This is a genomic window from Candidatus Poriferisodalis sp. (genome assembly GCF_965204125.1).
Lineage (GTDB): Bacteria > Actinomycetota > Acidimicrobiia > Acidimicrobiales > Poriferisodalaceae > Poriferisodalis.
In genome coordinates this window covers 2610001-3071373 of the sequence record NZ_OZ241968.1, presented here as the reverse complement: position 1 = coordinate 3071373, position 461373 = coordinate 2610001, and the positions used below count along the sequence as shown (strand labels likewise).

The 461373-nt window shown below is 67.7% G+C and carries 398 protein-coding genes, 5 tRNA genes, 2 rRNA genes and 3 pseudogenes (2 of these 408 cut by a window edge); 185 read left to right on the top strand and 223 right to left on the bottom strand.

Going from position 1 to position 461373, the window contains the following annotated elements; all coding sequences use genetic code 11:
• The 10 genes from ACOGXD_RS14165 to ACOGXD_RS14120 form a co-directional block, all read left to right on the top strand.
• A protein-coding gene (locus ACOGXD_RS14165; protein ID WP_419915661.1) for a UDP-N-acetylglucosamine--N-acetylmuramyl-(pentapeptide) pyrophosphoryl-undecaprenol N-acetylglucosamine transferase crosses the window boundary here: on the top strand, positions 1–1047 show its 3' portion. Its footprint begins 144 nt before the window's first position; the window shows 1047 of its 1191 coding nt (coding positions 145–1191); its start codon lies off the left edge, out of view; the stop codon is at positions 1045–1047.
• A gap of 89 nt (positions 1048–1136) precedes the next feature.
• On the top strand, positions 1137–2468 hold the full coding sequence (gene murC, locus ACOGXD_RS14160; protein WP_419915660.1) for a UDP-N-acetylmuramate--L-alanine ligase: 1332 nt from the start codon (positions 1137–1139) through the stop codon (positions 2466–2468).
• The gene (murB, locus tag ACOGXD_RS14155) at positions 2458–3414 is read left to right on the top strand and encodes a UDP-N-acetylmuramate dehydrogenase (protein WP_419915659.1); all 957 of its coding nucleotides are present in this window, start codon (positions 2458–2460) and stop codon (positions 3412–3414) included. Before murC ends, murB begins: the two co-directional genes overlap by 11 nt.
• 162 nt (positions 3415–3576) lie before the next feature.
• Entirely contained in the window at positions 3577–4167 is a 591-nt protein-coding gene (locus tag ACOGXD_RS14150) for a cell division protein FtsQ/DivIB (RefSeq protein WP_419915658.1), read from the top strand.
• Positions 4168–4298: 131 nt separating this feature from the next.
• The gene (gene ftsZ / locus ACOGXD_RS14145) at positions 4299–5375 is read left to right on the top strand and encodes a cell division protein FtsZ (protein ID WP_419915657.1); all 1077 of its coding nucleotides are present in this window, start codon (positions 4299–4301) and stop codon (positions 5373–5375) included.
• Between the two features lie 106 nt (positions 5376–5481).
• Positions 5482–6165 (top strand): polyphenol oxidase family protein, encoded by a 684-nt coding sequence (locus ACOGXD_RS14140; protein ID WP_419915656.1) that lies wholly within the window; start codon positions 5482–5484, stop codon positions 6163–6165.
• Positions 6162–6845, top strand: a complete 684-nt coding sequence (locus ACOGXD_RS14135; RefSeq protein ID WP_419915655.1) for a YggS family pyridoxal phosphate-dependent enzyme — start codon at positions 6162–6164, stop codon at positions 6843–6845. Before ACOGXD_RS14140 ends, ACOGXD_RS14135 begins: the two co-directional genes overlap by 4 nt.
• A gap of 75 nt (positions 6846–6920) precedes the next feature.
• A complete protein-coding gene (locus tag ACOGXD_RS14130) occupies positions 6921–7433 on the top strand; it encodes a cell division protein SepF (RefSeq protein ID WP_419915654.1) in 513 nt (170 codons plus the stop codon).
• A 36-nt stretch (positions 7434–7469) separates the two neighbouring features.
• Positions 7470–7724 (top strand): YggT family protein, encoded by a 255-nt coding sequence (locus ACOGXD_RS14125; RefSeq protein ID WP_323673199.1) that lies wholly within the window; start codon positions 7470–7472, stop codon positions 7722–7724.
• Positions 7725–7745: 21 nt separating this feature from the next.
• On the top strand, positions 7746–8450 hold the full coding sequence (locus tag ACOGXD_RS14120; RefSeq protein WP_419915653.1) for a hypothetical protein: 705 nt from the start codon (positions 7746–7748) through the stop codon (positions 8448–8450).
• On the opposite strand, the gene ileS is transcribed toward ACOGXD_RS14120, so the two are convergent.
• Positions 8447–11641 carry an isoleucine--tRNA ligase gene (ileS, locus tag ACOGXD_RS14115; RefSeq protein WP_419917414.1) on the bottom strand — a complete coding sequence of 1065 codons (3195 nt, stop codon included), beginning with the start codon at positions 11639–11641 and terminating at the stop codon, positions 8447–8449. The two genes, ACOGXD_RS14120 and ileS, sit on opposite strands and share 4 nt — an antisense overlap.
• 139 nt (positions 11642–11780) lie before the next feature.
• Here ileS and ACOGXD_RS14110 point away from each other — a divergent pair, with 139 nt between their 5' ends.
• From ACOGXD_RS14110 to ACOGXD_RS14100, 3 genes are read left to right on the top strand one after another with little or no spacing between them, the layout of a single operon-like run.
• The gene (locus ACOGXD_RS14110; protein ID WP_419915652.1) at positions 11781–12392 is read left to right on the top strand and encodes a TraR/DksA family transcriptional regulator; all 612 of its coding nucleotides are present in this window, start codon (positions 11781–11783) and stop codon (positions 12390–12392) included.
• 49 nt (positions 12393–12441) lie between these two features.
• Positions 12442–12927: a signal peptidase II gene (lspA, locus tag ACOGXD_RS14105; protein WP_419915651.1), complete on the top strand. Its 486-nt coding sequence runs from the start codon at positions 12442–12444 to the stop codon at positions 12925–12927.
• On the top strand, positions 12924–13874 hold the full coding sequence (locus tag ACOGXD_RS14100; RefSeq protein ID WP_419915650.1) for an RluA family pseudouridine synthase: 951 nt from the start codon (positions 12924–12926) through the stop codon (positions 13872–13874). The genes lspA and ACOGXD_RS14100 overlap by 4 nt, the downstream gene beginning before the upstream one ends.
• 4 nt (positions 13875–13878) lie before the next feature.
• Here ACOGXD_RS14100 and ACOGXD_RS14095 read toward each other — a convergent pair whose 3' ends face one another.
• Positions 13879–14292 (bottom strand): RrF2 family transcriptional regulator, encoded by a 414-nt coding sequence (locus ACOGXD_RS14095; protein WP_419915649.1) that lies wholly within the window; start codon positions 14290–14292, stop codon positions 13879–13881.
• Between the two features lie 87 nt (positions 14293–14379).
• Between ACOGXD_RS14095 and ACOGXD_RS14090 the strand changes: the two genes are divergently transcribed.
• From ACOGXD_RS14090 to ACOGXD_RS14065, 6 genes are all read left to right on the top strand, one after another.
• Positions 14380–15516 carry an alkaline phosphatase family protein gene (locus tag ACOGXD_RS14090; protein ID WP_419915648.1) on the top strand — a complete coding sequence of 379 codons (1137 nt, stop codon included), beginning with the start codon at positions 14380–14382 and terminating at the stop codon, positions 15514–15516.
• Positions 15517–15590: 74 nt separating this feature from the next.
• Positions 15591–16115: a proteasome activator gene (locus ACOGXD_RS14085; protein WP_419915647.1), complete on the top strand. Its 525-nt coding sequence runs from the start codon at positions 15591–15593 to the stop codon at positions 16113–16115.
• Positions 16116–16200: 85 nt separating this feature from the next.
• Entirely contained in the window at positions 16201–16866 is a 666-nt protein-coding gene (locus ACOGXD_RS14080) for a hypothetical protein (RefSeq protein WP_419915646.1), read from the top strand.
• Positions 16867–16912: 46 nt separating this feature from the next.
• Positions 16913–17578, top strand: a complete 666-nt coding sequence (locus tag ACOGXD_RS14075; protein WP_419915645.1) for a nitroreductase family protein — start codon at positions 16913–16915, stop codon at positions 17576–17578.
• A 174-nt stretch (positions 17579–17752) separates the two neighbouring features.
• The gene (locus tag ACOGXD_RS14070) at positions 17753–18142 is read left to right on the top strand and encodes a Zn-ribbon domain-containing OB-fold protein (protein WP_419917413.1); all 390 of its coding nucleotides are present in this window, start codon (positions 17753–17755) and stop codon (positions 18140–18142) included.
• An 83-nt stretch (positions 18143–18225) separates the two neighbouring features.
• Positions 18226–19437 carry a thiolase family protein gene (locus ACOGXD_RS14065; protein ID WP_419915644.1) on the top strand — a complete coding sequence of 404 codons (1212 nt, stop codon included), beginning with the start codon at positions 18226–18228 and terminating at the stop codon, positions 19435–19437.
• Between the two features lie 2 nt (positions 19438–19439).
• On the opposite strand, the gene ACOGXD_RS14060 is transcribed toward ACOGXD_RS14065, so the two are convergent.
• The 4 genes from ACOGXD_RS14060 to ACOGXD_RS14045 are packed head-to-tail and all read right to left on the bottom strand — an operon-like array spanning position 19440 to position 23803.
• Complete coding sequence (locus ACOGXD_RS14060; RefSeq protein WP_419915643.1) at positions 19440–20327, bottom strand: TIGR03619 family F420-dependent LLM class oxidoreductase; 888 nt, start codon at positions 20325–20327, stop codon at positions 19440–19442.
• 54 nt (positions 20328–20381) lie between these two features.
• Positions 20382–21125, bottom strand: coding sequence for an SDR family oxidoreductase (locus ACOGXD_RS14055; protein ID WP_419915642.1), 744 nt, complete (start codon positions 21123–21125; stop codon positions 20382–20384).
• On the bottom strand, positions 21122–22897 hold the full coding sequence (locus ACOGXD_RS14050) for a glutamine--tRNA ligase/YqeY domain fusion protein (protein ID WP_419915641.1): 1776 nt from the start codon (positions 22895–22897) through the stop codon (positions 21122–21124). Before ACOGXD_RS14050 ends, ACOGXD_RS14055 begins: the two co-directional genes overlap by 4 nt.
• Positions 22898–22903: 6 nt before the next feature.
• Positions 22904–23803: an SCO6745 family protein gene (locus ACOGXD_RS14045; protein WP_419915640.1), complete on the bottom strand. Its 900-nt coding sequence runs from the start codon at positions 23801–23803 to the stop codon at positions 22904–22906.
• Positions 23804–23968: 165 nt separating this feature from the next.
• Here ACOGXD_RS14045 and ACOGXD_RS14040 point away from each other — a divergent pair, with 165 nt between their 5' ends.
• Together ACOGXD_RS14040 and ACOGXD_RS14035 are read left to right on the top strand one after the other, a co-directional pair.
• Positions 23969–24439 (top strand): SRPBCC family protein, encoded by a 471-nt coding sequence (locus ACOGXD_RS14040; protein WP_419915639.1) that lies wholly within the window; start codon positions 23969–23971, stop codon positions 24437–24439.
• Positions 24440–24466: 27 nt separating this feature from the next.
• Positions 24467–24892, top strand: coding sequence for a DUF1761 domain-containing protein (locus ACOGXD_RS14035; protein WP_419915638.1), 426 nt, complete (start codon positions 24467–24469; stop codon positions 24890–24892).
• 22 nt (positions 24893–24914) lie between these two features.
• Here ACOGXD_RS14035 and ACOGXD_RS14030 read toward each other — a convergent pair whose 3' ends face one another.
• Entirely contained in the window at positions 24915–26486 is a 1572-nt protein-coding gene (locus tag ACOGXD_RS14030) for a phosphotransferase family protein (protein ID WP_419915637.1), read from the bottom strand.
• Between the two features lie 36 nt (positions 26487–26522).
• A complete protein-coding gene (locus ACOGXD_RS14025; protein WP_419915636.1) occupies positions 26523–27428 on the bottom strand; it encodes a phytanoyl-CoA dioxygenase family protein in 906 nt (301 codons plus the stop codon).
• Between the two features lie 101 nt (positions 27429–27529).
• Here ACOGXD_RS14025 and ACOGXD_RS14020 point away from each other — a divergent pair, with 101 nt between their 5' ends.
• Positions 27530–28831 (top strand): dihydroorotase, encoded by a 1302-nt coding sequence (locus ACOGXD_RS14020; protein WP_419915635.1) that lies wholly within the window; start codon positions 27530–27532, stop codon positions 28829–28831.
• 50 nt (positions 28832–28881) lie between these two features.
• On the opposite strand, the gene ACOGXD_RS14015 is transcribed toward ACOGXD_RS14020, so the two are convergent.
• On the bottom strand, positions 28882–30072 hold the full coding sequence (locus ACOGXD_RS14015) for a CaiB/BaiF CoA transferase family protein (RefSeq protein ID WP_419915634.1): 1191 nt from the start codon (positions 30070–30072) through the stop codon (positions 28882–28884).
• A 139-nt stretch (positions 30073–30211) separates the two neighbouring features.
• Here ACOGXD_RS14015 and ACOGXD_RS14010 point away from each other — a divergent pair, with 139 nt between their 5' ends.
• The 4 genes from ACOGXD_RS14010 to ACOGXD_RS13995 all read left to right on the top strand — a co-directional run bounded on the left by ACOGXD_RS14010 (position 30212) and on the right by ACOGXD_RS13995 (position 34228).
• Positions 30212–30535: a hypothetical protein gene (locus tag ACOGXD_RS14010; protein WP_419853483.1), complete on the top strand. Its 324-nt coding sequence runs from the start codon at positions 30212–30214 to the stop codon at positions 30533–30535.
• A 60-nt stretch (positions 30536–30595) separates the two neighbouring features.
• A complete protein-coding gene (denD, locus tag ACOGXD_RS14005) occupies positions 30596–31555 on the top strand; it encodes a D-erythronate dehydrogenase (RefSeq protein ID WP_419915633.1) in 960 nt (319 codons plus the stop codon).
• Between the two features lie 177 nt (positions 31556–31732).
• Positions 31733–32947, top strand: coding sequence for an NAD(P)-dependent oxidoreductase (locus ACOGXD_RS14000; protein WP_419915632.1), 1215 nt, complete (start codon positions 31733–31735; stop codon positions 32945–32947).
• Positions 32948–32980: 33 nt separating this feature from the next.
• Entirely contained in the window at positions 32981–34228 is a 1248-nt protein-coding gene (locus ACOGXD_RS13995; RefSeq protein WP_419915631.1) for an MFS transporter, read from the top strand.
• Here the strand turns inward: ACOGXD_RS13995 and ACOGXD_RS13990 are convergent.
• Genes ACOGXD_RS13990 through ACOGXD_RS13980 form a run of 3 tightly spaced genes read right to left on the bottom strand, consistent with a single transcriptional unit; the run spans position 34217 to position 37488 of the window.
• Positions 34217–34909 carry a hypothetical protein gene (locus ACOGXD_RS13990; protein ID WP_419915630.1) on the bottom strand — a complete coding sequence of 231 codons (693 nt, stop codon included), beginning with the start codon at positions 34907–34909 and terminating at the stop codon, positions 34217–34219. The genes ACOGXD_RS13995 and ACOGXD_RS13990 overlap by 12 nt on opposite strands.
• Complete coding sequence (locus ACOGXD_RS13985) at positions 34906–35763, bottom strand: methylenetetrahydrofolate reductase (RefSeq protein WP_419915629.1); 858 nt, start codon at positions 35761–35763, stop codon at positions 34906–34908. The genes ACOGXD_RS13990 and ACOGXD_RS13985 overlap by 4 nt, the downstream gene beginning before the upstream one ends.
• A 15-nt stretch (positions 35764–35778) precedes the next feature.
• On the bottom strand, positions 35779–37488 hold the full coding sequence (locus ACOGXD_RS13980; RefSeq protein ID WP_419915628.1) for a formate--tetrahydrofolate ligase: 1710 nt from the start codon (positions 37486–37488) through the stop codon (positions 35779–35781).
• A gap of 233 nt (positions 37489–37721) precedes the next feature.
• On the opposite strand from ACOGXD_RS13980, the gene ACOGXD_RS13975 reads away from it, so the two are divergent.
• Genes ACOGXD_RS13975 through ACOGXD_RS13965 form a run of 3 tightly spaced genes read left to right on the top strand, consistent with a single transcriptional unit; the run spans position 37722 to position 42083 of the window.
• Positions 37722–40244, top strand: a complete 2523-nt coding sequence (locus ACOGXD_RS13975; RefSeq protein WP_419915627.1) for an FAD-dependent oxidoreductase — start codon at positions 37722–37724, stop codon at positions 40242–40244.
• 28 nt (positions 40245–40272) lie between these two features.
• Positions 40273–41037, top strand: coding sequence for an electron transfer flavoprotein subunit beta/FixA family protein (locus ACOGXD_RS13970; protein WP_419915626.1), 765 nt, complete (start codon positions 40273–40275; stop codon positions 41035–41037).
• Positions 41034–42083, top strand: a complete 1050-nt coding sequence (locus ACOGXD_RS13965) for an electron transfer flavoprotein subunit alpha/FixB family protein (protein ID WP_419915625.1) — start codon at positions 41034–41036, stop codon at positions 42081–42083. Before ACOGXD_RS13970 ends, ACOGXD_RS13965 begins: the two co-directional genes overlap by 4 nt.
• A 5-nt stretch (positions 42084–42088) precedes the next feature.
• Here the strand turns inward: ACOGXD_RS13965 and ACOGXD_RS13960 are convergent, their stop codons facing one another.
• Positions 42089–42844 (bottom strand): IclR family transcriptional regulator, encoded by a 756-nt coding sequence (locus tag ACOGXD_RS13960; RefSeq protein ID WP_419915624.1) that lies wholly within the window; start codon positions 42842–42844, stop codon positions 42089–42091.
• A gap of 211 nt (positions 42845–43055) precedes the next feature.
• On the opposite strand from ACOGXD_RS13960, the gene ACOGXD_RS13955 reads away from it, so the two are divergent.
• From ACOGXD_RS13955 to ACOGXD_RS13935, 5 genes are all read left to right on the top strand, one after another.
• Positions 43056–45071 carry a molybdopterin oxidoreductase family protein gene (locus ACOGXD_RS13955; RefSeq protein WP_419915623.1) on the top strand — a complete coding sequence of 672 codons (2016 nt, stop codon included), beginning with the start codon at positions 43056–43058 and terminating at the stop codon, positions 45069–45071.
• A complete protein-coding gene (locus ACOGXD_RS13950) occupies positions 45064–46848 on the top strand; it encodes an NADH-ubiquinone oxidoreductase-F iron-sulfur binding region domain-containing protein (protein ID WP_419915622.1) in 1785 nt (594 codons plus the stop codon). Before ACOGXD_RS13955 ends, ACOGXD_RS13950 begins: the two co-directional genes overlap by 8 nt.
• A complete protein-coding gene (locus ACOGXD_RS13945) occupies positions 46845–47813 on the top strand; it encodes a 2Fe-2S iron-sulfur cluster-binding protein (RefSeq protein ID WP_419915621.1) in 969 nt (322 codons plus the stop codon). The genes ACOGXD_RS13950 and ACOGXD_RS13945 overlap by 4 nt, the downstream gene beginning before the upstream one ends.
• A 93-nt stretch (positions 47814–47906) precedes the next feature.
• Complete coding sequence (locus ACOGXD_RS13940) at positions 47907–49223, top strand: MFS transporter (protein ID WP_419915620.1); 1317 nt, start codon at positions 47907–47909, stop codon at positions 49221–49223.
• Positions 49224–49251: 28 nt separating this feature from the next.
• Positions 49252–50076: an EamA family transporter gene (locus ACOGXD_RS13935; protein ID WP_419915619.1), complete on the top strand. Its 825-nt coding sequence runs from the start codon at positions 49252–49254 to the stop codon at positions 50074–50076.
• 12 nt (positions 50077–50088) lie between these two features.
• Here the strand turns inward: ACOGXD_RS13935 and ACOGXD_RS13930 are convergent, their stop codons facing one another.
• From ACOGXD_RS13930 to ACOGXD_RS13905, 6 genes are all read right to left on the bottom strand, one after another.
• On the bottom strand, positions 50089–51621 hold the full coding sequence (locus ACOGXD_RS13930) for a trimethylamine methyltransferase family protein (RefSeq protein WP_419915618.1): 1533 nt from the start codon (positions 51619–51621) through the stop codon (positions 50089–50091).
• Complete coding sequence (locus tag ACOGXD_RS13925; protein WP_419915617.1) at positions 51618–53759, bottom strand: ASKHA domain-containing protein; 2142 nt, start codon at positions 53757–53759, stop codon at positions 51618–51620. The genes ACOGXD_RS13930 and ACOGXD_RS13925 overlap by 4 nt, the downstream gene beginning before the upstream one ends.
• A gap of 10 nt (positions 53760–53769) precedes the next feature.
• On the bottom strand, positions 53770–54699 hold the full coding sequence (locus ACOGXD_RS13920; protein WP_419915616.1) for a dihydropteroate synthase: 930 nt from the start codon (positions 54697–54699) through the stop codon (positions 53770–53772).
• On the bottom strand, positions 54696–55394 hold the full coding sequence (locus tag ACOGXD_RS13915; RefSeq protein ID WP_419915615.1) for a DUF1638 domain-containing protein: 699 nt from the start codon (positions 55392–55394) through the stop codon (positions 54696–54698). The genes ACOGXD_RS13920 and ACOGXD_RS13915 overlap by 4 nt, the downstream gene beginning before the upstream one ends.
• 148 nt (positions 55395–55542) lie before the next feature.
• The gene (locus tag ACOGXD_RS13910; RefSeq protein ID WP_419853464.1) at positions 55543–56265 is read right to left on the bottom strand and encodes a corrinoid protein; all 723 of its coding nucleotides are present in this window, start codon (positions 56263–56265) and stop codon (positions 55543–55545) included.
• A gap of 240 nt (positions 56266–56505) precedes the next feature.
• Positions 56506–58218: a proline--tRNA ligase gene (locus ACOGXD_RS13905; protein WP_419915614.1), complete on the bottom strand. Its 1713-nt coding sequence runs from the start codon at positions 58216–58218 to the stop codon at positions 56506–56508.
• A 247-nt stretch (positions 58219–58465) separates the two neighbouring features.
• Between ACOGXD_RS13905 and ACOGXD_RS13900 the strand changes: the two genes are divergently transcribed.
• Both ACOGXD_RS13900 and ACOGXD_RS13895 read left to right on the top strand, forming a co-directional pair.
• The gene (locus ACOGXD_RS13900; RefSeq protein ID WP_419915613.1) at positions 58466–62044 is read left to right on the top strand and encodes a DEAD/DEAH box helicase; all 3579 of its coding nucleotides are present in this window, start codon (positions 58466–58468) and stop codon (positions 62042–62044) included.
• Complete coding sequence (locus ACOGXD_RS13895) at positions 62041–62442, top strand: hypothetical protein (RefSeq protein WP_419915612.1); 402 nt, start codon at positions 62041–62043, stop codon at positions 62440–62442. The genes ACOGXD_RS13900 and ACOGXD_RS13895 overlap by 4 nt, the downstream gene beginning before the upstream one ends.
• Before the next feature lie 55 nt (positions 62443–62497).
• Here ACOGXD_RS13895 and ACOGXD_RS13890 read toward each other — a convergent pair whose 3' ends face one another.
• Genes ACOGXD_RS13890 through ACOGXD_RS13880 form a run of 3 tightly spaced genes read right to left on the bottom strand, consistent with a single transcriptional unit; the run spans position 62498 to position 66607 of the window.
• Positions 62498–64111, bottom strand: a complete 1614-nt coding sequence (locus ACOGXD_RS13890; protein WP_419915611.1) for a flavin-containing monooxygenase — start codon at positions 64109–64111, stop codon at positions 62498–62500.
• Positions 64112–64114: 3 nt separating this feature from the next.
• A complete protein-coding gene (locus ACOGXD_RS13885) occupies positions 64115–64828 on the bottom strand; it encodes a DsbA family protein (protein WP_419915610.1) in 714 nt (237 codons plus the stop codon).
• A 42-nt stretch (positions 64829–64870) separates the two neighbouring features.
• The gene (locus ACOGXD_RS13880; protein WP_419915609.1) at positions 64871–66607 is read right to left on the bottom strand and encodes an N-acyl-D-amino-acid deacylase family protein; all 1737 of its coding nucleotides are present in this window, start codon (positions 66605–66607) and stop codon (positions 64871–64873) included.
• A 176-nt stretch (positions 66608–66783) separates the two neighbouring features.
• Here ACOGXD_RS13880 and ACOGXD_RS13875 point away from each other — a divergent pair, with 176 nt between their 5' ends.
• A complete protein-coding gene (locus ACOGXD_RS13875; RefSeq protein ID WP_419915608.1) occupies positions 66784–67638 on the top strand; it encodes a hypothetical protein in 855 nt (284 codons plus the stop codon).
• 153 nt (positions 67639–67791) lie between these two features.
• Here the strand turns inward: ACOGXD_RS13875 and ACOGXD_RS13870 are convergent, their stop codons facing one another.
• Positions 67792–69876 carry a DNA gyrase/topoisomerase IV subunit B gene (locus tag ACOGXD_RS13870; RefSeq protein WP_419915607.1) on the bottom strand — a complete coding sequence of 695 codons (2085 nt, stop codon included), beginning with the start codon at positions 69874–69876 and terminating at the stop codon, positions 67792–67794.
• The gene (locus ACOGXD_RS13865; protein ID WP_419915606.1) at positions 69876–72323 is read right to left on the bottom strand and encodes a DNA gyrase/topoisomerase IV subunit A; all 2448 of its coding nucleotides are present in this window, start codon (positions 72321–72323) and stop codon (positions 69876–69878) included. The genes ACOGXD_RS13870 and ACOGXD_RS13865 overlap by 1 nt, the downstream gene beginning before the upstream one ends.
• A gap of 257 nt (positions 72324–72580) precedes the next feature.
• On the opposite strand from ACOGXD_RS13865, the gene ACOGXD_RS13860 reads away from it, so the two are divergent.
• Entirely contained in the window at positions 72581–74029 is a 1449-nt protein-coding gene (locus ACOGXD_RS13860; RefSeq protein ID WP_419915605.1) for a hypothetical protein, read from the top strand.
• Here the strand turns inward: ACOGXD_RS13860 and ACOGXD_RS13855 are convergent.
• The 8 genes from ACOGXD_RS13855 to ACOGXD_RS13820 form a co-directional block, all read right to left on the bottom strand.
• Complete coding sequence (locus ACOGXD_RS13855) at positions 73982–74347, bottom strand: NUDIX hydrolase (protein WP_419915604.1); 366 nt, start codon at positions 74345–74347, stop codon at positions 73982–73984. The two genes, ACOGXD_RS13860 and ACOGXD_RS13855, sit on opposite strands and share 48 nt — an antisense overlap.
• Before the next feature lie 38 nt (positions 74348–74385).
• The gene (locus ACOGXD_RS13850; protein ID WP_419915603.1) at positions 74386–74898 is read right to left on the bottom strand and encodes an N-acetyltransferase family protein; all 513 of its coding nucleotides are present in this window, start codon (positions 74896–74898) and stop codon (positions 74386–74388) included.
• A 40-nt stretch (positions 74899–74938) separates the two neighbouring features.
• Positions 74939–76621: an FAD-dependent thymidylate synthase gene (locus tag ACOGXD_RS13845; protein ID WP_419915602.1), complete on the bottom strand. Its 1683-nt coding sequence runs from the start codon at positions 76619–76621 to the stop codon at positions 74939–74941.
• Positions 76622–76680: 59 nt separating this feature from the next.
• Positions 76681–77310, bottom strand: coding sequence for a hypothetical protein (locus tag ACOGXD_RS13840; protein ID WP_419915601.1), 630 nt, complete (start codon positions 77308–77310; stop codon positions 76681–76683).
• Positions 77307–79703 carry a DEAD/DEAH box helicase gene (locus tag ACOGXD_RS13835; RefSeq protein ID WP_419915600.1) on the bottom strand — a complete coding sequence of 799 codons (2397 nt, stop codon included), beginning with the start codon at positions 79701–79703 and terminating at the stop codon, positions 77307–77309. The genes ACOGXD_RS13840 and ACOGXD_RS13835 overlap by 4 nt, the downstream gene beginning before the upstream one ends.
• Positions 79700–80560, bottom strand: a complete 861-nt coding sequence (gene tatC, locus ACOGXD_RS13830; RefSeq protein WP_419915599.1) for a twin-arginine translocase subunit TatC — start codon at positions 80558–80560, stop codon at positions 79700–79702. Before tatC ends, ACOGXD_RS13835 begins: the two co-directional genes overlap by 4 nt.
• Complete coding sequence (locus ACOGXD_RS13825) at positions 80557–80868, bottom strand: twin-arginine translocase TatA/TatE family subunit (protein ID WP_323670997.1); 312 nt, start codon at positions 80866–80868, stop codon at positions 80557–80559. Before ACOGXD_RS13825 ends, tatC begins: the two co-directional genes overlap by 4 nt.
• A gap of 85 nt (positions 80869–80953) precedes the next feature.
• Positions 80954–81223: a hypothetical protein gene (locus ACOGXD_RS13820; RefSeq protein WP_419915598.1), complete on the bottom strand. Its 270-nt coding sequence runs from the start codon at positions 81221–81223 to the stop codon at positions 80954–80956.
• An 18-nt stretch (positions 81224–81241) separates the two neighbouring features.
• Here ACOGXD_RS13820 and ACOGXD_RS13815 point away from each other — a divergent pair, with 18 nt between their 5' ends.
• Positions 81242–82003, top strand: a complete 762-nt coding sequence (locus tag ACOGXD_RS13815; protein ID WP_419915597.1) for a glycerophosphodiester phosphodiesterase — start codon at positions 81242–81244, stop codon at positions 82001–82003.
• A gap of 32 nt (positions 82004–82035) precedes the next feature.
• Here ACOGXD_RS13815 and lepB read toward each other — a convergent pair whose 3' ends face one another.
• The 8 genes from lepB to arc all read right to left on the bottom strand — a co-directional run bounded on the left by lepB (position 82036) and on the right by arc (position 90346).
• Positions 82036–82563 (bottom strand): signal peptidase I, encoded by a 528-nt coding sequence (lepB, locus tag ACOGXD_RS13810; RefSeq protein ID WP_419915596.1) that lies wholly within the window; start codon positions 82561–82563, stop codon positions 82036–82038.
• Positions 82564–82622: 59 nt separating this feature from the next.
• Complete coding sequence (locus ACOGXD_RS13805; protein ID WP_419915595.1) at positions 82623–83681, bottom strand: DUF3866 family protein; 1059 nt, start codon at positions 83679–83681, stop codon at positions 82623–82625.
• Positions 83682–83731: 50 nt separating this feature from the next.
• Positions 83732–85090, bottom strand: a complete 1359-nt coding sequence (gene pafA, locus ACOGXD_RS13800; protein WP_419915594.1) for a Pup--protein ligase — start codon at positions 85088–85090, stop codon at positions 83732–83734.
• Positions 85091–85111: 21 nt separating this feature from the next.
• Positions 85112–85834 carry a proteasome subunit alpha gene (gene prcA / locus ACOGXD_RS13795; protein ID WP_419915593.1) on the bottom strand — a complete coding sequence of 241 codons (723 nt, stop codon included), beginning with the start codon at positions 85832–85834 and terminating at the stop codon, positions 85112–85114.
• A complete protein-coding gene (gene prcB / locus ACOGXD_RS13790; RefSeq protein ID WP_419917412.1) occupies positions 85831–86709 on the bottom strand; it encodes a proteasome subunit beta in 879 nt (292 codons plus the stop codon). Before prcB ends, prcA begins: the two co-directional genes overlap by 4 nt.
• 5 nt (positions 86710–86714) lie before the next feature.
• On the bottom strand, positions 86715–86906 hold the full coding sequence (locus ACOGXD_RS13785; RefSeq protein WP_419853425.1) for a ubiquitin-like protein Pup: 192 nt from the start codon (positions 86904–86906) through the stop codon (positions 86715–86717).
• Positions 86907–86992: 86 nt separating this feature from the next.
• Positions 86993–88501, bottom strand: a complete 1509-nt coding sequence (gene dop, locus ACOGXD_RS13780) for a depupylase/deamidase Dop (protein ID WP_419915592.1) — start codon at positions 88499–88501, stop codon at positions 86993–86995.
• An 81-nt stretch (positions 88502–88582) separates the two neighbouring features.
• Complete coding sequence (gene arc / locus ACOGXD_RS13775) at positions 88583–90346, bottom strand: proteasome ATPase (protein ID WP_419915591.1); 1764 nt, start codon at positions 90344–90346, stop codon at positions 88583–88585.
• Between the two features lie 174 nt (positions 90347–90520).
• Between arc and ACOGXD_RS13770 the strand changes: the two genes are divergently transcribed.
• Positions 90521–90754 carry a ferredoxin gene (locus ACOGXD_RS13770; protein WP_419853422.1) on the top strand — a complete coding sequence of 78 codons (234 nt, stop codon included), beginning with the start codon at positions 90521–90523 and terminating at the stop codon, positions 90752–90754.
• A 51-nt stretch (positions 90755–90805) separates the two neighbouring features.
• Here the strand turns inward: ACOGXD_RS13770 and ACOGXD_RS13765 are convergent, their stop codons facing one another.
• From ACOGXD_RS13765 to thrH, 10 genes are all read right to left on the bottom strand, one after another.
• On the bottom strand, positions 90806–91618 hold the full coding sequence (locus ACOGXD_RS13765; protein ID WP_419915590.1) for a trypsin-like peptidase domain-containing protein: 813 nt from the start codon (positions 91616–91618) through the stop codon (positions 90806–90808).
• On the bottom strand, positions 91615–92475 hold the full coding sequence (locus ACOGXD_RS13760) for a tRNA (adenine-N1)-methyltransferase (RefSeq protein WP_419915589.1): 861 nt from the start codon (positions 92473–92475) through the stop codon (positions 91615–91617). The genes ACOGXD_RS13765 and ACOGXD_RS13760 overlap by 4 nt, the downstream gene beginning before the upstream one ends.
• Positions 92472–92717, bottom strand: coding sequence for a hypothetical protein (locus tag ACOGXD_RS13755; protein ID WP_419915588.1), 246 nt, complete (start codon positions 92715–92717; stop codon positions 92472–92474). Before ACOGXD_RS13755 ends, ACOGXD_RS13760 begins: the two co-directional genes overlap by 4 nt.
• A gap of 13 nt (positions 92718–92730) precedes the next feature.
• Complete coding sequence (locus ACOGXD_RS13750) at positions 92731–92976, bottom strand: hypothetical protein (protein ID WP_419915587.1); 246 nt, start codon at positions 92974–92976, stop codon at positions 92731–92733.
• A complete protein-coding gene (locus tag ACOGXD_RS13745) occupies positions 92969–93262 on the bottom strand; it encodes a hypothetical protein (RefSeq protein ID WP_419915586.1) in 294 nt (97 codons plus the stop codon). Before ACOGXD_RS13745 ends, ACOGXD_RS13750 begins: the two co-directional genes overlap by 8 nt.
• A 94-nt stretch (positions 93263–93356) precedes the next feature.
• A complete protein-coding gene (locus tag ACOGXD_RS13740) occupies positions 93357–93980 on the bottom strand; it encodes an LON peptidase substrate-binding domain-containing protein (RefSeq protein ID WP_419915585.1) in 624 nt (207 codons plus the stop codon).
• A gap of 10 nt (positions 93981–93990) precedes the next feature.
• Positions 93991–95463, bottom strand: a complete 1473-nt coding sequence (gene dacB, locus ACOGXD_RS13735; protein WP_419915584.1) for a D-alanyl-D-alanine carboxypeptidase/D-alanyl-D-alanine-endopeptidase — start codon at positions 95461–95463, stop codon at positions 93991–93993.
• Positions 95460–96497 (bottom strand): ROK family protein, encoded by a 1038-nt coding sequence (locus ACOGXD_RS13730; protein ID WP_419915583.1) that lies wholly within the window; start codon positions 96495–96497, stop codon positions 95460–95462. The genes dacB and ACOGXD_RS13730 overlap by 4 nt, the downstream gene beginning before the upstream one ends.
• Before the next feature lie 28 nt (positions 96498–96525).
• The gene (locus tag ACOGXD_RS13725; RefSeq protein ID WP_419915582.1) at positions 96526–97008 is read right to left on the bottom strand and encodes a peroxiredoxin; all 483 of its coding nucleotides are present in this window, start codon (positions 97006–97008) and stop codon (positions 96526–96528) included.
• A 74-nt stretch (positions 97009–97082) separates the two neighbouring features.
• A complete protein-coding gene (gene thrH, locus ACOGXD_RS13720) occupies positions 97083–97697 on the bottom strand; it encodes a bifunctional phosphoserine phosphatase/homoserine phosphotransferase ThrH (protein WP_419915581.1) in 615 nt (204 codons plus the stop codon).
• 136 nt (positions 97698–97833) lie between these two features.
• On the opposite strand from thrH, the gene ACOGXD_RS13715 reads away from it, so the two are divergent.
• From ACOGXD_RS13715 to ACOGXD_RS13705, 3 genes are all read left to right on the top strand, one after another.
• Complete coding sequence (locus ACOGXD_RS13715; protein WP_419915580.1) at positions 97834–99699, top strand: flavin-containing monooxygenase; 1866 nt, start codon at positions 97834–97836, stop codon at positions 99697–99699.
• Between the two features lie 127 nt (positions 99700–99826).
• Positions 99827–100384 carry a VOC family protein gene (locus tag ACOGXD_RS13710; protein WP_419915579.1) on the top strand — a complete coding sequence of 186 codons (558 nt, stop codon included), beginning with the start codon at positions 99827–99829 and terminating at the stop codon, positions 100382–100384.
• Positions 100385–100408: 24 nt separating this feature from the next.
• Positions 100409–101572: an acyl-CoA dehydrogenase family protein gene (locus ACOGXD_RS13705; protein WP_419915578.1), complete on the top strand. Its 1164-nt coding sequence runs from the start codon at positions 100409–100411 to the stop codon at positions 101570–101572.
• Here the strand turns inward: ACOGXD_RS13705 and ACOGXD_RS13700 are convergent.
• From ACOGXD_RS13700 to ACOGXD_RS13685, 4 genes are read right to left on the bottom strand one after another with little or no spacing between them, the layout of a single operon-like run.
• Positions 101569–103029, bottom strand: coding sequence for a 2-oxo acid dehydrogenase subunit E2 (locus ACOGXD_RS13700; protein WP_419915577.1), 1461 nt, complete (start codon positions 103027–103029; stop codon positions 101569–101571). The genes ACOGXD_RS13705 and ACOGXD_RS13700 overlap by 4 nt on opposite strands.
• A 14-nt stretch (positions 103030–103043) precedes the next feature.
• On the bottom strand, positions 103044–104084 hold the full coding sequence (locus tag ACOGXD_RS13695) for an NAD(+)/NADH kinase (RefSeq protein WP_419915576.1): 1041 nt from the start codon (positions 104082–104084) through the stop codon (positions 103044–103046).
• Positions 104081–105082 (bottom strand): alpha-ketoacid dehydrogenase subunit beta, encoded by a 1002-nt coding sequence (locus tag ACOGXD_RS13690; RefSeq protein ID WP_419915575.1) that lies wholly within the window; start codon positions 105080–105082, stop codon positions 104081–104083. Before ACOGXD_RS13690 ends, ACOGXD_RS13695 begins: the two co-directional genes overlap by 4 nt.
• Complete coding sequence (locus tag ACOGXD_RS13685) at positions 105079–106071, bottom strand: thiamine pyrophosphate-dependent dehydrogenase E1 component subunit alpha (protein WP_419915574.1); 993 nt, start codon at positions 106069–106071, stop codon at positions 105079–105081. Before ACOGXD_RS13685 ends, ACOGXD_RS13690 begins: the two co-directional genes overlap by 4 nt.
• A 215-nt stretch (positions 106072–106286) precedes the next feature.
• Here ACOGXD_RS13685 and ACOGXD_RS13680 point away from each other — a divergent pair, with 215 nt between their 5' ends.
• Entirely contained in the window at positions 106287–108077 is a 1791-nt protein-coding gene (locus tag ACOGXD_RS13680; protein WP_419917411.1) for an IlvD/Edd family dehydratase, read from the top strand.
• Between the two features lie 42 nt (positions 108078–108119).
• Positions 108120–109073: a calcium/sodium antiporter gene (locus ACOGXD_RS13675; protein ID WP_419915573.1), complete on the top strand. Its 954-nt coding sequence runs from the start codon at positions 108120–108122 to the stop codon at positions 109071–109073.
• Between the two features lie 49 nt (positions 109074–109122).
• On the opposite strand, the gene ACOGXD_RS13670 is transcribed toward ACOGXD_RS13675, so the two are convergent.
• From ACOGXD_RS13670 to ACOGXD_RS13660, 3 genes are all read right to left on the bottom strand, one after another.
• Positions 109123–109569 carry a cache domain-containing protein gene (locus ACOGXD_RS13670; protein WP_419915572.1) on the bottom strand — a complete coding sequence of 149 codons (447 nt, stop codon included), beginning with the start codon at positions 109567–109569 and terminating at the stop codon, positions 109123–109125.
• Positions 109570–109737: 168 nt separating this feature from the next.
• On the bottom strand, positions 109738–110229 hold the full coding sequence (locus ACOGXD_RS13665) for a cache domain-containing protein (protein ID WP_419915571.1): 492 nt from the start codon (positions 110227–110229) through the stop codon (positions 109738–109740).
• Between the two features lie 31 nt (positions 110230–110260).
• A complete protein-coding gene (locus ACOGXD_RS13660; RefSeq protein WP_419917410.1) occupies positions 110261–111820 on the bottom strand; it encodes an MFS transporter in 1560 nt (519 codons plus the stop codon).
• Between ACOGXD_RS13660 and ACOGXD_RS13655 the strand changes: the two genes are divergently transcribed.
• From ACOGXD_RS13655 to ACOGXD_RS13645, 3 genes are all read left to right on the top strand, one after another.
• On the top strand, positions 111782–113881 hold the full coding sequence (locus ACOGXD_RS13655) for a molybdopterin-containing oxidoreductase family protein (protein WP_419915570.1): 2100 nt from the start codon (positions 111782–111784) through the stop codon (positions 113879–113881). The genes ACOGXD_RS13660 and ACOGXD_RS13655 overlap by 39 nt on opposite strands.
• Positions 113882–113893: 12 nt before the next feature.
• On the top strand, positions 113894–115396 hold the full coding sequence (locus ACOGXD_RS13650; RefSeq protein ID WP_419915569.1) for a class I adenylate-forming enzyme family protein: 1503 nt from the start codon (positions 113894–113896) through the stop codon (positions 115394–115396).
• A 71-nt stretch (positions 115397–115467) separates the two neighbouring features.
• On the top strand, positions 115468–116370 hold the full coding sequence (locus tag ACOGXD_RS13645; RefSeq protein ID WP_419915568.1) for a YihY/virulence factor BrkB family protein: 903 nt from the start codon (positions 115468–115470) through the stop codon (positions 116368–116370).
• Here the strand turns inward: ACOGXD_RS13645 and ACOGXD_RS13640 are convergent.
• Together ACOGXD_RS13640 and ACOGXD_RS13635 are read right to left on the bottom strand one after the other, a co-directional pair.
• On the bottom strand, positions 116359–117681 hold the full coding sequence (locus ACOGXD_RS13640) for an McrC family protein (RefSeq protein ID WP_419915567.1): 1323 nt from the start codon (positions 117679–117681) through the stop codon (positions 116359–116361). The genes ACOGXD_RS13645 and ACOGXD_RS13640 overlap by 12 nt on opposite strands.
• The gene (locus tag ACOGXD_RS13635) at positions 117682–119913 is read right to left on the bottom strand and encodes an AAA family ATPase (RefSeq protein ID WP_419915566.1); all 2232 of its coding nucleotides are present in this window, start codon (positions 119911–119913) and stop codon (positions 117682–117684) included. It lies immediately after the preceding gene.
• Positions 119914–120292: 379 nt separating this feature from the next.
• Between ACOGXD_RS13635 and ACOGXD_RS13630 the strand changes: the two genes are divergently transcribed.
• The 5 genes from ACOGXD_RS13630 to ACOGXD_RS13610 all read left to right on the top strand — a co-directional run bounded on the left by ACOGXD_RS13630 (position 120293) and on the right by ACOGXD_RS13610 (position 124809).
• On the top strand, positions 120293–120469 hold the full coding sequence (locus tag ACOGXD_RS13630; protein WP_419915565.1) for a hypothetical protein: 177 nt from the start codon (positions 120293–120295) through the stop codon (positions 120467–120469).
• A gap of 276 nt (positions 120470–120745) precedes the next feature.
• Positions 120746–122188, top strand: coding sequence for an HNH endonuclease (locus ACOGXD_RS13625; protein ID WP_419915564.1), 1443 nt, complete (start codon positions 120746–120748; stop codon positions 122186–122188).
• Between the two features lie 219 nt (positions 122189–122407).
• Entirely contained in the window at positions 122408–123193 is a 786-nt protein-coding gene (locus ACOGXD_RS13620) for a hypothetical protein (RefSeq protein WP_419915563.1), read from the top strand.
• 141 nt (positions 123194–123334) lie between these two features.
• Complete coding sequence (locus ACOGXD_RS13615) at positions 123335–123886, top strand: TIGR03086 family metal-binding protein (protein ID WP_419915562.1); 552 nt, start codon at positions 123335–123337, stop codon at positions 123884–123886.
• Positions 123883–124809, top strand: a complete 927-nt coding sequence (locus ACOGXD_RS13610) for an MBL fold metallo-hydrolase (protein ID WP_419915561.1) — start codon at positions 123883–123885, stop codon at positions 124807–124809. The genes ACOGXD_RS13615 and ACOGXD_RS13610 overlap by 4 nt, the downstream gene beginning before the upstream one ends.
• A 34-nt stretch (positions 124810–124843) precedes the next feature.
• On the opposite strand, the gene ACOGXD_RS13605 is transcribed toward ACOGXD_RS13610, so the two are convergent.
• Positions 124844–126295 (bottom strand): NAD(P)/FAD-dependent oxidoreductase, encoded by a 1452-nt coding sequence (locus ACOGXD_RS13605; protein WP_419915560.1) that lies wholly within the window; start codon positions 126293–126295, stop codon positions 124844–124846.
• A gap of 97 nt (positions 126296–126392) precedes the next feature.
• Between ACOGXD_RS13605 and ACOGXD_RS13600 the strand changes: the two genes are divergently transcribed.
• The 6 genes from ACOGXD_RS13600 to ACOGXD_RS13575 all read left to right on the top strand — a co-directional run bounded on the left by ACOGXD_RS13600 (position 126393) and on the right by ACOGXD_RS13575 (position 132283).
• The gene (locus tag ACOGXD_RS13600; protein ID WP_419915559.1) at positions 126393–127061 is read left to right on the top strand and encodes a GNAT family N-acetyltransferase; all 669 of its coding nucleotides are present in this window, start codon (positions 126393–126395) and stop codon (positions 127059–127061) included.
• Positions 127058–128083 carry an agmatinase gene (gene speB / locus ACOGXD_RS13595; RefSeq protein WP_419915558.1) on the top strand — a complete coding sequence of 342 codons (1026 nt, stop codon included), beginning with the start codon at positions 127058–127060 and terminating at the stop codon, positions 128081–128083. The genes ACOGXD_RS13600 and speB overlap by 4 nt, the downstream gene beginning before the upstream one ends.
• Positions 128084–128094: 11 nt before the next feature.
• Positions 128095–129222, top strand: coding sequence for an ABC transporter ATP-binding protein (locus tag ACOGXD_RS13590; RefSeq protein ID WP_419915557.1), 1128 nt, complete (start codon positions 128095–128097; stop codon positions 129220–129222).
• A 71-nt stretch (positions 129223–129293) separates the two neighbouring features.
• Positions 129294–130175: an ABC transporter permease gene (locus ACOGXD_RS13585; protein WP_419915556.1), complete on the top strand. Its 882-nt coding sequence runs from the start codon at positions 129294–129296 to the stop codon at positions 130173–130175.
• A 13-nt stretch (positions 130176–130188) separates the two neighbouring features.
• The gene (locus ACOGXD_RS13580; protein WP_419915555.1) at positions 130189–131025 is read left to right on the top strand and encodes an ABC transporter permease; all 837 of its coding nucleotides are present in this window, start codon (positions 130189–130191) and stop codon (positions 131023–131025) included.
• A gap of 118 nt (positions 131026–131143) precedes the next feature.
• Positions 131144–132283, top strand: a complete 1140-nt coding sequence (locus ACOGXD_RS13575) for a polyamine ABC transporter substrate-binding protein (protein ID WP_419915554.1) — start codon at positions 131144–131146, stop codon at positions 132281–132283.
• A 27-nt stretch (positions 132284–132310) separates the two neighbouring features.
• On the opposite strand, the gene ACOGXD_RS13570 is transcribed toward ACOGXD_RS13575, so the two are convergent.
• The 4 genes from ACOGXD_RS13570 to ACOGXD_RS13555 form a co-directional block, all read right to left on the bottom strand.
• Positions 132311–133549, bottom strand: a complete 1239-nt coding sequence (locus tag ACOGXD_RS13570; RefSeq protein ID WP_419915553.1) for an acyl-CoA dehydrogenase family protein — start codon at positions 133547–133549, stop codon at positions 132311–132313.
• A gap of 34 nt (positions 133550–133583) precedes the next feature.
• Entirely contained in the window at positions 133584–134429 is an 846-nt protein-coding gene (locus tag ACOGXD_RS13565) for an enoyl-CoA hydratase/isomerase family protein (RefSeq protein WP_419915552.1), read from the bottom strand.
• 5 nt (positions 134430–134434) lie between these two features.
• Entirely contained in the window at positions 134435–134659 is a 225-nt protein-coding gene (gene infA / locus ACOGXD_RS13560; RefSeq protein WP_323672860.1) for a translation initiation factor IF-1, read from the bottom strand.
• Positions 134660–134807: 148 nt separating this feature from the next.
• Positions 134808–135335, bottom strand: a complete 528-nt coding sequence (locus tag ACOGXD_RS13555) for a flavin reductase family protein (RefSeq protein ID WP_419915551.1) — start codon at positions 135333–135335, stop codon at positions 134808–134810.
• A 150-nt stretch (positions 135336–135485) separates the two neighbouring features.
• Here ACOGXD_RS13555 and ACOGXD_RS13550 point away from each other — a divergent pair, with 150 nt between their 5' ends.
• Positions 135486–137159: an N-acyl-D-amino-acid deacylase family protein gene (locus ACOGXD_RS13550; protein ID WP_419915550.1), complete on the top strand. Its 1674-nt coding sequence runs from the start codon at positions 135486–135488 to the stop codon at positions 137157–137159.
• A gap of 85 nt (positions 137160–137244) precedes the next feature.
• On the top strand, positions 137245–138249 hold the full coding sequence (ltaE, locus tag ACOGXD_RS13545) for a low-specificity L-threonine aldolase (protein ID WP_419915549.1): 1005 nt from the start codon (positions 137245–137247) through the stop codon (positions 138247–138249).
• A 159-nt stretch (positions 138250–138408) separates the two neighbouring features.
• Here ltaE and ACOGXD_RS13540 read toward each other — a convergent pair whose 3' ends face one another.
• Complete coding sequence (locus ACOGXD_RS13540) at positions 138409–140538, bottom strand: flavin-containing monooxygenase (RefSeq protein ID WP_419915548.1); 2130 nt, start codon at positions 140536–140538, stop codon at positions 138409–138411.
• A 112-nt stretch (positions 140539–140650) separates the two neighbouring features.
• A complete protein-coding gene (locus ACOGXD_RS13535) occupies positions 140651–141151 on the bottom strand; it encodes an FABP family protein (RefSeq protein ID WP_419915547.1) in 501 nt (166 codons plus the stop codon).
• Between the two features lie 64 nt (positions 141152–141215).
• Here ACOGXD_RS13535 and ACOGXD_RS13530 point away from each other — a divergent pair, with 64 nt between their 5' ends.
• Positions 141216–141566, top strand: coding sequence for a thioesterase family protein (locus tag ACOGXD_RS13530; RefSeq protein ID WP_419915546.1), 351 nt, complete (start codon positions 141216–141218; stop codon positions 141564–141566).
• A gap of 60 nt (positions 141567–141626) precedes the next feature.
• Here the strand turns inward: ACOGXD_RS13530 and ACOGXD_RS13525 are convergent, their stop codons facing one another.
• Together ACOGXD_RS13525 and ACOGXD_RS13520 are read right to left on the bottom strand one after the other, a co-directional pair.
• Positions 141627–141968, bottom strand: a complete 342-nt coding sequence (locus tag ACOGXD_RS13525) for a peroxiredoxin (protein WP_419915545.1) — start codon at positions 141966–141968, stop codon at positions 141627–141629.
• An 18-nt stretch (positions 141969–141986) separates the two neighbouring features.
• Positions 141987–142115 carry a hypothetical protein gene (locus ACOGXD_RS13520; RefSeq protein WP_419909079.1) on the bottom strand — a complete coding sequence of 43 codons (129 nt, stop codon included), beginning with the start codon at positions 142113–142115 and terminating at the stop codon, positions 141987–141989.
• A 129-nt stretch (positions 142116–142244) separates the two neighbouring features.
• Between ACOGXD_RS13520 and ACOGXD_RS13515 the strand changes: the two genes are divergently transcribed.
• Complete coding sequence (locus tag ACOGXD_RS13515; RefSeq protein ID WP_419915544.1) at positions 142245–143378, top strand: DUF1295 domain-containing protein; 1134 nt, start codon at positions 142245–142247, stop codon at positions 143376–143378.
• Between the two features lie 39 nt (positions 143379–143417).
• Positions 143418–144554 carry a DUF1295 domain-containing protein gene (locus ACOGXD_RS13510; RefSeq protein WP_419915543.1) on the top strand — a complete coding sequence of 379 codons (1137 nt, stop codon included), beginning with the start codon at positions 143418–143420 and terminating at the stop codon, positions 144552–144554.
• A gap of 107 nt (positions 144555–144661) precedes the next feature.
• Here ACOGXD_RS13510 and ACOGXD_RS13505 read toward each other — a convergent pair whose 3' ends face one another.
• The 3 genes from ACOGXD_RS13505 to ACOGXD_RS13495 form a co-directional block, all read right to left on the bottom strand.
• A complete protein-coding gene (locus ACOGXD_RS13505) occupies positions 144662–145786 on the bottom strand; it encodes an ATP-binding protein (RefSeq protein WP_419917409.1) in 1125 nt (374 codons plus the stop codon).
• 108 nt (positions 145787–145894) lie between these two features.
• A tRNA-Val gene (locus ACOGXD_RS13500) sits at positions 145895–145968 on the bottom strand.
• Between the two features lie 69 nt (positions 145969–146037).
• On the bottom strand, positions 146038–146811 hold the full coding sequence (locus ACOGXD_RS13495) for an inositol monophosphatase family protein (protein WP_419915542.1): 774 nt from the start codon (positions 146809–146811) through the stop codon (positions 146038–146040).
• 69 nt (positions 146812–146880) lie between these two features.
• On the opposite strand from ACOGXD_RS13495, the gene ACOGXD_RS13490 reads away from it, so the two are divergent.
• A complete protein-coding gene (locus ACOGXD_RS13490) occupies positions 146881–147450 on the top strand; it encodes a hypothetical protein (RefSeq protein ID WP_419915541.1) in 570 nt (189 codons plus the stop codon).
• Between the two features lie 11 nt (positions 147451–147461).
• On the opposite strand, the gene ACOGXD_RS13485 is transcribed toward ACOGXD_RS13490, so the two are convergent.
• The 7 genes and pseudogenes from ACOGXD_RS13485 to ACOGXD_RS13455 all read right to left on the bottom strand — a co-directional run bounded on the left by ACOGXD_RS13485 (position 147462) and on the right by ACOGXD_RS13455 (position 156499).
• Entirely contained in the window at positions 147462–148616 is a 1155-nt protein-coding gene (locus ACOGXD_RS13485) for an ABC transporter ATP-binding protein (RefSeq protein WP_419915540.1), read from the bottom strand.
• Positions 148613–149266, bottom strand: a pseudogene (locus tag ACOGXD_RS13480) (oligopeptide/dipeptide ABC transporter ATP-binding protein); the annotation flags it as partial. The gene ACOGXD_RS13485 and the pseudogene ACOGXD_RS13480, both read right to left, overlap by 4 nt.
• A 684-nt stretch (positions 149267–149950) precedes the next feature.
• Positions 149951–150325: pseudogene (locus ACOGXD_RS13475) on the bottom strand (ATP-binding cassette domain-containing protein); the annotation flags it as partial.
• A gap of 55 nt (positions 150326–150380) precedes the next feature.
• Positions 150381–151211 (bottom strand): ABC transporter permease, encoded by an 831-nt coding sequence (locus ACOGXD_RS13470; RefSeq protein WP_419915539.1) that lies wholly within the window; start codon positions 151209–151211, stop codon positions 150381–150383.
• Positions 151204–152376, bottom strand: a complete 1173-nt coding sequence (locus ACOGXD_RS13465) for an ABC transporter permease (protein WP_419915538.1) — start codon at positions 152374–152376, stop codon at positions 151204–151206. The genes ACOGXD_RS13470 and ACOGXD_RS13465 overlap by 8 nt, the downstream gene beginning before the upstream one ends.
• Positions 152377–152463: 87 nt before the next feature.
• Positions 152464–154419: an ABC transporter substrate-binding protein gene (locus ACOGXD_RS13460; RefSeq protein ID WP_419915537.1), complete on the bottom strand. Its 1956-nt coding sequence runs from the start codon at positions 154417–154419 to the stop codon at positions 152464–152466.
• A 31-nt stretch (positions 154420–154450) separates the two neighbouring features.
• Positions 154451–156499: an ABC transporter substrate-binding protein gene (locus tag ACOGXD_RS13455; protein WP_419915536.1), complete on the bottom strand. Its 2049-nt coding sequence runs from the start codon at positions 156497–156499 to the stop codon at positions 154451–154453.
• Positions 156500–156648: 149 nt separating this feature from the next.
• On the opposite strand from ACOGXD_RS13455, the gene ACOGXD_RS13450 reads away from it, so the two are divergent.
• Positions 156649–156721 (top strand) — tRNA-Ile (locus ACOGXD_RS13450).
• A 122-nt stretch (positions 156722–156843) separates the two neighbouring features.
• Positions 156844–156916: transfer RNA gene (locus ACOGXD_RS13445), tRNA-Asn, on the top strand.
• Positions 156917–156942: 26 nt separating this feature from the next.
• Here the strand turns inward: ACOGXD_RS13445 and dnaG are convergent.
• The 3 genes from dnaG to ACOGXD_RS13430 form a co-directional block, all read right to left on the bottom strand.
• Positions 156943–158916 carry a DNA primase gene (gene dnaG, locus ACOGXD_RS13440; protein ID WP_419915535.1) on the bottom strand — a complete coding sequence of 658 codons (1974 nt, stop codon included), beginning with the start codon at positions 158914–158916 and terminating at the stop codon, positions 156943–156945.
• A 62-nt stretch (positions 158917–158978) separates the two neighbouring features.
• Positions 158979–160511 carry a putative PEP-binding protein gene (locus tag ACOGXD_RS13435; protein WP_419915534.1) on the bottom strand — a complete coding sequence of 511 codons (1533 nt, stop codon included), beginning with the start codon at positions 160509–160511 and terminating at the stop codon, positions 158979–158981.
• Positions 160512–160516: 5 nt separating this feature from the next.
• On the bottom strand, positions 160517–161866 hold the full coding sequence (locus ACOGXD_RS13430; RefSeq protein ID WP_419915533.1) for a glycine--tRNA ligase: 1350 nt from the start codon (positions 161864–161866) through the stop codon (positions 160517–160519).
• Between the two features lie 95 nt (positions 161867–161961).
• Here ACOGXD_RS13430 and ACOGXD_RS13425 point away from each other — a divergent pair, with 95 nt between their 5' ends.
• On the top strand, positions 161962–162396 hold the full coding sequence (locus ACOGXD_RS13425; RefSeq protein WP_419853341.1) for a hypothetical protein: 435 nt from the start codon (positions 161962–161964) through the stop codon (positions 162394–162396).
• Positions 162397–162402: 6 nt separating this feature from the next.
• On the opposite strand, the gene recO is transcribed toward ACOGXD_RS13425, so the two are convergent.
• Positions 162403–163119, bottom strand: a complete 717-nt coding sequence (recO, locus tag ACOGXD_RS13420; RefSeq protein WP_419853340.1) for a DNA repair protein RecO — start codon at positions 163117–163119, stop codon at positions 162403–162405.
• Positions 163120–163171: 52 nt separating this feature from the next.
• The gene (gene uppS / locus ACOGXD_RS13415) at positions 163172–163894 is read right to left on the bottom strand and encodes a polyprenyl diphosphate synthase (RefSeq protein ID WP_419915532.1); all 723 of its coding nucleotides are present in this window, start codon (positions 163892–163894) and stop codon (positions 163172–163174) included.
• Between the two features lie 63 nt (positions 163895–163957).
• On the opposite strand from uppS, the gene ACOGXD_RS13410 reads away from it, so the two are divergent.
• Positions 163958–165901, top strand: coding sequence for an ATP-dependent DNA helicase (locus ACOGXD_RS13410; RefSeq protein ID WP_419915531.1), 1944 nt, complete (start codon positions 163958–163960; stop codon positions 165899–165901).
• Between the two features lie 21 nt (positions 165902–165922).
• Here the strand turns inward: ACOGXD_RS13410 and era are convergent, their stop codons facing one another.
• The 5 genes from era to ACOGXD_RS13385 all read right to left on the bottom strand — a co-directional run bounded on the left by era (position 165923) and on the right by ACOGXD_RS13385 (position 170044).
• Positions 165923–166804, bottom strand: coding sequence for a GTPase Era (gene era / locus ACOGXD_RS13405; RefSeq protein WP_419915530.1), 882 nt, complete (start codon positions 166802–166804; stop codon positions 165923–165925).
• A gap of 14 nt (positions 166805–166818) precedes the next feature.
• Complete coding sequence (locus ACOGXD_RS13400; protein WP_419915529.1) at positions 166819–168153, bottom strand: hemolysin family protein; 1335 nt, start codon at positions 168151–168153, stop codon at positions 166819–166821.
• Positions 168150–168650 carry an rRNA maturation RNase YbeY gene (gene ybeY / locus ACOGXD_RS13395; RefSeq protein WP_419915528.1) on the bottom strand — a complete coding sequence of 167 codons (501 nt, stop codon included), beginning with the start codon at positions 168648–168650 and terminating at the stop codon, positions 168150–168152. The genes ACOGXD_RS13400 and ybeY overlap by 4 nt, the downstream gene beginning before the upstream one ends.
• Positions 168651–168654: 4 nt before the next feature.
• Positions 168655–169617, bottom strand: coding sequence for a PhoH family protein (locus tag ACOGXD_RS13390; RefSeq protein WP_419853334.1), 963 nt, complete (start codon positions 169615–169617; stop codon positions 168655–168657).
• A gap of 145 nt (positions 169618–169762) precedes the next feature.
• Entirely contained in the window at positions 169763–170044 is a 282-nt protein-coding gene (locus ACOGXD_RS13385; RefSeq protein ID WP_419853333.1) for a DUF3039 domain-containing protein, read from the bottom strand.
• Positions 170045–170170: 126 nt separating this feature from the next.
• Here ACOGXD_RS13385 and hemH point away from each other — a divergent pair, with 126 nt between their 5' ends.
• Entirely contained in the window at positions 170171–172474 is a 2304-nt protein-coding gene (hemH, locus tag ACOGXD_RS13380) for a ferrochelatase (protein WP_419915527.1), read from the top strand.
• Positions 172475–172494: 20 nt separating this feature from the next.
• On the opposite strand, the gene ACOGXD_RS13375 is transcribed toward hemH, so the two are convergent.
• Positions 172495–175332, bottom strand: a complete 2838-nt coding sequence (locus ACOGXD_RS13375) for a vitamin B12-dependent ribonucleotide reductase (RefSeq protein WP_419917408.1) — start codon at positions 175330–175332, stop codon at positions 172495–172497.
• A gap of 237 nt (positions 175333–175569) precedes the next feature.
• Here ACOGXD_RS13375 and ACOGXD_RS13370 point away from each other — a divergent pair, with 237 nt between their 5' ends.
• The 3 genes from ACOGXD_RS13370 (at position 175570) to nudC (ending at position 178068) form a co-directional block, all read left to right on the top strand.
• Positions 175570–176298: a dihydrofolate reductase family protein gene (locus tag ACOGXD_RS13370; RefSeq protein WP_419915526.1), complete on the top strand. Its 729-nt coding sequence runs from the start codon at positions 175570–175572 to the stop codon at positions 176296–176298.
• A gap of 141 nt (positions 176299–176439) precedes the next feature.
• Positions 176440–177096, top strand: coding sequence for a transcriptional repressor LexA (gene lexA / locus ACOGXD_RS13365; protein WP_419915525.1), 657 nt, complete (start codon positions 176440–176442; stop codon positions 177094–177096).
• 150 nt (positions 177097–177246) lie between these two features.
• Positions 177247–178068 (top strand): NAD(+) diphosphatase, encoded by an 822-nt coding sequence (nudC, locus tag ACOGXD_RS13360; protein WP_419915524.1) that lies wholly within the window; start codon positions 177247–177249, stop codon positions 178066–178068.
• Here the strand turns inward: nudC and cysS are convergent, their stop codons facing one another.
• From cysS to ACOGXD_RS13340, 4 genes are all read right to left on the bottom strand, one after another.
• Positions 178069–179508 carry a cysteine--tRNA ligase gene (gene cysS, locus ACOGXD_RS13355; protein ID WP_419915523.1) on the bottom strand — a complete coding sequence of 480 codons (1440 nt, stop codon included), beginning with the start codon at positions 179506–179508 and terminating at the stop codon, positions 178069–178071.
• Positions 179509–179628: 120 nt separating this feature from the next.
• Positions 179629–180420: a hypothetical protein gene (locus ACOGXD_RS13350; protein WP_419915522.1), complete on the bottom strand. Its 792-nt coding sequence runs from the start codon at positions 180418–180420 to the stop codon at positions 179629–179631.
• An 11-nt stretch (positions 180421–180431) separates the two neighbouring features.
• Positions 180432–180746: a helix-turn-helix domain-containing protein gene (locus tag ACOGXD_RS13345; protein WP_419915521.1), complete on the bottom strand. Its 315-nt coding sequence runs from the start codon at positions 180744–180746 to the stop codon at positions 180432–180434.
• Positions 180747–180891: 145 nt separating this feature from the next.
• A complete protein-coding gene (locus ACOGXD_RS13340; RefSeq protein WP_419915520.1) occupies positions 180892–181062 on the bottom strand; it encodes a hypothetical protein in 171 nt (56 codons plus the stop codon).
• Positions 181063–181082: 20 nt separating this feature from the next.
• Between ACOGXD_RS13340 and ACOGXD_RS13335 the strand changes: the two genes are divergently transcribed.
• From ACOGXD_RS13335 to ACOGXD_RS13300, 8 genes are read left to right on the top strand one after another with little or no spacing between them, the layout of a single operon-like run.
• Positions 181083–181691 (top strand): SAF domain-containing protein, encoded by a 609-nt coding sequence (locus ACOGXD_RS13335; protein WP_419915519.1) that lies wholly within the window; start codon positions 181083–181085, stop codon positions 181689–181691.
• Positions 181688–182980 carry a CpaF family protein gene (locus ACOGXD_RS13330; protein WP_419915518.1) on the top strand — a complete coding sequence of 431 codons (1293 nt, stop codon included), beginning with the start codon at positions 181688–181690 and terminating at the stop codon, positions 182978–182980. Before ACOGXD_RS13335 ends, ACOGXD_RS13330 begins: the two co-directional genes overlap by 4 nt.
• The gene (locus ACOGXD_RS13325; protein ID WP_419915517.1) at positions 182977–183834 is read left to right on the top strand and encodes a type II secretion system F family protein; all 858 of its coding nucleotides are present in this window, start codon (positions 182977–182979) and stop codon (positions 183832–183834) included. The genes ACOGXD_RS13330 and ACOGXD_RS13325 overlap by 4 nt, the downstream gene beginning before the upstream one ends.
• Positions 183831–184556 (top strand): type II secretion system F family protein, encoded by a 726-nt coding sequence (locus ACOGXD_RS13320; RefSeq protein WP_419915516.1) that lies wholly within the window; start codon positions 183831–183833, stop codon positions 184554–184556. The genes ACOGXD_RS13325 and ACOGXD_RS13320 overlap by 4 nt, the downstream gene beginning before the upstream one ends.
• 36 nt (positions 184557–184592) lie before the next feature.
• Positions 184593–184844, top strand: a complete 252-nt coding sequence (locus tag ACOGXD_RS13315) for a hypothetical protein (protein WP_419915515.1) — start codon at positions 184593–184595, stop codon at positions 184842–184844.
• On the top strand, positions 184841–185254 hold the full coding sequence (locus tag ACOGXD_RS13310) for a hypothetical protein (RefSeq protein WP_419915514.1): 414 nt from the start codon (positions 184841–184843) through the stop codon (positions 185252–185254). The genes ACOGXD_RS13315 and ACOGXD_RS13310 overlap by 4 nt, the downstream gene beginning before the upstream one ends.
• Before the next feature lie 26 nt (positions 185255–185280).
• A complete protein-coding gene (locus tag ACOGXD_RS13305; protein WP_419915513.1) occupies positions 185281–185730 on the top strand; it encodes a hypothetical protein in 450 nt (149 codons plus the stop codon).
• Entirely contained in the window at positions 185720–186163 is a 444-nt protein-coding gene (locus ACOGXD_RS13300; protein ID WP_419915512.1) for a hypothetical protein, read from the top strand. The genes ACOGXD_RS13305 and ACOGXD_RS13300 overlap by 11 nt, the downstream gene beginning before the upstream one ends.
• A 5-nt stretch (positions 186164–186168) precedes the next feature.
• Here the strand turns inward: ACOGXD_RS13300 and hemW are convergent, their stop codons facing one another.
• The 5 genes from hemW to lepA all read right to left on the bottom strand — a co-directional run bounded on the left by hemW (position 186169) and on the right by lepA (position 191744).
• Positions 186169–187260 (bottom strand): radical SAM family heme chaperone HemW, encoded by a 1092-nt coding sequence (hemW, locus tag ACOGXD_RS13295; protein WP_419915511.1) that lies wholly within the window; start codon positions 187258–187260, stop codon positions 186169–186171.
• A 6-nt stretch (positions 187261–187266) separates the two neighbouring features.
• Positions 187267–187557 carry a helix-turn-helix domain-containing protein gene (locus ACOGXD_RS13290; protein WP_419915510.1) on the bottom strand — a complete coding sequence of 97 codons (291 nt, stop codon included), beginning with the start codon at positions 187555–187557 and terminating at the stop codon, positions 187267–187269.
• A 1-nt stretch (position 187558) separates the two neighbouring features.
• The gene (dnaJ, locus tag ACOGXD_RS13285) at positions 187559–188764 is read right to left on the bottom strand and encodes a molecular chaperone DnaJ (RefSeq protein ID WP_419915509.1); all 1206 of its coding nucleotides are present in this window, start codon (positions 188762–188764) and stop codon (positions 187559–187561) included.
• An 11-nt stretch (positions 188765–188775) separates the two neighbouring features.
• Positions 188776–189858 carry a heat-inducible transcriptional repressor HrcA gene (gene hrcA, locus ACOGXD_RS13280; RefSeq protein ID WP_419915508.1) on the bottom strand — a complete coding sequence of 361 codons (1083 nt, stop codon included), beginning with the start codon at positions 189856–189858 and terminating at the stop codon, positions 188776–188778.
• A 71-nt stretch (positions 189859–189929) separates the two neighbouring features.
• Positions 189930–191744: a translation elongation factor 4 gene (gene lepA / locus ACOGXD_RS13275; protein ID WP_419915507.1), complete on the bottom strand. Its 1815-nt coding sequence runs from the start codon at positions 191742–191744 to the stop codon at positions 189930–189932.
• 54 nt (positions 191745–191798) lie between these two features.
• On the opposite strand from lepA, the gene rpsT reads away from it, so the two are divergent.
• A complete protein-coding gene (gene rpsT / locus ACOGXD_RS13270; protein ID WP_419915506.1) occupies positions 191799–192062 on the top strand; it encodes a 30S ribosomal protein S20 in 264 nt (87 codons plus the stop codon).
• Positions 192063–192070: 8 nt separating this feature from the next.
• On the opposite strand, the gene holA is transcribed toward rpsT, so the two are convergent.
• From holA to ACOGXD_RS13250, 4 genes are all read right to left on the bottom strand, one after another.
• A complete protein-coding gene (holA, locus tag ACOGXD_RS13265) occupies positions 192071–193042 on the bottom strand; it encodes a DNA polymerase III subunit delta (RefSeq protein WP_419915505.1) in 972 nt (323 codons plus the stop codon).
• Positions 193043–193088: 46 nt separating this feature from the next.
• Positions 193089–194942, bottom strand: coding sequence for a ComEC/Rec2 family competence protein (locus ACOGXD_RS13260; RefSeq protein WP_419915504.1), 1854 nt, complete (start codon positions 194940–194942; stop codon positions 193089–193091).
• Positions 194943–195051: 109 nt separating this feature from the next.
• Positions 195052–195711, bottom strand: a complete 660-nt coding sequence (locus ACOGXD_RS13255; protein ID WP_419915503.1) for a helix-hairpin-helix domain-containing protein — start codon at positions 195709–195711, stop codon at positions 195052–195054.
• Between the two features lie 10 nt (positions 195712–195721).
• Positions 195722–196879 carry an MFS transporter gene (locus tag ACOGXD_RS13250; RefSeq protein ID WP_419915502.1) on the bottom strand — a complete coding sequence of 386 codons (1158 nt, stop codon included), beginning with the start codon at positions 196877–196879 and terminating at the stop codon, positions 195722–195724.
• Between the two features lie 142 nt (positions 196880–197021).
• On the opposite strand from ACOGXD_RS13250, the gene ACOGXD_RS13245 reads away from it, so the two are divergent.
• On the top strand, positions 197022–198071 hold the full coding sequence (locus tag ACOGXD_RS13245) for a phosphotransferase family protein (RefSeq protein WP_419915501.1): 1050 nt from the start codon (positions 197022–197024) through the stop codon (positions 198069–198071).
• 17 nt (positions 198072–198088) lie between these two features.
• Positions 198089–199102 carry an LLM class F420-dependent oxidoreductase gene (locus tag ACOGXD_RS13240; protein ID WP_419915500.1) on the top strand — a complete coding sequence of 338 codons (1014 nt, stop codon included), beginning with the start codon at positions 198089–198091 and terminating at the stop codon, positions 199100–199102.
• Between the two features lie 71 nt (positions 199103–199173).
• On the opposite strand, the gene ACOGXD_RS13235 is transcribed toward ACOGXD_RS13240, so the two are convergent.
• Positions 199174–199560 (bottom strand): pyridoxamine 5'-phosphate oxidase family protein, encoded by a 387-nt coding sequence (locus ACOGXD_RS13235; RefSeq protein ID WP_419915499.1) that lies wholly within the window; start codon positions 199558–199560, stop codon positions 199174–199176.
• A gap of 100 nt (positions 199561–199660) precedes the next feature.
• Between ACOGXD_RS13235 and ACOGXD_RS13230 the strand changes: the two genes are divergently transcribed.
• Positions 199661–199733: transfer RNA gene (locus ACOGXD_RS13230), tRNA-Ala, on the top strand.
• On the opposite strand, the gene ACOGXD_RS13225 is transcribed toward ACOGXD_RS13230, so the two are convergent.
• On the bottom strand, positions 199715–200446 hold the full coding sequence (locus ACOGXD_RS13225) for a protein phosphatase 2C domain-containing protein (protein ID WP_419915498.1): 732 nt from the start codon (positions 200444–200446) through the stop codon (positions 199715–199717). The genes ACOGXD_RS13230 and ACOGXD_RS13225 overlap by 19 nt on opposite strands.
• 207 nt (positions 200447–200653) lie before the next feature.
• On the opposite strand from ACOGXD_RS13225, the gene ACOGXD_RS13220 reads away from it, so the two are divergent.
• Both ACOGXD_RS13220 and ACOGXD_RS13215 read left to right on the top strand, forming a co-directional pair.
• On the top strand, positions 200654–201415 hold the full coding sequence (locus tag ACOGXD_RS13220; protein ID WP_419915497.1) for an enoyl-CoA hydratase/isomerase family protein: 762 nt from the start codon (positions 200654–200656) through the stop codon (positions 201413–201415).
• The gene (locus ACOGXD_RS13215; protein ID WP_419915496.1) at positions 201412–202635 is read left to right on the top strand and encodes a CaiB/BaiF CoA transferase family protein; all 1224 of its coding nucleotides are present in this window, start codon (positions 201412–201414) and stop codon (positions 202633–202635) included. Before ACOGXD_RS13220 ends, ACOGXD_RS13215 begins: the two co-directional genes overlap by 4 nt.
• A 35-nt stretch (positions 202636–202670) precedes the next feature.
• Here the strand turns inward: ACOGXD_RS13215 and ACOGXD_RS13210 are convergent, their stop codons facing one another.
• Together ACOGXD_RS13210 and ACOGXD_RS13205 are read right to left on the bottom strand one after the other, a co-directional pair.
• Positions 202671–203144 carry a nuclear transport factor 2 family protein gene (locus ACOGXD_RS13210; RefSeq protein WP_419915495.1) on the bottom strand — a complete coding sequence of 158 codons (474 nt, stop codon included), beginning with the start codon at positions 203142–203144 and terminating at the stop codon, positions 202671–202673.
• A gap of 9 nt (positions 203145–203153) precedes the next feature.
• Complete coding sequence (locus tag ACOGXD_RS13205) at positions 203154–204359, bottom strand: acyl-CoA dehydrogenase family protein (protein ID WP_419915494.1); 1206 nt, start codon at positions 204357–204359, stop codon at positions 203154–203156.
• 46 nt (positions 204360–204405) lie between these two features.
• On the opposite strand from ACOGXD_RS13205, the gene ACOGXD_RS13200 reads away from it, so the two are divergent.
• The 4 genes from ACOGXD_RS13200 to ACOGXD_RS13185 all read left to right on the top strand — a co-directional run bounded on the left by ACOGXD_RS13200 (position 204406) and on the right by ACOGXD_RS13185 (position 210780).
• Positions 204406–205857, top strand: a complete 1452-nt coding sequence (locus ACOGXD_RS13200; RefSeq protein ID WP_419915493.1) for a flavin-containing monooxygenase — start codon at positions 204406–204408, stop codon at positions 205855–205857.
• Positions 205858–205947: 90 nt separating this feature from the next.
• Positions 205948–207714 (top strand): cation:proton antiporter, encoded by a 1767-nt coding sequence (locus ACOGXD_RS13195; protein WP_419915492.1) that lies wholly within the window; start codon positions 205948–205950, stop codon positions 207712–207714.
• Positions 207711–210110, top strand: a complete 2400-nt coding sequence (locus tag ACOGXD_RS13190) for a CaiB/BaiF CoA transferase family protein (protein ID WP_419915491.1) — start codon at positions 207711–207713, stop codon at positions 210108–210110. The genes ACOGXD_RS13195 and ACOGXD_RS13190 overlap by 4 nt, the downstream gene beginning before the upstream one ends.
• 46 nt (positions 210111–210156) lie before the next feature.
• A complete protein-coding gene (locus ACOGXD_RS13185) occupies positions 210157–210780 on the top strand; it encodes a VOC family protein (protein WP_419915490.1) in 624 nt (207 codons plus the stop codon).
• Positions 210781–210853: 73 nt separating this feature from the next.
• On the opposite strand, the gene ACOGXD_RS13180 is transcribed toward ACOGXD_RS13185, so the two are convergent.
• From ACOGXD_RS13180 to ACOGXD_RS13165, 4 genes are all read right to left on the bottom strand, one after another.
• On the bottom strand, positions 210854–212578 hold the full coding sequence (locus tag ACOGXD_RS13180; RefSeq protein WP_419915489.1) for a uracil-xanthine permease family protein: 1725 nt from the start codon (positions 212576–212578) through the stop codon (positions 210854–210856).
• A gap of 46 nt (positions 212579–212624) precedes the next feature.
• Positions 212625–212915, bottom strand: coding sequence for a DUF1330 domain-containing protein (locus ACOGXD_RS13175; protein ID WP_419915488.1), 291 nt, complete (start codon positions 212913–212915; stop codon positions 212625–212627).
• Positions 212916–213049: 134 nt separating this feature from the next.
• Positions 213050–213715 (bottom strand): uracil-DNA glycosylase, encoded by a 666-nt coding sequence (ung, locus tag ACOGXD_RS13170; RefSeq protein WP_419915487.1) that lies wholly within the window; start codon positions 213713–213715, stop codon positions 213050–213052.
• A 6-nt stretch (positions 213716–213721) separates the two neighbouring features.
• Positions 213722–214792 carry a phosphotransferase family protein gene (locus ACOGXD_RS13165; RefSeq protein WP_419915486.1) on the bottom strand — a complete coding sequence of 357 codons (1071 nt, stop codon included), beginning with the start codon at positions 214790–214792 and terminating at the stop codon, positions 213722–213724.
• 86 nt (positions 214793–214878) lie between these two features.
• On the opposite strand from ACOGXD_RS13165, the gene ACOGXD_RS13160 reads away from it, so the two are divergent.
• A complete protein-coding gene (locus ACOGXD_RS13160) occupies positions 214879–216351 on the top strand; it encodes a pyridoxal-dependent decarboxylase (protein WP_419915485.1) in 1473 nt (490 codons plus the stop codon).
• Positions 216352–216377: 26 nt separating this feature from the next.
• Here ACOGXD_RS13160 and hisC read toward each other — a convergent pair whose 3' ends face one another.
• Both hisC and ACOGXD_RS13150 read right to left on the bottom strand, forming a co-directional pair.
• Positions 216378–217469, bottom strand: coding sequence for a histidinol-phosphate transaminase (hisC, locus tag ACOGXD_RS13155; protein ID WP_419915484.1), 1092 nt, complete (start codon positions 217467–217469; stop codon positions 216378–216380).
• 154 nt (positions 217470–217623) lie between these two features.
• Positions 217624–218511 carry a polysaccharide deacetylase family protein gene (locus ACOGXD_RS13150; RefSeq protein WP_419856322.1) on the bottom strand — a complete coding sequence of 296 codons (888 nt, stop codon included), beginning with the start codon at positions 218509–218511 and terminating at the stop codon, positions 217624–217626.
• Positions 218512–218612: 101 nt separating this feature from the next.
• On the opposite strand from ACOGXD_RS13150, the gene ACOGXD_RS13145 reads away from it, so the two are divergent.
• The 4 genes from ACOGXD_RS13145 (at position 218613) to ACOGXD_RS13130 (ending at position 224266) form a co-directional block, all read left to right on the top strand.
• Positions 218613–220988 carry a CoA transferase gene (locus tag ACOGXD_RS13145; protein WP_419915483.1) on the top strand — a complete coding sequence of 792 codons (2376 nt, stop codon included), beginning with the start codon at positions 218613–218615 and terminating at the stop codon, positions 220986–220988.
• Positions 220989–221049: 61 nt separating this feature from the next.
• Complete coding sequence (locus ACOGXD_RS13140; protein WP_419915482.1) at positions 221050–222180, top strand: epoxide hydrolase family protein; 1131 nt, start codon at positions 221050–221052, stop codon at positions 222178–222180.
• A 37-nt stretch (positions 222181–222217) separates the two neighbouring features.
• A complete protein-coding gene (locus ACOGXD_RS13135; protein WP_419915481.1) occupies positions 222218–223891 on the top strand; it encodes a long-chain-fatty-acid--CoA ligase in 1674 nt (557 codons plus the stop codon).
• Positions 223892–223963: 72 nt separating this feature from the next.
• On the top strand, positions 223964–224266 hold the full coding sequence (locus ACOGXD_RS13130; protein ID WP_323672729.1) for a hypothetical protein: 303 nt from the start codon (positions 223964–223966) through the stop codon (positions 224264–224266).
• Between the two features lie 3 nt (positions 224267–224269).
• Here ACOGXD_RS13130 and ACOGXD_RS13125 read toward each other — a convergent pair whose 3' ends face one another.
• Together ACOGXD_RS13125 and ACOGXD_RS13120 are read right to left on the bottom strand one after the other, a co-directional pair.
• Complete coding sequence (locus ACOGXD_RS13125; protein WP_419917407.1) at positions 224270–224884, bottom strand: class I SAM-dependent methyltransferase; 615 nt, start codon at positions 224882–224884, stop codon at positions 224270–224272.
• On the bottom strand, positions 224881–225663 hold the full coding sequence (locus tag ACOGXD_RS13120) for a crotonase/enoyl-CoA hydratase family protein (protein ID WP_419915480.1): 783 nt from the start codon (positions 225661–225663) through the stop codon (positions 224881–224883). Before ACOGXD_RS13120 ends, ACOGXD_RS13125 begins: the two co-directional genes overlap by 4 nt.
• A 144-nt stretch (positions 225664–225807) precedes the next feature.
• Here ACOGXD_RS13120 and ACOGXD_RS13115 point away from each other — a divergent pair, with 144 nt between their 5' ends.
• Entirely contained in the window at positions 225808–227367 is a 1560-nt protein-coding gene (locus tag ACOGXD_RS13115) for an alpha/beta hydrolase (protein ID WP_419915479.1), read from the top strand.
• 41 nt (positions 227368–227408) lie between these two features.
• Here the strand turns inward: ACOGXD_RS13115 and ACOGXD_RS13110 are convergent, their stop codons facing one another.
• Positions 227409–228905: a benzoate-CoA ligase family protein gene (locus tag ACOGXD_RS13110; protein WP_419915478.1), complete on the bottom strand. Its 1497-nt coding sequence runs from the start codon at positions 228903–228905 to the stop codon at positions 227409–227411.
• A 76-nt stretch (positions 228906–228981) separates the two neighbouring features.
• On the opposite strand from ACOGXD_RS13110, the gene ACOGXD_RS13105 reads away from it, so the two are divergent.
• The 3 genes from ACOGXD_RS13105 to ACOGXD_RS13095 are packed head-to-tail and all read left to right on the top strand — an operon-like array spanning position 228982 to position 233054.
• On the top strand, positions 228982–230760 hold the full coding sequence (locus tag ACOGXD_RS13105; RefSeq protein WP_419915477.1) for an enoyl-CoA hydratase-related protein: 1779 nt from the start codon (positions 228982–228984) through the stop codon (positions 230758–230760).
• Positions 230761–230793: 33 nt separating this feature from the next.
• On the top strand, positions 230794–232209 hold the full coding sequence (boxB, locus tag ACOGXD_RS13100) for a benzoyl-CoA 2,3-epoxidase subunit BoxB (RefSeq protein ID WP_419915476.1): 1416 nt from the start codon (positions 230794–230796) through the stop codon (positions 232207–232209).
• 5 nt (positions 232210–232214) lie between these two features.
• The gene (locus ACOGXD_RS13095) at positions 232215–233054 is read left to right on the top strand and encodes an alpha/beta fold hydrolase (RefSeq protein WP_419915475.1); all 840 of its coding nucleotides are present in this window, start codon (positions 232215–232217) and stop codon (positions 233052–233054) included.
• Here the strand turns inward: ACOGXD_RS13095 and ACOGXD_RS13090 are convergent.
• A complete protein-coding gene (locus tag ACOGXD_RS13090; RefSeq protein ID WP_419915474.1) occupies positions 233009–233908 on the bottom strand; it encodes an alpha/beta fold hydrolase in 900 nt (299 codons plus the stop codon). The two genes, ACOGXD_RS13095 and ACOGXD_RS13090, sit on opposite strands and share 46 nt — an antisense overlap.
• Positions 233909–233940: 32 nt before the next feature.
• Between ACOGXD_RS13090 and ACOGXD_RS13085 the strand changes: the two genes are divergently transcribed.
• The gene (locus ACOGXD_RS13085; RefSeq protein WP_419856311.1) at positions 233941–234693 is read left to right on the top strand and encodes a hypothetical protein; all 753 of its coding nucleotides are present in this window, start codon (positions 233941–233943) and stop codon (positions 234691–234693) included.
• A gap of 8 nt (positions 234694–234701) precedes the next feature.
• Here the strand turns inward: ACOGXD_RS13085 and ACOGXD_RS13080 are convergent, their stop codons facing one another.
• Positions 234702–237590 (bottom strand): molybdopterin-dependent oxidoreductase, encoded by a 2889-nt coding sequence (locus ACOGXD_RS13080; RefSeq protein ID WP_419915473.1) that lies wholly within the window; start codon positions 237588–237590, stop codon positions 234702–234704.
• Positions 237587–238903: a 4Fe-4S dicluster domain-containing protein gene (locus ACOGXD_RS13075; RefSeq protein ID WP_419915472.1), complete on the bottom strand. Its 1317-nt coding sequence runs from the start codon at positions 238901–238903 to the stop codon at positions 237587–237589. The genes ACOGXD_RS13080 and ACOGXD_RS13075 overlap by 4 nt, the downstream gene beginning before the upstream one ends.
• A gap of 145 nt (positions 238904–239048) precedes the next feature.
• On the opposite strand from ACOGXD_RS13075, the gene ACOGXD_RS13070 reads away from it, so the two are divergent.
• The 3 genes from ACOGXD_RS13070 to ACOGXD_RS13060 all read left to right on the top strand — a co-directional run bounded on the left by ACOGXD_RS13070 (position 239049) and on the right by ACOGXD_RS13060 (position 244341).
• Positions 239049–240293: a quaternary amine ABC transporter ATP-binding protein gene (locus ACOGXD_RS13070; RefSeq protein WP_419915471.1), complete on the top strand. Its 1245-nt coding sequence runs from the start codon at positions 239049–239051 to the stop codon at positions 240291–240293.
• A complete protein-coding gene (locus ACOGXD_RS13065; protein ID WP_419915470.1) occupies positions 240290–242941 on the top strand; it encodes an ABC transporter permease in 2652 nt (883 codons plus the stop codon). The genes ACOGXD_RS13070 and ACOGXD_RS13065 overlap by 4 nt, the downstream gene beginning before the upstream one ends.
• 191 nt (positions 242942–243132) lie before the next feature.
• A complete protein-coding gene (locus ACOGXD_RS13060) occupies positions 243133–244341 on the top strand; it encodes a glycine betaine ABC transporter substrate-binding protein (protein WP_419915469.1) in 1209 nt (402 codons plus the stop codon).
• A 100-nt stretch (positions 244342–244441) separates the two neighbouring features.
• Here the strand turns inward: ACOGXD_RS13060 and ACOGXD_RS13055 are convergent, their stop codons facing one another.
• Complete coding sequence (locus ACOGXD_RS13055; RefSeq protein ID WP_419915468.1) at positions 244442–245269, bottom strand: SDR family NAD(P)-dependent oxidoreductase; 828 nt, start codon at positions 245267–245269, stop codon at positions 244442–244444.
• Positions 245270–245696: 427 nt separating this feature from the next.
• Positions 245697–246419, bottom strand: a complete 723-nt coding sequence (locus tag ACOGXD_RS13050) for an alpha/beta fold hydrolase (protein ID WP_419915467.1) — start codon at positions 246417–246419, stop codon at positions 245697–245699.
• 30 nt (positions 246420–246449) lie between these two features.
• Here ACOGXD_RS13050 and ACOGXD_RS13045 point away from each other — a divergent pair, with 30 nt between their 5' ends.
• Positions 246450–247301 (top strand): alpha/beta fold hydrolase, encoded by an 852-nt coding sequence (locus ACOGXD_RS13045; protein WP_419915466.1) that lies wholly within the window; start codon positions 246450–246452, stop codon positions 247299–247301.
• Positions 247302–247347: 46 nt separating this feature from the next.
• Here ACOGXD_RS13045 and ACOGXD_RS13040 read toward each other — a convergent pair whose 3' ends face one another.
• Entirely contained in the window at positions 247348–248490 is a 1143-nt protein-coding gene (locus ACOGXD_RS13040) for an amidohydrolase family protein (protein WP_419915465.1), read from the bottom strand.
• 155 nt (positions 248491–248645) lie between these two features.
• Here ACOGXD_RS13040 and ACOGXD_RS13035 point away from each other — a divergent pair, with 155 nt between their 5' ends.
• Positions 248646–249635 (top strand): NADPH:quinone oxidoreductase family protein, encoded by a 990-nt coding sequence (locus tag ACOGXD_RS13035; RefSeq protein WP_419915464.1) that lies wholly within the window; start codon positions 248646–248648, stop codon positions 249633–249635.
• On the opposite strand, the gene ribH is transcribed toward ACOGXD_RS13035, so the two are convergent.
• Positions 249632–250117 (bottom strand): 6,7-dimethyl-8-ribityllumazine synthase, encoded by a 486-nt coding sequence (gene ribH, locus ACOGXD_RS13030; RefSeq protein ID WP_419915463.1) that lies wholly within the window; start codon positions 250115–250117, stop codon positions 249632–249634. The genes ACOGXD_RS13035 and ribH overlap by 4 nt on opposite strands.
• A 51-nt stretch (positions 250118–250168) precedes the next feature.
• Here ribH and ACOGXD_RS13025 point away from each other — a divergent pair, with 51 nt between their 5' ends.
• From ACOGXD_RS13025 to ACOGXD_RS13010, 4 genes are all read left to right on the top strand, one after another.
• On the top strand, positions 250169–254008 hold the full coding sequence (locus ACOGXD_RS13025; RefSeq protein ID WP_419915462.1) for a hydantoinase B/oxoprolinase family protein: 3840 nt from the start codon (positions 250169–250171) through the stop codon (positions 254006–254008).
• 63 nt (positions 254009–254071) lie between these two features.
• Positions 254072–254674, top strand: coding sequence for an MOSC domain-containing protein (locus ACOGXD_RS13020; RefSeq protein ID WP_419915461.1), 603 nt, complete (start codon positions 254072–254074; stop codon positions 254672–254674).
• Positions 254675–254805: 131 nt separating this feature from the next.
• On the top strand, positions 254806–255045 hold the full coding sequence (locus ACOGXD_RS13015) for a type II toxin-antitoxin system Phd/YefM family antitoxin (RefSeq protein WP_419915460.1): 240 nt from the start codon (positions 254806–254808) through the stop codon (positions 255043–255045).
• Positions 255042–255431: a type II toxin-antitoxin system VapC family toxin gene (locus ACOGXD_RS13010; RefSeq protein ID WP_419915459.1), complete on the top strand. Its 390-nt coding sequence runs from the start codon at positions 255042–255044 to the stop codon at positions 255429–255431. The genes ACOGXD_RS13015 and ACOGXD_RS13010 overlap by 4 nt, the downstream gene beginning before the upstream one ends.
• A 35-nt stretch (positions 255432–255466) precedes the next feature.
• Here ACOGXD_RS13010 and ACOGXD_RS13005 read toward each other — a convergent pair whose 3' ends face one another.
• Positions 255467–256060 carry an HD domain-containing protein gene (locus ACOGXD_RS13005; RefSeq protein WP_419915458.1) on the bottom strand — a complete coding sequence of 198 codons (594 nt, stop codon included), beginning with the start codon at positions 256058–256060 and terminating at the stop codon, positions 255467–255469.
• 14 nt (positions 256061–256074) lie between these two features.
• Positions 256075–257100: a branched-chain amino acid aminotransferase gene (locus ACOGXD_RS13000; RefSeq protein ID WP_419915457.1), complete on the bottom strand. Its 1026-nt coding sequence runs from the start codon at positions 257098–257100 to the stop codon at positions 256075–256077.
• 157 nt (positions 257101–257257) lie between these two features.
• Between ACOGXD_RS13000 and ACOGXD_RS12995 the strand changes: the two genes are divergently transcribed.
• Together ACOGXD_RS12995 and ACOGXD_RS12990 are read left to right on the top strand one after the other, a co-directional pair.
• Entirely contained in the window at positions 257258–259372 is a 2115-nt protein-coding gene (locus tag ACOGXD_RS12995; RefSeq protein WP_419915456.1) for a 3-hydroxyacyl-CoA dehydrogenase NAD-binding domain-containing protein, read from the top strand.
• Between the two features lie 51 nt (positions 259373–259423).
• Positions 259424–260281 (top strand): TauD/TfdA dioxygenase family protein, encoded by an 858-nt coding sequence (locus ACOGXD_RS12990; RefSeq protein WP_419915455.1) that lies wholly within the window; start codon positions 259424–259426, stop codon positions 260279–260281.
• 141 nt (positions 260282–260422) lie between these two features.
• Here ACOGXD_RS12990 and ACOGXD_RS12985 read toward each other — a convergent pair whose 3' ends face one another.
• On the bottom strand, positions 260423–261562 hold the full coding sequence (locus ACOGXD_RS12985; protein ID WP_419915454.1) for an Ldh family oxidoreductase: 1140 nt from the start codon (positions 261560–261562) through the stop codon (positions 260423–260425).
• Positions 261563–261753: 191 nt separating this feature from the next.
• Here ACOGXD_RS12985 and tcuA point away from each other — a divergent pair, with 191 nt between their 5' ends.
• Together tcuA and ACOGXD_RS12975 are read left to right on the top strand one after the other, a co-directional pair.
• On the top strand, positions 261754–263193 hold the full coding sequence (gene tcuA, locus ACOGXD_RS12980; RefSeq protein ID WP_419917406.1) for an FAD-dependent tricarballylate dehydrogenase TcuA: 1440 nt from the start codon (positions 261754–261756) through the stop codon (positions 263191–263193).
• A gap of 55 nt (positions 263194–263248) precedes the next feature.
• Positions 263249–265513 (top strand): NADP-dependent isocitrate dehydrogenase, encoded by a 2265-nt coding sequence (locus tag ACOGXD_RS12975; protein WP_419915453.1) that lies wholly within the window; start codon positions 263249–263251, stop codon positions 265511–265513.
• Between the two features lie 24 nt (positions 265514–265537).
• On the opposite strand, the gene argG is transcribed toward ACOGXD_RS12975, so the two are convergent.
• Entirely contained in the window at positions 265538–266905 is a 1368-nt protein-coding gene (argG, locus tag ACOGXD_RS12970; RefSeq protein ID WP_419915452.1) for an argininosuccinate synthase, read from the bottom strand.
• Between the two features lie 119 nt (positions 266906–267024).
• On the opposite strand from argG, the gene ACOGXD_RS12965 reads away from it, so the two are divergent.
• Positions 267025–268209, top strand: coding sequence for a M20 family metallopeptidase (locus ACOGXD_RS12965; protein ID WP_419915451.1), 1185 nt, complete (start codon positions 267025–267027; stop codon positions 268207–268209).
• Positions 268210–268231: 22 nt separating this feature from the next.
• On the opposite strand, the gene ACOGXD_RS12960 is transcribed toward ACOGXD_RS12965, so the two are convergent.
• The gene (locus tag ACOGXD_RS12960) at positions 268232–268687 is read right to left on the bottom strand and encodes a nitroreductase family deazaflavin-dependent oxidoreductase (protein ID WP_419915450.1); all 456 of its coding nucleotides are present in this window, start codon (positions 268685–268687) and stop codon (positions 268232–268234) included.
• Between the two features lie 87 nt (positions 268688–268774).
• On the opposite strand from ACOGXD_RS12960, the gene ACOGXD_RS12955 reads away from it, so the two are divergent.
• From ACOGXD_RS12955 to ACOGXD_RS12920, 8 genes are all read left to right on the top strand, one after another.
• Positions 268775–269230 carry a hypothetical protein gene (locus ACOGXD_RS12955; RefSeq protein WP_419915449.1) on the top strand — a complete coding sequence of 152 codons (456 nt, stop codon included), beginning with the start codon at positions 268775–268777 and terminating at the stop codon, positions 269228–269230.
• A 15-nt stretch (positions 269231–269245) separates the two neighbouring features.
• The gene (locus tag ACOGXD_RS12950; protein ID WP_419915448.1) at positions 269246–270418 is read left to right on the top strand and encodes an FIST signal transduction protein; all 1173 of its coding nucleotides are present in this window, start codon (positions 269246–269248) and stop codon (positions 270416–270418) included.
• Positions 270408–272381 (top strand): transketolase, encoded by a 1974-nt coding sequence (gene tkt / locus ACOGXD_RS12945; protein ID WP_419915447.1) that lies wholly within the window; start codon positions 270408–270410, stop codon positions 272379–272381. Before ACOGXD_RS12950 ends, tkt begins: the two co-directional genes overlap by 11 nt.
• A 114-nt stretch (positions 272382–272495) precedes the next feature.
• Positions 272496–273629, top strand: a complete 1134-nt coding sequence (tal, locus tag ACOGXD_RS12940) for a transaldolase (RefSeq protein WP_419915446.1) — start codon at positions 272496–272498, stop codon at positions 273627–273629.
• An 89-nt stretch (positions 273630–273718) separates the two neighbouring features.
• Positions 273719–274267: a winged helix-turn-helix transcriptional regulator gene (locus ACOGXD_RS12935; protein WP_419915445.1), complete on the top strand. Its 549-nt coding sequence runs from the start codon at positions 273719–273721 to the stop codon at positions 274265–274267.
• Positions 274264–276786: a 5-amino-6-(D-ribitylamino)uracil--L-tyrosine 4-hydroxyphenyl transferase CofH gene (cofH, locus tag ACOGXD_RS12930; protein WP_419915444.1), complete on the top strand. Its 2523-nt coding sequence runs from the start codon at positions 274264–274266 to the stop codon at positions 276784–276786. The genes ACOGXD_RS12935 and cofH overlap by 4 nt, the downstream gene beginning before the upstream one ends.
• Before the next feature lie 131 nt (positions 276787–276917).
• Entirely contained in the window at positions 276918–277643 is a 726-nt protein-coding gene (locus ACOGXD_RS12925; protein ID WP_419915443.1) for a redoxin domain-containing protein, read from the top strand.
• Between the two features lie 17 nt (positions 277644–277660).
• Entirely contained in the window at positions 277661–278272 is a 612-nt protein-coding gene (locus ACOGXD_RS12920; RefSeq protein WP_419915442.1) for a hypothetical protein, read from the top strand.
• 42 nt (positions 278273–278314) lie between these two features.
• Here ACOGXD_RS12920 and ACOGXD_RS12915 read toward each other — a convergent pair whose 3' ends face one another.
• The 4 genes from ACOGXD_RS12915 to ACOGXD_RS12900 are packed head-to-tail and all read right to left on the bottom strand — an operon-like array spanning position 278315 to position 282223.
• Positions 278315–278536, bottom strand: a complete 222-nt coding sequence (locus tag ACOGXD_RS12915) for a hypothetical protein (RefSeq protein WP_419915441.1) — start codon at positions 278534–278536, stop codon at positions 278315–278317.
• The gene (locus ACOGXD_RS12910) at positions 278533–279792 is read right to left on the bottom strand and encodes a (Fe-S)-binding protein (protein ID WP_419915440.1); all 1260 of its coding nucleotides are present in this window, start codon (positions 279790–279792) and stop codon (positions 278533–278535) included. The genes ACOGXD_RS12915 and ACOGXD_RS12910 overlap by 4 nt, the downstream gene beginning before the upstream one ends.
• The gene (locus ACOGXD_RS12905; protein WP_419915439.1) at positions 279789–280781 is read right to left on the bottom strand and encodes an FAD-binding protein; all 993 of its coding nucleotides are present in this window, start codon (positions 280779–280781) and stop codon (positions 279789–279791) included. The genes ACOGXD_RS12910 and ACOGXD_RS12905 overlap by 4 nt, the downstream gene beginning before the upstream one ends.
• Entirely contained in the window at positions 280778–282223 is a 1446-nt protein-coding gene (locus ACOGXD_RS12900; RefSeq protein ID WP_419915438.1) for an FAD-binding oxidoreductase, read from the bottom strand. The genes ACOGXD_RS12905 and ACOGXD_RS12900 overlap by 4 nt, the downstream gene beginning before the upstream one ends.
• A 137-nt stretch (positions 282224–282360) precedes the next feature.
• Here ACOGXD_RS12900 and ACOGXD_RS12895 point away from each other — a divergent pair, with 137 nt between their 5' ends.
• Positions 282361–283125, top strand: a complete 765-nt coding sequence (locus ACOGXD_RS12895; RefSeq protein WP_419915437.1) for a hypothetical protein — start codon at positions 282361–282363, stop codon at positions 283123–283125.
• Here ACOGXD_RS12895 and ACOGXD_RS12890 read toward each other — a convergent pair whose 3' ends face one another.
• From ACOGXD_RS12890 to ACOGXD_RS12875, 4 genes are all read right to left on the bottom strand, one after another.
• Positions 283126–283398, bottom strand: coding sequence for a hypothetical protein (locus ACOGXD_RS12890; RefSeq protein ID WP_419915436.1), 273 nt, complete (start codon positions 283396–283398; stop codon positions 283126–283128).
• A 133-nt stretch (positions 283399–283531) separates the two neighbouring features.
• Positions 283532–284695 (bottom strand): ribonuclease D, encoded by a 1164-nt coding sequence (locus tag ACOGXD_RS12885; RefSeq protein WP_419915435.1) that lies wholly within the window; start codon positions 284693–284695, stop codon positions 283532–283534.
• A 131-nt stretch (positions 284696–284826) separates the two neighbouring features.
• Positions 284827–285405, bottom strand: coding sequence for a molybdenum cofactor guanylyltransferase (gene mobA / locus ACOGXD_RS12880; RefSeq protein WP_419915434.1), 579 nt, complete (start codon positions 285403–285405; stop codon positions 284827–284829).
• Entirely contained in the window at positions 285402–285866 is a 465-nt protein-coding gene (locus ACOGXD_RS12875; protein WP_419915433.1) for a DUF3151 family protein, read from the bottom strand. Before ACOGXD_RS12875 ends, mobA begins: the two co-directional genes overlap by 4 nt.
• A gap of 160 nt (positions 285867–286026) precedes the next feature.
• On the opposite strand from ACOGXD_RS12875, the gene ACOGXD_RS12870 reads away from it, so the two are divergent.
• On the top strand, positions 286027–286338 hold the full coding sequence (locus ACOGXD_RS12870) for a hypothetical protein (RefSeq protein WP_419915432.1): 312 nt from the start codon (positions 286027–286029) through the stop codon (positions 286336–286338).
• Positions 286339–286350: 12 nt separating this feature from the next.
• Here the strand turns inward: ACOGXD_RS12870 and pyk are convergent, their stop codons facing one another.
• Positions 286351–287784: a pyruvate kinase gene (pyk, locus tag ACOGXD_RS12865; protein WP_419915431.1), complete on the bottom strand. Its 1434-nt coding sequence runs from the start codon at positions 287782–287784 to the stop codon at positions 286351–286353.
• Positions 287785–287851: 67 nt separating this feature from the next.
• Between pyk and ACOGXD_RS12860 the strand changes: the two genes are divergently transcribed.
• Entirely contained in the window at positions 287852–288469 is a 618-nt protein-coding gene (locus ACOGXD_RS12860; RefSeq protein WP_419915430.1) for a histidine phosphatase family protein, read from the top strand.
• A gap of 39 nt (positions 288470–288508) precedes the next feature.
• On the opposite strand, the gene ACOGXD_RS12855 is transcribed toward ACOGXD_RS12860, so the two are convergent.
• Complete coding sequence (locus tag ACOGXD_RS12855; RefSeq protein WP_419915429.1) at positions 288509–289327, bottom strand: SirB1 family protein; 819 nt, start codon at positions 289325–289327, stop codon at positions 288509–288511.
• Positions 289328–289422: 95 nt separating this feature from the next.
• Between ACOGXD_RS12855 and ACOGXD_RS12850 the strand changes: the two genes are divergently transcribed.
• The 3 genes from ACOGXD_RS12850 to ACOGXD_RS12840 are packed head-to-tail and all read left to right on the top strand — an operon-like array spanning position 289423 to position 293306.
• The gene (locus ACOGXD_RS12850; RefSeq protein WP_419915428.1) at positions 289423–290253 is read left to right on the top strand and encodes a glycerophosphodiester phosphodiesterase; all 831 of its coding nucleotides are present in this window, start codon (positions 289423–289425) and stop codon (positions 290251–290253) included.
• Positions 290250–291674 carry an FAD-binding oxidoreductase gene (locus ACOGXD_RS12845; RefSeq protein WP_419915427.1) on the top strand — a complete coding sequence of 475 codons (1425 nt, stop codon included), beginning with the start codon at positions 290250–290252 and terminating at the stop codon, positions 291672–291674. The genes ACOGXD_RS12850 and ACOGXD_RS12845 overlap by 4 nt, the downstream gene beginning before the upstream one ends.
• Before the next feature lie 33 nt (positions 291675–291707).
• On the top strand, positions 291708–293306 hold the full coding sequence (locus ACOGXD_RS12840) for a gamma-glutamyltransferase (RefSeq protein ID WP_419915426.1): 1599 nt from the start codon (positions 291708–291710) through the stop codon (positions 293304–293306).
• 20 nt (positions 293307–293326) lie between these two features.
• Here the strand turns inward: ACOGXD_RS12840 and ACOGXD_RS12835 are convergent, their stop codons facing one another.
• On the bottom strand, positions 293327–293848 hold the full coding sequence (locus ACOGXD_RS12835; RefSeq protein ID WP_419915425.1) for a GGDEF domain-containing protein: 522 nt from the start codon (positions 293846–293848) through the stop codon (positions 293327–293329).
• 135 nt (positions 293849–293983) lie between these two features.
• On the opposite strand from ACOGXD_RS12835, the gene ACOGXD_RS12830 reads away from it, so the two are divergent.
• A complete protein-coding gene (locus ACOGXD_RS12830; RefSeq protein ID WP_419915424.1) occupies positions 293984–294829 on the top strand; it encodes a fumarylacetoacetate hydrolase family protein in 846 nt (281 codons plus the stop codon).
• A gap of 23 nt (positions 294830–294852) precedes the next feature.
• Positions 294853–295809 (top strand): DNA-3-methyladenine glycosylase family protein, encoded by a 957-nt coding sequence (locus ACOGXD_RS12825; RefSeq protein WP_419915423.1) that lies wholly within the window; start codon positions 294853–294855, stop codon positions 295807–295809.
• A 13-nt stretch (positions 295810–295822) separates the two neighbouring features.
• Here ACOGXD_RS12825 and ACOGXD_RS12820 read toward each other — a convergent pair whose 3' ends face one another.
• Positions 295823–297613 carry an acyclic terpene utilization AtuA family protein gene (locus tag ACOGXD_RS12820; RefSeq protein ID WP_419915422.1) on the bottom strand — a complete coding sequence of 597 codons (1791 nt, stop codon included), beginning with the start codon at positions 297611–297613 and terminating at the stop codon, positions 295823–295825.
• 67 nt (positions 297614–297680) lie between these two features.
• Here ACOGXD_RS12820 and ACOGXD_RS12815 point away from each other — a divergent pair, with 67 nt between their 5' ends.
• A complete protein-coding gene (locus ACOGXD_RS12815) occupies positions 297681–298370 on the top strand; it encodes an alpha/beta fold hydrolase (RefSeq protein ID WP_419915421.1) in 690 nt (229 codons plus the stop codon).
• Here the strand turns inward: ACOGXD_RS12815 and ACOGXD_RS12810 are convergent.
• Entirely contained in the window at positions 298333–298608 is a 276-nt protein-coding gene (locus ACOGXD_RS12810; RefSeq protein WP_419915420.1) for a DUF4031 domain-containing protein, read from the bottom strand. The genes ACOGXD_RS12815 and ACOGXD_RS12810 overlap by 38 nt on opposite strands.
• Positions 298609–298823: 215 nt before the next feature.
• Here ACOGXD_RS12810 and ACOGXD_RS12805 point away from each other — a divergent pair, with 215 nt between their 5' ends.
• Positions 298824–299420: a M23 family metallopeptidase gene (locus tag ACOGXD_RS12805; RefSeq protein ID WP_419915419.1), complete on the top strand. Its 597-nt coding sequence runs from the start codon at positions 298824–298826 to the stop codon at positions 299418–299420.
• Here ACOGXD_RS12805 and ACOGXD_RS12800 read toward each other — a convergent pair.
• The 6 genes from ACOGXD_RS12800 to ACOGXD_RS12775 form a co-directional block, all read right to left on the bottom strand.
• Positions 299411–300577: an AI-2E family transporter gene (locus ACOGXD_RS12800; protein WP_419915418.1), complete on the bottom strand. Its 1167-nt coding sequence runs from the start codon at positions 300575–300577 to the stop codon at positions 299411–299413. The two genes, ACOGXD_RS12805 and ACOGXD_RS12800, sit on opposite strands and share 10 nt — an antisense overlap.
• On the bottom strand, positions 300567–301373 hold the full coding sequence (locus tag ACOGXD_RS12795; protein WP_419915417.1) for an inositol monophosphatase family protein: 807 nt from the start codon (positions 301371–301373) through the stop codon (positions 300567–300569). The genes ACOGXD_RS12800 and ACOGXD_RS12795 overlap by 11 nt, the downstream gene beginning before the upstream one ends.
• Entirely contained in the window at positions 301370–303010 is a 1641-nt protein-coding gene (locus ACOGXD_RS12790; RefSeq protein ID WP_419915416.1) for a cation:proton antiporter, read from the bottom strand. The genes ACOGXD_RS12795 and ACOGXD_RS12790 overlap by 4 nt, the downstream gene beginning before the upstream one ends.
• Before the next feature lie 78 nt (positions 303011–303088).
• On the bottom strand, positions 303089–303895 hold the full coding sequence (locus tag ACOGXD_RS12785) for an enoyl-CoA hydratase (protein ID WP_419915415.1): 807 nt from the start codon (positions 303893–303895) through the stop codon (positions 303089–303091).
• 42 nt (positions 303896–303937) lie between these two features.
• A complete protein-coding gene (locus ACOGXD_RS12780; RefSeq protein WP_419915414.1) occupies positions 303938–304414 on the bottom strand; it encodes a peptidylprolyl isomerase in 477 nt (158 codons plus the stop codon).
• A gap of 93 nt (positions 304415–304507) precedes the next feature.
• Complete coding sequence (locus tag ACOGXD_RS12775; protein ID WP_419915413.1) at positions 304508–306226, bottom strand: N-acyl-D-amino-acid deacylase family protein; 1719 nt, start codon at positions 306224–306226, stop codon at positions 304508–304510.
• Between the two features lie 149 nt (positions 306227–306375).
• Here ACOGXD_RS12775 and ACOGXD_RS12770 point away from each other — a divergent pair, with 149 nt between their 5' ends.
• Complete coding sequence (locus ACOGXD_RS12770; RefSeq protein WP_419915412.1) at positions 306376–307086, top strand: hypothetical protein; 711 nt, start codon at positions 306376–306378, stop codon at positions 307084–307086.
• A gap of 5 nt (positions 307087–307091) precedes the next feature.
• Here the strand turns inward: ACOGXD_RS12770 and ACOGXD_RS12765 are convergent, their stop codons facing one another.
• On the bottom strand, positions 307092–308456 hold the full coding sequence (locus ACOGXD_RS12765) for a M20/M25/M40 family metallo-hydrolase (protein WP_419915411.1): 1365 nt from the start codon (positions 308454–308456) through the stop codon (positions 307092–307094).
• 87 nt (positions 308457–308543) lie between these two features.
• On the opposite strand from ACOGXD_RS12765, the gene ACOGXD_RS12760 reads away from it, so the two are divergent.
• The 4 genes from ACOGXD_RS12760 (at position 308544) to ACOGXD_RS12745 (ending at position 313277) form a co-directional block, all read left to right on the top strand.
• Positions 308544–309692: an acyl-CoA dehydrogenase family protein gene (locus ACOGXD_RS12760; RefSeq protein ID WP_419915410.1), complete on the top strand. Its 1149-nt coding sequence runs from the start codon at positions 308544–308546 to the stop codon at positions 309690–309692.
• A 74-nt stretch (positions 309693–309766) separates the two neighbouring features.
• Entirely contained in the window at positions 309767–311089 is a 1323-nt protein-coding gene (locus ACOGXD_RS12755) for a cytochrome P450 (protein WP_419915409.1), read from the top strand.
• A 47-nt stretch (positions 311090–311136) separates the two neighbouring features.
• Complete coding sequence (locus ACOGXD_RS12750) at positions 311137–312420, top strand: LLM class flavin-dependent oxidoreductase (protein ID WP_419915408.1); 1284 nt, start codon at positions 311137–311139, stop codon at positions 312418–312420.
• On the top strand, positions 312417–313277 hold the full coding sequence (locus tag ACOGXD_RS12745) for an alpha/beta fold hydrolase (protein WP_419915407.1): 861 nt from the start codon (positions 312417–312419) through the stop codon (positions 313275–313277). Before ACOGXD_RS12750 ends, ACOGXD_RS12745 begins: the two co-directional genes overlap by 4 nt.
• On the opposite strand, the gene ACOGXD_RS12740 is transcribed toward ACOGXD_RS12745, so the two are convergent.
• The 3 genes from ACOGXD_RS12740 to ACOGXD_RS12730 are packed head-to-tail and all read right to left on the bottom strand — an operon-like array spanning position 313255 to position 317469.
• Positions 313255–314166: an alpha/beta hydrolase gene (locus ACOGXD_RS12740; RefSeq protein WP_419915406.1), complete on the bottom strand. Its 912-nt coding sequence runs from the start codon at positions 314164–314166 to the stop codon at positions 313255–313257. The two genes, ACOGXD_RS12745 and ACOGXD_RS12740, sit on opposite strands and share 23 nt — an antisense overlap.
• A gap of 54 nt (positions 314167–314220) precedes the next feature.
• Positions 314221–316494: a penicillin acylase family protein gene (locus ACOGXD_RS12735; RefSeq protein ID WP_419915405.1), complete on the bottom strand. Its 2274-nt coding sequence runs from the start codon at positions 316492–316494 to the stop codon at positions 314221–314223.
• A 51-nt stretch (positions 316495–316545) separates the two neighbouring features.
• Positions 316546–317469, bottom strand: a complete 924-nt coding sequence (locus ACOGXD_RS12730; protein WP_419915404.1) for a TIGR01777 family oxidoreductase — start codon at positions 317467–317469, stop codon at positions 316546–316548.
• Between the two features lie 58 nt (positions 317470–317527).
• Between ACOGXD_RS12730 and ACOGXD_RS12725 the strand changes: the two genes are divergently transcribed.
• Complete coding sequence (locus tag ACOGXD_RS12725) at positions 317528–319750, top strand: beta-propeller domain-containing protein (RefSeq protein ID WP_419915403.1); 2223 nt, start codon at positions 317528–317530, stop codon at positions 319748–319750.
• Between the two features lie 94 nt (positions 319751–319844).
• Here ACOGXD_RS12725 and ACOGXD_RS12720 read toward each other — a convergent pair whose 3' ends face one another.
• A complete protein-coding gene (locus tag ACOGXD_RS12720; protein WP_419915402.1) occupies positions 319845–320627 on the bottom strand; it encodes an enoyl-CoA hydratase/isomerase family protein in 783 nt (260 codons plus the stop codon).
• A gap of 197 nt (positions 320628–320824) precedes the next feature.
• On the opposite strand from ACOGXD_RS12720, the gene ACOGXD_RS12715 reads away from it, so the two are divergent.
• From ACOGXD_RS12715 to ACOGXD_RS12705, 3 genes are all read left to right on the top strand, one after another.
• Positions 320825–321592, top strand: coding sequence for a DUF169 domain-containing protein (locus tag ACOGXD_RS12715; protein WP_419907707.1), 768 nt, complete (start codon positions 320825–320827; stop codon positions 321590–321592).
• A gap of 80 nt (positions 321593–321672) precedes the next feature.
• Positions 321673–322083, top strand: a complete 411-nt coding sequence (locus ACOGXD_RS12710; RefSeq protein WP_419915401.1) for a VOC family protein — start codon at positions 321673–321675, stop codon at positions 322081–322083.
• Between the two features lie 97 nt (positions 322084–322180).
• Complete coding sequence (locus ACOGXD_RS12705) at positions 322181–322624, top strand: rhodanese-like domain-containing protein (protein WP_419915400.1); 444 nt, start codon at positions 322181–322183, stop codon at positions 322622–322624.
• A 110-nt stretch (positions 322625–322734) separates the two neighbouring features.
• Here ACOGXD_RS12705 and ACOGXD_RS12700 read toward each other — a convergent pair whose 3' ends face one another.
• Positions 322735–323235: a DsbA family oxidoreductase gene (locus ACOGXD_RS12700; protein WP_419917405.1), complete on the bottom strand. Its 501-nt coding sequence runs from the start codon at positions 323233–323235 to the stop codon at positions 322735–322737.
• A gap of 194 nt (positions 323236–323429) precedes the next feature.
• Here ACOGXD_RS12700 and ACOGXD_RS12695 point away from each other — a divergent pair, with 194 nt between their 5' ends.
• From ACOGXD_RS12695 to ACOGXD_RS12685, 3 genes are all read left to right on the top strand, one after another.
• A complete protein-coding gene (locus ACOGXD_RS12695; protein ID WP_419915399.1) occupies positions 323430–324686 on the top strand; it encodes an acyl-CoA dehydrogenase family protein in 1257 nt (418 codons plus the stop codon).
• A 196-nt stretch (positions 324687–324882) separates the two neighbouring features.
• Positions 324883–326157 (top strand): ATP-binding protein, encoded by a 1275-nt coding sequence (locus ACOGXD_RS12690; RefSeq protein WP_419915398.1) that lies wholly within the window; start codon positions 324883–324885, stop codon positions 326155–326157.
• Positions 326158–326519: 362 nt separating this feature from the next.
• Positions 326520–334838 carry a cell wall-binding repeat-containing protein gene (locus ACOGXD_RS12685; protein WP_419915397.1) on the top strand — a complete coding sequence of 2773 codons (8319 nt, stop codon included), beginning with the start codon at positions 326520–326522 and terminating at the stop codon, positions 334836–334838.
• Between the two features lie 94 nt (positions 334839–334932).
• Here the strand turns inward: ACOGXD_RS12685 and ACOGXD_RS12680 are convergent, their stop codons facing one another.
• From ACOGXD_RS12680 to ACOGXD_RS12645, 8 genes are all read right to left on the bottom strand, one after another.
• Positions 334933–335325 carry a type II toxin-antitoxin system VapC family toxin gene (locus ACOGXD_RS12680; protein WP_419915396.1) on the bottom strand — a complete coding sequence of 131 codons (393 nt, stop codon included), beginning with the start codon at positions 335323–335325 and terminating at the stop codon, positions 334933–334935.
• A 15-nt stretch (positions 335326–335340) separates the two neighbouring features.
• A complete protein-coding gene (locus tag ACOGXD_RS12675) occupies positions 335341–335625 on the bottom strand; it encodes a type II toxin-antitoxin system Phd/YefM family antitoxin (protein ID WP_419915395.1) in 285 nt (94 codons plus the stop codon).
• 76 nt (positions 335626–335701) lie between these two features.
• The gene (locus ACOGXD_RS12670; RefSeq protein WP_419856211.1) at positions 335702–336124 is read right to left on the bottom strand and encodes a MaoC/PaaZ C-terminal domain-containing protein; all 423 of its coding nucleotides are present in this window, start codon (positions 336122–336124) and stop codon (positions 335702–335704) included.
• Positions 336125–336177: 53 nt separating this feature from the next.
• Positions 336178–336717, bottom strand: a complete 540-nt coding sequence (locus ACOGXD_RS12665) for an FAS1-like dehydratase domain-containing protein (RefSeq protein WP_419915394.1) — start codon at positions 336715–336717, stop codon at positions 336178–336180.
• 109 nt (positions 336718–336826) lie between these two features.
• On the bottom strand, positions 336827–337657 hold the full coding sequence (locus ACOGXD_RS12660; protein WP_419915393.1) for an alpha/beta fold hydrolase: 831 nt from the start codon (positions 337655–337657) through the stop codon (positions 336827–336829).
• A 4-nt stretch (positions 337658–337661) separates the two neighbouring features.
• A complete protein-coding gene (locus ACOGXD_RS12655; RefSeq protein ID WP_419915392.1) occupies positions 337662–338957 on the bottom strand; it encodes an O-acetylhomoserine aminocarboxypropyltransferase in 1296 nt (431 codons plus the stop codon).
• A 43-nt stretch (positions 338958–339000) separates the two neighbouring features.
• Positions 339001–341349: a xanthine dehydrogenase family protein molybdopterin-binding subunit gene (locus ACOGXD_RS12650; RefSeq protein ID WP_419915391.1), complete on the bottom strand. Its 2349-nt coding sequence runs from the start codon at positions 341347–341349 to the stop codon at positions 339001–339003.
• Positions 341350–341399: 50 nt separating this feature from the next.
• The gene (locus ACOGXD_RS12645; protein ID WP_419915390.1) at positions 341400–343691 is read right to left on the bottom strand and encodes a CoA transferase; all 2292 of its coding nucleotides are present in this window, start codon (positions 343689–343691) and stop codon (positions 341400–341402) included.
• Between the two features lie 135 nt (positions 343692–343826).
• On the opposite strand from ACOGXD_RS12645, the gene ACOGXD_RS12640 reads away from it, so the two are divergent.
• Positions 343827–344621 (top strand): class II aldolase/adducin family protein, encoded by a 795-nt coding sequence (locus ACOGXD_RS12640; RefSeq protein WP_419915389.1) that lies wholly within the window; start codon positions 343827–343829, stop codon positions 344619–344621.
• A gap of 36 nt (positions 344622–344657) precedes the next feature.
• On the opposite strand, the gene ACOGXD_RS12635 is transcribed toward ACOGXD_RS12640, so the two are convergent.
• The 4 genes from ACOGXD_RS12635 to ACOGXD_RS12620 form a co-directional block, all read right to left on the bottom strand.
• Positions 344658–346085 carry an NAD-dependent succinate-semialdehyde dehydrogenase gene (locus ACOGXD_RS12635; protein WP_419915388.1) on the bottom strand — a complete coding sequence of 476 codons (1428 nt, stop codon included), beginning with the start codon at positions 346083–346085 and terminating at the stop codon, positions 344658–344660.
• A 156-nt stretch (positions 346086–346241) separates the two neighbouring features.
• A complete protein-coding gene (locus ACOGXD_RS12630; RefSeq protein WP_419915387.1) occupies positions 346242–347231 on the bottom strand; it encodes a hypothetical protein in 990 nt (329 codons plus the stop codon).
• Positions 347231–347716, bottom strand: a complete 486-nt coding sequence (locus ACOGXD_RS12625) for an HIT family protein (RefSeq protein WP_419915386.1) — start codon at positions 347714–347716, stop codon at positions 347231–347233. The genes ACOGXD_RS12630 and ACOGXD_RS12625 overlap by 1 nt, the downstream gene beginning before the upstream one ends.
• Positions 347717–347815: 99 nt before the next feature.
• Positions 347816–348241: a hypothetical protein gene (locus tag ACOGXD_RS12620; RefSeq protein ID WP_419915385.1), complete on the bottom strand. Its 426-nt coding sequence runs from the start codon at positions 348239–348241 to the stop codon at positions 347816–347818.
• A gap of 101 nt (positions 348242–348342) precedes the next feature.
• On the opposite strand from ACOGXD_RS12620, the gene ACOGXD_RS12615 reads away from it, so the two are divergent.
• Positions 348343–348942 carry an HhH-GPD-type base excision DNA repair protein gene (locus tag ACOGXD_RS12615; RefSeq protein WP_419915384.1) on the top strand — a complete coding sequence of 200 codons (600 nt, stop codon included), beginning with the start codon at positions 348343–348345 and terminating at the stop codon, positions 348940–348942.
• Between the two features lie 293 nt (positions 348943–349235).
• Positions 349236–351050 carry a YfbK domain-containing protein gene (locus ACOGXD_RS12610; RefSeq protein ID WP_419915383.1) on the top strand — a complete coding sequence of 605 codons (1815 nt, stop codon included), beginning with the start codon at positions 349236–349238 and terminating at the stop codon, positions 351048–351050.
• Between the two features lie 114 nt (positions 351051–351164).
• Here the strand turns inward: ACOGXD_RS12610 and ACOGXD_RS12605 are convergent, their stop codons facing one another.
• Complete coding sequence (locus ACOGXD_RS12605) at positions 351165–352775, bottom strand: AMP-binding protein (protein ID WP_419915382.1); 1611 nt, start codon at positions 352773–352775, stop codon at positions 351165–351167.
• A gap of 101 nt (positions 352776–352876) precedes the next feature.
• Here ACOGXD_RS12605 and ACOGXD_RS12600 point away from each other — a divergent pair, with 101 nt between their 5' ends.
• Positions 352877–353827: a carbohydrate kinase family protein gene (locus ACOGXD_RS12600; protein WP_419915381.1), complete on the top strand. Its 951-nt coding sequence runs from the start codon at positions 352877–352879 to the stop codon at positions 353825–353827.
• On the opposite strand, the gene ACOGXD_RS12595 is transcribed toward ACOGXD_RS12600, so the two are convergent.
• Positions 353820–354686 carry a methyltransferase domain-containing protein gene (locus tag ACOGXD_RS12595; RefSeq protein ID WP_419915380.1) on the bottom strand — a complete coding sequence of 289 codons (867 nt, stop codon included), beginning with the start codon at positions 354684–354686 and terminating at the stop codon, positions 353820–353822. The two genes, ACOGXD_RS12600 and ACOGXD_RS12595, sit on opposite strands and share 8 nt — an antisense overlap.
• Here ACOGXD_RS12595 and ACOGXD_RS12590 point away from each other — a divergent pair.
• Both ACOGXD_RS12590 and ACOGXD_RS12585 read left to right on the top strand, forming a co-directional pair.
• Complete coding sequence (locus ACOGXD_RS12590; RefSeq protein WP_419915379.1) at positions 354685–357123, top strand: xanthine dehydrogenase family protein molybdopterin-binding subunit; 2439 nt, start codon at positions 354685–354687, stop codon at positions 357121–357123. The genes ACOGXD_RS12595 and ACOGXD_RS12590 overlap by 2 nt on opposite strands.
• Before the next feature lie 39 nt (positions 357124–357162).
• Positions 357163–358050, top strand: coding sequence for a 3-keto-5-aminohexanoate cleavage protein (locus ACOGXD_RS12585; protein WP_419915378.1), 888 nt, complete (start codon positions 357163–357165; stop codon positions 358048–358050).
• A gap of 36 nt (positions 358051–358086) precedes the next feature.
• On the opposite strand, the gene ACOGXD_RS12580 is transcribed toward ACOGXD_RS12585, so the two are convergent.
• Complete coding sequence (locus ACOGXD_RS12580; RefSeq protein ID WP_323672500.1) at positions 358087–358281, bottom strand: ferredoxin; 195 nt, start codon at positions 358279–358281, stop codon at positions 358087–358089.
• Positions 358282–358465: 184 nt separating this feature from the next.
• Between ACOGXD_RS12580 and ACOGXD_RS12575 the strand changes: the two genes are divergently transcribed.
• The gene (locus ACOGXD_RS12575) at positions 358466–360811 is read left to right on the top strand and encodes a molybdopterin-dependent oxidoreductase (protein ID WP_419915377.1); all 2346 of its coding nucleotides are present in this window, start codon (positions 358466–358468) and stop codon (positions 360809–360811) included.
• 71 nt (positions 360812–360882) lie between these two features.
• Here the strand turns inward: ACOGXD_RS12575 and ACOGXD_RS12570 are convergent, their stop codons facing one another.
• The gene (locus ACOGXD_RS12570) at positions 360883–362088 is read right to left on the bottom strand and encodes a hypothetical protein (protein WP_419915376.1); all 1206 of its coding nucleotides are present in this window, start codon (positions 362086–362088) and stop codon (positions 360883–360885) included.
• Between the two features lie 103 nt (positions 362089–362191).
• Positions 362192–362866 (bottom strand): hypothetical protein, encoded by a 675-nt coding sequence (locus ACOGXD_RS12565; RefSeq protein WP_419915375.1) that lies wholly within the window; start codon positions 362864–362866, stop codon positions 362192–362194.
• A gap of 159 nt (positions 362867–363025) precedes the next feature.
• On the opposite strand from ACOGXD_RS12565, the gene ACOGXD_RS12560 reads away from it, so the two are divergent.
• A complete protein-coding gene (locus ACOGXD_RS12560; protein WP_419915374.1) occupies positions 363026–363196 on the top strand; it encodes a hypothetical protein in 171 nt (56 codons plus the stop codon).
• 60 nt (positions 363197–363256) lie between these two features.
• On the opposite strand, the gene ACOGXD_RS12555 is transcribed toward ACOGXD_RS12560, so the two are convergent.
• The gene (locus ACOGXD_RS12555; protein WP_419915373.1) at positions 363257–364423 is read right to left on the bottom strand and encodes a hypothetical protein; all 1167 of its coding nucleotides are present in this window, start codon (positions 364421–364423) and stop codon (positions 363257–363259) included.
• Between the two features lie 154 nt (positions 364424–364577).
• Entirely contained in the window at positions 364578–365696 is a 1119-nt protein-coding gene (locus tag ACOGXD_RS12550; protein WP_419915372.1) for a hypothetical protein, read from the bottom strand.
• A 136-nt stretch (positions 365697–365832) separates the two neighbouring features.
• Between ACOGXD_RS12550 and ACOGXD_RS12545 the strand changes: the two genes are divergently transcribed.
• Positions 365833–367344, top strand: coding sequence for an HNH endonuclease (locus tag ACOGXD_RS12545; RefSeq protein WP_419915371.1), 1512 nt, complete (start codon positions 365833–365835; stop codon positions 367342–367344).
• Between the two features lie 241 nt (positions 367345–367585).
• Here ACOGXD_RS12545 and ACOGXD_RS12540 read toward each other — a convergent pair whose 3' ends face one another.
• The 4 genes from ACOGXD_RS12540 to ilvD form a co-directional block, all read right to left on the bottom strand.
• Complete coding sequence (locus tag ACOGXD_RS12540) at positions 367586–368338, bottom strand: dihydropteroate synthase (protein WP_419907427.1); 753 nt, start codon at positions 368336–368338, stop codon at positions 367586–367588.
• A 132-nt stretch (positions 368339–368470) separates the two neighbouring features.
• Entirely contained in the window at positions 368471–369019 is a 549-nt protein-coding gene (locus tag ACOGXD_RS12535) for a thioesterase family protein (RefSeq protein WP_419915370.1), read from the bottom strand.
• Complete coding sequence (locus tag ACOGXD_RS12530) at positions 369016–370617, bottom strand: MFS transporter (RefSeq protein ID WP_419915369.1); 1602 nt, start codon at positions 370615–370617, stop codon at positions 369016–369018. The genes ACOGXD_RS12535 and ACOGXD_RS12530 overlap by 4 nt, the downstream gene beginning before the upstream one ends.
• Positions 370618–370768: 151 nt before the next feature.
• The gene (ilvD, locus tag ACOGXD_RS12525) at positions 370769–372604 is read right to left on the bottom strand and encodes a dihydroxy-acid dehydratase (protein ID WP_419915368.1); all 1836 of its coding nucleotides are present in this window, start codon (positions 372602–372604) and stop codon (positions 370769–370771) included.
• Between the two features lie 65 nt (positions 372605–372669).
• On the opposite strand from ilvD, the gene serB reads away from it, so the two are divergent.
• From serB to ACOGXD_RS12480, 9 genes are all read left to right on the top strand, one after another.
• The gene (gene serB / locus ACOGXD_RS12520) at positions 372670–373941 is read left to right on the top strand and encodes a phosphoserine phosphatase SerB (protein ID WP_419915367.1); all 1272 of its coding nucleotides are present in this window, start codon (positions 372670–372672) and stop codon (positions 373939–373941) included.
• A gap of 182 nt (positions 373942–374123) precedes the next feature.
• On the top strand, positions 374124–374405 hold the full coding sequence (locus ACOGXD_RS12515; RefSeq protein ID WP_419915366.1) for an ArsC/Spx/MgsR family protein: 282 nt from the start codon (positions 374124–374126) through the stop codon (positions 374403–374405).
• 119 nt (positions 374406–374524) lie between these two features.
• A complete protein-coding gene (locus ACOGXD_RS12510; protein ID WP_419917404.1) occupies positions 374525–375670 on the top strand; it encodes a glycine cleavage T C-terminal barrel domain-containing protein in 1146 nt (381 codons plus the stop codon).
• 57 nt (positions 375671–375727) lie between these two features.
• Positions 375728–378640, top strand: a complete 2913-nt coding sequence (gene gcvP, locus ACOGXD_RS12505; protein WP_419915365.1) for an aminomethyl-transferring glycine dehydrogenase — start codon at positions 375728–375730, stop codon at positions 378638–378640.
• A gap of 23 nt (positions 378641–378663) precedes the next feature.
• Positions 378664–379380, top strand: a complete 717-nt coding sequence (locus ACOGXD_RS12500; protein WP_419915364.1) for a hypothetical protein — start codon at positions 378664–378666, stop codon at positions 379378–379380.
• Entirely contained in the window at positions 379377–380300 is a 924-nt protein-coding gene (locus ACOGXD_RS12495; RefSeq protein ID WP_419915363.1) for a nucleoside hydrolase, read from the top strand. Before ACOGXD_RS12500 ends, ACOGXD_RS12495 begins: the two co-directional genes overlap by 4 nt.
• Before the next feature lie 58 nt (positions 380301–380358).
• Positions 380359–381492, top strand: a complete 1134-nt coding sequence (gene selD, locus ACOGXD_RS12490) for a selenide, water dikinase SelD (RefSeq protein WP_419915362.1) — start codon at positions 380359–380361, stop codon at positions 381490–381492.
• Positions 381493–381496: 4 nt separating this feature from the next.
• A complete protein-coding gene (locus ACOGXD_RS12485; RefSeq protein ID WP_419915361.1) occupies positions 381497–382084 on the top strand; it encodes a hypothetical protein in 588 nt (195 codons plus the stop codon).
• A gap of 8 nt (positions 382085–382092) precedes the next feature.
• Complete coding sequence (locus ACOGXD_RS12480) at positions 382093–383070, top strand: isopenicillin N synthase family dioxygenase (RefSeq protein WP_419915360.1); 978 nt, start codon at positions 382093–382095, stop codon at positions 383068–383070.
• Between the two features lie 44 nt (positions 383071–383114).
• Here ACOGXD_RS12480 and ACOGXD_RS12475 read toward each other — a convergent pair whose 3' ends face one another.
• The 4 genes from ACOGXD_RS12475 to ACOGXD_RS12460 all read right to left on the bottom strand — a co-directional run bounded on the left by ACOGXD_RS12475 (position 383115) and on the right by ACOGXD_RS12460 (position 386593).
• Positions 383115–384581 carry a mycothione reductase gene (locus ACOGXD_RS12475; RefSeq protein ID WP_419915359.1) on the bottom strand — a complete coding sequence of 489 codons (1467 nt, stop codon included), beginning with the start codon at positions 384579–384581 and terminating at the stop codon, positions 383115–383117.
• Positions 384581–385885 carry a serine hydrolase domain-containing protein gene (locus ACOGXD_RS12470; protein ID WP_419915358.1) on the bottom strand — a complete coding sequence of 435 codons (1305 nt, stop codon included), beginning with the start codon at positions 385883–385885 and terminating at the stop codon, positions 384581–384583. Before ACOGXD_RS12470 ends, ACOGXD_RS12475 begins: the two co-directional genes overlap by 1 nt.
• Before the next feature lie 67 nt (positions 385886–385952).
• Entirely contained in the window at positions 385953–386126 is a 174-nt protein-coding gene (locus ACOGXD_RS12465) for a hypothetical protein (RefSeq protein WP_419915357.1), read from the bottom strand.
• Between the two features lie 17 nt (positions 386127–386143).
• Positions 386144–386593: a hypothetical protein gene (locus tag ACOGXD_RS12460; RefSeq protein ID WP_419915356.1), complete on the bottom strand. Its 450-nt coding sequence runs from the start codon at positions 386591–386593 to the stop codon at positions 386144–386146.
• 289 nt (positions 386594–386882) lie between these two features.
• On the opposite strand from ACOGXD_RS12460, the gene ACOGXD_RS12455 reads away from it, so the two are divergent.
• The 6 genes from ACOGXD_RS12455 to ACOGXD_RS12430 all read left to right on the top strand — a co-directional run bounded on the left by ACOGXD_RS12455 (position 386883) and on the right by ACOGXD_RS12430 (position 392654).
• The gene (locus ACOGXD_RS12455) at positions 386883–387269 is read left to right on the top strand and encodes a hypothetical protein (protein ID WP_419915355.1); all 387 of its coding nucleotides are present in this window, start codon (positions 386883–386885) and stop codon (positions 387267–387269) included.
• Positions 387262–387942 (top strand): histidine phosphatase family protein, encoded by a 681-nt coding sequence (locus tag ACOGXD_RS12450; protein WP_419915354.1) that lies wholly within the window; start codon positions 387262–387264, stop codon positions 387940–387942. Before ACOGXD_RS12455 ends, ACOGXD_RS12450 begins: the two co-directional genes overlap by 8 nt.
• A gap of 77 nt (positions 387943–388019) precedes the next feature.
• Positions 388020–389066 carry a peptidase M29 gene (locus ACOGXD_RS12445; protein WP_419915353.1) on the top strand — a complete coding sequence of 349 codons (1047 nt, stop codon included), beginning with the start codon at positions 388020–388022 and terminating at the stop codon, positions 389064–389066.
• 45 nt (positions 389067–389111) lie between these two features.
• Positions 389112–390635, top strand: coding sequence for a class I adenylate-forming enzyme family protein (locus ACOGXD_RS12440; RefSeq protein WP_419915352.1), 1524 nt, complete (start codon positions 389112–389114; stop codon positions 390633–390635).
• Positions 390613–391506, top strand: coding sequence for an NAD(P)-dependent oxidoreductase (locus tag ACOGXD_RS12435; RefSeq protein ID WP_419915351.1), 894 nt, complete (start codon positions 390613–390615; stop codon positions 391504–391506). Before ACOGXD_RS12440 ends, ACOGXD_RS12435 begins: the two co-directional genes overlap by 23 nt.
• Before the next feature lie 65 nt (positions 391507–391571).
• Complete coding sequence (locus ACOGXD_RS12430; RefSeq protein ID WP_419915350.1) at positions 391572–392654, top strand: pyridoxal-phosphate-dependent aminotransferase family protein; 1083 nt, start codon at positions 391572–391574, stop codon at positions 392652–392654.
• Between the two features lies 1 nt (position 392655).
• On the opposite strand, the gene ACOGXD_RS12425 is transcribed toward ACOGXD_RS12430, so the two are convergent.
• Both ACOGXD_RS12425 and ACOGXD_RS12420 read right to left on the bottom strand, forming a co-directional pair.
• Positions 392656–393834 (bottom strand): aromatic ring-hydroxylating oxygenase subunit alpha, encoded by a 1179-nt coding sequence (locus ACOGXD_RS12425; protein WP_419915349.1) that lies wholly within the window; start codon positions 393832–393834, stop codon positions 392656–392658.
• 40 nt (positions 393835–393874) lie between these two features.
• Positions 393875–394735 carry an enoyl-CoA hydratase/isomerase family protein gene (locus ACOGXD_RS12420; protein ID WP_419915348.1) on the bottom strand — a complete coding sequence of 287 codons (861 nt, stop codon included), beginning with the start codon at positions 394733–394735 and terminating at the stop codon, positions 393875–393877.
• 91 nt (positions 394736–394826) lie between these two features.
• On the opposite strand from ACOGXD_RS12420, the gene ACOGXD_RS12415 reads away from it, so the two are divergent.
• Genes ACOGXD_RS12415 through msrB form a run of 3 tightly spaced genes read left to right on the top strand, consistent with a single transcriptional unit; the run spans position 394827 to position 396777 of the window.
• Positions 394827–395222 (top strand): hypothetical protein, encoded by a 396-nt coding sequence (locus tag ACOGXD_RS12415; RefSeq protein ID WP_419915347.1) that lies wholly within the window; start codon positions 394827–394829, stop codon positions 395220–395222.
• A 29-nt stretch (positions 395223–395251) separates the two neighbouring features.
• Positions 395252–396319 (top strand): LLM class flavin-dependent oxidoreductase, encoded by a 1068-nt coding sequence (locus ACOGXD_RS12410; protein WP_419915346.1) that lies wholly within the window; start codon positions 395252–395254, stop codon positions 396317–396319.
• 32 nt (positions 396320–396351) lie between these two features.
• Positions 396352–396777 (top strand): peptide-methionine (R)-S-oxide reductase MsrB, encoded by a 426-nt coding sequence (gene msrB, locus ACOGXD_RS12405; protein WP_419915345.1) that lies wholly within the window; start codon positions 396352–396354, stop codon positions 396775–396777.
• A 5-nt stretch (positions 396778–396782) separates the two neighbouring features.
• Here msrB and ACOGXD_RS12400 read toward each other — a convergent pair whose 3' ends face one another.
• The 6 genes from ACOGXD_RS12400 to ACOGXD_RS12375 form a co-directional block, all read right to left on the bottom strand.
• Positions 396783–397370 (bottom strand): MerR family transcriptional regulator, encoded by a 588-nt coding sequence (locus ACOGXD_RS12400; protein WP_419856147.1) that lies wholly within the window; start codon positions 397368–397370, stop codon positions 396783–396785.
• Between the two features lie 174 nt (positions 397371–397544).
• Positions 397545–398069: a bifunctional nuclease family protein gene (locus ACOGXD_RS12395; RefSeq protein WP_323673568.1), complete on the bottom strand. Its 525-nt coding sequence runs from the start codon at positions 398067–398069 to the stop codon at positions 397545–397547.
• Between the two features lie 53 nt (positions 398070–398122).
• The gene (locus ACOGXD_RS12390; protein ID WP_419915344.1) at positions 398123–399148 is read right to left on the bottom strand and encodes a MerR family transcriptional regulator; all 1026 of its coding nucleotides are present in this window, start codon (positions 399146–399148) and stop codon (positions 398123–398125) included.
• Positions 399145–399597, bottom strand: a complete 453-nt coding sequence (locus tag ACOGXD_RS12385) for an FHA domain-containing protein (RefSeq protein WP_419915343.1) — start codon at positions 399595–399597, stop codon at positions 399145–399147. Before ACOGXD_RS12385 ends, ACOGXD_RS12390 begins: the two co-directional genes overlap by 4 nt.
• Positions 399598–399602: 5 nt before the next feature.
• On the bottom strand, positions 399603–400004 hold the full coding sequence (gene gcvH, locus ACOGXD_RS12380; protein WP_419915342.1) for a glycine cleavage system protein GcvH: 402 nt from the start codon (positions 400002–400004) through the stop codon (positions 399603–399605).
• A 37-nt stretch (positions 400005–400041) separates the two neighbouring features.
• Positions 400042–400656, bottom strand: a complete 615-nt coding sequence (locus ACOGXD_RS12375; RefSeq protein WP_419915341.1) for a CDP-alcohol phosphatidyltransferase family protein — start codon at positions 400654–400656, stop codon at positions 400042–400044.
• A gap of 51 nt (positions 400657–400707) precedes the next feature.
• Here ACOGXD_RS12375 and ACOGXD_RS12370 point away from each other — a divergent pair, with 51 nt between their 5' ends.
• Positions 400708–401106, top strand: a complete 399-nt coding sequence (locus ACOGXD_RS12370; RefSeq protein WP_419915340.1) for an HIT family protein — start codon at positions 400708–400710, stop codon at positions 401104–401106.
• 23 nt (positions 401107–401129) lie between these two features.
• Here ACOGXD_RS12370 and ACOGXD_RS12365 read toward each other — a convergent pair whose 3' ends face one another.
• From ACOGXD_RS12365 to leuS, 3 genes are all read right to left on the bottom strand, one after another.
• Positions 401130–401879 (bottom strand): SOS response-associated peptidase, encoded by a 750-nt coding sequence (locus ACOGXD_RS12365; protein ID WP_419915339.1) that lies wholly within the window; start codon positions 401877–401879, stop codon positions 401130–401132.
• Positions 401880–401970: 91 nt separating this feature from the next.
• Positions 401971–403677 carry a thiamine pyrophosphate-binding protein gene (locus tag ACOGXD_RS12360; protein ID WP_419915338.1) on the bottom strand — a complete coding sequence of 569 codons (1707 nt, stop codon included), beginning with the start codon at positions 403675–403677 and terminating at the stop codon, positions 401971–401973.
• Positions 403678–403695: 18 nt separating this feature from the next.
• Positions 403696–406551 (bottom strand): leucine--tRNA ligase, encoded by a 2856-nt coding sequence (gene leuS / locus ACOGXD_RS12355; RefSeq protein WP_419915337.1) that lies wholly within the window; start codon positions 406549–406551, stop codon positions 403696–403698.
• Positions 406552–406635: 84 nt separating this feature from the next.
• On the opposite strand from leuS, the gene ACOGXD_RS12350 reads away from it, so the two are divergent.
• Together ACOGXD_RS12350 and scpA are read left to right on the top strand one after the other, a co-directional pair.
• Positions 406636–408183 (top strand): methylmalonyl-CoA mutase family protein, encoded by a 1548-nt coding sequence (locus ACOGXD_RS12350; protein ID WP_419915336.1) that lies wholly within the window; start codon positions 406636–406638, stop codon positions 408181–408183.
• Entirely contained in the window at positions 408180–410462 is a 2283-nt protein-coding gene (gene scpA, locus ACOGXD_RS12345; protein ID WP_419915335.1) for a methylmalonyl-CoA mutase, read from the top strand. The genes ACOGXD_RS12350 and scpA overlap by 4 nt, the downstream gene beginning before the upstream one ends.
• A 21-nt stretch (positions 410463–410483) precedes the next feature.
• On the opposite strand, the gene ACOGXD_RS12340 is transcribed toward scpA, so the two are convergent.
• Positions 410484–411038: a hypothetical protein gene (locus ACOGXD_RS12340; protein WP_419915334.1), complete on the bottom strand. Its 555-nt coding sequence runs from the start codon at positions 411036–411038 to the stop codon at positions 410484–410486.
• Positions 411039–411134: 96 nt separating this feature from the next.
• On the opposite strand from ACOGXD_RS12340, the gene meaB reads away from it, so the two are divergent.
• On the top strand, positions 411135–412163 hold the full coding sequence (gene meaB / locus ACOGXD_RS12335; RefSeq protein ID WP_419917403.1) for a methylmalonyl Co-A mutase-associated GTPase MeaB: 1029 nt from the start codon (positions 411135–411137) through the stop codon (positions 412161–412163).
• Between the two features lies 1 nt (position 412164).
• Here meaB and ACOGXD_RS12330 read toward each other — a convergent pair whose 3' ends face one another.
• Both ACOGXD_RS12330 and ACOGXD_RS12325 read right to left on the bottom strand, forming a co-directional pair.
• Positions 412165–413124 carry a ribonucleotide-diphosphate reductase subunit beta gene (locus ACOGXD_RS12330; protein ID WP_419917402.1) on the bottom strand — a complete coding sequence of 320 codons (960 nt, stop codon included), beginning with the start codon at positions 413122–413124 and terminating at the stop codon, positions 412165–412167.
• A 203-nt stretch (positions 413125–413327) separates the two neighbouring features.
• Positions 413328–415721, bottom strand: a complete 2394-nt coding sequence (locus tag ACOGXD_RS12325; RefSeq protein ID WP_419917401.1) for a ribonucleoside-diphosphate reductase subunit alpha — start codon at positions 415719–415721, stop codon at positions 413328–413330.
• Positions 415722–416109: 388 nt separating this feature from the next.
• Between ACOGXD_RS12325 and ACOGXD_RS12320 the strand changes: the two genes are divergently transcribed.
• Complete coding sequence (locus tag ACOGXD_RS12320; RefSeq protein WP_419915333.1) at positions 416110–417369, top strand: NAD(P)/FAD-dependent oxidoreductase; 1260 nt, start codon at positions 416110–416112, stop codon at positions 417367–417369.
• 13 nt (positions 417370–417382) lie between these two features.
• Here ACOGXD_RS12320 and ACOGXD_RS12315 read toward each other — a convergent pair.
• The 6 genes and pseudogenes from ACOGXD_RS12315 to ACOGXD_RS12290 all read right to left on the bottom strand — a co-directional run bounded on the left by ACOGXD_RS12315 (position 417383) and on the right by ACOGXD_RS12290 (position 421752).
• Positions 417383–417754 (bottom strand): annotated as a pseudogene (locus ACOGXD_RS12315) (DUF427 domain-containing protein).
• A 90-nt stretch (positions 417755–417844) separates the two neighbouring features.
• A complete protein-coding gene (locus tag ACOGXD_RS12310; protein WP_419856128.1) occupies positions 417845–418453 on the bottom strand; it encodes a DUF6642 family protein in 609 nt (202 codons plus the stop codon).
• 14 nt (positions 418454–418467) lie between these two features.
• A tRNA-Pro gene (locus ACOGXD_RS12305) sits at positions 418468–418545 on the bottom strand.
• A gap of 38 nt (positions 418546–418583) precedes the next feature.
• On the bottom strand, positions 418584–418829 hold the full coding sequence (locus ACOGXD_RS12300; protein ID WP_419915332.1) for a hypothetical protein: 246 nt from the start codon (positions 418827–418829) through the stop codon (positions 418584–418586).
• Entirely contained in the window at positions 418826–420232 is a 1407-nt protein-coding gene (gene der / locus ACOGXD_RS12295) for a ribosome biogenesis GTPase Der (RefSeq protein ID WP_419915331.1), read from the bottom strand. Before der ends, ACOGXD_RS12300 begins: the two co-directional genes overlap by 4 nt.
• Positions 420229–421752 carry a DUF512 domain-containing protein gene (locus ACOGXD_RS12290; protein ID WP_419915330.1) on the bottom strand — a complete coding sequence of 508 codons (1524 nt, stop codon included), beginning with the start codon at positions 421750–421752 and terminating at the stop codon, positions 420229–420231. Before ACOGXD_RS12290 ends, der begins: the two co-directional genes overlap by 4 nt.
• A gap of 45 nt (positions 421753–421797) precedes the next feature.
• Between ACOGXD_RS12290 and ispH the strand changes: the two genes are divergently transcribed.
• The 3 genes from ispH (at position 421798) to ACOGXD_RS12275 (ending at position 423418) form a co-directional block, all read left to right on the top strand.
• Positions 421798–422841: a 4-hydroxy-3-methylbut-2-enyl diphosphate reductase gene (ispH, locus tag ACOGXD_RS12285; protein WP_419915329.1), complete on the top strand. Its 1044-nt coding sequence runs from the start codon at positions 421798–421800 to the stop codon at positions 422839–422841.
• 43 nt (positions 422842–422884) lie between these two features.
• On the top strand, positions 422885–423157 hold the full coding sequence (locus tag ACOGXD_RS12280; RefSeq protein WP_419915328.1) for a type II toxin-antitoxin system Phd/YefM family antitoxin: 273 nt from the start codon (positions 422885–422887) through the stop codon (positions 423155–423157).
• 87 nt (positions 423158–423244) lie between these two features.
• Entirely contained in the window at positions 423245–423418 is a 174-nt protein-coding gene (locus tag ACOGXD_RS12275) for a type II toxin-antitoxin system RelE family toxin (protein ID WP_419915327.1), read from the top strand.
• A gap of 32 nt (positions 423419–423450) precedes the next feature.
• Here the strand turns inward: ACOGXD_RS12275 and ACOGXD_RS12270 are convergent, their stop codons facing one another.
• On the bottom strand, positions 423451–424032 hold the full coding sequence (locus tag ACOGXD_RS12270; protein ID WP_419915326.1) for a hypothetical protein: 582 nt from the start codon (positions 424030–424032) through the stop codon (positions 423451–423453).
• On the bottom strand, positions 424022–427843 hold the full coding sequence (locus ACOGXD_RS12265; protein WP_419915325.1) for a RecQ family ATP-dependent DNA helicase: 3822 nt from the start codon (positions 427841–427843) through the stop codon (positions 424022–424024). Before ACOGXD_RS12265 ends, ACOGXD_RS12270 begins: the two co-directional genes overlap by 11 nt.
• 91 nt (positions 427844–427934) lie before the next feature.
• On the opposite strand from ACOGXD_RS12265, the gene ACOGXD_RS12260 reads away from it, so the two are divergent.
• Both ACOGXD_RS12260 and ACOGXD_RS12255 read left to right on the top strand, forming a co-directional pair.
• Entirely contained in the window at positions 427935–428201 is a 267-nt protein-coding gene (locus ACOGXD_RS12260; RefSeq protein ID WP_419915324.1) for a hypothetical protein, read from the top strand.
• Positions 428198–428554, top strand: a complete 357-nt coding sequence (locus tag ACOGXD_RS12255; RefSeq protein ID WP_419915323.1) for a hypothetical protein — start codon at positions 428198–428200, stop codon at positions 428552–428554. The genes ACOGXD_RS12260 and ACOGXD_RS12255 overlap by 4 nt, the downstream gene beginning before the upstream one ends.
• Before the next feature lie 81 nt (positions 428555–428635).
• Here ACOGXD_RS12255 and ACOGXD_RS12250 read toward each other — a convergent pair whose 3' ends face one another.
• The 7 genes from ACOGXD_RS12250 to ACOGXD_RS12220 all read right to left on the bottom strand — a co-directional run bounded on the left by ACOGXD_RS12250 (position 428636) and on the right by ACOGXD_RS12220 (position 438856).
• Entirely contained in the window at positions 428636–429331 is a 696-nt protein-coding gene (locus ACOGXD_RS12250; protein ID WP_419915322.1) for a lysophospholipid acyltransferase family protein, read from the bottom strand.
• Positions 429328–431418: a 3-phosphoshikimate 1-carboxyvinyltransferase gene (gene aroA / locus ACOGXD_RS12245; RefSeq protein WP_419915321.1), complete on the bottom strand. Its 2091-nt coding sequence runs from the start codon at positions 431416–431418 to the stop codon at positions 429328–429330. The genes ACOGXD_RS12250 and aroA overlap by 4 nt, the downstream gene beginning before the upstream one ends.
• Positions 431415–432557, bottom strand: coding sequence for a prephenate dehydrogenase/arogenate dehydrogenase family protein (locus tag ACOGXD_RS12240; RefSeq protein ID WP_419856119.1), 1143 nt, complete (start codon positions 432555–432557; stop codon positions 431415–431417). Before ACOGXD_RS12240 ends, aroA begins: the two co-directional genes overlap by 4 nt.
• A 72-nt stretch (positions 432558–432629) precedes the next feature.
• Positions 432630–436259 carry an indolepyruvate ferredoxin oxidoreductase family protein gene (locus ACOGXD_RS12235; RefSeq protein WP_419915320.1) on the bottom strand — a complete coding sequence of 1210 codons (3630 nt, stop codon included), beginning with the start codon at positions 436257–436259 and terminating at the stop codon, positions 432630–432632.
• Positions 436260–436467: 208 nt separating this feature from the next.
• Positions 436468–437238 carry a pseudouridine synthase gene (locus ACOGXD_RS12230; RefSeq protein WP_419915319.1) on the bottom strand — a complete coding sequence of 257 codons (771 nt, stop codon included), beginning with the start codon at positions 437236–437238 and terminating at the stop codon, positions 436468–436470.
• A gap of 5 nt (positions 437239–437243) precedes the next feature.
• Positions 437244–437924 (bottom strand): SMC-Scp complex subunit ScpB, encoded by a 681-nt coding sequence (gene scpB, locus ACOGXD_RS12225; RefSeq protein WP_419915318.1) that lies wholly within the window; start codon positions 437922–437924, stop codon positions 437244–437246.
• 125 nt (positions 437925–438049) lie between these two features.
• Entirely contained in the window at positions 438050–438856 is an 807-nt protein-coding gene (locus ACOGXD_RS12220) for a segregation and condensation protein A (protein WP_419915317.1), read from the bottom strand.
• Between the two features lie 86 nt (positions 438857–438942).
• On the opposite strand from ACOGXD_RS12220, the gene trpS reads away from it, so the two are divergent.
• Both trpS and ACOGXD_RS12210 read left to right on the top strand, forming a co-directional pair.
• Complete coding sequence (gene trpS / locus ACOGXD_RS12215; RefSeq protein ID WP_419915316.1) at positions 438943–439944, top strand: tryptophan--tRNA ligase; 1002 nt, start codon at positions 438943–438945, stop codon at positions 439942–439944.
• A 148-nt stretch (positions 439945–440092) separates the two neighbouring features.
• Complete coding sequence (locus ACOGXD_RS12210) at positions 440093–441490, top strand: HNH endonuclease (RefSeq protein WP_419915315.1); 1398 nt, start codon at positions 440093–440095, stop codon at positions 441488–441490.
• Between the two features lie 75 nt (positions 441491–441565).
• Here the strand turns inward: ACOGXD_RS12210 and ACOGXD_RS12205 are convergent, their stop codons facing one another.
• Entirely contained in the window at positions 441566–442492 is a 927-nt protein-coding gene (locus tag ACOGXD_RS12205; RefSeq protein WP_419915314.1) for a tyrosine recombinase, read from the bottom strand.
• Positions 442493–442556: 64 nt separating this feature from the next.
• Positions 442557–444221: a CTP synthase gene (locus tag ACOGXD_RS12200; RefSeq protein ID WP_419915313.1), complete on the bottom strand. Its 1665-nt coding sequence runs from the start codon at positions 444219–444221 to the stop codon at positions 442557–442559.
• Positions 444222–444369: 148 nt separating this feature from the next.
• On the opposite strand from ACOGXD_RS12200, the gene ACOGXD_RS12195 reads away from it, so the two are divergent.
• Positions 444370–445875, top strand: coding sequence for an amidohydrolase family protein (locus tag ACOGXD_RS12195; protein WP_419915312.1), 1506 nt, complete (start codon positions 444370–444372; stop codon positions 445873–445875).
• A gap of 43 nt (positions 445876–445918) precedes the next feature.
• Here the strand turns inward: ACOGXD_RS12195 and ACOGXD_RS12190 are convergent, their stop codons facing one another.
• The 13 genes from ACOGXD_RS12190 to ACOGXD_RS12130 all read right to left on the bottom strand — a co-directional run.
• A complete protein-coding gene (locus ACOGXD_RS12190) occupies positions 445919–447034 on the bottom strand; it encodes a hypothetical protein (RefSeq protein ID WP_419915311.1) in 1116 nt (371 codons plus the stop codon).
• Positions 447031–447903, bottom strand: a complete 873-nt coding sequence (locus ACOGXD_RS12185) for a glycosyltransferase (RefSeq protein ID WP_419915310.1) — start codon at positions 447901–447903, stop codon at positions 447031–447033. Before ACOGXD_RS12185 ends, ACOGXD_RS12190 begins: the two co-directional genes overlap by 4 nt.
• On the bottom strand, positions 447900–448961 hold the full coding sequence (locus ACOGXD_RS12180; RefSeq protein ID WP_419915309.1) for a copper transporter: 1062 nt from the start codon (positions 448959–448961) through the stop codon (positions 447900–447902). Before ACOGXD_RS12180 ends, ACOGXD_RS12185 begins: the two co-directional genes overlap by 4 nt.
• Positions 448962–448974: 13 nt before the next feature.
• Positions 448975–450090: a putative cytokinetic ring protein SteA gene (gene steA, locus ACOGXD_RS12175; RefSeq protein WP_419915308.1), complete on the bottom strand. Its 1116-nt coding sequence runs from the start codon at positions 450088–450090 to the stop codon at positions 448975–448977.
• A 65-nt stretch (positions 450091–450155) separates the two neighbouring features.
• Positions 450156–451757, bottom strand: coding sequence for a DNA repair protein RecN (gene recN, locus ACOGXD_RS12170; protein ID WP_419915307.1), 1602 nt, complete (start codon positions 451755–451757; stop codon positions 450156–450158).
• Complete coding sequence (locus tag ACOGXD_RS12165; protein WP_419915306.1) at positions 451757–452626, bottom strand: NAD(+)/NADH kinase; 870 nt, start codon at positions 452624–452626, stop codon at positions 451757–451759. Before ACOGXD_RS12165 ends, recN begins: the two co-directional genes overlap by 1 nt.
• Entirely contained in the window at positions 452623–453459 is an 837-nt protein-coding gene (locus tag ACOGXD_RS12160) for a TlyA family RNA methyltransferase (RefSeq protein ID WP_419915305.1), read from the bottom strand. The genes ACOGXD_RS12165 and ACOGXD_RS12160 overlap by 4 nt, the downstream gene beginning before the upstream one ends.
• A gap of 64 nt (positions 453460–453523) precedes the next feature.
• Positions 453524–454543 (bottom strand): 2-oxoacid:ferredoxin oxidoreductase subunit beta, encoded by a 1020-nt coding sequence (locus ACOGXD_RS12155; RefSeq protein WP_419915304.1) that lies wholly within the window; start codon positions 454541–454543, stop codon positions 453524–453526.
• A gap of 64 nt (positions 454544–454607) precedes the next feature.
• Positions 454608–456488 (bottom strand): 2-oxoacid:acceptor oxidoreductase subunit alpha, encoded by a 1881-nt coding sequence (locus ACOGXD_RS12150; protein ID WP_419915303.1) that lies wholly within the window; start codon positions 456486–456488, stop codon positions 454608–454610.
• A gap of 127 nt (positions 456489–456615) precedes the next feature.
• Positions 456616–457701: a class I fructose-bisphosphate aldolase gene (locus tag ACOGXD_RS12145; protein WP_419915302.1), complete on the bottom strand. Its 1086-nt coding sequence runs from the start codon at positions 457699–457701 to the stop codon at positions 456616–456618.
• A gap of 131 nt (positions 457702–457832) precedes the next feature.
• Complete coding sequence (locus ACOGXD_RS12140; RefSeq protein WP_419915301.1) at positions 457833–458684, bottom strand: hypothetical protein; 852 nt, start codon at positions 458682–458684, stop codon at positions 457833–457835.
• Positions 458685–458959: 275 nt separating this feature from the next.
• Positions 458960–459076, bottom strand: a 5S ribosomal RNA gene (rrf, locus tag ACOGXD_RS12135).
• Positions 459077–459154: 78 nt separating this feature from the next.
• Positions 459155–461373: ribosomal RNA gene (locus ACOGXD_RS12130) — 23S ribosomal RNA — on the bottom strand; it runs 864 nt beyond the window's last position.

Here is a 461373-nt window from a genome sequence, read left to right as displayed (position 1 = left end):
AGCGCACGGGGAATCGACGCAAAGATCGTGCCGGATGCTGGCTTCCGCGTGACCTTGCTCGGAGGCCGGGGTCTCACTGCACGCAGAGTGAACCTGACCAACGCGCGCGCTGCAGCGAGCTTGGCGTGGGCCACCTTGCGCGGCATCGCGCTCGTCGGGCGACGGCGTCCAGCTGCGGTGCTGTCGCTAGGTGGCTACGCCGCGCTTCCCGCAACGGTGGGAGCGGTGATCTGGCGCGTGCCGTTGGTGATCGCCGAGCAGAACGCAGTCGCATCGGCAACGAACCGCCTGCTGGGCCGATTCGCACGCGCCGCGGCCGTGCCCGTCCGCGGGACGGGGTTGCACAGGGAAGTCGTGACCGGGAATCCCGTGCGTCCGGCAGTCGTCGAGGCCGCAGCTCGAGCAGGCGACACCCGTGCCGAGCTCGGTTGGCCCGCAGATGCAACCGTTGTAGTGGTGTTCGGCGGTTCGCTGGGCTCGCTCCGGATCAACACAGCCATCTGGGCGACGTTGCCGTCACTGCGGGATCGCGACGGCTTGTTCATCCATCACGTGGTGGGCGAACGCGACTGGGCTGAGCGACCGCCTCCACCGCCACTGCGACCCGATGATTCGCGGATACGTGACTGGTACCGCGCGGTGCCGTTCGATGAACAGTTGCCTGCCGCCTTGGCTGCGGCTGACGTCGCGATCTGCCGTGCTGGGGCATCGACGGTGGCAGAGCTGTCGGTCATCGGCACGCCTGCTGTCCTCGTGCCCTTGCCGATAGCGACCAACGACCACCAACGTCGCAACGCCGAGGAGCTGGCCGCCACCGGCGCGGCACGCGTGGTTGCCGATGCCGAATTCGACGGGCAACGGATGCTCGCAGAGCTCGAACAGATTCTGGAATTGCGAAACCAGGTCCCCCCGGAGCGTCCCCGCGAGGGGACCTTCGGTCGTCGAGACGCTGCACAACGGGTGGCGCAGCTCGTGATTCAGCACAGCTCAGCAGTTCCTGGCTCCCTGGTACACGAGGATCGTTTGCCGAGAGAGCACACAGCGTGAACACCTCGCCGTCCATCGAACCGGCGCTCCTTACCCGGGAGCCGTCGGGGCGGTCTCCTGATCTTGGAGAGCCTCGCAGCATCCATTTGGTGGGAGCCGGTGGCGCCGGCATGAACGCCATCGGGTTGGTGCTCGCCGAGATGGGCCATGCCGTCAGCGGCAGCGACCTACGAGCAGGCCCTGGCATGACGCGGCTCGCAGCGCACGGTGCCCGGGTCGTCATCGGGCATGAGGCCGCCAACATCGGCTCGGCGGACATCGTGGCGCACTCGAGTGCGGTGCCCCAAGCCAATGTGGAGCTGGTCGAGGCCCGCCGCCAGGGCATTCCGGTGCTCAGCCGGGCTGAGTTGCTCTCAGGAATCTGCCAGGGCAAGCAGACACTGGCGGTCGGCGGTACCCACGGCAAGACGACTACCTCGTCGATGCTGGCGTTGTGCCTGGTAGCAGCCGGTGAACACCCCTCCTTCCTCGTGGGCGGCGAGGTGAACGAGATTGGCTCCGGTGCCGTTTGGGACACGGCGGGGGAGTGGTTCGTCGTCGAAGCAGACGAGTCTGACGGGACGTTTCTGGAGTTGGGCGCCGATGCGGTGGTCGTGACGAACATCGAGCCTGACCATCTCGACCACTACGGCAGCTTCGACGAGCTCGCGGCTGCATTCGAGGCTTTTGCCGGCGGTGCTGGAGGGCCACGCATCGTGTGTGCCGATGATCAGGGGGCAGCCGCGATGGCCGAGCGCATCGGCGGATGCGTGACGTACGGCAGGGCCTCCCACGCCGACTACCGGATCACCGACGCGCACAGCTCTCGTACCGGTGCGGGCTTCGAGCTGGTCACCGGCGCGACGTCGATCGGCCGTTGTGAGCTGCCGTTGCCTGGACTGCACAACGTGACGAATGCGGCTGGTGCTCTCGCTGCGGCACTTGAGCTCGGCGCCGCCGCGTCACCGATGATTGACGCCCTCGGTCGATTTGCCGGCGTCGCTAGGCGATTCGAACGACGCGGCGAGCGCGACGGGGTGTCGTTCATCGACGACTATGCCCACCTGCCGACCGAAGTAACCGCTGCAATCGCCGCAGCCCGCAGCGGAGGCTGGAAGCGGATTGTCGCCGTCTTCCAGCCGCATCGCTACTCGCGGACCGCGGCCCTCTGGCAGGATTTCGCGGACTCCTTCGCTGATGCGGACCAAGTGGTTCTCACCGACATCTACTCCGCAGGCGAAGTGCCTCGGCCCGGTGTGTCCGCCGAACTGCTGCTCGGCGCCGTGCTCGATGCCCATCCGTATGCATCGGTGGCGTATCTCCCGGGCCGGACCGAGCTGCGGTCTTACCTGCGAACCAATCTGCGCTCTGGCGACCTGTGTCTCACATTGGGCGCCGGTGACCTGACGACGCTCGCAGACGAGCTGCTGCATGTCTCCTGAGCGCTGGTCAGACCCAGATGCAATTCGCCGTGCCGCCACCGTGCTCGGCGGTGAGGCTCGCGTCAACGCCCCTCTGGGTGCGTTGACCACTTCGAGAGTCGGTGGTCCCGCGGCGGTGGCGTTTGTGGCAAACGGCCCGTCCGACCTGCAACGCGCCGCAGAGGCCGCAGCGGCTTCTGGGTTGGAGATTCTTGTGGTCGGGCGAGGATCAAATCTGCTGGTCGCAGACCAGGGCTTCGAGGGCATCGCACTCTTCCTCGGCGACGCCTACGGCGAGATCGAACTCGATCATGCGAACGCAACGATCACCGCAGGCGCATCTGTGGCACTGCCCGTGCTTGCGCGCCAGTGTGCCTCGGCGGGCATCGGCGGCCTGGAATGGGCCGTCGGTGTTCCGGGTTCCGTGGGAGGCGCCGTGCGGATGAACGCTGGAGGACACGGCAGCGATATGGCGTCGTGCTTGATCGACGCTGACATCGTCGATCTGCAGGCTGAGCCCAGAGATGTAGCCGAGGCCCGTGACGTCGATGCCATGGACTTGGGTTATCGCAGCAGTGGCCTCCGAGACTGTCACGTGGTGGTTCGCGCGCGGTTGAGCGGTCGGCCATCGTCACCGTCGACGGCGATGGATCAGATCGCGGATATCGTCCGCTGGCGCCGGGAGCATCAGCCCGGCGGGCAGAACTCCGGTTCCGTCTTCGTGAACCCACCTGCTGAGTCCGCGGGGGCTCGTATCGACCAGACAGGCCTTCGCGGCTTGCGCATCGGTACAGCCGAGGTATCGCGTGTGCACGCGAATTTCATCGTTTCGGATCCCGGCGGCACCGCAGCAGATGTCGTCGCGCTCATGGCTGAAATCCGGCGCCGTGTGACTGAGTCGTCCGGGATCGTGTTGCAGCCCGAGATCCGCATGGTGGGCTTCGAATCGGCACCGACGCCATCTTGAGCGATGGCCCCGGTTGAAAGGAAGCCTCCGGCACGGGCAGGGCGTCGCCGGCGATGGCTGACCGTAGCGGCGCTCGGCGTCATCGCGACATCAGTCGCCACGATTCTTCTTGCAGCAGGCACATTCGAAATAGACCACATCCACTTCAACGGTCTGCATCGCGTGAGTTTTGACGAGGCAAACAATGCTGCGGACATCCGCACTGGGGACTTCATGGGAACTCTCGACACCGGCGAAGCTGAACGGTCGCTCGAGGAACTGCCCTGGGTCGCTGACGCTCGAGTCCGGCGGCGATGGCCTGCAAGCGTGGAAGTGGACATCGCCGAGCGCACCGGCGCGGCGATTGCATTGGCCGCTCCCGACAGCTGGGTTCTCATTGACATCGAAGGTCGTGTCCTCACTTCGCCGCTCGCTGTCTTGCCCGAGCATCCGCGCTTGTCGGGTATTGCTGCGGCGCCGGGACCGGGTGGCTTCCTCGCGAGCGATGCGGATGCGCTGCTCGCCGCGTTGAGCGCAGCTCGCGGGCAACCGGAGTATGTCGTTGCTTCGCTGTGGCGGGACAGACGCGGCGACATACGCGCTCGCGTGCGCCAACAGCCCGGCGACCTCATGCTGGAGGTGACGCTGGGGGACGAGTCGGCGATCGGGGCCAAGACGGCGGCAATTGCTGCAGTCATCGGGGAGATGACGACATCTCATGCCACCTTGGATGTGTCGGTTCCGCACCTGCCGGTGCTCCGCCCGTCGGGCTAAGCAGTTGAGCGCTGGGTCTTGCTGATCGGCAGAGGCGTCAGTACTGTCGTCAATTGCGCTATTTTCCCCTAGAAGGTGCCCGTCGCCGGCGCGTTTAGCGTCGCGGTCGGCCAGTGAACGCAAGGAGCCCTGTGGCCTCACCACAGAACTACGTGGCAGTCATCAAGGTGGTGGGCGTCGGGGGCGGCGGCTCGAATGCCGTCAACCGGATGATCGATTTCGGTTTGGGCGGAGTCGAGTTCATCGCCGTCAATACCGACGCTCAAGCCCTGCTGTTGAGCGACGCCGATGTCAAGCTGGACATCGGCCGCCAGCTCACTCGCGGGCTCGGCGCCGGCAGCGATCCCGAAATCGGCACCCGGGCCGCAGAAGAGCACCGTGATGAGATCGCCGAAGCACTGCAGGGTGCGGACATGGTGTTCATCACCGCCGGCGAAGGCGGCGGCACCGGCACTGGGGGCGCTCCCGTGGTGGCAGAGGTCTCCAAGGAGGTAGGAGCGCTGACCATCGGAGTCGTGACACGCCCGTTTGCCTTCGAGGGCAAACGCAGGCAGATCCAAGCCGAACAGGGCATCGAGCGGCTGAAGGAGCGTGTCGACACGCTGATAGTGATCCCGAATGATCGGCTGCTGACCGTGGCGAGCGAGCACACGTCGATCATCGATGCGTTCCGCATGGCGGACGACGTGCTGCGCGAGGGCGTGTCCGGCATCTCGGGCCTGATCACCACGCCGGGCCTCATCAATACCGACTTCGCTGATGTCAAGGCGATCATGTCGAGCGCCGGTACCGCCCTGATGGGAATCGGTCGCGCCCATGGCGAGAACCGCTCTAAGAATGCGTCTCGACAGGCAGTCTCGTCGTCGCTGCTCGAGGAATCCATCGACGGTGCCCGCGGCATCTTGCTCAACATTGCCGCGGGGCCAGAACTCGGGCTGTTCGAGGTCAACGAAGCGGCGGAAGTCATCCGCGAAGTGGCGCACGCCGAGGCCAACATCATCTTCGGCACAGTGATCGACGATTCACTCGGAGAGGAGATCCGCGTAACGGTCATCGCTGCAGGGTTCGATCGTTACGGACCGGGCCGCTCCGGGAGTGCCGCGCTGGGCGACTACGCCGCCTCGGAGGAAACAGGCGATGTAGCCGACCCGTTCGGCGACCTCGACGAAGACGACGAGTCGTTCGACGTGCCCAGCTTCCTGCGGTGACGCCTGGGCCACATCACAGCTACCCCAAACTGCCGCACATCGACGTAAATCGCGACCCCGCGGCGAGGCTGTGCGGCTCAGCACGCCACACTGGCAGGCGCTTCGGATGCTGACGCTTCGCCGCCGCTGCGGGAACAGCCTGGTGTGCATCTCGGTCAGTGAACGCTCCGACGGCGACTGCGCTCCGACGGACGGCACTGCCCCCGGCAACGTGACCGTCCTGCGGCAGGTCCACGGCACGCGAGTTGTCGAGGTCGGACAACCAGGAGAGCACCAGGGTGTGAGCGCAGACGCGGCGTGGACGTGGACGCCACGAGCCACACTGGCCGTGCGAACTGCCGACTGCGTGCCAATAGCGCTGTACGGGACCGATGCAGCCGGTCGAGGGGCGGTCGCGGCGGTGCACGCGGGGTGGCGTGGCCTGCTCGATGGCGTCGTTGCTGCGACCTGCGCCGAGCTCGGCCGCCATGGAATTCGTGGCCTACGCGCCGTCGTCGGACCTCATATCTGCCCCCAGCACTACGAATTCGGTGCCGATCAGCTGGACGCAGCCAGCGAGGCACTCGGTCCATCGGTGTCGAGCACAACGAAATGGGGCAGTCCGGCGCTCGATCTGGGCGAGGCCGCACGGCTGCTACTGCGACGGAACGGGGCCGTCATCGACAGCGAGGTCGGCCGCTGCACTGCCGCCGATGAGCGCTATTTTTCGCACCGAGCTCGTGGCGAGCAGGGCCGGACGGCGCTGCTGGTGTGCCTCGAGGCTCAGCAGGAAGGCCTTCACGATCGATGATCGACGCCGATGACGTCCGCCGACGCACGGAGCGCGTCCAGCATCGGATAGCTGACGCCGGCGGCGACATCGCTCGCATCGGCATCGTGGCAGTGACCAAGGGATTCGACAGTTCGGCCATCGAGGCTGCCGCTCGTGCTGGTTTGTCCATGATCGGCGAGAACTACGCCCAGGAGCTGCACGGGAAATGGAACGAACTTGGCACTGCGACCAAGACCGCCGTCGAGATCCACTTCATTGGGCGTCTGCAGTCAAACAAGGTCCGGCAACTCGCTGGAGTGGTCGACGTGTGGCAGAGCGTGGACCGGATGCGGTTGGTTTCCGAGATAGCGCGCCACGATCCCGGAGCTTCCATCTTCGTGCAGCTCGACGTGAGTGGCAGCGCCACGCAGGGTGGCTGCCGGCCGGATGAGGCTTCGCCTTTGGTCGCTGCCGCCCGTCGAGAGGGACTTGATGTGGCGGGTTGCATGGCCATCGGCCCGCAGAGTTCGCCGCCTGAAATCGAAAAGGCATTCGGCGAATTGGCCCGATTCGCCGACCGCCACCAACTCGAGCATCGCTGCATGGGCATGAGCACAGATCTCGAGGCGGCGGTAAGAGCGGGTTCGACCATGGTGCGAATTGGCACTGCGCTCTTCGGCAATCGCCCGCCCCGAAGTGCCTCAGCTCAGGGTGCCTGACCGCAACTTGACAAGTCGGTACCCTGTGCGATCGAGGCAGCCCTTGACCGAGGCTGTCGTTTATCGAGGTTCTGCATGGCATCGTTCATGAAGCAGGCAATGAGCTATCTGGGCTTGGGTCCGGATGACAGCTATGCGCCGCCACCAGAACGCGCCATGCCTGGCGAGATACCCACGGCAGAGGCATTTGCCGATCAGACCGGCCAGAGCGGCGTCACCGTCGTTGAGCGACCGACGGCAGCAACACCCCAGGCCGCACCCGCTGCGCCGACTTCAGCCGTGCGCCGTGTCGCCACATCCACAGCGCAGCCGTTCGTGCTGATGCCCCGGATGTTCGATGATGCGCAGCAGATCGGAGACCGCTTCAAGCGCGATCAACCGATCATCTTGAATCTGCAGGGGCTCGATCGCGATACCGCTCGCCGGCTCCTCGACTTCGCCAGCGGCCTGTGCTACGCCCGTGATGGAGAGATGCGCAAGGTCGCGAACGCCGTATACATGCTTGTGCCCGCGAATGTCGTGGTGAGCGATGCCGAGCATCATGCAGTTGCTGCGCAGGACGCCTCCGCGCAGGACGTCGGCCGCTGAAACGCTCCAGCGCGGACCCCCAAGCGGAGCGATGAGATGCTGTGCACGCTGATATCGCTCTACGTGTTCGCCATCTTTGCGCGTGTGCTGTTCAGCTGGATCCCGCTTGCCCCGGAGAGTCCGGTCATGGTTGTGCGGACTTGGCTGGTACGCATCACCGAACCGGTCATGGGTCCGTTGCGGCGAGCACTGCCCGCGGTCCGACTGGGCCGCGTGGCACTCGACCTGTCACCGATAGTGCTGATCATCGGACTGCAAGTCTTTGTGGCGGGCATGCTGCTGGGATGCTGAGACGCTGGTACATTCCGCGCCATGGCGAGCCCTGATTCTCCTTCCGTCGAGCCTTCCGATACCGAGGGCGAGGGCTTGCTCGAGACCATCGGCGCGCAGCTTGCGACGCTCGCGGCGCAAGTGTCCGAGATCGACCAGCGCATGAGCAGCGTGGAATCGGGAGCGCCATCACAACCGGTAGAAGTACGGCTGTCGCCCGAGACGGTGGCGCAGATTGCCGATGCACTCGCTGCCCTGCAGGCGGCAGGCACTCAGGCACTGGACGAAGCGTTCAAGACGGCGAGCGACGACCTCACCGAGGCGCTGTCGGGTCTCGTACGGTCTGAGATATCGAGGACGCTGACCGACGCCGGTTACACCGTTGAGGTCACTGAGGTCGCTGAATCGGATATCGACGACGAGCCGTTCGAGGACAGCACAGTCGCCGATACTGCCGCCGAGAGCGACGTGGGCGAGCTGTCTGAGCCAGAGCCGATCGCGGCCTCCGTTCGCTCTGGTCCAGATGCCGGCGCCATGCCGTCGATCGTCGCTCCGCTGGCCGCGGCCGAGCGGGTCGACGCTGCGTACGAATCGATCAGTTCCGGGCCGGAGAGCGACACGGGCGACGAGGAAACCGATGACGTCGACGGCGATGTCATCGACACGGACCGGGCCCCGCTCCGGATCGACGAGCTTGATGATCCCTTCCTGGAGGCGCTGATCCGCAAGGAACCTCTGTCTGCTTAGACAGCCGCCCGCGAGCAGACCGCCAGATCGACGTCGGGTTCGTCGCTGCCGTCGAGCCAGCGGATCTCCTCCGCCAACACAGCTGCTCCCACCAACGGCTCATGCTGACGGATCGCATCCAGGTTCGGCGGGCTCCAGCGGATCGTCAGGTTGATGCGGTCGGTGACCTCGAGACCGTGCTCCTTGCGCGTTTGCTGGATGTGGCGGATCAGATCGCGAGCTGCACCCTCCGCTTCCAACTCAGGCGTGACCGTGGCGTCCAGCGTCACGACCAGTTGCTGATCTTCCAACACCGATGTTGTGGCCGGGTCCGCTGGTTGCAGGGTGAGCTGGTACTCGCCCTCACGCAGCTGGTGGCCTCCAGCAATCACCGCACCCTCGGCTGTGACGCGCCAATCGCCCGTTCGGGCAGCCACGAAGACTTCCTGAACATCTGCGCCCAACCGCGGTCCCAGCACCGAGCCCTCCGGGCGCAGCACATGGGTTGCGAGGTCGTCAAGCTCATCGCGGAGCTTCACCTCCCGGACGTTGATCTCCTCGGCCAGAAGCAGGGCGAACGGTTCGAGCTGCTCAGCACCGGTGCCGGCCACGGTCACGCTGCGCAGCGGCAGCCGGACGCGCAAGCCGGCGTCTTCGCGCACTCGCAGAGCTGCGGAGGCCGCAGCGCGCACCGCATCCATCCGCTCGACAAGGTCAGGATCCAGCGGGAGCATCTCGGGGTCGGGCCAGTGGCTCAGGTGCACGCTGTCACCGCCGGTCAGCCCGCTGTAGATCTCTTCGGTGATCATCGGCAGCAGCGGGGCCGCCATGGCAGCAAAGATCCTCAGCACCGTGTACAGCGTGTCGAAGGCGTCAGGCTCGCCCGTGTTCCCGCCTTCAGCGGACAGGACGCGGGTGAACTCGCCCCAGAAGCGCGTCCGGCTGCGGCGGATGTACCAGTTGTTCAACGCGTCGATGAATGCCTGCAGCTCCGCAGCGGCCCCCGGCAAGTCGTACGCGTCGAAACTCGCCGTGACTGATTCCAGCGTGGCCCTGGTCTTGGCCAGCAAGTAGCGATCGAGCACATGAGGAGAGTCGGCTCGTACCTTGGCTTCGTAGCCATCGGCATTCGCGTACAGCGTGAAGAACGCATATGAGTTCCAGATCGGGATCAGCACCTGCCGGGCGACCTCGTCGATGCCGCTGTCGGAAATGCGCGTATCGCCGCCCCGCACGATGTTCGTCGCCATCAGGTACCACCGCAGTGCATCGGACCCCTGATTGGCGAAGATGTCGGTGGGCTCGGTGTAGTTCCGCAGCCGCTTGGACAGCTTGTTGCCGTCGGCGGCGAGCAGCACGCCATGGCAGATCACATTCTGGAACGCTGGCTTGGAGAACAGCGCGCCCGCCAGAACGTGCAGCGTGTAGAACCAGCCACGGGTCTGGTTGATGTACTCCACGATGAAATCGGCGGGGAAGTTCTTCTCGAACCACTCCGAATTCTCGAACGGGTAGTGCACCTGCGCGAAAGGCATCGAACCCGACTCGAACCAGCAGTCGAGCACCTCCGGCACACGTCGCATGGTCGAGCGGCCCGTGGGGTCGTCGGGGTTCGGGCGTGTCAGCTCGTCGATGAACGGCCGGTGCAGATCCGTCGGGCGCACGCCGAAGTCGGCTTCGAGCTCGTCGAGACTGCCGTACACATCGATGCGGGGGTAGTCAGGGTCATCGCTCATCCAGATCGGGATCGGCGAACCCCAGAACCGGTTGCGACTGATGGACCAGTCACGGGCACCTGCCAGCCATTGGCCGAATCGGCCGTCGCGCACGTGGCCGGGCACCCAGTTGATCTGCTGGTTGGTCTCGGCTAGGAGTTCGGAGATCTCGGTGACCTTCACGTACCACGAGCTGATGGCCTTGTAGATGATCGGCGTGTCCGTGCGCCAGCAGTGCGGGTAGTTGTGCTCGTAACTGTCGTGGCGCAGCACCCTGTCGCGTCGTTTCAGCTCGGCGATGATCTGCGGGTTTGCCTCGAAGACGTTGAGATCAGCCCACGGCGTCACCGGTTCGGTGAAACAACCCCGATCATCCACCGGCACGGCATCGCCGATGTCAATGCCGTGGACTTCGCAGAGTGACTGATCCTCCTCGCCGAAGCCAGGCGCCAGGTGAACTACGCCGGTGCCTTCCGATGTGTCCACGAAGTCGCCGACGAGCACCCGGAACGCCTCAGTGCGATGGGCGAAGAAGTCGAACATCGGCGAGTAGCGGCGGCCTGCGAGATCCGTGCCGCTCATCGTGCCCACGACGGTGTACGGCTCGAGGTGGGCCGCGTACTGCTCGAGACAGTCTGACGCGAGGACGTAATGGCCACCGCCGAGCGCCTCCGACTGCACCACGGCATAGGAGATCTCCTCGCCGACGGCGACTGCGAGATTGGACGGCAGGGTCCACGGTGTGGTCGTCCATGCGAGCAGTCGCAACGGACCGTCTGTGATGGCTGTGCCGGCCATGCTGCTTTCGCCGGCTGGCTCATCGGCTTCATCGAGTTGGAACCAGACCGTGATAGCAGGATCCTGGCGAGGTCTCGTGGCGTCGTCGAGCCTGATCTCGAAATTGGACAGCGGGGTTTCTGCGCCCCACGAATAGGGCATGACCCGGAATGCCTGGTAGACGAGACCGCGGTCCCAGAGCTGCTTGAACGCCCACATGACCGATTCCATGTAGGGCAGGTCCATCGTCTTGTAGTCGTCGTCGAAGTCGACCCATCGTGCCTGGCGGGTGACGGTCTTGCGCCACTCCGCCGTGTACCGCAGCACCGAGTCACGGCACTGGGCGTTGAAGCGCTCGATGCCGAAGTCCGTGATCGCAGCGCGCCCGCTCACGCCGAGCTCGCGTTCGGTCTCCATCTCTGCAGGCAGGCCATGGCAGTCCCAGCCGAAACGTCGGTTGACGCGGCGACCGCGCATCGTCTGGTATCGAGGAACCACATCCTTGACGTAGCCAGTCAGCAGGTGGCCGTGGTGCGGCAACCCGTTGGCAAAGGGCGGACCGTCATAGAAGACGAACTCGTCGTCCGCGGACCTGTTGGCAATCGACGTCTCAAACGTCCCCTGCTCGTGCCAACGCGCGAGTATCCGTTCCTCGATCTGCGGGAAGTCCGCCTGCGCAGGTACACGTGGGTACACGGTGTCGGTCGGCTCTCGCTTCACCAGCGCCTCCTGGACTTCGCCTGAGCCCACGAGACAGCGAGGGTACCCCTGAGGCAGGGAAATCAACGGGGTTGCGAACTGCCAAACGCAGTCGAAATCGGCGACCTAGACTGCCGCGTCGCTTCTGTGGGGAGGAGCCATGGCCACTGCGAAGAAGGCTTCCGCCCGTAAGGCTGCCGCGAAGAAGGCTCCGGCACGGAAGCAGGCAGCGAATTCCTCGAAGACCAAGACCGCCGCGAGAAAGGCAGGCGCAGCCAAGAAGGCAACCGCAAAAAAGGCTGTTTCGAAGAAGACTCCCGCGAAGAAGGCAGGCCCCGCCAAGAAGGCAACCGCCAAGAAGGCCGCACCCCGCCGCAACGCTCCAAAACCCCGCTTCGGTGAGGTATTTCTCGAGAAACAGCGACAGGCGCTGCTGGCTGAACGCCGTCGCTACACGGAACACGCCGAACGGTACGAGGCCGAGGCCGAACAGCTCGTCAGCGAGCGCGAACCGGGTGATGTCCAGTTCGATGAGGAGTCGGGTGAGGGAGACTCCATCGCTGTGGAGCGCGATCGGGCGCTGCAGATCTCAGCTCGCGAACGCGAGGAGATCGCCGAGATCGATGCGGCCTTGGCGCGCATCAAAGACGGCACCTACGGCATCTGTGTCGTCTCGGGCAAACCGATCCCCAAGGAGCGCCTGGAAGCGATCCCGCACGCTTCCATGCGCGTGGAGGTCAAGAGCAGCGGTCCGGCGTGGCGTCGGCCGTAGTGGCTGAGCCGAGGTGTTCGCAAACGTTCCATCAGCCCCCCAAGCCCGCGTGACGCGCAGCATCGCCATCACCGTCACCTCGGGTGTCGTCCTCTGCCTGGATCAGACCACCAAGGCGTGGGCCGTGGCTTCTCTGGACGACCGCGTCATCGACCTCGTGTGGACGCTGCGCCTGCGGCTTGTGCACAACACCGGTTTTGCCTTCTCGGCGGGCCAGCGCCTCGGCCCGGTGCTGGCGCTCGTGGCCATCGTGATCGTCGGAGTGCTCTGGCTGTCGCGGCGTCGCGTCCAAGGCCAATGGGCCTCCATCGGTCTCGGTGGGATCATCGGGGGAGCGCTGGGCAACCTCGCCGACCGCGTCTTTCGCGGCGCAGCCTGGGGGCGCGGCGCGGTCGTGGACTTCATCGACCTGCAGTGGTGGCCGATCTTCAACGTGGCTGATGCGTGTATCACCGTCGGGCTCGTCATCGTGTTGGTCCACCTGTATCGCAGTGAGCGGCGCCGGACCGGGGCCTCCCGAGAGGCGCCTGGGTGAGCAACCGGCCGACACGCTTCGAGATACCGGAGTCGCTGTCCGGCGAACGCATCGACCGTGCGCTGTCGCTGTTGACCGGGCGGTCCCGATCAGACACGGCGAAGATGGTTGCCGAGAGGTGCGTTCTGGTCGACGGCCAGATCGCTCGGGCCGGCTCGGTACGGGTTGCTGCTGGCTCGACCGTAGAAGTCACGGACATGCAGCTTTCCAGAGCATTCCGGGAGCAGCGCCGTGAGATTGCCCCCATCGATGTGCTGTATGCCGATGGCGACGTCGTGGTCGTCGACAAGCCGTCCGGAGTCGTCACCCATCCGGGAAGCGGGCACCCTGCGGGCACGCTTGCGGACGCATTGGTCGAGCGGTATCCAGATATGGCCGGTGTCGGTGAGCCCGGCAGACCCGGCATAGTGCACCGGCTCGACCGGGGGACCAGCGGCGTATTGGTGTGCGCACGCAGTTCGCGGGCATATGACGCGCTTGTCGAGCAACTCTCGAAGCGACAGGTTCACAGAACTTATGCAGCCCTCGTACGGGGGCACCCCTCTTCGCCGACGGGCACGATCGATGCGCCGATCGGCCGGGATCGCGAGCATCGCACGCTCATGGCCGTCAGCTCCGAGGGTCGCGAGGCCAGGACGCACTACAGCGTCGTCGAGTCCTATGTGCATCCTGCGGAAGCCTCGCTGCTCCGCTGCCGGCTCGAGACTGGGCGGACACACCAGATCCGCGTGCATCTAGCCAGCATCGGGCTGCCGTTGCTCGGCGACCTGACCTACGGCGTGCCGGATCCATTCGGCATCGGGCGCCCGCTGCTGCACGCGATCCGGTTGGCCTTCGAGCACCCTGCCACAGGCGTGGAGATGAGCTTTGAGGCGGAGATGCCAGGCGACTTCATGGAGGCGCTGAGACGCCTCGGTACCGAGCCGTCGGTTTTCCCGACGGACTAGACCGCTACGGCGATTCGACGGCAGGCCTGGGCCATGGCGCGCGTCCCTGTGCGATCTCGGCCACAGCAGCGAGGCTGTAGGAATCCAATTCGGCACGCATGCGATGGCCGACCGAGTCCCAGATGGCGAGCAACACGCACTGACCTTCGTGGTCGCAGGCACCATCTTGATGAGGCTGGCCGAAATCGCCGAGAGCGATCGGGCCGTCGACTGCTCGAATGATCATCCCGATCGTGATCTCGGCTGGGTCGCGAGCCATGACGTACCCGCCGCCGACGCCGCGCTTGGATCGCACCAACCCGGCCCCTTTGAGCGCAAGCAGGATCTGCTCGAGATAGGGCTGGGGCAGACCTGTGCGCTCTGCGATGTCGCGCACCGAGGTCGGCCGGCCGTTGTCGTTGAGGACCAGGGACAGCAACGCGCGGCTTGCGTAGTCTCCCCGCGTCGAGACCGCCACGGTGGCAGCGTAGCCCCGCTGCCGGCTCAGCCTCCTAGGGTCAGCATCGTGGAGGACGACGCCGTCGAACACAGCGGGAGCAGCGAGCCGCTGGCGCTCGACCGCACACTGCCGACGTATGACGACCGGTGCGTCACTGCTGTGGCTCCGGCTCTGTGCGCCGGCGTGGAAGCTGATCTCGTCAGCGATGCTGCTGCAGCAGCACGCACGGTGGTGCTGCTGGTCGTGGATGGCCTCGGCTGGCACCAGTTGCGCCGCCATCGATCGCTCGCACCGTCGCTTGCTGCGGCGAGCGACGCGACGCCGCCGATCACCACGGTTGCTCCCAGTACCACCGCGACGGCAATGACGTCGCTGACCACCGGGGCAGCGCCGGGTGAGCATGGACTGGTCGGTTACCGCATTGCGACTCCTCTCGGGCTGCTCAATGCGCTTCGCTGGCGGGCCGGCGGTCGGGATGTGCGAGCTGCGCTGCCGCCTGACGAACTGCAGCCCGTCGCACCCTTCTGCGGCCAGCCCACCGCTGTCGTGACGCGTGCCGAATTCCGCCACAGTGGCTTCACCGGTGCCCACCTGCGAGGGGGAACGTTCTGGGGGTGGCACGACCTGCCTGGCTTCGTCTCCGCGGTGCGAGCAGCGGTCAACAAGGGATTTCGGTTCGTCTTCGCCTACTACGACGCTGTCGACAAGATCGCTCACGAGTTCGGACTCGGCGAGCACTACCGCGCTGCCCTCGCAGAGACCGAGCGTCTGGCTGTTGCTCTGCGCAGTGATCTGCCCACCGAAACGTCGCTCATCGTCACTGCCGATCACGGCGTCGTCGAGGTTCGCGAACCGCCGGTGATGGTCGATCCCGAGGTTGTCGCCCTGACGGACGGCTGGTCGGGCGAGGCCAGGCTGCTGTGGCTGCACGCCCGCGCCGGCACCGAGCCCGAGCTTCTGGCCGCCTGCGAGCGCTACGCCGGTTTTGCAGAGATCGCGCCTGTCGAGCAGGTACTCGACGAACAGTGGCTGGGTCGTCATGTCACCGAGACCGCCAGGGGCCGGCTCGGTGATGTGGCGCTGGTGCCCAGGGGCCTACGCGCCTTCACCATGCCCGATGAGGACCAGCCCCACCACGCACTCATCGGCCGTCACGGGGGCCTCACCGCAGAGGAAATGCTGGTGCCGTTCGCGCAGCTCTGAACGATCTGGGCGGTAAGGCTGGGTCAGCGTGTACCCAGTGTTTATGCGGCCGGGAGCACTGCGGCCCGGCGGGGATGGAATTCTCGCCAGATAGCATTTTGCTGGTGGTCGGCGATCCAGTTCCAGACCCAGAGCAGGGCGAGTTGCTGGAGGGCGGACCACTCACAGAAGACGACATCGACGGCGAGGCCTTCGTTCCCGAACCGGCGAAGCTCATGCGCATCGGCGGCATGATTCGCAAGCTGCTCGAAGAAGTCCGCCACGCGGAACTCGACGAAGCAGGTCGCGATCGCATGCGCGACGTGTATCACCTATCGGTTGACGAACTGGCAACAGCTCTGTCCGAACCGCTCGCTGACGAGCTGAACCGGATTGCGCAGCCGTTCGACGAGGACATCCCGTCAGGACCTGAGCTGCGGATCGCCCAGGCTCAGCTGGTGGGATGGCTCGAAGGGCTCTTCCACGGCATCCAAGCTGCGGTATCAGCGCAGCAGATGATGGCAGAGCGCCAGTTGCGCACGATGCGTGGCAACGCACTCGAAGCCGGCGGGCAGCCCCAAAGCTCGCCAGCGGCGGGGCGGGGCGGTGTCTACCTGTGAGCAATCACTGAAGGCAATCACCAATGGAATCAGCTGGCCGGCACCGGGGGATCGGCCAGCGAGCATCGCAGGGAGCGAGAATCACATGGCGCTCGAGGTTGAGACAAAGGACTGCACGGCACTCAGCGATGCTGAGATCTCCGAGATGGCCGAGCTGGTCACCGGCGAGAACGTCCACTTCGACGTCGGCCACCTGTCCAAGCAACGCGATGCGTGGGTGCTCATCACCCATGTCCGAGACGGTGCCAAGCTCGCTGCGTACGGATTCTGCACGCTTGAGCGGGTCGGCGGCGACCCGACCGTGCTGATGGGCGCCGGCGCCACACGGCGTTCGGCTCGCCGCGACAGCGCCCTTCGGGCGATGATGACCGATCAGCTGCGGCGCGCCGTGCTGGCCTTCCCCGACGAGGACGTGCTGGTGGCCTGCCAGATGGCAGACGCAGCTGCGTTTACGGCATTCAAGCCGCTTGACCGGGTGGTGCCCCGTCCCGGCTACGAGCCGAATGGCGAGGACCGCGCATGGGGACGGCGACTGGCCAAGCGCTTCGACGTGCAGGGCGAGTACAAGGCACGAGAGTTCAAGGTGTATGGGGACGGCGGGCCGTCATTTGTGCTGAATCACACGGCACCACGGCCTGAGAAGCTGGATCCGGCGATGATCGGGCTGTTCGACGGCTTCGATACGGCCAACGGCGATGCATTGATCGCGTTCGGCTGGGCCAGCCGGGAAGATCTGGCGAAGCTGCTGTAGCGCTCGCCACCCCTCGGCTCAGCCTCTGCGGGAAGCGCATGTGCTGGTGACCTCATCATTCAGCAAACTCGCCCGTCGCCGCAGGATGACACGGCATTTCCTGCCGGATCGGATCGATGACAGCCTGCTTGAGCGAATCCTCGACACCGCCCGCCGTGTCCCGTCGGCTGGCAACGCGCAGGGCTTCGATTTCGTTGTGCTCCGTGGCCCCAGCGAGACGGCCCGTTACTGGGATACCACCCTGCCCCCAGATCGCCGCGAGAGCTTTCGCTGGGACGGGTTGCTGGTTTGCCCAGTCCTTGTCACGCTGTGGGCCGATCCGCAGGCATACATCGATCGTTACGGCGAGACCGACAAGGAACGCTCCGGACTGGGCTCGGGCACGGAGGCCTGGTCGACGCCGTACTGGACCGTGGATGCGGCGTTCGCGGCGCTTGCGCTGCAGTACGCGGCGCTCGACGAGGGCCTCGGGGTGCTGTTCTTCGGCATGTTCGAACACGCTGCAGCCCTAGCAGCTGCTCTCGGTGTGCCGTCAGCGCACCAGCCGGTCGGCGTCGTGGCACTGGGCTGGCCCGATCGAGCTGCCGAGGCGTCCAGCGGTCCCGCGGCGAGCCAGGACAGGCCCCGCCGCCCGCTGTTCGTCGACGAGCCGGGCGAGGCGGCAGCTGCCGACCGCCCGTTGGTGCACTGGGGTCGCTGGACCGGTGGCTGAGTGCCGCTGTTTCGCCTCGCCGCTCAACCTCAGGAACAGGCGCCTGCCGGTGAGCCGCTGGTAAGTTGCTGCGGGAGCGGTCGCCGAACATTATTCGGCCCGCGCCCATCCCGACCCGGGAGGAACGCTGACGTGGCCGATGAGACTGCGCCAGATGAGTGTGGGCCGAAGCAGATGGCGATGGTGGAATATCTCAAGCTCGGCGACGATCCGCACTTGGTTGCGTATGTCTGCGATGCATGCGGGGCCAGTTACTTCGACCGACGAAATGCCTGCGCCGCCTGCGGGGCACGCGAGTTTTCGACTGTCCGGCTCGCCAACACCGGCGCAGTGCGGACCTTCACCATCGTGCATCGTGCTGCCCGGGGCGTGCCGGCGCCCTATGTCTCCGCTGTCGTCGATCTGGACGGGGGCGGCCGAGTCAAGAGCAACATCATCAACATCGAACCCACGCCGTCCAGCGTGAGTCTCGGCATGCGTGTGCGCCTTGCCACCTATGTCACCGCCACCGACGACGACGGCAACGAGGCCGTCGCCTTCGGCTACGAGCCCGAGGCGGCCTGAGCCTGCACACCACACCCGCCCGACCCTGCCAACCGACAAGCAACTGCATCGGCGACAGACCGCCTAGTGAATAGGGAGCACCCATGAGCAACCAAGACCCAGTGTGGATTCTCGGCACCTCCATGACCAAGTTCGGCCGCTACGCCGACAAAGACCTCATCGACCTGGCCGCAGAGGCCTCGCACGGAGCGCTCGATGACGGCGGAGTATCCATGGCAGAGATGGACGTGCTCGCCGCCGGTTGCCTGTACGAGGCCAACGGCGGTGTCGGTCAGCGTCTCCAGAAGCAGCTCGGCCAGACGGGCATTCCCGTCTACAACGTGGCCAATGCCTGTGCAACGGGGGCGACTGCAGTCCGCACGGTGATGATGGCGATCAAGGCCGGCGAGGCGCAGATGGGCCTCGCGGTCGGCGTCGAGCAGATGGGCAAGATGGGCATGCTCGGTGCCGATCGCGCTGCCCGCTCCGACAAGCAGGTCTTCGAGCGCAAGGGACGCTTCGGCTCCGTCGTCGGTGTCGAGGGGCGTCTCGGCACCAACATGATGCCCGGTGTGTTTGCCCAGGCTGGCATGGAGTACGCCTACGAGAACGACGGCGTGGGTTTCGAGCAGTTCGCCAAGGTGGCGCAGAAGAACCACGAGCACTCCACGCTGAACCCGCTGGCGCAATATCGCAAGGCGTTCACGCTCGACGAGGTCATGAGCTCCGAGGTGATCGCCTACCCGAACACCCTGCTGATGTGCTGCCCGACCGGCGATGGATCGGCGGCTGTGGTGCTGGTCTCCGACGAGAAGCTGAAGACGCTGCCGCGTGAACAGCAACGGCGCGCGGTCAAGGTCTCGGCTTCCGTGCTGACCTCAGACCCCTGGACCGAGGGCTGCCAGGTGCAGCCCGACGTCAACACGCTCACTCGCAACGCCGCTGACGCGGCATACGAGGATTCGGGCGTGGATCCTGCCGATCTCGACCTGGTGGAGCTGCACGACTGCTTCGCAACCGCCGAGCTGCGGCACTACGACAACCTGCGGCTGTGCGAACCCGGCGGCGCCGGCGAGTGGATCGACAAGGGCGGCCCGTGGCGCGACGGGGAGATCCCGGTGAACGTGTCGGGCGGCCTGCTGTCGAAGGGGCACCCCATCGGCGCAACCGGCGTGGCCAACCTGTTCGAGGTTGCCACCCACGTCCGCGGCGAGGCCGGCGACCGCCAGGTGCCCGACGCCAAGGTCGGCCTCGCCCACGTGATCGGCCTCGGCTCCAGCTGCGGCGTGCACATCCTGGAGCGTTCCGGCCTCTAGCCCTAGTCTTCGAATGCTGCGAGGGTGGGGGCGAGCTCGTCGAGGTACTGCAGGGTTTCGTCGGCTGAGGGCAGGTCGAAGTTGACGGGCGTGAGAATGAACTGGCTGACGCCGGCTTCGGCGTAGGACTCCAGCCGGTCCATGCGGGGTCGGCCCCAGATGTAGAGCGTGATCGGGATGTCGTCGGCGTTCTCGCGCCCCGCTTCGGCAGCGAGGCGGCGGAATCGTTCGATGCCGCCGAGCACGTCCGGTTTGCCGGTGGTGTTCATGACGCCCACGTCGATCGGTGCCCATTCGTCGGCGTACTCCGCCGCATGCTGGATGCCCAACGGTCCGGCGTTGCCGAGAGCGATGGGCACGGTGCCCTTGATGGGTTTTGGGTAGATCCACGACTCGCTGTAGCTGTCCCACTCGCCCTCGAAGGCGGGCACGGGATCGTCTGCCCAGACAGAGCGCATCGCCGCGATGCGCTCGCGCATGGCGCCGTAGCGGCGGCTGAAGGGCATGTCGGGGCGATGGTCGGCTAGTTCCTCCTTGTTCCAGCCGACGCCGACGCCCAGCACCACACGGCCGCTGGCCAGCACATCGGCGCTGGCGACGGTGCGGGCGAGGTCGATGAGGTCGTGCTGGAGGATGAGGCAGATGCCAGTGCCGAGCGTGATCTGGCTGGTCCGTGCAGCGGCGACGCCGATGGAGACGAACGGGTCCATCATGTGGAAGTAGGTGCCGGGGAGCTGGCCGCCGTTCGGATAGGGGCTCTCGCGGGACGTCGGGATGTGGGTGTGCTCGGGGTACCACACCGATGCGAAGCCGCGTTCTTCGAGTTCTTGCGCGAGGTCGCCTGGGTCGATGCCGCCGTGGTGATTGCCTGTCAGGTATCCGAACTTCATGCCGCGCAGCCTAGGAAAAAGGACCGAGCCGCGGCTGTGCTTGATGCGCCGCGGTCAACCGCGGCCGACGAGGGGCATGCCGTTGGCCATCACGGTCATGGTGAGCACGTTGGTGTCGGCGGGCAGTTCTGCCATGTACAGCACGGCACGGGCTACGTCGTCGACGTCCATCAGCGGCTCGGCACGGATGCGGCCGTCGGCCTGGGGGACACCCGTGGCCATCGGGGCTGTGAGGGGCGACTCGGCGTTGCCGATGTCGATCTGGCCGACGGTGATGCCGTGATCCCGCCCCTCCAGCGACAGGGCCTTGGTGAGCCCGGTGATGGCATGTTTCGTGGCCGTATACGGGGACGAGTGCGGCCGGGGAGTCTGTGCCGACACTGATCCGTTGTTGATGATCCGCCCGCCAGAGGGCTGCTGGCGCTTCATCTGCGCGAACGCGGCGCGGGCGCACAGCCACGAACCGGTCAGGTTCACCCCGACCGTGGCCATCCAGTCGGCGATTGGCAACTCGTCCACCGGCACCGGGCGGGTACCCATGCCGGCGTTGTTGAACAGCAGGTCCACACGACTGAACTGTTCGACGGCGGCGGCGAACAAGGCGTCCACGTCAGAAGGATCAGACACATCTGAGGTCACGGCAAGGGCGTCGGCAGCGCACTGATCCACCACCTCGTCAAGCAGCTCTCGGCGGCGGCCGCAGACAACGGTCTTCCAGCCGGCTTCCGAGAGTGCGAGCGCACACGCCCGGCCGATGCCGGTGCCGCCGCCGGTGATGATCGCTACGCCCTTGCTCATCGTCGTATTCCTTGCTGTTGCTGGCGTTTCTGGATGTTGGTCCACTCGTCGCGCAGGCCGACGGTGCGGTGGAAGAGCGGTGCGCCGGGACTGTCCGGCCCTGAGCTGTCGGCACAGAAGTAGCCGAGGCGTTCGAACTGCACCACGTGGCCGGGCGTGATGTCGCCGATCGCGGGTTCGGCGACCCCGGCACAGAGTTCGCGTGAGTTCGGGTGCAGATCGTCGAGCGGATCACCGGTGCGCTCGCCCGGCAGCTCGGTGTGGAAGAGCCGTTCGTACAGTGCCGCTTCGATGGGCACGGCGTGGTCGGCACTGACCCAGTGGATCGTCGCCTTGACCTTGCGACCGTCTGGAGCCTGCCCACCAGAGGTCTTGGGGTCGTAGGTGCAGCGCACCTCGGTGACATTCCCGTCAGCGTCGGTCACCGCGTCGGTACAGCGAACGAAATAGCCGGCGCGCAGTCGCACCTCGCGCCCAGGCGTCAGCCGGAAGTACTTGGGCGGTGCCTCCAAACGGAAGTCGTCCTGCTCGATCCACAACGTCCCGCTGAAGGGCACCTGCCGGGTGCCCGCCGATGGATCCTCGGGATTGTTGACCGCTTCCCGGTACTCGACGAGGGGCTCCCCGTCATCGTCGGTCGGCCAGTTGGTGATCACCAGCTTCAGCGGGCGCAGCACGGCCATCCGTCGAGGCGCGGTGGCGTTCAGCTCGGTGCGCACGAATGATTCGAGTAGCTCGGGTGCGTGCCGGCTGTTGGTACGCGCCACGCCGATGAAGCCGCAGAAGTCTCGAATGGCCGAGGGGGGATAGCCGCGCCTGCGCAGGGCCCGCAGCGTCGGCAGCCGGGGATCGTCCCAGCCGTCCACGTGACTGTCTTCCACGAGACGGCGAAGGATTCGCTTGGAGGTGATCGTGTGAGTCAACTCGAGGCGGGCGAATTCGGTCTGATGCGGGCGGTCGCCCCGATGACCCAGCTCGGCGAGGGGCAGGTGCTCCAAGTACCAGTCGTACAGCGCCCGGTTGTCCCTGAATTCCAGCGTGCACAGCGAATGTGTGACGCCTTCGATGGCATCGCTCTGGCCGTGTGCCCAGTCGTAGGTGGGATAGATGCACCAGCGGTCGCCGCTGCGGTAGTGATGCTCGTGGCGGATGCGGTACATCACCGGGTCGCGCATCTGCATGTTCTCGTGCTGCATGTCGACACGGGCACGCAGCACCCTGCTGCCTTCGGGATGCTGACCGGCAGCCATCTCACGGAACAGGCGCAGGTTCTCGGGGGCTTCCCGATCCCGGTAGGGGCTCTCGATGCCTGGCTGTCCGAAGCCCCCGCGCCCAGCCGAGATGGTCTCCGCGTCCTGGTCGTCGACGTAGGCCAGCCCCCGTTCGATGAGGTATTCAGCCCATGCGTAGAGCTGTTCGAAGTAATCAGAGGCGAACCGGATCTCATCGGGCTCGAAGCCCAGCCACCTCACATCGTCGACGATGGCATCGACATACTCGGGGCTCTCGGTTGCGGGGTTCGTGTCGTCAAAACGCAGAACGCAGCGGCCTCCGAACTCGGAGGCCACCGTGAAGTCCAGGCAGATCGCCTTGGCGTGACCAACGTGGAGATACCCATTCGGTTCCGGCGGAAAGCGGGTCTGAACCCTGCCTGCGAAACGCTCCGACCCCAAGTCCGCCTCGACTTGATCTCGAATGAAGTCGCGACTGCCGCCGTTCGCGGACTCGCTGGTAGGGGCGGCTGAGCTGGAGGGCCCGAGGGGGTCAGGCACAGGTCCTCAGGCGTCGACGGTGACGTGCGGAGGCGGCCAGACGCCCGCCACGATGTCAGTCTCGACCAGGTAGCCCATGATGCGCTCAAGCTGTCCCAGCAGGACCTCGAGATCATTTGGAGGCAAGGCATCGGCCGCGGCCAATGACAGCCGGTCCGTGTCATGCTCGACCGCCCGGCGAGCAGCGTTGCCTTCGGGAGTTTGCTCGCCGTCAGCCGTGGTCCAGCCGCGATCGATAAGTCGTTGGCAGGCAGCATCCCATTCGTCGGCGTCCCAGCCCCGGATCTTCTGGATCGTGGCCCCGTTGCCATGCCCGCCGGTGGTCATCATCACGTGGCATTCAACGGGATCCAGATCGCCGGCGGCGAGCGCAATGTTGTGGCCGTCGAAACGGAACTCTCGCAGCAGCGTGCAGCCGTGCCAGAGGTCCATGACATCACCGCCGCCAGTGCTGTCGCCCGGCCACGGCTCCGATGCCCACCCTGCATACAGCGGTCGAGCCCCGGTCGGCAGATCTCCTGCGAAGCTGCGCAGCGCAGACGCGGCTGCGGCAATCTCGCCCTGATCCGGGTACTCGCCCAAGGCCCGTTGCATCGCCGCCGTCGTGAGCTCGAGCTGGCGTGCACGGACAGCGTCGGGCTCCATGATGTCCCAGCAGCTCGGCACAGCCCGTTCCACCATGCGTGGGGCGAAGTTGTAGAACACCGACGTCACGGTCGCAGCGCTCACCCTGCCCATGGGGGCCGAGCGGTACGCGAAGTACGCATGCCACCAGCCCTTGAACCCGTCGTCGTTGAAGCCGTAGATCTCAGGCGAGTAGTACGCCACGGTGTGAATCGGCTCAACCGTTCGCCCGAGCCGCCGGATCGGGCTGCGACGGTCCTCGGTTCGCGGGATCTCGCCCATCTGTGCTCCTCGTTCCCGTAGCTCTCGGCATCGGCGGCAGCGGGTGGCAACACGGTCGCCGCGGTCGCCGCAATGGTATGGCGCGGCGGGCTGCATTGCGGTGCCTTGTCGGGGCCGTAGCCGACTCCTGCGCCCATACAGGCGGATGAAACTACGGTTTCGCCCATGACCGTTCATGGAATGCAGCACGAAGCAAGCGTCGACATCGCGGCCACACCCGATGCTGTCTATGCCTTGGTGTCCGACGTACCCCGGATGGGGGAGTGGAGCCCGGAGAATGCCGGCGCGGACTGGACGAGCGACACACCCGGTGCAGAAGGCTCGACGTTCGAAGGGCACAACCGAATCGGCGACCGCACCTGGAGCGTGCCCTGCACGGTCACCGTGGCCCAGCCGTCGGAGTGCTTCGAGTGGGTGACCCGTCCACAGGATCCTGATGGCCCCTACGTGCGCTGGACCTACCGCATGGCACCCAATAGCGCGGGCGGCACGTCGCTGACTGAAATCTGGGATGTCCTCAGCCTGCCGCCTACGCTTCAGCCGCTGAGTGCCGAACAGTTGGCGGCGAGGGCAGACGTCGTGCGCGCGGGCATGGTCGAAACGCTCGCGGCCATCAAGGCAACCGCCGAGTCATAGCTCGTTTGGGAATTCAGGAGGACGCAGATGGACGCCATGGACCTGGGAAGCCTGAACTGGTGGGCGATCATCGTGGCGATCGTGTTCAACCAGGTGCTTGGGGCGGCGTGGTACAGCACGCTGGCCAAGCCGTGGATGGCCGAAGTCGGGCTGACCGACGAGGACATGGAGGCGATGAAGGGCACCCCGCGCCAGTGGTATCCCTACGTGCTGGCCATCGTCCTGGCATTCATCTTCACGCTGGTGCTGGCACTGCTGGGCCAGGGGCTCGGTGTCGACAGCTTTGGTGAAGGTCTCGGCCTCGGCTTGTTGGCAGGGGTGGGCTTCGTGCTCACCTCGCACGGTGTGAACTACGCCTTCGAGGGCCGCAGCCTGCGGCTCTGGGCGATCAATTCCGGCTACCCGCTGATCTCCTACTGCGTCATCGGTGTGCTGCTGGCTCTCTGGCGCTGAGCGCTGGCGTCGCTTTCTGCCGTCACAGGCTGGCGATGTGGCGGAACGCTGAGTACTTGGGCTGATCGATTGCCACTTGGTGTGCGACTGAGGTGCGCAGGTAGTCGGCAAGCCCATGCGCATCAAGCGGCATCGTGCCGTCTCGCAGTGCATGCACGAGACGCCACCGCAGCTCCGTGACCTGCTCGGCGACCTCCGCGTCGCCTGCCGAGCGGCCGCCGGCCGACGCCATGCCATCACCGACCAGCGCAGTGAGGCGCTCCAGCTCGTAGCGGTGCAGTTGGGGTCCGATCAGACGTTCGCGCAACGCGATGTCGATGGAATTGCCCGCCACGAGCGCCAGGAAGTTCGTGCGACCCTCGGTGGCTTGACGGACCTCGCCATGGAGGAAGTCGCGCACGCTCTCGAGCAGCTCGTCCACGCGGGGCATGTCGCCGACGGCCGCATGCGCCTGAGCACTGGTGTGACTGCCCCCAAGCGGCGACGGCTCGCTCGGCCTCCGGCCAAAATCAGGTTCAAGCAGGCCCAGTTCGCGCACGGCGGGTTGGAATTCCACAGACCCCGGGATGATCAGGTTGACGCAGTCGAGCTGGCATTCCGAGCTGCGGCGACCGATACCTGGCCGCTCCACGGTGGCGTCGGAGCCCATCCGGTAGCGATCAGCCATGCCCAGGCAGCCCACCGCCCACCAGAACGAGCCGAACACCTCCCAGTACTGCACACGATCCCGATCCACGGGGCGGCCGGCCACGCTCTCATAGCCGGCGAACAGGTCCTCGTAGTGGCCGAAGCCGCCGACCGGCAGGTGCCGCTGACCGAAGCGCCACGAGTTGGTGCACATCCAGCCCAGGTCGCGCATGGGGTCGCCGATGTGCGCCGTCTCCCAGTCGAGCACAGCAATCAGGCCGGCATCGGCGTCCACCATGATGTTGCCGTTGCGGAAGTCGTTGTGCACCAGGGTCAGGTCGACCGATCCGCGCCCTGAGAGCTGCTCGGACAGCCAGCGGGCCGCGTAGTCGATCATCGGCTGCGGCGTGGGCATCTCCTTGCAGCGATCCCATGTCTCAGCCAGGTAGTCGGCCGGATCGAAACGGCGGAGCACCGGGGCGAGTCCCGCCGCGTCCACGTCGACATGGTGAATGCGCGCCATCTCCTGACCGCACTGGAACGCCAGCTTCGAGCGGGCGTTCTCCAATTCGGGCAGCCGGGCGATGCGCGCTCCGAGCGTCACGCCGTCCAGCCACTCCATGAGAAATCCCGCGCCGACACCGTCGTCGGGCGTCAGTACGTACAGCACCTCGGGCTCAGGAACCCCGGCAGCGCGGGCTGCGGTCATGCACTGCGCTTCGGCCACTACACCGGTGACGTTGTCGCCCTCGCGGTCTTCGCCGTCAGGACCCCGGCGCAGGCAGATGACGAAGCGGGCATCGGTGTCGGACGCTCGCCGGCACACCAAGCGGTACGTCTCCATGCTGGCCCCGCCGCTGAGCCGCTCGGCGTGCTCCAATCCGGCGCAGTCAGCCATCTCCCGACGTACTACGACATCAAGTGCGTCGAAGAAATCGGGCACGGGGTGATGATGTTCGGCGGTCACCCCAAACTCCAGATCGTGCCTAGCGCAGTTCGCAATTCAGCTGTCGAGAGCGTCTTTCTGCTGGGAGCCGAAGATCGTCGGTGGGCCCTTGCGCGACCAGTCGGGGGCACCGTGCATCTGGCGGCCGTCGATCGTGAGCATCTGGGACGCCTCGCCGCCGCAGATGCGGCCGCCGCTCGAACCGAGGACGCCGTTCGCGCCGATGTGGCTGATCGGGTAGGAGTCGACGGCGGAGTAGGTCTGCAGCAGCAGGGGGCGGGGCCGCGGCGAGTTGTTGGGCAGCGAGCCGTGGATCGTGCAGCAGTTGTGAACGGTGACTGAACCTGCCGACCCGCCCAGGTACACCATCTGGTCCAGATCCAGAGTTGCCACATCGGCATCGGCCATCGATCCCGCCCAGCTCCCGTCGGGCGCGTACTGGTCGAACAGCGGACCCCGGTGACTGCCGGGCAGCACGCCCATCGGCGACATCTCAGGGTCGACATCTTCGAGATAGACGCCGATCGTGAGCGGGGTGAAGTCGGTGTGAGGCCAGAACTGGATGTCCTGGTGCCACTTCACCTCCTCGCCGCCGCCGGACCATTTGAAATTGAGCTTGGAGTGGTGGTAGCGCACCGGGCCGCCGAGCAGGGCCGAGGCAAGCTGTGCAGGCGGACCCTCGAAGGTGAACCTTGCGTAGGTCGGGTGCTGGTCGACGGGGGAGATGAGCCGCCGCAGCCGGGGCGCATCGGCAGTGTGCGTGGGTTCGAGATCGAACACCTTGCCCGAGGCAATCTCGGCACGGCTGGCATCGATGAACTCCGCCGTCACAGCACGGAGCTCGTCGAGCCATTCCGGCCCGACAAAGCCCGGCAGGCACAGATAGCCGTTGGCTTCGTAGCTGGCACGCTGGTCGTCCGAGACGGCATCGCTGGCAGGCGGGGCAACATCGGCAAGTGTCATACCCAAACGGTACCGGGCGATCTGCTCTCCATTCTGTGTGCAGTGTCGGACGTGTGATGGTGCAACGCCCGCCATGACGCCTCGTTGCTTAGGGTGAGGCGATGGCTGCAGATCTGGCGATCTTGGGGGGTCGATTGGCAGTACCGGCTGAAGCCGCTGAACCCGTCGATGTCGTCATCGAGGGCGGGCACATCGCGGCAGTGGTGCCCGCTGGGGAGGCCCCGTCGGTGCAGCGAACGCTGGACGCCTCGGATGCATGGGTCATGCCCGGATTTATCGACATCCAGGTCCATTTCCGCACACCGGGCGCCACCGACAGCGAGGACATGGCTTCGGGCGCCGCGGGTGCGGCGATGGGCGGCGTGACGGCCTGCGTGATCATGCCCAACACCGACCCGCCGATCGACACTCCCGACATGGTCAACGAGGTGCTCGCCCTGGCCGCCGGTGTGCCGTGCGATGTCCGGACATCGGCGGCTATCACTGCAGGACGAGCGGGGGAACGGCTCGCTGATCTGGCAGCGTTGTATGAGGCAGGCGTGCGCGTGTTCACCGATGACGGCGACTGCGTGGCTGACGGAGCGCTGATGGAAGCCGCTCTCGCGGCAACCGTGCGGCTGCCCGGCGCAGTGATCAGCCAGCATGCGGAAGACCCCGCGATGGTCGCCGGGGGAGTCATCAACGCCGGCGCTGTGGCCAACCGACTCGGACTACGTGGGCGGCCTGCCGAGGCAGAGGTCTCAGTGGTCCACCGGGACATCGAGCTCGCCCGGCGGACAGGAGGTCGCTACCACGTGTTGCATCTCTCGGTTGCCGCGGCCATGGATCTGGTTGCCCGGGCCAAACGAGACGGAGTGGCGGTCACGGCGGAGGTCACCCCCCAACACTTGGTGCTCACCGAGGACGACGTCGAGCGGCTCGGCACGACAGGCAAGATGAACCCGCCACTGCGGTTGGCCGATGACGTGGCGGCGCTCCGCCAGGGCATTATCGACGGCTCGCTGGATGCCGTCGCGACCGACCACGCCCCCCACCATCCTTCGCTGAAGGATCGGCCGCTGGCCGATGCCCCGCCAGGAATGATCGGCGTGGAGACGATGGCGCCAGTGGTGTGGTCGGAGTTCGTCGCTACCGGTCAGATGTCACCCGCGCGTTTCGTGCAAGTGGTCTCAACGACACCCGCCCGCATCGCAGGCATTACTGACCACGGCCAGCCGATCCGCCCCGGCAGCCTCGCCAACGTCACCGTGTTCGACCCAACCGAGATCTGGACAGTGCGCGCCGCCGAACTGCAATCACGCAGCCTGAACTCGCCCTGGGCCGGCCGCACGCTGACCGGCCGCGTGCGTCACACAGTGCTGGCAGGCAATCCCGTTGTGGCCAACAACGAACTGGACGGGTGAACAGCAACGCACAGAGGCCCTAGCTGCGGAGGCAGCGGGAGGCTCTGCAGCTACCAGGCGCCGGCCTCGCGCCACGCTTCGAGCTGTTCCCACTCGGCGCCGGCCTCGAGCAGCGCCTCTTCGGTGTGCTGGCCCAGCTCGGCCACATCGATGCCAGGCCGCGTGGGCGTGTCCGACATGGTGATGGGGCATCCCACCCAGGTCTGCGTGCCCCACTCGTCATGGTCGGCCTTGACCAGATAGCCGTTGACGTACGGCTGCTCGTTGGCCACCACTTCCGAATGGCTGCGCACGGCGCAGAAGCGCTGTTCTTCGGCTTCGAGCCGCTTCGACCATTCCTCGGTGGAACGGGTGGCGAACACCTCTGCGAAGAACGCCCGCAGCTCCAGTGCTACTTCCCGAGGCACGAAGTAGGCATTCCACTGCGGATGGTCTTCGAGGTCGGGCCGTTCGATGGCCCGGCACATGCCCGGCCACAGATGCTCGGGGCAGCCCGCCATGGCGATGGCGCCGTCGGAGGTGGGGAACACGCCGTACAACGCGTGCACCAACGGATGCCCGCCATTGGACCGGCCTGCTTCCTCACCGGTCAGCAGCAAGTGGGTGTACTCCACGGCTTGCAGCCAGATCTGTCCGCCGAGGAGGCTCACGTCGACCCGCTGCCCCCGGCCCGTGCGTTCGCGGGCGTACAGCGCAGCAAGAATCCCCGTTTGCAGGTTCTGCGCGCCGCAATGGTCGGCGACGAGCGCTCCATAGGTCGACAGCGGTCCGCCGTCAAAGCCGCTCGAGGCGATGACGCCGCCGGAGGCCTGCCCCGCGATGTCGGCGCCCTCACGATCCGCCTCCGGACCGTAGGGACCCAAGAAGCTGCCCGCCGCCCAGATGATGCCCGGATTCACGGCTGCGAGATCGTCATAGCCCAGACCCCACTCGTCGAGCGTGCCCGGCTTGAAGTTCGAGAGCACCACGTCGGAGGTCTCGACCAGCTTCAGAAAGGCCTCCTTGCCGGCGTCGACACGCAAGTCGAGCGTCACCGAGCGCTTGCCACGGTTGCACGCGATGTAGACCGACGAGTGGCCATAGTCCTCGAGGACGTCGACGTGGCGGCCCACGTCGCCGACCTGGGGCAGTTCGATCTTGATCACCTCGGCGCCGAGACCGTGCAGCATGGCTGCTGCTTGCGGTCCCTGCACCAGCGTGGACAGATCCAGAACTCGTACTCCATCGAGTGCGCCGGCCATGGTTTCCCCTTGGTCACAGTGGTCTCACAGCAATTGGTGACGATGGTACTGAGCACTTGCCGATGCCCCCGCACGACGACAGATCGGCCAGCTCTTCGCAGTGCACCATCGCAGCTCGCTGCTGCGAGAATGGACCACCGTGACAGATACCGCTGCTGCAGCTTCGGAGCTCGAAGAAGCATCCGCCCGCACGCTGCGGTTCTCCATCCTGATCTCGGCCATTCGCTGCACGCTGGCGTACGTGATCCTGCCGTTCGTGGCGCCATTCATCGGGCTGGCGCCGGGTGTCGGGCCCGCGGTGGGCATACCCATTTCGCTGATTGCACTGTGGGCGAACATCGCGAGCATCAAGCGGCACTGGCACTCCGATCACCGCTGGAAATGGCCGGTCAGCGTGCTCAACGTCGGGATCATCGTGCTGCTGGTGATCCTGCTCGTTCTCGACTTCGGGCAGCTGCTGTAGCACGCCACGGTTCGGCACCGGCGGAAGCGTCTGAGACATGTCCGAAGTGAGGTTCGCCGGATGCACGTGCTGATCACCGGGGCCGCGGGAATGCTCGGCCGCAAGCTGACCAAGCGATTGGTGAATGTGGGCACATTACGGGGAGGCTCGATCGACCGGATCGATCTCGTTGACGTCGTCGAGACAGCCGCCGAGGACGGCATCTGTAGCGCGAACGTCGCCGATATCTGCGAGCCCGGCGTCGCCACTGAGTTGCTGCGACCAATGCCGGATGTGATCTTCCATCTTGCCGGTGTCGTCTCCGGTGAAGCAGAAGCCGATTTTGACAAGGGCATGGCGGTCAACGTCGACGGCACCCGGGCGCTGTTCGATGCGCTGCGCCTCGCCGAGGGGATGCCACGGGTCGTACTCACGTCATCCATTGCGGTGTTCGGTGCACCGTTTCCCGATCCGATCCCCGATGACTTCCACCTGACGCCGCTTACCTCCTATGGCATGGAGAAAATGGTGGCCGAGGCGCTGCTCGCCGACTACACCCGCCGCGGCTTCTTCGATGGCATCGGCATCCGGCTTCCCACCATCAGCGTTCGTCCGGGTTTGCCCAATGCCGCCGCATCCGGATTCTTCAGCGGCATCATCCGCGAGCCGCTGGCTGGCACCCCGACGATGCTGCCCGTTTCGAGGGAAGTGCGCCATAGCCATGCCAGCCCCCGAGCCGCAGTCGGGTACATGCTCCACGCCGCGGAACTCGACAGTGAGGCGTTGGGAGCACGGCGCAACCTCACCATGCCCGGTGTGTCGGTGACCGTCGGCGAGCAGATCGAAGCACTCACCCGTATCGCTGGCGCCGAAGCGGCGGCGCTGATCGTTGAGTCGCCTGATCCGACGATCGCTGACATCGTCTCTGGATGGCCGGAGCGATTCGATACCCGGAGAGCTCTGGATCTGGGCTTCACGCCCGATGAGAGCTACGACGCCATCATCCGCGCCTATCTCGAAGACGACGTCGCCTCCGGCTGAGCCAGGGCCCGAGCGGCCCGTGAGCCCCATCACATGAGAATGGGGAACAGGAGCGGGAGAAACAGTGGCACCGCGCAGGGTCGCGCGTTTGGCACACTGGCTGAACATGCGGGTATATGTCCCGGCGGCTGCTGCGGCGGCGCTGTGACCGCACACCCTGTCCTAGCGGTGACGCCGATGCGCATTCTGTTTGCCGACAAGATCGACACCGGACGTTTGGGCCGGCTCGAGGCGGCGGGCCATGAGTGCGTCGTCAAGCCCGAGCTGACGGCGGACGATCTTGCCGACCACATCGAGGGCATCGAGGTTCTTGTGGTGCGCAGCACCGAAGTGAAGCGCAAGGTGTTCAAGGCCGCCGACCGGCTCAGCATGGTGCTACGAGCCGGTGCCGGCACCGACACAATCGACTGTGACGGGGCCAGCAAGTACGGCATATACATCTGCAACGTGCCGGGCCGAAACGCCGTGGCTGTCGCCGAGCTGACCATGGGCTTGCTGCTGGCGGTGGACCGGCAGATCCCCGATGCCACGTCAGACCTGCATGAGGGCCGTTGGAACAAGTCCCAGTACATGGGAGCTACAGGTCTGAAGGGCCGCCGGATGGCGATCGTAGGCATGGGCGCCATTGGCATCGAGGTCGCCCATCGCGCTGCGGCATTCGGCATCGAGCTCTCGGCGCTGTACCGCTCGGATCGCTCCGCGAGCCTGCTGGCTGAAATGAAGCAACTCGAGATCGAGATCCATCCCGACTGGGACAGCCTGTTGGCAGGCGCCGACATCGTCTCGGTACATCTGCCCGCCACGCCCGAGACGTGCGGACTTGTCGATGCCGACTTCCTGGCGAAGATGCCGGACGAGGCGATCCTGCTCAACACCTCCCGTGGCGAGATCGTGGACGAGGAGGCGTTGCTGCGCGCCCTGGACGAGCGAGGGATGCGGGCAGGACTCGATGTGTTCCGCGGGGAACCGCCCGGCGCCGACCCAGACTGGCATTCGCTGCTGGCGTCCCACCCGCGGGTCACCGGCACGCATCACGTCGGCGCGTCCACGGTGCAGGCGTCCGAAGACATTGCCGACGGCGTCGTCGAGGTACTCGAGGCATTCACTGCAGGCGATGTGGTCAACTGCGTCAACCGCGCAGAGCGGCCATTGGGTCGCAGCACCATCGTCGTCCGTCACCGCGATCAGGTGGGCGTGCTGGCGGGGATCCTCATGGCCTTGCGCGCCAGCGGCATCAACGTGCTGCAGATGCGCAATGAGATCTTGGCCGGTCCCAAGCACCACGCCGCGGTAGCCACCATCCGGGTGTCTCGCCGGCCGTCACGCAAGGTGCTGAGCGAGCTGGGCGAGATGGAAGCGGTGTACGGCGTCCGACAGATCAACTCCCGCTGAGCAAGCATCGGACCCCAGCCATACCCTGATCCGGTGCGCCCCGGGACCGGCAAGACCTCGATCGCGCCGATCCTGATCACTGGGAGCATCATCACAGCGCTGACGCTGGGTGTGCGGGCCACCATGGGTCTGTTCCCCGACGCCATCGATCGAGCACTCGACGTGGGCATCGGCACGGTCGGGCTGACCGTTGCGCTGCAGAACCTCGTGTGGGGCCTGGGTCAGCCGCTTGCGGGCACCATCGCCGATCGATACGGCGCAGCGCGCACGCTGCTTGTGGGCGCCATCGCCTATGCGGGGGGCCTGCTGGTGATGGGAGCAGCCAACGGGCCCGCTGGGTTGCATCTCGGCGGCGGTGTGATCGTCGGCCTCGGCATGTCTGCAGCGTCGTTCGCGGTCGTGCTCTCTTCGATGAGCCGGTTGGTGGACCCCCACCGTCGCTCGATGGCGCTGGGCGTGGCCACCGCCTGCGGCTCGCTCGGGCACTTCGTGCTCGTGCCGCTGACCGGCGCGGTCATCAGCGCCTTCGGCTGGCGGAGTGCACTGACCGTCTTGGCCGTCGTGACGGTGTCCATCGGGTTGTTCGTCGGGCCGTTGCGCACCCGATCTGGCCCTTCCGAATCCGTCGAAATGCCACCACAGGACGACGAGTCACTCCTGACAACGCTGGCGAGGGCGGCCCGCCATCGCGACTACCTGCTGGTCAACTGCACGTTCTTCGTCTGCGGCTTTCACGTCACGTTCATCGGCGTGCACCTGCCCAAGACGCTCACCGACGCCGGCCTCGATACCGCCGTCGCCAACATGTCGTGGTCGCTTGTCGGCCTGTTCAACATCGTGGGAGCGTTTGCTGCTGGTGCGCTGGGCATGCGATTCGCGAAGAGCCGGCTGCTGAGCATCATGTACAGCACCCGGGCGCTGGCCTTCGCCGGCTTGGTGCTGCTGCCGGTGACTCCCGTCGTGGCCCTCGGGTTCGGCGTGGTGATCGGGATTGTGTGGCTCGCCAGCGTGCCCTTGACCTCGGGCATCGTGCTGGGCCAATTCGGCGTGCGCAGGGCCGGAACGCTGTTCGGCTTCGTCTTCCTGTCCCATCAGATCGGCGCATTCCTCGGCTCCTGGGGAGGTGGCGAGATCCGCGAGCTCACTGGCTCATACGACCTGTGGTGGTGGCTGGCGGCCGCACTCGGTGTCGCGGCCGCGGCAGTCCACTTCAGCATCTCCGAAGAGCCCGCACCTGCCCTGCCGGAGCACCGGCGCAGAGCGTCGCCTTCAACCGCCTAAGGCGCTGTAGCTGCCGTCGACGACGAGGCGGATGGAGACGTACAGCCCCAGCAGCGGCACCACGATCCAAGGCGCGTTGAAGCTCAGGATCATGCTGTACAGGTCGCCCCTGCTGATGTCTCGGTGGCGCTTCGCAATGAAGAAGCTCACCAAGTAGATGGACGTCGCATACGTCCACTGCCAGAAGAACATGATCCCGAGGATTCCTGCCGCAAGCGGCGACAGGAATTCCGTCGTGAACGCTGCGTACAAGATCAGCGTGGGCATGGCCGTGATGAAGCCATTGCCCACGTCCACGTTGAATCCGTAGGTACGGCGATCGGCATACGAACCGTCGTACACCGAATAGGCGGCCCACACGTCGGCCCAGACAGTCGGGGAGAACGCTGACCGCAGCGGAACCTTGGACGTGAGGAACGCCAGTGCCGGGCTCCTGCCGGTGTGCAGCCGTTGCTGTTGCCAGTAGGCAGACCGCGACTCGATGTAGTCGCGCCGGAAGAAGAGGCAGATCTCCCAGAAGCAGATCACGAGATTGGTCGACAGGAACATGGCGAAGACCACGTAGGTGATCCCGACATCACCCTGCCAGTACACGCGATGCGCGATGCCCAATGCTGCGAGCAGTGCTATCTCGAACCCGGCGAGCAGCCCCGCCGGCAGCGTCAGACGGCTCGTGCTCACCTCCGGCGTGAGGAGGTCTCGGCGAGCGCTGTCTCGCGCCAAGCGACGGTGTCGGCGATCGCGTTGAAGGTGAAGACGTGCAGGCCGGCTATGTCGAGCCGCTCCGCGTGGGGGGCGATCCGGTCGACCAGCCCGCTCGGGTCATAGCCCCCGGGGCGCAGCATGCGAGCCACAGCCCCGGTGTTCTTGCGCAGGTAGCGCAGGGACGCGCCGACTCCCAGCCGAGTGCCGATCCGCAGCAGCCGTGCCGGATCGACCGCTCCGGGAATGCCGAGATGCACGGGAAGGTTGAATCCGCTGTCGCGCTCGGCGGCCAGCCATTCCAGGATGGCCTTGGGGTGGAAACACATCTGGGTAGCTGCGTGGCCCTCGATACCCGCCTCGGCGAGCAGCACCTGCTTGACGTGCAGCGCTTCATGCAGCACCGCGTCGGTGATGAGCGCATGCCCTTCGGGGTAGGACGTGACGCCGATGTGAACGAGCGAGTGACTGACTTCGCGCAGCGCTTCGAGCAGCCCGACGGCACTGTCGAATGGGCCGGCAGGCGAGGTGACGTCGCCGCCGACCAGGAATATCTCGCTGAGGCCCATCGCTTCGATGCGACCCAGCAGTTCCTCCAGGTGATCACGGCTGGCGACCATGCGAGCTGCGACATGGGGCACCGGGTGGTGGCCCAGTGCACACAGCTCGGCAGTGAGGTCCAGTGTGTCCTCGAGCGTCTTGGACGCCGACGCCGTCACCGATACCGGTGACTGGGGAGGCAGGTGCGGCAGCTGCTCCGCCAGATTGCGCAACGGGATGAGCTCCCACTGAGCGTGCTGCAGCAGCCGACGGCGACCAGAAGCATCTTTCAACAACAACGGCTCCGATCAGCTCAGGCCGACGATGTCGCCATCGGCATCGAGGTCGATGTGGCGCGCCGCCGGGTCACGTCCGAGCCCGGGCATCGTGCGCATGTCGCCGCAGATCGGGTACACAAACCCGGCACCAACCGACGCCCGCACTTCACGCACCGGCAGAGTCCAGCCGGTCGGGGCGCCCTTGAGCGAGGCATCCGACGAGATGGACAGGTGGGTCTTGGCGATGCACACCGGCAGGTTCCCGAAGCCGTTGCGCTCATAGCCGTCGATCTCGCGGTTCGCCCGGGCGGTGTAGCTCACATCGTCTGCGCCGTACACGTTGGTCGCGACAGCGCGGATCTTGTCGCGCAGCGACATGTCGTCGGGGTACAGCACCGAGAAGTCCGTCGGCTCCTCGGCAGCCTCGGCCACGGCTTCGGCAAGGCCGGCCGCGCCGGAGCCGCCGTCGGCGAAGTGAGTGCAGCGGGCCGAGCGGGCGCCGTACTCGGCGGCGATGTCGGCGATGGCGGCAAGGTCGGCCTCATGGTCGCCGGGGAACTGGTTGATCGCCACCACCGGCGAGACACCGTGCATCCGCACGTTCTCGAGCTGTTTGCGGAGGTTGTCGCCGCCGGCGTGCACCTCGTCAGGATTGGCTTCGAGCAGGGCCGGCGGCAACGGTCGCCCGGCCACGATCCGGTGCTTGCCCGAATGAGCCTTGAGGCCACGCACGGTCGCCACGATCACTGCGGCGTCGGGCGAGACACCCGAGTACCGGCACTTGATGTTGAAGAACCGCTCCGCACCCATGTCGGCACCGAAGCCCGCCTCGGTGAGCAGGAAGTCGGACGTGCCGATGCCGATCTGGTCGGCAACGATCGAGGAATTGCCGGTCGCGATGTTGCCGAAGGGACCCGTGTGCACGAGTGCCGGGGATCCTTCCAAGGTCTGCATGAGATTGGGTTTGATGGCTTCGCGCAGTAGCACCGCCATCGACCCGGCGGCGCCGATGTCCTCGGCGGTCACCGGCTCGCCGCCTTTGGTGTAGCCCAGCACGATGCGACCGAGCCGGGCACGCAGATCTGACATGGAGGTGCACAGCGCGAGCGTCGCCATCACCTCCGAGGCAGCGGTGATGTCGAAGCCCGACTCGCGGGGGATGCCGTCGAGGCGGCCGCCCAATCCAATGGTGATGTTCCGCAAGGCCCGGTCGTTGACATCCAGCACCCGGCGCCAAGTGATGTTGTGAATATCGAAGCCGGCCTCATTGCCGTGGTAGAGGTGCGCATCGAGCATGGCGGCGCAGAGATTGTGCGCTGCAGTGACGGCGTGCATGTCGCCGGTGAGATGCAGGTTGAACAGGTCCATCGGCACCACCTGGCTGTAGCCGCCGCCGGCCGCTCCGCCCTTGATGCCGAAGGTGGGACCCATCGACGGCTGCCGGATGGCGATGGTGGCGGTTCGCCCAATGTGTCCGAACGCCTGCCCGAGCCCAACCGTGGTGGTCGTCTTGCCCTCGCCGAGCGGCGTCGGGGTGATGGCCGTCACCACCACGTAGCGCCCGCGGGGCCGGTCAGCCATCGCTTCGACGGCCTCCAGCTTGACCTTGGCCACGCCGGTGCCATACAGCTCCAGGTAGTCCAGCGGGATGCCCGCCTCGTCCGCGATCTCGGTCAGCGGCCGGATCTGTGCAGCCGATGCAATCTCGAGATCACTTGGAAATCCGCCTGTTGTCGCCATGCCGTGCACCCCCACACGAATTGAGCCCTCTACACCCTGCCAGAACCTCGCGGCCTCGCTGCGCCACCGGTTCGATGTCGTCAATTGCCGGGTCGTTCGGCTACTGTTCCCCTAGTTGCTGTTCCGCTGAGCGGAACTGTTCCATCATACAGAACAGCATCGATCCATAGCAGCGATATGCGGCAGCGGTGCTGCGGCATGCTGTTGACCAGCAATGGCGGGGGATGAGAGCTATGAGTGACTTTCCGGCGCGGGCAGATTGTGTCGTCATTGGTGCAGGCATCGTCGGCAACTGCCTGGTCGGCCATCTCAGCGATCTCGGCTGGACCGACATCGTGCTCCTCGACAAGGGCCCGCTCCCCAATCCGGGCGGATCCACCGGCCACGCGTCGAACTTCATCTTCCCCGTCGATCACTCCAAGGAGATCGTCGATCTGACGGTCGACAGCCAGCACCAGTACGAGGCACTGGGTCTGCAGAACACGTGCGGCGGCATCGAAGTGGCACGCAGCCCCGAGCGCATGGAGGAGTTCCGTCGCCGCATGACCTCGGCGACGTGCTGGGGCATCGAGTCGAAGCTGCTCACGGTCGACGAGGTCGTCGAGATGGTGCCGTTCATCGACGCCGATGTCATCTTGGGCGGCTTTTACACCCCCAGTGTCTCGGCAGTGGACTCGCTGGAGACGGGTACACAGATGCGCCGCCGAGCCACCGAGGCCGGCCACCTGCAGACCTTCGCCAACACCGAGGTGCTCGACATCGAGACCGTGGCCGGACCGAACCGCCCCCGCATCTCCGCAGTAGTGACCGACCGCGGCCGTATCGAGTGCGACACGGTGGCGATCGCCTGCGGTGTGTGGAGCCCCAAACTCGCGCAGTTGGCCGGGGCCACCATCCCGCTCACGCCTGCGGTCCACCAGATGGTCGATGTCGGCCCGTTCGACGTGCTCGTTGAGACAAATCAGGAGCTGGCCTACCCGATCGTGCGTGACATGGACACCTTCTGCTATGAGCGCCAGTCGGCCGGCTCCATGGAGGTGGGCAGCTACGCCCACCGGCCGATCCTGCACCGTGTGGAGGACATCCCTTCCAACGAGGAAGCAGCCCTCAGCCCCACCGAGATGCCGTTCACACCCGATGACTTCGACGAACAGCTCGAGCAGGCCATCGAGCTGATGGAGTTCCTGGGTGACGGCGAGATCAAGTACGCCATCAACGGCCTGCTGTCGCTGACGCCCGATGCCTCGCCGGTCTTGGGCCCGACACCAGAGGTCGAGAACCTGTGGTCGGTGGCGGCGGTGTGGGTCAAAGAAGGACCCGGTGTGGGGCGCTTGATGGCCGAGTGGATGACCTACGGCTATCCCCGTATGACTGACCCCCACGGCTCGGACGTCACGCGCTTCTACCCACAGGACCGCAACGTCATCCACATCGAGACCAGGGCCGACGAGCACTTCAACAAGACCTATGGCATCGTGCATCCTCGCGAGCAGTGGGCGACGCGCCGCAACCTGACCTGTGGGCCGGCCAAGGCCCGCACCGATGACCTCGGTGCCTACTACTTCGAGGCCGGCGGCTGGGAGCGGCCGCACTGGTACGAATCGAATGCCGACCTCGTCGAGCACTACGGCATCGAGGGCCGTACCCACGAGTGGGATGCTCGCTGGTGGAGTCCCATCACCGATGCCGAGCACTTGCACCTGCGGGAGCACTGCGGGCTGGTGGACATCTCGCCGTTCCAGGTATTCGAGGTGTCAGGCCCAGGCGTCGTGCCCTACATCGAGAAGATGGTGGTCAACAAGTGCGACCTGCCAGTCGGACGCTCGATCTACACCCCGGTGCTCACCGCCGACGGCGGCTTCCGTTCCGACCTCACGATCGTGCGCCTGTCCGAGGACCGCTTCCGCATTGCCACGGGCGCATTCGACGGCGGTCGTGACGAGTACTGGTTCCGCCACAATCTCCCCGCCGATGGCGTTCACTTCGAGAATCGCACTGAGGCTCTGGCCACCTACGGCGTATGGGGCCCCAATGCGATCGCACTGCTGCAGACGCTGACCGAGACCAGCCTGTCTCAGGAGGCTTTCGGCTACGGCCAAGTGCGCGATGCACTGCTCTCGGGGATCCCGGTGCAGATGTTCCGCATCTCCTATGTCGGCGATGCGGGCTTCGAGATCTACTGCCCGACGAGCGCTGGGCTGGCCCTGTGGGACGTCATTGCACAGGCCGGGCGCGAATTCAACCTGCGGCCCGTCGGTGCCGGGGTGTACGGCACCACCGGGCGGCTTGAGAAGGGTTACCGGCTCATGGGTGCCGAGCTCGAAAGCGATTACAACCCGGTCGAAGCGGGCCTGGCCCGGCCGCGGGTGAAAGCTGTTGATTTCGTCGGCAAGGAGGCCTACTTGGCGGCCCGGGAGGCGCCGCCGGCAGCCCAGCTCTCCATGTTGCGCTTCGAGAGCCTGCGCTGTGCCGAGGGCTACGACCGCTTCCCGATGGGGGCCGGCAACGAGCCTGTGCTGACAGCGGCGGGGGAGCGGATCGTCGACTCGCACGGCAGGGTCAGCCGCGTCACCACCGCGGGCAACGCACCATCGCTCGGCGCCTACCTGGCAATGGCCTACCTGCCGCCGGAGCTGGCCACCGTGGGCACGGAGCTGTCTGTCATGTATCAACATGAGCAGTACCCGGTAACGGTGGCGGCGACGGGTGCGAATCTGGCGCTGTTCGATCCCGACGACAGCCGCATGAAGGCCTGAGGGCGCGCCGGTGCGCATCCTGGTGTGCGTGAAGCGAGTGCCCGCTGTGGGCTCGCGTATCAACGTGACCGAAGACGGCCAGCAGGTCGATACTGCCCACTTGGGCTTTACCACCAGCCCGCATGAGGAATGCGCGGTGGAGGAGGCCGCGCAGATCGTCGAGCGGCTCGACGGCGACGACCATGCCGTCGTGGTGCTCACGCTGGGTCCCGAGGCGTCGACCGAGCAGCTGCGCTATTCGGCCAGCGTCGGCGGCAGCGAGTTCGCACTGGTGATCGCGGACGGCGGCCTCGACTGGGACCCTCAACGAACGGCCGTCGCGATCACCTCCGCTGTGCGGGAGCTCGAGGCCGCCGGTGGGCAGTTCGACCTCATCCTGTTCGGCAACGAATCTGCCGACGGGGGCAACTTCCAAGTCGGCATCCGGGTGGCGCACGCGCTCGGGCGCCCGATCGTGAACGGCATCAAGGGCATCGACCCCCACGAGCGAGGCTTCACCGCTCGCCGCGAGACCGATGCGGGCTACGAGGTGTACGAGCTCGAGGCCCCCTGCGCACTCGGGGTCAAGGAAGGCATCAACCTGCCTCGTTATCCGACCATGAAAGGGCGTCTCGCCTCGCGCAAGGCCCAGATCCAGGTGCTCGACTGCGCCGCCGATGCTGACGCGGGCGGGCAGTCACGGGTTCGGCTGCACCGGCCGCCCGAGCGTGCCAGCACCACCGTGCAACTCGGCGACAGTGCCGCTGCAGCACCCGCTGTGGTGGACCTGCTGGACGAGTTGGGGGTGCTGTGAGCGCCGTCGCTGTCCTGATCGACCACGACCGTGGTGTCCCCTCAGGCGGTGCCCTGGAAGCCCTGACTGCGGCCCGCTCGCTCGCCTCGGACCTGAACACGGATCTCGTAGCCGTCATCCTGGGCGACGGCGACCTGTTCGATGCGCACGGCGCCGATCTCGTTGCCGCCTGCGCCGACTATGGCGCCGCTGTGGTGCACTGCGGACGCCATTCGTTCCTGGCCGACTACGGACCCGATGCCTGGGGCGCTGGGCTCGCGATGTTCGTCGAGGCTGCGGGGCCTGTGGCCGTCGTGGCGGCGGGAACCGATCGTGGTGCCGAGGCCATGGCCCAGCTCGCCGCCCGCACCGACCTGCCGCTCGTGGCCAACTGCGTGAACGTGTCGCCAGCAGGCTCGCTGGCCGATGCGCCGTCCGGCCCCCCCGGCGGCGATGCGTGGCACATCACTCGCATCCAGTGGGGCGGCTCGCTGCTCGAGGACGTGACCCTCACCTCGACCTTGCCGCTGCTGACTATTGCGCAGCACTCCATCGAGGCCGAGCCGTGCGAAGGCGGTCCCGTCCCAGCGGCTGTTGCCGATTTCGAGCCCGACCTTGGGCCTGAAGTGCAGCAGACCCTGGTCCGCGATCGGGTGACGCTGGCCGAGGGCGTCACGCTGTCCACCGCGCCGGTCGTGGTGTCGGGCGGCCGAGGCGTCGGCTCAGCAGACGGGTTCGCAGCGCTCGAAGAGCTTGCGGAACTGCTCGGCGGCCGCGTCGGTTGCTCGCGAGCGGTGACCAACAACGGCTGGCGCTCGCACGCTGACCAAGTCGGCCAGACCGGCACCCGCATCGCCCCGGAGATCTATATCGCCTGCGGCATCTCGGGTGCCATCCAGCATTGGGTCGGCGCCATGGGTTCGAAGAACATCCTGGCGATCAACATCGACCCGGAAGCCAACATGGTCACCAAAGCGGGCTACGCCGTCATTGCAGACCTGCACGAGGTCGTGCCCGCGATCTGCGACGAGATCCGCCGCCGCCGCGACCGCCCCAGCTCAAGCTGAGTCGGCTACACCGGCAGCGGCGCTCGTCCGGCCAGGTGCTCGGCCAAGTTCGACGCAGCCTCGATGAGCACAAGGCCAATGTCGTGGGTGCTGTTCGGATCGGGGAAACGGTACGCGGGGCCGTGAACATGCAGGGCCGCCACCACCGCCCCCTCTTCGTTCAACACCGGAGCAGCCACCGAGTTGATCCCGATGGCGAACTCCTCGTACACCCAGACATATCCGGCACTGGCGACTTGGCTCAGCCGAGTCTTCAACGCCTCGGCATCGACCATGCTGTTCGCGGTCGTTGCCTCGAGGCCGGCGCGCACGTACTCGTCGAGTGCTCCCGGGCTGAGATGGGCCAAGAACACGAGCCCCGAAGGCACCAAGTGCATCGGGCAGTACTCGCCCGTCCACGACCGCACCTGCACCTCGGATTCGGGCTCGACCTGGTCGAGGTAGTACACCGTCCGATCTGCACGAACGCTCACGCCGGCCGTCTCGCCGACCTGGTTGACCAGGCTGTGCAGGTGCGGTCGTGCCGCGGCCAGCAGGCTCCGATCTGCACCGGCAGCCCCGATGATGTCGATGAGTCCCTGTCCGAGCCGGTAGTCGCCGCCTGCGTCGTCCTGGACGACGGCGTCGACTGCTTCGAGCGATGTCAGCAGCCGGGCCACCGTGCTCTTCGGCAGCCCGACGTGATCGGCTACGTCGGTGACACCCTGCGGACCCACGGCCAATGCCCGCAAGACAGCGAACGCGCGAGAGATCGACTGCACCGGCTCCACGGTAGCCCGCGGGCAGCATGGACCTGTCGGTTGACGGTATTTTTGTGCCGTATTGTGGAACTGTTCTGCTCTACGGAACGCCACACTGCCGATACGGGGCAGCAAATCTGTAGTCAGGGTGAAACTGTTGTAGTCACGGTAAAGAGTCCGGGGACAGCATAGAATTCTGGATCACGGCACTCAGGCGTATCGAGGAGGGGCGATGCCTCGGGGGAACAGTGCACGATCAGGGGGGCGCCAGGCACCTCTCGCGCGACTCGACACGCCCCTCGTGCGCGACGGCGGCGTCCTGCGCCCTGCGAGCTGGGACGATGCGCTCGACCGTGCCGCATCGGGGCTGCGGGCGGCCACCCAGCAGCACGGCGCCGGCGGTGTCGGCATGTTCTCGTGCTCCAAGAGCACGAACGAGATGAACTACGCAGCCCAGAAGTTCATGCGGACGGTGCTGAAGTCCAACAACATCGATTCCTGTAACCGCACCTGACACGCTCCGTCGGTCGTCGGTCTGGCGACAGTGTTCGGACTCGGGGGCGGAACGTGCTCCTACCAGGAAATCACCGAGACCGATGTGATCCTGCTGTGGGGATCGAATGCCCGCGAGGCCCATCCGATCTTCTTCCATCACCTGCTGCGCGGCCTCGACAACGGCGCTGCCATGTACGCAGTGGATCCCCGCCGAACCTCCTCGGCCGAATTTGCCGACGTGTGGCTCGGCCTCGACGTGGGCACAGACATCGCGCTGTCCAACACCGTGGCTCGCGAGATCATCGCCCGCGGAATGCACAACCAGTCCTTCATCGATCACGCGACGACGGGGTTCGATGCCTACGCAGCATCGGTGGAGCCATTCACGCTCGACGAGGGCGAGCGGCTGACCGGCGTGCCAGCAGAGGCCATCGCGGAGATGGCCCACCGTTATGCCACGGCCGACCGAGCGCAGATCCTGTGGACGCTGGGCATCACCGAGCACCACACGGCGGTCGAGAACGTGCTCTCGCTGTGCAACCTGGCGCTGCTGACCGGCCATGTCGGCCGGCGCGGCTCGGGCCTGGTGCCCCTGCGAGGCCAGAACAACGTGCAGGGCGGCGGCGACATGGGTGCCCTGCCCGATCGACTGCCCGGGTTCCAGCTCCTCACTGACCCCCAGGTCCGGGCTCGCTACGAGAGCACCTGGGGCTGTGAGCTGAATCCCGTCCCGGGAAAGCACCTCACCGCGATGTTCGAAGCCATGGAAGACGGCGAGCTGCGGGCCCTCTATGTCATCGGGGAGAACCCGGCCGATTCCGAAGCCAACGTGGCTCACGCCCGCAAGCTGCTCGAAGGGCTGGACCTGCTGGTCGTGCAGGACATCTCGCTGACGCGTACCGCACGGATGGCTGACGTAGTGCTGCCTGCGGCTGCGGGCTGGTCCTCCAGCGAGGGAACGGTCACCTCCTCCGAACGCCGTGTCCAGCGGGTGCGTGCTGCGGTGCCTCCCCAGGGTGACGCACGCGACGATGTGCACATCATCAGCGAGTTGGCACAGCACATGGGCGCGCGGTGGACGGCCACGTCCGCGCAGGAGTTGTGGGACGAGATGCGATCGCTGTCGCCGTTGCATGGCGGCATGAGCTGGGAGCGTCTCGAGGCGAGCGGCGGCCTGCAGTGGCCCTGTCCCGACGACGACCATCCCGGCACCGAGTTCCTGCACGGCTGGCTCTGGGAACCCGACCTCGACGGCCATGCGCCGGCACCATTTTCGACCGTCACGCATCTTCCTCCCGCAGAGGCACTGAGCGAGCAGTTCCCACTGCGCCTGACGACTGGCCGGGTGCTCGATTCCTACAACACGGGCGCGCAGTCTGCGGGCTATTCCTCGCCCATCCGCTCCGGTGATGCCATCGAGATCAGCCCTGCCGACGCGTCGGACATCGGGATCGTCGAAGGCGACACGGTGCGTGTGAGCTCACCCCGGGGCTCGGTGGACATGGACGTGCATGTCACCGATCGCCTGCCCACAGGCCTGGTCTTCACGACGTTCCATTTCCCGGAGCTGGTGGATGCGAACCTGCTCACGAACGACGCTTGGGATGCCCGCAGCGGCACGGCGGAGTTCAAGGCCGCCGCCGTTCGCATCGACCCGCTGCCGCCTCTCACTGCCGCCGCTGGCGGTACATCCGACCCAGCCGTCGCCGACCGCGCATCTGGCACCGCAGCGGCAGGTGGCGCTGGTGGCTGACCTGCACTTCTCCGATGCGGAGCCCACCGCATCGGAGCGACGAGCGGTGCTGGCTGCACTCAGCGTCGACGAGGCGAGCGACGGCGCCGTTGTCGTCTCCCATCCGCGTGTTGTGCGCGCAGGGATGCAACGGCGAAAGCAGATGCGGCACCAGTTGCTGCCTGCGCTGCATGCTCTCCAGCGCGAGGCCGGGTGGATCTCGCCGGGCGGCCTCAACTTCGTCGGCCGGACGCTGGGCGTGCCACCGGCGGAGGCCTACGGCGTGGCCACGTTCTACGAGATGTTCCGCACCGAAGCCCCCGCCCACGAGCTCAGCGTTCGCCATGTCTGCGTCGATCCCATCTGCGCGCTGGCAGGTGCCGCACCCCTGGCGGAACACCTGCGCTCACAGGGTCATGCCGTGCACGAAGGTCCCTGCCTCGGGCAGTGCGAACGGGCGCCGGCGGTGTTCATTCAGGGTCGCCGCGAGCCCGACCGCGTCCCCGCAGACGGCAGCGGTCCTGATTCGCTGCTCGTGAGCGTCACGGCGCCGGCTCCCGAAGCCCCCAGCCTGCTGCGGCACATGATCGGACGGGACCACGGCGGCAGCGAGAGCATGTCGATGGAGGCGTACCGGGAGCGAGGTGGGGGAGCAGCTCTCGACGCAGCGCTGGGCCTCGGAACCGACGAAGTCATCTCCCAGGTGACCGCAGTCGGGCTGTCGGGGCGCGGCGGGGCCGCCTTTCCCACCGGCATCAAGTGGCGAGCGGTGGCCGACGGCGAAGGTCCCAAGCATGTCGTCGCCAACATCGACGAGTCCGAACCCGGAACATTCAAAGACCGGCTGCTCTGCGAGCTGGAGCCCTTGGCCATCATCGAGTCCATCGCTGTGGCCGGCCTGACCGTGGGCGCCGAGCACGGCTGGATCTACATACGCGGTGAATACCCGCTGGCCACCCAACGCCTCCGGCATGCCATCGCACAGGCCCACAGCGCCGGCTGGCTCGGCGATGACGCAGCCGGGTCCGGGCAACCGTTCGACATCGAGTTGCGCAGGGGTGCGGGCGCCTATATCTGCGGCGAGGAGACGGCCCTATTCAACTCGCTCGAGGGATTCCGGGGAGAGCCGCGCAACAAGCCGCCATTCCCCACGACCCATGGGTTGTTCGGCCGCCCCACGGTGGTGAACAACCCTGAGACGCTGCTCAACGTGAATGAAATCCTGCGCATCGGTCCTGAGGCGTACCGCAGCGTGGGAACTGAGGGCTCACCGGGCACGAAGCTGTTCTGCCTGTCCGGCCACGTCGGTCGGCCCGGACTGTACGAGGCTCCTTTCGGGATGCCGCTGGGCGAGCTGCTGGAGTTGGCCGGGGGTGTGCAGGGAACGTTGGCCGCTGTGCTGCTGGGCGGTGCTGCCGGCAGCTTCGTCGGATCTGACGCCGGGGAGATGCCGCTCTCCCTGGAGGACACCCGGGCTGCAGGCACGACACTCGGCTCGGGCCCGGTGATGGTCTTCAACGACAGTGCCGATATGAGCGCCGTGGTCGAGCGTCTGGCCAAGTTCTTCCGCGACGAGTCGTGCGGCCAGTGCGTTCCCTGCCGCGTGGGCACGGTCCGCCAGCACGAGCTGGTGACACAGATCCGTCGCACAGGACGGTCCACGGAGCCTCAGCGTGAGCTGCTCGGAGATATCGCGGACGCAATGGGCGACGCGTCCATCTGCGGGCTCGGCCATACGGCGGCCTCGGCGGTGCTCTCCGCCATGCGGCTGGGTCTGCTAGGAGACACTGCGTCATGACTCGTTCCGGCGAGAGCCCCCGTCCCGAAGCCGAGCCAGCACGGGTGACGCTGAGCATCGACGGGCACGAGGTGACGGTGCCCGAGGGGGCGACGATCCTGGCGGCCTGCACGGCAGCCGATGTCGAGACGCCGACCATCTGCTGGGCGCCCAACCTCACACCAGTGAACGTCTGCCGTGTCTGTGTGGTGGAGCTCGAAGGGTCTCGCACGCTCGTGCCGGCGTGCTCACGACCAGCTGAGGCGGGCATGCAGATCAGCACCGACTCCGAGCGGGTGCGTCACAGCAGGCGCATGGTGCTGGAATTCCTCGGTTCGGCGAACGACCTCTCACAGGCGTCGGAGATTGCCGACTGGTCACGAACCTACGGCGCCGATCCCGACCGCTACGGCGGCTCAGGCAGCGACGGCGGCGCCGATGTCTCTGTGCCCGGCGGCGGGGATCCGCTTGAAGAGTCCGGACCGGAACGGGTCGATGAGCCCGTGCGCATCCAGGACGACTTGTACATCCGTGCGTACGACCGCTGCGTGCTCTGCTACAAGTGCGTCGAAGCCTGCGGCGACGATGCCCAGCACACCTTCGCCATCGCAGTGGCTGGACGTGGTTTCGATGCCCGCATCCGCACCGAATACGACGCCGAGCTCCCCGACAGCGCCTGCGTGTACTGCGGCAACTGCGTGGCGGTGTGCCCCACTGGGGCATTGCAGTTCCGCACCGAGTTCGACTTGCGCGCCGTGGGGGAGTGGCGCCCCGACGATCAAGCCGTCACCCGCACGGTGTGCTCCTACTGCGGTGTGGGATGCAATCTCGAGCTGCATGTCCAGGACGAACGCATCGTGAAAGTCACGTCGCCTGCCGATCACTCGGTGACCAGCGGCCATCTGTGCATCAAGGGCCGGTTCGGCTGGCAATACGTGCACGCACCAGCGTTCGAGCCCCCCACAACATCGGCAGCGGAGCACTAGTCGCAGGTGTCGGCGCAGACGCCAGCACCTGAACCGACCCCGACCTCCGAGGACGGAGCAGCGAGCACTGCACGCCAGACGCGGCGAGCACGGGTGCGGCGGCGTGCACGCACACTGGCCGCCGAGCAGCAGCAACAGCAGCAGTCGAGCGACGTCGATCAGGCCGCGCCGGTCGTCGGCGGTCCGGCGCTCGCCGGCCGGTTCAGCCGGAGCGCCGCGCTGTTCGGCGGCATCACCCTGCTCATGGCCGGGCACGGGCTCCAGAACACACTGCTGGGCGTGCGGGCCGAAAGCGAAGGCTTCAGCTCGACAGTGGCTGGGCTGGTCATGGCCATGAACTTTGCCGGCTTCCTGGTGGGCGCAGCGCTGGCGCCGCGGCTGCTGCGTCAAGTGGGTCATGTGCGTGTCTTCGCCGCACTCGCCTCGCTGGGCAGCAGCGTCACGCTGGTGCAGGCCGTATTCGTGACCCCGTTGGTCTGGGGCGCATGCCGGCTGGTGTGGGGCATGTGCCTCGCGGCGCTGGTGGTGGTAGCCGAGACATGGCTGAACGAGCTGGCCACCAACCGCAACCGCGGTCAGATGATCGCTACTTACATGGTCGTCACCATGGGCTCGATCGCGACCGGCCAGTTCCTGGTCACCACAGCCGACGTGAACGGTTTCACCTTGTTCGCCATGTCCTCGGTGCTGGTATCGCTGGCACTGGTTCCGATGTCGCTGTCGGCTTCGGCCAACCCGCCAGTGGTCGTGCCCGAGCCGCTCAGCCTGAGGGCAATGCTGCAAACAGCGCCGACCGGGGTGATCGTGGCATTCCTGGTCGGCGGAGCGCTGGGCTCCATCTCGGGTCTCGGAGCGGTGTACGCCGCCAACCGGGGGCTCACGCCCTTCGAGGTCGCACTGTTCGTGGGTGCGCCGATGATCGGCAGCCTGTTCGGGCAGATCCCGCTTGGCCGCCTGTCCGACAGCGTGCCTCGGCGCCTGGTGATCCTGCTGGCTGCGCTTGCGGCGGCATCGGGCTGCCTGGCGATGCTCGCACTCGACGAGCGCACAGTTGCAGGCCTCGCCGTGATGGCTCTGATGGGAGCATTCGCCTACCCCATCTACTCCATGGCCGTGGCGCAGACCAACGACTGGCTGCGAGATGAGCAGCGCGCCAGCGCCAGCGCCGTGCTCGTGCGCATGAACGGCGTCGGTGCCCTGATCGGGCCGACGGTGGCCGCGCTCGCGATGTCGGTGACGCTGAATGCGTTCTACCTCGTGATGGCCGCAGCGCATGTGCTGATCGCGCTGCTCGTGACGGCACGCATCGTGCTGGTGGCTGGACCGAGCGTCGATGCTCAAGGCAACTTCTTGCCCATTCCTGCTCGAGCCTCAGCGGCCGTGGCGACCCTGCTGAGACTCCGCCGGTGAAACCTCGTTTGCGCGCAGAGGCCTGCTGATGGGAGCGCTGTTCGGCCTGCTCACGTCGTTGAGCATCGGCACGAGCGACCTGTTCGGGCGCCGGGTGGTGACCCGTTGTCACGTGCTGTCGGCGATGATCGTGTTCCAGGGCGCTGCTGCGCTGATGGCGATCGCAGTCCTGCCTTTCATTCCGGGCTCATTCGCCGGGGACGACTTCGTACGAGGATTGGCGTCGGGCTTCGGGCTCGGTGCCGGCCTGGCGCTGTATTACACGTCGCTCGACCGGGCCGGCTCTGCGATCGCTGCACCCATCGTGGCGACGCTGTCGGCCGTCATCCCGTTCGCCTACACAGCGCTGCGAGGCCACGATCCGCCGCTCATCGGCATCATCGGTGCCGCCGTCGCCTTCGGAGGGCTCGGCCTGGTGACAGCAGGAGGCACTCGGGGCAAGCACGTCGGGGCCGGAACGGTCTGGGCAACGCTGTCCGGCCTCGGGTACGGCGTGGGGCTCAGCGTGCTGGTCGATCTGTCCGAGAGCTCGGGGGCTTGGCCTGGGTTCGGCCAGCGGCTGACCTCAGTGGGACTCATGGCCGCTGTGGTCGCGCTGCGGGGTCTCCCGGCACTGCCCCCGCCCGACGTGATGGGCTTCGCGTTGCTGACGGGTGTGGCCAGTGCCGCGGCGACGATCTTCTACATCGTCGGCATCTGGTTCGACCCGCCTACGACCGTGGTTGGGGCATCGATGTTCCCGGTGATGAGCGTCATCGTCGGCAGGGTCGCCTACCAAGATTCCCTCAATGCGCGCCAGTCCATCGGAATCGTGGCCGCCGTCGCCGGCGTCACCGCCGTCGTCGCCACCTGAGACCGTGTGCAGCTACACGATGGCGTCGGGCTCTTCGGCCTTGCGTCGGGCGATGTAGTCGCACAGCTCGGCGTCAATCGCGTCGTCGATGGGCGGCGCCTCGTAGTCGGCGAGCATCTGCTTCATCAGCCGGTTGGCTCGCTGGGCCGCATCGAGCGAGCCCTCATCGGACCACTGCTCAAAGCTGTTGTTGTCGGCGATGGACGATTGGTAGAAGGCAGTCTCGAAATTGGCCAGGGTGTGCGGATGGCCCAGGAAGTGGTCGCCGTGGGGGTTCGTTGTGAACGCCTCGACCGCCTGGCCGTTATCGGACATGTCAACGCCCCGGGCGTACACCTCCATCATCCCGAGCTGGTCGGCGTCCATCAGCAGCTTCTCGTAGCTCAACGTCAAGCCGCCTTCGAGCCAGCCCGCTGCGTGCAGCACGAAGTTCACCCCCGCGGCGATCGTCGGCAGCAGCGTGGATGCCGATTCGTAGGCCGCTTGGGCATCGGGTGCCTTGGACGACGTGAACTGCCCACCCGAGCGGAACGGCACCCCAACACGCCGTGCCAGCTCGGCCATGACGTAGATCGCCAGACCTGCCTCGGGCGTGCCGAACGTAGGCGCACCGGTGGCCATCGACATCGAGGATGCGAACGTGCCGAAGATCACCGGGGCCCCTGGCCGCACGAGCTGGCAGAACGCTATGCCCGACAGCGCCTCTGCCAGCGCCTGGGCGGCCAACGCCGCCACGGTGACCGGCGACATGGCGCCGGCCAGGATGAAGGGCGAGATCACGCATGCCTGGTTGTGCTGCGCGTACACCTCGGCTGCGCCGAGCATGGTGGCGTCCCAGCGCAGCGGTGACGAGGCGTTGATGAGGCTCGTCAGTACGGTGCGATCGCTCAGATCGCCGCCGAAGGCGATGCGGCAGAGTTCCACCGAATCGGCTGCGCGCTGGGCTGCCGTCACCGAGCCCATCAGTGGCTTGTCGCTGTAGCGCAGGTGCGCGTACACCATGTCGAGGTGGCGTTTGTTGACCGGGACGTCCACCGGCTCGCAGACCGTGCCGCCGCTGTGGTGAAGGTGGGGGAGCATCCAGGTCAGCTTCACCACCTTCTCGAAGTCGCCGAGGGTGGCATACCGGCGTCCGGCATCGAGGTCAGTGACGAACGGCGAGCCGTAGTTGGGGGCGAACACGGTGGCGTCACCGCCGATCGGCACCGACCGAGCCGGGTTACGGGCGTGCTGGACATAGGTGGCCGGCGCGGTGGCCTGAATGATCTCGCGGCACATGCCGCGCGGGAACCGGACCATCTCGCCGTCGACCTCTGCGCCGGCGTCACGCCAGAGCTCAAGCGCCCGGGGGAAGTCCTGGAAGGCGACCCCCACCTCGGACAGGATCGTCTCGGCGTTCTCCTCGATCTGGGCCAGGCCCTCGGTGTCGAGCACGTTCACCGGCGGCAGCCTCCGCTGTACGTGGGTGTTGAATGCCACGTCGGCTGCCGTTCGCTGGGCCTGGCGGGCCGCTCGACCGCCTCCTCGCCGTCGTCGCTCGCTCATGCTTCCTCGCTCATCGGGACCGCCCGGCGTCGTCTCGTGCGGTGGTGGGGACTCGCAGTTCTACGGGGTGAGCTGGGCAGGTCCACCACTGCAGCCAGCAGCGGGTTGCGGGCCGTGGCATGGGGGAGTGCCATGGCAGCCACGAAGAGCTCCTGGAAGCGGGGCTCGGTGGCGGTCTCGATCTTGCGGATGCTGCGGACCACCCGTTCCATCTCGGTCCGCTGGCTTCCCGACAGCAGCGCACGCACAGCTCCGGTGCCAGCTGCGTTGCCGACCGACCGCACCTCATCCGGGTCGCAGTCGCCGATGAGCCCGAGCACCATCGCCCGTACCGGATCGATGTGCGCCCCGAAGGCTCCAGCGAGCAGCACACGGTCGGGGGCCTCGATCGCGGCGTGCTCGCACAGCAGGTCGATGCCGGCGCGCAGCGCCGCCTTTGCCAGCTGGATGGCCCGCACATCGTTCTGGGTGATGGTGATGGTGGGCCCGTCGGCACCTTCGGGGGGCTCGTACAGCACGAACGACGACGTCCTGCCATCGGAGGTCACACGGGACGCCCGCTCGCCCTCGCCCGGCGGCGCTGCAATGACCCCATCGGGCGACAGCACCCCGGCGAGGTACATCTCGGCGATGACCTCGATGATTCCGGAGCCGCAGATTCCCGTGACGCCTGCTGCCGCGCTGCGAGCGCCTACGGCGACTCGCCGTTCGACTGCTTCCGCGAAGCCGGGCTCATCGGACCACAGGTCGCAGCCGATGACGCGCACCCGAGGAGCCCAGGTTGCCGGATCGATGCGCACGCGCTCGATCGCTCCCGGCGTTGCGCGCTGACCGCAGCTGATCTGCGCGCCCTCGAATGCGGGCCCGGTCGGGCTGGACGCTGCCCACAGGCCATCCGAGTTGCCCAGCACGATCTCGGCATTAGTGCCCACGTCCACCAGGAGGGTGATGGCTTGGTCACGATACGGCCCTCCAGCGAGCACTGCCGCCGCAGTGTCGGCGCCCACATGACCCGCAATCGCGGGCGCGACGTAGAGGCGAGCCGATGGGCACGGCAGGTCCATCTCCGGCCCGTCAACCTCGACGGCCGCGTCGGTCGCCAAGGTGAACGGTGCCTGCCCGAGCGGGGTCGGGTCGATGCCGAGGGCGATGTGGATCATGATCGGGTTGCCGACCAGCACCACCTCCAGCACAGCGTCAGGCTCAGCACCGGCATCAGCGCACAGCTCGGTGATCAGCGCCGCGAGCGAGTCTCGGACGAGCGCAGTGAGTTCCTGGGCGCCGCCGGGGTTCATCATCACGTACGACACCCGGCTCATCAGGTCCTCGCCGAGGCGGATCTGCGGGTTCATACGGCCGGCGGAAGCCAGTACGTCACCGCTGTGCAGGTCGACCAGGTGGCCCGCAATGGTCGTCGAGCCGATGTCGATCGCAACGCCGAGCGCCGCTGTAGCTATTCCAGGCCATACCGCGGTCACCATGCCGGTGCGCTCGCTCCGCTCTGGTCCGCTCCAGCGAACCGCAACCGTCACCAGCCGGCCGCCGGCGTCGTCGGGGGAGCCGGCAGCGACCGATGCGTGGAGCCCCGCGAGTGCGCCCGGCAGGATGCCGGCCAGGTGAACGCCCCATTCGTCGGCCACGCAGTCGATCACGACCTGGGCGAGCCCGCGACGCTCGTCGAGCGTCGGCGGCGGCACGGTGACGGCATGCAGCGTCGCCAGCGGGTCGAGCGCTATGTCGCCGACATCGACGGTCTTGCGCACCACCGGACCGTGCAGTTGGCTCTCCGGCGGCACGTCCACCACGACATCGGCCTGCACCCGCGCCTGGCAGCCCAGCCGTGCGGATGGACCCAGCGGGCGCCGGCCCGCATACGCGGTCTCGGTGCCACCCGGCGAGCTGAGCGCTTCGGGGCCGGCGGTGATGGCCCACTTGGGAAACGAGCCCACCGACGGCTCAACCTGGCAGCGGCCGCAGATGCCGCGCCCGCCGCACACGCTGTCGAGATCGACACCGAACTCCCGTGCGGCATCCAGCACAGTGGTACCGGCCTTCACTGCGCCCGCCCGCCCGCTGGGGGTGAACACCACCCTGACCGGCTCCGGGTCATCGGCGGACGTGAGCGAGCCCGTCGGCATCGGGGCTCCCCTAACCAGTGCGCGCGCGACGTCCGCCCCGTCGGCGGGGACGTTCGCCGGACCCTGCGCTGGCAGCACTGTCGGCCCCCATTGCGCTGCGGTCGCGGTGCTCGGAGATCCACGCCGCACAGTTCTCGTCGTTGCCTGCCAAGACGTCGCCGGCCATGACTGCTGCCTTCACATCGGCATGGAGCGGGTTCATGATGGCCGAGGTCATCCCAGCACCGATCGCCATGGCCAAGAAGGTGCCGGTGATGACGTGCCGGTTCGGCAGGCCGAAGCTCACATTGGAGGCGCCGCAAGTGGTGTTGACGCCCAGCTCGTCACGCAGCCGGCGCACAAGATGGAATACCTGCCGTCCTGCTGTGGCCATCGCACCGATGGGCATCACCAGCGGGTCCACAACCACGTCTGCTGTGGGAATGCCATAGTCGGCTGCTGCGCTCACAATCCGCTTCGCTACGTCGAAGCGGACGTCAGGGTCCTCGCTGATGCCGGTCTCGTCGTTGGAGATGGCGACCACTGCCGCCCCGGCCCGCGCCACCAGCGGGAGCACCCGCTCCATCACCTCCGGCTCTCCGGTCACGGAGTTGATGAGGGGCTTGCCCACGTAGGCGTCCACGCCGGCTTCGAGCGCCTCGATGATCGACGAGTCGATGCTGAGCGGAACATCGGTGACCGACTGCACCAGCTTCACCGCCGCTGCGAGCAGTGCAGGCTCGTCGGCGAGCGGCACGCCGGCATTGACATCGAGCATGTGGGCGCCGGCCGTCACTTGTGCCAGTGCGTCAGCTTCGACCCGGCTGAAGTCACCCTCCTTCATCTCCTCCGCAAGCAGCTTGCGACCGGTGGGATTGATGCGCTCACCGATCATCACGAACGGTCTGCCGAAGCCGATCACCACTTCACGCGTGGCAGAGCTGATGACGGTGTCGGTCACGCGGGCACCTGGTGCTCGTCGCTGCGCTTCGGCGCAGCGAGCTCAGAAGGCACGGTGCTGCGTCTTGGCGCAGGGACGCTGGTCAGCGTGGTCTCGAGATCGCCGTAGCCGGTCTCGACGATCTCTAGTGGCAGGCCGAGACGTTCGGCCCCGGCGCGAGCGCAAGCCTCAATGCGAGCGCGCTGAGCGCCATCCGGCGTTTGGGTCAGCAGCACCACCCGGCGGTAGTTGCCGAAGTAGAGCTCTGCCAGCTCGGGATGGTCGGCAATGCCGAGGCCCTGCCAGACCAGCAGGTCGAAGTGACGGGCCAGATAGTCGGTCAGGTAGAAGGTCGCCGGTTCGGCTTCGGACATTTCGTCGAATCGCGGGGCCGTGGCGAAGAACTCGTAACAATGCGCGCCGGGCACTCGGGTCATCGAGGGCCCGTCGCCTGCCGCATGAGCTCGCTCGAACTCGGCGCACAGGTCGTCGATGGCTCCAGCGCTGCCGCAATCGCCATAGCCGAGGAGTATCTGTTCGTAGGTTCGACCCTGCTGTGCGAGCCGGTCCAGCCGTGCGCGCACTTCCGGCGCAATGAGCGCAGGACGGTTATGCAGCTTCGCTGGCAGGCACTCCACATCGATGTGTTCGAGGCCTCCGCTGCCGACAATCGCCTGGAGCTCGTTGGCGAGTGCACCGCAGCCGAGTACCAGCACGCGGCGTGATCGGCTCTCTGCTGAGGCGGCAACCCGTCGCGGTGCGCGCCGCGCGGCCGCCGGTTTCGCTGCAGCCTCGGTTACCCGGCGCGCACGCGAGCGCCGTCGCCGGCGAGCGGTGGATTCCGGAGACGAGGTGGCTGTCATCTCACGCAGCGGCAGCGCGCCGGGCCCTGATGAGGTCTGTGGCGGTCTCCGCCGCGACCGCAGCATCGCGGCAGTAGGCATCGGCTCCCACGGCTTCGCCGAACTCCTGGTTCAGCGGGGCACCGCCGACGATGACGAGGTAGTCGTCGCGCAAGCCCTGCTCGATCAGCGTGTCGACGACCACCTTCATGTACGGCATGGTGGTGGTCAGCAGCGCTGACATGCCCAAGATGTCGGGGCGATGCTCAGCGAGGGCGCCGAGGAACTCGTCGACGTCGGTGTTGATCCCCAGGTCCACCACCTCGAAGCCCGCACCCTCGAGCATCATCCCCACCAGGTTCTTGCCGATGTCATGGATGTCGCCCTTGACGGTGCCGATGACGATCTTGCCGATCGGTTCTGCGCCGGTCTCGGCGAGCAATGGCCGGAGCACCTCCATGCCGGCCTTCATGGCATTGGCGGCGAGCAGCACTTCGGGAACAAACAGGATCCCGTCGCGAAAGTCGATGCCGACGATGCGCATGGCCTCGACCAGCGCCTCATTGAGGACTTTGTCGGCCCCCCAGCCGCGCCCGAGCAACAGCTCAGTACCTTCGACGATCTCGGGGCCGAGCCCGTCATAGAGATCGTCATGCATCTGTGCGATGAGATCGTCGTCGTCGAGGGCTGAGAGGTCGATGTCCTCATCAGCATCGGCGCTGTCGACGGTTGCCGCATCGGCCATGCCTTGCCCCCTCGCCATGGTCATGACGTGTGCCGGGCACCCCCGTCCCGGTCAACTGTCCAAGATTCAGCATGGGTCCTGCGGCCGAGTCGTCCCGCTGTGCTGTTCAGCAGATTGCTGTTCCGCATAGTGGAACTGTGCCGCAGAACGGTACAGCAGTACGGTACCACGAACCCCGCCAGAACAGCGACATTGGCGCGCACAAATGTCCGGCAAATCGCCCGCGTCTGCCCGCGTGTTTCAACGGCGATGAGCGGCGATCTCTCCGGCCGTCAAGGCCGCCGCCTCGGCCACCGCGAGCAGGCGCGTCTCGCGGGCCGAGCGTTCGGTCAGCTCCACGTTGCCCTCCGCGAGGCTGCGTGCACCGACCGTGAGCCGGTAGGGCACGCCGACGAGCTCCGCGTCGGCCAGCTTCACACCCGGCCGCAGCGGTCGGTCGTCATACAGGCAGTCGACCCCGAGCGCCGCCAGTTCGCGCTGGAGCCCCTCGCCGGCTGCCGACTGGGCTTCATCGGCAGGATCGAGCACGGTGATGACTGCCTCGAACGGCGCTACAGCGACAGGCCAGATCAGGCCGCGCTCGTCGTGATGGGTCTCGGCCACCGCGGCCATCGCCCGCCCGATGCCGATGCCGTAGCTGCCCATAATCGGGGTGCGGGCCTCGCCGTTCGTATCGAGCACCGACACGCCCATCGCCTCGCAGTACTTGCGGCCCAGCTTGAAGATGTGACCGGCCTCGATGCAGCGCACGATCTCCAGCGGCTCGCCGCACACGACGCACGCCTCGCCTGCTGCGACTTCGCGTAGATCAGCCCAGCGAGGATCGATGATGTCACGCGCCACATCCACTTCACGCAGGTGCCAGTCGTCTTCATTGGCCCCGGTGGTCATCGAGGTTCGGCCCCGCAGCGCCTCATCGACATAGATCGGCAGATCTTCGACACCGACCGCTCCCAGGCTTCCGGGACTGGCGCCGAGCTGCGCCACCGTCTCGGATTCGGTGGCAGGACGCACATCGGTCACGCCGCTGCAGTCAGCCAGCTTCTGCAGGTTGAGCTGATGGTCGCCTCGCAAGACCACCAGCGTGAGCTGATCGTCGAGGACCATGACCATGGTCTTGAGCTGCCGATCGGCGGGCGCGCCGCCCTCGAACGACGCAAGCGCGTCGATGGTGCGGACGCCCGGTGTCGCGAATCGCTCAGGCGGCCCGGTGGGGGGCGGATCAGCGATCGGCGGCACCGCCGCACGAGCCCGCTCGATGTTCGCCCGGTACCCGCAGTTCGGACACCGCGCCACGTCGTCCTCGCCTGCGGGCGACTCCACCATGAACTCGACGCTGGCATCGCCGCCCATGGATCCCGAGGAAGCTTGTACGGCCATCACGTCGAGATCGAGTCGCCCGAAGATCCGCAGGTAAGCCTCGCGGTGCGCCTCGAATGACACGTCGAGGCCTGGCTCGTCCATGTCGAAGCTGTATGAGTCCTTCATCATGAACTCGCGCACCCGCAGCAGGCCGCTGCGCGGGCGCGGTTCGTCACGGAACTTGGTCTGGATCTGGTACCAGGTCTGGGGCAGCTCCCGGTACGAGCTCATTTCCGCCGCCAGCGTTGCGAAGACCTCTTCGTGCGTCATGCCCAGCACGACATCGGCATCGTTGCGATCGCGCAGGCGGAACATCTCCGAGCCCATGACGCTCCACCGACCACTCCGGCGCCACAGATCGGCCGGGTGCATCGCTGGCAGCAGGAACTCCTGCGCGCCGATGGCATCCATTTCCGCTCTGACGACATCGGCGACCTTGTTATGCACGCGCAGTCCGAGCGGCAGCAAGCTGTAGTGCCCCGAGTGCAGCTGGCGGATGAAGCCAGCCCGCACGAGCAGCTGATGACTCGCGGCGGTGGCGTCGCCGGGCGCATCGCGCAGCGTCGGGATGAACGAATCAGACCATCGCATTAGACGCAGGGTAAGCGAGCAACCGCGTTGCGATGCAATGCGTGTCCGGTACCCTCAGTCGGCGTAGCCGGCGACTGCACACCGGCGACCGTGCATCGGTCGTGCGGTCTCGGCAGCGGACCAGGGCCACAGTGCCGACCACGGTGACTGTGTCCGCAGCAGGTCCTGCATCGACGGTTCGGGCCATGCCCCCAGCGCAGTCCGGACAGGCGTTGCAGCCCACCTGCCCGTGCCCATGCATGACGCGATGAGCGACGAAGACTCACCGACCCATACCCCGAACCGGGGCGCGCCGACGCTTCAGCAGCTCGCGCCTGCCGATGGCGTCACTCGCAACGGCGACACCTCAGGTGCTGCCGCAGTGCCCGAGGGCACAGGGCGCAATGGCGCGGCGCCGTCTGTTCTCGCGTCCATGCGCTGGTCCCAGATTGCGCGTCTCGTCTGGGCCGAGGCGCAGGGCACTGCCGGGAGGGACGACCTCACCGCGCTCGAAACCGACCGGATGCGCTGGGAACGAGTTCTGCTGGATCTGCTCGACCAGACGGAATCCTCGCTGTCAGGAGCCCGCCGGCTGCCCCGGCCGATCCGCCGGCAAGTCGTGCGAGACTTCGAAACCGACTTCTCCGAGCTTGCCGCCGCCTACGAGCGCCTGACGGGCCTCGATGCCACCGAGTCGCCCGATGACGCAGCCTCGGATCCTGGCACCGGCGATGCCGCAGCAGGTCCGCTGCCCGAACCGGCCGCACTGCAGCTGTCGTGGCAGCCCGGCCGGATCGTTGCGTGGGCTGCAGGCGCCGGCACCGAGCCCGACCCCACAGATCGGATCATGGATCGCCTGGTGGCCACCGGAGCCCCAGACAGTGTCTGGCGCCCCCATCCGAACATCAAGCTGCCGGGCGGGATGAGCGCCGAGGCACTGGTGGCTGACGTCGGCGACGTCCTGGGCTGGCTGGTCGGTCTCCAAGGTCCGGCGGCCGGCAGCTCGGCCGGCTCGTCGTCGATATCCGGAAGCTCTCCCGGCGTCGCAGCCGACAGCGATTCAACCAGCGACGACGAGTCCCTGCACGGCAACGAGCAGCCCGACACTGCCGAGAGCGGACCGAACGGCGACCTCTTGCTGGGTGCCAGCGCACTCTGGCTGCGAACCGCGGCCAGGACGGCGGTGGAACTGGTGGCAGGTGGGCGAACAGTGCCGCGGCTCCACCGAGTCCGCAAGCGTCGCAACCGCAAGCGGCCCGACACGGCGGAATTCTCGGTGCAGTGGCAGCCCGCCTCGCCGCCGGCAGATCAGCTGACAGCGCTCATCGACTGCCTGCCAGGTGCAGTGGCCGCACCCGAACCCAAATCTGAGGCGCGAACCACGGTGCAATCGGCCCTGTCCGGCATGGTCGACGCCATCGTGACGAGTGCCGCAAGACGGCTCGATGTGCCTGCCGCTTCGCCCGAGCCTCGGAGCCGGGCGGAGATGGCAGAGGCCTTCCTGGCATACCTCGACGGCACCCGCTTTGTCGGCTCGGCAACGCAGGGCTCCGATCTGGCCCGACGCATCGAGCTGTGGGCCAGGCCGGTGACTGCCGCCGCCCGGCAGTCGCTGGTCGTTCGGCTGGACGAGCCCGACGACGCCGGGGCGTGGCACATGGAGGTGCTCGCCACCAGCCCCGAAGGCGCGACCGAGCCCGTCGAGGTTGCGATGGTGAGCGGCGTCAGCTCCCATCGCACCGAAGTGCGCGATCAGCTCACTCGCCTCGAACGGCTGTTGCCAGTGCTGATGCGCCCCGGAGGCAAGCGACGGGGCGAAGTGATTCTCAGCCAAGACGAAGCATGGGAGCTCATGTCGGTGACGGGACCGGCACTGCAGTCCGCGGGATTCACGGTCGAGGTCCCGAACCTCTCCCGGGAGCGCCCGGCGCCCTCGCTCCGGCTCACCGCTACCGAGGACGCCGACAGCGCCCTAGGAGCGCAGCAGCTCACGGCCGTGAGCTGGACAGCGGTCTTCGGCGACGTGGAGCTGACCGCAGATCAGATTCATGAGCTGGCCTCCCAAGCACGGCCGCTGGTACGCGACCGGGGCCAGTGGATTGCGCTGGATCACGCCGACCTGGCCGAGGCGGCCGCCGCACTTGCCGAGCGCGAGGACGTCACCGCGCTCACCGGTTCGCAGATGCTGCGCCAGGTACTGGGCCTCGAAGGCCCGTCGGTACGCGGCGGCATCACCATCTCCGGCAGCGGCTGGGCGGCCGACCTGCTGCGCTCTGCGTCGGAGATCTCGTCCGCGCCACGGCGCAGCCCCGAGGGTTTCGTGGGCGAGCTTCGCAACTACCAAGCCGAAGCGGTGGCCTGGCTGGAATTCCTCGACGGGGCCGGCCTCGGTGGCTGCCTCGCCCTGGACATGGGTCTGGGCAAGACCCCCACGGTGCTCGCTCGCATTGCTGCAGACCGGCGCCAAGGCCCCGCCCTGGTCATCGCTCCGCCAGCCGTCGTCAGCAACTGGGCAGCCGAAGCGGCGCGCTTCACACCGGGGCTGTCGACGATCATTCATCACGGCCCCGCCCGGCGCGAACCCGCAGAGCTGGTCGAGGCCCTGCGCGACGGCGCCGGCTCGGTCGAGAACGGGCAGATCGATGTGGTGATCACCACCTATGGCACTGCTGTTCGCGACATCGACGCCCTCGAAGATGTGGCCTGGGACCGGATCGTGGTTGATGAGGCGCAGGTCATCAAGAACCACACCAGCGAGACCGCCAAACAACTGCGCAGGCTCTCAGCCCGGATCCGCCTTGCCTTGACCGGCACCCCGATCGAGAACGGCCTCGGCGACCTCTGGGCGATCATGGACTTCTGCAATCCAGGCCTGGTCGGGTCCAGGACACCGTTCATCGCACAGTTGCAGCGTCCCGGCGACGCACGCGGCGCCGCCGAGTCGGCCCTGCATGCGCTCAATGGAGTGCTGGTGTTCCGTCGTACCAAGGCAGAGCCGCAAATCGCGGCCGAGCTGCCCGACCGCATCGACGAGCTCGCGCATTGCGCAATGACGCCAGAGCAGATCGGCCTGTATCAGGCGGTGCTCGACCAGCTGATCGTCGACACGGCCGAGAGCGAGCAAGCGGGCGAGAAGCGCAAGGGAGCCGTGCTGGCGGCGATCACCGCCCTCAAGCAGATCTGCAACCATCCGCTCAACTACCGGCCCGACGACATCGACGAGCAGATCGAGGGGCGCAGCGGCAAGCTCGACCGACTGCACGAGATTCTCGAAGCAGTCTTCGCGGCGGGGGAGCGGGCGCTGGTGTTCACGCACTTCGCCACCTGGGGCGAGCGGCTGGCCGCTCATCTGACACGGCGGACCGGTCTGCAGATCGACTGCTACCACGGCGGGCTGGGTCGCGCTGCCCGCGATCGCATGGTGCGCCACTTCCAGTCCGAGGACGGGCCCGGGGCGATGGTGCTCTCGCTCAAGGCAGGCGGCACGGGCTTGAACCTGACCGCAGCGAGCCATGTGGTGCTCTACGACCGCTGGTGGAACCCCGCAGTCGAGGACCAGGCCCGCGACCGGGCCTGGCGCATCGGTCAGACCCGTACAGTCATCTGCCATCGCCTGGTCTGTCCGGGCACAGTGGATGAACGGGTGGAGGAGGTCGTGGCCGGCAAACGGCGCATCGCCGACATGGTGCTGCCGAAGTCCAGTTCCATCGGCGATCTCGACGCCGAGCAGCTCCGGCACGCCTTGGGCATCGATCCTGACGCGCTCCTCGCCGACGATTCCAACGGGATCGACACCAGCACGCCCCCGGTGGCAGACCTGGTGCCTGCAGGCGCGGGTGGGTCATGAGCAATCGCCGTCGCCGCAAGACGTCGCGTACCCGCCGTATCGACGGGGCTGAGGTCCAGCAGCGGCAAGCCGCCGCGGCGAGCGCAGCGTTCTGGCATGGCGCGGCGGGGGCGACGCCAGAACAGCCTGATACAGCCGCCGATGGAACTGCAGACGCATCGGGCTATGCCGGACCGGTGCAGCAACCCGACATGCTCACTGAGACGCGCCGTGTCTCGGTCACGACGGATCCGACATCGACCGTGCGCTCGCTCGGCAAACCGCCGCTGGCGGGACGCGAGGCAGCCGCGGAGCACTACTTCGAAGCGGTCTATCAGCGCGCCGTTGCGATGGCCGGGGCACTGGCGGCAGCGGGCGGCCTGCTCGCTTCAGACGACGAGGAGTTCACGGCGTCCTGAGCGCTGTCGAGACGGCCGGTCCGCTGCACCTCGATGTGCACGGACCCGGTCGGCGTCACCCGAGCTGGATGCCCTCGTAGCCGTCAGCGGCGATCGCGTCGACCTTGGCCCGGTAGCGCGGCGCTCCGCCGAAATAGGCTTGATAGCGGACGCTGCCCTCTTGGTGGCCGGCGACGTTGGAGTTGTAGCCGGTGAACCAGCCCTTGCTGCGACGGAACAGCATCCGCTCATGGGCACGGATTACCTCGTTCACCCATTCCAGCTCGGCCCCGAGCTCGGCCTCGACCCTGCTGTGGCCGTTCTCGAATGCATAGGCCACCAAATCGGTAATCCAATCCACTCCCGTCTCGATCGCCCGGGGGAAGTTCGTCGACCCTGACACGCTCTGAGGTCCGGCCACCATGAACAGGTTGGGGAACCCGTGCGACAGCACGCCCAAGTACGTGCTCGGTCCGTCCCGCCAGCGCTCGGCCAGCGAGGTGCCGTCGACGCCGAGAATCTCCACGCGGTCATACGCTCCGGTGATGGCATCGAACCCGGTGGCATAGACGATCAGATCGAGGTCGTAGTGGGCGCCGCTGGTCTGAATGCCCGTCGAAGTAAAGTGCTCGATCGGCGTTTCTCGCAGATCCACCAACTCCACGTTGGGTCGGTTGTAGGCCTCGAAATAGCGGGTTTCCAGCGGCAGGCGCTGGAGCCCGAAGCCGTGGTCTGTCGGGATCAGCTTCTCGGCCACGGCGGGGTCGTCGACCCGGCCGCGAATGCGGTCTGCGATGTAGTCGGACAATTCCCGGTTCGCCGTCTCGTCGAAGAAGATCTCCGCGAAATTCGCGGCCAGGATGGCGAAGCCGGACTGCGAATAGAGCTCATCCCAAAAGGCGCGGCGCTCGGCCGCCGTCATGTCCCAAAACCCCCACCGTGGCACATGCTCGAAGCCGCCAGGAGAGGCTGCGCAGTTGGCGAAGATCTCGTCGTAGCGCCCCCGGATCTCGTCCATCTCGGCGTCGGAGATGGGGGAGTTGTTGAGCGGAGTGCTCCAGTTGGGCCGGCGCTGGAACACCTTGAGCTCCGCAGCCTTGTCAGCGATCTCGGCGATCACCTGGATGCCCGTCGCCCCGGTGCCGATGACGCCGACCCGTCGCCCCTCCAGCGCAACCGGCTCGGTAGGCCAGAAGAAGGTGTGAAACGCCTCGCCCTCGAATGCGTCCATGCCGTCATAGCTCGGCAATGTCGGTGCCGATAGGGGGCCGAGGCTGGTGATGACAAAGCGCGCCGTATGCGAACCGCCGTCGCTGAGCCGCAGATGCCACTGCCGTGCACTGTCGTCCCACGCCATCCGCTCGACTCTGGAACCGAAGCGCATATGGCGACGGAGGTCGAACTTGTCGACCACGAAGTTCAGGTAGCGCAAATTCTCCGGCTGGGACGAGAAGCGCTCCTTCCAGTGCCACTCGTCGAGCACCTCCTTCGAGAAGGAGTACCCGTACGTGTAACTCTCCGAGTCGAACCGGCAACCCGGGTAGCGATTGCGGTACCACGTGCCGCCGAGATCATCGTCGCCCTCGAGGACGACAGCATCGATGCCGAGGTCGACGAGCCGCTTGATCTGGTAGATGCCCGACACCCCGGCGCCCAGCACCACGACATCGCTGTGCCGTGCAGGGTCCATTAATCAGTCCGCTGCCGCAGGCTCGAAGCCGACTTCCTTGCCGCGGTTGATGCTCACCCAGTCGCGTGCCTCGAGGTACGGCCTGAAGGTGTCGAAGATCTTCTTCTCGTCGCGCGGCATGTGCTGGATCTCGTACAGGTGCGGGAACTCCAGCCAGCCCAGCACCAGGTCCCACATGCGCAGCGCTGCGTCGCCAGTGGGCGGGTCGAGCAGCACCGGTCCGAAGATCGCCGTGTCGCCGAAGTACAGCGTGGGCACGCCGAAGCCGCCTGAGTCGATGACCCGCTGGTGCTCGGCCTTGATCTCGTCATGGGTGCTCTGGTCGTCGATCGAGAGGTCGACAATGCCGGGATCGGCGCCGATCTGTTCGAGCAGATGACGGGCCACGTCGGGATTGTGGGGACGGTTGCCGTCGACATGGAGCGCCTCGCCCGACACCGCATACCACTGGTCGAGCAGATCCATCGACTCTCGCCGCAGGATCGCCCCAATGCGCATCATCGACCAGCCGTAACTCCAGTCGCGCTCCCAGGGATGCTTCTTGCCCTCGCGCAGGTTCACCTCTTCGAGGCTGAAGAACTTCCAGTTCACCGTCAGCCCCAACTGGTCGCGGACGTCGCGCATCCAGATGGACGTCTGGTATGCCCAGGGGCACATCACGTCGAAGTGGAAGTCGACCTCGGTGGGGCCGTCGTAGGTCTCAGGAGTGATGGTCATGCGGGTGTCTCCAATTCAGCCGTGCTGTGTCTTGCGGGCCGCTCAGCCGCGGCCGTGACGCAGCAGCCGGCCGGGGGTTGCGCCGGTGCATTCGCCGGACTCGAAGGTGACCTCGCCGTTGACGATGATCTGGTCGTAGCCCTTGGCCCGCTGGACCCGGCGCCACTCGCCGCCTGGAAGGTCGTGCTCGACGTTGCCGATCCACGGCGGGTCGATCTCGAGCTCTTCCATGTCGTAGACCACAACGTCGGCGGCGGCGCCCTCGCGCAGCGTGCCCCGGTCCTTGAAGCCGGCAGCATGGGCGGCCAGCGCCGAGAGCCTGTAGTGCGCTTCCTCCAGAGTCACGGTGCCTTCGTCGCGCACCAGCCACGTCAGGAAGTCGGTGGTGTAGGAGCCGCCGCTGAAGAACTTGGTGTGCGCGCCGCCGTCGGAGACACCGGGGATGGCGTACGGCGACTGCATCATCTCGCCCATGAACTCGGCGTTCGAGCCCTTGTCGGGGCCCAAGAACTCCACGTTGAGATCGCCCTGCAGCGACAGATCCAGCATGACCTCGACGGGGTGCTTGCCTTGTTCTTCGGCCAGATCACCGACCGAACGGCCGACGTACTGCTGCATGTCGGCCTGGCGGTTGACGCCCTGGACGACCAGGCCCTTGGGGTTGCCGCCCACGCCTGCTTGGATGACCTGCAGCCGGCGGTCGGCTTCCTCGGCTTCGTCCACGAGCGCCTTGCGCAGCTCCGGATCGGACATCTTTTCGATCTTCTCCTCCTTCGAGCCCGTGGTGACCGCACGCCAGGCGGGGGAGGCGTCGTAGAGGTTCCAGTGCTCGAGCGTGAAGGCGAAGCCAGCGCGGCCGGTGCCGCACTGTGCGTAGATCGGCAGCTCCTGGTTCCAGCACTTGTCGATCCAGCGCAGCGGCCGGCGATGCACTTCGGGATCCTTGCGTGCGGGCGCAACCACGTTGTGCAGGATTGGCCTGCGAGCGGTGCCGGCCAGCACTTCGAGGAACTTGATGTCGGCCCGGATGTCGCCGGTGCCTTGGGTGATCTGGATGAAGCCCTCGTCCCGCTCAGCCAGCACACGGGCCAAGTTGAGAATGTCCTCGTCGCACATGATGTCGGTCACCATGGGGGAGCCGTCGAAGTCGGCCTGCACGCTGTCAGGGCCGAGGCGTTGGATGGAGAATCCGCAGAGACCCGCGTCCATGCCTTCGTGCAGGAGGCGGGCCATCTCCTTGCGCTCAGCTTCGGATGCCGGTTCGCCCGCCTTGGCCTTGTCGAGGCCCATGACGTAGGTCATGAGCGACGCCGTGGGCATGTACTGGATGACGTTGACGCCCTTGGGGGCACGTTCCAGCGAGTCGAGATATTCGGGGATGGTCTCCCAGTCCCAGTCCATGCCCAGCCGCATCGACTCATACGGGATCGCCTCAGTACGGGTCATGGTGAGCATGGAACGGTCGCGGAACTCGGGCTTGACGGGGGCGAAGCCGAACCCGCAGTTGCCGAGCACCACCGAGGTCACCCCGTGGTAGCCCGAGATGGTGCACCACGGATCCCAGCGAATCTGGGCGTCGTAGTGGGTGTGCAGGTCAACAAAGCCGGGCGCCACGATCTTGCCGGTGGCGTCGATCTCGCGTTCGGCCGTGCCCTGCGGGCGGCCGCCGAGCTGGGCGACCTTGCCATCGCGTATCCAGACATCGCCCTTGTAGCGAGGCACCCGTGTGCCGTCGACGACCGTTCCGCCCTTGATGTGAATGTCGAACTCAGCGCTCATGGCATGCCCCCGTACTGCTCGGCGTGATCTGATCGCGCCGGTTGCACCCGGGCCAGGCGCCCGAGCAACCGTCTCATCACGCTACCCGTCCCGCTCCAGGCCTGCCGGGACGCTGACAGCTCTCAGCGAGTGTCAAGCCATAGGCTCCCGCCTCGTTTGCCGACCCCCCCAAGGCAATGTCCCCTCTCTCACAACATCTCAAACGCATCGCCGCGGCCACGGTCTGTGTGTCGGCCGTCGCCACCGGTGCATTGATCTTGGCTGCCGCCAGCTCACCGGAGATGGGCACCACGTCGCCCCCGGCGAGCCCATCCGCGCAACGCTCGACGCTGTCATCAGCAGATTCGGTCTCGACGGCCCTACGCAGCCCGCTGACAGCACCGCCGGTCATCATCGAAACCAGTTCCGAGCTGGCATCGCCACGCAGGGAGGGAGTGGAAGACAACGCAGTCGTCGAGCATCCGAATCTGCCCGCCTCGCCCATCGCGACCGCATATGAACTCGTCGAACCGAGCCAGCACTTCCGCCGCACGGTTGCGCCAGGAGTGTCGTTGGCATGTGACCGCTACCGATCTCAGGTTCAAGAAATGGGGGATTGGGACCCCGACGTAGTCCTCGCGTTGATGTGGCGAGAATCGCGCTGCACCGAACGCCTGGTGTCTGTGACCAACGACTGGGGCCTCCTCCAGCTCAACGCCACCTGCTGGGCCGGCAAAGGCATCGATCGACTTCCCGAGGTTGCCCGTCTGCCCGACGACATCAATGCGCCGGAACTGCGCTGCGACGGCATCACCACGGCTACACCCGCCGCGCAGTGGTGCTTCCATGCCAAGGAGGAAGGGCGACGTACAGGTCGTCGACCGTCTTCTCCATGCGATCCATGGCTGCAACCGGAGATCAACCTCCAGGTTGCGTACGACATGTGGGCTATCCGGGGATGGCAACCCTGGTGCTTTGACGACAGCAGCCGGGCCTCACCAGCCTGCGAAGCCGCCGCAGACGCACCGGGTCCGTCGCCGACCACGGGCTAGCAGCCTGCATCCCGGCAACGGAACCGGAGCCCAGCCTCTCCGTGCGGGCATGGCCAAGTTGCATAACTTGACATAATGTCTATTATCGGCGTTCCGAAACCGGTCCGATAGCCCCAGAAATGGACCCGGCCTCGGCGCTCGTGACAGGGCGTTTCAGATGTCGAGTGCCTGGCCGTAGTCGCTGCTGTGCTTCACGATGAACTCGCGGCGCGGCTCGACAGCGGCGCCCATCATCACCGAGAACGCCCTTTTGGCCTGTTCCTGGGATGCGCGGGCTTCGCCGAGGGTGATCTTGCGCAGCACTCGTGTCTCGGGGTTGAGCGTGGTCTCGAACAGCTCGTCGTCGTCCATCTCGCCGAGGCCCTTGAATCGTGTCAGCCGGTAACGCCGGCCCGCGGTGTCCAACTCGGCCATCAGTGCATCCCGTTCCGCTTCTGAGTACACGAACCGTTTCTCCTGCCCGATCGTGAAGGCGTGAGTGGGCGGCTGGGCCGCGTACACGCGTCCCGCTTCCAGCAGCGGGCGCATGTAGTGGTACATGAGGGTGAGCACCAGACAGCGAATGTGGCTGCCGTCGACGTCGGCGTCGGCCAGCAGCACCACGCGCTCGTAGCGGCAGCCGTCGGCGTCGAAGTCCGGCCCCGAGCCGGCCCCCAGCGCGGTGAATAGCGCTGTCGCCTCCGCGTTGTCGAGCACAGCACGCAGCGTGCCCTTGCCAGCATTCACCACCTTGCCCCGCAGCGGCAGCACCGCCTGCCAGGCGCTGTCACGGGCACGCTTCGCCGGTCCCGCCGCGGAGTCTCCCTCGACGATCAGCAGTTCCCCGTCGGGATGCAGCCGGCAGTCGGCCAGTTTGTCGGGCATGCCGTTGCTGCCCAGTGCGGCTGCCTTGCGTCGCTGGTCGAGCGCCCGCCGCGACTCCACCCGGTTCAGCACGGCGTCTGCCAGCTTGTCGATCAGCGCTCGCACGTGCACCTTGCGCGAACCGGGTGCGCTGCCGTCGAACCAGGCGCGCAGGCCCTCCCGCACCACGTTGGCCACGATCCGCTGCACCTGCGGGGTGCCGAGTTCCCGTTTGGTCTGGCCACGGAACTGCGGCTCGGCAAAGGTTGCCCGCACTACCGCGATCAAGCCCTCCTGGGCATCTTCTCGCTGCGCCCGGGCATCGTCCTTGAGACGCCGCAGCTTGCGGGGATCGGCCTCGCTCAGCGCGGTGTTCACCGAGGCGGTGAGCGCCCGTTCGAATCCGGCGATGTGCGTGCCGCCCTCCGGCGTCGGGATCGTGTTCACGAAGCCGACGATGCGAGTGTCGTACGAGCGAGTCCAGCGCATGGCGATCTCGACGTCGCACTGACGTTCGACGTCGGTGAGCTTGCCGTCCACCGGAACCCGCTCGGTGAAGGACTCCGAGCCGGTCAGGCGGATCAGCCCGGTCACCGGTTCGTTGTCACCTGAGAGCTTGTCGACGAAATCGCCCAGACCCCCGCTGGACACAATCTGTTCGACGACGGCTGGGTCTCGGCGGCGATCGGCGATGCTGATCTTGACCTTGGGCACAAGGAAGCAGACCTGTTCGATGCGCTCGCGTACCTCGTCGAAGTCCACCGTGGCGGCGGGGTCGAAGATCCCCGCGTCGGGCCAGAACCGCACCCGCGTTCCCGTGCGCCCAGCCGACACCCGGCCGACCCGCTTGAGCTTATGGCTCGCTCGGAAGCGGCCGGCGCTGTCGGTGTGGCCAGCGATGCGGTCTTTGAACTCCAGGCGGTGCGTAGCGCCCTTGCGGTTCACATCCACCTCCATGCGGCTGGACAGCGCGTTCACCACCGAGGCGCCCACGCCGTGCAGCCCGCCGGAGGCTCCGTAGGCCCCGTTGCCGAACTTGCCGCCGGCGTGCAGCTCGGTGAACACCACCTCGACAGCGGTGATGTTGTCGTGCTTGATGTCGATCGGGATGCCGCGGCCGCGGTCGATGACCTCGTAGGAACCATCGTCATGCAGCGTGATCTCGATCAGCTTGCCGTGGCCTGCAGCGGCCTCGTCGACGGCGTTGTCGATCATTTCCCACAGCAGGTGTGTCAACCCGCCCGAGCCGGTGCCGCCGATGTACATGCCGGGGCGCTTGCGGACCGCTTCGAGTCCTTCGAGGACTTCAATAGCACTCGCGTCGTAGTCGGGCATCTTCTCGGACATCTTCGGTGTGCGGGCCCTGCTGGTGATCGACGGTGATGATGGTGCCATCAGAACCGGTACTCCCCCAGCGCAAGGATGCGCTCGGCGATGTGCTTGGCCTGCCCGTTGCGCCGGGTCGGAGCGAGTTCGGGCCGCTGCGGTATCGGGTCTGGTGACCCGATGTCGTCGTGGGGTGCCACGATCGCGGCGATCTGCCGGTTGAGACCCACCCATCCGTAGGCAACCTGCGTCTCGAAGCCAGCCAGCTTCACTGTCGGCGAACCGGCGGTTCCCCGTCCTCGTGAGGGAATGTCGGAGATCTCGGTGACCTTCATCGCGCCTTCGTCGGTCACCAGCACCACCACGGCCCCGAAGGAAACTGATCCAGCTGCCACGACGGTGCTGCCAGCTCGCAGCTTGATGCCAGCGACACCGGCTGCGCCGTGACCTCGCACGGTGAGCGCCTCTGCCCCGAACCGAAGCACGTGACCCGTCGTGGACACCAGCGCCACCTCCGAACCGTCGGAAGCTTCGAAGGCAGCAACGACCCGATCGCCGTCGCCGAGCGAGATGACGGTGTTCCCGCTGCGCACTGAGATGAGCGACCCAGCATCGAGACGCTTCGCGATGCCGGCGCGCGTCACCAGAGCGATCGGTGCGCCAGCGTGGCCGAAGAGCGCCACCGGCTGCTCGCCACGCGCCAGCGAGAACATCTCGCGCACGGGTGCGCCACGACTCCCCCGCAGCATTTCGGGAACCGACCGCACTTCGGTGCGCAGCACCCTGCCTCGGTCGGTCACCAGGTGCACCACGTCGAAGTCCGAGGAGGTCGCCGTCGCCAGGAGAACGTCGTGGCGACCTGGCTTGGCGCTCAGGGGATCCTCCTCGTGCCGGCGGCCCAGCAGGCCCGACGTGGACAGCGTCACGAGACTGGTCCGCTCGTCACCGACGATGTCGCGTTCGAGATCGAGGGTTCCTTCCGCGCTCCCCTCCCCCACCGCTGGCGCAGCGCTCACCATCTCGTCGCGATGGCTGATCTGGGTGCGGCGCGGCACCGCGAACTGCTCCACTAGCTCGTCCAGCTCACGCTCCACGATCGTCCTGCGCCGTGCGTCCGACGCCAGGATCTTGCGGTAGCCGTCTATGGCCTCGCGGACCTCGGCGAGTTCGTCGCGCAGGCGTTGCGTCTCGAGGGCGGTCAGCCGCCGCAGCTGCATGTCCAAGATGTGGTTGGCCTGGATCTCGGTGAGGTCCAGGCGCGCCATGAGCTCAGTCCGTGCGGCCGCCACGTCGGCTGCTCCCCGGATGATCGCGATGACCTCATCGATGTCGTCGAGCGCAACCAGCAGGCCCGCCAGGATGTGCTCCCGCTCGGTCGCCCGGTCCAGCCGGTACTGGGTGCGCCGGACGATCACGTCGAGCCGGTGAGCGATGTAGTGCTCACACAGCGCCAGCAGGCCGAGCTGGCGGGGCACCCCGTCCACCAAGGCCACGTTGTTGATGCCGAATGTGTCCTCGAGCGGCGTCAGGCTCCACAGGCTCTCCAGCACGGCGTGGGCATTCACGCCCGGCTTGCACTCGATCACCAGCCGCAACCCGTGGTTGCGATCCGAGAGATCGTTCACCGCGGCCACGCCGTCGAGGCGCCCGCTGGCCACCAGCTCACGAATCTTGGCTTGCACCCGTTCGGGACCGACCATGTGGGGCAACTCGGTCACCACGATGCCGTCGCGGCGGGCAGTCAGCGGCTCGATGTGGGCCTTCGCCCGGATGCGAATGGTGCCGCGGCCGGTCTCGTAGGCCTCTGCGAGCGCATCATCGACGATGACGACCCCGCCGGCAGGAAAGTCGGGTCCGGGCACGTGGGCCATGAGCTCGGCGATCGTGGGCTTGGGACGGCGCTGGCGCAGCACCAGCCTCAGGGCGGCGCAGATCTCGGACAGGTTGTGCGGCGCCATGTTGGTGGCCATGCCCACTGCGATGCCGCTCGCTCCGTTGACCAGCAGGTTCGGCAGCAACGCCGGCAGGCACGCCGGCTCGGTCCGTTCGCCGTCGAAGTTCGGCACCAGATCGACGGTGTTCTCGTCGATACCAGTCACCATCGTCATCGCGGCCGGACTCAGCCGAGCCTCGGTGTAGCGGTAGGCGGCCGGTGGGTCGTCAAGGCTGCCGAAGTTGCCCTTCGGCTCGACCAGCGGCACCGACATAGCGAAGTCCTGGCCCATGCGCACCATCGCCTCGTAGATGGCGCCGTCGCCATGGGGGTGGTATTTGCCCATCACCTCGCCCACGACCCCAGCCGACTTGCGGAACGGCGTGCCGGGCCGCAGGCCCAGGTCGTCCATCACATAGAGAATCCGCCGTTGCACCGGCTTGAGGCCGTCACGAACGTCGGGAATCGCCCGGGCCGTCGTGACCGACAGCGCGTAGGGCATGAACGAATCACGCATCTCATCAGCGACGTCGACCTCGTGGATCTCGCGTGCGATCGTCGTCGGTGCGGTCGGTCCGGCCATCGTCGGAGGCCCTTTCAGGGACTGGTGGTGTCGTAGAGCTATAGGCGTGCGTGAGCGCGCCACCAATGCCTAGGTGAATCGCTGTAACGCGGGACACCCGGTGGCTGCTTTCGAGGGTACGACGATTACCGTCCCCCTCCGAGGAATTTTCTCGCAGGCCTCCGATCGGGCTCAAGAGCACCTGCGGCGCTGCGTGATCCAGTGCCGCCAAACCGGAGGCACGCCACTAACCTCCCGCGAGTGTTGGTGAAGGCGCCGTGAGCCGTCGCCTCGAAGTCGAGTTGACGAGCCGGCGTGACGACGGCTCGTGGACGTGGCGCGCTGCAGGCGCGAAGCAGCCCAAAGGCGTGCTGGACGGTGAATTGCTGCCGAAGGGCGCTGCTGCGGGCGATGTCCTGCGCGTCGACGCTGAGTTCGAGGTCGACGGCATCTTCGTCACCGAGGTGCTCCCGCCCAAGGCCCGCAGCGGCAAGCCCCCCGCGGAACGCATCGAGATGATCGGCCCCCCTGACCGTGGTGCAGGGACCACCACCGCCCGCGTGAGCCGCAGTCGTGACAGCCGTAAGCGCACCGGCGAAGGCGAGCGAGGACGTCGCCGAAGCGGCGAACGAGACTCACGAGGTTCCCAGCGCAAGCGCCACGGAGATCGTCGGAGCCGCGACGGCGCCGCCGACTCGAGCGGTGACAAGCCCCAGCAGCGCAAGCGACGCGAGGGCGACGGTCGTCGCAGACGTGACGGCGGCGGCAAGCGGCAAGCGCGAGACGCCGAGGCCCAGAAAAAGCCCGATACCCCCGAACGCCCCCCGCGCCCCAAGGCGCGCAAGCTCCGCCCTAGTCGCAAGCACCGCGATGCGCTCATCGCCTCGCTGCCGGCTGAGCAGCAAGTCGTGGCGGAACAGGTGGTACGCGGCGGCCTGGCTGCAGTGCGTGCCGGGATCACCGAGCAGAACCGCAAGGCGGCTGCCGAGGGTGCGCCCGAAGTGCCGGCTGAGGGTGTGCTGCAGCTCGCGGAGTCGCTGATCGGTCCAGTGCAGATCGCCGAGTGGCGCGACCGCGCCGATGCCGCCATCGCCGGCATCGAACGAGTCGACCTGCGCGACCTTCGCTCTGTCCTCGTGGCCGCCGAAGACCATGCCCGCGACGCAGAGGCCCGGGAGCTGGCCGAGAAGATCCGGGAGGGGCTCAACGAACGTGTCGAGCGCAGTCAGCGTGAGTGGCACGACGAGCTGCGGACCACGCTGACCGAAGGACGCGTCGTGCGAGCGCTGCGCCTGAGCTCCCGCCCGCCCAAGGCGGGAGCACCGCTTCCGCCCGAGATCGCTCAGGAACTGACGTCCCAGGCCAACGCCGCGCTGGGCACCGGAGCTTCCCAGCACCGGATCGCCGTCGTGCTCGAAGCAGTGGCGTACTCGCCGGTGCGGCCCTATGTGGTGCTGCCTGCTATCCCGGAGCAGCCGACAGAGGAGCTCCTCGAAGCCGTGCGCAAGGTGGCGTCTCGCCTGCCCGAGGTGGCAACCGCTCTCGGTATCGACCCGACCGAGGCAAGCCAGCGCAAACAGCCGCGGCGCGGCCGCTCTCGCAGATCCAAGACCGGGCAAGCTGCGCCATCCGAGGACAGCAGCGATACCGAAGCCCCCACCGAAGACGCTGTCGAAGATTCAGTCGCCGAAGACGTGGCGGTCGAGGAAGTCACGCATCCCGCGTGAGAGCGGGAGCGCACCCGCCCTGATCTCGTCGAATTCCACGAAACGGGCATCGGCCGCGTCGTCGCCGGCGACCGGTGTCGCATCGGCTGGGCACTCCACGGCGTAATCCAGGATCACGAAATGCAACTGCTCGCTGATGTGCTCGGTCACGCCGACGAGTTCGCCGCACCGCACCACGAGCCCGGTTTCTTCGGCCAGTTCGCGCTCGACGGCGTCGCTCAGACACTCCCCGGGCTCGACACGCCCCCCTGGGAACGCCCACAGTCCCTCAGCCGGCGGGCGGCCACGGCGCACCAGCAGCACGGAGCGGCCACGCACCGCAACTCCGCCGACGCAAACTTCAGGAACCGGCTCGCTCACGGCGATTCGGGAGTCGGCTCGCTTGGAGACTCAGCGCCAGGCGCCAGCTTGCGGTGCAGCACCAGCAGACGTGCAGTGAATCCGAACGTCTCGAAGAAGTTCTTGGTGGCACGGTTGCCCGGCAGCGCCAGCGAGTCGACGCCCACGCAGCCCCGCTCAGTGCACCACTGCAGCACCTCTCCGATCAGCGCCTCCCCGACGCTGACCTCGCGGGCACCGGGAGCGACATACAGGTCGGCCACGCGCCCCAGCATCTCTCCGGTCTGCAACGGCTCGACGGCGGCAACGGCGTAGCCGACCGGCGTGCCGTCGATCTCTCCGATCCACACGGCGCTGTCAGGGTGCTCGAGGGCCTCGGCGAAGCTCTCCTCGAACGGCCTCGTTCGCACCTCCCGGCGCGACCAGACCCAACCGCCGCGCGCATCAACCTGCTCGGCCACGGCGTCGGCCGCCATCTGCGCGAGCACTCCCACGTGCTCACGGTCGGCAGGGCGGGCCACTACGTCCATGCGGAGCATTCCATCAGGCGAGATCCCCGGGGCTCGACCGTCAGGCAGGTTCGGCAGATTGCCGTCGTGCCGTGGCTTCCTCTGCGCCCAAGCGCCCCAGGATGCCCTCGGACAGATCTACGTGCGTCAGCATCGCAGCCACCGCCCGGTGCCCTGCGGTCTCGGCAATCTGGCGATACATCTCGGTTACGACCCGCCGGTAGTCCTCATGCCCTTGCGGCTGCGATCGCAGCTCGATCATGTGCATGGCCTCACGGGCGTTGAACTGCATGCTGTAGCGCACGCGGTAGGCCATCGACACGGCGTAGGACGCCTCGAGAGTTCCGACCGCTTCTGCGAGCGTGTCGTACAGCTCGGCTGACAGCTCCATCACCTCGTCGTAGGCCTCTCCCCCGCCGGCCGCATCCACGAGCGCCGGCACGGAGTACCCATGCTGTGGGCTCAGCGGCTGCCATTCGATGGTGAGCAGGCGGTGCCGCTGCAGGTCGCGGAAGCTGCCGTAGTCGGCGAGCACATCGAACCGGTAGTCGAGGCGTTCGAGCGCCCGGCCTGGTCGGTGGCGCCGGTTCGTCCGCTCGCCGCAGTATCGCTGCACCAGCTCCATGCGCTCGGCTTCGGTCATCTGGGCCACACGGGCAGCGATCTGCGGTTCTCCCAGCGACGTGTAGGGGTACAGCATGGCCGCCAGCATCTTGTCCTCGCCGGAGGGATCCCAGTCGGTCAGCTGGACCTCGGGCACCGGCTCCGGTTCGTCCTCGGCGAAGAGGTCCGCGGCAAATTCGGACATCGCGACTCGGTTGGCCTCGAGGTAGTCCGACCACACGATGCCCCGGTCGGGCTGATCAACACGCCGCAGGAACGACGGGATGACCTTGCGCAGCTCGGTCAGCATCATCTGGACGTAGCTGCGTGCCTCGGGCAGCGGGTGCGACCGCATCCGCAGCAGGAGCGCTTCGTAGGCCTGCCCGCTGCCGAAGATGCCGACGTTGGACAGGCTGGCCGCCGGCAACAGCCCCCGGGCTGTGTCGAACGCCTGGGCCCGGATCGCCCGACGGCGGGCCAGGTCACCGGCCTTGGCGGTGACAGTTGACGAGGTGCTGCCCTTGGCGGCACCGGCCGCCGCATCGGGATGCTCGGTCAGCCAGGCCGTCATGCGGCGGACCAGGTCGCCGTAGGAGTCGAACATGCGGTCCACGTCGCCGACGAATCGTGTCCCCGCACGCGAGCCCATCACCTCGGGCGGCCGGTGGTACCGGTACCGCCCTTGGACTCGCTCGTCGTAAGCGAGGTAGCGGGTGGACTGTTCGAGGTACGACATCAGCCGCCCTCGTTCGAGGATCTTGGTGAGCAGGTTGGAGGCCTGCTCGCATGCAAGGTGCACGGCTCCGAGCTGCGCCACCGAGTCGTCGCCGTATTCCACGAACACGCGCTGGTACAGCTGCTCGGCGCGGGCGACGCCCACCGTGGCGTCGATGGTCTCATCGCCGGAGATATCCAGATCGTCCACGAATTCGTCCAGCAGCAGCCGTCGCAGGCTCTTGTGCGTCCTGGAGTAGCGGGCGAACAGTGCCCCCTTGACCACTTCAGGCAGGTTCACGAGTGCAAAGACCGGCTGTCGCAGGTTCGTCACATACCGCCGCAGGATGTCCTGCTCGGCGGGCGTGAACGTCTCGGCGGTGTAGTGGACTACCGGATCACCGGTGGATCGGGTCGGCGGAGACACTGCGCCGATGGTATGGCCCGCACGACCGCATCCTGCGGACCGGCAGGCACTGCCTGGGCTCAGAACACGATCACTGCGGCATCAGGTCGGATTGCGAGAGCAAGTTCACGGCATCTGCCGACCATCTCGCCGTCGAGCCACAGTCCGAGCGGCCGATCGAACCGATGCTCCCAGCTCTGCACACGCCGCACGGCGATGGCCGGGTGCGGTACGTGAGCTCCCGACCTCAGCCGCCGTCGGGCCAGTAGTCGTTGGGTTGCGCTGAGCGTGGGTTGATCCAAACCGGTGCTGAGCACGTGCAGCCGTCCGTCGTTGGGATGGGCTGCGGGTGCCAGTCGCCACGGCCCGAGCGATTCGGCACTCATGGCAACCACGACGGGGCCTCGCCACCACGAGTTGCGCGCGATGGCCCCGACGCAGGCCCAGTGCGTCTCGCCGTCCGCAGTTACCTCGATGAGGTCGATGGCCGCTGTTCGCGCGTGTCCGGAATGCAGGCGATCCGCACCGCCTGCCGGTGCGCCCACCACGCGCCACAGGTCGCCGCCGACCACGCCGACCGGCGCCGCTGGTGCGTCACCGGTGCGCTGGCAGGTGGTCAACCGGCGCAATTCGGCATTGCTGCTGGCGATCGGCGCCCCATCGGGCAGCATCGCTGCGATTCCCCACGGCTCGTTGCGCCGGACGGTCACGTGAGCCTGCGCGTGCGTGTCACCACCGGCAACGACACGAAGCCGTCTCCCGACGCCGCGGTGACAGATTCCCCCACCCGGCCATCGGAGACTCGGGCAGCTGCAGCGACGACACCGTGGTCGAGTGCCGAGCAGGCATCGGCTGCGGCGCGCCGTGTGCGCTGCTGGAAGGCAACGCCTGCGATCCGGTCGACGAGATCGATGAGCTGCCGCATCTGGCGAACGAAATCGCCGCCAGAGGGCACTTGGTCGCCCCCCGCATCGCCGTGCCACAGATCGGTGTATGCCGTCCCGCCAGCCCAGGCATGGGCAATGGCGAAGAACGCTGCGTCGGGCGCGCGCGACGGCGCCACGCTGTGCTGTCGCTCAGCGCTGTTGATCTGTGACGCCAGCTCGAACATGTGCGCTGCCCTCTCGCGGGAGTCGTTGTCGGGATAGCGGGGCGGCGGCGGCGGCTGGCTGCTGCGATGTTCGTAGGTCAGCACCGACACCAGGCCGGCGAGTTGAGCGGGCGCCACACCGTCGAAAACGCCGTCGCGCAAGCACAGCACCGTCAGCAGATCGCACTCGTGGAAGACAGACTTCAAGCAGTCACCGGTGGCGGTCAGCGACCAGGCATCCGCACAGCCGAAGATGTTCAGCACCTCGTTGGTGGCGTCGAGCTGGCGGGCCAGCCCTCCCTTGGCGAGTTTGATCCGATCCTTCAGACGGCTCACCCGTGCTCCCACGCGCTCGGCGTGACGCTCCGCATCGACGAGTGCCCGGTCGGTGCGGCGGTCGGCAGGCCTGCCGCGCCGGTGCCGACCCGAGCCCGACGACCTCCCGCGTGCCGATGCGTGCGACTGCGAACGGCCACGACCGCCCCCCATCGACCGCAGTCGTGCCCGAGCCTCGCGCAGCGCTTTGCGTTCCACCTCGAGTTCCGCGGTCCACTGGCCGACCCGGCGATCAGCCCGCCACTGGGCGAACGACCGCTGTAGGAGCTCGACTGCCTCGTCGTGGCTGCGGCTGGCGATGAGGTTGGCAACCATGTTGTAGGTCGGCCGGAACGAGGACTCCAGTTCGAAGTCACCGCTTGCGGCCAGGCGGGCCGTCTCCTCGAACGCCGTCTGCGGATGCCACAGCGTGTATGCGAAGCCCGTCTCATCGATACCGCGGCGACCCGCCCGCCCGGTGAGTTGGGTGTACTCGCCCGGTGTCAGCAGTGCAAAGCCCTCGCCCCGGAAGCGGCTGAGCTGCTCGATCACCACCGAGCGAGCAGGCATATTCACGCCCACCGCCAGCGTCTCCGTTGCGAACACCACTGCCAACAGTCCGGCCGAGAAGCACTCTTCGATGGCCTCCTTGAAGGCCGGTATCAGGCCCGCGTGATGAGCCGCAACGCCGGCTGTGAGCTGCTCCAGCCACTCGTGGTAGCCGAGCGCGTCGAGATCTCCCCCGTCGAGATCCGCCGTGTGCGCCGCCGCGATCTGCCGTACGCGATGCTGCTGAGCGGCATCCAGAAACGCCGCCCCCTCAGCGACCAGCGTCCGGGCGGCGTCGTCGCAACCCTGGCGGGAGAACACGAACACGATTGCGGGCAGCCTGGCGCCGGCCGCCAGATGCTCGACGATCTCCGAGCGGCGCGGCCGGGCCGGTCGCGCACCTGCCCGGCGATGCCGGCGCTGGCCGCCGGATCGGGAACGTGCCCCCTCGGCCATCCGCTCGATCTCGGGATTCGGGCGGCCGTCCCGCAGCGTCGGCAGGTCCACCAAGCGGCGGCTGTGCCGTTCGTAGAGCAGGAAACGGTCCTCGAGAGGCACCGGCCGCTGCGAGCACACCACCGCCGTGCACCCGCCTGCGGTGGCTTCGACCCATGAAGCGAGCTCGTGCGCATTGCTGACCGTGGCCGACAGGCACACCAGTCGCATGTGCGGCGGCGTGCTGATGATGACCTCTTCCCAGACCGCTCCCCGGTACGGATCCTGCAGATAGTGGACCTCATCCAGCACGGCCACGCCGAACTGGGCGATGTGCGGCGAGCCGGCGTACATCATGTTGCGCAGCACTTCGGTGGTCATGACCACCACGTCGGCATCCGGGCTGATGACGTTGTCGCCGGTGAGCAGGCCGACCCGCTCGGAGCCCAGCCACGAGCGCAGCTCGCGCAGCTTCTGGTTCGACAGCGCCTTGGTCGGTGCGGTGTAAGCGGCGCGCTTGCCTGCTTCCAGGGTTGCCGCGATCCCGTACTCCGCAACGAGGGTCTTGCCCGACGAGGTCGGCGCAGCGACCAGCACCGAGTCGCCCCGGTCGAGCGCGGCGAACGCCTCGGTCTGAAAGCCGTCTGGCGAGATGCCCCGCGCATTCAGGAGTTCCGCGAACAGCGGTGGCCCTGCCGGCCGGTTCGAGGTCACGGCGTCAGCCCGCCGCCTACGGCGCCCTGTTCGCTCTCTTTCGGCAGCCGGCGGAATCGGCGCCGCAGCGGGGGTTCACCGCTGCGGCGGCGGAGTATCAGGTAACCGACCAGGATCGACAGCTCGTAGAACACATACAGCGGCACCGACAGTGCCGCCAGCGTGATCGGGTCCCCAGACGGCGTGATGATCGCCGCGCCGGCGACGATGCCGACGATGGCATAGCGGCGGGCTCTATTGAGCTGCCGCGGGGTCACAATCCCAGCGAGCTGTGCGAACACCAACAGGATCGGGAACTCGAAGCCGATGCCGAATGCCAGCATCATGAACGTCACCAAGCCCAAGTAGGCACCTGGCCCCAGCAGCGGATCCACGACATCACCGCTGACGGAGATCAGAAAATCCAGCGCCCGCTCGAAAGTGAAGTAGGCGAGCAGCACACCGGACGCGAACAGCAGGAACCCGACGATCACGAACGGCACCGCCCATCGCTTCTCCCGGCGGTCCAGAGCCGGAGTGATGAAGCGCCACAGGTGCCACAACAGCACCGGCATCGCCAGCACTACGCCCAGGTACGCCGAGACCTTTATTCGGGTGCGGAATCCTTCCAGCGGCGAGGTGATGATCAGGCTGCAGGAGTCCCCCAGCACGCTCGCCGGAGCGTCACGCGCTTCAAGGACTCGGCAATACGGGGGCAGGAAGACCGCCTCCAAGAGCCAGTCGTACACGATGAGCCCGACAACCATGCCGAGCCCGATGGCCACGATGCTCCAGATGAGCCGGTTCCGCAGCTCGGCGACGTGATCCCAGAAACCCATCACCTCCGGCCGTGGCCGGCGGCGCCATCGAAGTCTCACGCAGCGCCGTCTCTGGTCACGTCATCGCCGGCCGGTCCCGCAGCATCAGGCTGCTCGTTGTCGGCCTGGTCACCCTCCGGCTCTGCCTCTGGGTCTTCTGACGCGGGGGGACGTGCGGGCGGCGATGCGGGCTCGACTATCGGCGGCGAGATCGTGGCATCCATTTCCTGGCGAACAGTGGTCGAGAAGTCGCGTACCTGCCGGAAGGCGCGGCCGATGCCCCGGATTGCGCCCGGCAGCCGCTTGGGGCCGAGCACGATCAGCGCCACGAGCACGATGATCAGCACCTCGTTGGGCTGCAGGCTCACGGCTCGATGGTAGAACCCCGGCCCCGCGCGGCGGTTCTGTGCCGCGCACGCGCAGGCGGACCCGTGTGCAACGACTGCTGACCCATCAGAAGGGCAGTACCCGGCGAGCAGCCCACCGCACCGCCATGCCGAGCGCTCGTTCGGCAGTGGCTTGGCGCAGCGACGGCACGTCCAGGCTGTCGATTGCGGCGCGCGCTCGCATGACGTCGGCACGCACCGTTGCCGCCGCGTCTGCGATGGACGCCAGGCTCTGTGCCGTCGCCCGCAGCTCCATCGCCAGCCGTCGGATCATGACGATGCTGAGGGCGGCGAGCACGCCGAAGGCAACGATGGGCAACAGCCATATCGCCGGCACAAGTGGCACGATAGAGGCGTGCCCCCTCAGCCGCTGCCGTCACTGCGCACGCCTCCGATCGCGTTCGCGCACCGTGGCGGACGAGCGCACGGCCCCGACAATGCCCTGGACACGTTCGTCCTGGCCCTGGACATGGGAGCAACCGGCCTCGAGACCGATGTCTGGCTGAGCCAGGACGGTCATCCCATGCTGGACCATGACGGCGTCGATTGGCACCGCGGTGTTCGCCGTGCATTCAGCTCGTTGCAGCGCGATCGAATCGGTGCCGAGATTCCCACGCTTGCGGACATGTACCAGGCGTGCGGCACCGACTTCGAGCTGTCAGTCGATCTCAAAGACCCTGCGGCGGCGGACGCCGTGATCTCCGCTGCCCGTTCCGCCGGTGCGGAGGACCGTCTCTGGCTGTGCCACGGCGACTGGGATCTCCTGGTCGACCTGCGCCGGCGCACTTCGGCCCACATCGTCGATTCGACTCGGGTGCGGCGCATGAAGGAGGGCCCAGAGCGTCGGGCTGCCGCGATGGCCAATGCCCGCATCGATGCGGTCAACCTTCCCGCCAAGGACTGGACGGGCGGCCTCGCGGCTCTCTTCCACCGATTCGAGCGCCTCTGCTTCGGCTGGGACGTGCAGCACACCCGCCTGGCGACCGCACTGCGGAACATGGGCCTCGATGGCCTGTACGGCGATCACGTCGACCGCCTGCTCGCTGGCCTCGAGTCATCGAAGACTTCGGAGGAATCAACCCCTGCAGGCGACATCTGCGAGACGCAGCCCGCCTGACCGCGTTCGGCACCGATCACCGCGCCGCAGATCTACAAGCCGCCGAGCCGCGTGGGCGGCCAGAAGCGAGCAAATGCCCTGCCGACGATCTCGCTCTCCGGGATGGCGCCGAAGACACGGCTGTCCTGGCTCGAGCGACGGTTGTCGCCCATGACGAACACGTATCCGGCAGGCACCAGCACTGGACCGAAGTCGCGCGTGTACACGTCGGCGGACAGGTACTGCTCATCCACCGGCGATCCGTCAATGACGAGTCGGCCGTTCACTGCTTCGACCTGCTGGCCGCCGACGGCAACAACTCGCTTGATGAGCTCTGCGGTCTGCGCCGGCTGCATCGAGGGCGGGGTCCGGAACACAACAACATCGCCGGGTTCGGGATCTCCGATGCGGTAGCTGAGCTTGGAGACCAGCAGTCGATCCCCGATCTCGAGCACCGGTTCCATCGACTCGGACGGGATGTAGAACGCGGCGATGAGAAACGTCCGCATCAGCAGCGCGAGCATCACCGCCGCCAGCAGCACCCATGTCCACGACAGCAGGCTGCGCGTGCGTCGGCTCATAGCCCGCCGAACGCGCGGCTGCCGAGGCGGCGGCAGATCCTCGGGTTCGTCGGGAATGGTCATGCCGGTGCCGCCAGCCAGGCCGCTGCGGCTCCCAGCCATGCGCATGCACGCCGGTCATCTGTCAGTGGTCGGCCCATGGAGGTGACATTCAGGCCGCAGCGGGCAAGGGCATCGGCGACGGCAACCGGCTCCACGCCGACCGCGCGCTCCCCCAACGCCTCGATCCACGCTGCTTCCCCGGCTGCCTTGCCAGCCGCTGGTCCTGCCGGGACTGGCACAGCTGTCCGGGCGGGAGCCAGCGCTGCCATCGCGCGAGTGTGATGGCTCACGCCACGGTGCCGTGAGCGCTCATCAACAGACGAAGCACGCGCCGCCAGTGCTGTCACCGCCCCGAGTGCGTCCAGCACGGCCGCGTGGCCGACGAGATCCAGGGCCGAGAAACCCAGAGGGCTCGCGGTCCCGAGGTGCCCTGGCCCTGGTGCGATGACCACGCGCTCGACGCCTCGCTGCGCCAGTGCAGCCACGCCGGAGGCAACAGTGACCGCCTCGAGAGGAGCCCCGAAGGCCTGCCCGGCGCTGACCGCCGTCGCTATCACCCCTCGTTCCAAGCACGCCGCTGCGAGATCGCTGAGCACGAACGGCAAGGCTCCGCCATCGGTCATGACGTAACCCGGCGCCGTACCGGTGGCATCGCGGACTGTTGCAGCCAGCGCCAGCGCGTGGCTGTGCAGCACGCACAGCACCACCCGCACGCGCGCCAGCGACGGCAGCGTCTCCACGTCGACATCGTCGGGCGCATCGCCCGTCGCTTCCTCATACGCGTCGACGGGCAGCTGCTCTGCGAGATAACGGGCCTTCATGATCCGGCCCGGAGGCGCTGGATCTCCAGCGCCGCGGTAGGGCGCACTGAGGTTGGTGTGAACCACATGGGCTCCGCCGCTGCCCAGATGCAGGTCCAGCGCGGCCGTGTTCACGAGCAGCTCGTCGCCGGCTTTGACCGGGCCGCACAGATCCGTCAGCGCGTACGCCTCGCTGCCGTCCGACAGGGTCATCCGCGCCAGCCCGGGCCGCACGTCACGGACCTCGGCGGCTCGCAGGCGCGCAAAGCGCGGCATCTGCTGCCTTCAGCCAGCGGAGCGCCGAAGCGGGCAGACCGCGGTGCGCATCACAGCGACTCGATCAACTTGTCGACACGCTCGTCGTGGGAACGGAACGGGTCCTTGCACAAGACCGTTCGCTGAGCCTGGTCGTTGAGCTTCAGATGCACCCAGTCCACGGTGTAGTCGCGGCGCCGCGCCTTGGCCTCGCGAACGAACGCACCGCGCAGTCGGGCTCTCGTCGTCTGGGGCGCTTCCTCGGTCGCCCGACGCACATCGGCGTCATCCAGGACCCGCTCGACCAGGCCGCGCCGCTGCATTACATAGAAAACGCCTCGCGTCGAATGAACATGGTGGTACTGCAGATCCAGCAGAGCAATGTGTGGGTCGTCGAAGCCCACCCCAGCACGATCGGCATAGCTCGTGAGCAGTTTGTGCTTGATGACCCAGTCCACCTCACGATCCAGCTGCAGCGGATCGTCGCCGATCGCCGTCATGGCGTGCTCCCACATCTGCAGGGCACGTGATTCCTCCTCCGTGAGGTCGTTGGTCTCGGCAAAGCGCAGGGCTCGTTCCAGGTACTCCGACTGGATATCGAATGCGCTCACTTCGCGCCCATTGGCCAGGCGCACCTTGCGTCTGCAGGTGATGTCGTGGCTGATCTCGCGGATCGCCCGGATGGGGTTCTCCAGCGTCATGTCCCGCAGCACCACGGAGGGATCCTCAAGCATGCGCAGCATGAGTGCCGCCGCGCCGATCTTGAGGAACGATGTGTACTCACTCATGTTCGAGTCGCCGACGATGACGTGCAAGCGTCGGAAGCGCTCCGCATCGGCGTGCGGTTCGTCGCGGGTGTTGATGATCGGACGGCTGCGGGTGGTAGCGCTCGACACGCTCTCCCAGATGTGCTCCGCTCGCTGGGTGATGCAATACCGGGCACCCTTGGCCGTATTGAGCACCTTGCCCGCGCCGGCGTAGATCTGCCTGGTCACCAGGAACGGGATCAGCACCTCGGCGTAGTTCGAGAAGTCATCGGCGCGGCTGGTCAGGTAGTTCTCATGGCACCCGTAGCTGTTGCCGGCCGAGTCGGTGTTGTTCTTGAAGAGGAAGATCGTGCCGTTGAACGCCTCCTCTGCCAGTCGCTCGGTGGCGCTGGCGACGAGCTGTTCGAGGATCCGCTCGCCCGCACGGTCGTGGCACACCACGTCATAGACGGAATCGCATTCCGGCGTGGCGTACTCGGGATGGCTGCCGACGTCGAGATACAGGCGCGCCCCGTTTGCCAAGAACACATTGCTGGATCGGCCCCACGACACCACCCGGCGGAACAGGTAGCGCGCTACCTCATCGGGGCTGAGGCGCCGCTGCCCCCGCAGCGTGCACGTGACGCCGTACTCGTTCTCGACACCCATGATGCGCCGCTGCACGGCGCTCACCGTACTTCCGATCTAGGAATCTTCCTGATCGGAGTCGTCGTCGCCGAGGGCGGCCGCCACCTCGTCGTCCTCGAGACGCCGGAAGCACCGGCGGCGGTGTGTTGCGTCTTCGAGGTTCGACTCGAGCAAGGCCACCTCGAGATCCGGTGCAGCGATCTCACGCTCGGGCCCAGCGAGCGCCGCACGAGCCAGCCGGATGGCAGCGTCGGCATCGAGCTCAGGGTCGTAGCCCTCGGCCACCCGCTCGCGCACCGCGTCGGCATCGCCTCCGATGCAGCAGTACGCCTCCTCGTCCATGACGGTCCCGTCGTACTGGATCCTGTAGAGCTGGTTGGCCTCGTCGCCGATCCCCACCTCCACCACCACGATCTCGACCTCGAGCGGCTTGAGCTCATGGGTGAAGAACTGCCCCAGCATCTGCGCGTACTGGTTGGCGAGGCTGCGAGCTTCCACGTCTGAACGCGAGTACTGGTATCCCTTCAGCTCAGCGTGGCGGACACCCGCGATGCGCAGCTGGTCGAACTCGATGTAGCGGCCCACGCCGCCGAAGGCGATCCGGTCGTAAATCTCCGACACCTTGCGCAGCGTTGCGCTGGCGTTCTCTGCCACCAGGGCGATGCCGTGGCCGTATTCCAGCGTCACCAGCGAGCGTCCCCGGGCGATTCCCTTGCGGGCGTAGTCGGCCCGGTCTTGCATGAGCTGCTCGGGACTGACGTACATCCCCGGCATGCTCATCGCGGCACCTCGCTGCGGCTGCCTCCGGCGGAACTGGGATCGGCGCCGGCTGAACCGGACCGGGCCGCTCCCCCGCTGCCGCCGGAGAGCTCGGCCTGCAGATCAGCGAATACTGCTCCTGACTCGGCGTCGCTGAGCTGGCGGAATCCCACGCTCCCGATCGCCGCCAGCACCGGGTAGATGCCGCGCACAGGATCGGGACCGCCGGTGGCGCTGTCCTCATCGGCGGCATGCCACAACGCCTGCACGCTGAGCGTCAGTGCCTCCGGCTCGCTCAAGTCGTCACGGAAGCCGAGCTTCAGGACTGTCCCGGCGTGCAGGCTGCCCGAGCCGGCCGTGGCGTAGTCCTGCTCCTCATAGCGGCCGCCGGTCACGTCGTATTGGAAGAGCCTGCCCCTCCCGTCGACAGGGTCGAATCCGGCGAAGATGGGCACCACCGGGAGACCACGCATCGCCTGCGGCAAGTGTGCCCGCAGCATTTCGGCCAGCTGGTTCGCCTTGCCCTCCAGGCTCAGCGGCTTGCCTTCGATTTTCTCGTAGTACTCGAGCTGCAGTTGGAAGAGACGAACCATCTGCACGGCAGGGCCTGCTGCGCCGGCAATGGCGACCGCCGAATAGGAATCGGCTGGGAAGACCTTGCGCATGTCGCGATGGCTGATGAGGTTGCCGCTGGTGGCCCGCCGGTCTCCGGCCACCACCACCCCGTCGGAGCTGCGCACGGCCAGCACGGTGGTGGCGTGGGAGCCCTCGAGGGCGCCGAAACCCCCTTCAGCGCCGGGAACCTGCGCGAGCCCGGCGAATGGCTCGCTGCCCGTGCGCCGCAGCAATTCGAGGAAGCTCGCCCCGGGATCGTCGCCTGGGGCGAAGAAGGGCATGGGGGTCACTCGCCGCCCTTCTGCACGTAATTCTTCACGAACTCCTCGGCATTGGTCTCGAGCACATCGTCGATCTCGTCGAGCAGGTCGTCGAGCTCCGCCTTCAGTTCGGTCGCTCCTTCAGACGAGGTGTCCTGCGGTGCGGGACTCTCGGTCTCCCTCGGAGCCGACCGTCGCATCTGCTCGCGTTCTGCCATCTCGGGCCTCCTCCGGTGTCGATTGCTTGGGTCTCGAATGCGTGAGAGTTCCGATTGCCGCCTGCGTTCGAGGCTGAACCCAGCGGCTAATTTCCCAGCCGGCGCAGCAGCTCGGCTGCGTCCCGGCACTCGTCCAACAAGCTACCCACGTGCGCTTGGGTTCCTCGCAGCGGTTCGAGCATCGGCACGCGCCGCAGCGGGTCGGTACCGATGTCGAACACCATCGAGTCCCAGTTGGCAGCCACGATCTCGTCCCCGAACTTGTCGAGGCAACGGCCCCGAAAGTACGCGCGCGTCGTCGGCGGCGGTGCAGAGACCGCCTCGTCCACTTCGTCGTCGGTGGTGACCCGTTCAAGACCGACGCGTCGGGCCAGCGACTTGGACGGCCGCAGGTCGTGATACTGCAAGTCCAGGGCGGCGAGCTTCGGATCATCCCAGTCGAGGTCGTGCCGCTCGGCGAAGGCCTCGTACAAGCGCAGCTTGGCAACCCAGTCCAATTGCGTCGCAAGGCTCATCGGATCCGATTCCAGCCCGGTGAGCACCGCTTCCCAGCGATCCAGGATGTCATTGCCGATGTCGTCGCCGCCGACGGGATCCAAGCCATGGCTCTGCGCATACTTCCGCGCCAGCTCCAAGTACTCCCATTGAACCTCGATGGCTCGCATGCGACGGCCGTCGACCAGTTCGATCAGCCCCGACAGGGCAGTGTCGAAGCTCACCTGGCGCAGCGCCGCGACCGGCACGAGCGGCGTCAGGGGCTCGGGCACGAAGTCGTCGTCGATCATCGCCAGCACCAGCGAGGTGGTGCCCAGCTTGAGATACGTCTGGAGCTCGCTCATGTTGGCGTCGCCGATGATGACGTGCAGGCGCCGGTACTTGCGCGTGTCGGCGTGCGGCTCGTCCCGGGTGTTGACAATGGGCCGCTTGAGCGTGGTCTCGAGTCCGACTTCCTCCTCGAAGAAGTCGGCGCGCTGGCTGATCTGGAACGGCCGGTCTCCGAACGGTGCCGGAGAGCGGTCATCCATCGGGACCTCGATGCCCAGCTTGCCTGCACCGCAGAAAATCTGGCGGGTCACGAAGAAGGGCAGGATGTGCGTCACCACCCGGCCGAACGGCACATCGCGGTCCAGCAGGTAGTTCTCGTGGCAGCCGTAGCTGTTGCCCTTGCCGTCGCTGTTGTTCTTGTGGATGACCAGTTCTTCGTCGTCTGGCAGGAGATTGTTTGCCGCCTGCATGGACCGGATCAGGATCTCCTCCGCTGCCCGGTCGTACACGACGCATTGGCGCGCGTCCGAACACTCGGGAGTCGACAGCTCAGGGTGCGCGTGGTCGACGTAGTAGCGGGCGCCGTTGGTCAGCACGGCGTTGACCAGGTGCGTTTCGATCTCGGGCGCTAGCGCGTCGAACTCGTTGAATCCCCTCGCGTCAGCCCCGGGTTGCTCGTCTTCGAAGTCCCAGCTGACGCGCTGGCACAGGAAGCCGTTGACGTAGGCGTTGATGATCATCGACGACGCCGCCACGGGATTGGAGTCGCCGTTGCAGCGATGGATGATGCCGAACTCAGTCTCGATGCCAACGACCTTGTGAACCGCCACCGCGCGAGACCCTAGAGGATGCGCGGAGAGACGCGCCTTCCCGACGCGACCTCTGTTGCTGCCTGTTGAACGTGCAGTGCTCTACAGGTACTGGCTGGTCTGCACTCGCTCGATGGCTCGGCCGCCGAGCGCATCGCTCTCGTCGGGATCGACGAGCGTCCGGATGAACACGATCCGTTCACCCTTCTTGCCGGAGATCTTCGCCCAGTCGTCGGGATTGGTCGTGTTGGGCAGGTCTTCGTGTTCACGAAACTCCTGGCGGATCGAGCCCATGAGGTCGTCCAGCCGGATGCCGTTGCTGCCGGTGGCAAGCGACCGCTTGATGGCGTTCTTCTTGGCCCGGCGCACGATGTTCTCGATCATCGCCCCCGACGCGAAGTCCTTGAAATACATGACTTCCTTGTCGCCGTTCTGGTAGGTGACCTCGAGGAAGCGGTTGAGATCGTCGGGGCGGTACATCTCGTCGACAGTCCGCTCGATCATGATCCGCACGGCTTTGTGCGGATCGCCGCCACCCAGGTCGGCCACTTCCATCGGGTCGATCGGCAGCGTCGGCGTGAGGTACGTGCTGAAAATCGACAGCGCCGCCTGCTCGTCTGGCCGGTTGATCTTGATCTTCACGTCGAGGCGGCCAGGACGCAGGATCGCCGGGTCGATGAGGTCTTCGCGGTTCGAGGCGCCGATCACGATCACGTTGCGCAGACCCTCGACGCCGTCGATCTCCGCAAGCAGCTGCGGCACGACCGTCGACTCCATGTCGGAGCTGATGCCGCTGCCGCGCGTGCGGAACAGCGACTCCATCTCGTCGAAGAAGACGATCACCGGCCAACCCTCGGAAGCCTTCTCCCTGGCCCGCTCGAAAATGCGCCGGATCTGGCGCTCAGTCTCGCCCACGTACTTGTTGAGCAGCTCGGGACCCTTGATGTTGATGAAGAAGCTGCGTGCGCCCTGCTGGCCGGAGACCTCCCCCACCTTGGCTGCCAGCGAGTTGGCGACCGCCTTCGCGATCAGCGTCTTGCCACAGCCGGGCGGGCCGTAGAGCAGGATGCCCTTCGGGGCCGGAAGGTCGTAGGTGCGGAACAGGTCTTGATGCAGGTACGGCAGCTCCACGGCATCGGTGATGAGCTCGATCTGGGTATCCAGCCCGCCGATGTCCTCGTAGGTGACGTCCGGCACTTCTTCGAGCAGCAGATCGTCCACTTCGGGTCGTGGCAGACGCTCAAGCACGATGTTCGAGCGCACATCGAGCAGCAGGTTGTCACCCGACCGCAGCGGCTCGTCGCGCAGGTCGCCCGCGAGCTCCACGATGCGTTCCTCGTCGGCGCGGCCCGTGACCAGCGCACGGAAGCCGTCGGCGAGCACCTCGTTCAGCGTCACTACCTCGCCGGATGTCTCGGGCCCACGCGCCAGCACGATGTTGTACGACTCGTTCAGCACCACCTCGCTGCCCTCGACTAGCTCGGTCTCCGCCAAGTCGGGGTGCAGGGCGACGCGCATCTTGCGCCCGCTGGCGTGCACATCCGCCGTGCCGTCGTCATTGCGGGACAGGAACGTGCCGTAGGCCGACGGCGGCTGGGTCAGCTTGTCGACCTCTTCGCGCAGGGCTGCGATGTGCTCACGCGCCTCGCGCAGGGTGTAGGTCAGCTTCTCGTTCTGCGAGACCGCTGCCGACAGCTGACCCTTCGCCTCAAGCAGACGTTCTTCAAGCGTGCTGACCCGCGCCGGCGTGTCGGCCAGCTTGCGCCGAAGCAGTGCGACCTCTTCCTCGAGCGTGCGCATGCGGCTGCGGAGCACGCCCGCATCCGCTGCGCTGCTGCGCTGGGTGTCGTCGTCGCCCTGCTCCATGCGCGGCCGACACTACCCTGACACTGCTGGCAAGACGCGACGCCCGCCCGCTTGCCAGTCCGGCCGCTAGGCCGGGGGCGATCAGTGCCGTGCAGGACGCGCGCCGACTCGGTAGATTTCATAGGTGGCTCGGTTCCCCCCTTCGGGCCGCCCCACAGGAAGGGTCGTTACACGATGAAGGTCTGGATCGATCAGGATCTGTGCACCGGTGACGGGCTCTGCGAAGAGATCGCACCCGATGTCTTCACGCTGCTCGACGACGGGCTTGCCTACGTGAAGGAAGGCGACAAGATCTTCTCCGAACCGGGCGGTGTCGAGGGGCTCGCAGAGTTTCCCGACTCGCAGCTCGACGCCGTGATCGAGTCCGCCGAAGAGTGCCCCGGGGAGTGCATCTTTATTGAAGCGTGAGCTTCAATAAAGCGACAAGCACAGATCGAGGCGTGAGCTTCTGGGCACTCGTCATCTGAGGCGGCAGTCGCCGCTGGAAGCCACGCTGAGACTCGCTGGCTGAGTATGGATCACCGCATCGCCACGGTAGTCAAATCCCACATCGACTCCCGATGAGGCCAGGAAGCCCAGCAGTTCGCCCCGGCTGAGCGCATACCCGACATCGTCGGGTCCAGTCGCACTGGCGAATGCCACCCCGACAACGCCACCCCGGTCGACCAACGGCCCGCCGGACTGGCCCTTCTGGACGTCGGCAGCAAGGAAGTACACGTTTCGCCCGATTCCGTCACCCCAGAGCCCCGACGCCCGCACCAGATGCTCGATGCGCGCCGGCGACACTTCAAGCTGCTCACCGTGCAGGTAGCCGAGCACTGCTCCGGTGCTGCCGAAGCGCACGCGTTCGATTCGCAACGGCGGCACAGCAGCATCGGAACGCAGCAAAGCGAGGTCTCGTGCCGGGTCGAACCCGACGATGTCCGCCGAAGCGGTGACGAGCTCGTCGCCGCCTGCGTTCCATGCAACCTCGACGCTCGATGCTCCGGCAACAACATGGGCCGAGCCGACCAGCAGTCCCGACGCGACAGCGAACCCCGAGCCATGAGACACCGGTCCGCAGCCAAACGCACGCACTGCGACGACCGCGGCTAGCACGCCGTCATCAACTGTCACAGATGCGGGCGGTGCACCCAACCAGACGGGACCGTCGGCACTCGGGATCGAGGCGACGCTGGCGACCGGCAACCTGGCCCGGCCGGAGTCGTCGGGATCGGCTCCGCAGGCAATCATCGTGCCGACCAGCAGCACAGCACCCAGCGCTCGTGTCACGCCTCGATCAATCGGGCGTGCGTCAGGAAGCCGGTGTGGGCGACCATACGGTGATCCGGCCGCACCGAAGCTCCCTTGACGTGCCAGCTCCGGTGCATGACCTCGATGGTCTCGATGAGTGCCCACGGCCCTTCGTCCAGCGTGCGGCGCAGTTGCTGCACCTGGGTCACCGACGGGTTGTACGCCACCAGGATCCCCCCGCGCCGCAAGCGTTCTGGCAAGTGCACTGCGACACGCCAAGGCTCGGGAATGTCGAGCACGGCCCGGTCGTACCGGCACTCGGAAGAACTCGCCTCTCCGGCAGCCGCCGTCCCGGTCTTGCTCTGTGGCGGACTGCTGCGGGGCGGATCGACCGATTCGTAGGCATCGCGGAGCTGTACGTCATAGCGATCCAGCGCCTCGGCACCGGCGATGCTCTCGACGTTCTGGACAGCTCGCTCAGCAAAGTCCTCCCGCAGCTCGTAGCCGGTGACAAAAGCGCCGCAGCGGAGCAGCGTCGCCGACAAGGCGCCTGAACCCACACCGGTTTCGAAGACTGTCATGCCGGCTCGAACGTCGGCCAGCATCCAGATCGCACCGAGATCCTTGGGATAGATCACTTGTGCGCCTCGCGGCATCTTCAGAACCTGATCAGCGAGCGTCGGGCGCACCGCCACGAAGCGGGCACCCGAACCGCTGCGGAACTCCGAGCCTTCGGGCGAGCCGATGATCTGATCGTGCTGCACGACTCCGGCGTGAGTGTGAAACTCGCCGCCAGTTCGCAGCACCACGAGGTACCGACGCTGACGACTGTCGACCATCAGCACTGTTTCGCCGGATTGCAGCTCGCCGTCTTCCAGCTCGTCAGGTTGCTTCACGCCCCCTCCGCCGCCGAACTGCCGCCGGCGTCATCCGGTGGCACGTGACGGATCGTGAGTTGTTCGCCCGCTGCCAATTCGCCGCGGTAGACCACCTCGCGCTCGCGCTTCGACCACCGAACAAGCAGCCGCAGCCCGCTCGCCATGATTGCAGCGGCCAGCCATACCCCATTGCCGGTCCGCGCCCGTCGCCATAGCGCATCGGTGGCTCGGGCTGGCATTCGCCTCAGCCACTTCGCCATGGGGCTCAGCCTCTTATACCCGAACGATTTCGACGAGCGTGCTCCGTCGGCGGCCCCTGCGACGGCCGAACAGGAATGCGGCCAACACGAGGCCGGTTCCGACAGCGGCAGCCACCGCCACTACTGCGCTCGACACCTGCTCGGCCGCGTCACCCGCTCCGCCGACGAGCTGTCGCACGCGATCGGCGATATCCGACGGCGTGATGCGCTCGTCATCTGTGCTCGATCCCGCCCCGGTGCCCCTATTGCCGTCAGCCATCGTCATCCTCTGCTGCATTGTCGTCGGCACGCTGCGCGGCCGGATCCGGCGCAGCGAATTCGGTGCGTTTCGGCCGGATGGCGCGAATCAGCAACGCAATCGCCAGCAAGAGAACGACGGCCCCGGCCATATGGGGGACGAATGACCAGTTCGCATTGAAGAGGTCCGTTTCCGCCTGCAGCACGCGCACCACACCCAGCGCCCCGAAGACCACTCCCAGGCTCACCCCGATGGCGCCGATGAGGCCGAACAGCACATACCGGCCCAGCCCGCGCAGCGGGCCCACCGTCTCTTGGACGATGTATGACCGAAGCATGCCGACCAATTCGGAAATCTCAGCTCGCAGGCCGGAGTCTCGTCGAGGCACAGTCATGGCGACGCTACCGTTCGCCCAGCAGTTCTTCTACGCCGTCGAGAATCTCTGCGATGACATCCACCCGGCTGGCGGGGTCGGGGGCGCACAGCAGGCTGTGGCGGTCGAACGGGCCAGCGGGCACGAGCGACGCGAGCTGGAACGACCACGCTGATGCGTCAGCCGGGGCCTCGGCGAGCTGCGCTAGCTGGTCGTCGATGGCGGCCGACTCGGCCGCGGTGACTCCGAGCGCTCCGATCTCAGACGCCCGTGCGCGCAGGCGGCGTAGTCGGGCCACGATCGCCTTGCGCTCCTCGGCGGGCACATCTGCAGGATCGTCGGGCCAATCTGACACCAGCGCCCGGGGATAGGGATCATCAGCCAGCCACTCGACGATCCTGATCCGCCAATCGCCGGTGGCCAGCATCACCCAGCGTCCGTCAGGCAATTCCTGGTGCTGGGCAATGGAGGCCAGGCAACCCACGTCGGCGCGCACATCTCCGCCGCCGACTTCGCTGCCGCGCTCGATCATCACGACGCCGAATGGCTCATCGTTGCTGGTGCACCGCTGGGCGAGCGCCCGGTACCGGGGCTCGAAGATGTGCAGCGGCAGCACAGCGCCTGGCAGCAGCGGCGACCCGAGAGGGAACATGGGTCGAATCTCAGGCGGGGCCACGGGTCAATCCTCGCAGGGCAACGGCGTCTCCCACCGGGTAGCGCAGGAGCTGTCCGGCCAATGACTCCTGCAGTTCCAAGCCGAGGCGGCCCTCAGGCGGCACGCCGTTCAGCATCTGCGCGAACGTCACCGTCCCGCTGTCGGTCTCGATGAACCCGGCGAGAGCGTTCACACCGGTGAGCAGACCGGTCTTGGCATGAAGCCGACCCGCTGCGGGATGCTCGGCGAACCGGTGCGAGAGCGTTCCCGTGCGTGCCGCTACCGGCAACCCCGCCGCGAAAGCACCATCGGTGCCGAAGTGATCCAGGAGTGCCGCGAAGAAGCTGCACGTGACCATGTTCTGGCGATCCAGCCCCGAACCGTCCACTACGGCCGGCCGGGACTGATCGGGCACCAGATCCGACACGATCCGCTCGGCAGCCGCGGCGCCAGCCGGCGTGGAGCCCTCGCCTGCACTTCGCAGACCGATCTCGCGCAGCATCATCTCCGCGGTGGTGTTGTCGCTCTCGCGCAGCATCTGCTGGATGATCTCCACCAGCGGGGGCGATGTGAGGCGAGCAATCTCGCTCATGCCGCTCGGCGCTGCGGACACGTCGATCTCGACGTCCACCGCAACGCCTCGGACCCGCAGCAGGTCCGCCAACGTAGACACGAACCAGCGGGCCGGATGCTCGGCCGCAGACAGTGTTGTCGTGAAGCCAGTGATGCCGTCGTTGAGGTTCAGGGCCGACAGTGGGCCGCTGTTCAGCTGCGTGATGTACCGCTGCGGCCATGTCTCGGGAAATCGCGTTGTGTCGTAGCGAGACTCGTCGGCAATGAGATTGCCCCGCAGCGTCTCGAGGCCGAGCCCGACGAGATCATCAGCGAGGCGTTCCATCGGGGTGCGCAGCTGCGGTTGGCGCCGGTGGGAATCTGCGTAGGACAAGGTCATGATCAGCGGATCACCGCCGCCGACAACCCAGACGGTGCCGTCGAGGACGCCGTCGACGATCTCCGCATCGGTCAGCACCTGAGTGACCAACCGCTCATCGGGATCCACGACGGACAGAGCCGCGGCAGCAGTGATGAGCTTCTGCACCGATGCGGGGATCACCGGATCGGGATTGCTGGAGAACATTTCGACGCCGTCGATCCAGATCGCAAGGCAGTGCGGCTCGGGCCAATCGGAGCTGAAGGCGGTCATCTCGTTGCCGATGTGATGCTGCTGTGCCGCTCGCCACAACGCTTCGGGTGCGCGCTCAGCCCGCAGCAGCGGCAGAGCGGACGTCGCTGCTCCGGTCCCGCCTGCGTCGTCCGGTACAGGCTCATCCAGCGTGGAGGCCAATACGGGAGTACGCAGCGAGGCTGCATGCGTTGCCGCTTCGTCGGCTGACGAGTTCATGCGCACGGCCGCCACCGTGGGCAGCAGGCCAGCCGCTGCCGTCAACAACACCAGCACGGCCGTGCGCAGCGGTTTCACGTCACTCGACTAACAGCGCCGCCCAAGGCGGCACTGTGACCCTGCGCGCCGCCCAAGGCAGCACCGTGACCCTGCGCGCCGCCCAAGGCAGCACCGTGACACTGCGCGCCGCCCAAGGCGGCGCCAAGCGCCGCAGAGAGCTCGCCTGCTTCGGAGGGCACGATCCTGGGGCGCGATTCGGCTGATCGGCCGATGAGCAACGCCGCCACATGTTGGTCGGTGGACGGCGCCAGCAGATCCCAATCCTCGCTGAGCCCGCCGCCGATCACCACCATTTCGGGGTCGGTCAGGATGCACAGATTCGAGATGCCCAGCGCCAGCCAGTAGGCAAACTCATCCAGCACTTCGAGCGCGGCAGCATCACCTTGGCGTGCTGCGGCAGTCACCTCTGGCCCGCGGCATGCGTCGCCGAGTCGCTCGACAGCCATCCGGTCCAGCGCGGAACCGGATGCGTACATCTCCCAGCATCCCCGTCGCCCGCAGGCGCACAGGCGGCCACCTGCCTCGACGATCATGTGCCCAGGCTCGCCCGCCAGCCCACCGGAACCTCGCAGCACCTCGCCGTTCAGCATGAACGCTCCCCCGATGCCCGTGCCGAGCGACACCATGACCCCATTGCGAATGCCGCGCGCTGCACCGGCAGACATCTCCCACCGGGCGGCACAGTTCACCTCGTTGTCAAGGAACACCGGCATGTCCAGCAGGTCGCTGAGTCCTGACCCGATGTCCGCGCCGTCGACATCGGTGAGGTTGGGCGAGACCGTCACGCGACCGTCGAGCGTGATCAAACCGGCCATCCCGACACCAACGGAAACCGGGCGCGATCCGGTGCCGAGCCGTGCCGTCATGTCCGCCAGGGCAGTCATGAGCGGCGCCGCGCCGTCGGGCGTCGGCTCGCGCAGAGTCCGCTGCACGGCACCGTCGTTGTCGGTCACCGCGCCGAAGATCTTCGTGCCGCCGACATCGAAGCCGATGTGCACAGCCGATGCCGCTTCACCGACCACGTCGGCAATCTCCGGCGTGCTGATTGTCATGAGCGCCGGGACGCCCGCCGGGCTCGGATCAGAGCTTGCCCAGAATCGAGGCGCAGCTCGACACGTCGACGGCGCCTGCCGGCTCGACCTCGAGCGCGGTCACCGTCCCGTCCTCGATGACCGCCGCATAGCGCCGCGAGCGAGAACCCAGGCCGAAGCCCGAGCCATCCATGACCAAGCCCATGGCCTCGGCGAAGTCGCCGTTGCCGTCCGCGGCCATCTCGATGCCTTCCGCGCCTTGGGCCTGTGCCCAGGCATTCATGGTCCACGCGTCGTTCACCGAGACACAGACGATCTTGTCGACACCCTTGCCCGCAAGCTCGGACGCACCCTCGATGTATCCCGGGAGATGGACGTTGCTGCAGCCCGGGGTGAATGCGCCCGGCACTGCAAACAGCACCACCTTGCCGCTGCCCAGCATCTCACCGGACTGCACGGGCGCAGGCATGCCGCCCTCGTCCAGTACTCGCAGTGTCACATCGGGAATCTGGTCGCCGACCTCAATCGCCATTGCTTCGCTCCGTCCCTGCTCGTTGTGTGGGGAACATGTGGCTCGCAGCGTATCCGCCGTCCGAGCCCCAGGGCTCAGCGGGTGGCCGGCACCTGCACGCACTCGATCCAGCGCAGCAGGTCGCCGTAGCTGGACACCGACGGCAGGTCCGGATTGGCTTCGGCTACCGCCTCGGGACATCGGAACAGGCTTGCCGCGTCGGCCGCTCTCAGCATCGTGAGATCGTTGTAGGAGTCGCCGATGGCGGTCACGTGGTAATTCAGCGCGCGGTACGCCTCGACGGCACGCCGCTTGGCATCGTCCACCCGACGTCTCCACCCCGCCAAGCGCCCGTCGGCCACGTCAAGACGGTGGCAGAGCAGGTGGGGGTAGCCCATCAATTCCAGGAAGTGATCGTCGAACTGCTCGAACGTGTCCGACAGCAGCACCACGACCCAGCGCTGCCGGAGCTCGTCGAGAAACTCCCGCGCCCCCTCCAGCAGGGGCAGCCCAGCGATCACATCGCGGATCTGCTCGAGCGACACGCCGTGCGTGTTGAGGACGTCGATCCGGTACCGCATGAGCGCGTCGTAGTCCGGCTCGTCACGGGTCGTGCGTCTCAGCTCGTCAATCCCGGTGCGTTGGGCCACCGCGATCCAGATCTCGGGCGTCAAGACGCCCTCCATGTCCAACGCGATGACCCTCTGCACGAGCGCCGATTCTGTCACGCACACAGCAGGCACACGTCTCCGAACGACGCCCAGTTCTTTCTAAGATTGATTAGATATTGCCGCTCGCCCCGGCGGCGCACGACACAGGAGCGAGGCTCGAATGAGCAGCAGCACCATGAGCCCAACCCCAGTGACTGCGATCGCCGAGGCAAGCGAACCGGCAACGCTGGAAGAGGCCTTCCTGCCCGATATCGACTTCGATCCCGACGAGCTGCGCGATCGTTACCGGGCCGAACGCGACAAGCGGCTGCGTGACGACGGCAACGAGCAGTACGTCGAAGTGGTCGGGGATTTCTCCAACTATGTCGACGACCCATACACCGAACGTGTCGAACGCGAGCCGCTCTTCGACGAGGTGGAAGTCGCCATTATCGGCGGCGGCTTCGGCGGTCTGCTGATGGGCGCCGAGTTGCGCAAGGCGGGCTGCGAGAGCATCCGGGTCATCGAGAAGGCAGGCGACTTCGGGGGCACTTGGTACTGGAATCGCTACCCGGGAGCTATGTGCGACGTCGAGTCGTACTGCTACTTGCCGTTGCTCGAAGAGCTGGCATACATGCCGAAGCACAAGTACTCGTTCGCTCCCGAGATCTTCGAGCACTCCAAGGCCATCGCCCGCCACTTCGGGCTATATGACAACGCATGCCTGCAGACCTCGGTGGCCGAGATGCGCTGGGATGACGATCAGGCCCAGTGGATCATCTCCACCGACCGCGGCGACCGGATGCGGGCCCGCTTCGTGGCCATGGCCAACGGGCCGCTCAACCGGCCCAAGCTGCCCGGGATCGCGGGCATCGACTCCTATGAGGGGCACACGTTCCACACCAGCCGGTGGGACTACGACTACACGGGAGGCAACTCCGAGGGCGGTCTCACCAAGCTCGCCGACAAGCGAGTGGGCATCATCGGCACCGGCGCCACCGCGGTGCAGTGCATCCCCCACCTCGGCGAGTCGGCCAAGGAGCTGTTCGTGTTCCAGCGCACGCCGTCATCGATCGATGTGCGCGCCAACCGCGAGACAGACCCCGAATGGGCCGCGTCGCTGGAGCCCGGCTGGCAGCGCCGCCGCATGGAGAACTTCAACATCCTCGTGAGTGGTGGGGACCAGGACGTGGACTTGGTCTCCGACGGCTGGACCGACATCTTCCGCAACCTCACCGGCATTGCGGCCAAGACAGCCGCTCGGCGGCTCGGGCGCCGCCTCACCGGGTCAGAGAAAGGCCGCCTCATGGAGCTGGCCGACTTCCAGAAGATGAACACGGTGCGCTCGCGTGCCGCCGAGGTGGTGGAAGACACCGAGACCGCGGAGGCACTGCAGCCCTGGTACCGGCAGTTCTGCAAGCGGCCCTGCTTCCACGACGAGTACCTGCCGACGTTCAACCTGCCCAGCGTGCATCTGGTCGACACCGACGGCCGTGGCGTGGAGCGCATCACCTCACGGGGCGTCGTGGTCGGCGGCACGGAATACGAGGTTGACTGCATCGTCTTCGCGACCGGTTTCGAGGTGGGCACGACCTACACCCGGCGCGCCGGCTACGACATCATCGGACGGGGCGGCCAGACGCTGTCGGACAAGTGGTCCGACGGGGTCAAGACCTTCCACGGCCTGACTAGCCACGGTTTCCCGAACTGCTTCTTCCTCGGCTTCACCCAGAGCGCTGTGACCGTCAACGTCCCGCATGCGCTAGGCGAGCAGGCCGCACACGTCGTGTACATGCTCAATGAGGCTGCTGATCGAGGATGCACCCGCATCGAGCCCACGATCGAGGCCGAACAGTGGTGGCAGGACGAGATGGCCGACAAGGCTCGTCTCGGTGTGCAGTTTTATGAGGCGTGCACCCCCGGCTACTACAACAACGAGGGCAAGCTCGGGAACCCCAACGGATTCTTCTCCGCGATGTACGGCGCCGGCCCGATCAAGTTCTTCCGCATGCTGGACGAGTGGCGCTCCACCGGCCGGCTGGAAGGCATCGACCTGAGCTGAGCACGTCGAGAGCTCACCGCCCGGAGCAGATCTCCGAACGCCCGATACTGTTGAGGCCCGGCGGCCGCCATCGCCGCTGACGGTCGTACCGGAGAGGTTGTCCGGAAGGGTTACCCGAGGAGTTGTCATGGCGTCGCAAGCCAACGTTCCCCAAGTCCGCCTGCCGACCAAGATGGCTCATTGCGTGTTCCGCACTGACGACATCGCAGCAGTGCGCGATTGGTGGTGCACCGTGCTGGGGGCGCAGGTGGTCCACGAGAACGAGTTCATCTGCTTCATCTCCTATGACGATGAGCATCACCGCATGGCCTTCGTCAACCGGGGCCAGCCGGGTCGCTACGAGTCGCGCAAGGGCACCCTCGAGCACATCGCTTACACCATGGGCACGTTCGGCGACCTCATGGACCACTACGAGCGTCTGCGTGCGGAGGGCATCCTGCCGGTGCGCACCATCAATCACGGGCCGACCACCTCCATGTACTACGCCGATCCCGATGGCAACGGGGTGGAGTTCCAGGTCGAGAACTTCGCGACGATGGCCGAGTGCATCGAGTTCATGAACGGACCGGTCTTCGCGGAGAACCCCATCGGAGTGCTCTTCGACGCCGACGTGCTGCTTGAGCGGTTCCGCCGCGGCGACCCGCTCGCCGAATTGGTTCAGCAAGGCTCAGCTCCGGCTGCGTAACCCCCCCCCGCCCGGAGGCAACCAGTGAGCAACACCGTCCACCGCAACGTCTACATGACCGACGAGCTGCAGGCGATCTATGACCAGACGGTCGCTTTCGTCGCCAATGAGGTCACACCAGTCGGCGATGCCTGGGAGGAAGACGGCCAGGTGCCCCGCGAGATCTACAAGCGCATGGGCGAACTGGAGATGTTCTCGCTGCGGGTGCCCGAGCGGTGGGGCGGGCTCGGCCTCGGCCCTCTTGCCTCAGCGACGTTCGCCGAAGCGCTTGGCACCTCCACCTACGCAGGCTTTGAGGCGAACATCCTGGTGCACACCGACATGGCGTTGCCACACCTGCTCAATGCAGGCACTGATGAACAGCTTGAGCGCTGGCTGCCGTCGATCCAGTCCGGGGACACCATGATGTGCATCGGCGTCACCGAGCCTGACGCAGGATCCGATGTGGCGGGATTGCGCACAACCGCGGTGCCCGACGGCGATGGGTGGCGTCTCAACGGCACCAAGACGTTCATCACCGGTGCCGTGTACGGCGACATCGTCGCACTGGCGGCGCGCACGAACCCCGATGACCGCTACGGGATCTCCATGTTCCTGGTGCCGACCAACGCGGACGGGTTCGAGGTGGCCAACAAGCTCGACAAGCACGGCTGGCGCTGCTCGGACACTGCCGAGCTCGTGCTGCACGATGTGTGGCTGGGGAGCGATCACCTGCTCGGCGAGGTGCACCGGGGCTTCTACGCCGCCATGCAGAATTTCCAGAATGAGCGGATGGTCATCGTGGGGATGGGCATCGGCGCGGCGCAGGTCGCTATCGATCTGACCAACGCGTACACCCAGCAACGCAAGGCGTTCGGCGGTTCGCTCTACGACTTGGGGGCCATCCGCCAGCGCATGGCGATGAATCAGGCCAAGGTCGACGCAGCGCGCGCCTCGATGTACCACGCCGCATGGCTCAAGGAGCAGGGCATCGATGCCACCAAGGAGATGTCCGGCGTCAAGGCATTCGGCGCCGAAGTCGTGAATCAGGTGATGTACGACTGCATGCAATTCCACGGCGGCATCGGCTACATGCGCGAGTCGACCATCGAGCGGATGTGCCGCGACGCACGCATCCTGCCGATCGGCGGCGGTGCCACCGAGGTCATGCTCGAAGAGGTCGCGAAGCGCAGCTACATCGACGGCTAGCGGGATTCGAGCAAGTCTCGTACCGAGCCGGCGAACCGTGCTGCCGGGGCGCCGTCGAAGGCTCGATGGTCCCAGGTCAGTGAGAGGGTCAGGACGGGCCGAGGCTCAGGCGCGGCACCTGCCCACACGGTTTCGTTGCGGATGCGACCCACGCCCAGGATCGCCGTGTTGGGCGAGTTGATGATCGGCGTGAATGCATCGACGCCGAACATGCCCAGGGCAGTCACGGTGAACGTGGCGCCTTGGTAGTCGTCGTATCCGAGTGTGCCGTCGCGAGCCCCAGTGGCGAGGCGCGTGGTCTCCGAAGCGATCTCATCGAGACTGAGCCGGTCGGCGTGGCGGACAACCGGCACGAGCAACCCATCGTCAAGCGCGACAGCAAGCCCGACGTGAATGTCGCCCAAGAGCGCCACCGCATCGTCGGTGACCTGAGAATTCACCCGAGGGTGCCTACCGAGCGCAGCCGCCGCCGCAGCGATCACATAATCCGTGTAGCCCGGCACCACCGCTACGACAGCATCTGCGTCCCCGTCACGCTCGTTGGCGTCATCGCCACGAGCAGCTTCGACGAGGTCAGCCCGCTCTGCTACCACGGCGCTCATGTCGACATCCATCGTGAGCGTCAGCTGGGCCATCGAGCGGAGCGAAGCGCTCATGCGCTCGGCGATCACGCCCCGCATCCCCCGCAGGGGAATCTGTTCGGTCGGGGCCTGCGACAGGGGCGGCGCAGCTGAACCTTCATCGGCGGATCGTGAGCTGAGATCAGCCAGCAAGGTGCGGACATGCGCGGCCACATCGGCACGCGAGATGCGCCCGTCTCCAGCACTGGCGGGCACGCGGCGCAGATCGACGCCGAGCAGATCGGCAAGTTGGCGAGCTGCGAACGTCGCCGGCGGCTGCGCCGGCGCGCCTGGCTCAGGTGCCGCGGATCCCGCGATGCCGGCCGGCCCGGCCGCGGGCGCTGTGGCCAGAGCCTCGTTTGCCGCTCGCACATCGCGCTCGGTGATGCGGCCCTTGGGTCCGCTTCCGGCAACCGTTGCGATCTCAACGCCTAGCTCTCGGGCCAGCCGCTTGGCCGCCGGCGACGCCAGGATCCGCTCGCCCGGCGCACGCACCGGCGCTGTGGGGACAGCTTGCGGGGAGGGCTGAGATGCGGGAACGGCCGCCGCTTGCACGTGCGCAGCGGCCGGCGCTGCATCGGCCGGTGCCGGCAGTTCCTCGCCGGCTTCCAAGAACCAACCGATCTGCACGCCGCAGGGGTACTCCACGCCGATCTCGCCGGTCTGAGCGAGGACACCACTGCCCGAGGCCTCGATCTCGGTCTCGACCTTGTCAGTCTCGACCAGCAGCACTGCCTGCCCTGCGGCGACCTCGGCACCGTCAGGGACGAGCCAGCGCAGGATCGTCCCCGACTCCATCGTCAGGCCCAGCTTCGGCATTGCAAACTCGATGGCCATCGGCGTCCCTTTGCTCAGCCGCCCGCAACCGCAGGTTCGAAGGGGTAGCGCCGTCGCTGTGCCGCCGCAACTGCAGCGCCCACGTCGATCACCTGCGGGCCATCCGGATTGACGCTGACATCCGCCATCTTGCCCCGGCCCAGCACGATCTCGCGTTCTCCGTCCAGGGTCAGCACGCCGGGACCCGACAGCGTGACCGGCTGGCCGAAGCGCAGCTGCTCGCAGTGCGCGATGCCGATGTCTGAATAGCTGCCGGGCATTACGGCCGCCCGGATGAGTCTGTCGCTCTGCGCGCCTCGCGCATTCCGGGATGTGCACCCCAAGCGGACATGCACCCCGCCGACTTCGTTTCTTCTCACGGGTGCGGCGGCCGCAGCGATGGCCGAGAGTCCGACCGAATCCGGCTCGGCAATGGCAGCCACGATCTCGCTCACCGATCCCAAGTCCCAAATGGCGCGTGCTCCCACGAACGCTCCCCGCACCAAGCAAACGTCCACGAGCGCCACCTCCGCGCGCTGGCCTCCCTCTGCCATGACATCGATGATCTTCGCTTGCGAGGTCACCTCGGCAGCGTCGGCGTGACCGCTCGCTACCGCACCCGCGGCGAAACCAGCGACGGTGGCCTCGATCTGGAATGGGAAGACATTGTTGGTGCCGACGGCCAGCGGCACGAGCGGTACCGCACGCCAGCCCGTTGCGACATCTCGCTGGGTGCCGTCGCCGCCGAGCGCAACGATCGCCCCAACGCCCATGTCACGAAACTGTGCAGCTGCCAACTGGGAGTCGCGCCCGGTGTGCCAGCCATGGGGTTCGGCAACCTCCACCGACCCCGGCACCTCCAGGCCCGCCAGAGCACGTTCCCCCAGCCGTGCTCGGTCCCCGCTGATCAGTACACGTTCGGCGCCGCCTTCGACCGCACCAACCACGGCGCGCCGTATTGCACCGATCTTGACGGCGTCTGAGACCGGGGTCGCCCCCGAGGTCAATCGCCTGACGTCTTTGCCGGCCAGCGGGTTCGCGACGATTCCGACTGCTGGGCCGGCAGCCTCGCTCACGCGGCCGCGAGTGCTCGGATTCGCTCGCCGATCATCTCAGCGTTGGGAACCCATTCCTTCTCGAGCACAGGGCTGAACGGCACCGGGCTGAACGGAGCTCCGATGCGCTCGATCGGAGCGTCCAGGTAATCGAAGGCCTCTTCGGCGATCTGCGAAGCGATCTCGCCGCCGAGGCCGCCGAATCGGACGGCCTCGTGCACCACGGCAACCCGGCTGGTCCGCTGTGCCGACTGGACCACGGTGTCCATGTCCAGCGGCTGCAGGGTGCGCAGATCGATCACGTCGCACTCGATGCCTTCCGACGCCAGCGCGTTGGCAGCCGATGTCGCCTCGTGCACCATCCGGCCGTACGTCACCACGGTGATGTCGTCACCTGGTCGCACCACTTCCGCCGCTCCCAAGGGAATCTCGTACAGACCTTCGGGAACCTCGCCTTTCAGTCCCAGCAGGCGCTTGTGCTTCACGAACACCGTCGGGTTGTCGTCGCGGATGCACGAGATGAGCAGGCCCTTGGCGTCATGCGGGTTCGACGGCATGACCACCTTGAGCCCCGGGATGTGGCACAGCATTGCCTCGAGGCTCTGGCTGTGCTGGGCCGCCGCCGACAGCCCGGCGCCGGCGCTCGTGGTGATCGTCATCGGCAGCGTGGCCTTGCCGCCGAACATGTACTTCAGCTTCGCCGCCTGGTTCACGATCTGGTCCATGGCCACGAGCATGAAGTCCATGAACATCACGTCGACGACGGGGCGCAGGCCGCTCACTGCCGCGCCGGTGCCCAGACCCACGATCGCCTGCTCGCTGATCGGCGTGTCCACGACTCTCATGTCGCCGAAGCGCTCGTTCAGCCCGCGGAACGAGCCGAACACTCCCCCAGCCCGGCCCACATCCTCGCCTGCCACGAACACGTTCGAATCGGCGTCCATCATCTGCGCCAACCCTTCGGTGAAAGCTGCTCCGTAGGCGATGCGGCGCTCCTGGGTGTCGGTCGGGGGTGTCATACGGTGGCTCCTGGGTGCGCGGTCTGCGTATAGACGTCAACTAACAGGCTGTCGGGATCCGGCAGCGGGCTCTCCTCGGCGAAGGCGATCGCAGCTTCGATGTCTGCCTCAGCTGCGGCGTGAACAGCTTGGGCGCCGTCGGCGTCGAGCACGCCGGCGGTTGCCAGCCGATCCTCGAACAGCTCGATCGGGTCTCGCTGCTTCCACTGTTCGAGCTCGTCGTCGGATCGGTACTTCATGCCGAGGGTCTGCACGCCATGATGGTTGTAGAAGCGGTAGGTCTTGGCCTCGATGAACGAGGGTCCTTCGCCCCGACGAGCGCGGCTGACGGCCTCGTTGGCCGCTTCCCACACGGCCACCACGTCCATGCCGTCGACGATCGCCCCCGGCATCCCGTAGCCGGCGGCGCGGTCCACCACATCGGTGATGGCCATCGTGCGGTCACGGGGCGTGAACTCGCCGTACTCGTTGTTCTCGCACACGAACAGCACTGGCAGCGACAGCGCAGCCGCCATGTTCGCGGCCTCATGGAATGCGCCGATGTTCGAGGCGCCGTCGCCGAAGAACACCACCGAGACCCGGTCGCTGCCCCGGTACTTGTTCGCGAACCCGGCGCCCACGGCGATCGGCACGCCGCCGCCCACGATGCCGTTCGCACCGAGCATTCCCAGATCGAGATCGCAGATGTGCATGGAGCCGCCCTTGCCCCCGCAGTAGCCGGTGGCCTTGCCCATCAGCTCAGCCATCATCCCGCCGTAGTCGCCTCCCTTGGCCACCAGGTGCCCGTGCCCTCGGTGGGTCGAGCTGATCTGGTCGTCATCGTCGAGGTTGGCGCACACCCCGGCGGCCACGGCCTCCTCCCCCACGTACAGGTGCAGGAACCCGGGCAGCCGGTTCTGCTCCGCGAGCCGGCCGGCGGCTTCCTCGAAGTGGCGGATCCGCACCATGCGCCGGTGCAGATCCAGCAGTGTCTCTGGACTCGGATCCATGCGAACCCCCTCGTGGCACGGCTCCAGCGCGCCTCACCATAGTTCTGGGCCTGTGCGGCGATCACGGCCACACTTGGCGGATCGTTCGCTGGGGCGAGATCTGCGATTCCGTCGCCATCACGGGCGACGCGTAGTGTGGCCCGGTGGCTCCCGAACCAGATGTATCTCCGAATTCCGAACCTCGTTCGATTCATCCCAGCGGGCCCGATCCCGGCATCGGACGCGGCGGCCTGCGCTCCGCAGCCTGGTTCGACATCGAGGGCGATCCGCTCATGTCGGCGTTGTACCTCGAGCGCTACGCCAACTATGGATTGACACGCGAAGAACTCCAGTCGGGCAAGCCGATCATCGGCATCGCCCAAACCGGCTCAGACCTGTCGCCGTGCAACCGGCACCACCTCGAGCTGGCCAAGCGGGTGCGCGAGGGCATCCGCGAGGCGGGCGGCATCGCTTTCGAGTTCGGCGTGCACCCCATCCAGGAGACCGGTAAACGGCCCACGGCGTCGCTCGATCGCAACCTGGCGTACCTGGGCCTCGTCGAGGTGCTGCAGGGGTACCCGCTTGACGGCGTGGTGCTCACGATCGGCTGCGACAAGACCACCCCGGCCTGCCTGATGGCAGCCGCAACCGTGAACCTGCCGGCTATCGCACTGTCGGTCGGGCCGATGCTGAACGGCTGGCACGAGGGGCGCCGCACCGGTTCGGGCACGGTCGTGTGGAAGGCGCGGGAGCTCTACGCGGCCGGCGAGATCGACGACGCCGGGTTCATCGACCTGGTGGCGTCCTCGGCGCCGTCGGTCGGCTACTGCTCCACGATGGGCACCGCCACCACCATGAACTCGCTCGCCGAGACGCTGGGCATGCAGCTGCCGGGCTCCGCGGCGATCCCTGCCCCGTACCGCGAGCGGGCGCAGATGGCGTACCGGACTGGTCTGCGCATCGTCGAGATGGTGCGCGAAGACCTTCGACCGGCGGACATCATGACCCGCGAGGCCTTCGAGAACGCCATCGTGGTCAACTCTGCGATCGGCGGGTCGACCAACGCCCCGATCCACCTCAACGCGATCGCAGCGCATCTCGGCGTGCCGCTCGACAACGACGACTGGCAGAAACACGGCTTCGCAGTGCCGCTGCTGGTGAATCTCATGCCTGCCGGGGAGTACCTCGGCGAGGACTACCACCACGCCGGCGGTGTGCCCGCGGTGGTCGGCGAACTGATGCGTGCCGGGCTGCTGCCGCACCCCGAAGCGCTGACCGCCAACGGCTGCAGCATCGGCGAGAACTGCGCGGACGCCGAGATCATGGACACCGATGTGATCCGCGCTGCCAGTGAGCCGCTCCTGGCCGACGCGGGCTTCATCAACCTGTCGGGCAATCTGTTCGACAGCGCCATCATGAAGACCAGCGTCATCTCCGACGAGTTCCGCCAGCGCTACCTGTCTAATCCCGACGATCCCGACGCCTTCGAGGGCCGCGCCATCGTCTTCGACGGGCCGGAGGACTACCGGGCCAACATCGACAATCCCGAGCTCGGCATCGACGAGCACTGCATGCTGTTCGTGCGCGGGACCGGCCCGGTCGGCTACCCGGGCGGCGCTGAGGTCGTCAACATGCAGCCGCCTGCGGCACTGCTGGTGCGCGGCGTCCACTCGCTGCCGTGCATCGGCGACGGTCGCCAGTCCGGTACGTCAGGCTCGCCGTCGATCCTGAACGCCGCGCCCGAAGCCGCCGTCGGCGGCGGTCTGGCGCTGCTGCGCACTGGCGACCGCGTCCGGATCGACTTGCGGCGCGGCAGTGCCGACATGCTGGTGGATGACGACGAGCTGGCCCGGCGCCGCGCCGAGTTGGACGACGCCGGCGGTTACCCGGTGCCGCCGTCGCACACCCCGTGGCAGGAGATCCAACGAGGGATCGTCAGCCAGTTCGACGAAGGCATGGTGCTGCGCCCAGCAGTGAAGTACCGGGACACCTCGCGCACGCACGGCACACCGCGCCACAACCACTAGCGGCCGGATGACGACACCCGGCGTGCCAGGACGGTCTCAGCGATGATCTGGGCACTGTTGGCGCTGCTGGCGGGACTGGTCCTGCTGGTGGTTGCCGGAGATCACTTCGTAGCGGGTGCGTCGCGCCTGGCGACGGCGCTGCGCATGCGGCCGGCCGTGATTGGCGCAGTGGTCCTGGGATTCGGGACCTCGGCCCCCGAGATGGTCGTGTCGGCGCTGGCCTCGATCAACGACAACCCGGCGCTGGGCGTGGGCAACATCGTGGGCTCGAACGTGGCAAACCTGAGCCTCGGCCTCGGTGTGGCGGCATTGCTGATGCCCATCCCGTTCTCGCGAACGGCGCTGCGCCGGGATGTGCCGTGGTCGGTGGCTACGGCAGCCATCTTCGCCGTGCTCGTAATGGACGACTACCTCAGCCGGCTGGAAGGCGGGTTGCTGGCCATTCTCATGGCAATCACGCTGGTCTGGCTCATCCGCACCTCACGTGATGACGAGCGGCTGCCCGATGCAGGTGGCGCTGCCGGCACCACGGCACGCGACGCCGGGGCAGCGTGGCGCAATCTGGTACGAGCAGTCCTGGGCCTGTGTGGCGTGATCGTGGGTGCCCAGCTCGCCGTGGAAGGTGCCATCGCCCTTGCCAAGCACTGGAATCTGAGCGGCGGATTCATCGGCTTCTCGATAGTCGCACTCGGCACTTCGCTGCCCGAGCTGGCGACCGTCGTGGCGGCGGCTCGCAAGGGCCATACCGAGCTGATCGTGGGCAACCTGTTCGGCTCGAACGTCTTCAACAGCCTCGCCGTGGGCGGGGCGATGGGTCTCGTGGGCGCCGGCGCCATCGACGACCCCTCGCTCACCGGCCTGGGCATCGGGGCGATGATGGCCGTGGTCGTGCTGGCCTACCTGGGTGCCCTGGTGGGCAAGCGCGCCGGACGCATCGACGGCGTCGTACTGCTGGGCATCTACGTCGCCACCATGATCCTGCTCGGCACCGGCTAGCGGGCAGCGACCGGACGACCGCCTGCGTCGCCGACGAGGCAGAACGCGGCTATTCGTACCAGCCGGTGCCCACGAGCAGATCACCTCGTCGGACAACCCAGGAGCGCTTGGGCGCGTCGTCGCCCGTGAGAGGATGGGTGAACAGATAGCTCACCCATGCACCGCCGCCATCCTCGGTGATCCGCGTGAAAGCCTCCCCATAGTCAAAGCCGTTCGCGTCGACAAACTCACCAGTGGTGCCTGCCAAGTCGGGACGTGTCGGCGTCGCCTCGGCATAGAGGGCCCCGTTTCGCTCCTCCATGATGAACACATACCAGGCGCCGTCCACGCTGGCAGGATCGTTGTAACGCTCGACGGCACTGTCTCGGCCGTTCTCGTCGAGATACTCGACAGCCTCGCTGATCAACGTCTGGGCGTATTCGTCGAGTTCGCGTGCCTGAGCCTCGCCCATCACAGGAGCAGACGAACCGCAACCCATGGCCATCAATGCCGTCACGGCTACCACGCTGATCGCTCGGGCCCGGTGCTGCCTCGACCGGCCCATTCCGCCCCGGTCGAACCTGCTAGCCCTGCACACGGCATGAGGTCTTGCGTTCGGGTATCGAGTAGTCGCCATCGAGGGCGGAACCCTAGACGATGCAGTCCCGCCTGGATCGAATGGTGGCTATTCGTACCAGCCGGCGCCGAACAGCACGTCGCCGCGGCGCACCACCCACGAGTGCTTCGGTGCGTCTGCACCGGTCACCGGATGGGTGAACACGTAGCTCACCCAAGCGCCACCGCTGCCCTCGGTCACCGCAGCGAATGCCTCGCCGTAGTCGTAGCCAGTGGGGTCGATGCGGTCACGGGTAGTGCCCACGAATTCGGGCCGTGCCGGATTGGCGACCGTGTACAGAGCACCGTCACGGTCCTCAAGAACGAAGACATACCACGGTCCGTCGGCGCGGCCGGGGTCGTCGTAGTGCTCGATCGTGGCGTCGAGACCGTGCTCGTCGAAGTGGTCGACTGCGTCGCTGACCAACTGCTGTGCGTAGTCCTGAAGCTCTCGCTGCGGTGCCTCGCCCATGGTCGGCGCCGACCCGGAGCACCCGGCAATCGAGACAACGGCAATCGCGCACAGCAATCCCGACCAGCGCCTCACGCCTCGCATCGACATCACCCTCCTTGAAGGACTCGGCAGCGTACTGCTACGGGCCGGCCCGAGAAATGCCCCGCTGCCAGATCCACAGCAGCACGATGCCAATGGCCGACATGGTCGCCGATGCGTAGAAGGCACCGACGGTGGCACCGACGACCCAAGCCGTGACGCCCAGGATCGGCCCACCGATCCCGGCCGAGAGCTCGAAAAACATTGTGAAGGTGCTGACTGCCTGGGCGCGTTCGTTCGGCGGCACGCCATCCACGGCAGCGACCATGAGCGCCGGGTAGAGCAGTGATCCACCCAGAGCCAAGATGACGGTGCCGACATAGAAGCCAACTTGCGACACGAATGTGCCCATCACTGCCATGCCCACCGTTGCGCCGACGAGTGCCAGCGTCGCTGTGCGCTTGGTGCCGAGCTGGTCGGGCAGCTTCCTGCCGATGACCCGCAGGACGAGCACCAAGATGCCGTAGATGAAAAAGATCGATCCGATGAAGTCGGAACTCCAACCCTGCTGCTCGGCAATCTTGGGAAGGAAGCCCCACAGCGCTGGGAAGATGATGATGCCCATCGCGAGGACGATCCCAGGCCACAAGGCCGGTTTGTAGAAGATGCGTCCGGCGTGCTGAGAGGCCGCCGGCGCTCTCGACTTCCCGGGCTCCAAGAGCGAGGGACTGCTGCCTTGTCGGCCGACCAATTCGAACACCATCGGGCGAGCCGCTGCGGCAAGACGCGTCCGATGCGCGGGTGCCCCTGCAACGCCGTTCACAGGTTGTTCCGCATCGCTCAAGTTGCGATGCGGCGCTGAACCAGGTGAGTCGTTGGGCAGCAATCGGGCCACCAAGGCCCCTATCAGCATGAGTCCTCCGGCGACGAGGAACGCCGTGTCGAAGCCACCGATCGGCGACCACGTCTCTGCCCAGTCATTGACGGCAACCCCGAACCACGGTCCCAGAGACATGCCGAGGTAGATCGACACCGAGAACCAGCTCAGGGCCTCGCCCCGACGATGCTCAGGCGCCAGATCGCTGACCAATGCTGCACTGCCGACAAAAAAGGCGCCTTGGAATCCCCCCGTTAGCAAGCGCATGACGAGCAGGACGGCGTACGTATCAGCCCAGACATGAGCGGCGAAGGTCAACGCGGTGGCAAGACTTCCCACCACAATCAGGTACCTGCGTCCACGGGAGTCGCCCAAGCGGCCGATCGTCGGCCGGGCGGCGATCGCAGTCACGGCGAAAACGCCGATGACGAATCCGATAGCCACATCCCCGCCGCCGAGCTGAACCGAGACCAGCAGTGTCGTCACCGGCAGCATCGCGGAAAACGACACTGCCGAGAAGAGCGCGCTGATGTTCAGAATGAGGAACGGAGCGCTGAACAGGCGCGGCGAGTCGTCAAGCGGCGGCGCGGCGGCCGTGGCCCCCGTGAACGTCGTCTGTGACATGGGCAGATTGCCTCGTGCACGCTCCGCCCAGGATTCATCGACGGCGCGCTGGTCTGGTTCAGCCATGCTAGGGGCGATGCTTGAATCGCTGCGGGGAATTTCCAGTCGATGAATGCTGCGATGAACGCTGCGACGTCTGTCGTGCGCGGGGCGTGCCATCACGACTGTCCCGATACCTGCGCTTGGGAAGTCACGGTGCGCGACGGCGTGGCCGTGAACCTGCGCGGCGATCCCCGCCAGCCGTTCACTGACGGCCAGCTCTGCCCCAAGGTGAACCCGTTCCTCGATCGGGTGTATCACCCGGACCGGCTGCTGCGGCCCCTACGACGCGTCGGGCCCAAGGGCGAGGGCCGGTTCGAGCCGGTCGACTGGGATGCCGCGATCACCGAGATCGCCGACCGGATCGGCACCGCCGTCGCGCAACATGGTGGCGAGACGGTGCTGCCGTACTCGCTCGACGGCACCCAAGGGCTCGTGCAGAAGGGCGTGCTGGCCGATCGGTTCTTCGCAGCGCTCGGGGCCACGCAGCTGAACCGGCACATCTGCGGCGTGACCGCCTGGCACGGGGCTGCCGAGGTGCTCGGCGTGCCGCTCGGCGCAGATCCCACCGAGATCGCGAGCGCCCGCACCATCGTGCTGTGGGGCACCAACACGCTGCTCACCAACCGCCACCTGTGGCCGTATGTGGAGCAGGCTCATGGCAACGGCGCCAGCGTCATCGTCGTCGACCCGGTCTCCACGATGACCGCTCAACGCTCCGACTGGCACGTCCAGCCGCGCCCCGGCACCGATGTGGCGCTCGTGCTGGGCATCATCGGCGTGCTGGACCGGGACGGTCTCATCGACGAGGAGCGTGTGAGCGCCGCCGCTTCGGGCTGGGCCGAATTGCGTGCCGAGGCCAGGGCGCTGGGCCTTGAGAGCGCTGCCTCGATCACCGGGCTCGCCGAAGCCGACATCATCTCGTTGGCTCATCGCATTGCGCACCAGCAACCTGCTGTGCTGCGTGCGCTCATCGGCATGGAACATCGTGAGCACGGCCAGGACATTCACCGCGCGGTGGTCGCCCTAGCCGTCGTGTCGGGCTCGGTGTACATGCGCTCCACGCAGGTGTACTTCGACACGGCATTTGCCGATCTCGTGCCGCCGCCGGGACCACAGCGGACCGTCAACATGTCAGCTCTCGGCGCAACACTCACCGATGCCAGCCTGCGACCGCCGGTCACGGTGCTGCTGAACTACGGCTGCAACCCTGCTGCCATCACACCCGACCAGAACCGGGTGCTGGCGGGCCTTGAGCGCGACGACCTGTTCACGGTGGTCATCGAGCAGTTCATGACCGATACCGCCCGCTATGCCGACATCGTGCTGCCCACCACCACCCAGATCGAGCATCTCGACTTGATGAACGCGTGGGGTCATCTCTACGTGTCGCTGAACCTGCCGGCCATCGAGCCGCTCGGCGAGTGCCTGCCGAACACAGAGATCTTCCGGCGACTGGCCAGCGCGCTGGCCCTCGACGCATCCGGCCTCGCCGACAGCGACGAACAGATGGCGCGGGACCTGCTCGCGAGCGGCCACCCCTGGCTCGACGGCATCACCTACGAACGGCTCCAGCGCGACGGCTGGGCGCGGCTCGCAGTGCCAGCGGGCTGGTCTGCGCTGGCCGACCGGGAGGTTCCTCTCCCGCCGTCCGGGGCAGATGCCGACGGCGATGTCGTGGCGCGATCCCGTTCGCTTGGCCCGCTCCGGCTCGGCCCGATCCGCTACCGGCCTGCTGCTGAGTCAGCGGACGGAGATGCCCATCTCGCCGAGCGCTATCCCCTAGCGCTGATGTCGCTCAAACAGCACCAGCGCTTCCTCAACAGCCATTACGGCGGGTTCGAGCACCACCTGCCCGACCCGCCCCGGCCGCGCCTCGACATCAGCGCCGCCGATGCCGAGGCGCGTGGCATCGCCGAGGGCGAGCGAGTGCGTGTCTACAACGGCCGCGGCGAGCTGTTCACCACTGCTGCCATCTCCGACCGCCTGCAGCCCGGTCTGGTGACGATGCCCTTCGGCTGGTGGGCTGGCGAAGCCCATGCGCGCACGGTCAACGTGCTCACCAATGCAGCAATTGGCGGCGACGATCCCGACGTCGGCTCGGCCGCGTTCCATGACACCCTCGTCGAAGTGGAACCTGCCCCCGATGCGCAGCAGACGGTCAACGGCTCATCGTCGTAGCCTGCGATGGCGATGAACGTCGCTCAACTGCTCGAGCGTTTCCCGCACGACGACGCCGTCGTGCTGATCGACCGCTCAGCCACACCGCCCGAGCGGGTCACCGCGTCTGCGCTGCGAGAACGAGCTCTGCGCTGCGGGGCGGGCCTCGCTGCCCGCGGCCTGGCGCCGTTCACCCGCGTCGGTCTGCTCGCTGCCAACTGCGGCCAGTACTACGACGTGATGTTCGGGGCGCCCGCTGCGGGGCTGGTCTTCGTGCCGCTCAACACCCGGCTTCCCGCGGAGACGCAGGCATACATCCTCGACGACGCCGACGTGCGACTGGTCATCTCCGATGCCGAGCACGCACCGCTCGTACCACCCGACATGCCCCACATCATCATCGGCACACCCGAATGGGGCGCCCTTGTCGCCGCCGATCCCCTCACCGCGGTCGCCGATGTGGACGACGACGACGTCGCCGTGCAGATCTACACCTCAGGCTCTACCGGGCGGCCCAAGGGCGTCCTGCTGACGCACCGCAACATCACCTTCACGGTGCTGGAGTACGGCGCCGCGATGCCGGGCGAGGTGATGCTGGTCTCAGCCCCGCTGTACCACAAGAACGCTTCGATGTCCTCCAAGCTGGCGTTCGCAAATGGCGGCACGGTGGTGCTCCTTCCGGGCTTCACGGCTTCGGGCTACATCGAGGCCATCGAGTCCCACCGGGTCACCATGTGCTCGGGCGTGCCGACGATGTTCGCCCTCGTCACCGCCGAGATCGCCTCTCGTGTCGCAGCTGGTCAGGAGATGCCGGACTTGTCGTCAGTACAGAGGGCTTTCATCGGCTCGGCGCCCCTGACTGAGGCCCTGTACGACGACGTGCAGCGTTTGCTCCCACAGGCGGTTGTCTCCAACGGGTACGGCACCACCGAGGCGGTGCTCGAGTTCGGTCCCCACCCCGAAGGCAAGCCCAGGCCCAAGATCTCCGTCGGCCACCAGCACCCCAAGGTGGAGTTGCGGCTGGTCGACCCCAACACGGGCGAGGACGCTGACGCCGGCGAGCTGTGGGTGCGCTCACCCGGTGTCATGACCGGCTACCACAACCTGCCCGATGTCACCGCCGAGCGTCTCACCGACGGCTGGTACCACACGGGCGACCTCATGACTCGCGACGAGGACGGCTGGTACTACTTCGTGGGCCGCGTAGACGACATGTTCGTTTGTGCCGGCGAGAACATCTACCCCGATGCCGTGGAGCAGATGCTCGAAAAGCACGCCGCGGTGCACCAGGCCGTCGTGGTCCCGGTGCCCGACGAGCTAAAGGGCCAGCTGCCAGCAGCGTTCGTGCGTGCCGAGCCCGGCCACACGCTCACGGTGGACGATGTCAAGCAGTACGCGCTCGCGAACGGCCCCGCGTACGCCCATCCCCGCCACGTGTGGATCGTTGACGAGATCCCGCTGGCCTCGACCGCCAAGATCGACCGCAACGGCTTGGTCGCCCGGGCCGCCGATCTGGTGAAGGCTGACTCCCCCTGAACAGCGAGCACGCCGATTCGAATAGCACGGCCGACGCTGCAGCGCGGCCTCACTCGCCGGAGAATCCCCCCGTGCCAGCGAGCCCTACATCGAGGCTCCGCAAGCTGAGTCGCAGCGCCCTGAATATCGCCAACGAGGTCCGCCAGGACTGGGCTCAGCACCGCATCGCCGGGCTCTCCGCCGAGATTGCGTTCTTCGCCCTCCTGGGGCTCTTCCCCGCCGTCATCGTGTTCGCAGCGCTGCTGGGATCGCTCGACGTGCTGATCGGCCAGAGCGCGGCATCCGGCACCGAGGATTGGCTGCTGCAACGGATCAGCGACACCTTCGGAGACCAGAATACGCTCGACGCCACGGTCGCCGATCTCTTCGATCGCTCCGACGCACGGGTCGTGACCGTCGGCATCGTCGTGGCTGCCTATGCGTCGTCGCGCGGCTTCATCGCCGTGGTGCGTGCCTTGAACGTGACCCGCGGCCACCACGGCGCTCGCAGCTGGCTGTCGACCCGCTTCGTGGGCTTCGCCCTGACATTTCTGACGTTGGTGGTCGCCGTCGTGGTGGCGACGATGGTGGTCGTGGGGCCGCTGTTCGGCGGCGGCTCCGAGCTGGCTGGCCGACTGGGCGCTGGAAGCTCGTTCAGCACGGCGTGGGACTGGCTCCGGTGGCCCGTCGTCTTCCTGGCAGTCGTGGCGTGGGCGGCAACGGTGTACCGGATCGCCCCGCGCCACAAGCTCACCTGGCGACGAGAAGTCCCGGGAGCCCTGCTGGCGACGGTGTGGTGGCTGGCCGTATCCGGCGGGTTCGGTGCCTACTTGCAGCTCGCCTCGAACGGCGTCAACGCCGTCTTTGGCCTGCTCGGCGGCGCCCTCAGCCTGCTGCTGTGGCTCTACCTGCTCGCCATGGGCCTCCTCGCCGGCGCCCAGCTCAACAGCCTCCTCGACCGACATCGCCCGTCCGGCGCGTCCTCAACTGACTGACGTGCCCGACGTCTCGACGAGATGTTCGGCGAGTGCGGCGATCTGGCCATCAATGTCGCTGGGGCTGCCTGACAGGTTGATGGCGACGGCGTGAAGTCTCGTACCCGCGTGTCGAATCGTGATCGTTGACGTGGCCAACGATTCGTTTGGGAACTGCTGCTCGACGGATGCGTCTTCGTTCGCGTCGGCGCAGTAGATGAGGGTGCCTTCTGTCAGCTTGAGCGCCGTCGTGTAGGCCAGCAGTTGGTAGTAATCGCCGTGCCGGGCGAGAGGTCCGCCGGTGTCCGCCGCACTCGAGTCGCCGTCCGTGAGCTTGTACTTGAGATCGGCCACTCCAATGGTCTCGCCATGATGGAGAAAGGTGAGATCCGGTCTGATCTCGACGCGCTTCTCGACGTCGAGGTGAGGTCGGCTCTGGGCCTTGACTTCGAGCTGCCCGCGCAATGCGCGCTGCAAGCGAGCGGTGATGAAGTCTTCGAAGAGCTGATTCATGTCCAACATGAACGCCGACGCCGCAGTGTCGCCGTGTTGGTCTTGCAGGGTGCAGTTAGCCAGGATCAGCCGGGCCAGCCGCAATGCGGGCCGATAGTGCTCGTTGAGCCGGGTGTATTGGATGCGGTCGAGACGATCCAGCGCCACCGTCGCTGTCGGTTCCGCCACGCCGTCGAGCGCTGCGAGCAGCCGGCGAAGCCGCCGCCGATCGTCGTGTGGTACGTCGGGCACACGCAGCGCCAACCGAATTGCCGCAGTCAGGCAGCGGTTCTCGTCGACATCGGCGGTGAAGTCATCCCAAGAGCAGGCCATCGGCACCAGTACCCCGCCCCGCCGGAACTGTCGCACGAAGTCGATGCGTCCCCGCAGCGCAAGCAAGTCGTCCTCCTCGTGCCGGTAGTGATGGAACAGCCCACGTGCCAGCGTGGTTTCGGCGGTGCGTGCGAAGAACGAAACCAGCGCCGGCAGCAGCTCGTCGTTGGTTGCGTAGTCGATCGCTTCGGCCCGCCAAGCCTCAGACGGCAACCCCACTTCCAGCAGTAAGAACAAGTTCTCGGGCTTGATCTTCGGACGAACGATGACCCGCAGATCACCCAGCGAGAACCCACCTACCCACTGCCGGGTTGAAACCTTCCACCACCCAGGCTCTTGGTCAGTCGCCACCGAAACCCACGGCGTCTCCCCGAGGCAACGCGCCATCCCGTCATCGAGTTGCCAACGTTCGGTGCTCCACTCGTGGAGCACGATCTGCTGTTCCCCGCCCAACTCGGGAACCATCTCGGAGACATCCGGCCTCACCGAACTATCGACGACCGACATCTACGAGTCGCCGTGGCTTTCAGGGCTCTCATCGTGGTTGGATGCGGGCTCAGCTTCCTCACCGGATCCGTCGGACGTTCCCATATCCGAGGCCGGCACGGCCGCACCGGGGCCATCGCGCCTCCAGACCTCGCCGAACCGATAGCTGTCGATCACCACCTGCCGACCGAAGAACTGGTCCTCGATGAGCGGTTCAATGTTGTATTCCCAGATTCGCCGCAAGCCGTTCTCGTCCAGGTCTTGCTTCATGAAGTGGCTCGGCCCGATCAGCATGTAGTCGCCTCCAAGATCGGCCCGGAGCCGTTCGTTGACCGCATCGAGCAGGTCAGCCACCCAATCCTGTTCGAGCTCCTTGTCCTCGTACCACCTCCGCAGCAGCCCCGCCGTCGGCTCACGATCTGGGAAGAACGGCACAAAGTGGAACCGCCGCCGCATAGCAGCGTCAATCAGCGCGATCGAGCGGTCTGCCGTGTTCATCGTGCCGATGAACCACAGGTTCTCAGGCAGCGAGAAGTCCTCCTCCGGTCGGTACTGGGTCTGGATCGGCTCTGTGCGGTACTCCAGTAGGTACAGCAGTTCGCCTAGCACTCTGGGCAGATTCGCCCGGTTGATCTCGTCGATGACCATGACGTGCAACTCGTCTGAATGTTCTTCCGCGCGCTCGGCGAGCCGAACCAACGGCCCCGGCGTGAGCTTGTAGGTCATCCGTCCGTCCTCATCGACTTGAGGTCGGAACCCCTCGAAGAAGTCCTCGTAGGAGTACGCCGGGTGAAACTGCACCAACGAGTACCCCTCGTGGACCTCGTCGTCGCCGTATTCCGTCAGTTTCCAGGCGAGCTCTCCCGCGAAGTGGGTCTTGCCCGTCCCGGGCGGTCCATAGAGAATCACCTGCCCCTTGTCCTCCAAGAGCGCCACGATGTCCTTGAGGAATCCCACGTCGCACAGCAGGTCGTCGGCCAGAACCGCTAGGTCGACTTCGTCGATCCATGGTTCGTCCGGCTCGTCGTCGTTCGGGTGCCGCTCCATTACCCAGTAGAGGAACTTGGACATTCCCCATGTGTCGACATCGACGTTGTCAGAAAAGTGCGGACGCAGCGTGTCCAGCAGCAGGTCGTTGGCCCGCATCACCACTGCCCCCGAGTTCAGGCCCGCCGTTGGAAGCGAGAGCAGTTCGTGAACCCCCTGCTGATCGTCCTCGCCAATGAGACCCAATCGGTCAAGGACCTCGATCATGTCGATCACGCCCGGGTACTTGCGGCTCTTGCGCAATAGGTAGATCGGGATGATGTCGCGCGGCTGACAGATTGCAAGCAAACGCGTCCCAGTCACGTACCGCACGCCACTCAGGACTCCGGACGCTGCGGCTCGATCAAGTCGCGTGGCCTCGTCATCGCTGCCGAAGCACACTTCGGCTAACTCGCTACGAATCAGAGGCCAATCTTGCGCGGATGCCTTGTTGACGAGCTTGTTGGCGCCCGCGCCTGCATACCCCACGCTGCCGTAGTCGAACTCAGCAGGGTTCCACACCGCCTTGACCGCCTCGCGTTCGTCATGAGCGGTTTCTGGTAGCGACCTCAGAATCTGCTCGAACTCGGCTCGCGCTAGCTCGTGCTGGTGATCATCATCGCTGGGATAGCCGGTGGCGCGAAACTCAGCCACCAACTGCGCAAGCCGCACCGACTGGTCCTGGTCGGCCGGCGCCTCCGCATCTTGAGGGCCGGGATCGACACCGTGTTCTGCGATATAGCGGACTCGGTACGCCGCATCACGCGTGCGAAGGCCGAAGACAGTCCCCGAACTGTCCATCGAGTACAGGAGATCCTGCCTGATGACATCGCGCTCAATTCCGGTTCTCAGCCAAGTGACCCTTCGGCGCTTCTGCAAATGATCCGGTTGGCTGCGGTCGTATTCGAATGAGCCGTCGACCCGGCCGACAGCGATCGGGTTACCGTCCGTCCCCTTCATTGGCATCACGACGAGGTCGCCTGCCTTGATTCTGCCGCCGAACGCCCATATCTGCGTGAGGGCGCTCTGCCGGTCATTCTCGGACAGATCCCCAAACCGCTCGTCGATGAAGTCCCTGAGCGCATCACGGGATTCGCAACCCTCGACGCCGCTCCAATCGCCCCACCCGGCCCAGGCGATAGTGACGACGTCGTTACGGAGGTTGTGCTCGACAGCCTCGCCCTCGCGCCCTGCCCGTACGACCCAGCAGTTGGGCAACTCTGTCACCGCTGAACTGCCCTCACACCATCTCCACCACCGTCGGACGCGTGACCGATAATCCCCCTGAGGTTTGATTTGGAGATCGAGCACCCTCGTCACCCACTCCGTCAAGAGCGGTTCGTTTCGTTCATCAGGACGGGCCTGCTGGCCGAGTGCATACGGGATCCAACGGTTCACAACACTTCGAAGGTTCCCGATGAGCCCGGCCGGGTCCGTTGCATTGGCAGTGTCCTGCACATGGTCAAGAAATGCACCTAGGCGTTGCATCCAAACCTGCTCGTCGTTCATGGCGGCGAAGCTACTGCGAGGGTGCGACACGCTGTCAGGGTCCGCTCTGCGAGTGCGGTCGGCCTTCCGCCGTTGTCGGCGTGGCAGCAATTGGTCCGTGGATGACGAGACCGATGACACCCAACCGCCCACGCCGGCTGTCGTGATGTCGGCGCGTGAGGCGGCGTTGTTGCGCAATCCTGAGCTGGTGGCACAGATCGAGGCCGATCAGGCGGACCCATCGCGGGCTGTCCGCTCCGAAGCCAGGCGGCCCCGCCAAGACTCAGGGAAGTAGCCACCCCCCCCGGAGTCGACGGCGACACCGTCACATTGCTGCTTGATCTGGGCTGCGGGAATGCGCTCAGGCCGCCCGTGTTGCAAGCGGCCATGCAACCGGACGGTTGGTCGTGCACGTTCCATTTGTGACCAGGTGCGCAGGTGGGTTGTTCCCTGATTCAGTAGGCCCGCAGCTGCTCAGCGGTACTCCGACCCGATTGCCGACATCGAAACGAGGAGATTCGGATGCGCGCGAATGTTTGTTTGTACGAACATTTGTGTGTATACTCGTCTCATGTTCACCGAGTTGCGCTTCGAGCACCGTGCCGGCAGCCGTGTTGCCGTGCCTGAAGTGCATCCGGTCGGTCGATCTGACGATCCCGCAGAGTCGGGAGGTGACGAGCCGGACTGGGCCGAACTCAACCGTGAGGCTGCCGAGGTCCGGGCCGGTGCTCGGGGCGCCGAGCGCGGCCCGTTCATTGAGGCGCAGTGTGCGGCGAGGTTGGGGCTGGAGTCGCTGACCGACAGCGATCTGTTGGACCGTGTCGTCAAGCTGACGGCGGAGCGGTCCCGCATCGAGGCGGAGTATCTGGCGGCGGTCGGCGAGCTGGTGTCCCGAGACGGAGCGCAGTCTGCTGCGTGGCAGCTGCGCGAGTACACGCGCATGAATGGCGCGCAAGCTCGCAGCGAAGCCCGGCTCGCCGAATCGCTCGCCGAGCACTCCTTGGGAGACACGCTCGATGCGCTGGCGGCCGGCGAGATCCACATGTCCCATGCCAAAGTGATCGCCCGGGAGACTCCCAAGACCCACCGCCGCGGCGAGTCCGACTTCTTGGGGCTGTGCCGTGCCTATCCGTCAGATGTGGTGGCCCGCCACTCCCTGGCCTATGAGAGCGAGCAGGTCTACGCCGACCTTGCTGCGGAAGCCGCTGCGGCAACCCCAGGGGGAACCGTTGAGCCCGCTGACGCCGAGCTTGCCCTCCAACGGCACCAGCGGCGCTGCTCGATGCGGCTGGGCGACGACGGCATGTGGCACCTGAACGCCGATCTCGACTACCTCGTCGGCCGCCAAATCAGCATGCAGCTCGCTGCGGCCGAGCGCGCCGTGCGCCAGCGCGACGACTCGGCCGAGGACACGTTCCCTCAGCGCAACGCCGACGCCCTGTGCGATCTGATCCTGGGTCGCCAACGTCCCGGCGCCAGCTTGGTGATTGCCGCCGACTATGACAGCGTCTCCGGGCAGCTCGCCAACCCTCGGCTCGATGACGGCACGCCTATCTCGGCGAATCAGCTTGCCGAGCTCGCCGCCGACGCCAAGATCCTTCCGGCCATCTTCAACAGCGACTGGAGCCAACTCGCCTTGGGCCGAGTCCGCAGCGCGTCCGAGGCGCAACGGATCATCCTGGCCATCCGCGACGGCGGCTGCATCGCGTGCGCCACCCACTCCGAGCAATGCCACGCCCACCACATCGACTACTTCGAAGATGGCGGGAACACCGACATTCCGAACCTCGCCAACCTGTGCGAACCCTGCCACCTTGACCATCACCAACGCCACTGGCCCATCGAAACACCACCCGGCGGCCGACCACGACGAGCACCCCCCGGCGGCCAACCCAGCCCGCCTGCACCTACCGAACCATCCGGTCGAGACCCCACGGCATCACCCAGCCGAGATCACGTCCGGCTACCTGACCCGGCCATCACCACAGACTCCGATCCAGCAGCCGCAGCCTGACCGACCAACCGCAACGGTCCGCTCAGCCAGCGCCGGACCCATGGATTCCCGAAGCTGGGCGACGATCGGCACAGAGCCATGTGCGAGGTAATTGCTGATGTTCGAGGGCTGCTGCCTCGGCATCTGCCTGCCACCCGGGTCGGCGGCCCAGCTGCGGGATGTATGTGGAGTCCTGCGGCGAGCGGGCACCGTGCAGGCCGCTCTCCTAGGGTGGCGGGCATGTGGATTCGTCTTCGTCAGATTGCTGTTACTACTGCCGACTTGGCCCAGACCTCGGCGGACATCCAGAGCGTTCTCGGCGTTGAGCCGTGCTTCACCGATCCCGGTGTCGGCATCTTCGGCCTCAAGAATGTGCTGTGGCCGGTGGGCACCCAGTTCCTCGAGTGCGTCACGCCGATCCAAGAAGACACTGCTGCCGGCCGGTACCAGCAGCGGCGCGGCGGCGACACCGGGTACATGGTCATCACCCAGGTCAGCGACGTTGCTGCGCGCCGTGCCCACGTCGACGAGTTGGGCATCCGGATCGCATTCGAGATGAACTTCCCAGAAGAGGGCCATGTCGGCATGCAGCTGCACCCGGCCGACACCGGCGGTGCCTTCTTCGAGATGGACCAGATGACCGGACCCACCGGCGACGACGTCGGAGGCGCTTGGACGCCTGCCGGCTCCTACTGGGAGCCCTACGTCTGCACCGACAGGGTGAGCAACATCGCCGCCGCCGAGCTCCAGAGCCCCGACCCGCAGCGCTTGGCCGAGCGTTGGAGCCAGATCGCGCAGATCGACCTCGACACCGATGCCGACGGCCACCCCACGATCCAGCTCGACAACGCCACCCTCAGATTTGTGCCGGAAGCCGACGGGCGCGGCGAAGGCCTCGGTGCCATCGATGTCACGACTGTCGACCGCGCAGCGGTGCTCGCAGCAGCCCGCACGCGGGACTGCTACGTGAACGACAGCCAGGTCGCGCTCGCTGGCCTGCGCGTCAACCTCGTCGACGCCGACTGAACGGGCTTGCCGGCACTTGCCGGACCGCGCGTCAATCTCGTCGACGCCGACTGACACGGGCTTGCGGGCGCTCGTCGGCCTACCATCGGCATCCGCCGCAGGTCGCCGCTCGGTTGCGACCACACAGGGAGGTTCTTGCCGATGAGCGAGATCGTTGACCAATTCAAGCGCTCCGTCGAGCTCTTCGACTCGGTGGTGGCCAGCGTGCCCGACGATGCCTGGGCCAACGACACGCCGTGCGCCGACTGGAATGCGACCGAGCTGCTGCGTCACCAGTGCGGCGTGCTCGACGCGCTCGCCGGCATCGCCCGCACCGGCGAGGTGGGCATGCCCCAGATGGCCGACGACGCCGGCGATCCGCCGGCCCAATGGCAGACCACCCGCGACGGCGTGCTCGCCGCAATCGACGGCGCCGACCTCTCCGCCGAGGACAAGTACTGGTTCGGGCCGATGAGCTTCGAGAACTTCGTGGGCATGGTGCAGTGGGATCCGCTGACCCACGCATGGGACCTGGCCCAGGCCAGCGGCAACCCCATCGACCTGCCCGACGACCTGTGCGAGGCCACCCTCGCTCGGGTGCAAGCCTTGGGCGACATTCCCCGCAAGTGGAGGCTGATCACCGATGCGGTCGATGTGCCCGACGACGCGCCGATGTCGCACCGCTACCTGGGCTACGTCGGGCGCCAGCCGTGAACGCCGCCGCTGAGAGCGAGGCCGACCAGACAGACGCCGGCAGCGAGCGTGCCGAGCCGCAGCACTGGCAGATCGGCGAGGTGTCCATCACATCCGTCTCGGAGGCCGCCACGCCAACCTCGCCTCGCTTCCTCTACGACGGCGTCAGCAAGGGCGGCGTGCTGGCCCGAGCGGAAGCCGCACCGTGGCTGCGCCCGCATTTCGTCAGCGACGACGGCTACCTGCTGCAGCGCATCCATACCTGCGTGATCTCGGCAGGCGAACACCGCATCGCGGTGGACACCTGCGTCGGCAACGACAAGGAACGCACCAACCCGCTGTGGCACCGCCAGCAAGGTCCGTTCCTCGACGATATGGCCGCAGCGGGCTTCCCGCCCGAGTCGATCACCCATGTGGTGTGCACCCACCTGCACGTGGACCATGTGGGCTGGAACACCTGCCTGAATGCCGACGGCGAATGGGTGCCCACATTCCCCAACGCGGAGTACCTGTTCTGCGCGCCCGAGTACGACTACTGGGCCAATCACGAAGACCTCTTCGGGGATGCCGTGTTCGAGGACTCGGTGGCTCCCATCGCCGCCGCGGACCGCGCCAACATGGTCGAAGCGGTCGACAGCATCTGCTCAGAGGTGTCGTTCCAGTCCACGCCGGGCCACACGCCGGGGCACCTCTCGGTGGTGATCTCCAGCGGCGGTAAGCGAGCGATCATCACCGGCGACATGGCGCACACCCCGATGCAGCTGGCCGACCCCGACCTCAGCTCGATGTTCGACACCGACCCAGACGAGGCCCGCCGCACCCGCCACGTGGCGTTCGGCGACTGGGCCGACGGCGAGACCCTGGTGATCGGCACCCACTTCGGGGGACCCACCGCCGGCGTCATGGTCCCCCACCAGGGCGCTTACCGCCTCGACTGCGACTGAGGCGTCGCCCAATCTGCGCCGCCTCGCAACGGGACTAGTGGCCGCCGCGGAGAAACTTCGCAATCCCTGACATCAGGCGATCCGGACGGTCCGAGCGCAGTTCGCGCTCATCGGCAATTCCGAGCAGAGCGCGGCTGGCCCGCACACCGAGCCAGCGCAGCGGCTCCGGCTCCCACCGACGCGAGCTCACCCCCACCCAGGGCAGGCTCGTGCGCTCGGTATCGCGCTCGGCGATCATCTCGGCCATGGTGCGGCCAGCCAAGTTGGACGCTGCCACGCCCTCGCCCACGTAGCCGCCCAGCACGCCTTCGCCGTTGCGCGGGTCGAAACGCACGCCGGGCAGCCAGTTGCGCGGGATGCCCAGCACCCCGCCCCAGCGGTGGGTGACACGCGCCTCGGCCACCTGCGGCAGCATCTCGGAAAGCACCCGCCAGATCCGCCGGTGCATACCCAGATGCGTCTCGGCAGCGGGCACAATCCGGGAGCCGAAGCTGTACGGCTCCCCGGTGGCGCCGAAAGCGATCCGGTTGTCGGCAGTGCGCTGTCCGTAGGTGACCATGCGGCGATCGTCGGCGAAGCTCGGCCGGTTGGCGAGGCCGATGTCGTCGAAGACTGCATCAGGCAGCGGCTCGGTGGCGATCATCCGCGAATAGACGGGCAAGATGTCCCGCCGCAAGCCCTGCAGATCTCTCGTGTACGCCTCGGTGGCGCGAACGATCACCGGGGCCCGAACTTCGCGGCGGCCGCGGCTCATCGGCGAGCCACGAGCGCCCTCTGCGGCAATCTGCACCGCACCGCCGTCGAAACCGGCTACACGAGTCTGCTCGTAGATCTCCACCCCCGCCGCTTCGGCGGCGCAGGCCAGCCCCAGCGCCAGCTTGGCGGGATCCACTACCGCAGAAGGGCCGAGCAGGACACCGCTGCGCACATCGGTGGCGTTGAGCTGCTCGCGTGCTTCGTCAGCATCGAGCAGGCGGATCTCGTCTTCGGTCAGCCCGAAGCTGCGAGCTTCGGCTATCTCGGCGACCTGCCGCTCCGCTTGGGGACCCGTGCGCGCCACCCTGATGGTGCCGCCTTTGGCGTAGTCGCAGTCGATGCCCTCAGCGGATGCCACACGCCCGATCTCGTCGACGGCGTCGAACACGGCTCGCAGCAGGCGCCGAGATTCGGTCGGGCTGGAACGCCGCGCGTAATCGGCAACCGAGCCGGCCAGCTCCCCCACCGCCCAACCCCCGTTGCGCCCCGACGCACCGAAGCCGCAGTGGTGCCGCTCCAGCACAACCACACGCATCGCAGGCTCCAGCCGCTTGAGGTAGTAGGCGGTCCACAGGCCGCTGAAGCCGCCGCCCACGATGGCGACGTCGACGTCGAGATCACCCTCGACAGCGGGACGGGGCGCGACAGGCGGCTCGAGCCGGTCGATCCACAGCGGCGTCGTCGATGCCGTCTCCAGCGACCAAGGATCCGAGTCCAGTGCAGCGGCCATCCCCTTCGAAAACTACTGCCGCTGCCAGCCGCTTCCCGGCGCAGGGATAATCTCTCAGCCGGCGGCTGAGTGCGGCAGGCGCCGCGGGGGTGCTGCGATGCGTGAGATCGAAGCCGTGTCAGTCGGCGAGCGCTCGGGCCTGCGATACGCCCGGATCCTCCCGGAGTGGGCTGCCGAACTGGAGGCCCTGGAGCTGGCCTCCCACCCGACCGCAGACCGCGCCGACCTCTATGACGCCCAAGGCTTTAGCCAGCTGGCGCAGGACTTCCCCGAGGGCTGCTTCGCAGGATTCGACGGCGACGAGCTCGTGGCCATGGGGGTCGGCATCTGCTGCGACTTCGACTGGGAGAACCCGATTCACACGATCGCCGATCTGGTCCCCGAAGACCACAGCGCCAGCGGGCACGATCCCGACGGGCGCTGGTACTACGGCACCAGCATCGCCACCCGGCTTTCCCACCGGCGCAAGGGCATCGGCGCTGAACTCTACGTGCTGCGCAAGCAGGTCTGCATCGATCTCGGCCTGGACGGCATCGTGGCAGGCGGCGTCATCCCCGGCTACGCCGAGCACAAGGAAAACATGAGCGCCGACGAGTACATCGCCGAGGTGCGGGAAGGCCGGCTGTACGACAGGACGCTGAGCTTCCAGATCGAGAACGGGTTCGAGGCAGTGTGCGGCCTGCCGAACTACATCGCCGATCCGGCAACTGACAGCTGGGCTGCCTTGATCGTGTGGCGCAACCCACAACTACAGAGCGGCGCGTGAGCGACAGCACCGATCCCGCGGCGGGCGGAGGAGGCTTGATCGCCGGCTCCGACGCCGAGACGCTCGGCGACCAGGCATTCCGCTCAGACGACCTTCACGGCCGCAAACCCGAGATGACCTATGGCGGCGCGCTGTCGTTCCTGCGACGCCGCTACACCCGCGACATCGCCGACGCCGACATCGTCGTGTCGGGCATCCCGTTCGACATGGCGACGTCGAACCGGCCGGGTGCTCGGCTCGGTCCGCGCGCCATCCGGGCAGCGTCAACAGGACTCGCCGAGCTCGACGCCTACCCCTTCGGATTCGATCCGTTTGCCTTTCTCGCCGTGGTCGATTACGGCGACTGCTTCATCGACTACGGCCACCCCACCGAGGCCGTCGAGCGAATCGAGGCCCACTGCACGGAGATCCTGGCTCACGGCGCGCAGATGGTGACGTTCGGCGGCGACCACTTCGTCACCTATCCGATCCTGCGGGCCCATGCGGCCAAGCACGGGCCGCTATCGCTCATCCATTTCGACGCGCATCCCGACACTTGGCCCGACGACGAGGGCCGCCTCGATCACGGCTCGATGTTCCTGCGAGCGCTGCAAGAAGGCATCATCGACCCGTCTGCGTCGGTCCAGATCGGCATCCGCACCCACAACGACGACGACTACGGGTTCACCGTGCTCGGTGCGCCCTGGGTGCACCGCAACGGACCCGCTGCTGTGCTCGAGGTCGTGCGGGAGAAGGTCGCCGACCGCCGGGCCTACGTGACCTTCGACATCGACTGCATCGATCCGGCATTTGCCCCGGGCACCGGCACGCCGGTGTCAGGAGGGCTCACCACCGCGCAATCGCTGGAGATCGTGCGGGGCCTCGCCCCCTTTGACATCGTGGGGATGGACGTGGTCGAGGTCGCCCCCGCGTACGACATATCAGAGATCACCGCCTTGGCGGCTGCAACGCTCGCTCACGACTTCATCTGCACGCAGGCCGTTCGTGCCGGGGCGCCTGCACAGCCGCTGGGGCTGACATGAGCAGCGAGGACATGTTGTCCGCGCCACCGCCCGATGCTGGTTCCGGCGTGCCCGCCGTGGAAATGCACGGCATCTCCAAGCGATTCGGTGATGTCGTGGCAGTCGACGGCGTTGACCTGCAGATCGGCGACGGCGAATTCTTCGCATTGCTCGGGCCGTCAGGATGCGGCAAGACCACCACGCTGCGGATGATCGCCGGCCTCGACATCCCCAGCGAGGGACGCCTGGCGATCTTCGGCGAGGAAGTCGCATCGTGGCCTCCCGACCGGCGACCGGTCAACACCGTGTTCCAGGCCTACGCCCTCTTCCCCCACATGACGGTGGCGCAGAACATCGCATTCGGACTGCAGATGCGGGGCATCCGCGGCCCCGATGCCGACCGCCAGGTCGCTGAGGCCACCGCCCTGGTGCAACTCGAAGGCATGGAGCATCGCCGGCCTTCGCAGCTCTCAGGCGGCCAGCAGCAGCGCGTCGCTCTCGCACGAGCCCTGGTGAATCACCCCAAGGTGCTGCTGCTCGACGAGCCGCTCGGAGCGCTCGACCTGAAGCTGCGCCAGGAGATGCAGGTGGAGCTGAAGGCCCTGCAGCGCGAGGTGGGCATCACGTTCGTCTTCGTCACGCACGATCAAGAGGAAGCCCTGGCCATGAGCGACCGCGTGGGCGTCATGTCAGAGGGCCGGCTGCTGCAGGTCGGCACGCCAGCAGAGGTGTACGAGCATCCCGCGAACCGCTTCGTAGCCGACTTCATCGGGCGCACCAACCTGCTCGAAGGCGTCACCGAGAGCCCCTCTGTGGTGCGGCTGGATGCCGGCGCAGTGGTAGCCGCCGCGAACGAACTGGCTGTCGGCTCCCCGGCAGCGCTGAGCGTGCGCCCTGAGCAGGTGCGGCTGCATCGCCGCAGCGAGGCGCCAGCGGGCGCCCCTTGCCTCGACGGCGTCATCACCGACGCCACCTATCTCGGGCACGCGTTCGTGTACACGGTCGCGATCGGCCCCACCGCCGGTGCCAGCGGGACGCACGCAGGCGAACGAGCGGCCACCATCACCGCACGCTCGGAAACCGGCTCAGCGGCGCTTACCGCCGGTGAACCCGTCTCGGTCAGCTGGTCGCCCGAGGCGACGACGGTGGTCGCAGACTGATGCCATCGCTGCGTCGCGCCAAGCCTGCAGCGGCGCAGCCGACAGATGCTGGACCCGATACGCCACCATTGTTGACCCCTGCAGAACTGGCCGCACAGCGCAGGAAGCGGCGCACCGGCACGCTCATCGCCACGCCCGGAGCGCTGTACCTGCTGATCTTCTTCGTGGTCCCGCTGGGCCTCATCACCGTGTACTCGTTCGCGACCCGCACGTCCACGGGCCGCACCTCGCTGAGCGGCTGGAACCTCAACTCCTACGAGCGCATCGCCGACGACGTGATCCTCGGCATCATCGCCCGCTCCGCCTGGCTGGCATTCCTCACCACCGTGCTGTGTCTCGTGGTCGCCTACCCCTTCGCCTACTACCTGGCCACCCGTCCTCCCCGGCTGCGCGCCCGGCTGCTCGTGCTGGTGATGATCCCGTTCTGGACCAACGGTCTGGTGCGCATCTTTGCAATCCGTTTCCTGCTCGGGTCGAACGGCCCCGCCTCGGCGCTCAGCGAGGCGATGGGTTTCGGCACGTTCCGGATCCTGTTCACCCCCACTGCGGTGGTGCTGGGCATGGTGTACGGCTTCCTCACCTTCATGGTGCTGCCGCTGTACGTGGCGCTGGAGCGCATGGACTGGCGCCTGGTGGAGGCCGCCCGCGACCTCTACGCGAGCGGCGCGAAGGCCTTCTGGCGCGTCACCGTGCCGCTCACCCGCTCGGGCATCGTGGCGGGCTGCGTGCTGGTGTTCGTGCCCAGCTTCGGCTCCTATGTTGTGCCGGAGATCCTGGGCGGCGCCAAGACACTGCTCATCGGCTCGTACGTGGCACGCCAGTTCCAGGCCGCTCGCAACTGGCCGCTGGGCGCGGCGCTGAGCGTGCTGGTGATCGTGGCGATGCTCGTCGCGGTGGCCATCAACCAGCGGAATTCCGCCAATGCCGAGCGAACCCAGGGCGTCACGCGATGAGGAGTCACAGGTCATGAGCACCCTGGGCACCGCCGGCACCAAGCGCTCGGCCAGACACCTGCTGAAGGCCAATGCCTGGTTCGTCTTCGCGTTCCTGTATGTGCCGATCGTGGTGCTGGTGGTCTTCTCGTTCAACGACTCCGAGCGGGTCAACGTCTGGCAAGGCCTTTCGGCGCGCTGGTACGGCGAGGCGCTGGGCAATACGCAGGTGATCAGCGCCCTGCGTGTGTCGCTCATCGTGGCGATCAGCTCGACCGTCGTGTCCACGGTGCTGGGCACCGCTGTGGCGCTGGCGCTCGACCGCTACCGCTTCAAGGGCCGGAGAGCGCTGGACGGCACCGTCTACCTGCCCATCGTCATCCCCGACATCACCATGGCCGTCATGCTGCTGGTGTTCTTCGCCGAGGTTTTCAAGCTCATCGACACGATCGGCCCGAGGTTCACGCTGGGCGTCACGACCATCGCGCTCAGCCATATTGCGTTCAACATCTCATTCGTGGCTGTGGTGGTACGCGCCCGTCTCGATCAGTTCGACCGCACCCTGGAGGAGGCAGCGCGTGATCTGTACGCCACGCCGTGGCGTACGTTCAGGAGGGTGACGCTGCCGCTGATTGCGCCAGGCATCGCCGCGGGCGCCCTGCTGGCGCTGACGCTCTCGCTCGATGACGTCGTCATCTCGGCGTTCACGGCAGGGCCTGGCGCCACGACGCTGCCGGTGTACGTGTTCAGCACCATCCGTCAGGGCGTCACGCCGGAGCTGAACGCCATCTCGACGCTCATGCTGGCCACGTCGATCACGCTGGTGGTGGCATCGCTGGCCCTCCAGCGTCCGAGGAGCACGACGCCATGAGCCCGACTGCGCCGCCCAGGCGCACAACCCACCGCGCCGCCAGGCGCACAACCGACACAGTCCCGACAACGCAAGCGAGACAGCGACGCTCGACAGGAGCGTCGACAAGGGAGGAACCATGAACAGCCTTGCGAAGTGCGCATCCCCGACACGCTGGGCACGGTGGCTAGCACTCGCCGCAGCCGCGGCGCTGCTCGTCAGTGCATGCGGCGGCGGAGGCAGCGACAATGCCGCCGACGACTGCGAGCCCGGCGAGACCGACGGCGACCTCGCCTTCTACAACTGGGCCGACTACATCGACGAGGAGCTGCTGCTGGCCTTCGAGGAGGAAACCGGTGTCAGCATCGATTACACGGTCTACGAGTCGAATGAGCAGATGCTCAGCCAGGTCGAATCCGAAGCGGCCATCTACGACCTGGTTGTGCCGTCGGACTACATGGTTGCGCTGATGATCGAAGAAGAGCTGCTGCTGCCGCTCAACTACGACGCGCTCCCGAACTTCTCCAACATTGACGATGCGTGGGACAACCCGCCGTTCGATCCGGAGCACCGCTATCACGTGGCGTACCAGTGGGGCACCACCGGCATCGGCATGACCTACGACGCGCTCGACGCGATCGGCGGCGAGTCGTCATGGGCGGTCATCTTCGATGCCGACACCGCAGCGCAGGTTCCCGGGGGCATCTCGATGCTCGACGACGCGCCCGAGGCCGTGTCGGCGGCGCTCAAGTACTTGGGCTACAGCATCACCGAGACCATCGAGTCAGGCAACGAGGACGCCATCCGCGAGGCGGGTGCGCTGCTCAAGGCCACCAACGACCGGCTGGTCAAGTACGACTCGGTGACCTACGGCGACGACTTGGTCAACGGCGAGGTCGACGTCGCGCACGGCTGGAGCGGCGGGTTCGCCCAGGCGTTCTTCGAGACCGACGCCTATGAGACCCACGTGTACACGATCCCCGTCGAGGGCGGCGTGCGCTGGGTGGACACCATGGCCATCCCGCACAACGCAGACAACGTGTGCTCGGCCCACGCCATGATCAACTACCTGCTCGACGCGGAGAACGGTGCTGCGCTCACCAACTACACGTACTACGGCAGCCCGAACGAGGCGGCGACGCCGTTCATCCTCGACGAAATCCTTGAGGATCCGGGCATCTACCCGCCGCCGGACGTCTACGAGCGGCTGGAGCTGATCCCCCAGATGGGTGACCTGGGCCTGATCGTGCAGGACATGCTCACCGAGGCCAAGAGCTGATCATGTGACCCGCTGGGTGGGCGTGTCTCAGTTGCGGGGCACGTCCACCCAGGGCACATCCTTGTCGATGCGGGGCTCGCCCGGCAGGCCGAGCACCTGCTCGCCCAGGATGTTCCGCATGATCTCCGAGGTGCCGCCCTCGATCGAGTTGGCGCGCACCCGCAGGAACCCGTGCTGGACGCCGCCGTCGGAACCGTCGACCGACAGATCCCCCGGGCGGCGGAACGTGTAGTCGTACCCGACGAGCCCGTCGGAGCCCATCATGTCGACCGCGCAGGTCATGAGGGCCTGGTTGAGCTCGGCGAACGCCAGCTTGGCGATCGACATCTCCGGCCCGGGGTTGCCCTTGCGCCGATTGGCACCCGCACGCATATTGGTCAGCCGCAGCACTTCGGCACGGGTCCACAGCTTTGTCAGCCGATCACGGGTGACGTCGTCGCGCTCGGCATCGTCACGCTGGTTCCACAGCTTCACCAGCACCGAGATGGGCCCGGAGCCTCGCTTGGGAGGGCCGGCACCGCCCGCACCGATCGCGTTGCGCTCGTTCATCAGCGTGGTCAGCGACACCCGCCAGCCGTCGCCCACGTCGCCGATGCGGCTCGCATCGGGCACGCGCACATCGGTCATGTAGACCTCGTTGAACTCGGCCTCGCCGGTGATCTGGCGCAGCGGGCGCACCTCCACGCCCGGCGACTTCATGTCGAGCGCGAAGTAGGTCAGGCCCCGGTGCTTGGGCACTTCGGGATTGGTGCGGGTCACCAGCATCCCGTAGTCGCCGAGATGAGCCAAGGTGTTCCAGACCTTCTGGCCGTTCACCACCCACTCTTCGCCGTCGGCAACCGCCCGGGTTGCCAGCCCGGCGAAGTCGCTGCCCGCACCCGGCTCGCTGAAGAGCTGGCACCACACTTCCTCGCCGGTGAACATCGGCCGCAGGAAGCGCTGCTTGACGTCGTCGCTGCCGTGGGTGTGAATGGTCGGCCCGGCCAGATGCGCGAAGAAGGTCACCGGCTTCATGGGCCGGGCGCCGGCCGCCCGCAGCCGCTCTTCCACCCCGCGCTGCAGCTTGGGGCTTACGCCCAGGCCCCCGTGGCCCTCATCGAAGTGCACCCACGCCAGGCCGGCGTCGAACTGTGCACCGCGAAACTCGGCATAGCTGAGCTGCTTGGGGTCGTGCGAGGCGAGCAGTTCGTCGATGGCTGCGTCAACCCGTGCAGCAGCGGGGTCGACGGCCGCGTCGGCAGCCGGGGCGTCAAGCGTGTCGGTCATGGCGCCAGTCTGCCAGCAGCCGGCGTACTTGGGGTCAGTAGCGGTCGCCGGAGAAAGACGGGTCGCTCTTGGCCAGGAATGCCGCTGCCCCGTCGGCCATGTTGCGCGGGATCAGCACCGCTTGGTGTCCCATCTCCACGTCGAGTTGGTCGGTCAGATCACGCTGCGTGGCGCCGTCCACGGATTCCCGGATGCGGCTCATGGCGGCGGGCGAGCTGCGCCGCAGCACGTCGGTCACCTGCCCCACGGCTACGTCCAGTTCCTCGTCATCCACCGTCTTCCACACCAAGCCCCAGTCTTCGGCCTGATCGGCAGTCACCCGCTCACCAAGCAGCGCCATGCCGAGCGCACGGGCACGGCCCACCCGCATCGGAAGCTGCCAAGTGGTTCCCAAGTCAGGAACGATGCCCAACCGGGGTCCGAACGTCGCTACAAAGAACGCCGAGCGCGCCGCGATCGCCACGTCACACGACAGCGCCAAACCGATGCCGCCGCCTGCGGTGACGCCGTTGATGCGAGCCACCGTCGGCACCGGGCACTCGGCCACTGCCCGGATGGCCGGGTGAAACACGTTGTCCATCGAGTCGGTCGTGGCCTCGCCCGCTGCATCAGCGTCGAATCCTTCGGCGTCGCCAGCGGCCGCATTGCGCAGATCGGCGCCTGAGCAGAAGCCGCGGCCTTCGCCGGTGAGGACCACCGCTCGGATGCCGTCGTCGGCAGCAACCATGCCGAAGGCCTCGGTGATGTCGTTCATGAACTCGTCGTTCATGGAATTCAGCGTCTCGGGACGGTTCAGCGTGACCGTGGCGACGTCGCCCGCCGCATCCCGCTCAACGCTGTACATAACGGTGCCGTTGGACGGCTGGGTGGTGGCGCTCATGACGGCTACTTGTAGCGATACGTGATGCGACCGCGACTGAGGTCGTATGCCGAGACTTCGACTTGCACCCGATCTCCGGGAAGGATCCGGATGTGGTGCTTGCGCATCTTGCCGCTCAGGTGCCCCAGCACCTCGTGGCCGTTGTCGAGCTCAATGCGGAAGTGCCCGCCCTTGAGCGCTTCGACGGTCTTTCCTTCTAGCAAGATGGCGTCGTCTTTGACTTTCGGCACGTGGTTTCCCTGGTCGGCGGGCAGAAAATGCGTGCCCACCGCGGTGAACACGCAGGCCCCGAGAGGGGCGACACATCATGGTAGCCGAGCAGGTCTGAAACCGCCCACGGACCCTGTCTCCTGCAGGAATCCAGACCTGGCGACGCCGTCAGTGGCGCTTGACGCCGCCGTATTTCATGCGTGTGTCCGACATCGAGGCGAGCCGCACTTCGTCGTCGTTGATGCCCGCCGCCACGAGTTCGCCCATGAACAACGTGTGCGTGCCCAGATTCACGCTGTGGCGCACCTCGCAGTCCATCCATGCGGCAGCATCGACAAACACCGGTGCCCCGGTTGCAGCTTCGTACACCGACCAGCCGTTGAGCGTTCCTGTGCTTGTGCCGTCAGCAACGGCTTCGTATGCGGCGGGTTTGGAGAATTTTACGAACGGCCGGGTGTTCTCGGCGTCCCAGAGATTCACCGTGAAGGAGCCGCCGTCAGTGATCAACCGGTGAGTCACGGCCGTGTTCTCCACACCGATGCCGATGATCACCGGCTCCATCGACAGCTGGGTGATCCAGCTCGTCGTCATCGCATTGCGCTCGTCACCGGACCTCGATCCCACGAGCGCCAGCGCATTGGGAATCTTCCACGTCACCCGGTTGACCAACTCGTCGGGCAGCTCCGCAGCAGTCATGGCTGCACACTAGGCAGCGGAGTGTCACCGGCCCGCACCACTGCTCCTCAGGGACCGGCGAAGAGCGCGCGGCTAGCGTAAGCGGCACGGCCTCGGGCTGACCGGCTCGAGGGCAGTGAGCGCGTACGCGGCGAGCACGGGGACGGCGACATGGCATATGACCTGAAGATCACGGGCGGCACGATCATCGACGGGACCGGAGCGCCCCGCTACCTCGGCGATGTGGGCATCTCCGACGGCAAGGTGGTGGCGCTCGGCTCGGCCCCGGCAGAGGCCGCCGAGACCATCGATGCCACCGGGCGCATCGTGTGCCCCGGCTTCGTCGACATCCACACCCACTACGACGCGCAGATCATGTGGGACCGCCTCGTGAGCTGCTCGCCGTGGCACGGCGTCACCACCATCGTGATGGGCAACTGCGGCTTCTCGGTGGCGCCCACCCGGCCCGAGCACCGCGACCTCATCATGCGCACGCTCGAGAACGTCGAGGGCATGAGCGTCGATGCGCTGCGTGCTGGCCTCGGCGACTGGGGCTTCGAGACGTTCCCGCAGTACCTCGATGCGCTCGAAGCCAATGGCGCTGCGGTGAACATGGCGGCACTCATCGGCCACACCGCCGCCCGCATGTACGTCATGGGCGAAGAAGCAACCGAGCGTGAAGGCACGCCCGAAGAGATCGCCGCCCAGCGCGACCTGGTGGCAGAGGCGCTGCGGGCCGGTGCACTCGGCTTTGCCACGTCCAAGGCATCGACCCACGTCGGCTACGAAGGGCGACCGGTACCGAGCCGCGCTGCCACAACTGACGAGATCGTCGAGATCGCCCAGGCGCTCGGCGATGTCGGCGGCGTGATGCAGGCAACGGTGGGACGGGGGCTCAACCACGACGAGTTCGCTCGGATTGCCGAGACCACGGGAGCACATGTGAGCTGGACGGCGCTGCTGGGCTCAGCTCGGGGCCCGGGCAGCCATCGCGCTGATCTGGAGCGTGCCCGCGAGATCGCCGACCGGGGTCTGCCGGTCTTCCCGCAGGTTGCGGTGCAGCCGATCCAGTTCGAGATGAGCTGGAAGGCGCCGTTCATCTATGAAGCGCTGCGCTGCTTCAACCCGGTGTCCCAGAGTGATCTCGAAGGCCGCAAGCGCTACTACGCCGACGCCGATTGGCGGGCCGAGTTCAAGGAGAAGGCCGGCAATGGCGGCAAGATCGGTGACCGCTGGGCGCGCACCGAGATCAGCTACCTGCCGCACAACCCCGCACTCGAGGGCCGCAACATCCAGGAGATGGCCGACGAGGTGGGTCAGGACCCGGTGGATTGGGTGCTCGACGTGGCCCTCGAAGCCGACCTGGAGATGCGCATCGTCCAGGACGTGATCAATCACGATCCTGACGACATCGACGAGCTGCTGCACGATCCCACGACGGTGATCGGGCTGTCCGACGCCGGAGCGCACGCCAGCCAGCTCTGCGACGCCAAGTACTCCACGGAGTTCCTGCAGACCTTCGTGCGAGGCCGCCAGAGCTTCGATCTCGAGACCGCCATCCACATGCTGACCCAGCGTCCTGCTGAGGTGTTCGGCATCACCGACCGGGGCACGCTCACCGACGGCAAGCCCGCCGACGTGGTGGTGTTCGACGCCGACGAGGTCGGCCACCTGGGCAAGCGGCGGGTGTACGACCTGCCCGCCGGCGCAGACCGGCTGATCTCCGATGCGAAGGGCATCGATGCGGTCGTGGTGAACGGCACGATCATCCGCCGCGACGGCGCCGATGCGGTCGATCCGCACGGCCCGCTGCCGGGCAAGCTGCTGCGCAACGGCAAGGGCTGAGCAACTGAGCTGAACGGGTCCATCTGATCGGTCTTGCCCGGGCCTACTCGTTGCACGGCGTAAGCCGCATGGCAGGCTTGCTGCCGTGATCGACCTGCGCTCCGACACTGTTTCCAAGCCGACGCCCGAAATGCGGGCGGCCATGGCAGCCGCTGATGTCGGCGACGACGTGTGGGGCGACGATCCCACGGTGAACGAGCTCGAGCGCTACACCGCCGAATTGCTCGGCAAGGCGGCGGCACTGTACGTGCCGAGCGGCACCCAGTCGAACCTGTGCGGGCTGCTGGCGCATTGCGAGCGGGGCGACGAGTACATAGTGGGCCACCACGCCCACACCTACATGTACGAAGGCGGCGGCGCAGCGGTGCTGGGCAGCATCCAGCCACAAACGGTGCCGACCGACGAGACGGGAATGCTGGATCTCGAAGCGGCCGAAGCAGCCGTGAAGCCCGACAACAGCCATTTCGCCCGCACCAATCTGCTCTGCCTGGAGAACACAATCGACGGCATGGTGCTCACGCCGGCCCAGCATCAGGAGGCCCGCGACTTCGCCGACCGTCACGGTCTCGGGCTGCACCTCGACGGTGCCCGCCTGTGGAACGCAGCGGTGTCGCTGAGCTGCTCCCCCGCCGAGGTGGCCGACCCGTTCGACACCGTGTCGGTGTGCCTGTCCAAGGGCCTGGGCGCTCCCGTCGGCTCAGTGCTGTGCGGCACCGATGAACTGGTCGGCCGGGCCCGTCGCTGGCGCAAGGTGCTGGGCGGCGGGATGCGTCAGGCCGGCATCATCGCTGCCGGCGGGCTGCATGCCCTGCAGCACCACATCGACCGGCTGGCCGACGATCACGCCAATGCGCAGCGGCTTGCAGCCGGGCTCGCAGCCATCGACGGCATCACCGTCACCGGCTGCAACACCAACATGGTGTTCTCACAGCTCGATCAGAACGACCCGACGCTCGGCAAGCGTGTCGAGGGCCGCGGCGTGCTGGCCGACTGGCGTTTCGGCCGCTCGCGTATGGTGCTGCATCTCGACATCAGCGAAGCCGACGTCGACACTGCCTTGGAGGCCATCGCCGCTGAACTGGCCACCTGAATTCCGGCGGGCACTGCTGCAACCGCTGCTACGATTCGCAACTAGAGGGCAGGGCCGCCGGGCAGAGTGGACGATTTTCTGTGCAACGGCGGCCCCGCCCGACTGCTGAACATAGCCACGGGCTCAGGCGCAACGCCGTTGAATTTCAGTTGATATCGATCAGTCGGCGACGAGTTCCCGGTCGGCTGCTCGGGGCTCGCAGACGTAGTCGTCGAGATCGGCCTCTTTGGTCATGTCGAAGTAGTCGACGTTGCGCCATGGCGAGTTGACCACGATGCGGCCGGCCTCGTTGCGGTAGTAGCTGGTCATGCCGGGATGCATCCACACCATGTTCTCGTGGGCATCGTCAACGCGGTCGCGATACTCGTCGTGGACATCTCGCCGCACTTCCACCGAGCCGAGCCCTTCGGCGCACATCTTGGCGATCATGTCCATCACGTAGCGCACCTGCATCTCCACCACGAAGATCAGGCTGCCGCCGTGGCCGGGCTGCAGGTTCGGCCCGTACAGCGTGAAGAAGTTGGGGAAGTCGGGCGTGACCGTTCCCAGGTAGGCGCTGGCGTCGTCGTCGCCCCACGATTCGCGCAGGCTGCGGCCCGAGCGGCCGGTTGCCTCGTAGGTGGTGATGAACCGCAGCACGTCGAAGCCGGTGGCCAGCACCAGCACGTCGGCATCGCGCTCGGTGCCATCCGCGGTGCGGATGGTCTGGCCGGAGATCTCGGCAATCGAATCGTCGACAAGCTCCACCTTGGGGTTGCGCAGCATCCGGTACCAACCGTTGTCCATCAGCATGCGCTTGCCGAAGGGCGGGTACGTAGGCAGCACCTTGTCCAGCAGCTCGTCGGCCCGGTCGCCCAGCTCGTCGATCACGTAGCGGGTGAAGTAGGCCCGGTGGGCGTCGTTCTGGGCGTTGAGCGACCGCTCGGGGTGCTCCCAGTCGGGGTCCTTCTGCAAGGCGGTGTGGATGCGGTCGTTGAACGTCCAGCCCAGCCGCACCCGGTACCAGGCCCGGTACAGCGGCACCGCCTCGAACAGGGTTCGCATGGCGTCGGGAACCGGCTTGCGGAACTGATCGAACGGCGCAGCCCAGTGGTTCGACCGCTGGTAGATCGCCAGCGATTCCACGTCGTGCTGGATCTCGGGCGCTGTCTGCATGCAGCTCGCCCCGTTGCCCACGATCGCCACGCGCTTGCCGGTCACATCGGCATCGGCAGGCCAACGTGCGGTGTGCCACGTTTCGCCGCTCCAAGTCTCGAGGCCATCGATGTTGGGGCGGATCGGCGGGTTGAAGATGCCCGCGGCGCTGATGATGACGTTGGCCTCGATGATCTCGGTGGGACCGTCGACGCCTTGAGCATGTCCGTTTGCGCCGGGTGCCGTTGCTGCGCCGTTGTCGCGGCGCCGCAATCCGGTCTCGTCGGGCGTGGCGCTGAGGCCGAGCCGCCCGGTCTCCCACCGGCCTTCGTTGTCGGCCACGTGGCGCACCTCGGCCTGCCAGACCTGTCGCTCGGCGTCGTAGCTGACGCGCTCCACCGAGGTGTTGAAGCGGATGCTGCCGCGCACGTCGAAATCGTCGGCCACCTTCTCGAGGTAGCCGTGCAGCTCGTCGCGCAGGCAGAAGTACATCTTCCAGTCGTGCGGCGCGAACGAGTACGAGTACAGGTGGTTCGGCGTGTCGACACCGGCTCCCGGGTAGCGGTTCTCCCACCACACGCCGCCGACGGTTCCGTTGCGCTCGACCACCTCGTAGGGCACGCCGGCCTGCTGCAGGTTGATGGCAGCGCACAGCCCAGAGGCACCAGCGCCGATCACCAGCACCTTGAAGCCAGGTGGCACGTTGATCGGGTCGTGGTCGAGGAACTTGGCCAGGCCGAGCTGGGCGGCAGTGAAGGCGCCGTACTCGTCGGGCACGTGCTCGCCCATCGCCGTGCTGAGCATGCGCACGATCAACGCGTCGTCAGGCTCGCCGATCGCCATCGGGCGGCCGTCCCGCCATGCGGCGATGGCTTCGAGCGCAGCCTCCCGAACCTCTTGCTGATGCTCGGGAGCCAGGCCGCCCGTGTCGTTGTCGCCGAGTCCGGGCTGGCGCTTGGGCCGGTAGGGATCGTCGAGCCAATGCAGCTCGCCCGTCATCTGCACCAGCACCATCAGCAGCGTCGGGATGTTCGCTACCGCTACCGCAGCCGCCAGCGTCTCGTCGTCCACATCGGGGCGGCCCGCTGCCGTCGGGGCGCCGTAGTCGGCCGCATGGGCTCCGTTTGCTGCACTGGTTCCGGACATCTCTGACATCGCTCCCCCTCTGACCCAAGGGCCAGCGTAGGACGTTGCGCCGGAGCGGACCCGGTGTGCCGCAGCCGCGGCGTCGCAGCGATCTTTGTCAGTGCTCGCTGATCCGGCTGTGTCAGGCCAGTTTGGCCAGCTCGCCGCGTAGGTGGTGCAGGAGTTCGGGGTGCCCCACGGCGGCCATCCAGAGCTCGGAGATCAGCGAGGCGTCGTCGGTCCCCAGCCCGACAATGCTCAGCTCCCGCCGCACCGAGGTCACCTCTTTCGCGCTGGGCGTGAGGCCGACCTGCGAGCTGCGGAGTTCGATCGTCAATCCGTCGGATGTGGTGCGGACCGTGCCGAGGCAGATCTCGACAACGCCGGACGGCTGTGCCAGCGCGAGTTCCAAATCGCCCCCGGGCAGGACCCGCAGGTAGCCCGCCTCCGAGTGCAACGGCTCACCGGTCTCGCGGTTGCGCGTGCGCTGGATCATCGACACAAACGGCTTGCCGACGTGGCCGAACGTCAACTCTTCGGTGTAGGCGAAGTCGTCGATGGTCGGGTACTGACCGGTGCCGCCACCCTGCCAGGTGCCCAGCAGCGGGGCGAGCGGTTCGCACTGCGGATGCAGCTCAGGCATTCCCGCAACCTACTGGGGCGGCGCCTGACACTTCGCCAGAGCGCGTCTTCTACAGTTTGCCGCCATGAGCGGAGCCATCGAAGTCGGATTCACCACAAGCGAGACCCACCGGGTCACCGACGAGATGTCCCCGCCGCACCTGCCCAACAAGGTGCTGTCCACCCCTGACATGGTCCGTCTCATCGAAGGCACCTGCCTGTTCGGCGTTCAGCCGCACCTCGACGAGAACCAGACGACCGTAGGCATACACATCTGCGTCAGCCACCAAGCCGCTGTGTCCTCGGGCGAGGACGTCGTGGTGTCGGGCGAGATCAGCGAAGTCGACCGCCGCCGTCTCGTCTTCGACATCCGGGTCACCCACGGTGACACGCTCATCTCTGAGGGCACGCACCAGCGGTTCATCGTGGGCGGGTAACCGCCCAGCAATCAGCACAGGGCGGCTAGCCGCCGAGCAGTCAACACGTGGCGGTTAGCCCTAGCCCTGGCGCTGCCTCATCTGCTGCACGAAGCGGATGATCCGCATCGTGTCGAGCGCGGTGAACCGTCCGATCGGCCCCGTCGAATAGCACGCTTGAGCCACCTTGCCGCCCGGGGACAGGATGAACCCGGTGGCGTGCAGGATGCCCCGCCCCTCTTCGGTGTAGGCGCCGGTCAGCGACGACACTTCAGCCATGTCTGCGCTGTGCAGCATCTTCACCGTGCGCAGCTGCAAGCCGTCGGAGAGGCCCTGCGTGGTCTCCTTGTCGTCCACGGAGAGCGCCACGACGCTGGCGCCGAGCGACTTGAGCAGCGAGCCGGCGCCGTCGAAGTCAACCAACTGTTGACGGCAGTACGGTCACCAGTGACCCCGGTACACCAGCACCACACCCCAGCCATCGCCGAAGACGCCGGGGATCGTGACCTGCTGATCCTCGAGGTCGGCCAGTGTGAGTTCGGGGAATCGATCCCCGCTGTCGAGTTTCATCGGTTCACGCACCTTCCTACAGTTGCTGCCGGACGCTACTGCCGAATGCGCCGAGGAGTCCCTCAGCGGCAGGCCGTTGACGGCAATACTGGCGGTCTGCGCATAGATGCGTGAGAAGGGGTGCAGATCATGATCGGCTGGCTCGGCATCGACCATCTGTTCGAATTGACCGCCGGTGAGGCGGTGCTGGGGTTCCTCACACCGCTGTTCGTCTGCGCCTTCGCCTTCGTGGCGCACATGATCCTGCCCGCCCGGCGCGTGACCGGCTACGCCACCAACCGCGACACCGGCGAGCCCCGCAGCTACCGACTCAACGGCATCTTGGTGTTCGCGCTGGCGCACATCGTGTGGGCGTTCGAGCTCTTCGGGCTGCCGCGCGACTGGTTCTACCGCTCGACCATGTACGCGATAGCAGGCGGCGTGATCATCGCCGCCATCGCGACGGCCATCGTGGTGTTCAGCCAGCCCGTGGGCGAGCAGAAGAACCCGTTGATTGCGTTCTATCTCGGACGTGCGCAGGAATTGCAGTTCTTCAACAACCGCTTCGACCTCAAGATGTACTTCTACATCGTCGGCGGAACGATGCTCTCGCTCAACGCTTGGTCCGCGCTGGCCTGGCACGTCGATGAGGTCAACGACGTCAACCCCGGCCTCGTCCTCTACGTCATCATCAACTCCTTCTACGTCTTCGACTACTTCGTGTGGGAGCGAGTGCAGCTCTACACCTACGACCTCATCCACGAGAACGTCGGGTTCAAGCTGGTCTGGGGCGGGCCCTTCGTGTGGGGCTGGATGTTCGTGCTGCCGCTGTGGGGCTTGGCGAAACACCCCGATCCGGGTTTCTCAGGCGGCCCGATGTACCTCTGGCTGATCGGCAGCGCAGTGCTGTTCGTGGCCGGCTGGGTGATCTCCCGCGGCTCCAACATGCAGAAATACACGTTCAAGCGCTGGCCCGAACGCTCCTTCCTCGGCATCAAGCCGGAGGTGATCGTGGCGGGCGACCGCAAGATCCTCTGCAGCGGGTTCTGGGGGAAGGCCAGGCACTTCGGCTACTTCGGCGAGGCCCTGTACGGGCTGTCCAATGCGCTCGCGTTCGGGCACTTCACCAACCTGTGGGCCTGGAGCTACTTGATCATGATCGTGACCTTCTTCGTTCCCCGCCAGTTCGAGGACGACAAGGTCTGCGCCGAGAAGTACGGCGCGGAGAAGTGGGCCGAGTACCAGGCCCGGGTTCCATACCGGATCCTTCCCGGCATCTTCTAGCGACAACCGGCTGCGCCGGTACCGGAAAGGAGGCCACCCATGTTCGAGCGACTCGGCATCGGGCACCTGACAGAGCTGACTGCGGGCGAAGCGGTGTTGGGCTTTCTCACACCGCTGTTCGTGATGGCCGCGTTCTTCGTGCTGCAGATGGTCATTCCCGGAAAGCGCGTCCCCGGTTATGTCACCGACACCGAGACCGGCCAGCCCCGCAGCTACCGCCTCAACGGCCTGGCGGTGTTCGTGGTGGCCCAGGCGCTGTGGTGGTTCGAGCTCACCGGCATGCCGCGCGACTGGTTCTACCGCTCATCGCTGTACGCCGTAGCCGGCGGAACGGTACTGGCCGTGATCATGACCCTGATTGCCGTGTTCAGCCAGCCCGAAGGCGACGTCAAGAACAAGTTCCTGGCATGTTGGTTCGGCCGCGCCCAAGAGATGCAGTTCTTCAACGACCGCATCGATCTCAAGATGTACTTCTACGTCGTCGGCGGCACGATGCTGTCGCTCAACGCCTTCTCCGGCGCGGTCTGGCACTACGACAAGTTCGGTGACGACGCGAATCCAGGCGCGTACCTCTTCGCGGCGTTCTTCACCCTCTACGTCTTCGACTACTTCGTCTTCGAGCGAGTGCAGCTCTACACGTTCGACATCATCTACGAGCGCCTCGGGTTCAAGATGTTCTGGGGCGGCCTGTTCGTCTACGGCTGGATGTTCATCATCCCGATGTGGGGCATGGCAGCGCATTCCGATCCGGGCCACTCAGGGGGCTGGCGGGCGCTCTGGCTGATCGGCGCACCGGCGCTGTACCTGGCGGGCTGGTGCGTCAGCCGTGGCGCCAACATGCAGAAGTACACGTTCAAGCGCTGGCCCGAGCGCAGCTTCCTGGGCATCAAGCCGCAGATCATCGAAGCCGGCGAGCGCAAGATTCTGTGCAGCGGTTTCTGGGGCGCATCCCGCCATCCCAACTACATGGGCGAAGTGTTCTACGGGCTGGGCCTCGCCGTGGCGTGGGGTCACTTCGGCAACCTGTGGGCGTGGCTCTATCTGATCTACGTGTTTGCGCTGTTCAGCTACCGGCAGATGGACGACGACAAGCGCTGCGCGCAGAAGTACGGCCCCGAGAAATGGGCCGAATACCGCGAACGGGTCCCCTACCGCATCGTTCCCGGCATCTACTGAGCCAGCCGCCGACCGGCAATGCAATCGGTCGTGGGGCACGACGCAGATCGGCGAGCTGAGGCGCGCCGATGTGCGAGCCTGTTACTGCGAGACGGCTCTCGAAACGATTATGCCGCGCCAATCCAGCCCCGATGATGTAGCGCTGCGGTCAAGAGTTCTGCTGCGCCGATGGCGGTGATGCGGTCGGCGAGCGGGAAACGGTGGGGGCCGGCGTACACGATGAAGAGGTGGTCGAGTCCGAGGTCGGCTAGGGCGACGTGCATCGACTTGGTGACTGCGGGCTGAGCCGTGCGCTTGATTTCGAATCCGAGGACTCGTCCGTCGATCTCCAAGCGCAGGTCGAGCTCCGCTCCCCCATGGGTCGACCAGTAGGACCCTTCGGCCGGGGCGAACCTGGTCAAGATCTGCTCGATGACCATGCCCTCCCAGCTCGCGCCCAGCATCGGGGATCGCTCGAGGTCGTACATCGTGGAGATGCCGAGCAGGCGGTGCAGCAGGCCCGAGTCGCGGATGTAGACCCGGGGCGATTTGACCTGGCGCTTGGAGATGTTGGCGAACCACGGCGGCAGTTGGCGGACCACCAAGGCGTCGCTCAGCGCGTCGACATAGCGCCTCACGGTCGACTCCGAGACATCAATCGACCGGGCGATACGGGCCCCGTTCCAAGTCTGCCCGTGATAGTGGGCGAGCATCGTCCAGAAGCGCCGCATCGTCGTGGCCGGGAACCCGAAGCCCAGCGCAGCCAGGTCGCGCTCCAAGAAGGTCGAGATGTAGTCGTCGCGCCACCGGTTGGACGCCTCATCGGTGGCTGCCACGAAGGGCTCTGGCAGGCCTCCTCGCAGCCACAGGTCCTCGAGACGCTCGGGGCCGACATCGGCAAGCCGAAAACCGCCGAGCTCCACGAACGTCACCCGGCCGGCCAACGACTCCGAGCCGAGGCCGACAAGATCAGGAGACGCGCTGCCCAGCACCACGAACCGGCCCGGCCTGCGGTTCTCATCCACCAACACCCGAAGCGTGGGAAACAACTCCGGCATCCGCTGGGCCTCGTCGATGACCATCGTCTCGCCGGTGTCGCGCAGCGCCAGCGTCGGCTCGGCAAGACGGGCAAGGTCACGATGGTCCTCGAGATCGAAGAACGCTGCCGGCGACGAGCCGACGGTCTGGCCCGCCAGCGTGGACTTCCCCGCCTGACGAGGACCGGTGAGCAACGTCACCGGCGCATGCGACATCGCCTCGCGCAGCCTCTGAGCATCAACAGTCCGGGCAATCAGTGGCACCCAGCCAGTTTATCCTTGAAATTCCGCTGCGCAATAATGGATTTTCAAGGAACTGGCCTGTGGGCGCTGCAGGACTCGAACCTGCGACCCCCTCCTTGTAAGGGAGGTGCTCTCGCCAGCTGAGCTAAGCGCCCCCGGTCGGCCGGGTTTCGCAGGCTACCGGCCGCCGCCTGAGCCGGACCCCGGCTGCCGAGCGTGTCGGCTCAGCCTCTCAGCAGGGCCGCCAGTTCGGGCGTGCTGGCAGCGATGGGGCCCCGGCGCTCGCTGTGGCTGAGGTGGAACAGCTCCCTGCCGCCGGCCTCGCCGTACCATGCGCCCGCTTCGCTGCAGATCAGGATTCCTGCGGCGTAATCCCAGACGCCATGGTTCGAGTTGAGGTCCAGATACGCGTCGAGTCGGCCGCAGGCGACTGCACAGAGGTCCAGCGCCGCAGAACCAAGCACCCGCACCTGCCAGACCGGCAGCTCGGAGCTGGGCCTTCCCGATACGCCGATCACTGCACGCGCACCATGCTCGCACCCGCTCGGAGTGATCGGACGACCGTCGAGATGCGCTCCCTCGCCGGCAACGGCGGTGAATTCCTCACCCGACACGAGGTGGCGGACAAGCCCGGCCACAGGCGTTACGACCGTGGCACCGGTCCGGGCCGTGGCAGCACCAGCGTTGCCGCTGTCCACGACGCAGAGGCTGATGCAGTAGTGCGGGATGCCCCGTGACGCATTGGTGGAGCCGTCCACCGGGTCCACGATGACGGTCTCGCTGCCCGACCCAGCGCGCAGCCCGGACTCCTCGCTCAGCACGCCGACGCCGGCTGCAGCGAGCACGCCGAGCGCTGCCGCGTCGGCCACCTGATCGAGCGCGTACTGATCGGGTCGCTCCCCGCCGTCCTGCCAACGGTCGAAGCCAGCCAGCGCCGCCTCAACCGCATCGGCAGTGCGCCGCAGCAGCTCCAGCCAACCGTCGTTCTCTGAATTCACTCGTCGAATGCTGCCACCCGGCGCTATAACCTCCGCGCATCACCTCAGCGCCGCATGGGGAGCATCCCGATGGCAGCGATCGACATCTCTGGCTACATGGCGAGCCTGAAAGACCATGCGCATGCGCACGGCTTTCACATTCACGACGAGCGGCAGTTCATCGAGACCTACAGCCTGCGCCAGACCTGGGAGGTCGACCTGCACCCCGCTGAGGCCTGCGGCGGCCCGCTCGACCTTCACCTCACGCTGGAAGCCGATCCGCGCACGATGCTGTCATTCGAGGAGGTGCTGTGGGCGACGCCAGAAGACGAGCTGCCGCCCGATGAATTCTGGTTGCCCCTGATGTTCACTTGGGCGCTCCCGCCGCTGGATCGCAGCCCCGACATGCTCGTGCTGGCGACCGACCTGGCCGGCCTCGGCGGCACAGCCCTGCCGGTCGAGGTGTCCGCCATCGATTCGCTCACATCTGTGACCGACGCAGCGAAACGGACGCTGATGATCGTGGCACGCAAGGAATTGTCGCTACAGGCGCTGCTGCAAGGCGAGGACGACATGTGCGAGCCCTTCGACCTGTGCACCAAGATCTGCGACTACCTGCTGCACCACGCACACGACTGGTACGAAGAAATCCCCTCGTAGCGTCGCTCTCGCTAGGTGGGGTTGATCACGACCCCGGCTTCGCTGACCCGGCCCGATGCGATGTTGCGCTCGAACGCCTCGGCCGCCTCGGGCGTACCGACCGGGTAGAAGCAGCGGTACAGGTGCACGCCTGCCGCGGGGCCGGGCTCGTCGTCGTCATCGCTGCCGGTGATGCTTGATCGAGCGGGTGCCGCCTTGGGCACCTCGATGAGCGCCGGTTCCTCGGCGAAGCACAGATCCTGCGCGTACTTGCAGCGGGGAGCGAACTTGCAGCCGGTTGGCAGATCGGTCATCTGGGGCGGCTGGCCGCCGATGATCTCCAAGCGCGCATGGCTGTCGTCGGTGACCTTGGGGATCGACCGGAACAGCGCCTCGGTATAGGGCATCCTCATGTCGCTGAACAGCGTTGCGGTGGGTGCGCGCTCCACGATTCGCCCTGCGTACATCACGATGATCTCGTCGGTGCGGCCAGCCACGATTCCCAGGTCGTGGGTGATGAGCACCAGCGACATGTTGCGCTCGGCCCGCTGAGCTTCGAGCAAGTCCAGGATCTGGGCTTGCACAGTGACATCCAGCGCCGTGGTCGGCTCATCCGCGATGAGCAGGCGAGGGCTGCACGCCAGGGCGATGGCGATCACGATGCGCTGGCGCATCCCGCCCGAGAGCTGGTGGGGATACTCGTCGATGCGCCGGTGCGGCTCGGGAATGCCCACCTCTTCGAGCAGATCGAGCGCAGCGCTGCGTGCGGCACGCGCCGACAGGTCGCGATGCACCCGAAGACCCTCGCCAACCTGCTTGCCGATCTTCATGACCGGGTTCAGCGAGCCCAGCGGATCCTGGAAGACCATCGCGAGCTGGGGTCCCCACATCTCGAGCAACTCACGACGGCCCAGCGACATCATGTCGATGCCGTCGAAGCTGACGTTGCCGGTCGAGGTCACCCGGGATTTGGGCAGCAGCCGCATGATGGATCGGGACATGACCGACTTGCCCGAGCCGGACTCCCCCACCACGCCCAACCGAGCGCCCCGGCGCAGCGACCATTCGACTCCGTCGACCGCGACCAACGGGCCCACCGGGGTGTGGAAGGTGGTGTGCAGCTCAGCGACGTCGAGCAGCGGCCTCCCGTCAGACCCCGACAGATCCGGCACCGAGGCGTCGCTCACGACTCCCCCCGCGAGGCTGACGCCATCTCGACGCGCACCGGCGCCGTTTCGCCGACGAGCGGCGTGTGGCAGGCCACATACCGCCCGGGGGCGATCTCTCGCATCTCGGGCTCTTCGTCGATGCAACGCTGCGCCGCATGCGGGCAGCGGGTACGGAACCGGCAGCCCGACGGAGGATCCATCGGCGAGGGCAGCTCGCCGCCGATGCGCCCCGACCCCAGCTCAGCCTCCGGATCAGGCTGCGGAATCGCCGCCAGCAGTAACTCCGTGTACGGATGGGCGGGCTCATCGAACATGGCATCGGGCTCGCTGACCTCGCAGAGCTTGCCCAAGTACATGACCGCCACCCGGTCGCTCACGTTCTTGACCACCGCCAGGTCGTGCGCGATGAACACCAGCGTCAGGCCCATGAGGTTCTTGAGGTCTTCGAGCAGGTTGAGAATCTGCGCCTGCACCGAGACGTCCAGCGACGACACCGGCTCATCGCAGATGATCACCTGCGGCACGCTCACCAGCGCACGGGCGATCGAGAGCCGCTGCGCCTGACCGCCGGAGAACTCCCACGGCCGGCGGTCCATGGCGTCGTCGGGGTTGATGCCGACGTATTCGAGCACCTCGCGGACGCGCGGCTCAGCCTGCTCGCGCTCGGCGTCGCGGTTCACCCGGTAACACCGCAGCACCCACCGGAACAGGAGGGCGTCGACGACCGCCGAGGCCACCAGCACGGCCAGCTTGATGCCTCCGTCGAGACCGGCGACGTAGAAGACCTGAAGAACCACCATGGCGCTCAGCGTCGTCGCGACCCCACTGGCACCCGCCCGCTCGGGCTTCGCAACCGACAGCACGAGCCATACGGCCAGTACGGCGGTGAGCAGGATCAGCCCGCCGGAGTTCAGCCATTTCGCCCAGCCCCCGAAACTCGACCAGGTGCGCCACAGCATGAAGGCGCTCGCGCCCGTGGTGACGACCACACCCGCGAGCCCGACAGCACTGGACACCTCACCGAACTGGCGCGACATCAAGCCAAAGGGCAGCATCACTGCGAGCAGCACCCAGGTCAGGCCGAGCAACAGGGCAATCGCGCCGGCCAGCAGCAACAACGCGAGCGTCGGGAAGCCGATGATCGCTGCAGGCACCTGCGTCCAGCCCAGCCACGGTTCGGCGGCGCGCTCCTCGACGGTCTCGGAGAGGATCCACAGCACGAACGCCACCGAGGCCAGCCGGCCCACGATGCGCAGCGGGACTGCAGCCCGCCGCAGCAGGTTTTGCAGCAGCTCGCCGATGCGGTCCTGCCACACCGCCATGGCGGTCCGCCTCGACACGTTCTCCAAGGCGATGAACAGCGGCTCGGCCACGATGTCGCGCACGCGGCGCCGTGGGTTCAGCGACGAGATCGGATCTTGGTAGATCATCTGCAGCCGCGGCCGCACCTCGCGTATGGCGTCCTCGTCGAGTTCGGTCAGCTCTTGGCCGGCGAGCTGCACGGTGCCCGAGGTGGGCCGTGGCAGCTGCAGGATCGCCCGCCCAGTCGTGCTCTTGCCGCAGCCCGACTCGCCGACCAGCCCGAGGGTCTCGCCCTCGGCCAAGTCGAGCGACACACCCGAGACCGCGTACACCGTCCGGCCGCCGGCCGCCGGGAACTCGACCACCAGATCCCGCGCGCTCAGGAGCGCATCCGGGCGCAGATGGGCGTTTCCGCTGCCTGCCATCAGAGACCAGCTCTCACAACCGGGCCCTCGCAGCCCTGCCTTGGCAGCGAGGCCCTCACAAGACCGATTCCCTCGGCTCGAAGTACTGCTGCAGCTTGTCGCCCACGAAGTTGAGCGCCAGCACCGTCACAAACATGACGATTGCGGGCATCAGGCTGATGTGCGCGGCCACATCGAGGTTTGTGCGCCCCTTGTTGATCATGTCCCCCCAGGTGGGCGTCGGCGGCGGGACGCTCAGGCCCAGGAACGCCACCGAGCCCTCCACCACGATCAGGCCCGCCATGATGATCAGCGAGTAGCTGACGAATGAGGGCGCCACATTCGGCAAGATCTCACGGAACAGCACCCTGCCGTCTCGGGCCCCGAGAGTGCGGGCCGCGAGCACGAAATCCTGCCCGGCCCAGCTCAAGGTGGCGGCACGCACCACTCGCGCTATCGGCGCGATCGACAGCAGCACGAAGGTGAACACCAGGATGAAGATGCGCCGCTTCGCTTCGCCGTCCAGGAACAGCACCAACGCCAAGAAGAGGATCAGCGGCGGGATCACCAGCGATGCATTCAGCGTGGCCGTGAGCCAGCGATCGACCCGGCTGCTGAAGTACCCCGAGACCATGCCGAGCAGGCCGCCGATCACCAGCGCCAGCACGGTGCCGACGGTCGAGATCACGAGGCTCACCTGCGCCCCGTAGATGACGCGGCTGAAGACATCCCTGCCGACCCCGTCGTTGCCGAACCAGTGCGTCAGGCTGGGCCCCTGTTTCGAGGTGCCCGGGAAGGTCTCGGCAGGATCCTTGATGGGCAGCACGTCGGCGAACACGGCCGCAAGGGCGAGCACGACGAGGTATGCCACCGCCACCCAGAAGACGAACCCCAGCCGCTTACGCACGAGCGCCCACCTCCCGGCCGCGCAGCCTCGGATCCAAGGCCAGGTACAGGAAATCAGACATGGTGAGCACCACGATGTAGAGCGTCGAGATCACCAGCACACCGCCTTGCACAGCGATGAAATCGCGTTGGGTGACGCCCAGGAAGATGTACGCCCCCACGCCTGGGATCGTGAAGATGAACTCGACGATCAGCGCGCCGCCGATGAGCAGACCGACAGTCAGCCCCACCACGGTCAGCAGCGTGAAGCTCGACGGTCGCAGCGCGTGGCGCCACAGGATCCGTCGCGTCGGCAGCCCCTTGCTGCGAGCCAGATCGATGAACGGCAGGCGCAGCGTGGCGATCATGTCCGACCGCAACAAGCGCATGAACACGGCCGCTTGGCCCATCGCCAACGCCAGCGACGGCAGCAGCATGTGCTTGAAATGCAGCACGACGTCCTCGCCGAGCGGCACATAGCGCGCGGCCGGCAGCACGCGGAATCCGATCTCGTTGCCTGCCACGCTGAGCCCACCGATGGACAAGAAGAGCACGAGCATCACGGCGAGCACGAAGTTCGGCGTGGCCAGGAATCCCAGCATCACGTTGTTGATCGTGCCGTCGGTCTTGGTTCCCTGCCGGTAGCCGGCCCAGATGCCCAGCGGGATGGCGAAGCCCAAGGCGATCACGACCGAGTAGGCCATGATCTGCAGCGTCGGGGTCATCGAGCGCGAGATGCCGTCGGCGACGTCCTCGCGCAGAACGATCGACGTTCCGAGGTCACCCGTGAGCACGCCGCCCAGCCAGTTGCCGTAGCGGTTGAAGAACGGCTCGTCGAGGCCGAGCTCGGTGCGGACGATCGCAATCTGGTCGGCAGTGGCCGCAGGGCCCAGGATGTTGATGGCGGGGTCGCCGGGCAGGCTCGCCATCAGCGCGAACACTACGAACGACACCCCCACCAGCACCGGGATCACGCCGGCGATGCGACGCAATGCGTAACGGCCGTCCGCGATGCCGGCCCCGACGGTGCCGATGACGACGAGCACGCCGAAGGTCCAGCTGAACGGGGGCCGCCACAACCACGCCCACGCGATCGTGGCCAGCAGCGCCACCGCGACGATGCGGCCGAGCTGATCGCGGACTGCCTGCTTCATGCCCGTCGTGCCCCCCCCAGCTGGTTCGCCCATTGTTGCCCGCTCATGTTCGCTCCGCTCACGGGCCGCTCGGGCCACGGCTTCGCCATGCGGCTCAGCCTCTTGCACCAACGCATCGCCTCAGCCCTGACAATCGCCGTCATCGCACCAGATCTGGGCGACATGGTGTGCCCCGGCGTTCACGGCGAACGCGCCGACGTCGCTGCCCGGGATCGGCAGGTCGGTGAGGTTCTGCACCCGGGGGTTGGCGATGACACCCCACAGCGTCCAATGCGTCCACAGGTTCCAGACGTTGCGCCCGAAGGCCCGATTCACCTCTTCTGCGGCCTCACGGCGAGCTTCGGGGTCGGGATTGTGGCGGATGACGTCGTACGCGGCATCGATGGCAGGGTCCTGGAAGCGCCCGAGGTTGGAGGCCAGCTCAGGCACGGTCGGGTCGATCGGGAGCGCAGTCGACGAATTCCACCAGAGCCACTGCTCGATGGGGTCCACCCCGCCGTGGGCGCGCAGCCCCATCATCTCGTACAGCCCGGCCAGCGCCAGGCCGAAGTACTGGCCCTGCTCGATGGGCTGGATCGTTGCCGCGATCTCGTCGCCGAAGGCTGCCCTCCACATCGACACGATGAGCTCATTCGACTCGACGTTGAACGGGTCGTTGGTGGAGTTGAACCCGAACGTCACCGGGTTCTGGCCGCTGTCGGCCTTGCACTGGGCGAACTCGGCCCGCGCGGCATCGAGGTCGAAGGACGGGTAGCCCGAGTCGTCCAGGTAGCCCATGCTGCCGGGCGGGAACGGCCCATTGGCCGCCCGCACCAAGCCCTGGAACCGTTCGCTGACGAATCGCTCGCTGTCGAATGCGTGCGCCAGTGCCTTACGGCAGCTCAGGTGCACCAGCGGGTTGGCCGCATTGAGCCCGTGCGGGTCCATCTGGATCGGCTCGTCAAGACCCCGCAGCTCGGCGAGCACCGGGTTCACGCCGGATGCCACGTTCATGAGGCTGAAGTTGGTCTCGCCGAAGTCATTGGCCTGCAGCAGCACGAAGTCGGGGTCGCCTTCGTACTTGGCGATCTCGTCCGCATTCGACGTGTGGATGATGTCGAATTGGCCCGCTCTCAGGCCGTTGGAGCGGCCCACGATGTCCACGGCCACCACAAACTCGATCTCGTCCAGGTACGGCAGGCTCTCACCGGTGATGCCGTTGGGGCCGCGCCAGTAGTCGGGGTTGCGCTCGGCGATGAAGCTGTTGCCGTTGCCCGGCGTGTACTCCACAAACTTGAACGCCCCCAGCCCCACCGGTGCCGACGGATCGCCGGTGGCGCTGGCGAGGCCTGCAGTCCGCTCCTCGGCCGACAACGGCGAGAACGGCGACGTGTACATCGGGTTGTTCGGCAACGTCTCGAGCCATGCCGGCGAGAACATGAAGCCGCAGCCCTGCGCCCTCGATGCGGGACCCGGCCCGGTCGCGAAGGGGATGGACGTCTCGTAGTACACGTACTGGCCTTCGCCCCAGACGTTCTCGATGCCTAGGTAGCCGGGCCCGGTCTGCTGGCTGAAGCGGCACAGGTTGATGTTGTACGCCACGGCCTCGCCGGTCAGCGGCGTGCCGTCGTGGAACGTGATGCCGTCGCGGATCCGGAGCGTCCATGTCAGGAAGTCGTCGCTTGGCGTCTCAGATTCCACCAGATACGGCACGATGTCGCCGTTGGCGTCGGTGACATACATCGACTCGGTGACCGCACGCATGATCATGCGGCAGCTAATCGCGCACAGCGCCGCGTAGGGCGCGAACGGGTTCGCCGTGTCGGCCTCGATGCCGTACACCAGCCGGCCGCCATGCACCGGGCCGGATGAGACGTCGCGAGTGTCTTCTCCCGTGGCCTCTCCGGCCTCGCGTGCCTCAACAACCTCCGCCTGCGACTCCCCCAGCGTCGTCGCGACCTCACCGGCTGCGTCGCCTGCCGAGCCCTCGTCCGGGTCGGATGGGATGCCAGAGTCCCCGCCGCCGTCTCCGGCGGAACAGGCGACGGCAATCAGCGCGAACGCTGCCGCTGCTGCCAGCGAACGCGCTCGCGCCAACTGCCGCCTCCTCCTTCGTTCTGGTAGGTGCTCAGCCCTGGCAGTTCCCGTCGGTGCACCAGATCTGCGCCAGGTGATGCTTGCCGGAGATCACCGGGAAGGCGCCCTCAGCGTTGTCGGGGATCGGCAGATCGGTGATGTTCTGCACCCGCGGGTTGGCGATGACCCCCCACAGGGTCCAGTAGGTCCACAGATTCCATACGTTCTTGCCGAACGCCCGATTGACCGCCTCTGCCGCTTCACGCCGGGCCTCTGGGTCCGGATTGTGACGGATGACCTGGTAGGCAGCGTCGATCTCGGGATCCTGGAAGCGCCCGAAGTTCAGCGCCAGCTCAGGTACGCCGGGGTTCACCGGACTCGCCGTTGCCGAGCTCCACCAGTACCACTGCTCAGCCGGATCCACGCCGCCGTGGTTGCGCCAGCCCTGCATCTGGAACACTCCGGCCAGTGCAAGGCCGATGTACTGGCCCTGCTCGATCGGCGCGATCGTCACTGCCAGCTCGTCGCCGAAGGCATCGTCCCACATCGACACGATGAGCTCGTTCGATTCCACGTTGAACGCGTCGTTGGTGGTGTTGAACGAGAACGTCACCGGGTTCTGGCCGCTGTCGGCCTTGCACTGCTCGAACTCTGCCTGTGCAGCCTCGACGTCGTAGGTCGGGAAGCCGGAGTCCTCCAGGTGGCCCACGCTGCCCGGCGGGAACGGGCCGTTCGCGACCTGCACCAAGCCTTGGTGGCGTTCGTTGGCGAAGCGCTCGCCGTCGAACGCGTGGGCCATCGCCTTGCGGCAGCTCAGATGCACCAACGGGTTGGTCGAATTGATGCCCAGCGGGTCCATCTGGATGAGTTGGGACGCATCAGTTGGGTCGCCCCCCCTCACGAAGGTGAGCACCGGGTTCACACCCGACGCGACGTTGATGAGGTTGTGGCTGGTCTCGCCAAAGTCGTTGGCCTGCAGCAGCACGAAGTCCTCGTCGCCCTCGTACTTGGCGATCTCATCGGCGTTCGCCGTGTGGATGATGTCGAACTGGCCGGCTTTCAGACCGTTCGAACGGCCCTGGATGTCCACGGCCACCACGAACTCGATCTCGTCCAGGTACGGCAGGTTCTCGCCCGTGATGCCGTTCTCACCACGCCAGTAGTCGGGGTTGCGCTCGGCGATGAAGCTGTTGCCGTTGCCCGGCGTGTAGCTGACGAACTTGAAGGCACCCAGCCCGACCGGCGCCGAGGGGTCGCCGGTGGCGGCCGCGAGGGCAGCCTCGCGAGCGGCCTCAGGCAGCGGCGATGCCGGCGAAACATACAGCGGGTTGTTGGGCAGCGTTTCCATCCATGCCGGGCTGAACATCTGGCCGCAGACTTCGGCACGGCCTGCCGGGCCGACGCCGGTCGCCAGAGGCTGGCCGGGGCTGGCCGTGACCGTCACCGTCTGGCCTTCGCCGGTAACGCTGTCGATGCCCAAGAACGCCGGGCCGGTGAGCTGACTGAGGCGGCAGAGGTTGATGTTGTAGGCCACGGCCTCGCCGGTCAGCGGGGTGCCGTCGTGGAACTTGATGCCGTCGCGGATCGTCACCGTCCAAGTCATGTAGTCGTCGCTGTGCTCCTCCGACTCCACCAGCAGAGGCACGATCTCGCCGTCGGCATCGGTGATGTACAGCGAGTCGGTGATGGCACGGAAGATCATGCGGCAGCTGATGGCACACGACGTGGCGTAGTGGACGAACGGGTTGGCCGAGTCGGCCTCGATGCCGTACACAAGCTTGCCCCCGTGGACCGGGCCGGTCTCGGTCTCACGGACGTCCTCGCCCGTGGCTTCGCCAGCCTCGCGGGCCTCGACTACCTCTTCTTCCTGCTCAGACAGTGTGGTGGAGGGTGCTTCCACGGCAGCCTCGGTGGTGTCCGGCTCCGCCGGCGCCGCACCGTCGCCGTCGCCGTCGCCGTCATCTGTGCCGCCGCAGGCGACCGCGATCAGGGCGAAGGCGGCAAGCACCACGCCCAGCCGAATGCCGAACGAGCGCCGGGACCCTCGGCGGCGCCCGCTCATGAGTTGATCGGCGTGGCGCCGCGAGTGACCTGTGTGCATCGTGGATGCTCCTCCCCAATGGCGCCACCGCGGCGCTTTGCGCGAAACCTACTAGCCCTGCTGTGGGGCTCTGAACCGGGTCCTGTTCTCGGTTCAGGGCCTCGTTTGGCTCGCGACCGACTCACTCGCTGGGCCGGTACGGTGCGACCGGGCCGGTAGCTCAGTGGTCAGAGCAGGCGACTCATAATCGCTGGGTCGTGGGTTCGATCCCCACCCGGCCCACTCACTGTCGGCGGCGCGCGGCGACCGTGCCGTCAGCGGCGCACGACGAACGCGCCGTCAGCGGCGCACAACAACTCAGTATCGTTGCTCCGCACGTTCGAGGCGCTGCGCGACTCGTTCGGTCCGGGGTAGCTCAGTTGGCAGAGCAGCGGACTGTTAATCCGTTTGTCGTGGGTTCGAGCCCCACCCCCGGAGCACTCTCGGCCAGCCGGTTGGCGCCCTCAACTGGCGCGCAGCCATTCCGCCACTGCCTCCGCCGCTCCGACCCGCAAATCGGGATTCAGCAATTCGGTTTCGCGTTCGCGGAGCCAGACAAGCCAGCCGTGGCGCAGACGCAGTCGCTCGGTCTCCGACTGCTGAGAGTCGGATTCGGCGCCCGGAATCTCGGCGCCGTTGCGGATGAGCTGAATCGTCTCCTGGACGTGTCGATGCAGTGCCATCGCCACTCGGTCGAGTGCCTCGCCCTCCCTGAACTCGCTGGCCCCGGCAGCCGCTTGGGCAAGCAATTCGCGATCGGGCACGTCGGAATTCAAACGATCACGCCAATCGGGCTCGCCGACAACGCGCAAGTACGCCTCACGAGTCTCAGGCAGCGAGAACAACTGGGGCACGATGAGCGACATAGCGTCACTGTCCGCCGAAGCGGCCGCTTCGAGCAGGGCTTGCTCACGTGCTGCAACGCTTCGTTCGAGGCTTTGGCCCTTCGATCTGTGCGTCGTCGGCGATGGTGCCTCGGGCGGGTCCCACCTGTCGCCCGGGTACGCGTCGTCGAAGTAGCCCTCGTCAGGCTCTGGAGGCGGCGGCGCATCGTACGAGTCAGCAGCCGGGGAATTCGTCCGGTCGGTCAGTCGCTCCCGAGCCGATTCGACGCGCTCGCGCAGGTCCGCGACTGCCATCGGGATGAGCCGTGCAATCGGCTCCAAGTCAGCGTCGATCAGTACGTCGGCTGGGTACACGGCGAACACTTCGGCTGCTTCGTCTGCTGCGCGATCGCGGCCTGAGGGACTGTCAAGGTCGGCTCGCTCCAGGATCCGCTCGGCCCGGAAGGTGTGCAGCGGTTGGGCTTCGTCCAATGCCCTGCGCAGCGCAGGCGGGTTGGTCGCTGCGAGGTCGCCCGGATCGGAGCCAGGCGGGAGCGCCGCAACGAAGATGTCGAGGCCGAACTCCCGCTCCCATTGGTGCACCCGCTCGGCGGCAGTCTGGCCCGCAGCATCCGCATCGAACGCCAGCACGATGCGCCTGGCGGAGCGCGACAGCAGCTCGGCGTGCTGCTTGGTCAGCGATGTGCCGCACGTGGCGACTGCCTCGGAGATCCCCGCGAGATCGCAGCCGATGACGTCGGTGTTGCCCTCGCACACCACGATTCGCTCCGATGTGCGTGCCGCCTGCTTGGCCAAGTGCAGCCCGTAGAGCACCTTGCTCTTGTCGTAGACGGCAGTGCCGGCGGTGTTCTTGTACTTCGGCCCCTTCGCCGGCGGCTCGCCGGACCGGGGCAGGATGCGTCCGCTAAAGCTGACCACCCGGCCGCTGGCGTCGCTGATAGGGAACATGACCCGGTCCCGAAAGAAGTCAGGCGCCTGTTCCGCTCGACTGCTGTTTGCCGAGTCGGCTTCGACACCCGTGCTGCTTGCCCGTCGAGAGACCTGGGACGCCAGGCCGGCCATTCCGAGCAGATCTGCCGGCGCATCGAGGTGCTGGCGCAGGGCATCCCAGAGCGGCGGGGCGTAGCCCAGGCGCCACTTCACCACCGTGTCGCGGTCGTAGCCCCGCCGTCGCAAGTACGCCCGCGCCTCGCCCGCATCGGGGCTGCTCATCAGGCGCTCGTGGTAGAAGCGAGCAGCGCGTTCCAGCAGGTCCAGGAGCTCTTTGCGGCGCTGGTTGGCGCGCTGTGCGCCAGGGGCGTCGTAGGTGAGCTCGATGTTCGCCGCAGCTGCCAACTGCTCGACTGCCTCGACGAAGTCCAGGTGCTCGGTCTCGCGCAGGAACGTGATGGCATCGCCCGAGGCCTTGCATCCGAAGCAGTGGTAGAAGCCCTCAGCGCCGTTGACGCTGAATGACGGCGTCTTCTCGGTGTGGAAAGGGCACAGCCCCACGTGACGGCTGCCGACACGCTTCAGGCTCACCCGCCTGCCGATGAGCGCGACAAGATCGGTCGCCTCGCGCACACGCTGCACGTCGGAATCCCGAATGCTCATCTGCCGATGACGCTAGTAACTGCCTGCAACACACCCCGGCGAGGGGATCGCGTTCAAGTGCCTCAATTCGCCGCCAACAACACTTGGGCGGCGGCTAGGCGGGCTATCGGGACGCGGTAGGGCGAGCACGACACGTAGTCGAGGCCTGCTTGTACTGCGAATTCGATGCTGGCCGGGTCGCCGCCGTGCTCGCCGCAGATGCCGGCACGCAGGCCTGGATTGGCGGCGCGCCCTCGTTCCATCGCAGCGCTCACGAGCTCGCCCACGCCGGCACGGTCGAGCGAGGCGAACGGGTCGGCGTCCAGCAGCCCGTCAGCGAGATAGGGCGCAATGACCTGTGCCGCCGTGTCATCGCGGCTGTAGCCGAAGGTCATCTGGGTGAGGTCGTTGGTGCCGAAGCTGGCGAACTCCACGCCGCTCGCCAGCTCGCCTGCGATGAGGCAGGCACGGGGCGTCTCGATCATGGTGCCGATCGGCGGCGGGGCACCGGCATCGGCGCTCTCCCACGCCGAACGCACGGCACCCACCGCAGCCGCAAGCTCAGGGGCCGTGGACACCAGGGGCACCATGATCTCGGCACGGGGGTCGCCGCCTGCGGCACGACGGTCGGCCACCGCCCCTGCGAGCGCCTCCACCTGCGCGGCATAGAGCTCGGGGCGCAGCAGGCCGAGTCGCACGCCGCGCACGCCCAGCATCGGGTTGTGCTCGTGCCACTGTGCGGCCTCGTCGGGGTCTGCCCCGGCAAGGAACTCGTGCATGGGCGCATCGAGCAGCCGAACGGTGACCGGCAGCCCGTCCATGGCCGCCAGCAGCTCGCGAAAGTCGGCTCGCTGGGCCGCTGCGAGATCGTCGACATGCTCGACGTGCCCGCGCAGCACGACATGCTGCACGATCTCCAGCCGGTCGGGCTCCAAGAACATGTGCTCGGTGCGGCACAACCCGATGCCCTGCGCCCCAAGCGCTCGCGCCGTCGCTGCATCGGCCGCTGTGTCCGCATTGGCGAGCACGGCGAACCGGCCGGCCGCAACCCGATCCGCCCAATCCAGCACCTCGGCGATCTCCGCCGGCAGCACCGAACCCGGCCCCGGGCCAGCCCCTGCCCCTCCGACAGCCGACCCCGCGATCTCACGGTCCCCCAGCATCACCTCGCCGGTGGACCCGTCGATCGAGATCGGCGTGCCGTTGGCGATGCGCCGGTGGTTGATCACAAAGCAGTCAGCCTCCACCGTGATCTCGCGGGCGTCGCACACGGCCGGAATGCCCCAGCCCCGCGCCACCACCGCCGCATGGCTCGCCAACCCGCCCCGGGCAGTCAGAATCCCCGCCGACAGGCCCATCGCGGCCACATCGGCAGGCGTCGTCTCGGTGGCAACCAGGATCACCGTGCTGCCCGCCGACGCCAGGTCCAGCGCCGCCTCCGAGCCCACCGCCACCAGCCCCGATGCCGCTCCTGGCGACGCCGCCAATCCGGTCGTCAGCACTACACCGCCGTCGCCCGCGAACGTCGGGTGCAGAGCCGCGGTCAGCTCCTCGAAGCTGAGTTCGGCCACGGCCTGCTGCTGGCGAGCGCTCAGTCCGATCTCAGCGTCCGCCATGGCGCTCAGAGATCCAAGCGATCAGCCAGATGTTCGACCAGAGCGCCAATGGGCACACGGTCTTGGGCCATGGTGTCGCGGTCGCGCACGGTGACGCAGCGGTCGTCGATGGAGTCGAAGTCGACGGTGACGCACAGCGGCGTGCCGATCTCGTCCTGGCGGCGGTAGCGGCGCCCGATGGCCTGGGTCTCGTCGTAGTCGCACATCCAGCGCGGCTGGCACAGCCCGAGCACCTCGGTTGCCAGCCCGGGCAGCGGCTCCTTGCGTGACAGCGGCAGCACCGCCACCTTGTACGGCGCCAAGCGCGGGTGCAGGCCCAGCACCGTTCGCACTTCGTCGTTGACGTTCTCGGTGCGGTACGCAGCGAGCAGAAATGCCATGAGCGCCCGCGTCGCCCCCGCAGCGGGCTCGATCACGTGCGGCACGTACCGCTCGCCACTGGCCTGATCGAAGTACTCCAGCTTCTGACCCGAGTGTTCGGCGTGCTGGCTCAGGTCGTAGTCGCCGCGGTTGGCGATGCCCTCGAGCTCGCCCCAGCCCCACGGGAACAGAAACTCGACGTCGCTGGTGCCGCTGGAGTAGTGGCTGAGCTCATCGGCGTCATGGGCGCGCAGGCGAAGCTGACGGGCGGGGATGCCCAGGTCGGCATACCACTGCATCCGCTCGGCCAGCCAGTACTCGTACCACTGCGGCGCCTCGGCGGGCGGCACGAAGAACTCCAGCTCCATCTGCTCGAACTCGCGGGTGCGGAACACGAAGTTGCCCGGCGTGATCTCGTTGCGGAACGACTTGCCCACCTGGGCGATGCCGAACGGCGGCCGCTTGCGGCTCGTCTCCAGGATGTTCTTGAAGTTCACGAACATGCCCTGGGCGGTCTCGGGCCGCAGGTACACCTCGGCGCCCGCGCCCTCCACCGGCCCGGCCTGGGTGCGGAACATGAGGTTGAACGCCCGGGCCTCGGTGAACGTGCCGCTCCGGCCGCAGTTCGGGCACACCTCGGGGTCGTCGAGCTGGTCCTGGCGGTGGCGGGTCTTGCAATAGGTGCAGTCCACCAGCGGGTCGGTGAAGTTCTTCAGGTGCCCCGAGGCTTCCCAGATCTGCGGCGGGCCCAGGATGGATGCGTCGAGGCCCACCACGTCGCTGCGCATCTGCACCATCGAGCGCCACCAAGCGTCCTTCACGTTGCGCAGGAGCTGCGCCCCGATCGGCCCGTAGTCGTACGCGCTGCGGAAACCGCCGTAGATCTCGGCCGAGCCGAACACGATGCCGCGGCGCTTGCAGAGATTGACGATCTTGTCGAACAGCGCGGGATCAGGGCCCGGCTGTTCGGATTCGGCGCCGGCGGTGTTCGTCACGGGCGGCAAGGGTACTGAGGGCCTGCAGGGGCGCCGGAGCGAATTTCGGCGGGCGGAGCTTCACCGGCCGCCCGCCGCTCATTAGGATCGGTGCTATGCGGTTGCGCGACACCACCGTGGTCTTCCTGTGTGCATTCCTCGGAATGATGGTGCTGTTCTTGCCGCTCCCGGTCTTAAGCGGCCCGTATGAGGACATCCAGGAAGGTCAGGTCCACTGGACCTGCTCGATGCCGCTGCTGAGCCTGGCCCCGCCCGATGTGGATCTTGACGAGGTTCGCAACGCAGTTGACGACGCTATTGCCGAGATGCGTGCCACCGGGCAGGACTATGTGCCGCCTGAGAGCCAGCATCCGCTGTGCGGCGGATTGGCCCGCACGCAGGTCGTGCTGGCGCTGCTGGCGTTCGCCGGGGCGTTCTGGCGAGGCCGCAGGTGGTGGCGCTCGACCGCCGACATACGAGCAGAGAAGCGCTTCAAGCGGCTCCACGAGAGCGTCGAGAACCCCGACAGCCGCCCCCGCCTCTTCCGCTAGGCCAGCTCAGCCGAGCAGGTCGGCGCTTCGGAGGCGCCGGTCCATGTGGTACTCCCACATACGGGTGACGGCCGCCGCGGCCTCATGCGTGTCGGAGGACAGCTCGATGTCGAGCACGGCATTCACCCGCCCGTCGATGATCGAGCGCAGCATCTTGAGCGCTCCGGCAGACAGGGAGCGGCCTCGGCGATGGGTGGCGCAGGTCACACCGCCGCTGGCGGGGTCGAAGGCCACGATGGGCGCACCGTCGCAGCCGCTGCCCACCACGCACCCGTCGAGCATCGGCGCAGTGCCCTCGTGTGCCAGCAGGCGCAGCAGGAACGCGGGCAGCAGCATCTCGGAGTGGGCCTGGTCGAGGCGGCCCAGCGCTCCGACGAGCATCTGGTACGGCACCGGATCGTCGCCCCGGTCGTGCACCGACTGGTCCACTGCCTCGGCGAGCGTCATGGCTGTGCCCAGCCGGTCGAGATCCGAGCGCAGCGTCGGCCAGCGGTCGAGCGTCACTGCGCCGGTCACGATGTCGAGCTCGCCGCGTCCCCGGTAGAGCTGCAGATCGACATGCCGCAGCGGCTCGACGTGGCCGGCCAGCTTGCTTCGAGTGCGCCTCGCACCCTTCGCCACCGCGCGCACCTTGCCGTGCCCGGAGGTGATGATCGTGATGATCCGATCGGCCTCGCCGAGCTTGGTAGTGCGCAGCACCACCCCCCGATCCCGGTACTGCATCTGCGGAGGCTTCCCCTTCGCTGTGTCGGGTGGGCGTCGCGGGCGTGCGGCCTCAGCGGTTCAGGCCGCCGAAGCGCCGGTCACGGGCTTGGTAGATGCCGATGGCGTCGAAGAGGTCTCCCCGCCGGAAGTCGGGCCAGAGCGTGTCGGTGAACAGCAGCTCGCTGTAGGCCATCTGCCACAGCAGGAAGTTCGACAGCCGGTGCTCGCCAGAGGTCCGGATCATGAGGTCGACCTCGGGCATCTCGGCGTCGTAGAGATGCTTGACAAGCGCTGCCTCGTCGATCTCGTCTGCGGGGACACCCGAGCGCACCAGGCCGGCGGCAGCGTCGACGATCTCGGCCCTGCCGCCGTAATTGAACGCCACCGTGAACGTGAGGCCGGTGTTGGCCGCCGTCAGTTCGACGGCCTCGTCGATGCGGGCGCGGACCCGGCGCGGGATACGGGCATCGGGCCGCCCGACAAAGCGGATCCGCACGTTCTGCTCGTGCAGCTCATGGCTGCGCCGCACCAGCAGCGACTCGTTGAAGCCCATGAGGAAGCGCACCTCGGCAGGCGGGCGACGCCAGTTCTCCGTGCTGAACGCGTACACGGTGAGCCACTGGAGGCCGATCTCGGCCGCGCCCTCGACGGTGTCGATCAGGGCCTCCTCGCCGGCCGCATGACCTTCGGTACGCGGCAGCCCGCGCGCCTGGGCCCAGCGTCCGTTGCCGTCCATCACACAGGCCACGTGAGTCGGCAGGCGCGACACATCGATTCCCGCACCTCGGTTCACACTGCGCAGGGTAGAACCCTCACCGCCGCAGATCGTTGCGCCCGCCGTCCAGAATGGAGCCAGATGTCCGACGAGCCATGGGACCTTGCCCCTGCCACCGGCGCCGACGATGCCGCTGCAGTACTCGGCCAGGTGATCGCAGGGCTTCCCGGCGGCGGCGAGCAGCGAGACGGCCAGGCCGAGATGGCAGCCGCAGTGCATGACGCGATGGCCGGCGGTGGAACGCTGCTGTGCCAGGCAGGCACGGGCGTGGGCAAGTCGCTCGCCTACCTCATACCTGCCGCGCTCGCTGCGGCTGGGGGCAAGCGAGTGGTGATCGCCACCGCGACGTTGGCGCTGCAGGACCAGCTCGTCGGCAAGGACCTGCCGCTGGTGGCCGCCGGGATGGCCGAGCGGCTCGGGCGCCCAGTCCGGTGGGAGGTGCTCAAGGGGCGCAACAACTACCTCTGCCGCCATCGCTTCGGCGCGTACGCGCAGCAGCAGTTCGACCTAGGTGACGGCCCGGCCACGCCCACCGAGCTGGCCCGGCGGCAGCAGCTGTCCGAGATCCAGCAGTGGGTGCCCCGAACGCGCACCGGCGACCGTTCGGAGCTGGCGGTGGCGCCCGATGCACGCGTGTGGTCGTCGGTGTCGGTGACCAGCACCGAGTGCATCGGCGCCGAGCGCTGCCCCGAGGGCCACCGCTGCTTCGCCGAGGAAGCCCGGGCCCGTTCCGCGCGGGCCGGAATCGTGGTGACCAACCAGCACCTTTACTGCATCGACCTGTTCGGCGACGGCTACCTGTTCGGGCCGCACGATGCCGTCGTGTTCGACGAGGCCCATCAGCTCGAGCCGGTTGTCACCCAGGTGGCCGGACTGGAGATCACACCGGCGGGATTCACACGTCTGGCCACCGAGGCGCGGGCGGTGGGCGCCGCGGGCACAGCTGCGGATGCCGTCGCTGATGTGTCGAACCGACTGGCCGACGAGCTCGGACCGCTGCGCGATACACGCCTGGGAGCGATCACCGGCGACCTGGCCAGCCTGCTCGAAGTCGCCGACAGCAGGGTCGCCGAACTCGCCTCCGAGCTGCGGTCGGGGGCAGACGGCGACGCAGCCGATCTGGAGCGGCTACGCGTCGGGCGGATCGCAGCGGAATCACTCACTGCGCTGCGCGCCGCGCTGGACCCCCCGCAGGGAACGGTCATCCTGGTGGAAGGCCGAGGCCGGCTGCGCTTGGCGCCGCTCGACGTGGGAGACCTGCTCGCGAGCCGGCTGTGGGGCCGCCACGCGTGCGTGCTCACCAGCGCGACGCTCGGCCCGCACTTCGTCGGCCGGCTCGGCGTGCCCACCGCCGACCACACGTATCTCGCAGTGGACAGCCCGTTCGACTACCGAGCGAATGCGCTGCTGTACTGCGCCCGGCACCTGCCCGCCCCCACCAGCGATGCGTACCGGGCAGCAGCCATCGACGAGCTGGCAGAGCTCGTCGTCGCAGTCGGCGGGCGCACGCTCGCGCTGTTCACGAGCTGGCGCGCACTCAATGACACCGCTGATGCGCTCGCTGAACATCTCAACGGCATCCGGGTGTTGCGCCAGGGAGGCGAACTGTCGAATGCCGCTCTGCTCGACGCGCTCGGTGACGATCCCGCCACGGTGGTGTGCGGCACGATGAGCTTCTGGCAGGGCGTGGACGTGGCCGGGCCGGCCCTGTCGCTGTTGGCGATTGACCGTCTCCCGTTCACCCGGCCCAACGAGCCGCTCGCGGCAGCCCGGCGCGAGGCCGCGGGCAGCGATGCCTTCATGACTGTCGACGTGCCGAATGCGGCAGACATGCTGGCCCAGGGAGTGGGCCGGCTGATCCGTACCACGGTCGATCGCGGCGTGGTGGCGGTGCTCGACTCGCGGCTCGCCACTGCCGGCTACCGCTCGCGCCTGCTCGATCCGCTGCCGCCCATGCGCCGCAGCATCGATCAAGTCGAAGCAATCGAGTTCCTCAGCTCGATCCGCAACCAGCACCCCGCCTGAGGCGCGAGCAGACCAGGGCCCTCAGTCGAGAGGCTCGGTGGGGGCCTCGGGTGCGAGCATGCGGGCGACTGCATCGGGGGTGCGCTGCCAGTCCGGCTCCACGCGGACCCGCAGCTCCAGATAGACACCGTCGAGGCCCAGCTCGCGGCGTGCCGCCGTGCCCACCTCTCGCAGCATCCGCCCGCCCTTGCCGATCACGATGCCCTTCTGCGAAGGCCGCTCCACGGCAATGTCGCAGCGGATGCGGTCTGGCTCCCATTCGGTGACACGGACCGCGATGCTGTAAGGAAGTTCGTCACCCAGTCGCGCCAGCAACTGCTCCCGCACCGCCTCGGAGATGCGCCACGCATCGGGCAGATCCGTGATGCTCTCGGGAGGAAAGTACGCCGGTCCCTCGCTCAGGCCGGCCGCCAAGTGGTTGATCAAGGCATCAGTGCCCTCGCCGCTCACTCCCGACACGGGGAAGTACGCATCGGCGTCGAACTCCGCGGCGGCGGAAAGCTGGTCGAGCACTTGGACCCTCGACGCCCGGTCGCACTTCGTGACCGCGACCACTGTGGAGATGCCCGGCGGCAGCAACTCCCAGATCAAGCGGTCGCCACGGCCGAGCGGTGCTGTGGCGTCGAGCACCATGCAGATCACGTCCAGCGGATCCAGCTCGGTGACGGCGGTACGGGCAGTCTCGTTGAGCTGCTCCCCCAGCGGCGTGACCGGCTTGGCGATGCCGGGCGTGTCGACGAAGACGATCTGCGCGTCGGGCAGGTGCCGCACGCCCATGACACGCAGCCGAGTGGTCTGGGGCTTGGCGGAAGTGATGCTGATCTTGCTGCCCACCAGGCAGTTCAGCAATGTCGACTTGCCTGCATTCGGGCGCCCCACGAGGGTCACAAAGCCTGAGCGCACCGCCCGCTCCGGGCCTACCCGGAACCCGCCGGATCGGCACCCCGCCGGGCGCCGACGAGGTTGATACGCCGGCCTGCCACCTCGAGTGCAGACAGGCACCAGCCATCGAGTTCCGTGGTCTCGCCCGTCTCTGGCACATGGCCCATGCGGTCGAGCACCAAGCCGCCGACCGTGTCCCAGTCGCCCTCGGGCAGTCGAAGCTCCAGCACCTCGGCCAGCCGCGACGCGGGCAGCCGCCCCGAGAACATGAATGCGCCGTCGTCCGCTTCCTGGACGAGCGCCTCGTCCGCGTCGTACTCGTCGGCGATCTCGCCGACGAGCTCCTCGATGATGTCCTCCAGCGTCACGAGGCCTGCCACGCCGCCGTACTCGTCCACGGCGATCGCCAGGTGCGACTTGGACTCCTGCATCTCGCGCATCAGGTCGCTGACCCGTTTCGTCTCCGGCACGAAGGTGGCCGGCCGCAGCACCTGTGCGCACGTCACCACGCCGTCCGAGCTCGGCCGCTCCGTTGGCGTGCCGTGCAGGTAGGCGGCAACGAGATCCTTTGCCAGCACGATTCCCCGAAGGTCATCAACACTGGCGTCGGTCACCGGCAGACGTGTGAAGCCTGAGGCGATGACTTTCTCCAGCGCATCAGCGACGCTGTCGTCGAGGCTCACGGTGATCATGTCGGGGCGAGGCACCATCACCTCACGCACGATGGTGTCGCCGAGCTCCATGATCTGGCCGATCAACTCGGCCTCGCTGTCCTCGATCAGGCTGGCCTGCGCCGCAGCCGATGCCAGTGCTACCAGCTCGTCTTCGGTGACCTCGCCGCTGTCGCCCTGCGTCGCAGCGGGACCCACGGCTCTCGCGGGGAATGCCAGCAGCCGGGCCACCCAAGCGAGCGGTCCGGTGCGGCTCAGCACCCGAGCAACCGGCGCGAGCACCCGCGCCATACGGTCGTTGGCCTCGACCCCCCAGCGCCGGGGCATCGCCTCGGTCACGCCGAACAGCACGACGGCCGTCACGGCAATGGCGGCCACGATGCCCGCCGCTCCCGTTCGGCTCGCGGCAACCCAGGTGACACCGCCCACCAGCGTCACCTGGGCCAGCACGCGCAGCAGCGAGACCGGACCCAGCACCACCTCGCGGTCCTCCACGAGCTGCTCCAGCGAGGCCTTCGGCGAGGCGCTCGGGTGCCCGTTGTCGCGGTCGCCGTTGTGACGCTCTCCGTTGCCGTTGGACTCGTCGAGGCCCGATGCGCGGGCTCGGCCCAGACGCACGAACGTCGCCTCGACCAGTCGCAGGAACATGGCCGCCGCGAGCAGGATTGCCGCCGCGACAATGCCCAGCACCCAGTTCATGAATGGCTCCACAAGCTGTGCAAGTGCTCAGTCTCGCGAGCGCGCATGGCATCGGCTTCGGCGGGCTCCGCGTGATCCATGCCGAGCAAGTGCAGCACGCCGTGCACCACGAGCAAATCGATTTCCGCGGCGACGGTACCGTCGTGGCCCGGGCGAGACCCCTTGCCTGCCTCCGCGTTCACCGCAGCGATGGCTGGGCACACGACGATGTCGCCGGCCAGCTGAACGCCGGTCTCGTCGGGCGCCTGCGGGCCCGGCACCAGATCCAGCGGGAAGGCGAGCACGTCGGTCGGCCCGGCGTGACCCATGTGAGCTTCATTCAGCTCGGCCATCTCGTCGCGGCCCACGAACGTCACGGCGGTTTCGGTGCCCGGCGGCACACCCTCGGCCTCCAGCACCTGCCGCACCAGCACGCGGTAGCGCCGGGCATCGATCTGCACGTCGTTCTGACGATCAGCGATCAGCACGCCGTCATCGCCGGTGCAGCCACCAGCCACTCGTTCACTCGCTGCCGTTGCGTTTCGCGTCACGCCGGTCATACGCCGCCACGATGTCGCCCACGATGCGATGCCGGGTGATGTCCCGCCTGCCGAGGCGCGCAAACGCAAGCCCGGGAATGCCGTCCAGCGCCTGTTCCACGTCGATCAGCCCGCTCTTGCCGCCGGGCACGTCGATCTGCGTGCGGTCGCCGGTCACCACCACCTTGGAGCCGAAGCCGATGCGGGTCAGGAACATCTTCATCTGCTCGGGTGTGGTGTTCTGCGCCTCGTCGAGGATGATGAAGCTGTCGTTGAGCGTGCGGCCGCGCATGAATGCCAACGGCGCTACGTCGATCGTCTTGCGCTCGAGCAGCTTGGCAGCGGTCTCCACATCGAGCATGTCGTACAGCGAGTCATACAAAGGGGCCAGATACGGGTCGATCTTGGCCATCAGATCCCCTGGCAGGAAGCCCAGCCGTTCGCCCGCTTCCACTGCCGGACGGGTGAGCACGATGCGCCGCACGGCCTTCGACATCAGCGCATCGACGGCAAGCGCCACCGCAAGCCACGTCTTGCCGGTGCCGGCCGGCCCGACAGCAAACGTCACAATGTTGGAGCGGATCATCTCCACGTAGCGCTTCTGGCCGGCGCTCTTGGCCCGCACCACCCTGCCGTTGGGCGCGCGCACGATCGGGGCGGACAGCACGTCGCTCGGGCTCTCGTCGGCCTCGACCATGTCAATGACGCGGTCGAGCATCTCGGGCTCGATGCGCTGGCCGGCCTCGAGCACGTGCACCATCTCCTCGAAGACCTGCCCGACGAGCGCTGCGCTGGGCCCGGCCACGGTGATCTCGTTGCCGCGCACGTGGATGTCGGCATCTGCAAAGTGGTCTGCCACCAACCGCAAGTGCTCGTCGCGCTGTCCCAGCACCCCGACCATGAGGTGATTGCCCGGCACGTGTATCCGGACCTGTGTGTCGGTCACTGGGCTCCGGCGCAGTAAGTCGTCAGCACAGCGCTCATGAGTCGACGGCGCGCAGACGGCAACCAGACTTGCCGACGGTTGGTTCGGTCACGATGGTCGCAAGGCTAGTCGCGTCCCGCGATCTGCCATTGTCCAATTTCTTGCGTCACGAACGCAGGCCGGCGTAGATCTCCTTGCAGGCGGGGCACACCGGGTAGCGCTCGCCGTCTCGCGTCGGCACCCACTTCTTGCCGCACAGCGCCACGACCGCTTCGCCGCTGACGGCCGAGCGGGTCAGCGCCGTCTTGTTCACGTAGTGAGAGAAGCGGTCGTGATCGCCCTCGGTCGTGCGGGTGTCGGGACGCTCGATGACATCGGGACTGCCCGCGGCAGAACCGCTGGCGACTGGACTGCTGCTGGCGCCGTGGCTGAGGGTCTGGGCGGTCATCTCGCTGGTCCCCTCCGAATCTGAATCGGCTCCTGCCGGTGCAACGGTACGGCAGTAATGTGCCCGTTCGCGCCGCTGGTGAGTCGACAGCGGCGGCGCTGACTGCACAGCACCGGGCGTACGACCTTGAGCACAACCGCCGACGAGGGCGTCACCGCCCGGAGCCTCCAGCTGGACTCGGCTGCGGGATGGGCGGTCGCGCTGTCGGCCTCGCTCGCCACCTTCGCAGTCTTCGGTGTGGCCTACAGCTTCGGAGTCGTCCTCGACTCCATCCGCGACGAGTTCGGCATCGGCACCGGCCTGGCCTCGCTGCTCTTCGCGATCCCGACGTTCCTCTATTTCGTGCTCGGTGTGTTCACCGGTCGCCTCGGCGATCGCTACGGACCCAGACGTGTGCTCTTCGCCGGTGCCGTCGCCCTCGGAGCCGGTCTCTGGGCGACCAGCCTGGCCCAGAGCCTGTGGGTGGCGATGACCTCCTACGTGCTGGGCGTGGGGATCAGCGTGGCGTGCGCGTACGTCCCGATGGTCTCGGTGGTCGGCGGCTGGTTCGAGCGTCACCGCACAGCGGCGCTGGGTGTCGCCGTGGCCGGAATCGGACTGGGTCAGTTCGCCGGCGCCTGGGGGGCCGAACGGCTCATCGACGTCTACGGCTGGCGGGACACCTACCAAGTGCTGGCTGTCGCATCGACGGGATTGCTCATGCTGGCAGCGATCGCCGCCCGGCGGCCGCCTCATGTGGCGCCCCCGAGCGAGATGCCGTCGCTGCTCAGGCTCATGCACAACCGGCGCTACACGCTGCTCTATTTCTCGATGATGCTCCTGAGTGCCAGCCTGTTCGTGCCGATCATCTACATCAAGGACTACCTCGACGACCTCGGCAAGCCGGGCGGTCAGTGGCTGATCAGCATCATCGGCCTCGCATCACTGCTCGGACGGTTGGTGCTGGGAGCACTCGGGACTGTGCTGCCGCTCATGCGGCTGTACCAGCTCGCCTTCACGATCATGGGGCTGAGCTACCTGATCTGGCTCTTTGCCGGCGACAACTACACGGTGCTCGTGATCTACGCGCTGGTGATGGGCTGCAGCTACGGCGGGTTCATCGCACTGTCGCCAGCGGTTGCGGCAGAGCTCTTCGGGCTCGCCGGCCTCGGCGGCGTTTTGGGCGCGCTGTACACCGCTGCAGGCATCGGCGGGCTCGCCGGGCCACCGCTGGCCGGCTTGCTGATCGACGGCGCCGGCTACCGCGTGACCATCGTGGCGGCGATGATCGTTGCGCTCACATCGGTGCCGTTGCTGGTCGCTTCCGGTCGCGCCCGCATTGTTCCCCTCGCCACGGTCGGCGCCAGTGACGCCGCTGGGCTCGGGCAGCGCAGGCCGGTCACCGTGCAGTCGTTCCGGGCAGCGCCGGCGGAAGCCGCCATCGGGTCCTCGTCGGTCGATTCCGTGCTGCTGCTGTCGTTCGGGGGGCCTGAGGGTCCTGACGACGTGATGCCGTTCCTGCAGAACGTCACCCGGGGACGCGACGTGCCCGCCGAGCGACTCGCTCAGGTCTCCCAGCAGTATCTGCGTCATGGCGGCGTGAGCCCGATCAACGAGCAGAACCGCGCGTTGCGGGCGGCTCTGTCGGGCGAGCTGGCTCGCCGCAGCAGGCCATTGGCGTGCTATTGGGGCAATCGCAACTGGCACCCGTACCTGCGTGACACCGTCGGCCAGATGGCCGGCGAAGGCCGCCGCCACGCGGCGGTGATCGTGACCTCCGCATTCAGCTCGTATTCGGGCTGCCGCCAGTACCACGAAGACCTTGCACGAGCTGCCGACGAGCTGCCCGGAGCACCACGCCTGTCGCGGGTGCGCGTCTATGGCAATCACCCCGGATTCGCAGGCGCCATGGCCGAACGCATCCGTGAGGCACTCGACGGCGCTCGCCTGCGCAGCGATGTGCACACCCTGTTCACCGCGCACAGCATTCCGAGCCGGATGGCTGCATCGTGCAACTACGAGGCGCAGCTCCGCGATGCCGCCGAGACAGTCGCCGGCATGGCGGGCCTGACCGGTGACATCGAGGTGGTGTACCAGTCGCGCAGCGGCCCGCCGCACGTCCCGTGGCTGGAACCCGACGTCAGCGACCGTCTCGCCCAGCTCGGTTCGGCAGGCTGCCGTACCGCCCTCGTCGTGCCGCTCGGTTTCGTCTCCGACCACATGGAAGTGCTCGTCGATCTCGACACCACAGCACGCGCCACGGCCGCTCGCGCCGGCATCACCATGGTGCGAGCCCGGTCGGTCGGTACGCATCAGCTGTTCGTGGAGGCACTGGCGGATCTCGTGGAGGAGACGGCAGGCCTGCGCGCCGACCGGCCCGCGGTCGGACATCTCGGGCCACACCCGGACAGCTGCGCTCCGGGGTGCTGCCCGATCGAGCGAGGCGCCTGACGGCCTCGCGGCTCAGCCTCTCAGCCGCAGCCGCTGGTCGCGCCACAGGAGCGGCAGGCAAAGCACGAGCCGGCGCGCACCATCCGGTCGCCGCAGGTCATGCACAGCGGTGCATCGGCATACCAGCGGGCCTCAGTGCGGTGCGACGGCGGGTCGGGCGCCGGTTCGACACCGATCGCGCTCTCGACCGTTGCGCTCTCGAGCCCAGGCAGCGGCGGATCGGTGCGCTCGTCGACGCTGAGCACGCCCAAGTCGGTGCGCTCGTCGAACGACAGGTACTCGAGCGCCAGGCGGCGGAAGATGTAGTCGACGATGCTCGTGGCGATCCGCAGCTCAGGGTCGTCGGTGAGCCCCGCAGGCTCGAACCGCATATTGGTGAAGGCCTCCACGTAGGAACGCAGCGGCACCCCGTACTGCAAGCCGTGGCTGACCGAGATGGCGAATGCATCCATGATCCCGGCCAGCGTGGACCCCTGCTTCGCCACCGTGAGGAAGATCTCGCCGGGCCGGCCGTCGTCGTACTCGCCGACGGTCATGAAGCCGTGGCAGTCGGTGACCCGGAAGGAGAACGTGCGCGACTGGCGGCTGCGCGGCAGCCGGTTGCGCGGCGGCACCACGGCACTCCCCAGCGCGGCGGCAGCGGATGCCGCAGCCCCCTCGGCCGACGCGGCAGTGGCCGGTGCACCGGCCGACGAGGTGGCCGGGCCGACCGACAGGGGCTGGCTCACCTTGCAGTTGTCGCGATAGATCGCCACCGCCTTGAGCCCGAGCCGCCACGACTCGACGATCAGGTCCTCGATGTCGCCGACGGATGCCGATTCGGGCAGGTTGACGGTCTTGGAGATCGCACCCGAGACGAACGGCTGGCAGGCAGCCATCATCGCAACGTGGCCCTGCGGCGAGATGGCATCGCTGCCGATCGAGCAGGCGAACACCGCCCGGTGAGCGCTGGCCAGGTGCGGCGCGCCGGCGATGTGGCCCGTAGCGAGGATGTGCGCCTCGATGTCGGCGATCTCCGAGAGCGAGTAGCCGAGCCGGTTGAGCGCGACGGGCACCGTCGAGTTCACGATGCGCAGATCGCCGCCGCCCACCAGCTTCTTGTGCTTCACTAAGCCCAGATCGGGCTCGATCCCGGTGGTGTCGCAGTCCATCATGAACGAGATCGTCCCGGTGGGAGCGATCACCGTGGCCTGAGAGTTGCGAACGCCATGAGACTCGCAGCCCGAGGTGGCACGGCGCCAGCGAGCGCGCGCCGCGGCACGCAGCTCCTCGGTGAGCGCTGCCATGCCTGTGCCGGCGTCCGCCGGGTCGGCACACGGCTCGATGCGGTCCAGCGAGTCGCGGTGGCGGCCCAGCACGCCGCACATCGCCTCCGCGTTCGCGTCGAAGCCGTCGAAGGCGCCGAGCCGCTCAGCCAGGTCGGCGGACGTGGCGTACGCCTCGCCGCACATGAGCGCGGTGAGCGATGCCGCTAGCGCCCTGGCCTGCTGAGAGTCGTAGGGAACGCCCGCTGCCATCAGCAGCGCCCCGAGATTCGTGAAGCCCAGCCCGAGCTGGCGGAAGCTCCGGGAGGTCTCGCCGATCAGTTCCGTCGGGTAGTCGGCGTGGCTTACCAGCACGTCCTGGGCGATGAACGTGATGCGCACCGCCTGACGGAAGCCCTCGATGTCGAACTCGCTGCCGGCGGCGTGGTCCCCGAAGAAGGGCAGCAGGTTGACGCTCGCCAGGTTGCAGGCCGAGTTGTCGAGGTGGACGTACTCGCTGCATGGGTTGCTGGCGCTGATCTGGCCGTGGGCGGGCGCGGTGTGCCAGCTGTTGATCGTGGTGGAGAACTGCACGCCAGGGTCGGCGCATTCCCAGGCGGCTTGGGCAATCTGGGCAAGGAGGTCGCGCGCACGCATGACAGCGGTGACCTCGCCGGTCGTGCGGGCCCGCAACTCCCAAGTGCCGTCGGCAGCGACCGCCTCCATGAACTCGTCGGGCAGCCTCACCGAGTTGTTCGCATTCTGATACTGCACCGAGAATGAGTCGGCGCCGTCGACATCCATGTCGAACCCGGCGGTGGCCAGCGCCCGTGCCTTGCGCTCCTCGCGTGCCTTGCACCACACAAAGGCCTCGACATCGGGGTGATCGGCGTCGAGCAGCACCATCTTGGCGGCCCGCCGGGTCTTGCCGCCGCTGCGGATCGTGCCCGCCGACGCGTCGGCGCCACGCATGAAGCTGACCGGGCCGCTCGCCGTGCCGCCACCCGACAGCAGCTCGCACGATGCCCGCAGCGCCGACAGGTTCACCCCGGCACCCGAGCCGCCCTTGAAGATCCGGCCCTCGGTGACGTACCAGTCCAGGATCGATTCCATCTCGTCGTCGACGGCGAGTATGAAGCAGGCCGACGCCTGCTGGGGCACGCCCTTCACGCCGATGTTGAACCAGACCGGGCTGTTGAAGGCCACCCGCTGGTGGACCAGCAGCCACGCCAGCTCTGCCTCGAAGGTCGCCGCCTCAGCCGGCGACGCGAAATAACCGTCGCTGACCGCCCACCGGGTGATGGTGCCGGCAACGCGGTCGATTACCTGGCGCAGCGACTGCTCCCGCTCCGGCGTGCCGAGTGTGCCCCGGAAGTACTTCTGGGCAACGATGTTGACTGCCGTGGGGCTCCAATCGGCGGGGAACTCGACATCGGGTTGCGAGAACGCAACTGATCCGTCGACCGCGTTCGTGATGGACGCATCGAAGCGCTCCCACCGCACGGTGTCATAGGGGTGATCGCCGTCAGCGGTGAAGTGCCGCTGCAGGCGCAAGGGCGCGCCGGCAGGCCGGTGCTCGGGGCCGTCGTCCCGCACCCGCTGCGCCTCGGTCATCGCCACGTACCGCTGACCTCCTGCACCAGTGTCGCAAACCGATGTCGACCCGCTGGGACGCGCCTGCCGACCCGTGCAGTCGCCTGCGACAGGCGCACGCTACGACCGCTCGCTTGTGGATCGGAAGTGGGCAACGCACAGCCCTTCATGGGGACTTTCCTGTGCATAACTGCCGACTGCTGTGGATAACCGCCCACAACAGCGCCCGCCGAGGGCAACGGGTGGCAGACTCGCCGCGTGCACCGGCTGTACCCGCTGCCGCCCGAGCCCGTCGATGCTCTGCACGCCGCCGGCCCCCAACGCGCACCGCACGCCGACCGTCCCTGGGTGATGCTCAACATGGTCGCGAGCATCGACGGCGCCGCGGCGATCGACGGCCTGTCGGGGGGACTCTCGAGCGAGCCCGACAAGGCGATGTTCGGGGCGCTGCGCGCGCAGGCCGACACGATCCTTGTGGGTGCGCGCACGGCAAACGCCGAGCGGTACCGCCCGGCGCGGCAATCTGGAGCCCGCATTGCCGTGGTCAGCGGTTCGCTCAGCGTCGACCCAGACTTGCCGCTGTTCAGCCAGCTGCCAGACCCGCCTACAGCACCGTTGCCGCTGGTGATGACCACCGTCGACTCGAACGGCGACGCTGCAGAACGGTTGGCGGACCGAGCGGAGCTTGTACGCGCTGGCACCGGTTCGGTGGATCTGGTTGCCGCCTTGCGGCACCTGAGTTCGCTGGGGGCGCGCGTCGTGCTCTGCGAGGGAGGGCCAGCGCTCAACGCCAGCCTGCTGGCAGCCGATCTCGTGGATGAGGTGAACTTGACCCACGCGCCGCTGGCCGTGGGGACCGATGCCCCACGCATCGCCTCCGCGCCCAGCGGCGGTTCACCGGCGGCACCACCCCGCGCCTTCGCGCTGGAGCACGTGATCGCGCACGATGACGTGCTCTTCGTGCGCTGGGTGCGCTCTGAGCGCTGAGGCTTCGAACAAATGCGCGCTATCCGGAACATTTGTTGTTAGTGTACTGGCCGGAACGAGAGTTCCTTCCCGACGACGAGGTCATCAGAGCACGCCGGGCAACAGATGCCGGGCTGCAGGGACCGATCTGAAAGGTTCACCATGCCAACAACCAGCGCCGCAGGTCAGCGGGTCGCACATCTCAACGAGCGCCAGCGCGCCATGCTCGAGTTCATCGACGTGATGCAGCGCGAGCGCGGCTATCCCCCGTCCGTGCGCGAGATCGGCGACGAGGTCAATCTCAACTCGCCCGCGACTGTGCACCGCCACCTGCGAACGCTTGAGGCCGACGGATGGATCCGGCGCGACCCGTCGCGGCCCAGAGCGCTCATCATCAACTGCGACTGGCAGACAGGGGTGAAGGGCGAGCGGCGACCGGCCCGTCACGTGGCGCTCATCGGAGAGGTCGCGGCAGGCACCGACGTGCTCGCTCAGCAGAACGTCGAGGAACTGCTGCCGCTGCCTGCCGACTTCACCGGCAGCGGTGAGCTCTTCATGCTCCGGGTGCGGGGCGACTCGATGATCGATGTCGGCATTTGGGATCGCGACTACGTAGTGGCGCGCCACCAACCCGAGGCGGAGCCTGGCGACATCGTCGTCGCTGGCATCGATGGCGGTGAAGGCACCGTCAAGCGCTACCGGCGCGATGGCGACAACGTCGTCCTAGAACCGGCAAATCAAAACCACAGTCCGATCGTCCGCCCCGCCGACGAAGTCACCATCTACGGCAAGGTCGTGACGGTCATCCGGCGCCTTTAGGCGCCGGTGCATCAAACACAGCGCCGCCTATAGCGGCGGACAATTCGACACAGCGGCGGCTGTAGCCGCCGGAGCATCAAACACGGCGCCGCCTGTAGCGGCGGACCATCAGACACAGCGCCTATAGGCGCTGTGTGGTCAACTTGACCGGTGTTCACGGTTCTGACGCAGCCGCCTGACGACCTCGACGACACGTCGCGCGTCTGGATTCCTATCCGCTCAGGCACGGTGTTCACCGAGCCGGGCAGCGGCCTGTGCGCGAGCTCCACGGCGCCCGTCGGCAACGGCTCGCCCCCTGCCTCATTCCTCGGCGTGCTCGATGGCCGCGGCGTCTGGGCTGTCGACATGGACCCCGCCGACGCACCGCCGCTCGACGAGGGCGACCTCGAACCCGTGCCGCTGCGCAAGCTCTACGGCCGCATTCCCGACGAGCATTGGCAGATCGCCGGCCGCGCCGCACAGATCGTGGAGTTCGAGCGAACCCATCGCTATTGCGGGCGCTGCGGCAGCCCGACCACCACCAACCCATCCGATCGGGCACGGGTCTGCGGCGAGTGCGGGCACATGGCGTTTCCGAGGCTCAGCCCCGCCATGATCGTTCTCGTCGAACGCGGCCCCGAGGTGCTGCTCGCATGGGGCCGGCAGTTCCCCGGCCGCTTCTACAGCGCGCTCGCCGGCTTTGTCGAACCCGGTGAGAGCCTTGAGGACGCCGTGGCCCGGGAGGTCTACGAGGAAGTCCAGGTCACGGTCGGCAACGTCCGCTATTTCGGAAGCCAGCCGTGGCCCTTCCCGCACTCGCTGATGTGCGGCTTCACCTGCGAGTGGGAAGCCGGCGAGATCGAGATCGACCCCGAAGAGATCGTCGAAGCCGGTTGGTACACCGCCGACAGCCTGCCCCCGTGTCCGCGTGGCGGGATGTCGATCGCCGGCTGGCTCATCGACGACTGGCTGAAGCGAACCGGCGCCGGCTGATCAGGCGCGGTGCCAGGTGGCGCCGTCGGGGCCGTCGGCGACCACGATGCCTGCGGCCGACAGATCGTCTCGAATGCGGTCGGCGGTGTCGAAGTCGCGAGATGCTCGCGCCGATGCCCGTTGTGCCAGCAATGCGTCCACCTCGGCATCGGCGAGCTCGCCGTCACGGTGATCTTCGCATTCGTCGTCACCGCAGCTGAGCCCCAGGACGCCGAGCAGGTGCAGCGCCGTACGAGCAGATCTGGAAGCTTCGACAGGCACTGCTTCGTCCAGCGAAGCGTTCGCACGACGCACCATTCGAAAGATCACATCGAGGGCTGTGGGTGTGGAGAAATCGTCGTCCATAGCCGCTGCGAACGCCGCTACGGATTCGACATCCACGTCGGGAACGGCGCCGCGTTCGATGTCAGGCCGCCGCACTGCTGCGTCGATGCCGTCCGCGATGCCCGCAGCGGCGATCCGCCGGGCAAACGCATCGAGCCGGCCGACAGCGCTGCGCGCTGCTTCAAGCGAGTCGGACCCCATCTCCATCGTCCGCCGGTAGTGGGTCTGCAGCACCAGCAAGCGCACAGCGCGGGGGCCGACTGCGTCGATCGCGTCGGCGAGCTGGGTGTAGTTGCCCAGCGACTTGGCCATCTTCTGGCTGCCGACGTTCACCATGGCGCTGTGCACCCAGTAGCGGGCAAACGCTTCGCCCATGGCGATCACCTGGGCGCACTCGTTCTGGTGGTGGGGAAAGACCAGGTCGTCGCCCCCGCCGTGGATGTCGAAGCCGGGCCCGAGCGCGCTGAGCGACATCGCGACGCACTCGGTGTGCCAGCCGGGCCGGCCTTCCCCCCACGGCGTGTCCCAGCGCGGCTCCCCCGGCTGCGCTGCCTTCCACAGCGCGAAGTCCAGCGGCGAGCGTTTGTCGGGATCGACATCGACGCGCGCGCCAGCGTCGGCGCTGAGCTGCTCGATGGTCCGGCCCGCCAACTTGCCGTACCCGGGGGCAGCGTCGACAGCGAAGTACACCCCCTTGCCCGGCACGTCGTACGCGGCACCGAGCGAACGCAGCTCAGCGATCACGTCGATCATCTGCGAGATGAAGTGGGTGGCATGGGGCCGCGAATGGGGCCGCAGCACGCCGAGCCGGCCCATCTGCTCGTCGTATGCGGCAGTGAACTCGGCGGCGACATCGGCCTCGGAGCGCTGCTCGCGCTGGGCGCGCTCCACGATCTTGTCGTCGATGTCGGTGACATTCGACGCCACCGTCACCTCATATCCAGACCACTCCAAGTACCGCCGGATGACGTCGTAGCTCAGCGCGGTGCGGCCGTGGCCGAGGTGAGGTACGTCATAGACCGTCGGTCCGCAGACATACATCGAGATCTCGCCCGGCGTTCGCGGGACGAAGGCGGTCTTGCGCCGCGTCATCGTGTCGAAGATCTGCAAGCTCACTGATGGCGGAGTCCCGATCAGGCTGAAGGGTACCGATGCGCCGCAGAGGCGAAGCCGGGGCCCGAGCGGCCCGTGAGCAAGGCGAACAAGAGCGGGAAAAGCGGCGGACCCCGGGATTTATCAGCCGGCGGCGGTAGTCACGCTCCAGACCGCGAGGTTGTGGAACGCGTGCAGTACCAAGCCCGCCCACCAGCCATACCGCACCCGCGCGATGGTGAACATGAGGCCCAGCCAGATCTGCGGGCTCACCACCAGCGGTGCCACGACAACCGTGGCAAAGGTCCAGTTCACGTCGTAGTTGGCGAGATGCACGACGCCGAACGCGGCGAGCGAGCACCACACCGGCCAGCGCGGATGAGCCTCCCACCAGCGAGCAACGCTGTCACACCAAGTCGGAGGCTCCGGCCCGGTCTCGATCGCGGCGTCGGGCCGCGCTACGCCGGCGACGAGCGACTGGATCCACAGCGCTCCAGAGAGCAGCACGATGAGGGCGAAGACGGCCGCAACGACGGTGACGGGACCGTCGCCGCCCGCAAAGTTCAGCAACCCGAAGGCCCCGGTGGCTGCGAGCACGCCCAGGCGCAGGCGGGCGGCCAGAGGGAGCCGGAACACGAGCTCCTCGATCACGGGCGCGATCAGCGCGACGAGCAGCAGTTGCTCCACGAGGGGCCGTTCGAGCAACTCGGTCTCGAGGGTGTTCACATAGCCGGTTCGCGCCGCGAGCAGCGATACCGCTAGCAACGCGAGCGAGCCGCCGAGCCCGATGACGAACAGCAGGGCGAGGCCCCCGGGCCAGTGCCTTCGATTCGCAGCGGCGCGCCAATCGGGAGTCGCGCCGAAGCGTGGGCTGATCGTGCTCCACACGCCCCCTGGCGCGCCGGCGTCAGCGGGTGGAGTGGCCTCGCTGCTCAAGCGCCGTCGACCTACCCGGCTTGTTCGTCGTCTTCGTCGGGATCGTCCGGACGAGCTTCGGGATAAAGGTGCTCGAGGCTGCCCGGCTCGACCCTGCATTCCTCGATGAACGTGTCCACATCGCTCAGCCGCAACCGGATGACACGTCCGAACCGGTACGCCGGCAGGTCACCCCGGTCAATGAAGCGGTACAGCGTCCGGGTGGTGATGCCCATGCGGTCTGCGGCCTTCAGCGTGGACAGCCAGACGATCTCTTCGTAGGGAACCTGGTGCTGTTCTTCGCCTGCTGCACCGTTGTCGCCTGATTCGGTCGGCTCCTCAGCCATCTCGCACCTCGCAGTCGGTCGGCTGTTGGCGCTCGAGGGACGTGATCGATCCCTGCGGGCCAACGCTAGTGCGCGAACCGGCGGCCAACGTGCATTTCAACATCAACCATTGATATTACGCGCTATACCGCCATATCTATGCGACCTACTGAGTCAGTTTGCTGAAGTTTTGATAATTATTTTGTGACTTCACGCCAGCATGGTTAAGTCTGCGGCGTGCCCGCAGATCCGTTGTCGCCAACCGATCATCGGGCTCTGCCGCCTGCACCTGCTGCACACCGCCCCAGCGGTGGTGGCCGGTCATCGCTTCGCCCACGCGTCATCGCGGGTGGCGTCTTGTGCGGTGCTGCAGCACTGGGACTGTGGTGGGCGTTCGAGCAGTCAGCGGCTGCGCCCGAAACCAGCTACGTGGTCGCGCGGACGCGACTCGCTCCGGGCAGGGTGATCGAGCCGGCCGATGTTGCCTTGGTCTCGATCCGCCTGCCAGCCGAGATCGAAGCGACCGTCTTCGGCGAGGGCGACGGCAATGACGTGGTGGGCAGCGTGGTGCTCGAGGCCATTCACGCCGGGGAATTGCTCGCCCGGGGTGACGTCGGCTCGCGCCGATCAACTGCCGGTCGAGACGCTGGCTATGCCGTTGCTGTCGAGCTTGATCGTCCCGGGGCCCTCAACGGGCTGATTGCTGCCGGTGACCGCGTCGACGCCGTAGTCACCGATCGCAGCCTTGCTGTCACAACCGGCTCGCAAGCGCCAGGTCTGGTGGCTGCCGGCGCCATCGTGCTCGATGTCGATGACCTCGCTGGCACAGGGCAGCTGTCGGACACGATCACCGTCACCCTGCAGGTGCGCGACCGCGCCGCCGCGGTCGCGCTCGCCGCAGGCGCCGATGCCGGCGCCATCACCTTGATCCGGCCCTGGGGGGCTTCGGCGCAGGCAGCGCCATGACCGATCCGGCGACACTCGCGGAGATCGAACAGGCGGTATCGGAGCGCGCCCGTCACACCGGCCTGGACCCGCGTGCACCAGGCGCGGATCTGGCAGTCACCGGGCTCGCCCACGAGGAGATCCGTCGCTGGAATCTCGGATTCAAGAGCGGCGTTCACGGCCATGCGATCGACGACGCCGACGCCCTAGCCGACCGGATCGTGCGCAACCTGCTCGGCTACGGACCGCTCGAAGCGCCGCTGGCCGACATCGATGTCTGGGAGATCATGGTCAATGCGCCACATGAGATTTTCGTCAAGCGCCACCGCGGTCCGAGCGGCCGGCACGACGAATCGTTCCACGACGACGAGCACGTCCGCCGCACGCTGACGAGGATCATCGATGACGCGACGGCATCCCATCGCAAGCTGGATCCCAGCGAAGGACTGCAGGACGCGCAGCTCGACAATGGCGCCCGCCTGCACATCGTCCATCCCGACATCGGCCGCGGCGGCCACCTGATCTTCAACATCCGCAAGTTCACCGGGATCGCCTTTTCGAGCCTGAACGACCTGGTGGCGATCGGCACGCTGACCGATGAGATCGCCGAGTTCCTTCGCGGTGCTGTGCGTGCCCAACTGTCGATCCTGTTCGCGGGCGCACCCGGCAGCGGCAAGACGACGCTGCTGGGATGCTGCGCTGCTGAACTCGACCCGCGCCTGCGGGTGGTCACCGCCGAGGAAGTGTTCGAGCTCGACATCCCGCTGCCCAACGTCGCCGGGATGCAGACCCGGCCCGGCCGGACCGAGCGAGCTCCGGTGGACTTGCGGCGCCTGGTGGCCGGCTTCCTGAGGATGGCACCCGATGTGGCCATCGTGGGCGAAGTGCGGGACCGCGAGGCAGTCCCTTTGCTGCTGACGCTGTCCAGCGGGGTCACCGGTTACGCGACCGTCCACGCGGGATCCGCACGCCAGGCGCTCGGCCGGCTGCGGCTCATGTGCCAGCTCTCCCCTGACGTGCGCGAGATGCCCGTTGCGGCGATCACCCAGCTCGTGGCCGAGTCGATCGACATCGTGGTGCACCTGCGGCGCGGTCCCGCTGGTGTGGAGGTCACCGAGGTCGTAGCGGTAGAAGAGCCCGAAGGCGACGGCAGCATCTGCTTCGACACCACGCCGTTGTATGCGCCGGCACGCCACGGCCATCCCCCCGAAAGGACCCCTCACGTCTCGGTGCGGGTGATGTCACGGCTCACCGCCGCAGGGTCGGAGGTGCCTGCGCCCGGCGAGGGTGGGGCAGGTGCACCGGCATGACTGCCTTGGCATTCATCGTCGCTGGCGCAGCGGGCGTGTGGCTTCTCTCGACGCCGGGCGGCGGCACATCCAGCTCCGCCCGATGGCTGCCCGGATCGATGCGGCGCGCAACGTCAGCGACGACTCGGGCATCGGTACCGCTGCTTGGCCGCGTGCTGGCCGGCGTCGCAGCGGGCGTCGCCGGCTGGACCGGCGCCTGGACGCTCTTCGGCGGCGGCGTCGCACCCACCCTCGTTGCCGTGCTCAGCGCGGCAATCCCCCCGTGCGCTGCGGTGCAACGGCACCGTCGCCGCGCAGCCGCCTGCTGGCAGGCGTGGCCGCGTCTGCTCGCGGAGATCCGGGTCCTGGTGGCCCACAGGGGTCAGTCGATCCCGGCCGCACTGTTCGCCGCGGGAATGCAGGCCCCAATTGGCATGCGCCCAGCGTTCTCCGAAGCGGCGCGCACGTGGTCGTTAAGCACAGACTTCGAGACCTCGCTCCGTGTCCTCAAGACAGCGCTCGCCGACCCGACGGCGGACGCCGTCTGTGAGACGCTGCTGGCCGCGCACCAGATTGGCGGGGTGCGGATCGATGCCCGCCTGCGTGCGCTGGCCGAGGCGGCCCAGGCTGAGGCCGCCGCTCGCTCCGACGCCCGGGCCAAGCAGGCCGGTGCCCGATTCGCACGCAGCTTCGTCGCGACGGTGCCCGCTTTCATGGCCGTGATCGGCCTGAGCATCGGGCGCGGACGGCAGGCCTACGAGTCGAGCAACGGTCAGCTGCTCGTGGCGTTCAGTGTGCTCGCCGTGGCCGGCTGCTGGCTGTGGGCCGGGCGGATCATGGCGATCCCCGTGCGGAAGCGAGTGTTCCTGCAGTGACCACCGCGGCCTCGTTCGCGCAGCGCATCGCCATGCTGGCGAACGCCGATGCTGAACTCGCTGCACGGCTGCGCGAAGCCGGCATGGCCCGGTCCCCGTACGAGTTCCGCGTACGGCAGGTCGGCGGTGCAACCGCAGCGCTCGCCGCCTCAGGGGCGGCGCTCGCCGCCGTCAACGTCAGACCGCTGCTTGCGCTCGCCGGGGCGGTTGGGGTGGCTGCCGCTGCCTGCGGCGCGTCCGAGTACCGCCTCCGGAGCTCCACGGCGTTGCGACGAACCCGGATCACCGAAGAGCTGCCGATCGTGGCCGAGCAGATCGGCATGCTGCTCGCGAGCGGCATGTCGCTGACCAGCGCCCTCGATGCCGTTGCCCGGCGTGGGCACGGCATCTGCGCCGAGGGGTTGGAACGGGTCGGCGCCCGCGTCGCCGGTGGCGCTGCAGTCGAGGTGGCACTGGCCGAGTGGGCCGACGAGGCCGGATCGGCGGAGATCCGCAGGTTCGTCGGCGTGCTCACCCTGCACGAGGATGCGGCCGACGTGGCCGCGCTGGTGTCGGACGAAGCCCGTTCGGCACGCATGGAAGCGCACCGGTGCCTCATCGCCCACATCGAGCGCCGGAGCGAGCAGGTGTGGATTCCCGTCACCGTCGCGGCGCTGGTGCCCGGGTGCGTCCTGCTCGCCATCCCGTTCAGCGACGCCCTCAGCGGGTATGCGGCGCTGTGAACCAGCAACGAAAGCCAGCAACGAAAGGACAACCCCATGTACGACAGCCTCATCTGCACCGTCCCGATAGCAACTGCGCTCGGCGCGGCATGTACCGCCGCACTCGCCGCTGCGGGCGCCGCCCGCAAGGACGCACGGCAGGGCGAACGAGGCGAGGGAGTGATCTCGGCGGCCATCGCTGTGCTGATCATCGCCTCGCTCGGCGCGCTCATGTGGGTCGGCTTCAGGGCGCTCTGGGAGAACGCCGAGGAAACGACGAACTCTGAGATCGCGAAGATCGGCAAATGACCCGTCGGCGCGCGAGCCCATACCGCGATGAGCGCGGCGCTGGCCTCATCGCGCTGCCGTGGGCCGTCTTGGCGTGCCTGACCTTTCTCACGCTGGCGGTCCAGATTGCCGTTTACTTCTACAGCACCTCGGTGCTCACGGCGGTGGGCCACGACGCAACGCGCCGGGCGGCGTTCGGCGGCGGCCCTGCGGCAGTCGCAGACGCTGAGCGGTGGCTGCGCTCGAGCATCGGTCCCTCGGTGGACATCGAGCAGCTCCGCTGGAGCACCACCGGCGAGACCGTCGCACTGGAATTGGCAGCGAGGCCGCCGTCGGTGCTCATCGACGCCGCCGCACTGATCGGCCTGCGCAACATCGAGCGCCGGTTCGAGGTACGGCGCGAGCTGGCTCGCTTCGCCGGTTCGCCATGAAGCACTTCGCCGCGAGGCAGTTCCGCATGAAACGCACCCGGCATGATGCTTCCGGCGTCGTCGGGGCCGAGGTGCTGCCCTTCGTCGTGCTCGTTTTCATCGGGGGCACGCTGGTGTTCGCCCAAGCGTGGGCGGCGCTGGACGCCAAGATCGCTGCAGTTGCCGGCGCCCGTGAGGCGGCACGGACCTTCGTCGAGCATCGCGGACCTCGCTTCGGCGATGCCGCCGACGCCTCAGTCGCCGCCGGCATGCAGGCGATGTCCGGCCACCGGCTCAGCGGTGAGGCATCGGTTCGTCCGGTCGGCACGACCCGGCTGCGCCGATGCGAGCGGGTGACGTTCGAGGCCGCGCGGGAGGTCCCCCGCCTGGCGCTGCTCGGCAGCCGATGGTCGCCCGTGACGGTGGGCGCTCGCGCCAGCGAGATCGTCGATCCCTTCCGGCACGGCCTCCGCGGGCGGGCGCCCTGTGCGCAGTGAGCGAGGCTCGGCGCTGCTGCTGGTGCCTGCCGGCGTGCTGATCGTGGCATTGCTGGGCAGCATCGCCGTCGACAGCGCGGCTGCGTTTCTGGCGCAGCGCGAGGCGCAAGCGGCAGCGTCGTCGCTCGCGAACGACCTCGTCTCGCTTGCCCTCGACGAATCCTCGCTCCGGCATCAGGGGTCCTACCGCGTCTCCCCTTCCCGGCTCCGGCGGCTGGGCCCGTGGAGCCAGCGGATCGCTCAGGAGCGGTTGTCGGCGGTATTCGAGCCCGGATCCGTCTCGGTGAGGATCAGCCCTGCGGGCCCGGCGGCCGTCCGGGTGTCGGTGGAAGGCTCCGCGCGGAGGGTCATCGGCTTGATCGGGAACGTCAGCGGGCGAGCGAGCCGCCCCGTCGCCGCAGCGGCGGTCGGCCGTGCGCGGCTGTCGGGCTAGGTCAGCTACTGCTCGGAGGGAAGGCCGAGCCGCACGGCCACTTCGTTGGCGAGCAGACGCCCGCGGGAAGTCAGCTTCAGGCGGCCCCCGCCAGCAGGCTCCAGCAAGTGCTCCACGTCTTCGGGCACTGTGTCGGCAGGGACACCGACCGAAGTGCGCAGCGCAAGCTGCAAGGCCTCTGCACGGCGCTCGTCAGGCCCCAGTTCCTCGCTGCCGGCCACGGGCGAGGTGCCGGCCGAGATCGCCGCAATGAACCGCTCGGGCGTGCGAACGCTCCAGAAGCGGCGCCCGTCGCGATGGCTGTGCGCGGCGCAGCCGATGCCCGCATAGGAGCCCTGCTGCCAATACAGCAGGTTGTGCCGGCACTGCGCACCGGGCCGAGCCCAGTTGGAGATCTCGTAAGTCTCGTAGCCCGCCCCGGCGAGCAGCTCGTCGGCGAGCAGGTACTTGTCGGCCATCTCGTCCTCGTCGGGATGCCGTGACGGGTCATCGCCCAGCGGCGTTCCAGGCTCCGGCGTCAGGCCGTACACGCTCAGGTGGTCGGGCTCGAGATCGATGACCTCGACCAGGGTGCGCTTCCAGTCGGTCAACGACTCAGCCAGCGAGCCGTAGATCAGGTCCAAGTTGAGCTGGCCGATGCCGGCCTGGCGGACTGCGTCGACCGCGCCAGCCACCATCGGCGGGTCATGACGACGGCCCAGCGCGTCGAGCACGTGCGCAACTGCCGACTGAACACCGAGGCTGATGCGGTTCACGCCCAAGGACCGGTATGCCTGCATCTGTTCGGGCGTGACCAGGTCCGGGTTGCACTCCACCGTGATCTCGGCCCCGCGCGCCAGGGGCAGTTCCGCCAGCACATCACCGAGCAACGACGGCTGCACCAGGTTCGGCGTTCCGCCGCCGAAGAACACCGAGGTCACCGGCGGCATGCCGGCCGCCAGCTCCCGAGCCTGCGCCCGGCAGCTCGCCATGTAGTCGCCGATGAGGTGGCTGCGATCGGTCCAGGTCGCGAACGCGCAGTAGTCGCAGCGGTGCGTGCAGAACGGGACATGGCAATAGACACCGAATGCGGGCGATGCGCTGCCGTTGTCAGTCACAGCCAGTCACAACACTGAGTCGGGCGGGTAGCGCTGCGACGCCACATGGCCCACATCGCTGCCCTGATCGCCGCCTGGCAGCAGCTCGGCGGGCGGCACACCGTAGAGCTCCGCCAAGCGCAGCAGCCGATGCACGGCCAGCCCACGCTCGCCGCGCTCATAGGCACCCAGAACCGACGTTCGGAACTCGCCGCGGGAGGCCTCCTCGACCTGCGCCAGCGTCATGCGCTGTCGTTTGCGCACGGCCCGCAGCCGCTCCCCCACCAGCGTGTGAACGTGCTGGCGGTCGACGGGCATCTCAGCCCTTGCTGCGACGCGTGCGCCGTTGCCGGGTTTCAGTGCTGCTCCGAGCCTTGGACCGCTCAGCCCGCGCCTCGCTACGCGCTTGTTCACGATCAGGCGGGTCGGCCGGCACGGACCGATCAACGACGATCCCGTCCACCTGCTCGCCACGTGCGCTGGCGACGTCCCGCAGCTTGGCCGCGTCCGACTTCGAGAGCTTCTTCGGGATGTCCACCCGCACTACCACATGCAGGTCGCCGCGCCCGCGCCCGTTGGCGCGCGGCACGCCCAGCCCGCCCAACCGGATCGTGTCGTTCGGCTGGGTGCCCGCCTTCACCGTCAGATCCCGCGGCCCGTCCAGCGTCTCGAACGTCACCGTCGCTCCCAAGGCAGCTTGCAGCATCGTCACCGGCAGCTCGGCCACCAGGCTGTCACCCTGCCGCACGAACTCGTCCGATTCGGCGACGCGCAGGTGCACGTACAGATCGCCTGCAGGCCCGCTGCGAGGTCCCACCGATCCGCGGCCGGTCAGGCGGAGCGTGGCACCCGAATCGACGCCGGGCGGCACCCGCACAGCCAGGGAAACATGCTCGGCCCGGCGGCCTTCCCCCCGGCAGGATCTGCACGGGTTGACAATCTCCATGCCAGTCCCGCGGCACTGGCCGCACGGCGCCGCAGTGACCATCTGGCCGAGCAGGCTCTGGCGCACCTGGCGCACCTGCCCCGCGCCCCCGCAGACGCTGCACACCGTCGGCGACGTGCCCTCCGCGGCACCCGAGCCGCCGCAATCGTCACACGACACCAGCGTCCGCACTTCGATCGGGCGGTCGACGCCGAAGACAGCCTCGGCGAAATCGAGATCGACCACCGTCTCGTGATCATCGCCGCGCGGCGGGCCTGACGCTCGGCGGGACCGGCCGCCGCCGAAGGGGTTCCCCCCGAAGAACGACTCGAAGATGTCGCTGAGATCGAAGTCGAATGCCGGGCCGCCCATGCCGCCGCGCAAGCCCTCATGCCCGAAGCGGTCGTAACGGGCCCGAGCTTCAGGATCGGAGAGCACCGCGTATGCCTCGCTGATCTCCTTGAAGCGGGCCTCGGCCTGCGCGTCGCCCGGGTTCGCATCGGGATGGTGCTCACGGGCCTTCTGCCGGTACGCGCGCTTGAGGTCGCCCTCGCTGACATCGCGGCTCACTTCGAGCAGCTCGTAGTAGTCGGCAGGCATCTGTGGCAGGTCTATTGCGGGGCCGCGGGCGAGATGCCCACGGGCGCCTGCGCGACGTCGCCGTCGCCGAGGGTATGCGCGACGTCGCCGTCGCCGAGCGAGGCCGACAGCCGCCGGCTCACCGTGTGCACCGCCGCGAGCGCCTTGGAGTAGTCCATCCGGGTCGGGCCCAGCAGTCCCACGCTGCCGACCGTGCGGCCGTCGACCTCGTAGGGCGCGACCACCACCGAGCAGTCGGCCAGCGGCTTCATGCCCGTCTCAGACCCGATGGCCACGCTCAGGCCGCGGTCGACGAGGCTGCGCAGCAGCGTCACCACCATCAGCTGCTCCTCCAGCACCGACAGCACCGAACGAAGCGATGACACGGCCTCGAATTGCTCGGTGATCTTGGCTGTCCCGCCCACGTAGAGCTCGCCGGGATGCGACTGGTCGTCGGCCAGCGCGGCCAGGGCCGCCCCCACCAGTGCATCGGTTGCCGCATCGCCGGTCTCAGGAACGTGCACCGGCTGCGATCGAGTACGCCCCACCAGCGCTTCGGCCAGGATCGCCGAGGCCGCCCCGGCGGCCGGGCCTTGGGCCGCGTCGGCCAGTTCACGGTTGTTGTACACGTCGACGTAGGTGCGCTCGACGACGCCCGACGACATCACCAGCACCACGAGCAGCCGGCCGCCGCCGAGGTCCACCAGCTGAGCCGACCGGATGCTGTCTCGATCATGGCGCGGGGCGACCACCATCGCCGCGTATTCGGTCAGGTCCGACAGCAGCCGGCTGGTGTCGGCGAGCAGCTCCTCGATCTGCCCCTGGGCATGAGCGAAGAAGGCCCGCACCTGCCGGACCCCGGTGTTGTCGAGCGATCCCGGCCCGAGGCCGTCCACGAAGTACCGGTAGCCCGCTTCGGTCGGCACCCGACCGGCGCTGGTATGCGGCTGCATCAGGAAGCCGCCGGCCTCCAGCGCCGCTAGATCATTGCGGACGGTCGCGGGCGACACATCGAGGCGGGTCATCTCGAGCACTGCGGCCGATCCGACCGGCTGCGCGCTCTCGATGAAGTTCTCGACTACCGCCTGCAGCACCGTGGCTCTGCGCTCGTCCATCACTCCTCCGCAGGCCGTACCCGCAATGACCCGATGCTACCGATGCCCCCCGAACCACCAGCGGGAACATCTCACTGGTCGAGGCGCAGCGCAGAAACGAAGGCCTCATTGGGCACTTCGACACGCCCGATCGCCTTCATCCGCTTCTTGCCTTCCTTCTGACGCTCCAGCAGCTTGCGCTTGCGGGTGATGTCGCCGCCGTAGCACTTCGACAGCACGTCCTTCCGCTTGGCCTTGACCGTCTCGCGGGCGATGATCCGCCCGCCGATGGCGGCCTGGATGGGCACGTCGAAGAGCTGGCGCGGGATGAGCTCGGCCAGCTTCGCCGTAATGGCCTTGCCGTAGGGATAGGCGCCGTCACGGTGGCAGATCGCCGAGAACGCATCCACCGGCTCGCTATTGAGCAGAATGTCCACCCGTACCAGGCGCTCGGCGCGATAGCCCGCGTAGTCGTAGTCGAGGCTGGCGTAGCCCTGGGTGCGGCTCTTGAGCTGGTCGAAGAAGTCGGTCACCACCTCGGCCAGCGGCAGCTCGTAGCGCAACTCGACCCGTTCGGGCGACAGGTAGTCCATGGACGTCATCGAGCCCCGGCGCGACTGGCACAAGTCCATGACCGCTCCGGTGTAGGCGCTCGGCGTCAGCACCGACACGGTGAGCATCGGCTCCGCGATCTCGGCGATCTGGCCGGCCGGCGGCAGGTCCGACGGGTTGTCGACCTCCAGCTCCTCGTCGTCGTCGGTGCGCACCCGGTAGGCCACCGAGGGCGCGGTCGCGATCAGCGAGAGCCCGAACTCGCGCTCGAGCCGCTCGCGGACGATCTCCATGTGCAGCAGGCCCAGGAAGCCGCAGCGGAAGCCGAACCCCAGCGCACCGGAGGTCTCGGGCTCGAATGTCACCGAGGCGTCGTTGAGCCTCAGCTTCGCCAGCGCGTCACGCAGGTCGGGGTACTCGTCGCCGTCGACGGGATACAGGCCGCAGAAGACCATCGGCTTGGGGTCGTCGTAGCCGGCCAACGGCGCATCCGCCGGCGCTGCCGCCGAGGTCACCGTCTCGCCCGAGCGGGCCTCCGCCACGTCCTTGATGCCGGCGATGAGATAGCCCACCTCGCCGGGGCCCAGCGCATCGGTCGGCGTCACCGCGGGCAGGCGCAGGCCCACCTCCTCGGACAGGTGCAGCCCGCCGGCTTGCATGAAGCGCAGCCGATCGCCGGCGCACAGCCGGCCGTTCATGACACGCACCGAGGAGACGACGCCGCGGTACTGGTCGAAGTGGGAATCGAAGATCAGCGCCTGGAGCGGGGCGTGCGGGTCGCCGCCCGGCGGGGGGATCCGCTCGATGATCGCGTCGAGCAGCGCTTCGACGCCCTCGCCGGTCTTGGCCGAGATGGCCAGCACCTCGCCCGAGTCGATGCCCAGCACACGCTCGATCTCCGATGCGTACAGATCCGGCTCGGCCGCGGGGAGGTCGATCTTGTTGAGCACCGGGACGATGGTGAGATCCGACTCGAGGGCCAGGTAGCAGTTGGCCAGCGTCTGTGCCTCGATGCCCTGCGCTGCATCGACGAGCAGCACCACGCCTTCGCATGCCGCGAGCGACCGGCTGACCTCGTAGCCGAAGTCGACATGTCCGGGCGTGTCGATGAGATGCAGCGTGTGACGCCGCCAGCTCACGCGGACGTTCTGGGCCTTGATGGTGATGCCGCGCTCGCGCTCGAGCTCCATCGAATCGAGGTATTGGGCGCGCATCGAGCGCTCCTCGACAGCACCGGTCAACTCCAGGATCCGGTCCGACAGCGTCGACTTCCCGTGATCGATATGGGCGATGATCGAGAAGTTCCGAATCGATCCGGTTCCGGCGCCGCCGTCGGGAGGGGGCACGTGGGGCATCGCAGGCCGCACGGTACCCTGCGGGGCCGGTTTCGAGACGGAGAGCATGCCTTCGTGGCCAACATCAAGAGCCAGATCAAGCGCAATCGTCAGAACGAGGCGCGACGGGTGCGCAATCGTGCCGTCCGCTCAGAACTCCGGACGCGCGAGAAGGCGGTGATCGCAGCTGCTGAGGCGGGCGAGCCCACCGACGAGCTCATCCGGCTGGCTCAGAAGCGGCTCGACAAGGCCGCCGCCAAGGGTGTCATCCACCGGAACGAGGCGGGCCGGCGCAAGTCGCGCCTCATCACTCGCACAGCATCCCGCAACGGGGCGTAGCACCTCCTTCAGCGGGCCCCGGCGGCGAGCCGCGCACAGAGGATCTCGGCAACACAGCGAGCGTCGAGTCCGGACCGTCCGCGCATGTCCATGTCTGCCTCTGCGAGCAGCTCGACAGCTCGGGCAATCCCGTCGCTGCCCCGCCGTCGGCATCCATCCATTGCCTTGCGGGCCGGAAACGTGGAGCCGCGCAGGCCGAGCACGGCAGCGGCTTCCTTCTCGTTCGTGGCGCCGGCACCGTCCAGCCGGGCCATCCGGGTGATGTGGTTGGCGACGGTGGCCGTGACGGCCAGGGGGTGCCGGCCCGCGCCCCACATGCGCTGCAGCACTGCGAGGGTCGTATTCACGTTCCCCCGGTCGATCGCGTCGGTCAGCTCCCACGGTGGGACGTCGCCCTCGGCCCCTAGGTAGGGCAGCACGTCGTCGGCGTCCAGACGGGCGCCTTCGCCGAAGACCGCCGCCAGCGTGTCGAGCAGCGATCCGAGACGGCTGAGTTCGGCGCCGAGGTGCTCGGCGACGCTGGCGCGGGCTCGAGCATCGAGCTGGACCGGTGCCTGCGCGAGACGCTCCTCCAGCCAAGTCCGGCGATTGCGCGCCCCGCCTGGCACGTCGGATGCGACCCGGTGGCCCCCGCTGGCCTCCACGGCCTCGGCGAGCGGGCGCGGCACGCGACCGGAGTCCCACTCGACCACCAGATCGGTGGTGGGGCAGGGATCGTCCAGCCACGCGATCAGCGGGGCAAGATCCGCCGCGCCGAAGCGGCTGAGCCCCCGGGCAACGACGACCCGGTGGGTTGCCAGCATCGGCGGCGTCGATGCCGAGATGACGAGATCTGCCAGCACGTACTCGTCGCCCGAGAACTCGTCGAGCACTTCAGCCCGGTCGGCATCGCCGACAAGTTCGGCCACGGCAGCCAGCACCGCTTCGGCCGTGAGGATCTCGTCGGCGCCGCTGATCAGCCGTACGGTGCCTCCGGGCATCAGCGCCGCGGTCCCGGGGCGGCGGCTCGCGCGCAGAGATCCGAGTTCACGGTGCTTGCCGCCACTCGGCCGACGCTAGTTCTGCTGAGACATGCAGGCGCTCTGCAGCGGGCTCAACCGTGAGCCCTGCTACGACGACGGGCTCAGTCACCACCTCATGCGGCACCCGGCCGCCGAGGCCCGCTGGCGCGAGGACCTGCCCGATGTCGTGACGGGCGTGCAGGGCACGTACGGCCTCACGGCCTGCGCGGCTGGCCGAGCGCGCCACGAGCACGTCAATACGGTCGATCCCCGCGACGGCGAGCTGGCCGAGGGCACGTGCGGGATCGGGGCGATCCACCACCACGACCACGGGATCAGCGACAGCCGAGCCGGTCGCGGCAAGACCGGCCGGCGCAGACTCTGCGTGCTGGACGGCAAGATGCGGCCCCACCGGAGGCGCAGGCCGGTGCGTGCCGGCCGCCGCACACACCCCGACGCCGGCCGCGACGACCGCCAGGCTGCGCAGGGCGCCGGCCAAGTTCCCGAACACGTGCGGCGCCACAGCGAACAGCCCGGCGCAGCATCCCACCACTGCGGCCGCGGCGGCCAATTCGGCAGCCTCGATCTGCGGCCAGCCCAGCGATGCGCCCCAACGCGCCACCCCCGCGACCCACCCCATCATCAGCTTGGTCGGCAGGTGCAGTACCGATGCGACCGCGTCGCCAGCGAGGCCGCCCGTGAAACCGCCGATGAGGCCCCAGACCATGGCCGGGCCTGCCACCGGTCCCGCCAGCACGTTGGCGGGAATGCTCACGAGCGGCAGCGAGCCGAAGACGGCCAGCTGAACCGGCAGCACTCCTGCCTGTGCGCAGAGGGTGGCTGCGAGCGCCAGACGCAGCCACGCCGGCCCCCACAGCAGGGGAGCGACGCGGCGGGCTCCGATCACGATGGCGGCGGTCGCGGCGACCGAGAGCTGGAAGCCCACCGAGCGGACGAGCAGCGGGTCGACAAGCAACAGCACGATGACCGCCAGCGCCAGCAGCCGCGTCGCAGATGCTCGCCTGCCGACGGCGTGCGCGCCGACAGCGAGGGTGGCGAGCACGCATGCCCGCAGCACCGAGGGCTCACCCCTGGTCAGCACGGCGAACTGAACGAGCAACACTGCCACGGCGACCAGCCGGGCCCGAGGTCGCAGCCCGGCCAGCAGCGGGGCGAACAGCAGCAGCACGAAGGCCACGTTCGAACCCGAAACGGCGAGCAGGTGGGTGAGCGATGTCGCCCGGAAGTCGTGCACGACCTCCGGCAACTGCCCCCGATCGTCGCCGTACACGAACCCGGCGAGCAGCACTGCGTCCCGCTGCGACAGCGATTCGCCCGACGCCTCCACGAGCCAGCGCAGCGAATTCGCGATGCGGAACGGCGCGCTGCCGCCGTCGAGATGGTGCGCTGTGCGGATCACCGCAGTCCCAGCGAGGTGCCGGGGCCACAGGAAGGGGCGGTCGCCGGCCTCGGCAGGTTCTGCGCTCACGCCCAGGCGCCAGCGCTCCCCCATGACTGCGTCTTCCAGCCGCCATGCAGCCGGGCCCCGTGCCCAGCCCTCCCACCGGTGCTCGGCGCCGTCGATCGATGCGCTGAATGGCACGACCAAGGCTCCGGCACGCCAGCGGGGATCGCCGACCAGTTGCACGTCGCCTTCGAATTCGCCTCCCGTCACGGCGCTGAGCTGGGCGATCTGGGCTCCCATGGCGACCGCTGCGAGCACCAACAGGCCGGCCGGGATGAGCACCCGCGCACGGCTCGCGATGCCGGCGGCGCCGAGTCCGATGCCTAGTGCGGCGCCCCACCGCCACGACCCCCACCACAGCGACAGCGGGGGTGCCCACAGCGCGCCTGCCGCGGTGGCGATGGCACCTGCCACCAGCCACCGGTCAGCAACGGCGCTGAGCCCTCCGAACCGGCGAGGCGCAGCCCGTGGCGGGCTCCGCCAGTCCGGCAAAGCAGGCACGGTCGGCGGGTGCGGCGACAGCTCAGACTGTCGCATGGGGTCGTAGCCGGGACAGCTTGGAGGGTCCGATCCCGGGCACCTGCTCGAGCGCATCCAGCGTCGCGAACGGACCGTGCTCGGTCCTGTAGGCGATGATCGCCGCCGCCAGTGACGGGCCGATGCCCGGCAGCTCGTCGAGCTGCGATGCCGTGGCGGTGTTGACTTCTATCGGTCCGGCGGAATCTGAGCCCGACCCGTCACCCGCAGGCAGCTCTCCCTCCACCGGCACGTAGATCTGCTGCCCGTCGCTCAGCCGTTCTGCCAAGTTGACTGCTGCGTCATCGGCGTCGGCTCCGAGCCCGCCGGCTGTGTCGACCAGGTCGCCAACCCGCGACCCGGCAGGGACGTCGTAGAGCCCTGGCTGCCGCACCGCGCCGGCAAGGTGCACCTTCAGCAGCGACGGCTGCGTCGTCGCTACAGGAAGCGGTGCTTCGTCCGCAGCAAGCGGCAGCTCGATGGGCTCGGGCGAGCCATGCCGGACCCCGGCCAGAAAGCCCACTGCAACCACTGCGCCGACGGCGCCGAACAACACCAGCACGGGCACGACACCGATCCGCCGTGCGAAACCGGCTGTCTCCGTCGCTACGGAACGCCAGTCGGTAGAGCGCCCGTGTGCTGAGGGCCCTGCGCCCGGCGCCCGCATGCATGCGACCCTAGTGATGCTGTGCGATGACCTTTGGTGGAATTTTCACTGCTTTCAGCCGTAGCATGGCGATCGTCGCGAGGATCAGGCAGGCCACCGCCCAGCCGCCGAACAGCCAACGCGGCCCGAACTGGCCGTACAGCGGCGGGCCGCCGAATGCGGCGCCAGCCGCGACGAGCAGGCCGACAGCTTCCAGTACCCCGGTCCCCATCGCCGCCTGCTCGGCACCCGTGGCCTCGAGCACGAGCACTTGGGCACCCATCACGCCATACGACTCAGTGACCGCTTCGGCGATGCCCACGGCGATGAAGCTCGCCAGTCCCCCGATCCAGCCATACAGCAACACTGCCGGGACGAAGAGCAGCAGTGCGGGGACACCGACGCGACCTCCGCCGAGGCGTTCGGCCAGAGCGCCGGTGTAGGGCGGCAACGCCATCAGCGGGATGCCGATGATGAGCAGCCCGACAGCCAGCTCGCCCGACGACAATCCCACGTCGGTGAGGTAACGGTCGACGGTCGCATCGAAGATGCCGATGAGTCCCCAGATGCCAACGTGCACGCAGATGGCCGCCTGGACCCGAGGGCGGCGGAGCAGGTTCGAGAGGTCCGAGTAGTCCACCGCGGCCGCAGCAATGGGCGACTTCGAGATCAGCACAGCTGCAACCGGCCCGAGCAGCAGCATCAGCGTGCCGGTGAGGAGGAACGGAGCCTCGAACGAGACACCGCTGAGTGCCGCCCCGATGGCTGGACCGCTGATGAATCCCGCCACAGCGCACGACAGCAGACCCCCCACCTTGGCACCGCTGCCGCTGATGTCCCGGCCGATCAGCGCCTTGCGGGCCACTAGGCCGAACAGCCCGAAGGACAGGCCGGCCAGGGCCCGGCTCGTCACCAGCGACCACGTGGCCTCCGCGAACACGAACCCGAAAGCGCCGAGCACTGCCGCTGCCACCGAGATCCATGCCACGAGACGGTGGTGACCCCGGTCGACCAGCGGCGAGAGCAGCAGTTGCGACAGCAAGCCGGCGACGAAGCCGGCGGCGGCCACCATGCCCAGCTCCAGGTGGGAGAGGCCGTATCGATCCTGCAGGTCCGCCAGGTAGGCGAAGATGACGCCCATCGATGCTGTGACGAGGAACTGCGTGGTGTAGATCGTCACGAACAGCACCGGCGAAGCGTAATGGTGTGCGTCGGCACCGGGCCGTTGCACCGGCTAAGCAGCGCAGCGAGATCTAAGGGCTCATCCGACGCTGCGGTACCCCTGCGGCCATGATGGGGGCGGCGGCTGCCGACCGAGGGAGGCGATGACGGTGACGAGCTCAACCCACTCCACCGATGACGGTGCTGTTGCCGGCATCGACGCCAGGCCGGTCACGGCATGGCTCGCCGACCGGGTCGAGCTCAGCCCGCCGCTGCAGTTCGAGATCATCGCCGGCGGCCACTCCAACCTCACCTACCGCGTCAGCGACGCTGCGGGGCGCCGGTGGGTGCTGCGCCGGCCGCCGCTAGCGCACCTGCTGGCCGGGGCGCACGACATGGTGCGCGAGCACCGCTTGCTGTCATCGCTGGAGCCCACCGAGGTCCCCACGCCGCCGGTGGTGGGCCTGTGCACCGATGCCGAGGTGAACGGCGCCGATTTCTACGTGACCGGCTTCGTCGACGGCACGGTGCTGCGCTCGCTCGACGACGCCGAAACGCTCACGCCCGAGGCCCGCGGGGAGCTGAGCCGGCGGATGGTGGAGGTGCTCGCCGCCATCCACAGCACCGACTTGGAGGCGACCGGGCTCGCCACTCTCGGCCGGCCGGAGGACTACGTCGCTCGTCAGATCCATGTCTGGCGACGACAGTTCAACGCCATGACGTCACGGGATCTGCCGATCATCGAACGCGTCCACGATGTGCTGGTGGCCTCGATCCCGCCGCAGGCCGAGGCCACGCTGGTGCATGGCGACTACCGCCTCGACAACTGCCTCTCCACCACCGACGGAGACTTGGCGGCCGTGCTGGACTGGGAGATCTCCACGCTGGGCGACCCGGTCGCCGAGCTGGGATTCCTGCTCGGCTACTGGGTCGAGCCCGACGACGGCTTCAACCCGCTCGGCCACGACGCCACCGCGGCCGAGGGCTTCTGGACCCGCGACCAGCTCGCTCACTCATATGCCGAGCTGACCGGCCGCGACATCAGCAGCATCGAATGGCACTTCGCTTTCGCGAGCTGGCGCCTCGCCTGCATCCTCGAAGGCGTGCATGCGCGTTACGTGGGCGGCGCGATCCCCGAGATTCCGCCAGAGGTCCACGAGTTCCCGCAGAGCATCGTGTCGCTGGCCGAGCGAGCCGAGTCGGTGCTCGCAAACCTCTAGCCGCTACTCTCCCCGCCATGAAGGTAGACGGCGGCCTCGGAGTCACAAGCGGATTCGACAACCTGATGGAGTCGAGTCGAGAGCAGGAAGCGTTGGGGTACGACGGCTTGTGGGTGCCGGAGACCAGCCACGATCCGTTCACGATGCTCCCGCTCATCGCGCACGCGACCGAGACGGTGGACCTCGGCACGAACATCGCGGTGGGCTTTGCCCGCAACCCGATGACGCTGGCCTACAGCGCCAACGACATCCAGACGCTGTCGGAAGGGCGGTTCGTCCTGGGGTTGGGCAGCCAGATCCGCCCGCACATCACCCGGCGGTTCTCGATGGAGTGGTCCAAGCCGGCTGCTCGCATGCGCGAGATGATCATGGCGATCAAGGCCATCTGGGACTGCTGGAACAACGGCGAGAAGCTGAACTTCCGGGGCGACTTCTACGAGCACACGCTGATGACGCCGTTCTTCGATCCCGGGCCGAATCCCTACGGACCGCCCCGGCTGGCGCTGGCGGGCGTGGGCCCGCTGATGACCGCTGTGGCGGGTGAGACCTGCGACATCTTCCTGTGCCACGGCTTCACCACCGAGAAGTACCTGCGCGAGGAAACGATCCCGGCGCTCGAGCGCGGTGCTGCCCGGGCCGGTCGCGACCCCAGCGAGATCACGATCTCGGGGCCGTCGTTCATCGTCACCGGCAACACCGAAGAGGACATGGAGAAGGCGCGCCAGGCGACGAAGCAGCAAGTGGCGTTCTACGGCTCCACGCCGGCATACCGGCCCGTGCTCGACTGCCATGGCTGGGGCGACATGCAGACCGAGCTGAACGCCATGTCCAAGGAGGGCCGCTGGGTCGAGATGGCCAACCTGGTCGATGACGACATCCTCGATGCGTTCGCCGTGGTGGCCGAGCCCGAGCAGGTGGCCACCGAGCTGAAGCGCCGCTTCGACGACGTCGTCGACCGAGTCAGCTTCTACGCCCCCTACAAGGGCGACCGCCAGCGCTGGCAGACCATCTTCAACGACCTGAAGAGCTAGCCCCAGCCGGCTCGAAGCGTCGTTGAAGCATCAGGCGTAGCAACGGACCTGGAGAGCTAGCGCCCGCTGGCTCAGGCGCTGAGCGGGGCGCAGTCTGAGCTGCAGTTGGGGTTGGTCGCCGGAGTGGCCGGCGTCGCGGGCCGGTGCAGGACACCATTGGTCGGCCGCAGTTCCAGTTCGAGCCCGTCGGCCCCGTCGACCGTCTGTGCCACGGCGTCGACGATCATCGAGTAGCCACCGGGCTCGTACGGCGGCCACAGCACCGAGATCGTCGGCCGCTGTGCCACGTTGGCCGCCGCCGAACGGCTGGCGCCACAGCGCAGCACGTCACCGTCGAGCCGCATCGCCAGGTGGGCAATGTGCGGCGTGGCATCGTCGCGCACCGTCAGCACGTACGCAGCGTTGCCGAACTGCTCCATCTGCTTGCCGATGTCACCGGGCTCCACGGGAATGCTCATGTGTCCGACGATATGCCCGCAGCGCACGGCTTGCGCGCCGGATCGCCCCTTCGATCCACTCTCAGTTCTGAGCAGCGCGCTGGTATCGTCGTGGAGCCTCGGGGCTATAGCTCAGTTGGTAGAGCGCTTCCATGGCATGGAAGAGGTCAGGGGTTCAATTCCCCTTAGCTCCACTCCCGATTCGGGTGATGCGGGCGACCGCGATGGTGGTGTTGTCGATCAGGCCGGCGAACTGGGCGGTGTCCATCAGCGTGTCGGCTACAGCGTCTGCGGAGCCTCGCTGGTCGGGAGGCAGGGCGAAGCCGAGGCTGAGATCGTCGGGATCGTCGCCGAACCAGCCCCTGTCGTGAGCCATCAGGACCGGGTCGAACAGACCGTCGCTCGCCAGCACCAACAGCAACCCCTGATCGTCGATCCAGCCCTCAACACGCTCGGCGGGCACGTCGTCGCTGAGGCTCTCAAGATGGCCCGGCGGTAGTTCATAGCTGTCGCCCCTGCTCGCCCGGAACATGCCGATGCCGCGGCTCACGAACCCCATGGGGCCGCCGTGCGGGGTGCTGTGCCACCCGGGCCCGCCCGCGATCGGCACCAGAAACGCCATCGAATCGCCCACCCACGACACCAACAGGCCACTCGGGGGAGTCCACGCAGCAACCACCAACGTCGTCAGCGCGATCACCGACGACACGCCCTCACTGGGGCTTCTCATCTCCGGATGCAATGCCCAAGCTGCCGCATTCGCCGCGTCGAATGCCGCCTCCATCTCAGCGGGGCTGCTGATCCGTTCTGGCAACGCATCCACGGCCGCCTGTGCCGCCTCATCTCCGAACGGATGACCGCCCAGCCCATCGGCCACCGCCAACACCCACGACCGGTCGCCGTTCACGACCGACCGAACGCGATCTTCCTGCCGGTCCCGAGGACCGATTTCGCACCGTGTCGCGATGTCAGTCGAGACTGGGGCTTGGGAGCTCTCGGGCATGGCTGTGCTCCGATCAGGATCGCCTCAACGACCGTACTGAGGTGTATCGGCCCCAGCAGCATGGTTTTCGAAGTTCTGCGAGGGTCGGCCAGCGTCGGGCAAACTTGGCTCATGTCCGACCATGTCCGGCTCGAGATAGACGGCGCCGTCGCCGTCGTCACGATGGCCAAGCCACCGCACAACCTGCTCAACGGCGCCTTCATCGACCAGCTGATCGGGGCCTTCGAGAGCGCAGCCGACGCCGGCGGCCGCTCGATCCTGCTCCGCAGCGAGATGAAACACTTCTCGGCCGGAGCCGACGTCGACGGGTTCGGATCCGAAGAAGGCCGCTCCCAGGACGCGGCCGCCGTCCTCGAACGACTCGAAGGCGTGCCGCTTCCCACCATCGCCGCCGTCGGGGGCCTCGCGCTCGGTGGCGGATTCGAGGTCGCCTTGGCCTGCGATTTCATCATCTGCGGGGCCTCGGCCCGGCTCGGACTCGTGGAAGCCACCCTGGGCCTGATGCCGTTGCTCGGCGGAGTGCAACGCGTCGTGGATCGAGCCGGCGCGAGCCGCGGCAAAGAGATCGCAATGTTCGCTCGCCGCCACGATCCTGTGCTGCTCGAGAAGTGGGGCATCGTGAACGTCGTGGTGGAGGACGACGAACTGGAGAATGCGTCACTGTCGTGGGCCCGCCAGCTGGCGACGGGCCCGAACGTCTCCTACGCCGCCATCAAACGCCTGGCTGCTATCACCACCAGCGAGGGTGTGCGAGCCGCCGATGTGGTCCAGGACGAGGCCGCGAAGCCCGTGTGGGCCTCAGAAGACCTCCAGACCGGCATGACCGCCTTCGCCGAGACGGGTCCCGGCACCGCGATCTTCCAGGGCCGATGACCGCCCCGCTGGACGGCGTCAAGATCGTCGACTTCACCCGGGTGCTCGCCGGCCCCCATTGCACCAAGCAACTGCGCGACCTGGGCGCATCGGTGGTCAAGATCGAGCCCCCCGCGCCGGACACGGGCCGAAGCGGCCAGCCCCACGTCGGACCGATGTCGCTCTACTTCGCCCAGCAGAACAGCGGCAAGCGCGCCATCAGCTTGGACCTCAACTTCGTCGAAGCCCAGGACATCGTGCGCCAGCTGGTGGCCGAGGCCGACATCGTGGTGGAGAACTTCCGGCCCGGCACGCTCGACGGCTTTGGCCTCGGATACCAGGATCTTCTCGCCGTCAACCCGACGCTGATCATGGTGTCGATCAGCGGATACGGCCAGACCGGTCCGTGGCGCAACCGGCCGGCGTTCGCCCCGACGGTGCAGGCCGAGTCGGGGTTCACAGAGATCATCTCGCGCCACTATGGCGACACGCTGACCTCGGTCGAGAACGACGCGTACAACCACGCCGACGTCTACACCGGCCTCCAGGGCGTGATCGCCACGCTGGCCGCGCTGGCGCACCGCGACCGCACCGGCGAAGGGCAACACGTCGACGTGGCCATGGTGCACTCGATGCTCGCTGTCAACGACCGCGTGAGCTACGAGTTGTCGGACATCGACGTCGAAGGCGAACCGCTGGCCCTCAGCGCGCCTGAATCGCCGGTGTTCGAGCTCCCCGACGGCCAGCTCATCACCATTGCGGCCAGCCCCGTCGCCACGTTCGTGTTCCAGCGCTATTGCGCCATGATGCGCCGCAACGACCTGCTGCTCGACATCCGGTTCATCACCCCCGGATTCCGGCGCGAGAACTGGGCCGAGCTGCATGCCGAGATCCGCGATTGGGTGCTGACGTTCCGCACCATCGAAGAGCTCGAGGCCCAGGTCAGCGAGGCTGGGCTAGCGGTAGGCACCATCCGCACGGTGTCGGAGATCGCCGAGTCCGAGTGGGCCACCGAGCGTGGAGCGATCCGCGAGGTCGACGACCGTGCCGGGGGCACCGCTCGCGTCCCGTCGCCGCCCTGGAAGTTCAGCGCGGGCGAGCTTCCCCCCGCCGGCTTGGCACCGTTCCAGGGCGAGCACAATCGCGAGGTCCTAGCAGAGCTGGGGCTGTCCGACGAGCAGATCGACAAGTTGCACGACACCGGCGTGATGATCGACGGCGTGCCGTCGGGCCTCGGCTGACCGGCGAGGCGGCGGCAGGAACGGCGTAGCGAACCTCAGCGACGAGGCGGCAACACGTGGCGCGCCATGTAGTCGACCTCGCGGGGCCACTCTTCCTGGCCCATCGTGAGCACCTGGCGCTTGCAGATCCTCCAACCCGCGTCGGTGCGCACGAACGAGTCGACGTAGCGGCCGAAGATCCACGCGTTGTCGATGTCCTCGTGGAACTCGTGCCACGCGTCGAGATAGGTCACCGTCTCGGCCGAGTCCTCGCCGTTGAAGCTGACCTCGATGTTGCTCACGTAGTGCGCAGACCGCTTGTAGATCTTGTCGGTCCCCGCCCGGAAGAACTTGTACGCGTACGCCTTGTCGTTGAACGTCCCGAGATCGCCGCCGTAGTCGTACTCGCAGTCATCGGTGAACAGCTCGACCACGTCGTCGGGACGGTTGTCATCGATGGCGCGGCAGTACGAGTGCAGGACGTCGCGGATGTCCTGGAGGTCCGACAGTTGTTGTGCGGTGTAGGGCATTGGCTTCTCCTACTGGTCGGGGAGCTCGCTGAACGCCAGACCCCGGGTTGGATCAGGCTCTTTGGGAAGACCGAGTTCTCGCTCACCGATGAGGTTGCGCTGGATCTCGTCGGTGCCGCCGGCGATGGCCATGCCCTGGGCGAACAGTGCCGTCTTGAGGAAATGGCCGCCGTCGGGCTGATCGTCGCGGCCGAGCTGTGCAGGCATGCCCTTGCCGGAGAAGCCCAGATCGCGCAGGGTGCGGCACAACAGCGAGTTGGCGAGCTTGCCGAGCGACGGATTCACCTGTCGAGCGCCGTTCCAGTCCAGGACAGCTCGTTCGATGTGTGCGTTGGCCAACGCCTGTCGCAGCAGCGGATCGGTTCGGTCCTCGTCATCGAGCAACGATCGGACGACCCGGTCTTTCATGGCGCCTGTGGTGTAGCTGAAACCCGAGATGCCGGTGCTGGTGGCCTGCTCATGCTGGACCACCCCGACAGGCGCCGAGAGGTCGACGTCGTTGACGACGTCGCCGCCACCGTCGTGGCCCACGGCATCGAGCTCGCGCTCGACGGCCAGCATCGTCATGGCCGCCCGCCAGCCGTTGTTCAGCCCGCCGATCGCATCGTCGTGACGCACGCGGGCGTTGTCCATGAAGACCTCGTTGAACTCGCAGTCACCGGTCATGTCCCGCAAGGGGCGAACCTCGATGCCGGGCTGGCCCATGTCGATGCAGAAGAACGAGATGCCTTGGTGCTTGGTCACATCGGGGTCGGTGCGCGCCATCACGACGGCCCGATCGGCCGTGTGAGCGGCAGTGGTCCAGACCTTCTGGCCGTTGATGATCCACTCTTCGCCATCTCGCTCGGCGGTGGTCCGCAGCCCTGCCAGGTCCGATCCGGCGCCGGGCTCGGAGAAGAGCTGACACCAGAGCTCTTCACCTGTGGCGATCTTTCCCAGGTAGCGATCGAGGAGCAGGTCGGGACCGTGTTCAAACAGTGTGGGCGCCACAAGCGTCACCGACACCCCGTTCGGAGGCCCGAACGCCCCGACGTCATCTCGGGCGCGATCGGCTTCGGTGGCTTCGACGTGGCTGAGGCCGCGACCGAACCGATCGGCCGGCCAGAACGGGTAGCCCCATCCGGACTCGGCGATGAGCCGCCACCAGTCCCCCACGGGCATCTCGGCATCCCAGTGAGTCGAGTACCACTCGTGCGCTTCGTCGTAGACCGTCATGTTCGAGCCTGCCCGTCCCCGCGGCCTCCGCTGAGACACTAGTGCCGTGGCGTTAGTCGGGATCTTGGGCGCGGGCCTCAGTGGCGTGGTGATGGGCATCCAGCTCAAGCGTCTGGGCATCGACGACTTCGTCGTCTATGAGAAGCAGTCCGATGTCGGCGGGACGTGGCTGCGCAACACCTACCCCGGACTGCACTGCGACCTCCCGTCGCACATCTACTGCTACAGCTTCGAGCCCAACCCCGACTTCTCGATGGTGTTCTCCGGCCAACCCGAGATTCAGGCCTACATCAGGTCGTGCGCCGAGAAGTACGGCATCGCCGACCACATCCGGCTCAACACCACCGTCGAACGGGCATCGTGGCAGCCTGAGGACACCTGCTGGGAACTCGAGCTGGCAGAGGGCGAACGACTCCGCCACCGCTTCGTCGTCTCAGCCACCGGCGGCCTCACCGAACCCCACTACCCCACCCTCGACGGCTTCGACTCCTTCGAAGGCCTGGTGTGGCACGCCGGGTCGTGGCGCCACGACGTCGAACTCGCCGGGCGTCGGGTCGCGGTGGTGGGCAGCGCAGCGGCCGCGGTGCAGGTCGTTCCCGAGGTGGCGAAGGACGCGGCCGAGGTCTTCGTGTACTCGCGCACGCCCAACTGGGTTCGCCCTCGCCGCAACCGCTTCTACACCGATGAGGAGAAGGCGGAACTGGCCACCGACGAGGGTTGGCACCGTGCTCGGCGCCAGCAGTACCGCGACACCATGCTGTGGCAACGAGCGTTCGAGAAGAAGGCCGATGCGATCGAGGAGCTGCGCGCTGAGGTCATGGCCCAGATGCGCGCTGCGATCTCCGATCCGGACATGATCGCCGCACTGACACCCTCGTTCGACCCGGGATGCAAACGCATCCTGGTCTCCGACGACTACTACCCCGCCCTGGCGCTGGATCACGTGACGCTCGTTCCGCACGGCGTCACCGCGCTGACCCCGAGCGGCGTGGTCAGCGCCGACGGCGCCGAGGTCGATGTCGACGTCGTCATCTTCTGCACCGGGTACAAGCTGGGCGGCCGGGCCGATGGCGGGCCTGCGCTGGAGATCTGCGGGCGCGACGGCCTCGATCTGCGCACAGCCTTTGCTCGGGCGCCCGAAGCATTCCGGGGCGTCGCCATCCCGGGCTTCCCGAATTGGTTCACCGTCGCTGGTGTCAACGGATCCCCAGGCCATGCTCCGGTGTTCATGACGGCCGAGGTCGCCACCAACTACATCGGCCGCTGGATCCAACACCTGCTCGCCCGCGGCGCCAGCGCCATCGAGGCTCGCCGAGACGCCACCCACGAATGGGCCGAAGCCACCCAAGCGGAGCTGCAGGAGATGAGCTGGGCGGGCGACTGCCCCGGCTGGTACCGCGACCGCAACGGTCGCATCCTGCCGTTCTTCCCCGGCAGCTGGGCCCGCTTCCGTCGCGAGATGCGCGACCTTCACCTCGATGCGTTCAAGGTGCGCTGACGCCGACTCACATCACCGAGCGGCGATAATCCGCGACGCGCGGAGCCTGCAGGTCCCGTGAGGCGTCCGCACCAATAGTCTCGGACCCAAGTGCTGTTGGCTGCGTCGGCACCGCCGTTGTTCACCGAGCTGGCGATCCTGCTGGTTGCGGGGACGCTGATCGCCTTCGTGTCGACGCGTCTTGGTGTGGTGCCGATTGTCGGCTTCCTCGCAGCCGGCACGATCATCGGGCCCAGCGGCACCGGCCTCATCAGCGACATCGATCTGGTCAACCAATCGGCCGATATCGGTGTGATGCTGCTGCTATTCACGCTCGGCATCGAGTTCAGCCTCGAACGCGTCCGGCGGCTCGCGTCGCTGTTCCTCGTTGGCGGCGCGGTGCAGGTGGGCCTCACCACCGGCATCGTGGCCGGGCTCGTGGCCGCCTTCGGCGTGGACTGGCGAACGGCAGTGTTCACCGGCTTGCTCGTGTCGCTCAGCAGCACGGCGATCGTGCTGAAGGTGCTCGCCGAACGCCGGGCCACCACATCGCCGGTGGGCAATGTCTCGGTGGCATTGCTCATCTTCCAGGACTTGGCGATTGTGGCCATGGTGCTGGCGGTGCCGTTGCTGGGCGGCGAGATCACCGGCCCCTCCGATGTGCTGATCGCCTTCGCCAAGGCGGCCGGGATCGTCGTGGCCGTGATCGTGGTGGCGCGCACGCTGGTGCCCGCCGTGCTGCGGTACGTCTCGCGGATCCAGTCGGCAGAGGTTTTCCTGCTGACCGTGCTGGCCATCTGCTTCGGCACGGCGTACGCCACCAGCCTGCTGGATGTCTCGATCTCGCTGGGGGCGTTCCTCGCCGGGTTGATGGTCAGCGAGAGCCGGGTGGCTGCGCGGGCACTCGGCGAAGTGATGCCGCTGCAGATCCTGTTCTCGGCGACGTTCTTCGTCTCCATCGGCATGCTGCTCGATGTCGGCTACCTGGTGCGCAATCTGCCGCTCGTGATCGGCTTGGCCGCAGCCGTGGTCGTGGTGAAGATGCTCGCGACTACCACGGCGGCGCTGCTGGTGCGCCAGCGGCGTGCGGTGGCGATCTCGGGGGCGATCGTGCTGGCACAGATCGGCGAGTTCTCCTTCGTGCTCGAACGAGCCGGCCAAGACGTCGGGCTCGTTCCGGCGGGACTGGCCGACGGCACCGACGCATTCATCGCCGTCACCGTGCTGCTGATGGCATTCAGCCCCTTCGGCGCTCGCTGGGGCCAGTCGCTCGCAGCACGATCCGACGCCGACCTCAGCGGCGGCCGGCGCGGTCGGCCGCACGACAACGACGCCGTCAGGCCGTCCGATCAGCAAGATCCCGGCGACTATGAACCCTTGCAGGACCATGCCGTCGTCAACGGCTTCGGCCCCCGGGCACAGCGCATCGTCTCGGCGCTCGAATTGGCGCACATCCCGTACACCATCGTGTCGCTCGACCCCGAAGCCCAGCGGTGGGCCGCATCCACGGGACGGAGCGTGCTCGTCGGCGACGTATCGCGCCACGTGATCGCCGAGCGCGCGGGGCTGCGTGACGCCCGCATCGCGCTGGCGGTCGACAGCCCGCCCTCAGCGGTCGAGCAGTTCGCCCGCATCGCCCGCGAGCACAACCCCGATATCGCGGTGCTCGCTTGGGCGGCCGATCCCGCCGATGCAGCCGATCTCGAACGCGACGGGCTCGTCGATCACGTCGTCGCGGAGCGCCAAGCCGCCCACGACGCGCTCATCGCCCATGCGCTCGGCCACTTCGAGCTGCCCGAACCCGACACAGAAGCCGTCACCCACGCGGTGCTCCACTCAGAGCTCCGCCCCGACGAAGCCAGCGACGACGACTCATGACGTTGCTGTCGCCGTACCGGGTGCTCGACCTGACTGACGACCGCGGGCATCTCGCCGGGTTCATCCTGGCGAGGCTCGGCGCCGAGGTGATCGCGATCGAGCCACCGGGAGGCTCCCCCGTTCGGCGGCTGGCGCCGTTCGATGCGAGCGGCACCTCGCTCACCCACGCCTCCTACGCACGCGGCAAGAAATCTGTCGAGGTCGACATCACCACTGCCAGCGGTGCCAATGCGCTGCGGCAGCTCGCGGCTGGTGCCGATGTGCTCATCGAATCTGCCCCGCCGGGCCACATGGCCTCGCTCGGTCTCGCGCCCGAAGCACTCGCCGAGATCAACCCCGCACTCGTCACCGCCTCGATCTCGCCGTTCGGCCAGACCGGTCCCAAGGCTGGTTGGGCGGCAACCGATCTGACCGTGTGGGCATCAGGCGGCCCCATGCACATGTGCGGCGACGAGGACCGGGCGCCCTTGGGCGTCGGCGTGCCGCAGGCATTCCTGCACGCAGCGGGCCAAGCCGCCACAGCGACGGTGCTCGCTCTCCTCGAACGCAACCAGTCCGGGCTCGGCCAGCACATCGACGTGTCAGCCCAGGCCGTGGCGATGAACTCGACGATGTCATCAGTGCTGTGCTCCCTGGTCAATGCCCCGCTGACGCTGCGGGGCGGCGGCGGCATCCGCAGCGGACCCATCCGGCTGCGGGTCGTGTACCCGGCCAAGGACGGGTACGTGTCGTTCACGCACGTCTTCGGAGCGGCGATCGGGCCGGCAACGGGCCGGATGATGGCGCTGGTGCATGAAGCGGGCTTCTGCGACGAGGCCACAGCCAACAAGGACTGGGTGCAATACGGGATGGCGCTCGGCGACGGCAGCGAGACACTCGACAAGTTCGAGCGGGTCAAGGACTGCGTGGCTGCGTTCACGGCCTCGCGCACCAAGGACGAGCTGTTCGCTCTCGCCCTCGAGCGTCGTCTGCTGCTCGCACCGGTCGCGACCACGGCCGACCTTGTCGCCTCCGAGCAGCTCGCTTCACGTGACTACTGGGACGTCGTCGACGGCGAGCGCTACCCGGGGCACTGGATGAAGCCCGAGCCCAGCGACGGCTCGGCCCACCGGGTGCCGGCCGCGGGCGATCACACCGCCGAAGTCCTGGCCAGCTCGCGCCAGCCTGCAGTGTCCGCGCCGCCAGCACCGTCGGAGCCCGAGCGCCCGCTCGAAGGGCTCAAGGTGCTCGACTTCATGTGGGCGGTGGCGGGGCCCACCGTGTCTCGCCTGCTGGCCGATGCAGGCGCGACGGTGATCCGGGTGGAGTCGTCGGTGAAGCTCGACGCCGTCCGCACCTTCCTGCCGTTCATCGACAACGACCCTGGCCCCGAGAACGGCGCCACGTTCAACAACATGAATGCAGGCAAGCTCGGAATCACCCTGAATCCCGCCACCGACGCAGGCCGCGAGGTCGCGTACGACCTCGTGCGCTGGGCCGATGTCGTGTGCGAGTCGTACACCCCGCGCATCATGCGATCTTGGGGCCTCGACTACGACAGCGTGCGCCAGCTCAACCCCTCGGTAGTGATGCTGTCGAGCTGCCTCTACGGCCAGTCCGGCCCGCTCGCCAACTTCGGCGGGTACGGCAACCTGTCGGGCGCCATGGTCGGCTTCTACAACATCACCGGCTGGCCTGATCGTGCCCCCGTCGGCCCCTACGGCGCCATCACCGACTACACCTCGCCCCACCCGGCCACAGCCAGTCTGCTCGCCGCCATCGACCACCGGCGGCGCACCGGTGAGGGCCGCTTCCTCGACTTCTCACAGGCCGAGGCGTCGGTTCACTTCATCGCTCCTGTGGTGCTGGAGTACCTGCGCAATGGCACCGTGGTGGGAGGGCGCGGCAACCAGAGCGAGCACCACTGCCCCCACGGCGTGTTCCCGGCCGCCGGCGACGACCGCTGGGTGGCCGTAGTGGCCCAAGACGACCACGCTTGGACGGTGCTGGCTGGGCTGATCGGGCGACCCGACCTCGCAGCGCTGCCGCTGGCCGATCGTCTCGCCCGCCGCGAAGAACTCGAAGCCGCAGTGTCAGCGTGGACCAGCCGGCTCGACGAAGCCGACGTGGAGGTGCAGTGCCAAGCATCGGGCGTCGCCGCGCACCGGGTGCAGAACAGCCCCGAGCTGGCGGTCGATCCCCAGCTTGCACACCGAGGCCACTGGGTCGACGTCCCCCATTCCACCCACGGCACCACGATCATCGAGGCACCCCGGTTCACCATGTCGCGCAGCCGTGTGTGGCCCGAACGGGCCGCACCCGCACTCGGTGAGCACCTGTACGAGGTGCTCACCCAGCACCTGGGCTACGACGCCGACAAGGTGGCCGAACTGGCCGCAGCAGAAGCCTTCGACTAGCGCCGCCGGTGCTGACGGGCCCGCCACCCGTGGCTAACGTGCCCGCATGGCAGCTATCGATCACATCGTGTACGCAGCGCCCAATCTTGCGGCCGGCACCGCAGCCGTGGAGGCGCTGGTCGGCATGTCGGCCGCGCCGGGCGGACCTCATCCGGGCATGGGCACCCGCAACACGCTCATGTCGCTCGGCGACGACGTCTACCTCGAGATCATCGCTCCCGACCCCGAACAGCCCGATCCGCCGAACGGTCGCCCGTTCGACATCGACGCCATGAGCGAGGGCCGGCTGATCACGTTCGCCATACACGCATCCGAAGGCGAGACCATCGAGGACGTGACCGCCGCCATGGCCGCCTGCGGCGAGGATCCCGGCCCGATCTCGGCGATGAGCCGGGTGAAGCCCGACGGCGAGGAAATCCACTGGTCGCTGACCATGTCAGCGGGACCGGGATTGGTCCCGTTTGTCATCGAATGGGGGAACACCACCCATCCAGCCACGGTCACCCCGACTGGCTGCACGCTCGTCTCGCTCAGTGGCACGCATCCCGACCCCGACCACATCAGGGCGCTCCACAGCGCGATCGGCATCGATGTGGACGTAGCGGCAGGCGACACGGTGAGCTTCGCGGCAACGCTCGACACCCCCAACGGCCGCGTCACGCTCCGCTGAGGACCAAGAGGCGGTACCGCCGGCAGGCTCACCGCGCCGGACGGTTGTTGCGCGCCTAGGTATCGCTCTCCCGCTAGCGGGACCGGTCGACCTCGACGGTGACGATGTCGATCCCGCTGTACTTGCGGTGCCGCACCGTGGATGCGAAGTGCCTCAGCAGGTGCAGCGAGATCGTCCGCTCCTCGGGCACCTCGGCTCGCTCGCTGAGGCAAGCAAGCTGCTCTTCGAGGTTTTGCTCCTCCAGCGCCGCCAGGAACTGCAGTTCGATCGAATTGGGGGCAGACCGGGCGATCACCACCAGTCGGGCGTGTGACGCATCGCTGCGATCCTCAAGCAGGCTCGCCAGGGCTTCCTCGCCGACCAGGCGCAGACGATTGCGCGACACCTCGCTCCACCCGGTACCAGCGGCGAGCGATTCCAAGAACTCGCTGATCGGCCCCAGCGAGTCGATGTGCAGCTCGACCTCGAGCCGCTGGCGACGCCGGCCACTCACCTCCACGAAGGCCGTGAGAGCGATGGCTGCGATAGTGCCCGCCACCATGCCGTTGCCGAGCAGCGCCCCCCACGCCCCACCGATCAGATCGGCCACCACGCTGCTGCCCTGCAGCCCGAAGCCGATCCCCAGCGAGATTCCCACGATCAGGGCCCTGTGGCGCGCCAAGCCTTCCCTGGCTACCGCCCGCATCCCTTCCACGAAGACCATGCCCATGATGACCAGCAAGTATCCGGCCGTGACTGCATCGGGAATCGAGGCCAGCACTGCTGTGGCTTTCGGAGCGAATGCGACAGCCACCAGCATGGCGCCGACGCTGTACCCCACCCGGCGCGATGCGACGCCGGTGAGCGTCGTCATGGTCGCCGACGTCGGGCCGTAGACCACAGTGGGCAGCGCACCGAAGAAGCCTCCGATCAGGGTCGCCGCACCGTTGGTGTTCATGGCGCCTTGAACCAACCGGAAATCGGTCACCGGCGGGTTCCGCCACGAGACCTGCTGAATGATGACTCCGCTGCTCATCGCGAGCAGCCCCGCAGCCATCGACACCACCACGAACATCGGCAGCAGCGACCAGAACTCTGCGCTGGCGGTCAGTCCGACACCGGGCAGCTGCGGTTCGGGCAGCGCAATCCACCGAGCGGCCGACACCCTCGTCGAGTCGAACAAGCCGAACATCGCCGCCACGACACACGCCACTGCGATGCCGATGAGCGGCGACCACAGACGTACCCGGCCTTTCGCTCGCAAGCCCAGCATCGCAGCGACGGCGACGGTGAGCGCAGCCACCGCCGGGCCTGCGCTCGACGCCGTGCCGCCGGGCGGTCCGGCCAGCCTGCCAACCGCCACGCCGGCCACGGTGACCGCTATCAGCATCAGCACGATGCCGCCAACCGACGGTGTGATGATCTGCCGGGCTCGAGGCAGCCATCTCGCCAGAATGAACTGGACGCACGACGACACAACGATGAGCGTGGCCAACGTGCGTGTGTCGGACCGCTCAGCGGCGAGCAGCGTGACGGCGAGGTACGACGGTGCTGTGCCGACCATCAGAACGTGCCCGCAGCCGATCGGCCCGCCGCGCGTCGCCTGCGCCGCAGTGGCGACACCGTTGACGGCAAGCGCGACGAAGATCATCCACGACCGGTCGTCATCGTCGAGCCCGGCAGCGTTGGCAAACAGCGAGATCGTCAGTGCGGTGGTCGTGACCGACAGCAGGAGGCCCTGCAGCCCCATGCCCAGCGTCAGGCCGGCAGGCAACCGATCATTCGGCTCGTAGAGGACGGAGGCGTCGTCTGTTGTCACTGAGTTGTGGAGCCAGCGCGAGGCCTGTCGGCGAGTGCCGCGTCGCCTAGAGGCCCTCCACCATGAATGCCACCGACTCGACTGATGCGCGGCGTTCCAATCGGAGCTTGATCACATCGTCCTGCCCGAATGCCGCCTTGAGGTCCTCCAAGGTCTCGAACTCCGAGACGGTGATGCTCGCCGGGGGCGCACCGGGCCCCAGAGACAGGGTCGGAGTGCCGCGGATCAGGTACTTGCCGCCGCGGGCTTCGATGAGCTCGGCGATGCGCATCGAGAGACTGTCTGCCTGTTCACGATCATGCACCTCGCTGTCCACCACGATCATGTATGCAGCCATTCGCTTCCCCCCGGTTTGCTACGACTCCTAGGAACCTGCCCAATCCGCATCTGGCCCGCTTGGTGACGCCAGCCAGCGTCGAACAGAGCCTCCTCAATGTACTGAACGCTGGATGACCGAGTGCCTGCGCTGCATCAGCCCTGGAGGCTCCAGTCGACTGGCTGGCGGCCGGCGGCTGCGAGGGCGGCGTTGGCCCGGCTGAAGGGCTTGCTGCCGAAGAATCCGTTATGCGCGCTGAGCGGCGAAGGATGGGCCGACTCGATGACCACATGGCGGGTGAGGTCGACGAACGATTTCTTGCGCCGGGCAAACGCGCCCCACAGGATGAACACCACGCGCTCGGGCTTGGCGCTGACCGCCCGGATCACCTCGTCGGTGAACGTCTCCCAGCCGGCCGAACGGTGCGAGGCAGCTTGGCGGGCACGCACGGTCAGGAACGCGTTCAGCAGCAGCACCCCCTGGCGCGCCCACCCTTCCAGGTTCCCGTGCGACGGCGGCTCGACGCCGAGGTCGTCGCGCAGCTCGGCGAAGATGTTCTGCAGCGACGGCGGCTGCTGGATGCCATGCGGCACCGAGAAGCACAGCCCGTGCGCCTGGCGGGGGCCGTGGTAGGGGTCCTGGCCGAGGATCAGCACCTTCACATCGGCGTAAGGCGTCAGGTGCAGCGCGGCGAAGACTTGGTCGTGGGGCGGGTACACCGCGCCCTGGGCACGCTCGTCGGCCACGAACTGCTGCAGGATCGGCCAGTACGGCTTGTCGAATTCCCCCCGGAGGATCGGGTTCCAGTCGGTGCGCGGCATGCCCCGCTAGGAGATCGTCTCGGCGGCGGCGGCCGACAGCTCGATGCCACGCCCGATGCGGGCCCGGTACAGGTCCAAGTCGACATCGTCGGCAGGCTTCTGGCCGCGCATGTAGCGGGCGTACACGCCGTGGATGATGCAGGCCGACTTCCAGTGGTTGAAGCTGACGTAGTACGCCAGGTCTGACAGATCGGCACCCGTGCGCTCCTCGTAGCGCTCGATGAGGTCGGCGCGGCCGACGAAGCCGTCCACCAGCGTCGGCGGGTCGGAGCCTTCCAGGATGTCGTCGCTGGGCTCGGTCCAGCTGTTGAGCGCATAGGCGAAGTCGGCGAGCGGATCGCCGAGGGTGGAGATCTCCCAGTCGAGCACCGCCTGCAGCTCGCCGGCGGGGTTGAACAGGCAGTTGTGCAGCCCGTAATCGCCGTGCACCACCCGGGCGGGACCCTGGATTGGCTTGCGCTCCTGCAGGAAATCGTGCAGTTCATGCACGACCGGCGTGTCGTACGAGGCCGACTCGGCCGAGGCGGTCCACGAGCGGTACCACGTGCGGATCTGCCGCCCGACGTAGTCCTCCTTCTTGCCCAGCTCGCCCAGCCCGACGTCGTCGGGATCCACCGAGTGGAGCGCTGCGAGCACGTCCATGAACGACATGCCCACATGGGCCCGGCCCTCGGCAGTCAGGTGCTCGCGGGCATCGGCAGACTCGAAGAGCGGCTTGCCCTCGACGTAGCTCATGACGTAGAAGTGCGCCCCGGTCACGTCGGGGCTCTCGCAGTAGCCGTACGCGATGGCCACCGGCACATCCGTGGGCCCCAGACCGCTGATGATCGTGAACTCCCGCCCCATGTCGTGCGCCTTGGGCAGCAGCTCGCCCATGGGCGGGCGGCGCACCACCGCCGTCGTGCCGTCGGCGGCGGTCAGCTTGTAGGTGAGATTGCTGTGGCCGCCTTCGAGCTGCGTCCAGTCGAACGGCGGCTCAAGACCGTCGACGTTCTCGCTGATCCACGCTTCGACGGCGGGAACGTCGTACCCGACGACACCCGAAGTCGCAGCTGCGCCTGCCGCCCCGTCGGTCATCGCGCCTCTCCTTCTCGCTCAGCCCGCACACACTACGGCAACGACCGGCGGCGGCTCAGAGATGGGCCACAAGTAGCGTCGGCACCATGGACGCGACCGAGCCCGATGGGTCCGCGGGGCCGACCTCGCCACCGCCGCACATGACGCCGGAGGAGTTCCGTGAGCACGGACGGGCGGTCATCGACTGGATCGCCGACTACTGGGAGCGCATCGAGTCGCTGCCGGTGGCCTCGAGCGTGCAGCCGGGTGACATCAGGGAGCTGCTGCCCCAGTCCGCGCCCGAAGAACCCGAGCCGTTCGACGACCTGCTTGCCGATCTGGATCGGGTGGTCGTGCCAGGTGTCACCCACTGGCAGCACCCAGGCTGGTTCGCCTACTTCCCCGCCAACAACTCGCCGCCCTCGGTGCTGGCAGACACGGTGTCGGCCGGTCTCGGGCTGATCGGTCTGCTGTGGGCGGCCTCGCCGGCGCTGACCGAGGTCGAGAGCCACATGCTGGATTGGCTCGTCGACCTGCTCGACCTGCCTGAGCACTGGAAGACGACGGCCAGCGGCGGCGGCGTGCTGCAGGGCAGCGCGTCGGACGCCACCCACGTCGCGCTGGTGGCGGCCCGCCACCGCGCTGCCGAGCGCAGCGGCCAGCCCGCGACGCAGATGGTGGCCTACACCTCGGCGCAAGCGCACAGCTCTGTGGAGAAGGGCGCCAACGTGGCCGGCTTCGGCACCGTGCGCCTCATCGACACCGACGAGAGCCTGGCGATGCGCCCCGATGCCCTGGCGTCAGCGATCGAAGCCGACCTCGCCGCGGGGCTGGTGCCGGCCTTCGTTGGCTCGACGATCGGCACCACCGGCACCACCGCGGTCGACCCCGTGCGAGCCATCGCTGACGTCGCGATCAGGCACAGCCTGTGGCACCACGTCGACGCGGCGTACGCGGGCACAGCGATGATCTGTCCCGAGTTCCGCCATCACCAAGACGGCGTCGAGCTCGTCGACAGCTACGTGTTCAACCCGCACAAGTGGATGATGGTGAACTTCGACTGCTCGGCCTTCTACGTCGCCGACAAGGCGGCGCTGACTGACGCTCTGTCGATCGACCCGCCCTACCTGCGCAACACCCAGAGCGATGCCGGCAACGTGATCGACTACCGCAACTGGCAAGTGCCGCTGGGCCGGCGCTTCCGGGCCCTCAAGCTGTGGTGGGTGCTGCGCAGCTACGGCGCAACGGGGATCCGCCAGATGGTGCGCCATCACGTGACCATGGCCCAGGAGTTTGCGCAGCGGCTTCGCGAAGACGACCGGTTCGAGATCGTGGCCCCGCACCCGTTCTCGCTGGTGTGCTTCCGCTGCCGGGCTGCGGACAGCAGCGATGCCGCGGCCGAGGCCGCCGACCGTGCCACCGATGCCATCGCGGCAGCGGTGAACGACAGCGGGGTGGCCTACCTGACCCCGTCGAAGCTCGACGGGCGCAGCATCATCCGGGTCGCCGTCGGCCAGTCGCGCACCGATCGATCCCAGATGGACCTGCTGTGGAAGGCGATCAGCGAGGCCGCTGTCTAGGCGATGCCTGACTCAGCCAGCCCGGCTCAACCGGGCTGGTCGAACGGTCCTAGTGCCGCCAGCAGCCGGTCGTTCTGGGTCGGAGTGCCCAGGCTGATGCGCACGCCCTCGCCCTCAAAGGGGCGGGTCACCAAGCCCTGCTTCTCCAGCCGGACGAACAGTTCCATCGCCCCATCGCCGACCGGCAGGTACACGAAGTTGGCTTGGCTGGGCACCACCGGCCAGCCCAGATCGGACATCGCAGCGCTGACGCGGTCGCGCTCGGCCAGGATGCCGGCGACACGCTCCTCCAGCTCGGTGCCGGCCTGCGGTTCGAGCGAGGCCAGCGCCGCTACCTGAGCGATACCGCTCACGATGAACGGCAGCGCCACCTTGTCGAGCGCACCGATGACATCGGGGTGCCCGACGCCGTAGCCGACCCGCAGGTTGGCCAAGCCGTACGCCTTGGAGAACGTGCGCAGCACCAAGGCGTTGGGGTGATCCGGCAGCACCGTCTGGATCGGGTCGGCCACGGCGGGATCGGTGACGAATTCCCGGTAGGCCTCGTCGATCACCACGATCACATCGGGCGGCACCGCTGCCAGCAGGCGCTGCAGCTCCGCGGTGCTGCAAACCGTGCCGGTGGGGTTGTTCGGCGTGGAGAGCACAACGAGCTTGGTGCGATCGGTCACAGCGACAGCGACGCCGTCAAGATCGAACGCGTGGTCGACCAGCGGCACCGTCATCGCCTGAGCGCCCGAGATGGCGCAGAACACCGGGTGCACCTCGAATGAACGCCACGGATACACCACCTCGTCACCGGGATCGATGTAGGCGGCGAACAGCTGCTGCAACACCCCCACCGAACCGGAGCCCACCGTGACCTCATCGAGTCCGACGCCGTGCCGGTCGGCCAGCGCCTCCCGCACCTCCATGCAGCGATGGTCGGGATAGCGATTCATGCCCAGGGCGGCCTCGGACACTGCCTTGGCCACCGACGGCAGCGGGTCGTTGGCATTCTCGTTGGATGCCAGCTTGATCGCCTCAACCAGGTTGTGCTCGGCTTCGGCCTGAGCCGCGGAGCGGCCGGGCTTGTACTGCGGAAGGCCCTCCACCGCCGCTCTCGGTCGTCCGATCATGCGCTCGCCTTCCCGCTCCCGTGATGCGCCAGCATCAGCATTGCCTCGTGATGCGCCAGCATCAGCATTCCCCCATGCGCCAGCCGCACCAGCATGTCGCCGTGTCGGCGGCAAGCTACCCGCTGGCTGCTGGCTGTGGTCCGCAGACCGCCGGCTACAGACGACGACCGGCGCGGTCCCCCGGCGTGGCAGCAGCCCGGAAGTCGTCGGCGACCTGGGCCATGGTGGCGAACGTCACGCCCGGCTGCGCCGCCATGTGATCGATGAGCCGCTCGAGCATCAGCATCCGGCTGCCCCGCCCGATGCACTGAGGGTGCATGGTGAGCACGAACACCCCGCTGCCGACCCGGTCGTTCAGGTAGTCGAACTCGGCCGACCACACGTCGTAGACGTGATCGGGCGTGCGCAGCCCCTGCACGGTCGGCCCGTCGTAGCTGAAGTACGGCCAGTCGTCGAGGATCCAGTCGAACGGCAGCTGCACCAAGTCGACCTCGTCGCCGAACTGGTGCGGGCCGTCGGTGGTGGGCACGTCGCCCAGCCGGCACCACGTGGCCGCGTAGTCGTTGCGGGCCATGGAGGAGTCGTAGGAGAAGCCGTGCTCGATGAGCAGGCTGATCCAGCGGTCGCCGCAGTTGCCGCCCGGCACCCGGTGCCCGACCGGCGGCCCGCCAGCGAGCCGTTCCAGGCAGTCCATCGAACGGGTCAGGATGGCCCGCTCGTCGGCTTCGTCTCGCTTCGACGAGGGCGCTTCGTGGCAGTAGCCGTGGTAGCCCACCTCGTGCCCGTCGGAAGCCACCCGGGCGCACACGTCGCCGAAGGTGTCGATGGTGTGGCCGGGGATGAACCAGGTGGACGGGAGGCTGCGCTCGTCGAGCAGGTCGAGCAGGCGGTGCGCGCCGATGGTGGCGAACTCGCCGCGGGCGGTCAGGTTGGGCGATCGTGACCCTCGGGGGCCGGTCCAGATCGAGACCGCATCGAAGTCGAAGCTCAGACAGACGGTGACGCCGTTGTGCTGACCGTTGGACGGTTGTTCGGAGCTCATCTTCGGACCCTACTGAACCCCCGTCTGAGCCCGCCACAGCAAGCACAGCAGCCCCGATGTCGGCCCGGTGTGCCGGGGCCGCCGGACGGTACCGTGATCCGATGCCTGCCCCGGCCGATGGAGCCGCCGAGACTGTGCCGCCGCCGCTCGCGGGGATGCGTGTGCTGGAGCTGGCCACCGGCATCGCAGGGCCGTATGCCGGACGGCTGCTGGCGGGTGCGGGGGCCACCGTGGTCAAGGTGGAGCCGCCGGGCGGGGACCCTGCACGGAGTCAACCGGTTGACGATGTCCCGCTGGGGCCCGATGAGATCAGCCCGCTGTATGTGCATCTGAATGCGGCGAAGCTGAACTGCGCCGCCGACAGCGTGGAGGAGTCGTGGCCAGACGTGGTGATCGCCAGCGACACGCTGGCCGGGCTTGCCGGCGGGCCGTGGGATCCCGAGCGTTTGGCGGCCCGTGCGGCAGAGGGCGAACGCGTGCCCAAGCTCGTGACGGTGACGGCCTGGGGTGCTGATGCCGACGACCCTGGCGTCATCGCCGACGAGCTGCTGGTGCAGACCGCCACGGGCTTCCTGGGCTTCAACGGCGACGAGGGTGCCGAACCGCTGCGCCTTCCGGGCTGGCAGGCCCAGTACTGCGCAGGCGGTCTTGCCGCCTGGGCCGCGCACCTCATCCGGCGACGGCCCGAGACGCACATGGATGTGTCGTGGCTGGGGGCGCTGCTGACCGCCGTCGAGCTCTGCTACTGCGATTCGCTGCACTGCCAACGCCGCCGGCCGCTGGTGGGCCCGCACCCGCCCACTGCCTACCCGTCGGGTGCAATCCGCTGCGCCGACGGCTACGTGTGCCCGGGCTCGATCCGGCGGGACGACTGGGAGATGCAGTGCCTGCATCTCGGCATGCCCGAGTGGATCGACGATCCCGAGTTGAGCCACCGCCACCGCCGGGCCCGCCACATCGACAAGATCCGCGGGGTCATCGAGCCCTGGTATGCCGCCCGGACCAAGCGAGAGCTGTTCCAGTTCGCGCTCGAGACGCCCTGGGCCGTCGGCATGGTGATGACGCCGCTCGACGCGCTGGTAGACGAACATCTCACCGAACGCGGCTTTCTCGGCGAGGTCGAGACCTCGTCGGGAACCGCCTTGGCGCCCATCCAGCCCTTCGCCGCGCCAAGCCTGCCCGTGCCGGGGCAACGAGTGAGCGATCAGGGTGCTGACCCGTACCCGCCGGCCGGTGCCGCCACAGCGGCGCTGCGACCGGCGCGCGAGCTGCGGGTGATCGAGATGACCATCGCCTGGGCCGGGCCGTACATCGGCAACCTGCTGACGCCGCTCGGCATCGACGTCATCAAGATCGAGGCGCAGAACCCGTTCGACGGCTTCCGCACCCAGCGGCCATACGACCACGGCATGGCACCCGGCCTCGAACACCTCGTGCACGACAACCGCTTCTACGAGGCGGGCGGGCATTTCAACGCCGTCAACAAGGGCAAGCGCGACTGCGTCGTCACGCTCGCCACGCCCGAGGGCCGCGCCGCCTTCATGGAGCTGGTGCGCAACTGCGACGCGCTGGTCGCCAACTTCTCGGCCCACGTGCTGCCCCAGCTCGGGCTCGACTTCGAGACGCTGGCCGAGGTCAACCCACGCATCGTGCTGGTGCGCATGCCCGCGTTCGGTGTCGACGGCCCCTATGCGGGCGCTGTGGGATTCGGCTCGATCATCGAGGCCATGGGCGGGATGGGTCAGCGGCAGGGCTACGAGCACGAGGGCGCCCGCATCTCCAACATCTACTTCCCCGACCCCATCGCCGGCATCACCGCCGGATTCGCCCTCCTCAGCGGCCTGCACCACGCCGAGCACACCGGCCACGGCATCGAGATCGACGTCTCCCAGCAGGAAGGAACCTGGCAGCACAGCGGCGAAGCACTCGTACTCGCCTCAACAGCAAACCGAGACATAGGCCGCATGGGCAACCGAGAACCCAACACCGCCTGGAGCGGCTTCATAAAAGGCACAGACGGCTACCTAGCCGTCATCGCCGACAGCGATGCTCACGATCCGTCACTAGGGCCCAACGCCGTCAACGTGATCGAGGGCCTGGTCGACGAAATCGAGAGCAATGGCGGCAAGCCGGCCCGAACTCGAGCAGACCTGCAAACAGCACTGCACTCCACCGGTGCCCGCACAGAGTTCTGCTGGGACCCGTGGACCGCACCCGGCCATCAGCCAGTGGCCGACCGGATCGAAATAGTCGATCACTCAGTCACCGGCCCTATGCGCCACATCGCGTCACCGTTCACTCTGGATGGAGCCCGCCCAACCCAAGCCGGCCCCTCCCCGCTCTTCGATCAACACACAGACCAGGTCTTCGCCGAGGTAGCCGGCCTCGGCCCGGACCAGATCCAGAGCCTCCGCACCGATGGCCACATCGGCGGTGAGCTGCCGCCCCCCGCCGAACTCGGCTTCATCTACGACTGACACCTGCGCCTGCCCTCGCACACCCCGGAGGCAAACGACACCAGCCGACTACGGTGCTCGGATGCAGATCGAACCGTTCCAGATCAACGTCCCGGACGAACAGCTAGCCGACCTTAAAGACCGCCTCGCAAGAACCCGCTGGCCAGACGCCGAACCGGTGGACGACTGGTCCCAAGGCATCCCCCTCGCCTACGTCCAGGAAGTCTGCGACTACTGGGCCAACACCTACGACTGGCGAGCCCGCGAAGCCGCGCTCAACCGGTTCGACCAGTACACGGCCGACGTCGACGGCATGAACGTGCACTTCATCCACGTCCGCTCGCCCGAGCCCGATGCGATGCCGATCGTCATCACGCACGGCTGGCCCGGCTCGGTGGTCGAGTTCCACAAGGTCATCGAACCCCTGGCCGATCCGGTCGCACACGGAGGCAACGCTGCCGATGCCTTCCACGTGATCTGCCCATCGCTGCCCGGGTACGGCTTCAGCGCCAAGCCGACCGAGCCCGGCTGGGGCATCGAGAAGATCGCCGACTGCTGGGCTGACCTCATGACCGGTTTGGGCTACGACCGCTTCGGAGCGCAGGGCGGCGACTGGGGATCAGCCGTCACCAGTGCCCTCGGCAGCCGTCACCCCGACCGCTGCATCGGCATCCACCTGAACATGGTGATGCGCGGCAGCCGCCCCAAGGACCGCGAACCCAACGACGAGGAGATAGCGGCCCTCACAAAAGCGAAGCACTACAACGATTGGGACTCCGGCTACTCGAAGCAGCAGTCCACCCGCCCCCAGACGCTGGGCTACGGCCTCACCGATTCGCCTGCCGGGCAGGCAGCGTGGATCCTGGAGAAGTTCTGGGCCTGGACCGACTGCGACGGGCATCCAGAGAACACGCTGGGCCGCGACGAGATGCTCGACAACGTCATGCTGTACTGGCTCAATGCCAACGCAGCCTCGTCGGGCCGCCTGTACTGGGAGAGCTTCCGGCAGCTCCCCCGCATGACGGTGGACGTTCCCACCGGCGTTGCCAAGTTCCCAGCCGAGATCATCCCCCCGGTGCGCTCATGGTCTGAGCCGATCTACTCCGACATCCGCCACTGGACCGACATGCCCGCGGGCGGCCACTTCGCGGCCTTCGAGCAGCCCGAGCTGTTCGTCGACGACGTGCGCGCCTTCTTCAGCTCGCTCCGATGAGCGCAATCCCCCAGCGACTGGCGCGGACTCGCTGCAAGTGACGGCAGAACCCGTCGAGCCCACCCTGCTCGGCAACACTATGGATCGGCCGTTGCTGGTCTCGAGCCTCATTTCCTATGCGGCCCGCAGCCATGCCAGCACCGATGTGGTGTCCGTGGACTCAGCGGGCGTCACCACGCGCAGCACCTGGCGGGAGGTGGCCGAGCGAGCCCGCCTGGTGTCCGGGGCGCTGGCTGCCGACGGCATCGGCGCAGGCGACCGCGTCGCCACCATCGCGTGCAACGACCACCGCCATCTGGAGGCCTACTACGGCATCACCGGCATCGGCGCGGTGCTGCACACGGTCAATCCCCGGCTCCACGATGACCAGCTGGCATTCATCCTCAACGATGCCGCAGACAGCATCGTGCTCGTTGACCAGTCGTTCATCGACATCGCTACGCGCCTCGCCTCGCGCACGTCGACGGTCCGCCGCTGGGTGGTGCTCGGCCGGCTCGATGCCCCTGCCGGCCTGCCCGACGAGATCGCTTACGAAGACTGGATCGCAGCCGCACCGGGCCCCGCTGCGTGGCCCGATTTCGACGAGCGTGCGGCCGCAACCCTCTGCTACACGTCGGGCACCACCGGCAACCCCAAGGGTGTGCTGCAGAGTCACCGGTCGATCGTGCTGCAGACCTGGGCCACCTGCACCGGCGACGGCCACGACGTGCACTCGGGCCACGCCGTGCTCGGCACCGTGCCGATGTTCCACGTCAACGGCTGGGCACTGCCGTTCGCCACCGCGATGAGCGGCGCAAAGCTCGTGCTGCCAGGCCCCGACCTCAGCCCCGAGGCCCTCGTGAACCTCATCGAGGCCGAGGACATCACGTTCTCGGCGGGAGTGCCCACGATCTGGCTCGGCGTCGTGCAGTACCTGCAGGACACGGGTCGAAGCGTGCCCTCGCTCCAGAAGGTGGCCGTCGGGGGTTCAGCCGCGCCGCGGGTGCTCATCGACACGCTCGAGGACGATTACGGCGTCACGGTCAGCCACGTCTGGGGCATGACCGAGATGACCCAGGGCACGTCGGGGCGCTTCACGCACCGGGTCGAGCGTTCCAGCCGCGACGCCCAACGCGACCGCCAGGCCAAGGCCGGCCGCGAGCTGTACGGCATCGAGCTGCGTGTGGTCGACGCCGACGGCAACGTCTTGCCCCATGACGGTCGCAGCGTCGGTGAGATCCAGGCACGCGGTCCGTGGATGTGCGGCGCGTACTACCTCGGCGAGCTCGCAGACCCCGGCGCATTCGCCGACTCGCACCTGCCGCCTTCCGACGGCGGCTGGCTGCGCACAGGCGACGTGGGTGCTCTCGACGCCGAGGGCTACCTGACCCTGACCGACCGATCAAAAGACGTCATCAAGAGCGGCGGCGAGTGGATCAGCTCGATCGAGCTCGAGAATGCTGCGCTTGTTGCGCCGGGCGTGGCGGCCGCTGCGGTCATCGGCTTGCCGCACGAGCGCTGGGGCGAACGGCCGCTGCTCATCATCGAACTTGCCGCGGGCGCCACCCTCGATGCCGGCGCTGTGCTCAGTGCGATCAGGCCCCGAGTGGCGTCGTGGTGGCTTCCCGACGACATCGTCGTGGCCGACGAGATCCCGCTGACAGGCACAGGAAAGATCGACAAGAAACTCCTGCGCACCCGCTATGCCGACCACGCCTGGTCGGGGACCTGAACCGCCGGCCTGCATCTGAAATCAGGCAGGTCGCCAGTAGCATGGTCCGCTGGACAGACGCGAGGTATTGACATGGCTGCCGGTCGCACAACGTTCGAGAAACTGCAGAGAGACCGGGCCAAGAAGGCGAAGGCCGAGGCCAAGCGCGCCAAGCGCATGGGCAAGATTCCCCAGAGCGGTCCGCTGGTCAACGAGACACCTGAGCCCGAGGGCACGGGCGCTGTGCTCGACGGCAACCTCGATGAGGAACTGTCTGCGGCAGATCTGATCCGCCTTGTCGAAGAGGTGCAGACCCAATTCGACAACGACGAAATCAGCTTCGACGAGTACGAGGAGCGCAAGATCGAGCTCCTCGCCCGCCTGCCTACCGACTGAGCGTCAGCCTGTGAGGCGGTGGACCGACACCGCGTAGTCGCCGCCGTCGAACGGGGCGCCTTCCCACGTTGAGTAACGGGCGTCGAGCTCGAGCCCATTGCGTTCGGCGAGTGCGTCGTACACGTGCAGCGCCAGGTAGCCGTCGCTGAGCTGGAAGCCCGCCACGAGCGCACCCCCGGGCCGCAGGTGCGAGGCGATGTTGGCCACCACCGCGGCCTCGGTGCCGCGTTCGAGGAAGATCATCACGTTGCCCGCGGCCACCGCAGCGTCGAACAGCCGGCGCTCGTCGGCGTCGCCCGAAATGACGGAATCCCTCGATATGACGGTGCTGGCCAGGTCGCCCTGGATCCACGCAAGTTCGGGCGCCTTGTTGCGTGCGAGGTCGAGCATGGCGGGGTCCAAGTCGACGCCGACGACGTGATGGCCACGCTGGGCCAGCTCAATGGCGACGCGGCCGGTGCCGCACCCTGCGTCGAGCACGCTGCCGCCTGGTGGCAGCAGCGAATCGACCAAGTCGGCTTCGCCGTGAATCGACTCGCCGCGCGCCGCCTTGCGAGCCCAGCGGTCGTCGTACTCGGCGCCGCGGGGTATGTCGCCTCGTTCGGCCCAGCGGCTCAGCGGTCCTCCCAGTTCGGGTCACGCCGCTCGGCAAAGGCGGTCGCGCCCTCGATGGCATCGGACGATGCGAAGACATCCTCGAGCGCCGGCTGCTGGAACGCCCAGAAGTCGTCTTCGGACACGCCCAGCACATTGCGGATCAGCGCCTTGGAGGCACGCACGCCTTTCGGTGCATTGCGGGCGATGCGCTCGCCGAGCTCGACAGCCACGTTCACTGCCTCGCCCTTCGGGCACACCCGGTTCACCATGCCGTGCTGGTGCGCGACTTCGGCCGTGATCGGCTCGGCGGTCAGCGCCATCTCCATGGCCAGGCTGTACGGAAGCTGGCGCGGCAGGCGAAGCAGCGCGCCGGCGCCGGCGAACAGCCCGACGCCCACCTCGGGAATGCCGAGCATGGTGCCTTCCGACGCCACGATCAGATCGCACGAGAGCGCCACTTCCAGCCCTCCCGCCAGGGCGAAGCGCTCCACCGCGGCAATGAGCGGCTTGGCTGCGCTGCGCTCGGCGATGCCGCCGAAACCGCGGCCAGCCGGGTTCGGCATGGCGTCGATCCCGCCGCCGCTGACGAACGCCTTGAGGTCCATGCCCGCGCTGAATCCCCGGCCTGCGCCGGTGATCACGCCGACGCGCACATCGGGATTGGCGTCGAGCTCGTCGAGTGCCTCGCCCAGCGCTTCTGAGAGCGCCATGTTGAATGCGTTCATCGCATCCGGGCGGTTCAGCGTGAGGATCTGCACGTAGCCGCGCTGTTCGACCAACACCAGGGGTTCTTCGCTCACCGGGATTCCTCTGTCTCGGGCGGGCGCACCGGTGTGCCCCGCGTGTGGCGCCGCTGCGCCGGTGCCGGCGGCCCCGGCAGCGGTTCAGGCGCCGACAGTAGCCTCGCGACGCGACCAGGCACGATACGGAACTCGGAGCGAGGAATGAACGGCAGCGGCGACGAGGTGGGCGATCTGCTGGCTCGGATCGAGATGGCCGAGCCTGCCGAGGTGCCCATGCTCGTGCAGCTCTTGGCCCGCACACCGGAGCTGCAGCAGGCCCAGGGCGCGAATGCCCTTCGAGCAGCCCGAGCGCTGAGCGTCCACGGCGGCCCGCAGATGTTCTCGATCGCCGGCGAACTGGCTGCCCGCGCCCACCGCGACGGCGTGCCGGGCGCCGGCGCCGTCTTCGCAGAATGCGCCGACAAGATGAGCCTGCTGAGCGGCAGACCCCAGCAGTTCGGCACGGTGGTCACGACGCACCTGGGCGATCTGGTGCTGGCACCCGTCGACGGCAGCGTCGACGACGACTCCCGTGCGCGGATGGGGCTGCCCACCCTCGACCAACGGCGCACCGAGATCGACCGGCGCAACCGGGAGCTCGCCCGCGAACGGGCCGCGGACGGCGGTCTGCCGCCGGGCCAGCGCATGTGCCGCGTGTGGCGCGACCCGTCGCCTGAATTCCTGAATGCACAGCTCGCCGCACACCCCGAAGGCTGCTGGGCCGACGGCGACGAGCTGACCTTCGCATGCCGCAGCGACGCCGCCGGCCTGCTGCCCGGTCCCGTCATCGAATTGCCCATGTGGCGAGTCGGTGCCGGAAACGGCAATGCCAGCGGCACCGACAGCGGCGAAAGCGACGTCGATCTGTGGGCGCTCGGCGTGCGCATCGAGCGTCTCAGCGAGGCCGTCATCGGCTACGGCTTCTGGCCGCTCGACGCCGGCGGAGGCTTGCAGGGCGGCCAGCGCGGCCCGGTCCCGCACCGCTTCCGGGGCCCCGACGCGCCTGCCGAACTCCCGTCCCACCCCGACGACGAACTGCGGGGCGACACGCAGACGCACGCGCTCGACAGCACATCCCTGCGCACCAGGCGCACGGTCACCGTGTACCTGCCGCCCAACCACTCCCCTGCCGAGCGGCTGCCGGTGCTGTATGCCACCGACGGCGGCATGATCGGCCCCTACATCCGGCGGCTCGACGCCGGCATCGCCAACGAGACAGTTCCCCGTTTCGTGCTGGTCGCAGCCCACTCCGCGCCGATGGGCGGCTACGGGAACGAGCGGGCCATGGAATACCTGCCGGGCTTCGACAACGATCGCTTCGACCGTCACCAGCGTTTCTTCGTGGAAGAGCTGTCGGCCTGGGCTGAGCGGTCATTCGGTGTCTCCGACGACCGCAGCCAGCGGGGCGTGTTCGGCGCATCCGACGGCGGCGGCCACGCCTTGGCGGTCGGACACATGCACCGCGACAAGTTCGGTCACGCCATGGCGTATTCCACGGGCATGCCGCCGAACGAGCAGATGAACTGGAATGCCGCCGAGGCGCCATTCGTGCACCTGTGCGCCGGCACGCTCGAGGGCGGCTTCCACCAGGCCACCGAAGCGTGGGCGGCATGGCTGCACTTCGCCAAGTCGCCGCACGACTGGACCGAGCGAGTCTGCGGCCACGATCTCATCCAGTGGATCGAAGAACTCCCCCGCGCTGTTACACGCGCCTGGGGCTGACGCCCCAGGCCGACACACGCGCCTGGGGATAAACAGACGGACTAGCTGCGAAGCAGGTAGCGCTTGACCTTGCCGGTGGCAGTGAGCGGCAGTTCGTCCACCACGTCCACCCAGCGGGGGTACTTGTACGCCGCAAGCCGCTCACGCACATGCGCCTGCACCCGCTCGGCCAGCGTGTCGCGCTCCGCGCCCTCGGTGGGAACCACGAACGCGTGCGGCTTGGTCAGGCCGGCATCGTCAACGCCGCCGACCACAGCGGCCAGCACCACGTCGTCCATTTCCAGAATGCAGCCTTCCACCTCGATCGGCGACACCCAGATGCCCCCCACCTTCAGCATGTCGTCGGAACGCCCCATGTAGGTATAGGTGCCGTCGGGGTTGCGCATGTAGGTGTCGCCGGTGGCGAGGAAGCGCCCCTGGAGCGCCGCACGGGTGCGCTCCGTGCGGTTCCAGTAGCCGGTCATCACCGAACCGCCTGCCACATGCAGCGCACCTGGCTCGCCATCGGCCACCTCAATGCCGTGCTCATCGCGCAGCGACACCTCATAGCCATCCAGCGGCGTCCCCGTCGTGCCGGGGACCGACGCGCCCGGCCGGTTGGAGATGGCGATATGGGCCAATTCGGTGGTGCCGATGCCGTCGAGAATCTCCACTCCGAAGCGTTCGGCGAAGCGCCGATGAATCTCCGGAGGCAGCGGCTCGCCGCCAGAGATGCCCTGCCGCACCGACGAGAACGTGTCTGCGGGAAGATCTGCGGCCAGCAGCTGCGCGTAGTTCGTGGGCACGCTGAAGAACAGCGAGGGCTGATGGGTGAGAACGTGCTCGGCGACGGCCGCCGGCTCGGGCCGGTCGGCGTTCAGCACGGCTGTCGCGCCGGTGCCCGACGAGAAGTAGCCGGAGTTGCCCAGCCCGTAGGCGAAGAACAGCTTGGGCACCGAATAGACGACATCGTCCGGTCCCATGTCCAAGACGCCACGGGCGTAACTGTCGGTGCAGACCGACATGTCGATGTGGCGGTGCATGGCGCCTTTCGGCTGCCCGGTGGTGCCTGAGGTGTAGAGCCAGAACGCGATGTCGTCGTCGATGGCATCGAAGGGCTCGGGGGCTGCGCTGGGATCGCCCAGCAGTCCCTCGTCGGAATCGTCGAGCGTCCAGCGCAGGAACGGCTGGTCGTCGGCTGCGGGCACCACCTCGGGCGCGAACGGGGGCGAATACACCAGCCCGACGGCGCGGCTGTCGTGCAGCAGGAACTCGTAGTCGTGCCGGCGGACCATGGTGGAGACCGGCACCGGGACGGCGCCGATCCACATCGCGCCCCAGAACCACCACAGGAACGCTGGCGTGTCGGCCGCGCACATCATCACCCGCTGCTCCGGCTGCACGCCGCGCTCGGCCAGCGCCGCCGCAGCCGCCCTGGCACCCGCAACCAACTCGGCCCGGCTCGTGCGCTGCCCGCTTGCAGCATCGATGATCGCCGTGGCCCCTGGGTTGGCCTCTGCCGGTTCGATGACGAATCGGTGCACGGCGTTCGCACTCATGCTGCCCTCCTCGTCTGGTCGACCTCATTAAGGCACGCGGGTGTCGAAGCGAACACTAACGATGCACACTCATCGTGTGAGCACTGCACAGACGCAGGCGGCAGGCGCCGGGGTATACCTCGACTTCTTCGGCGATCTCCGGCCGTGGAAGCACTGGACGCTGCAGGTCGACGGCCCCATCGCCACGCTGTTGATGCAGGTGCAGCCCGACGGCGGCATCTTCGACGGCGCCGAGCTGAAGCTGAACAGCTACGACATGGGCGTCGAGCTGGAGTTCGCCGACGCCGTCCGACGCATCCGCTTCGAGCACCCCGAAGTGGGCTGCGTGGTGATCGGCAGCGGCTATGAGGGGGTGTTCTGCGCGGGAGCCAATATCCGGGCGCTGGCGGCGGCCACCCACGCTCACAAGGTGAACCTGTGCAAGTTCACCAACGAGACCCGCCTGGAACTCGAAGAGGCCTCGGCCGCCAGCGGGCTGCGATTCCTCGCGGCGGTGGGAGGTGCATGCTCGGGGGGCGGGTACGAATTGGCGCTGGCAGCCGATCACATCTTGCTGGTGGACGACCGGAACACCGCCGTGTCGCTGCCCGAGGTGCCGCTGCTGGGGGTGCTGCCGGGAACGGGCGGGCTCACCCGGCTGACCGACAAGCGCCACGTGCGCCGTGACCGCGCCGACGTGTTCGCCACGCGAGCCGAGGGCCTGCGGGGCGAGGTGGCGCTGGAGTGGGGCCTGGTGGACGAGTTGGCACCGCGCACGTCGTTCGACGAAGCAGTCAGCGTCAGAGCCGCTGCATTGACCGAACACAGCCGCGCCGCAAGTGCCCCGGAGGCTGAGCCGACAGGCGAAGCCGTGGCCCGAGCGGCCCGTGAGCGCAGCGAACAGGAGCGGGAAGTACAGGCTGAGCCCGTAGAGCTGGCACCGCTGGGCATCTCACCTACCCCGGACGGCAGCGTGATCGGCGAGTTCGTCGCCATGGCACCAGACCGCGATCGGGCCTGCGCGGAGGTGCTGATCAGCGCCAGCGCCGATCCCCGCTGGCCGCTGCGAGCGGCACGGGAGCTCGATGCGCTCTTGTGCCATCTTCGCTTCAACGAACCCGAGCTGGGCACGGTGGTACTGCTGACCGAGGGCAGCCACGGCAGCGTCACCGCCCACGACCGGGCGCTGTGCGAGCCCGCCAACCATGCCGAACGTGAAACCGCCCTGCTCTGGCGTCGCACCCTGTCGCGGCTCGACCTCACCGCTCGCACGCTCATCGCCGCCGTCGAGCCCGGCTCGTGCTTCGCGGGCGTGCTCGCCGAGGTGGCACTGGCGGCCGACCGCACCTACATCTTGGACGGCGAATTCGTCGACGAGCGGCCCGACGATGCCGTGGGCATGGCCGTGCGAGCACTGCGCGGACCCCAGAGCCCAGAGGCCGACCTGCCGGCGCTGGCCATGACCGAGATCAGCCTCGGGTCGATGCCCATGGCGAACGGCCTCACACGGCTGCAGTCTCGTCTCTGGGGAGATGACGCAGCCTTCGCCGCCGCCCGCGACACCGTCGGTTCGGCTCTGGATGCGCAGGCAGCGGCAGAAGCCGGGCTGGCAACCGCGACCCCGGATGATCTCGATTGGGATGACGATCTGAGGCTGGCGATCGAAGAGCGTGCCGCTTTCTCGCCCGACGCGCTCACCGCGATGGAGGCCAACCACCGCTTCTGCGGCCCCGAGACGATGGCAACGAAGATCTTCGGCCGGCTGTCGGCCTGGCAGAACTGGATCTTCATCCGCCCGAACGCCACCGGCCCAGACGGCGCGCTGACCCGCTACGGCACAGGAACCCGCCCGAGCTACGACACAGACCGTGTGTAAATTCGACTTCCGCGGCGACGACGGGGGACGCCCGTGAGCAAGATCGACTACAGCGAGCGCATCCCCAACAACGTCGGGCTTTCCGAAGACCGCCGGCTGCAGCGGGCGCTGGAAGGGTGGCAGCCCAAGTTCGCCCGCTGGTGGGATGAGCTGGGCCCCGCCGGTTTCTCGGGAAACGACGTCTACCTGCGCACGGCCACCGACACCAGCGCCGAGGGCTGGGCCCATTTCGATTACGTCAAGATGCCCGACTACCGCTGGGGCATCTTCCTGTCGGCTCCCAAGCCCGATCGCCGCATCGGTTTCGGCGAATCGGCGGGCCAGCCGGTGTGGCAGGAAGTGCCGGGCGAGTTCCGCAGCGACCTGCGCCGCCTGATCGTGGTGCAGGGCGACACCGAGCCGGCGTCGGTGGAGCAGCAACGGCATCTCGGCCACACAGCCCCGTCGCTGTACGACCTGCGCAACCTGTTCCAGATCAACGTCGAGGAGGGCCGCCACCTGTGGGCGATGGTGTACCTGCTGCATGCGCATTTCGGCCGCGACGGCCGTGAGGAGGCCGAGGCGCTGCTGGAGCGGCACTCCGGCGATCCCGACAATCCCCGCATCCTGAACGCCTTCAACGAGAAGACCTCCGACTGGCTCTCGTTCCTGGCGTTCACCTACTTCACCGACCGTGACGGCAAGTACCAGCTTGGTGCACTGGCCGAGTCGGCGTTTGATCCGCTCAGCCGCACCTGCGAGTTCATGCTGCGCGAGGAGGCGCACCACATGTTCGTGGGCGCGACCGGCATGGGACGCGTTGCCCAGCGCACCTGCGAGGTGATGGTCGAAAACGACACCGACGATGTCCGGCCATTCGGCGTCGTCGACTTGCCGACGCTGCAGAAATACATCAACTTCCACTACGCGGTCTCGCTCGACCTGTTCGGCGCGGAAGCCTCGACGAACGGCGCCAACTTCTACACCGCCGGCCTCAAGGGGCGATTTGATGAGTCTGCTTACGATGACGATCACGTGCTCACCTCCACGACGTTCGCCTGTACCGAGGTGGTCGACGGTGCGCTGGCAAGCGTGGAGCGGCCTTCGCTGCAGGTGGTGAACCTGCAACTGCGCGATTCGTACTCCGACGACTGCGAGAAGGGGCTGCGGCGCTGGAATCGCCTGATCGCCGAGGCCGGCGTCGACTTCGAGCTCAAGCTGCCGCACCCGGGCTTCAACCGTGCCGTGGGCGTGTTCGCCCCGCACGACATCACTCCCGACGGCAGGGTGGTCAGCAGGGCCGAATGGGAAGCATCGTGCGGCGACTGGCTCCCCACCGACGACGACCGCAGCTACATCACGTCGCTCATGTCGCCCGTCTACGAGCCGGGGCGCATGGCCGGATGGATCGCTCCCCCGGCTCGCGGCATCAACACCAGGCCGGTCGAATACGACTACGTGCGCCTGTAGCCGCGATGAGCTCTGCAGCAGGCGAAGTCAACGCAGGCAGCGCTGTCGCCGTGGACGGCCGCCTGCAGGTTGACTCGGTGGGCATCGCATACCGCCGGATCGCTCCCGGAGGCGCCAACAGCCGGCACAGCGGCGGCGGGAACAGCCCGGTGATCGTGATGCTGCATGAAGGCCTCGGCAGCATCACTCAGTGGCGCGACCTGCCCGACGTGCTGGCGCGCCGCTGCCGGCTCGAGGTCATCGCCTACGACCGCAGCGGCTACGGCCGTTCCGACCCCGTGCCCGAGGCCTACAGCGACGGTTTCATGGAACGCGAGGCCACCGAGGTGCTGCCCGCCGTGCTCGACGAGCTCGGTATCCGATATCCCATCCTCATCGGGCACAGCGACGGGGCATCTATCTCGCTGATTGCGGCAGGGTCGGGCTCGGTGGCGCCGCTCGGCGTGGCCGTCATCGCGCCGCACTCGTTCATCGAGGACATCTGCATCGACGGCATACGCGCCATCGACGGCCAGCGCGAGCAGGTGATCTCGGGACTCGCCCGCCATCACGACCACCCCCGCCTCGCCTTCGAACGCTGGCGAGACGTCTGGCTGACGCCGCGGTTTCGCCACTGGGACATCCGACCGCTGCTCGCAGGCATCGACTGCCCAGTCCTGGTGCTGCAGGGCGAGGGCGATCAATACGGCACCGAAGCGCAGGTGTCGACGATCGTCCAGTCGGCGCCGAACGCGACCGGCCACCTGCTTGCCGACTGCGGCCACGTCGCCCATCGCGACCAGCCCGAGCGCATCGCCGGCTACTTGGCCGACTTCGTCTCCGGCTGCGCGGCCGCCGGTTCCTGACCCAGCAGGGTCGCCAAGGCGTCGGACGCGATCACATCGGGCGCCTCGAACGGCCCGAAGTGCCCTAGCCCGTGATAAGTGATGAGCCGCGAGTTTCCCAACGCCTCGTGCGCTGGCACCCCGATGTCCTCGAACGTCATCTCGAGTCCTTTGCCGATGACCACCGGCGTCTGGCCGCCTTCGAGGCGAGCCGTTGTGGAGACCCACTCGCCGTCGTAGGTTGCCGCCTCGTCTGCAGCGCGGCAGCGCAGCCGCACGGAGCCGTCCGGCAGATCCTCGAACCCGTGGGCCAGGTAGCTCGCCAGCGCATCGGCCCGCACACCGCTGAACGGAGGCCGCGATGCGAAGCGCTCGAAGGCCTCGCCGCGTGAGGCAAACTCCTCCCGGCGCTTCGTGGTGAGAGCGATCAACGGGTTCTCGCCCGGCCCGAATTGATCTTCGATGCGCCACACCACCGGCTCGTAGCCATACATGCGGCGGATGGTGCCGGGCCGCTGCGCATCGGCCAGCAGCAGCGTCGCGGCGCCGATCGAATGCCCGACGCAGGCCAACTCGCCGTGAGCGATGCCCAGATGATCGACGATGCCCAGCAGATCATTGGCCAGCGTCGTCCAGAGGAAGTCCCGATCGGCGGGCGGTGGGCTCCAGCCGTGGGCGCGGAGATCAGGCGCCCAGACAGTGAAGTGCTCGGTCAGGCGGCTGGTGAGCGGACCGTAGGTTCGGCCGTTGAAGCCGGTGGCATGCACGAACAGCAACGGCGGCCCGTCGCCGCCCAGCCGATGCAGCGCGAGCTCGACGCCGTCGGCTACCTCGACCATCTCCGGCGCCGGCATGCCACCGTCAGGACCGCTCATGTCTGGACAGCCCATGTGCTAGCCATGCGCGCATGAGTACTACACGGGGAGCCGAGGGCGCTGAGGCACCTCCCGATCTTGAGTTCTTCTGGGATCCGGTGTGCCCCTTTGCCTGGATCACGTCGCGCTGGGTCGAGAAGGTGGTTGCCCAGACGGGCTACTCGGTGGACTGGCGTTTCATATCGCTGCGCATCCTGAACAAGCACCGCGACTACGCCACTGAGTTTCCGGCCGGCTACGAGCAGGGCCATACCGCTGGACTGCGCATGCTGCGGGTGGCTGCCAAGGTGCGAGCCGAGCTGGGCCGTGACGTGATGGGCCCGCTGTATGACGCGATGGGCCAGCATTACTGGGAGATGCCCAAGGGCTCGGGCCTGCGGGATCGCATCGGCACCGCAGCGCACACCGCTGAGGCGTTGGCTACTGCCGGTCTGCCGACGGACTTCGCTGCAACGGTCGACGACGAGTCGTGGGATGCCGAGATCGAAGCCGAAACGGAGCTTGCCCTGAGCCGCACCGGGCGAGACGTCGGCACGCCGATCATCACGTTCGAGCCGCCCGACGGCCTGTCGTTCTTCGGACCGGTGATCTCGCGGGTTCCCTCCGACGAACAGGCCGTGCCGCTGTGGAATGCCGTCATCGAGCTCGCTCGCTTCCCGGGCTTTGCAGAGCTGAAGCGTTCGTTGCGCGAAGCCCCGCAGCTGAATGTGCTGGGCACCATCACGGAAGCACCCGAGATGGAGGACTGGGAAGCAGGTTCCCGCAAGGCGCACAAACCGAGCTGACGCCCGGCTCAGGAATCGAGGCGGTAGGCCTCGGAGGTGGGCTTGAGGGGGCGTGCCAGCCACGTCGGGCGGCGCAGACCGCCTGGACCGGGAGCCGGTCGGGTCATCGCCAGCCACTCCTCATAGGCGGCCCGGGCGCGCTCGGTATCGACCATCACATCGCCGTAGCGGTCGCCGGGTTCGGCCGGCCCCACGCGCACCCGCTGGTGCCAGCACTGCATGCCCGAGACCGGGTCAGGCTGCACCGAGAACGTGAGGTTCTGGTGGACGCCGGTGTCGTTCCACCAGACCCGCTCAGAATCGGGGTCGTCGGAGGCGAACGGCGCCATCGACCCGGTGCGCCGGAGCAGCCACACGGTGCCGTCGCGCTGGATCTCGGCAGGACCGCCAGCCCAGGACCTCGGTCGCTCGTCTGGGGGCTCAGTCTGTGATTGAGCGGCGGGGTCGAGGCGCCAGCGACCCATGTGGTGCGAGGCCGCCACCACGCCGGGGCGGATGCCTTCGGTGCGCCAGGCCGAGATGACGAAGTGGCCGATGCGTGTGCTGATCCGCACGAGGCCTCCCACCCCTATGCCGAGAGCCTCGGCGTCGGATGGGTGGATCCACAGCGGATGGCGGTGGCTGATCTCCGCCAGCCACTTGGCATTCGCCGACCTGGTGTGGATGAGGGTCGGGATGCGGAACGTCGGCACCAGGATGCGCTCGTTGCCGGCCAGATCGAGATGCTGCCAATGAACGTGGCTGGGTATCCAGCCGGGGGTCGCATGCTCGGGCCAGCCCCACTCGGCCAACGTCGTCGAGTACAGCTCCAGCTTGCGCGAGGGCGTCGGGAACCCGGCACGGGCCGCTCCTGCCACCTGCACCGCCACGGAGCCGTCGCCGAACGGGGGCAGCGACGTGGTGACGCCGCCGATGGTGTCGCGCGACGGCCGGTGGACGTCGTCGTCGCCGAGGACGGTGCCGGCCAGCTGCGAGGGCTGAACAACTCGCTCGTGATGACCGTAGGGATCGCCGCGCACTGCGTAAGCGCCCCGGTCGCGCATGAACTCGAGCGGCGTCTGCCCCGCGGCTGCGGCGTCGTCGGCCAGGCCGGGCACCTCGTCGGTGAAGATCGCCTCGTAGTACTCGTCGATGCTGATGGGCTCGCCAGGGCGGGACGGGCTCTCGAACCACTGACGGATGCCGAGCGAGCCGTCGGGGTCGATCCGCCATGACAGGTCGATCCAGAACTCGTTCTCCTCCCAGACCTCGCCCGGGTTGAATTCGTGGGTCCGGCTGTCGGGGCCGAGTTCGGCGCCCCGCAGCTCGGCATATCGCCGCATCACCGGCTGGCGGAAGCCCAGCCATTGGCCTGCATGTGTCTCGAACGACGCCAGGTCATGGCGCTCCGAGCCCACGCCCATCGGAAGCACGTAGTCGGCAAACCACGCCGTCTCCGACCACGTCGGCGTGAGCGCAACATGGCAGCCCACCCGCTCGGGATCGCTCAGCGTCTCCAGCCAGCTGAACCCATCGGGGTTCGTCCACACCGGGTTGTAGACGCGGGTGAAGTACGTGTCGAGCTTGCCCCTGCCCTCACGCAGGAAGTGCGGCAGCAGGATCGACATCTCGTGGTGGCTGAGCGGGTACTCACGCGGCCACGACAGCTCGTTCCAGTGCTCCACCGGAGGCGGTCGCAGCGGCGGCACCGGCTTCATCTTGTGCCAGCCGGCCCCTGTGGTGCCCCCTACCGTGCCGACCGAACCGGTGAGCACGTTGAGCAGGAACAGGCACCGCGCGGTCTGCCAGCCGCCCAGGTTGCCCGCGCCGGCGGCGCGCCAGTTGTGGGAGGCGAAACGGCCGAGTGCCCCGCCGATCGCATGCGCAATCTCACGCAGATTGTCCGCGTCCACCCCGCACAGCTCTGCGGCCCGCTCAGGCGTGTACTCCGCGTAGGCGTCACGCAGCGCCACCTCGACCGACTCGAACGTCGGCGGCAGATCGGGCCGGGTCTCGGCCAGGTAGGTCTGCCAGTTCGTCCAGCGGTGCACGAATGCTCGGTCCCACGTACCTGCTTCGAGCAACAGGTGGGCCAGGCTCAGCAGCAGGACCGGTTCGGTGCCAGGCCACGCCGGCAGCCAGTGATCGGCCTTAGCCCCCGTGTTCGACAGCCTCGGATCGACGCAGATCACCGTCGCACCCCGTTGCTGGGCCTCGATGATGCGCTGGGCGTGCGGGTTGAAGTAATGCCCGGCCTCGAGGTGGCTCGAGATCAGGAAGATGACCTCGGCATTGGCGAAGTCCGATGAGGGCCGGTCGTGGCCCATCCATGTCGCATAGCCGACACGGGCGCTGGAGGAGCAGACGTTGGTGTGACTGTTGTGCCCGTCGATGCCCCACGCCGTGAGCACTCGCTCGGTGTAGCCGTCTTCGCCCGGCCGGCCGACGTGGTACATGACTTCGTCGCGGCGGCCTTCGACGATGGCCGTCCGGATGCGTGCAGCGATCTCGGTCAGCGCTTCGTCCCAGCTGACGCGTTCCCATCCGCCGCTGCCGCGCTCACCCGTCCGGCGCAGCGGGTACAGGATGCGCTCGGTGTCGTGCACTTGGTTGATCGTGGCGGGGCCCTTGGCGCAGTTGCGACCCCGGGACGCGGGGTGTTCGGGGTTGCCTTCGAAACGCACGACCTCATCGGTGTCTCGGTCGATATAGGCCACGAGACCGCAGGCCGCCTCGCAGTTGAAGCAGGTGGTGGGCACCAGGGTGTAGTTGCGCTCGACACGTTCCGGCCACGCTGCGGCGTCGAGCTCAGACCAGTCATGCCATTGGTCGTGAGGAGCCGCCGAACCGAGGTGCATTGCCGGGCTGGCTGCTGGGCCTGGCGGGGAGCTGTGTTCGCTGGTGCGGTGCTCGCTCATGACAGGGGCACCGCCTGGGCCGCACGCAGATAAGCCCGGTCGTGCCGGTAGAGCCATGCCAAGACCGCGGCAGCAACGACTGGAGCCCAAGCAAAAGCTGCGGCGTTCGCTCGGAGGACCACAAAGGCCCCCCACACCGCGCCGCCTCCCAGCAGGGCCTCACCCACCAGCCGGCCGATGAGCAAGAGCACCGGCCGGTCCGCCCACAGCACCCGACCTCGGCATTGGCGCAGCAGCAACGCCGTGTACGCAGCGGTCAGCAACGAGAACACCGCCGTCGGGCCGATCAGCACCACGAACCAGGTCGAACCGCCCCACAGGCCCGCGATGCCCCACAGCATCACCAGCGTCGCGTCGATCATGATCACCCACGCCCCCGCGGTGATCCAGCTGCGGAGCCGGCCCTTGGCGAACAGGTACCAGAAGCGCTCGGGCCGTTTCAGATCGGCGATGAGCAGCACGCCCGTGACTGCCAGCGCCACCAGGGCGATCACCGCCGGTCCCGTGGCGACGGCGGCACGGTCGTCCCAGCCCAGCAACGCCGCGGCAGCGGCCCACAGCATCACCCCGGCCGCCACCCCCTTGGTGACCATGTAGCCGGCGACTTTGGCTCCCCACGGCTCGTCGTGGGACACCGTGTAGGCCGTGCGTGCCGCCGGGGCCGCCTGTGAGGCGGCCGGCGCGGTCGGCCAGGAGGCGCTGCCGGTCCAGTCGGCCCAGATCAGCCCGTCGTCAGCCACCGGGCGCGCCAGCGGATCCAGGGCCTCGGGCACGGTGCCCGCGTAGTGCACCTTCGGCAGCGTGCGGCGCTCGGGCGCCCGCACCGGCAGATCCTCGGCGCGGATGCGATCGGCAGCCGGGTCCGCCGGGTCGTCGTGATCGACCACGGTGATGGCCCGAGTCGGGCAGACCGACACGCACGAGGGCTCGAGCCCGACTTCCAGCTTGTGCTGGCAGAAGTTGCACTTATGAGCCGTGCCGGTTGCCGGCGAGATGTACAGCGCGTCGTACGGGCATGCGTTCATACAGCCCTTGCAGCCGATGCAGCGGGAATCGTCGAAATCCACCACGCCGTTGGACGCCCGGAAGAGCGCGCCGGTCGGGCAGATCGAGATGCAGGGCGCGTCGTCGCAGTGGTTGCAGCGCATCACGGCGAAGTGCCGCTGCGTCTCGGGGAACTCGCCGGTCTCGACGTAGTTGACCCAGGTCCGGTTGACGCCGAGCGGCACGTCGTGCTCGCTCTTGCAGGCCACCGTGCACGCGTGGCAGCCGATGCACGCGCCGCTGTCCAGCAGGAACCCCAAGCGCGTCACGGCCAACAGGATCGCACAGGTTTGGCCGCTTCCTGTTCTTTCGCGATCGCAAGCGATTTCCGCTGCTTCCAGGCGGACGCAAGCGGATTACCGACCGGCGCTCGCGGCGCGCCTAACGTGGCAGCCGACAAACCAGGGGGGACACATGAGCGACGACGCAGCCAACGGAGCTGCCGAGGGCGACGAGATCATCCGCCTCAGCGATGTCTACAAGATCTTCGGGCCGCAGCCGAGAGGCCGCGCATTCGAGCTGGCACGCTCCGGCGTGCCCAAGAACGACGTGCAACGACTCTCCGGGCACGTCGTCGGGCTCACCGATGTGAACTTTTCCGTCAAGCGGGGCGAGATCTTCGTGGTGATGGGCCTGTCCGGTTCGGGAAAGTCGACAGCCATCCGGATGGTCAACAAGCTGCACGACGTCACCCACGGCGAAGTGCTGGTGGACGGCGTCGACGTGCAGAAGCTCGACGGAACCGACCTGCAAGAGTTCCGTCGGGAGAAGATGGGCATGGTCTTCCAGCACTTTGCTCTCTTTCCGCACCGCAAGGTGCTCGACAACGTCGGCTACGGGCTCAAGGTGCAAAAGGTCGATCGCTCCGAGCGGAACGAAGCCGCGATGCGGGCACTGTCGCTGGTGGGGCTGGCTGCGTTCGCCGACCACCGGCCCGCCCAGCTCTCCGGTGGCATGCAGCAGCGTGTCGGTCTGGCGCGAGCGCTGGCCTCTGACCCCGACATCCTGCTCATGGACGAGGCGTTCAGTGCACTCGACCCCCTCATCCGGCGTCAGATGCAGGACGAGATGATGGAGATCCAAGCCGAGGTCCACAAGACGATCCTGTTCATCACTCACGACCTCAACGAGGCGCTGCGCATCGGCGACCGGGTCTGCATCATGAAGGACGGCGCCGTGGTGCAGATCGGCACGCCCGAGGAGATACTCACGGAGCCTGCCACGGGTTACGTGGCCGAGTTCGTCCAAGATGTCGACCAGGGACGGGTCATCAAGGCGCACGAAGTCATGAGCGAGCCCCGGCCGATTCCTGCTGACATGTCGCTCAGCGATGCACTCACGCTCTGCCAGGACATTGCCGGCCGCTTCTGTTGCGACTCGTCAGGCAAACCGGTCTCGCTGCTGACGGCTGCCGACGGCCTGCGCGCCCGCAGCATGGGCAGCAATGACCTCAAGAAGGCGCTGAGAACCGATTTCGACAAGTGCAGCCCTGACGCCACGCTCAACGAGCTGTATGCGGCAGCGGGACGCGGCCTGTCCATCGCAGTCGTCGACGAAGACGGCAAGCTCATCGGCAACGTCGATCCCCGCTTGATCATGGAGGAGATGGGCCGGGTCGAGGGGCTCATAGAGGGCTTCGAGCGGGAGGTGTTCATGTGAGCGCCGCCATGCTCCTCGCCCAGGCCAACGGCGAACAAGCAGACGATTCGGGCCATTTCTTCGACGAATTCGTGGACACGATTACGGCGCCCGAGGCGGGCGATCGCATTGTCGACTGGGTGACCACCGGCATCGAGTGGGCGTTGCTGCTGGCCATCTTCATCGTGCCGGCGCTGCTGCTGTTCGGGGGCGCTATCGGACGCCGCTACGGACTGGCGGCCGGCGGTCTCGTCGGCATCGTGGTCATGTGGTGGTACCGCGTCAGGCCCGAGGAGACGGTGGCCTCGGGCAATCGCCTCTTCTCCACACCCGACGGCGTCATCCAATGCCGGGATGCCATTGTCGACTCAGAGGACGAGCTCGTCGAATGCTCATCGGGCGTCGTCGCCCAAGTCCGCCAGAACACCGTGCTCGACAACTGGCAGATACCGGTAGGCGACTGGGTCGAGCAGGTCGTCTTCTGGGTGGACAACAACATGAAGGCCACCTTGGAGATCATCGAATGGCCGTTTCGAAGCCTGCTGAGAGTGATCGTCGACGAATGGCTCTTGCAGATGTCGTGGCTGACGGTGTGCATCGCCGTCTTCCTGCTCGGCTGGTTGTTCCGCAACTTCCAGGTGGGGTTCCTGGCATTTGTCGGGCTGCTCATCTGCGGTTTGCTGGGTGAGGCCTACTGGCGTGAGACAGCGCTGACGATCGGCTTCATCGGCGTGGCCGTGATCCTGTGCGTTTCGATCGGGATACCCATCGGCGTCTTGTGCGGCCGCGTCGACGGTGCGTGGAAAGTGGTGCGGCCGGTACTCGACGCCATGCAGGTCGTCCATTCCTTCGTCTACATGCTGCCGTTCATCTTCTTCTTCGGCGTCGGAGTCGTCTCGGCGACGATGGTGACGATGACCTTCGCGTTGCCGCCCCTGATCCGGCTGACGAATCTCGGGATCCGGCAGGTGCCCGAAGATGTCGTGGAGGCGTCACGTGCATACGGCGCGCCGGAGTGGCGTGTCTTGACCGACGTGCAGCTGCCCTTGGCTCGGCCGGCGATCATGACCGGTCTCAACCAGACCCTGCTGCTGGCAATTTCGATGCTGGGCATCGCTGCGATCATGGGCGCGGGCGGCCTCGGCCGGCTGCTCTTCCAGGCCATTTCCAATCTGGACATCGCGCAGGCCGGTTCCGGCGGCTTGGCGTTCTTCTTGGTGGCAGTCGTGCTCGACCGGCTGAGCCAGCCCGAAGCCGGGGATTCGGGCAACCTCATCACCCGGATCGCGCAAGCGTGGCGGAACCGCCGGACGCCGGAGAATCTGCTCGCGGAGCGCGAGGAGGCCGACGCGTCGGGATCGGTTCCTGATGCCGAACCCGACGCACCAGATGAGGCATTCGTGACGGCGGGCAGTCGCGAGCGGAGCGCTGTCATCGTCACCGCGGTCGGCGCTGTCGTTGCCCTCGTCGCCCTGCTGCTGCCGTGGAACTCCGATGCGGGCCTGGTATCGGCCTACGCGCGCACCACCGATGTCGATCTCCGTACAGAGCAGTGCGCTGGCAACTGGGTCGAGGCACGGTCTCTCGACCCGCTGGCGGCCGACGGGACAGAGTTGATCTGTGACACCGGCGCCACGACCTTCGTATCGAACAGCTTCAACGGTGTCTCGGCATCTGGCGGTTCGTGGTTCGGCATCTTTCTCGCCATCCTCAGCGCGGCGGCGCTGTTCGCCGCCCTCAACACGCTGCTGCGGCCTGGTCAGGGCTCGCGCTGGCTGTCAGCTCACGGTGCCGTCGTCTTTTCGCTGGCATCACTGATTCCCGCCGTCGCGTACATGTTCGCCCGACCGCCTGACAACGTCGCGGAACTGGGCATCTACAGCACCGGCGCAGGCGTGTACATCGCAGTCATCGGAACGCTCATCGCTGCGGTCGGCGCGCTCGTGTGGGTGTGGTCGGCACCGATGACTGCTCGCAGGCCCTTGTCGGCAAATGTGGGCTGGGGCCGCCTGCTCGGCGGGTCATTTGCCGTCCTGCTGTTGGTGATGGGCGGCTACGCCGGATGGAGTTTTGACACTCGCGCCGAGTCAGTCATCGACGACGAACTGCAAGCTGAGCTTGATCAGATAGCTGCCGAGGGCGCAGCGGCGTCAGAGGCGGCACGCGTCGCAGCGATCGCTGCGGACGAGGCTGAGGCCGCCGGAGACTTGGACTTGGCACAAGAGCTGCAGAGCGAGGAACGCCGTCAACTCGCACTCGAGGGCGTGAGGGCTGCAGACATTGCAGCGAAGATTGAGCAGGCCCAGCGACAGGGTGACATCATCCACGACGGATTCGAGTCCGAGGGCGCTGGCTTGGGCATCTGGACGCTGATAGCGGGTATTGCGGCCCTCGGACTGAGCATCCCGGCGATCGGCCTGCTCGGCATCGACGAAACGTTCCGTTACCGGTGGAGCACCGTGGTCGCCGGACTCGGTCTCGGCATAGCGGTAGTTCCCCTCGCGTGGATCGTCACGATTGTGCGTGTCGCCGACACCAACTTTGTCTCGGGTGTCGGAGCGATGTTCGTGCTCACTGCCGGGGTGACGGTGTTCGCCACAGCCCGTGGAACTCTCTCAGAGTTCGAGCGCAACAAGATCTACGGCGATATTCCCGTCAACTCGGGCTAGCAATCGCTCCCCACCGCCCAAAGCACTCCGAACATGTATGCGCGGTCTAGGGTGTTAGGCGCGCACAAGGCCCGACTACGCTGCTGCGCAAGGAGCCCTCGTCGAGCCGGGCGAACGGCGCCGCACATGCGTGGTCGCAACACGGTGCGCCGCGTGACGCAATCTGTCGCAGATCAGGGAGGATCTCCGCAATGAAATCGAAACGATGGACCAAGCTGCTGCTGCTACTAGCAGCCTTCGCACTGTTCGCTGCCGCGTGCGGCGACGACGATGACGGCGACGCCACTGCCACTGCTGAGACAGAGGCTCCCGCCGCCACGACCGAAGCCATGGTCGAAGAAGAGCCCATGGAAGAAGAGATGTCGATGACACCCGGTGAGGGTGTCAGCGTCACCATGGGTCAGGCCAATTGGAGCACCGGCTACTTCCAAGCCCAGCTGTACCGCCAGCTGCTGGAGGAGCTGGGCTACACGGTGAGCGACCCGGCCGAACTCGAGCTCGGGCCCAACAATGCCTACATCGCCATGGCCGAGGGCCAGATGGACTTCTGGGCCAACAGCTGGTATCCGGGGCACTTGGCGTGGCTGGCAGGCGAGCTGCCTGACGGATCACTCGTCGGCGATCACCTGACGGTGGTCGGCGAGGAAATGATCGCCGGCGGCCTGCAGGGCTTCCTGGTGACCAAGTCGTTCGCAGACGAGTACGGCGTGTACACGATGGATGCGCTGAACAGCAACGCCGACGCGTTGGCCGCATTCGACGCCACCGACCCGGTGCCGGGCAACGGCGTCGCCGACATCTTCGGCTGCCCCGAGTCGTGGACCTGCGACAACATCATCACCAACCAGATCCTGTTCTCGGGCTGGGACAACATCAACCAGACCATCGCCGGCTATGACGCCATGTTCGCTCAGGCCGTCGACTCGGCCAATGAGGGCGTCCCGATGGTGGCCTACACCTGGACGCCGTCGGCGTACATCACACAGCTGCGCCCGGGCGACAACGTCTACTGGATGGGTGTCGACGAGATCCTCGACGACTCCAACCCGTCTGGCACTGAGGGCGGCGAGGAGCACTCGCAGCGTGGCGAGGACGGCAGCGGCGGCTACGCAGCCATCGGTCCGGACCAGTGCCCGTCGGCGGCCGACAATGCTGACGGGTTGTGCCCGATCGGCTGGATTGCGGCTGACATCCTCGTTACCGCCAACAACGACTTCCTCGCTGCCAACCCGGCGGCGGCGGCACTGCTCGAAGCGGTGAAGCTGTCGGTGATCGAGGTGTCGCTGGCCAATGTGGAGCAGGGCGAGGGCGCTGCTCCGGGAGATCTGGCTACTGACTGGATCGCCAACAACCGGGCCACGGTCGACGCCTGGCTCGACGCAGCACGCGCCGCTGCGTAAGCAACTGAACGCAGCCGCAGCCCGGGAGGGCTGACGGCTCAGGCGCACAACGGAGGGCGCCGGACCGCGGTCCGGCGCCCTTCGCGCGTTCGAGCGCAGCTCAGTCCTCGAGTTCCGGCAGGGCCGGCGGAGCGTTCGAGGCCGTCACACGGGCCAACCCGCCGTCCACCACCAGCGTCTCGCCAGTGACGTAGCGGGATGCATCCGATGCAAAGAACAGCACGACGTCGGCGATGTCGTCACCGAAGCCCCAGCGCTTGAGCGCAATCTGGCCGGCGAGGTCCTCAATGAGACCCGGTACGTTGTTCCGGGCGTCCTCCCAGATGGCCGTCGCGATCAGACCGGGCGCTATCGAGTTCACCCGGATGCCGTCGGGGCCCCAGTCGGCTGCGAGCGCTCGGGTCATGGCGTCGACAGCGCCCTTGGTGCCGGCATAGGCGACGCGGCCGAGCGGTCCGTGCACGCCGGCGACGGAACTGATGTTGATCACCGATCCCCCGCCGCGAGCGACCATCGATGGCGCCAACCCGGTGCTCAGCATGACCAGCGAACGCACGTTGATCGAGAAGACCAAGTCAAAGTCGTCCTCAGTGAGTTGAGCAGGTGTGCGTCGCATGGGGATGCCCGCGTTGTTGACCAGCACGTCGACGCCCTCGACCTCGTTGAGAATTCGCCGAGCCAAGTCAGTGCCCGCACCTGCGGGAGCAAGATCGGCCGTCAGGACCACCGGGTCATGCTGCAGTTCGGCTGCGACGCGTTCCAGATCTGCCGTGGTGCGACCGGCCAGCACCACCCGGGCACCCGCGCCGTCCAGTGCCCGTGCACTGGCTTCGCCGATGCCCCGGCTTGCCCCGGTGACCACAGCCACCTTGCCATCCAGCCGCGCACTAGCCGGCCCGGGTGCGTACGAATCACTGCTGTTCGCCATAGGCGGCAACGTAGCGTTCACCGCCTTCGCCGACAGATCTCGACGCGGCCCGACGGCAGCTCCGTTTGCTGGGGCCTCGAGCCGCGCTCTTCGGATCAGCCGCGATGCGAACCTTCGTCGAGCTTGTAGCCCTCAGCGGCGACCTGCTCGATGCCCTTATCGACCGGGCTGGTGCGATGGGCGGGACCCGTTCCTGTCCCTCGAGCGACGTGAGAGGATTCCTTGATCGTCCGGGCAGCCTTCTCGAAGGGATGCGGATGGCGCGGTGAGTTCTTGCGAGACATACCCGACAGGAACGAGCTGATTTCAGACCGGAAACGACTGATTCGAGATTGCTTTCGACGGCCCACGTCATTCCCTTTCCGGCCTCACAGCCTCCACTGCCGAGCCTACAACGCCGGTTTCGCTGCCTCCCCGCGGGCCCAGCTCAGGGGGTATGTGCGACCAGGAATGCAGCGAATTGGTCCATCGCTGCGGTCCTTCCGTCGCCGTCCATCCAGTCTTCGATCAGCGTGGAGTTGGGTGCCACCTCATGGACGATCCGCGACGACGACTCCGGGTGGTACAGGTCACTGCCGAGCAGCACCAGCAGCGGCGTCTGGACAGTCGCGACGAAGTCCCGGTCGACGTTGAACAGGAAGTTGTCGCCGTCGTACATGTTCGAGCGGAACTGATCCCAGGCCGTGTCATCGGCTTCGGGATGGTCGTCTCGGATCGCCTGCGCCCAGTCGTCGAACATGTCGTAGAAGGCGCGGCGGTTCTCGTCGAGCCCGATGGTCTGGAACAGCGTGGCGCTCGCGACCCGCTCGGGCGCTGCCTGGATCAGCCCCATGATGTAGGGGCCGCCGATGCACATGCCCGCCAGATGGAACTGCTCGCAGCCGAGGTGGTCCATGAGCGCGAGTTGGTCGGCCGTGTAGGTGGCCCAGCCGTCGTCGGCGGAGACCGGCGCCGTGGAGCGGCCTGCATTGCGCTGGTCCATCGCTATCACCCGGTACCGGTCGGACAGCTGGGTGATCGGGTTCCACGGGGTCTGCTGCCAGAACGACGCCGCCGAGCGCATGCCGCCCGGAGCGATCAGCAGCAGGGGGAAGCCCGAGCCGTAATCGTCGTAGTGGATGTCCACGGAGCCGCGTGTGAAGTTCGCCATGGCGAGAGTCTGCACTATCGTGCGGCGGCGATGATGCGCCTGACCATCTCAGACGGTGAACACGCAGTGCTCCATGATCTCGGCGGGCACGGAACGCCCCTGCTCCTGACGCATGGCAACGGCCTCAATGCCGGCATGTGGGCCACCGTGGTACCTCACCTGCAGGACACATTCCGGTGCTGGGGACTGGACTTCCGGGGGCACGGCGCCTCACGCCCGCAGCACGACGACATGTCGGTGGAGCGGGCGCGTTTCGTGGAAGAGGTGCTGACCGCGGTGAACGCCCTGGGAGGCGAGCCCCTTCTGGCCGCCGGCCACTCGCTGGGGGCCGCCAGCCTGCTGCTCGCCGAGCTGCAGCATCCGGGCAGCTACCGGGGCCTGTACCTGTACGAGCCAGTGCTGGTGCCCGACGGCTTTCCCATGCCCGATTCCGACCACGAGCTCGTGGTGGCGTCGCGGCGTCGACGCATCCGCTTCGCCACGATCGACGAGGCGTACGACCGCTTCGTCTCCAAGCCGCCGTTTTCTGGCTGCGAGCCCGAGGCAGTGCGGGCTTACGTCGAGATCGGCACCTATCCGTCAGGCGACGACGCCGTGCGGCTCTCGTGCTCGGGCGATACCGAAGCGCGCATCTACGAGTCTGGCGAACCGGTCGACTACAGCGCCTTCAGCGCGGTGACCTGCCCGACGGTTGTTGCCCGCGGCGACTCCCCCGCCATGTGGAACACCATCCCGCCGCAGGTCGCGCAGCCCATCGCCGAGTCGCTCGGCAATGGCCGGCTCGAGGCCTTTGCCGAGCTGAGCCATTTCGGCCCCATGGAGAAGGGCGAGCGCGTAGCCAAATCCATCCGCGCCCACCTAGAACCTCTCGTCGCCGCCTAAGCGGCGAGCAATAAGCACTGCGCGGCGTAGCCGCGAGCCGCGCCGCCTAGGCGGCTGCTGGGAGCGAATCGGGGTCGAGGCTGTAGAGCTCGAGGACGTTGCTCCAGACCATCTGTTCCTTCTCGTCGTCAGGAACGCCCGAGAGAATCTCATCCAGGATCGGCCGCGAGTTCGGCCAGATCGAATCGTGGTGCGGGTAGTCATTGCCCCACAGCAGGTTGCTGACGCCGATCGAGTGCCGTGTCGCTACGCCCTCCACGTCGTCCTCGAAGGTGACCCAGAAGTTCCGGTCGAAGTACTCCGACGGCTTCATCGTGAGCTCGTCGGACACCTCCCACGGCGTGCGGTACGCAGCGTGGTCGAGCCGCTGCTTGAAGTGGCCGACCCAGCCGGTCTCGTATTCGGCGCAGACGAAGCGCAGATCCGGGAAGCGCTCCACGACCCCACCGCAGATGAGATCGATGATCGTGTTGGCGATGGTGGTGTGGGCCAGCGTGTAACCCTTCAGGTGGCCGCCGGGCGTGCCCCAGTGCTCGGGCATGCCGCCCTCGAGGCTGGACCCGGTGAAGATGTGCATGGTGAGCGGCACGCCGAATTCCTGGGCCCGGGCCCAGAACGGGTCGAAGTCGGGATGGCAGTACGGCTTGGCAGGATCGACGTGTGCCGGGATGGCGAAACCGCGCACGCCGAGCTGCGCCGAGCGGTCGATCTCGGCGATGGCCCGCTCCACATCGGGCAGGGGCAGGCAGCCGACGCCGATGAGCCGGTTGCGATCCACCGAGCAGTAGTCGAGCACCCAGTCGTTGTGGTTGCGGAAGGCGGCGTCGCGCACCTCGTCGTCGGGAATGGCAAACGTGAACATCGACAGGCTCGGGTACATGACCTCGCCGACGATGCCGTCCTGGGCCTGTTCGTCGAGCCGGGCGTTCGGGTCCATCACGCCGGGGTTGAAGCCGTCGTAGCCCTGCTCGATGCGGGCGTGGGTGGCCGGGTCGGACAGGCTGGCACCGGCGATGCCCAGCCGGCCGACCGGCACCGGGCGGATGCCGCCCGGGAGCACGAGCCAGGTGCCCGGCTTGTCGTTGTAGTCCTTGCTGATGAACGGTGCCCGATCGCCGAACCTGTCCGTCAGTCCCGCATAGATCTCGGCCGCCTCGACCACGTGCGAGTCACACGAGTAGTACCGCATCGCTTTCCCCTGCTTCTGTTTGAGCGTCCGTACGCCTGGTTGCCCCAGCGCAGATGCACTGCGCGGCCAACAGTACCAGCGGCCTCCGCCGGGCTCCCGTGGGTGCGCCGGTGCTGCTCGGGCGGCGACCGCGCGCGATGTGCCATCGTGACGCCATGCGTGCTTTGGAAGTGCAGTCCCTCACAGGCCCAGCCGGCGTCGCCGTCGTCGACGCCCCTGAACCGGTTGCCGACGCCGACGGCGCATCGGTCATCGTCGACATCGTCTGCGGCGGCGTGTCGTTCCCCGATCTGCTCCAGAGCCAAGGCCTCTACCAGTACCGCCCCGACCCGCCGTTCCGACCAGGGATCGAGGCTGCGGGCGCGGTGCGGTCAGCACCCGCCGATTCGGGTTACGCACCCGGCGACCGGGTGTGCGTGTGGTCGAACGGCTGCCTGAGCGAAGTCGTGGCCGCCAAGCCCCGCGACCTGTTCGCGTTGCCTGACGAGCTGTCGTTCGAAGAGGGTGCCGCGCTGGTCATGAACTACCAGACGGCCGTGTTCTGCATGATCGACCGGGCGGGCCTGAGCGAGGGTGAGTCGGTGCTGGTGCTGGGTGCCTCGGGTGGCGTGGGCACCTCGGGCATCCAAGTGGCGAAGGGGGTCGGCGCCGGGCCGGTGATCGGCTTGGTCTCCACCGAGGCAAAGGGCGAGATCGCCCGGGCGGCAGGGGCCGATCACATCGTGCTCATCAGCGACACGTGGAAGGACGAGGTGCGCGAGCTCACCGGCGGTCGGGGCGTCGACATGACCTACGACCCGGTGGGCGGAGACCGCTTCCTCGACGGGATCCGGGCGCTGGCACGCTTCGGGCGGCTCGTCGTGGTCGGGTTCGCGGCGGGCGAGATCCCGACCGTGAAGGTGAACCGGCTGCTGCTGCGCAACGTGAGCGTGGTCGGCGCCGCGTGGGGCGAAGCCGTGGCTGCTGACCCGACGATCCCCGCCCGCATTCACGAACGCCTGCTCGGCATGATCGCATCGGGTGCGGTGAAACCGCCGATCGGGCAGGTGCTGCCCTTCGAGCAGAGCGCCGAGGCCTACCGGCTGCTCGACGAACGCGAAGCCGTCGGCAAGGTGCTCGTGCGCATGCGGCCCGATCCCAGCTAGCGGGCGAGGAAGTCGCGGGCCAGCAGCGCCATCGCTACGGCCACGTAGGCCGCGTCCTCACCGACGTTGTGACCTCCCGCGCCCTCGCTGCGAGCCGTCGCCTGTTCAGTGTTCTCCACCGTGACCAAGCCCAAGCCGACCGGAACGCCCGTCTCCAGCTGAACCGCCATCACGCCTTGCGCGGCGCCCTCGCTGACCAGCTCGTAGTGGGTCGTCTCCCCGCGGATCACGGCCCCGATCACGACGATTGCATCGACCTGTCCGCTGCGAGCGAGCACCTGTGCAGCGAACGGGATCTCGAAGCACCCGGGCACCGTCACCTCGGCCGTTTCGCCGACGCCGAGCTCATCTAGGCCTCGCCGGACGCCTGCTGCCAGCCGGTCCACGATCTCGGGGTTCCAGGTCGCCCGCACGATGCCGACGCGCAGCCCCGCACCGGCTCCCGTCGGCGGCCTGCCGCCACGCTGGTCGCCACTCGCCACGCCTGCACGGTACCCCGCAGCCTTCCGCGACGACGCGCCTACGCTGGGCCGATGGCAGGTGCACGCGCCCGGCTGGCGGCCGACATCGGCGGCACGTTCACCGACATTGCGTTGGAGGTCGATGGCGCAGGCGGCAGACCGGTCCTGCACACCGCCAAGGTGCTGACGACGCCTGACGCGCCGGCCGACGCTGTGCTTGACGGCGTCGAGCGTGTGCTGCGCGAGGCAGGCGTTGCGCCCGCAGAGGTAGGCGTGTTCATCCACGGCACCACCCTCGCCACGAATGCCCTCATCGAACGCCGGGGTGCACGCACGGCACTGCTGACCACGCAGGGCATCCGCGACTCGGTCGAGATAGCCCACGAGAACCGGTTCGAGCAGTACGACCTGTACATGCGCCGGCCCGAGCCGCTGGTGCCGCGCAACCGTCGTATCGGCATCCCTGAGCGGCTCGCTGCCGACGGCACGGTGCTGCTGCCGCTGGACGAGAACGCTGTGAGGGCTGCGGCGAAATCACTGGCGGCCGACAGCGTGACCAGCGTCGCGGTCGGCTACCTGCACTCCTACCTCGACGCCCGCCACGAGAAGCGCACCGCCGAGATCCTGGCCGAGTGCTGGCCCGAGGCGACCGTCACCATCTCCAGCGAGGTCTGCCCGGAGATCCGGGAGTACGAACGCTTCTCCACCGCGTGCGCCAACGCCTACATCGCGCCGCTCGTGAGGCAGTACCTGACCGATCTGGATGCACGGCTCGCAGCGCTGGGATTGGGCTGCGAGGTGTTCCTCATGACCTCCGGCGGCGGGCTGGGAACTCTCGCCGAGGCGCTGCGCTTCCCGGTCCGGCTGATCGAGAGCGGACCCGCAGGCGGCGCACTGCTCGCCTCGGGGATCGCCCGCGGCCTCGACTGCGAACGAGCCCTCAGCTTCGACATGGGCGGCACCACGGCAAAACTGTGCATCGTCGAAGGCGGTCATCCTCGCACGAGCCGCGAATTCGAGGTCGGTCGCGAGTACCGCTTCCTAGCCGGCAGCGGGCTCCCCCTGCGTCTGCCGGTGATCGAGATGGTCGAGATCGGTGCCGGCGGCGGATCCATCGCCAGCCTCGACGCACTCGGGCGCATCACCGTCGGTCCGGCCAGCGCAGGCTCCGAGCCAGGTCCAGCGGCCTACGGGCGCGGCGGAACCGAACCGACGGTCACCGATGCCGATGCGGTGCTGGGCCGGCTGGCGCCGGAACGGTTCGCCGGCGGCACGCTCACCTTCGACGTCGACGCCGCCGCCAAGGCCGTCGGGACCGCGCTGGCGGAGCCATCGGGTCTGCAGACGACGATCTCTGCCATCGGCATCTCCGAGGTTGTCGACGAGAACATGGCCAACGCCGGTCGTGTTCACGCCGCAGACCAAGGCTGCGACATCAGCCGCGGCACGCTCATCGCCTTCGGCGGCGCGGCGCCGCTGCACGCAGCGCGGGTGGCCGCCAAGCTGGGCATCGACGACATCGTGGTGCCTGCGGGCGCAGGCGTGGGTTCGGCCATCGGCTTTCTGGCCGCGCCGGTGGCGTACGAGTCGGTGCGCACCCGCCATGCCCGCGTGAGCGAGCTGACAGCAGCCAACTTGGCAGGGCTGCTCCGAGAGATGGCCGACGAGTCCGACGCGATCGTGCACGCTGCCGCGCCCGGTGCCGAGACAGCCACGCACGTGCGAGCCCTGATGCGCTACCGCGGTCAAGGCCATGAGATCACCGTCGACGTCGACGCTGCAGCGCTGCTCGCCGACAACATCGATAGCCCGAGCGACGCCGAGGTACGCAACCAGCTGCGCACCTCGTTCACGAAGGCCTACCAGCAGCTCTACACGCGCCACATCGGCAACCTTGAGATCGAGATCCTGAGCTGGCTGCTGGAAGTCCGTACCCCGCAGGCCCCCGCCGTCTCGCTGCATCCGACCGTCGCCGACGAACCGGTTGTCTCCGACGCGACTGCGCTCGTCACCGACACCACAACTGGCCGAGCCGTCCCCCATGCAGTCTTCGAGCGCGACACCCTCACCGAGGGCGCGTGGCTGGCCGGGCCTGCATTGATCACCGAGGACCAGACCACGACCTTGCTGCCCGCTGGAGCAGTGGCAACAGTCACGGCGGGTGGGCACTTGCGGCTCACCGGCGTCTCGGCGCCGCATACGGCAGCCGATGCCACTGCAGACCTCGACGCGGTACGGCTGGGCGTGCAGTGGAACCGCCTCATCTCGGTGACCGAGGAACAGGCACGGGCGCTCGTGCGTGCTGCCTTCAGCACCTCGACCCGGGAGGCCGGCGACCTGTCGGCGGGCATCTTCGACCCCCAGGGGCGGATGCTCGCCCAGTCGGTCACGGGCACGCCGGGCCATGTGAACTCCATGGCTTACTCGGTGCTGCATTTCCTGGATCGCTACCCGGCGTCGGAGATGCGCCCGGGCGACATCTTCCTCACCAACGACCCGTGGAAGGGCACCGGCCACCTGTTCGACATCGTGGTGGTCACGCCGGCGTTCCTGCGCGGCGAGCTGGTGGCGCTGTTCGCCTGCACGAGCCATGTGGTGGACATCGGCGGCGCCGGATTCACCACCGACTCGAAGGAGGTGTACCACGAGGGCCTGTACCTGCCGATCCTGAAGTTCGCCACCGACGGGGTGTTCGACCCGAACGTGGTGGCGATCATCGAGGCCAACGTCCGCGACCCGGTGCAGGTCATCGGCGACATCCACTCGCTGGCTGCCTGCAACGAGACCGGTGCCGCCCGCCTCATCTCGATGATGGACGAGTACGCCATGACCGACTTGGATGAGCTGGCGGAGCACATCATCACGTCATCGCACCGGGCCATGCTCGATGCGATCGGCGAGCTGCCGAGCGGCACGTGGAACTCCACGATGCGCGTCGACGGCATGGAGCAGCCCATCGACATCGTGTGCTCGCTGACCGTCGGCGACGACGGCATCGACGTGGACTTCGACGGCACCGGTCCTCAGTCGAGCTGGGGCATCAACGTGCCGATGGCCTACACCGACGCCTACACCTCATTCGGCGTGCGCTGCATCATCGGCCCCGACATCCCCAACAACACGGGTTCACTCGATGCCGTGCGGGTGCGAGCGCCCGAGGGCTGCATTCTCAATGCGCCCCACCCCGCAGCGGTGAATGTTCGTCACGTCATGGGCCAACTGCTCCCCGACGCCGTGTTCGGCTGCCTGAGCCAGGTGGTGCCCGAGCGAGTGCCGGCGGAGGGCACGTCGTCGTTGTGGAACCTGCTCGGCACGGGCATGTGGGAGCCCGACACCGGCGTCGGCGCGACGAATCGCTCCCGCACGACGGTTGGGCAATCGGGCGACGAAGCCGACCGGCGCAAGCTGGAGCGGTACATCCTGATGAGCTTCCATTCGGGCGGTGCCGGCGCCCGCCCGCAGGCGGACGGACTGTCGGCGACGGCCTTCCCGAGCGGGGTGCGCAACATGCCAGTCGAGGTGAACGAGATCGGCTCACCGCTCGTGTTCTGGCGCAAGGAGTTCCGCACCGATTCCGGCGGGCAGGGCAAGTACCGGGGCGGGCTGGGCCAGGTCATCGAGCTGGAGAACCGCCAGGGGCGTGATTTCTCCATCAGCGCGACCTACGAGCGAACCGTGTACCCGGCGCGCGGCCGGCACGGCGGCGGATCCGGGGCGCTGGGTCGCCTGTCGCTCGACGACGGCACCGAGGTGCGCGCCAAAGGGCGTTCGGTGATTGCCGGCGACCGCCGCCTGATCGTGGAGTTCCCGGGTGGCGGCGGTTACGGCGATCCCGCCGAGCGGAGTCCCGAGGCCGAGGCGCGCGACCTGCAGCTCGAATTCACTTCGACAGGTGACGCGCCGGCGCGATAATCCTGCGTTGGAGCTGGCCGTCAGCTCCTGAGTCTGCCGACGAACCTTTTGGGACGCATCTCGATGAACGCATCAGCAGAGACCACCGCCATCGTCGAGGCTGCGAGCAGCGACCCGGCGCTCCACCGCAGCACCGCCGAGCTGGAAGCGGCGCTGTCGCACATTCGCGAGGCCCCCGGCAGCACCGGCACGATCGAGCTCATCGTTCGCCGCCCTGGCGAAGATGCCCGCGAAGTGCTCGACGTGGCCGATATCAACGATGCCGAGGGCGTTGCGGGTGACACGTGGAACCAGCGAGGCTCACCGTCGTCAGCCGATGGCGGACCGCACCCGGACGCCCAGATCACCATCATGAGCGCTCGTGCGGCCGCGGCGGTCATCGGGCCAGTCGAACGCTGGCCGCTCGCCGGCGACCAGATCTACGCCGACCTCGACATCAGCCACGAGACGCTGCCAGCCGGCGCCCAGCTGAGGCTCGGCGATGCGATCCTGGAGGTCACGGCCAAACCGCACCGAGGCTGCGCCAAGTTCGCCGCCCGATTCGGCCGCGACGCGCTGCGGTTCGTGAACACCGGTGAGGGCCGCGACCTGCGCATGCGGGGCGTCAACTGCCGTGTCGTCCAGCCGGGCACCGTCCGCGCCGGCGACCCCATCACCCGCCTCTGACCCGTTTCCGCATACCTGCGTGAACATCCTCGCCTGCACCTTGGGCGACCGCGTGCGTAACTTAGTCTAGTCACTAGACTAAGTTCATAAGCGTTGTCTCGACGAAAATGACTTGCAAAGGCTGAAATAGCATGACATCGTCATCAATGGTGAATGTGCATGAGGCGAAGACACACCTGTCGAAGTTGCTGAGCCGAGTTGAGGCCGGTGAGGAGATCGTGATCGCACGAGCCGGCAAGCCGTGTGCCCGCCTCGTGCCGCTCAAGCCGAGGAAGCGGCGCACACCCGGTCGACTCCGGGGCATCACAGTGCCGCCGGAGTTCTTCGACCCCTTGCCTGACGATGAACTCGCCCTTTGGGAGGGCGAGTGAACGAACTGCTGCTTGACACCCATGCGCTGCTGTGGTGGTGGAGCAACAATCCAAGTCTGTCCTCAGCAGCTCTGGAGGCAATCGCCGATCCTGACACGGCAGTACATGTCAGCGCAGCCAGTGCCTGGGAGATTGCGACCAAGCATCGGAGCGGTCGCCTCATCGTCCCTCCACGCGTCATCTCACAGTTTCACGAGGAAACCGTCGCCGAGTCCTTTCGCCACCTGTCCGTCAGCTACGCACATGCGCGCCAAGCGGGAATGTACGACATCGCTCATAAGGACCCGTTCGACCGGATGCTGGCAGCGCAATCGGAACTTGAGACTATGACCCTGGTGACCGCCGACCGGGCGTTCGAGGACTTCCCTGTCAACACCCTGTGGTGAAGCACCGCAGCCTGTGATGGCTGCGCCGGCCAGATTTAGGTCAGCGGGGCGGTGGCGGGGACCTGTGAGGGGCGGCTGAAGACTTCGTCGAGCAGGGGGCGAAAGTCGTCAGCTGCCAGGTTGGGGTACTTCGGGTCGAAGCAGTTCTGGTCGTAGTTCTCACAGAAGTCCAGGCAGGCGTCGTAGTGAGGCGAGTCGCGGTACTGCTCGCGGGCATCGCGATCGCCACCGAGGTGGTGGAAGTAGTAGTAGCCCTGAAACAGCCCGTGATGGGCGATCACCCAGTGGGTGCGCTCGTCGACATAGGGCTGCAGCACGGCGGCACCGGCGGCGCTGTGATTCTCGGGCGCGAATGCGTCACCGATGTCATGCAGCAGGGCCGCCGCCACGAGGTCGGTCGATTCGCCGTTTCGCAATGCCCGGGTTGCCGATTGCAGGGAATGGTCGTAGCGGTCGATCGGGTAGCCCAGCGTGGGTCCCCGCAGGCACTGCAGGATGTTCAGCAGGTTGTCGACCAGTCCCGTTCGGACGTGCGCGTAGTGCTGACTGTCCAGGAACGCGTAGTCGTCAGCGGTGCCGTGCTCCATTGCCGTCCAGGACACGATGCGGCCGGTGTCCCGATTGCTCATGGCAACCCGATCCGTCAGCCCTTCACAGGTGTGCGCCAGCCGAAGGGATCGGGCGCAGCACCGACCTGGATGTCGACGAGTGCCTGGCGCAGCCGCATCGTGTTGCGGCCCGGTTGGCCGTCGCCCACAGTGAGCGTCTTGCCTTCGAACAGGATGGTGCCGACGGGGGCGAGCACCGCGGCCGTTCCCGACAGGAACGCTTCGCCGCGCTCGGCCCACTCGACCAGCTCCTCGGGGTCGATCGAGCGCTCCTCGACCTCGTAGCCCAACGACGCAGCCAGCTCGATCACCGACGACCGGGTGACACCGTGCAAGAACGACTCGTCGAGGTGACGGGTCACCACCCGCTCGTCGTCGGCCAAGAAGAAGTTGGACGCCCCGGTCTCGGTGATGTCCCCGCCGGTGGCGAACAGCATCTGGTCGATGGCCTCATTCCCGGCCATGGCATCGAGCGTGGGCGCCAGTGCCATCGCGTAGTTCCCGCCGCACTTCACCATGCCGAACTGCGGCACGGTGCGGGGAATCTCGGTCTCGACCAGCAAGGTCAAGGGCCGCACGCCGCCCTTGAAGTAATCGCCGACCGGGCAGTTGACGACATAGAGCAACGCGCTGCGCGTCGGACGGGCCGCAGCGCCGATATCGGGCTCGGTGCCGATGAGCGTCGGGCGGATGTAGAGCGAGCCGGGCGGGTCGGGCACCTCGCCCGCGTTCGCCTCCACTGCGTCCACGCACATCTGATGCAGGACATCACCGTCGATGGCGGGCAGCCGCAGCCGTTGTGCGCTGGACACCATGCGTTCCACATGCCGGTCCAGCCGGAAGATCGCCAGCGACCCGTCCACCTGGCGGTGTGCCTTGAGCCCTTCGAAGATGGCGCTGCCGTAGTGCAGTACGTGCGCCGCGGGGCTGATGGTGAAGTCGCCGAATGGCTCAGCTCCCCCGCCGTAGACGTACGGGCCGTCGTCGGCGCGGGCGGTGGTCATCCAGTCACAGAAGATGGTCCCGAAGGGGACCGTAAACGGGTCGGGCTTGTCAGTCACCGGCGCTCCATGGGGATGGCTTGGGCGTTGCAGTCGTCCAAGACATTCGCAGCGTATCGCCGGGCCCTGTCCGCATCGGGGGGAATTCGGCGCCGAGTCGCCTGGCTGTACGCACCGGCCCGGTCCGGCAGGGCCGTCGTTGCGTACGCTGCGGCCCATGACAACCCAGGACCAGAGCCAGATCACCGAGTCGGTCCGACTCGAGCGCCGCGACGACGTGGCGTTGCTCATCGTGAACAACCCGCCCGTCAACGCGCTGAGCTACCACGTGCGCCAAGGCCTCATCGACGGCATGGCAGCCGCCGAGGCCAGCGACGCAACAGCCATCGTGCTCATCTGCGACGGGCGGACCTTCATCGCCGGTGCAGACATCACCGAGTTCTCCCAGCCGCCCAAGCCCCCCGCCCTCGTGCCCGGTCAGGAGGCCATGGAGAACTGCAGCAAGCCAGTGGTGGCTGCGATCCACGGCACTGCGCTCGGCGGCGGGCTGGAGGTCGCGCTGTGCGCGCACTTCCGGGTCGCCATCAGCACCGCTCAGTTCGGCTTGCCCGAGGTGAAGCTGGGCCTGCTGCCCGGGGGCGGCGGCACACAGCGCCTGCCGCGCATTACCGGCCCGCAGCGGGCGCTCGAGATCATGGTCAGCGGCGACCCGATCGGCGCCGCTGAGGCCTTGGAATGCGGCCTGATCAACGAGATCGTGGGAGACTCCCTGGCCGATCTCGAGGCCGGAGCAGTGGCATTCGCCCGCCGAGCTGTGGCAGAAGGCATGCCCCGCCCGCGCATCCGCGATCGCAACGATCGCCTCGAAGGCTTCGGCGCCGAGCAGTTCGCCGCCTTCCGGGCCTCGATCGCCCGCCGGACGCGCGGCTTCGAAGCACCTGACTGCATCGTGCGCTGCGTGGAAGCAGCCGTCGAGACCGGCGCCAGCGGCGACTTCGAGGCTGGGCTCGCCGCCGAGCAGCGCATCTTCGGCGAGCTGATGGGCAGCTCGCAGGCCAACGCGCAGCAGTACTACTTCTTTGCTGAGCGAGCTGCGCAGAAGGTGCCCGACGTTCCCCGCGACACGCCGCCCGTCGACATTGCGCAGGTCGGCATCCTGGGCGCGGGAACGATGGGCGGCGGCATCGCGATGAACTTCGCCAACATCGGTATTCCTGTCACCCTCGTGGAGCGTGACGAGGCCAGCCTCGAGCGAGGCCTCGGCGTGGTGCGACGCAACTACGAGCGCACTGCGGCGCGAGGCGGCATCTCGTCAGACGATGTGCAGACCCGCATGGACCTGCTGCAGGGCTCCACCGACATGGGCGATTTTGCCGACTGCGACCTGATGATCGAGGCCGTCTTCGAGAACATGGCGCTCAAGAAGGACGTGTTCTCCCAGCTCGACGCCATCTGCAAGCCGGGTGCGGTGCTCGCCACCAACACCTCCGCGCTGGATGTGAACGAGATCGCCTCGGCCACGTCACGGCCTGAGGCCGTCATCGGCATGCACTTCTTCTCCCCCGCCAACGTCATGCGGATGCTTGAAGTGGTGCGCGGCGATGCCACCTCGCACACGGCCATCACCACCGCCATGTCGATCGGCAAGCGCATCGGCAAGACACCGGTGCTGTGCGGAGTCTGCTACGGCTTCATCGGCAACCGGATGCTGTTCATGCGGGGCATCGAGGCCGAGAAGATGCTGCTGGAGGGCGCCACGCCGGCCCAGATCGACAAGGTCGTGTACGGCTTCGGCTTCCCCATGGGGCCGTTTGCCATGAGCGATCTGGCCGGTCTCGACGTGGGCTGGAACGAGGACACGTCGTCGAGCTCGACGGTGCGCGAGGTGCTGTGCGAGTCGGGCCGCCGGGGCCAGAAGAACGGCCGCGGCTACTACATCTACGACCCCGACACCCGGGCCTCGACGCCCGACCCGGAGGTCGAGCAGATGATCCGCGACTTCGCCGCTGAGCGGGGAGCGGTGCTGCGCGATGTCACCGATCAGGAGATCCTCGAACGCTGCCTGTATCCGATGGTCAACGAGGGCGCCAAGATCCTCGACGAGGGCATCGCTCTGCGGGGCAGCGACGTCGACGTCACCTGGATCAACGGCTACGGCTGGCCGATGTACACCGGCGGACCGATGTACTGGGCCGACGAGATCGGGCTCGGCGAGGTGCTGGGCCGCATCCGCCATTACGACGAGACGCTGGGCGGCGATCACTGGACACCCAGCCCGCTGCTGGAACGGTTGGCAGCCGAGGGCGGTTCGCTGGCGCGCCACGAGAGCTGACGGCGCGGCCGGCGGCCAGAATTGACGGCGGGCTGACCGAGGGAGAAACCAGTGCTGACGTTCGAGCCCATCCATCCTGACTTCGGCGCCAAGGTCAGCGGCATCGACCTGTCGAAGCCGCTCGACGGCGCGGCAGTTGCGGAGCTGCACGACGCCGTCGACACCTACTCGCTGCTGCATTTCCCGGACCAGCAGATGTCCGACGAAGCGCAGCTTGCGCTTACCCGCACCCTCGGCGAGCCCGAGCCGAACCATGTGGTGTTCGGCAAGACGGGCAAGGTCGAGTACTTCGGCACGATCGGCAACGTCATCGACGCCGACACCAAGCGGGACGAGTCACACCCGCTGACCCACAACCAGAAGGGCAACAACCTCTGGCACTCGGATTCGTCATTCCGGCTCGTGCCGTCGTACGTGTCGATCCTGTGCGCCTACGAGGTGCCCGGCGAGGGCGGCGAGACGCTGTATGCGAGCCAGCGGGCCGCGTACGCCAGGCTCAGCCCCGAGCGCCAGTCCGAGATCGACGATCTCGTGGTGCTGCACGATTACGTGTTCAGCCGGACCAGGGTCGCCCCGGTCGATCCGAACCACGCCGCATCGCTGCCGCCGATCCCCCAGCGGCTCGTGCGCACCAACCCCGGCAACGGTCTGAAGAACTACTACGCCGGGTCGCACGCCCGATCCATCGTCGGCTGGCACGGCATCGACAGCCGCCGGCTGATCGATGAGCTCAACGAAGCCGCCACCCGTCCCGAAGACGAGTACGTACATCGCTGGACCGCCGGCGACACCGTCATCTACGACAATCGCTGCCTGTTGCACCGCGGCGCCGGCTACGACGCCGACCGCTGGCGCCGCTACATGCGCCAGACCCGCGTGCAAGGCACCGGCCCAACCCTCGACGAGTGAGAGGCTGAGCCGAACGGCGAAGCCGTGGCCCGAGCGGCCCGTGAGCGCAGCGAACAAGAGCGGGAAGCAACAGGCGACGCGACGGCCAGTTTCACCACTCCGCGTACGTTCTCGGGCCGCAGCGCTGAGGACGCAGCCGGCTCAGCCAGCGGCGGCGGAGATCGTTGCTTCGGGGACGCCGGCGGCTCGGGCGCCGCCGCAGATGCTCTCCCACGTCTCGGCGGGCAGCGTGATGCCGTTGGCCATGCGGTGCTGGCGCCGCTCGTGCTCCACATCGCCGGGCAGCTTCACGGGCTCGGAGGGATCGATGGCGTCGGCGTCGTAGAACCAGTCGAGATAGTCCGCGGCGATGCCGTTGTACCCGTCGTCAGTCTCGCCGACAGCGGCGTCTACCTGGGCCGGGTCGACGTAGACCGAGAGCATGCCGTTGGCGAAGCGAACCCGGCGCGGTCCTGCAGTGCCAGTGCCGGTGAGCGCACCGGCCAGCAGCTCGCACATGACCGAGATGCCCGAGCCCTTGTGCTCGCCCATCGCCCGCAGTGCGCCCGGCCCGTCCATGGAGTTCGGGCGCTGACCCTCCTCGAACGTGTACAGCACCCGCGGGTCGCCGGTGATCTCTCCGTCGCCGGATACGAGGGCGTTGTCGGGGACGGCCGGACCGCCATGCAGCGCCACCATGGCCTTGCCCTCGGCCACCACCGACGTGGCGAAGTCGTGGATGACGGGGCGGCGACCGGCCACGGGCGCGCCATAGGCGCACGGGTTGGTGCCCATCCGGCGGGCCTTGGCGCCGAACGGGGCCACCAGCCGGCTGTTGGCGACGTTGACGAAGTGCACCGAGACCAGGCCTTCGGCTGCGGCCATCTCGGCGTACTCGCCGATGCGGCCGAGGTGGCCCGCGTTGCGCAGCCCCGCCACCGCAACGCCAAGTTCCTTGCATCGCTCGATGCCCAGTTCCACTGCTGCAGAACCGACGGTCTGGCCCATGCCGTACTGGCCGTCCACCAGCAACAGCGCGCCCGAGTCGATGAGCACCTTGAGCTCCTGGTCGGCGAGCTGAATGCCATTCGCCAGCAGATCCACATACAGCGCCGAGCGGATCACACCGTGGCTGTCATGGCCCGCCAGGTTGGCCCCGACGAGGCTGCGGCCGATACGCGCCGCTTCGGCATCGGAGCACGCCGTATGCCGGAAGATCTCAGCGATGAACTCCGCAAGGCATTCATGGTCGATCACCACGTCGCGGTTCGCGGCGTCATTGTTTGTGCTGGATTCGCTCATCGCCGCAGCGTACGCGGCTCCCCCGGTTCGTTTCCGCACCAGAGCACCGTGACTCGGCCGGCCGGCCTCGCTCCCGCATCGTCGGGACGCTCCACATAGGCTCGCTCGGCGTGAATGCGCCTGATCGATCGGCGGCGGCAGGCTCCACGGAGCACTACGACGTGGTGGTGGTGGGCGCGGGCAATGCGGCGATGTGCGCGGCGCTCGCGGCCCACGAGGGCGGTGCCAGGGTGCTCGTGCTGGAACGGGCGCCCGAGGCCGAGGCCGGCGGCAACAGCCGATTCACTGCCGGCGCGATCCGCTTCGCCTACGACGGCGTCGACGACCTGCGGGCACTGATGCCCGATCTCACCGACGCCGAAGTGGAGATGACCGACTTCGGCACCTACACCGAAGAGCAGTTCTACGCTGATCTCGGTCGCATCACCGACTACCGGTGCGATCCCGAGCTGGCCGACACGCTCGTCACCCGCAGCAAGGACACGCTGATGTGGATGGCGAGCCATGGTGTGCGGTTCGCGCCGATCTGGGGACGCCAGGCCTTCAAGGTGGACGGGCGCTTCACCTTCTGGGGCGGCCTCACGGTGGAGTCGGTGGGCGGCGGCGAAGGACTCGTGGAATCCCTGCGGGCAGCACTCGACCGGAACCGGATCGACCTGTGGCACGAAGCCGCCGGGCGCTCGCTGCTGACCGACGACAGCGGCGCGGTGCGGGGCGTTCGCGTGCGGCGCGGCGGCCGTGTGATCGACGTCGAATGCAGCGCTGTCGTGCTGGCGGCTGGCGGTTTCCAGGCCAACGCCGAATGGCGCACCCGCTACCTGGGTCCCGGATGGGATCTGGCCAAGGTGCGCGGCACCCGCTTCAACACCGGCGACGGAATCGCAATGGCGCTTGACATCGGCGCGATGCCGTACGGCAATTGGAGCGGCGCTCACGCCGTGGCGTGGGATTACAACGCCCCGGAGTTCGGCGATCTCGCGGTCGGCGACGGCTTCCAGAAGCACAGCTATCCGTTCGCGATCGTGCTGAACCAGGACGGCCAGCGCTTCGTGGACGAGGGCGCCGACTTCCGCAACTACACCTACGCCCGCTACGGGCGCGAGATCCTCGCCCAGCCGGGGCACTCGGCCTGGCAGGTCTTCGACGCCAGTACCGAGCACCTGCAGCGCGACGAGTACCGCATCCGCCAAGTCACCAAAGTGACCGCCGACAGCATCGAAGAGCTCTGCGCGCGCATGGAGGACGTGCACACCGAGGGAGCGCTGGCAACGATCAGCGAGTTCAACGCAGCGGTCGACCGCAGCGTCCCGTTCGACCCCAACGTGCTCGACGGCCGCCGCACCAGGGGCCTCGGCCCCGACAAGACGAACTGGGCGATGCCGATCGAGACGCCGCCATTCTCAGCGTTCCGCGTGACATGCGGCCTGACCTTCACGTTCGGCGGGCTGCGCATCGACGAAACCGGCTGTGTGATCGACACCGACCTGCGGCCGATCACGGGCTTGTATGCCGCAGGCGAGCTGGTGGGCGGCCTGTTCTACGGCAACTATCCCGGCGGCTCGGGCCTCTCGGCGGGTGCGGTGTTCGGCCGGCTGGCGGGCAGCTCCGCCGCCGCGCACGCCACCGGCTGAACAGTCTCTGCTCAACGGGCGGCGACTCCCCGGCGGGCGGTAGCGTCCAATCGCTATGTCCTCCTCGCCCAACAACACCGGCTCGAAGATCGTCTATACCCACACCGACGAAGCACCAGCGCTGGCCACCTATTCGCTGCTGCCGATCATCACCGCGTTCACCGACGCTGCAGGGGTCGACGTCGCGACACGTGACATCTCGCTGGCAGGTCGGATCATCGCGGCCTTCGGCGACATGCTCGACCCGCATCAGCGAATCGGCGATGCGCTGAGCGAACTCGGCGAGTGGACCCAGGACCGCGGCGCCAACATCATCAAGCTGCCGAATATCTCCGCCTCGGTCCCCCAGCTCAAGGACGCCGTCGCCGAGCTGCAATCGAAGGGCTACGCAGTTCCCGACTATCCCGACGACCCGGCCGACGCATCCGAGCGCGAGATTCGCGAGCGCTTCGATCGGGTCAAGGGATCGGCGGTAAACCCGGTGCTGCGCGAGGGCAACTCCGATCGCCGCGCACCGCGCGCCGTGAAGGAATACGCGCGCCAGTACCCCCACTCGATGGGCGCCTGGTCACAGCAGAGCCAGAGCCACGTGTCGACGATGTCCGGCGGCGACTTCCGCTCGAATGAGCAGTCAGTTACCGCAACCGGTGCCGGCTCGCTGAGCATCGAGCATGTGGATAATGACGGGAACGTTCGCCTGATGCGCAAAGTCCCCGTCGGTGCCGGCGATGTCGTCGACTCCACGTTCATGTCGGTCGCCGCGCTGCGCGAATTCCTCGATGATCAGATCGCCGATGCCCGCTCGGGTGGCGTGCTGTTCTCGCTGCACCTCAAGGCCACCATGATGAAGGTCGCCGATCCGATTGTTTTCGGTCATGCAGTGCGGGCGTTCTTCGCACCGGTGTTCGACCGGCACGCCGAAGCACTCGCGGCCGCCGGTGCCGACCCCAATGACGGCTGGGCCAACGTGCTGGCCGCCGTCGAATCGCTGCCTGCAGCGCAGCGCGAAGCCATCGAGGCCGACATCGCTGCCACGCTTGCCGAGCGCCCCGGCTTGGCCATGGTCGACTCCGATCGCGGCATCACTAACCTGCACGTGCCCAGCGATGTCATCGTGGACGCGTCCATGCCGGCCATGATCCGGTCGTCAGGCCAGATGTGGAACGCCGAGGGCAACCAGCACGACACCAAAGCCGTCATCCCCGACTCCAGCTACGCGGGCATTTACCAAGCCGTGATCGACGACTGCCGCGCCAACGGCGCGTACGACCCGAGGACGATGGGCTCGGTTCCCAACGTGGGGCTGATGGCCCAGAAGGCCGAGGAGTACGGCAGTCACGACAAGACCTACGAGGTGGATGCTGCCGGGACCATGCGGGTCACCACCGAGTCCGGCGAGGTGCTGATGAGCCACCAGGTCGCCGTGGGCGACATCTGGCGCATGTGCACCACCAACGACGCAGCAATCGCCAACTGGGTCGATCTGGCCATCGAGCGAGGTCAGCTCACCGGTGCTGCGGTGGTGTTCTGGCTCGATGCCGAACGGCCCCACGATGCGCAGCTCATCGCCAAGGTCGATGCGCGACTGGCGCAACGGCAGGCTGACGACGCCTCGATCGGCGAGCTCGAGATACGGACCTTGGCCCCGGCCGATGCCTGCCGTATCTCGCTGGAGCGCATCCGGCGCGGGGAAGACACCATCTCGGTCACGGGCAACGTGTTGCGCGACTACAACACCGACCTGTTCCCGATCCTCGAGCTGGGCACGTCGGCAAAGATGCTCTCGGTCGTGCCGCTCATGGCCGGTGGTGGCCTCTTCGAGACAGGCGCCGGCGGCTCGGCGCCAAAGCACGTCCAGCAGATGGTGGCCGAGAACCACCTCCGTTGGGACAGCCTGGGCGAATTCCTGGCCCTGGCGGTGTCGCTCGAACACTTGGGCCGCGTAGCCCGCAACCCCGTCGCGCAGCTGCTCGCCGACACGCTCGACGCTGCGATCGGCACATGGCTAGCCGAAGGCCGCGCTCCCAGCCGCCGGGTGAACGAGCCCGACAACCGCGCCAGCCACTTCCATCTAGCGAAGCACTGGGCCGACGAGATGGCCCGCCAAGGCACAGACGCCAACCTCGCCGAGCGATTCGCCCCGCTGGCGGCGGCATTGGCCGCCAACGAGGGCCAGATCGTTGACGAGCTGGTGGAGTGCCAGGGCGTGCCGGTCGACCTCGGCGGCTACTACCTGCCCGACCCCGCACTCGCCGAAGCCGCCATGCGGCCAAGCGCCACCTTCAACGACATCCTCGACGGCTTCCGCAGCGGCGGCTGACGCCGAGCGGCGCCGACGCTCGAATCAGGTATCGAGCTCGGCGATGCCGCCGGGGCCGAGCCGGCCTGTGTCGCGATAGGCCGCCAGCTTGTCCCTGCTGTCGGCGATGTCCAGGTTGGCCATGGTGAGCTGCCCGATGCGGTCGCCTGGCCCGAATGCCGCGTCTTCGACTCGTTCCATCGACAGCCGATCTGACGCGTAGGTGAGCGCTGGGCCGGTCGTGTCGAGCACTGAGTAGTCGTCGCCACGGCGCAGCCGCAGCGTGACTTCGCCCGAAACCGACGAGCCCAGCCAGCGCAGCAGCGAGTCGCGCAGCATCAGCGCCTGGGGGTCGAACCAGCGGCCCTCGTACAGCAGCCGGCCCAGACGGCGGCCCATCGTGCGGTAGTTGTCGAGCGTGGCCTCGTTGTGGATCGCTGACAGCAGCCGCTCGTACGCGATGTGCAGCAGCGCCATTCCCGGCGCTTCGTAGATGCCACGTGACTTGGCCTCGATGACGCGGTTCTCGATCTGGTCGCTCATGCCGAGGCCATGGCGCCCGCCGACGGCATTCGCTTCCAGCACCAGCGCAACGTGATCGCTGCCCTCAGCGTCTGATGCCGAGAACTCCCGCCCGCCGATGGCGACCGGCCAGCCAGCCTCGAAGCGGATCGTGACGTCCTCGGTGTCGATGTCCACCGCCGGATCCCAGTGGGCGACGCCCATGATCGGCTCAACGATCTCCATCGACGTGCCCAAGTCCTCCAGTTGCTTGGCTTCGTGCGTGGCGCCCCAGATGTTGGCGTCGGTGGAATAGGCCTTCTCGGTGGGGTCCCGGTACGGCAGCCCACGCGACACCAGGAACTCGCTCATGCCGGCACGCCCGCCCAGCTCGTCGACAAATGTCGAGTCCAGCCAAGGCTTGTAGATGCGCAGCGCGGCATTGACCAGCAGGCCGTAGCGGTAGAAGCGCTCGATGTCGTTGCCCTTGTACGTCGAGCCGTCGCCCCAGATGTCCACGCCGTCTTCGGCCATCGCTGCCACCAGCATCGTGCCGGTCACCGCCCGGCCCAGCGGCGTGGTGTTGAAGTACGTGCGGCCAGCTGTCGAGATGTGGAACGCGCCGCACTGCAGCGCCATCAAGCCTTCGCGCACCAGCTCGGCTCGGCAGTCCACCAGGCGTGCCGCGTGGGCGCCGTAGTCGAGCGCCCGCTGCGGCACACCCGACAAGTCGGGCTCGTCGTACTGGCCCAGATCGGCCGTGTAAGCGCATACGAGCGCGCCGCGCTCGTTCATCCACGCCACCGCCGCAGAGGTGTCGAGCCCGCCGGAGAACGCGATGCCCACCCGCTCCCCCACGGGAAGCTCGGCCAGCACACGCGAACCGCCAGCAGGCACAGGACCAGTCGACATAGGCCACCACGGTACGGCGTCCGGCGGCCACATCGGCTGCGTATTTTGGCTATCGCCACGCTGTTGTTCACTGCGTGGCGATCGCGCTGCGCGTACGCTCCGCCACGAAGAGGTGACTCATGAGCGATGGCGAGGCGACAGGCACGATGAAGGGCTCCGCCACCGGCCATTCCATTGCGGAGCTGCTGAGCGAGATGGTGCGTATCCCGAGCGTCAACCCGCTGCATCACGGGCCGCGTTCGGGCACCATTGCCGAGGCCGATATGGCCAACTGGGTGGCCGAACGAGCAGCAGCGCTGGGCGCCGAAGTCGAGCTCCACGAGATCGAGCCCGGGCGTCCCAACGTGTATGCCCGCTTCACCGGGCGCACCGAGCGCATGCTGGCCATCGACGTGCATCTCGACACCGTTGGCGTCGAGCACATGGAGGGCGATCCCTTCGAGGGCCGGATCAGCGAGGGTCGGGTCTGGGGGCGGGGATCGGTCGACACCAAAGCGACGATGGCCGTGGTGCTCGCCGTGCTTGCCGAGATGACTGCCGCCGGTCAGCAGCCGATGTGCACCGTCGAGCTGGTGGGCACGATCTCCGAGGAAGGTGGCGGCCTGGCCGGTGCATCCGCGTACCGGGATCGGCTGCTGGAGCGCAACGAGCGCCGCGAGCAGATCGTGGTCGCCGAGCCGACAATGTGCGCGCCGGTGTACGGCCACAAGGGTGGCCTCGGCCTCGAGGTGTTGGTCGAGGGCCGTGCGGCGCACTCCTCCAAGCCCCATCTCGGCATCAACGCGCTGTCGGCCGGGGCCCGCATCGTCGCTGCCGTCGATATTGAACAGGAACGGCTCTCGAGCCAACCTCAAGTCGGCGCGCTCGGAGCCGGCACGGTGTCGGTCAACGAGATGGGCGGCGGGCGGGCCCGCAACATCATTCCCGACCACTGCGAGCTGTACGTGGGCAGGCGCATCGCCGACGACGAGGACTACGAACGAGAATCCGCCCGCCTCACCGAGTTGATACGCGCCGCTGCACTGCCGGCCCGTGTCAAGGTGCAGCTGGCGAACGGGTTCGGCAGCAACGCGTTCTTCCAGGCACCCGGATGCGACCTGATCGCGGCCATGGCGGAGATGTCAGGCCACAGCCCCGCCGTGGCCGACTTCGGCACGAATGCGCTGCGCTACGGCGAGGTGGCTGATCAGATCGTGGTGTTCGGCCCGGGTTCTATCGATCAGGCTCACCAAGCGATCGAATGGGTCGAGATTGCGGAGCTCGAACGAGCAGCCGACGTCTATCGCCAACTGCTCGCCCGCTGACCGGCCCAGCGAGCCAGCCTGATCAGGCGCGTGGGGCAGAGATGAAGACCGGGATCTCGCGGTCTGTCTTGGCCTGATACTCCGCGTAGGGCGGGAATGCTCTCACGCACCGTTCCCACCACGCCTCGCGCTCGGCTCCGCTGACGAGGCGCACCGTAGTCTCGAACGGCTCAGGCCCGTCCTGGATCAGCACGGTCGAATCGGCCATCAGGTTGTGGTACCAGCCCGGATGCGCCGGGGCGCCGCCCTTGGAGCCGACGATCGCGTACTCGCCCTCATGCTCAACTCGCATCAGCGGCACCTTGCGCACGAGACCGGTGCGATGCCCGACAGTGGTCATGACGATGATCGGCAGCCCGGTGTCACGCAGCGTGTTGGCCTCGCCGCCGTTCGACGCCTCGTAAGCATCGGCCTGCTCCTTCACCCAGCCCCAGGTGCTGGGCCCGTATTCGCCGTCGAACTTCTCGCTGTGTGCCATGCCGAGCAATCTAGGAGGCTGAGCCTCTCGACAGCACGCCGAAATGCGTTCGCCTGACAGGTGCGCTGCACGCCTACGATCCACAGCGTGCAGATCATGTCCGCGCTGTTCATCGAGCACTTCGACATGCGCCAGGCCGCGGGCGGCGCGGCCCGCATCGATCTGGGCGGTGTTCACTTCTCGATGGCAGCTCCCGGCCCGTTCCCGGTGACGATCACGCCGCACATGCTCGTGCTCGTGCGCTGCCCCGCCTCGCACACCGGACTGGCGGCGCTGGAAGTGAGGTTCATGCGCGGCGATGAGCAGGTGGCCCGCAACGTGCAGCCGCTCAGCGTCGAGCCCGGCAAGTTCGGCTACAACCTCGTGCAGGCCGAGCTCACCTTCGATGAGCCGTCGACGATCGAGGCCCACTGCCGCGTCGACCAGGGCGAGGTGCTGATCATTCCGCTCAGCATGAACCCGCCCGCCGACGAGCCCGCGCCGCCGGCTGCAGAGCCGGCTACCGGCGGCTGGACCGGCACGCCCGCACAGCAGGACAGCTAGGCGGGCCGGGCACGCATGCCGTTCACCGTTGGTCTGTCCCAGCACGCCGATCCCGGCATCGCGACCGGCGAGATCGTGGGGCGGGTGCTCGAGACGCTGGGAGTGCAGCCCGATGTCGCCGTGCTGTTCACCTCGGGCGAGCACATGGGCAACACCGACGAGATCGCAGCGGCAGTGGTCGAGCTGCTCAACCCCGGTGCATTCATCGGCACCACAGCGGTCTCGGTGGCAGCGGGCGAGCGCGAGATCGAAGAGGAAACCGCCGCGGTGCTGTGGGTGGGAAGCCTAGGCGGCGGCAACGCGCCGAGGGCGCGCGCTGTCCGGCTGGGCGGCGTGCCCGATCCGGCTGCCGACGACGAGGCGCTAGCGGCCGCGCTCGACGAAGTGCACGCCGCCGGCGATCTCTCGATGATTGTGCTGGCCGACCCGTACTCCTACCCCGTCGATGCCGCCCTCGGGCACTGGGCCGAGCGCTGGCCCGACGTGAGCGTGCTGGGCGGGTTGTCGTCTGGAGCACCCATGCCGGGCGGCAACCGCATCGTCGTGGACGGCAGCATGCACCGCGACGGCGCTGCGGCCCTGATCGTGGGCGGCAGCGCGAACGTGACGCACCTGGTCTCGCAGGGATGCCGACCCATCGGCCAGCCCTACATCATCACCGAGGCCGAGGGCAACGTGGTGAAGTCGCTCGGGGGCATGCCGCCGTTCGAGCGGCTGCAGCAGGTGTTCTCCAAGCTCGACCCCGCCGACCAGCGCCTGGTGCAGCGAGGGCTGCATGTGGGCCGGGTGACCGACGAGCGCAAGATCGACTTCGAGCGCGGCGATTTCCTGATCCGCGGCGTGCTCGGCGCAGACCGTGACAGCGGCGCCATTGCCATCGGCGACGAGGCGCCGATCGGCGCGACCGTGCAGTTTCATGTGCGTGACGCCGAAACCGCAGACGAAGACCTGCGCGCTGCGCTCGCGCACTCGCTGCAGACCGAGGGCGCCCTGCTGTTCACGTGCAACGGCCGGGGCACCCACCTGTTCGACGCTCCCCATCACGACGCGTCGGCGCTCGTGAACCAGACGTCGGCCGAGGTGGCCGGCATGTTCTGCGCTGGCGAAATCGGCCCGGTCGGAGCGCGCTCGTACGTGCACGGTTTCACCGCCTCGATGGCGCTGTTCTCTGACGCCGATGGGCAATGATGAACCGGGCGTCATGAACACCACTCTCGAAGCACGGCAGATCAACACCATCCGGGCACTGGCGATGGATGCCGTGATGCGTGCCCGCAGCGGCCACACCGGCACGGCGATGGCACTGGCGCCCCTAGCGCATGTGCTGTTCACCCGCATCCTGCGCTACGACGCCGCAGCGCCAGATTGGCCCGACCGCGACCGCTTCATCCTGTCGGCCGGCCACGCCTCGATGCTCGTCTACGCCATGGCGCACCTGGTGGGCTACGGCGTCACGCTCGACGACATCCGAGACTTCCGCCAGCTTGGATCGATCACGCCCGGCCACCCCGAGTACGGCCTCACGCCCGGCGTGGAGGTCACCACCGGTCCATTGGGACAGGGCCTTGCCAACGCCGTCGGCATGGCGATGGCCGAGCGCGGCCTGCGTTCCCGCCTGGGCGCCGACTTGGTGGACCATCGCACGTTCGTGATCGTCAGCGACGGCGACCTGATGGAGGGCATCAGCCACGAGGCAGCATCGCTCGCCGGCCACCAGCAGCTCGGCCGCCTGGTTGCCGTGTACGACGACAACCACATCACGATCGACGGCAGCACCGAACTGGCGCTCAGCGACGACGCCGCTCGTCGCTTCGAGGCGTACGGCTGGCACGTTGCCGACCTCGGCGAGGCCGCCGAAGACACCGACGCTCTCGAGCGCGCGATCCGCGAGGCCACGCTGGTCAGCGATCGTCCCTCGATGATCATCGTCCGCAGCCACATCGGCTACCCGATGCCCTCGGCGGCCGACACGTCGGCAGCGCATGGCGCGATCACCGACGCCGAGGAGATCGCTGCAGCCAAGCGGGCCATGGGCATGGACCCCGAAGCGACGTTCGTAGTCGACGACGACGTGGTGCAGGCCTACAGGTCAGCCGGCGCACATGGCGCAACCGAGCGTATCGAATGGGAGGCTCGGCTCGCGGCCAGCGGCCACGATCGCGGCTGGCTCGAAGCGCTCTGGTCGGCCGGCGCAGTGAACGGCGAACTGTCCGATCTTCCGACCTTCGAGGCCGGTACCCAGATGGCCACCCGGGTCGCCGCCAATCGCGTGCTCGACGCATCGCTCGACACCGTGCCCGCCCTCATCAGCGGCGGCGCCGACCTCACCGGCAACACCGGCACCAACGTGACCGCCGAGGTGCTGTCGGCCGCCAATCCGAGCGGGCGCAAGCTCTACTTCGGTGTCCGCGAGCACGCCATGGGCGCGGTCGCCAACGGCATGGCGTTGCACGGCGGCGTGCTGCCGGTGGTCGGTACCTTCCTGGTCTTCAGCGACTACATGCGGCCCGCTGTGCGGCTGGCGGCCCTGAGCGGTGCGAAGACCGTTTTCGTTTGGACGCATGACTCGATCGGCGTGGGCGAGGACGGGCCCACGCACCAGCCGGTTGAGCACGTCGCATCGCTGCGCGCTATCCCGGGCCTGTGCGTGATCAGGCCGGCCGACGCCAACGAGACGTCTCAGGCGTGGCAGATCGCAGTCGAGCGAGACGGCCCTACCGCGCTGGTGCTGACACGCCAGAACGTCCCCGTGCTCGACGGCACCGACCGCCCATCGCAGGTCGCCTCGGGCGCCTACGTGCTGATCGACACACCAGCGCCAGCGGTGATCCTGGCGGGCACCGGCAGCGAGGTGCAGTGCTGCACAGCTGCGGCCGCGCTGCTCGCCGCGGACGGCATCGCCAGCTCGGTGGTGTCGATGCCGAGCTGGGATCTCTTCGAGTCCCAAGACGCTGAGTATCGAGCCGCGGTATTCCCCCCGGGGGTGCCCGTGCTGGGCGTCGAGGCGGGCTCGGCGATGGGCTGGGACCGCTACGCAGATGCCACCGTCACGATGAACCGGTTCGGCGCGAGCGCGCCGGGTGACCACCTCATGGACCATTTCGGTTTCACCGCACCGGCCATCGCCGACGCAGCCCGCGCACTGCTGTAGGCCCGTTCTCACGGCACCACCGCCACGCGATGGCCGGCAAGCTGACACTGCATCGCCGACGCAGCCCGCGCGCTGCTGTAGAACCTGAGCAGGGACGCGCACAGGAAGGTTTCCATGACCGACGGTGGCAACGGCAGCACGACAAACGGGCGCCTGCAAGGGCTGTATTCCCGGTGCGGGCAGAGCCCGTGGCTCGACAATCTTCGCCGAGGCTGGATCACCGGCGGCGAGCTCGACGCCTGGGTCGAACAAGGCATCCGCGGCCTCACGTCGAACCCGTCGATCTTCCAGAAAGCCATCGAGTCGTCCCCCGACTACGACGAGCAGTTCGGCGACCTCGTGTGCGGCGGCACTTCGGTTGACGACGCGTACTGGCAACTGGTCACCAGCGACATCCGGGGCGCGCTGGGGGCGCTCGAAGGGGTCCACGAGGCGTCGGGCGGCACCGACGGGTTCGTGTCGGTCGAGGTGGACCCATCGCTTGCGCACGACGAGGCGGCCACCACCAAGGCTGCCCGTGAGCTGCACGAAGCCATCGCACGACCGAACCTGATGGTGAAGATCCCCGGCACCCTCGAGGGTCTCGGCGCCATTCGCCAAATGATCGCCGAGGGTCGCAGCATCAACGTGACGCTCATCTTCTCGGTGGCCCGCTACGAACAGGTGGCCGAGGCATACCTGTGCGGGCTCGAGGATCGGGTCGCCTCCGGCGTCGCCGATCTGTCGGGCGTGGCTAGCGTGGCGTCGTTCTTCGTGAGCCGCACGGACACCGAGGTCGACCGTCAGCTCGACGCCGTGGGCACCCCCAGCGCGCTGGGCTTGCGGGGACGCACCGCGGTGGCGCAGGCGCAGGCCGCCTACGGTCGCTTCGGCGAGATCTTCAGCGGGCCCCGCTGGGAGCGACTTGCTGCGCTCGGGGCCCAGGTGCAGCGTCCGCTGTGGGCGTCGACCAGCACCAAGAATCCGGCCTACCCCGACACGCTGTACGTCGACGAGCTCATCGGCCCGCACACCGTCAACACCATGCCCGATGACACCCTGGCGGCCTTCTGCGATCACGGCAAACTGCGTCGCACCGTCGATGCCGATCAGTCCGCAGCCAACTACGTGCTCGGTGCCGTCCAGGCACACGGCATCGACCTCGACGGCGTCGCCGACACGCTCGAGGCGCAAGGCGTCGCCGCCTTCACGAAGAGCTTCGACGAGCTGCTGGTGTCGCTGCAGACGAAGGCTGATTCGCTCGCCTGACGGCTCGCCAGGCAGACGCACGCGCCTGAATCTCGCAAACTGGGCGGGTCGGTTGCAAACCGAAACTGACTGCCGTAGTGTGCGCGGCCGTGAAGACCGCCACAACGGGCCAGCCGAGCTGTTCCATCCAGGCAACCCTCGACATTGTTGGCGACCGCTGGACGCTGCTCATCCTGCGTGATCTGTTCCGCGGGGTGCGCCGCTTCAGCGCCATGCAGCACGACCTCGGCATCGCTCGCAACATGCTGGCCGACCGGCTCGGCCGTCTCGTAGACGCAGGCGTTGTCGCCAAGGAGCCCTACCAGCACCGACCGGTCCGGTACGACTACGTCCTGACTGCCAAGGGCCTCGACCTGTCGAACAGCCTGCTCGCTCTGATGGCCTGGGGCGACCGCTGGTGCCACGACGGCGATGCGCCCACGGTGCTGGTGCATGCCGACTGCGGGACACCGCTCGAGATCGCAACGCGATGCCCCGCCTGCGACGAGCCGGTCGGCCCCACGCGCATCCGCAGCCGGTCTAGTCGCAGCGGCGCATCCCCTCGCGGCCTAGTGCCCAGGGAGGAGCTGCGCGGCCGAGAGCTCGCCGCAGCCGCCACCGCCTTTCAACAGCAGCCCACGAACGGAGGGGCCCTGTGACCATCATCGAACCGTCGCACAGCGTGGACGATCCGGCAGCCAACGGCGCTTCATCCAATGGCGCTGCCGTAGCCCCGCAGCCCTCGGCGGCGTCGCTGGCACTCGCAGCGCTGCCGCTCACTGAGCTTGCCGAGCGGGCAGCAGCCGTGCGCGACCAGGCGTTCGGCACCCGGGTGACCTACAGCCCGAAGGTGTTCATCCCGCTGACCATGCTGTGCCGCGACAAGTGCGGCTACTGCACGTTCGCTCAGCCCCCGGCGCGGCTCGACACGCCATACCTCACGCCCGAGCAGGTGCTGGAGATCGCCGCCAGCGGCGCCCGGGCGGGCTGCCACGAGGCGCTGTTCACCCTCGGCGAGCGCCCCGAGCTGCGCTACCCCGCAGCGGCGGACTGGCTTGCCGAGCACGGTTGGGACTCCACCGTCCACTACCTGGTCGAGATGTGCCGCCTCGTGCGCGACGAAACCGGGTTGCTCCCCCATGCAAACCCGGGCGCCATGACCGCGAGCGAGCTGGCGGCGCTGCGCGAGGTGTCGCCCAGCCAGGGGATGATGCTGGAGTCGCTGAACCCCCTCCTCGACTGCCACCGAGGATCGCCCGACAAGGAGCCGGCTCGGCGCCTCGCCACGCTCGAAGCCGCCGGTGAGGGGGCCATTCCGTACACCACCGGGATCCTCGTGGGCATCGGCGAGTCGCTCGCCGACCGGCTGGCGGCACTGGAGGCCATCGCGGCGAGCCACGCTCGCTGGGGCCACATCCAGGAAGTGATCGTGCAGAACTTCCTGCCCAAGGCGGGCACGTCGATGCACAACATGCCCGCCTGCCCGCCCGACGAGTACGCGCAGGCCATCGCTCTGGCACGCCTGATCCTCCCCGCCGACATTCACCTGCAGGCCCCGCCCAATCTCTCCGACGACTTCGGCGGGCTGCTCGACGTCGGCATCGACGACTGGGGCGGCGTTTCACCGATCACCGCCGACCACGTCAACCCCGAGCGCCCGTGGCCGGCGCTCGATCGCCTGCGGGAGGTCACCGAAGCACGCGAATTCACGCTCGCTCCCCGGCTCACCATCTACCCAGAGTTCGCGCTGCAGCCCGAGCGCTGGCTGGCCGAGACGAACCGGTTCCCGGTGATGGACCGCTCCGACGCCGAAGGCCTCGGCCGTGACGACCCCGGCGGCCAGATGCCCGAACGCACCATGGAGAACCTCAACGCCGGCTCCGGCGCAGACGTGCTGGTGGCCGACGAGAACTCCACCCAGTGGTACTCAGGCGGCGCCGGTCACCTGCCCACGAACATCATGGGAGGCCCCTCGCATGCCCGCGGGGCTGTGCGCGAGGTGCTCGACGGGGTGATGGCCGGTCAGCAAGTCGGGCACGAAGAGATTGTCACCCTGTTCTCCGCGCGCGGACCCGAGGTGGTCGCCATCGGCGAGGTGGCCGACGAGCTGCGTCGCGAAGCAGTGGGCGACATCGTGACCTGGGTGCACAACCGCAACATCAACTACACGAACGTCTGCACGTTCAAGTGCAAGTTCTGCGGCTTCTCCAAGGGACCCCTGTCGTTGAACCTGCGGGGCACGCCGTACATGCTGACGCTGGCCGACATTCAGGAACGGGTGATCGAGGCCGCCGAGCTGGGCGCCACCGAGGTGACCCTGCAGGGCGGCATCCACCCCAGCTTCGACGGCGACTACTACATCGACGTCTGCCGGGCAATCCACGATGTGGTGCCCGACATGCACCTGCACGGGTTCACGGCCCTCGAGGTCATCGAGGGGGCCAAGCGGCTCGGAGAGTCGCTCGTCGATTACCTGATGCGGCTCAAGGAGGCGGGGCTGAAGTCGCTGCCGGGCACTGCTGCAGAGATCCTCGACGATTCGGTGCGGGCGGTGCTGTGCCCCGACAAGATCAACACCGCCGAGTGGCTCGAATGCCATGAGGCGGCGCATGCCGTGGGCCTGCACTCGAACATCACGATCATGTTCGGATCGATCGAGCATCCGGAGAACTGGGCGAACCACATCGTTGCCACCCGCGAGCTGCAGAAGCGCACGGGCGGGTTCACCGAGTGGGTACCGCTGCCGTTCGTGCACATGGCCAGCCCCATCTACCTGCGCAAGGGTGCCCGTCGGGGTCCGACCTTCCGGGAGACCCTGCTGATGCATGCCGTGCCGCGGATCGCCTACCACGGGCTCATCGACAACATCCAGGTGTCGTGGGTGAAAATCGGGCCGCCGGGTGCCCAGCAGATCCTGCGGGCGGGTGCCAACGACATGGGCGGCACGCTCATGGACGAGAACATCTCGCGTGCTGCGGGCGCGCAGCACGGCCAAGGGCTTACCGAGCAGGACTTCCGGGATATCGCGGAGCCCCTCGGGCGTCGCACCCGCCAGCGTCTCACCGGCTACCAGAACGCCGACGGCGCACCGGAGGTGCGGAGCCGCATCCTGCGGCCCACCGACAACGCCACCGACCGCAAGCTCATCCCGCTCGAATCGCTCGGCAGTCGCGTCTAGCGACGGCGCAATGTGACAGCAGTCGCGTCTAGCGACGGCGCAATGTGACAGCAGTCGCGTCTAGCGACTGCGCAATGTGACAGCAGTCGCGTCTAAGCAGCTGCTCGGGTGGGGCGTACGCTGCGCCTGAGATGAAGTCTTCGGTCTCGCGCTCTGTCGCAGCGGGTGTTCTGCTCGTGGGCGTTGCTCTCATTGTCTGGACCGCCGTCGACGAGCCTGACGACGAGCTGAGTGTCGCCGGACCCGTTGGCACACCGCCAGTCACATCGCTGGCCGCGCCGGCCGAGGCATCGCAGACGACGGCAGCGGTTGCGGCCGCTCCGCCGGAGTCGGTGACATCGACGACTGCCGCTCCGGTGCCGACGACAACGACCGAGGCACCCGAGCCCATTCCGGTGCTGGGCACAGCGTTCAGCCTCAGCAAGCTCGACGGGTGGCTGAACACCGAGGCCACCTCGTTGGAGGAGATCCGGGCGAGCAACGAGATCACTGTGGTGCAGTTCTGGACGTTCGGCTGCCGGAACTGCAAGAAGACGCTCGATGCGCTGGCCCAGTTGCATGCCGACTTCCGGGATCGAGGTGTGGAGGTTGTTGGGGTCCATTCACCTGAATTCGGCTACGAGGCCAATGTCGACAACATCATCGAGGCCTCGGCTGAACTCGGCGTGGTCTGGCCGATCGCGCTCGACACCACCAAGTACAACTTCCATGTCTGGCAGGAAGGCCCGACGGGCTACTGGCCCCGCGTCTACATCATCGACAGCGAGAACCAGATCCGCTTCGACCGGCGGGGCGACGGCGCGCACACCTACCGCGAGCTCTACGCCACCGTCGAGCGACTCCTCGCCGAGGCCTGACCGGCGGGCCAGCGGTCGTGAGTACCATCTTCGACACCCTCACCGAGGGTATCGGGGTGATCACGTGGGCCTGCACGCTCACGGCCCTGGTGCCGGGGCTGGCACTGGTGCTGGTGGCCCGCAGGGCGCGGCTGACGGTGGCGCTGTACTACGCCGCAGGTGCTGCGTTCCTGGCGTGGGCGCAAGCAGCCGGGCACTGGTGGGTCTCGGCGCGAGGTGCTGCTGTGGTGATCGCCGGCATCGTCGCCGCCGGCACCTACGCGGCGGCGTGGCGGGCGCCCGGCCATTCGTCTCCGCTCGCCACGGGCGCGGGCCTCGTGGGCGGCGCACTGGCCGGTTGGCTGTGGCGGCCCTGCGTCGGCGAACTCCTCGGCGACATCCTCAATGACGCCTCCACTGCCGGCCCACGCACGCTCGGACTCATGTTCATCTACATGATCGGCGTGTTGCTGCCGCTGCTGCTCATTGCCATCGCGCCCCACGCGGTACCCGCGATCGGCAGCGTGCTGGACCGCCTGCCGTTCGCCATTGCCGGCGCCACCGTCGGTGCGGCCTACGCCGTGGCCTTGGCCATCGGGCAGTACGACGACCTCATCGGTGAGCTGTACCGCATCTCCGCCGGCTACTGAGCAGCCTGCCCAGTAGCGGCTCAGCTTGGGCGACGGACGCCTCTAGTCATCGAACGGCCCTGATGCGCCGGTGGATTCCCGGAGGATCGATGCGGCCTTGATCGTGGCCCGTCTGGCACGAGTCACGCTTCGCTCCAGCCGGGCCCGCTGGTCGCTGGTGTCCGCATCGGCGAGAGCGCCCTGCAGCAGCTCGATGCTGAGCTCGGCCAGTCGCTCTGCGGTGTCGTCGAGACGATCAGCCAGCTCAGCGATCTCGTCGTTCATTGCTGCGCGCCGCCGTTCAGGTGCTCGGCCACGATCTCCAGCGGGTGGCGGACGTCGAGGCCGACGGCTTGCAGGTGCAATGTGCATCCGGGGTTTGCGCTGGCCACAACGCTCGCGCCGGTGCGTTCGATAGCGGCCACCTTGCGTTCCCGCACGGCTCCGGCGACCTCGGGATGCTGCTGGGAATACGCCCCGCCGGCGCCGCAGCACAATCCGTCGTCGTCGAGCTCGACCACCTCGAAGAACCGGCTGAGCACCGTTCGTACCGGCAGGTGAGCCCGCTGCACATGACGCAGGTGGCACGGGTCTTGGACCGCGATCTTCAGCGGCGCTGAGGTCGGCGCGCCATCCGGCAAGTCGTCGACCCGGGCGGCCAGCCACTCGTGCACATCCTGCACGCGTCCTGCGAACCGGCGGGCCTCTTCGGTGTCCAGCAGGTGACCGTATTCCTTCATCGTGGCGCCGCAGCCGGCCGAATCGATCAGGATCGGGGCCTCACCGGGCAGCGCGGCCATCACCTTGCGCGCCAGGCGCCGGGTGTCGGAGGTCAAGCCTGCGTGGAGGTGGAGCGAGCCGCAGCAGGCAGCTCCCGCCGGCGGCAGGGCCACGCCGGCACCAGTCGCCTCGATCACCGATTGCACCGCCCGGTGGGTGTCACGCATCCACGCGTCCATGACGCATCCGGTGAACAGCCAGACGTCGTCGCCGCTGGCAGTGAGCGGTGCCTGACGCACTGGCACTCGCGGCAGCGAGGCGGTCATGGCGCCGAGTTGGCGAAATGGACGCACGCGACCCAAGAGGCTCACCAGGCGCATCAGGCCGAGCCGTTGCGACATCCCCAGCAGGCGAGACCCGAAGCCGAGCAGCCGGGGCATGCCCAGCGCGCGGTAGGCGAGCCGCCGCAGACGGGGCTGGTAGCTGGTCTGCGACGCCAGCGCCTCGCGGGTGGCTTCCATCATGTGGCCGTAGTGCACGCCGGCTGGGCAGGCGGTCTCGCAGCCGCGGCACTGGATGCAGGCGTCCATGAACTCCACGAACGCGGCGTCGGCCTCACCCCGCTCGGCGACATCGCGCATGAGTGCGATGCGACCACGCGGCGAAGCCGACTCTTCGCCGGTCACCCGGTAGGTCGGGCAGTGCGGCAGGCACATGCCGCACGCCACACACGAAGCAAGCGTGTCGCTGTCGATGTCGAGCTCCAGCGGAAAGGTGCTCGCTGTGCCCGATCGCTGGCCCACGGGTCTCGCTGCGCTCACCAGGGCCTCCGGCCGGGGTTAAGGCGGTTGTCGGGATCCAGTCGCTGCTTGAGCTGGTCCATCAGCAGCGCATTGGCCTGCGAGACCGGTGCCGCCTGCACAGGTTCGGGCCGATGGACCAGACCGATGCCGACCTCTGCCAGCCAACCGCCTGCTGTGCCGGCGAGCGCTCGCAGATCCGAGGGTCGCATCGACTCGCGCCCTGCAGCCGGGATCGGCGGTGGGCCGTCACACGGAGCGAAGCCCGCTGGCTCCAGCTTGCTCGCCTCTGCCGCAACGTCGGCCGGGTCGCCCTCCAGCAGTATCCAGGCGTGCGATCCGTTCCACAGGATGCTGCTCGGCCGATACAGCAGGTCGAACGTCGCGAACGGGTCGCCGTCGCCTTCCAGCCACTGCACGGCGGGCGGCGCCGGCAGGGTGCGCAGGATCACCTCGGCCAGCAGTCCGAGCGTGCCCAGCGAGCCCACCAGCAGTCGGGCCAGGTCGTATCCAGACACGTTCTTCACCGTGGGGCCGCCGGCGGTGACCACCTTGCCGGCGGCGTCGACGTGGCGGGTCTGCAGCACGAGATCGCGAACATGCCCGTAGCGAAGCCGGCGGTGCCCGCTGAAGCCGCACGCCAGCACGCCGCCCACGGTGGCCGCGTCGTCGGCCGGGTCGAGCGGCACCATCTGGCCGGTTCGGGCGAGATGCGCCGACAGTTCAGCCACCGTCGTGCCGGCACCGCAGCGAACCGTCATCTCCGACGGCTCGTGCTCCCACACGCCCGCAGGTGCGCACACTTCACGCGCCGCTGCGGGCGGGGCGCCGCCGACATCCCAATGCGTCCGGGCGCCCACCACCGTCACCGCGCCGCTGCTGCCGACCTCGCGAGCAAACGCAGTCACGTCCGCAGCAATGTTCGCGGCCAGGCTGGCCCCCGCTGCGGCCGGTCCCATGCTCGCTTCCGCTGCCGGCGACGCGCCGGCGCCGCTGGACTGCGAACTCACACCCAGGCGCCTTCGGGCACATGCTGGTGGAATGAGTCGCTGCAGCGCGAGCCGGTCGGGATGATCTTGAGGGGGTTGGCGAGGCCGTCGGGATCGAACGTCTCCCGCACCACGTCCTGGGTGTACATGTCGTGGGTGCTGAACAGCATCCCCATGTAGTCGCGCTTCTCCAAACCGATGCCGTGCTCGCCGCTGAGCACGCCGCCGGCTTCGATGGACGCAGCAACGATGTCACGGCCCGCTGCCTTTACCCGCTCGTCCACGCCAGGCTCACGCCGGTCGAACGCCAGGATCGGATGCAGGTTCCCGTCGCCTGCGTGGAAGACGTTGACTGCGATCAGGCCGTACGCATCGGCGATCCGGTACACCTTCTCGAGCACCTCGGTGAGCTTCGAGCGGGGCACGACCGTGTCATGGAGGTAGTAGTCGGGCTTGATCCGTGCAACTGCGCCGAAGGCATTCTTGCGTCCCTTCCACAGCAGCGCCCGCTCGGCGTCGTCTGCCGCGACACGCACGTGGCCGACGTGGTGCTTCTGCGCCACCTCACGCACGATCTCCACGCCCGCCTCCACCCCGCCCGGCAGGCCGTCGAGCTCCACCAGCAGCACGGCCGCAGCCCCAGTCGGGTACCCCGCGTGGGCGAATGCCTCCACGATCTCGATGGCGCGCTGGTCCATCATCTCCAGCGCCGAGGGCACCAGCCCGGCGGCGATGATGGCGCTGACCGCCGCCGAGCCTTCGCTGACATCGTCGAAGTCGAGCAGCAGCGTGCGCACCGCGGGCGCGTTCGGCGTCAGCCGCACTGCGGCCTTGGTGGCGATGCCCATGGTGCCTTCGGAACCCACGAACAGCCCGCGCAAGTCGAGCCCGGCAGGCTCGGCCTCCACGCCGCCCAAGATGGTGGTGTCGCCGGAGGGAAGCACCACCTCAAGTGCTGCGATATGCGCCGTGGTGACGCCGTACGCCAGGCAGTGCGGCCCGCCGGAGTTGTTGGCAATGTTGCCGCCGATCGAGCACACCTGCTGGCTGGAGGGATCCGGGGCGAAGTGGAAGCCCTGAGGCGCCAGCGCACGTGACAGGTCCAGGTTCAGCACTCCCGGTTCGACCCAGGCAATCCGGTTGGCGGTGTCGATCTCGACGATGCGGTCCATCTTGGAGGTAGCAACCACCACTGGCCTGCCGACGGGCACTGCGCCCCCGGCCAAGCCGGTTCCCGAGCCTCGCGCCAGGAACGGCCGACTGTGGCGACGGCAGACACGCACGATCTCGGCGACTTCGGTTGCGGACTCGGGCAGGCACACGATCGCCGGCGGGCTGCCTTCGATCGAGCCGTCGCGGCTGTACAAACCCCGCTCGAAGTCGTTGTCGCGGGCCCGGTCGCCGAGCACGCCACGCAGATCAGCAAGCAGGGCCGCATCGGCCGCTTCGTCCTCAGAAGTCACGCCCCGACCGTACCCCACAAGCGCCGCAGATCGACTTGGCAATATCGACTCGGCGGATGTTGCCCGCTCTTGTTCGCTCCGCTCACGGGCCGCTCGGGCCCCGGCCTCGCAAGCTCGGCCTCCTAGGCTCGGGGCGGATGGCTTCTGATATCGGTGTGGGTTCCGATGACTGGAGCCTGGGCGACAGCAGCCGGGAGTGGCTGTCGCTGGAAGATCCGCTCGAGCACCGCACCTGGCTGTTCGACGTGACGTTCCTGGCCAGCGACTGGACCTGCATCTACGGCGCCGGCTGCCTCGGCATCGACGACGAGCCGGCCCCCGAGCTGGCGCTGGGCTGCTGCAGCCACGGCGCCTACCTCAACGGCCGCGACGACCTCGCACACGTCCGGGCGATGATCGCCGAGCTCGACGCCGAGCTCTGGCAGCACCGCCGCGACCCCGACGCGGTGCTCTGGCAGGACAGCGAGGGCTGGTGGCGCACCCAGGTGGTCGACGGGGCATGCGTGTTCGCCAACCGGGCCGACCACCCCGCAGGTGCGGGCTGCGCATTCCACCTGCTGGCCGAGCGCACCGGCCGGCGGCCGATGGACACCAAGCCCGAGATCTGCTGGCAGGCCCCGCTGCGCCGCGAGGACCACGAGACTGTCACCGGCCACGTCTACACGATGGTGCGGGAATGGGAGCTGCGCGACTGGGGTGGCCCCGACACCGACGTCGCTTGGTGGTGCACGTCGGCCGAGAGCGCCCACGTCGGCCCTCAGCCCGTGTTCAGGGCGCTTCGCGACGAGCTGACAGCGATCTGCGGACCCCAGATCTACGCCGAGCTACACGCCCAACTCGACCAGCGAGTCGCCTCAGCCCAGCTGCTCCCCCACCCCGCAGTCCGCCACCGCCGCAGCTAGTCAGGCGGTCTCGCGTTGGGGGGCCTCTTCGTCGGCGTCGGAATCGAAGTCGGCGTACTTGGCCTCGAGGTCCGAATAGTCGTCGTACTTGTCGGCAAGGTGACCGTACTGGTCGTCGGGAGCCGATTCCTCGTCGACCAGGTCACGATCTCCGGGCTCCACCCCGAAGCGATCGGAGTTGTCGAAGTCGTAGTCCTCGATGGTGAAACGTTCCGCCGTGGCCCGCTGGAACTTGCGCGCCTCCTCATAGCGGCGATGTCGACCCTTCTTCACCGGCTGGCTCCTCGTGCTCGACTGCGAGGCCTCGCTTGCCTGCATCCGGACATGCCCCCATCCGCGCCGGAGAGGGCATCTGTGTTCTACGAAGTGCCCTGCCACCCTACCGTTTGGGGCACAGCGCTGCGTGTCATTCGCACTGTTCAGGCACCTTGCGGGGCCGCGTCTCGAGCTGCAGGCCGGCCGACGGATCGAACGCAAGTGCGGCCTCGCCAGCCAGCAGCGACCTGATCCCGTCGCCCACCACTTCGGCCCTCCAGCCTGAACTCAGCTTCGAGGCCGGATCGCCAGCGAGCAGCGCGGCGATGTCCGAGCGGGTCGCCAGCAGGCTGCGATCGATGCCCTCGGTGCGTGCCACCTCGTCGACCCAGGCGCCCACGAGGGGAACGGCCGGCTGCAGTGCCGCATCCACGTTGGGCCCCGCCGGCAGCGCACTGGTCGGGATGTCGCCCGGCGCCATGTCAAGACCGCGCTTCACTTCAGCCATGATCCGGTCGCCGGCCGCACCGCGGAATTGGCCGCCGTCGACCCCCCGCAAGCCCCCGAGCTCATCGATGCTGCGGGGACGGCGCTGCGCGATCGACAGCAGCGCCATGTCCGACAGCACGAAGCGCACCGGGATGTCCCGCTCGCTGGCAGTTCGCTCACGCCAGGCAGCCAGCCGGTACGCGACCGCTCGCTGGGGCCCGCGCAGCTGCCGTGCTCCCTTGATGCGGGTCCACGCCTGGGCGGGATCCGGCGGCGGGCCGGGGGGCCGGCGCCACTGCTCGCACTCGTCGAGCGCCCACTGCCAGCGATCCCGAGCCGTCAGGCGGGAGCGCAGCTCGTCGAGCAGGGGGATCAGGTACGCCACGTCGTCGGCCGCGTAGCGCTGCTGGGCCGGCCGCAGCGGTCGCTCGAACCAGTCGGTCAGGCGGTTGCCCTTGGCCAGCCGCACGCCGAGCAGGCGGTCGGTCAGCGCCGCCAGCGACGGCGTGCTCATGCCCAAGAAGCCGGCGGCCACCTGCGTGTCGAAGAGCCTCGACGGGATGGTGCCGCACTCCTGCAACAGCACCTCGATGTCCTGCGCGCAGGCGTGCATGACAATCAGCACATCGGCGGCCAGCACGGCACCCAGCACCGTGATGTCGGTGGCGGTGGGATCGATGAGCGCGACCCGTTCGTCGAAGGCAACCTGCACCAGGGCGAGCCGCGGGCGGTAGCTGCGCTCACGGTGGAACTCGGTGTCGATGGCCACGCAGTCGGCGGTGAGCAGATCGGCGACCAGTGCCTCAAGGCCCGCTTGAGTGTCCACCCATTCGTGCTGGGAAGAATCCCGGCGGGACGAGTCGTTGCGAGGTCGATCGCTGCGAGGCGAATCCTGGCGAGGCCGATTGCTGCGAGGCGAGCTGCGGCGAGGCCGGTCACGCGGGGGTGCCATGCGGTTCAGCCCGCTCCCGGCTGGGCCGATTCGCGAGCCGCCAAGATCGCCTCGGCTGCGGCGAGATCGGCGGGCGTGTTCACGTTCAGCACGTCGGACGGGTTCACCGGCACGGTCGGGACGCTCTCGATGTCGAAGGCCTCCTTCGGCCCGCGCGCACCGGCCTGCAGGCCCGCTCGCAGCATCGAGAGCGATCCGCCGGCGTAGTGGCCGATGAGCGGTTCGGGGCGGTCGCTACGAGCCAGCACCACCGGCGCGCCGGTGCTCTGGGCGCACTCAACCAGGGCGGCGAGCAGCTCGGCAGGCACCGTCGGCACGTCGGTCGGGCACACGAGCACATCGCCATGGCGCTCCAGCGCATCGATCAGGGCAGAGAGCGGTCCGGATCGGAGCGAGCTGTCGGGTTCGGCCACGAGCGGTGCCGGCGGGTTGCCGCCTTGCGCCACGACAGGGTCTGCTCCCGCGGCCGACAGGGCATCGGCAACCCACAAGGCCAGAGGTCGGCCTGCCAGCTCAAGACTGGCCTTGTCGCTGCCCATGCGCGTGGAGGCGCCGCCGCACAGCACCACGCCAGCGGGCTTCACGCCTGCGGCCACTCACCCGTGGACGGCTCGCCTCCGGGGTCGAGCTGCATCAGGAAACCGGCGCACCGGTCGGCCTCGTCGTGCTCGCCGATGACCGCAGCGCAGCGCCCCAGGCCCAGCAGCGACCACAGGAAGCCAGCGTTGGTGGGCGCCGCCCAGCGGACGTAGCCGCTGCCCCGCCAGCCGGCACCGCGCAGTGCGTCGAGCCCCCGGTGGTACCCCACCCGGCAGTAGGCGTAGGCCTCGATGTGGCGGCCCTCGCTCGCCGCCCAGCGCCCCAGCTCCGCCCAGGCCTCGAGCAGCCGCGGCCAGCGGGCTGCCACCTCCGACAGCGCAGCGCCCCGCTCGGCCGCCGGCCGGGCGATCGCCGCTTTGAATGCCGCCACGGCGTCCGGAGGGGCCGGATCCAGCACCGTCTCGGGCAGGCCGCCCGGACGCAGGTCGATCGGGGTTGCGGCCATAGGCGAACCTTAGATGCGCAGCCGTCGGGTAAGCCGTTTCTGTGCAGCGCCGCTGGTCGCCCGTGCGTCGACTACCCCGTATGAGCCCAGCTGCGGAGCGATGCCGCGGCCGGGGAGCGGTCCGCGGGCTCTGCCGGGGCGCTGCGTACTCTCTGATGGAGTGCTGCCCGAATGGCTCGATGCCGACCGACTGAGCATCGCTCTGGTCGGCGGGATCGCTGCCTTGGCGGTGGCCGCCATCGTTGCGTTCCGGTTGATCCGCCGGATGATGCTGGCCTTGCTCATCTCGCTGGTGCTGATCGGCGGCGCTGCGGTGCTAGCCGTGCAGTGGACCGGGCTGCGGGACTGCCAGGAGACCTGCTCGTGCGAGGTGTTCGGCCGCGATGTGCAGGTGCCGCAGAATCCGCTGTGCGGGCCCGACCGCATCGACCCTTCCCGCATCGACGTCGATATCGACATCGACACCGGCTAGCGGCTCAGCCTCTCAGGGCACGCGCATGGCGCGCAGGTTGTCGGTGGCGTGCGACTCGGGGCTCGAGCCCGACACCACCACCACCATGTCGCCGCTGCGCACCACGCCGGTGCGTGTCGCTGCGTGCACTGCCTCGAGCGCCGACTCGGCCGGGGTCAGGCGCTCGCCGAAGACCAACGGGCGCGTCCCCCACGACAGCGAGAGCTGCATCGCAGTGCGGGGCTCGGGCGTGAGGCCCAGCAGCGGCATCGACGGACGGAACCTAGCCATGCTGCGAGCAGTGAATCCCGAGCGGCTCAGGCAGATGATGGCCTGAGCGCCCAGCTCGGTGGCCAGCCTCGACGCCGATTGGGTGATGCCGTCGGTCACCCGCAGGTAGTCGGCAGCGCGTTCGTCGAGCCTGCGCACCGACAGCAGCCGGTTCCACCACGCCTCGTAGTCGAAGCGTTCGTCGGCTCGCTCGGTGATGCGGGCCATGGTGCGCACGGCGTTCACCGGGTCGTGGCCGATGGCAGTCTCGCCGCTCAGCATCACCGCGGACGTGCCGTCGAACACTGCGTTGGCGATGTCGGAGGCCTCTGCCCGTGTCGGCACCGGCGAATGCAGCAGCGATTCCAGCATCTGTGTTGCGGTGATGGCCGGTCGGCCGTGCGCCACACAGGCCTCGATGATCCGCTTCTGCAGGTGGGGCAGCTCCTCGATGTCGCACTCCGCGCCTAGGTCGCCACGCGCCACCATGACCGCCGATGAGGCTTCGATGATCCCGTCGAGGTTCTCCACGGCGGCGTTGGTCTCGATCTTGGCCACCAGCAGCGGGCCGCGGGGATGAGGCTCGACCCCAAGGCGCCGCATGTCATGTGCCGAGCGCACGAACGACAGCGCGACCATGTCGGTGCCCAAGTCGATGAACGTGTCGGCCAGCTTCAGGTCCTGCGGCGTCGGCGTGCTGATGCGCAGCTTGGACGAGTCGACATGCAGCCCGGGCCGGCCTTCGAGATGGCCGCCGTGCAGCACACGGGTCTTGAGGGCGTTGGAGGCACGGTCCTCCACCACCAGCACCACGTTGCCGTCGCCGAATGACAGCCGGTCGCCGGGGGCCACGTCGGTGAGCAAGCCCTCGTAGTCGACCACGAGCCGGTCGGCCGTGCTGGCGTCGCCTTCGATGGCGAGCGAGAGCACGGCGCCTTCGCTGACGGCGCAGCCGCCTTCGGGGAACGGCTTGCAGCGCACCTTGGGGCCGGGCAGATCCACGAGGATCCCGATGTGCCGCCCGGACTCGGCTGATACGGCACGCAGCCGCCGGAATGTCTCGACCTGCTCGTCGAGCGTGCCGTGGGCCAGCCCGAGACGCCAGACATCGACGCCTGCTTCGATCATGGCCGTCATGGTCGCCTCGTCGTTGCAGGCTGGTCCGACGCTGGCGATGATCTTGGTCCGTCTTGCCATGTGTTACCACGGTACCGCTCCCGTCAAGGCAGTCAGCCATGGATTTCGCCCTCTAGGGTCACCCGCCGTGGAACTTGTCTTTGTGCGCCACGGCCAGCCCGAACGAGTCGTGCGACACGACGGGCAGCCGGCAGACCCGCCTCTGTCGGAGATCGGCCGTCAGCAGGCGGAAGCTGCCGCCGGGTGGCTCGCCGAGATGGGCGTCGATGCGCTGTACAGCAGCCCGATGCGCCGTGCGCTGCAGACCGCAGAGGCCATCGGCGGCGTCACCGGCCTGCGGCCGACGGTGCGCGACGGATTGAGCGAGTTCGACAGCGACTCCCCCGCCTACGTCCCGATGGAGGTGCTGAAGGAGACCGACCGGGAGCGATGGGACGAGCTGGCAACCGGATCGTTCGCCGACGCCGAGCGCACGGCTCAGTTCATCGCCACCGTCAACGAGGCGGTAGACCAGATCGTCGCCGACCACCGCGGCCAGCGGGTCGCCCTGGCGTGCCACGGCGGCGTCGTGAATGCGTACTTGGCGCGCTGTCTCGGCTTCGACCCGGACACCTTCTTGAAGTTCGACGTGGACTACACCTCGGTCACACGAGTCTTCGCGTCCAGCCACGGCCACCGCAGCGTGCTGTCGGTCAACGAGCGCACCCACCTGCGAGGCCGCCCAGACCTGGCCATCGGCCTGTAGCCCGAGCCTGCGGCCTAGGACCCACGTCTGCTCGCTGGCCTAGTTCAGCTGGGCCCAGAGTCGTGTTGCTGCTTGGCGCAGGTGGTCGGCGTCGCTGCCACCGAACTGCTCTGCGGCGCCCTCCAACGCCCGTGCACCGTCGTCAGGGCGGCCCAGCGTCGCGAGCGCTTGGCCCAGCCGCATGAACTCGTCGATCGGGCAGCCAGGCAACCGGGTGAGCAATTCCAGCACCGCCAGCATTGAGGGCGCATCGGGTTGGCGCAGGTGCAGCGTGCGCAGATTGTTCAGCATGCGCAGCAGGATCGCCTCGGGCGGCGTTGGCTGCAGGAACGAATCGTCGAATGCTTGGCGCGACTCGAAGCGGGCAAAGATCGCTGCCGCGCCGGCCCGGTCGATGACGCAGCCGTCGAAGGCATCGATGAACACCTCGGGATCAGGTGTGCCGACCAGGAAATGGCCTGGCATGCCGACTCCGTGCAGCACAACGCCTGCACGGCGAGCCACCTCGATGGTGACCACCGACAGTGTGATCGGGATGCCGAGCCGTCGCGAGACCACCAGATCCAAGTAGCTGTTGGCCGGGTCGGCGAAGCGGCCCCGGTTCGGGCCGAAGCCCTCCTGGCTGAAGAGCAGGTCGACAACAGCATTCGGGGTGGGTTCGCTCACCGAGGCGCCGAGGCGGTCGAGTTCGGCCAGTGCCGCAGCCTCATCCACCGGGTCCGCCCGGCAGTGAGCGGCAATGGCCAAGGCAGCCCGGTCGAGCGGCACCGGCTCGCTGGCCGCCCACGCGGCAAAGGCATCCGCCCGCGACACCTCATTGTCCGAGGGATCCTGTGCCCCCGCGTCGCCGTCTGACATCGAGGTGACGGTACCGGTGGCAGCGCCCGACGCCATCTGCGCGGTTCAGCGTTGCCGGCTCATGGATCAGGCAGGCGAGCGGCGATACTTGCGCTGTGACATCGCAGCATCCGTACCTGGACGAGCCGGGTCCGGTGCCGATAGCCCACCGCGGCGGCAGCGCGGTCTGGCCGCAGAACACCATGGCCGCCTTCGAAGGCGCCGTCGGTCTCGGCTACCGCCACCTTGAGACCGACGTGCAGGCCACCTCCGACGGAGTGCTCGCCGTCTTCCACGACGATGAGCTCGCCCCCACCTCCGACCGCTACGGGCGCATCTCGGAGATGACCTGGAGCGAGGTGTCGCGGGCGCGGGTCGGCGGTGAGCCGATCCCCCGGCTCGAGGACCTGCTCGATGCCTTCGACGACGTGCGCATCAGCATCGATCCCAAGACCGATGCCGCCGTCGAGCCTCTCATCGAGGCACTGAGGCGGCCCGGTGTGCTCGACCGGGTGTGCATCGGCTCGTTCTCCGATGAACGTCTCGAACGCGTCGACGAAGCGCACGGCGACGCGGTGTGCCTCAGCTTCAGCCCCCGGGAAATCGCTCGCCTGCGGATGCTGAGTCTCACGGGACTGCCTGCGCGGGCCCGTCGCTCGGCCCGACCAGGCCCGCTGGGCCGCACGCGGCGGGAGCGACCCTTTCGAGGGCGGATCGCGTCCATCCCGCTGCGGCAAGGACCGGTCCCGCTCGCAACCCGCCGGCTGGTCGACTATGCGCACCGGAATGGATTGGCTGTGCACGTGTGGACCATCGACGATCCCTCCGAGATGGACCGCCTGCTCGACATCGACGTCGACGGCATCATGACCGACGAGCCCAAGGTCCTGCTCGACGTCATGGCGATGCGGGGAGCCTGGCCCACAGGCGACGAGGCCGGCACATGAGCACCGGTGTTGTCGATGCGGAGCTGATCGGCGAGCTGACGGGAATCGTCGGGGCAGCACACGTCCTGCATGACCCCGAGATGACTGCCGGCTACAGCATCGACTGGACCCGCCGCTTCGCCGGCGCGACGCCGCTGGTCATTCGACCCGGCGACACCGCCGAGACCGCTGCCGTGATGAGTTCGCTGGCAGCGGCTCGGGTGCCAGTGGTGCCACAGGGCGGCAACACCGGCCTCGTCGGCGGCAGCGTGCCGCTCGCCGGCGAAGCAGTGTTGTCGATGCGACGACTCGACGGATGCGAACCGGTAGACGAGCTCGCGTCGCAGGTGACACTGGGCGCAGGGGTGACGCTGGCCGACGCCCAAGCGCACGTCGCCGCGTCGGGCCTCAGTGTGGGCGTGGACCTTGCGGCGCGCGACTCGGCCACCATGGGCGGCATGGTCGCCACCAACGCCGGCGGCATCAACGTGCTGCGCTACGGCGCCATGCGAGCCCAAGTCGTCGGCATCGAAGCGGTGCTCGCCGACGGCACGGTCGTGAGCCACCTGGCTGGCCTCGAGAAGGACAACACCGGCTACGACCTGGGAGGCCTGCTGGCGGGCAGCGAGGGCACGCTCGGCATCATCACCCGGGTGCGCCTGCGACTGCATCCCACCCAGCCCGAGCGAGCTACCGCCCTGCTGGCATTCGAGACGGCCGCCGATGCTGTCAGCGCAGCCGCCGCACTGCGCCGCAGCGTCGCCGCACTGCATGCGCTGGAAGCTGTCTTCGAGGGGGCCATGGCGCTCGTGTCGCGCCACCTCGGCGTCACCCCGCCTGTCGGCAGCCTCGGCAAGAAGTCCGGCGCCGCCCCGAGCGATGACGCTGCCACCGGCGGGGCGTGGCTGATCGCGGAAGCCGCCGCTCGCACCGACCCCAGCGACGAGCTCGGGGCTGCAGTCGAAGAACTCGCGGATCTCGTCGTAGACGCGGCGGTGGCGCTCGATCCCGCGGCCCGCCAGCGGCTGTGGGCCTTCCGCGAGAACGTCACCGAAGCCATATCGGCGGCCGGCATCCCCCACAAGCTGGACGTAACGCTGCCGGCGGCCCGCCTCGCCGAGTTCGTCGACGGGGTGCCCGATGTGGTCCGGGCCGCGGACCCCGACGCCCAGCCGCTGTTGTTCGGCCACCTCGGCGACGGCAACGTGCACGTCAACGTGCTGGGTCCCGACGGTGCAGAACCGTCCGATGCGGTGGACAGCGCGGTGCTGCGCTACGTCGCCGAGCTCGGCGGCAGTATCTCGGCCGAGCACGGCATCGGTACCGCCAAGCTCTCCCAACTGCACCTCAATCGCACTGAAGCCGAGCTGGCTGCCTTCGGCGCCATCAAACGGGCGCTCGACCCGGCCGGCCTGCTCAACCCCAACGTCCTCTTGCCCTGAGCGGTCGCCGGCTCAGCCTCTAGCGTTCGGGAGGTGAGCCAATCCCGACCGCAGGTCCCGCTCGCCACCCGCTACGCCCGCAGCGGCATGGTGTGCAGCGTCGACCATCTCGCGAGCGAGGCCGGCGTGTCGGTGCTGCGCGCCGGTGGTTCGGCGGCAGACGCAGCAGTGGCGGCTTCCGCCGTGCTCGCCGTGACCACCCAGCACATGTGCGGCATGGGCGGCGATCTGTGGGCGCTGGTCCACCACGCCGACGGTACGGCCCCCGCAGCGCTCAATGCGAGCGGCCGGGCCGGCAGCGGCGCCGATCCCGACGCGCTGCGCGCCGAGGGCCGCACACGGATGCGCTTCCGCAACGACATCCGCAGCGTGCCGGTGCCGGGATGCGTCGACGGGTGGCTGAGCCTGCACGAACGGTTCGGGCGCGCCTCGCTGGCGGACGTGTTCGCCCCCGCGATCGATCTCGCGAGCGGTGGCTTCCCGCTCTCGCCCCATGGCGCAGCCGCCGCGGCGCTGCTCGACGGCGCCGCCAACACCGACGACTACTCGCCCCAGAACCAGCCGGGAGACCTCGTCACCCGACCCGGCGTCGCCGCCGCCCTAGCCGAGATCATCGACGGCGGCCGGCAGGCCTACTACGAAGGCGATTTCGGCCGCGACCTCATCGAGCTGGGCAACGGCGAGTACACCCCGGCAGACCTCGCCCGATCCCAGGCCGACTGGGTGGAACCGCTGCAGGCCGACGCCTGGGGCCACACCCTGTGGACCGTGCCGCCGAACTCGCAGGGCTACCTCACGCTCGCCGGCGCATGGATCGCCGCCGGGCTGGACCTGCCCGCAGACCCCGACGATCCCCTGTTCGCCCACCTCTTGGCCGAGGCGGCCAAGCAGGCGGGATGGGATCGGCCCGCAGTGCTGTCGGCAGACGCCGACGGCGCAGCGCTCATCGCGCCCGAGCGGCTCGCCCCCCGCCGCGCCGCTATCTCGCCCGACGCAGCGGCGCCGCTCGGCGCCGGAACCGGCACCGGCGACACCATGTACCTCGCAGCGGTGGATGCTGACCGCATGGGCGTGTCGCTGATCCAGTCGAATGCAGGCGGCTGGGGCATCGGGTTGTGGACCCCGACGCACCGCATCAGCCTGCACAACCGGGGCATCGGCTTCAACCTCGTCGAAGGCCATGGTGCCGAATACGGCCCCGGCCGGCGCCCCCCTCACACGCTCGCCCCCGCCATCGTGCAACGCGCCGACGGGTCGCTGCACTCGGTGGTGGGCACGATGGGCGGCGACGCCCAGCCCCAGGTGCTGCTGCAAGTGCTGGCCCGGTCGCTGTGCGCGGGCGACGAGCCGGCGACGGCCATCGGATCGGGCCGCTGGCGCTGGGGCGCTGCGGAGGGAACCGGCTTCGACACCTGGGCCGATCCCGGCAATCTCCAGCTGTATGTCGAAGGTCATGCAGCGTGGGCGGGACCCGACGGCCTCTCCGATCTCACCCGGCGGGGCCACCGGGTCGGCACCGACGGCCCGCATGACAACTCGTACGGCCATGCACATCTCATCGAGGTGCACGACAGCGTGCTTGCGGGGGCTTCGGACCCTCGGGCGCTCACCGGAGGCGTCTCCGGCTACTGACAGCGACCGCCGGCTCAGCGTCAGTGCGGCAGCGGCTCGGCCACCTCCAGCCGAGAGGGGCCGAGCGACCGGGCCACGAAGAGCGCCGCGTACGCACGGTCGCGCAGATCGGACGCTTCCAGGGCGTGGGTGGGATAGCTGGCCACGCCCATCGAAAGCGTGATGCCCGTGTGATACGAGCGGGCGGCCACCTCGCGGCGCACCCGGTCAGCAGCCCACACCGCGCCGCCGTGAGGCGTGTCGTCGAGGACCGCGGCGAGGATCCCGTCGGTGCAATGGCAGACCGTGTCCGACTCGCGCAGCGTGCCTCGCACCAGCCGTGCCGCGAGCCGCTGAGCCACCCGGGCCTGCGTGCTGCTCAGCTCCTCGAAGCCGTCCACTTCGAAGAACACCACCGACAGCGGCTGGAGCGCCCGCCGAGCCAATGCCAGCTTGCGGTCGAGCAGGATTGCAAAGACGCGCACGTCGGGAAGCCCCGTGACGGGGTCCAGTACAGAGTCGAATACGCCGGGGGTAGAGCCCCCGGCGCCATGGCGAGCCATGGAGCGCCAGAGTGCCACTGTCAAGCCGTTCGCACAATGCCGAGCTGCCCGAACGTGCCAAACGGCGGCGGTCGAGGCACGGGGGCGAGCGTCGCCACCGCGTCCAATGCGCGCCTCCCCACTAGCGTCGCCTGCATGCGCATTGCACGACATCTTGTGGACGGTCAGCCCGCTCTGGCTGTGGTGACCGACGAGGGACTGGCGACGCTGCAGAGCGACCACACCGACCTGCCATCGCTGCTCGAAGCATGCGGCGGCAACCTGGCAGCCGCAGTGGAAGCCATGGCGACGGGCCCCGCCACACCGCTCGACGAAGCGAGCCTGCTGTCGCCGGTGGGCCGCCCGCCGACCATCCTCGCCGTGGGGCTCAACTACCGGGCCCATGCGGCAGAGGGTGGCCGTGAGCCCCCGAAGGTGCCGATCATCTTCAACAAGCACCACCACTGCATCATCGGGCCGCACGAACCCATCCACCTCCCGGCGGCTGCGCCGGACATGGTCGACTACGAGGGCGAGCTGGCCATCGTGATCGGCCGGGCCGCCCGAGCCGTGTCGGCCGCCGACGCCGCCGACTACATCGCCGGCTACACGATCATGAACGACGTCAGCGTGCGCGACTGGCAGCGTGCCAGCCCCACGATGATGATGGGCAAATCGTGGGACACCCACGGGCCGTGCGGGCCGTGGATGGTCACCGGCGACTCCATCGACCCGCACAACTGCCGCTTGGTCACCGAAGTGAGCGGCGAAGTCCGCCAGGACGCCAAGACCGACGATCTCATCTTCGACTGCTACGAGATCGTCGAGCACCTGTCGACGGCGTTCACGCTGGAACCGGGCACCGTCATCGCCACCGGCACGCCCGAGGGCGTCGGGGCGTTCTGGAAGCCACCCGCATTCTTGAGCGACGGCGACGATGTGTCCATCACCATCGAGGGCATCGGGACGCTCACCAACCCCGTGATCGCCGAACCCGCCTAAGAGGCTCGTTCGGAACCGTCGTGATGCGGCGAGGCACGGCACCAGCACCAGCGGCGCGGGCGCTCCGGGCCGAGTCGCCCGATCTCGTGCAACGACTCGAGTTCGACTTCGAGCTGGATGCGGGACGAACACTCGGGCGCGTCGGCGGCAAGGGCCGGCTTGGGCCAGTGCTGTACGACGGCCCGGCCATCTGGCGGGCCGCCGATACCCCCGACGGTGAGGCCACGCTGCGCATCACACGCCTGAGCCGCACGGCGGAGATCTGCGCTTGGGGGCCGGGCGCCGAAGCCGCAGCGGAGCGCGTGCCGGCGCTGCTCGGCGCCCATGACGACCCCTCAGCACTCGTGCCCCAAGACGCTGTCGTGGCCGGCTGGGTGCGCCGCTGGCCTGCACGCCGGCTGACGGCCACTGGCACGATCTGGGAGCACGTGGTGCCCACCGTCTGCGGCCAGAAGGTGCCAGGGCTGAACGCCAAGAACTCCTGGCAGGGAATCCTGCGGCGCTGGGGCAGGCAACCGCCCGGCCCCGCTCCGAGCACGCTGCGTCTGCCGCCAATGGCCGAGCTGATGGCCTCGTTCGCCTACCACGAGTTCCACCGTTTCGACATCGAGCGCCGTCGTGCCGAGGCGATCATCGCCTTCGCCCGCCGCGCAGCGACGCTGGAGCGGTTGGCCCACTGCCCGCCGGAGCAGGCTCGCAAGCGACTGCAGGCGATCCGCGGCATCGGCCCGTGGACAGCGTCGATCGTGGTGCTGCTCTGCCACGGCGATCCTGACTCGGTGATCATCGGCGACTACCAGATCCCCAGCTACGTCACCTGGCACCTGTCCGGTGAGCGGCGAGGCGACGACGACCGCATGCTGGAGCTACTCGAGCCCTACCGGGGCCAGCGCGCCCGTGTACAAGCGCTGGCCAAATCAGCCGGCCCACCGCCACGCCACGGCCCCCGCATGCCATTGCAGGACCTGCAGCACCGCTGACGCGACGCGATCGTTACGGCAGCAGCGCCTCGGGAATCTCGACGATCTTGGCGCGCAGGTACTCCCCCAGCGCCTTGGCCTGCGGATCCTGCCGTGTCGAAGCCGCCACGCCCTCTTCCAGCAGCCCGTGGAAGATGAAGTTGAGGCTCCAGATGTTGGGCAGGTCGTAGCGGTCCACCCGGTGCGCGGCAGCTTCGGGCATCAAGGTGGCAAGTCGCTCGACGGTCAGAAAGTCCGACAGCCACCAGAAGGCCTCAGCCGAGCGGGCGAAGATGCCCAGGTTGGCGTTCGGCCCCTTGTCGCCGGACCGGGTGCCGTACAGCGTGCCGAGCGGCACCGCCCGCGTCCGCCCGCCGGGCGGCTCCACCCGTTCAGCCGGAGCCACCTCGTCCTCGCTGGATCGAACCTCGGCGGACGGAACGTCGGGCGGCGTGCTGTCGACCACCGTGCGGCGGCCGTCCACCACCACCTGCATGGGCACCAGCGACGCATCCACCAGCGCCGGCCAGTACACGCCGAAGGGCTGGCCCGCGCCCGGGCCTCCCCCGGTGCCGAACATCCCGGGAATGGAGCACAAGCCGATCTCGGTGCCCGCATTCGAGAACGCCCGCCCCACCTTGCGCTCGTCAGGGTCCTTCACGATGATCTTGTAGACGGCAACCGCTTCCTCGTTGCTGCCCGGATCGGCCTTGTGAGTCGGCAGGAACTTGCGCACCACGGTCTCGTAGTCGTCGGGGCCATACGGGCACGCATGCCAGAACTGGCGCTCGATGAGCTCGGCCTTGGCCTCGATGTCCAAACCCGTCAGCCCGATCGAGATCTGATTGCGGAAGCCGCCCTGGTAGTTCATGGCCACCTTCAGCGTGGACGGCGCCGGCTCGCCCCGGGTTCCGCTGATGCGCACCCGGTCCCGCCCGATCTGGTCCAACTCGATGGTGTCGAAGCGGCTCACCACATCGGGGTTGAAGTAGCGCTCGCTCTGGATTTCATACAGCAGCTGCGACGTGATCGTGCCCACCGAGACCTCCCCACCGGTGCTGGCGTGCTTGCCGATCACGCTGGAGCCGTCGGCTGCGACCTCCGCCCACGGAAAGCCCGGGTAGGTCATGTCGGCGATCTCGGTGAAGAAGCTGTAGTTGCCGCCGGTGGCCTGCCCGCCGCACTCGATCACATGCCCGGCAACGATGGCCCCGGCAAGCGCATCCCAGTCGTCACGAGTCCAGCCGTGATGCCACGCCGCGGGGCCGGCCACCACGGCTGCATCGGTCGCCCGCCCGGTGACGACGATGTCGGCACCCTGGTTCAGCGCCTCCACGATCCCCCAGCAGCCGATATAGGCGTTGGCGGTCACGATCCGATCGGCCAGCTCGCCCAGGGGCTGGCCGGTGTCGAGATGGGCGAAGTCGTTACCGGCTGCGATCAGCTCCCCCAGCCGGTCGGTGAGGTCGTCACCGTCGACGTAGGCGATCGACGGGCTCAGCCCCAGCCGGTCCGCCACTTCGGCCACGGCGTTGGCGCACCCAGCCGGGTTGAGGCCGCCGGCGTTGGACACCACCTTGATACCCCGGTCCAGGCAGGTGCCCATGACCTCCTCCATCTGCGTGACGAACGTGCGGGCGTAGCCGGCGCCGGGCCGCTTGGCGGCGATGCGCGACAGGATCAGCATGGTCAGCTCGGCCAGCCAGTCGCCCGTGAGGGCATCGATCGGGCCCCCCGACACCATCTCCTTGGCGGCAGAGAGCCGGTCGCCGAAGAAGCCGCTGCAGTTGGCGATCCGGATGGGCGGTGCGGTCGTGGTGCTCATATTCGCTGCTCGTCCTGTCTGGAGGCTCCGATGCAGGGTAGGTCACCGCTCTGCGAGACTTCCGGCCATGGCGAATCCTGTGCTCCTGCTTCACGGCTTCACCGGCTCGGTAGCGAGCACCTGGCAGCCGACCGGCATCATCGACCTGCTGTCCGACGGCGGCCGCGAAGTCATCGCGTGGGACCTGCCCGGCCACGGCTCGGCCGACAAGCACCACGACCCGGCCGGCTACGCCGACATGGAGGCCAAGCTGGTGGAGCGGCTGGCAGCCGAAGTCGGCGAGCAGACCGTCGACGGCGTCGGCTTCTCCATGGGATCACGCACGCTGCTGGCCATGGCGGCCATGGCGCCCGAGCGCTTCGGCCGCCTGGTGGTCTCGGGCGTCGGGCGGAATCTGTTCGAACGCGACGACGAGCAGGCCGAACGCATCGCCCGCGGCGTCTCCGGCGAGGCCGAGGCAGACGACGTGCACGCCCAGACCTTCGCTCGCTATGCCGCCGAGCCGGACCAGGACGGCCAGGCGCTGGCGGCATTCATGCGCCGCAAGCACGCACCGCTCGGCGACGACGAGTTCGCACGCATCACCCATCCGGTGCGGGTGGTGCTGGGCACCGAGGACTTTGCCGGCCCGGCCGACCCGCTGCTCGATGCCCTGGCGGACGCTTCGTTCACCGAGCTGCGTGGCTGCGACCACTTCGCCACGCCGAAGAACTTCGGCTTCATCGACGCGGTGATGGATCACCTCGAGGTCTTCTGAGCCCTGCTGCCCGCAGCCGAGCCACCAGTTCACGGCTGTTCACTGCGACGGCGCCCGCTTGCAGCGCCAGCGCTCGCTCGGCCTCATCGACGTCGTAATGGTCACCCTGGAATGCTGCTCGCCGCTTGCCGATGAGCGCTGCGAACCGGTGCAGTTCGTCGTAGCTCTCGTCGGAGACGAGATGAGCCCAGCGGCGACCGCGCCATGGCCAACGGGCCTCATCAACCAGGATTGCCATCGGTCCAGCTTGGTATATGGCCCTCCGGCCGCGCGGGACGGCGTCGCGAAATAGGCTGATTCGGCGCCTAGCGGGGGAGGCGCGACGTGATTGGGCAGCTGCAACGCGTACGACGGTCAGTCCGACCGTTGATGCGCGCAACAGCAGCCGCCCTGCTCGCGTGTGCCGGAGTCGCAATCGGGCACAACCAGGCTGTGCATGCGACCGAGTTGCCCGTGGACGTGGCACCGATCAGCCAGCACCTCAACGCGTGCTTCCCTGAACCGGCGCTGGAGCGGCTCCCCTATATGGGTCCCGCCATCGAAGGCGCTCTCATCTACGACGACTGGATCGCGTCGGTCGTCGCCACAAGGCAGGCCTGTGAACCGCTGCGCGTACCGCTCTTCGGCGAGCTCCGCATGCCGCTTGCCGATCCCGTCATGACCTCAGCATTCGGCCCCCGCTACCACCCGGTGCGCAAACGGTGGCTGCCGCACACTGGGGTTGATCTCGTCGACCGGGAACGGCGCTGGCGTGTCCCCGTGTTCGCTTCCGGCATGGGAACCGTCATGGCAACCGGGAGCTTCGCCGAATATGGCAGGTCAGTCATCATCGACCACGGCTGGCGGGTTGCGACGGTCTACACGCACCTGAGCATCATCAGCGTACGCGAGGGTGACCGCGTGGAGGCCGGCGATCGCATTGGGCGACTGGGCTCAACCGGGGCGGTCACCGGCCCGCACCTGCATTTCGAGCTACGTCTGGGCGGTGCTGCCGTGGATCCGCTGGACTACGTCGCTCCCTGGCCCCAACCGCCCCCGGGTCACACCTGACCGTCGTCCGGGTCGTCCGGGTCGTCCGGGTCGTCAGAATCGTCCTCGTCGTCGTGGGTCTCGAACAACTCGGACTCGATGAGCTCGTGCCGCTTGATGTACGTCGACACGAATGCTTGAACCGTCGCTGCCGCCGGCACTGCCAACAGGGCGCCAGCCGAGCCCAGCAGTGCCGCCCCCACCAGCACTGCCCCGAAGGCCACCGCGGGATGGATGTTCATGGTGTGGGCGGTCACCCGCGGCGCGAGCAGGTAGTTCTCGATCTGCTGGTACGCGAGCACCACCACGGCGACCCAGAGGGCTGTGATCGGTTCGTCGAGCAACGCTATGAGCAGCGGCAGCAGCCCCGCCAGGTATGTGCCGACGACTGGCACGAACTGCGAGAGCACGCCCACCCACATCGCCAGCGGAATCGGGAACGGCACGCCGATGATGGCAAAGGCAGCCCAATGCACCAGGAACGCCGCCATAGCGAGCAAGGTCCGCGAATAGATGTAACCGCCGGTCTTGTCGATGGCCAGTTCCCAGCCACGCATCACTGCGGCTTGGCGAGCAGGAGCCAACGCCGAGCAGACCAAGCGACGCAGCCGCGGGCCGTCCGCTACGAGGTAGAAGGTGAACAGGGCAACGGTGAGCATCTGAATTGCCACGTTCACCACGGTGGAGCCGACCGATACCAGATTGCCGGCGACATCGCCAAGCAGCGATGCGGCACTCCCGCCTTCGGTGAACTGGGCTCTCAAATCGTCGGTGCTGAGCTGAATGCCGAACTGCTCGTCTGCCCACCTCTCGATGTCAGCCAGATAGCCCGGAGCCGCGTCGATCAGCTTGGTGATCTGGTCGGCCAGCACCGATGCCATTGCCGCAAGGAATCCCGCAGCCGCCAAGGCGAAGGCCGAGAAGACGACTGCGGTGCCGAGCCCCCGCCTCCAGCCCCGGCGCGCCAGCCAGTTGACCGCCGGCTCCATCGCAAACGACAGGAACAGCGACACGAGCAGCACCACCAAGAGGTCGCGCAGCTTGTCGAGCAGCCACGCCGCGGTCGCGAGGCCGACCACCGCGGCCATGAGCAAGCCAATCGCGCGCGGCACCCAGCGCGGCATCCGGTCTCGCTCGGGCAACCGGAGCTCCGCCCTGCGCCGGGCCTCACTTGCCACGGTCGCCCCCGTGCCTGGCACCCATCGCGTTGAGAACAGCCGCGTGCAGTAGCCCGTTGGTGGCAACGCCGTTGCGATTGCGGTATTCGGGCCACCCTGCGACGTCCGTGAAGGCCCCACCGGCTTCGGCCATGATCACCGGCATCGGCGCCAGATCCCAGGTCTCGCACACCGGGTCGATCATGGCCTCAGCCTGTCCGGTCGCCACGAGGAAGTAGCCGTAGGCGTCGCCCCATGTGCGCATCATCGCGCCGCCGGCGCGCAGTGCCTCGAACTGGGAAGGCTCGAAGGTGTTGTAGTCGGACGTGTTGACCAGCGCCCCGCTGAGATCGGCGTGATCGCTCACCGAGCAGCGGTGGTCGCCGAGCCAGCAGCCGGCACCCCTCCCGGCCGCGAGCGTCTGCCCAAGCACCGGCAGGTCGATGACGCCCACCAACGGTCCATGAGGATCCACCAGCGCCACAAGCGTCGCGTACAGGGGGACGCCCCGCACAAAACCCCTCGTCCCGTCTATGGGATCGACGATCCATGTGCGACCGTCGGGCCGGATCGAGCCGCCCTCTTCCTCGCCGAAGATCGCGTCGTCGGGATACAGCTCGGCGATCCGGTCGCGGACGAGGCGCTCTGCCGCCCGGTCGGCTTCGGTCACCTCGGTGCCGTCGCGCTTCCAGGTAACGCCGAGGTCGCGCCGGCCGAACCATCGCAGCGTGAGCGCGCCGGCTTCGGTTGCGATATCGCGGACAGCCGCAACCAGCGACTCCCCTGCCGGGCCGCCACCTGCCTGCGACACACTCATTCGCCGCGGCCTGTGCCTTGCCACGGCAGCCGTCGCTGCCGCGGCGCCTCATCGGCATCGTCAACGACATCCGGGTTCAGCGGGAAGTTCAGCACCGGCACCGGGAGCTGACGGGCGATCCGTTCCGAGGGCAGCAGCACCAGACGTGAGGCGCCCGTGGGCGGGCGCTGGGAGAACAGCACCACCAAGTCGGCATGGTGCTGGCTGCGCGAGCGCACAACTGCACCGGTGAAGCTCTCGTTGCGCAGCGAGCGAAACTCGAAATCGACATCGCGGCTGCCGCAGAGCTCGCCGATCTTGGTGGCATGCGGCTCGTCACGCTCCCCCGGCATCAGCACGACCAGCGACGACCGCCATCGCGCCGCTTGGTCGATCAGCCATTCCGGCAGCTCCACCGGTACCGGCGCTGCTACCAACACACGATGGGGCAGCTCGAACTCCTCGGGGGCGGCGCCGTTCTCGTCCTCGGCCGACGACCAGCCGCGCAGATCCCGCGCTACCAGCAGCGGCCCGACCAGCTCGAACAGCACCACGGCGCCCAGCACCACCGTGGCGGCCTCGGCGCCCGGGTCGCCGAGCCGCTCCGAGGCAATGACCGCCAGGCCCACGGCAACGCCGGCCTGAGGCGTCAGGTTGACGCCCAGTCGCAACGACCTCCGCCAGCCCAGGCCTCCCACCAATCCGCCGCCGAGGCCGCCGACGATCTTGGCCGCAACGCGCACCACGATGTACGCGACGCCCACCAGGCCCACCTTGGGCACGTCGGAGAGGTGGATCGAGGCGCCGGCCAGCGCGAAGAACAACAGGTACAGCGGCTGCTCGATGGTCTTGATCGTCCGGAACAGCCGCACCGAGAACGCCTGCGGCGACACGGTTGCCGCCGTGGCGCCGGCCACCAGCGCGGCCAGCGGCAGCGAGATGTCGAGAAAGCCGGCGATGGTCCACCCGATCACGATGTGCACCAGCACGAACAGCAGCAGCTCGCCGGAGGTTTCGATCTGGAAGCCGAGACGCGAGATGAACCAGCCACCGAGGAGTCCCAGCACCGCGCCGCCGATGCCGAGTTGCACGAAGTCGACCACAGCACTGCCGATGTCGGCCGCCTCGTCGGAGAGCAGCAGGGCAATCGGCAGCACTGCCGCGAAGGTGGTGGTGGCCAGCGCATCAGACACCGCGTGGGTGCCCACGATGCCCGTGGGGTAGCTGCCGCGGGCGCGCACCGAGCTCACGATGTGCGCGATCGTCATCGGAGCGCCGGCGCCCGCGAGCGCTCCCAGCACCAACGCCACCGGGCGGTCAGCCCCCAGCCTGCTGGTCACCCAGAACACCGCGACCGCGCTCAAGGCGAACTGGACGACACCGGTGGTCAACGTCCAGCGGGCGGCACGCAGCGCCCGCACCGAGACGCGCTCGCCGATCACGAACATGAGCACGGCCAGCGCCACCTCGGTGACCGGACGCAGCGCAATGAGCGAGGGCTCGTCGATCAGATTGATGACGGGCGGCCCCGAGGGGCCGAGCAGGGCGCCGACGATGAGGAAGGCGACCAGCTCGGGCAGGTGGTGGCGTGCCAGCAGCCGGCTAGCGAGGTACGCCAGCCAGGCGAGGACCGCGAACGCGACGAGCGTGTCGTTCACTTTCGTGTCACCGCCCCGGCAGGTGCCAGAACCATGTGGGCAGGGAGTCGATCAGCTCCCAGATGACTCAGACCCAGATCAATCAGAGGCAGCCGAGACTGGCTCGAAGTTGGGATCGCGCTGCTCCACGAAACTCTGGACACCTTCCTTGAAGTCCGGTCGTGTGAGCGATTCCCGCATGAGCGCGTTGGACTCCTCCAGCGCGTCGCTGCGTGCCTCATCGAGCTGTCCCCATACCTGGCGCTTGATCTGGGCCATCGACCACGGAGCGCTGAAACGTCCCAGATCACGCGCGTAGCTGATTGCCTCGTCGAGCAGCTCGTCGGGCGAAAAGACCCTGCTGACCACGCCCATCTCCTTGGCCTCCTCGGCCAGGAAGACGCGGCCCGACATGAGGATGTCGAGCGCATTCGACGGACCGACCACGCGGGGCAGCATCCACGAGACGCCGTGCTCAGCGATGAGGCCGCGTCGCACGAATGCACTCGTGAACTTGGCCCCCTGAGCCGCGAACCGGACATCGCACATCATGGCGTGCACGAAGCCCAGCCCGGCGCATGCCCCGTTTATCGCTGCCACCACCGGCTTGGGGATGGACAGGGCGTAGTCGTGACGCTCGTTGCGCAGGCGAGGCGGGGCCTCGTCGGAGCTTTCGCCTTGCCCGCTGCTGATTCCCTGCAGGTTGTCCATGTCGGCCCCGGCGCAAAAGCCTCGGCCTGCCCCGGTCACGACAATGGCTCGAACGTCAGGGTCGGCGGCGGCCCGATCCAGCGCGTCGAAGTAGCCGGTGCCCAGTTCGCCGGTCCAGGCGTTGAGGCGTTCAGGACGGTTCAGCGTGACAACCGCCACGCCGTCGTCAACCTCGTACAGCACTGTGTCATTCATCCGTCTTCTCCTTGCCCATGCCGATGCGCCACAGTACTCGCACTAGTTGTGAGCGACCTCTTCGACGGTGACCGTGTCCATGGTGTCGCCGACGGCGATGGCGAGTGCAACGTCCATCCCCTCGGTCACGTAGCCGAACAGGTTGTAGGCGGGTTGCAGCTTGGCGCGGCAGTCGTCGATGCAGATGAAGAACTGGCTGCCGTTGGTGTCTGGCCCTGCGTTGGCCATGGCCACGGCACCGAGCGTGTAGTCGCCCTTCACGGGCTCGTCGGCGAACCGGTACCCGGGGCCGCCGCGGCCCGAGCCCTCCGGGCAGCCGCCCTGGATGACGAACTCGGGCACGACTCGATGGAAGGTCAGCCCCGTGTAGTAACCGTCCTGCGCCAGGTTGACGAAGTTGTTCACCGTCGCCGGCGCAAGCTGGGGGTCGAGGTCCATGACGATGCGGCCTTTGGTCGTGTCGAGGGTGACACGCCAGATCGCATCGGTGTTGATGTTCATTGCAGGTGCAGAAGCCATGAAGCAGCGACGCTACCTGTAATGGCCTCTGGGTGAACGCCGGCGGAGCCTTGGCGTTCGCAAGAGTCAGCCGGCGAAGCTTCGGCGTTCGCACTAATCAGTGGAACGCAGGGTCTTTCCGGTGAGTGCGCCGGTGTGCTCGCCGTCGCGCATGAACACCTGCCCGTTCACCAGCGTGGCGTCATAGCCGTCGCCGCGCTGGATGTAGCGGCCCGCGCCGCCCGGGAAGTCGTACACGTATTCGGGGCCCGACAGCGACAGGCCGTCAACGTCGATGACGTTGACGTCGGCGAACCGCCCGACCTCGAGCCGGCCCCGGTCGACCAGCCCGAACAGGTCGGCCGTATCGGAGGTGATCCTGCGGATGCCCTCGGGCAGCGAGAAGAACCCGTTGTCCCGCACCCAGTGACTGAGGAAGAACGTGGGCTGGCTGGAGTCCATGATCTGGCCGACGTGGGCGCCCGCATCGGCGAGGCCCATCACGATGGAGTCGTGGCTGAGCATCCGCTCGATCGCGTCGAAGTCCTGATTCAACACCGGCAGGCTCAGCATCACGGTCCCGTCGGAGCGATCGGTCGCATCCAGGAACAGTTCCACCGGCGACATGCCGGCTGCCGCCGCCTGTGCCTCGAGCGTGCCGTCGGGTCCGATCCGGTAGTTCGGGTTGACCGCATCGAGCAGATACAGGCGGCTCAGGTCGACAAGCGAGTTCGCCATGCCAGTGGAGTTCTTGTCCGACGAGTTGGCCTCCTCCACCAGGGCCGCACGGGTCGCTGGGTCGCGGATCGCCTCAAGGCGCCCAGCGACATCGAGTTCGCGCAGCGATCGCCAGGTCTCGCCCGCTCGATCCCACGGTGTGCGGTGCTGGATTCCGAGCACGACGCCGATGGCACGACAGGTGGTTTGCGGTCGCAGGTTCGCGCCGGTGGCGTTCTGCTCGCTGACGTAGCCGAGCACCAGATCGCTCATCTCGGGCTTGCGGGCCGAATACACCAGGCCGAAGGTGCTGGGCCGGCCGCTGCGCCGCGTGATCTCGCCGAGCACCTCGATCTCGTGACGGCCTCCGGCGAAGTCCGGCCCGGCGGCTTCGAAGCGAGGCGCCGACTCGAAGACACCCCGGCCGTGGCGGCCCAGCACGTCGCCGAAGGCGTACAGCTCGTTGTCATCGGCGAAGGTGCCCGGGATCGGGCGTCCGTCGGGCGTGCGATGAAGCAAGGTGCGCGAGGTCGAGAAGCCCAGCGCGCCGGACCCCATCGCCTCGTCCACCAGCTCGCACATCGCTGCGATCTGGGACTCCGATGCAGGACGCTCGTCGAGGCTGTCGGGGCCCATCGTGTGCCAGCGCACGGCGACATGGCCGACCATGCCGCCGACGTTGAGGCCCTTGGGCATGCCGTCCAAGAAGGCCAGGTATTCGCCGTAGGAACGCCAGTCCCACGGAAGGCCCTGCATCATCGATTGCTTCGGAATGTCCTCGACCGACTCCATGACCTCGGCGATGTACTCGATGTCCTCGGTCTTCACCGGAGCGAACGTGACCCCGCAGTTGCCCATCACCACTGAGGTCACGCCGTGCCAGCACGAGCTCGAGCCGATGGGGTCCCAGGCGAGCTGCGCGTCGAGGTGCGTGTGGATGTCGACGAATCCGGGCGTGACAACCTTGCCGGCAGCGTCGATCTCTGTGCGCCCCGATGCCGTGACCTCGCCTACCGCGGTGATCCTCTCGCCGTCGATGGCGACGTCGGCAACCTTGGCATCGCTGCCGGTGCCGTCGACCACCAAGCCGCCTCGAATGACTGTGTCGTGGGACATCGCGCGCTCCCGTTCGTGTGAGGTTCCCGACGCGTGAGCTTACGCCCGCCGGGACTCCGCCCGCCGTGTCTCCGCGCCCCGCTGCTGGCTTCGGTACTCTCGAATGGATGCCGACTCCCCAGAGGGCTGTGACTGGAAGGGCGACTGCCGTGCACCACCTCGACTCCCGCCAAGACGCTGAACCGCAAGACAACACCCCACGCTGGCGTGTGCTTGCAGCAGCGCTGGCCGCTGCGATGCTGGTCAGCGCCTGCGGCCTGCTGAGCGACGACGACACCGACGCGTCCACAACCACCGCCGCTGACGACGCGATGATGTCGGACGCCGACGACGAGCCCACCACGGTCGTGACAGCCGCGCCGACGACGACTGCAGCCGGCGATGCCATGGCCGAAGACGAGGCCGGTCCCAACGTGACCGCCGAATCGAAGCTGTCGACCGCCGGTTTGGGGCCCGTGCAAATCGGGCACTCGCTCGAGGACGCCCGGACCGCCGCTGGCTCGCTGATGATCGCCGTTCCCGGCGGCTCGGACGCCTGCCGCTACTACACGGTCCAGAACGGTCCTGAAGGCGTCCGGTTCCTGGCCGTCAACGCCGAGATCGTGCGCGTCGACATCGAATCCGGTCCGATCACGACGATCTCGGGCTACGGCATCGGCTCCACCCGCAGCGAGATCATCGAGGCATTCGGCGACAGGATCGAAGACGGGCCCGGGCTCTCCGCAATCCAGTATGTGCCGGTCGATGACCCCGACATTGACAAGCGCGTGGTATGGGAGGTCGACGAAGCAGGTGCGGTGATCTCACTGCGAGCCGGGCGCCTCCCGCACATCGAGCCCCGGGTGGCCTGCACCGGCTAACCGGCTCAACTGGCGACTGTGTCGCCCAGGTTCTTAACCACGTCGATCCACAGCTGCGTGGTGAGCGCCAGCGAGTCCACATCGACGCGCTCGTCGTTGCCGTGGAACCGCAGCATGAAATCGTTGGAGTTCACCCGGTTGCTGAACAGCCCCGCGCCGTAGGCCACGGTGCCTTTCAGGCGGAAGAAGCGGGCGTCGGTGGCACCGACGATCAACTGGGGGATCACCGGCGCACCGGGGTGAGCCTTGGCCATCAGCTCGCTCAGCAGCTGCCACATCGGCGTGTTCGTGGGCGAGAAGCTGGCGGGATCGTCGTGAAGGTGCTCGATCTCCACCTCGTTGAACAGCTCGCCGAGCGCTGCCTGCAGGTGCTCATTCACGGCGACGGGATCGCCCGGGGCAGTGCGGATGTCAACCTCGATCTCGACCTTGTCGGGGATGATGTTGGTCTTGTTGCCGCCGCCTACGACATTCGGGCTGAACGTGGTGTGGCTGCACGCATGCAGGTGGCGCGCCAGACCCGGCGAGTCGATGCCCGCGACGGCGTCATAGACCCGACCCGGGTCGAGCAGCGCCTCGCGTGTCTCGTCGTCGACCCTCAGCGTCGAGACGTGGTGCTGCCACATCTCGGTGAGCTGAGGTGCCGGCCGGTACTCGGCGATGCGGCGCACGATTTCGGCCGCCTTGATGAGGGCGTTGTCGGTGCCGAACGGCATCGAGCCGTGGCCGGGTGTGCCGCGCACGGTGAGCCGGCGCCAGCCGATCCCCTTCTCGCCCGCAGCCAGCGTGATCTTGGTGCCCTGGGGCGTGTGGTTGGGCATCCCGCCGAACTCGGTGAGCACGTAGTCGCACTCGATGGCGTCCCAGTGGTGCTCAGCCATCCACTTGGCGCCGTAGGTGCCGCCAGCTTCCTCATCTGCGACGCCGAAGTAGATGACGTCGCCTTTCGGCCGGTAACCGCTTTGCACGATGTGACGGAACGCCACCGCCATCGACGAGGTCAGGTTGAGCATGTCGACCGCCCCGCGCCCCCACACCTCGCCGTCCACCAGCTCGCCGCCGAACGGATCGCGGCTCCAGCCGTCGGCGTTCACCGGCACCACGTCGGTGTGGCCCATCAGGCACAGCTTGGGCGCCGACGGATCGGTTCCCGAGATGCGGGCCACCAGTGATCGGCGTCCAGGCTCCGACTCGAAGCTCTGCATGTCGACGCCTGGGCCTTCCAAGTACGTCTCCAGCAGGTCGCTGTTGCGAACCTCCTCGCCCGATTCAACGGTCCCGTCGTTGACGCAGGCATTGCGGATCATCTGCTGCAGCAGCTCGATGGTCTGGTTGGTCAGCGCCGGATCGGTGTGGTCGAGATCGCCCATATGGCGATGTTACGACTGCGCTTGCACCCCGGATGGCGAGCCAGCGATCTTGGTCGCAGCTGCACAGCCACGGCTACGGTGAACGTCATGAACGCGGCAACTGACACATCCGCCGGTCCATCGACGGCCGTCGATCTTGAGACGTTCCGCGAGACGACGGCTGCATTCCTGCGCGACGCCGTCGAAACCGGCGTGGCGTGCCCCGCGTATGGAGCGATCTTGGTGCCCGCGCTGCATGATCAGGCGCGTGTCTGGCAGCGATACTGCTACGACCACGGCTGGGCCGGGCTGCATTGGCCGACGGAGCACGGTGGTCGCGGGCTCTCCCGGGCGCACACCGGCGTGTGGATGGAGGAATGCGAACGCGCAAGCGTTGCCCCCTACCTGAACCTGCAGGGGATCGTGCTGGCGGGCGAGGCCATCATGCGCACCGGCACCGAGCGCCAGCGTGAGCAGTTCCTGCGTCCGATCCTGACGGGCGAGGTGCTGTGGTGCCAGCTGTTCAGCGAGCCGGGCAACGGCTCGGACTTGGGCGGACTCACCTCGGCTGCGGTGCCCGACGGCAGTCACTACGTGCTGAACGGCCAGAAGGTGTGGTCGTCGAACGCGCAGTTCGCCGAGTACGGCATCTTGATGGCCCGCACCGAACCCGATGCCCCCAAGCACCGCGGCATCAGCTTCTTCCTGCTCGACATGACGCTGCCCGGCATCGAAGTGCGTCCGATCAAGCAGATGACCGGCGACAGCGAGTTCTGCGAGGTCTTCTTCGACGACGTCGCCATGCCCGCGGACGCGCTGCTGGGCGAGCGCGGCGGCGGCTGGGGCGTCGCGATGGCGGTGCTGGAAGACGAGCGCGGCGGTGCCGGCTTGTCAGGGGTCATCAGCCTCCGCAAACGCCTCGCCAAGATGATCGAAGCCGCAGGCGATGCGGGACCGTTGGGTCGGCAGTCGCTCGCTGAGCTGCACTCCCGGGGCAACGCCCTGGCGGCGCTGATGGAGCTGCACGGCGCTGATCCGCGCATGGCGCCAGTGGCCAAGCTGGCCAACAGCGAACTCGGCTACGACGAGGTCGCCATCGGTGCCAGCCTGCGCGGCGCCGATGCGATGCTGGCTTCAGACGAGACTGAGGCATTCCTGTACGCGCCGGGCATGCGCATCGCCGGGGGCACCAGCGAGATCCAGCGCAACATCATCGGCGAGCGGGTGCTCGGCCTGCCTCGCGAGCCGTCGCCGTAAAGTTGGCGGGCCGGTCGGCGTCACGCGGCCGGGACACAGCCCTGCGCAGAGCACAGAGTGGCGAGGGAGCCGACATGGCGGTTGCAACCGAGGCTGAACGGGAGGAATGGCGGGCCGGCGGCGCGGTGAATCCCGATCGTGAGCAAGCGCACTTCGGCGCGGGCGTCCCACACGCTGCCGATCTCGCCATCGACGAGATCAACCCGCTGAACCCTCATCTGTTTCGCGAGGATCGCTGGCACGACCACTTCGCACGCCTGCGCCGGGAAGATCCTGTCCACTTCAACGAGCTGGGTTCGGCAGGACGCTATTGGTCGGTCACGAAATGGGCCGACGTGCGCGAGGTGGAGAGCGACGACGAGACGTTCTGCTCGGCTCACGGCATCACAGTCGGACCGCCCCCAGACACCGACTTGCCGCCGACGACACCGCTGGACTCGTTCATCACCATGGACGCGCCCGAGCACCGCCCCCAGCGTCGCACTGTCCAGCCGATGATGGCCCCGACCAACCTGCGAGACCTCGAGTCGCTCATCCGGGAGCGCGCGGCCAAGGTGCTCGACTCCCTGCCGGAGGGCGAGACGTTCGACTGGGTCGACACCGTGTCGGTCGAGCTGACCACGCTGATGCTGGCGACCCTGTTCGACTTCCCGCTAGAAGACCGCCGCAAGCTCACCCGCTGGTCCGACCTGGTCACCACTATCCCCGGTCCGGACGGGATCGTCGAGACAAGCGCCCAGCGGCGTGAGGAGTTCTCCGACTGCCTCCCGTACTTCGAGCGGCTCTGGGAAGAGCGGCGGACCAACCCCGGCAACGACATGATCTCGATGCTGGTCCACGGCGATGCCACCAGCCACCTTCCCGCCGCAGCCCACCTCGGCAATCTGATCCTGCTGATCGTGGGCGGCAACGACACCACACGCAACACCATGTCGGGCAGCGTGTATGCGCTCAACAAGTACCCCGATCAGTACGACAAGCTCATGGCGAATCCCGATCTCATCGCCGGCTTCGTGCCGGAGATCATCCGCTGGCAGACACCGCTGTCGTACATGCGGCGGACTGCCACGAAGGACTGCGAGGTCGGGGGCAAGCAGATCCGCAAGGACGATCAGGTCCTGATGTGGTACGTGTCGGCCAATCGAGACGAGGACGTCTTCGGCGACAATGCCGACGACCTCGACATCGAGCGTCACAACGCCGCCAGTCATCTCTCGTTCGGCTACGGCTTTCACTACTGCCTCGGCAGCCGGCTGGCCGAGCTGCAGCTAAGGGTGCTGTGGGAGGAGATCCTGCCGCGCTTCGAGCGCATCGAAGTCCAAGCCGAGCCCGAGCGCTCGCTCTCGTCGTTCATTCACGGCTACACCCACCTCCCCGTCCAAGTCACCCGGCGGTAGCCGCGACCATTGCTTCGCCTGAGCCCAAGCCCTGAAGGAGTCCCCACATGACCGTCAAGTTCTGCTGGTTCAACCTGATGCCGTGGCCCGATCTGCCCGACGACTTCAAGACCGAGCACCGGTCGGTCTGGGTGGACATCGACGGCTCGCTATTCGACCCCGAGCGCGCCAACGGCGTCTACCACGAGTACATGGACCAGCTCGAGTTCGCTGACGAGCTCGGCTTCGACGGCATCGGTGTCAACGAGCATCACCAGAACGGCTACGGCATCATGCCGAGCCCCAACATCATCGCTGCGGGCCTGGCCCGGCGGACCTCACAGGCGGCGATCTGCGTGATCGGCAACTCGATCGCCCTGTACAACCCGCCGCACCGAGTGGCCGAGGAGTTCGCCATGCTCGACTGCCTGAGCGGCGGGCGGCTGGTGGCGGGCTTCCCGGTGGGCACGCCGATGGACACCAACTTCACCTACGGGCAGATCCCCGCGCTGACCCGTGAGAAGTACTACGAGGCCCACGACTTGATCATGGAGGCGTGGACCAACCCCGACGTGTTCGCATTCGACGGCAAGTACACCCAGCTGCGCTACGTGAACTGCTGGCCCAAGCCGATCCAGCAGCCGCACCCGCCGATCTACATCCCCGGCGGCGGGTCGATCGAGACGTGGGACTTCTGCTTGGAGAATGACTACAACTACTCCTACCTCAGCTTCAACGGGTACCTCGCAGGCCAGACGCTGATGGACGGGTACTGGAACCGTGTCGGCGAGCTTGACAAGTCCATGACGCCGGGGCGCGCAGGGTTCGCGCAGATCATCTGCACTGCGGCCACCGACGCCGAGGCCGAGGAGCTCTACAGCGAGCACATGCTGTATTTCTTCAACCGCTGCCTGCATGTGTTCCCCGGCTTCGCCGACCCGCCCGGCTACCGGACGGTCAAGACCATCCAGGCGGGCAAGCTCGACCAGTTCCGCAAGGAGAACCAGGCGCTGTTCAAGCGGCTGACCTGGAAGGACCTGGTGGAAGGCGGCTACGTCATCGCAGGCTCGCCCGACACCGTGCGCGAGCGCATGGAAGACATGATCAAGCGGCTGCGGGTGGGCACGGTGTTCTGCCTGCTGCACATGGGCAACATGCCCGACTGGAAGACCCGCTATTCGAGCCAGCTCTTCGCAGAGAAGGTGATGCCCGGCCTGCGCGGCATCTGGGGCGACGAGTTCGCCGACGCGGAGGACTGGTGGTGCAAGCCGATGGATGACCGGGTGCGTCCCGAGGACACCATGGCCGACGCCCGCCGCTACCCCGAGGCGCCCAAGGGTCCGGTGGCATGAGCGCCACCGAGACGGCGCCGGCGCCGGTCTTCGAAGAGGTAGTCATCACGACGCGGCGGGGCGTGACGGCGCCAGTGCGCGTCTACGAGCCCGCGGGCGGCGCTTCGGCCGGCGCTGCGACGGTCATGGCGCTGCACGGCGCAGGCGGCTGGCTGCCTGGCGAGCCTGTGCTCGACGGACTGGTCGCTGCCGGGCTGCGGGTGGTGGCACCGGTGTGGCCCGCCTGGAGCGAGCACACCGACGAGGACCGTCTGTCAGACATGCAGGACTTCGCGTTGCACGGCTGGGACGTTGCCACCGAGATGGGCCTGCTGCGGGACGACGGCGCTGGCGAGCTGCACCTGATGGGCCACTCGATGGGCGGCATGATCGCTGCGGAGATGGCGGCGCTGGCGCCCCAGTCGGTGGCTCGGATGGCCTTGCTGTGCCCTGCGGGGATGTGGCTGGGCGACCACCCGATTCCCGACATCTTCGCGATGCTCCCCTACCAGCTCGCCGAGGTGCTCTTCGCCGATCCCAACGTCGGCGAGGAAGTGCTGACCGGCGGTGCCGACTTCTCCGACAACGCCACGCTGACGCGCTTCATGGTGGCGCGGGCTCGCCAGCAGGGCATGGCCGGCAAGATCCTGTTCCCGATCCCCAACCGGCGCTTCTCCGAGCGGGCATACCGGGTGACAGTGCCAACGCTGCTGGTGTGGGGCCAACAGGACCGGCTGATCCCACCCGCATATGCCGACGCATGGCAGGCAGCCCTGCCCGACGCGACCGTCGAGCTGGTCGATGGTGCCGGACACATGCTCCCTTACGAGCAGTCAGCAGCCGTCGTCGCCGCCGTTACGTCCCACCTGACGAGCTGAGAGGCGCTGCTAGAAAGGCAGCGGCTTCGGCGAGCGCCAGGTCGGCCTCGGGCAGGTCGTGGTAGTGCCACGTGTGCCACATGTGCTCCCAGAGGTCGAGCGTGACGTCGACGCCGGCGGCCGCCGCCCGGCGTTGCAGTTCAACGGCTTGGGCCGCCAGCGGCTCGTCGGCAGCTGCATTGACGAGCACGGGGCACAATCCGCTGAGCTCAGCGCGTAGCGGCGACAGGCGAGGGTCGGCAGGGTCGGTGTCGCCCGTGTAGCAGTCGATGAGGCGGCGCTCGTCATCACCCGGGGATGGACGACCGGGCACAGAAACATGGTCCAGCACCGGGCTAAACAGCACTGCGGCGACAGGCGCCACGCCCTCAGCCACAGCCATCACCGCAGCGCTCAGCGCGAGCGCTCCACCGGATGAATCGCCGGCGAGCGCCACAGGCGTGCCCTCAGCGGCGAGCGCGAGACACACGGCCAAAACGTCGTCCAGCGCTGCCGGGAACGGATGCTCGGGCGGTCGGCGATAGTCCACCGAGACCACACGCAGGGTCCGGGCCAAGCGGGCGGTGATCGGGATCGCCACCGCAGCGCTGCCCAGCACGTAGCCGCCTCCGTGCACGTAGACCACGGTCGGCGATCCGGCGTCGGGTGGCGGGCCAGCCACTAGACACCCCACGCCGCCAACCATCTCCTGCCGGTGAGGCACCGCAGGATCGTCGTCCTCGCCCCACAGTGCATTGGTCGCAGCCCGCCAGCGAGCGACCGCCGCCAAGTCCGTCAGGTCCGGAATCTGGATCGGCACCGACGGCCTGCGCCGGGCCCGGTATGCGGCAGCTTCGGGCGACAGCTGGTGCCGACGGAGGATTCGCGTGGCGGCTGGGTCTACGCTCACGATGACCTCGTTGCGGTCAGGTCGAAGCAGCTGCGGTGCAGCGGCAGCGCCTGGCTAGATCTCGTGCTCATGGGTGGTGACTGAGGCCACTGATTGCGGGCTGTACGCCATCGGTATGAGCTCGCAGTCGAGCCAGGCCTGGCGTTGGTCGAGATCGTGGCCGCTGTTGCGCACACCCGACACGCCATGGGGGACCACCCAACCGGAGTTGTCCCAGTCGCCGAGGTCGAATGCGTACCGGGCAACCGAGCCGTGGATGGCCCGCTCGCCTGTCTCGGGCGCGGTGCCGCCCTGTCGGACCGTGTCGCCGTCGCCGGCGCAGCCGTCGACCGGCGGGTGCAGGTCGCGCGCCGCGGCGAGCGTTGATGCGAGCGGGTGCGGCGAGGCCATCCGATGCACCTTCCCCCATGTCCACTCCTGCGGATCGGCGCCGAGCCGCTGGGTCAACTCGGCGGCGGTCTCGTCGACACAGGCGCTGGCGGCCATGCGCCGGCCGATGGGGTTGTCGAGCCCCGGAACCACATCGAGGTTGCGTTCACAGAGCATGCGCGTGGCGGCGCCCGCCGCCATCCGGCTGGCCTCCGCCGCAGGCGGCCACCCCGCGGCGCCCAGCTGAGCCCCGGCGATGCCGAGGCGTTCGATGATCGCCTCGATGAGCCGCCGCTTGATGACCGCGTAGATCGTTGCCGGCGCCGAATCGGCGGTCATGCGCTGGTCCCAGTCGGCAAGCATGTCGAGCAGCGTGTGCGAGAGCTCGTGACCGCACTCGACCGCGTATTCGGTGATCAGGCCCAGCACATTGGCTGCCACGAGCGAGGTCACGTCGCCGTGGACGGCGCTCATGTCGTCCACCGTGGCACCCGTCATCGGCGCCAGCAGCTCGCAGATGCGGTCGTGGCGGCTGGGGCCGGCGAAGTCCAGCGAGATGTACGGGCCGCCGTCGGCGGTGCGGTTGTTGGCCGTGACGAGGAAGCCGCGTTCAGGGTCGGTCCATTCCGGCAGGTCCTCGAAGGGAACTGGCTCGAGGCCGTCCCATGCGAACTCATCGGTACCCGGCACCGGCGTCCAGCGGCTCGCCGGCCGGCGTTCGACCACGCGTCCCCGGATCTTGAATGTGATCGACCCGGCCCGGTCGGCCGCCAGCAGATTGTTGACCGGCAGCACCCACGGCCTGACCGCCTCGACCAGCTCGGCCGTCGATCCCGCGACAAGCATCGGCCAGAGGGCATCCAGCGTCGTGTCTGGGCCGAACATGCCGGTCCACTGCATCGACAGCGCGACACCGTCGGCGGGATCGCCCAACACCACTGGTCCTCTCGGCGTGGAGCCGCACAACACCTCGACCGTGCCCTCGCCCCGGATGTCGAGCTCCTCGGTACGCCACGGCTCACCCAGTGTCGAGCCAGGCTCGAAGCGCTCCACGAACACGTCGGTGTCGTCGCACATGCCGTGCGTGATGCCCCAGGCCACCTCGGCGTTGTGGCCGAAGTGCGGGAAGCCGGGCACGCCGGGGAAGCCCATGCCGATCGCGTCGAACTCGTCGCAGCGCAGGTGGCACTGGTGGTACACGTTCGGGAACTCGATGCCGCGGTGCGGATCGCCCGCCAGCAGCGGCTTGCCGCTGGCAGTGCGCTCTCCGCTGAGCGCCCACGAGTTGGACGCCCCGTCGGAGTCCATCGCCGCTGCCAGCGCCGCCATGTCGGCCCCGCTCGAATCGAGCACGTTCGCCGCGTCGGCAAGCAGTTCGGGTCGGGGACCCGTTCCCGGCACTATCGCCGCATCGGCTTCGATGTCGCCGACCGTGGCCATCACGGCGTCAGGACCGGCTTGGGCCATGATCCGCCCCCGCCACAGCTTGCGGGTAAGCGTGCCCATGAAGATGTGGCGCAGCTTGTACACGGCCACGCAGTGCCACGGCTCCCAGGGCTCGGGCGGCGCCGAGTGATACTCGAATTCGGCCGGCAGCGTGTCCTCGCGTCCGGCGAGCCAGCGGTTCACGCCCCGCGCATAGGCCTCGCACATCGCCTGCGTACGCCCGTTGAGCGCCGCGTAATCGGCCTGGGAAATCGCGGCCAGGCCGAGCCGGCGGAAGAAGGCATCCTCTCGGGCACCGGCCATCCCGACCACCTCAGCCCAGCGCCCCAGCGCCCGGCGCCGGTCCCACTCCATCTGCCAGATCCGGTCGTCGGCCGCCACCCAGCCCTGCGCTGCGAACGCAGCCGCAGCCGACGGCGCCTCGACATGGGCGATGCCCCACCGGTCACGCCGGACCGTCACGCCCAGCGCGCCGGCCTCCTGGCCACTTCCGGATCCATCGCCCTGCACCATGGCGCTCACGCTAGAAGCCCGAACGCCACGCGAGGCCGGCAAGGCGATCTGTCAGATGGCGGCAGCGAGCGCGGTAGCGAGGTCGGGGTGGCTGAACTCGAAGCCGTCCTCGGTGAGGGCATCGGGAACCACCCGAGTTGAGTCGAGCAGCAGTGCTTGGCCCATCTCGCCGAGCGCTGCACGGATCGCGAACTTCGGCGCCGGCATGAACGATGGGCGTCCTAGCGCTGCGCTCAGCGCACGCTGGAAGTCGCGCTGGCGCACCGGGTTGGGGGCTGTCAGGTTGAACGCACCGGTGGCGTCGCTGCCGATGAGATGACGGATGGCTCGCACCTCGTCGTCCAGGCTGATCCAGCTCCACCATTGACGGCCGGTTCCCAAGGGACCGCCGGCACCGAGCCGCGTGATCCTCGCCATCCGCTCGATGGCGTCTGCGCCGGGACCCAGGACGAGACCGGTGCGGATGCGCACCAATCGCACCCCGGCATCGGAGATCGGCACCGCAGCACGCTCCCAGCGCATGCACACGTCGGCCAAGAAGCCGTCGCCCGGCAGCGACCGCTCCGTCAGCTCCTCGTCGCCCCGGTTGCCATAGAAGCCGATCGCCGAGCCGCACACGAACACCGATGGCTTGGCCTCGAGCTCACCGATGACCCCGCCAAGCAGGCGGGTGGAATCGATGCGGCTCGACATGATCGCTGCCTTGCGCGCAGCGGTCCACCGCCCTCCGATGCTCTCCCCCGCCAAGTGGACGATGGCATCAAGCCCCTCGAGCGCAGATGCGTCGATAGTCCCCTCGGCCACGTCCCACGCGACCGTCGATTGGCCAGCCCCGTCGGCGGCGCTCGAAGCATCAACCGAGCCGGGCCGTCGCGAGATGCCGACCACCTCGTGACCGTCCGCGCGCAGACTCGCGGCGAGTGCACCGCCGATCAGCCCTCGAATGCCGGTGACCGCGATTCGCAAGGTCTGCATGACACCATGATGACCCAGCGGGCTGGCTCGGCTGGCGCGGCAACCGGGGACACACGATATGCGGCTCTTGCAGCGGACATCCTTCGTCATATTCTGCGCGGCACTGCTTGCCGCCGCGTGCACTGGGACGTCTGCTCCTACCAGCAGCCCTGACGATCCCGGCAGCAGTCCCGATGATCCCGTCGGCGATCCCGCCCTGCCGCAGGTCGTGCTCGGCGAGGACGACATCGTCCTCACGGCTGCGTTGGTGCGCTTCGACGATTGCGGCGCTCTGCTGGAGCACCTGCGTACCGAGTACGCAGCGCGGGTGGGCCCGTGGGGCTTCGGCGGCGGCTGGTTCGGCCACGCGGAGGAAGAGATGATGGACGAGGACATGGCGGACTCGGACGACAGCGTCACCGGTGCGGCTGCTGCACCGGTGGAGGGCGTCGACTTCTCTGGCACCAACGTGCAAGAGCGAGGTGTCGACGAGGCCGATTTCGTCAAGACCGACGGCCGCCGCATCTTCACGCTGTCGGGCGGCGAGCTCGTCGTCGTGGATGTCGCCGGGCGCCAAATCATCGACACGATCACGGTGGCTGAGGGCTGGTCGCCGGAGCTGTTCATTGACGGGGACAGTCTGCTGTTGATCGTGCGCTCCTACGACGAGGATGCCAACACACCGCTGACCGTGCTGCAGCGCATCGAGCTGAACGACGGCCGGCTGTCGATCGTCGACACCATGCGGGTGCAGGGCGACTACCTGAGCGCCCGCAGCGTCGGGGGCTTCGCGCGCGTCATCATGCGCTACGACCCCCACTACAACTTCCCGTTCGTATACCCGCAGAACACCCAAGGCGAGGATGCCGCCGAGCGGGTGAACCGCGAGGCAGTGCTGAACTCGACGCTCGACGACTGGCTGCCCCGCTACGCCACCGGCAGCCGCGGCACCGGCGGGGGCCAGCAGCTCACCGGCTGCGACGAGGTGCATGCGCCGTCAGTGTTCTCCGGCTTCGGCGTCACCACCGTGATGAGCGTGCCGGTCGGCGGCAGCCTCGACCCATCGTCGTCGACGGCCGTCACCGCCCCCGGCGACACCGTGTACGCGTCGGTCGGCTCCCTGTACGTCGCAACGACCCGCTGGCTCGACCCCGAGCAATTCGCCGACGACGAGGACGGCTGGCGGCGCGCATGGGAAGAGCGCCGCACCGCCCTGCACCGGTTCGACATCTCCGGCGACGGCAACGCCAGCTACGAGGCGTCGGGCGAGGTGCCAGGAGCGATCCACAACCAGTTCTCGCTGTCCGAGCATGAGGGTTACCTGCGGGTGGTCACCACCGTGGGCGACCTGTGGGACGAGGAGTCGGAATCCCATGTGCGGGTGCTCGAACAGCAGGGCGACGAACTGGCCGAGATCGGCAGCGTGGGCGACATCGGCCGGGGCGAGAACGTCCAGTCGGTGCGCTTCGCCGGCGACATCGGCTACGTGGTCACGTTCCGCCAGATCGACCCCTTCTACACCATCGACCTGTCGGTTCCGGCCGACCCACGCGTGATCGGCGAGCTGAAGATCCCCGGGTTCTCCAGCTACCTGCATCCCATCAGCGACGATCTCGTGCTCGGCGTGGGCTCGGATGCGGATCTTGACGGGCGCATCACCGGCGCGAAGGCGTCGCTATTCGACGTCAGCAACCTCGCCGATCCCCGCGAGGTGTCGGTGTGGGCTGCACCCGACGGGTGGCACGACGTGGGCTGGGACCACCGGGCGTTCCTGTGGTGGGCCCCCGAACGGCTCGCTGTGGTGCCGGTAACGGTGTGGCAGGACTTCTCCGGGGCGGTCGTGCTGCGTGTCGAGGACCGGTCCATCGAGGAGTTCGGCCGTGTGTCGCACGCTGAGGCTGACGAGCAGCCCGGCATTACGGATTGCCGCAAGCTCACCGTCGACGACCTTCCGTCGGCCGAGCGCACCGAGTTCTCCACCGAACTCGAGTTCCTGATCGTCGAGACCGGCAGCGAGGTGCTGGCCTGCGAGCCCGGAGAGGCCGGCATGACCGGCTTCGACTGCTACGACGATCCCTACTTCGAAGACGAGGCCGCGAAACTGGGTCTGCTGCGGGGCGACGAGTCGGTCTCGGTCTGCTGGTGGAATCACGAGCCGCGGCGGATCGTGCGCAGCATCGTGATCGGCGACGAGCTGTGGACGCTGAGCTTCAAGGGCTGGGGGTTCGATGCAAGCCGGCGCGGCCGGCTCGAAGTCCACGACCTCGCCACGCTCACCTACCTCACCGGGATCGACCTGTAGCGGGCCGCTCGGCCTAACGGCCCGGGACCAGTTGCTCGGCCTAGCGGCCCAGGGCCTATTGCTCGGTTTACCGACCCAGGGCTTGTTGCTCGGCCTAGCGGCCGACGAAATTGCCGGGGCGGCGTTCGCTGACGGCCTTCATGCCCTCGCGGGCGTCTTCGGTGCCCGACAGTCGCAGCTGCTCGGCCGCCTCGCGCTGGGTGACCTCGCGCACCTTGTCGCCGAGACCGAGCCGCAGCGTGGCCTTGATGGCCCGCACCGCCAGCGGGGCATTGGTCGCGATCTCACGTGCCACCTCGATGGCGCGGTCACGCACCTGATCGGCGGGCACGCACTCGTCCGCCAAGCCCAGGTCCACCGCTTCGTCGCCCTTGTAGCGCTGGGCACCCAGCAGCACCTTGGCGGCGCGCTCAGGCCCGAGCAGCAGGGGCATCGTCACGCTCATGCCGAAGCCCTGGTGGATGCCCAGCGAAGCGAAGTTGGCGCAGAAGCGAGCCTCGGGGCAGGTGATGCGGATGTCAGGCACCATCGCCAGGCCCAGGCCGCCGCCGATGGCGGGGCCATGAATCGCCCCGACGATGGGCAGAGTCACGTCGAAGAGCCGGCCCGACCCCTGGTAGAGCTGCAGCGTGGCGCTGCCGCCGACCTTCTCTTCGGAACCGCCGCCGACGCCCTCACCGCCCAGGTCGGCACCGGCACAGAACGAGCGGCCCTCGGCGGCCAGCACGGCGCAGCCGATGCTCATGTCCTCTTCCAGCTCGACCATGGCGTCGGCGATGTCGTGCACCTGGCGGTAGCTCAGGAAGTTGTGCGGCGGGCGATCCATGATCACCAGCCCGACGCGCCCGTCCCGCTCGACCCTCAGTCCGTCTGCCATTGCCCCGTCTCCGATCACCCGGTCTGCTGACCCGGTCTCTGCTCGCTCGGCGGCTCACGCTAGTGGTCGCCGAACTAGCGTGACCTCTCGAACACGGCAGCCGGAAACTCCGGGAACTTCACGGTGGCCGTGGACACGAGGGGGCAGCCGTGGCTCAGACCGACACCGCCGACGCAACGAACGAAACCGCAGCGCACGTGCGCACGGCATCCATCGACTGGGACGAGCTGCTGGCGCGGCTGCAGGCCGTACTGCGCATCCGCACGACGCCGATCGGCATGAAGCTCTTCGAGACGGTCGAGGCGATGAACGAAGTGCCGCGGGTGCGCCGCCCCAAGGCCATCCACACCACCGACCAGATCGTGGGGATGGCGTGCCGGCTGAATTGGACCGTCGGCATCACCATGGACGACCTGGTCGGGGCGCAGTGCGGCGCCGTGATCGGGTTGCACCCCCAGGACGACAAGTGGCTGTCGGGCGACCGCATGGCCGGGGTGTGGTACGAGACCCTCGAAGACGCCTCTGCGCACCAGCACGCTATGGACTTCGTGCCCTACGGCACCTATGAGGCGATGGTGGTGTCGCCGCTGTCGTCGAAGCGGCTGGACCCGCCCGATGTCTGCATGATCTACGCCACCCCGGCGCAGATGATCATCTTCATCAACGGCCTGCAGTGGCGGGAGTACAAGAAGCTGGAATGGGGCTGCGTCGGCGAATCGGCCTGCGCCGACTCGTGGGGCCGGGCACTGCGCACCGGCGAGCCCAGCGTGTCGCTGCCCTGCTTCGCCGAGCGGCGCTACGGCGGCGTGATGGAAGACGAGCTGCTGATTGCGCTGACGCCCGAGGACCTGGTTGTAGCCGTCGAGGGCATGGAGGCGCTGGCGCGGAACGGCCTGCGTTACCCGATCCCGCCGTACGGCATCCAGACCGATGCCCGGGCCGGCCTGGGCGCCAGCTACGACTGAGCACACCGGCGCACCAACCTGATCAAGCGCGGATCGAGCGCGGAACATACAACGCAGAACAAACACAGACAGGGGACAACGTGGCACTGCAACCGACCAAGGAAGGCTTCGACCTCGGCATCGTCACCAGCAACGGCGACGAGATGCTCGCGTTCTACCGCGACGTGCTCGGGCTGGAGTTCGAGGCGACGCTCAACATGGAGCAGGTGGGCATCGCCCAGATGCACCGTCTGTGGGCAGACAAGAGCCTGCTCAAGCTTGTGGTGCCTGTGGCTGACGTGCCGACGGGGGCCACAGGCGGCATCACCGGCGCCACCGGGCTGCGCTATTTCACCTTCAACGTCGGCAATTTCGAGGAAGTCATGACCGCCTGCGAGGACGCCGGGGCCAACGTCATCTGGCGACGGCTCGAAGCGCGGCCCGGCGTGGTGGTCGGCATGGTGGAGGATCCCGACGGCAACTGGGTGGAGTTCATCGACAACCCGGCCTGATCATCGGCAGCTGCACATCGACTGCGGACTGGCGCGCCTTGGGGCGCGGCAGTGCGTCTTAGGATCGCTGGCAGAACGGCATGGGGAGCGTTGAGCAGTGCCTGAACCTCAGCGCAAGACGATCAACCAACTGCTGGACGAGGCGCGCTCGGGACTGGAGCGTGTCGCTCCTGCTGAGCTAGCCGAGCTGATGGGCGCCGGCAGCGGCGACGGTGAACCGCAACTGCGTGTCATCGACATACGGCCACGAGATGACAGGGAGAGAACCGGCGTCATCGAGGGCTCTGAGCACATCGGGCAGTTGGTGCTGGAGTGGCGCCTCGACCCGGACTCGGGCGCTTCGGAGGGGACCGCGGCCGATCTCGACGACCATTTGGTCATCGTGTGCAACCAGGGCTACAGCTCGAGCCTGGCTGCGGCCCAGTTGCAGGAGTTGGGCTTCGCGCACGCCACCGATCTCGACGGCGGCATCGAATGCTGGATCGGGCACGGCCTGCCTGTGGTGCCGCCGCGGGATGCCGGCGGCGGGCAAAGCGCCTAGCAGCAAACGCCAGGTGCGCTGATCGTCAACGCAACGTCACTTGGTTGGAATCGGCAACCAACCCAAGGCGGTACGGCGCACCGCCGGACACGGGGACTATCGAGGCGATCTCAGCCGGTGGGCGGTGCAGGCCGCTCGCGCAGCCGCGTGATCACGTCCGCCATGAAGTCGTCGTCCTGCGCGCCTGGGATCACGAGGCGACCGTCGAACAGCCAGCTCGGCGTAGCGCTGATCCCCCACTCGTTCGCACGGGTCATCGATGCCCGCAAGGCCGGCAGCAGCTCGTCGTCGGCGACGACGCGCCGCAGCACGTCGGGGTCGATGGCTACGTCTGCCGCCAGGCTGACCAGCACTTCAGGATCAGCGACGTCGAGCTCGTCTTCCCAGTAGGCGGCGTACAACCGGTCGTGGTAGCGCTCGGCGGCAGCGGGGTCGGCGTGCTCGACCGCCAGCGCAGCCTGGTGCGCCTTGGCGCTGTTGCGCAGGCGCTTGGGCACCACGAACGTGATGCCTTCGGCCTCGGCCATCTCGGCGATCCTCTCGAAGCTCATGCGAACCTCGACGCCCTCGGGCGGCACTTCGGGATGGATCTCGTATGCCAGCCAAGTGATGTCGAGGTTGTGCCGTTCAGCCAGGCGGACCGCCCGGGCCCGTGCCAGATGGCACCACGGTCACAGGTAATCCGACCACACCAGCACCGACATCGCCTCAGCAGTCGTCATCGCCCCGACCTCCGTGGCACATCCTCGCACACCGGCTCCTGCGGCTCGGCGGGGGCCGCAGGCAGCCGGGTAGCTTGCCGCGCATGGACTTCACCATCCCCGGCGACATCGCCGAGCTGCTCGACGACCTAGACACGTTCATCGACGACGTCATCAAGCCCATCGAGAACGAAGACGACAACATCCGCTTCTTCGACCACCGGCGGGAGGACTCGCGCACCGACTGGGAACGCGAGGGCTTGCCCAACGCGGAATGGGAAGCGCTGCTGGTTCGGATGCGCAAGGAGGCCGACAAGGCGGGCTTCCTGCGCTGGCACCTGCCCGAGCGCTTCGGCGGCAGCAACGGCACCAACCTGGGCATGGCCATCATCCGCGAGCACCTCGCCCGCCGCGGCCTAGGCCTGCACAACGACCTGCAGAACGAGAACTCGATCATCGGCAACTTCCCGACCGTGCTGATGATGGAGCGCTACGGCTCACCGGCCCAGCAGGAGTACTGGATCCCCAAGATGCTGGAGGGCCAGGCCCGCATCGGCTTCGGCCTCACCGAGCCGCTCCACGGCTCCGACGCCACCTGGATGGAGACCACCGCCGTACGCGACGGCGACGAGTGGGTGATCAACGGCGAGAAGTACTGGAACACCGGGCTCCACCACGCCACCCACGACTACATCTTCGCCCGCACCTCGGGGAACCCCGGCGAGGGGCACGGCATCACCTGTTTCATCGTGCCGGTCGACACGCCGGGCTTCGCGGTCGAGAAGTTCATGTGGACCTTCAACATGCCCACCGACCATGCCCACGTGCGGCTGACCGACGTGCGGGTGAGCAACGACGACATCCTGGGCACCGAGGGCCGGGGCCTGCAGACAGCGCAGCTCTTCGTGCACGAGAACCGCATTCGCCAAGCGGCCTCATCGGTCGGCGCCGGCCTGCACTGCATTGATGTGGCGGTCGACTATGTGAAGAACCGCACCACGTTCGGCAAGCCGCTGGCGCAGAACCAGGCCATCCAGTTCCCCCTGGCGGAGCTGTACACCGAGGCCGAGATGGTGCGGGCGCTCATCTGGAAGACCGCCTGGGAGATGGACGAGGGCGTCGATCACATGGAGATCACCGACAAGGTGGCCATGTGCAACTACCGGGGCAACCGGTTCTGCTGCGACGCCGCCGACCGGGCCATGCAGAGCTGCGGCGGCAACGGCTACGGCCGCCACATGCCCTTCGAGCACATCTACCGGCACCACCGCCGGTACCGGATCACCGAGGGATCAGAGGAGATCCAGATCCGCAAAGTGGCCGGCAAGCTGTTCGGCTTCGCCCAAAGGGCGAAGAGCTAGCACAGCGCCGGCCGCGCAAAGGGTTAACGCCCCCCGCAAGGGCGAAGGGCTGACACAGCGCCCAACGGGCGAAGAGACACAGCGCCCTCTTCCCCCATCTGGGCACGCTAACTGCCCATATATGGGCGTATCAACTGCCTATATATGGGCAGTCAACGCTACAATGCTGACTAGTCGCCCGTCACTGGAGGCACAGATGGCACAGCAGCTGACCCCGGCCGGCTACCGGCCACGGGTGGTGGATGCCGAAATGGAGGCTTCGCTGGCGGCAGCGCCCGCAGTGCTGATCGAGGGGCCGCGGGCTTGTGGAAAGACGTGGACCGGCAAGCGATTCGCCCGAAGCGAGGTGCTTCTTGACGCTCGGGCCAGTTCCCTGCTGGCCTCCAACCTGGACCCCGCCCCGGTGCTGGAGGGCCCGACACCGCGACTGTTGGACGAATGGCAGCTTGCACCGGAAATCTGGAATCCGATGCGCCGTGCCTGCGACGACCGGGGCGAGGCGGGCCAGTTCATCCTGACCGGCTCTGCCAACCCCCCCGACGACATCACCCGCCACTCAGGGGCGGGAAGGGTGCTTCGGGTGAGGATGCGGCCCATGAGCCTGCTCGAGTCCGGCCTGTCTGACGGCAGCATCTCGCTGGACGGCTTGTTCGAACCCGGGCGGTGCTCCGCCCCAGATCGCGGTCTCAGCCTCGACGACGTGATGGAAGCGGCCTGCCGAGGCGGTTGGCCACAGCTCCTGAACGCCGACCTGGCCACGGCGCTGCGGGCCACCCGCGGCTACCTCGACGAGATCAGCCGCACCGACGTTTCCCGAGTGGACGGGGTGGCCCGCAATCCCGCAGGAGTCCGCAAGCTGCTCGCCTCGCTCGGGCGAAACATCTCCACCGAGGCGAGCTTCGCCACCTTGGCCAATGACACCGCTGACGAGCAGGGCGCCATAGAGCGCCGCACCGTGTCTTCGTACATGGCGGCCCTGGAGCGCCTGTTCGTGATCGAGGATCTGCGAGCCTGGAAGCCCCATCTCACCTCGAGGGCGCAGTTGCGGAACGCGCCGAAGCGCCACTTCGCTGACCCCTCGCTGGCTGTGGCGGCCCTGGAAACCAATCTCGAATCGGTGATGCGAAACCGAAGCTTCGTCGGGCTGCTGTTCGAGTCGTTGGTCGTGCGCGACCTCCGCGTCTACGGACAGGCCAACAGCCTCGACCTGTCCCACTACCGCGACAGCGACGGCTTGGAAGTCGACGTGATCGTCAAGCACCCCGACGGCCGCTGGGTCGCCGCTGAGGTCAAGCTCGGCAGCGAGCAAGGCATCGAAGAAGGCGTCCGATCACTCCGCCGCCTGCAAGACAGAGTCGACCCCGACCGCAGCGGAACACCGTCGCGCCTCGCGATCATCACCGCCGGCGGCTACGGATTCGAACACCCCGACGGCGTGTCCGTCATCCCCATCACCGCCCTCGCCCCGTGACCTCGGCGCCTTCGCGTCTTGCCGGCCGTCGGGTGCGGTGGCTGGCATCGTCAGGGCAATGGCAGCCCAACGTCCGGTGTGCGAATGGTTGACGGCCCGAGCGCGGCACCCCTCGGCGGGCGCATCTCACCGGCGTTCTGGCGAGGACGCCAGCTGCGCATGATTGCTGTATATGAGTGTCGTTGGCTCTGTGAATGGCTGTACATAACCACTGCTGGCTCTGTGGATGCCGTTATCGTGGCCTGCCGTGAGCACCTACCGTTCCGCCGGCGCCGATGAGCTGAGCACGAAGCCTCATTCGGCGCGTCTCTGCGACCCCCCCCCCCCCCGAGTTACGGCTGCGGGCGAGATCGGGTACAGGCGTGAGGCGCCGACGGGCTTGGCGGCGCTGCCTGGTGCTGCTGGCGGCAGCAGCGCTGGCGGCAGTGCCCGTGCTGTTCTTCGGAGGGGTGCCGCCGGCTGAGGCGCAGGACCCGACGCCGATCAAGCTGGTAAGCAACTCGACGAAGCTGGGCGGCCAGACGATCTACTTCGGCACTAACGGGAGCTTGTCTGTCAGCAGGTTCTCGACGGGGGCCAACAGCGGCGGCTACACGCTGTCGAGCATCGAGGTGCGCACGCGCACCGCTCTGACCTCTGCGCAGACCCCGAAGCTCAAGGCGGAGGTGTGGTCGGCCAAGACCGGCGGCAGCCCGAACGCGAAGGTCCACGATCTGGACGTTCCGGAGACCACATCGTCGGGCTGGGTGTCGTTCGCGGCGCCCGACAGCGCCGGGCTGGACGCCAGCACGAACTACTTCCTGATGGTGTACACGACCGACAACACCAACTTCGAGATCCTGACCACGACCAGGGATCAAGAGGATGCGGACAGCGCCACAGGCTGGTCCATCGACGACACGACGTACCTCACACGTCAGAACACCCCGTCCAGCGCCACCTGGGAGCGGACGGGTTCAGCCCGTGCGTTCGCGATCACGGTGAAGGGCTTGTTGGGGCAGTCGGCGGCTATGCCGGAGATCTCGTTGGCGAGTGATGAGGCTGATGGCACGGTGGCGGAGTCCGATACTGACAGGGTGGTGGAGTTGACGGCGTCGGTGCCGTCGGCGCCGACGTCGGATGTGACGGTGAACCTGTCGGTCAGCGGCACGGGGGTGACGTCGGGCGATTACATGCTGCCGGCGTCGATCACGATCACGTCGGGTTCGACGTCGGGGACGGCGTCGTTGACGATCGTCGACGACGACATCGACGAGGACGCCGAGACGCTGGCGGTGACGGCGTCGGCGACGGGGTACACCGCGAGTGATGCCGTGTCGATATCGATCACCGATGACGACACGGCGGGTGTGACGGTGTCGGAGACGGCGCTGTCGATGCAGGTGGGCGCGACGGCGACCTACACGGTGAAGCTGAACTCTGAGCCGACCGCGACGGTGACGGTGACGCCGTCGGTCAGCCCGTCGGCCAAGGCGACGGTGACCGGCGCGATGACGTTCACGGGCGGTTCGTCGGGGAACTGGGCGACAGCGCAGACGGTCACGGTCACCGGCGCAGAGGCGGGATCGGCGACGGTGTCCCATGCGGTGACCAGTTCGGACACGGACTACTCGTCGGCGGCGTCGGTGGCGTTGACGGTGACCGCTGTGCCGGTGTCGGCGAAGACCTATGAGTTCGCGTCGTCGACGGCGTCGGCGACAGAGGGATCGTCGGCGTCGTTGACGATCAGGCTGGGCGAGGCCGCGCCGACGGGCGGGCTGGCGTTCACGGTGAGCTACGGCTACGCGAACCCCAGCACGGCGAGCGCGGCCGATCTGAATTCGCCGCCGACGACGGTGTCGGTGTCGGCGAACGCGACGACGGCGTCGTTGAGCGTGCCGACCAAGACCGACACCGACGTGGAGGCCCATGAGACGTTCACGGTGTCGATCAGCCCGGCGACGGCGACGGGCTGGTCGGTGACCTCGGGCGGCACCGCGACGGCGACGGTGACGATCACCGATGACGACACGCCCGCGGCGCCGACGGGCCTGTCGGCTGCGGCGGGCGCCAGCGGGGAGCTGGATCTGTCGTGGACGGCGCCGTCGGGGGTGCTGTCGGGTTATGCGGTGCAGTACACGACGGCGCCGACGTCAGGCAACGGGGCTGTGACGAATGACGCGGAGGCGCAAGGCACTGACGCGTCGATGGGCTGGGTGACCGGCGGCACGGTCACCGGCGGGGCCTCGGCCACGACGCACACGATCGAGAGTCTGACGAACGGCGACACGTATCGGGTGCGTGTGCGCGCCGCCAGCGCCGCGGGCAACGGCGCGTGGGCGCACACGACGGGCATGCCTGCGGCGCCGACGCAGCCGACGGTGACGCTGTCGGTGGTGTCGGGTTCGGTGACCGAGACCGACGCGGATCAGACGGTGACGGTGACGGCGACACTGTCGGCAGCGGCGGGTTCTCAGGGTGTGACGGTGACCTTGGCGGCGACGAACACGTCGACGGCGACGACGGCGGATTACACGCTGCCGGCGTCGATCGCGGTCGCTGCGAACGCGATGTCGGGCACGGGCGATGTGACGATCAAGGGCGACACTGTGGTGGAGCTCGACGAGGATCTGGTCTTGGAGCCGTCGGCTGCGGGGCATGACTCGGCGGGGACGCTGACGATCACGATCGTCGACAACGACGTCGCCGCCGCCCCGTCGAGTCTGGGGGTGCGCGGGGAGAGCGCGAAGCTGGTTCTGTCGTGGACCGCCCCGGCGGCGGCGGCGCTGTCGGGCTATGACGTGCACTACACGTCGGCGTCGGCGACGGCCGCGCCGAACGCTCAGGCGGTGCAGACGGGCGCGAATCCGTCGGCGTCGGCGGGCTGGGTGGACGCCGCCCACACCGGCACCGCCACCGGGCACACGATCAGCAGCCTGACCAACGACAGGCTGTATCGGGTGCGGGTGCGCGCCGTGAGCGACGCCCGCAACGGCGCGTGGGGGTTCGTGTCGGGCACCCCGGCGGTGCCCGCGGTGAAGGTGTCGGCGGGGTCGGTCGCGGTGGAGGTGGGCGAGACGGTCTCCTACACGGTGAGGCTGGCGACCAAGCCGACCGGCAGCGTGACAGTGCGCGCACGAAGCGACGACACCGGCAAGGCGACCGTGAGCCCGGCGTCGTACACGTTCACGGCGTCGAACTGGGACGACGAGAAGACGTTCACGGTGACCGGCGTGGCGGTGGGCACCCCCGACATCGACCACGACGTGCAGACCAGCGGCGACACGACGCGGTACCCGACGACGCTTTCGGTCGACGACGTCGACGTGACGGTGAACGCGTCGACCAAGACCTACAAGATCGACTACACGGGACCCACCGCGGAGGGCTCGGACGCGTCGCTGACGGTCACCTTGGGCCGCGCGCCGACCGCGTCAGCGGGCCAGGACCTCTCGGTGACCTACAACTACTCGGGAAGCACCGCCACCACGGCGGACACGGGCACGACGCCGGCCACGGTGACGGTGGCGCAGAACATGACCACCGCGACGTTGACGGTGCCCATCGCCCAGGACAACCTGGTGGAGGGCGCCGAGTCGTTCACCGTGACGATCGGGCGGCCGGCGACGGGCTGGTCGGTGCCGTCGGGCGCGTCGGCCACCGCGACGGTCGACATCACCGACGACGAGACGACCAACGCCAAGATCGCGTTCGGCAGCTCTGCTTCGGCGACGGCTGCGCACACGGTGTCGGCGGCGGAGAACAAGACCTCGCCTGCGACGGTGCTGGTGCCGGTGACGGTGTCCGCGCGGCCCCAGACCAACACGTCGTTCGATATCACCGCGGCGGGCACCGCGACGAAGGGTGCGGCCGGGGACTACACGGTGCCGGCGTCGGTGACGTTCGGGCCGACCGACACGGCCGAGACGGACGGGTCGGTGACCAAGAACGTCACGGTCACGCTGCGAGACGACAGCCTGGTGGAGCTCGACGAGACCGTGGAGCTGCAGATCGCGGCGGCGGATGTCACGCCTGATGACCTGGGCGATCTGTACGCGCGTCATGCCAGCGGCTCCAAGGCGACCGTGACGATCACCGACGACGAGGCCGACGCCGGCCCGACGGTCGCGTTCGGCAGCGACGCTGCGGCGACCGCTGAGTACGAGGCGAGCGTGGCCGAGGACGTGTCGGGCGGGACGCTGTCGGTGCCGGTCACGGTCAGCGCGCTGCCGGGCGCGTCGACGACGTTCGACGTGGAGGTGCTCGGCTCGGGTACTGCGACGCAGTACGACGCGGGGCCGCCGGAGGCGGCAGGCGATTTCCGGATCGCCACGAAGTCGGTGACGTTCGGGCCGACCGGGGCGTTGACCAAGAACGTGTCGATCGCGATCCAGAACGACGCCCTGGTGGAGCGAGCCCAGACGATCAAGCTGCAAATCGCCGCGGCGCGGGCCAGCACTGATGTGGACTACGACGTGGGAGATCTGTACGGCCGCGACGCCGAGGGCGACCCGGCCACCGACACCGACGGGGCGTCGTCGGAGGCGACGCTGACGATCACCGACGACGAGGCCGCCAACGCGAAGATCGCGTTCGGGAGCGATGCTGCGGCGACTGTGAAGCACATGGTGCGTCCTGGCGAGACCGTCGGGACGGTGAGCGTGCCGATCACGATCAGCGCTGCGCCTGAGTCCGATGTCGTGTTCGAGGTGTCGGTGTCGGGGCTGGCGACCGAGAACACCGACTACACGATCAACGCGAAGTCGTTCACGTTCACCCCGACAGGTGCGCTGACCCAGAACGTGGAGATCACGATCACCGACGACGACCTGGTCGAGAACGATCAGGCGATCGATCTGGACATCGCGTCAGGCACAGGCGACTTGTTCGGTCTGTACGTGCGTCACGCGCAGGGCCGTCTGGCGTCGGTGACGATCGTGGACGAGGACCGTGACGAGGCCAAGATCGTGATCGGCACAGCAGTGCCCGCCGACGGGGACACCCCTGCCGCGTACACGGCGACCGCGGCTGAGGGCGACGGCACGCTGGCGGTGCCGGTCACGATCAGTCATCTGCCCGAGTCTGCGGTGTCGTTCACGGTGGAGGCGACCGACGTGCCTGACGGGGTCGGCAAGGACGCGCGTGCCAGCGCCGATGCTGCCAATCCGGACGGGAATCCCAAGGATTACGGGTTCGCGGCGACGACGGTGAGCTTTGACGACACCGCCGGCGGGTTCAGCAAGGATCTGACGATCGACGTCGTGGACGATGTCGTGGAGGAGGACGACGAGTTCATCGGGTTCAGGATCGCGGCGGCGGACTCCGTGATTGACGATCTGGGCGACTACTACGAGCGTGTGACCGACGCGTCGACGGCGTTGGTGACGTTGACGAGCGAGGACGCGGTGGGCTCGGTGGCGTTGTCGTTGTCGGGGGTGACTGCCACGCCGGGGGGCTGGTTTCCGGTGCTGGAGGGCACTCCGGTGACGGTGACGGCGACGGCTGACATTCCGGTGGGTCCCGGGGGGTGGTCGGTGTCGGTGTCGAACCCGACGCTTGAGCAGTACAGCGGGTTCGTGAGGACCCAGTGCCGCACCAATCCCGCTTTCAAGGGATGGGCGTGCCCCGACGACTACCGGCTGCCTGCCGATTTCACCATTGAGGAGGGCCAGACGCAGGCCACGGCGACGCTGACGCTGCGCTCGGACAGCCGCGACGAGCCGAACCCCGAGCAGATGAGCCTGGCTGCTGTGGCGGCCCGCCGCGGTGTCACCAAAAAGGCCGACAGGCTGGAACTGCGGATCGTGGAGAACGCGTCGGGAATCAGCATCGACCCGCCGTCGGCTGTGCTGATCCCCGGCGAGACCGTCGACTACATGGTCGCGTTGAGCGGCGCGACGGCGCCGGCGGGCGAGGTGACCGTCACGCCGGCCAGCGGCGACACCGACAAGGCGACGGTGTCGTGCGCGGCGGACCCGTGCGTGCTGACCTTCACGTCGACGAACTGGCAGGATCCCCAGACCGTCACCGTCACCGCGGTCGCGGCCGGCGATGTCAAGATCGCGCACGCGACCGAGTCGTCGGATGCGGCGTGGAACCAGCTCAACGGCCTCGCGGAGTTCTCCGTCAAGGTCAACGCCGCCCGCAACGTGTTCCGGGTCGACCCCCCGAGGGACGCGGCAGACGAGGGCGCCACCGCGCAGCTCACGATCACCCTGGGCGCCCTGGCGCCCACGGGCGGGCTGACGTTCACCGTGGACCGCTCCCGCCAGAACGACCTGGAGCACCTGATCGCCAACCCGCCGCTGCCGACCCCCGAAGCGGGCCTCGCCGATGTCGCTGTGGACCTCGCGTCGCCGCCTTCGACGGTCACGGTCTTGGAGGGCGAGCGCACCGTCACCTTCGAGGATCCGGTCGCCGACGACGACCTCGCCGAGGGCGACGAGCACTACTACGTCGTCATCTCCACCGCGACTGCGGGATGGTCCCGCGAGACGCGCACCCATCCCGCGACGGGCCGCACGTGCGCGCAGGACGCCGCCTGCGCCCGGGTCGACATCGCCGACGGCGACACCGCGGGCCTGTCGGTAGCGTTCGGGAACGCGGCCGACGCCACCACCACCCACACCGCCGCTGCCGCCGAGAGCGCCGGCACGGTGACCGTGCCCGTCACGGTGTCCGCGCTGCCCGCCGCCGAGATCGCCTTCGACATCGAAGTAGTGGCCAGCGGCACTGCCACAGAAGGCGCCGACTACACGATCGCCGCCAAGCGGGTGACGTTCGGGCCGACCGACACGTCCACCACCAAGAACCTGACCGTGACGATCACCGACGACAGCACAGCGGAGGGCGACGAGACGATCCGGCTGCGCATCGCCGCGGCCGATGACCCTGTGGACGACCTCGGCGACCGCTACGCGCGCCACCAGAACGGAGCACAGGCGACCGTCACGATCACCGACAACGACGGCGCCGTGCAGATCAGCACAGCCGACGTGACGGTCAAAGCGGGCGCGGCCGGGACCTACACGGTCCGCCTCGCAGGCGCCCGGCCCTCATCGGCGGTGACCGTCACCCCGACCAGCGGCGACACCGCCAAAGCCACCGTGGCCTGCGCGGCCGCGGACCCGTGCGTGCTGACGTTCGACAGCGCCAACTGGCAGCAGCCCCAGACCGTCACCGTCACCGGCGTCACCGACGGCACCGCGACGATCACCCACACCGTCGGCGGCTCAGACGCGGCATACCCGTCGTCGCTGTCGGCCGCGTCGGTCGCAGTGCGGGTCACCGCGCTGCCGACCGCGTCGATAGCCGTGTCGCCGAACCCGGTGCGCGAGACCGCCGCGGCGACCGTCACCGTCACCCTCTCAGAAGCCCTCGCCCAGCAGGCGGTCATCCCGATCGTCGTCGCGCCCGCAGCGGGGGACAGCCCTGCCCAGGAAGGCGACTGGACCCCGCCCGACAGCGTCACCATCCCGGCCGGGCGCACGAGCGGCACCACCACGCTGGTCACCGTCCGCGACACCGACACCGACGACGAAAAGGTCGACGTCTCGCTGGGCACGCTGCCCGCCGGACTCGCCGAAGGCTCCCCCGCCACCGTCACGCTCACGATCACCGACACCGGCACCGGCATCCGAACCCCGCCGCCGTCGGTCAACGTCGGAGGCGGCCCCGGCCCCGGTGGTGGTGGCGGCGGCGGTGGAGGCGGCGGAGGCGGCGACGACCAGGACGCCGGCCAGACCGAGCGGCTGTGGGGCCCAGATCGCTACGCCACCTCGCTCGCGGTAGCACGCGAGGTCGCCGCCGCAGCCGACGGCAAGCTCGCCACCGTGGTGCTCGCAGGCGGGCACAGCTGGACCGACGCCCTCACCGCAGGCCCCCTCGCAGGAGCGCTCGACGCGGCCCTGCTGCTCACCGCCCCCCACGGGCTCCCCGCCGACACGATCGAGTGGATCAAGAGCCTCGGCGTAACTGAGATCATCGCGGTGGGCTCCACAGAGCACATCACCGATACAGCCCTCGAAGCTCTGGCCGACATCGACGCGGACATCGAGCGCATCACCGCCGACGACGCCGAAGCGACAGCGGTCGCGGTGGCGCGTCGTGTGGGGCGCCCCGACACGCTGGGGCCGCTGCTGGGACGCACCGTGATCGTCGCATCCAGCCGCGTGTTCGCCGACGCCCTCGCAGCCGGCCCGCTCGCCGCCAAGGGACCCCACCCGATCCTGCTCGTCGACGAAGACGGGCTGCACCCCGACGCCGCGGCGTATCTGGCCGAGTTCGCAGATCACGTCGTCGTCATGGGCGGCACCGCCGCCATCAGCACAGAAACCGAGGACCAGATACGCGCGATCGCACAAGCCAACCGCACCGGCGACCGCCCGATGAACATCACCCGCCTCGGCGGAGCGGACCGCTACGCCACCGCGGTCAAGTTCGCCCGCTGGCTCGACAGCCCTGCCCTGGAAGGACGCGTCTGCTTCACCACCGACACCGTCGGGCTCGCCACCGGCACCAACCCCGCCGACGCCGCAGCCTCCGCACCCCTGCTCGCACGCCGATGCGCCCCCCTCGTGCTCACCCAACCAGACCGGCTCCCCACCATCGTCGCCAGCTACCTGCGCCGCGCCGGCGAGCTCATCGTCTTCGGCGGCCCCAACGCCATCAACCAAACCGCCCTCGACGACTGGACCCGCTGAACCCCCACGCAGCCCCGCCTAGCGGGCCTCCGGCGCAGCAACCCAGCCAGCAAGACGTGCCGGACTGCCATGGCGAAGGCCCGGAACCCGCCCGCTAGCTGGGTGCGAGTGTGGGGATACCGCTCTCGCGCGCTGCGCGTGCGAGCCGCTCGTCGTAGGTGACGAGACCGTCGAGCTCGTTGCCGAGGCTCAGCGCAGTCGCGAGATGGATGGCGTCCAAGCTGCGAAGCTCAGGAGGATCGAGCAAGGCCGCCCGTTCGAGCAGCGACGGAGTCAATTGCACGAACATCACAGTGCTCAACAGCGAGCGTGCCCGGGCTTGGAAGGTGGGCGCATGGCGTCGAACTGCTCGCATGAACTCGGTACGCGTCAGATCGGACGAGTACAGCAAGCGCTGTGTCTCGGTCAGCCACGCGGCGAATGCCCCCGATTCCGCCTCGTCAAGAACCGCCTTCGCGAGTGCCGATGTGTCGCAATAGAAGTTCACCGTTCAACGGCGCTGTCAGTACCGTTCCTCGGCCCGCATCTCCAGCAGCACCTCCGACAGGCTGCGCCCGGGTGGTGCCGGCGGGGGCGGCAGGAAATCCCTGATATCACCAGTCGCCGGAGTGATCTCGCCGCGGGCGATCATCTCTTCGATGCGTGACTGGCGGGGCTTGCTCACGTGCGGCACGATCTTCGCAACGGGTCGACCTCGGTTCGTCACGGTGATCTCTTCGCCTGCTTCGACCCGCGCCACGACCTCAGATGCGTTCTGTTTCAGCGCCCGGATCCCGACTTCGGCCATGTTCTACATTGTAGCACAAGGGCGCGCTGGATCGACAAAGCGATTGGCCGCCGGCAGGGCGAAGGACGAGCGCCGTTCAGTCGTCGAGGCGGGCGGTGGCTTGGCCGGTGAGGACTGGCCGGTCGTCCTGGTTGGTGGTGGTGATGGTGAGATCGACCAGCTTCTGGCCGTCTTCGTCACGGATGTCGGCAACCTCGGCCTTGGCGGTGAGCGTGTCGCCGGGCCACACCTGGCTGGTGAACCGCACGCCGTAGTAGGTGAGGCGGCCGTCGCCGACGTAGTTGGTGACCATGCGACCGGTCATGCCCATGGTGAGCATGCCGTGGGCGAACACCGTCGGGTAGCCGGCCACCTCGGTGACGAACTTCTCATCGGTGTGGACCGGGTTGTAGTCGCCCGACGCGCCGGCGTACTGGACGATCTGGGTACGGGTGAGGTCGTCGACGATCTGCTCGGAGTAGCTGTCGCCGACGTTGAGCTGCGATGCGCTGAGTGCCATGTCTGTGTGCCTTCCTGGGTGGTGAGTGCTGCGTTCGTGCCCGTGGCGAACCGCTAGTTGTCGATGACCTTCTCGGTGACGACGCCGACGCCCTTGGCTGTGATGACCAGCTCGTCGTCCTCGTCGCGGTACTCGGTGACAGCCTCGGAGAACTTGAGGATGCCTGCCCGCTTGGACTGCTTCTCCCACCGCTCGCCGTCGTAGGTGACCGTGTGCAGCACGTCGCCCGGCTTCAGATGCCGGTGATAGGTGAAGTGCTGCTCGGCGTGCAGCCCGCCAGCGGCAGCGCCGGACTGCTTGTCGTCCTCACGCTCGTCTTTGACGTCGTCGCCGTCTGCTTCGGAGAGGTCGCGCACCAAGGTGCCCGATGCGGTGCGGCCGCTGCCGAACCACTTCTTGTCGGGCTTGGGGCGCAGGAAGTAGTCGGGGTCGAATTGCGCACTCGACTGCGCAAAGGTCGGCGGCGCAATGATCGAACCGACCTCGGTGCCGGCTGCGTACTCCGGGTCGCTGTAGATCGGGTTCGTGTCGCCGATCGACCTCGCGAACATCAGGATGTGCGAGGCCTCGACGGGAAATCGCTCGACTGCCATGTCCGGCTCCTTCTGCGGCAGGTTGCGTCACATTGCCGCCAGCACATGATGGCAGCCGCGCGCGGAGCGCGCACGACCGGCACGGCGCGGAGCGCTCACAACCAGCCGGCTAGGCGAGTGCTTTGGCGAGTGCCGTCCGGACGGCGGCCGGGTCCTCGTTCATCATCATGTGGCCGGCTCCGGCGAGGTGCACCACATCGCAATCGGCGAAATCGGCGATCAGCGGTGCTGCGGCCCGCGGCGGGGTCATCTTGTCCTCGCTGCCCACGATCACCGTCACCGGACACTTGACTCGCGCAGCAACGTCGCCGGCTTCGTAGGCCGCGCAGGCAGACAGGTCGGCATGGATCACACCGTTGTCGGCCCGTTCCAGCAGGGCCACACTGCCGCCGAGCATCCACAGGCCCGGCGTCGGATTGGTGGCGACATGCGCCCGGTTGCCGTGTCCCCATGCGGTCATGAGCTCCGGTGCCAGCAGCTCGTTCTTCTCCGCAGCGCCCAAGAGCGCCGGATGCACAGGCATTCCCGCTGCGGTGCCCATCAGCACCAGGCGAGCAATGCGATCGTGATCGGCGGCAGCCGCCTCGGTGCACACCAACGACCCCATCGAATGGCCGACAAGACGTACGTGGGCGCAATCCAGCCGCTCCCCGACGGCGGTGATGGCGTCGCTGAGCCAGTCGGCCATCTCGGCCACCGATCCGAGGGGCTCGTCCTCACTGTTGCCGTGGCCCGGCAAGTCGATGGCGAGCGGGGTGTAGCCGTGGTGTGCCAACCAGCGTGTCTGCAGCTGCCACACCGTGCGGTTCATGCCTGCGCCGTGCACAAGCAGCACCACCGGCGCCTCGGCCGCCGATGCCGCATCGGGTACCACTCCCCCTGCGGCCACACCCACAGCGTGGCCACGGACGTCAAGCGAAAACGTCTCGGTCGCTGTCATCGCTTCAGCCCTTCTGCGAGGCGCGCAGGGCGCGGGACAGGTCTGAGATGATGTCGCCCGGGTACTCGAGGCCCACCGACAGCCGCACCAGGTCTTCGCCGACCCCGGCGGCGACCAGATCCTCAGCGCTCATCTGCTGATGGGTGGTGCTGGCGGGATGGATCACGAGCGTCTTGGCGTCGCCCACGTTGGCCAGATGCGACGCCAGCCGCACCGCCTCGATGAACCGCCGTCCGGCCTCGCGGCCGCCTTCCACGCCGAAGCTCAGGATCGCGCCGGCGCCTCGCGGCAGCAGCTGCTTGGCCAACTCGTGATCTGGGTGGGACGGTACCGACGGGTGGCTCACCCAGCTCACGGCGTCGTGGGAGGTGAGGAACTCGATGACCGCTTCGGTGTTGGCGACATGGCGGTCCATGCGCAGCGGCAGCGTCTCGACACCCTGCAGCAGGTGGAATGCCACCGCTGGGCTCATGGCGGCGCCGAAGTCGCGCAGGCCCTCGGCTCGGGCCCGCATCGACAGTGCTTGCGGCCCGTACTCGTCGGTGAAGGCAATGCCGTGGTAGCCCGCATACGGCTCGCTGAGCGTCGGGAACTTGCCCGAAGCGGCCCAGTCGAAACGCCCGCCGTCCACCACGACCCCGCCGATCGCGACGCCGTGACCGCCGAGGAACTTGGTGGCGCTGTGCATCACGATGTCTGCACCCAGCTCGATGGGCCGCATCAGGTGCGGAGTGGTGAACGTGGCATCGAGCATCAGCGGCAGGTCGGCCTCGTGGGCGACTGCGGCCACGGCCGGCACGTCGAGCACCTCGATGTTGGGGTTGCCCAGCGTCTCGGCGAACAGCACCTTGGTGTTGGGCTGGATGGCGCTGCGCCACGCATCGAGGTCGCGGGGGTCGACGAACGTCGTGGTGATGCCGAAGCGGGGCAGCGTGAGGCTCAGGATGTTGTGGGTGCCGCCGTATATGTTGCGGCTGGCCACGATGTGGTCGCCCGCTGAGGCGATCGTGGCGCACGCCAGGTGGAACGCCGCCATGCCGCTCGCCGTGCAGACCGCGCCGACGCCTCCCTCGAGCGCGGCGATCCGCTCCTCGAGCACGGCAACGGTGGGATTGGAGATGCGGCTGTAGATGTGGCCGGGGATCTCGAGGTTGAACAGGCTGGCTGCCTGCTCGGTGTCGGTGAAGCTGAACGACGTCGTCTGGTAAATCGGCACGGCTCGCGCCCCGGTGGTCGGGTCGGGCCGCTGGCCGGCGTGCAGCGCCAGCGTGTCGAAGTGCAGGAAATCCGGCTCGACCATGGGTGCCTCCGGGGTCGCTTGCCTGCATTCAAGCATTGCTTTGCTATTGAGCGGCTCGAATCGCTTCCCAGACGCGCTGGGGTGTGAGCGGGATGTCGATGTGGGTCACGCCGAGGTGAGCGACGGCATCGATGACAGCGTTCTGCACGGCGGGCGGGGCGGCGATGGCTCCGTTCTCGCCGATGCCGCGGGTGCCGAGCTCGTTGCGCTCGGTCGGCGTGCCGAGCCGGGCAGTGTCGATGGAGGGCACATCGGCTGCGGCAGGGATCAGATAGTCGACGAGCGTGGTGGTGCGGGGGGTGCCGTCGGCGTCCCACTGCCCTGCCTCCATCAGCGCTTGGGAAATGCCGGCCACCGCGCCGCCGTGCTGCTGGCCCTCGACAGATGCCTCCGACAGCATCCGCCCGCAGTCGTCCACCGCGGCGAACGCCAGCAGCTCGACACGGCCTGTCTCCGCATCGACCTCGACGACCGCGGCGTGGGTGCCGTAGGGATGGGTCACCTCGGCGCTGCGCTCGGTGACGGTGGCGCTGATTCCCTCCGGTGCGGCTGCGGCAATGTCGGTCCAGCTCGTCAGCCGGGACGGCACGCCAGCGACGTGCGCACCGTCGGGGGTGAGGCTGATGTCGTCGGGGCTGGCCTCAAGCAGTTCTCCCGCCACTTCGCAGATGCGGGTACGCAGCTCGGTCGCGGCTTCGGCGATCTGGCTGCCCAGCACCGTCGCGGTGCGCGAACCGCCGGTCACCCCGCCGTAGGACGACGTCACCGAATCGGCGTCGTTCACCCGCACGGCGCCTTCGGCGATCCCGACCCGGGCGCTGGTGATCTGGGCCCACAGGCTGTGATGACCCTGGCCGTGGCCGTGGCTGCCGCAGGTCACCAGCACGCTCCCGTCCGATCCCAGCTCCAGCGAGGCGTAGTCGGGGTCGTCGCCGCTGCCCGCGCTCTGGCTGTAGCAGCCGTAGCCGATCCCGATCAGTGCTGAACGGCTGCCGGCTGCCCGGCGCTCGGCTGCCAGCACCTGCCAGCGCTCGGCATCGATCAGTTCTTGGGCAGTATCGAGCGCGCGGTGCGGGTCGCCGCTGTCGAGCACAATGCCGGTGCCCGTGTCGAACGGCAGCTCGTCGGCACGCAGCAGGTTCCGGCGGCGGACGTCGGCGGGATCGAGGCTCAGCTCGCGGGCGCCGGCGTCGATGGCCCGCTCGAGCGCAGCGTTCACCTCGGGCTGGCCGGCGCCGCGGTAGGCACCGGTGGGCGGGGCGTTCGTGACCGCGGAGCCGATGCGGTAGCGCAGCCGCGGCACGCGGTACAGGCCGGTGCTCTGGCGGTAGCTGGCCGCAGTGAGCATCGGCGCCATGTGCGGGTACGCACCGGCGTCGCACCACATGACCACGTCGATCCCGACGATGCGGCCGTCGGGGTCGAAACCCATCCGGATGCGGTGCCGCTGGCCCCGCCCGTAGGGCATCGAGACGAACTGCTCCTGGCGGCTCTGCACCCAGCGAACCGGGCGTCCGAGCAGCTGGGCGGCCCGGGCCACCACGAAGAACTCCGGCATGGGGTCGCCCCGGCCGCCGAACCCGCCGCCGACCTGCGGTTCGCGGACTCGCACCGCCGTAACCGGGATGCCCAGCAAACGCCGGTACAGGTACGGCGCGCTGTGCACGCCCTGGCCGGTGCTCCAGATGTCCAGCTCGCAGTCAGGCGAAGCGCCCTGCGCCAGCGGCGTGCCCCGGAGCAGCTCGAAGGGCGTCGCGACGATGGCGCACGGCTCGATCGGCAGCGACGTGATCCGGTCGTTCTCGCAGACCAGCTCCACGACACACTGCGCGCCGTCGCAGGGATCCTCACCGGGTTCGGCAGGAGGTGCAGCTGCGTCGTCAACTTCGGTGGGCGGTGACAGGAAGCCGCCGCCGTCGGGGGGATCCAGCGGCCGCACCACGTTGGTTCCTGCATCGGGAAACAGCAGCACGTCGTCGGCAGCGGCCCCCTCAGCGTCAACGACCGCCGACAGCACATCGATCTCGACGGCGACCAGCTCAGCGGCGTCGAGGGCATGGACGGGCGAGTCGGCCAGCACGACCGCGATCGGCTCGCCGACGAAGCGCACCCGCTCGGTGGCCAGCAGCGGCCGGGCCATCTGGCCGCCGAGCGTGGTGGCCCGGTAATACTCAAGCGGCTCCAATCCCAGCCCCGCCGCTTCGAAGACGGCGACGACGCCCGGCGCCTGCTCCGCCTCGCGCAGATCGACGCTGCGCAGGTCGCCGTGGGCCACCGTCGAGCGCACGAACGCTGCGTGCAAGCAGCCGTCGGGAAGCGGCAGATCGGCGGTGAAGGCTGCCGTGCCGCGCAGCATCGGCAGATCCTCAGAGGCAAGTCGCGCCGTCGCCATGGGCTCACCGTAGTGAGGCCCATTCCGTTCTTCGTGCCGAGCCGGAACCTTCAGTCGGCCGCCGCCGGCCGCGTGCCTGTGCGCCCGGGCGTGGCGAGGTCGGCGGTGATCTCTGCTCGGTGCTCGTCGAGGTAAGGGGCTCGGCGCATTGTCACGTCGATGCCGCCGACGAGGGAGCCGAGCTGGATCATCGGGCCCCACTCGGTTTCGGGCAGGTCGACGACGTGACGGTTGTCGACGGCGACTGCGGACCCCACGAAGCCGCGCCGCTCGACGGGCAGGTCGCTGGTGCCCTCGGGTGTCGTCTCGTGCCAGATCCACTCGGGGCCGTCGGCGTCGGGGACCTCGAGGTAGGTGCGCTCGGGGCCGGCGCCCCGGTAGTCCATGCCGCCCAGCTCGGCGGGCAGACGCCCGGGGTAGTCCACGAACTCGGCTGCCTGTGCGGCAGTGACGGTCTGTGTGAGCGACGTTCGTACTGTCCGGCCCTCGCCGTCGGCCAGGCGCCGGTAGAGGGAGCACAGCACGCCGAATGCGGCGATCATCGGCGTGGCGGCGTCATGCACCGGCACCGTCAGGAACACCGGCTCGTCGTCGCCGCCCTGCGCCGCCATGATCCCGCCGAGGGCTTGCAGGAGCGGATCGAACGCCGGCACTTCGGCCATGGAGTCGTCACGGCCGTAGCCGGGGCTCTTCACCAGCACCGCATCGGGGCGGATGTGCCGCAGGTCGGCATCGGCGACGCCGAGGCGCGCCGCGACGCCGGGGCGGAAGTTCTCCACGATGACGTCGGCACCGGCCACGAGCTGCGCCATGACCGCGTGGTCGGCAGGGTCCTTGAGATTGAGGCAGATCGAGCGCTTCGATTGGTTCCAGCCGTTGAAGTACGGGCCGAGCACCCGGAACGGGTCGCCGCCGGGCTGTTCAATCTTGATGACCTCGGCGCCGAGCATCGCCAGGTGGCGGGTGATGACCGGTCCGGCGATGAAGGAGCTGAGGTCAACAGCACGCGCGCCGGCCAGCGGTGCCTCGGCGGGTGCTGTCGGGTTCGCGGGTTCGCCCGTCGGCGTCTCGCCCGCGGCTGCCGCCCGGCCGTCGCCGCCGGTCGCTGCGGCCCACGGGCCATCGGCCAGCTCGGCTGCGACCTCGGCTGTGTGCTCGCCGAGGAGCGGGGCCGGCCGCAACACGACCTGGTCGCAGCCGTCGATCCACATCGGCTGGGGCGGGGTGCGCACGGTGCCGAGTTCGGGGTGCTCGACGGTGGTGGCGAGCCCGTTGGCCTGCGCAAGCGCCGATGCCATGAACTCCTCGCGGGTCTGCGTCGGCTGGCAGGGCACATCGTGCACTGCGAAGACCTCGAACCACTCGGCAAGCGTGCGCTGGGCGAACGCCTCTTCGAGGATCGGCGTGATCTCCGCCAGCGGCTCGAGGTCGAGCAGGCCCCACGGCGGGTCCGGGAACCGCTCGTCGCCCAGCAGGTCTTCGCGGCCGATGGCTCGCAGCATCGCCTCGTAGAAGGGATACGTGCCGCAGGCCACGAACATCCAGCGGTCGTCGGCGGCCCGGAACAGCCGGTACACGGGCAGTCTGCCGGCCGAGCCGAGCGGGCAGGATCCGTCGCGGTCGAGGTCGGCCATCTCGGGTACCTCGAAGTCGCCGATCTGCATGGCGCCCGAGCCGGACACCTCCGAGACGGTGTAGGTCGGCGCCGACCCGTGGGCTCGCCGTGCGTAGAGGCCGGCCGCCGCTGCCATCGCAGCAAGCATCCCGGCGCCGTAGGAGGCCAGGGGAACCACCACCTCGACAGGGCCTTCGGAGTAACTGATCTGGTTCCAGCCGATGCCGGTCACGGCGGCCACCTGCGACGGGGTGCCCGCGCGGGTTGCGTACGGCCCCTCGTCGCCCCAGGTCGGGCACGAGATGATCACCGCGCTCGGGGCATGTCTCCGAACGGCCGCAGCGGTGGGACCGTCGGGCACGAACACGACATCGGCGCCAGCGAGCAACCCGCCCAGCGGCGGCGTGGTCATCGATGCCGCTGTCGGCCGCAGGATGCCGGGCAGCGACGCCGGCGGTCCGTCGACATCAGCAGGCAGCGGGGCCCGTTCCCATTCGACTCCGTCGGGCACCGCCGAGCGCTTGTTGCGGCTCACTGCGTGGAAGCCGGGGTCGGCGCGGTACGGGTCGCCGCCAGGCGGCTCCACCTTGACCACATCGGCGCCCTGATCGGCCAGGAAGCGCGCGGCGTACGGCCCGGCGATGCCGGTGGTCAGCTCCACGACCCGCACGTCGTCGAGGCACCGCACGGGCGCGCCGCTCGCTGCAACAGCGTCGTCCCTGCTCACCGGGTGGACACTACGCGGGTGCAGTCGCAGAAGCCGAATCACGGTCGAAGTCACGACCGCGATGCCCAGCCTTCCTTGCGAAGGCGCGGGACAGCGCCCCGGTCACCGCGGCCCGAGCGTCGTACGATGTCCCTCGTGACGACCACAACCGATTCCGCCACCGACCCCTTCACCGAGATCCCGATCCCGCAGGCGCCGACGTTCGACACGATCGAGGCCGAGCGGCAGCACCGCAAGGAGCGCCTCGCATCGGTCTACCGGGCGTTCTCGCTCTTCGGCTTCGAGGAGGGCGTGGCCGGCCACGTCACCGCCCGCGACCCCGAATGGACCGACCATTTCTGGGTCAACCCGTTCGGCGTGGGCTTCGGTCAGATCAAGGTGTCCGACCTGCTGCTGGTGGATCACGACGGCAACATCGTGGAGGGGCGCTACCCGCTGAACCAGGCGGCCTTCGCCATTCACAGCGAGGTGCACAAGGCCCGACCCGACGTGATCGCCGCCGCGCACACCCACTCGCTGTACGGCAAGACGTGGTCGAGCCTTGGCCGCCTGCTCGACCCGCTCACCCAGGATGCGTGCGCCTTCTACGAAGACCACGCCCTGTTCGACGACTTCACCGGGGTGGTGCTCGACACGTCCGAAGGCAAGCGCATCGGCCAGGCGCTCGGCAGCTGCAAGGCGGTGATCCTGCAGAACCATGGGCTGCTCACCGTCGGCAACACCGTGGACGAGGCCGCGTGGTGGTTCATCACCATGGAGCGCACCTGCCAGAGCCAGCTGCTGGCTGAGGCGGCCGGCACGCCGATCCCGATCCGCCACGAGTCCGCCAAGCTCACGGCCTCGCAGACCGGCAGCCCGCTGGCCGGCTGGTTCAGCTACCAGCCGATCTACGACAAGGTCGTCGAGCGAGATCCCAGCTTCCTCGACTGAGCCCCTGCGCCGGGCCTTCGGCGCGGAACACGCCAGCTACCACTCGGCGGCGATGTACTGGGTCTCGCAGAACTCGTAGATGCCTTCGCTGGCGCCTTCGCGGCCCAGGCCCGACTGCTTCATGCCGCCGAAGGGCGCCGCGGGGTCAGACACAGCGCCACGGTTCAGGCCGATCATGCCGGCCTCGATGCGCTCGCTGACCGCCAGGCCCTTGGCCAGGTCCTGTGTGTACACGTAGCCGATGAGGCCCATCTCGGTGTCGTTGGCGGCGGCGATCATCGCGTCGGTGTCGGTGAAGCTGGTGACGGGCGCGACCGGCCCGAAGATCTCCTCGCGGGTGATGGGCGCGCCGGGCTCCACGCCGCCGAGCACCGTCGGCTCGTAGAAGAAGCCCGGGCCGTCGATGGCAGCGCCGCCGGTGACAGCGGTGGCTCCCCCGTCGACTGCCGAGCGCACCAGCCGGTCGATATTGGACACAGATGCGGCGTTGATCATGGGTCCGCAGGTGACGTCGGGGTCGCTGCCGTTGCCGACCTTCATCGCGCCCATTTCCGTCGCCAGCCGTTCGATGAACTCGTCGTGAACTGGCGCCTCCACGAAGAACCGGTTGGCTGCCGTGCAGGTCTCGGCCGAGTGGCGCATCTTGGCGACCATGGCGCCAGCCGTGGCGGCTTCGAGGTCGGCGTCGGCGAATACGACGAACGGTGCGTTGCCGCCGAGCTCCATCACCACCTTGAGCACCCGGTCGGCGCAACGCTTCAGCAGCACCCGGCCGACTTCGGTGGAGCCGGTGAACGACAGCATCCGCACGGCTCGGTGGTCCACGACGGCGTCGAGCCACGCGCCCGAGTTGGCGGTGGGCACGAGGTTGACGACGCCCGGCGGCACCCCCGCCTCAGCCAGCAACTCGGCGACCCGCAGCGAGGTCAGCGGGGCTTCCCGGGGCGGCTTGATGACCACCGTGTTGCCGGCGGCCAGTGCCGGGGCGAGCTTGCGGGTGATCATGGCGGCCGGGAAGTTCCACGGCGTGATCATGGCCACGACGCCGACGGGCGGGTGGCGGGTGATGATGCGGTTGGCACCCGAGGGCGCGACGCTGATCGAGCCATGGATGCGCACCGCTTCCTCGGCATTCCAGCGAAAGAACTCTGCGGCGTAGGCCACCTCGCCGATGGCGTCGGCTCGGGGCTTGCCGTTCTCCAGCGTGATGAGGTCAGCCAGTTCGTCGGAGTGCTCGATCAGGATCCGGTGGGAGTCGCGCAGGATCTCGGAGCGGACACGCGGCGCCGTGGCTGCCCAGCCAGGCTGTGACGCAGCAGCTGCATCGCACGCGGCTACGGCATCGGCCGGTGTTCCTGCCGCGACTCCGGCGGCAACGTCGCCGGTTGCTGGGTCCAGCACGTCGATCAGCTCGCCGCCTGCGGCGCCGTGCCAGCGGCCTCCAATGAGCATCTGCGTTTGCATCGCGCCAGCATCGCAAATCGGCCAGCCGCTGCGCGCCATCGCAACCGGGCCTCGACGCCGCGACCATTCATGCATCGGCAATACCGCGGGGTTACCGCTCAGCCGAAGGGCTGCTCGCAGCGCCGCAACAGCCCGCGCCGCAGCGAATCCGGCCGCTCAGTCGCCGTAGTGCAGCAGGCCCTTCTCGCCGGCGCGCATCTCGGCGACGGCACGCTGCGCATCGTCGATCGCGCTTTCCAGCTGGGTGATGACGGCGTCGCGGTCGGAGGTGAACTCCAGCTCATCGATCAGATGCGCCAAGCGATCCTTGCTCCGCCATGCCGCGAACTTGGCCCATTCGGTCCACAGCACCTCTGGGTCGTCGATGCCGATCAGGTCGGACGTGCGGCTCTGCTCGTCGACCGCGGCGCCAGTCGCCACGTAGCCGTTCACCATCGAGATGCGCTCGCACATCTCGTCGAGCGGGCCAGCGCGGTGCACCACCATGTCGCCGTGCAGCGCGACGGCATAACCGGGTCCGGGAAACTCGGGAGCGACCGTCCGCTCAGCCGGAACCTGCTCGCCGGACTCGGCCAGCTCAGCGGCTTCGTGCTTGGTGCCCCCGAACCACTCGAAACGCCCGCCGGCAACCCGCGCCGGGTCGGTCACTGCCAGCACGTAGTCGAGCGGCAGCGTGTCGTGATGCCACTTGTCGATGCCCACATCGATCTGCGACGGCTCGTAGTTGATGTGGCCTAAGTGCACCGGCATCGGGTGCGGGGCGATCTCGATGCTGTAGATCGCTTCGAGATGTGCTGTCACCTCTGGGCTGAGGCACAGGTCCCGCAGCCAGCGTGAGCGGTAACAACCGCCGCGCACGGTCCGTTCGATGCGCTCCCCCGCCGGGCGGGTGAAGCAGCGCAGCCGCCGGGCGGTTTCCAGCATGATTGCCGAGCCCTCGTCGCTCAGCATCCGGAACGGTGACGACAGCGCCACCGGCGTGGCCTTCGTGGCAATCTCGGCGGCGTCATAGCCGAGGTCGGCCAGCATCAGCACCTCAGCCGGCTCTTCGAGCTGCAGATGCCGCTCGGCATCGAACGCCGGCTCGCCCTCTAGCCACTCGTACCCCCGCGGCTGGGCGGTCGGAAACGGAACTGCTTCACCCATCAACGCCTGCCCTGCGAGTTGATCTTGGCGGCAACCGCAGCCAAGTGATCGTCGTCTGCCCGACTGGCTGCGATCTCAGTGGTCACATAGCCGGGATAGGCCTCAAAGTACTGGTCACCACGAGCCGTCGTTCCCGACTCGGGGCTCGGCTGCACGCCAGCAGTCCGATGCAGCGGAATGACCTTGGCATGCAGGTGATCGATCATCATGCCCTCGAACACGACCGCGCAGCGGTCCACGTCGTCATACGCAGCGGCGATCTTGGCGGCAACCCGGCGCGCTGCCTCCAACAGGCCCGCAGCAACATGACCGTCCGCTCGTGCGATGTCGCTAGGAAGACACTCCTTCGTGATCACCACGCTGAACGCTTCGGTATTCGGAAAGACGTCCAGGAACGCCAAGCACTGCTCGTCTTCGTACACCGCATGGCAGGGCTCGGCCCCTGAGGCGATCCGACAGAACACGCAGCCATCCACAAACGGCATTCTGCCCTTCAAGGGCACTCAGCTGGAGCGCAGTGCGCGTTGACCGGGCGGCCGCGGTTCTTGTCTGCGCAGCAACGGATCCGGCTGGACCGTCGGTGGCTATGCGGTTGCTACGGATGCGTGCAATGAGTCCACCCGGTTGACAATCGCCCGGAGGTCCACACGCATCTCGTCGATGCGCCGGTCGATGCCGTCAATGCGCTTGTCCAGCCCCTCGAACCGGTGGTCCACCCCATCGAATCGGGCATCCACGGACTCGAACCGGTGGTCGATTGCATCAAACCGGGCATCTACGGACTCGAACCGGTGGTCGACCGCATCGAAGCGGTAATCGACTGCATCGAACCGGGCATCAACCCGGTCGTTCTGGTCATCGAACCGGATGTTGACGAGATCGACCACACCGTCGATGCGGTCCGTGACTCCCCCGAAGCCCCACTTGATCACTGCCCACACGCCGCCGGCGAACGCGATGGCGATGGGAACGAACACCGACAGCATCGGCCCCACGCTCGACCACTCCATGCCCTGACCATACGCGGAGCCGTGCGCGCCGCAAACTCATTTCCTTTTCCGGCGAACCCACCAACGCCGTCGCCAGTTCCGTCGCAGTAGCGTGCGGCTCCATGGCGAGCAGCGCGGGTGACATTGGGGGGACGCTGGCGGTCACGGGCGACCCGGAGGCCGATCAGCTTGTTCGGGACGATCCGTTTGCACTGCTGCTGGGGATGATGCTCGACCAGCAGATCCCGATGGAATGGGCCTTCAAGGGACCGGCCCGGCTGGCTGAACGGCTGGGCGACCGCTTCTCGCCGGCCGCCATTGCCGAGATGGACCCCGACGAGCTCGAAGCCGCCTTCAAGACCAAACCGGCATTGCATCGCTTTCCCGGATCGATGGCGAAGCGCTGCGGTGAGCTGGCCCGCCACATCGTCGAGCACTACGACGGCGACGCCGGCGCTGTCTGGGCCGATGCGCGCAGCGGCAAGGCGCTGTATGACCGGCTGCGGGCGCTGCCCGGCTACGGCGACGAGAAGGCCAAGATCTTCGTGGCGATCCTGGCCAAGCGCTTCGGCGTGGCGCCCCGCGGCTGGAAAGCCGTGGCCGGCCCGTTCGCCGACCGCCAGCCGCGCTCGGTGGCCGACATCGACGGCCCTGACGCGCTCGCCGAAGTCCGCATCTGGAAAAAGAACCAGAAGGCCGCCGGCAAGTCCAAGCAGGACTGACCGGCTCGCCCGACAGCCGAGCGCCTCGGTGGCGGGCCGAACCGCCCGGAACGGCGCTGGCGCTATCAGCAGCGGTCATCGCGGCCGGGACCTGACTGTGGGCTGTGTGACGAAAGTTGCGCCTGTGTGTCGGGCAGTCGTCGCAATTTGCGTCCCCATGACAAGGCCGTTGCTCCTCTGACATAGGCGGAACGCCCTCGGGTCAACCGGCGTCGAGCCAGCAAGTCGCACATCCCGCAGCACCGCTGCAGAGCCCTGTGCGGCTGAAGGCAACAGACGCAAGGGGGACCGAGATGTTGCACACACGCACTCCGCATCGAACGAAACGAAACCGAGGATTCGCCTGGCGCATTGCTGTCACGCTGCTGGCGCTGTGCTTCGCTGCGGCGGCCTGCACGTCGACTGACGCCGACGACGACAGCGCGGCGACGCCAGACAGCGACGAGATCACGCAGACGACCGCTGCAGCGTCGGAGGACCGGGAGCGACCGGCCGGCGACGATCACACCGACGACGCTGACGAGGGCGCAACGGGAGCGCTCAGCGGCGGCGCGGCAGCAGAGGACATCGAGGCGGCCGTGTCTGGCGAGTCCGACTACATGGACGAAGAGGAGATGTCCGACGATGCCGCTTCGGGCGGCGGCGTCGCTCAATCCGAATCAGTGCAGTCCGCGGCGCCCGAGCACGAGCCATCGGAGCGGCGACGCCCCGCCGAGCCCGACAACTTCGTCGACTACGGCGTGAACCCGTTCGTCGACACCGCCGACGACCCGTTCTCGACGTTCGCGCTCGACGTGGACACAGCCTCGTACACCGTCGCCCGCAACTTCCTCGATGGCGGCCAGCTGCCGCCGTTCGAAGCCGTGCGGGTGGAGGAGTTCGTCAACTACTTCGACGGCGGCTACCCCGACGAGATCGACGAGTTCACGATCAGCGTGGATGCCGCGCCGTCGCCGTTTGCAGACGACGGCGACCTGCTGCTACGGGTGGGCGTGCAGGCACCGCACGTCGTGTCGGACGCCGTGCAGCCCGACAGCATCATCCTGGTGCTCGACAGCTCGGGCTCGATGAACCAGGAAACGGGCACCGGCAACGACCGCACCCGGCGCATCGAGCTGGTCTATGACGCCGTCGACCTGCTGCTCGAAGGCCTCGAACCCGAGACCCGGGTGGGCGTGGTGGCCTATGAGGACCACGCCCGCACCGTCGCGAGGCCGGCCGCAGTCGGCCGCGACCACGACGACCTGATCCGGCGCATCCAGCGAGACGTGCGGCCCGGCGGCAGCACCAACGTCGCCGACGGCCTCGTGACCGGCTTCCGCATGGCCGAGAGCGAAGCCAGCCGGGGACGCCACGTGCTGGTGCTGCTGTTCTCCGACGGCGTCGCCAACGTGGGCGCCACCGAGACCGACCGGATCCTGCGCCAGCTCGGCGAGCGCTCCGACATCGGCCTGTCCACGATCGGCGTCGGGCTGGGCCCGTTCAACGACGAGCTGATGGAGCAGCTCGCCAACCGGGCCGACGGCTCCTACCACTACATCGACGACCACGACGAGGCGTGGCGCCTGCTCGGCGGCGACATCACCTCGTTCGTCTCGGTTGCCGCCCGTGACGCCAAGGTGCAGGTGATCTTCAACCCCGACACCGTGGCCGCCTACCGGCTGATCGGCTTCGAGAACCGCGACGTGGCCGACCGCGACTTCCGCAATGACGCTGTTGACGCCGGCGAGGTCGCCATCGGCCAGAGCGCCACTGCGCTGTACGAGCTGACGCTGGTCGACCCCGACAGCCGCAGCCGTCGCAGCAGCGAGACGCTGGCCAAGGTGACGCTGCGTTACCAGCGGCCCGCCAGCGAGCGGATCACCGAGACATCCGCCACGATCAGGCCCCGCGACAGCCACCGCAGCTTCGGCGACGCCGATCGGCACTTCCGCCTGGCCGCCGTGGCCGCCGAGTTCGCCGAGGTGCTGCGTGACAGCTGGTTCGTGGACGACCTGTCCATGCGCACCCTCAGCAGGGAAGCCGACGCTGTCGCTCGGGATTTCCGGGGCAACGACGACGTGGCCGAGCTGGCCCGGCTGATCGACACCGCCCGGCGGCTGCAGTAGATCGAACCGGTTCGGGCAGTTCCGCCGCCTGGACCGGTCCGGGCGACGCCCCGGCAGCGCTCATCGGCTCAGGAGCGCTGGCCGGGGCGCCGCCGCGCCCGCAGCTAGCGGCGGTCAGCCGCCGAGGCGTTCGGCGGCCAGCTCGCGCAGGTCGGTCTTGAGCACCTTGTTCGACGGGTTCAGCGGCAGCGCCTCGACATTCCAGAAATGGCGGGGCACCTTGTAGTTGGCCATCTGCTCGCGGCACCAGGCCCGCAGCGCATCGGCATCGGGCGCACCGGCCGGCGAAGGCACCACGAATGCGGCGCCGACCTCTCCCAGCCGCTCGTCGGGCACGCCGATGACCGCCACCTGGCCGATCTGGGGATGCTCGGACATGACGTTCTCCACCTCGGCGGGGTACACGTTGAAGCCGCCGTTGATGTACATGTCCTTCTTGCGGTCGGTGATGTCGATGTAGCCGAGCTCGTTCATCACGCAGATGTCGCCGGTGTGCAGCCAGCCGTCGGCATCGATGGTCTTGGCGGTCTGCTCGGGATCGTCGAGGTAGCCCGTGGTGACGCAGTAGCCGCGCACCAGCAGCTCCCCCGGCTCGCCAGCAGTCACGTCGTGACCGTCGTCATCCACCACTCGCAGCTCGATGCCTGCCAGCGCCTTCCCGCTCGTGGAGGCCACCAGCTCCGGCGGGTCGCCGGCCGAGCAGATCGTGGCCAGACCGTGCGTCTCAGTCATGCCGAACGCGGTGATGACCGTCTCGAAACCGAGCCGTTCGCGCATCGCCACCACCGTCTCCACGGGAATCGCCGCCGCTCCGGTGATCGCCGAGCGCAGGCTGGAGGTGTCGTACCGGTCGAGGCCCGCGGAATTGACCATCGACTGGAAGATTGCTGGCGGGCCCGGCAGCACGGTCACTCGTTCGGACTGGATCCGCTCGAGGACAGCCTCAACCTCGAATACGGGATGGGGCAGGATCGTGGCCCCCTTCACGATGCACGGCGTGATCGAGCCGCAGAATCCGAATGCGTGAAAGAACGGGTTGATCACCAGCATCCGATCGCCGGCGCGCATGCCCAGCTCGTCGGCGTACTGGCTGAAGCTGCGGATGATCGACGCCGGTCGGATCATGACCCCCTTGGGCAGCCCGGTCGTGCCCGAGGTGAACATCACCAGTCCGAGGTCGTCGCCCGTGGCGGCGGCTGCGCGCTTCGCAGCTGCTGCGAAGCCGTCGGGAGTGGCTGTGGCCACGAACTCGTCGAACGAGGTGGTGCCCAGCGGCGTGTCGCCGCGCAGGATCACCGTGCGTTCGAGCGAATCAATGGTGTGACCGTCTGAGGCGGCGGCCTCGAGGTCAGCCACGTAGTCGTACCCGAGGAAACCGACCACGGTGAAGAGCAGCTTGACCCTCGCCCGCGACAGCACATACGCGGCCTCGCGGCCCCGGAAACGGGTGTTGACCGGCACGATGACACCGCCGGCGCGCAGCGTGCCCATGGCTGCGACCACCCACTCCCATGCGTTGGGCGCCCACAACCCGACTGCATCGCCAGGTTGGAGACCATTCGCCACCAGCGCTGCCGCGCACGCCTCGGAGCGCTCCGCCAGTTCTGCGAAGGTCATCGACATGTCGCCGTCGCGGATTGCCTCGGAACCGCCGAACAGTCGGGCCGCCCGGTCGACGAGAGCGGGATAGTTGTCGGGAACGGCAACCGGCGTCGCAGCAGACATGGCCGACAGTCTTGCGGGCGCAGCGCCGAGTCGTCATCTGGCTGCGCCCGCGGGCGAGACTGCCGTAGTGGAGGCGTTGGCATGAGGGCGGCACGGCGACTGTGGCGCGGCGGCACGGCAACGGCAGCCGGATGATCGTCTGCTGCGGCGAGGCGCTGGTCGACGTGCTCGACGGAGATGAATCGCGTGCGGTGCCCGGCGGAGGGCCGATGAACGCCGCCATCGCCGCTGCTCGACTGGGGGCACCGAGCGCGTTCGTGGGACGGGTGTCGACTGACGAGGCCGGCCAGCTCATCTGGCGCCACCTGCAGCGCAGCGGCGTCGACCTGCGGGCGTGCGAGCGGGGCGCAGAGCCCACCGCGAAGGCGATCGTCAGCTTGGTGCCGCACCCGTCGTTCCGTTTCGAAGGAGACGACACTGCCGACACGGCCCTCGATGCAGCCGACCTCGCCGCCCTCGGCCACGGGCCTCACATCCTGCACGGCGGCACGCTCGGCATGTTCCGCGGGCGCACCGCCGACGTGCTGGCCTCGCTTGCCGAGCGTCACGACGGCCTCGTCTCGCTCGACCCCAATGTCCGACCCGCGATCGTCGAGGATCGCCACCGGTGGGATCGCTTTCACAAGCGCTGGCTGAGTGTCTGCGACCTCTTCCGGGCCTCCGATGAGGACCTGGCGTGGATCTGGCCCGGGCGTGCCGCCGACGACTGCGCCGCCGAGCTGCTTGCCGGCCGGATCTCGACGGTGATCGTCACCCGCGGCCACCAAGGCGTCACCGTGTACACCGCCGAAGGCCAGCTCGATGTGGCTGCCCCGCCGGTCGACGTCGTGGACACGGTGGGGGCGGGCGATGCGTTCGTGGGCGCCGTGCTGGCTTCGTTGTGGGAGCGGCCCGGCGCCGACCGGACTGCGTTCGCCGCGCTCGACTTGCGGCAATGGCGAGCAATCGCCGAACGTGCGGCCGCAGCCGCCGCAATCACCTGCACCCGTCCGGGCGCAGACCCGCCCGACGACGCCGAGCTAGAGACTGTCCTGGCCGAGTCGCTCAGGTGACCTGCGCCAGCGCCTCGCTGTGAATGAAGTGGAAATAGCCGTCGGGATCGTCGGCCCATGCTCGCCAACCGGCGGCGATCTGTTCCATCTCGTCTGATGTGGCATAGCCGTATTCGACGGCTTGACGAGCGAAGCTCGTGTGCAGGCAGCGATCCGCCCACGAGTAGCCCCAGTTGCGGCGCGTCTCGGGAGTCCAGAACTGCCACACCGACGCCGACATCTGCACATCGGGCAGCCCGGCAGCACGGAACCACGCATACATGTGGCGGCCGGCGTCGGGCTCGGCGTCGTTGTGGCGGCAGACCTGCCGGTACACCTCTCGCCAGCGTGTGATCTCGGTGCTCGAGGGGTAGCCCCGCATGGTCGAGTAGTCGGAGTCGCGCACGGCCACCCAGCCGCCGGCGCGCACCACCCGAGCCATCTCGGAGATCGCGGCCACTGGGTCGGACAGGTGCTGGCAGACCTGATGCGCGTACGCCACGTCGAACGTGCCGTCGTCATAGGGCAGCTCGTACACCGACTCGTTGGCCAGCTTCACGTTGTCGACGCCGGCTTCGGCAACCGTGGCTGCCGCGGTTGCCAGGATCTCATCGGTGACTTCGATGCCGGTGACGTGACCTCGTTCCGCCCAGCGGGCGAGGCCGACGGTGATCGACGCCGGTCCGCAGCCGACATCGAGGATCCGGGCATCGGGCTCGATCACGTGCCGCGCAAAAGCCGCACAGTCCTCAGCGGTACGCCGCGCGTGCTGTGCCACCACCGCAGGCTGATGGCCGTGGGTGTACACGTCGCCGCCGGTCACGGCGGCAGCGTAACGAGCCGGATGGTGCAGCGGCCCGTCGCTAGCCTCGCCGCCCATGGCCGGATCGATCCTGGGCAACGAAGTCCGACGCAGCGAAGACCCCGAGCTGCTTGCCGCTGGAGGTCGCTACGTGTACGACCACTCGGCGGTCGGCATGTGCCACGCGGTGTTCGTCCGCTCCCCCGTGGCCCATGCACGCATCGAGCGCATCGACACCGGCGAGGCACAGCAGGCACCGGGCGTGATCGAGGTGCTCACCGCAGCGGAGCTCGGCGTGGCGCCGCACCATGGCTTCGTCGCTGTGGCCGACGAGTTCGCCCGTCCCCCGCTGGCGGTCGGCAAGGTGCGCTTCGTGGGCGAGGCGGTCACCGTCGTGGTGGCCGAAACCCTGGTGCAAGCAGTCGATGCCGCCGAGCTGGTTGCCGTCGACTACGAACCGCTGCCCGCAGCGCCCGATGCCGAGGCGGCGCTGGCCCCTGGCGCTCCGGCTCTCTTCGACGAGCGGCCCAACAACGTCGCCACCGAGATCACCGACCCGCCCGGCACCGATCCGCTCGACGGCGCCGATCACATCGTGCGGGGCCGCTACGTGAACCAGAAGATCGCAGCGGTGCCGCTCGAGCCGAATTCGTGCGCCGCTGTGCCTGGCGACGACGGCCGGATGACCGTGTATTGCGCCACCCAGATGCCGCACCTCACGAAGATGCAGCTCGCCGGCGCACTCGGCTGGGATGCCGGGCGGCTGCGCGTCATCGCCCCGCACGTCGGCGGCGGCTTCGGCGCCAAGGCCGGCCTGTATCACGAGCACACCGTGGTGGCGGCGTTGGCGGATCGGCTGGGTCGACCGGTCACCTGGACGCCGGGACGCAGCGAGGACATGACCACGCTGGCCCACAGCCGCGCGCAAGTGCAGTATGCCGAGCTCGGCGTGCGGCATGACGGCACGTTCACCGGGCTGCGCGTGCGCCTGGTGGGCGACACCGGCGCCTACCCCAACATCGGAACGATGCTGCCGGCGGGCACGAAGCGCATGTCCAACGGCACGTATGCCTTTCCGTCCATCCGGTTCGACGTGGCCACGGCAGTCACCAACACGACGCCCACCGGCGCATACCGGGGTGCTGGGCGACCCGAGGCAGCTGCCCTGCTCGAACGGCTGGTCGATCAGGCCGCCATCGAGACCGGCATCGATCCCATCGAGATCCGGCTGCGCAACTTCATCTCGCCCGACGCCTTCCCCTTCGACACGCTCACCGGCGTCACCTATGACAGCGGCGATTACGCCCTGCCCCTGCGGCGTGCCGTTGAGCTCGCCGGCTACGACGATCTGCGGGCCGAACAGCGCGCCCGGCGCGAGCGCGGCGACGTGCGCCAGCTCGGCATCGGCATCGCCAGCTTCGTCGAGATCACTGCCGGCGGTCTGACCAGCGAGTTCGCGGCGGTGCGCATCGAACCCGACGGCGGTGCCACCATCCGCGTCGGCACCAGCGCACACGGGCAGGGTCATCACACGACATTCGCCCAGATCGTGTCGGCCCGCACCGGCATCGATGTGGAGCACATCGGCTTCATCCAGTCCGACACCGATCTCGTGCCCCGCGGCGGCGGCACCGGCGGCTCCCGCTCGGTTCAGGTCGGCGGCTCGGCCGTCGCCAACGCCACCGACGTGCTCATCGATCGAGCCCAGCGGTTAGCGGCGCACCTGCTCGAGGCCAGCGTCGACGACATCGTGCTCGATGCCGCGGTGGGCACGTTCAGCGTGGCCGGCGTGCCGGCCCGATCCGTCGACTGGGCACAGCTGGCCACGGCGGCCGACGATGCCCCGGACGGGCTGCTCGGTGACCCGACCGCAGCCGAGAGCACTGCGGCCGAACGGGGCGAGCCCATCGACCCGGGCCTCGCAGCGCAGCTCGACTTCGACCAGGGCGAGGCCAGCTTCCCCTTCGGCGCGCACATCGCGGTGGTGGAGGTCGACACCGACACGGGCGAAATCCATTACCTGCGCCACATCGCGGTCGACGACGCCGGCACGGTGATCAACCCGCTGCTGCTTGCCGGCCAGCAGCACGGCGGCATCGCCCAGGGCGCTGCGCAGACGCTGTACGAGGAAGTGGTGTTCGACGCCGACGGCAACCCGCAGACCGGCACGCTGATGACCTACCTGTTCCCGTCGGCGGCCGAGTTCCCCAGCTTCGAGGTGCACAGCACCCAGACTCCCTCGCCGCTCAACCCGCTGGGAGCGAAGGGCATCGGCGAGGCCAGCACGATCGGGTCGACACCGGCGCTGCAGAATGCCGTCATCGATGCCGTGGCGCATCTCGGCGTCCGGCATATCGACATGCCGATGAGCCCCCAGCGTGTGTGGGAGGCAATCGAGGCGGCCAGAGCCGGCAGCCCGATGGATTCGTGGCGGGAGCCACCCGAGATCTTTGCCGCCATGGCGGCCGGGCAGGAAGTCGACCCGGAAGGGCTTGCGGCGGCCGAAGGCATCTGAGCAGGCCGGTCAGCCGGACGGGCTGTGAGACAATTTGCGATGCCTGACGTCTTCATCACCTGTGCTGTGACCGGTGCTGGTGACACTGTCGGCAAGTCCGACAAGGTGCCATACACGCCTGCCGACATCGCCCAGAACGTGATCGACGCCGCCGAGGCAGGCGCTGCGATCTGCCATGTGCACGTGCGCGATCCGATCACCGGTGACGGAGGCCGCGACGTCGACTGTTACCGCGAGGTGGTGGAGCGCGTGCGGGCATCGAGCACAGATGTCGTGCTGAACCTCACAGCCGGCATGGGCGGCGACTTCGTGATCGGGTCGGTGGAGCAACCGCTGCCGCCTGACCCGGTGCGATCCGACATGGCAGGCGCCACCGAGCGTCTCGCCCACGTTCGCGAGCTGCTGCCGGAGATCTGCACGCTCGACTGCGGCACGATGAACTTCGGCGAAGGCAACTACGTGGCCACCAACACCCACGACACGCTCATGGAGATGGCCCGCCAGATCCAGGCGCTCGGCGTGCGCCCTGAGATCGAGGCCTTCGACACCGGCCAGCTGTGGGAGGCCAGATCGCTGGTGGAAGCCGGAGTCATCGGAGCACCGGTCATGGTGCAGCTGTGCATGGGCATCCGCTGGGGCGCGCCGCCGGACCTGAACACGTTCATGGCGATGGTCAACAACGTGCCCGACGACTGGACGTTCTCGGCGTTCGCACTGGGACGCGACCAGCTTCCGTATGTGGCCCTGGCCGCGGTTGCGGGCGGCAACGCCCGGGTCGGGCTCGAGGACAACCTGTACCTCGAACGCGGGCGGCTGGCGACAAACGCCGATCTGACTGCCCGGGCGAAGCAGATCCTTGAGGCTATGAACTACCGGGTCATCGGCCCCGAAGAAGTCCGCGACAAGCTCGAGCTGAAGCGGCGCTGAGGTACGTGCCGCCGCGCACGGGACGCGTCGGCGGGGTTATTCCTCGATCAATACCGCGTATTCGGGGCAGTTCGCCGCAGCCAGACGAGCCTTGTCTTCCATGCCTGCGGGCACCTCGCCGTCGCCGGCCGCAGTGGCGTAGCCGTAGTCGTCGACGTCGAACAGCTCCGGCGCGAGCGAGTAGCAGCGGTTGTGACCTTGGCACTTGTCGGCATCCACACTGATCCGCACGAGTGTTCCTTCCTGCAGGCCGCTAGGGCCAAGTGTTGGCGGGGCGCGGCGGTGCCCCTGTGGGCCAGAAGCTAGCGCGCCAGTGCGTCGCGCCCGGCGTGCGAAGCGACACCCAATTCCGGCAGCGAGCCAGTCTGCGCCGTAGCCTTGCGATGTCTGCGCCCGCATACGCCAAGGGGATGCCATGTCCGACGCCAACGCCCGACTTGCCGCACTTCGAGCCAAGCGCTCTGGGGACCAAGCCGCTCCGGCGGCGACCAACGGCGCCGAGGAGGACCCGACGAAGGTCTGGCACAAGACCGCCTGCGTGCTGTGCTCCAACAACTGCGGCATCGAGGTGCGGCTGGACGGTCGCAAGATCACCCGTGTGCGCGGCGACAAGGAGCACCCCGCCTCGAAGGGCTACACCTGCGAGAAGGCCCTGCGGATCGACTACTACCAGAACGGGCGCGACCGCATCAGCAGCCCACTGCGTCGCAGGGAAGACGGCACCTTCGAGGAGGTGCCGTGGGATGTTGCGATCGCCGAAGTCGCCGAGCGTCTGACCGGCATCCGTGACTCGGTCGGCGGCGACAAGATCCTGTACTACGGCGGCGGCGGGCAGGGCAATCATTTTCCTGGCGCCTATGCCCGTGGCGTGCTGCAGACGTTGGGCGTCAAGTACCGCTCGAATGCGCTGGCGCAAGAGAAGACCGGCATGTTCTGGGCGCAGGGCAAGATGTTCGGCAGGCAGAACCTGGGCGCCATGGGCGATTTCGAGCACACCGACTGCGCGGTGTTCATTGGCAAGAACCCCTGGCAGAGCCACGGTTTCCCCGAGTCGCGCAACGAGCTCAACAAGATCCGCAACGACGACGAGCGCAAGCTCGTGGTGATGGACCCGCGGGTGTCCGAGACCGCAGCGATGGCCGATCATCACCTGCGGGTGCGCCCCGGCACCGATGCGTGGGCCTTGGCGGCGCTGCTGGCGATCATGGTCGAGGAGGGGCTGACCGACGAGCAATTCCTCGCGGAGCAGTGCACCGGCTGGGATGAGCTGCGCGACCTGATCTCGGGCGCCGACATCGCCGACTGCGCTCGCAAGTGCGGCATCGACGAGGCTGAGCTGCGGGCCGCCGCACGCACGATGGGCACCGCCAAGTCGCTGTCCACCGAGGAAGACCTCGGCATCGAGATGGCGCCCCACTCCACGCTCAATTCGTGGCTGCAGCGGCTGCTGTACCTGGTGACCGGCAACTTCGCCAAGCCGGGCGGCATGAACCTGCCGCTGCGGCTCGCCCCGATCTGCGGGCACTCTGGCGAGGGCGAGACCGACCCCGTCACCGGCAACGCCATGCTGTCGGGCCTCGTCGCCTGCGCCGCGATTCCCGACTGCATCGACACCGATCACCCGAACCGGTTCCGGGGGATGATCGTGGAGTCGGCGAATCCGCTGCACACGCTGCCCGACTCGAAGCGGTTCCGTGAGGCCTTCGCCAAGCTGGAGTGCCTGGTGGTGATCGACGTGGCGATGACCGAGACGGCTCGGGCGGCCGACTACGTGCTGCCGGCCTGCTCGCAGTACGAGAAGCCGGAGGCCACGTTCTTCGCTGGGGAGATGCCAGCGAACTACTTCCAGGTGCGCCACCCGATCCTCGAGCCGCTGGGCGAGTCGCTGCCCGAGGCCGAGATCCACAGCCGGCTGGTGGCCGCGATGGGTGGGCGCCCCGCGGGCACCGACGGGCTGGCCGATGCGGCCCAGCAGGGCCGTGAGGCGTTCATCGAGGCGCTGGGGCAGGCGTCGACGTCGGATCCTGACGTGGGGGCCAAGCTGCCGGTCGTGCTGTACGACTCGCTGGGTCCGACGCTGGGCAACATGGCGCCCGCGGCGATCATGTTCGGCTCTGCCATGCAGGCTTCGATGCGCTACCCCGACGAGGTGCGGGCCGCGGGCGTCGAGGGTGAGGGGCTGGAGCTGGCCAGCAACCTGTTCGACAAGCTCGTCGACTCGCCGTCGGGAATGATCTACAGCGTCAGCGAGTACTCCCAGACGTGGGACCGCATCGCGCACCCCGACGGCAAAATCCACCTGTTCATCGAAGAGCTCGAGGACGAATTCCGGTCGCTGGCTGATGAGGAACCGGCCATCGGGCAGGATCGCTTCCCGTTCGTGCTCTCGGCGGGCGAGCGCCGGTCGTCCAACGCCAACGACGTGATCCGTGATCCCGAGTGGCGCAAGAAGGACAAGGCCGGCTCGCTGCGGATCAATCCCGACGACGCCACCACGCTCGGCGTCGTAGACGGGGATCGGGTGCGGATCGTCTCCAAGCGCGGCGAGGCCGAAGCACCTGCGGAGGTCACCGACACGGTCATGGCCGGCCACGTGACGCTTCCCCACGGGTTCGGCACCGAGTATCCCGACGAGGACGGCGAGCACAAGATCCACGGCGTGGCCGTCAACGAGCTCACCGACATCGAAGACCGCGACTGGCTGTCACTCACCCCGCACCACAAACACGTCCGGGTAGCCCTAGAACCCGTCGCCGGCTGAACCACCGCCGCTTCTTTGCGAGGGCCATCACAGCCACTCGACGAACTCGTCCGACGAGTTGGGCCTGCGAGCTAGGCGACGTCGGCAGCGAAGAGAACTACGACGTCGCTACCCCAAGACAGACCTGCCAATTCGGTCATTTCGCGCATGAGCCGCTGGTGGTCCTTCGCTGACCAATGAACATGCAGGTACCACTCGGGATACTGCGGAATCTGTCGGTAGTACTTGCTGCGATCCGTTTGCAAGACGGGGTCAGAGGCTCTAACCGCTCGAGGATTCTTCATGCCCGGCTTGGCGCGTGCTGCCAGTTCATTCAGCAGGCCGCCATTCCAGCTCTCCAGCTCCGACGCAAGTAGCAGGTGAACCCGTACGAACTCGAGTACCTCGTGCTCTCTACCCCGAATCCGAATGCCACTCAATTTGCCGGACCCCGGTGTCGGCTTGGGAGGTGCGCCATCTGGAGACGGCTTGCCGGGCGTGTGGCCGGCCAACTGCTTGAGCCATCTCGTCACTGTGGCCTTCATCCCCGACGTCAAGTTTGCAGGGGCAGCTTGCAACCACTTGGCCACATCGCCCTGCTGTGCCGTCACCGGGACTTTGGCTGCCAGCATGCGCAGGAATTCCTCGGCATCTCGCGTACCAGGACGAGAGCCGACATTCTCCTCCACCCTTTCGATCAGCAGATCCCGCAGAATCTCATCCGGTCCGCGGAGCAATTCCTCCCAGGCGGAATCCAGACCACCCTTACCGATCTCGCGATGTTTGACCTGCTCCAAGCGCGCCTCTGCGGCCTTGCGGGCAGCCCCGGACAGCACCTCACTTCGCTCAAGGAATGTTCGGAGATCTCTCGCCACACCACGAAACTCACTTGACTCGGTCAACTTGCAGCGCGTGAACCGACGTTCAACTGGTTCGCCCTCCGCCATGCTCAGGTACAAGTCCCATGTGTCGCCATCAGTGAGGACCAACAGCGGCACACCCTTGTTGTTCGCGTAGCGAAACAGCTGATCCTCCGCCTTGGGACTGAGCACACCTGGTCGCTTCACTTCGACAAAGACCAGCGGCTTGCCGAGAGGACCGATGAGTGCTTCGTCAACCCGACCGTTGTCGACCGGATACTCCATTTGCCACTGTCGAGGATCGGCGTCATCCCAACCCAGTTCACGCAGAATTGGCCGGACTACGGATGCCTGCACAGCCGCCTCGCTCACCACGAGACCGGAGGCAAGCGCGTCTCGCGCCTTCGCGAGTGCATCTTCCAGCCCGCTTGAGCTCACTGCTCGATCCTCCCAGCACGCCGACAATCGCTCGGCGTCGGGAAAGATCGTAGATCAGGCTTGATCTGTCTCGACCATGTTGAACTGCATCATCTCGCGAACGTTACGGGCGGATTGAGAGAACTCCCGGCGTTCGGCTCGCCGTCTCGGCCCAGTCTCGGGTCTCGGTGCAGATCCAGCCCATGACTTCCAGCAGGTGCTGATGCTCACGGGCGAGGTCCCAGCGGTGGATGGGTTCGTGGTGCGCAATCCGGTTACGCAGAGCGTGAAGGCACCGCATTCGGCGCGCTACATCGATGCGGACCAGGCGAGCATCGTTGCCGGAAGGATGCCCGGGAAACACCGCTACAAGGCAAGGCACCCACATCGACGTGTGATACGGGGCCTCGCACAGGAAGCGCCAGAATCCAGAGTTCAGTTCGGCGATCACACGGCCATGTGCCTCGCCGCGGCGCCCGTCACGCGTGGCGCGTTGCCGAGCAGCTTGGATATCGGTTCGTGCGCGCGAGGTGCGCCGACTGGGGAACAAGTGCGACTGCCGATACCAAGGTGCGTGCCAGGCCTCGACTGCGCCATGACGGACGAGCGCCTGGTCGACGGTGTTGCGAAACACGACTTCAAGCCGCCCGAGGTCCTCGTAGAGCGCCGCTGCCGCTCCGAGGTTCCAGTCGTATAGCGCAATGGCTGCTTGGGCGTCGCCAGCGACTGCACTCAGGTACGAGCCGAGCCGACCACGTGTGAGGCGATCGGCGAGGAGGTCGGCGTCTGGCGTTGACATGTAAGCCGGGGAGCGTATGGTCGTCTGCGAAGACCCCGGAACCGTCCCTGCTACGGCAAACGGCCGGGGTTACGCCTTTTCGCAGGCAGTTCTCGCCCTATCGCTCTCGGCGAGCCAATGCCGGCCGTGAAACGCCAATAGCGTGATCCGTGATCACGAGTGGCGCAAGAAGGACAAGGCTCGCTGCGGATCAACCCCGAGGGGGACGGCGAGCACAAGATCCACGGTGTGGCCGTCAACGAGCTCACCGACATCGAAGACCGCGAATGGCTCTCACTCACCCCGCGCCACAAGCACGTCCGGGTAGCCCTAGAACCCGCCACCGGCTGAGCCGGCGCTTGCCACTCTGTCGTCAATCAAACGGCACCGCTGTTACCGGCTGATCGGGGCTCAAGCAGATCCGCGGCGTATGAGCCGTACGCCTTCGTCGACGTCCCAAGGCAGGCCCGATATCTGGGCCATGACCCTCATCCTCCGAGCCTGCTCATCCGTCTTGAGGTTCACGTAGATCCACCACTCGGGAAACCCGTCGACTGGTCGGTACCGCCTCTCACTGACTTGGCGCCGCAGCGAGTCGTCCAGCATGTCGTCTCGCACCGCAGCCGTTCCCTTGTACGCGGCAGGGGCGGCTTCGTCGCGGTATCGCTCCATGAAGTCTGTATTCCGCCGCTGCAATGCGCCCGCCAGCAAGGCCATTGCCGCTTGCCCGTTTCCGGTGTCGTATCGAACGTCGCCGACCACCAACCCGACGATCCGACCCGTCCCGACTGCAGCGTCCCGCCCAGCAGTGGGTCCCGGCTGCGCTTGATCGGCTGCCGCTGCAGTGTTCATCGAATGGGCGGCAGGCGGGCGGGTGCCACTTGCAGCTGCGACAGTGGCACCAGCCTGACGACGCAGAAAGTCCTCTGCGTCCCTTGGCTCGGGCCGAGCACCCACGTCTTCTTCCACCTTTTCGATCAGCATGTCTCGGAGCATTTCGTCCGGTTCAGCCAGCAACGCTGCCCATGCCGGCACAAGCCCACCTTTACCGATCTTTCGGTCCTTGATCTGTTTCAAGCGCGCACTGGCCGCATCGTGGGCGGCTCCAGCTGTCACCGCGGTCCGACCGACGAACGCTCTCAAGTCGTCGGCAACTCTGCCGAGGTCGCTCGACTCGGTCAAGGTGTGGTGAGCAAATCGCCGTTCAGTCGGTTCGCCCGCCGCCATGCTCAGGTACAAGTCCCATGTGTCTCCGTCTGTGAGCACGAGAATCGGCACGCCCTTGTTGGCCGCATAGCGGAACAACTGGTCTTCTGCCCTGACGCTGAGATTGCCCTGTTTCTTGGCTTCCACGAAGACGAGTGCCGAACCGCCTGATCCGAAGAGTGCATCGTCGACCCTGCCGTTGTCCACCGGGCATTCGACGAGCCACTGTGTCGGGTCGGCGGGATCCCAGCCCAAGGCCTGCAGCATCGGCGAAATCACCGCAGCACGAACCTGTGCCTCGTTCTGAAGCACTCGAGAACTCAGCACCTCGCGTGACCTCGCGAGTGCGTCTTCCAGCCCGCTTGAGCTCACTGCTCGATCCTCCCAGCACACCGACAATCGCTCGGCATCGCGGGAGATGGTAGATCAGGCGTGATCTATCTCGATCATGTCGAACTACACCATCTCGCGAGCATCACGGGCGGCTTGCGGACATTTTCGGCGCTTGGTTCACCATCTCGTCCCATCAGAACCAGTCGAGGCACTCAACCAGCGCATCTACGAGGTCCTGCTTGCTTCGCCTGCCTGGCTGGACCTGCAGACGCTTCGCGAATTGTCGAAGTTCCGCCATTGACATGGCTTCGAGATACGTCTGCTCATCGTCGTGTTCCTCGGCGGCTTCACGGATCTCGTTGGCAGCAGTCGCCCAACCGTCGTAGGTGCGCTGTGCAGCCAGCACGAATTCAACGATCTGGCTCGAATCACCCGACGCCGGGTCGGACTCTGCGGGCTCGTCCAGCTCCCACTCCTCAGTCCACCATTCGACGACATCGGACATCTCCTCCGGCGATAGGTGTTCGAGTTCGTCCTCGGTGTAGTCCGTTCGGGGCAGGTCGTCTGGGAACAACTCATCGTATGTGTACGGCCGCAGTGAGGTTGGCGTCGGGTCGCCGTCCAGGAGCGCGAGGGCGCCCTGTTCGCGAAGAAAATCAGTGAGTTCTGCTGCCGGGGGCCGTTTACCGACATCTCGATCGACCTTGTCGGCTATCAGCGACCGCAGAGACTTGTCGCCCGCCTCCAGCAACGCCCGCCACGCGGCCGCCATGTCGCGTCGCCTCTTGCCGCGTGCTGTCTCTCGCTTCAACCGCGCGCGGGCGGCACGTAGGGAGTCGCCTTGGAGCATGGCGTCCCGGCTGAGATACGTACGGAGATCGGAAGCCACCAGCTCGATATCGACGGGCTCTGTCAGGGTCAGCCGCAGGAAGCGACGCTCTGCCGGCGGCCCTGGAGCCCGGCGCAGGTAGAAGTCCCACGTCTCGCCGTCGGTGAGCAGCAGGATCGGCACCTCTCGATACCTGGCGTAGCGAAAGATCTGCCTCAGCGCCTTGTAGTGGCGGGTCGCATCCTTCAGATGACCTTGCTTCTTGGCCTCGACGAAGACCAACGGGTTGCCAAACTCGTCGAGGAGCGCTTCGTCGACCCGTCCGTAGTCAGTCTTGAACTCGGCTCGCAGATGCGACGAATCAGCGTCGTCCCATCCCAAGCTGCGCAAGATGGGGCGCACAACCTTGACTTGCACGTTCGTCTCAAGCCCCAGATTTCCGGGCGACAACTCCGTGCGCGCTTTGGCAAGTACGTCTTCCAACCCCACTGATCCTCCCGGAATTCCGCCGACCCGACGGCACCTCGGAGGATCGTAGATCAGGTCACGCTTGGTTATGCCCTGACGCATGGAGACAACCGTCGTGACTCTGTCACACCCCCCTCGTACGGTCGTTCCCATGTTGAGGGACGGCGCCGAGACCACTGCGGGGCACAACAACGAACTCGCCCTAGGCGAGCTGCCGACAGCCGTGCCACCCAGCGGTGCCAGGTCCGGCTCAGGGTGCAAGAGCCCGCCTCTCGGAACCACGCTCGCCGCCGCTCAACCACTCGACGACTCCGAGACCGACCCAGGTCGCGAGGGTGCTCTCGCTGTTGCCGCACCCTCCACCGCTGCCGCCTCTGGTGAGGCCGGGCCGGGTTCTGGGGCTGCGGGGGCGTCAGGTGGTGTTTGGGTGGACGCGGTCGATGTTGCCGGGCTGTGCGGGCCCGGTCTGCGTGCGCGGCTGGGCGAGATCGCTCGGGCCGAGTCGCGGCTCGCCGCGATGAAAGCCGACACGCTCGGCGAGATCGCCCGCCGCAGCGGCGACGGCGCCGCCGCCCACGCCGCGACCCACGAGATGGCGGTGTCGGGTCGCAAGGCACGCGGCGAGGTCCGCGACGCGGTGCGGCTCGGCGATTTGGATGTGACACGGGCCGGGCTTGCTGAGGGGTCGGTGCCGGTGGGTCATGCGCAGCTGATCGCCCGCGCGGCCGGCGATGCTCCGGTTGACGAGGCGATGCTGGCCGCACTGGCACAGCGGGAGGGCTATGACGAGTTCCGCCGCACCGTCGCCCGCCACGTCGCCGATGTCAGCTGCGACGACGGCGCATCAGTGCTCGAACGACAGCGCCAGGCACGCACCGGCACGATTCTGACCCGTCACAGCGACGGCATGACCGTCGTGCACCTCGAAGTCGACCCGCTCACCGGCGCACGCCTGGGGACGGTGATCGCGGCTGCTGAGCGGCGGCTGTTCCGCAACGAGGGCTGCGCCGAGCGGCGCACTCCCCCGCAACGCACCGCAGACGCCATCACCGAGCTCATGTTGGACCCCGATGCGAAGCGTCCTGCGGGGGCGTCGCTGATCGTGGTCGCCGACTACGACACCCTCAACCGCCAGCTCGTCAACGGCCGGCTGGCTGACGGCACCCCGATCCCGATCAGCGAGATCGCCAAGATCGCCGTCGATGCCCAAGTACTGCCCACGATCTTCGAAGTCGCTACCGGTGATCTGCGCATGGGACGCGCCAGCCGCACCGCCACCGACATGCAACGTGCTGCGCTCGCACTCAGGGACAAGGGCTGCGTGGGGTGCGGCATCCCGCCCGAGCGCTGCCAGCACCACCACATCGAGTTCTGGCAACACGAAGGACGCACCGACTACTGGAACCTCGTCACCGTCTGCGCGGACTGCCACAACGACAAGATCCACCAACAAGGCTTCACCGTCGAATGGAACCCCAACGACGTCCGCTTCGGACTCCAACCGCCTACCACACCACCGAACGGCCAACCACTAGAACAGCCCGCCGGTCAACCCGAACACCGAGCGGTAAACCGGACCCGAAGGCAGCCGACAGACGAGCCCATAGGGAGGCGCACTGCTCACCCGAACGGTCAGCGCGGACCTCGAGCACCCCCGCGTTAAGTGCCGCGGGGAAGGCCGCTGCCGGCACGACACTCGACACGCGTCCAGCGCAAGGATCTGCCAGTTCGCCGACTGACAGCCCGGCCGGTGGACGGACCGACAGGCCATACCGACAGCCGGAGCGGGCGCCGAGCATCCTCTTGACTGAACTGATGGGGAACGCTCTCAACGCGCCGCCAAGCGCAGCGCTGCGGTGATCGACCCGGCCCGACGCTGGGACGGCGGCCATAGGGGATGCGGCTTAGCTGGCTGCGGTGAGGGCTGCGTGGTGCTCGCGGACTTGGGCGGGGCGGTGGGCTCGCACGTAGTCGGGCTGCTGAGTGAGTGCCAGGTCCAACAGTTCGAGGCGGTCGGGTGTCTGCAGCCAGGGCACTGGCACGTATAGCGGCAGGTCGAAGCGGCGCAGCTCGCCGAGGCCGCTGTAGATGGCTCGCTGGTACGCCGCCCGTTCGGGCCAGTCCATGTCGTGCGGGCCGAAGCCGACACCGCAGTCGAGCAGGAGCCGCTGTTTCACGCCCGCCTCGCGCAGGCGTTCAATCCGCGAAGCGAACCATTCGACCAGGACCGTCACCGGATCGCCTCGTACGTCACGGACGCTGCGGAAGTCGCGCCCCAGCATGAACGGCAGCACCACGGTGACCTCGCGTTCTGCGGCGAGCTCGATCATCTCGGGTGATTGCAATGCGTCGCCCGCGTTCAGCACGGTTGCGCCGGCGTCGAGGGCTCGGCGCGCCACCTCGGGCTTGCGGGTGTCTATCGCCACTTCGGCGCCCAGCGACAGCAGCCCGCGCAGCGGCCCTTCGACCCGCCGCCACTCGTCGTCGGGGCTGACCTCGTCGCTGCCAGGCGTGGAGCCTTCGCCGCCGAGGTCGAAGTGATCGGCACCCTCGGCCAGCAGCTCGGCCCCCCGGGCGGCAGCTTCACTGCAGCCCTCTACGACAGAGAAGTCGGCCTTCGAATCTGGAGAGGCGTTGACGACGCCGAAGATCTCCACGGCCGCAACCTAGTCACGGCACCGCGATCTCGACCGGCGTCAGCCGTGACCGAGTCTGTGAGGCCGAACGGCGCTACCGCGTACACGCCGCCGCACGCCGAGCGGTGCCGGCGGCTTGGCCGTGCCCAGGCCCTAGGCGAGGTCGGGATGCAGCGAGGCCTCGTCTGATGGCCGGATGCTGATCACGTGACCGACCTGGGGCGGCAGCGGCAGGTGCTGATGTGCCTCCCAGATCTCGCCGAGGCGCCGGTACGGCTCATCGGCCATCAGCCCGACGCGTCGAGTCGGCCCGTCGATGTGCAGTGACATGACTTCGCAGGTCGCCACGAGGTAGTCGTCGAGGGTCTGGGTCATCGTCTGGAAGGCGTGCACTCGCTTGCGGTCGAAGCCGAGCAGCTGGACCGAGATCACATACGGCTCATCGGGCCCGATCTCGCGCACGTAGGTGATGTGGTTCTCTGCGGAGAACGTCGTGATGTCTCGCACCTCACGATGGGCGGTGCCCATGCCGATGTAGTCCATCCACGGTGCGATGGCGTCGTCGAAGGCCACCAGGTAGTAGCCGGCGTTGAGGTGGCCGTTGTAGTCGATCCACCCCTCCTGCACGGTGCCGACCAGCACCGGCACGGGCGCCTGGGGCACCGCGTCGGTCGGCTGCGGTTGCAGAGTCTCAGCGCTCATGACAGCCCGTTCGCAGAGACGTCCTCATCGGGAACCGGCCAGAACACCTCAGGCGGGGCGACACGCAGCGCGGCAGAACGCGGACCTGACATCGCAGCCACGAGGCCATCGTCCAGCGGCCGCACCCTCGGAGCTGCCGGGACCGTCGGCACTGTCGGGACCGCCGCGGGAGTCGGCGAAGGCGCGGTCGCACCGGCTGTCACTGGCAGTCGCTGCACGGTTCTGGCCGCAGTTCCGGCCGCAGCGCTGGCCGCGACTCCGGCCGTAACCGGAGCGGGCGCTGTGCCCGGCATCCGCACTGGTGCGAGCGGCCGGGGCGCCGCAGCGGCCGCAGCGGCACGCGCTGGCGGCGGACCGCCAGGCCCGATGTAGGTCGGCAGTGCCAGTGGATGGCGAGTCATCGGCAGGAGTACCAAGACACCCGCCAACGCAATGACACCAACCATCAAGATCGGCACTCCGACGCCGCCGCTCGCGTCGTGCGTGAAGCCCAGCAAGGGCGGGCCGATCAAGGCGCCTGTGCCAGAAAAGAAGAAGAAGATGCCGACCACCGCGCCGATGCTCGCCAAGCCGAACAGGTGAGCGGTGACATCGCCCAGCAGCGCCACGAAGCCGCCATAGGAAACACCGAGCACTGAGGCGAACACCACCAGCAGCGCGTACTTGGTGCCGGGCGCATCGACGCGTGTCGTGATGAACCAGATGGTGTACGCCACCGGCAGGCCGCTGAAAGCGATCTTCAGCAGGCGAACCGAACCCAAGGGTCTCGCCAGGCTCGTCAGAGCGAGCCGGCCGACAATGCTCGAGAGCCCGACGGTGAACACCAGCCAACCCGCTGCCAACTCCTCCACACCGTCGTCGATGGAGAACGGGATGATGAGCCCGATCGTGCCGATCACGGCGATCGTGAAGAAGATGCCGGAGGTTCCCATCTGCCAGAACGCCGGCGTCCGCAGCACCAGCGAGAGGTGCCGGCGGGGGCTGCCCGCCTGCACTCGTGGCGGCTGCCTGATGACTGCGAGCCCGAATACGAGGATCACCACCGCGATGACCGCGAGCCAGCGCATGCCGAGGCGCCAGCCGTACTCGGCGAGCAGCCGCTGGGCGAACGGGACGTAGATCATCGTGCCCAGACCCGAACCGGTCGCCACGATGCCCTGAGCCATCGCTCGATGCTTGGCGAACCACAGCGCGACCAGTGCGAACAGCGGCGCATTGAACAGCCCGCCGCCGAATCCGAGCCCGACGCCGTACAGGACGTAGCCGTGCCACAGCACTGACACGTAGGACGTCGCCACCAGCCCGCCGACAAACAGGGCGCCGCCGACGATCAGCAGCGGCACGATGCCGAACCGGTCGTACAGGCGGCCCGACAACAGAGCGCTGCCGAAGTACAGGAACACGGTGATGCCGAACACGATCGAGATCGGGCCCAGGCCGGTGTCGAATTCTTCCGCCATGTCGTTGGCGAAGGCGGTGAAGCTGTAGATGGTGCCGAAGCCGGCCATGACGACGATCGCTGCGCCGCATGCGGTCACCCATCCGCGCGCCGAGTCCAGATGGACCGGAGAATCGTTGGCCGCGTCCACGGAGGTCACCGGCGCGAGGTTACGGCGCAGCCTCGGACCGAGTCAGGGGCGCGCCTCGCCGTGTCACCTGCTGGTCGCACCGACAGCGCGAGGCCGAGCGAGCACGGCACGCTGGCTGACGCGCGCAACTGGATCCGAAGCAGGCGCTGGCGTGGGCCGCTCAGCCCAGCAGGGACAGGTCGCGCACCGCGCCCCGGTCGGCGCTGGTGGCCATTGCCGCGTAAGCCCGCAGTGCGGTGCTGACCTGGCGTGGGCGCGGCTCGACAGGCTGCCAGCCCGCCGCATCCTGCTCGGCGCGGCGTCGCTCCAGCTCGGCGTCGTCGACGGCGAGGTTGATGGTGCGGTTCGGGATGTCGATCTCGATGATGTCGCCACTGCGCACCAGCCCGATGAGCCCGCCGGAAGCGGCTTCCGGTGAAACATGGCCGATGGACAGGCCCGACGTGCCGCCCGAGAAGCGCCCGTCGGTGACCAGGGCGCACGCCTTGCCGAGGCCCTTCGACTTCAGGTACGACGTGGGGTACAGCATCTCCTGCATGCCGGGGCCGCCCCGCGGACCCTCATAGCGCACCACCACGACATCCCCGGCGACCACCTCGCCCTCGAGAATGTGCTCCACCGCCTCGTCTTGACTCTCGACCACATGGGCCGGGCCGGCGAACACCCAGATCGACTCGTCCACCCCGGCCGTCTTCACGACGCAGCCGTCGGGCGCGAGGTTGCCGTACAGGATCGCCAGCCCGCCGTCGGCGGAGTACGCGCTGTCGACCGAGCGGATGCAGCCCCGCTCACGGTCGAGATCCAGCGTGCGGTAGCGCTCCGACTGGCTGAACGCCACCTGCGTCGGGATGCCTGCCGGGCCCGCCCGGAAGAACTCGGCCAGCGACGCATCGTCGTTCGTGGCCACGTCCCAGCGAGAGATGGCGTCGAACATGGTCGCCGAATGCACCGTCGGCACCTGGTTGGCGATGAGACCGGCCCGGTTCAGCTCGGCCAGGATCCCCATGACGCCCCCGGCGCGGTGCACGTCCTCGACGTGGAAGAACTCCGACGCCGGCGCCACCTTGCAGATGTTCGGCACCTTGCGCGACAGCCGGTCGATATCGGCCATCGTGAAGTCGAGCTCGGCCTCCTGAGCCGCGGCCAGCAGGTGCAGGATCGTGTTGGTGGACCCGCCCATCGCGATGTCGAGCGTCATCGCGTTCTCAAACGCCTCGAAGCTGCCGATCGAACGGGGCAGCACCGATGCGTCGTCCTCCTGGTAGTAGCGGCGGCACAACTCGACCACCAGCCGGCCCGCCTCCAAGAACAGCTCACGGCGGTCTGCATGGGTGGCCACCACCGTCCCGTTGCCGGGCAGCGACAGGCCGAGCGCCTCGGTCAGGCAGTTCATGGAGTTGGCCGTGAACATGCCCGAGCACGAACCGCACGTGGGGCAGCCCGACCGCTCCATCTCGGCAACGTCCTCGTCGCTGACCGAGTCGTCGGCGGCCACCACCATGACGTTGATGAGGTCGACCTTCTGGGTGGCCAGCTTGGTCTTGCCGGCCTCCATCGGGCCGCCGGACACGAACACCGTCGGGATGTTCAGCCGCATCGCGGCGTTGAGCATCCCCGGGGTGATCTTGTCGCAGTTGGAAATGCACACCAGGGCATCGGCACAGTGGGCATTCACCATGTACTCGACCGCATCGGCGATGAGGTCGCGCGACGGCAGGCTGTAGAGCATCCCATCGTGGCCCATGGCGATGCCGTCGTCGACGGCGATGGTGTTGAACTCCTTTGCCACTCCCCCGGCGGCCTCGATCTCGCGGGCGACGAGTTGGCCGAGGTCCTTGAGATGGACATGGCCCGGCACGAACTGGGTGAACGAATTGGAGATGGCGATGATCGGCTTGCCGAAGTCGTCGTCGGTCATGCCGGTGGCACGCCACAAGGCTCGAGCCCCGGCCTGATTTCGGCCTGCTGTAGAGGTGACAGATCGGTAGCTCGGCATACGTTCAGCCTACGCGGCACGCCCGGATTCCCATAGCCCTACTGGGCAGTAGCCTGCGGCACCCGATGGTTCCCGACGACGATGCAGCCGGCGATGCAGCCGAAGATGCAGCCCACGCCGACGCCCCGAAGGACACGATCCTCATCCGGGTGACCGGTCCCGACGGCCCGGGCATCACCACCGACTTGCTGGCCCTGCTCTCGAATGCGGGCGCGGACGTGCAGGACATGGAGCAGGTCGTGGTGCGCCGCCAGCTCACGCTCGGGCTCGCGATCACGGTTCCCGCAGGCCGAGACCTGGTCAAAGAAGTGCTGCTGTTCGGCTACGAGCGGGGCTTGGAGATGAACTTCGAGGTCGTCGACGCCACGCCGACCCGGCACGCGGAGCGCCTCGTGGTCACCGCCCTGGCCCCCGAGCTGAAACCCGCCGACCTGTCGGTCGTGACCGGGGCCATCGCCGCCAGCGGCGGGAACATCGACCGCATTCACCGGCTCTCCCGCTTTCCGGTTTGGAGCTACGAGTTCCTGGTGGAGGGTGCGCAGGGCGACAAGCTCCGGACCGACCTGATCGAGGTGGCCGCCGAACGCCGGATCGACATCGCCGTTCAGCCGCACGGCCTCTCGCGGCGCTCCACCCGCATGATCGTGATGGACGTCGACTCCACCCTCATCCGCAACGAGGTGATCGACCTGCTGGCCGCCGAGGCCGGGCACGAAGCCCGTTCGGCTGAGCTGACCGCAGCCGCCATGGCCGGCGAGATCGACTTCGAGACGTCGCTGCGCCAGCGGGTGCGGCTGCTGGTCGGCCAGCCCGTCTCGATCATCGACACGGCCATCGTGCACATGTCGCTGACACGGGGCGCCCGCACCTTTGCCCGCACGCTGAAGCGGCTGGGCTACAAGGTGGCGATCATCTCCGGCGGCTTCACGCACTTCACCGATCACTTGGCGAAGCGGTTCAAGTTCGATCACGCCTACGCGAACGAACTCGAGATCCGCGACGGCCGGCTGACCGGCGAGGTGGTCGGCGAAGTCATCGACGCCGAGGCCAAGGCGCGGCTGCTGCGGCAGCTCGCCTACATCGAGGGCGTGCCGCTGGAGCAGATCGTGGCGGTGGGCGACGGCGCCAACGATCTCCCCATGCTGACGGCGGCGGGGCTCGGCATCGCCTTCAACGCCAAGCCGGTGGTTGCCGATGCGGCGGACACCACCGTCAACGTGCCGTACCTGGACGCGATCCTGTTCATGCTGGGCGTCACACGCGAAGAAGTCGAAGCCGCGGATGCCTCGACGACGCCGCTCGGCGCTGAACGGCCGCTGTCCACGCTGCTGCCCTGATCCCCGGCTGGCCGATGGGCTGGCTGACCGGCTGACTGACTGGCCGGCAGACTCCCAGGCCGCCTGTCCAGACTTGGGCGCCTCGCGCAGGTAACTTCGGCCTCATGGCCGAGGTGACGATCTACCACAACCCGCATTGAAACTCTTCCCGGAATGCCTTGGCGGTCGCCGAGGACGCTGGAGTGGAGGCCGATGTCGTCCTCTACATGAAGACGCCGCCCGACCGGGAGACGCTCGAACACTTGGTGTCGATTCTCGAGGACCCCGTCGAAGACCTGGTGCGCAAGGACTCGCAATTCAAGAAGCTGAATCTGAACGCCGACGACTACGTCGACAATCCCGGCGCAGTGGTGGAGCTGCTGAGCCAGCGCAAGGCGCTCATGCAGCGCCCGGTGGTCGTACGCGGCAACCGCGCCGTCGTCGGACGTCCGAAGGGTCGCATCGCCGAGCTCCTGGCCGACTGACTGACACGCACCGGTCAATGACTGACGCCAACGGCGGCGTACGCGAGCCCGACATCGATCCAGACTCCGGCGGCGTACGCACCCCGCTGTTCGACCTGCACACCGAACTCGGCGGGCGGATGGTCAACTTCGGCGGCCATGCGCTTCCCATGCGCTACGGCGACGGCACCGTGGCCGAGCATCGCGCCACCCGCACCGCGGCCGGACTGTTCGACGTCAGCCACATGGGCATCATCGAGGTCCGGCCCGCCGACGGCGTGGACGTGGCGGAAGCCGCCGCGTGGCTCGAATGCTCGGTGCCAGGGTCGATCGTCAATCTGACGCCGGGCCGGATGCGCTACACGCTGTTCACCACGGATGCGGGCGGGGTGCTCGACGATCTCATCGTGTCGAATCTCGGCGACCGCCTGCGGCTGGTGGTGAACGCCGTTCGCACCGAGGCCGACCTGTCTGTGCTGTCCTCACGGCTCAGCGACCGACCGGCACGCCGGGCGACTGACACAGTCGACACGGCGGACGCGACAGGCGGAGCAGACACGACAGGCGAGGCGAACGCACTCGTCAGCGTCGAGCTGCAATCAGGCCTCGCGCTGCTGGCACTGCAGGGCCCCGCGGCGGCCGGCGTGCTGGCTCGCTGGGCGCCGCCAGCGGCGGAGCTGGCGTTCATGACGACGGCCACGCTGTCGATCGACGGCGTCGAGTGCGAGGTGTCGCGCTGCGGGTACACCGGCGAGGACGGGTTCGAAGTCTCCATTCCGGCGAGCGAGGCGACGCATGTCGCACGGCTGCTGCTGAGCGCTGATGGCGTGGTCCCCGCAGGGCTCGGCGCACGCGACACGCTGCGACTCGAGGCGGGCCTGCCGCTGGTCGGCCACGAGCTCACCGAAGCGACCACCCCGGCCGAGGCCGGACTGGGCTGGTCGATCCCCAAGCGCCGGCGCGCCGAGGCCGGCTTCCCCGGCGCGGAAATCATTACGGCGCAGCTGCGTGACGGGCCGCCGCGCCAGCGGGTCGGCATCGCAGCCGACGGCCGCCGGCCCATTCGCGACGGCGCCATGCTGACCACCTCCGACGGCGCCAGCGTCGGCATGGTCACCAGCGGCGGCTTCGGCCCTGCTGTCGAAGCGCCGATCGCCATGGCCTACGTCGAGGCCGACTTCGCATCCGACGGCACCGAGCTGCTTGCCGAGGGCCGCAAGGGCCCCGAGCCGTGCCGGGTCGCCCCGCTGCCGTTCGTGGAACATCGCTACTGGTGGCCATCGTGATGATCGCCGTGAACATGAACGAGACCGCACGAAGCCCCTTGCACGGAGGCATGGCGTATGAGTGAACCCCCGGTACCTACGAGCGCGGAAGGGGCATTTGCCGCACGCCACATCGGCCTGCAGCCCGACGACGTTGCCGTCATGCTCAAGCGGCTCGGGTTCGGCTCGCTCGGCGACCTCGTCGACGCCGCCGTGCCAGCAGAGATCCGCATCGACGAGCCGATCGTGCTCGACGGCATCGACCGGCCCCTCACCGAAACCGAGGCCACCGCAGCGATGCGCTGGCTGGCGAACGCCAACACGCAGGTGCATTCGTTGATCGGGCTGGGCTACTACGGCACGCTCACGCCCGCAGTCATCCGGCGCGGCGTGCTGGAAGACCCGTCGTGGTACACGGCATACACGCCGTACCAGCCCGAGATCTCCCAGGGGCGGCTCGAAGCGCTGCTCAACTACCAGACGATGGTGTGCGATCTGGTGGGCATGGAGATCGCCAACTCGTCGCTGCTGTGCGAGGGCACCGCTGCCGCCGAGGCGATGGCCATGGCCCGCCGCATCACGCGAAGCGGGCCGGACCGCTTCTTCGTCGATGCCGACTGCCATCCCCAGGTCATCGATGTGGTGCGCACACGTGCCCAGCCGCTCGGTATCGACATCGTGGTGGGCCACCCGGCGACCGATCTGGCACCTGCGGAGGTGTACGGAGCATTGCTGGCGTATCCCGGCAGCAGCGGTGCCGTCCGCAACCTTCAACCTGTGATCGAAGCTCTGCATGGCACCGGCGCGATTGCTTCCGTCACCGCCGACCTGCTGGCGTGCTGCGTGCTGCAGCCGCCCGGCGAGCAGGGCGCCGACATCGTGGTGGGCAGCTCGCAGCGCTTCGGTGTGCCGCTTGGCTTCGGCGGTCCGCATGCAGCATTCCTCGCGACCAGCGAGAAGCACCGCCGCTCGATGCCGGGAAGGCTCGTGGGCGTCTCGGTGGACGCGGCCGGCAGGACCGCGTACCGGCTGGCGCTGCAGACTCGTGAGCAGCACATTCGGCGCGAACGCGCCACCAGCAACATCTGCACCGCGCAGGTGCTGCTCGCCGTGGTGGCCTCGATGTATGCGGTGTGGCACGGTCCCGACGGCTTGGCCGGCATCGCTGAGCGCGTGCACCGGCTGACCGCGGCGCTCGCCGCCGGCGTGGGCAGCCTGGGCTTGCGTGTGCGCAACGACACCTTCTTCGACACGCTGACGGTGGAGGTAGCCGGCCGTGCCGACGAGGTGCTGGCCGCCGCGCTCAGCGTCGGCATCAACCTGCACCGCATCGACGCCGACACCGTGGGCGTCTCGCTGGACGAAACCTGCGACGAGGGCACGGTCGCCAGGGTGCTGGATGCCTTCGCGACCCAAGCAGACGGCGGCGAGGCGCACGGCAGCGTGTCGATCGGAACGCTGGCAGCCTCGGCACCGTCGGGAATCGCCGGGGAGCTGCGGCGCACCAGCGAGTTCCTCACGCACCCCACCTTTCACTCACACCGCTCCGAGACCGAGATGATGCGCTACCTGCGCCGTCTGGCCTCGGCCGATGTGGCGCTGGACCGCTCGATGATCCCGCTGGGCAGCTGCACGATGAAGCTCAACGCCGCGGCGGAGACGACCCCGATCACCTGGCCGCAATTCGCCGACATCCACCCGTTTGCGCCGCCCGAGCAGTGGGAGGGCTACCGCCAGATCATCGCCGACCTCGAACGGTGGCTGGCGGCGATAACCGGCTACGACGCCGTGTCATTGCAGCCCAACGCGGGCTCGCAGGGCGAGCTGGCCGGGCTGCTCGCCATCCGGGGCTACCACGACGACCGCGGCGACACCCACCGCACGGTGTGCCTTATCCCGTCCTCCGCGCACGGCACCAACGCCGCGTCGGCCGTGATGGCCGGCATGCGGGTGGTGGTGGTGGGCTGCACCGAGGACGGCGACGTGGACCTCGACGACCTCGACGCCAAGATCGCCGAGCACGGCGATCAGCTGGCCGCGTTCATGGCCACCTACCCCTCGACACATGGCGTGTATGAGGACGGCATCCGGCAGGTCTGTCTCAAGGTGCACGAAGCGGGCGGGCAGGTCTATGTGGACGGCGCCAACCTCAACGCCCTCGTCGGCCTCGCCGCACCGGGCACGTTCGGTGCCGATGTCAGCCATCTCAACCTGCACAAGACGTTCTGCATTCCCCACGGCGGCGGCGGGCCGGGCATCGGGCCGGTGGCGTGCCGCCTGCACCTGGCCAAGTACCTGCCCAACCACCCACTGGCACCCGATGCGGGCCCCGAGACCGGCCCGGGCGCTATCTCATCGGCGCCGTGGGGCTCTGCGGGCATCCTGCCGATCCCGTGGATGTACATCGCCATGATGGGCGTGGAGGGCCTCACCCAAGCCACACAGACGGCGATCCTGTCGGCCAACTACCTCGCCTCGCGACTCGGCGAGCACTTCCCGATCCTGTACCAGGGCCGCTACGGGCTGGTCGCGCACGAGTGCATCGTGGACCTGCGGCCGTACTCGGAGTGGGCCAGCGTGGACGACGTGGCCAAGCGGCTCATCGACTTCGGATTCCATGCCCCGACGATGTCGTTCCCGGTCGCGGGGACGCTGATGATCGAGCCCACCGAGAGCGAATCGCTGGCGGAGATCGACCGGTTCTGCGATGCGATGGCGACGATCCGATCCGAGATCGACAAGGTCGCGGCGGGCGAGTGGCCAGCCGACGACAACCCGCTCGCCAACGCACCCCACACGGCCATCGACGTGCTGGCCGACGAGTGGGAGCACCCTTACTCGCGCACCGAGGCCGCCTACCCGGCCGGCACCGCCGTGGCGACGCTGGTGGCCGACAAGTACTGGCCGCCGGTGAGCCGCATCGACGGTGCCTACGGCGACCGCAACCTCATGTGCGCCTGCCCCGACCCCCGCGCCTTCGAAACTGACTGACCGCGGATCGCTAGCGTTCGGGCATGGCTCGGGTCGATCCTTCGGTGCTGGAGATGCCAGTCGGCGACGCGGCCGGCACGATGCCGTATTTCTCCCACATCGATCTGTGGCTGCGCGCCGAGGTCGACGGGCTGAGCGATGCGCAGCTCGATCTCGACGACCAGTCTCCCGAGCGGGAGCTGATGTGGTGGTCGATCCGGCGGCAGATCAGCCACATCGCCTGGGTGTCGCTGATCTTCGCGAAGCGGCGCTGCGGGATGCTGCTGTGGCCCGACGGCGATATTCCCGAGCCGATCGTGTGGGCCGAGCATCACCAGGGACGCAACAACAAGCACGGGCTGCGGCTGGATCCTGAGCTGTTCTGGGAGGTGCCCGATCTGCTCGACAAGCTCGACCTTGGCTTGAGCTGGATGCGCTATGTGGTCGCGTCTCATCGGGTCGAGACGTTTCGCGAGATGGTGGAGTCGCGTCACAGCACGCTCTTCTGGGACGACGCCATCACGGTGCTCCCTCGGGGTGCTTGGCATGATCCCGACGACGAGCGGATGATCGTGAACACGCTCGAGTGCGCTATCTGGATGCTGTTCTACGAGATGGCCTCGCACATCCGCTCGATCCAGCGGATCAAGGAGATCCAGGGGCTGGCATCGGTTGTCGAGCTGACGCGCTTCGGCTACCTGCGTCTCCCCCACTACTGGGGCGAGACCGACGCCCCCGCGCCCAGCATCACCAAGCTGTGAGCCCGAGGATCATTCTCGACTGTGATCCGGGCCACGACGATGCGGTGGCCATCCTGCTGGCGGTCCGCCACTGCGAAGTGCTGGCGATCACGACGGTGTCGGGCAACGCCCCGCTGGAGATGACCACGGCGAACGCGCTGCTGATGTGCCAGCTCGCCGGGCTGGACATTCCGGTGCATGCGGGTGCGGACCGGCCGCTGCTGGTGCCCGCGGCGCATGCGCCGCGTGCCCACGGGGCGACCGGGCTCGACGGGCCGCCACGGCCAGACGTGCACCTGGCGGCGGCGAGCAACGACGCGGTCGGCTGCATCATCGAGACGGTGCGCGCGCACGACGACGTGTGGCTCGTGCCCGTCGGGCCGCTCACCAACATTGCGCTGGCCATCCGCCAGGCGCCGGACATCGTCGATCAGGTAGCGGGCATCTCGCTGATGGGCGGCGCTGTCGGGCCCGGCAATGTCACGCCGACGGCCGAGTTCAACATCTGGGCAGATCCCCATGCCGCCCAGATCGTGTTCGCCGCCGGGGTGCCTCTGGTGCGCATGGCCGGGCTCAACCTCACCCACCAGCTGTGCGTGGGGCAGAACGAGATCTTCGCCCTGCGGGAGCAGGGCGGCATGGTGCCTGAGTTCGTGGCGGGCCTGTTCGACTTCTACCTCGCCGGCTACCGCGAGCGCGCTGGGCTGGATGCCGCGCCCATGCACGACCCCTGCGCAGTGCTGGCCGTGACGCACCCTGAGCTGTTCGCCTTCGGCGCCCGACACGTCGACGTGGAGACGAGCGGCGATCTCACCCGGGGCATGACCGTCGCCGACGAACGGCCCGGCACCGACGCCACGCCCAACTGCGAGGTCGCCTACAGCATCGACGCCGAGCCGGCGCTCAAACTCATCGTCGGCGCCGTCTGCAGTTACGACTGAAACTGCTGGTCCCGACCCCGGAGGCCAACCGGGTCGCCACGTCGGTACCGTTGCCGCTGTGCCCACCGACAGCACTGCGAACAGCCCGGCGTTCCGGCTGAGCCAGTACAGCCACGGTGCGGGCTGAGCGTGCAAGCTCGGGCCTTCCGAGCTGGCGCAGGTTCTGCGCTATCTGACTCCCCCGTCGCACCCGGACCTGGTGGTCGGCACCGACACCAGCGACGATGCCGCCGTGTGGCGGCTCGACGGCGACCGGCTGCTGGTGAACTCGACCGACTTCTTCGCGCCGATCGTGGACGATGCGCGCACGTGGGGGCGCATCGCGGCGGCGAATGCCGCCAGCGACATCTACGCGATGGGTGCCAGTCCGCTGTTCGCCCTCAACCTGGCGGCTTGGCCGCGCGATGTGCTCCCGCTGGACTTGCTGGGCGAGGTGCTCGCCGGCGGTGCGGATGCCGCGGCGGACGGCGGCTGGGTGGTGGCCGGCGGTCACACCATCGACGCGCCCGAGCCGCTCTATGGCATGTCGGTGACTGGCACCTGCCGGCCGGCCAGCGACGGCACGGGCCTGCTCACCAACGTCGGTGGGCAGGCGGGCCAGGCGCTGGTGCTGACCAAACCGCTCGGCACCGGTCTGCTCGCGACCGCGCTGAAGCGTTCGGGCCCCGAGGCCGTCGAGCCGAGCGGCGACCTGCATGCGGCCTACGAGGCCGGCGTGGCCGAGATGTGCCGGCTCAACGACGCAGCCGCCGCCGCGGCCATCAGGGCAGGAGCCACGGCGGCCACGGACGTCACCGGGTTCGGACTGCTGGGACACCTCGCAGAACTCGCTGCGGCCAGCGAAGCGAATGCCGTGGTGGATGCCGGCGCAGTGCCGCTGCTGCCCGATGTGGTCGGGCTCGCCACCGACGGCTTCGTGCCCGGGGGCACCGGCCGCAACCTGGATCACCTGGCCGAGCGCCTCGACGGCAGCGACGAGCTCACCCGCATCGTGCTCGGCGATCCCCAGACTTCGGGCGGCCTGCTGTTCAGCTGCGATCCCGCACGCGCCGGCGACGCTGTCCGCGAGCTGCGCGACAGCGGCCATGACGCCGCAGTGATCGGCGAACTCGCCGACGGCAGCAGCGGAACGGCGGGATCGATCACGATCGCGGGCGCCGTCACCGGAGACACCGCAACAGACGCAGGCTGAGGAAATGTCCGCAGGCACGATGCGGCGGGGGGTGTTTCCCGGCTCGTTCAACCCGCCCACCACGGCCCATCTGGCCATCAGCGAGGCCGTGCTCGAACAGCACCGGCTCGACGGGCTCGTGTGGTCGGTGAGCCGGGTGGCTCTCGCCAAGGAAGACGTGCAGCGCCCGCGGCTCGCCGACCGGATCGCCGTGCTCGAGGAGGTTGCTGCGCCGATCGACTGGCTCGAGATCGACGTCACCGACGCACAGCTGCTGTCGGACATCGCTGCCGGTTTCGACGTCATCGTGATGGGCGCCGACAAGTGGCAGCAGATCCACGACCCCGTGTTCTACGGCAACGACCTGGCACGCCGGGACGCATCCATCGCTGCACTGCCGGCGGTCGCCATTGCCGCACGGCCACCGCACGACTGCCCTGCCGAACTAGTGCTCGACCTGCCCGACTGGGTGGGCACGGTGTCGAGCACCCAGGCTCGCACCGCCGACCCGGCACAGATGGCACCCGAAGCGGCTCGCTTCGACGCAGCGACCGGCGCATGGACCGACCCGGCGCGCTACGAAGCCTGGCTGGCGCGCCAGCGGGAAGACTGAAGGGCGCTATGTACGAAATCCTCGACGTGGACCTGCTGGCCTTCGAGCACGGTTCGCCGGCGCAGCGCAGGTCGGTCACCGACGGCGTCATGGCCAGCCTGCGAACGGGCTTCGTTTACACGGCGCACGATCTCTCCGGCGGTCTGCTCGACGACGCATACGGCGTGCTCAGCCGGTTCTTCGCACTCGAAACCGACGCCAAGAAGCGCTACGTCGACACCGAGTCGTTCGGCGCCCGCGGGTACACCGGACGCCTCACCGAGACCGCCGCCATCTCCGACGTTCCCGACTGGAAGGAGATGTTCAATTGGAGCGATCAGCCCCCCGCTGGCCACCCGCTCACAACCAAGTACAGCCGCTGGTACCGGCCGTCGATCTTCCCCGATGACGACATCGACGGCGCCGGTGCGACGCTCACTGAATTCCATCGCCGGCTCGTCGAGCTGCAGCGACGCTTCCTGCGCGTCATCGCGGAGGGCATCGGCGCCCACGAGACCTACTTCGACCGGATGACCACCTACGGCACGCACCTGTCCCGGGCCATTCACTACCCGCCGATGTCACACGCCCCGGGCGGCGGCAGCGAGGGCCACATCTGGGCCGACGAGCACGCCGACATCAACCTCATCACCGCCCTGCCCCGGGCCACCGACCGCGGGCTGCAGGTGCGCATCGACGGCGGGTGGGTCGATGCCGCACCGCCAGACGATCATGTCATCATCAACTCGGGGATCATGCTGGAGCACGTCACCAACGGCCTGATCGGCGCCGGCTGGCACCGCGTCAAGGCCGACCCAGGCCAGCACACCAGCCGGCTCAGCGTGGTGCAGTTCTGCCACCCCCGCCCGTCCACCATCCTCACTCCGGCACCATCGACGGTCACGCCCGAGCGACCGTGCCGCTACGAGGCGGTCTCGGCCGAGGATCGGCTCGAGGAGGTGATCTGGGAGATCAACCTGATTCCCGACGCCCGCCGGATCGACTGAACGCGGCTGAGCCAGCCACACATCGACAGGGACAGCTCAGCCGGCTACAGCTCGAGCAGGGCGTTCTCAATGACCTCGGTCAACGCCGGGTGGATATAGAACTGCTCGCGGGCCATCTGATCGACGGTCTGGCCGAGAGCCATGCCCTGGATCAGCTGCTGGATCAGCGTGGACGCCTGGGGACCGATGATGTGTGCGCCGAGCAGCTCACGGGTCTCGGCGTGCGCGATCAGCTTGGCGAAGCTGGCGGTGTCCTCCATCGCCCAGCCGTACGCCGTGTGGCCGAAAGGCTTGTTCGCCACCGAGATCGGCAGTCCCGCTGCCCGAGCATCTCGTTCCGTGAGGCCGACCGAGGCCACCTGCGGGTGGGAGAACACTGCATGGGGAACCAGGTCTTCCCGGACGGTGTGCATGGGGCCATCGGCTTGGCCCTCGGCCACGAGCAGGTTGTGCCTCAGCGCCCGCACCTGCGCGTTGGCGAGATGCTTGAGCTGGATTTCGCTGGACAGGTCGCCGAAGGCCCAGACGCCCGGCGCCGAGGTGCGGTAGTACTCATCGGTCAGCACACGGCCGTCTTCGTCGTCCACTCCCGCAAGGTCGAGGGCCAGCTGATCGCCGTTAGGCACTCGCCCGGTGGCGACCAGCAGCACATCGGCACTCGCAGACTCGGCGCTGCCGTCACGGGTGAACTCGACTGTGTAGCTGTTGCCATGGGCGCTGGGCGAGCCGTCGGTGGCATACACAAAATCCGCGGCTCCGCCGCGCACTGAATCGCCGGTCGCGGCTCCGCCGCGCACGGAACTCACCGTCGCGCCGAGGCGCAGGTCGAAGTGGCGCTGCGCCGCCATCGTGAACGCCGCAGACACATCGTCGTCCTCGGCCCGCAGCAGCCGTTCTCCCCGGTTGATCATCGTGACCTTGGTGCCCAGCGCCGAGAACACATAGCCCAGCTCGCAGGCGATGTAGCCGCCGCCGAGCACGATCATTGACTCCGGCAGCGAGTCCAGCCGCATCACCGTGTCAGAGGTGTGGAACGGCACCGTGCCCAGGCCGCGGTACGGCGGCAGGAATGCCCGAGCGCCGGCCCCGAGCACCACATGCCGCCCGGACACCGATTCGGTGCTGCCGTCGCCCATGCGCACCGCCAGGCGCCGGTCGCTCACGAAACGGGCGTCACCCTCGAACACGGTGATGTTGGGGCATTCGGCGCCGGAGCGGTAGTCGCGCCCCCCGCTGGCGATGGGATCGATGCGGCCGAAGACGCGATCCCGGATGGCAGGCCAGTCGGCGCTGTCGAAGCTGGCGGCGATGCCGTAGTCGCCTGCCGTCGCAATGGTGTCGGCCACATCGGCCGCGTACACGAACATCTTGGAGGGAATGCAGCCCACGTTCAGGCAGGTGCCGCCGAACGTGCCGCGCTCGACGATCGCAATCGACCAGTCGTCGAACTCGGGGCCGGGAATGGAATTGGCCGAGCCGGTGCCTACGATGACCAGGTCGAAATCCGCCATCACACCAGTGCCTGGTACACGAGGGCCTTCAGCTCCGGGCGGATCGGGTGGACGCTCGACGGCAACAGCTGTGTCAGGAAGACGAGGGTGATGTCTTCCGTCGGATCCACCCAGAACGCCGTCGACGCAGCCCCTCCCCAGGCGAACTCGCCCTTGCTGGAGACCACCTTCGCCTTGGCGGGATCGAGCACCACCGAGAAGCCCAGGCCGAAGCCGACGCCGTCGAAAGCGGCTTCTGAGAACAGCGCCCGACCGCACTCGGTGAGGTCGGTGCCGCCTGGCAGGTGGTTGCTGGCCATGAACTCGAGGGTGCGCCGGCCGATGGTGCGGGTGCCATCCAGTTCGCCGCCGTTGCGCAGCATCTGGGTGAACCGGTGGTAATCGCCCATCGTCGACACCAGTCCCCCTCCGCCGGAGAGGATCTTGGGCGGCCCCAGGTAGGCCGACGTGCGCGGGTCATCCATCAGCGAGCGGCGCAGGCCCGGATGGTCGGGTCGGTATGCCGGGGGCGTCGGCCCGGTGTTGCCGGCTGCCTCGCGTGCCGCCAGCGTGGCGGTCGTGTAATTGGCTGCGAAGCGCTCGACATCGGCGGGGGGCACCTGGAAGCCCGTGTCGGTCATTCCGAGCGGCCCGGTCACGTGTTCGACGAGGTACTCGTCGAGCGACTGACCCGAGACGACCTCGACGACACGGCCCAAGACATCGGTGGAGTAGCTGTAGTTCCACTCGGTGCCCGGATCGAACAACAGCGGGAGCGATGCGAGGGCTTCGCAGGTTTCCTCGAGGTTGCCCGGGGCACCCCAGTTGAAGCCGTTGGCCCGGTACAGCGCGTCGACCTCGTTGGCGAAGTGGAAGTCGTAGGTGAGGCCGGAGGTATGGGTCAGCAGGCTGTGGACGGTCACTTCGCTCGCCGGTTCCCGTGTCTGGTACTGCATCACGTTGCCCCCGGCGAACACGCGTGCATTTGCAAACTCCGGGATCCAACGCGAGACCGGATCGGCGAGCTGGAATAACCCTTGCTCGTACAGCTGCATCGCTGCGATCGACACGATGGGCTTGGTCATCGAATAGATGCGAAAGATGGTGTCGGAGGTGACCGGCAGCGATCGCTCGCAGTCTCGCTGGCCGTAGCGGTGCGTGTACGCAATCTGGCCGCCACGCGTCAGCAGCACCGACACGCCCGGGAAGCGCCCGTCGTCGACATAGCGATCCAGATGGGCGGCAATGCGCTCCAGCCGACCGGCGTCGAAGCCCACCTCGGCCGGATCGACGGTTGGCTCGATGTCTGAGGTGATCGATCCCATCACAACCTCCGGTGTTCGCTACTCGCCGTCCTGCAGGCTACGGCTCAGGAATCGGCCGAAGGCTCTGTCAGGGGCGCTCGGAAAGGTTCAGGACGCAGCAGCTGACGGTGGCCGCGGCCGGGAGCTGTTCAGTGGTCGCGATGCCACGCTCGACGACCGCCTCGGCGAGATCGGGGTCGGACCAGCTTGCGACAGTCTGGAAGCCTCGCTCCTCGTAGACCTCGACGGGTTGACCGCCCATGAAGCCCATCACCGGCCTCAACGACGGCGACGCCTTCGCGACACGGCCGCCGCGCCGGTGGCGGACGCCCACTCCAGCATGCGGTCGAGCAGCCCGGCCCCGATGCCCCGACCGAAGTAGCGGCTGTCGCGGTCGTCGGTGTCGTCAAGCTGGCCGACGTGATAGCAGAAGACGCTGATCGTGCCGGGGGGAAGGGTCGGTGCCCGGCCGTCGAAGTCCATCCAGTACACCGGATCCCAGATGTTGTTGGGGCTTCGCTGTCCGGGGATGTACCTCCGGAACTGCAGCTGCCCGACGTGGCGGTCTCCCTCGAATGCCAGGATCGCAGCGGATCCAAGGCTGGCGATCCGCTCTGCTAGTTCGTCGGGTTCGCCCATGCACCCCACAGGAACCGAGCCGACGTCGGAGGCCACCATCGCTCGATAGGCGATGTGCTGCGGCGTGGACATCCCCGTGTCACCTGTCATCGGGCCGCATGCTACGGCCCAGGCACTTTCCGGTCGCGTCGGCGCGGCGCTCCGGACTGTCCCGCTAGCGAATGCACGCCCGCTGCGGCGTGCGGGCCGGCGGCCGCCCCGAACAGATTGCCAGAGACAGATTCCTAAACTACACGGAAAATATGGAAATTAGTTGAAACTAAAGCTCTTGACGGTAGATAAGCAATCGCTACTAGAGTGCCGCAGACCGGCCGGACGCTTGGCCATGCGACCACGGCTTCCGGCATCCAGCGATGCAGCGAGAGGTAACGCGCCTGTGATGACCACGCATGAGTTCTGTTTGTTTGTCGACGGCGCCGACCTAACCGTTGCTTCGACGGTCGAGCGGCTGAAAGGCGCCGGCTACTCCCGCCCGGCTGCAGCGGCCCACCACGGCGTCCAGGCGCTTGTGTTCTCGCGTCAGTCGGAGCATCTCATCGACGCGGTGGGCGCTGTCGTCACAGCGGCCGAGGGCATTCCCGGGCTCTGCGTGGCCAGGGAGGCACGGAGTGGAGCCGTGCCGGTGTTCGACCCGGCTTCACTGAGACTCACCACGGCCTGCACGGTGGCTGAGCCGACCTCTCCGGCTGGCGCCGCGCCGAACGGCAGTCGTTGCGCACACCTAGAGTCTTCCGGTGTGGATGTCGGCAGCAGGCGATATGGCTGACGAGCAACTGCTCTCGCGGCTGCTGATCGTCCGGCACGGCGAATCCGTCGCCATGGCCGAAGGAATCGTCGGCGGACCCCAGGGGTGTCGGGGCCTCACCGACCGGGGCCGCGCCCAAGCGGCGGCGCTGCGCGACCGGTTCGCTGCCGGCCGCGAACCCGAGGTGCACGTCGTCTACTCCTCGCCGCTGCCCAGGGCCCGCGAGACCACCGACATCGTGCTGCCAGCACTCGGCAGCGGGCCCGAGCGCGGGAATCTCGATGTCCATCTCCACGATGACCTCGAGGAAATGCGGCTCGGACCTGCCGACGGCATGACCTGGGAGGCGGCGCGCGAGCGCTTCGGGTTCATCCAGCCGATGGACCAGCCATACGCGCCCGTGGTGGACGGCGGTGAGAGCCGCGCAGGCTTCCGCCACCGGGTTGCACAGGCGCTCAACGACATCGCCGCAGCCCATGCGGGAAAGACGATCTTTGTGGGGTGCCACGGCGGCATCGCCTCTGCGGCCATGGCGATGGCCTTCGGCATCCCGCCCAGTCATCGGGGCGTCGGCGTGGTGACCTCGGTGACCGCCATCACCGAGCTGGAGCTGCTCGATTTCAACGGGCGGTGCCTGTGGCAAGTACGACGGTTCAACGACGCCGCCCACCTCGCCACCGTAGAAGCAGCCTGACACCCAGCGGCCGCGGCGCTCCGCACAGCCTCTAACTTGGCGCATAGTCAGCAGACTGCGGGAATCTGGAGGACCAGATGCTGGTCGAGCGAATCGAAGCGAAGTGGATCGATGCCTTCTCGTCGGTCTTCGAGATGTGCGGCGTCGAACCGCCCCAGACGGCAGCGATCCTGTCCGAGAGCCAGAGCAGGGCCGTGAACGTGAACCTGGCCGAGTTGGCCCTGGATCGGCTCGGCACGCCGCCGGTCCACGTCGTGGTGCCCACGCCTCGCCAGTCGGCGCCGGTGCCGGTGAGGTCGACGGGCGCGTCCGACGCCATCGCCGGCTCGGCGGCAGTGCTCGCTGCGCTCGGCGCGGTGGATTTCGTGGTCGACTGCACGGTGGAAGGGCTCCTGCACGCTCCGGAACTCCCGAAGATCCTGGGCGAGGGCACCCGGATCCTGATGGTGTCCAATGAGCACCCCGAAGCCCTCGAGCGTCTCTCGCCGGAGCCTGACCTCGAGCCGAAAGTCAAGGTCGGCATCAAGAAGCTGATCGCTGCCTCGCAGATGCACGTCACCTCGGCAGCGGGCACCGATCTGGTCGTCGACGTCGACGGGGCGCCGTGCGGCGGCGGATGGGGCTACACCGCTCGGCCGGGCACGATCAGCCACTGGCCGGGCGGGCTCTGCCTGGCCTTCCCCAAGGCCAACACCGTGAACGGCACGATCGTGATGGACCGTGGCGACATGAACCTCACCTTCAAGCGGTACATCGAGTCGCCGGTCACGCTGAGAATCGAAGGCGACTACGTCGTCGACGTCGAGGGCGTCGGCACCGACGCGGCGCTGTTCCGCAGCTACACCGATGCGTGGGGCGACCGCGAGGCGTATGCGACCAGCCACGTGGGTTGGGGCATGAACCCGGGAGCGCGGTGGGACACCCTGTCGATGTACGACCGGAGCCAGACCAACGGCACCGAGCAGCGAGCGTTCGCCGGCAACTTTCTCTACTCGACGGGCGCCAACGAGCACGCCGGGCGCCACACGCTGGGGCACTTCGACCTGCCCATGCGCAACCACAGCGTGTTCCTCGACGGCGAGGCCGTGGTGATCGACGGCGCCCTGCAGGGCGACCTGGCCTGACGCGATCTGCTCGCAACCGGCACCCATCGACATCTTGCAGGCACCGTGAGCGATCCCGGACCACTGTCCGCTGGGGCCGATCTTGCCGCGCGCGTCGAGCGGTGGGCCGACCGGCAGCCGTCTGCGACCGCCGTCGCGTTCGAAGGCGTCGAGCACACATACCGCGCATTCGCAGACCAGATCGCCGCGACGGCCGGCTGGCTGGCCGGTGCCGGCGTGGGCGAGGGCGACCGTGTGGCGTGGCTCGGCCCGAACCGGCCGGCGGCGCTGCGGCTCATGCTCGGATGCTCCTGGCTAGGCGCCATCTACCTGCCGCTGAACTCGCGCCTGGCGCCGCCCGAGCACCGGTGGATCCTCGAACACGCACAGCCCAGCCTGCTGGCGGTCGATTCGACGTTCGAGCGACACGCCGGATCGGTCGGTGCGGGGTGCGAGATCCGGGTGCTGCCTGACGAGCCCGAGTGCCCCGCTGCCCCAAGCGCTCCCCCGCCGCGTCGGGGCACCCCCGCCCATCCGGTGCTGCTGGCCTACACCTCGGGCACCACGGGATATCCCAAGGGAGCTGTGCTGGACCAGGCGGCGATGGCCGCGAACGCCGTCAACTCGACCCACGCCCATGACCTCACGAGTCGCGACCGGGTGCTCACCACGATCCCGCTGTTCCACGTCGGCGGGCTGAACATCCAGACCCTCCCCGCGCTGCTGTGTGGGGCGGCCGCGCTCATCGAACGGGCATTCGACCCCGGACAGTTCCTCGACGACGTGGAGCAGTGGCAGCCGACCTGGACCGTGCTGGTGCCTGCCGCCCTGACCGCCGTCGCCGCCCATCCGCGCTTCGCCACCGCCGACCTCGGATCGCTGCGCGGGATCATGACCGGATCGTCTCCCGTGCCGGCGGCTGCCACCGGGCCCTTCTTCGACCGGGGTGTGCCGGTCGGGCAGATCTACGGATCCACGGAGACCGCCCCGATCGCGGTGCACCTGCGCTGCGACGAAGCAGCAAACCACCCAGGTTCGTGCGGCAAGCCCTCGACCATGTGCGAAGTGCGCATCGTGACCGATGGCGGCGCGGACGCGGCGCCGCGCGAGCGCGGCGAGCTGTGGGTGCGTGGGCCGAGCGTGCTGCTGGAGTACTGGCGTGACGCCGAGGCCACTGCTGAAGCGCTCAGCGACGGGTGGTTCCGCACCGGCGATGTCGGCCACGCCGACGACGAGGGCTGGATCTTCATCGACGACCGGCGCAAGGACATGATCATCTCCGGGGGCGAGAACATCTATCCCGCCGAGCTCGAGGAGATCCTCGCCCGCAGCGACCTCGTCGCAGAGGCGACCGTGGTGGGCGTGCCCGATGAGCGCTGGGGCGAAGTGCCCGCCATCGTCGCAGTGCCCAGGGCTGAAACCGAGGCCGCTGAGCTCCTGCGCCTGTTCGACGGGCAGCTTGCGCGCTTCAAGCACCCCAAGGCGGTGTTCTGGACCGATCAGCTTCCCCGTACAGCACTCGGCAAAGTACGCAAACACGAGGTGCGAGCAATGCTCGACGAGAACCATGAAGTCCGCCGTGCCGATTGACGTCGCATTCATCGGGCTCGGCGTGATGGGTTTCCCCATGGCGGGCCACCTCGCCGCAGCGGGCCACCGCGTGGCTGTCTTCAATCGGACCGCGAGCGTCGCACAGCGGTGGTCAGGCGAGCACCAGGGTCGGGTGGCTGCAACGCCCGCGGATGCCGCCCGCGGCGCAGCCATCGTGTTCATGTGCGTCGGCGCCGACGACGACGTGCGCGCCGTGGCCTACGGCGACGATGGGGCGCTCACCGCAATGGACGAGGGCTCGATCCTCGTCGATCACACCACCGCTTCGGCCGACCTGGCGCGTGAGCTGGCCGCAGCCTGCGCCGAGCACGGGATCGGCTTCGTGGACGCACCGGTGTCCGGCGGCGAGGCGGGCGCGCAGAACGGCGTGCTCACCGTGATGTGCGGCGGCGCTGCCGAGCACTTCGAACGGGCGCGACCAGTCATCGGCTGTTATGCGCGGGCGGTCACGCTGATCGGCCCCGCCGGCTCGGGGCAGCTCACCAAGATGGTCAACCAGATCTGCATTGCCGGTCTCGTCCAAGCACTGTCGGAGGGACTCGAGTTCGGTCGTCGTGCCGGCCTCGATCTCGACGCCGTGCTGGACACCATCGCCCAGGGCGCTGCAGGGTCGTGGCAGATGTCCAACCGCGGCACAACCATGCAGGCCGACGAGTTCGACTTCGGCTTCGCCGTGGACTGGATGCGCAAAGACCTCGGCATCGTGCTGTCGGAAGCGCAGCGCAACGGCGCTCCCCTGCCGGTCACCGCCCTCGTGGACCAGTTCTACAAGCGCATTCAGGAGATCGGCGGCGGCCGCTGGGACACCTCCAGCCTCATCACCCTGCTGCGGCCCCTCGAATCGCGCTGACGCAATCTGCTCGGCTGCTGCAGCGCTCGAACGTCATCGGTGCACGGCCGGTACCGTGCGGGCCCGTGACCCACAGCGACCGCATCCTGATGGGGCCGGGACCCTCCAATCCCTACCCCGAAGTCATCGAAGCCTTCACACGTCCCGTGCTGGGCCACCTCGATCCCGAGTTCATCGCCCTGCTGGACGAGATCAACGAACGCCTGCGCGCCGTCTGGCAGACCCAGAACCTGCTGACCTTCCCCGTCAGCGCTACCGGCTCGGCGGGCATGGAGGCTGCGTTCTGCAACTTCGTCGAACCCGGCGACACGGTGGTCATCGGCGTCAACGGCGTCTTCGGCACGCGGATGTGCGACGTGGCAGCGCGGTGCGGTGCCGACGTCGTGGCGGTGAACGAGGACTGGGGCCGTGCCATCGATCCGCAGCGACTGATCGACGCCCACCCGTCGCCCAAGCTCATCGCCGTCGTGCATGCGGAGACGTCCACCGGCGTGCGCAACGACATCGCGCCGCTCGGCCAGGGCAAGGGGGAAGCGCTGCTGCTCGTCGACTGCGTCACGTCGCTGGGGGGCATCGATGTCGACATCGATGGCTGGGCCGTGGACATCGCCTACAGCGGCACGCAGAAGTGCCTCGGCGTGCCCCCCGGCCTGGCGCCGCTCACGGTCAGCGAGCGGGCACTGGAATCGCTCGTCGAACGGCCCCAAAGCTGGTACCTGGACCTGAACATGATCCGGGCGTACGTGGTGGGCGAGGGCGCCCGCGCCTATCACCACACCGCGCCGATCTCGATGCTCTATGCGCTGCACGCCGGCCTCGGCACCGTGCTCGACGAGGGACTCCAGAACGCCTGGGCTCGCCACCAGGCCTGCGGCGACGAATTGCACGCACGCCTGCCCGAGCTCGGCTTCGAGCTGTGGGCCCAGGAGGGCCACCGCCTGCCCGAGCTCACCACCGTCACGCTGCCCGACGGCCTCGACGACGCTGCGGGGCGCCGTGCGCTGTTGGAGCGCTACGGCATCGAGGTGGGCGGCGGACTCGGATCCGTCGCCGGCAAGGTGTGGCGCATCGGCTGCATGGGGCACACCGCCCGGATGCGCAACGTCAGGATGCTGCTGGGAGCACTCGAAGAACTCGTCGACGCCTGACTCAGGGCGTCGGGTGCAGCGGCAGCAGTGCCTGGCCCAGCGCGGCCCGGTAGGTGTTGTGGAAGTGATGCAGCGCGGGCTCGTTGCGTCCGAACACGACATGTTCGAGCGCCCCGCTGTTGGCTGAACGCTGCTGGCTGGCGCTCATCACGTAGTCCTCGTCGCGGATGACGTTGCCGAATGCTCGCGATGCCTCGGCCATGAAGTCGAACTCGGCGTCGTCGCGTGCGACGCCGGGCCGCAGGTAGAAGGAGATCTGGCTGGTGTGACGGCCGGGCTCGGCCGGATGCGGGTATGCCCGCACCAGGAACAGCACCTCGCGCGACGGGATCAGCTGCACGTTCGGGAACAGCCAGTACACCGGCAGCCCGTACCGGGTGATGTCCCACTCCGACGGCGGCCGCTCGCGTGCGTCCTCGATGGAGCGGCGGCACAGGATCAGCCGGTGATGACGCCCGAACTCGTCGTAGCACTGCACGTTGCCGTAGAAGTCGTTCGACAGCGTCTCGGAGTGCAGCACGGGGAAGTGGTAGGTCTCGCCGAACGTGTCCATGGCGAGCTTCCAGTTGCAGCCCACCTCGTAGGTGTCACTGCCCAGCCACTGCAGCTTGCCGAAGTCCCACCCGGCGATGTCGGCAGTGAGCTCGCCGCCCAGCAGCGCATCGGGGTCGAGCGTGCCGCCGGGCTGCGGGTGCACCCACAGCAGGCCGTGACGCTCGGTCGCCGGCAACTCCACCAGCCCCAGGTCGTCGCGGTCGAGCTCGCCGAAGTGATCAGACTTGGGCAGGCCGACCAGCGCGCCGTCGGCGTCGTAGGTCCAGTTGTGGAATGGGCAGGCGAACCGGCGCTTGCTCCCGCGCTGCTCGGTCTCGATGACCACGCCGCGGTGACGGCAGGAATTCACGAACGCCCGGAACCGGCCGCTGGGCGACCGCACCAGCAGCATCGGCGTGCCCAGGTCGTCCTGGGTCATGAACGAGCCGGGCTCGGGCAGGTCGCCCGACAGCCCCACCATCTGGGGGTGGGTGTCGAAGAACTCGCGCCGCTCGATGCGTGCGAGCTCGCTGTCGGTATAGGAGGACGTGGGGTTGTAGCGCACGCCGCCGGCATCCACGTTGGTGCCGGAGTCGAGCCGTGCGAGCAGCGTCTTGATGTGGCTGATCTGTTCGGCGTGCTCCACGGCGGAAGTATGCCACCACCCGCAGCGCGGGCAACGGCGCTCAGCGAAGCCAGTCGTTGAACTCAGGCTGCCGCTTGGACAGGAAGGCCGACACACCCTCGGCAGCGTCGGGCAAGTGATCGGTGATCGCCGTCTTGGAGGCGATCTCGTCGAGCGACTGTTCCCACGTCATCTCCGCAGCCAGCAGGATCGACCGCTTGAGCATGCGCATGGCCACCTGTGGACCGTCGGCCAGCTCGGCCGCGAGCTCGGCGGCCGCAGCAGGAAGCTCTTCGTCGTCGACCACCTCGTGCACCAGCCCGAGCTCGTGCGCGGTGTCGGCATCCACGATCCGCTTGCGCATCATGAAATCGGTCGCCCGGGCGACGCCGAGGTGCTGCACCAGCAGCCACTGGCCGCCCTCGTCTGGCAGCAGGCCGAAGCGAAGCGTTGCCGATCCCATGCGAGCCGATCGTGCTGCAATCCGGAAATCGCACGCCAGAGCGAAGCTGAAACCCGTCTGGATAGCGAAACCGTTGATGGCCGCGACCGTCAGCTTGTCGAGACGGCGCACGGCGGTGTTCACGGCCTGGGAGATCGTCCGAAGGCTGTTGTACGTGCCTGCAGCGTTGTGATGCCCTCCGAAGATCTCTGGCATCGACGAAGGACGCTCGGCCTCGTAGCCGCCGAGGTCGTCGCCGGCCCAGAACGCACGGCCCTGCCCGGTGAACACCACGACCCGCACGGCGTCGTCCATCTGGACTTGGGTGACCAGCTCGATCAGGTCGCGTTTCATCGAGTGGTTCGAAGCGTTCATCGACTCGGGACGGTTGAACGTCACGGTCAGCACTCCGTCTGACCCCAACGCCTGGTCGAATCCGAAGTACTCGGTATCCAAGTAGCCGGCTTGCTCGCTAGACATTGCTCGTTACCCCCTGCATGAGTCGATCCGCCCCGAGGCAGGTCGCATGCTGAACCTAGTGAATACTCGGCTGCTCGGTACGCTGCCCGCCGTGGCTCCCGAGACCGGCGACGCAGTCGATGCGCCGCTTGCGCCCATTGCCCCGTTCGCTCCATTCGACGGGGTGCTCATGCTGCGACTCGACACCGAGACACCTGCAGGCGACCGCACCTACTACGTCACACCGTTCGTCACCGATGGCGACCGGCTGTTCGTGTTCGACGAGCCGGGCGATCGGAGCGATGCGCTCGAAGAGCTGCTCGTGGGCAATCGCACGAACATCAGCTCCGCCTCCACCGGCGAGCTGAGCATCGGCGCCGTCGGGCGCTACCCGACGTCAGACGAGGAGGCATGGGCGCGTGACGCCTGCTCGGCGCGCTTCTTCTATGACCAGGCCCTGCAGGACCTCGCCCAGCTCGGCGGGCTGGTGACGCTGCACCCCGCCTGAACGTCCACGTGAGATCTAGGGTTCCCGGCGTGCGCACAGCGATCGGGTTCGGAGGGCCGGCGTCGGGCAAGCGGCGCGACTGGGACGAACAGGTCGAGTTCCTGCAGGAGGCCGACCGTCTCGGCGTGGACATCCTGTGGTCGGCCGAGGCATGGGGCATGGACGGCGTCAGCACGCTTGCCTACCTCGCTGCGGTGACCGAACGCTGCCAGCTCGGCACAGGCATTTTGCAGATCTCGGCCCGCGCCCCGGTCATGACCGCGATGACCGCGCTCTCGCTGGCTGCCATGACCGGCGACCGGTTCATCCTGGGGCTCGGCGTCAGCGGGCCGCAGGTGGTCGAGGGACTGCACGGGGTGCGATTTGCCGATCCGCTGGGACGGCTGCGCGAGACGGTCGACATCTGCCGTCAGGCCTTCGCCGGCGAGAAGATCGCCTACGACGGCCGCCACCATGTGCTCCCGCTGCCGGACGGGCAGGGAAAGTCGCTGCGGCTCGCGCAGCCCGCCAACGACTCGATCGAGATCTGGCTGGCAACGCTCGGCCCCAAATCGTTGCGGTACACCGGCGAGGCCGCCGACGGCTGGGTCGGCGTGTGCTTCGTGCCGAGCCGGCCCGAGGTCACCTGGGGCCAGGTGCTGGACGGGGCTGCAGCCGCGGGGCGCCCGCCGGGCTCAGTGGCCTGCCAGGCTGGCGGCGCCGTCGAGTTCGGGGACGATCTCGAAGCCCTCATCGAGCCGCGGCGAGCGGGCATCGCGTTCACGCTGGGCGCTATGGGATCGGCTACGGCCAACTTCTACAACGACGCCTACCGCCGGGCGGGCTTCGCCGAAGAGTGCCGCCACGTGCAGCGCCTGTGGCTCGACGGCGACCGGGCCGCAGCAACCGCTGGCGTCCCGGACCGGCTCGTCACCGAGACCAACTTCCTGGGCACCTACGAACAGGTCACGAACCGGGTGCGGGCGTACCGGGACGCCGGGGTCGACGTCCTGCGCCTGCAGCCCGAAGGGCCAACGGCGGCAGCCCGGCTGGACACGCTGGCGGCGATGATCGACATCGTCCGAGCCGTCAACGCCGAAGCCGCCGGGGCGACCTAACTGGGGCCAGCCGTATCACTACCGTGGTGCACATGGCTGGGCAATCTGAGACAGGACGTGCCGTCACGTTCACCGAATCCGAGTTGCGTGAGCGGTTGACGCCGATGCAGTACCACGTCACCCAAGAAGCAGGAACCGAGCGTCCGTTCACCGGCGAGACATGGGACAACCACGATGTCGGCGCGTACCACTGCATCGTGTGCGGTGCCGAGCTGTTCGACTCAGCGACGAAGTTCGAGAGCGGTTCGGGCTGGCCCAGCTTCACCCAGCCTGTTTCCGGCGAGGCAGTGGACACTGAGGTCGATCGCTCGTACGGCATGACCCGCACCGAGGTGATGTGCAAGGCCTGCGGTGCGCACCTCGGCCACGTGTTCCCGGACGGTCCCCGTCCGACCGGTGACCGGTTCTGCATGAACTCGGCGTCGCTGCAGTTCGCGCCCGCCGAAGAATCGGGCTGAGTTCGCTATTCCAAGTCGAGGCTGAGCTGGGTGGCGATGGGCTCGTCGGGCAGCAGCTTCACGACGTCCGCGTCGAGTTCACGGCGAACGCCCGCCACCGGCAGCACGGTCAGCATCGCCGCCTGACCCTGGCGCAGCAGGCTGAGCACCCGGTCGTCGTCGGCCCACAACACGTCGCTGCCGCTGATGACGATGTTCGCCGAGGCAACCTCGCCGCCGAGCTGGTTGCGCAGATAGTCGAACGCTCGGGCAATCGACTTCAGGTCGATGCCTTGGTCGCGCATCTTCTTCGCGATCTTGAACTCGACGAGGTCGTTGTAGGAATACCGGCGCCGAGAGCCGCTGCCCTCGGCCTGAGCGACTGATGGTTGCACCAGGCCCTTGCGGGCCCAGTGATCGAGCTGGCGGTAGCTGATCCCGACGATCTTCTCAGCCTGCTTGCTGGAGAATCCCTCGACAATGGCTCCTGCCACCTCCGGCGCGGCCTCGCCAGACACGTCGGCACTCGCCGAGGTGGCGGCAGGCTGTGACGGCGCGTCGGCTTCTTGCGACGTCGTCGGCACAGGGTCGGAAGCTGGTTGCTGGCCGGCCATCGGTATCTCCTCTCCTGCGTGGGTCGCACGCAGCAAATCACACCCTGCGAACTACCGAGCTGTGATCTGCACGCTCACAAAGCGTACGGCGACCAGTCGCGCCAGCGCAAGAGGCCCCTCAAGACGAGCATCGAACAATCGATCGGGCCGCAGCGGCGGTGGGGCCGCCGCGCCTCACTCTTTTTCGCCGGCCTCCGCCGCGGGACCGAAATCGTCGGGCTGCACGTCGTCCAAGAACTGCTTGAACTCGTCGAGGAGCTCATCGGGGTCGACATCGTCGGGAGGATCCGCGGGGAGCTCGATGATCTGCCCCGCTTCGTCCAGCACCGACTCGCTGGCGAAGATGGGCGTGTCGGCCCGCACAGCCAGCGCGACGGCATCGCTCGGCCGGGCGGAGATCGTGTGGGTGTCCGAGCCGATGGTGACCTCCATCTCGGCGAAGAAGGTGCGATCGCGCAGGTCGGTGACCGTCACCTTGACCAGCGTCGCTCCGAGGACGTCCAAGATGGCCGCCATCAGGTCGTGCGTGAGGGGCCTCGGTACGCGGATCTGCTCGATGCCGCGATAGATCGCCTGGGCCTCAGGCGTGTCGATCACCACCGGCAGCACTCGTTGGGAACCGCCGGTCTCGCGCAGCAACAAGAGGGGGCTCTGCGAAGGCATCTCCACCTGCACGCCAAGGAGCTCCATCTCGACCATGCCCGCACACTACTTCGGCCCTTGCGAAGCATGAGCCGGAGAAAGCTCCGGCGCTAGCGCCGGTAGCGGCGCAAGGCCTCCCCCATCACCACCGACCGCAGGCGCTCGCAGAGCGCGACCAGACGGCCCAGCGAACGCCGCGCGTCGACGTCTGCCGAAGCACCGCCGGCATGGAGAATCGGCTGGATGCCCTGCTCGAACATGGAGGCGTCCCGCGCCGCGGCATTGCGGACGACACGCAGGTGGCGGGCCTGCAATCCGTAGGTGGCGAACTCACGCGAGATGCGAGCGATGAGCAGCGCACTGCTGCCATAGCGCGGCTCAGGCGGTTCCAGGCCCAACGACGCCTGCACCGGGTCGGATGGTGTTGCGCCAGGCTGTGGCGGCAGCATGCGATCCGCATCATCATCGGCGAGCGGCACCAGCAGCCCGAAATCGGTGAGCTCGGCGATCTCGTCAAGTGTGAGCCCGGACTCGGCACTCAGGTCGGCTGCGCTGTACGTGCGGGTGTCGTCCTCAGCAGCCCACAACAGACCGGCGCCGCCAGAGGTCGGCGCCGCGGCTGGCTCGTTGACCCGGTCGGCGGTGTCCCTGCCGGCAGTGTCCCGGCTGGCAGTGTCTCGGCTGGCCAGGTCTGTGTTGGCGATGTCTTCGTCGCCCGCATCTGGGTCGGCATCGGCGTCGGCGGGCGACGTCCCGCCAGCCGGCTCCGCTGCATGTCCGCCAGGCCCCCCTGTCTCAGGCGCCGTCTCAGCGGCGGTTGGCAACTCGACGGGCCCGGTGATCCCGATGCCCCAGATGTCCGCCAGATGCTCGCCCCGATCGATCCGTTCGCCGATGATGCTGAGCGGCAGGTACTGATCGCGTTGGCGGGTGAGGATCCAGCGCAGCACTTCGATGTCGTGGGGCCCGAAGCTGCGGTAGCCCCCCGGCGTCCGGGCCGGCGAGATGAGCTTGCGATCTTCGAGGAACCGGATCTTGGAATCGGTCAGATCACTGAACTCGGGCCGCAGCAACGCAACGACCTCGCCGATCGACAGTCGTGCTCCAGATGAGGCAGGCTCGACCCCGCTGCTCACAGCCCGACCGAGGCAACCAGGTAGAGCAGCTTGAACTTGCCCACCTGCAGCTCGTCGCCGCTGTGCAAGACGACCTCGCCGTCGGTGCGAACGCCATTGATATAGGTGCCGTTCAGCGAGCCCACGTCGTAGAGGATGTGACCCCCATGGCCGAGCTCGAGCACCACGTGGCGGCGTGACACGGTGATGTCATCGAGGAACACATCGCTGTCGGGGTGGCGGCCGACGGTGAGCCGGTCGCCGGCCAATTCGAATCGTGTCCCCGACCGGTGCCCGGAGGTGACCACGAGCTCCGCCTGGCCGCTGTAGGGCGGCACCTCGGTGACGCCGACAGGCGAGAGCACTTCGGTGGGTGCATCGGCCGTCGCGCCCAGGCGCGCCCCGCAGTTGGAACAGAACCGGGCGTCATCGGCGCTCGACTTCCCACACTCGGCGCAGAGGATGGCCATGACGATCAGATGTCCTCGGCGATCAACGCGGCGTAGCCATCGGCATCGAGCAGTGCCTCCATCTCGGCGGAAGCCTGAGCCGCGTCGTCGGTCGGGGCGATGACGCAGATCCACCCGTCGCCGTACGGCGATTCGTTGACCAGCTGCGGTTCGTCCTCGAGGGCAACGTTCACCTCGACGACCTCGCCTGAGATCGGGGCGAAGATGTCCGAAACCGACTTGGTGGACTCGATCTCGCACATTGGCTCGTCGGCTGCGACCTGAGCACCGATCTCGGGCAACTCCACATACACGACATCACCGAGCGCGTCCTGCGCAAAGTCGGTGATGCCCACCTGCGCCCCGCCCTCGGCAGGACGCACCCATTCGTGATCGCTCGAGTAACGAAGCTCGGCGGGTATCTCCATGTTCGCGAACCTACCGGATAGCTGTCACACGGATAGCTCAGCCGCTGGTGCTGCCAGCGCGCCCCTCACGCACTGCATCGAATGCCTGGGGGATGTAGCCCACTGCCGACCAGTAGTGGATTGGCAGGCCGGTCGCCACGAACACCCAGGCCGCCACGCCGAAGGCCTCCGCCACGCCGATATCACTGTGGGAGGCCAAAAAGCACGGCACAGCGAACATCATGAGAAACGTGCCGGTCTTGCCCCACCATGTCACGTCGATCTTGCGAGCGCCGAGTGCCCCAAGCACCAGTGCCGCCACGGCGACCACTCCCTCGCGGAACAGCGCCAGCACCGCGATCCACAGCGGCAGCGAGCCGTCGGCGATCATCACCACCAGCGCGACCAGCAGCAGCAGCCGATCAGCGGTGGGGTCCAGGATCTTGCCGAGCTCCGAGACCTGGTCGAAGCGCCGCGCCACCCAGCCGTCGACCCAGTCAGTGGCACCGAGCGCGCCGAGCAGCAATGCGGCCGCCCAGCGGTCCTCGGCACCGAACACCAGCCACACGAACCATGGCAGGCAGCACAGGCGGGCCAGGCTGATCAGGTTCGGCACCGTGAACGGCCGCCACCCGGGCTCGGGGGCCGACGACGCATCGGAGGCCTCGCTCACGCGGCTCACAGTACCGACACCGCTCTTGGCTCGGCCTCTTAGGCTGCGCGCATGAGCACGATCTTCACGCGGATCATCGAGGGCGAGCTGCCCGGGACGTTCGTGTGGCGCGACGACCGCTGTGTTGCATTCCTGTCCATCAACCCGCTGTCGCCGGGTCACACGCTGGTAGTGCCGATAGCTGAGATCGACCACTGGCTGGACGTGCCGGCCGACCTGCAGGCGCACCTGTTCGATGTGTCCAGACGCATCGGGGAAGCTCAGATGCGCGCCCTGAGGCCCGAACGCATCGGGCTGGTGGTTGCTGGCTTCGAGGTGCCGCACTGTCACATCCATGTGTGCCCGGTGAACTCGATGGCCGACATGAACTTCGCCCGGCCCTTGCCGATGGCCTCAGCCGAGGAGCTGAGCGGGCCCGCCGATACCATCCGCGCCGCGCTGGACGGCTGAGCCGGCCCGCCTGCGGGGCGGGGCTAGAAGAGCTGATCCGCCTCGACGGGCTCGATGAGGCTCGCGTCGCGGTTGCGGACGTTGCCCACCTCTCGACCCACCCGGCGCGAACGCAGGGTGCCCTCATCCGCGGGCACGCACATGGCCGACAGCACGTCGAGATCGTCGTTGGCAGGGTCGAGCCACGTCTCCCACTGCGAGCGTTCCAGCAGTACCGGCATGCGGTCGTGAATCGGTGCCATGAAGCCGTTCGCGGCGGTGGTCAGCACCGTTGCCGAATGCAGGGCCTGGCGTGGACCGGTGGGGGCATCTGCGCCCGTTCCGTCACCTGCATCGCCGGCTGGACGCGGCGACCAGCGTTCCCACAGGCCCGCCATAGCGAGCATGGCACCGTCGGCGCGGGTGATGTAGTGCGGCAGCGGCCGGTCGTCGCGGCTCGTCCCTTTCGGAGCTTTGGGCCACTCGTAGAACCCGTCGGCAGGAACGATGCAACGGCGCCGCTTGAACGCACCACGGAACGAGTTCTTCGTTGCCGCTGTCTCGGACCGCGCATTGAACAGCGGTGGGCCCTTCGCGGGATCCTTGGACCATTGCGGTACCAGGCCCCACCGGAACGTCTCGATCCGGCGGGCATCGTCGTTGCCCACCACGGCCACGATGTCGGTCGTGGGTGCCACGTTGTAGCTGCGAGGTGCGTCGAAACCGGGCAATGGCGTGTCGAAGTGCGCCGCAATCTGCTCGAGACTGGCCGCTGAGACGAACCGTCCGCACATGCGCCGAGGGTAGGACGCTGCGGCGACGATCCATCCGCGAACTCGTACTCCGACAGAGGCCGCGCACCCGGCCGGTGCCAGGAAGCGGGACCTACACGTAGGTGGAGCCCTTCATGGCGCCGCGGTCCTGGCGTATCTCCACGTTCACCAGTGCCGGCATACCCGAGTCGAAGGCTCGCTGAAGCGCAGGTGCGATCTGGTCAGGCTCGGTCACGTGCTCGCCATGACCGCCCATGGCCTCGACCACCTTGTCGTAGCGGGTGTAGTTGAGCTCGGTGGCCACCACCCGGTCCTGGCCGTAGAGGCCAGCCTGCGGGCGCAGCATCTGGCCCCACGCAGCGTCGTTGCCCACGACTCCCACGATGGGCAGGCCGAATCGCACGGCAGTGTCGTACTCGAAGCCGTTGAGCCCGAACGAGCCGTCGCCGTAAACGATCAGCACCCGCTTGTCCGGGTGCGCCTTCTGCGCCGCCAACGCGAACGGCATCCCGACACCGAGCGTGCCGAGCGGTCCCGGGTCCATCCAGGTGCCGCGCCTGGGCACCCGGATCACCTTGGAGGCCTGGGCCACAATGTCGCCGCCGTCGCCGATCACGATCATGTCGTCGGTGACGGCGTCGGCGATCTCGCGGCACAGCCGCAGCGGGTCGATCGGCACCTCGTCGCTGTTGAGCTCGGCGCTGCGGGCCTCGTCCAGCTCGGCTTCGCGCGTGCGCAGCGCCGTGAGCTGTGCGCTGGCGTCCACGGTCACGCCGGTGGCCTTGAACACATCCAGCAGCGCATCGAAGTTGGCGCCAAGGTTGCCGACGAGGCTGACATCGGCGGGGCGGTTCTGGCCGATGAGCGTCTCGTCCAAGTCGAGCTGCACGATGCGGGCGTCGGCGGGGATGGCACGACCGAACTTCATGCGGAAGTCGAGCGGCGTGCCGGCCAGGATCACCACGTCAGCGGCTTCGAGTGCTTCCTTGCGAGTGAGCGAGAGAAACGACGGGTGATCCCACGAGATCTCCCCGCGCGCCATGCCGTTCACGTAACACGGCACGGACGTGGCATCCAGGAATGCCGCCAACGCATCGCCGCCTTCGCTCCATTTCAGTGCCGTGCCGGCCATCACGACTGGTCGTTCCGCTGAAGCAATCAAGTGGGCCGCCTGCTCCACCAGAGGGGCTGCAGCGGCAGCGGCCACCCGGTAATCGCGAAATCGGGGAACCTCGACGGCGTCAAGATCGACCCGACCATGCAGGATGTCCATGGGTATCTCCAGGAAGGCCGGGCCAGGCACACCGCTGAGCGCCGTGCGCACGGCCAGCTCGATGTACTCGGCAATGCGGCGGGTTTCCCCGCACGCACCTGACCACTTCGTCACCGGCCGCATGAGCGACACGTGGTCCATCTCCTGCAGCGAGCCGCGGCCGGCGTGCTTGAACGGCCCCTGGCCGCCGAAAACCAAGATCGGCGAATTGGCTCGCCAGGCATTCGCGACGCCGGTGACGCCGTCGGTCACCCCGGGACCCGCGGTGAGGATGGCCACGCCCACCTTGCCCGGGTGCAGGCGCGCCCACGCATCGGCGGCATGCGTCGCTGCTTGTTCATGGCGGACGTCGATCACGTCGATGCCCTCGTCGAGACAGCCGTCGTAGATGCCCATGACGTGCCCGCCCGACAGGGTGAACACGCACTCGACCCCGGCCGCCTTCAGTGCCCTTGCGGCGAGCTTGCCGCCGTGGGTCTCGGTGGCCGTCACGCCCAGCGTTCGCCGTTCCTTGCCGCTCATGTCGTTCTCCCCCTGCGCCAGCACGTGATTGATTCTGCTGGCTTACGCCAGCACGATGTTCACCAGCTTGCCCGGTACGGTCACCACGCGCCGGATGTCTGCGCCGGCGGTGAGCTGGGCGATGCGTTCGTCGGCTTTGGCTGCGGTTTCGAGATCAGCCGGCGAGATGCCGGCGTCGACCGTTATCCGGCTGCGGACCTTGCCGTTCACCTGTACGGGCACCTCGATCACCTCGGCCGCCAGCATCGCAGGATCCGCCAGTGGGAACGGTGCGTAGACCACCGTGGTCGTATTGCCCAGCTTCGACCACAGCTCCTCGGCCAGGTGCGGCACCAGTGGCGCCAGCAGGCGCACCAGCACGTCGGCGACAGAACGGGGCGTCGCGCCGCCCCGCCGGGTCAGCTCGTTGTTCAGCTCGGTGATGCGCGCGATCGCCGAGTTGAAGCGCAGATCCGACATGGCATCGGTGACCGCGTCGACAGTTCGATGCACCATGCGCTCGAGGTCAGCGTCGGGTTCGACATCGACGACCGTGATCTCGCCGGTCTCCTCGTCGACCAGACTTCGCCACACACGCTGCAGCAGCCGGTGCGAGCCGATCACCGAGTGCGTCTCCCAGGGACGGCCCTGATCCAGCGGACCCATGAACATCTCGTAGGTCCGCAGCGTGTCGGCCCCATAGGCGCTGTAGATGTCGTCGGGCGTGACCGCGTTGCGCAGCGACTTGCCCATCTTGCCGAAGTGACGGGTGACCTCGACATCGCCCCAGAAGAACGTGCCGTCCCGCTCGACCACCTCCGAAGCCTCCACGTACACCCCTCGGCTGTCCTGGTAGGCGGCCGCCTGGATGTAGCCCTGGTTGTACAACCGGCCGAACGGCTCGGGGCCGCTCACGTGACCCAGGTCGTACAGCACCTTGTGCCAGAAGCGGGCATACAGCAGGTGAAGCACGGCATGCTCCACGCCGCCGACATAGAGATCGACTCCGCCAACCCCGCCGTCGGGGTCAGCCATCCAGAACCGCTCCACTTCGGGATCCACCAAAGCGTCGTCGTTGGCGGGATCGAGGTAGCGCAGGTAATACCAGCACGATCCGGCCCACTGGGGCATCGTGCTCAGCTCCCGGCGGTATGTGCGCTCGCCGTCGCCCAGGTCGTAGATGGCGGTGGCCCACTCGGTGGCGCGGCCGAGCGGAGGCTCCGGTTCCGACGACTCGTCGAGTGCCCGGGGAGCCCAGTCGATCAGCTCGGGCAGCTCGACCGGCAGCTCGCTCTCGGGCACCGCCAGGGGCAATCCCGTCTCGTCGAACACGATGGGGAACGGCTCGCCCCAGTAGCGCTGCCGGCTGAACAGCCAGTCCCGCAGCTTGTAGGTGACCGTGCGGCGGCCGCAGCTCCGCTCTTCCAGCCAGTCGCAGATGGCGTCGATGGCCTCGGCCTTTTCTAAGCCGTTCAGGAAATCGCTGTTGATGGCCGGCCCGGCACCGTCGTAGGCCTCGCCATCGAAGTCTGGCGGCGGCTGCACCGTGCGCATGATCGGCAGCCCGAACTGGACGGAGAAATCCCAGTCGCGCTGATCCTCTCCCGGCACCGACATGACGGCGCCCGTGCCGTAGTCGATCAGCACGTAGTCGGCGACGAACACCGGCACCGGCTCGCCGCTGGTGGGCACGCAGCAGTTCACTCCCAGCCACACGCCGGTTTTGTCGCGCTCGGTCTGGCGCTGCAAGTCGGTCATTGCTGCAGCCTGTGCACGGTATGCGTCGAGGGCCTCACGGGGCGTCGCGGCACCTCCGGTCCAGCGTGGATCGGTATCCGGTGGCCACTCGTCGGCCACCATCTCGTCGACAAGCGGGTGCTCGGGAGCCAGCAGCATCGCCGTCGTCCCGTAGATCGTGTCGGGACGGGTGGTGAACACCTCGATATCCAGGCCAGACTCGCCCGGCTCGGTGTCTGTCGCGAAGCTGATGTAGGCGCCCTCGCTGCGGCCGATCCAGTTGCGCTGCATGAGCTTGACGCTCTCGAACCAGTCCACACGGTCGAGGTCGGCCAGCAGCCGGTCGGCATACGCCGTGATGCGCATCATCCACTGCTTCATCGGGCGGCGGAAGACCGGATGATTGCCTCGGTCGGACCGTCCCTCGTTCGTGACCTCCTCGTTGGCCAGCACCGTTCCCAGCGCAGGGCACCAGTTGACCGGGGCTTCGCCCAGGTAGGCCAGGCGGTGCTCGTCGAGCTCGGTGCGCCGCTCGACGTCGCTCATCTCGGCCCACACAGCACCGCTGGTCGTGGCCTTCTGCCCGTTCTCGAACAGCTCGATCAACTCCGCGATCGGGCGGGCCCGCTGCGCGTCGGTGTCGTACCAGGAATTGAAGATCTGCAGGAAGATCCATTGCGTCCAGCGGTAGTACTCGACATCGGTGGTGGCCAGCGATCGCTGATCGTCGTGCCCGAGCCCCAGCCGGGCCAGCTGGCGCGACATGTTTGCGATGTTCCGCTCGGTATTGATCCGGGGGTGCTCACCGGTCTGGCGGGCGTGTTCCTCGGCAGGCAGGCCGAACGCGTCATAGCCCATCGGGTGCAGCACCACGTAGCCGCACATGCGCTTGAAGCGTGCATACACGTCGGTGCCGATGTAGCCCAGCGGGTGCCCCACATGCAGGCCCGAACCCGAGGGGTAGGGGAACATGTCCATGATGAACAGCTTGTTCTTGTTGGTCGCCGGGGCCTCCAGCGAGCTGCTTGGATTGGGGGTGCGGTAGGTGCCATCGGCCCTCCACCGCTCCTGCCAGCGCAGCTCGATCTCGTTCGCCATCTCGGCGTTGTAACGATACGGAGGGAGCTCGCTCCCCTCAGCTGAGTGCGCGACAGCGACATCGGCCGATGAGGGGGGATTCATGCGGCAAAGGATGCCACGGTCACCCGCGAATCACTAAGAGAGAGCCACATTCCCGTCCGGAAGGCGACCGCTACCCTGCGGACCGTGGCCGAGACGCCTCCATCGCAGCACGACACCGCGCTTGGCGATCCTGGCTTCGCCGATGTCTCCGAGAGCGACTGGGAAGCCGCGGCCGAAGGAGCGCTGCGGGGCGAGCCGCTGTCGTCCCTCCACACGACGCTGCTCGACGGCATCGAGACCGCCCCGCTGTACACCGCGCATCGCCATAGCACCGAGGCTGACCCGTCGGGCTTGCCCGGCAGTGCACCATTTGCCCGCGGTGCCACCGCCGCGAGCGGCGCACAGGGCTGGCAAGTGCGCCAGATCCACGACGTGCGACTTGTGAGCACCCCAGACGCCGTCGCCGTGGACACGACATCGGGCGTGGATGCCGTCACTGTCGGCCGGGGCTGGGACGCCGACGGTGATGGCACCGCACTCGCCGCAGGCATCGGCGATGCCGCCGGTGCCGGCGTGACGATCCACCTGCAGTCCGGCGCATCACCTGCGCACGCCGCGGCACTGCTGGATGTCTTCGACCGACACGGTGTGGATCTCGCTGGCCTGAACTCCTGGCTCGGTCTCGACCCGATCGCGGCGGTCGCCAGCGGTTGGCACTGGGCCGACTTGAGTAGCTGCTCCACGCTCGTCTCCTCGATGTGCAGCACAGCGCGCAGCGCCGCCGAGATTGCACAGCGCTCGCCTGGTGCCGTGCCGCTCGAGGCTGACGGATCGGTCTTCGCCGATGCCGGCGCGAGCGACGCCACCGAGCTGGCTGCGATGCTCGCGACCGCGGTGGCGTGGCTGCGGGCGATCTGCGACAACGCCGACGGACCTGGACTCAACCCGGATGCGGCCGCTCGCCTGCTGGGCTTCACGCTTTCCGCAGGACCCGACGCATTCCTGGTCACCGCCAAGTGCCGGGCGCTGCGGATGTGCTGGGCCCGTGTGCTGGGCACCTGCGGGGTCGACGGCACCGGCGACGAGGGGCCGCCGATGCGGCTCCACGCAGTCACCACGACAGCCATGCTGAGCGCTGTCGACCCGTGGGTGAACATGCTGCGCGCCACCACGGCGTCGTTCGGTGCCGCGAACGGAGGCGTCGACGCCATCACCGTCCGACCCTTTGACGCCGTCAGCGCCGGTCAGGCGTCCAGCGGCCTGGGATGGCGCGTCGCCGCCAACACGCAGCTGATCCTTCGCCACGAGAGCCGCATCGGATCGGTCATCGACCCCGCCGGGGGAAGCTGGTACCTCGAAGACCTCACGCGCAAGCTGGCGCACGCGGCCTGGGACCGCTTCGGGGCGATCGAAGCCGCCGGCGGCATCTGCGCTGCGATGGCCAGCGGCGAGCTGGAGGCGTCGATCGTCGCCGAACGGGAGCTGCGCGACCAGCAGATCGCGGCGGGCGAGCAGGTGCTCGTCGGCGTCACCGACTTCGTGGACTCACAGGCTCAGCAGGACTCGGGAGCGAGCGTCGTCGCCGGCGAGCCGGCCGGCGCGCCTGCGGTGGGGCTGGGCGTGCACCGCTGGGCGGCGCCCTACGAGACTGAGCCGGCGGGCGAAGCGGTGGCTGGGGAGGCAGGGTCATGAGCGTCATCGGCGACTTCTCGAACCTCGAGCTTGATGACGCAGGGCCGGCCCGAACGAGCTCGAACGGCGCGAGCCGCCCTGGATCGTCGGCAAGAGCAGAGTGGTCGGAGCGATTCGCCTCCGAAACCGGCCACGCCCCCGCTCCCAGCACGACGCCCGAAGGCATCGACATCGCGCCGCTGTACGTGGCCGCGGATGTCGCCGACTTCTACGACAGCGGCCCCGACACCGGCGGGAACGGCCCCGCAGGGCGCACGTACCTCGACGGCTACCCCGGTTTCGCCCCGTACCTGCGCGGCCCGTACCCGACGATGTACACGAACCAGCCGTGGACGATCCGCCAGTACGCCGGCTTCTCCACCGCCGAGGACTCCAACGCGTTCTACCGGCGCAACCTGGCCGCAGGCCAGCGCGGCCTGTCGGTTGCGTTCGACCTGGCGACCCACCGGGGCTACGACTCGGACCATCCCAGAGTGAGCTCAGACGTGGGCATGGCCGGTGTGGCCATCGACTCGATCCTGGACATGCGCACGCTGTTCGACGGAATCCCGCTCGACCGCATGAGCGTGTCGATGACCATGAATGGCGCCGTGCTGCCGGTGCTGGCGCTCTACGTGGTGGCTGCCGAGGAGCAGGGCGTCGCGCCCGCCCAGCTCACCGGGACCATCCAGAACGACATCCTCAAAGAGTTCATGGTCCGCAACACCTACATCTACCCGCCCCAGCCCTCCATGCGGATCATCAGCGACATCTTCGAGTTCACCTCGGCCGAGATGCCTCGCTACAACTCGATATCCATCTCCGGCTACCACATGCAGGAAGCCGGGGCGACTGCCGACCTCGAGCTGGGCTACACGCTGGCCGACGGTTTGGAGTACCTGCGCTGCGGCATCGGCGCCGGCATGGGCATCGACGACTTCGCCCCGCGCCTGAGCTTCTTCTGGGGCATCGGCATGGACTTCTTCATGGAAGTGGCCAAGCTGCGGGCTGCCCGGCTGCTGTGGGCCAAGCTGGTCGCCGGCTTCGAGCCCCAGAATCCTCGATCGCTGTCGTTGCGGACGCACTGCCAGACCTCGGGCTGGTCGCTCACCGCCCAGGATCCGTACAACAACGTGGTGCGCACCTGCATCGAGGCCATGGCCGCCGTCGACGGCCACACCCAGAGCCTGCACACCAACGCTTTCGATGAGGCGTTGGCGTTGCCGAGCGACTTCAGCGCCCGCATCGCCCGCAACACGCAGCTGTTCCTGCAGCACGAAGCCGGCGCGACCCGGGTGATCGATCCGTGGGGCGGGAGCTACTACGTGGAGCGGCTCACTGCCGAGTTGGCGCAACGGGCCTCCGCCCACATCGAAGAGATCTCCCAGCTCGGCGGCATGGCCCGCGCCATCGAGGCCGGCATTCCCAAGATGCGCATCGAGGAGGCCGCGGCCCGCACCCAGGCCCGCATCGAGGCCGGGCAGCGCACGGTTGTCGGGGTCAACCGCTTCAGGTCTGAGCTGGACAACGAGGTTGACATCCTGCGGGTGGACAACGCCGAGGTGCGCGCCGCCCAGCTGGCGAAGCTGGATCGCCTGCGCAGCGGCCGCGATGCCGATGCTGTGCGTCGCTCGCTGGACGCGCTGCGTGAGGTGGCCCGCAGCGGCGAGGGCAACCTGCTGGCCGCATCCGTCGATGCAGCGCGCTGCCATGCCACCGTGGGGGAGATCAGCGCGGCGATGGAGGACGCCTTCGGGCGGCACACTGCCCAGATACGCACCATCAGCGGCGTGTACGGGAGCGAGATGGCTGGCGACAGTTCGGGCGACGATGGCACCCATCCGATGGCGGCCGCCGTCGATGCCGTGCGCAGCCGGGTTGCTGCCTTCGGGGAGCAGACCGGGCGCCGGCCGCGCATTCTCATCGCGAAGATGGGCCAGGACGGCCATGACCGGGGCCAGAAAGTGGTGGCCACGGCTTACGCGGATCTGGGTTTCGACGTCGACATCGGTCCGCTGTTCAGCACGCCTGCCGAGACGGCCCGCCAAGCCGTCGAGAACGACGTCCATGTCGTAGGCGCCTCGTCGCTCGCCGCAGGCCACTTGACGCTGGTGCCGGAGCTGCGGGAAGCGCTGGCAGATCTCGGCCGGCCCGACATCCTGATCGTGGTCGGCGGCGTCATCCCGGCGCAGGACTTCGACGCGCTGCGGGCAGCAGGTGCCGCCGCGATCTACCCGCCAGGCACCGTCATTGCCGAAGCTGCATCAGAGATGCTGGACCTGCTCGAGGGGGCTGGTTAGCACCCCGCCACCGCCGCCGGTTCAGCGGTGGCGACGTCCCACGTTGCGGACCTTCTTCTTGGCCCGAGCGGCGCGGTAGGCCGAGCTGGAGGCCGCTCGCATGCCGCGCGGAGCAGCCGCGAGCCTCGCATCGGCGTCTTCTAGGTGGCTGTGGTAGCGGCGGTGCACCCACAGCTTCTCGTCGCCGACGACGATCTGCCCCCACGCCGAGCCGCGGATGTCGAACGGCGCCGTGCGCTCGATGCGGCCCAGCAGCTCGACCGGCTTGGCCGGCCGAAGCGCCCGGGTGCGCATGACCACGATGTCGGCATCGGTCAGCGCGAGCAAGCGGTAACGCGACATCGTCAGCACCGCCGCTGTCGCGAAGACCGTCGTGGAGATCAGGCTGACCTGCACCCACGGCAGATCCACCGTCAGCACGATGCCGGCCAGCGCCGCCACGCCGATCACCAGCATCGAGAAGGGGTGCAGCCCGCCCTGCGCCGGCACGAGTGCGTGCAGGTGGTCGCCTTGGTTCAGGTACTGCTCAGCGGGGTGGGAGCGGTCCCCCGTTCGCATCCGCTTCAGCAATCCCACCGAGACATTTTGCCCGAAATGCAGCACAGTGCGGACGAGACAGCGACCTGATAGGAACATCCCGACGAGGAATCCGGCTTGGCAGCCGGCATCCCGATGCTGTTCGTCCCCGGTACGTTGCACCCAGTGACCGACACCGTCTCTCACGCCGACATCACCGGGCTCGCCGCTGGCGTGCGCGCCTGCGACCGCGCCGCCATCGGCCAGGCGATCACATTGGTCGAGTCTCAGCGCCCTGCCGACGCGGCACCTGCACAAGCCCTGCTGGGCAAGCTGTTGCCGTACACGGGCTATGCGCACCGCGTGGGCATCACCGGTGTTCCCGGAGTGGGCAAGAGCACGCTCATCGAGACGCTCGGCACTGCACTGACGAGGCAGGGTCACCGGGTCGCCGTGCTGGCCGTCGACCCGACTTCGGCGCTGCACGGAGGCTCGATCCTGGGCGACAAGACCCGCATGACCTCCCTGGCAAATGATCCGGCGGCCTTCGTGCGACCGTCCCCAACCGCGGGTGAGCTCGGCGGCGTGACCAAGGTGACCCGTGAGACGATTCTCGTGCTCGAAGCCGCGGGGTTCGACGTCGTACTGGTCGAGACCGTGGGCGTCGGCCAGTCGGAGACGGCCGTGGCCGACATGGTGGATTTCTTTGTGGTGCTGATGCTGCCGGGCGCCGGCGACGACCTGCAAGGCATCAAGAAAGGCATCCTCGAGATCGCGGACCTGATCGCGGTCAACAAGGCCGACGGAGACAACGTCGAGCGGGCCGCCAACGCGGCACGCGACTACCAGCTGGCGCTGCACATGACCCAGCCGGCTTCGCCGACGTGGACTCCTCCGGTGATCACCTGCTCAGGCCTGACCGCAGACGGCCTCGAGACGCTGTGGGACCACGTGACCGAGCACCGCCGGCTCATGTCGGCATCGGGCGAGCTGGCAGCCCGCCGGGCGGACCAGCGGGTGCGCTGGATGCGCTCCATGCTCACCGAGCGCATGCGCTCGCGCCTGGCAACGCGCGCCCAAGACCTGCTCGCCGATCTCGAAGACGAGGTGCGAGCCGACCGGCTGACGCCGACCGCTGCGGTGGACCGGCTGATGGCAGCCTTCGACGCGTCGACGGACGCCTAGTTCAGAAGTCCTCGTCGAAGGCAACCTCGCCTTCGATGCCCACCTGGTAGCTGGCGACGGTGCGCTCGAAGAAGTTCGTGAGCTCCTGCACGTCCTGCAGTTCCATGAACGAGAAGGGATTCTTCGAGCCGTACTCCTTGGCGAGGCCGAGCTGGGCAAGCCGCTGGTCGGCCACGAACTCCAGATACGCCCGGGTGTCGGTCACCGACATCCCCGCCACGCCTCCGGACAGCACATCGTGCGCGAACTGCGTCTCGACGTCGACCGCCTCGGTGACCATCTGCCGGATCCGATCGGCGAGATCCTGGTCGAACAGGTCGGGCTCCTCGGCCCGGATCGTGCGGACCACCTCGAAAGCGAAGTTCATGTGCGCCGACTCGTCCCGGAACACCCAATTCGTGCCGGCAGCCAAGCCGTTCAGCAGCCCCTTCGAGCGCAGGAAATACACGTAGGCAAAGGCTGCGAAGAAGAACAGCCCCTCGATGCACGCAGCGAAGCAGATGAGGTTCAGCACGAAGGCCTTGCGGTGCTCTGCGGTGGAGAGTTGATCCAGCGACCACACGCTGTCCATCCAGCGGAAGCAGAAATCTGCCTTGGCGGCAATCGAGGGAATGTTCTCGATGGCCGCGAACGCCGCTGACCGTTCGTGCAGGTCGGGGATGTAGTGATCCAGCAGCGTCAGGTAGAACTGCACGTGCAGCGCTTCCTCGTACAGCTGCCGGCTCAGATACATGCGAGCCTCAGGGCTGTTGATGTGCTGGTACAGGTTCAGCACCAGGTTGTTGGCCACGATCGAGTCGCCGGTGGCGAAGAACGCCACGAGCCGGTTGATGAGGTGCCGCTCGGCGGGCGCCAGCTTGCGGTTGAGGTCGACGATGTCGTCGGAGAAATCGATCTCCTCCACCGTCCACGTGTTGCGGATGGCATCGCGGTACATGTCGAAGAACTGCGGGTACCGCATCGGCCGCAGCGTCAGCTCGAAGCCCGGGTCCAGGATGTTGCCGCTGCGGGCGCCGGCTGCAGCGCCCGGGTCGGTCTGCGATTCGCCGTCCGCAAGCGGCTGGGTCGGAAGCGGCTCGGGCGTGAGTTCGGGTGCTGTCTGCACGAGTGCCATGGGGATCCTCTGTCTGTGTCAGGTGGTTCGGCCGGGTAGCTCGCGCCGGCTCATTCGCAGGCTTCGCAGGTCTCGGGGTTCTCCAGCGAGCACGCCACGGCCTCGGCGGCGGCTGGGTCGGGCATGGTCGACACGGTCGCCTGCATGGCAGCGGCGCCGTTGGGCTGGCTCCCGTTGCCGCCCGATGCGGTGTCGGTGGTGGTCTGGTTGATGCGGGTGGCCGGGCGGGAGCGCAGGTAGTACGTGGTCTTCAGGCCCGACTTCCAGGCGTGCATGTACATGGAGGAGAGCTTCCCGATGTTGGGGCTCTCCATGAACAGGTTCAGCGACTGGCTCTGATCGACGAAGGCGCCGCGTGCTGCGGCCATGTCGATGAGCGCCCGCTGGGGCAGCTCCCACGCCGTGCGGTACACCGAGCGAAGATCGTCGGGGATCTCCGCGATGTTCTGCACCGAGCCCTCAGCCATCTTGATCTTGTTGGCCATGGCCTCGCTCCACAGGCCGCGCTGCTGCAGCTCGCGCACTAGGTAGCGATTGATCTGCATGAACTCGCCCGAGAGCGTCTCGCGCTTGAACAGGTTCGACACCTGCGGCTCGATGCACTCGTAGCAGCCGGCGATCGAGGCGATGGTGGCCGTGGGCGCAACCGCCACCAGCAGCGAGTTGCGCAGGCCGTGCTGGCCGATCCGCTCACGCAGCTCTGCCCAGCGCTCCGGCACCGACGGCTCGACGCCCCACAGGTCGAACTGCAGCTGCCCGGCTGCCGCTCGTGTGTCGCCGAACGCAGCATGGGGCCCGTGCTTGCGGGCCAGCTCGCAGCTCGACCAGAGCGCCCAGTAGTAGATCTCCTCGGCGATCCGGGCCGCAGTCTCGACCGCCTCGGGCGAGTCGAAGTCGAGGCCGAGCTGGAAGAACACGTCCTGCAGGCCCATCACGCCGAGCCCGACAGGACGCCAGCGCTCATTCGACCGGGCGGCCTCGGGCGTCGGGTAGTAGTTGATGTCGATGACGCGGTCCAGGTAGGGCACCGCGGTGCGCACCACCTCTCCCAGCGCCTCGTAGTCGACTGTCTTGCCGCTGTCGTGGCCGTCCCGCACGAACTTGGCGAGGTTGACCGAGCCGAGATTGCAGACGGCCGTCTCGGCGTCGCTGGTGACCTCGAGGATCTCCGTGCACAGGTTCGACAGGTGGATGACATTGCCGGGCTCGCCGGTCTGGTTGGACTTGGCGTTCGAGGCGTCCTTGAAGGTCATCCAGCCGTTGCCGGTCTGGGCGAGCGTGCGCATCATGCGGCTGTAGAGCTCGCGGGCCGACACCTGCCGCTCGTACCGGCCGCTGGCCTCGGCCTCGCGGTACGCATCGGTGAACTCGTCGCCGTACAGGTCGGTGAGATGCGGCACCTGCTTGGGATCGAACAGCGACCATTGCCAGTCGTTCTCGACCCGGCGCATGAACTCGTCGGGCACCCAGTTCGCCAGGTTCAGATTGTGGGTGCGCCGAGCATGGTCGCCGGTGGAGTCCTTCAGCTCCAGGAACTCCTCGATGTCGGCATGCCACGACTCGAGGTACACGCACGCTGCGCCCTTGCGCCGGCCGCCCTGGTTCACGGCCGCAACCGACGAGTCGAGCGTCTTGAGCCACGGCACGATGCCGTTCGACAGGCCGTTGGTGCCGCTGATCAGCGAGCCACGCGACCGCACCCGGTGCCAGCCCACGCCGATGCCGCCGGCGAACTTCGACAGCTTGGCGATGTCGGAATAGCGGTCGTAGATGCCTTCGAGCGAATCGGTGGGGCTGTCGAGCAGGTAGCACGACGACATCTGCGGGTGGGCCGTGCCGGAGTTGAACAGCGTGGGCGACGACGGCAGGTAGCGCAGGCTGGAGATGAGCTCGTAGAACGAGATGGCCTCTTCAGCCGTCTGCGACAGGCCGCAGGCCACCCGCAGCAGGAAATACTGCGGCGTCTCGATGACCGTTCGGCGCTCCGGGTGCCGCAGCAGGTAGCGGTCGTAGACCGTGCGGAGCCCGAAGAACTCGAAGCCGCCGTTGCGCTCCGGCAGGACGGCGTCGTTGAGCTTGCGGGCATTGGCAGCCACGAATGCCACCACATCGGGGTGGATGAGCCCGCACTCGCCGCCTTCGGAGATGGACTGGCTGAACGAGTAGATGTTCTGATTCTGGACTTCCTTGTCGATGTAGGTGGCCAGCAAGCGGGCAGCCAGCTTCGAGTAGTTCGGCTCCTCAGAGATCAGCGCCGCGGCCGTGCGAATCGACAGCTCGTCGAGCTCTGTGGTGGTAGCGCCGTCATGAAGACCCGAGATTGTCCGCGTCGCCACCCGCATGGGATCGACGCCGGCCAGTTCGATGGCGCACCGTTCGACGGCGCGGACGATCTTGTTGACATCGACGGCCTGCATGGAACCGTCGCGCTTCTGCACGCGCATTCCCGGAGTGTCGGCCGCGTCAGCGTGATGCGAGGTGTCGGCTGCAGATGCATCGGTGATGCTCATCTGCTGGCGCCTTGACATAGACAGGCACCGAGGTGCGCTGTGCGACGTGTGGTGATCATGCCGGTCTCCGTCCCTCTCATCCCGCCGGATGCAGTGCCGTCTCGAGTGCTGGAGAGCGACGGCAACTGCTCAAATCACACTGTCGTAGTTACACAGGTGTGAGGAACAGTTATAGCGCGCCCGGATAGCTGCTGCGCGCCTTGGCCCGATCCCCTGCCAACTGGCGCAGTACGAGGCCGCTGGCGTCGCACCGCCGCGCGGTCTGCCCGCGTCGGCACTGCCCACCGGTCATCCCTTCCCGCGGAGATGACACACTGCTCGCGTGTCGAAATCCTCGAAACGCATAGTCATCGTCGGTGCCTCGCTGGCGGGTGCGCGCGCAGCGCACAGCGTGCGCTCTGCAGGCCATGACGGGCCGTTGACGCTCATCGGTGCCGAACCCCATCTCCCCTACGACCGACCTCCCCTTTCCAAGGAGTTCCTCACCGGCGATCAAGATCCCAGCTCGCTGGCCCTCGACCCAGAGGGCGCCTACGACGACCTCGATGTGGAGGTCATGCTGAGCACCCACGCGGTGGGGCTCGACGTGGCGGCTCGAACAGTCGCTGTCGCCCCAGCGGCAGGCGGCAGCGCCGAGACCGTGCCATTCGACGGCCTCGTCATCGCGACCGGCGCGGCGGCTCGGTCGCTGCCGGGCACCGAGGGCATCAGGGGCGTCCACACGCTGCGGACCGTCGACGACGCGCAGGCCATCCGGGAAGGTCTCATAGCTGGCGCACGAGTCGCCGTCGTGGGCGGCGGGTTCATCGGTTCGGAGGTAGCGGCCTCGGCCAAGGCCCGGGGCTGCGAGGTCACCGTGATCGAGGCAGCCAGCGCGCCGTTGGTGCGCGGGCTGGGCGCTGAGATGGGCACGCGGGTCGGTGCGCTGCACGGCCAGAACGGCGTGGAGCTGCGGCTGGGCATCGGCGTCGACGGCGTACTGGGGGCCGACCGTGTCGAAGCGGTTGCCATGGCAGACGGCAGTCGCGTCCCCGCCGATCTCGTGGTCGTCGGCATCGGGGTCGTGCCCAACACGGCGTGGCTGGAAGGCTCGGGACTGCAGATCGACAACGGCGTGGTGTGCGATGAGACGCTCTGCTGCGGACCGGAAGGCGTCTACGCCGTGGGCGATGTTGCGCGCGCCGGCAATGGCTGGCTGGTGCCGCTGGGGATTTCCGAGCCGGTCCGGGTCGAGCACTGGACGGCGGCAGTCGAGCATGGCATGGCTGTGGGACGCAACCTGGTCGCGCCTGCCGAAGCTCAGCCGTACAACTCGGTTCCCTTCGTGTGGTCCGACCAGTACGACGCCCGCATCCAGATTGCCGGACATCCCGACGCCGACGACGATGTTGAGGTGCTCGTCGGCTCGGCTGAAGATGACCCAGACTCAGGTCGCTCGTTCTTGGCCGGTTACCGGCACAACGGCCGCCTGAGCGGGGTGATGGCGCTCGACGCGATCAGGCCATTCGTGCGATTCCGCCGCCTGCTGGCCAACCACCCGACGTGGGACGAGGCGCTGGAGCTCGCCGCAACCCTCGGCTGATCGGCTCCGCCGCTTAGTTGACGGTCTGATCTACCTCGTCACGCTCGGCGTAGAAGCTCATCAGACCGGCGATCTCCGCCATCTCGGGGATCGGATCGGGGTAGGACCACACGACGTCGTCGTAGCTCTGACCGTTGACTGCTACTGACCAGTAGCTGGCATCGCCCTTCCACGGTCAATGAGTGGACAACACAGTCGGGTGCAGCAACTCCATCTTCACGTCTGAAACCGGCAGGTAGTGGCGCGGCGGGAGCCGTCCTTCGGTCAGCACCAGGGCCGAGGTGGAATCGGCCACGACCACGCCGTCCACCCGGACGGTGACCCGCCCTAGCTCCTGTACGACCGAAATCTCGGGCTTGCGATGTTCAGTTGCCGTCTCGCTCATCGGCGCTCCCCTTCGCTCTGTCAGGCACATCATTGCACCGCGCTCGCCAGCCGTGTGTTGCTCCCTGCTGCCCCTCGGGAACACCGCCGATCAGTCAATGATCTTGAGGCCGAGCAATTCGCACAGATAGGGATGCTGGCGGCGGATGCGGTCCTCCACTGCGTCCATCCTCGTGTCGTCGTTCAGCGCCTGCAGCAGCAGAAGCTCGAATGCCGGGAGCTCCAAGCTGCCGCCGACCCGCTCGAGGAAGCCGATCACCGCGGCAGCTCCGGACCGCTCCTGGAATTGCCGCAAGGCCGCGTCGTCGGTGCGCATGATCTCGCACGAGCTGAAATAGATGATCCGTCCGCCGGCCCGTCCGTCGAGCACGTCGGCGAGCTCCTCCAGGGTCACCTTGGTGGAGCCGCTCAGCCAGAGTTCTCCAGGTTTGCCGTGAAATCCGAAGTGCCCGATCTGATAGTCGCGGTAGCGCTGCTGGGTCCATTTGCGAACGTAGTAGAAGAGCTCGGGCGCGGTGCCGATGTCGCGTCGGATGAACTTCAGGCCACTGAGCTCGCGGACGGTCTGCAGGAGCGTGGCCACGCCGAACTGCTGACGGAGATCCGCATCGGAGTCGTCGCCTTCAAATGCGAAGACTCCTGTGGCGAGCCGCCGTGACACCCTGCCGCCCGGAGCAACCGCTGGCACACCCTTTGCCATGACAAACCCCGCTGTGGTCGGGCTGAGAGGATTTGAACCTCCGACCCCTGGTCCCCCAGACCAGTGCGCTAACCAGACTGCGCCACAGCCCGTTCCGCAGGCACGATACCGGCTGGGTTGAATGGAAGGTTCAGCCGATCACACCCGCGAACCACTGGATCAGCCACACGACTCCTTCGACCGCACGCCAGCCCAAGTACACGGTTGCCATCACCACGACGAGCCAGAAGTGCCACGGCGCCCCCGTACGCCCCTGCTGGGGCCGGTCGCCTTCGCTGCTGCGCCGCCCGCCGCCGTGGCCGGCTGCGTCGGGAAGCGGGCGGCGGTTCTGCCGCTGGGCGGTCGGGTCGGCGCCGCGCCGCGACAGCGGCCTCATCGTCGGCGCACTCGCAGTTTGAGGGGCGTGCGGGCGAGGCCCAATTCTTCGCGCAAGCGGCGCTCGAGGTAGCGCAGATAGGTGGCCGGGAGCTCCCGGTTGGCGAACAGCGTGAACGTCGGCGGCTGTGTTGCGGCTTGGGTGGCGTACAGCACCCGTGCTCCGCCGGGCGCCGGCTGTGCGGACTGCGCGAGCTGGACGATCTCGTTCACCTTGGCGGTCGGCGCCCTCGATTCGTACGCCTCCATGGCGGCGGAGACTGCGGGCACCAGCCGATGTACGCCCCGACCCGTCAGCGCGCTGATGCGCAACACGGGTGATTCGCCGACGAAGTGCAGGCGGCGCGCCAGCTCCCCCAGGACGCGTTCACGATGCTCGGCATCCAGCGTCTCCCACTTGTTGAGCAGCACCACGATCGGGCAGCCAGCCGCGTCGATGCGCTCGGCCAGGCGCTGGTCCTGCGCCGTCACTCCTTCGGTGGCGTCGATGACCAGCAGCGACACGTCGCAGGCGTCGATAGCCCGCAGCGCCCGCAAGTTGGCGTAGTACTCGGTGTCGGCGTCGACCCGAGCCTTGCGGCGCATGCCGGCGGTGTCCACGAACCGCAGCGGGCCGGCCTCGGTCTCCACGAGGGTGTCGATGGTGTCGCGGGTCGTGCCGGGCCGGTCATGGACGACCGACCGTTCGTCGCCGATGAGCCGGTTGAACAGCGTGGATTTGCCGACGTTGGGCCTGCCCACGATCGCCACTGCAGGCACTGCGGCTTCGCCATCGACGAGGGCCTCGTTCTCGTCATCACTGTCGCTCATGGGCTCGTCACGGTCCGCAGTTGCCTCCTCTGCAGAGTCCGCGACTGCGTCGGGGCTGCTGGCGCTGTCGCCGCTACCGACGGGCGGCTCCGCCTCGCCGAGCAGGTCCTGCACCTGATCCAGCAGATCGCCGACGTTGCGGCCGTGCAGGGCAGACACGGCCCAGGCTTCGCCGAGGCCCAGACGGTTGAACTCCCACCGACCGTCGTCACGGGCCCCGCTGTCGGCCTTGTTGGCAACCACCAGTGTCGGCCGGCCGCTGCGCCGCAGCATGGCGGCGATACGAGCATCGGGCTCGGTGATGCCCACAGTCACGTCCACTACCAGCAGCAGCACATCAGCGTCGGCCATGGCCCGCTCGCTCTGCTCGGACACCTTGCCGTCGAGCGTGTCGCCGTCTGGCGACCACCCGCCGGTGTCCACCACGACGAAGGGGTGCCCGCGCCAAGCGGCCTCGGCTGCCTTGCGGTCACGCGTCACGCCGGGCTCGGGCGCCACCACGGCCTCGCGGCGGCCGACCAACCGGTTGAACAGCGTGGACTTGCCGACGTTGGGCCGACCCACGATGCCGACAACGGGCAGACCGCCACTCATGGCAAAACACCCGCCGCGTCGAGCAGTTCCCGCAGGGCGCTGCCGTTGGTCGGCACGATCTCGACGGGCCGAGGCAGCTCGGCGGGTGTCATGCCGTCGAGGAACTTCCCGCCCGACAGGCACACGTCGGGCAGCAGGTAGCGGTGCGACGCCGGCTCGGCAACCAGCACGGCGGCGATGTCGACGCCAGCGAGCAGGCCGGTGACGCCGATGTTGCCGCCGAAGAACCGGTTGGGCACTTCGATCACCCGCGCCTCGGCCACCCCAGTGTCCTTGCTGTCCTGCCCGGGCATTGCCTCGGCGTGCCACTGACTCACCAGCGGCGCCAGCACGGCAGCGCCGTAGGTGCCCGTCAAGATCCCGATGGGCTGCGTGGCGGCCTCGCCGTTGCCGACTCGCCGGCGGGGCGTCGGCGAGAGCGTCACCGGCACCGTCGGCGATGACAACGACAGACCGTCGAAGTCGATCTCGCCGCTGCGGTTGGCGCCATGTCCGGGTGCCCGCACGGCGCGGTAGCCCTCTGCCGGCGCCCCGTCCACCCACGAGAAGAATCCCGCAGCCGGCGCACGCTGCCTGATGCCGCCGTCGGGCGAGCGCTCGCCGGCTGCGCAGAACTCTCGCTCGAACGCCCTCGCCATGCCGATGCCGTCCTCGTGCATCGGGAAGTCGCCGTAGGTCTCGGCAGCGGGAAAGGGTCGGCCTGCGAGCAGGTAGTACTCGTCGGCGACGAACACCAGACGTCGACCGAGCACGTCCAGGCAGCACTGCTGCCACTCCTCGCACAGGTCCACGACAGCCGCAGCTTCCGTGACGGAATGGGGGCGCATGGCCGGCTCCCGCTGATGGGAGCTGACCCCGAGCGGCACCACCGCGAGCGTCGCCAGCGACGGGTAGCGGTCGAGCACGCCTGCCAGCGTGTCCGCCAGCACCTGCCCGTCGTTCACTCCCGGGCACACCACCACCTGCCCGTGAACCTCGATGCCCCCATCGAGCAACGCGCTCAGCCATCGCAGGCTTGTCGCGCCACGCGGATTTCGGAGCATCCGGGCCCGCACCACGGGATCGGTGGCGTGGATCGACACGTACAGCGGTGACAAGCGCTCGTCCAGCACTCGCTCCAGGTCCAGCTCGGTGAAGCGGGTGAGCGTGGTGAAGTTGCCGTACAGGAACGACAGCCGGTAGTCGTCGTCCTTGAGGTAGAGGCTCCGGCGCAGCCCCGGCGGCAGCTGGTAGATGAAGCAGAACTCGCAGTGGTTGTCGCAGGTCTGCACCCGGTCGAAGATCGCGGCATGCACCTCGGCGCCGAGCGGGACGCCGGCGTCCTTCGGTACGTCCATGACGATCTCGTGCCCGTCGCGCACCACCGTCAGCGTGGGATCGGCGTCGTCGAGCAGCAGCTGCCAGGCGATCACGTCGGTCGGTGTGACGCCGGAGATCGACACCACCTCGTCGCCGAGGGCCAGCCCGGCGATCTCGGCCGCCGAGCCGGGCTCCACCGCCACCACAACCGGCCGGGACATGGGTTCAGGATAGGAACCTCTCACCCCGTCGGTAGCGTCACAGCCGTGGCTGTGGACCGGGTGCTGCTGGCGGCGCCTCGCGGCTTCTGCGCCGGCGTCGAGATGGCCATCAAGGCACTCGCCTGGCTCGTCAGATCGTTCCCGCCGCCGGTGTACTGCTACCACGAGATCGTCCACAACCGCCTCGTGGTAGATCGCTTCGAGCGACTCGGCGTGGTGTTCGTCGACGATGTCGCCGAGGTGCCGGCGGGCCGGCCGCTCATGCTGTCCGCGCACGGCTCGGCGCCCGAGGTCGTCGCCGAGGCCCGCCAGCGCGGCGGCTACGTGGTGGATGCCGTCTGCCCGCTCGTCACCAAGGTGCACCACGAGGTTCGCGTGCGTGCGGGCAAGGGCTTCCGAGTGGTCTACGTGGGCCACGAGGGTCATGACGAGGCAGTCGGCACCATGGCGGTGGCGCCCGAGTCGATCTCGCTGGTGTCCGAACCCGCCGACGTGGCAGGCCTCGACGACTTCGATGCGCCCGTGGCCGTGCTGGCGCAGACCACGCTGAGCCACCGCGACTGGTCCGACGTCGCGGCGGCGGCGAAGGACCGCTTCGGCGACGTGTGGATGCCAGGTCGCTCGGATCTGTGCTTCGCCACAACGAACCGTCAGGGCGCGCTGGCGGAGATCGCCGCCGGTTGCGACGCCGTGGTCGTCATCGGCTCGGCGAACTCGTCGAACACCATGGCGTTGGCCAAGGTGGCCTCGGACTCTGGCTGCGGTCGCGTGCTGCGTGTGAACGCCGCCGCTGAGCTGCCCGACGATCTGTCCGGCACGGTGGGAGTCACCGCGGGGGCATCCGCGCCGGAGGAGCTCGTCGAAGCAGTGATCGCACGCCTGGCGCCTGCTGGGGGCACCACCGAGGTGACGATCACCGACGAGGACGAGTACTTCCCCCCGCCTCGCGAGCTGCGCGACCTGCTCGACGCCATGGAGACCGCGGTTCATGCCAGCCTTGCCGTGCCCGCAGCCGCACGAGTCCGCGCGACGGATCGATCCACCGCCGCGAGCGACGTGCTGGCCACACTCGCCGCCACCGCAGTCTGACAAGCCGCAGAATATTCTGTACGGAATACTGTACGCTCTCGCCATGTCATCGCGGCTCGAACCCATCCCATCGACCGCACCGTTGACCGATGTCCGCAGCAACCTCAGCGAGATCGTCGACGAGATCGATCGCACCGGCACACAGTGCGTCATCACCAAGCACGGCCGGCCGGTGGCAGTCATCGTGTCGAGCGACGAGTACGAATCGCTCGTGGAGACCCTCAACATCTTGAGCGACGACGACACGATGGCGGCCATTGCGCAAGGCGAGGCCGAGTTCGCCGCCGGCGAATTCATTCGACTCGACGAGATCTAGCGGCACAAGATCAGGGCTGTGCCCGAACTGTCGCGCAGTGCAGCCAAATCGCTCAGAGGGCTGCCTGAGTCGCAGCGCCAGAGGGCAATGGAGATCATCCGGCGCCTCGACCACAACCCGGCGCTCGGCAAGAAGCTGCAAGGCAACCTGCGCGGCTTTCGCTCGGCCCGCCTCGGCAGGAGCCATCGCATCATCTACCGAGTCTCCGACGACGTGATCCGAGTCACCGCCATCACGCCACGCAAAGACGCCTACCGCTGAGGCACGACACACGAGGATGTCAATGCAGCATCTCAAGCGAGCAGATCGGCCCCCAGCTTTCTCAGCTTGGCGATGGTCTTGGGCGGAATCTTGTTGACCACCTCACGCAAGCTCTGATGCCTGGCGAGCACTTCTTGGTGCTGACTGCGCTCAGTAGCGAGATCGAGCTGCCGGGCAGCGAGATCTTGCTGAAGCTGCGTCACGCGTGCCTCGAGTTCGGATGATCGCCGTTGTTCAGCCGCCAACGCTTCCTGCGCGCGCTCGGCTTGACCACGAACGAAATCGTGTACTTCTTCGAGGCGATCCTGCAATGTCTCGTGCATCGCATTGCTCAGCAGTTCTTCGCTCCGGCGCATCGCCGACAGGACCTGCTGTGCTCCGTTGCGCAAGTCGCTGACCAGCCCCTCGTGTGCAGTCGCTGCTGCATGCAGCGAGTCTCTGGCAATCTCCTGCTGATCTTGAAGCTCGCACAATCTCACAACTCGCTGTCGAATGGCGTGCAACTCGTCGCGAGCGGCCTCCGCACTGCGGATGGAGTCACGCAAGCGTTCGATCTCGGGCGAAGAGCCGTCCGTCCCATCACGCGGATCGCTGCCGTCTGGCTCATCTGTCATCAGCGTGCTCCTGGTCATCGTCTCTGGCGTCCCCGCCTCCTTCGTCGGCCGCCGCTTCAGGTTCCAGTCTGCCGATGGCCTCGTCTGCGAACTGAACGCCCTGCCGAAGGAGGTACCGCAAGTACCAGTTATGCAGTCCGGCGTCAGCAGCGCCGCCATCGAGCGCTCGTCTCCGAACCCAGTCCAACAGCGACTCTGCCAGCAGTCCTTCATCGTCAAGCAAATCGAGCACAGAACCAGCCGTCGATGCACGGTAATCCGCGATGACATGGACAGCGTGCTCGAAGCTTCGTTCGATGTCGCCGGTATCGCAGCCGTACTGCCCTTGTGCGCTGAGCAGCGCAGCTCGCAGATCATCGATCTCGTCGGCTGGACGGGTCTCCGTCGCCCGGCCGACGAGCGATGTCAGCACTCCGGCCACCCCACGACACAGCAGCAATCCCGGATGCTGCGGATACGACTCCAGCAGCCGCGCCGTGGCGGCTTGCATCTCACGGGCGTTGCGTAGGACGGTCGCATCAACGGCGTCATGCATGAGATCGAGAGCTTCTGACCACGGTGCCAAGCGGAAGCCCTCGACACTGGTGAGCTGATCCCGGCGCAAATCCTCCATCTGGTTGAGGATGTGGCCCTCATTCAAGTAGTCCAAAATGCGCTGCCGAAACACCTCCCCATCGGTTTCCGATGCAGCAAGGTACATCTCTCTCAGCGACCGTCGCCGCGATGCCTCCATCGTGCGGTAGAGCGTTTCGATGTACTGAGATCCACAGCCGCAGATGACTTTGGTAAGTGACAGGGGTTTCAGCAAGCCCGCAGGCATCGGGCGCTCGATGCCTTCGAGTTCCGTCAGTAGCTCTGGTAACCGAGCCAGCAGGTCCTCCCTCAAGGCATCGCCGCCGTCCGCAAGGGAAACATCGAACTGCTGGTTGTTGTAATCGAGTCGGTAGTCGACGACCGCACCTAGCCGAGCCAACCGACACAGGGCCTGCTCTCGTCGACGCTGTTCGCCGTCTTTGGCCTTCTTGAAGTCGTCAGGCTTCATCTGAGCCTCGAATTTCATCGCCTTCGGAGCAAGTGAAATCGGCCGCGGTGAAACAAGAGGGACATGCCCAAATAGCTCTTGTACCACCTCACCGAGCGTCTCCGTTTCTGCCTTGACGCCCGGAAAATTACTGAGATGAAGATACAGAGCTGTTGTGACAAAATCGCGGACTTTGTTCGGTACATTCCCGTGACTTTGCCGCAGCGCCTCAAGATCCAAGACTGGACTCAGGAGATCCTGATTCCTCTTGCGGTCACTCTCACCCAAGATGAGGACGCATGCGGCCTCTCGGCGATCACGTCCTGCTCTACCGGCCTCTTGGTAGTACGCCTCAAGTGAGTTAGGCAGTCCATAATGCATGACCCAACGAATATTGGGTTTGTCAATCCCCATCCCAAACGCGAGCGTTGAAACCATAGCGTTTGCCTGATTGTGCAGGAACTTGGTAGCGTTTGCCCGTTTCTCAACCTCCCAATTACCGATACCTAGCTTCTTCGGTTTCCTGCCCGCGAATATAGTCGTCGATATACCTTCCTCGTTGACGACCTCACGCGCCTCAAGTACACCATGCTGCCCGTCAACGGTACGCGTGAACACGATGCCCGAGTTGGTTCGGTCTTCCTGAACGTCATAGAAGCCTTGTACCTCGGCGCCGAGCAGACCGGGAATCTCTCGCAGAACATCGCCCAAGCGCGACGGCACCTCAGACACCGGTGCCTTCACAACCGAGTATCTCAGCTCTCTACGATCAAACGTCGCAGGTCGAACGATGTGTTCCTCCATTTCAGGAATCTCTAACTGTTGCAGCATGTCGGATAGGACTGGTCTCGATGCAGTGCCAGTAAGTGCTGCAAGTGCAGGCCCGAAGCCCAAGCCGTCTTGACAACGTCGCCGCACGATGCGACGGATATTGAGGTAGCAAGGTCGGAAATCGTGGCCCCATTCCGAAACACAGTGTGCTTCGTCGATCACTACGTGTGTAATCGCTGCTCTCTGGGACAGCGAGTCCAATGCCGCGCGGAACTGCTTGATCTGTAGCCGTTCAGGTGCCACAAAGACGAAATCAGCATCGGCATTCGCCAACTGCTCATGAATCTCCTTGCCGGCCTTCTTGATCTTGTGACTCGTGATTCCGAGAACACGGTCACAACCGTGCGACCTGAGACCTCGCTCTTGATCATCGATGAGCGCCACAAGCGGGCTGATCACCAGCGTGCAGCCCGGCGAACACATGCCGGCGAGCTGGTACACGATGCTCTTGCCAGCGCCGGTCGGCAGCAGCACACCGCAGTCCTTGCCAGCAAGGAGCAGCTGAATGGCTTCTGCTTGCCCCTCGCGGAAGTCGGTCTTGGCGAAGATCGCCAACAACACTTCTCGGAGGGCATCACGCGTGGCAATTCCACCGTCAGGCAGGCGGCGAACGGGCTTGTCGTTCCGTTTCGCCACCGCCGCCATCCCGCCGTCCGGGGGCTGACGTGCTTGCAACGCCTGTCGCAGGTGTGCTCCTTGATCGGCGACCTCGCACGGCAGCGCTGTCGAACGCACGACGACACATGGACAGCATCGCGGTTCGGGCAAATCAGCGACCGGCGTGAGGTGCATTTGCAACCTGATGACAACATCCGCGGCGGAGGCTGCATCCGCCCGCAGGGCGCACGACATTGCTCTCTCTTTCAACCCCCACAGGCACATCGCCTCGTCGCCGTCAACGAGTACGACCTCGGCGGGCAGGAAACTCGCTGCACCCCAGAGATCGAACACCGCGCTGAGCAACCGGAAGTACGGCTCGCACGCAGCCAGCGCGACACCCGTCGGGTCTTCGACCCCAATTGTCCAACGGTCGCCTTGAAGCGCGCCCGCGCGGATAGCGGTCGAAATTGCCAGAAAGAAGCGCTGAAGCTGAATCGCGCCCCATCTTGGATCATTGGGATTCGGCGAATGATCCACAGCGCCCAGAAGTGCCGCGGCCGTCTTCAAGTGCTCACCGCTCCCCAGGTCAAGTTCGCTGGTCGGGACTCGGTACGTAGTGATACCCGCGTTCTTCAATGCCTTGTCACGCGCGTCATCCACAGCCTTGTGCTTCGGAACCTCATGCAGAGGTCCATCGACCTCGAACACCATGGGCACACCCCCGCCGGGCGGAGCGAATAGGAAGTCGACACGCCTCATGCCAAAACCGTCCGCACCGCCGAGCACTTTTGGCGGCTTCGCGCCCTTGATCGCCTTGCCATTCTTGAGGTGGTGGCCGACCTTGAGCACCTGTTCGAATGAAGCCTGAGGGATCATCCACCGCGACGAGCCCGGATGGGTCTCCTCGGCCCAACTCAAGAATTGCCGCTCAGCGTTCGAGTCGAGCGCCAGACTCTCATAGCTCGACGGCCGCGCCGTCGGCAGATTACGCGTTCCCGTACATTCGGCACCGTCGATGGGCCTGCCCCCATTCCAATCTGGCAAACGGACGGCAGCGTCGCCCTCGAATGCGCTCTCCTCGATGAACTCGCGCAGTCCGGCACGCTCCAAGATCAGCCGCTCCGCATCTGGATGCACTGGCGGAGCCGAGCCTCGCTGCAACATCTTCTCGAAGACGTCCAGCGCTGCGTCAACCCTCGGGAGGAGCCAGTGGTCAGCAATGGGTTCGCTAACCGCGATCCAGCATCTCCTGTATGACACAGGCTGATCTGGGGACATCGAGCGCAGCGATGCACCCAGCCTGCGGTAGGCACATACCCAGCCAGCGCGCTCCAGAGTGCCATCATGCCAATCGAGCATCGTCCCGAGTCTGCCATCGTCCGAACTGCTGCAACAGCGGCCAACACAATATGAGGGCCATTGGAGGCAGTGCCTCATGTATGCTTGTTGTATGCCTGAAATTGCCCCTGAGATTGCTCTTGACAAGCCACGGCGGAAAGCCATGTTCCTGGGGCCAGAGGCACTGCGCGACCTGAGGTCGACTGCGGCTCGGCGTCGCACCGAACGCGAGGCTGTCGAAGAAGGGCTTCGACTGCTGGCGACAAGGGACGCTCAACTCGACGCTATGAACGACTTCGTCGAGTGGGCGATCGCCGAGTGGGGCGAGCCGACCGAGGCGGAGGCAGCCCGTGCTGAGGAGATCTGGTCGAATCGGTGATCCTCGATGCCGGCGTGTTCATCGCGCTCGAGAACCCATCGAAGCGACGAGTCGTCCTGGCGCTCGTACGCCAGATGCAGGCCGAAGGAGCGATCCCGGCAACGAACGATGCTGCTCTGGCCCAAGCATGGAGGGAGCCTGCGAGGCAGGTGCCTTTGGCGATGTTGGTCAAGGCAATGGATGTGTACCCGTTCGGGGACCCTCGTGTGATCGGCCAGCGTTGTGCGCGCACTGGTACGAGCGACGTCGTCGATGCCAGCCTCGCCGTGCTCGCCGACCAGCTCGGCGTCAGAGTCCTCACCACTGACGCCTCTGACATGCACAGACTCGGTGCCGACGCAGCAGAACTCTGACGGCGCCGAGCACCTGTTCCATCAGCGGCGCCGGCGAACCCGGCTGATGTCTTGCGGCACCAGACCCAGGCCGTGGCCAAATCAGCGCAGGTTGGGGGTGCCGACGTCGGCTTGGGCTTGGTCGTAGAGCGCCTGGATGCGCTCGCGCAGATCCTCGGTGAGCTCGCGTATCGCTCGTCGTGATGCCCGGCCACTCGGTCCCAGCGGCGGCGGGTCCATCGGCTCGCCGATGATGAACTTGATGCGCCGGGGATACATGAACTTGGCGCCGCGGGGCATGGCTGCGGCAGTCCCGCCGATCCCGACGGGCACGATCGGCACCTGCGCCCTCGCCGCCAGGTACACCGGTCCGTCCATGAGCGGCAGCACCCGCGGCCCGTCCTTGCGCTCGCCCTCGCCGAACATCACGACCGGGTCGTCGCCGTCGGTCAGCGCATTTAGCGCAGTCCTCAGCGCTGCCCGATCCGGCGCGTCACGGTTCACCGGGAAGCAGCCGATCGTCGTGAACAGCCAGCCCGGAAAGCGGTACTTCCACATCGAGTCCTTGCCCATCACCCGCATCCGCGCAGGAATCGCGGCGTGGATCGGCGTGTCGATGTAGCTGCGATGGTTGGGCACCCACACGCACGGGCCGTCGGGCAGGTTCGTCAGCCCATCAACGGAGATCCGGTTCCACGCCCGGAAGACGCCCCAGATTGCGTACTTCATGATCTTGTAGACGGCCATGTTCAGCGGCCTGTCGCGCAGATCGGTCTCGGGCCGGCCCGATCCGCTCATCGGCCTTGGACCGAGCTGGGACGGATCGGGACCTGGAGCCCAGCCGCACGGCGATACAGCGCGGTGATGATCTCGACAGCCTCATCCTGCGACAGCTCGCTGGTGTCGACAATGACCGCGCGGGGTGCCACCTGCAGCGGCGAGTCGGCCCGGCCCGAGTCGAACCGATCCCGCTCGCTCAACTCCGCGGCCAGCGCTGCGATCGCCGCCTCATCATTGCTCGCATCTCCTGCGCTGCCGGTGGAGTCAGCCTGCTGGGCGAGACGACGACGGGCCCGCTCGGCAGGTGTCGCCGTGAGGAACACTTTGAGAACAGCATCAGGAAACACCACGCTGCCGATGTCGCGGCCCTCCATCACCCCCCCGCCGACGAGGTTCGCCCAGTCGCGCTGGCGTCGGGTCAGCACCCAACGCACCTGCGGGTTGGCCGCTGCCACGCTGACGCTGCGATCCACCTCTGCACTGCGGATCGCCGCCGTGGCATCGGCGCCGTCGACCATCACCTGCTGGGCGTTGCTCACGCTCGAAATCTGGATATCGGCATTGCGGGCAATGCTCGCTACCGCCGCGAGGTCGCCGAGATCGACGCCTGCTTGCAGCGCCGCCCACGCCACCGCCCTGTACATAGCGCCGGTGTCGAGATAGTCCATCTCGAGCTCGCCGGCCACTGCGCGGGCCACGCTGGACTTGCCGGAGGCGGCGGGACCGTCGATCGCGATCACCGTCACCCGTTGCTCCGAGACTGGTTCAGGCGAGCCGCGGAGCGCCTCGATCGCATCGAAGAAGTCGGGGAAGGTCTTGGCGACGCAATCGGGATCGTCGATGTCGATCCCGGCCACGCGCAAACCCATCAGGGACATCGCCATCGCCATCCGATGGTCGCCGTGGCAGTCGACCAAGCCCGCCCGGAGCCCGAAGGGGTTCGCTCGGACGGTAATGCCGTCGTGCTCGGCCACGGCATCGACGCCGCGCTTGACGAGCTCGGTGGCCGTGTTGCCGATGCGGTCGGTCTCCTTGCGGCGGATGAATCCGATGCCGCCGATGGAGGTGGTGCCCTCCGCGAACGCTGCCACCGCAGCCAGCGTCTGAGCGGTGTCGGAGAAGTCGCGCAAGTCGAACGAGCCTCCGAGGAGCATTCCGCTCGGCGGCGCACCGACGGCGATGGCATCGTCGCTGACGGTGACATCTGCCCCCATCTCGCCGAGGACCTCAGCGAATCGCACGTCGCCTTGGATGCTGTGGCTGCCGAGCCCTTCGACACGCACCTTGCCGCCGCACAGGGCAGCAGCGGCCCAGACATAGCTCGCGGCAGACGCATCGGGCTCGATCACATAGTCGGCGGCCCGGTAGCGGCCTTCGGTCACCACGAAGCGATCGGCACTCGGGACGGTCACGTTCGCGCCGAAGGCCTCCATGACCGCGACCGTCATGTCGATGTAGGGCCGGCTGACGGCGTCGAAATCGGAATCGATCTCCACATGAATGCCGCCGCGCAGAGGGCCGGCGAGCAGCAGGCCGCTCGCGTACTGGCTGGAAGCGTCGGCCCGGATCCGTATGTGACGCAGAACAGCGCTCGCATCGTCGACGGCCTGCGATGACACGTCAATCGGCAGGCAGCCGTGCTCGCCGAGTTCGCGCACCTTGACGCCCAGCGAGCGCTGTGCCGCCAGCAGATCGTCCAGCGGGCGCGTGCGCAGCTGGGGATCGCCGTCGAGCAGCCAGCGGCCGCCGAGGGCGGCGACCACGGGCAGGATGAAGCGGGCTGTCGTTCCCGACGAGCGCGCGTGCACCATGACCGGCTCGCCTGGCGCGTCATGCGATACCGAGCGCCGTCCGCCGATGCCATCGATGATGAGCCGACGCTTGCCGCGATTCACCCGCACTACCGCTCCGAGGGCAGTGACCGCTTCGATCATGGCCTCGGTGTCGTCCGCGAACAGGACCCCGTCGAGCGTGCTGCGCCCGGTGGCCAGGGCCGCACACAGCACGGCCCTGTTCGTGATGCTCTTGGAACCCGGCAGCAGCGCCGTGCCCGATGCGCCATTGGTGAAAGGGTCGATGACCCCGATGACCCGCCCTGCGCTCATGCCAGATCGCGCGTGGTGGGGTGATACCCCTGCCCGGCCAGAGCCGCGAGAAAGCGCTGCGCCTCGGTTCGCGCCACCACGAGCACGAGCACACCCTCGGCCCCCTCAGTCGAGTGGGCCACCTCAATGTCGGCCACGTTCACGTCGCAGTCCGCTGCGAGCATGGTGATGGCTGCGATCTGGCCCTTGCGGTCCGGGATCGGTACCCGCACTTCCAGCAGCTCCTGTGGCCGCACATAGCGCGACGGCAGGTTGGTGCGGGCGCGCCGCGCCTGAGTGAGCACGGCGCGCAGTCCCTCACGGTCGGCTCCGGCGACTACGTCGCGCATCTGCGTCAGACGCTCGGACAACTCGTCGAGCACGTTCACGATGGCATCGCGGTTCTCACCACAGATGTCCAGCCAGATGCCCGGGTGTCCGGCGGCGATCCTGGTCATGTCCCGAAAACCGCCTGCCGCCAGGCGCAGCAGCGGTGCGTCATCGAGGGCTCGATCGTCGGCCAGGCACATCAGCGACGCGGCGGCGAGGTGCGGCACATGGCTCACTACCGCAACGAGAGCGTCGTGCCGTTCGGGCGTCATCGTCACCACGTCAGACCCGAAACCTGCCAGCACTGCCTGGCAGGCACGCAGGGCGCTGTCGTCGGTGGCTTCATTCGGCGTCAGGGCCCACACTGCACCGGCGAACATGTCGGGATTCGCGCCTTCGATGCCGTCCTGTTCGGAGCCGGCCATCGGATGGCCCGGCACGAAGCGTGCATCGGCGATCACCTGGGCGACCGGCGTCTTGACGCTGCCGGTGTCGGTCACCACGGCGCCCGCAGCGGCGGTGTCGGCGAGTGCGATCGCAACCTGGTCGGCCAGCATCGCTGCGGGCACCGCCACCACGCAGAACGTTGCCTCGGGGTCGGTGCCGACCGCATCGAGACAGCCGAGCTCGAGTGCCCGCTGCGCGTGATCGCCGACGGCGTCGCGCCCCGTCACATGCCATCCCGACTTGCGCAGTGCCGCTGCGACCGATCCGCCGATCAGGCCCGTGCCCACGACCTGGGCGCGGCCCGCCGGTTCGTTGGCGCGCGGCGGCGCCGCTGCACCGGCAGGCGACGGCAACTGCGTTGTCTCGGCAGGACTCGAGGCCACGCCACGAAGGGTACCGATGGCTCTGAACGTCGCCGGTTTGGGCCGGCGAGATGCCTGCTGGGCCCCGGCGGCTCAGTCGGGCGGCGCCAGCTCGGCGACGTGGGCTGCCAGCTCCGTGCGGAACGTCTCCACCGTGGCCATCTTGACGTCCTCGTAGCCGCGGACCAGCTCAGCCAGCCCGGCGATGGCGACCGCCTGTTCGTAACGCGCTGCGCCGGCATCGCGCTCCAGCGCTTCGAGCGCTGTCTCGAGCGCCGCCCGGTACTCGCCAGGCAGCGCTTGCTCGGTCCGGCGGACCTCGGTGCGGCCGAACGGATCGCACCATCGACCCCGGAGGCGCTTGCCGCGCGCCAGCAGCGCGAATACCGGCCGCCATGCTGTCGAGAACCGGATCTTGCCCGTGCGCCCCAGGGCTCGCAGCAGCGGCGGGTGCAGGCTCCACGACACCGTGCCGCCGACCGACGCAGCCAAGTCCCGCGCCGCAGCATTCGCCTCCGGATCGGACATGAGCCGGGCCACCTCGTACTCGTCCTTGTAGGCCGTCAGCTTGAAGTGCCCTGCTGCCCCGACGGCTGTCAGCCGGCCGGAGCCGTCTCCCGCTGCCCGGTCTGCGCTCGCCACGCGTTCGACTGCGTGGAGGAACTGCATTGCCAGATCCTCTGACTGGTAGGCGCACAGCTCGGCTGCATACCGGCGCAGCGCCGTACGCAGCTCGTCGGGTTCTCCCGCTGTTTCCCTGAGCGCGAGCCCATCGGTCAATTCGTCGATACGGGCCGCCAGCCGCTCGGGCATCGCGATGTCAGGACCGGTGCCCGTGGCAGTGCTCGCATCGGGGTCGGCCGCATTCGCCGTGCGCCGCGCCGCGGCCGCGGTCACCGCCGCCGGATCGCAGATCATCGCCCGGCCCCAGCGGAACGCCGCGAGGTTCTGGGCGACCGCAACGCCGTTCAGCTCGATGGCCGCCTCCACGCTCGCCGGCGTGATCGGCAGCGCGCCCGCCTGGACGGCCATGCCCACCACGAACACATTCGCCGTCACCGCAGAGCCGCAGAGTGCGGTCACCAGCGAAGCGACATCGGCCCAGTGCTGCTTGCCGTCGACAGTGACCGCAGCCACCCGCTCGAGCAGCTCGGATGTCGCGGGCATGTCGATACTCGGATCGGCGACCATGGCGCCGGTCGGCGTCGGCGATGTCGACCCGACGACCATGGTCCGGGTCGGGTCGGCGACGTCGAGTCCTGCCGCCGATGCCGCTACGAGCAGGTCGAAGGCCACGATCACATCGGCCTGGCCGCTGCCGAGGCGTGCCGTGGCCGGCCCGCCGATCCGCTTCAGCCGCAGATCGCCCACCACCGTGCCTGCCTTCTGCGACAACCCGATCTGGTCGAGACCTCGCACCTCGAAGCCGTCGAACATTGCTGCCGTGCCGAGCACCTGGTTGACCGTCACCACGCCGGTGCCACCGATCCCGCACATGCGCACCGACACCTCGTCGGGACCGACGAGCGGCACCGGATCGGGTAGCTCAGCGGGCGGCTCGGGTCGAGCGCCGTCGCCGGAGCCATCGCCGCCGCTCGCTGCTCGCTTGCGCCGCAGCGGCGCCAGCATCTCGCGCACCGCAGTGCGGAACGGCCCCGGCTCGGTCACCGTCATGAACGACGGGCAGTCGCCGTCGAGGCACGAGTAGTCGAGGTTGCACGACGTCTGATCAATGCGGGTTTTGCGCCCGAAGAACGTGTCGACCGGCTGCACCGACAGGCAGTTGCTCTTGGCGCCGCAATCGCCGCAGCCCTCACAGATCCGCTCGTTGATGAGCACTCGCTTGGGCGGCGTGGGCTGTGTGCCGCGCTTGCGGGCCCGTCGCGCCTCGGCCGCGCACTGCTGATCGTGGATCAGCACCGTGACGCCGTCGATGCCGGCGAGCAGCTCCTGGGCCTCGGTGAGGCGATCGCGATGCCACACCTCGACACCGGCAGGCACCGCACGGCCGCGGTAGCCAGCCGGGTCGTCGGTGGTGATGAGCACCTTGGCCACGCCTCCCGCCAGCAGCCCGGCGGCCACGTCGGGCACCTCCAGCTGCCCGGCGGGATCCTGCCCACCCGTCATGGCGACAGCCCGGTTCCACAGCAGCTTGTAGGTGATGTTGGTGCCCGAGGCCACCGCGCCGGCGATCGCCAGCTGGCCGCTGTGGAAATAGGTGCCGTCGCCCAGGTTTTGGAAGATGTGCTGCGTTTCGACGAAGGGCGACATGCCGATCCACTGGGTGCCCTCCTGGCCCATGCACGTCAAGCTCACGATGTCGCCGACCCGCTCCGGATCCATGAACAGCGCCATCGTGTGACAGCCGATCCCGGCGCCCACGAGGGCGCCCTCGGGCACCTCGGTGGAGCGGTTGTGCGGGCAGCCCGAGCAGAAGTACGGCGAGCGGCTCTGCTCGGGGGGCAAAGCCAGGGGCAGCTCGATGCGCACGCGCTCTGGCTGGCGCTGCACCAGCCGGTCACCGATGCGAGCTTCCAGCCGCCCACGCAGCGGCTCGATGAGATCGTCAGCGGTCAGCGCTCCGTACGAACCGAGCAGCGTCCGGTCGTGCTCGTCGGTCTTGCCGACGATGCGAGGATGGTGCGACTGGTTGTAGAGGGCGTCCTTGAGCAACGACTCGATGTTGGGACTCTTCTCTTCGATCACGAAGATCTCCGTGACCCCGCGGGCGAAGTGCCGGGCCCGATCGGGGCTGAACGGGATCGGCATGCCCATCCGCACGAGCCGGACGCCGGCCTCGGCGACCGATTCATCGCTGTCGAGGCCCAACCGCCGCAGTGCCTCGCGAACCTCGCGGTAGGTGATGCCTGACGCCACGATCGCAATCCAGGCGTCTGGCGGATCGACCGTGGCGTCGTTCAAGCGGTTGGCTGCGGCGTACGCGATGGCGAGCTCGTAGCGGATCTCGACTATCTCGCGCTCGATGTCGACGGTGTGAGGCGTGAGGAGGTAGCCGTCGGGCCGGTGGCGGTACGGTACGCCGTCGACAAGCGGGATGATCGGGTCGAACCGGTCGGGATCCAGCAGCACTGTCGCAGCGCCGTCCGCCACGTCGGCCACGATCTTGAGGCCTGTCCACAGCCCCGTTGTCCGGGACATGGCGATGGCATGGCGACCGAGATCGAGCGCTTCGGCGGGTGTGCCTGGATAGAGCACCGGGATGTGCAGGTCGGCCATCGACCCAGCCGAGCTCGACGGGATCGTGGAGCTCTTGGCTGCGGGGTCGTCGCCGGCAATGGCGACTGCGCCGCCGCGAGGATCGGTGCCTGCGAAGACCGCATGGCGCAGCGCGTCGGTGGCGCGGTCGACGCCGGGAGCCTTGCCGTACCACAGCCCGACGACGCCGTCGTAGGTGGCATCGGGCCGGGTAGTGGCCAGCTGGCTGCCCATGACGGCAGTCGCGGCCTGGTCCTCGTTGACGGCCGGTGAATGCACGATCGGCAGATCGGTCGCGCTGCGGGCAGATTCGACAGCGGCGTCGTAGCCGCCGAGAGGTGAGCCCGGATAGCCCGACACGAACGCCGCCGTGCGCAGGCCGGCGCGCCGGTCGGCCCGGAGCTGTTCGATCGGCAGGCGAGCCAGGGCTTGCAGCCCGGTCATGAACGTGGTGCCGCTGTCGTCGGTGTAGCGGCCCGACAGCCGGTACGTCTCAGCGAGGCTCATCCGCGTGCTCCTGTGTGCCGGCAACGGCTCCCGTCGGTCATGCCAACGGTTGTCCGCGCATCACTCCCATTGTGGTCGCTGCCTGTGACACATCGAGAACGCCGAACAGCACCTCGCGCCGGCCACGACGCAGCGCACCGCTGCACCGGTAGGTGCGCCCGCTGCGGTGGCGGCAGGGGTCAATCGCCGCGCCGCTTCGCGGCCAGGGTCAATCGCCGCGCCGCTTCGCGGCGCGGTGCAGCTCACGGACTTCGTCGGCGGTGAGCAAGCGGTGCTCGCCGGGGCGCAGCGCGGGATCGGTGAGCGGCCCGATGCGTGTACGCACCAGCCGTACGACCGGGTGCCCCACGGCGTCGCACATCCGCCTGATCTGGCGGTTGCGACCCTCGTGTATCACGATGCGGAGCACCGACGGCTGAGGCATCGACACCACGGCCGGCTTAGTGGGCCCGTCTTCCAGCTCGACGCCAGCGCGCAGTTGCGCCAGTGCTCCGCGTGCCGGCACCCCTTCCACATGGACGAGATACTCCTTGGGGATCCCCCACGACGGATGCGTCAGCCGGTGCGCCAGCTCGCCGTCGTTGGTCACGATGATCAGCCCTTCGGAGTCGGCGTCCAACCGCCCGACTGGGTATACGCGCACTGCGGCAGGCGCCAGATCGGTCACGCAGCGCCGGCCCCGGTCGTCCGATGCCGCGCTGAGCACGCCGCTCGGCTTGTTCACCAGGTAGTGGACCAGCCCCGCGTCCCACGTGACGACCGCACCATCAACCTCGATCCGATCTGCCGGTCCGGCGCGATCCCCGACCCGGGCGACCGTGCCGTTGACCGTGACACGTCCAGCGGCGATCAGCTCCTCGCACCTGCGGCGGCTGGCAACGCCCGCACGGGCCATCATCTTGTGCAGCCGCTCAGCGCTGTCTTTCGGGCCGTCGGGCGACGCCGCGTCGCCGTGGTCCGGCGCGCCTGCGGGTGTCACATCGGCTAGCCGTGCTGGGGCACTGCGAGGCGGTCCATGGCTTCGACCGCTTCAGGCTCCACACGCAGCTCAGCCAACGACGGCAGGTCGTCGAGGCTGTCGAGGCTCAGCCGCTCCAGGAACGTCGGCGTCGTGCCGAGCAGGGCGGCGTTGCCCGGCCCCGGATCGCGTGCGACCTCAGCGATGTAGCCCTGGTCTGCAAGCGTGCGGACGACGCCGTCGGCGTTGACGCCCCGGATGGCGCTGATCTGCGCACGTGAGATCGGCTGCTTGTACGCCACCACCGCCAGGGTTTCCATCGCCGCTGCAGACAGGCGGGCCGACCTGCGGGTCCCGACGAAACGCTCCACGTATTCCGCGACCGCTGCGGCGGTCTGCAGCTGGTAGCCGCCGGCTACCTGCATGAGGGCGAAGCCCCGATCGGCCCTGGCATATTCCCGGGCGAGCTCGTTGCAGATCGTGCCGACGGTGGCCGTGGGTGCACCGGTGACCGCAGCCAGCAGATCGACCGGCACCGGCTCGGTCGCCACCAGCAGCACCGCCTCGACGGCCGCATACAGCTCATGGTCATCGACCGATCGCGAGCTGCCGAGCCCGGCCTCGTCGGCGCCGGCTTCGGCTGCAAAGTCAGCGAGGCCGTTCGCCGCGTCCGATGCGCCGTTGACTGCGCCACTGTCGGCGGGCATCGACGGATGGGCCGGCGGGCGAGTCGAGGATGCGACAGGCGAGTCGTGCGGCGCAGCGACAGTACGACCCTCATCGCTGACCAGTCGCAGACCGCGCGCAGAACTGACTGGCGGGTGCGTGCCGCTCACGCAGCGTCTTCCCCGTAGCCGCCCGCCGCAGCCGGCAGGGTGACACCCTCGCCGATCCACTCCACACCGATGTCGCCGAAGCGCTCAGCCTGTGTCAGCTCGACCAGGCCCGATCCGAACAGCTCGAGCACCGCCAAGAAGTACACGACCACCACGATGCGCTCGGTGATGTCGCAGGTGAGCTCGCGGAACGATGCCGGGCCCGCCGATGCGAGCTGCTCGACGATCTTCGCCGCCGCCTCGTCCACCGTGATGCCGGCGGCCCTCAGGTGGCTGATATCGACCCGCGGCACCGGCCGCGGCGCGAGCACCCGTTCCATCGCCGCCGTGAGGTCATCTCGAGAAGCTCCCGCGAGCAGGTCGGGCGCGAACACCAGGAAGCGCTCGGGGGGACCCGCTGTACGGGGCCATTGCAGCGCTGCGGCATCCCAGCGCTCGCGCAGCAGCCTTGCGGCTGCGCCGAACGTGCGCCCCTCGACCAGCCGTGCCAGTGCGGCATCGCGCAGTCCGTAGGCCGCCAGCTCCTCCTCCAGATCCAATTCGACCGGCGGGGCAGGCAGCAGCCGGCGGGACTTCAGCTCGATCAACGTCGCTGCCAGCAAGGCGAATTCGCTGGCAGCGTCCATGTCGATCCTGCCGTCGACGTCAGCGCGGCTGACATCCACCGCGGCCATGACGGCGACGAAGTCGTCGACCAGGCGCGTCAACGACACATCCCAGATGTCGACCTCCTGGGAGACGACCAGCTTCACCAGCACGTCGAGCGGGCCCGCGAAGGCCTCGGTGCGAACCTCGTGGGCCACGCGGCCCGAAGGTACCGCGACATTCCCGTGCGGCCCGGGATATTTGCAGGACTGTCACGAATGCCGTTCCGGTACCGTCAGGCGCCATGACACGAGTGCTCTCGGGCATCCAGCCCACCGGCGACGTACACCTCGGCAACTATCTCGGGGCGCTGCGCCAATGGGCGATCGACCAGCACGATGCCGACGCCTTCTACTGCGCCGTCGACCTGCATGCCGTCACTGTCCGGCAGGATCCGGCCCAGCTGCGCGAGGCCACCCTGGGCACGATGGCCACGCTGATCTCGGTCGGCCTCGATCCCGAGGTCTGCACGCTGTTCGTGCAGAGCCACGTGCCCCAGCACACGGAGCTGTCCTGGCTGCTGGAGTGCACGGTGTCGCTCGGCGAGCTGCGCCGCATGACCCAGTTCAAGGACAAGTCGGCACGTTCGGAGGGGGGCGAGATGGGCGGCGACCACGTCTCGGCCGGCCTGTTCACATATCCCGCGCTGATGGCAGCCGACATCTTGATCTACGACGCCGATCGAGTGCCGGTCGGCGACGACCAGCGCCAGCACCTCGAGCTGACACGTGATGTGGCGCAACGGTTCAACTCCCGTTACGGCGACACGTTCGTCATCCCGGAGGCTGCCATCCCCACGGTCGGCGCCCGCGTCATGGACCTGCAGAACCCCACGTCGAAGATGTCCAAGTCGGCCGAGAGCCCCCAAGGCTCGATAGGCATCTTCGATGATCATGCCGACATTGCACGCAAGTTCGCCCGCGCAGTGACCGACTCCGAGTCTGAGGTGCGTTACGACCCCGACGCAAAGCCGGGCGTGTCGAACCTGCTGTCGATCCTGGGTGCCGCAACGGGCCGGAGCCCTGCGGACTCTGCGGCGGGCTACAGCCAGTACGGGGCTCTCAAAACCGATACAGCGGACGCGGTCATCGCGATGCTCGTGCCCATCGCGGCGAAGAAGGCCGAGCTCGACGCAGATCCCGCTGAACTCGCCCGCATCATCGCCGCCGGCGCCGACAAAGCCGAGGCCGTGGCATGCGGCACCTTGGCCCGCGCCAAAGAAGCGATGGGCTTCCTTCCCAAGTAGCCGCGTTCGGTTCCTGCGGAGGGCGACAGTAGCGAGGCCGCCACGAAGTCGACGATCTCGACTGTTCTCGGCACATATCAGGAGATTTTCTCAGGATTTCAGCGCGCGAATGTTTGTATTTGATCGCATACGAGTGTATGTTTTCTTCATGTTCGGCGACGTCGTGCGAGAACTCGCTCCAAGCTACGTAGATGCACCCGACGCCGACGGCAACGTGACGTCGGTGTGGCCCGCTGCTGGGTCGGCATGGCCCCATGAGGCGGCGGTGTGGGCCAGCGGCGGCACGGCCGACTGCAGTGTCGATCTGGGAGCGCTGAGCGGCGGCGAACTCAAGGCGCTGGTCGTCGAGTTGGCGGCCGAGCGCTCCCGTATCGAGGGCCGCTACCTGGCGGCGGTAGGCGAGCTGGCGTCGCGCAACGGTGCACAGTCCGCCGCCTACATCCTGCGCGATCAGACACGCATGAACTGCGCGCAGGCCCGCTCGGAGGCCCGCCTGGCCGAGAGCCTGGTTTCGGAGGGCCTCACTGGCACGCTCGAGGCGATGCAGGCCGGCGAGATTCACATGTCACATGCGAGGGTGATTGCCCGCGAGGCGCCCAAGAAGCACCGCCGCAGCGAAGACGATTTCCTGGAGCTTGCCCGCGTGTATCCGTCCGACACGATCGCCCGGCACCCGCTCGCCTACCGCAGCCAGCAGGTCGAAGCCGACCTCGCAGCCGAGGCCGCGGCTGAGAGTCTGAGCCCCATCGACGCCGAACTGGCGTTGCAGCGTCAGGAACGCTCGGCGTCGCTGCGCATGGGCGACGACGGCATGTGGCATCTGCACGGCAAGTTCGACTTCCTCGCCGGGCGCGAGCTCAGCACTGCGCTCGAAGCCCAACTCCGGTCGCTGCGCCGCCGCGCCGAGCTTGATGCCGGCAGTGCCGACGGCAGCCAGTCGGGTTCATCCGACGACGGCAGGCACGACAGCAACACCGGCAGCGACAGCCCCACGCCGACGCGCCGCCAGCTGCTGGCCGATGCGCTCAGCGAGCTGGTCGCCGGCACCGCCTCGGCACGCCACGCCAAGAACAACCTGATCATCATTGCCGACTACGACGTCACCAGCGATCGGCTCGCCAACCCCCGCCTCGACGACGGCACTCCCCTGTCGGCGCAGATGCTCGTGGAGCACGCCGTCGACGCCAAGGTGCTGCCGGCGATGTTCAGCGCCGACTGGTCAGAACTGGCATTGGGGCGTACACGCAACGCCAACGACGCCCAGCGCCTCGTTCTTGCGGTGCGCGATGGAGGCTGCATCGGCTGCAAGCTCACCTCCGAGCACACCCAGGCCCACCACATCGACTACTTCGAGAACGGCGGCCTCACCGAAGTTCCGAACCTCGCCTCGATGTGCGGGCCCTGCCACAGAGACCTCCACACCCGCGGCCGCAAGATCCACACCCCGCCCGATGGCCGACCCCGCCTCCAACCCCCCGAGCCCCGCAACGCCAGCCCGCCCAGCCGCGATCCCACACACGCCGCAGCCACCGCCCGCAGCCCCTAGGCGCCGCAGTCGAACTGGAACGGCGATGCGTTCCCGTCGTTCCGTTGGTCATGTGCCGGCTTCGGCAATGAGCGATCAGTAGCGGGCGCGGGGGTGGGCTTGGCGGTAGACCTCGGTCAGCCGTTCCTGTGAGACTGCGGTGTAGCGCTGGGTGCTTGAGATCGACGCGTGACCCAGCAGTTCCTGCACGCTGCGGATGTCGGCACCGCCGTCGAGCATGTGGGTAGCGCAGGAATGGCGCAGCACATGGGTGGTGAGCTGGTCGGGTCCGAGGCCGACACGGTCGCCGTGGCGGCGCACGATCAGCCAGACGCCCTGACGGGTGATTCGGCGGCCCCGGGCATTCAGGAACAGCGCTGCGGCGTCGTCTCTCGACCGCCACGCAGCAGGCTCCAGCGCACCCCGCCCGGCGCCGCTCAACCATTCGCCCACGGCATCGGCGGCGTGACGCCCCACCGGCACGACGCGCTCCTTGCCGCCCTTGCCCCACACCCGCATGAGCCGCTCATCGAGGTCGATGTCGCCGAGCGACAGCGCCGTCAGCTCGCTGGCCCGCAGGCCCATGCCGTAGAGCACTTCGAGCATGGCCCGGTCTCGCCGCACCAGCGGGCTGTCCCCCACGGGAGATGCCAGGAGCTGCTCGACCTGATCGCGCCGCAACGCCCGGGGCAGCCCGGCAGGCGCGCGGGGCATGTCGAGCGCGCCGGCAGGATCGCTCGACGCCAAATCCTCGGCCACCAAGAACCGGTACAGGCCGCGCAGGCTGACCGCGGCCCGGGCCGCCGTGGAGGCTGCCCGCCCGAGATCGTCGCGCAAGTGCGCCAGGTAGGCCGCTATGTCAGCGGAGCTGGCACCCAGCAGATCGCTGCCTCGCGCCTCGAGCCATGCCGCAAACCCGCTGAGGTCGGCCCGGTACGACGCCACGGTGCGCGCTGACCGTCCTCGCTCATTGGACAGCCAGCCCAAGTAGTCCTCGGCTTCCATGGCCAGGGCAGCGGGCATCGCCTATCCAATGTGTCAGCCTGCGCTGAGGTAGGTCAAGATTGCGCCAGGGCGAGGCGTCGGTCTAGGCCAGGGGTTCAGTGCTCAGCGGCCCGGTTCCCGTCGATGCCGGCAGCAGCTGAGGATTGCGTCCCTCGGCCCGCGCCAGCGCAGCGCCCACCAGTCCGCAGAACAGCGGGGCCGGGCGGTTGGGACGGCTCTTGAACTCCGGGTGCGCCTGCGTGCCCACCCAGAACGCGTGACCGTCCAGCTCGATGAACTCCGCCAGCCGCCCGTCGGGCGACAGCCCGCTGCACTGCAGGCCGCCCTCTTCCATCCGCTGCCGGTAGGCGCTGTTCACCTCGTAGCGATGCCGGTGTCGCTCGTTGACCAGCGTGTCGCCATACATCGCCGCCACGCGGCTGCGCGGCGCCAGCCTGGCCACATACGCGCCGAGCCGCATGGTGCCGCCCTTGTCCTCGATGCCGCGCTGCGCATGCATGAGATCGATCACCGGGTGCAGCGTGTTGGGGTCGAACTCGGTCGAGTTGGCGCCCAGCAGGCCCAGCTCGTTGCGGCAGAACTCGATCACCATGACCTGCAGCCCCAAGCACAGGCCCAGGCAGGGAATGTCGTGCTCGCGCGAGTACGCCGCCGCGGCGATCTTGCCCTCGATGCCCCGCGAGCCGAACCCTCCCGGGATCACCATCCCGTCGAGGTGCCGCAGCCGCCCCGCAGCGAGCAACCCCTCGATCTCCTCGGAATGGATCCACTCGATGTCGACTTCGACGCCGTGGTAGGAGGCCGCGTGGCGCAGCGCCTCCACGACGGACAGGTAGGCATCGGGCAGCGCCACGTACTTGCCGATGATGCCGATGCGCACCGTCGCCTGGGGCGCCTTGATGCGTGCGAGCATCGCCTCCCAGTCGGCAAGGTCGGGCTCGACATCTTCGAAACCGAGGATCCCGCACAGGAAGCTGTCGAGACCTTCGGACCGCAGCACCATCGGGATCTCGTAGAGGACCGATGAGTCGGGGGCGTTCACCACGCCGGCCAGCTCGACATCGCTGAGGTTGGAGATCTTGTTGCGCAGGCCGTCCTCGATGGGCCCCTCACTGCGCAGCACGATGGCGTCGGGTTGTACGCCGCGGCTGCGCAGCTCGGTCACCGAGTGCTGCGTGGGCTTGGTCTTCTGCTCGCCCGACGGGCCGATGAACGGCACCAGCGTGACGTGGACATAACACACGTTCTGCCGGCCGACCTCAAGGCGCATCTGCCGGATTGCCTCGAGGAACGGCAGGATCTCGATGTCTCCGACGGTGCCGCCCACCTCGGTGATGACCACGTCCACGTCGCCGTCGGCCAGCTTGCGGATGCGCTCCTTGATCTCGTCGGTGATGTGCGGGATGACCTGCACGGTCCGGCCCAGGTACTCCCCCCGCCGCTCGTCGGCGAGCACCTTCTGGTAGATCGAACCGGTCGTCGCATTCGAGTCACGGGTGAGCGACACGTCGATGAACCGCTCGTAGTGGCCGAGATCGAGATCGGTCTCACCGCCGTCGTCGGTGACGAATACCTCACCGTGCTCGTACGGGTTCAGGGTGCCAGGGTCGACGTTGATGTACGGGTCCAGCTTCTGCATGGTGACCCGCAGTCCCCGGGCGGCCAACAGCCGGCCGAGCGAGGCCGCCGTGAGCCCTTTGCCGAGGGAGCTGGCAACCCCGCCAGTGACGAAAATGTGCTTAGCCACGCGGCGTTTTCGATGGGCTCTCTCGCATGTGTCATCAAGCTACCGTCGCTTCGGCTGAGGTTGGCTGATCCCCACGCAAGTCCGGCAATTGCCTGCCGGATCCGCTGAGATCGTCGCCCCGAGTGAACAACCGGCCGGACGGAACATCATGAACGACACATCAGACGCAGCCCGGGCGGCTGCAACGGCGGATCTGCTGGTGCACGGCGCCGAGCTGCTGGCGACGTGCGATGAGCAGCGCCGCGAGATTGCCGGCGGCTGGGTCGCTATCACCGGCGGACTCGTCAGCGCGGTCGGCGACGCCTCTCAGACGCCGCCCGCAGCAGACCGGCGCATCGACGCCGGCGGCTGCCTCGTCACGCCCGGGCTCGTCAACACCCACCATCACATGTACCAGAACCTCACGCGGTCCTACGCTCCTGCGCTTCGGGGCGGGTTGTTCGACTGGTTGACCACGCTCTACCCGCTGTGGGCGCGGCTCGATGAGCAGGGCGCGTACCTGTCTGCCTGGGTAGGCCTGGCAGAGCTGGCGCTGGGCGGCTGCACCACCAGCACCGATCACCTCTATGTGCATCCGCGGGGCGCAGGCGACTTGATTGCCGCGGAGATCGCCGCTGCCAGCGAATTGGGCATGCGCTTTCACCCAACCCGCGGCTCCATGTCGCTGGGCCAGTCCGACGGCGGGCTGCCGCCCGATGAGGTCTGCCAATCGCCCGAGGAAGTCCTGGCGGAATCGGAGCGGCTGGTCGGCGCGCACCATGACCGCTCGCCGGACGCGATGGTCCGGATCGCACTGGCGCCGTGCTCGCCATTTTCCGTATCGACCGAGCTGATGACGGCTACGGCCGAACTCGCGGAGCGCCTCGACGTGCGCCTGCACACCCACTTGTGCGAGGACCCCGGCGAGGACGGCTTCTGCATCGAGATGTTCGGGATGCGCCCGGTGGACTACTTCGAGCACTGCGGCTGGGGCTCGAATCGTTCGTGGATCGCGCACGGCGTGCAACCCAACGCAACCGAGATCGCCCGCTTGGGAACGTGGGGCACCGGTGTGGCGCACTGTCCCAGCTCGAACCTGCTGCTCGGAGTCGGACTGGCGCCGGTGCGCGAGCTGCGAGCTGCCGGTGTGCCGGTGGGACTCGGGGTGGACGGCTCAGCCAGCACCGATTCGGCGTCGATGTGGACCGAGGCGCGAAATGCGCTGCTGGTGGGGCGGCTGCGCGACGGCCAGCGGCAACTGAGTGCCGAGAAGGGGCTGGACAGCGGCAGGCCCGCCGATGGCCACGCCGGCGGGGCCGCCGATGACGCCGAAGGAGGCGATGCTCAACAGGGCAACGCAGTGTATTTCTCCGCCCGCGAGGCCTTGGACTTGGCAACCCGTGGCAGCGCGGGCTGTCTCGGCCGAGTGGGCGAGATCGGCGAGCTGTCGCCCGGCGCGTGCGGTGACCTCGTGGTGTGGCAGCTCGACGGGCCTGCGTTCGCAGGCGCCCTCTCTGATCCCATCGAAGCATGGCTGCGATGCGGCCCGCTGTCCGCCCGGGACACGATCGTGGCCGGACGCCCGGTTGTCTCCGGCGGCCAGATCGTTCACCCCGCACTCGACGAGCGCTTGGCCGAGCATCACCACTGCGCCGCTGCCATGCAGCGGGCATAGAGCCCGGGGCAGCCGCCATGCAGCGGGCATGGATACGCAGGATTCAGTTGCGGTAGGGCGAACCGAGCCGGTCCAGCCAGCGGAGCGGCGGCACCGCATCGATGATCCGGCTGAACGACCAGCGCTCGCTCGCCAGGTTCAGGGCCGCCAACACCGCCATCACCACCCACTCGACGGTTGCCGAATATGCGATGACCGTCGCCATGCCCAAGACGGCGCCGACAGGATTGACGCCGGTGTCACCCTGCATGTGCTGTTCGGCCAATTCGCTTCGCAGCAATCCTGCCGATGCGCCAGCAGCAACCCCAGCCCACACAGCCCACTCGGTGACCTCGAACCCCAGATCGAAGCGTCCAGCTGAGCCCGGCGCCACGAGCGCCGCCGGCACCAGCGCGACAAGCCACCACCCGAGTGACGCCTTGGCCGCGCGTCCAGGCGCTCGGTCCAGCAGGTTCAGCAGGTTCGCCGACAAGGCCACGATCAGCACCCCGCGCATCAGCGCCATCAGGCTCCACATGGCGTCGGGATCCGTACCCAAGCCCAAGGCGTGCGGCACCGGGTCGAACCAATCCCCAGGATTCGTGCCGGCGAAGTAGCGGGCCTCGGCAGGGTCGCCCCACAGGGCGATCTGCACAGCCACGGTTGCGACAACGAGTCCGCCAAGCGCCTTCTGCAGCCCGGTCGTGAGGGCTCGCTGGCCCAGGCTCTGACGAAGGTGCCCGGCGAAGCCGCTGGAAGCAACATGTCCGGATGGTGTTCCGCGGATGTCGTCGCGGTAGCCCAGCCAGCCGAAACCCCCAAGCAGCACCAGCGCAGCGATGCCACCGGCGATGACAGCCGAATCAGGCGAGCGTGCCAGCAGCACAGATTGATCCAGCACATGTACGGCCTCGTGCATCTCGCCCTCTGGCAACGAAACGATGACGGCTGCCGTGATTGCAACTGCGACCGAGCCGGCGATGAGGACGATGAGGCCCGTGACGGCCACGATCGGCTGCCCCCGGTAGTTGGGCCGGATCCAGCGATCTCGGCTCATGCGCGAGCCGAACCAGCGCCAGAGCAGGGCTGCAAGGAGAAGCGATCCCGCAAATGCCGCCGTCAACAACGCTCCCGCTTGCGTCGTGTCGATGATCAGGGCCAGCGAGGGCACCAGCGTCATGCCCCTCGCGTGCGTCGGCGCCGCCAGGGTCGCCACGAGCGCACGCCCGGAAGCGAGCGCGGCGGTCGGAGCTGCCGTGCCCGCTGCCATGACTGGCGTACCGCCCGCCCGAGCCCTTGCCCCCGGTCACGCACCGGCGTACCGCGAGCGGCCGAGATGACGCGGCTCAGCAGCGAGGTGGCCAGGGAGGAGACTGCCTTCGGCCAGCCGGTGCGGGCTACCACAGCGAGGTAAACGTGTCGCCCGATTCGCGCTCGATGCGCGAAGCCGCTGAGATCACGCCCGGTTTGCCGATGGCTGAATCCGATCTCGACCTCGCTGATGCGGGCTCCTCGGTCAGCCGCATCGAGCGTCAGACCGACCTCGAGTCCGAACCCGGGCGCGAGCCGAAGTGATCTCATCAGCGGACCCCGCACGGCGCGCTGACCCGAGAGAGGTTCAGCCAGTTCCAGTCCCGTCTCGGAACGCAGGACACGTGCCGCGAACGCCTTGACGAGCCCGAACCCGCTCGGGCCCTCAGCAGCACCGAAGACGGCAATCGTCATGTCGGCTTCGCCCAGCGCAATCGGCTGCAGCAGATCTGCGGCCAGCGCGGCTGAACCGCCCAGATCGGCATCGATGAGGAGGTACACGTCGGGGGCGCCCGACGCCGCGATGCCCGCGGCGACCGCCGCTGCTTTGCCGCGGTTGCGTGCAAGCTCGATGACGCGCGCGCCTGCAGCGGCAGCCGCAGCCGCAGTTCGGTCCCGCGACCCGTCGTCGACCACGACGACGTCGAGCACATCGGGCACCGTTCGCAGCGCCGTCACCGTGGCACCCACCGTGTCGGCCCGGTTGAAGGCGGGCACAATCGCCACGGCGTGGGTCATGACGGGCCCAGACCGTGGTTGAGATCAGCTCCCGAGAAGTGATCGACGGCAGGCAACCGCTCCAGCGCAACCAGCAGCGCCAAATCGCCCGAGAAGGTGTCGACATCGTCGACGCTCGCGAACGCTCCCGCGAGCACGGCGTCGGAGCGAACTCGCTCCAGCACTGCGCCGTAGCCCACTCCTGCTGCCCCCGGCGCAGGTACTTCGACGATGACGCCGGTGCCCGAGTGGCCGTCGTCAACGACCGCCCTCAACAGGTCGAAAATGAAATCTTGGTTCAACCCGGCCGCCGCCGCATCGGTGACCACTACGAGTCGCAGTTGCTCCCCTCCCAGCAGGTGCAGCGCTACGGCACCGGTGCCGTCATGAGTCACCAATTCCAGATCGCGGAGCAAGGTGAGCGCAGTACGAGTCGGCGGGACCGCCGAGAAGCCGCGAGAGAAGCCGTCAAGCGCTCCGAAGTCGGTGATCGCGTTGACATCATCGGCGAGCATCTGGCTGGACCCGGCCTCCGCCGGCCTGAACAGTGCCTGAGGCAGCAGGAAGCGAAGCGCTCTGCGCACCGCGTTGCGGCTGTCACCTGCCAGCGAGAAGGCCTCGGCGATGCTCCGGCGCACACTTGGGTCGTGCAGGCGGAGATCATCGCTGAGCCACAGCACCCCGCCATGGCGCGCGTCGGTCGCATCGAGGCGTGCGCGGATGGCCGCCACTGCGGTCCGGTCCGTGGATTCTGGCGCGACAATGAGCGTTGTCGTGCCGCTCAGCCGTCCTTGAGGAAGGTACGGCCGTACGAGATCCTCTACCTCGAACCGCACGGACCGCGCCGCCTCAACGCTCGCTAGCGCTGCGTCGCGTGCCGCCTCAGCCTCGCCGAGCTCCTCCTCGGCTTCGGCTTGTCGCTCGATCGCCGATTCGGTGTCGGCCTGCAACTGGTCCACGCGTGACTCCAGGTTGCTCACCAGCACCGAGTCCACAAATGTCGAGCCCAGCGCCAGGCCGATCGCCAGGGCCAGGAAGACCGCCGCGATCGACACGATGTGGTAGCGGAGGTTGATCATTCGCCCGACCGATCTACAGGCCCATGTTGATCCACAGGGTGCGCAGCAGGAGCCGGCCCGGCTCGGTCACCGCGGCGATGACGCCGATGGTGACGAGCGCCGAGACGATCAGCATCGCCATGTCTCGCTTGCGCACCTGGGTGCGGTAGAGACGGCTCACGCCCTTTGCATCCACGAGCGCCGGAGACACCTGCATCCGGGTCAGGAAGGTGGATGCCATGCCGCTGCGGCCCTTGTCGAAGAAGTCGACCATCGACGTGTGGGACCCCACCTCGACGATCTGCTCGGCTCGCTGCTCGAAGGCCAGCCGCAATGCCAGGTCCTCGCTGGTTCCGGGCGCGGCGATGACGTCGTAGCTCAATCCGGCGTCGTCGAGACGGACCGCGCCCGGCGCGCCGCCTTCGGGATAGGCATGCACGATGAGCTGCGCCCCGCAGGTGAGTGCCCGCGGCGACACCGAGTCGAAGTCGCCGATGATGATGTGGGGCACGAGACCGGCCTCGAGCAACGCGTCGGCACCCCCGTCCACACCGATGATGACTGGCCGCATGTCCGACATGTAGCCCGATCGGCGTAGCGCCGCCAGATCTTCGCGGTAGTCGATGCCGCGTACCACTACCAGCACGTGGCGGCGTCGCAGCTGGTGCCGCAGCGGCGGGATCTCCAGCTCATCGGTGAGGACCTGCGGTTCCCTCTCCAGGTACTCGAGCGTGTTCCGGGCAAAGCTCCCGAGTTCGCTGCGCACCGCCACTCGCGCCGATTCCAGTACGCGTTCGAAGTGCTCGGCATCGCGGCGGTACCCGGTGCCGATCACCTGGTCGCCGCGCAGCACCTCATCGCCTGAGATGGCCAGCTCCTCGCCGTCTCGGAGCGATGCAAACACCCCCTCGCCGATGTCGTCCAGCACCGGTACTCGTGCTTGCGCGAGCGTGAGACCGCCCAGCGCCGGGTACCGGCCGGTCATCGTCGGTTCTGCGTTGATCACCGCGATCGCCCCCGCTGCCAGAAGGCCGTCGGCAGCGACCCGATCCAGGTCTGCGTGGTGGATGACCGCAATCTCGCCGCGTTCCAAGCGGCGCAGCAGATTCTTGGTGCGACGGTCCACCCTGCACCGTCCCGCGATCTCCACGTGGGTACCGCCGTGATTGCGGCGCGATCGCAGGCGTCCCCACAAAGCGCGCGGGCGGGACATGCTCACTCTCGCGTGCCGCCCCGTGCTGCGGCGGCCACCTCCAGCAATTCAGTCGCGTGCTGGCGGCCGCTCGCCCATGCAGGCTGACCTGCGAGCATCCGCGCCAGCTCGCTGACGCGATCGGGTCCCGTCACGGCGACGAGGTCGGAAGCCACTGCGTTGCCGTCATCGGTCTTCCGAACGGCCACCTGGTGGTGTGCGAATGCCGCGACCTGTGGGAGATGCGTGACCACCAGCACCTGGTGCTGGCTGGCCAGCGAAGCCAGCGCCTGACCGACGGCGACTGCTGTCTCGCCGCCGATGCCAGCGTCGACCTCGTCGAACACCAGGGTCGGCGGGCCGGCGGTCAGCACGAGCCGCAACGCCAGCATGACGCGCGCCAGCTCGCCGCCCGATGCCACCTTCGACAGCGGACCGGGTGGGGTGCCCCGGTTCGCGCTGAAGAGCAGTTCGACGCCGTCGCTCGGCGCTTCGCCGGTGACGCTGACCTCGAGCGTGCCGCCTGCCAACGCCAGCGACGCGAGGTGCTCGCCCACCGCAGCGGCGAGACCAGGTGCAGCCGCTCGACGAGCTGCAGCCACAACGTGAGCCTCGGCTTCGACGTGGCGTTGCGCCGCATCGATGCCGGCCTCCAGCTCGGCGGCCAACTCGGTGTGGCGTTCGAGCTGCGACAGCCGCTCTGCTGCCTGGGCACCGAACGCGCGCACATCGGCCAGCGTGTCGCCGTACTTGCGGGTCAGCTCGCGCAGGAGCTGGTGCCGGGCACGGACGTCGGCCAGCGCCTGCGGGTCGTCCTCGACCGTGTCGAGCATTCCTCTCAGCTGCGCAACAGTGTCATCGAGCTCCGCGGCCACGGCACCCAAGCGGTCGCTCACCGGGGCGAACGCCTTCCGGGCGGCCAGCAAAGCCGCCGCAGCGCCCAGCCTGTCGATCGCGCCGTCATCTCCAGCAAGTGCCTGGCGTGCCGCATGACCATCCGCGAGGACCGATGCTGCATCGGCCAGCAGGTCCTCCCGCTCGGCGATCAAGCTCAATTCGTCAGGATCTTCCAGCTGCGCCGATGCGATCTCGTCAACCTGGTACCGCAGGAGATCGATCTCCTGCGCCCGTGCTCGCGCGTCTCCGCCGAGTGCGGCCAGGTTCTCGGTGAGCGCTGTCAGTTCGTCACGCGCTGCTGCAAGCGGGCGCACATCGATGCCGCCCCAGCGGTCGAGCGCCTCGCGCTGGGTGCGAGCGCGCAACAGCGATTGGTGCTGGTGCTGCCCGTGAAGGTCAACGAGCTCGGCCCCGAACTCTGCAAGCTCTGCCGCCGACGCCATGCCGCCATCCACGTAGGCACGGCTGCGACCGGCTGCTGGGATCACGCGGCGCAGCACACGCTCGCTGCCATCGGCCTGCACGAACCTGCCCTCGACAACTGCTTCGACTGCGCCGGCGCGCACCATCGCCGGATCAGCGCGACCGCCCATCAACAGCTGCACCGCCTGCACCACCAGCGTCTTGCCGGCGCCCGTCTCGCCAGTCAGCGCGGTCATGCCTGGGCCGAGCACCAAGTTGGCATGGGAAATGACGCCGAGATCGTGCACCGCCAGCTCGACGAGCATCAGCGGTCCTTGAGGCCGAATTTGTGCTTCAGCACACGATGAAAGCTGTCGCCGCCAGCGGTGATGAACCGCGCGTCGTATGGAGCGCGTGTCACGACCAGCTCATCGCCGGTCGCCAGCAAGCTGGCCGAGCGCCCATCCACAGCGGCGAGCGCTGGCCGCTCGCTGATCACGCGGATACCGATCTCGGTGTCCGGCGGCAGCAGCAGCGAACGATCGAAGAGCATGTGCGGCGCGACCGGAGTGACCTGCAACGACGAGTGCGTCGGCGCTACGACCGCACCTCCTGCCGAGAGGCTGTACGCCGTGGAACCCGTCGGCGTGGACACGATGAGGCCGTCTGCTGCGTAGGTCGCGAACACATCGCCGTCGAGCCACACTTCCAGCCTGACCGTGTGCCCCGGATCGCGCTTCTCGAGCACGACCTCATTCAGTCCCGTCCACGTCTCGTCATCTTGGGCGCCAATGTCATCGGCACCGCTGTACCGCACACGTGCGCTGACCATCATCCGCTCCGAGACGTCTAGGGACCCTCCGAGCGCCGCAGCGACCATGTCGGTGAGCTGTGCCGGCTCGAATTCGGTCAGGTAGCCGAGGTGGCCCACATTGACGCCGAGCACTGGCACGCCCGCGGCTGCCACCAGATCGAACGAGCGCAGCATGGTGCCGTCGCCGCCGATGCTCACAGCGAGATCCGGGACTGTCCGGATCGGTTCATCGACACCGAGTTCGGGGCGACCGATTGCCGTGGCCTCCACGCCGCCCATTTCCACCGCGTGACCCTCGCCCTCGAGCCAGGCCACCAGCTGTTTCGAAGCCGTCAGCGCCTCCGCGCGCTCGGCATGGGCGATGATCAGCACGTCGCTCATGCCGGTGCCCCCTCAGAAGAAGCGCTGGGGGCCGTCTCGATAGCAGTCTCGATGGCGCTGTCAAGATCGAATTCGCCTGACGGCTCAGCCTCTAGACGACGGCAGTGCAAGAAGAACTCGGCGTTGCCTGCGGCCCCTCGCAACCGCGAAGCGGCGACACCGCTGGGTGCGAGACCATGGCGGGAGGCGCTCGATGCCACGTCGGTGAGCACTCGCTGCCACACATCCGGGTCGCGCACAACTCCCTTGCCGCGTGAAGCCTCACGCCGGCCGGCTTCGAACTGCGGCTTGGCAAGCAGCACTGCTTCGCCACCGGGCACCGTGCACGCCGCGAGGTTCGCCATCACCGTCCGCAGCGAGATGAACGACAGGTCGGCGGTGACGATGTCCGCCGGGCCGCCGATGTCGGAGGGTCCAACGTGGCGCACGTTGCACCGTTCCCGCACGGTGACGCGGGAATCGGCCCGCAGGCGGGCATCGAGCTGTCCCCAGCCGACATCGATCGCAACCACTTCCGCCGCGCCCCGCTGCAGCAGGCAATCGGTGAAACCGCCCGTCGAAGCGCCGACATCGACGGCGCACCGCCCCGCCACGGCGACGCCGAATTCGTCCAGCGCGGCGTCCAGCTTCTCTCCGCCGCGTGACACGAACCGAGCCGGCTCACCGCTGAGCTCTACCGGCTCGGCAGCCGACACCATGCGAGACGCTTTCTGCGCGACCGAACCGCCCACGAGAACCCGGCCGTCCGAAATAAGAGCTTGGGCCGCCGCGCGAGACGAGGCCAGGCAACGCCGCACGAGCTCGTTGTCCAAGCGTCGTCGGACGGCGTTCATGCAGCCGAAAGTACCAGCGCGCCCGCGGCGCACCGCAGTGGTTTACGCGACGAAGGAGGTGTCTTCAGACGTACCAGGTGCCGCGCGAGCGCAGCAGCTGCGCAATGTCGGCGGCGCCCTGCTTCTGTTGGGCCGCTGCCAGCTGTCGAGTGGAGGCCATCGCGTACTCGCTGCGCCGCACGGCGCGGAACACGCCGACCGGCGTGGGCTCAAACGGTCCTCGGGCGAGACGAGCCAGCATGAATGCGGTCGAGGGATCGTGCTTCGTCTCGTCATGGGTGAGCAATTCGTCGGTGCTCACATCGGCTGTGTGGACAACCCGGGCGCAGCCCGACTCGTCGATGACCCCGAACTCGCCGTCGGCGCCGAAGCGGATGGGCTCGCCGTGCGCCAACGGGATGAGGTTGGCATCGCGGTTCTGCTTCTTGGTAACCCCTTCGAAGGCGCCGTCATTGAAGACGTTGCAGTTCTGGAACACCTCCACAAACGCGGCGCCGTCGTGCTCGTGCGCCCGCCGGAACGTGTCCATCATGTGCTGGCGGTCCATGTCGTGTGTGCGTGCCACGAACGACGCCTCGGCGCCGAGCGCCACGGCAAGCGGGTTGAACGGCGCGTCGAGCGAACCCATCGGCGAGCTCTTGGTGACCTTGCCGATCTCGCTCGTGGGGCTGAACTGGCCCTTGGTCAGGCCGTAAATCTGGTTGTTGAACAGCAGCACCTTGATCTTGACGTTGCGGCGCAAAGCGTGGATCAGGTGATTGCCGCCGATCGACAGCATGTCGCCATCGCCGCCGATCACCCAGACGTCGAGATCGGGCCGGGCCATCGCCAAGCCGGTGGCGATTGCGGGTGCTCGACCATGGATGCCGTGCACGCCGTAGGAGTTCATGTAGTAGGGGAACCGGGCAGCGCAGCCGATGCCCGACACGAACACCGTGTTGTGCGGTTCGGTGCCGAGGCTCGGCATCAGCATCCGCATCGCCGTGAGAATGGAGTAGTCGCCGCAACCCGGGCACCAGCGGACCTCCTGGTCGGAGGCCCAGTCTCCGGGCTGTGTAGTCGGCGTGATCGAGGTGTCGGTCATCGTGCTGTTTGCCTCTGTATGTACTCGCTGGTTTTGGATTCGTTGATCATCGTCTGGTCGGCGCCTAGCTGCCCGCCAGCTCCTCAAGGCGCTTGCGGACAGCTGCGGTCACCTCGCCGGTCGTGAACGGGACGCCGTCAATCTTGCCGATGTGCTCGACATCGATCAGGTACTTCGCCCGCACCAGATCACACAGCTGCCCCTTGTTCATCTCGGGACACACCACGGCCCGGTAGCGACGCAGCACGTCGCCGAGATTCGCGGGCAGCGGATTGAGGTGCCGAAGGTGCACATGCGCCACCTCGAAACCGTCCTCGCGCAGCCGTCCCGCAGCCGCGTCGATGGCGCCCCACGTGGAGCCCCAGCCCAGAACCACAAGACCGGCGTCTGCGTCGCCAGCGACTTCGACATCAGGGACATCGACGCCGTCGATCTTCGCCTGTCGCAGATCGACCATCAGCTGGTGGTTCTCAGGCTCGTAGGAGATGTTGCCGGTGCCGTCCTCTTTCTCGATGCCACCGACGCGGTGCATCAGGCCCGGCGTGCCGGGAATGGCCCACGGGCGAGCCAGTGTGTCGGGATCCCGCAAATACGGCAGGAAGATGCCGTCGCCGTCCTCGTTGGTGCCGTTGAACTCCGTTGCAAAATCGACGCCGATGTCGGGCAGCTCATCGACCTCGGGCAGCAGCCACGGCTCGGAGCTGTTCGCCAGGTAGCCGTCGGACAGCACGATGACGGGTGTCCGGTACTTCAGCGCGATGCGAGATGCCTCGATCGCGATGTCGAAGCAGTCCGCGGGACTACGCGGCGCCACGACCGGCAGCGGCGACTCGGAATGACGCCCGTACATGGCCATCATCAGGTCTGCCTGCTCGGGCTTGGTCGGCAAGCCCGTTGACGGTCCGCCGCGCTGGATGTCGAGCACCACCATCGGGAGCTCGAGGCTCACTGCGAGGCTGAGCGTCTCACCCTTCAGCGCCAAGCCGGGCCCCGACGTGGAAGTAAACGCCAGCGCTCCGCCGAAGGCTGCCCCCACCGCCGACGCAGCAGCAGCGATCTCGTCTTCGGCTTGGAACGTCCGCACGCCGAAGTTCTTCTTGAGCGACATCTCGTGCAGGATGTCCGAGGCCGGCGTGATGGGGTACGAGCCGAGGAACACCGGCAAACGCGCGAGCTGGCCTGCCACGACGCAGCCCCAAGCCAGCGCCGTGTTCCCGTTCACGTTGGTGTATTCGCCAGGTGTCAGCGGGGCTGGCTTCACCTCGTAGTGAGCCTCGAAGATCTCAGCTGTCTCGCCGAAGTTGTAGCCGGCCTTGAACGCTGCGGTGTTGGCGTTGATGACCTGTTCGCGACCCCGGAACTTGGTGTTGATGAACTCGAGCGTCGGCTCGACCGGCCGCGTGTACATCCACGAGATCAGACCGAGTGCGAAGAAGTTCTTGGAACGCTCCGCATCCCGCGGCTTCACGCCGTGCTCGGCCACAGCGTCCCGGGTGATCTGGCTCATCGGCACCGGGTACGAGCGGTAGTCGTCCAAGGTGCCGTCATCGAGCGGATTGCTGGAGTAGCCGGCCTTCTCCAGATTGCGGTCGTTGAAGGCATCGGTGTTCAGGATCAGCGCGCCGCCCTGCGCGAGGTTGTGCAGCTGCGCCTTCAGCGCCGCCGGATTCATTGCCACCAGCACCGTCGGTGCATCACCCGGGGTGGTGATGTCGAAATCGGAGATGCGCACCTGGAAGGCCGAGACACCGGCCAGCGTTCCCTGCGGAGCGCGGATCTCGGCGGGGAACTCGGGCAGCGTGGACAGATCGTTGCCGAGCGCCGCGGAGATGCTCGTGAATTGGTCACCGGTGAGCTGCATGCCGTCGCCGGAGTCGCCGGCGAAGCGAATGATGACCTCGTCGATCTCCTGCAGCGGCAATTCGCGCGATGCGGTATCGGTCACTGTGTCTCCTAGGGGAAGGACTCCTGGCGGGAAGCGGCCCGCAGTTGTGGGTCTTGGGGAAATTGCGGTCGCTCCAGGCGACCACGCTAGCCGCGGCTGGGTGAATGCAGCCGGGTCGGATCACGCCTCAGGCGATGGTCACCGCCTGGTCCAGATAGACGTCCTGGATGGCGCCGAGCAGTTCGACGCCTTCGGCCATTGGCCGCTGAAACGCCTTGCGTCCTGAGATCAGCCCGATGCCGCCGGCTCGCTTGTTGACCACTGCGGTGGTGACGGCTTCGGCCAAGTCGGTGGCCCCCGAACTGGCGCCGCCGGAGTTGATGAGCCCAACGCGTCCCATATAGCAATTCGCCACCTGCCAGCGGCACAAGTCCACCGGATGGTCCGTCGTGAGCTGGTCGTACACCGCAGCGTGCGTCTTGCCGAAGCCCGGTACCGAGACGAAGGCGCCGTTGTGCTCGGGCAGCTTCTGCTTGATGATGTCGGCCTCGATCGTGACGCCGATGTGGTTGGCCTGTCCGGTGGCGTCGGCCGCCACGTGGTTGTCTACCTGAGTCGGCTCGCCGTCGGCGCCTTCGGCCGACTGGTTGATGGCCGAGTTGCGCAGGTAACACCACAGCACGGTGAACATGCCGAGGCGGTGCGCTTCCTCGAATGCCGCGGCCACCTCGGTGATCTGGCGGCCGCTCTCAGCCGAGCCGAAGTAGATCGTCGCGCCGACGCCGGCAGCTCCGAGCTCATGTGCTCGCTGAACCGAGCCGAACATGATCTGGTCGTAGGAGGCCGGGTAGGTCAACAACTCGTTGTGGTTGATCTTGACGATAAGCGGGATGCGATGGGCGTAGCGGCGGGAAACCGCTCCGAGCACGCCGAATGTCGTGGCCACGGCATTGCAGCCGCCCTCAACCGCCAACTCCACGATGGAGGCCGGATCGAAGTAGATCGGATTCGGCGCGAACGACGCAGCACCCGAGTGCTCGATTCCCTGATCCACCGGAAGGATGGAAACGTAACCGGTGCCGCCGAGGCGGCCATGGTCGAACAGCGACTGGAGGCTCCGCATGACCTGCGGCGAACGGTCGGTGCCGGCGACGACATCGGTCACAAAGTCAGGCCCGGGCAGCGTGAGCAGGTCTCGCCCGATGCCTTCGCACTTGTGGTCCAGCAGATAAGAGGCCTGCTCGCCCAGCAGGCGCACAATGTCGGTGGTCACGATGTACGGTTCGCCTCGCATTATCTGACGGCGCCGTTTTGGGGGGGCTGGTACTGGGGGCGGCGCACGCCGAATGACGGATTCACTCTACCCGCGCGGCTCCGCGCGAAGACTGATCCTGGCTCGGCTTCTCAGGCGTCCTCGGTGCCGAGCGCCGCAAGCCGATCCTCGACGTCCACGAAGCCGGGTTCGACATCCGCGATCCGGGCGAATCCGCGCCGGGCCCGCTGGAGGTCTCCGACCCGGTCGTACATGTCGGCGAGCGCATACCAGAGCCTGAGGTGGTGCTCCTTGGGACGCTTGGGGCGCAGCGGGCCTGCTTCCAGCAGGCGGATGGCATCGCGAGGGCGACCCTCGTCAGCCAGCGCGCCCGCAGCCACGATCCGGCCCTCGGTGATGGTCAGGGCATCAGGATCGGCATGCCTCAGCCGATCCCACACGTCATGCACGTCATTGAGCCGACCCAGCGCTCGATAGCAGTCCGCCAGCACCGGAAGCTGGTCGACGGCGCCGGTGAGCGCCTCGTAGTGCTCGAGCCGGTGCGACGCGGCGGTCCAGCGGCCGAGCCGGTAAAGCGTCAGGCCGTACAGCTCCTGCACTTCGGCGACCGCGGCATACCGGGACGCCAGCGGCCGCAGCGTGGTGAGGGCATCCCCGAAACGCTCTGCGAGGAAGTCCTCCCCTGCCTCTCGCAATCGCTGCGACAGTCGCTGCTGTTCTGCGGACGGCATGCCCCGCACGCCGATCGGATCGAGCTGGGGAACCTCAAGTCGCACCTTGGAGCGACTACGACGTGGCGCGTCCTGCGGCGCACGCTTGGCGCGCTCGGGCGGCGGTGGCTGCTGAGGTCGCGGGCTCTGGCGTTCAGGCACCTTTGCCGCGTAGGCGTCACCCCGGTCGGCGCCGGGAATCGGCCGCAACACCGATGCGCCTTTGCGGGCCACCCCACCCCAGTCGGTGCGGCGAGCTGCCCGGGATGCCACCTCGTCGACGGGCTTATCGGGTCGCCGCGGAGCGTCCGAGCGGCGCTGCTGGGGCCGCCGACCGCGGGTGCGGCGCTGTTGATCATCGCCATCAGAACGGCCCCGGGGAGCGCGATCAGGCTGACCGCGACGGCTCCGATCCTGCCGCTGGCCACGGCCGCGATCGGGTCGCCCGTGTGTCGGCTTGCGAGGCGGGCGCCGGTTCTGCGTCACCCCCCGAGGGTAGGCCCGCAAGCGCGAAGAACCCCCGCCGCTAACACGACGGGGGTTCAGGGTTCCGGCAGCGACCTACTCTCCCAGGGGAATTGCCCCCAAGTACCATCGGCGCTGGCAGGCTTAACTTCCGTGTTCGGAATGGGAACGGGTGTGGCCCTGCCGCCATAACCACCGGAGATCTGCCGGTGCAGACTCCTGCACGCGATGCACGAGCAGCGCACACACTCGGGTGCGCTTCCTCAAGGCTGAGTACCGATACCAAGCCCTCGGCCGATTAGTACCGGTCTGCTGAACACATTGCTGTGCGTACACATCCGGCCTATCAACGTGGTTATCTGCCACGGGCCTTACCTGGTTGTACCAGTGGGAGATCTCATCTTGGAACAGGCTTCGCGCTTAGATGCTTTCAGCGCTTATCCCTTCCGCAGGTCGCCAACCAGCCGTGCTCCTGGCGGAACAACTGGCACACGAGAGCTGCGTCCATCCGGGTCCTCTCGTACTACGGACAGCTTTCCTCAAATCTCCTACGGCCACAGAGGATAGGGACCGAACTGTCTCACGACGTTCTAAACCCAGCTCGCGTACCGCTTTAATGGGCGAACAGCCCAACCCTTGGGACCTGCTTCAGCCCCAGGATGCGATGAGCCGACATCGAGGTGCCAAACCTTCCCGTCGATATGGACTCTTGGGGAAGATGAGCCTGTTATCCCCGGGGTACCTTTTATCCGTTGAGCAACGACGCTTCCACACGCAATCGCTGGATCACTATGCCCTGCTTTCGCACCTGCTCGACCTGTATGTCTCACAGTCAAGCTCCCTTGTGCCATTGCACTCGACGACTGATTGCCAACCAGTCTGAGGGAACCTTTGGGCGCCTCCGTTACCATTTGGGAGGCGACCGCCCCAGTCAAACTACCCGCCTGGCACTGTTCCCGAACCCGATCAGGGTCCTAGGTTAGAGTTCCGACATGAGCAGGGTCGTATTTCAAGGGTGACTCCACGCATGCTGGCGCACACGCTTCCTAGTCTCCGACCTATCCTACACAACACGTGCCACAACCCAATACCAAGTTATAGTAAAGGTCCACGGGGTCTTTCCGTCCTTCTGTAGCCAACGAGCATCTTTACTCGTACTTCAATTTCGCCGGGTCTGTGGTTGAGACAGTGGGAAAGTCGTTACGCCATTCGTGCAGGTCGGAACTTACCCGACAAGGAATTTCGCTACCTTAGGACCGTTATAGTTACGGCCGCCGTTTACCGGGGCTTAGGTTCACAGCTTCGCTCCGAAGAGCTAACCGTTCCCCGTAACCTTCCGGCACCGGGCAGGCGTCACAGCGTATACATGGTCTTACGACTTCGCACGCTGCTGTGTTTTTAGTAAACAGTCGCTTTCCCCTATTTTGTGCCACCCTTTCCGGCTCGGGCAGCTAGTGCCGTCACCATCGCAGGGTCATCCTTCTCCCGAAGTTACGGATGCAATTTGCCGAGTTCCTTAACCACAGTTCTCCCGTTCGCCTGAGTATGCTCTACCTGCCTACCTGTGTTGGTTTAGGTACGGGCACCACGTGAACTCGCTAGAGGCTTTTCTAGGCAGCATGGAATCAATGACTTCGCCTGTAGCGGCTCGGCATCGCGTCTCGGACTTCATGGGGCCCGGACTTACCTAGTCCCCGTCCTACTCGCTTACCCCAGGTCTACCATCGCCTGGGTTCACCTATCCTCCTGCGTCCCCTCATTGCTGTCCTCGGTGCGGTGGGTCGGTTCGTCGTTCCCCGAAGGGAGGACAGCCCCTTAGCAACCGCATTTTGGACTGGGCGCGCACGTGGTGGTACCGGAATATCAACCGGTTGTGCATCGACTACGCCTCTCGGCCTCGCCTTAGCTCCCGACTAACCCTGGGAGGACCAGCCTTCCCCAGGAACCCTTGGGCTTACGGCGGAGGGGATTCGCACCCCTCTCTCGCTACTCATGCCAGCATTCTCACTCGGACCCGCTCCACCGGCGCTCACGCTCCGGCTTCGCTGCAGGCACGACGCTCCCCTACCCCTCGAGCTCGCTCGCAAGCGAACTCAAAGGCGCGGCTTCGGCGGTGTATTTAGCCCCGTTACATTATCCGCGCAGGACCACTCGACCAGTGAGCTGTTACGCACTCTTTCAAGGGTGGCTGCTTCTAAGCCAACCTCCTGGCTGTCTGGGCAATCCCACATCGTTTGCCACTTAATACACACTTAGGGGCCTTAGCCGGCGCTCTGGGCTGTTTCCCTCTCGTCCAACGAAGCTCATCCCCCGTGGACTCACTGCCGCACTCTGGAGCCATGGCATTCGGAGTTTGACTGGGGTCGGTAAGCTTGTGGGCCCCCTAGCCCAATCAGTGCTCTACCTCCATGGCTGAACGTGCGACGCTGCACCAAAATGCATTTCGGGGAGAACCAGATATCACCGTGTTTGATTGGCCTTTCACCCCTATCCACAG

Coding starts and splice junctions, on each gene's coding strand:
- murB (WP_419915659.1), top strand. CDS start 2,458: ATGTCTCCTGAGCGCTGGTCAGACCCAGATGCAATTCGCCGTGCCGCC.
- ACOGXD_RS14140 (WP_419915656.1), top strand. CDS start 5,482: ATGCTGACGCTTCGCCGCCGCTGCGGGAACAGCCTGGTGTGCATCTCG.
- ACOGXD_RS14135 (WP_419915655.1), top strand. CDS start 6,162: ATGATCGACGCCGATGACGTCCGCCGACGCACGGAGCGCGTCCAGCAT.
- ACOGXD_RS14130 (WP_419915654.1), top strand. CDS start 6,921: ATGGCATCGTTCATGAAGCAGGCAATGAGCTATCTGGGCTTGGGTCCG.
- ACOGXD_RS14125 (WP_323673199.1), top strand. CDS start 7,470: ATGCTGTGCACGCTGATATCGCTCTACGTGTTCGCCATCTTTGCGCGT.
- ACOGXD_RS14120 (WP_419915653.1), top strand. CDS start 7,746: ATGGCGAGCCCTGATTCTCCTTCCGTCGAGCCTTCCGATACCGAGGGC.
- ACOGXD_RS14110 (WP_419915652.1), top strand. CDS start 11,781: ATGGCCACTGCGAAGAAGGCTTCCGCCCGTAAGGCTGCCGCGAAGAAG.
- ACOGXD_RS14085 (WP_419915647.1), top strand. CDS start 15,591: ATGGAATTCTCGCCAGATAGCATTTTGCTGGTGGTCGGCGATCCAGTT.
- ACOGXD_RS14080 (WP_419915646.1), top strand. CDS start 16,201: ATGGCGCTCGAGGTTGAGACAAAGGACTGCACGGCACTCAGCGATGCT.
- ACOGXD_RS14070 (WP_419917413.1), top strand. CDS start 17,753: ATGGCGATGGTGGAATATCTCAAGCTCGGCGACGATCCGCACTTGGTT.
- ACOGXD_RS14065 (WP_419915644.1), top strand. CDS start 18,226: ATGAGCAACCAAGACCCAGTGTGGATTCTCGGCACCTCCATGACCAAG.
- ACOGXD_RS14060 (WP_419915643.1), bottom strand. CDS start 20,327: ATGAAGTTCGGATACCTGACAGGCAATCACCACGGCGGCATCGACCCA.
- ACOGXD_RS14055 (WP_419915642.1), bottom strand. CDS start 21,125: ATGAGCAAGGGCGTAGCGATCATCACCGGCGGCGGCACCGGCATCGGC.
- ACOGXD_RS14045 (WP_419915640.1), bottom strand. CDS start 23,803: ATGGGCGAGATCCCGCGAACCGAGGACCGTCGCAGCCCGATCCGGCGG.
- ACOGXD_RS14040 (WP_419915639.1), top strand. CDS start 23,969: ATGACCGTTCATGGAATGCAGCACGAAGCAAGCGTCGACATCGCGGCC.
- ACOGXD_RS14035 (WP_419915638.1), top strand. CDS start 24,467: ATGGACGCCATGGACCTGGGAAGCCTGAACTGGTGGGCGATCATCGTG.
- ACOGXD_RS14025 (WP_419915636.1), bottom strand. CDS start 27,428: ATGACACTTGCCGATGTTGCCCCGCCTGCCAGCGATGCCGTCTCGGAC.
- ACOGXD_RS14020 (WP_419915635.1), top strand. CDS start 27,530: ATGGCTGCAGATCTGGCGATCTTGGGGGGTCGATTGGCAGTACCGGCT.
- ACOGXD_RS14015 (WP_419915634.1), bottom strand. CDS start 30,072: ATGGCCGGCGCACTCGATGGAGTACGAGTTCTGGATCTGTCCACGCTG.
- denD (WP_419915633.1), top strand. CDS start 30,596: ATGCACGTGCTGATCACCGGGGCCGCGGGAATGCTCGGCCGCAAGCTG.
- ACOGXD_RS14000 (WP_419915632.1), top strand. CDS start 31,733: ATGCGCATTCTGTTTGCCGACAAGATCGACACCGGACGTTTGGGCCGG.
- ACOGXD_RS13980 (WP_419915628.1), bottom strand. CDS start 37,488: ATGGCGACAACAGGCGGATTTCCAAGTGATCTCGAGATTGCATCGGCT.
- ACOGXD_RS13975 (WP_419915627.1), top strand. CDS start 37,722: ATGAGTGACTTTCCGGCGCGGGCAGATTGTGTCGTCATTGGTGCAGGC.
- ACOGXD_RS13945 (WP_419915621.1), top strand. CDS start 46,845: ATGACTCGTTCCGGCGAGAGCCCCCGTCCCGAAGCCGAGCCAGCACGG.
- ACOGXD_RS13935 (WP_419915619.1), top strand. CDS start 49,252: ATGGGAGCGCTGTTCGGCCTGCTCACGTCGTTGAGCATCGGCACGAGC.
- ACOGXD_RS13930 (WP_419915618.1), bottom strand. CDS start 51,621: ATGAGCGAGCGACGACGGCGAGGAGGCGGTCGAGCGGCCCGCCAGGCC.
- ACOGXD_RS13925 (WP_419915617.1), bottom strand. CDS start 53,759: ATGCCGACGGGCTCGCTCACGTCCGCCGATGACCCGGAGCCGGTCAGG.
- ACOGXD_RS13910 (WP_419853464.1), bottom strand. CDS start 56,265: ATGGCCGATGCGGCAACCGTCGACAGCGCCGATGCTGATGAGGACATC.
- ACOGXD_RS13905 (WP_419915614.1), bottom strand. CDS start 58,218: ATGCGATGGTCTGATTCGTTCATCCCGACGCTGCGCGATGCGCCCGGC.
- ACOGXD_RS13900 (WP_419915613.1), top strand. CDS start 58,466: ATGAGCGACGAAGACTCACCGACCCATACCCCGAACCGGGGCGCGCCG.
- ACOGXD_RS13895 (WP_419915612.1), top strand. CDS start 62,041: ATGAGCAATCGCCGTCGCCGCAAGACGTCGCGTACCCGCCGTATCGAC.
- ACOGXD_RS13890 (WP_419915611.1), bottom strand. CDS start 64,111: ATGGACCCTGCACGGCACAGCGATGTCGTGGTGCTGGGCGCCGGGGTG.
- ACOGXD_RS13885 (WP_419915610.1), bottom strand. CDS start 64,828: ATGACCATCACTCCTGAGACCTACGACGGCCCCACCGAGGTCGACTTC.
- ACOGXD_RS13880 (WP_419915609.1), bottom strand. CDS start 66,607: ATGAGCGCTGAGTTCGACATTCACATCAAGGGCGGAACGGTCGTCGAC.
- ACOGXD_RS13875 (WP_419915608.1), top strand. CDS start 66,784: ATGTCCCCTCTCTCACAACATCTCAAACGCATCGCCGCGGCCACGGTC.
- ACOGXD_RS13870 (WP_419915607.1), bottom strand. CDS start 69,876: ATGGCACCATCATCACCGTCGATCACCAGCAGGGCCCGCACACCGAAG.
- ACOGXD_RS13865 (WP_419915606.1), bottom strand. CDS start 72,323: ATGGCCGGACCGACCGCACCGACGACGATCGCACGCGAGATCCACGAG.
- ACOGXD_RS13850 (WP_419915603.1), bottom strand. CDS start 74,898: ATGGACGTAGTGGCCCGCCCTGCCGACCGTGAGCACGTGGGAGTGCTC.
- lepB (WP_419915596.1), bottom strand. CDS start 82,563: ATGAGCCGACGCACGCGCAGCCTGCTGTCGTGGACATGGGTGCTGCTG.
- ACOGXD_RS13805 (WP_419915595.1), bottom strand. CDS start 83,681: ATGCCGCGCTTTGCGCGCCTGCGAGCCGCCGAGGTCCGTGACGTGCGG.
- prcA (WP_419915593.1), bottom strand. CDS start 85,834: ATGAGCATGCCGGGGATGTACGTCAGTCCCGAGCAGCTCATGCAAGAC.
- prcB (WP_419917412.1), bottom strand. CDS start 86,709: ATGCCCTTCTTCGCCCCAGGCGACGATCCCGGGGCGAGCTTCCTCGAA.
- ACOGXD_RS13785 (WP_419853425.1), bottom strand. CDS start 86,906: ATGGCAGAACGCGAGCAGATGCGACGGTCGGCTCCGAGGGAGACCGAG.
- arc (WP_419915591.1), bottom strand. CDS start 90,346: ATGGAGCAGGGCGACGACGACACCCAGCGCAGCAGCGCAGCGGATGCG.
- ACOGXD_RS13770 (WP_419853422.1), top strand. CDS start 90,521: ATGAAGGTCTGGATCGATCAGGATCTGTGCACCGGTGACGGGCTCTGC.
- ACOGXD_RS13755 (WP_419915588.1), bottom strand. CDS start 92,717: ATGGCGAAGTGGCTGAGGCGAATGCCAGCCCGAGCCACCGATGCGCTA.
- ACOGXD_RS13750 (WP_419915587.1), bottom strand. CDS start 92,976: ATGGCTGACGGCAATAGGGGCACCGGGGCGGGATCGAGCACAGATGAC.
- ACOGXD_RS13740 (WP_419915585.1), bottom strand. CDS start 93,980: ATGTTCCCTCTCGGGTCGCCGCTGCTGCCAGGCGCTGTGCTGCCGCTG.
- ACOGXD_RS13730 (WP_419915583.1), bottom strand. CDS start 96,497: ATGACAATCAGCACGCCGGAGATTGCCGACGTGGTCGGTGAAGCGGCA.
- ACOGXD_RS13725 (WP_419915582.1), bottom strand. CDS start 97,008: ATGGCGATTGAGGTCGGCGACCAGATTCCCGATGTGACACTGCGAGTA.
- ACOGXD_RS13715 (WP_419915580.1), top strand. CDS start 97,834: ATGAGCCCAACCCCAGTGACTGCGATCGCCGAGGCAAGCGAACCGGCA.
- ACOGXD_RS13710 (WP_419915579.1), top strand. CDS start 99,827: ATGGCGTCGCAAGCCAACGTTCCCCAAGTCCGCCTGCCGACCAAGATG.
- ACOGXD_RS13700 (WP_419915577.1), bottom strand. CDS start 103,029: ATGGCCATCGAGTTTGCAATGCCGAAGCTGGGCCTGACGATGGAGTCG.
- ACOGXD_RS13690 (WP_419915575.1), bottom strand. CDS start 105,082: ATGACACCCCCGACCGACACCCAGGAGCGCCGCATCGCCTACGGAGCA.
- ACOGXD_RS13685 (WP_419915574.1), bottom strand. CDS start 106,071: ATGGATCCGAGTCCAGAGACACTGCTGGATCTGCACCGGCGCATGGTG.
- ACOGXD_RS13675 (WP_419915573.1), top strand. CDS start 108,120: ATGATCTGGGCACTGTTGGCGCTGCTGGCGGGACTGGTCCTGCTGGTG.
- ACOGXD_RS13665 (WP_419915571.1), bottom strand. CDS start 110,229: ATGTCGATGCGAGGCGTGAGGCGCTGGTCGGGATTGCTGTGCGCGATT.
- ACOGXD_RS13655 (WP_419915570.1), top strand. CDS start 111,782: ATGAACGCTGCGACGTCTGTCGTGCGCGGGGCGTGCCATCACGACTGT.
- ACOGXD_RS13660 (WP_419917410.1), bottom strand. CDS start 111,820: ATGGCACGCCCCGCGCACGACAGACGTCGCAGCGTTCATCGCAGCATT.
- ACOGXD_RS13650 (WP_419915569.1), top strand. CDS start 113,894: ATGAACGTCGCTCAACTGCTCGAGCGTTTCCCGCACGACGACGCCGTC.
- ACOGXD_RS13640 (WP_419915567.1), bottom strand. CDS start 117,681: ATGTCGGTCGTCGATAGTTCGGTGAGGCCGGATGTCTCCGAGATGGTT.
- ACOGXD_RS13625 (WP_419915564.1), top strand. CDS start 120,746: ATGTTCACCGAGTTGCGCTTCGAGCACCGTGCCGGCAGCCGTGTTGCC.
- ACOGXD_RS13620 (WP_419915563.1), top strand. CDS start 122,408: ATGTGGATTCGTCTTCGTCAGATTGCTGTTACTACTGCCGACTTGGCC.
- ACOGXD_RS13615 (WP_419915562.1), top strand. CDS start 123,335: ATGAGCGAGATCGTTGACCAATTCAAGCGCTCCGTCGAGCTCTTCGAC.
- ACOGXD_RS13605 (WP_419915560.1), bottom strand. CDS start 126,295: ATGGCCGCTGCACTGGACTCGGATCCTTGGTCGCTGGAGACGGCATCG.
- ACOGXD_RS13600 (WP_419915559.1), top strand. CDS start 126,393: ATGCGTGAGATCGAAGCCGTGTCAGTCGGCGAGCGCTCGGGCCTGCGA.
- ACOGXD_RS13590 (WP_419915557.1), top strand. CDS start 128,095: ATGTTGTCCGCGCCACCGCCCGATGCTGGTTCCGGCGTGCCCGCCGTG.
- ACOGXD_RS13580 (WP_419915555.1), top strand. CDS start 130,189: ATGAGCACCCTGGGCACCGCCGGCACCAAGCGCTCGGCCAGACACCTG.
- ACOGXD_RS13575 (WP_419915554.1), top strand. CDS start 131,144: ATGAACAGCCTTGCGAAGTGCGCATCCCCGACACGCTGGGCACGGTGG.
- ACOGXD_RS13570 (WP_419915553.1), bottom strand. CDS start 133,549: ATGACCGACACGCTTGACGCCCCGGCTGCCGACGCGGCCGTCGACCCC.
- ACOGXD_RS13565 (WP_419915552.1), bottom strand. CDS start 134,429: ATGAGCGCCACCACCCAGCCGTCCAACGGCACCGTTATGTACAGCGTT.
- ACOGXD_RS13555 (WP_419915551.1), bottom strand. CDS start 135,335: ATGACTGCTGCGGAGCTGCCCGACGAGTTGGTCAACCGGGTGACGTGG.
- ACOGXD_RS13550 (WP_419915550.1), top strand. CDS start 135,486: ATGGCATATGACCTGAAGATCACGGGCGGCACGATCATCGACGGGACC.
- ACOGXD_RS13540 (WP_419915548.1), bottom strand. CDS start 140,538: ATGTCAGAGATGTCCGGAACCAGTGCAGCAAACGGAGCCCATGCGGCC.
- ACOGXD_RS13535 (WP_419915547.1), bottom strand. CDS start 141,151: ATGCCTGAGCTGCATCCGCAGTGCGAACCGCTCGCCCCGCTGCTGGGC.
- ACOGXD_RS13530 (WP_419915546.1), top strand. CDS start 141,216: ATGAGCGGAGCCATCGAAGTCGGATTCACCACAAGCGAGACCCACCGG.
- ACOGXD_RS13520 (WP_419909079.1), bottom strand. CDS start 142,115: ATGAAACTCGACAGCGGGGATCGATTCCCCGAACTCACACTGGCCGAC.
- ACOGXD_RS13515 (WP_419915544.1), top strand. CDS start 142,245: ATGATCGGCTGGCTCGGCATCGACCATCTGTTCGAATTGACCGCCGGT.
- ACOGXD_RS13510 (WP_419915543.1), top strand. CDS start 143,418: ATGTTCGAGCGACTCGGCATCGGGCACCTGACAGAGCTGACTGCGGGC.
- ACOGXD_RS13505 (WP_419917409.1), bottom strand. CDS start 145,786: ATGTCGCATGCGCCGGTGACGTTGCTCACCGGTCCTCGTCAGGCGGGG.
- ACOGXD_RS13490 (WP_419915541.1), top strand. CDS start 146,881: ATGGCAGCGATCGACATCTCTGGCTACATGGCGAGCCTGAAAGACCAT.
- ACOGXD_RS13465 (WP_419915538.1), bottom strand. CDS start 152,376: ATGGGCGAACCAGCTGGGGGGGGCACGACGGGCATGAAGCAGGCAGTC.
- ACOGXD_RS13455 (WP_419915536.1), bottom strand. CDS start 156,499: ATGCACACAGGTCACTCGCGGCGCCACGCCGATCAACTCATGAGCGGG.
- dnaG (WP_419915535.1), bottom strand. CDS start 158,916: ATGAGCATTCGGGATTCCGACGTGCAGCGTGTGCGCGAGGCGACCGAT.
- ACOGXD_RS13435 (WP_419915534.1), bottom strand. CDS start 160,511: ATGGCGGACGCTGAGATCGGACTGAGCGCTCGCCAGCAGCAGGCCGTG.
- ACOGXD_RS13425 (WP_419853341.1), top strand. CDS start 161,962: ATGCGGTTGCGCGACACCACCGTGGTCTTCCTGTGTGCATTCCTCGGA.
- recO (WP_419853340.1), bottom strand. CDS start 163,119: ATGCAGTACCGGGATCGGGGGGTGGTGCTGCGCACTACCAAGCTCGGC.
- ACOGXD_RS13410 (WP_419915531.1), top strand. CDS start 163,958: ATGTCCGACGAGCCATGGGACCTTGCCCCTGCCACCGGCGCCGACGAT.
- ACOGXD_RS13400 (WP_419915529.1), bottom strand. CDS start 168,153: ATGAACTGGGTGCTGGGCATTGTCGCGGCGGCAATCCTGCTCGCGGCG.
- ACOGXD_RS13385 (WP_419853333.1), bottom strand. CDS start 170,044: ATGACCGCCCAGACCCTCAGCCACGGCGCCAGCAGCAGTCCAGTCGCC.
- ACOGXD_RS13375 (WP_419917408.1), bottom strand. CDS start 175,332: ATGACCGAGGCGCAGCGGGTGCGGGACGACGGCCCCGAGCACCGGCCT.
- lexA (WP_419915525.1), top strand. CDS start 176,440: ATGCCAACAACCAGCGCCGCAGGTCAGCGGGTCGCACATCTCAACGAG.
- ACOGXD_RS13345 (WP_419915521.1), bottom strand. CDS start 180,746: ATGGCTGAGGAGCCGACCGAATCAGGCGACAACGGTGCAGCAGGCGAA.
- ACOGXD_RS13330 (WP_419915518.1), top strand. CDS start 181,688: ATGACCGATCCGGCGACACTCGCGGAGATCGAACAGGCGGTATCGGAG.
- ACOGXD_RS13325 (WP_419915517.1), top strand. CDS start 182,977: ATGACTGCCTTGGCATTCATCGTCGCTGGCGCAGCGGGCGTGTGGCTT.
- ACOGXD_RS13315 (WP_419915515.1), top strand. CDS start 184,593: ATGTACGACAGCCTCATCTGCACCGTCCCGATAGCAACTGCGCTCGGC.
- ACOGXD_RS13310 (WP_419915514.1), top strand. CDS start 184,841: ATGACCCGTCGGCGCGCGAGCCCATACCGCGATGAGCGCGGCGCTGGC.
- ACOGXD_RS13305 (WP_419915513.1), top strand. CDS start 185,281: ATGAAACGCACCCGGCATGATGCTTCCGGCGTCGTCGGGGCCGAGGTG.
- ACOGXD_RS13290 (WP_419915510.1), bottom strand. CDS start 187,557: ATGCCCGTCGACCGCCAGCACGTTCACACGCTGGTGGGGGAGCGGCTG.
- dnaJ (WP_419915509.1), bottom strand. CDS start 188,764: ATGCCTGCCGACTACTACGAGCTGCTCGAAGTGAGCCGCGATGTCAGC.
- hrcA (WP_419915508.1), bottom strand. CDS start 189,858: ATGGACGAGCGCAGAGCCACGGTGCTGCAGGCGGTAGTCGAGAACTTC.
- lepA (WP_419915507.1), bottom strand. CDS start 191,744: ATGCCCCACGTGCCCCCTCCCGACGGCGGCGCCGGAACCGGATCGATT.
- holA (WP_419915505.1), bottom strand. CDS start 193,042: ATGCCCGGAGGCACCGTACGGCTGATCAGCGGCGCCGACGAGATCCTC.
- ACOGXD_RS13255 (WP_419915503.1), bottom strand. CDS start 195,711: ATGCGGGCGCCGGGCGCAGGGCCCTCAGCACACGGGCGCTCTACCGAC.
- ACOGXD_RS13240 (WP_419915500.1), top strand. CDS start 198,089: ATGAAGGTAGACGGCGGCCTCGGAGTCACAAGCGGATTCGACAACCTG.
- ACOGXD_RS13235 (WP_419915499.1), bottom strand. CDS start 199,560: ATGAGCATTCCCGTGGAGCCCGGTGACATCGGCAAGCAGATGGAGCAG.
- ACOGXD_RS13220 (WP_419915497.1), top strand. CDS start 200,654: ATGTCCGACCATGTCCGGCTCGAGATAGACGGCGCCGTCGCCGTCGTC.
- ACOGXD_RS13215 (WP_419915496.1), top strand. CDS start 201,412: ATGACCGCCCCGCTGGACGGCGTCAAGATCGTCGACTTCACCCGGGTG.
- ACOGXD_RS13210 (WP_419915495.1), bottom strand. CDS start 203,144: ATGCCCTACACCGCACAACAACTGTCGGACCTCCAGGACATCCGCGAC.
- ACOGXD_RS13205 (WP_419915494.1), bottom strand. CDS start 204,359: ATGACGGTCTACGACGAAGCGCACGAGTGGTACTCGACTCACTGGGAT.
- ACOGXD_RS13190 (WP_419915491.1), top strand. CDS start 207,711: ATGACGTTGCTGTCGCCGTACCGGGTGCTCGACCTGACTGACGACCGC.
- ACOGXD_RS13185 (WP_419915490.1), top strand. CDS start 210,157: ATGGCAGCTATCGATCACATCGTGTACGCAGCGCCCAATCTTGCGGCC.
- ACOGXD_RS13175 (WP_419915488.1), bottom strand. CDS start 212,915: ATGGCTGCATACATGATCGTGGTGGACAGCGAGGTGCATGATCGTGAA.
- ung (WP_419915487.1), bottom strand. CDS start 213,715: ATGCCGCGCACCGACTGGAACCCGATCCTCCGGGGGGAATTCGACAAG.
- ACOGXD_RS13165 (WP_419915486.1), bottom strand. CDS start 214,792: ATGACCGACGGGGCGGCAGGCGCAGCTGCGACTTCGGGTGTCGTCGGG.
- ACOGXD_RS13160 (WP_419915485.1), top strand. CDS start 214,879: ATGGACGCGACCGAGCCCGATGGGTCCGCGGGGCCGACCTCGCCACCG.
- hisC (WP_419915484.1), bottom strand. CDS start 217,469: ATGATCGGACGACCGAGAGCGGCGGTGGAGGGCCTTCCGCAGTACAAG.
- ACOGXD_RS13150 (WP_419856322.1), bottom strand. CDS start 218,511: ATGAGCTCCGAACAACCGTCCAACGGTCAGCACAACGGCGTCACCGTC.
- ACOGXD_RS13145 (WP_419915483.1), top strand. CDS start 218,613: ATGCCTGCCCCGGCCGATGGAGCCGCCGAGACTGTGCCGCCGCCGCTC.
- ACOGXD_RS13140 (WP_419915482.1), top strand. CDS start 221,050: ATGCAGATCGAACCGTTCCAGATCAACGTCCCGGACGAACAGCTAGCC.
- ACOGXD_RS13130 (WP_323672729.1), top strand. CDS start 223,964: ATGGCTGCCGGTCGCACAACGTTCGAGAAACTGCAGAGAGACCGGGCC.
- ACOGXD_RS13115 (WP_419915479.1), top strand. CDS start 225,808: ATGAACGGCAGCGGCGACGAGGTGGGCGATCTGCTGGCTCGGATCGAG.
- ACOGXD_RS13110 (WP_419915478.1), bottom strand. CDS start 228,905: ATGAGTGCGAACGCCGTGCACCGATTCGTCATCGAACCGGCAGAGGCC.
- ACOGXD_RS13095 (WP_419915475.1), top strand. CDS start 232,215: ATGAGCTCTGCAGCAGGCGAAGTCAACGCAGGCAGCGCTGTCGCCGTG.
- ACOGXD_RS13090 (WP_419915474.1), bottom strand. CDS start 233,908: ATGAGCGGTCCTGACGGTGGCATGCCGGCGCCGGAGATGGTCGAGGTA.
- ACOGXD_RS13085 (WP_419856311.1), top strand. CDS start 233,941: ATGAGTACTACACGGGGAGCCGAGGGCGCTGAGGCACCTCCCGATCTT.
- ACOGXD_RS13080 (WP_419915473.1), bottom strand. CDS start 237,590: ATGAGCGAGCACCGCACCAGCGAACACAGCTCCCCGCCAGGCCCAGCA.
- ACOGXD_RS13070 (WP_419915471.1), top strand. CDS start 239,049: ATGAGCGACGACGCAGCCAACGGAGCTGCCGAGGGCGACGAGATCATC.
- ACOGXD_RS13060 (WP_419915469.1), top strand. CDS start 243,133: ATGAAATCGAAACGATGGACCAAGCTGCTGCTGCTACTAGCAGCCTTC.
- ACOGXD_RS13055 (WP_419915468.1), bottom strand. CDS start 245,269: ATGGCGAACAGCAGTGATTCGTACGCACCCGGGCCGGCTAGTGCGCGG.
- ACOGXD_RS13050 (WP_419915467.1), bottom strand. CDS start 246,419: ATGGCGAACTTCACACGCGGCTCCGTGGACATCCACTACGACGATTAC.
- ACOGXD_RS13045 (WP_419915466.1), top strand. CDS start 246,450: ATGATGCGCCTGACCATCTCAGACGGTGAACACGCAGTGCTCCATGAT.
- ACOGXD_RS13040 (WP_419915465.1), bottom strand. CDS start 248,490: ATGCGGTACTACTCGTGTGACTCGCACGTGGTCGAGGCGGCCGAGATC.
- ACOGXD_RS13035 (WP_419915464.1), top strand. CDS start 248,646: ATGCGTGCTTTGGAAGTGCAGTCCCTCACAGGCCCAGCCGGCGTCGCC.
- ACOGXD_RS13025 (WP_419915462.1), top strand. CDS start 250,169: ATGGCAGGTGCACGCGCCCGGCTGGCGGCCGACATCGGCGGCACGTTC.
- ACOGXD_RS13020 (WP_419915461.1), top strand. CDS start 254,072: ATGAACGCATCAGCAGAGACCACCGCCATCGTCGAGGCTGCGAGCAGC.
- ACOGXD_RS13015 (WP_419915460.1), top strand. CDS start 254,806: ATGACATCGTCATCAATGGTGAATGTGCATGAGGCGAAGACACACCTG.
- ACOGXD_RS13005 (WP_419915458.1), bottom strand. CDS start 256,060: ATGAGCAATCGGGACACCGGCCGCATCGTGTCCTGGACGGCAATGGAG.
- ACOGXD_RS12995 (WP_419915456.1), top strand. CDS start 257,258: ATGACAACCCAGGACCAGAGCCAGATCACCGAGTCGGTCCGACTCGAG.
- ACOGXD_RS12985 (WP_419915454.1), bottom strand. CDS start 261,562: ATGAGCGAATCCAGCACAAACAATGACGCCGCGAACCGCGACGTGGTG.
- tcuA (WP_419917406.1), top strand. CDS start 261,754: ATGTGCGCGGCGCTCGCGGCCCACGAGGGCGGTGCCAGGGTGCTCGTG.
- ACOGXD_RS12975 (WP_419915453.1), top strand. CDS start 263,249: ATGTCCTCCTCGCCCAACAACACCGGCTCGAAGATCGTCTATACCCAC.
- argG (WP_419915452.1), bottom strand. CDS start 266,905: ATGTCGACTGGTCCTGTGCCTGCTGGCGGTTCGCGTGTGCTGGCCGAG.
- ACOGXD_RS12965 (WP_419915451.1), top strand. CDS start 267,025: ATGAGCGATGGCGAGGCGACAGGCACGATGAAGGGCTCCGCCACCGGC.
- ACOGXD_RS12960 (WP_419915450.1), bottom strand. CDS start 268,687: ATGGCACACAGCGAGAAGTTCGACGGCGAATACGGGCCCAGCACCTGG.
- ACOGXD_RS12950 (WP_419915448.1), top strand. CDS start 269,246: ATGCCGTTCACCGTTGGTCTGTCCCAGCACGCCGATCCCGGCATCGCG.
- tkt (WP_419915447.1), top strand. CDS start 270,408: ATGGGCAATGATGAACCGGGCGTCATGAACACCACTCTCGAAGCACGG.
- tal (WP_419915446.1), top strand. CDS start 272,496: ATGACCGACGGTGGCAACGGCAGCACGACAAACGGGCGCCTGCAAGGG.
- ACOGXD_RS12925 (WP_419915443.1), top strand. CDS start 276,918: ATGAAGTCTTCGGTCTCGCGCTCTGTCGCAGCGGGTGTTCTGCTCGTG.
- ACOGXD_RS12915 (WP_419915441.1), bottom strand. CDS start 278,536: ATGAACGACGAGATCGCTGAGCTGGCTGATCGTCTCGACGACACCGCA.
- ACOGXD_RS12895 (WP_419915437.1), top strand. CDS start 282,361: ATGGCTTCTGATATCGGTGTGGGTTCCGATGACTGGAGCCTGGGCGAC.
- ACOGXD_RS12875 (WP_419915433.1), bottom strand. CDS start 285,866: ATGGCCGCAACCCCGATCGACCTGCGTCCGGGCGGCCTGCCCGAGACG.
- pyk (WP_419915431.1), bottom strand. CDS start 287,784: ATGGCAAGACGGACCAAGATCATCGCCAGCGTCGGACCAGCCTGCAAC.
- ACOGXD_RS12855 (WP_419915429.1), bottom strand. CDS start 289,327: ATGTCAGACGGCGACGCGGGGGCACAGGATCCCTCGGACAATGAGGTG.
- ACOGXD_RS12845 (WP_419915427.1), top strand. CDS start 290,250: ATGAGCACCGGTGTTGTCGATGCGGAGCTGATCGGCGAGCTGACGGGA.
- ACOGXD_RS12835 (WP_419915425.1), bottom strand. CDS start 293,848: ATGGCTCGCCATGGCGCCGGGGGCTCTACCCCCGGCGTATTCGACTCT.
- ACOGXD_RS12830 (WP_419915424.1), top strand. CDS start 293,984: ATGCGCATTGCACGACATCTTGTGGACGGTCAGCCCGCTCTGGCTGTG.
- ACOGXD_RS12825 (WP_419915423.1), top strand. CDS start 294,853: ATGCGGCGAGGCACGGCACCAGCACCAGCGGCGCGGGCGCTCCGGGCC.
- ACOGXD_RS12820 (WP_419915422.1), bottom strand. CDS start 297,613: ATGAGCACCACGACCGCACCGCCCATCCGGATCGCCAACTGCAGCGGC.
- ACOGXD_RS12815 (WP_419915421.1), top strand. CDS start 297,681: ATGGCGAATCCTGTGCTCCTGCTTCACGGCTTCACCGGCTCGGTAGCG.
- ACOGXD_RS12810 (WP_419915420.1), bottom strand. CDS start 298,608: ATGGCAATCCTGGTTGATGAGGCCCGTTGGCCATGGCGCGGTCGCCGC.
- ACOGXD_RS12795 (WP_419915417.1), bottom strand. CDS start 301,373: ATGAGTGTGTCGCAGGCAGGTGGCGGCCCGGCAGGGGAGTCGCTGGTT.
- ACOGXD_RS12785 (WP_419915415.1), bottom strand. CDS start 303,895: ATGAATGACACAGTGCTGTACGAGGTTGACGACGGCGTGGCGGTTGTC.
- ACOGXD_RS12780 (WP_419915414.1), bottom strand. CDS start 304,414: ATGGCTTCTGCACCTGCAATGAACATCAACACCGATGCGATCTGGCGT.
- ACOGXD_RS12775 (WP_419915413.1), bottom strand. CDS start 306,226: ATGTCCCACGACACAGTCATTCGAGGCGGCTTGGTGGTCGACGGCACC.
- ACOGXD_RS12765 (WP_419915411.1), bottom strand. CDS start 308,456: ATGGGCGATCTCGACCACACCGATCCGGCGCTGACCAACCAGACCATC.
- ACOGXD_RS12760 (WP_419915410.1), top strand. CDS start 308,544: ATGAACGCGGCAACTGACACATCCGCCGGTCCATCGACGGCCGTCGAT.
- ACOGXD_RS12755 (WP_419915409.1), top strand. CDS start 309,767: ATGGCGGTTGCAACCGAGGCTGAACGGGAGGAATGGCGGGCCGGCGGC.
- ACOGXD_RS12750 (WP_419915408.1), top strand. CDS start 311,137: ATGACCGTCAAGTTCTGCTGGTTCAACCTGATGCCGTGGCCCGATCTG.
- ACOGXD_RS12745 (WP_419915407.1), top strand. CDS start 312,417: ATGAGCGCCACCGAGACGGCGCCGGCGCCGGTCTTCGAAGAGGTAGTC.
- ACOGXD_RS12735 (WP_419915405.1), bottom strand. CDS start 316,494: ATGGTGCAGGGCGATGGATCCGGAAGTGGCCAGGAGGCCGGCGCGCTG.
- ACOGXD_RS12730 (WP_419915404.1), bottom strand. CDS start 317,469: ATGCAGACCTTGCGAATCGCGGTCACCGGCATTCGAGGGCTGATCGGC.
- ACOGXD_RS12725 (WP_419915403.1), top strand. CDS start 317,528: ATGCGGCTCTTGCAGCGGACATCCTTCGTCATATTCTGCGCGGCACTG.
- ACOGXD_RS12720 (WP_419915402.1), bottom strand. CDS start 320,627: ATGGCAGACGGACTGAGGGTCGAGCGGGACGGGCGCGTCGGGCTGGTG.
- ACOGXD_RS12695 (WP_419915399.1), top strand. CDS start 323,430: ATGGACTTCACCATCCCCGGCGACATCGCCGAGCTGCTCGACGACCTA.
- ACOGXD_RS12690 (WP_419915398.1), top strand. CDS start 324,883: ATGGCACAGCAGCTGACCCCGGCCGGCTACCGGCCACGGGTGGTGGAT.
- ACOGXD_RS12675 (WP_419915395.1), bottom strand. CDS start 335,625: ATGGCCGAAGTCGGGATCCGGGCGCTGAAACAGAACGCATCTGAGGTC.
- ACOGXD_RS12670 (WP_419856211.1), bottom strand. CDS start 336,124: ATGGCACTCAGCGCATCGCAGCTCAACGTCGGCGACAGCTACTCCGAG.
- ACOGXD_RS12665 (WP_419915394.1), bottom strand. CDS start 336,717: ATGGCAGTCGAGCGATTTCCCGTCGAGGCCTCGCACATCCTGATGTTC.
- ACOGXD_RS12660 (WP_419915393.1), bottom strand. CDS start 337,657: ATGACAGCGACCGAGACGTTTTCGCTTGACGTCCGTGGCCACGCTGTG.
- ACOGXD_RS12655 (WP_419915392.1), bottom strand. CDS start 338,957: ATGGTCGAGCCGGATTTCCTGCACTTCGACACGCTGGCGCTGCACGCC.
- ACOGXD_RS12650 (WP_419915391.1), bottom strand. CDS start 341,349: ATGGCGACGGCGCGACTTGCCTCTGAGGATCTGCCGATGCTGCGCGGC.
- ACOGXD_RS12635 (WP_419915388.1), bottom strand. CDS start 346,085: ATGCAAACGCAGATGCTCATTGGAGGCCGCTGGCACGGCGCCGCAGGC.
- ACOGXD_RS12630 (WP_419915387.1), bottom strand. CDS start 347,231: ATGGGTGAAGCAGTTCCGTTTCCGACCGCCCAGCCGCGGGGGTACGAG.
- ACOGXD_RS12625 (WP_419915386.1), bottom strand. CDS start 347,716: ATGCCGTTTGTGGATGGCTGCGTGTTCTGTCGGATCGCCTCAGGGGCC.
- ACOGXD_RS12620 (WP_419915385.1), bottom strand. CDS start 348,241: ATGGAGTGGTCGAGCGTGGGGCCGATGCTGTCGGTGTTCGTTCCCATC.
- ACOGXD_RS12615 (WP_419915384.1), top strand. CDS start 348,343: ATGGCGAGCAGCGCGGGTGACATTGGGGGGACGCTGGCGGTCACGGGC.
- ACOGXD_RS12610 (WP_419915383.1), top strand. CDS start 349,236: ATGTTGCACACACGCACTCCGCATCGAACGAAACGAAACCGAGGATTC.
- ACOGXD_RS12605 (WP_419915382.1), bottom strand. CDS start 352,775: ATGTCTGCTGCGACGCCGGTTGCCGTTCCCGACAACTATCCCGCTCTC.
- ACOGXD_RS12590 (WP_419915379.1), top strand. CDS start 354,685: ATGGCCGGATCGATCCTGGGCAACGAAGTCCGACGCAGCGAAGACCCC.
- ACOGXD_RS12595 (WP_419915380.1), bottom strand. CDS start 354,686: ATGGGCGGCGAGGCTAGCGACGGGCCGCTGCACCATCCGGCTCGTTAC.
- ACOGXD_RS12585 (WP_419915378.1), top strand. CDS start 357,163: ATGCCTGACGTCTTCATCACCTGTGCTGTGACCGGTGCTGGTGACACT.
- ACOGXD_RS12575 (WP_419915377.1), top strand. CDS start 358,466: ATGTCCGACGCCAACGCCCGACTTGCCGCACTTCGAGCCAAGCGCTCT.
- ACOGXD_RS12565 (WP_419915375.1), bottom strand. CDS start 362,866: ATGTCAACGCCAGACGCCGACCTCCTCGCCGATCGCCTCACACGTGGT.
- ACOGXD_RS12545 (WP_419915371.1), top strand. CDS start 365,833: ATGTTGAGGGACGGCGCCGAGACCACTGCGGGGCACAACAACGAACTC.
- ACOGXD_RS12535 (WP_419915370.1), bottom strand. CDS start 369,019: ATGAGCGCTGAGACTCTGCAACCGCAGCCGACCGACGCGGTGCCCCAG.
- ilvD (WP_419915368.1), bottom strand. CDS start 372,604: ATGCCGAGCTACCGATCTGTCACCTCTACAGCAGGCCGAAATCAGGCC.
- serB (WP_419915367.1), top strand. CDS start 372,670: ATGGTTCCCGACGACGATGCAGCCGGCGATGCAGCCGAAGATGCAGCC.
- ACOGXD_RS12510 (WP_419917404.1), top strand. CDS start 374,525: ATGGTCAACTTCGGCGGCCATGCGCTTCCCATGCGCTACGGCGACGGC.
- gcvP (WP_419915365.1), top strand. CDS start 375,728: ATGAGTGAACCCCCGGTACCTACGAGCGCGGAAGGGGCATTTGCCGCA.
- ACOGXD_RS12500 (WP_419915364.1), top strand. CDS start 378,664: ATGGCTCGGGTCGATCCTTCGGTGCTGGAGATGCCAGTCGGCGACGCG.
- ACOGXD_RS12485 (WP_419915361.1), top strand. CDS start 381,497: ATGTCCGCAGGCACGATGCGGCGGGGGGTGTTTCCCGGCTCGTTCAAC.
- ACOGXD_RS12480 (WP_419915360.1), top strand. CDS start 382,093: ATGTACGAAATCCTCGACGTGGACCTGCTGGCCTTCGAGCACGGTTCG.
- ACOGXD_RS12475 (WP_419915359.1), bottom strand. CDS start 384,581: ATGGCGGATTTCGACCTGGTCATCGTAGGCACCGGCTCGGCCAATTCC.
- ACOGXD_RS12470 (WP_419915358.1), bottom strand. CDS start 385,885: ATGGGATCGATCACCTCAGACATCGAGCCAACCGTCGATCCGGCCGAG.
- ACOGXD_RS12465 (WP_419915357.1), bottom strand. CDS start 386,126: ATGGGCGGTCAACCCGTCGAGGTCTACGAGGAGCGAGGCTTCCAGACT.
- ACOGXD_RS12460 (WP_419915356.1), bottom strand. CDS start 386,593: ATGACAGGTGACACGGGGATGTCCACGCCGCAGCACATCGCCTATCGA.
- ACOGXD_RS12455 (WP_419915355.1), top strand. CDS start 386,883: ATGACCACGCATGAGTTCTGTTTGTTTGTCGACGGCGCCGACCTAACC.
- ACOGXD_RS12450 (WP_419915354.1), top strand. CDS start 387,262: ATGGCTGACGAGCAACTGCTCTCGCGGCTGCTGATCGTCCGGCACGGC.
- ACOGXD_RS12445 (WP_419915353.1), top strand. CDS start 388,020: ATGCTGGTCGAGCGAATCGAAGCGAAGTGGATCGATGCCTTCTCGTCG.
- ACOGXD_RS12435 (WP_419915351.1), top strand. CDS start 390,613: ATGAAGTCCGCCGTGCCGATTGACGTCGCATTCATCGGGCTCGGCGTG.
- ACOGXD_RS12420 (WP_419915348.1), bottom strand. CDS start 394,735: ATGTCTAGCGAGCAAGCCGGCTACTTGGATACCGAGTACTTCGGATTC.
- msrB (WP_419915345.1), top strand. CDS start 396,352: ATGGCTGGGCAATCTGAGACAGGACGTGCCGTCACGTTCACCGAATCC.
- ACOGXD_RS12400 (WP_419856147.1), bottom strand. CDS start 397,370: ATGGCCGGCCAGCAACCAGCTTCCGACCCTGTGCCGACGACGTCGCAA.
- ACOGXD_RS12395 (WP_323673568.1), bottom strand. CDS start 398,069: ATGGTCGAGATGGAGCTCCTTGGCGTGCAGGTGGAGATGCCTTCGCAG.
- ACOGXD_RS12385 (WP_419915343.1), bottom strand. CDS start 399,597: ATGGCCATCCTCTGCGCCGAGTGTGGGAAGTCGAGCGCCGATGACGCC.
- gcvH (WP_419915342.1), bottom strand. CDS start 400,004: ATGGAGATACCCGCCGAGCTTCGTTACTCGAGCGATCACGAATGGGTG.
- ACOGXD_RS12370 (WP_419915340.1), top strand. CDS start 400,708: ATGAGCACGATCTTCACGCGGATCATCGAGGGCGAGCTGCCCGGGACG.
- ACOGXD_RS12365 (WP_419915339.1), bottom strand. CDS start 401,879: ATGTGCGGACGGTTCGTCTCAGCGGCCAGTCTCGAGCAGATTGCGGCG.
- leuS (WP_419915337.1), bottom strand. CDS start 406,551: ATGAATCCCCCCTCATCGGCCGATGTCGCTGTCGCGCACTCAGCTGAG.
- scpA (WP_419915335.1), top strand. CDS start 408,180: ATGAGCGTCATCGGCGACTTCTCGAACCTCGAGCTTGATGACGCAGGG.
- meaB (WP_419917403.1), top strand. CDS start 411,135: ATGCTGTTCGTCCCCGGTACGTTGCACCCAGTGACCGACACCGTCTCT.
- ACOGXD_RS12330 (WP_419917402.1), bottom strand. CDS start 413,124: ATGCGGTACCCGCAGTTCTTCGACATGTACCGCGATGCCATCCGCAAC.
- ACOGXD_RS12325 (WP_419917401.1), bottom strand. CDS start 415,721: ATGCGCGTGCAGAAGCGCGACGGTTCCATGCAGGCCGTCGATGTCAAC.
- ACOGXD_RS12310 (WP_419856128.1), bottom strand. CDS start 418,453: ATGGCAAAGGGTGTGCCAGCGGTTGCTCCGGGCGGCAGGGTGTCACGG.
- ACOGXD_RS12300 (WP_419915332.1), bottom strand. CDS start 418,829: ATGAGGCCGCTGTCGCGGCGCGGCGCCGACCCGACCGCCCAGCGGCAG.
- der (WP_419915331.1), bottom strand. CDS start 420,232: ATGAGTGGCGGTCTGCCCGTTGTCGGCATCGTGGGTCGGCCCAACGTC.
- ACOGXD_RS12290 (WP_419915330.1), bottom strand. CDS start 421,752: ATGTCCCGGCCGGTTGTGGTGGCGGTGGAGCCCGGCTCGGCGGCCGAG.
- ACOGXD_RS12280 (WP_419915328.1), top strand. CDS start 422,885: ATGTCATCGCGGCTCGAACCCATCCCATCGACCGCACCGTTGACCGAT.
- ACOGXD_RS12275 (WP_419915327.1), top strand. CDS start 423,245: ATGGAGATCATCCGGCGCCTCGACCACAACCCGGCGCTCGGCAAGAAG.
- ACOGXD_RS12270 (WP_419915326.1), bottom strand. CDS start 424,032: ATGACAGATGAGCCAGACGGCAGCGATCCGCGTGATGGGACGGACGGC.
- ACOGXD_RS12265 (WP_419915325.1), bottom strand. CDS start 427,843: ATGCTCGATTGGCATGATGGCACTCTGGAGCGCGCTGGCTGGGTATGT.
- ACOGXD_RS12260 (WP_419915324.1), top strand. CDS start 427,935: ATGCCTGAAATTGCCCCTGAGATTGCTCTTGACAAGCCACGGCGGAAA.
- ACOGXD_RS12250 (WP_419915322.1), bottom strand. CDS start 429,331: ATGAGCGGATCGGGCCGGCCCGAGACCGATCTGCGCGACAGGCCGCTG.
- aroA (WP_419915321.1), bottom strand. CDS start 431,418: ATGAGCGCAGGGCGGGTCATCGGGGTCATCGACCCTTTCACCAATGGC.
- ACOGXD_RS12235 (WP_419915320.1), bottom strand. CDS start 436,259: ATGAGCCTCGCTGAGACGTACCGGCTGTCGGGCCGCTACACCGACGAC.
- scpB (WP_419915318.1), bottom strand. CDS start 437,924: ATGCCCGCCGACAGTGGCGCAGTCAACGGCGCATCGGACGCGGCGAAC.
- trpS (WP_419915316.1), top strand. CDS start 438,943: ATGACACGAGTGCTCTCGGGCATCCAGCCCACCGGCGACGTACACCTC.
- ACOGXD_RS12210 (WP_419915315.1), top strand. CDS start 440,093: ATGTTCGGCGACGTCGTGCGAGAACTCGCTCCAAGCTACGTAGATGCA.
- ACOGXD_RS12205 (WP_419915314.1), bottom strand. CDS start 442,492: ATGCCCGCTGCCCTGGCCATGGAAGCCGAGGACTACTTGGGCTGGCTG.
- ACOGXD_RS12195 (WP_419915312.1), top strand. CDS start 444,370: ATGAACGACACATCAGACGCAGCCCGGGCGGCTGCAACGGCGGATCTG.
- ACOGXD_RS12190 (WP_419915311.1), bottom strand. CDS start 447,034: ATGACGCTGGTGCCCTCGCTGGCCCTGATCATCGACACGACGCAAGCG.
- ACOGXD_RS12185 (WP_419915310.1), bottom strand. CDS start 447,903: ATGACCCACGCCGTGGCGATTGTGCCCGCCTTCAACCGGGCCGACACG.
- ACOGXD_RS12180 (WP_419915309.1), bottom strand. CDS start 448,961: ATGATCAACCTCCGCTACCACATCGTGTCGATCGCGGCGGTCTTCCTG.
- recN (WP_419915307.1), bottom strand. CDS start 451,757: ATGCTCGTCGAGCTGGCGGTGCACGATCTCGGCGTCATTTCCCATGCC.
- ACOGXD_RS12165 (WP_419915306.1), bottom strand. CDS start 452,626: ATGAGCGACGTGCTGATCATCGCCCATGCCGAGCGCGCGGAGGCGCTG.
- ACOGXD_RS12160 (WP_419915305.1), bottom strand. CDS start 453,459: ATGAACGCCGTCCGACGACGCTTGGACAACGAGCTCGTGCGGCGTTGC.
- ACOGXD_RS12155 (WP_419915304.1), bottom strand. CDS start 454,543: ATGACCGACACCTCGATCACGCCGACTACACAGCCCGGAGACTGGGCC.